Below are 456,109 nucleotides of genomic sequence, written 5' to 3'. Positions count from 1 at the left end.
ATCGAGGCCTTGTCCAGGGACTGAAGCACACCGGCACCGGCCAATTCGCGGGCACGCCCGCTCCCACAGGGCACCTGCTTTATCAAAGCGTGAGGTGTTGTTCCATGAGAGCGGCTTTACCCGTGAAGTGGCGATTTCAGGCGAGCGCCTGTTCAAGCCTCGGCATACATCCAGCGCATCAGCGAATGTCGCCCGCTAATGCCCAGCTTGATCGCCGCCCGGCGCAGGTAGCTCTCCACTGTATTCACCCTCAGCCCCAGCCGCTCGGCTTGTTCCGGTGCCGTATGCCCGGCCAGCAGCCCCAGGCACACCTGGCGCTCGCGCTCCGACAGCTTCAGCCCCGACTGCCCCAGCCGGTCGACAAAGCGCTGCTCTAAGCTTTCCCGCGTTTGCCGCTCCGGGCCGGGCTGCAATGCATCGATATGCTTCTCCAGCATTGGCAGCAGCAACGGTGAAATCGCGTCCAGGCGGCTCCGTTCGAATGTCGAGAAACCGTAGGTAGAGTCTGCGCGCAGCACCTGGATTTCCATGCGTGCATTGCCGTTGCGGCGGATCCGGTGCAGGCGCGACGGGTCGCTGAAGCCACCCTCGGGTTGTTCATCCGAGGAAAATACCGTTTCTTCGATCAGCGTCGAATCGCAGGGCATGAGGGGCAACTGGCGGATATGCGTGGCATCGATGGACAGGTGAGCCTGGATCAGGTCGTGCAGCATGCGCGGAAACTGGCGGCTGCCGGTGCTGGCAATGACTTTGCCGATCTGAGGGTAGAGCAGGTTCGAATTCATCGCGTCGTCCATGAAGGCCAGGTAATGGTTATCCCGTCAGGTTTATATCAGCCCGGATCCTGGGCTTGCGACGGGAAGTGGTTGCTATGCTAGTACAACGAACGGGTGACGGTTAAATGAAGCAGCGGTAATGTCATTATAGTGGCACTTATCTCAGTCAACTGGCGATACGCGGGCTGTGGGGTATGATGCGTGCCCCATCATTGTCACGAGGCCTGTCCCATGTCCCTGAGCGCTGAACAGATCGGCGAATTTCGCGCCTTTGCCGAGCAGCTGGCCGATGCTGCCGCTGTGGCGATCAAGCCATACTTTCGTGCCAGCCTGGATGTCGAGGACAAGGGCGGGCGCCTGTACGACCCGGTGACCGTGGCTGACAAGGCGGCCGAGGACGCCATGCGCGAGCTGATCCAGGCCCGCTACCCAGACCACGGTATTCTGGGTGAAGAGGCGGGTGTGGCCGTCGGCAGCAGCCCGCTGACCTGGGTGCTCGACCCGATCGACGGTACCCGTGCCTTCATCACCGGCCTGCCGTTGTGGGGCACGTTGATTGCCCTGAACGATGGCACACGCCCTGTGGTTGGCGTGATGAACCAGCCATTCACCGGTGAACGCTTTGTCGGTACCCCTGAAGGTGCCTGGCGCAGTGGTGCGCCACTGAAAACCCGTGCCTGCGCCGACCTGGCTTCAGCCACGCTGATGTGCACCACGCCGGACATGTTCGATACCGCCGAGCGCAAGGCCGCGTTCGAGGCCGTTGCCGGCAAGGCGCGCCTGATGCGCTACGGCGGCGACTGCTATGCGTATTGCATGCTGGCTTCGGGGTTTGTCGATGTGATCGTCGAGGCGAGCCTGCAGCCGTATGACGTGCAGGCGCTGATGCCGATCATTGAAGGGGCGGGCGGAGTGATCACTGCCTGGGATGGCAGCAGCGCACAGAATGGCGGGTGCGTAGTGGCCTGTGGTGACCCGGCGCTGCATGCGCAGATGGTGGAGATGTTGCGCCACGCCATGTAATTGATGTATCGCCTGTGCGGGCCTCTTCGCGGGCTTGCCCGCTCCCACAGGGACCGCACAGCGCTCAGCTTCCTTGGTCACTGCACTTTTTACGATTTCCGGGCTCTATGCTTGGCCAGGCTGCACTGACCCCCGGTGCGGCCGCCGAATATCGACCCGGTGCCGATGGTTGCAAGCTATTCGACTTTCCTCCCGCGCCTGCTACTGGCAGGCGCCCTCACATGCCTGTGCGCCTGCACCCAGGAGCAAGGCCGCGATATTGTCAGCCAGTTCGGCAACGGAAAACCCAGTGAGCTGTTCCAGACCAGCGTCGACCGCCTGGCCACGCTGTCGATGCGCGACAACTTGCAAAGCCTGTATCTGCTGATGAACAAGCTGTACCTGCGCAACCCCAACCAGTGGAAGATGTCGGGTTACGTGGATGCCGCCACGGCGGAGCGGCAGATCCGCATGGCCATCGAACAACGCCAGCCACTGCCGCAACTGGGCAACCGCCGCGACCTGGCAGCATTGAGCTACGCGCTGAGCCCTGAGTTTCGCGGTGACCGGGTGGGTGCCTTCATCTATGCCATCGGCAGTATGCTAGTCACCGCGCACGGCGGGCGTACCGAGTTCTACATGACCGATACCATCGACCCGCTGTTCGTCAACAACGCGGCGCGCAACATCGAAAAAGCCACCTGGATGCTCAGCCAGCGGCAGGACGCCAATGGGGTGCTGCTGCTGTTTTCCAACGAGATTTCGGAAGAGGGCAGCAACCTGAGTTTTGCCGTGGAGTTTGGCAAGATCGTTGCGCGGCTGGATCTGTTGGCCGAGTTGCTGGATGAGCGTTATCGGCGCATTGGCTTGAATTACGCCCAGAGTTTGCTGCTGATGAATTTTTTGCCCGTGCAGTAAGTTCACAGCAATGCCTGGATCGCTCGCCGGTAACGCTGCCCGGCCAGGCTCATGCTGTTGTTATGGGTCGCTCCCGGTACCAGCAGCAATGTCTTGGGCTGCTGGGCTGCGTCGTACAATTGCTGGCTGAAACGCGGCGGCACGAAACGGTCGTCCAGGCCATGTACCAGCAGCACGGGTAGGCCAACATCGTTGATCTTGTGCAGCGAGTCGAACTTCTGTGACATCAGCCAGCGGACAGGTAGCGAGGTATTGGCAACCGCCGCAGCGACATCACCCAGGGAGGTGAAGGTCGACTCCAGGATCAGCCCGCGCGCCGGCGCCCCGTTACCGTCTTTTTGCGCCTCACGTGCCAACTCACTGGCCAGTTCCACGGCCACCGCACCGCCCAGCGAGTGACCGAAAATCAGGCGTTTCCCAGCATCCGGCTGCAACTGGGCAAAGCGCTCCCAGGCAATGCGGGCATCTTCGTAGACCGTTGCTTCGGAAGGCAGGTCGCCACGGCTCTTGCCAAAGCCTCGGTAATCCACCGCAAGCACCGAATAGCCCATGGCATGCAGTTGCTCGATTCGGAACAGTTGGCCGGTGAGGTTCCAGCGTACGCCGTGCAGGTAGAGAATGGCCGGCGCATTGGCACGTTTGGCCGGCCACCACCAGGCGTGCAGGTTCTGGTTGCTGGCGAAGCTGCGCGGGCGCAGGTCCAGTTCCTGCACACCGCTGGGCAGGCCACGGAACCAGCTGGCCTCGCCGGGCTCGATGCGAAACACCAGCTCGCGCTCCTTGTGCTGCAAGACAGCACAGCTGGTCGGCAAGCCGATGATCAGTGTGGCGGCGCACAGCCAGGTGAACCAACGGCGGCGCAGGTGGGTGAGGACGAGGGTAGGCATGAACGCGTTTTTAGCAGAAGTGCGGAGTCTTATGTTGGAAAAGTGGCCCAACGGCGGGGTGGCCAGCCTCGACACCCAGGCAGCTGGTCCAACTGACTGTCTCGATTCCAAGGCAAGTACAGGACCTGTAGGAGCAGCCTTGTGCTGCGAAGAGGCCGTTGCAGCCAAAGATGATTTTCAGCCCTACCGGCCTCTTCGCAGCACAAGGCTGCTCCTACCTGGTGCTGCGGTAGCCTGAGTGATGGTGCAACACAGTTGCTCCCACAGGGATATCACAGGGCCTGGGTCAGTGATATCCCCGTGGGAGCGGGTTTACCCGCGAAGAGGCCGGCGCAAGCAACCCAGGGTCAGCGAGTGCGCAGCGTTTCAAGCAACGGCTGAAACTCGTCCAGTAACCAGTCGCGTAACCGCCGGCAACTGCCGTCGTGCTCCTTGTCTTCGTTGAATGCCAGGAAGTGGAAGGTGTCTTTCAATACCAGTTCCTGCTCCACAGGCCGCACCAGCAAGCCTTGCGCCACCAGCGGTGCAATCAAGTGATGCCAGCCCAGCGCCACACCCTGGCTCCCCAATGCCAGCTGCACCAACAGGTTGTAGTCGTTGGCATTGAAAAAGTGCGGGGCGGTATTGGCGCGGCTTTTCAGGTCGACGTCATGAAAGGCCAGCCACACGTTCCAGTCCACATGCTCGGCCACCTGCGAGCGGCCATAGGGGCTGAGGTTCAGCAAGGTGCCATCACGCAGCCCCTGCAGGGTGCGCACTTCAGGGTGATCCAGCAAATACTGCGGCGTGCACACCGGATAGATCACGTCGTGGTTGAGCGGGTGTGAGCTGTAGCCCGCCTGCACTTTTCCCAGCTTGGTGATGTAGATGTCCGGCCGAACGCCAGGCTCCATCGACAAAAAGTTCTGCGTGGTCACCAGGTTGATGTCGATATCCGGGTTTTCGTCGAAGAACTTCGGCATGCGCGGCCCTAGCCACAGCGCGGCAAATGCCGGTGAGCAGCACAGGGTGACCACGTGCTTGGTGTTGGTGTTGCTGCGGATACGCTCGGCCGCCTGGGAGATGTTGACGAACGATAACTGCACAGCATCGAAGAAGATCGAACCGGCCACGGTCAACTCCACCGCACGGCCCACACGGCTGAACAGCTCGGCGCCCAGGTAGGTCTCCAGCTCACGGATCTGCCGGCTGACCGCGGCCTGAGTGACGCACAGCGCCTCGGCGGCGCGGGTGAAGTTCTGGTACTTGGCGGCGGCGACGAAGACTTTGACCGCGCGCAGCGAGGGCATCTTGATCAGGGTCTGATCGGGTTCGGAGTGTCTGACCATGTCGGGTGCAGGTCCTTCGTTATGCCGGGCTAGCCCACGCGGTCTTCTGTAGGAGCAGCCTTGCGCTGCGAAAGGGCCCGTACAGGCGCCGCAATCGCAAGTGTATGAGCCGGCCTCTTCGCAGCACAAGGCTGCTCCTACATTTGAATGCACTCCGGCAGGCTCTGTGTCGGGGCTTGGGTCCGATTGATAACTTCAGGTAATGGTTAGCGCCATGCAAATGTCGTTGGACCCGCTTTGGCACCAGGCCCTACCGTTGAACCACGGCGCGACATTCGAGACATCGATGTCGAAAACTTTTTGAAGCAGGACATTCTGCGTGCCGGTTTTGACTCACGTTCGAACTTGAACGGACTGCCAAGCGTACTCGCACTGATCGCTACCCGCCTTATTGAAAGTGCGATGTTGAAAGATTGGTTAATAAGCATAATAAAGAGGGTCGTATGAGCCATGCCGATGAGATTCTTTCGGTCAAAAACATCTTCAAGGTGTTCGGTCCCAACCCGAACATGGCCATGGAGATGCTCCGCAAGGGCGCCGACAAGAACGAAATCTTCAGCAAGACCGGCCACGTCGTCGGCGTGTTCGATGCAAGCTTTTCCGTCAAGCGTGGCGAGATCTTCGTCATCATGGGCCTGTCGGGCTCGGGCAAATCGACCATGGTGCGGCTGTTCAACCGCCTGATCGAACCTACCTCCGGCAGCATTCACCTCAACGGCAAGGAAATTACCGGGCTCTGCGACAAAGCCCTGCTGGATGTGCGCCGCAAGGAAATGGGCATGGTGTTCCAGTCCTTTGCCCTGATGCCGCACATGAGCGTGCTGGAAAATACCGCGTTTGGCCTGGAAATCGCTGGCGTCCCAGAGGCAGAGCGCCATAGCCGCGCCCGTGAAGCGTTGAGCCAGGTGGGCCTGGCCGGTCACGAACACAGTTACCCGCACCAGCTTTCCGGCGGCATGCAGCAGCGGGTCGGCCTGGCCCGTGCGCTGGCCAACGATCCCGCGATTCTGTTGATGGACGAAGCGTTCTCTGCCCTCGACCCGCTGATCCGCAGCGAAATGCAGGGTGAGCTGATTCGCCTGCAGGCCGAGCAGCAGCGCACCATCATCTTCATCTCCCACGACATCGAGGAAGCCATTCGCATCGGCCACCGCATTGCGATCATGGAAGGTGGCCGCGTGGTGCAGATCGGTACCCCGCAAGAGCTCATCAACCAACCGGCCAACGACTACGTGCGTACCTTCTTCAAGAGCTTCGACAGCTCGCGGGTACTCAAGGCCGGTGATGTGGCCAGGTTCGACCCGGCGGTGGTGTGCAAGGTCAACGGCAAGGCCCCGAGCTTCCAGGCCGGTGTGCCATTCGGCTACCTGGTCGACGAACGCGGGCAGTTGCTGGGTGTGGTCGATACCGACGCCTACGGTGCTACCGCCAGTGACCGCTACAGCCTGCACGAGCAGTGCCCGGTGTACACCGATACGCCGCTGCACGAAGTGCTGGGGATTGCGGCCAACCTGCCGTATCCGGTGCCGGTGCTCGACCGCCAGGGCGCCTTCAAGGGCACGCTGTCGAAGAACGAGCTGCTGCAGACCCTGAGCCGCAACTAACAAAAGAAGCGCCCGTAGCGTTTACTAGAAGAGGTAAGCCCTCATGTCCGAATTCAGCCTGCTTGACCCGTTCCAGGCGGCCACCATCCCTTTGGGTGACTGGGTTACCGCCACCCTGAATTTCCTGGTGCACAACTTCCGCGAGGTGTTTCGCGCCATTCGTTGGCCGATCGACCAGGTACTCAACGGTATCGAGTTCACCCTGCAGAGCATTCCACCCACCATCGGCATCCTCCTGTCGTCGTTGCTGGGCTGGCAGCTGGCGGGCAAGCGCATGGCCTTGCTGTGTTTCATCACCCTGACCCTGCTGGGCCTGATCGGTGTGTGGGCCGAGTCGATGACTACCCTGGCGCTGGTACTGACCTCGGTGTTCTTCTGCGCGCTCATCGGCATCCCGCTGGGCATCCTGTGTGCCCGCAGTGACCGCATGGAGCGCATTATCCGCCCGCTGCTGGATGCCATGCAGACCCTGCCGGCCTTCGTCTACCTGGTACCGGTGGTCATGCTGTTCGGCATCGGCAATGTGCCTGGGGTGCTGGTCACCATCGTGTTCGCGCTGCCGCCGCTGGTGCGCCTGACCAACCTGGGCATTCGCCAGGTGCCGGAAGACAAGATCGAGGCCGCCCGCGCCTTCGGCTGCACCCCACGGCAGATGCTGACCCGCGTGCAGCTGCCGCTGGCCACCTCGACCATCATGGCCGGCCTCAACCAGACCCTGATGCTGTCGCTGTCGATGGTGGTGATTGCCTCGATGATTTCGGTCGGCGGCCTGGGCCAGATGGTGCTGCGCGGCATTGGCCGCCTGGACATGGGCCTGGCCACGGTCGGTGGTGTCGGGCTGGTGCTGCTGGCGATCTTCCTCGACCGCCTGACCCAGGCCATGGGGGCACGCACCAGCGCTGACCCGAGCCTGCGCTGGTACCACACCGGCCCCGTGGGCGTGGTGATGCGCCTGTGTGGTGCCGCACAACCGCAAGGGCGGCGCAAGACCGCCTGAGCACAGCAAGACGTTTGAGACGTTCGATCTGCCGCACTTGAAGATAAAAATCAGAAGAAGGTAAGCGACGATGTACGCATCCAAGTTCTCCCGCAGCATCCTCAAATGCGCCACGGCGTTGACCCTGGTGGCCGCCGCGCTGGGCGCACACGCTTTGGCGGAAAAGCCGGGTGATGGCGTGAAGGTAACGCCGATTTTCCCTTCCATCGCCGAAGAGCGCTTCCGGGGCGAAGTGGCCATGGAGGGCCTGCGCGAGCTGGGCTACAAGGTTCAGGAGCCGAAGGAGACCGAGTACGGCGTGATGATGGTGGCCCTGGCCAACGGCGATGCCGATTTTACCGTGCACCTGTGGGACAAGCTGCACAACCAGTTCTACCAGCAGGCTGGGGGTGACGATGTGATGGTCAAGACCGGCGACATTCTGCCGGGCGTGGCCCAGGGTTACCTGATCGACAAGAAAACCGCCGACCAGTACAACATCAAGTACATCACCGACCTTAAAAAGCCCGAGATCGCCAAGCTGTTCGATACCGACGGTGACGGCAAGGCCGACATGACCGGTTGCAACCCTGGCTGGGGTTGCGAGCTGGTGATTGCCCACCACATGAAGGCCTACGACCTGGACAAGAGCATCACCGTCAACCAGGGCTCGTACTTCGCGCTGATGGCCGACACCATCACCCGTTACAAGGAAGGCAAGCCGATCTTCTACTTCACCTGGGTGCCGCAATGGATCGCCAGCGTGCTGGTCGAAGGCAAGGACGTGGTCTGGCTGGAAGTGCCGAAGACCGACCTGCCGGATGGCAGGAATGACGTCGACACCACGTACCACGGCAAGAACCTGGGCTTTGCCATCGACAAGGTTGTGGCTGTGCTGAACAAGGACTTTGCCGAAAAGAACCCGGCGGCGGTGAAGTTCCTCTCGCAGGTGCAGATCAGCACCGATGACGAGAGCAACCAGAACCTGAAGATGCAGCAGGGCGAGAAAAAGCCTAAAGACATCGAGCGCCATGCCAAGGAGTGGGTTGCCGCCCACCGCCAGCAGTTTGACCAGTGGCTGCAAGCCTCGCGTGACGCGGCGGCCCAGGCCGGCAAGTAACCTGTTCCATCAGTGTTGGCTTCTTCGCGGGCTTGCCCGCTCCCACAGGCATTTCACAGATTCCAGAGCCTGTGGAGGACCTGTGGGAGCGGGCAAGCCCGCGAAGAAGCCACTGCGATTCCTGCAGTTGAGTTAAAGCCATGAGCCACTTCGAAAGCATCCTCAAGAACGCCAACCTGGCGCATCTGGACCCTGCCATCCGCACTTCACTGTCAATGCCGTGCCAGCGCGTGGCGTTCGTCCTGCGTGAACACTTCTCGATGATGGCCTTCACCGCCGCGATGGACAGCCTGGTCACCGCCAACCTGATGAGTGCCACGCCGTTGTTCCAGGTCCAGGTGGTGGGTGAGGGCGCCCAGGTGATGAGCGACCTGGGCATCGCCCTGCCGGTCAACACCCAACTGGCCGAACTGGAGGTGCAAGGCCTGGATTGCCTGCTGGTATGTGGCGGCTTCCGCGTACGCCTGGAAACCGGCCCATTGCTCCGCGCCAAGCTGCGCCAGGCCGACCAGCACGGTAGCCAGCTGGGCGGGCTGTGGAACGGCGCTTACTTCCTGGCAGAGGCCGGCCTGCTCAATGACCACGACTGCGCCTTCCACCCCGATGGCCGGGCGATGATGAGCGAACTGTTCCCCAAGGTGCGTATCAGCCGCCAGGCCCATGTGCTGGACCGCCGCCGCATGAGCTGCGCCGGTGCCAGCAGTGCGCTGGACATGATGCTGGCGTTGCTTGAACACTGCGGCGGAGCGCCACTGCGCCGGGCCGTGGAGCAGATGTTGGCCTGTGACCGTTCGCGGGTAATGAGCGATGCACCGGCCAGCGCACCGGAAATCGACCCCAGCCTGCCCAAAGGCGTGCGCCTGGCCCTGGAGCTGATGCACGCCAACATCGAAGACCCGATCGGCATCGACGAAATCGCCGAGCATGCCGGGTTGTCGCGGCGGCACCTTGAGCGCTTGTTCCGCCGCCATGTGCAGGCCACGCCGCCACGCTACTATCTGGAACTGCGCCTGACCCATGCGCGGCAGTTGTTGCAGCACACCAGCAAGTCATTGACCGAGGTGGCAGTGGCCAGCGGGTTTGTCAGTTTCCCGCATTTTTACCGGCGCTTCCGTGAGTTGTTCGCCATCGCGCCGCGGCAGTACCGGGCGCGGAGCCAGGGGTGGGCAGGGCGGCAGGAAGTGGGGTGTGAATTGAGAGGTTCTGTTCCGCGCCATGGGCCATGACTGCGGCTCGTCACTCGTCTGTCCTGATTTTCATGGTGTTGATGGTCAAGGCTCCGTCGGCATGATGGAGGAGGCCGCGGGTTAGACCTGACATATACTCTGGTAACACTTCAGCTAGCATCTGGTTATGACTTGCGGCAAAAGTTTGAACATGGTTTCTCAATCTCTGATAGTCGGCATAGTGAGGTGATTGAGGATTGCCAAAGCCCTTTCTGTTCGCTTGCAATAGCTTTATTGAGGAAATGACGTAGTTGTCCAGCATATCTCGTGGACTAGGTACGGCAGCCGGGGCTCCACCTACATTGATCGCGTGTTGCGCTGCATTCGCTTGGAGCGCCACTGGAGCCTGTAGAGGCGCAGGATCTTGACCAGCTGACGGCGCGGGAGCGGCGTGCCTCCTGCTGGCCGCTCTGTTTGGGGTGTGACGGGTTCGTTGAATTGCCCGGCGAAGCACGCGTTGTGCAGTTCGAACCAGCGGGTTTGGTCGACCCGCCCGGCCCTCTGGGTCAACCAGGTTGACCGGGTCGCCGTTACAATAGGCATAGCTGTTCAAACCACCCTTCCCGAATGGGCTTACTGTATCGGGAGAAACGAATCTGCCCAAGGTCGGGCTGAACGAGCGGTAGCCATTCCCCAATAAATAAAAGCCTGTCATTGGATCTAGTTGCTCGCCCGTAAATTTAAGCCGCATGGGCATCTGAAAAAGTGCGGAGGCGAATCCATAAGGCAAATAATTTACAAGGCCAGCTTTCCCTTGTGCACGGGCGATGATTATCGAGTGTTGGCTGTTGGTAGCCAACAAGGTGAAACCGGTTGTTGCATTATTCATTAGAATCCCCAGCTACACTGCCGCGCGCAGATAGATAGTTCAGGATTGTCACCTGTTGTAACCGTGCTACCAACTAGCAGAAATACCAGGTCGCTGCATTTTCCTTTACCTGTGCTGGCCTTCGCGGGTAAACCCGCTCCCACAGAGATCACCACAGCCCTCAACACCGGTACAGAACCCTGTGGGAGCGGGTTCACCCGCGAAGAGGCCGGCACAGGAAAATACTGTTCGGTAAACGAACACTCGCTGCACCCGGCATGTCCGCTATCCGCCCATCCAATCCCGCCGCCGCATTGCCCAACCCCCGCCTTTTTGCTGTAGTGTGCCTATTCACCGGTTGTCGCCTGCCCCCGCGACCCGCAACCGGCCCGATAGAATGACCGTGACGACTGCAACCACAGCCCACAAGGCGGTAGGAAGCGGCGACCAAAACAATAACGATACCGAGTGCCTTGCCTATGGAAAGCCGCCTGCTGAGTGAGCGCAGTAGCGTGTTTCACCACGCCGACCCTTATGCTGTGTCCGATTACGTGAACCAGCATGTAGGCCAGCATTGCATCGGTCTGTCCCGTACCACCCATCCCCAGGCTAGCCTCAGCCACCGCAAGTTCGCCGAGCTCGACCTGTGTCGCATCAGCTACGGCGGTAGCGTGCGCGTTACCTCGCCGGCGCTGGAAACCATCTACCACCTGCAAGTGTTGCTCAATGGCAACTGCCTGTGGCGCGGGCACAAACGCGAGCAGCACCTGGTACCGGGCGAACTGCTGTTGATCAACCCGGATGACCCGGTTGACCTGACCTATTCGGAAGACTGCGAGAAGTTCATCCTGAAAGTGCCCACCCGGCTGTTGGACTCGATCTGCGACGAACAGCGCTGGCACCGGCCCGATGGGGGCGTGCGGTTCTTGCGCAATCATTACCGGCTGGATGAACTGGACGGGTTCGTCAACCTGCTGGCCATGGTTTGCCATGAAGCGGAAGTGAGCGACCCGCTGCCCAGGGTGCAGGGCCATTACAGCCAGATTGTCGCCAGCAAGCTGCTGACCCTGATGAGCACCAATATCCGTCGCGAAAGCCTGAGCGCACCGCAGGCCGGCCTTGAGCGTATTCTTGATTACATCGAACGCAACCTGAAGCTGGAGTTGTCCGCAGAAGTGCTGGCAGAGCAGGCCTGCATGAGTTTGCGTTCGCTCTATGCGTTGTTTGAACAGCACCTGAGCACCACGCCCAAGCATTACGTGCGCCAGCGAAAGCTGGAGCAGGTGCATGCCTGCCTGGGCGACGCCAGTTGCGCGGTGCGCAGCGTGACTGAGCTGGCCATGGATTATGGCTTCCTGCACCTTGGGCGGTTTTCCGAGGTGTATCGGCAGCAGTTTGGTGAATTGCCCTCCGAAACCCTCCGCAACCGGCGCTGAAACGCACCGGCCTTTTCGCGGGCTCGCCCGCTCCCACAGGTATTCCACAAGCTTGGGGACAGTGGTAATCCTGTGGGAGCGGGCGAGCCCGCGAAGAGGCCCTCAAACCAGGCACCTCAACCTGCACAAAACGGATATCACTTCGCACAAACCGGATACTCCCGCCCGATACCAGCCCCCAAACTGACCAGGTCTTAACAATAACAATGGAGACCCTGGCCATGTCCCTGGGATTCGACTACCTCAATGCCATGCTCGAGGACGACCGTGAAAAGGGCATCTACCGCTGCAAGCGGGAGATGTTCACCGACCCACGCCTGTTCGACCTGGAGATGAAACACATCTTCGAGGGCAACTGGATCTACCTGGCCCACGAAAGCCAGATCCCCGAAAAAAACGACTTCCTCACCCTGACCATGGGGCGCCAGCCGATTTTCATCGCGCGCAACAAGGACGGTGAGCTCAATGCCTTCCTCAACGCCTGCAGCCACCGCGGCGCCATGCTGTGCCGGCACAAGCGCGGCAACCGCTCCAGCTACACCTGCCCGTTCCACGGCTGGACGTTCAACAACAGCGGCAAACTGCTGAAGGTGAAAGACCCGAGCAACGCCGGCTACCCCGACAGCTTCAACTGCGACGGCTCCCACGACCTGACCAAGGTGGCGCGTTTCGAGTCGTACCGGGGCTTTTTGTTCGGCAGCCTGAATGCCGATGTGAAACCGTTGGTGGAGCACCTGGGCGAATCGGCCAAGATCATCGACATGATCGTCGACCAGTCGCCGGAAGGCCTGGAAGTGCTGCGCGGTGCCAGCTCATACATTTACGAAGGCAACTGGAAGCTGACTGCCGAGAACGGCGCTGACGGCTACCACGTCAGTTCCGTGCACTGGAACTACGCCGCTACCCAGAACCAGCGCAAGCAGCGCGAGGCGGGCGACGAGATCAAGACCATGAGCGCGGGCTCCTGGGCCAAGCAGGGCGGCGGTTTCTACTCCTTCGACCACGGCCACCTGCTGCTGTGGACCCGCTGGGCCAACCCCGAAGACCGCCCGGCCTATGAGCGCCGCGACCAGCTGGCCGCCGACTTCGGCCAGGCACGTGCCGACTGGATGATCGAGAACTCGCGCAACCTGTGCCTGTACCCGAACGTGTACCTGATGGACCAGTTCAGCTCGCAGATTCGCGTTGCCCGGCCGATTTCGGTGAACAAGACCGAAATCACCATCTACTGCATCGCGCCCAAAGGCGAGAGCGCCGATGCCCGTGCAAAACGCATCCGCCAGTACGAAGACTTCTTCAACGTCAGCGGCATGGCCACCCCGGACGACCTGGAAGAGTTCCGCTCGTGCCAGACCGGCTACGGCGGTGGTACCGGCTGGAACGACATGTCCCGGGGCGCGAAGCACTGGGTTGAAGGTGCCGATGAGGCGGCCAGGGAGATTGAGCTCGCACCGCTGCTGTCTGGCGTGCGTACCGAGGACGAAGGCCTGTTCGTGCTGCAGCACAAGTACTGGCAGGACACCATGATCCAGGCCCTGAAGGACGACCAGCAGCTGATTCCCGTGGAGGCCGTGCAATGAGCCTTTATGAGACCGTGCGCGACTTCCTCTACCGCGAAGCGCGGTACCTGGACGACGCCCAGTGGGACCAGTGGCTGGAACTGTACGCCAGCGATGCCAGCTTCTGGATGCCGAGCTGGGACGATGACGACACCCTCACCGAAGACCCACAAAGCGAAATCTCGCTGATCTGGTACGGCAACCGTGGCGGCCTGGAAGACCGGGTGTTCCGCATCAAGACCGAGCGCTCCAGTGCGACCGTGCCCGACACCCGCACCTCGCACAACATCAGCAACATCGAGATCGTCGAACAGGGCGAGGGCAGCTGCCAGGTGCGCTTCAACTGGCACACCCTGAGCTTCCGCTACAAGACCACCGACAGTTACTTCGGCACCAGCTTCTACACCCTCGACCTGCGCGGCGAACAGCCGTTGATCAAGGCCAAGAAGGTGGTGCTGAAGAACGACTACGTGCGCCAGGTCATCGACATCTACCACATCTGATACAGGGTTTTGCGAGCACTGCCCGGTGCGTCTTGCGACGTTCCGTGGGCCGGCTCGCCCGCGAGGTGCAACATGAGCTACCAGATCGCACTGAATTTCGAAGACGGGGTTACCCGCTTCATTGAAGCCGCCGGCCATGAAACCGTGGCTGACGCCGCCTACCGCCAGGGCATCAACATCCCGCTGGACTGCCGAGACGGCGCCTGCGGTACCTGCAAGTGCAAGGCCGAATCCGGCCGCTACGACCTGGGCGACAACTTCATCGAAGATGCCCTGAACGAAGACGAAATCGCCGAAGGCTATGTACTGACCTGCCAGATGCGTGCAGAAAGCGACTGCGTCATCCGCATCCCGGCCTCGTCGCAGCTGTGCAAGACCGAACAGGCCAGCTTCGAAGCCGCCATCAGCGATGTGCGCCAACTGTCGGCCAGCACAATCGCCCTGTCGATCAAGGGTGAAGCGCTAAGCCGCCTGGCCTTCCTGCCAGGGCAGTACGTCAACCTCAAGGTGCCGGGCAGCGAGCAGAGCCGCGCCTATTCGTTCAGTTCGTTGCAGAAGGGCGGCGAAGTCAGCTTCCTGATCCGCAACGTTCCAGGCGGGTTGATGAGCAGCTTCCTGACCAACCTGGCCAAAGCCGGCGACAGCATGAGCCTGGCAGGGCCGCTGGGCAGCTTCTACCTGCGGCCGATCCAGCGCCCGCTGTTGCTGTTGGCCGGTGGCACGGGGCTGGCGCCGTTCACGGCGATGCTAGAGAAGATCGCAGAGCAGGGTAGTGAACACCCGCTGCACCTGATCTATGGCGTGACCAACGACTTCGACCTGGTCGAGCTCGACCGCCTGCAAGCGCTGGCGGCGCGCATTCCCAACTTTACCTACAGCGCTTGTGTGGCCAACCCGGACAGCCAGTACCCGCAAAAGGGCTACGTGACCCAGCACATCGAGCCACGCCACCTCAACGACGGGGATGTGGACCTGTACCTGTGCGGGCCGCCGCCGATGGTCGAGGCGGTCAGCCAGTACGTTCGCGAGCAGGGCATTACCCCGGCCAACTTCTACTACGAGAAGTTTGCGGCAGCGGCCTGATTCCTTTTATCCCGGACATAACACCGCCCCCTGTGGGAGCGGGTTCACCCGCGAAGAGGCCAGCAGGTACAGCAGCTTTGTCTTGCCGGACGCATTCGCGGGTAAACCCGCTCCCACAGGGACCGCGGGAAGGCGGAGATTTGCATATGAACAACAGATTCCAAGGCAAGGTCGCCCTGGTCACCGGTGCCGCCCAAGGCATCGGCCGGGGCGTGTGCTGGCGGCTGAAGGCCGAAGGCGCGCAAGTGGTGGCGGTAGACCGTTCCGATCTGGTCCACGAACTGGCCGGCGAAGGCATGCTCACCCTCACCGCTGACCTGGAGCAACACACCGATTGCGCCCGGGTCATGGCCAGTGCGGTGGAAACCTTCGGCCGCCTCGACATCCTGGTGAACAACGTTGGCGGCACCATCTGGGCCAAGCCTTTCGAGCACTACGAAGTCGAGCAGATCGAAGCCGAACTGCGCCGTTCGCTGTTCCCCACCCTGTGGTGCTGCCATGCCGCGCTGCCGTACATGCTTGAGCGCGGCAGCGGCGCCATCGTCAACGTTTCGTCCATCGCCACCCGTGGCGTCAACCGGGTGCCTTATGGCGCAGCCAAGGGCGGCGTCAACGCGCTTACCGCATGCCTGGCCTTCGAAACCGCCGGGCGGGGCATCCGCGTCAACGCCACTGCGCCCGGCGGCACCGAAGCACCACCCCGGCGCGTGCCACGCAACAGCGCCGCGCAGAGCGAGCAGGAAAAACACTGGTACCAGCAGATCGTCGACCAGACCCTCGACAGCAGCCTGATGCATCGCTACGGCAGCATCGACGAGCAGGTGGGGGCGATTCTCTTCCTCGCTTCCGACGAGGCCTCGTACATCACCGGCGTGACCTTGCCGGTCGGGGGCGGCGACCTCGGCTGAGCAACATCCCAAGGCAACAGCTTTCCATCACAACAAAAACAAGAGCGACAGATGCCATGCGAACCCTGGACGTACACCCGATCATCGATAACGCGCGCTTTACCCCGTTTCACTGGATGGTCATGGCCTGGTGCGGCCTGTTGTTGATCTTCGACGGCTATGACCTGTTCATCTACGGCGTGGTACTGCCGGTCATCATGAAAGAGTGGGGCCTGACCCCTTTGCAGGCAGGTGCGCTGGGCAGTTACGCGCTGTTCGGCATGATGTTCGGCGCCCTGGCATTCGGCAGCCTGGCCGACCGCATCGGGCGCAAGAAGGGCATTGCCATCTGTTTCGCCTTGTTCTCGGGGGCGACCATCCTCAATGGCTTCGCCAGCAGCCCCAGCGAGTTTGGCATCTACCGCTTCATCGCCGGCCTGGGCTGTGGTGGCCTGATGCCCAATGCCGTGGCATTGATGAACGAGTACGCGCCCAAGCGCCTGCGAAGCACGTTGGTGGCGATCATGTTCAGCGGCTATTCGTTGGGCGGCATGCTGTCGGCGGGCGTCGGCATTTTCATGCTGCCGCGTTTCGGCTGGGAGTCGATGTTCTTCGCCGCTGCAGTGCCACTGCTGCTGTTGCCGGTAATCCTGTACTACCTGCCAGAGTCCATCGGTTTTCTGGTGCGCAAGGGGCGTACCGAGGAAGCGCGTGCCTTGCTCAAACGGCTGGACCCGGACTGCAACATACAACCTGATGATGTACTGGTCGCTTCTGTGGGAGCGGGCTTGTCCCGCGAAAGGGCCGGCAAGTTTACCGCTGTACTTGAGCTATTCCGCAACGGCCTGGCCATTCGCACCCTGGCGCTGTGGCTGGCGTTTTTCTGCTGCCTGCTGATGGTTTATGCGCTCAGCTCGTGGCTGCCGAAACTGATGGCCAACGCTGGCTACAGCCTGGGCTCCAGCCTGTCGTTCCTGCTGGCGTTGAACTTTGGCGGCATGGCCGGGGCGATTCTCGGCGGCTGGCTGGGCGACCGCTACAACCTGGTCAAGGTCAAGGTGGCGTTCTTCATTGCCGCCGCGCTGTCGATCAGCTTGCTGGGCGTCAACAGCCCGATGCCGGTGCTGTACCTGCTGATCTTCATTGCCGGCGCCACCACCATTGGTACGCAGATCCTGCTGTATGCCGGTGCTGCGCAGATGTATGGGCTGTCGGTGCGTTCCACGGGGCTTGGCTGGGCCTCGGGTATCGGCCGCAACGGCGCCATCGTTGGCCCCTTGCTGGGCGGCGCACTCATGGGCATCAACCTGCCCCTGCAACTCAACTTCATCGCCTTCGCCATCCCAGGCGCGATTGCCGCCCTGGCCATGGCCGTGCACCTGGCCAGCGGCCGTCGGCAGGCCCAGGCCGTGGCAGCGCAGGCATAACCCGAAAAGAACAAGATGAGGTACCGCACATGACCGTGAAAATTTCCCACACTGCCGAGGTACAGCGGTTTTTCGAGAAGGCCGCAGGCTTTGGCAACGATGATGGCAACCCACGCCTGAAGCGTATCGTGCAACGCGTGCTGCAAGACACCGCGCGGCTGATCGAAGACCTGGACGTCAGCGAGGACGAGTTCTGGCATGCCGTCGACTACCTCAACCGCCTGGGCGGGCGTGGTGAGGCCGGGCTGCTGGTGGCGGGCCTGGGTATCGAGCACTTCCTCGACCTGTTGCAGGACGCCAAGGACCAGCACGCAGGGCTTGCAGGTGGAACGCCACGCACCATCGAAGGCCCGCTGTATGTGGCGGGCGCGCCCATCGCACACGGTGAGGTGCGCATGGACGATGGCAGTGAAGATGGCGTGGCCACGCCGATGTACCTGCAAGGGCAGGTATTCGACCCGCAAGGCCAACCGCTGCCAGGTGCCACAGTTGACCTGTGGCATGCCAATACCCGTGGCACCTATTCATTCTTCGACCAGGGCCAGTCTGACTACAACCTGCGCCGTCGCATCGTCACCGATGCCGAAGGGCGTTACCGCGCGCGCTCCATCGTGCCGTCGGGCTACGGATGCGACCCGCAGGGGCCAACACAGGAGTGCCTGGACCTGTTGGGCCGCCATGGGCAGCGCCCGGCGCACGTGCACTTCTTCATCTCGGCACCGGGGCATCGGCACCTGACCACGCAGATCAACCTGTCGGGGGACAAGTACCTGTGGGATGACTTTGCCTATGCCACGCGAGATGGGCTGGTGGGGGAGGTGGTGTTTGTCGAGGGCGAAGCGGGGCGGCATGCCGAGCTGAAGTTCGACTTCCAGTTGCAACAGGCCCAGGCCAGCGCGGATGAGCAGCGCAGCGGCCGGCCGCGGGCTTTGCAGGAGGCCTGATACACCGAGTTGGCTTCTTCGCGGGCTTGCCCTCCCACAGGTTCAGTGCAGTGCCCCGGGTTCGCGCAATCCCTGTGGGAGCGGGCAAGCCCGCGAAGAAGCCAACACCAGAACAAGAGCCAGCCACCGAGGCCGGCCGATGCCTTGCGAGATGTTCCATGAAAACCCTGATCAAGGACAGTTCGCTGTCCGCCATCGTCGCTGGCTGCATCGCCACGATGATCTCCTACGCCGGCCCGCTGGTGATCATTTTCCACGCCGCCGAAGCGTCCGGGCTGTCTCACCGGCAGTTGTCATCCTGGGTCTGGGCCGTTTCCATGGGCAGTGCCGTGCTCGGTGCGCTGCTCAGTTTGCGCTACCGCGTGCCGGTAGTGATCGCCTGGTCGATCCCCGGCTCGGCGCTGCTGGTCACCGCCTTGCCGCAACTTGGCCTGGAACAGGCCGTGGGTGCCTACCTGGTGGCCAACCTGGTCCTGCTGCTGATCGGCATCAGCGGGGCCTTCGACCGCATCATCGCGCGCTTGCCAGGGTCCATCGCCGCTGGCATGCAGGCCGGCATCCTGTTCAGTTTCGGTATCGAAGTGTTCCGCGCCTTGCCCGTGCAGCCGTTGCTGGTACTGGCGATGTTCGTCACCTACGTGCTGATGCGCCGGGTACAGCCCCGTTATGCGGTGGCTGCGGTGCTGTGCGTGGGCACCTTGGTAACCGTGGCCAGCGGTGCGTTCCGTAGCGAGGCACTGGTGCTGGAGCTGGCTTCGCCGCAGTGGATCACCCCGCAGTTCAGCTTGTCGGCGGTGTTCAGCCTGGCGCTACCGATGGTGCTGGTGGCGCTGACCGGTCAGTTCATGCCGGGCATGGCGGTGCTGCGCAACGCGGGTTACGCCACACCGGCCAGCCCGTTGATCAGTGCCAGTGCCCTGGCCGGTGCGGTACTGGCGCCATTCGGCTGCCATGGGCTGAACCTGGCGGCAGTTACCGCCAGCCTGTGCACGGGCCATGAGGCCCACGAAAACCCACGGCGGCGCTATGTGGCGGCGGTAGCTGGCAGCACGTTGTACCTGCTGCTGGGCATTGCCGGTGCCACGTTGATGTCGCTGTTCGCAGCCTTTCCCGCCGCGCTCATCGCGGCCCTGGCCGGGCTGGCCTTGTATGGCGCCATCAGCGAAGCGCTGGCCCGCAGCCTGGCAGAACCGGCCGAACGTGATGCCGGGCTGTTCACGTTCCTGGTCACTGCTTCGGGGGTGGCCTTCCTTGGCCTGTCGGCGGCGTTCTGGGGGCTGCTGTTCGGCCTGCTGGCCCATGCACTGCTCAGGCTGCGCCAGCCACGTGGCGGGGAGGTGCTGCGCCGCACCCCATGAACTGCCGTGTTCCCAACGCTTTATCCATAAAAACAAGATCAAGAGAGCTTCGGAATGAACAACACCCCTTGCGTTGCCCTGGGCCTGACTTTGCTCAGCCAACCCTTACTGGCCGCCGAAGGCGGTTTCTTCGAGGATTCGAAGGCCACCCTGAGTGCCCGCAACTATTACTTCAGCCGCGATTTCTCCGACATTGTCGGGGCCAACAAGCAGTCCAAGGCCGAGGAGTGGGCCCAGGGCTTCATCCTCGACTTCAAGTCCGGTTACACCCCCGGGACGGTGGGCTTTGGCGTGGACGCCCTCGGCCTGCTGGGCATCAAGCTCGACAGCGGCCCCGACCGCACCAACACCGGCTTGCTGCCGGTGCATGGTGACGGCCGTGCGGCCGACGAGTACAGCCGCCTGGCACCTACCTTCAAGGCCCGCCTGTCGAAGACCGAGCTGCGCGTCGGTGAGCTGCAACCGAACCTGCCGGTGCTGACCTTCAGCGACATCCGGCTGCTGCCGCCGACCTACCAGGGCGCCAGCGTGAGCTCGTCGGAAATTGACGGGCTGACCGTGCAGGCCGGGCATTTGAAAAGCACCCACCTGCGCAACGAAGGCGGCGACGGCAAGATGAACGCCATGCTCGGCCATGTGCCGATGCGCCAAGCCGAGAGCGATGGGTTCAACTACGTGGGCGGGGACTATGCGTTCAATGCCAACCAGAGCAGCGTCAGCCTGTGGTACGGGCAACTGGAGGATATCTACGAACAGGGCTTTGTCGGCCTGAAGCACAGCAAACCCGTGGGGGATTGGGTACTTGCCGCCAACCTGGGCTACTTCACCGCGCGTGAGGACGGCGACGCGTTGCTCGGCCACATCGACAACCAGGCGTTCTTCTCGATGTTCACTGCCCGCCGTGGCGGCCACAGCTTCCACGTGGGCTATCAGGGCATCTATGGCGACAGCCCGTTCCCACGGGTATTCGCCAACATCTCGCCACTGGGTAACGAGGTACCGACCTATGAATTCGCCTACACCGACGAACGCTCGTACCAAGTGCGCTACGACTACAACTTCGCGGCCATGGGGGTACCGGGGCTGACAGCGACCGTGCGCTACATCACCGGTAACAATGTCGATACCGGGCTGGGTTACGAAGGGCGCGACCGCGAGCGTGACCTGGATATCGGTTATGCGGTGCAAAGTGGAGTGCTCAAGGGCCTGGGGATCAGGGTGCGCAATGCCATGGCGCGGTCCAACTACCGCAGCGACATCGACGAAAACCGTTTGACGCTGGTGTACACATGGCAGCTGTTCTGAGCCACCCAGGGGAATTGCACATCAGGGGCGTATGAAGGTAGTTTCCGGGAACGACTCTTTCAGGAATCCCACCCTTGGACTCCATCACCCAAGCTGTACTCGGCGCGGCCCTGCAAGGGACCGTGCTCGGGCGCATCCAGGGCCGCCGCTCGCTGCTGTATGGCGCAGCACTGGGCACGCTGCCGGACCTGGATGTGATCATCCGCTACGCCGACCCGGTGTCGCAGATGACCTACCACCGCGGCTTTTCCCACTCGCTGTTCGTGCTCACCGGGCTGGCGTTGCTGCTGGCCTGGCTGGTAAACAGATGCTGGCCCGGCAAGGGCTATACCTTGCCCAGGCTGTTTGTGGCGTTCTGGCTGGTATTGGTCACCCACCCGCTGCTCGACGCCTTTACGGTCTACGGCACGCAGTTGTTCTGGCCCTTGCAGGTGACCCCACAAAGCTGGGCGGCGGTGTTCATCATCGACCCGGTCTACACCTTGCCGCTGCTGGCTGCGGTGATCTACGCCATCATCAAGGGCGTGACCAGCAGGGCTACCCGCCTGCTGACCATTGCCCTGGTGTTCAGCACCGGCTACCTGGGTTTCGGCCTGGCCGGGCGCATGGCGGCCGAGCAGCGCTTCCAGGCGGCGCTTGACCAGCAAGGCATCGTCGCCAGCGAGGTACGCGCCGTGCCGATCGCGTTCAACAGCTTGGTCTGGCGGGTGCTGGCCAAGACCCCGGACGGCGATTACTACGAGGGCATCAGCAGCGCGTTCGACCGGCAAGCACCAGAAATGCAGCGCCTGCCGCGTAACCTGGAACTGGCCCAAGCGCTGGCAGGTGACCCGTTGCACCAGCGCTTGCGCTGGTTCACCGATGACTGGCTGCGCTATGACCAGGTGGGCGATGCGCTGGTGGTCACCGACCTGCGCATGGGCATCCCCGGCAATTACACGTTCCGCTTCAACATGGCCCACCGCGACAGCCAGGGGCACTGGATTGCCGATGTGCCTTCGCAGTGGCAGGGCAGTGGGCCTGGCGCGATGTTCAATGGTGATGACTTGCTGCTGATCTGGCGGCGCATCATTGAACAGCAACCACCCCTGCCGTTGGCCGCCTGGACCGACCGCTACCTGAGGGCAGACTGAGGGCTGGCATGGGGCGGCGCCTTGTATTCCCTGGATCCGCACCCATCTAAGGCGTCTTGTTACCCCCAGGAAAACACCATGGAACCCAACCGCTTCGGCGATATCGCCGCCTTCGTCAGCGCCGCCAAGGCCGGCAGTTTCACCGCTGCCGCCGCCAGCCTGGGCCTGACGCGCTCGGCGGTGGGCAAGAGTATCGCCCGGCTGGAAGCGCGCATGGCTGTGCGCCTGCTCAACCGCACCACACGCAAACTGAGCCTGACTGATGAGGGCCTGGTGGCCTATGAGCGCTGGCGGCAGATTCTGGATGACCTGGATGAGGTGGAAAGCACCATGGCCCAGCGCCGCGGCAAGCCCACCGGCACCTTGCGCCTGACTGCGCCGCTGTCGCTCGGCCAGCGCCATGTGCTGCCGATCCTGGACCAGTACCTCAAGCAGTGGCCCGAACTGCGCGCAGACATCCGCTTCACCGACCGCTTCGTCGACCTGGTCGAGGAGGGCGTGGACGTTGCGGTGCGTATTGGCGCACCCAAGGAAGACTCGCAGCTGTTGACCCGCACGGTGGCCTGGCAGCAGTTTGTCACCTGCGCTTCACCCGCATACCTCGACATGCGAGGTATTCCCCTGGTGCCCGCCGACCTTTATGGTCACGACAAGATCGCCTTTCTCGCTGGCGAGAAAGCCATGCCCTGGCGCTTCAACACTGAAGCAGGGCTGCACCTGTGCGAAGACCCCGGGCGGTTGAACATCGACAGCTCGGAGGCGATGCTCGACGGCGCCCGCGCCGGTTTCGGCCTGATTCACCTGCCCACCTATATCACCGGTGACGACCTGCGCGCCGGCGCCTTGGTGGAAGTACTGCACGCCTATCGGCCACCGGCGGACCCGATTCGCATCGTGTACCCGAGCAAGCGCCACCTGTCCCCCCGGGTGCGCGGTTTCATCGACTTGTTGGTGGCCAGTTGGGAACCGGGCGTGCCTTGGGAGTACTGACTGGGGAATATCAGGCCCCAATCCCGGGCCTGAACCCGGGTTTATCGCTGGCGGCGCAGCAGGGAAACTGTCAGCCACTGATAATCCCTCTGGAGACCCCATGACTGCACTGTCCGTACTGGATCTGGTCATGATCGGCGACGGCAAGACCTTCGCCGACGCGATCGAAGAATCCCGCCAGCTGGCGCGCCATGTCGAGCAACAACACTACAGTCGCTACTGGATCGCCGAGCACCACGACATGCCGGGTATCGGCTCGGCTGCCACTTCGCTGGTGATCAACGAAGTTGCCAACGCCACCCGGCACATCCGCGTCGGCGCCGGTGGCATCATGCTGCCCAACCATGCACCGCTGGTGATAGCCGAGCAGTTCGGCACCCTCGATACCTTGCACCCGGGCCGTATCGACCTGGGCCTGGGCCGCGCGCCAGGCACGTCCGGGCCGACCGTGCGTGCCTTGCGCGGGGCAGCGCCAGAGCGCGATTTCGGCCAGGACATCGCCGAACTGCGCGATTACCTGGCCGACAACGGCCAACGCCGGGTGCGTGGCGTACCTGGCAGCCACGATGTGCCGGTGTGGATCCTCGGCTCGAGCCTGTTTGGCGCCGACCTGGCAGCCAAGCTGGGCCTGCCCTATGCCTTCGCTTCGCACTTTGCCCCGCGTTACCTGCTGCAGGCAATTGCCCATTACCGCGCCAACTTTCAACCCTCAGCGCAATTGGCCAAGCCTTATGTGATGGTGGGCATGAACCTGTTCGCTGCCGCCAGTGATGCAGAGGCAGACTACCTGGCCAGCTCCCACCGCAAGTGGATGCTGGACCTGCACATGGGCCGCCTGGGGTTGTTGCCCAAGCCGCAGGAGGGCTATGTCGAGCGCCTGCCTGAGCATGAACGGGCGGTGCTTGAACAGGTGATGGCCTGCACCGTGGCGGGTGGACCGCAGCGGGTGCGAGAAGGGCTGCGCTCGCTGATCGAGCAGACTGGGGCAGATGAGCTGATGATCGACTGCCGCATCTATGATCCGCTGGCGCGACAGCGTTCATACGCTTTTGCGGCTCAAGCGCTGGCTGATCTGGTGTAGTGCGCGTGTGTTGCAAGTGACTTTTTTGCGCTTTGACAAAAGTGTCAGTGGCCAGTTGGCTTCATATCGCCCAAGATGCACTGTGAAGATGCCAGTCGATCGACTGGCGGCTTGACTGTTCACGCAAACGCACCAATCAGCATTCGAGGATTTAGAGCATGTCCAACAGACAAAATGGTACGGTCAAATGGTTCAACGATGAGAAGGGGTTCGGTTTCATCACCCCCGAAAACGGTGGCGACGACCTTTTCGTTCACTTCAAAGCCATTGAATCGGACGGTTTCAAGTCGCTGAAAGAAGGCCAGAAAGTGTCTTTCGTCGCTGAGAAAGGCCAGAAAGGCATGCAGGCTGCGCAAGTGCGCGCCGAGTAAGTTGCCTGAGTGACCGGTACGCCCAGGCGTGCCCAGCCACTGGAGAAGGAGCCCCTCGAGGGCTCCTTTTTTTTACCTTCCAGGTGGTGTTGCATTGACCCAGAGGCAGGATGGCTGTCTGTATGCGCTGAACATCATTATCGATGAGCCAAGCCTTCAGTAGCGCCCAGGGCCTGGTGCAGAAACGGATAGTCTGTGTAGCCTTCTGGCCCATTGGCGTAATCAAATTGCGCCCGATGTTCGTTCAGAGGTGCCTGCACCCGCAGCCGCTGTACAAGGTCCGGGTTGGCAATGTAGCTGCGCCCGAACGCCACGGCATCGATCAAACCACGCCCGATCAAGTCTTCGCCTTTCTCGGCGGTGTAGGCACCCGCAGCAATGATCACCCCCGGATAGGCAGCGCGAATCGCCTGGCGGAACGCGTCACGCAGCGGTTTGCCACCGGCCCAGTCCGGCTCGGACAGGTGCAGGTAGGCGAGGTTGCGCTTGGCCAGCTCGCGGATCAGGTAAAGGCCTGCGGCCTCCTGGTCTTCGCCATTGTCCACGCCATTGAACCCACCCAGCGGGAACACGCGGATACCCACGCGCTCGGCACTCCAGTTGGCAATTGCCGCGTCCACCGCTTCAAGCACAATGCGCGCCCTGTTTTCGACGCTGCCGCCGTAACGGTCCTCGCGCTGGTTGGCGCTGGGGGTAAGGAACTGGTGCAGCAAGTAGCCGTGGGCAGCGTGCAGTTCGATGAAGTCGAAGCCGGCTTCGCGGGCGTTCACCGCTGCCTGGCCGAAGTCGGCCACGATGCCTGCAATTTCGTTCTCGCTCAGGGCGCGCGGTGCGGAGGTCTCTACACGTACCAGGTTGCCTTGCTCGTCACGCAGGGTGGTACGGGCGCCGGCCGGCAGCGCCGAGGGTGCCACAGGCGCTTCGCCGCCGGGTTGCAACGAAGTGTGCGACACCCGGCCGGTGTGCCACACCTGCACGGCACTGTGGCCACCTTCGGCGTGAATGCCTTCGTTGATGTGCTTCCAGGCGGCAATCTGCTCGGCGCTATGAATGCCGGGCGAGCCGGAATAGCCCTTGGCCTGGAAGGAGATCTGGGTGGCTTCGGTGATGATCAGCCCGGCGCTGGCACGCTGGCGGTAATACTCGGCCATCAGGGTGGTTGGCACATCGCCCGGCTCGAGGCTGCGCAGGCGGGTGAGGGGGGCCATGAACACACGGTTGGCCAAGGTGAGCGGGCCGACTTGCAGAGGTTGGAAGAGTTTCATTGCAGCTCCAAAGGTGAAAACCAATGGTGCGCACGATACCGAGGTGATTGGGGAATGGGGGGACCGGGAGCCCGGCGCAGGGCTCCCCAATGGCTTGCTCCGCACTGGCCTCTCGCGGGCACTGCATAGCTCAGGCTACCGACTCTCCTTGTAGGAGCAGCCTTGTGCTGCGAAGAGGCCGGTAAGGCAAAAGATTATCTTCAGCTGCAATGGCCTCTTCGCAGCACAAGGCTGCTCCTACACGGATTGTGTTTGCCTTGAAACCATCGCAGATCCTGTGGGAGCGGGTTCACCCGCGAAGAGGCCGGTACAGGAAATAATCAGCTACGGGCCAACCGCCCGCTCACATAGTGGGCCACATCATTGAACCCCGGCGTCGAGGCATGCCCCGGCGTCACCAGCGAGTCGATGAATGCTTCATCCTCCGCCGTGATCTTCACCGCCAATGCACCACCATAGGTATCCCATTGTTCTTCGGTACGCGGCCCGACAATCGCCGAACTGACCCACTGGTTGTTCAACACCCAGGCAATGGCAAACTCGACAATGCCCACCCCTTTGGCCTCTACATAAGCCTGGATCTGCCGGGCGATGGCCAGCGACTCCTGGCGCCACTCCACCTCCATGATGCGCTTGTCCTGGCGCCCGGCGCGGCTGCCGGCATCAGGAACGGCACCCGGTGCATACTTGCCACTGAGTACGCCCCGGGCCAATGGGCTGAACGGCACCACGCCCAGCCCGTGTGCGGCGGCTGCGCTGAGCTGCTCCGGCTCGGCCTGGCGGTTGACGATGTTGTACAGCGGCTGGCTCACCACCGGTTTGGGCACGCCCAGGCGCTCGGCAATGTGGCAGACCTCGGCAATGCGCCAGCCACGGAAGTTGGACACGCCCCAGTAGCGGATCTTGCCTTGGCGCAGCAGGTCGCCGATGGCCTGTACGGTCTCTTCCAGTGGCACCTTGTGGTCTTCGCGGTGCAGGTAGTAGATATCCAGGTAATCCATGCCCATGCGCGTCAGCGTGGCTTCCAGGGCGTTGAAGATGTGCTTGCGCGACAGCCCGCTGCGGTTGGGCAGGCCGTCAGCGGGGCCGAAGCCGACCTTGCTGGCGACGATCCAGTCCTGGCGATGGCGCGCCACTGCTTCACCGACGATTTCTTCCGAGCGCCCGGCGTTGTACACGTCGGCGGTGTCGATGAAGTTGATGCCCTGGTCCCAGGCCTTGTCGATGATGCGCAGGGCGTCCTCGGTGCTGGTCTGCTCGCCGAACAGCATGCTGCCCAGGGTAAGGGCGGAAACCTGCAGGCCACTGTGGCCGAGGGGGCGGTAGATCATGCGCGTGGGTCCTTTTACAGTCGGCTGATCCACCTGTTTTACACATAACCGGGGCGCTTTGAAAGGCGCCCATCAGCCAATCAGTGCCATCGCCTCCTGCAGGGTCAATGGGCGCTTCAGGCGCTGCGACAGTGTTGCCATGGCATCGGAATACCCCTTGGCGATAACGGCCTCGACCCGTTCATCCACGCACTGAAGGGCGATGAAATCGCCTTTTTCCGGCTCGCCGACGAACTCGATCCGGTTCCACTCCCGTGCATGGCCTAGCACTTCATAGGTGCGGCCGTGCTGGTAGGTCCAGAAAAAGGGCACATCGGCGTAGCGGCGTTGCTCGCCGAGCATGTTGGCGGCGGCGATCACCCCGTGTTGCTGGGCCAGGCGCCAGTGCTCGATGCGCACTGGGCGCCCCAAAAGCGGGAAGGTGACGATGTCACCTGCGGCCCACAAACCGTCAGCGGCGCGCATTTCTGCATCGACCCGCAGCGACTTGTCCTCGGTCAGTTGTACGCCCTGAAGGAAGGCGGTGGCCGGTTTCACGCCAATGCCAAGCAGTACCAGTGGCGTCGGCAGGCGTTCACCGTTGGCCAGCAGCACCGCTTCGACTTTTTCCCTGCCTTCGATCCGCTGGACTTCCGTAGGGCCATGGAAGGTGACCCCTTTGCGCTCATGCAGTTCGCGAATGCTGCGCCCGATACGGTCCCCCAGCTGCCTGGCAAGCGGGATTTCATGGCGAGTCACCATGTGCACCTGAACACCGTACTCGCACAGGGCAGAGGCCGCCTCCAGGCCGATGAAACCGTCACCCACGATCACCGCTGGCAGGCCGGGTTCGGCTGCGTCGAGCAACTGCTCGGCGTCCTCCCGCGAGCGCAAGGTGAACACGCCAGGCAAATCGACGCCGGGGATGTCAGGGCGCAGTGCTTTGGCACCCGTAGCTAGCAGACAGGCGTCGTATTCGATCTGCTGGCCATCGACGAGCGTAAGTTGGCGTTTTTGACTGTTCAAGGTGCGCACCTTGCCGTGCTTGCGTTCCAGGTGGCCCTTGCGCAGGGCGTCGGCTTCGAGCAACGCGGGCACCTCATCGGGCGGCATCTGCCCGGCAATCACGAATTTGCTCAGCGCGGTGCGGTCGTAGGCCGGCTGACGTTCCTGGTCGATCCACACCAGCCGCCCAGCGAAGCCATGGGCGAGCAGGGTGGCAACTGCAGCGCTGCCGGCTGCACCGGCGCCGACGACTACGAAACAACGGGCATCGCTGTGCCTGGGTGGGTCGATGACTGGCAGAGGCTGGTCGTCGACCCAGACTTCATCGCCCTTCACCCAGGCTTTGTAACGGCGCAGGTCGGCCAGCGCAGGGGGTTCACAGACCACCCCGTCATCAACGGCGAATGCGGCCTTGTGCCAAGGGCAGACCAGCAGGCCGCCGCAGACCACGCCTTCTTCGAGTGGAGCACCGGCGTGGGGGCAGTTGCCCTGGTAGGCATGTACCTGATCGCCCTGGCGAATGAGGATGAGCTCTTCATTGCCGGCCTGGACGCGCAAGGGGCGGTGTTCGTCGAGTTGGGCCAGGCGGGCCACGGCGTGCTGGGTCATGGGGTTACTCCAAAGGGGCCTTTGGAACCATTTGACGCCTGGGGCGCAGAGGGGATGCGTTGAGCTGACGATCGGTGGAGGAGGGGGATTTTGTGTGGCCTGGGCGGGCCTCTTCGCGGGTGAACCCGCTCCCACAGGGTCACCACAAACGCGAAGGCTGTGGTATCCCTGTGGGAGCGGGTTTACCCGCGAACGGGCTCAATTGGCCCGAGCAGAGCTCAGCGCACCAGCCCGCGTTACGCGCAAGGCCACCAGGCTACCCAGCACGATCAGCGCCGCCAGCGAATACAAGGCGGCGTCGGTAGAACCGGTCTGGTCCTTGATGAACCCCACCAGGTACGGGCTGAGGAACCCGGCCATCTGGCCCACGGAGTTGATGATCGCCAGGCCGGCAACTGCGGTGCCGGCACTGAGCAGCGCGGTTGGCATCGGCCAGAACATCGGCAGCCCGGTCAGTGCACCCATGGTGGCGATCGACAGGCCCAGAATGGCAATGGCCGGGTTGCCGGCGAAGTTCACCGCCATCAGCAGGCCGACGGCGCCCATCAGCATCGGCACCACAAGGTGCCAGCGGCGCTCGTTGCGCAGGTCCGCCGAGCGGCCGCAAAGGATCATGAATACACCGGCCAGCAGGTACGGGATGGCGCTGAGCCAGCCGATCAGCAGCGGGTTGTCGAAGCCCATGCTCTTGATGATCGACGGCAGCCAGAAGTTGATCGCGTACACGCCACTCTGGATGCAGAAGTAGATGAAGCCAAAGGTCCAGATCAGCGGGTTGGTCAACACGGCGAGTACGCCATCGCCCGTGGTTTTCGGCTTACCCGCAGCGTCGGCTTCGAGGTCGTTGGCGATCAGCTGGCGTTCGGCCGGGCTCAACCAGGCGGCTTTCTGGTAGCCGTCGCTGAGCAGGAACACCGCCAGCACACCCAGGGCAACGGTGGGCAGGCCCTGGATCAGGAACATCCATTGCCAACCGGCCAGGCCGTGCTGGCCGGCGGCAAAGTGCTGGAGGATCCAGCCGGAGAACGGCCCGCCGAGCAGGCCCGACACCGGGATCGCCGACATGAACAGGGCCATGATGCGCCCGCGTCGGGCGGCCGGGAACCAGCGCGAAAGGTACAGCACCACGCCCGGGAAGAAGCCGGCTTCGGCCGCGCCGGTGAGCAGGCGCAGGGCGTAGAACTCGGTGGGGGTGGTGACGAACAGCAGGCAAGTGGACAGGCTGCCCCAGGCAATCATCATCAGCGCAATCCAGCGCCGCGGGCCGAAGCGGTTGAGTGCCAGGTTGCTCGGCAGGCCGCAAAGTACGTAACCGATGAAGAAGATGCCGGCACCCAGGCCGTACACCGTTTCGCTGAATTTCAGGGCGTCGAGCATCTGCAGCTTGGCAAAGCCGACGTTGACGCGGTCCAGGTAGTTGAACAGGTAGCAGATGAAAATGAACGGAATCAGCCGCAGGGTGATGCGCCGGTACAGCGCGTTGCGGGTGGTGTCCGAGCCTTGGTCAGGGGCGGGGCTGTGTGCCATGATCGGGTTCTCTGTTGTTATGGTTTTTGCCGCGTCGCCTGTTCCGGCGCTCGCCCTGACGAGTCTCGGGGACTGCGGCTAGCCTGTCTTTGTGCTTTTGCACAGCGCTCGGCCCAGGCTGCTGTGCCCGAGCCCAAAAGCCTAACACCTAAAGGACCACGCAATGTTCGAACTCGACCATGACCTGGCGCAGGATATCGTTGACCGGGCAATGGCCATTCTGCCGTGCAACGTCAATGTCATGGACAGCCAGGGCTTGATCCTGGGCAGCGGCGAGCCGGAACGCATCAACACCCGCCACGAAGGGGCGCAGCTGGTTTTGGCCAACGGCCGCATCGTCGAGCTGGACACTGACGCGGCCAAGTGCCTGAAGGGTGTGCAGCCCGGGGTGAACCTGCCACTGATGCTCGATGGCCGGCTGATGGGGGTACTGGGCCTGACCGGGGACCCGCAGCAGGTGCGCACCTATGGCGAACTGGTACGCATGACCGCCGAGATGCTGTTGGCCCAGCGCCATCTCCAGGCCGACCAGCAATGGCGACGGCAGCGCTGTGATGATTTGCTGGCGCTGTTGCTGGGCGGCAGCGGTGATTCACCCCGGCTCCTCGACGAAGCCCGGCAATTGGGCCTGAAGCCTCAGCTGCCGCGGGTACCTTGCCTGTTCGAACTGGCCTCGGGGCCACCCGCCGAAGCGTTGTCGGCATGGTTGATGAGCCGATACCCGGACAGCTGGTGTGTCAGCCCGGCTCGCCAGTCATTGCTGTGGTGCCGGCCGGCCAGTGTTGCAGTGGATGAGCCGCGCCTGCTGGAGCGCCTGCAACGGCACGGCTGGGACGTGGAGCGGCTGGCCCTGGGGAGTGCCGCGCAGAGCCTGGAGCAGTTGCGCCGGGGTTACCGCCGGGTACGCGATTTACTGGCCTATGGCCGCGAGGTATTGCCTACCGAACGCTTGCTCAGCCTGCAGCGCTACCGGCTTCCGGCGCTGCTGTGGCGTCACCGCAACGATGACGCGCTGGATGAGCTGCTGGAGCCGCTGCAGCGCATTCGCGCCCGGGACAACAGCGGCCAGCTGCTCACCACCCTGCGCGCCTGGTGTGCCCATGACGGCCAGAGCCAGGCCTGTGCCGATGCCCTGGGCATCCACCGCAACAGCCTGCGCTATCGCCTGGAGCGGATTGCCGAACTGGGCGAGGTCGACCCGTTGCGCATGGAAGGGATGCTCAGTTTGTATCTGGGTTTGCAGTTGTTGCCTGCGGCCTGAAGTATTCACCTGCACTGGCCCTATCGCCGGCAAGCCAGCTCCCACAGGATGCATGCTGCCCTCAGGGCTGTATCAAACCTGTGGGAGCTGGCTTGCCGGCGATAGGGCCAGTGCAGGCAAAAGGCATCCGCCCAAACAACCCGCCCGGCGTTTTGTGCATTTGACCGAGGCCCCCTTGGCGAACAGCTGTCAGCATGCCGCTCATCAGGACAGGAGAATCCCCATGAAGATCGTCATTGCCCCCGACTCGTTCAAGGACAGCCTCGACGCTGCCGGTGTCGCTCGCGCTATTGCCTCGGGCCTGGGCGAGGCGTGGCCCGAAGCGGAGCTGATCGAGTGCCCGATGGCCGACGGCGGCGAAGGCACCATGGAGGCGATCCTTGCCGCCAGCCACGGCGAATTGCGCCGCCAGACCGTGCGTGGGCCGCTGGGGCAGAGCGTGGAGGCCGGCTGGGGCTGGTTGCCACAAAGCCGTACGGCAATCATCGAAATGGCCCAGGCCAGCGGCCTGCAACTGGTGCCCACCGGTCAGCGCGACGCCTGCCGCAGCAGCACCTGGGGCACCGGCGAGCTGATTGCAGCCGCCTTGGCCGCCGGGGCGCAGCGGGTAGTGCTGGCCATCGGTGGCAGCGCCACCAACGACGCCGGCAGCGGCATGTTGCGCGCACTTGGCCTGCGCCTGCTGGACGCTGACGGGCAAGCGCTGGAGGAGGGTGGCCTGGCCCTGGCCAAGCTGGCCCGCATCGACGCCAGCGACCTGGACCCACGGCTCGCCGAAGTGCATTTTGAAGTGGCGGCCGATGTCGACAACCCGCTGTGTGGCGCCAATGGTGCTTCGGCGATCTTCGGCCCGCAGAAGGGGGCCAACCCGCAGCAGGTGCAGGCGCTGGACCAGGCGCTAGGGCATTTTGCCGATCGCTGTGCACAGTTGCTGGGTGAGGATGTGCGCGACTATCCAGGTTGCGGCGCTGCCGGTGGCATGGGCTTCGCTGCCCGTGCGTTCATGGGCGCACAGTTCCGCCCTGGGGTGGAGGTAGTGGCCGAGCTGGCCGGCCTCGATGCCCTGGTGCAAGGGGCAGATCTGGTGATAACGGGCGAAGGCCGTTTCGATGCCCAGACACTGCGCGGCAAGACACCGATGGGGGTGGCCCGGGTAGCCAAGCGTCATGGCGTGCCAGTGGTGGTACTGGCCGGGACGTTGGGTGAGGGTTATCAGCAGTTGTATGCCCATGGGGTCGATGCTGCATTTGCGTTGGCCAGCGGACCGATGAGCCTGGAACAGGCCTGTTCCAATGCTGCGCAGCTGCTGCAGGCGCGGGCTTGTGATATTGGTCGGCTGTGGCGCTGTGCCAAGCGGTTTTGAACAAGATCGCTGGACCGTGTGGGAGCGGGTTCACCCGCGAAGAATGCGACGCGGTGTATGGCACCGGCTACGCCGGTGTTCGCGGGTGAACCCGCTCCCACAGGATTATTCGAAGCATTTGATGGACGGTGTTGCTAGTCGCCAGTGATCCCGTGGTTTTCGAACATGGCAATGAAGTTGGCCAGTGCCGGCGAAGCGTTCTGGGCGTTCCATTTCATGTACAGGCCGATACCGGGTGCGGGTTGCTCATCGACAGGGCGGATCGGGCAAAACTGCACGCGTTCGCGCGGGGTTGAGCCAACGAACGAGGCCGGTACAAGGGCCACGCCAAAACCGCAGGCCACCAGGCCCAGCAGGGTATGGATCTGCGCCGCCTCCTGCACCACCTTGGGGTAGAAACCCGCCGCTTCGCACAGCGCCACCAACTGCGCGTGATAGCCGCCGCCCAAGGCTTGGGGAGTGAACACGAAGTCCTCATCGGCAAACTCGCGCAGGTCGACTTCACCTTGCTGCGCCTTCGGGTGGCTGGCGGGCAGGGCCATGACGATCTGCTCGTCCAGCAACAGCCGTGCTTCCAGGGTGCCGACCGGCAGCGGCAGCCTGCGCATGAAGCCGATATCCGCCTCACCGGCCAGCAAAGCCTTGGCCTGCGAGGCGGATGGCATCTCGCGGATTGTCAACTGCACGTTCGGGTAAGTCTCGCGAAAACGGCGCAAGCTGCTGAGCAGTGAGTCGTAATAGGCGATGGAAATGGCCGTGATGGTCAGCTTGCCGCTGACCCCCGCTGACACATTGCGTGCGTACTCGATACCCTGTTCCAGCTCAGCCAGCGTGCGGTAGGCCGTGTCGAGAAACGCCGCACCCGCTGCGGTCAGGCGCACCCCGCGCTTGTTGCGCAGCAGCAGGCTGAAGCCCAGTTTTTCTTCAAGGCGGTTGATCGCCTGGCTCAGCGGCGGCTGCGCCATGTGCAGGCGCTCGGCGGCCTTGTGAAAGTGCAATTCCTCGGCCACAGCGATGAACTGCCTGAGCAAACGTGTTTCGATCATCCACTATTCCTACAACGTGGCTACTTGTCGGTGATATCCGTGAGATATCAAAGGTGCATGCCTTTAATATTAAGTCATGGATTTGTTTGTTGATATCGTAAAAAGGAGAATTGAAGGTAGCCAGAAATGCCCGTTACAGACCCTTTTCACAATAAAGTTGCGGTCATCACCGGTGCCGCACAAGGCCTGGGCCTGGCCTATGCCATGGCGTTGGCAGAGCGTGGCGCGCGGGTAGTCATCAGCGATCTGGGCACCGATCGCTCGGGGCAAGGGCAGGACGCCTCGGCGCTCGAACACGCACTGACGGCCATGCGTGCCAAAGGCTTTGCGGTGGTTGGGCACGCCGGCCAACTGGAGGACGAGGGCGCCTGCAAGCAGCTGGTCGAGCTGGCCATCGAGCATTTCGGTGCGCTGGATATCCTCATCCACAATGCCGGCTGGGTCGATTACCAGCGTATCGAGGAACATGAAGCTGCCTTTCTGCAACGCGCCCTGGGCATCAACGTGCAGGCGCCCGTGTGGCTGGCCAAGCATGCCTGGCCGCACCTCAAGCGCTCCGCAGCGCCACGGGTAGTGCTGACCACCTCGGACCGCGCCATGTACCAGCGCTATGCGCAGCCTGGGCTGGTGGCCTATGCCGCTGGCAAGATGGCCCAGGTCGGCATCATGAATGCCCTGAGCATGGAGGGCCAGGAGCACGGTATCCTGGTCAATGCCATTTCGCCGGTGGCCAAGACCCGCATGTGGGGCATCAGCCAACCACCAGAAGAGCTGAAGCCCGAGTGGGTTACACCCGGCGTGCTGTACCTGGCCAGTGCGCTGTGCCATGACACCGGCTACATCTTGCGCGCCAGTAACGGCCAGTTCACCGCCACACGCTTCAACGAAAACAGCGGCGTCAGCTACCCCCGGGACCTGGGCCGCGTGCAAGCTGTCGACCTGGCGGAAGTGGCCGAGCGCTGGAACCGCATCAAGGAATGCAACTACGTGCCAGTCAAAGTCGCCAACACGCGCGCGGACCTGGGTGAGAGCCTGGTCTGGGATGAGCGCAGTGGCGCGTTGTACTTCGTCGATATTTCTGGCGGGCGCATCAACTGCCTGGCAGCCGATGGCGAAGTTCACAGCCTTTACGAGTCCGCCGCGCGCATTGGCGCCTTGGCGCTGACCGACCAGGGCAACCTGATTTTCACCGAAGATGCCAGCGTGGCCATTTTCGATGTGCCGGCGCGCAAGGTGAGCCAGCATTCGGCATCGGTCCATCCGCGCTCGACCTACCGCTTCAACGATGGCGCCTGCGACCCGCAAGGCCGCTTCGTTACCGGGCTTATGGACGAAGCCTTGAGCGGCAATACCGGGGCGCTGTTCCGCTTCGACGGGCAGTTGAACGACCAGGTGATCCACGACGACATCGCCTTGCCCACCGGCCTTGCCTGGTCGCAGGACGGTCGTACGGTGTACTTCGTCGATTCGGCGGCGCGCGCCATCTACCGTGCCGAGTACCTCGGCGAAGGCCGGCTGGGTGCGGTGACGCTGTTTGCCGAGACCCCCGCCGAACTGGGGCGGCCGGATGGCCTGGCGCTGGACCGCGAAGGCGGGCTGTGGGTGTGCCAGTACCATGGCAGCTGCCTGCTGCGCTACGACCGCCATGGCCACCTGACCGACCAGGTGCTGATGCCGGTACCGTGCCCCACCAGTTGCTGCTTTGGCGGGCCGGGCTTGAACACCTTGTACATCAGCACCGCGCGTTTCGACATGAGCCCTGAAGAGCTGCACCATTATCCCGATGCTGGCGACCTGTATGCCATCCGCCCGGAAACGGGCGGCGTCGCCCGGCACAGCTTCAAGGAATAAGCCGTTGCGGCTGGCTGGCCGGTAGCACGGCCAGTTCGCCAAAGCGCTGCGCCGAGTCGATATAGCGCAAGGCCGACTTGGCGTCTTTCCAGCCCACATAGCTCATCAGCGACTTCAGTTCCCAGCCATTGGCGGTTGCCCAGGTGGCGAAACCACGCCGTAGCGAGTGGCCGGTATACAGCGCCGCCGGCACCCCGGCACGCTCCAGCATGCGCCGCAGCAGGCCGACCAGGCTGTTGCTGTTGAGTGCGCTGTCACCGAGGTTGCCCCAGCGGTCGAGCTTGCGGAACACCGGCCCATGGGCAATGCCGGCGACCTCCAGCCATTGCAGGTAGGCCGTGACTGGGCACAACGCTTTCAGGGCAGGGGTGCGGTGTTGCACGCCCAGGGCTTCGCGGTCGCCCTTGCTGCGCGGCAGGAACAGCGTGATACCAACTCCGGCTTCGGCCTGGATATGTTCGATGCGCAGGCGCGCCAATTCATCACCACGAAAACCACGCCAGAAGCCCAGCAACAGCAGCGCACTGTCGCGGCGGGCCCGGCGCAGGGCGGCCAGGTCGTGATGTTCACGCGCCTGGCGGGCCTCCTCTTCAAAACAGGTCACCGCAGTTTGCAGGTGCTGCAACAACAGCGGGGCTGCCTGCTTGGGCGGCGTCGGGTGCAGGGTGCGGATACCGCGGAGCACCTGGCGCACCAGCGGCGCCTTGGTCGGGTCGGGGAAGCCCTGGGCGACGTGCCACTGGCTGAGCGCAGCCAGGCGTTGGCGCAGGGTGCTGACGGCATGCTGGTCGGCATGGTCGGCCAGGTAGCGGGCAATACTCTCGGCGGTGGCCGGAAGAAAACCGCCCCAGTGGGTTTCAAAGTGCTCGATGGCAGCCTGGTAGCTGCGCCGGGTGTTGTCACGGGTGGCGGCGCGAAGGTAGCGCTCGATATCGGTCATGGTGCGGATGTCGGCGGGTGATGGGGACACGATAAACCGAAATGGTTTGTCTGTCGTGTACCTCACCCACTGTAGGTGATGGTGCACCCACTGGTTTCCCTGTGGGAGCGGGCGTGCCCGCGAAGAATTCAACGCGGTGGATGGCACCGGCTGCGCCGGTGTTCGCGGGCACGCCCGCTCCCACAAAAATCGCGCCAGCCCGGAAGATATCTGCTGCTACTGGAGAGGCAACGCCGCATTCATCATCTGCTGCAGCGGTTCATAGTCGGCCTGGCTGACCGGCACCAGCCCGCTGGCGTCCTGTGAGGCAACGAACGCCGCCAGTGCCTGCGGGTCATCGAGCATGGCTTTGCGTATACGGTTTTTCAGCGCCGGGCACAGGCTGGCACTGAACACATACGGGTCGTAGTAGATCGGTTGCGAGCGCCACTGCGCCTTGAGCCGTGTTGACGCGATGGCATGCTGGGCCACATAGGCGTCGGTGCGCTCGCTGGCGACGAACGCGGCATCGACCCGGCCCTCCAGCAACGCCTCCAGCGCCTTGTCGTGGTTGCCGGCATACACCAGCGCACCAAAGAACTGCGACAGCGGCAGGCCCACTCGGGCGGCAAACTCGACACTGGGCACCAGGCTGCCCGAGGTGCTGGCCGGGTCGGTCAGGGCCACGCGCCTGCCGCGCAGGGCTTCGATATCGTCAGGGCTGTCGCCGCGGGTCAGCAGCAGCGCCTGGTAATGATTGCCTGCCGGGGTGTAGGGGCCGGCACTCAAGGTAAAGGTGGCAAACGGCTCGATACGCGGATCGCGACGATGGGCCAGTACATACGAGGCGGGGCCCAGGCGGGCGATGTCCGCACCACCGGAAACAATCGCGTCCACCACGCTTTCGTAAGAGGTCGCAATCACCAGCTCCACCGGTACTCCGGCCGCCTGGCTCAGGCGTTGCAGCAGCGGTTGATGTTCACGGGCCATGTCGATGGCACTTTTGATCGGGATCACCGCCAGGCGCAAGCTGTGTGGCGTGCAGTCGGCCAGTGCGACGTTGATGGACACGCTGACCGCCATCAACCCTGCCAGCGCTCTCATTACACGCATGCCTTTTCCTCGACACCATTGAACGGCGGGTACTCGCGCAACTGCGCCGGCGACAGTGGCCGACTGAAGTGGTAGCCCTGGGCGATATCACAGCCGGCGAGCTTCAGGCACACCACCTGTTCGCGGGTTTCCACGCCTTCGGCGACCACTTCCAGGCCCAGGCGCTTGGCCAGGATGATGGTGGAGGACACGATCGGGCTGTCATCAGGGCTGTTGGACAGCGGGGCGATCAGCGAGCGGTCGATCTTCAGCTTGCTCAATGGCAGCGAATGCAGGTGGGCGAAGCCGGCATAGCCGCGGCCGAAATCATCCAGGCTGATGCCCAGGCCGGCGCCGCGCAGGGTGTGCAGGTGCTCCACGGCCGTACCTTCGGGGTCGAGGATGGTGGTTTCGGTAATTTCCAGCTCCAGCCGCTGCGGGGCAATGGCATACCGTTGCAGTTCGCTCAGCAGCCGCATGGCGAAGTCGCCCTGGCGCAGTTGCAGCGCGGATACATTGACGGCCAGCCGCGTTCCCCGGCCCTGGGCGTCCCAGTCTGCCAGGGCCTCACAGGCCAGGCGCAACACCTCCCAGCCCAGGTCGACAATAAAGCCGCTGCGCTCTGCCAGGTCGATGAAGCGGTCCGGGTACAGTAGGCCGAATTCGGGGTGGTCCCAGCGCACCAGCGCTTCGTAGCCCAGTACCTGCTGGGTGTCGAGGCGGATCTGCGGCTGGTAGTGCAGCACGAACTGGCGCTCGGCCAAGGCGCTGCCGAACGCCTGTTCAAGGGTAAAGGCCTGGATGTCGGCCAGGTTCAGCGAGGGGTCGAAGAAGCGGTACTGGGCCCGCCCGGCCTGCTTGGCCGAATACATTGCGGCATCGGCACTGCGGATCAGGCTGTCGATGTCCTGGCCGTCGCGTGGGCAGATGCTCACGCCCACACTCGGGCTGGTGTTGACCTCCTTGCCATCGAGGGCATAAGTGGCCGACAAGCGCTGGACCAATTCACGGACCCAGGCGTTGATCTGGTCTTCGCTGCGCTCGCCTGCGAGCAGCACCACGAATTCGTCGCCGCCAAAGCGTGAAGCCTCGTCACCGGGCTCCAGCAAACGCTGGATGCGCCCGGCCACGGCCTGCAGCAGCAAGTCGCCGATCTTGTGCCCGAGCGAATCGTTGATCGACTTGAAACGGTCCATGTCGATGAACAGGATCGCCATCAACCGGCGCTTGCCACGCTGGCGGGTCAGCGCCTGGCCGGCCACCTCGACAAACTGGCGGCGGTTGTGCAGCCCGCTGAGGTGGTCGGTGGCGGCGGCATGGCTGCTGCGCCGGTGTTCGTCCTCAAGGCGGCCGATAAGCTGCTGGTTGACCTGCTGGGCATGTTCCAGTGCGCAGAAGGCCTCTTGCCGCTTGCGCAACAGGCGCAATGTCCACAGCAGGCTGGCAATGATCATCAGCGTCATGCTCAGGTTCAACCAGAATTGTCGGGAATAGGCCAGGGTCGAAGGCGCGAGGATTTCATCCTGGCGCTGGCTGACCACGACACTGAACCCGCGCTCTGGCACATGGCGGTACAGGCTCTGGTACGCGTCGCCGGCCGCGTATTGGGTCAGCATGCCCGCGTCGCTGCCGGTATCCGGCAGTTCGGGCTGCAACCGATCGCCGGCCACCACCACGCCGCTGGTGTCTATGCGCAGCCGCTCCAGGCCGTCATCCTGCAGCAGGCGCACCAGCCCGCTGCTGCCCAGGTCGATATGCTGAAACAGCACCGCCAGGTAGCCGATGTCCAGTTGCACCACCAGGATGTTTTCGATTTCGCGGCCTGGCAGGTCGGTCAACGGCAGCAGAAAGGGCAGGCGCCAGTTGGGCAGGGTGGCCTCCTGGTCAGGCGCCTGCACGCTGGGCAGAAAGGGCTTGAAGCCATAGCGGGCAACGTGCCGTTGCAGCTGGCGTAGCCAGTCCTCGGGCAGTGCGGTGGCCTCGTCGGTATGGCTGGCTGACAACAGCCGGCCTTGCCGGTCGTACAGGCTCATGCGCTTGAACACCGGGTCTTCGGCCAGTATCCGCGCCAGGCTGAAGTTGCCCTGGCGCAGCACCTTCATGTCGTCCTGGGTGACCCGGCCCACAGCCTGGGCGCGGTCGACCAGCTGGCGCAGGCTTTCACCGACGATGCTGGCCAGGTTCAGGTGCTCGGCGGCCTTGGCCGACAGCGCGTCCTGGCGGGCGGCGGCTTTCTGCGTGATGTGCAGCCCCCAGAGAAAGGCCAGGGTGGCTGCGCACAGCATCAGGATCAGCAGCCGCAGGAGGCTGGCGGAGGAAAGCGAACGGCGTATCACTGCTGATAGTTCCCGACCCTGGGTGATGCTCAAAAAATACGACAAGGAGATGACAGGCTGATGACTACTGGCCAATCGCCTTTAAGGGTTTCCCCTATTCGCGACGGGTGTTTGCAAGCGTGCGGTTTCTTCCTCTATGTAGCTCATCAATGCGCTGACTTCGGCATCACCCAGGCGCATGTTGGGCATGGCCAGGCGGTTGTATTGTTCATACAGCAGCATGGCCAGAGGTTCTTTCTCGGCCAGCATCTGGTCGGGCTCCTTCAACCAGCGGGTCAGCCAGTTGGCGTCACGCTGACGGGTTACGCCCAGCAGGTCGGGGCCGATACCTGGCTGGCCTGGCTCGGTGTTGCCCAAGGTGTGGCAGGACGAGCAACGCGTACGGAAAATCTGCTCGCCACTGCTGGGCGAACGTATCTCGGGGGCCTTGGCATAGTCGTTGCTCATGGCGCTGGCCTGCTTCCAGTTGTGCAGGCTGTTGCCCAGCCGGTCCGCGAGGATGTACGGGCTTTCGAAGGGCGAGGCCTTCATCCAGCGGCCGGTGGCCTGGTTGCCGATGATAAGGCTCAGGTTGTGGTCCTTGGAGCGGCCGTTTTCCAGGCCTTCGATCCACAGCCCCAGGCTACGGCGCAATTGCTCGATGTCGTCGGGCTCGCCGGTGAGCAGCGTCCAGCCAGGGCCGATGCCGAATTTTTCGGCATAGCGCTTGAGGGTGGCGGGGGTGTCGTTGTAGGGGTCGATGCTGATGGAATAGAGGAATATGTCCTTGCCGACCCGGTCACCCAGAATCTTCTGCACCTGGCGCAGGCGCGCGGTTTCCACCGGGCAGGAGTCAGTGCAGCCGGTGAAGATGAAGTTGATGGCGACCACCTTGTCCTTGATCAGGTCGTCGAAGAACTGCACCTTCTCCCCATCCTGCGTGAGCAGGGGAATGTTGGGGAAGTAGTTGGCGCCCCAAGGGCTTGCAGCTTCCTCGGCCACCGGTTGCTTCGGCTGCAGTGGCCAGTACGGGATGCTGGCGGCGAATACCGCGAGTACCAGCAGGAGACGCCATGAGCCGGGCATGATGCGATCCTCGTTATTTGGGTAAAAGGGGCCGCACGGCGGCCCCGGTTTCACGCCCGCATTACTTGATGCTGATCGGCACCGTGACGCTCTGCCCCAGCGCTGACTTCACGGTTATGGTCGCCGGCGTTGCCGGGCCAGTACCCGTGGTGGTCACCGACAACTTCCAGCGAGCGCCGGTAGTGGCCGCCGTCAGCGTGGCATTGCCGAGATTCAGCGGGCCGCCGGTGGTGGCTGCGGTCACGGTAATGCTGTTGCCGGTAGCCACCGAAGTGGTGCCCGCTACGTCCCAGGTGTAGCGGTTGCCACTGCGCACCTGCACCGTGGCACTGGTGACCTGGATCTGGTCGACTGCTGCCGCTGGGCTGACCGCGATGCTGACCGTGGCCGGATTCACCGACTCGGCACCCTTGGCATCCCGAGCCGTATAGTTGAAGCTGGCGGTGAACGGCGCAGCGACTGTATCTGGTGGGGTGTAGGTCACCGTGGTGCCGTCGGTGCTGACGGCACCCTGGCCAGAGTCCGGCTGGCTGAGGCCGGTCACGGTCAGCGGTACGTTGCCGTCCGGGTCGCTATCGTTGGCCAGCACGTTCAGGGTGATAGGCTTGCCAGCGGTAGTGGCTGCACTGTCATTGGCCGCGACCGGTGGTTTGTTGGCCGGGTCGTCGTTGTCGTCATGGCCTTTGGTGCGGAAGGTCGGCAGGCCCACCGACGCCATGTATTGCACGCCATCCCATCCTGGCAGCGGGGTCGGCATCACCTGGAACTGCCCTGGGTGCTCAATGTCCCAGCGCAGCAGCATCGACGAGTCCTCATGCTGGGTGTTGTGGCAGTGCTCCATGTAGGTACCGGCGAACTCGCGGAAGCGGATGGCCATTTCCACTTCTTCCGACGAGTCGGCATCCGGCCCGATGCGGTACACGTCTTTACGGGCCCATTTTTCCCATTCTGGCGGGGCCTTGCCGTCGCGGCTAAGAATCACGCCTTCCTCGAAGTGCACGTGCACCGGGTGGCTCCAGCCATTGCCGCCGTTCTTGATCTTCCACACTTCCAGGGTGCCGTCGCCGCTGAAACCGCCGTCGGTGGACTGGTTGGCCAGTTGCGGCGCTGCGCTGATGCGTCGTGGGTCCATGCTGTAGCCAAAGCCGCCATCGGTCTTGATGGTCCAGGGGGTGGTGTCGGTACCGTCGGAGCGGCCAAAGATGAACTCGCGGTGGCGGGCATCCTTGATCTTGGCCAGGTCGGCAGTCGAGTTGCGGTCAACCGTCAGCGGCAGCATTTTCAGCCCAGCGGCCTTGCCTGGCTTGGCGGGCTCATAGGCCACCGGGTCCATGCTCACGTCCTGGCCGGTATAGGGCTGCACCAGCAGTTGCAGGAACTTGCCGACCGCGGGGTCGCCTTTGTCCCATTGCGGGCCTTTGCTGGTCTGCTTGATCACCGCCTTGTATTTTTCCGACAACACGTCGGCCAGCGAAATGGCACCTTCCGGGCCTTTGCCGGTGCGGTGCTCCTCCAGGTTGACGAAGTACAGCTTGTCGCCCGCCTTGATGCCGTTCTTGGCGAAGTTGATGATGATGTCGTAACGCTCGGCAATGCCTTGCAGCGGCAGGATGCCGTTGTTGTCCTGCAGGTTGCCGTCGCCGTTGAGGTCCAGGGTGCCGTCGAATGGCACGGCGTGTTCCATGATGTTGCCGTCGTTGGCGATCATGTGGAACGGCACCCGGGCATACGACAGGTTGGAGCCGGACGGGCCTTTGAACTCGCCGCTGGTGCCGGCAATTTCCCGCACCACGGCAAACTTGAAGTAGCGCGATACCGATCCGTTGAGGATGCGGAAGCGGTAGCTGCGTGCACGCACCTTGAGCCTGGGCTGGTACTGCCAGTTGACCAGGATCTGGTCACCGAGGAAGCCGTCGGTGTTGAACGGGTTGAACCACAGCTGGCCATTGGCATCCCAGGCCTTGTCGGCAACCATCAGGTTGACGTCATAGTCACGGTTACCCCACGGCATGCCCGAACCGCTGGGGAAGCGCAAGTTGACGCCGTCCTGCAGGGCCTCGTTACCGCGGTCCAGGGCGCTGTAGTAGTTCATCATCACGGCGTTGCCCTTGTAGACGTTCTGCGCCGTGAAATCCATCATGTGGTCGTGGAACCAGTGGGTGCTCATGGTTTCACGCCAGTCACCGCGGATCTTGATGCTGCCGTTCTGGCAGGTTTTAAGGCCCGGCGTGCCGTCGTTGACGAACAGGGTTTCACCCGGTGCGCAGGGGAAGGCCGCACGCGGGTCCTGGGCACGGGTGTTGATGGTGTCGTACCCGGCCAGTTGCACCGGCCAACGGTAGTCGTAGTACTGGCCGGGGAAGAAGTAGGCATTGGCAAAGCCATCGCTCTCGGCCGGGGAGTGGCCGTTGTGCTCGTGGGTGGAGATGGTATGCAGGCCAAAGCCGCCGTTGGCCGAGGGGTCGATCGGCAGGGCGTTGTAATGGCGCATCAGGATCGGTTGGCCGTAGCGCACCATCAGCAGCTTGGCCGGGAAGGTGCCGTCGAATGTCCACAGCGACTTGTGGTTCTGCAAGGGCATGTTCGGGTGGAAGCGGGTATCGATGCCTTTAGTGGTGCCCAGCGTGGTCGGGATGTCGGAGGTCTGGTAGTACAGGCCGCCGGGTGCGAACTCGCCGACCGCATAGTTGTGCAGCTGTTTGCGGTCGCGCAGGCCAAGGTTGATGCGCGCACCGGCTTGCGCAGTCTTGAAGGCCGCCTGCGGGTAAAACTCGTTCCAGCGCTGGTGCGACCAGCCTTTTCCTGGTGGCCGGCCTTCGGCAGGCGAACCGACAGGCTGGCGGTTGAGGAACATCTCGATCTGCGCTTTCCAGGGGTTGCGGTCCAGCACGTTGGCGTACTGGGTCGGGAACGGGTACAGGCCCGGTTGCTTGAGGAACGCTTCCAGGGCCGTGCCACTTGGCCCGCTGCGCGCCACCACATTGGGGTCCTGTGCAGGAGCCGCGCCCAAGGTGGGTACGGGAAAGGTCAGTTCTGGCGGCGGGGTGCTCGGGTCAAGCTTTTCTGGCCCGAATTCTTCGAACAGCAGCAGTTGCTGGGTGAAGGGTTGCGCACCGAACAACGGGCTGGGTTTGCCGTTGGTGGGGTACCTGTCCGAGGTTTGCAAGGCGGGCGGCAGCACGTTGTCGGTACGCACCGTATTGCGGTCGCCGTACGCGCCATTGATCAGCTCCAGCGAGCCTTGGTTGGCTTCTGGCAGCGTGTTGAGGTTGAGCAAGTCCGGGGTCGGGTCGGCCGGCTGGTCAGTATAGGCCGAGGGGTCGGTCGGCGACGGCTGGCTGTTGTCGTCCAGGGGGGAGGCCATGGCCGTGATCAGTCCGAGGCTGACCATCAGCGCAGTGACCGAAGTTAGCTGGAATGCGTGCCTGGTAGGGTGGATCACGGCAGGTGTTTTCATTGCCTTGTGCCTCGCTCGCGGCTGTATGGCTTCAAGCCATCAATGGCGTTTTGCCCGGTAAAAGGCCTCGAGCAACGGCTGTGCCAACAATTTTTTCAGTAATGCTTTGTTAAACAAATCCTTGTGGCGCCTGATGTGCGCTAAATAACGGGGCGTCAAGAATGGGTATAAGTCCCCACAAGCGGGTGACCCAATGCCCACCGATTGGGTGGATTGGGGCGTGACAGCCCCGACCCGCTGGGGTATACCTGTTCGCCACCAAGGGGAGCCCGGCAAAGGGCTGAGAAACCGCTGCAAGCAGCAGCGCGGTGACCCTTCGAACCTGATCCGGATCATGCCGGCGAAGGGATGGGGCTTGTAACCTGCCTTTTTGCCGGCCTCACTGCGAGGCCCGTCCATGTCAACTGCCAAGGTCTCGCTGTCACCTTCATCAAGGACAGCAACATGACCGAACGTTTCAGCCAGTCCCTGCGCCGCCAGAGCGAGCCGACCTGGTCGGCGGCCGTTGGCCACCGTTTCGTGACCCAATTGTGCGACGGCAGCCTGCCGGACCCGATCATGGTCGACTACCTGGTGCAGGACCATCGCTTTCTCGACAGTTTCCTGACCTTGCTGGGCGCGGCCATCGCCACTGCCGATACGTTCGAGGCGCGCCTGCGCTTCGGCCGCTTTGCCGGGATGATTTCCAGCGATGAGAACACTTACTTCCTGCGTGCCTTCGAGGCGCTGGATGTGAGCCCCGCACAACGCAGCGCACCCGCCGATACAGTGCCAACCGCAGGGTTCAAGGCGATCATGCGTGAAGCGGCAGCGACCCGCTCCTATGCAGCGGCGCTGGCAGTGCTCAATGTTGCCGAAGGGCTTTACCTCGACTGGGCACTCAAGGCACCCAAGCCGATGCCGGACAACTTCATCCATGCCGAGTGGATCACCCTGCACGACAACCCGGCATTCCAGAGCTTCGTCGCCTTCCTGCAGGCAGAACTGGACCGCGTCGGCCCGCAGGAAGCCTCACTGGCAAATGACTTCTACCAGCGCACCGTTGCGCTGGAGCTGGCCTTCTTCGATGCCGTCTACCCGGAGGGCAAATGAGCATGGATATCTTCGAGCGCCTCAAGGCCGCTGCCACGCAACAGTGGCACAGCTATGTAGACCATGACTTCGTGCGGCAGATGGGCGAGGGCACGCTGAGTGAGGAAGCGTTCCGGACTTACCTGGTACAGGATTACCTGTTCCTCATCCAGTTCGCCCGTGCCTGGGCACTGGCGGCCTACAAGAGCCGTCGACCGGCAGATATCCGCGCGGCGCAGGCCGGGCTGGCAGCGATCCTGGATGAAACCGACCTGCACGTGCGCCTGTGCGCGCGCTGGGGGCTGACCCAGGCGGACATCGAGGCCGCGCCAGAGCACCAGGCCACGGTGGCCTACACCCGCTACGTGCTGGATTGTGGCGCCGCCGGCGACCTGTTGGAGCTGCATGTGGCGCTGGCGCCTTGCGTGATTGGCTATGCCGAGATCGGCCGGACCTTGGCCGAGCGGATTGGCGATTTGAGCAACCACCCGTACCGCGAGTGGATTGGCGAGTATGCCGGTGAAGGCTACCAGGGGGTGGCGGCGGCAGCGCGCAAGCACCTGGATGAACTGGCAGCGCGGAGCATGACCGAGCAGCGGTTTGCCGAGTTGGTGGGGATTTTCGGCCAGGCGTCCAGCCTGGAGGCGGATTTCTGGCAGATGGGCCTGGACGGGGTGTAAGCCGCCCACCTGACCCGCATCTCAAGGAAAACACAGCCCTGTAGGAGCAGCCTTGTGCTGCGAAGAGGCCATTGCAGGCGAAGATCATCTTTAGCCTTAATGGCCTCTTCGCAGCACAAGGCTGCTCCTACAGGGTGAGCGGTAGCCTTGGTAATCGCGCAAGCTTTGCTGGGTGAATCCTACCCAGCCCAAGCCCGCTTTGGTGCATGAATGCCTCAAAATAAGTCGTTCAGCACACCTTCATAACGCTGAAATGCGACTTTAATGTTCACAGTGCACATTCCCTTCTGGGCTGCCTGCCCGATTTGATTCCGGGTTTCGGCCCTCGAAAAAGCGGCCCGCATATTGCTCTTCCAGCTCCCAACTACCACCCGGAGCCCCGTGCAATGAGCTCACCCAGCGAATTTCCCCTCAGCGAAGCCCCGAAGTCTGCCCGCAAGGGCCTGCTGCCGATTGCGATGGTCCTGTTCAGCTTTACCTTTTTCACCGGCACGATGTTCGCCGGCGGCAAGTTGGGCATGGCCTTCAATTTTGTCGACATGTTGTGGGTGGCCACCGTCGGCAACAGCCTGCTGGCGATGTATGCCGCAGCGTTGGCATTCATCGCGTCGCGCAGCGGGCTGAATACCGTGTTGATGGGGCGCTTCTGTTTCGGTGAGGCGGGTAGCCGGCTTTCGGATTTCCTGCTGGGTTTCGCTGAACTGGGCTGGTACGCCTGGGGTACGGCCACGGTGGCCATCGTGCTGGTCAAGCTACTGGGCTTGGCGGAAGGTTTCGGCGTACCGTTGATGGTGTTGTTCGGGCTGGGTTTCAGCATTACTGCCATCATCGGCTTCAAGGGGCTGGACGTGCTGTCGCGCGTGTCCGTGCCATTGATGTTCGTGCTGCTGTTGGTGTCGATGTACATCGCCACCCGCGATGCCGGTGGCTTTGCCGGCCTGGCCGCCGTAGTACCGCACGAAACCATGACCTTTTCGGCAGCGGTGACCATGGTGTTCGGCACCTTCGCCAGTGGAGCCACCCAAGCTACCAACTGGACACGGCTGTCGCGTAGCGGCCGGGTGGCGGTGATCGCCAGCGTGGTGGCATTCCTGCTTGGCAACGGCCTGATGGTGGTGGCCGGTGCCTGGTGTGCGATGGTTTACCAGCAGGCCGATATTGTCGAGGTGATGATGCTGCAGGGCCTGTCGTTCGCGGCGGTGGTGATGCTGTGCCTGAACCTGTGGACCATCCAGGGGCCGACCATCTACAACGTGTCGGCGGCCGCCTGCCATTTGTTGCGCAGTGAGCGCCGGCGCACGGCAACGCTGGTGGCGGCCGGGGTTGGCATTGTGCTGGCGATTGGTGGCATGTACGAAATGCTGATCCCGTTCCTGGTGCTGCTGGGCTCGATCATTCCACCGGTGGGCGGGGTGATCATGGCTGACTTCTGGTATCGCCACCGCGGCCAGTACCCGGCACTGGGCGCTGCAAGCCTGCCACGCTACAACCTCATTGGGCTATTTGCCTATGCGGTGGGCGCGGTACTGGCGTACGCCTCGCCGTGGGTCGCTCCGCTGGTGGGTATCGGCGCCTCGGCCCTGTGCTACATCGTCATGCTCGAACTGGGCGCCCGCCGCCGGGCGCCGGGCCAGGCGGGTGTCGAGCCGTGAGCCTGGCGCTGGACGAGATCCTGCATTTGCCTGGCCTGCACGAGATGCGTGTGCTGGCCGGGGCACGCAACCTTCAGCGGCGGGTGCGCTGGCCATATGTGGCGGAAAACGAAGGCATCGCCGAATGGGTAATGGGCGGTGAGCTGGTGTTTGTCACCGGCATCAACCACCCACGGGGCGAGGCCAACCTGCTGAGCCTGGTGGAAGACGGCGACGCCGTGGGCATCGCCGGCATGGTGATCCTCACCGGCGGCAGCTTTATCCAGAGCGTCCCGGCGCCTGTCATCGCGCGAGCCGAGCAACTTGGCCTGCCGCTGATCGAGCAGCCGTATGCGCTGAAGATGGTGGTGGTCACCCACCTGATTGGCACGGCGTTGGTGCAGATGAGCCAGGTACGCCGCTCGCGCCACGACATCCTTGGCCAGTTGCTCACTGGCGACTACCCGAGCCTGGCGATAGCCCGGCAGCGGGCGACGCACTTGCAACTGGCTCTGGACGCGCCGCGGCGCTTGCTGGCTTTGCGCCTGGCGGGCGTGGATGGCTTGTTCGAGCGCCACGGGCTGGCCCACGGCGAGCGTACCTGGCAAGCTACCCGCCAGGCCCTGGAAGACCAGCTCGAAGCCTGGTGCCGCCAACGACCAGGCAGCGTTACCGCGCAGTTGCCGGGCGATCTGTTCGTGGTATTGCTGGCCGATACCCACGACTTGCCCGAAACATTGGCAGCACTTTACCGGCAGTTGCAGGCCGCGACAGGTGAGCTGAGTTTGCACATGGGCTTGTCGAGCCTCGCCGACGATTGTGCGCACTATCGCCAGGCCCTCACCGAGGCACGTCAGGCCCTGGACGTAGCGCAGCACCTGCGACCGGCCAACGGCTATTGCAACTTCAGCGAACTGGGCGTGCTGCGCCTGCTGCAAGGCATCGTTGATCGCTCGCTGATCGACGATTTTGTCAGCCGTACGCTCGGCCCCTTGATCGCCCCTGGGCGCAAGCAGGCCAATGCCCTGGTGCACACCCTCGATGCCTTGCTGATGGAAAACGGCAACGGGCTCAAGGCTGCGCAGCGCCTGGGGCTGCACCGCAACACCATCAATCAGCGCATCCAGCGCATCGAACAACTGAGCGGGCAGTCCATCGATGACCCGCTTTTTCGCATGAATGCTTCGGTCGCCATGCTGGTATGGCGCATGAGCGAAGCCCACGGCAAGGAGTAACAGCATGAACATCCTCAACGCACGCCTGCGCGGCAAGCCTGGCCTGTTCCGCATCGAACTGAACGGCGAGCGCATTGCTGCCATCGTGCCCCAGGCCGAGGGGGTGGCGCCCGTTGCTGCCCCTGACCTGGACGCAGGGCAAAACCTGGTGGTGGCGCCCTTTGTCGAGCCGCATATTCACCTCGACGCCACACTGACGGCCGGCGAGCCCCGATGGAACATGAGCGGCACCTTGTTCGAAGGCATCGAATGCTGGGCCGAGCGCAAGGAAATCACTACCCACGAGGACATCAAAACCCGCGCGAAAAGGACCATCGGCATGCTGGTGGACCACGGCATCCAGCATGTGCGCACCCACGTCGATGTGACCGACCCGAAACTCACCGCACTCAAGGCCATGGTCGAGGTACGTGATGAAGTACGCGAGCTGGTCGACTTGCAGATTGTCGCCTTCCCGCAGGAGGGCATCGAGTCGTACGCCAACGGCCGGGCGCTGATGACCGAAGCAGTGGCGATTGGCGCCGATGTGGTCGGCGGCATTCCGCATTTCGAGAACACCCGCGACCAGGGCGTATCGTCGGTGAAGTTCCTGATGGACCTGGCCGAACGTACCGGTTGCCTGGTGGACGTGCACTGCGACGAGACCGATGACCCGCAATCACGCTTCCTGGAAGTGCTGGCCGAGGAAGCCCGGGTGCGCGGCATGGGTGCCCGGGTGACGGCCAGCCATACCGTGGCCATGGGCTCGTATGACAATGCCTACTGCTACAAGCTGTTCCGCCTGCTCAAACTGTCGGGCATCAACTTCGTGTCGTGCCCGACCGAGAGCATTCACCTGCAAGGGCGCTTCGACAACTACCCCAAACGCCGTGGCGTGACCCGTGTGGCAGAGATCGACCGTGCGGGGATGAACGTGTGCTTTGGCCAGGACTCCATCGTCGACCCGTGGTACCCGCTGGGCAATGGCAACATCCTGCGCATTCTTGAAGCCGGCCTGCACATCTGCCACATGCTCGGCTACGAAGATCTGCAGCGTTGCCTGGACCTGATCACCGATAACAGCGCCCGCACCCTGAACCTGGGCGAGCGCTATGGCATCGAGGTGGGGCGGCCGGCGAACCTGTTGCTGTTGTCGGCACCTGACGATTACGAAATGGTCCGTACCCAGGGGCATGCACTGGTGTCGGTACGCAATGGCAAGGTGCTGATGCAGCGTACGCCGGCGCAGGTTAAGCGCGCGCTCTGACCCTCACGTCACGCTCCTACTTGAAACGCCCCGTCGGCCTTGGGCCTGGCGGGGCGTTTTGCTTTATGTCGTACAGCTACTCGCCTCTGTCTGGGCAATTTCACCCTATAACATGCGATAAGCCGTGATTATTCCATGTGAGGAAGTGTTTGCAGGCGTGATTGGATATCGCCATAATTAGTACGTAATTACATGTTACATAACACAGTACAAAATCGTAGGAGCAAGCATGGCCCGGGGCGGTATCAACAAGGTGGTAGTGCAGCAGGCGCGTCAGGCGCTGATTGCCCGGGGCGAGAACCCCAGCATCGATGCCATACGTATCGAGCTGGGTAATACCGGCTCCAAGACCACGATTCACCGCTACCTGAAGGAGTTGAACGGCCAGCAGCCGGTGGCTTCCGAAGGCGGCGCCGCGCTGAGCGATGTGCTGAGCCGCCTGGTCGGGCAACTGGCAACCCAATTGCAGGACGAGGCCGACCTGACGATCGAGCAGGCCGAAAGCACCTTCACTCAACAGCGGGAAACGCTTGAAGCGCAGCTGGAGATTGCCCAGCAGGCGCTGGCTGCAGCGCACCAGCAACACAAGATCGATGCAGCGGCATTGGCCGCCGAGACAGAAAAGCTGCTGTCCACACAAAGCACTCTGCAGGCCGAACAGCTGCGCAGTGCCAGCCTCAACCAGTCACTGGGCGAGATGCAGGTGCGCCTGGCTGACAAGGACGAACAGGTCAAGTCGCTGGAAGACAAGCACCGCCATGCCCGCGATGCCCTGGAGCACTACCGCAATGCCAGCCGTGAGCAGCGCGAGCAGGAGCAGCGCCGCCACGAAGCGCAGTTGCAGCAGATGCAGGTGGAAGTGCGCCAGTTGCAGCAGGGCATGATCGTCAAACAGGATGAACTGACCCGCCTGCACCGCGATAACGAGCGTTTGCTGGGTGAACACCGCCAGGCCGCCAGCGAGTGCCGGGCGCAGAACGAGATGCTGGAGCAGCGCGAAGCGCAGATTCAGGGCCTGCGCACGATTCTGGCCCAGGTTCAGGGCGCCAGCGAGGAAATGCGCCGGCAGCTTGATGTGCAGGCGCAGAGTCTGGAGGACAGACGAGACCTGTGCGCCGAACAAGCGCGGCAATTGCAGCGTTTTGAGGAGCAGCTCAAGGAGCGTGATGAGGCCCTGGCGCAGTGTCGGACGCAACTGGCTGTATTTGCAGAAAGTGAACGCGGTTAGTGTAGGAGCGGCCTTGTGTCGCGACCGGGCCGCAAAGCGGCCCCACGGCATCTGCTCTAGCGGCTGAATTGTTGGGGCCGCTTTGCGGCCCGATCGCGACACAAGGCCGCTCCTACAAAGGGCGATTACTCAGGATTCGGCTTGTCGCGCTGCTTCGACACCCGCCGCCGACAGCTTTATCGGGTAGTGCACGCTGATCTGGTGGTCACTTCCCACCACCACGCTGCCGTCGTGAATCAAACCTGCTTCCTGCAGCGTTTTCAGCACGCCGGCCACCGCCTTCTCGCCGCGGTAGTTGTCCAGCACCTCCTTGCCCAGGCCTTCAGGGTGCGAATGCAGCAGGCGGGTAAGAACTTCGGTCTTCAATGCATCGTTGCTCATTTATAACCTCACTTGGCGTGCTTGGCCTGAAGCGCCTTGGCATGCTCCAGGTGCTGCTCGAGTTTGGGCAGGGTTTCGCTGGCGAAGGCTTTCAGCTCGGCCTTGTCAGACGATGCGGCCTCTTTCTTGAACAGTTCCACCGCTTTTTCGTGGGCGTCGACCTGGTTGTTGAGGTACGACCTGTCGAATGATTCATCACGCCATTCCAGGATCATTTTCTTGACCTTGTCGGTCATGGCTGCTTCATCCGGAACGGAAATATCCAGCTTGCGGGCGATGTCGCCGAGTTTCTGGTTGGCCTGGGTGTGATCAGTGACCATTTGCTGGGCGAATGTCTTGATATCAGCATTCTGGCTTTTTTCCTTGGCCAGGTTGCCGGTGACCACTTCGGCAATGCCGGCTTCGGTAGCCGCATCGACGAAATCATCGGAACTCGCCGCCAGTGCATGTACCGACGCAAGGCCCAACACCATGGAGAAACCAACGCGCTTTATGAAGAGATTGCTCATGCTCCACTCCTTAAACCGTGGCGCGACCTCAGTGTCGCGTACGGTTGAGGGTAAGGGTGGGGCAAAGGTTTAATCTTTTTTGCCGCCGTTTTCGACTGTGCGGCACTGATCTATAGTGAAAGCCGGCAAACGCGGTATGGCCAGGGACTTCAATGTGCGCAGCCAGGAAACACGATGACGACGGGCTTATCGCGGTAACGGGCGAGGGCCGCGCCGTCGCGCTTTTCCGCCTGGTACTGGCGTTCATGGTGGTGGTGATGCTGGCGTTTGTCCTGGTGGAAGGCTGGCGCATTTGGCGAGATTACCGAAACGTCTACGCCAATGCCGAGAACATGGTCAGCAACCTGGTGCGGGCCACGGCGGAGCATGCCGAGGATTCGATCCGCCAGGTCGACGCCATTACCGCAACCCTGGCCGAGCGCCTGGAAGGGGACGGTTTTGATCACATCGACCGGCCGCGCCTGCATGCCTTGCTGGCGCAACAGAAAAGCATCATGCCGCAGTTGCACGGGCTGTTCGTCTACGGCCCGGACGGAAGCTGGATTGTCACTGATCAGGCGGCAATCCCGCCCAACGCCAATAACGCCGACCGCGACTACTTTACCTACCATCGCAACCACACCGACCGGGGTGTGCATATCGGTTCGGTGGTACGCAGCCGCTCTACCGGCGACCTGATCATTCCCATATCCAGGCGCCTGGAGTATGCCGATGGCAGCTTCGCCGGCGTACTGCTGGGCACCATCAAAGTGGAGTGGTTCGTGCGTTACTACGGCGACTTCAAGATCGACGAGCGCGGCGCACTGGTGCTGGCCAAGCGTGACGGCACCATCCTGGTACGGCGCCCGTTCGCGGAACAGGTGATTGGCCGCAGCCTGGCCAACAGCGAGGTCTTCCGTAACCAGTTGCCGTATGCCGCAGAAGGTGTAGTCGAGGCGGTCGCCGTGATCGATGGCACACCGCGGCTCTATGGCTACCGCGCGTTGTCCAGCTACCCGCTGGTAGCGGAGGCAGGCCTGTCGCGCGATTCGATTGTCGAGCCCTGGCTGCATGATGCGATCAAATCGATGTCCGTCATGCTGCTGTTGCTGCTGGGGCTGGGGGCGTTTGGCGGCGTGGTGCTGCGCCAGTTGCGCGAGCGTATCGTCATCGAGCGGGCGCTGGTCCAGGCGCACCAGACGCTCAAAGCACTGGCCTTGACCGACAGCCTGACTGGGCTGGGCAACCGTCGGCGGCTGGATGCGGTACTCGAATCAGAGTTGCGTCGGGCACGTCGGCAGGGCTACCCGCTGGCGCTGGTGATGCTCGACCTGGATTACTTCAAAGCCTATAACGACCGCTACGGTCACCCCGCAGGCGACCAGTGCCTGCGGCGCTTTGCCGAGGTGCTGAAACAGGCCTTGAAACGGCCTGCTGACCTGGCTGTGCGCTATGGCGGTGAGGAGTTCACGCTGTTGCTCCCCGATACCGATGGCCGCGGGGCTGAGCGACTGGTACAGGAGCTGCAACTGCTGTTGCGCCGACAGGCAATGGAGCATGCCGGCAGCCCGTTGGGGCGGGTGTCGTTCAGTGCGGGGATCGCGGTGGGCGACCCGGCGCGGGAGGGGGTGGCCACCGAGGCGCTGGTTGCGGCGGCGGACCGTGCGTTGTACCAGGCCAAACAGCAGGGGCGGGATGGGTACTGTGTGGCGGGGAGTGTGGTGCAGGCATAGCCGGTGCCATCCACCGCGCTGGGTTCTTCGCGGGCATGCCCGCTCCCACAGGGACCGCGCAGGCTTCGGGCCTATGCAGTATCTGTGGGAGCGGCCTTGTGTCGCGATGGGCTGCGAAGCAGCCCCAAAGGCTAACGCGTAACGCAGAGGCGCATTGCACAACGCCCTTTCAGGCCGTGAGCGTGCTCGCTGGCAAGAATGCCCTGGAGCCGCTCGCCCAGCAGCCCCTCATTGATCACCTCGAACCCGAACCGTGCATAAAACGGCGCATTCCAGGGCACATCGACAAAGGTGGTCAACGTCAGCTCGCGCACCCCGGCGCAGCGGGCAGCATTTACCACCTGTTGCAGCAATCGGCGCCCGACACCTTGGCCTTGGGCCTCCTGGCACACCGATATCTCATGGAGGTGCAGTGCCTGGCCCACAAGCCGGGCACATGCAAACCCGACAATGCCCCGAGCAGGCTCCTCAGCCACCCAGCTACCACCTGCCTCGACGAAAGCCCTGTGTGCCGCGCAATCCATCACATCACCCTGGGCCAGCCAGGCCAGCGCCGGCCAGCCGACAAAAGCCTGAGCTGCCGAACGCTCGACCTCCGGCAGGGATTGAACATCGCGTTCAAGGGTAGGGCGGATAAGCATGAATCACTCCTGTCGTTCTAGTCCGCCGCCAACACCTGCGGCTGTAATTGCCAGCGCACCGAGCTTACGCCTTTTTCCAGGCTTACCCGGCTGACCAGCCGCTCCAGTTGCGCCGGTGCCTGCGCGGTGCCCAGCAGTTCGGCGCGCACTTCCAGGCGCGCAGGGGTGTCCAGGTCTTCGCTCTGCAGTGACTGCAAGCGCAGCTGCGGATCGCCCAGGCTATGCAGCATCAGGCTGCGCACCTGGATTTCGTCCTCGGCGCGGCAGACGATGCGCACTTCGAAGTGCTGTTCCACCTCGCTGGCCGGCACCACGTCCTGACGGTCCAGGCGCTGGGCGATGTCACGCAGCAGGATATTGGCGCATAGCACCACCAGGCTACCCAGTGCGGCCTCCAGCAACAGCCCCAGGCTGCACAGCACGCCGACCGCAGCCGTGCACCACAGGGTGGCCGCGGTGTTCAGGCCACGCACGTTGAAACCGTCGCGCATGATCACACCGCCACCGAGAAAGCCGATGCCCGATACCACATAGGCGGCTACGCGCGACGCATCGGCAGGCGCCATGCCCGGCACTGCCTGGGTCATCAGCACGAACAGGCAGGCACCGGTACTCACCAGCGCATTGGTGCGCAGCCCGGTCAGGCGTTGACGCAATTGCCGTTCGGCACCGATCAGTGCCCCGAGTAGCAGGGCAATGCTGACGCGCAGCAGAAATACTTTCCAATCCATAGCAAACCTCTTCCGCAGGCACACGCCCGCATGAACGCCATCAGTTGGCGCGGTTGAAAAACCAGAAAAATGCGCAGGACCACGAGGAGGAGAGGAGAAGCGGGGGTTACAGGAAACCACCGTCTTGCCAGGGCGGCCAGACAGTGCAGGACACTGCCGGGCTAGCGCGCCACGTGGGCCTGTCGCAAGCGACTGGGGCTACTGTCCAAGGCAGGTCTCCTGTTGAGGAAGGCAAAATTGCGTCGCGGACCATACGCCGCGTGGCAGAGCAGGTCAAGGGCAAAAACATGACAATGGCTTCATCCGTGGGTGGCCTGCAACCCGTCATGCCCGCATGGAAAAAAACCTGGGCAGCCGGTACCCTTGCGCCTCCCTTTGCCATCCACCGGACCGTTCCATGCTGTTCAATCTCGCCGTATTGTTCGGCACCCTGGTGGCCATGGAGGGCGTTGGCACGCTGGCTCACAAGTACATCATGCATGGCTGGGGCTGGTGGCTGCACCGCTCGCACCATGAGCCACACCTGGGCATGCTCGAAACCAACGACCTGTACCTGGTGGCCCTGGGGCTGATCGCCACAGCGCTGGTCGCCTTGGGCAAGAGTGGTTATGCCCCGTTGCAGTGGATTGGTGGCGGGGTGGCGGGGTACGGCATGTTGTATGTCGTGGCCCACGACGGGTTTTTCCACCGGCATTGGCCGCGCGCGCCACGGCCGGTCAACCGCTACCTCAAGCGCTTGCACCGTGCGCACCAGTTGCACCACGCGGTGAAGGGGCGCACGGGGAGTGTGTCGTTCGGGTTTTTCTATGCGCCGCCGTTGAAGGTGTTGAAGCAACAGCTTCGGCGCGAGCGCGGTCAGCAATAACGACCCAGACGGTTGACTCGGTCCCAGGTAACCTGCGTTGATTTCAAGGCAAACACAAGCCCTGTAGGAGCAGCCTTGCGCTGCGAAGAGGCCGGTAAGGCTTAAGACTATCTGCGGCTGCAATGGCCTCTTCGCAGCACAAGGCTGCTCCTACAGGGTGATGCGGCAGCCTGAGTGATGTGCAAGACAGTTGCCCCCACAAAGGGCAGCGCAGGTCTGACACCATCAATTTGCGGTTTCACCCTCTGGCTGCGCGGCCACATGCCCGCGGCTCACCCACCAGCCAAACCCTGCCGCCGTGAAGAACATGATCAGGCTGTAAAGCGCCGCCGGCACCGCCATGGTCGGGTTGTTCAGCAACGACGGGCTCAGCGCCAGGGCAATCGCCAGCGTGCCGTTGTGAATGCCGATCTCCATGCCGATGGCAATTGCCTGACGTTTGGGGATGTTCAACAGGCGCGGTACCCAGTAGCCCACAGCCAGGCTCAGCAGGTTGAACAACAGCGCAGCCAGGCCCACCACCGGTGCGTACTCGACCACGGTCTGCCAATCCTTGGCCATTGCCAGGACAATGGTAAAGGCCAGGAACAGCGCCGCCATCAGTTTCATTGGCTTTTGCAGGCGTGCGGCGAGCGCAGGGGCGTAGCGGCGAATCAGCATACCCAGTGCGACCGGCAGCAGGACAATGGCGAATACCTGCAAGACCTTGGCAAACTGCAGTGGAATGGCCTGGTCGGAGGCCATGAACCAGTTCAGCGACAAGTTCACCAGCAACGGCATGGTCAGGATCGCGATCACCGAGTTGACGGCTGTCAGGGTGATGTTCAACGCTACATCGCCATGGGCCAGATGGCTGAACAGGTTGGCCGTGGTGCCGCCCGGCGAGGCAGCCAGCAGCATCAGCCCCACCGCCAGGGCCGACTCCAGGCCAAAACCGTTAGCGATCAGGAAGCACACCAGCGGCAACAGCAAGATCTGGCAGGCCAGGCCCACCATCACCGGTTTGGGGTATTTCACCACGCGGGCAAAATCGGCCAGGGTCAGCGACAGCCCAAGGCCGAGCATGATGATGCCCAAGGCGAGCGGCAGGAAGGTGGTTAGCAAGGGAGATGCGGTCATGGGCAGGCTCTCGGGCGAAGGACCTCGAGCAGTGTAGGCGGGCGTTGATTGATAGCTAATCGCAAAGAGCCACCTCTTGGTAACCGATTGTTACCTAGAGCGACCACTGCCAAGGCTGTATGCCGCGTTGCAGTAGGGCTGCAGGCGCAGTAGCATTCGGTTTTTTACCGAGGATTAGCCTGTCATGCCGTTCCAGAAAGGGCTGCTTGCCACTCCGGTGCCGGCCCATGCCCGTCACCTGTTTTTCACCCTGCAATCGCCCGAGGCGCTGCCTGCCGCTCTGGATGCCTTGCTGCCACAGGTCGATGGCGACCAGCTGATCCTGGGCGTCGGTGCCCCGCTGGCCAAGGCCTTGGGCCGTGCAGTGCCTGGCCTGCGAGCTTTCCCGCTGCTGGATGCCGCCGTGGAGAACCCGAGCACCCAGCACGCGCTATGGCTGTGGCTGCGCGGTAACGAGCGTGGCGACCTGTTGCTGCGTGCCCAGGCCCTGGAACAGGCGCTGGCACCAGCCCTGCGTCTGACGGACAGCGTTGACGGCTTCCTGCACCGTGGCGGCCATGACCTGACCGGCTATGAAGACGGCACCGAAAACCCAGTGGACGAAGACGCCGTGCAGGCGGCCATTGCTGCCGATGGTTCCAGCTTTGCGGCGTTCCAGCTGTGGAAGCACGACCTGGAGTACTTCAAGTCGCTGCCCCAGGCTGACCAGGACAACATCATCGGCCGCCGGCTGAGCGACAACGAAGAGCTCGACGATGCGCCCGAGTCGGCACACGTCAAGCGCACCGCCCAGGAAAGCTTTGAGCCGGAGGCGTTCATGGTCCGTCGCTCCGTAGCCTGGGCTGACCAGCGTGGCGCCGGCCTGGCCTTTGTAGCCCTGGGCCGCAGCTTCGATGCGTTCGAAGTACAGCTGCGCCGTATGAGCGGCCTGGAAGACGGCATCATCGATGGCCTGTACCGCTTCAGCCGGCCACTGACCGGCGGCTATTACTGGTGCCCGCCGATGGGCGAGACGGGTGCAGACCTGAGCCTGCTGCTGGCCTGATCACTAAACATCCAGATACAGAAACACCTGCCAGCACGGGGTAGAGCGGCTAGCCTTGAAAGTTTCCGATTCATGACGGGAGCTTTTCCATGTACGCACGTCGTGATGTCCTACGCACAGCTGCCACGCTGGGGTTGCTGGCCGCCGCCTGCCCCTGGCTGCATGCCGCCGCCCCGGCGGGTTTGCTGGCCCGCAAAGTACCGTCCACCGGTGAGGCGTTGCCCGTGATCGGTGCCGGTACTTCCGGCAGCTTTGAAGTAGAAGCCGACTCGGCCCAGTATCAGCAGCTCAAAGCGGTGCTCAAGGCGTTTTTCGAAGGGGGCGGCCGGGTGATCGACACCTCGCCCAACTACGGCGGTGCTGACAGCATTCTTGGCCAGTTGTTGGAAGAGGGCGGTTGGCACCGCCAATGCTTCATTGCCACCAAGATCGCCGCCGATAGCCGGGCCGACGCCGAAGCGCAATGGGCCGGCAGCCTGAAGAGCCTGCGCACCGACAAGGTCGACTTGCTGCAGATCCACAACCTGCGTGACTGGCAGACCCAACTGCCCTATGCCCGCGAGCTTAAACAACAGGGCAAAACACGCTATGTCGGCATCACTCACTACCTGAACAGCGGTCAGGACGAAGTCGCCCGCATCGTGCGCAGCGAGCCGCTGGACTTCATCCAGATCAACTATTCGGTCAATGCCCCCGACGCCGCCCGCGAACTGCTGCCGCTGTGCCAGGACAAGGGCGTTGCGGTGCTGATCAACCGGGCCTTCGACGATGGCCGTCTGTTCGCCAAGGTCAAGGACCTGGCGTTACCCGGCTGGGCAGCAGAGGCAGGCATTGGCAGCTGGGCGCAGCTGTTTCTCAAGTTCGCCATCAGCCACCCGGCAGTGACCACGGTCATCCCCGCCACCGGCCGCCCTGATCGCCAGCTCGACCAGCTCAAGGCCGGGCATGACCCCATGCTCACCCAGGCGCAGCAACAGGCGCTGATCAAGCAGTTTGCCTGACATCATGCAAGGCTGGCGGCGGCGCCTGGACCAAGGGCTGAACATTCAGCCCGGCGAGGGGCCAGCAGTAATCGCCGGCTTGCTGCTGTTCTACCTGCTGTTCACCGGTTACTTCATGCTGCGCCCGGTGCGCGAAACCATGGGCGTCGCCGGTGGCGTGGACAACCTGCAATGGCTGTTCACCGGCACGTTCATCGCCACACTGGCGTGCCTGCCGCTGTTCGGTTGGCTGGCATCCAGGGTGCAACGCAGGCATATCCTGCCTTGGACCTACGGTTTCTTCGCCAGCAACCTGTTGCTGTTCGCGGCGCTGTTTGCCGGCAACCCGGACGATCTCTGGACCGCCAGAGCCTTCTACATCTGGCTATCGGTGTTCAACTTGCTGACGATCTCGCTGGCCTGGAGCGTGCTCGCCGACCTGTTTTCCACCGAGCAAGGCAAGCGCCTGTTCGGCCTGCTGGCCGCCGGGGCCAGCCTGGGTGGGCTCAGTGGCCCGATCCTTGGCACCTTGCTGGTGGCCCCGCTGGGCCATTCCGGGCTGCTGGTGCTGGCGGTGGCGTTTCTGCTGGGCAGTATCGGTGCCGCTCTGTTCCTGCAACGCTGGCGACTGCGCCACCCACTACCAGAACAGGCCGAGCGCGCGGGCTCGCGGCCCTTGGGCGGCAACCCGTTCGCCGGCGCTACCGCCGTAGTGCGTTCCCCGTATCTGTTGGGCATTGCCCTGTTCGTGGTGTTGCTGGCCAGCGTCAGCACCTTCCTGTATTTCGAGCAGGCGCGCATCGTCAGCGAAACCTTCACCGATCGCACCCGGCAAACCCAGGTATTCGGCCTGATCGATACGGTGGTGCAGGCCCTGGCCATCCTCACTCAGGTATTTCTCACCGGGCGTCTGGCCCGGCGGTTGGGCGTGGGGGTGTTGCTGGTGGCGGTGCCGTTGGTAATGGCTGCAGGTTTCCTGTGGCTGGCACTGGCCCCGGTGTTCGCGGTCTTCGTGGTGGTGATGGTGGTGCGCCGGGCCGGCGAGTACGCATTGGTGCGGCCAGGGCGCGAGATGCTGTTCACCGTGCTGCCCGCCGAGGACAAGTACAAGGCCAAGAACTTCATCGACACCGTGGTCTACCGAGGCGGCGATGCCCTGAGCGGCTGGGTCAAGCGTGCGCTGGATGTGATGGGTGAGCACCCGCAACTGGCGATGCTGATCGGTGCGCTGATTGCCCTTGGCTGGGCCGCCACCGGTGGCTGGCTGGGCCGCCGCCAGGCCCAGCTGGATAACCCGCCGCACGACTGACTGGTGCACCAAATATGGCGTTGCTGCTTATTTAATGCCACCGGTCCGAACCCTTCGCAATAAAACGAATCCCGCGATATCGCCGAACTCCCAACCTGTGTACGGCAGCTTGCCGTGCATTCCGAAGTCATACGAGGTTTGAACACCATGGCCACTAAAGACAACAGCCGTACCGGCAACCAACAAGGCAGCCAAGGCGGTAACAAGAACCCAGGCAACTTCGCCAATGATAAAGAAAAGGCTTCCGAAGCCGGACGCAAGGGCGGCCAGTCCTCCGGCAAGGACATGCCGCACGAGTCGGGCCGCAAGGGCGGCCGCTCGTAATTGACCGACGCGCAGTGCCGGGGCGACCTGGCACTGCAATCAGCCAAAAGGGGAGTACCCATGCGACTGACTCCACTGATCATCCTCATGGGCTCGCTGACCTTGGTCGGCGGCTGCTTTGACCGCGACAATGACCACCCGGGCAAGGATGCGGACCCCAGCAAGCCATCGCTGCAGATGCAGCAACCCGATACCAAACCGGCACCGCAGCCTGCGCCCGATCCGGAACCGATGCCGGGGCAGAAACCGAGCCAGTAAGCACACCAGGAGCACGGCATGACGGTGATGAATCGCGACACCGCTGCAACCGCGCCATTGGCGGCCGGGGGTATCAGCCTGCAACAGCGTTATCAGGCAATGCTGGCAGGCCACGATGACGCCAGCGCTGCATGGCTCGACGAGCAGCTTTCACGTGCTGCGAACTTGCCGGATGACCTGCCTGACTCACCGTCGGATTTGCCGGCCTGGAGCACCAGGCACGCCGCCCAGGTGGCGGTTGCCTACGCCGACTATCTGGAACACCGCCGGCGGGGCGCACCACGTCGGTTCTTCACCAACCGGGCCCACGCGCTCTGGTTCCTGCAACAGGTGGCACCGACCAAAGCCGTGGACGGTGCCTGGTTACAAGGCACCCTGGGCCACTGGCTGGACCCACGTTTTCAAGGGCTGATCCGTATCTATCTTGAAGAGCTCGGCAACGGTGACCCGCGTTGCAACCATGTGCTGATCTACCAACGCCTGCTCACCCGCCTGGGCTGCGTAGAGGCCACGCCACTGGACGATACACGTTACCTTCAGGGCAGCCTGCAATTGGCCCTGGGGCAGCATTGCGACACTCACCTGCCGGAGGTCATTGGCTACAACCTGGGCTACGAACAGCCACCGCTGCACCTGCTGATCACCACCTACGAGCTGGCAGAATTGGGCATCGACGGCCACTACTTCCAGCTGCATGTGACCATCGACAACGCTGCCAGCGGCCATGCCCGGCTATCACTCCAGGCGCTGCGTCAGCTCAGCCCTGCGCACGGCAAGCAAGCGTTCTATGAGAGGGTTCGCAACGGCTATCGTTTGAACGACTTGGGTAGTGCTGCGCCCGACCTGATCCGCCAGTTCGACCTGCAGGATGAATTGTTCGCGGCGCTGGAACGCAAGCGGGTTTATGGCCAGTTCATGCATGGCGACCATTGCCGCCTGCAACAGCGCACGATCAATCAATGGCTGGCGGCCCCCGGCGCCATGCCTGCGTTCGTTGCTGCGCTTCAGGCTCAGGGCTGGATTCGCCGAGGGCAGGACCCGGCACAAAGCCGCTGGTGGGCGCTGATCGAAGGGCCCGCCGCGGCCATGTTCGGCGTGTTCAACAGCTATGAGAAACAACTGTGGCATGACTGGATCGCCGACACTTGGCACCCCGCCATCCGCCGCGTACCGCCTGGCAGCTGGGGACTGCCCGATGCCTATGTCGAACCGCATGGCGAGATCTCGGCGCAAGCACCCACAGCGTTGATCGGGCGCATGGTTGGCAACCGGCATGCAACCCCCGAGGGCCTGGCGGCGACCCGCGCATACATTCGCACAACCGGGCTGCTTCAGGAGGAACCCCGCTGATGATGCTTGCTGCCAGAAACCTCGAGGCCGACCAGGCGTTGCTGCAACTGGGCCAGCGCTTGCGCGCCGATGGCTACCGCTTTACCTGCGTGACACCCGCCACCCACACCCGCGCCAATGCCCGTGAAGGCGCCAGGCAGGCCAGTAATTTGCGTGACGTGTTCGGCTGGAACCGACCTTTCGCCCCAGGCCTGCTCTCTGTTGACCAGTTGCAGTTGCTCGAGCACGCGCAAGTGCTGGTGCCCCGGGGCGAACTGCTGGGCAGTGCGGTGCGCTGGTCCAGCCTGGATGACCTGCTGCTGGTGCATTCGGGATTCCCCACCGATACCCGCGATGCGGTGTTCTTCGGCCCGGACAGCTACCGCTTTGCGCAGGTCATCCACGAGCACCTGCAGCATTGCCCCACCCGGGTCGAGCATGCAGTCGATATCGGCTGCGGCACTGGGGTGGGCGCCTTGCTGATCGCTCGCGCCGCCCAGCATGCACAGGTCAGTGCCGTGGACATCAACCCCCTGGCGCTGCGCTATACCACGATCAACGCGGCGCTCGCGGGGGTAAGCAATGTGTCGGCCATGCCCAGCGACCTGCTGGACGGCATCACCGGCACGTTCGACCTGATGGTCGCCAACCCGCCTTATATGCTCGACCGCAACGCCCGCACCTATCGCCATGGCGGCGGCACGCTGGGCGCCGAGCTGTCCCTGCGCATTGTCGAGCAGGCCTGTGAGCGCCTGTGCCGGAACGGTACCTTGCTGTTGTACACCGGCGTGGCCATTGTGGAAGGCCGCGATGCCTTGCTCGAAGCCATCCGCTTGCGCCTGGCCGGGCCACAATGGACGTGGGTGTACCGGGAGATCGACCCTGACGTGTTTGGCGAGCAACTGGCCGAACCGGGCTACGAGCAGGTCGAGCGCATTGCCGCCGTGGCACTTACCGTTACCCGTCATGGCTGAGGCAACATGGCCCGGGCCTGTACGTTCGGTATCGAGGAGGAATACCTGCTGGTGAGGCTGGGCTCAGGGCAGATCCCTGCAACACCGTCGCCCGCGGTAATCGGGCGTTGTCGCGAAGTGCTAGGCCAATACTTTGCCCAGGAAATGTTCCGCAGCCAGATCGAGCTGGCCTCCCCGGTGTTCACCTGCGTTCATGAAGCACGTGAGTTCTTCCGGCACAGGCGGCAGCGGCTGAGCGTGGCGCTGGCCGAGGAGGGGATGGGGCTGTACGGTGCGGGCAGTCACCCGAATGCGGCCTGGCTGCGGCAGAAGGCTGCAGCACCGGCACATTACCAGCAACTGTTCGATGACTACCGGCATGTGGCCCGGCGAAGCCTGCTCAATGGCTTGCATGTGCACGTCGGTGTTCCACCAGATTGTGACCGGATGCAACTGATCAACCGCTTGCTAGGCTGGTTGCCGTTGTTGCTGGTACTGAGTACCTCGTCGCCCTTCTGGGCTGGCCAGCGTACCGGCTACATGAGCTACCGCCGAGTGATTTGCGGGGAGTGGCCGCACATGGGCTTGCCCGAACCGTTGCCGGACTGGACCGCCTATGAACGCTACCGTGCTTTTTTGCAACGAACCGGTGCCTTGGCTGTGGATGGCGACTTCTGGTGGGCCATCCGGCCTTCGCGGCGCTTTCCGACGGTGGAGTTGCGTATCTGCGATGGCTGCCCGCAACTGGAAGATGCGCTGTGCATCGCCACGCTGTTTCGCCACTTGGTGGAGCACAGTGTTACCTATCGCCATGACCCGCTGCCCTGTTGCCGCGAACTTCGCTGGATTGCGCAGGAAAACTACTGGCGTGCCACGCGCTACGGGCGCCATACCCGGTTCATTGGCACGCGCGAGCAACAGCCGGTAACGGCTGAAGCCTGGCTTGGCCAATTGCAAGAGCACGTGCCGGTCGACAGTGAGGATGCCGAGCGGGCCTGCCAGCACGCCCGGCATCTGCTGCGCAACGGCACTCATGCCGACCACCAGTTGCAATGCCTGTCACAGGCCATGGCGAACGGGCTCGGCAAGGCGCAGGCGCTACAGGCTGTGGTAACGGCCGGGGCTTGCAATTAGCCGGAGTTGGCAGACAATGGCCGCGCCCTTTGCAGCCACGCGGAAATACCTGCTCCATGATGCTGATCAAGCAATTCCCCGACATCTCCCTGGATGACACGCTGTTTGTCTTCGCCCTCGAAGCCGAGGCCGGCGATGCATTCACTGAGGTGAACGCGGTGTTCACCGGTATTGGCAAGGTTAATGCCGCGATCGCACTGACCAGGGCGATCGCAACGCGCAGGCCCAGGCTTATCGTCAATCTCGGCTCTGCGGGCAGCCAGCGCCATGGCAAGGGCCAGGTGGTGTGCTGCAACCGCTTCGTACAACGCGACATGGACGTGACACCGCTGGGCTTTGCCCGTTACGAAACACCTTTGTCAGACATTCCGGTCGTACTGGAGCATGGGTCGGCGATCCCCGGCCTGGCACTGGAAGCCTGTGGCAGCGGTGACAGCTTCGAAACCAACCATGGCGACGCGCCTTATGATGTGGTGGACATGGAAGCCTACGTGCTGGCGTTGATCGCGCGGGACGAAGGCATTCCATTTGTGTGCCTGAAGTACATTTCCGATGATGCCGGCAGCGATGCCGCAGGGGATTGGGCCGTGCAGGTGCACCTGGCGGCCGAGGCCTTCAAGCAGGTGCTGTTCAGCCAGGTTTGAGCGCTGATCGAAAACGCGGTGGATTGCACCACCTGTGACGGTGCTGATGGCTCAAGCCGCTTCCACAGGGCCCTCGCTGACTTACCACTGCTGAGCAAGACAGTTGCTCCGACAGCAACAGGCATGAGTTGGTAGATTCAATGGGTCTGCCAGACCCCGTTGTTACGCTCGCAGTCGGTTCGTGCCTGGCCAAGGCTGGGGGTATCGTAGTAATAGGTGATCACTCGGGCATCCTTGGGCAAAGCCGGCTTGTCGCCGCCTACGGCTTTGGGATTGGCCAGTGCTTCCTGAGTCAAGGGCGCGATGCAGCTGCCAACGCTGCCGTCCGCACAGCGTTCCACCTTGCGCTTCTCGCTATTGAGCATGTCCTTGCTCTCATTGCTGCACGACCAGTTGATCGCCTCGGCAGGCAGATTGCTGTAGCTGTAGCAGGTGTGCCGGTCCACCGGCGTTACCGCATCGCTGGAAGAGCGGGTCAGCACATTGCAAGCTTCGGCCAAGGCTTGGCCACTGGCCAGGCTGGCAACCATCACCATCAGGACAGAAAAGCGCATTTCCCACCTCCTGGGCACAGGGGCCCTCGACAGGTCCGGCCGGGGTTGTCGCACTGGCGCATGGCCTGGCATGGCTTTTTCACAAGGCCACCTCCGGCACGACACCTGGTTCGGTCATCAGCTCATGGTCCAGCGACAGCTTCTGCAGCAGGCGCCGGGCGTCGTAAGGGGCGTGGACCTTCTGGTCGTTGTCGAAATAGCAGTAGACATCCCGGGTGGCGCGTCGTGGCGGCGCACCCGGGATAACCAATTGCGCATCCTCGGCCTGGCCACCCTCGCTCCAGCGCTGGATGCGCTGTTTCCAGCGCCTCAATGCCTGCGCGGTATAGCCGCTGCTGTACAACTCGACATCGCCATGCAGGCGCATGTACACAAAGTCGGCGGTGATGTCTTCGACGTAAGGCCATTTGCCGGCGCTGTCGGCAACCACCAAAGCGACCCGATGCTTGCGCAACAGCTTGATGAAGGCCTCGCACAGGAAGCTGTCATTGCGTACTTCCACGGCATGGCGCAAGCGTGCATTGCCCCGAATGTCCAGGCTGGCGTTGCCTTTCAGGCGGGCGGCGCAGTGTTTGGCACATTCCCGGGCCGCCTTGTGGTTACGCGGCAGCAAATCGAGGAACCGGGCGAAGCGCTGTTCATCGAACTTCATGTTCGGCGGAAACTGCCACAAAATCGGCCCGAGCTTCTTGCCGAGCAACAGCGGCCCGGAGGCGAAGAAGTTGGCCACTGGCTCTTCGATATCCTTGAGCCGCCGTACATGGGTGATATAGCGCGGCCCCTTGACTGCGAACACGAAGCCGTCCGGCGTCTCGTCACGCCAGCCCTGATAGCGTTCGGGTGTTTGCAGGCTGTAGAACGAACCGTTGATCTCGATGCTGTTCACTGCCCGCGACGCGAATGCCAGTTCATCGTCCTGTCTCAGGCCCTTGGGGTAGAAATCCTTGCGCCAGGGGCCATAGCGCCACCCGGAGATACCAATGCGGATATCGCTCACGCTGCCGTCCTCATGGGGGTCCTGAAGTGGTCGACTCGTGATGACTGGCCGGGGTTCAGCGCGCTTGACCAACGGAAAGACCGATGCCGGGTTGAACTTTGCGGCGGCTGGCGTTTCCACCGCATATCCGGCTTGTGGAAGGTCCAAAGGTATTCGAGCATGGCCAGACATATCATTCACTTCACCGGGCCGATCAATTCGTCGACCTGTGGCAACCTGATCAACACCTGCTCGCGGGCGTTGCAACAGGGCGCCGAGACCCTGCAACTGAACATCGCCACCATGGGCGGCGAGTGCAGTTATGGCTTTACCCTGTACAACTTCCTGCGATCGTTGCCGGTCGAGGTGCACACCCACAACCTGGGCACCGTGGAGTCCATGGGCAATATCCTGTTCCTGGCAGGGGAGCGACGCACGGCGTGCAGCTTCAGCAAGTTCCTGTTCCACCCGTTTCACTGGACCTTGCATGGTTCGGTAGACCATGCGCGGATGGCCGAGTATGCGATGAGCCTGGATTACGATCTGGAGTTGTACGCGCAGATCGTTGCCGAACGGACCAAGGGGGCAGCGCAGGTGCTGGATGTGCCGCGATACCTGATGGCCCACCCCCGGATTCTGGGCCCACGCGAGGCCCTGGAGAACGGGATGATTCATGCCATCGACGAAATGCCGATCCAAGCAGAGGCGGTTCAGTGGAGCGTGCACGCCTAGGGGTTGTGTGTACCTGCCTCTTCGCGGGTAAACCCGCTCCCACAGGGCCACCGGATCCCATGAGCTGGCCTGCTCTAGCACCCTGCAATGGCCGCTGATGCCAATTGTTCGACAAAATTTTGAATCTTCTGGCCATGGCCTGATCAATCAGGAAGTCATCCATGGAGAAGAGGAGGCCCCCTGCGATGCCTAGCCCACAGCTTTACATCATCGATTATCAACTGCATGGCCAGCCGCGCAGTTTCATCATTCGCCTGGAACGCCTGGACAACGCCGAGGCCTGGCATTGGGCAAGTTGCGATGCGGGTATCGGCATCATTCCCAAGTTCGGGCGTGAAAAGATCAGAAAGATCAGTCGGCCGATGGCCGAACGCTACGGAATTACCGCAGTGAGTTGGCGGATTTCGGGGAGCAAGCCGAACCAGTCGGTGGGAGACCCGGCGGCAATGGTCTAGCAGCCCCGCCCAAGCCTGGCAAAGCCCTGTGGAAGCGGATGTCCCCACTGCCACAGGGTCCGTTGATAGACGCTTTTCAAGCGCCGGACTCGGGGTCACTGGCCGGCACGCCAGGGCGGTTTTCCTCGTCATCCGTCACATTCGGGTCTGCATCGGGGTCGTCTGCCCGGTCGTTGCGGCGGTCCGGCTCAAGCTCCGGCCAGTCATCCTGCACATTGCCGCCACCCATTTGCAGTAAGTAATCCATCGCGCAATCCTCATGTCTGATCCTCATGGGTTAAGAGCGACAGGTATGCCTCATAAGTCCTTTGGGTTTGGGCACCCGCTGACCAATGGTTTAACTACCGGTGTACTTCACCGCAGCCGCCGTACGCGAGCTGACGCCAAGCGCCTTGAGCAGCGATGAAACATGAATGCGCACGGTAAACGGGGAGATATCCAGGGCCTTGGCAATTTCCTTGTTGGTCTTGCCTTGGGCAATCAGCCGCAGCACTTCTTGCTGACGGTGGGTAAGTTGCTCCACTGCACATTCCCCGCCGAGGTTGGGCAACAAGCCTGAGGGCGCATACCTGACCAGCACCTCGCCATTGCGAATGGCGAGGATTGCAGCACCTATCTCGTCCGCGGCGATGCTTTTGCCAATGAACCCATCGACTCCCGTCGCCATCACCTGCTCGACAATGGCGGGGTCGTCGACCATCGACACGATGATCAGCGTGGTACGTCGAAACTGCTGACGCAAACGCGCAAGGCACTGGATGTCCACCAGCCCAGGAAAACGCAGGTCCAGGATCAGGGTATCAGGTACCTCCCCGGCATCAGCCACGGCCATCACTTCATCCAGGTTGCCGGCCTCTTCTATACAGGCACCCGCAACCACGCGCTGTACGGTGCGCGCCAGGGCTTCCCTGAACAGCGGATGGTCATCCGCCACGATGATGCGACACGTCACGCCTGGCAACTCCCTGTAGCCGTGGGTGTAGAAGACCATGCTAATTTAGCAGCCTCGGATAAAGGGTGCTGCCCACGGATGGCAGCAATGCGACCCCGTGCACAGGGAGGCTGGCCATGGACCTGGACAAGAACAACGAACTCGATCAAGCCAACCTGCGCGTGATCGTCGCCTGCTGTGCGCTGGTCTACATGAGCGTGCTGGGCTTTCTGCCGGGCAGCTCGCCTGCGACTTACCTGCCGGTCATCTACTACATCGTCACCTTTGTGCTGGTGTCCATCGGTTTGCGCCAGGCCATTGCCCGTTGGCCCGGGAATTACCCTTGGCGACGGGTGCTGGGCATGGTGCATGACTACACCGGTACCTGCTTCGGCTTGGTGGTCGGTGGCGAGGCGGCGCTGCCGATCTACGCGGTGATGGTATGGGTGAACCTGGGCAACGGCATGCGCTTCGGCTCGCGCTACCTGGCGATTGCCACGGTGCTGGCGCTGGCAGCGTTGCTGGTGGTGTACCAGATCACGCCTTACTGGCAGGCCAACCCGTTCATGGTGTTGATGTTGCTGACCACCAGCACGGTCATTCCAGTGTACGCGCACCTGCTCCTGGAGCGCACGCGCAAGGCCTCTGAACAGGCTGCGGCGGCCAACCGCGAGAAATCCCGCTTTCTGGCCCAGGCCAGCCACGACCTTCGCCAACCGATTCACTCCATCGGCCTGTTCACGGCCTGCCTGCGCGAGGCGCAGCTGGGCGAAGAGGAGCGGCGGCTGGTGGACAGCATCGACCGCTCGCTGCTCAACGTGTCGCAGCTGTTTCGCTCGATACTCGACCTGTACACCCTGGACAACGGGCGCGTGCAACCGCGCAGCGAAACGTTTGCCCTGGCTGGTTTTCTGACTGACTTGGTGCGCCAGAACACCGAGGCGGCCCGCTGGGCCGGGGTGGAGATACGCTTGCGGCCCTGCGCGTACTGGACGTGTGCCGACCGCGGCATGCTGGCCACCATGGTCCAGAACGTACTGTCCAACTGCTTCAAGTATGCGGCGCATCGCCCGTTGCTGCTGGCGGTACGGCGCTGCGGTGAAGGCCTTGCCATCGTCGTTTATGACCAGGGACGGGGCATAGACGAAGCGCACCAGCGGCTGGTGTTCGAAGAGTTCTACCGGGTGCGCCAGGTGCGCGACAACGACGTCGAGGGTGTCGGCCTGGGCTTGTCGATTGTGCGGCGGTTGGGGCATCTGATGGGCCTGAGCGTAAAGCTGCGTTCGCGGCCAGGCCACGGCACGGCGGTCAGCCTGCAAGGTTTGCCGCGCCTCGTCGCTCAGCCAGCCCTGGTTTTGGACGAGCGCTCGCCGGCAGCGGCCGGCCTGCTGGGCGGCTTGCGGGTATGCCTGGTGGAAGACGACCACAATGTGCTGCGGGCGACCTCGGCGCTGCTGCAGCGCTGGGGTTGCGAAGTGGAGGCGCACAGTTCGCCTGCTGGCTTGAGCAGTGATTGTGAGGTGATCGTCGCCGATTATGACTTGGGGCAGGAGGCAACCGGGGTCGACTGCATTGACCGGTTGCGGGCCCAGCGCGGCTGGGACGTACCCGCATTGATCATGACCGGGCATGACCCGGAGAAAATTCAGGCAGTGGTGCATGAGCGCAATATCGCCGTGCTTTCCAAGCCGGTACGCCCAGCCGAACTGCGTGCGGCCCTGCGCGCATTGCGCGAGGAGCCTGCGGCGCCGGCCCTTTAGACCGGCGCAAGGGCGCAGGGGCTGTGCGTGGGTTACTGCAGGATGACTGCCTGGCCTTCCTTCATGCAGGACGGCGTGGGCTCGTACAGGCCCATGCCGGCCACCGCGACGATGCCACCGCTGGGCATCTGGCACTCGTACCGGCCTTTGGCGGTGGTGGCGGTGTAGTAGGTGATGGTGCTGTCACTGCGCACGTCGGCGACGTTCGACACCTTGGTGTTCAGAATGAACTCGGTGCGCTGCTTGAGCGTGTCTTCGGAGGGTTTGATGGTCTGGCAGCCGGCGACGCCGGCCAGGAGGGCGGCACTGAGGACGAGCTTGAGGGCGTGCATGGTGGAGGCTTCCTTGGCGTTGTTATCGCTGGACTATAACGCCGAGGGGCGAGGTGGGCGATTAGGGCAGATGTACGAGGTGGCCCTTGGCCTTTATGTAACCTGTGCGGGCCTCTTCGCGGGTAAACCCGCTCCCACAGCAATCCGTGTAGGAGCGGGTTTACCCGCGAAGAGGCCCGCAAGGTAAACACATTACTCCGGCTGCTTCAGCACCAGGGTCAGAATGTCATAGCTGGCCACCAGCTCACCCAGTTGGTTGGTCACCTCCACATCCCACGCCACCACACCCTGCGGCTGGCCCAGCGGGCTGGTCTTGCCCTGGTCGATCTTGCGCTTGCAGGTCAGGCGCGCCTGAATGGTATCGCCGATGCCCACAGGGTTGATGAAACGCAAGGTGTCCAGGCCGTAGTTGGCCAGTACCGGCCCGGCACCGGGCGAGACGAACAGGCCCGCAGCCGCCGACAGCACGAAATAGCCGTGAGCAATGCGTTTACCGAACTGCGACTCCTTGGCGGCGATTTCGTCAAAGTGCATGTAGAAGTGGTCACCCGACAGGCAGCCGAAGTTGACCAGGTCCGCTTCGGTGACGGTGCGGCGGTGGGTCAGCAGCGACTCACCGATGCGCAGTTGCTCGAAGTAACGGCGGAACGGGTGCACTTCGGTCTCGATTACCTCGCCACCCCGCACATACTCGCCGGTCACCGCCGTAAGCATGCTTGGCGAGCCCTGTACGGCGGCGCGTTGCAGGTAGTGTTTGACCGCGCGCAAGCCTCCCAGCTCTTCACCGCCACCAGCCCGGCCCGGGCCACCATGCTTGAGCTGCGGCAGCGGCGAGCCGTGGCCGGTGGATTCTTTGGCGGCTTCGCTGTCGAGTACCAGCAGGCGGCCATGCCAGGCAGCGGCCACCGGGATGGCCTTGGCGGCGATGCTGCGGTCGGCGGTGACCAGGGTCGCCACCAGGCTGCCTTTGCCTCGGGCGGCCAGCGCCAAAGCTTCGTCGAGATCGTCATAGGCCATCAGCGTGCTGACCGGGCCGAATGCTTCGATATCGTGGGCGCCGCCTTCGGCATGCGGGTCGCGGGCCTGCAACAGGGTTGGGGCAAAGAATGCGCCTTCGGCCACACCCTCGCCACGCGGAGCAAAGCCATCGCTGGCGCCGAACAGCTGGTCACAGCTCTGCAGCAGGCTGCGCACCCGCTCGGCCACGTCGCGTTGCTGGTCGTGAGAGGCCAGGGCGCCCATGCGCACGCCTTCCAGCGACGGGTCACCAACCACCACCTTGCTCAGCCGCTCGCGCAAGCGCGTGGCAACGGCGTCGATGTGCTTGGCCGGCACGATGGCGCGGCGGATGGCGGTGCATTTCTGCCCGGCCTTGGTGGTCATTTCACGCACCACCTCCTTGATGTACAGGTCGAACTCTTCGCTGTCTGGCGTTACGTCCGGGCCGAGGATGGCGCAGTTCAGCGAGTCGGCTTCGGCGGTGAACGGTACCGAATTACGTATCAGGTTGGGCGTGACGCGCAATTTGGCGGCGGTATCGGCGGACCCGGTGAAGGTCACTACATCCTGGCCTTGCAGGCGGTCGAGAAGGTCGCCGGTGCTGCCAATCACCAGTTGCAGGCTGCCCTCTGGCAGCAGGCCGGAGGCGTTCATCAGACGTACAACGGCTTCGGTCAGGTAGCTGGTGGACGTTGCCGGCTTGACGATGCACGGCATGCCCGCCAGGAAGGTTGGGGCGAACTTCTCCAGCATGCCCCAGATGGGGAAGTTGAAGGCGTTGATGTGCACCGCCACCCCTGCGCGCGGCACCAGGATGTGGCTGCCGGCGAAATGACCTTGCTTGCCCAGCGGGATGGCCGGGCCCTCGTGCACCAGGTTGCCCGACGGCAGCTCGCGGCTGCCGATGCCGGCATAGGCGAACAAGGTGGCGTTGCCGCCTTCGATGTCGATCCAGCTGTCGGCGCGGGTGGCGCCGCTATGGTGCGACAGGGCGTACAGCTGTTCCTTGCGCTCGGCCAGGTACAGGGCCAGCGCTTTCAGGCGTGCCGCGCGTTGCTGGAAGTCCATGGCCATCAGGCTGGCCAGGCCGCGAGCACGGGCGAAGTCCACGGCTTCGGCGAAGTCCGGGCGCTCTTCGTGGCTGTAGGCCAATACGTGGCCGTCGAGGGCGCTACGCAGGGCCTGGGCGCCGTGCTGGCCGAGCCAGCGGCCGGCGATGAAGCTTTGCAGGGTAGGGGCGGCAGACATGCTGTTCTCCATGCTGTTCAAATGTAGGGGGCGCTGTTACCACAGCGCCAGGGTGTAGCCGATGATCAGGCGGTTTTCGTCCACGGCGTTGGTCAGGCCATTGCCGGAACGGAAAGTGACGTTGCGCCAGCGCAGGCTGACGTCCTTGAACGGGCCGCTCTGGATGACGTAGGTGAGGTCGGTGTCGCGCTCGCGCTCGCGGCCATTGCTGACGGTGGCGGTTTCGGCGTGGCGGCCGTCGGTGTAACGGGTCATGAAGCTCAGGCCGGGGATGCCCATGGCGACAAAGTCGTAGTCATAGCGCACTTGCCAGGAGTCCAGCCCGGCGCGGGTGAAGGTGTTGTAGGTCACCAGGTTTACGGTGAACGGGTCGCCGCCGTTGACGAACGGGAAGGCACTGTCACCCGACATCTGTTGCCAGGTAGCCGTGAACTTGTGCGCCCGCACGCCGAGGGTGAACATGGCGTTGAAGTTGCGGTTGTCGATGTTGCCGGCACGTTCGGCGCCGTCGTTGCGGCTGTCGAAGTAGCGCAGGTCGCTGCGCAGGCTCACGCCTTCGCTCAAGGGGCGGGTATCGATCAGGCCGACGAACTGCTGGCGGTAGATGTCCTCGAGCTTGGCGTAGTAGTAGCTGACGCTGGTTTGCGGGGTAATGGCGTAGCTGCCACCGCCAAAGTCCAGGTGGTCGCTGGTAGCGGCGCCGTAGCCGATGTCGTCGCGGCCCGAAGAGTCACGCAGGTTGGCCTTGGTCAGGCGGCCGGCGTTGAAGGTAAGGCCATTCACATCCTGGCTGGTCAGCAGGCCACCCTGGAAGGTGGATGCCAGCAGGCGGGTGTCGTTGTAGACCACCACCGGCAAGATTGGCTGCAAGGTGCCCAGGCGCAGAGTGCTCTTGGACACACGTACCTTGCCGGTCAGGCCCAGTTCGCTGTAGTCATCGACCGGTTCGTGGCTGTTTGGGCCAAAGGGCAGCAGCCCGGTATTGCGGCGGTCGCGGCTGGAGTCGAGCTTGATGCCCAACTGGCCCATGGCGTCGACGCCAAAGCCGACCGGGCCCTCGGTGAAGCCCGATTCCAGCTTGGCGGTAAAGCCCTGGCCCCATTCCTCTGCCTTGGCCTGCGGGGCGTTGCTCTGGCGGAAGTCGCGGTTGATGTAGTGGTTGCGCAGCTCCAGGCGTGCGTGGCTGTCGCTGATGAAGTCGGCCATCGCCGGCACTGGCAATGCGAGGGTGGCCAGCCAGGCAGCTGACATGAAGTGTGTGCGGTTCATTGTTGTTGTTTTACCCGACATGGTTGTTCGTCCTTGAGGTCAGTGCTTGCTGGCGCCAGCGGCGCCGATACCGGTCATGGAGCGGATGAACTGGGCCAGGTAGCGGCCTCGCTCTTCACTGGCACGTTCGGAACTGTCGGTAACCGAGAACACCCAGGCACTGAGGAATGCCAGGCTCATGGAGAACAATGCCGGGTTGCTGTACGGGAACAGCGCTTTCTCGTGATGCAGCACGTTGACCCACACTGCCGGGCCCAGTACCACCAGCAGCACCGCCGAGGCCAGGCCGGCCATGCTGCCGCACACCGCGCCGCGAGTGGTCAGGCCCTTCCAGAACATCGAGAGCAGCAACACCGGGAAGTTGACCGAGGCAGCCACCGCCAGCACCAGGCCGGAGAGGAAGGCGATATTCTGCGACTCGAACATCAGGCCGAGCAGCACTGCCAGCAGGCCGATCAGCAGGGTGGCGATACGCGATACGCGCATTTCCTCCTGCTCGGTGGCCTTGCCTTGGCGGATTACGCAGGCATACAGGTCGTGAGAGACCGCCGATGCGCCGGACAGCGCCAGGCCGGCGACCACGGCCAGGATGGTGGCGAAGGCTACGGCAGAGATGAAACCAAGGAACAAGTTGCCGCCGACAGCCTGCGCCAGGTGCACGGCGATCATGTTGCCGCCGCCGATGATTGCACCGGTCGCGTCGCGGTAGGACGGCTCGGTGCCGACCATGACGATGGCGCCGAAGCCGACAATGATCAGCAGCAGGTAGAAGTAACCGATGAAACCGGTGGCATAGAACACGCTCTTGCGTGCTTCCTTGGCGTCACTGACGGTGAAGAAGCGCATCAGGATATGCGGCAGGCCGGCGGTGCCGAACATCATGCCCAGGCCGAGGGAAATCGCGTCTACCGGGTTGGACAGCAAACCACCCGGGGCCATGATCGCCTGGCCCTTGGCATGCACGGCCACGGCGCTGGCGAACATGGCCTCGGTGCTGAAGCCGAAGTGCTTGAGCACCATGAAGGCCATGAAGCTGGTGCCCGACAGCAGCATCACCGCCTTGATGATCTGTACCCAGGTGGTGGCGAGCATGCCGCCAAAGGTGACATAGGCAACCATCAGCACACCGACCAGCATCACCGCGTACAGGTAGCTGATGCCGAACAGCAGCTCGATCAGCTTGCCGGCGCCGACCATTTGCGCCACCAGGTACATCAACGCCACTACCAGCGTGCCGAAGGCCGAGGTCAGGCGCACCGGGGTTTGTGCCAGGCGGTAGCTGACCACGTCGGCAAAGGTGTACTTGCCCAGGTTGCGCAGGCGTTCGGCGATCAGGAACAGAATGATCGGCCAGCCGGCCAGCACGCCCAGGGCATACAGCAGGCCGTCATAGCCGTTCATGAACATCATCGCGGAAATGCCCAGGAAGGAGGCGGCGCTGATCATGTCACCCGCGATCGCCAGGCCGTTCTGCATGCCGGTCAGCCCCCCGCCGGCGGTGTAGAAGTCACTGGCCGAACGGGTGCGCAGGGCAGCCCAGCGGGTGACCAGCAGGGTGAAGCAGACAAACACCATGAACATCGAGATGGCAGTCCAGTTCATTGTGCGCACTCCTGCTTGACCTTCTCATTGAGCGGGTCGAGCACATTGTTGGCGCGGTGCACGTAGATGCCGGTCAGGGCAAAGGACAGCAGCACCATCAGCACGCCCACCAGCATGCCGACGGTGGTCACGCCGCCGCTGAGGGACTGGCCGAGGGTACTGGGGGAGAACGCCACCAGCAGGACGAAGCCGTAGTAGATCACCAGCATGGCCAGGGTCAGGCTGCCGTTGAGGCGGCGTTTACGCCGCACCAGGTGCTGGAAGTCGGGGTGGTTGGCGATGCTTTCTATGCGTTCGGGTGCCATGGCAAGCGATCTCTTGGTTTTGTAATTGTTTTTTGTGAGGTCACGCGGGTATTGCGGTTTTGCTCAGGGCCTCTTCGCGGGTGAACCCGCTCCCACAGGTAGGGTGCTGCCCTCAGGCCTTGTGCAAATCCCTGTGGGAGCGGGTTTACCCGCGAAGCAGGCGCCGCGGTCTTAAAGCTGGTCGAAGTCGAGGACTACCTTGTCGCTCACCGGGTAGGTCTGGCACGACAGCACGTAGCCGGCCGCCACTTCGTAGTCTTCCAGCGCATGGTTGCTGTCCATTTCCACTTCGCCTTCGATCACCCGGCACTTGCAGGTGGAGCACACGCCGGCCTTGCACGAGTAGGGCAGCTCGGCACCGATGGCATTGCCGGCGTCCAGCACGTTCTGGGTGTTGCGTGGCAAATCGAAGGTGAGGGCGCGGCCGTCGCTGATCACGGTGATGTGGCTGAGCGCCGAGTCCACCTGGCGCGCGGCCTCACGGGCTTCGCGGCGGGTTTCGCTACCGGCGGCGGCGAACAGCTCGAAATGAATGCGCTCCTTGCCCAGGCCATTGGCCTGCAGGCTGTCACGCACGGTCTCTGTCATCGCCTGGGGGCCGCAGATGAACGCCGCGTCCAGGCCTGGAACGTCCAGCCAACGGGAGAACAGTTGGCCGCATTTGTCGGCATCAATGCGACCGTTGTACAGGTCGACATCCTGCTGCTCGCGGCTGAACACGAAAATCAGGTTCAGGCGGTCGAGGTAGCGGTTTTTCAGGTCTTCGAGCTTGTCGCGGAACAACGCGCCAGAGCTGGAGCGGTTGCCGTACAGCAGGGTGAAGCGGCTGTGCGGCTCACTGTCCAGGGTGGTGCCAATAATCGACAGGATTGGGGTAATGCCGCTGCCGGCGGCCACGCCCAGGTAATTGCCCTGGCGGGCAGGGTCCAGCGGCACGAAGAAGCTACCCGATGGCGGCATCACGTCCAGTTGCTGGCCGGCTTTGAGCACTTCATTGGCAAACGCCGAGAAACGCCCGCCTGGCACGCGCTTGACGGCCACGCGCAGTTCACCGTCCTGCACGGCACTGCAGATGGAGTAAGAGCGGCGGACCTCTTCGTTGTCCAGCTGGGTACGCATGACCAGGTACTGGCCCTGGGTGAAACGGAACTGCGCCTGAAGGTGCTCGGGCACGTCGAAGGCAATCGAGACCGCATCACGGGTTTCGCTGCGCACTTGCTTGATGGTCAGGCTGTGAAACTGGCTCATGGCGTTCTCCACGGCTCAAATGCATTTGAAATAGTCGAACGGCTCCAGGCACTCGCGGCAGCGGTACAGCGCCTTGCAAGCGGTGGAGCCGAACTGGCTGAGCAATTCGGTATGGGCACTGCCGCACTGCGGGCAGCACACCTGGGGCGTTTCACCCAACAGGCTGCGCTTGCTGGCGCTGCCTTGGGGCGGGGCGATGCCGTAGAGGCGCAGGCGCTCGCGGCCCAGCTCGCTGATCCAGTCGGTGCTCCAGGCCGGGGTCAGCCGGCGTTCAAGATCCGGTGCGGGGAAACCCGCCTGCTCCAGCGCCTGGCGGATATCACCCTCGATCACCTCGGTGGCCGGGCAGCCGGAGTAGGTCGGCGTGACCACCAGGTGCAGGTGGCCGGCGCGCCAGTCGAGGTCGCGGACGATCCCCAGGTCGACCACGCTGACCACAGGCACTTCCGGGTCCATGACCTCGGCCAGCACCTCCCAGGCCCGGGCCAGGTCGTCGCCGCGTGGCGCCCGCGCGCCACGGTCGCCGGCAATCAGCTCACCAGGTTGCATCGGGGTAAGCCCTTGGCAGGAACTGCATCTCGGCCAGCAGCAGGCCCAGGTGCTCGGTATGCAGGCCCTTGCGGCTGTCCAGGTAGAAGTGGCTGGCAGCCTTGGGCAGCGGCAACTCGACCGAAGCGAAAGTCTCGCTCACCTGTTTGAACCAGGCAGCACCCACGCTGGCCGGGTCGACAGCGATACCCGCTTCGGCCAACTGCACCTCGTTGTCGCTGGCGGCCGTCAGCTCGACGGTGAAGCGCCACAGTGCCGGTATGGCGGCGAGCATGCGTTGCCGGCTTTCTTCTGTGCCGCCCCCCAGGCGCTGCACCCACTCGCTGGAGCGGCGCAGGTGATAGGTGACTTCCTTCAGTGCTTTGGCGGCGATACCGGCAATACGCTCGTCGCTGGACCCTGCCAGGCCCTGTAGCACGGCGTAATGCCAGGCGTCGTAGAGAAACTGCTTGGTCATAGTCACGGCGAAATCGCCGTTGGGCTGCTCGACCAGCAGCAGGTTGCGGTAGGCGCGCTCGTCCCGGCGGAAGGCCAGGGCATCGGCGTCGCGGCCGTCGTCAAGCAGTTCGGCTGCGTATTCCAGCCAGTTGCGCGCCTGGCCGACCAGGTCTAGGCCAACGTTCATCAGGGCCAGCTCTTCTTCGATGGCAGGGGCGTGGCCACACCATTCGCAGAGGCGCTGGCCTTGGACCAGGGCACTGTCGCCAAGCAGCAGCAGGTAAGGGATCAGGGCTTCGTTGTGCATGGCCAACCTCACATGTGTCCGACTTCATCGGGCAGCTCGTAGAAGCTGGCATGGCGGTAGACCTTGTCGTCCGATGGGGCGAACAGCGGGTCTTTCTCGTCGGGGGAGGAGGCGGTGATCAGCGCCGAAGGCACCACCCACAGGCTGACGCCTTCGCTGCGGCGGGTGTACAGCTCGCGGGCATTTTCGATGGCCATGGCGGCGTCGGCGGCGTGCACGCTGCCGACATGCTTGTGGTTAAGGCCGTGCTTGCTGCGCACGAACACTTCGTAGAGGGTCCAGACAGACATTTTCGATCTCCGCATCAATCGCCGCTCAGGCGGCGTTCTTGTTCTGTTGCTTGCGCGCGTAAGCCACTGCGGCCTCGCGTACCCAGGCGCCGTCCTCGATAGCCTTGCGGCGGGTGGCGACACGTTCCTGGTTGCACGGGCCGTTGCCTTTGATCACTTCATAGAACTCGTCCCACTGGATTTCGCCGAAGTCGTAGTGACCGCGCTCGGCGTTCCACTTCAGTTCAGGGTCGGGGGCGGTGCAGCCGAGCAGTTCGAGCTGCGGCACGGTCTGGTCGATGAAACGCTGGCGCAGTTCGTCGTTGGTCTGGCGCTTGATCTTCCAGGCCATGGACTGGGCGCTGTTCGGGGAGTGTTCGTCGCTGGGGCCGAACATCATCAGCGATGGCCACCACAGGCGATTGATCGCGTCCTGGACCATGTCGCGCTGGGCCTGGGTGCCGTGACGCATCATGGTCAGGAGGATTTCGTAGCCCTGGCGCTGGTGGAAGCTCTCTTCCTTGCAGATACGGATCATCGCGCGGGAGTAGGGGCCATAGGAGGTGCGCTGCAGCACCACCTGGTTGACGATTGCGGCGCCATCCACCAGCCAGCCCACCGCGCCCATGTCGGCCCAGCTGAGGGTGGGGTAGTTGAAGATGCTCGAATACTTGGCCTTGCCGCTATGCAGCTTGGCGATCTCTTCGTCGCGGTCGGCGCCCAGGGTTTCCATGGCGCTGTACAGGTACAGGCCGTGGCCGGCTTCGTCCTGGATCTTGGCCATCAGCTGCAGCTTGCGCTTGAGGCTGGGGGCGCGGGTGACCCAGTTGCCTTCGGGCAGCATGCCGACGATTTCCGAATGGGCGTGCTGAGAGATCTGCCGGATCAAGGTCTGGCGGTAGGCCTCGGGCATCCAGTTCTTGGCTTCGATCTTGATTTCGGCGTCGATCTTTTCCTGGAAGTTGCGCTCCTCGGGGGACATTTCTTCCAATGATTTGACGCGCTTGACTCCGGTTTCCACTAGCTGTGCGTACATGTGCGGGGACTCCTGCTAAGGCATGAGTCATTTGTAAGCGATACAAAACAGAACGTCAAACAGTTTCATGTGTATCAAATAAGATTTGTGTATCGCTTTTCGGCCTCTTCGCGGGTAAACCCGCTCCCACAGGGGGCACGCACAGCTGTTAGAGCGGGCAGAACAAACGCAAAAAAAAGCCCCGGACAATGCCGGGGCCGAAAAGGCAGCCGAATGAATCAGCTGGCCAACCGTTTGTCGTACACGTGGCACGCCTTGCCCTCTGAGCGCTTGAGCGTCCCGCAGGGCTGCAGGTGCACATGGGTGCTGATGCCGATGTAGGTCTTGATTTGCTTGCTCAGCTCCGCGATAACCAGTTTGCGCTGGCCTTCATCGAGGTGCTGGCACTCCGCACGCAACTCAACATGTACCTCTACGCTGTCCAGGTTGCCATTACGATACAAATGAATCTCATACATCTCGGAAAGCTGTTTTATTTTTAATACCTGTTCCTCGATCTGGGTCGGGAACACGTTGACCCCACGAATGATCAGCATGTCGTCACTGCGCCCGGTGATCTTGCCAATCCGCCGCATCGGCCTGGCGGTGCCGGGCAGCAGGCGGGTGAGGTCGCGGGTGCGGTAGCGCACCATTGGCAGCGCCTCTTTGCTCAGCGAAGTGAACACCAGTTCGCCCAGCTGACCGTCCGGCAATACCTCGCCGGTGACCGGGTCGATGATCTCGGGGTAGAAGTGGTCTTCCCAGATGGTCGGGCCGTCCTTGGTCTCGATGCACTCCATCGCCACCCCGGGGCCCATGATTTCCGAGAGGCCATAGATGTCGAGGGCATTGATACCCAGGCGTTGCTCGATCGAGCGGCGCAATTCATCGGTCCAAGGCTCGGCACCGAAAATGCCCAGACGTAGCTTGAGGTCATGCGGGTCGATGCCCTGGCGCTCGATCTCGTCGGCCAGGTTCAGCATGTACGACGGCGTAACCATGATGATGTCGGGCTGGAAGTCGCGGATCAGCTGCACCTGCTTCTCGGTCTGGCCACCGGACATCGGGATTACCGTGCAGCCGAGGCGTTCGGCACCGTAGTGTGCGCCAAGCCCGCCAGTGAAAAGCCCATAGCCATAGGAAACATGCACCTTGTCGCCCTTGCGCCCGCCGGCCGCACGGATCGAGCGCGCGACGACGTTGGCCCAGGTGTTGATGTCATTCTGGGTGTAACCGACCACCGTCGGCTTGCCGGTGGTGCCGCTGGAAGCGTGCAGGCGCACCACCTCTTCCTGGGGCACGGCAAACATGCCGTAGGGGTAGTTGTCGCGCAGGTCGTTCTTGCCGGTGAAGGGGAACTTCGCCAGGTCTTCGAGGCAGGTGAGGTCGTCGGGGTGGGCGCCGCATTCGGCAAAGCGCTGGCGGTACAGCGGCACATTGTCGTAGGCGTGCTTCAGGCTCCAGCGCAGGCGTTCCAGCTGGTGCTGGCGCAGGGCGTCGACGCTGGCGGTTTCCATCGGGTCCAACAGGGCACGGTCGGCATCATGGTACATGTTCATGGCTTCACTCGAATTGTTCTTGTACGCCGCGCGCCAGCGGTTGCAGGCAACGCGGTGAGTGTCATGAGCGCAGCATATACGGCTGCGTTCGGTTCGGTAACAGGCGGATGGTCTGATCCGCTCAGAGGCGCTCGATGACCATGGCGATGCCCTGGCCAACCCCGATGCACATGGTGCACAGGGCATAGCGCCCGGCGGTTTCTTCCAGCTCGTGCAGGGCAGTTGTGACCAGGCGTGCACCGCTCATGCCCAGCGGATGGCCGAGGGCGATGGCTCCGCCGTTGCGGTTGACCCGGGGGTCGTCGTCGGCCAGGCCCAGCTCGCGCAACACTGCCAGGCCCTGGGCGGCGAAGGCTTCGTTGAGCTCGATGACGTCGAGGTCAGCCAGCGACAAACCCGTGAGCTCAAGTACCTTTCGGGTTGCCGGCACCGGGCCGATGCCCATCAGCCGCGGCTCAACCCCTGCCACAGCCATGCCGACGATACGGCCGCGGGCTTTCAGGCCATGGCGGCGGGCAGCGGCGCTGCTGGCCAGCAGCAGGGCGCAGGCGCCGTCGTTGACGCCGGAGGCATTGCCGGCGGTTACGCTACCGCCCTCACGGAACGGCGTGCCGAGGCGGGCCAATTGCTCCAGCGTAGTGTCGCCGCGCGGATGCTCGTCGTGCTCGACCACTTTGGCCGGGCCTTTGCGCTGCGGGATCTCGACCGGTACGATTTCTTGCGCCAGGCGGCCGCGGGCCTGAGCGGCGGCCGCCTTGTGCTGGCTGCGCAGGGCGAAGGCATCTTGATCGGCGCGGGAAATGCCAAACTGTTCAGCCACGTTCTCGGCAGTTTCCGGCATCGAATCGGTGCCGTAGGCAGCCTTCATCAGCGGGTTGACGAAGCGCCAACCGATCGTGGTATCGAACAGCTCGGCCGCGCGACCAAAGGCCTGCTCCGACTTGCCCATCACGAATGGCGCACGCGACATCGATTCCACGCCGCCGGCCAGCATCAAACCTGCTTCACCGCAGCGCAGGGCGCGAGCCGCGTTACCGATGGCATCCAGGCCGGAACCACACAGTCGGTTGATCGTGGTGCCCGGTACTTCGAGCGGCAGCCCGGCCAGCAGGCTGGCCATGTGTGCCACGTTGCGATTGTCTTCGCCGGCCTGGTTGGCACAGCCGAGGATCACGTCGTCGACCGCTTTCCAGTCAAGCTCGGGGTGGCGCCGGATCAAGGCTTTCAGCGGGATGGCGGCGAGGTCATCGGCACGTACGCCGCTCAAGGCCCCGGCATAGCGGCCGATGGGGGTGCGCACGGCGTCGATGATCAAGGCATCGGCGAGGGTGTGTTCAGTCATCTTGCGTCTCCTGCGCCAGCACGGTGCCGCGCACTTTGTAGGATTTGCCATGGAACATCGCCACCAGCTCACCGCGCTGGTTGTCGATACGCACGTCGTAAAGCCCGGTGCGGCCTTTGCGGCTGACTTCGCTGGCATGGGCGGTGAGCACGTCATCGCGCAACGCCGGGGCCAGGTAGTCAATGCTGCAGCCCAGCGCCACGGTGGCCTGGTCATAGCTGTTACAGGCGAAGGCGAACGCCGAGTCGGCCAGGGCGAACAGGAAGCCGCCATGGCACGTGCCATGGCCCTGGATCATGTCGGCGCGTACCGGCATGCGCAGGCTGGCTCGGCCCGGGCCGGCATCCAGCAGGCTGATGCCCAGGCCCTGGGTGGCCGGGTCGCGGGCATACATGGCGTCGGCACAGGCTTGTGCCAGTTCGAGTTCAGTCATGCAGGGTGCCTCCTTTGGCCTCGCAGCGACGTAACAACAGGGAAGGGCGGTAGCGGCTTTCGCCATAGCTGCGCTGCAGGTTGTCGAGCACGCGCAGGGTGTTGGCAATACCGATGTTCGTCGCCCAGGCCAGCGGGCCGCAGGGGTAATTGACGCCGGCGCGCATGGCCAGGTCGATGTCGGCGGCGCTGCCGACGCCCTGCAACACGGCATCGGCGGCCTCGTTGGCGAGCATTGCCACGGTGCGCAGCACCACCAGGCCGGGCAGGTCGGCGACCGCAGTGACCTTGAGGCCGGCCCGCTGCAGCAGGGCCACCGCCTGGTCGCGGGCGTTTGCGGTGGTATCGGCCGACCAGCTGATGGCAATCCGCGAGGCAGTGCTGTAGTCCAGCGCGAGGTCGAGCAGCACCAGGTTGCGCAGGCCATCTTCACGGGCGCGCTGGCTGGCGAGGCGGCCATCGGACAGTGCCAGGGTGGCATCACCGACCTGGATCACGCCGCTACCGGCACGCTGGGTTACGACGATGCCGTTCTGGCGCAGGCGTTCGACCAGTGGCTGCAACACACCGAGGTGCCCCTCGATAACGCAGGCTTCGGCGCTGCTGGAGCTGTGCATTTCGGCCGGAACAGGGCGCTCGGCGCCTTCGGCGTAGCTATAGAAGCCCTGGCCAGTCTTGCGGCCGAGGCGGCCGGCATCCACCAGCTCTTTTTGTACCAGTGACGGCTGGAAGCGGAAGTCCCCATAGAAAGCATCGAACACCGAGCACGTGACGGCGTAGTTGACGTCGTGGCCGATCAGGTCGGTCAGCTCGAACGCCCCCATGCGGAAACCACCCGCATCGCGGAGCAGCGCATCAAGGCTGGCGCAATCGGCTGCTCCTTCCTGTAGCAGGCGCAGGCTTTCGGCATAGAAAGGCCGTGCCACACGGTTGACGATAAAGCCCGGTGTCGAGCGCGTGTGCACCGGCTGTTTGCCCCAGGCCTGGGCGGTATCGTAGATGCACGCGGCCACGGCCGGTTCGGTTGCCAGGCCTGACACCACCTCGACCAGCGCCATCAGCGGTGCCGGGTTGAAGAAGTGCATGCCAACCACTTGCTGCGGGCGTGTGAGACCGGCAGCCAGGCTGGTGATGGACAGTGACGAGGTGTTGCTGGCAATGATGCAATCAGCTGCGCACAGGGCTTCAAGCTGGCTGAACAGCGCCTGCTTGACCTGCAGGTTCTCGACGATGGCCTCGATCACCAGGCCGGCATCAGCCAATGCTTCGAGCGTGTCGACCGGGGATAGCCGAAGGCTGATCATTTCGCGCTCTACGGCCTGCAGCTTGCCTTTTTCCACGAGCCGGGCGAGTTGCCGCTCAATACCGGCCACTGCCTGGCCGGCAGCCCCCGGGCGGTTGTCGTAAAGCTTCACCGGGTGACCGGCCTGGGCCGCGACCTGGGCGATGCCGGCCCCCATGGCACCGGCACCGATCACCGCTACTTGCACATTGCTTGCGAGGGCGCCCATGTTCAGCGCCCCTTGAATGCGGGTGTGCGCTTGTTCATGAAGGCGCTTACGCCTTCGCGGTAGTCCTCGCTGCGCCCAGCCAGGCGCTGCAGGTCGCGCTCAAGCTCCAGTTGCTCATCGAAGCCGTTGTCGAAACTCGCATTGAGGCTGCGCTTGATCAGCGCCAGGCCGTAGGTGGGCTGGGTGGCGAGTTGGCGGGCGAGGGTGAGGGCTTCGTCACGCAGCGCGGCATCGTCCACCACGCGGTGGATCAGCCCCCATTGCTGGGCCTGTTCGGCACCAAGGCGCTCGCCCAGCATAGCCAGTGCTTTGGCCCGCGCCATGCCTACCAGGCGCGGCAGCAGCCAGGTACCGCCTGAGTCCGGCACCAGGCCGATCTTGCAAAAGGCCTGAATAAAGCTGGCCGAGCGGGCGGCCAGCACCAGGTCGCAGGCCAGCGGGATGTTGGCACCGGCGCCGGCGGCCACACCGTTTACCGCGCAGATCACCGGCAGCGGCAGGTCGCGCAGGGTGCGCACCAGCGGATTGTAGAACTTGTCGATCGATTCACCCAGGTCTGGCACCTCGGCGCCTGGGGCGACGTTGCGGTCGGACAGGTCTTGGCCGGCGCAAAAGCCGCGGCCCTCAGCCGTCAGCAACAGCACCCGAGCATCACTGCTCTGGCGAACTTGCCTGAGTGCTTCGCGCACTTCCAGGTGCATGGCAGTGTTGAAGCTGTTCAGCTGTTCGGGGCGGTTCAAGGAGAGGAGGGCGACGCCGTCCTCGATGGAAAACAGGATGTGCTGGAAAGTCATGACAGACTCGCTCCGTCAGTCGAGGGGTAAATGATCAGCGGCCTTGGAAGCGCGCCGGGCGCTTTTCCTGAAAGGCCCGAATGCCTTCGTCACGGTCGGCGGTGCCGGCCAGCAGGGTGAAGGCATGGCGTTCGAAGCGCAGGCCACTGGCCAGGTCGGTATCACCGGCCTTGAGCAGCGCCTCTTTTGCCAGGCGCACTGCCAGCGGTGCCTTGGCGGCGATGCTGCGGGCAAGCTGCATGGCGCGTTCCACGGTCAGTTCGGGCTGGGTGATTTCGCTGATCAGGCCGGCCCGCTGGGCGTGATGGGCAGTGATGGCTTCGCCCGTCAGCACCATCTGCATGGCCAGCGGCTTGCCGACGGCACGCAACAGGCGCTGGGTGCCGCCAGCACCGGGGATGATGCCGAGGTTGATCTCCGGCTGGCCGAAGCGGGCGTCGGTACCGGCGATGACGATGTCGGCACACATCACCAGTTCGCAACCACCACCCAGGGCGTAGCCGTTGACGGCAGCAATCAGCGGCTTGCCAAAGGCGGCGATGCGTTGCCAGTGGGCTACACGAGGGTCGTTGAGGATGCCGACCAGGTCGCGCTCGGCCATCTCGCGGATGTCAGCGCCTGCGGCGAATGCTTTGCGACTACCGGTGACTACTACAGCGCCGATCTGGTCATTCCGGGCAGCTGCGTCCAGCGCGGCGGCCAGCTCTGCCAGTAACTCGGTGCACAGGGCGTTCAGTGCCTCGGGACGTTGCAGGGTAATGAGCTGAACGCCGTTTTCCGGCGCCTGCACATCAAGATATCGCGGCATGTCGGGTTCCTCTGGCTGCACGCACGGCACATCGTGGGGCCGGCATTTCTTGGAATTGTTTGCAGGGGCGTGACGCTGGATCACGACCAGGTGAGGCCAGTATATGCATTACGTGATACGTGAATGCAACATAGAAAATTGGATTGCGTATCCCTTGATGCGAATAGTCGTGTAGTTTCCGTTTACCTCAAATGATCAATTAGGCGCTTATAATGGCCATATCGCTGATCATTTTGCCGATTTTTAAGAAAAATGCTGATGAGCGGAAAGCGATACACGACCACGCCGATTGACGACAAAATATTTTGTGATACAAGATCAAGTGCCATTTCAAATCATTTCTGGAGCTTCCATGCCTTGCTATCGACTGGACGGCTTGACGCCTGTGGTTCACCCGACAGCCTACGTGCACCCAAGTGCAGTCCTGATCGGCGACGTCATAGTCGGACCTCGTTGCTACATAGGCCCCCTGGCATCGCTCAGGGGCGATTTCGGCCGCATCGTGCTGGAGGAGGGCGCCAACTTGCAGGACACCTGTGTCATGCATGGTTTTCCGGGCGGCGACACGGTGGTCGAACGAAACGGGCATGTCGGCCATGGCGCGGTGTTGCACGGCTGCAAAGTGGGGGAGGACGCCTTGATCGGCATGAATGCAGTGGTGATGGATGGCGCCCATATCGCCCCACGCTGCATCGTCGCGGCGACCGCGTTCGTCAAAGCCGGTTTCGCATGTGAAGCGCAAAGCCTGGTGATGGGCTCGCCCGCCCAGGTGAAACGGCCCTTGAGCGAACAGGAGTTGGCCTGGAAGCAGCGCGGCACTACGGAGTATCAGCACCTGGCGCAGCGCTGCATGAACAGCATGGTCGAATGCCCGCCATTGGCCGAAGCCGAACCAGGGCGCCCGCGCATGGAGGATACTGGTGTGAGGCCCAAAGGCCAGGCGACCGCATGAGCCTGGTAGCGTCACGTAATGGTCAGGCGGCCCGCCGCACAGGTATAGTCGGTGCTTTATCCGCGCACAGTTCGCCCATGAGCAATCTTGCCCCACTGAACAACCTGATCACTCGCTTTCAGGAGCAGACGCCAATCCGCGCCAGCTCACTGATCATCACCTTGTACGGCGATGCCATCGAGCCCCATGGGGGGACCGTCTGGCTGGGTAGCCTGATCAACCTGCTGGAGCCGATCGGCATCAATGAACGACTGATCCGCACGTCGATCTTTCGCCTCACCAAAGAGGGTTGGCTGACCGCTGAAAAGGTTGGCCGGCGGAGTTACTACAGCCTGACGGGCACTGGCCGCCGCCGTTTCGAAAAAGCCTTCAAACGTGTCTACAGCCCGAGCCAACCGGCCTGGGATGGCGCCTGGACGTTGGTGTTGCTGTCGCAACTCGAGGCTGGCAAGCGCAAGGCCTTGCGTGAAGAGCTGGAATGGCAGGGCTTTGGCGTCATGGCGCCGAACCTGCTTGGCTGCCCACGGGCAGACCGCGCTGACTTGGCCGCAACCTTGCGTGACCTGGAAGCCAGCGACGACAGTATCGTCTTCGAAACCCACACCCAGGAAGTGCTCGCGTCCAAGGCCATGCGCTCCCAGGTGCGGGAAAGCTGGCGTATCGATGAGCTGGGGCAGCAGTACAGCGAGTTCATCCAGCTGTTCAGGCCGCTGTGGCAGAGCTTGAAAGAGCAGCATCTGCTGGATGCTCAGGATTGCTTTCTGGCGCGCACGCTGCTGATTCACGAGTACCGCCGGCTGCTGTTGCGCGATCCGCAACTGCCAGACGAGCTGCTGCCAGGCGACTGGGAGGGAAGGGCCGCGCGACAGTTGTGCCGCAACCTGTATCGACTGGTGTTTGCCAAGGCAGAGGAATGGCTAAATGCAGCGCTGGAGACAGCAGACGGGCCATTGCCAGATGTGAATGAGAGTTTCTATAAGCGTTTTGGTGGGCTGGCTTGAGTCCATTAATGCTGACAGCCATAGGCCTTATCCTTGATAAGGCCCACCACTGTAGGCATTAACCTGAATAAACCATGACTTAATATGTGCTATGGTTAACCTTAAGTATATTAATGTTAATGATGGTGGACATTATGTCGGGTTACTTTCCCGTCGCATGTGCCGACACACTCAGCAAAATCGGGCTATTGGTGAAGGCACGCCGACTCGCGCTCGGCCTGCGCCAGGCTGACATCAAGGCAGCCATTGACGTTTCAGCGCACACGCTGCGTAAGATTGAGAGCGGCTCTGAGCTGGTGGATCTGCGTTCATTCATGTTGGTGCTTTGGCGGTTGGGTATCAGCGATACGGTGTTCTCATCGCTGGAGGGCCTGGAAAAAAGCTCACAGGTCACACTGCTTACCCAGAGCGACGATGTGCTTCAAGGCATCGCGGCCAGGCGCGTGCGTTTGGCCAAACCCAAGCCTGAGGAGTTCTGATGTCTCGCGCCTACATCTATATGGAGCATCCGGAAACGGGCGAGGTCATGACCCTGGGCCGGCTCACGCTAAAAGGCAAGGTGGGCGAGTTCCTGTATGCCCCAGATCAGGTGGCACGTGGCGGCTGGGTACCCGACCCGATCAACTACCCCCTGCGGGCCGAAGCCTACACGGGCATTGCCAAAAACCGCGGGGTACCTGGCTTCATCAACGACGCCATGCCCGACGGTTGGGGGGAGAGGCTGCTGCACCGCGCCTACGGCCAAGACTTGGGCACAATCGACTTTTTGCTCAAGTCACCCAACAACGACCGCATCGGCAACCTGATGGCCGGCACTGCCACGACGCCTGCCGAAGGCATCGGCGAGGGTTCCGTACCAAGCCTGAAAGGGCTGGCAAAATTCGTTGCTGCCTGCGAGGCAGTGTATGACGGGCAAATCGACAGCGAATCGACCGTCGCCCTGAATGTACGTCAGCAACGCTCCGCATTGGGTGGAGCACGGCCGAAACGCACCCTTCAAGACAACGGGATGCTTATTCTGGCCAAACCACGTGATCGGTTTGACCACTACGACTTACCGACGATCGAGTATGCCTGCATGACATTTGCGGCAGGGAAGGGCATGAATGTGGCGCGTACCGCACTGCATGCCGAAAACCCTTCCACCTTGCTGATCGAACGCTTTGACCGTACTCCGATTGCCGAGGGGGCCCGGCGCATACCGATGCTCAGCGCGCTGACCTTGCTAGATTCGGAGTGGGACGGCCCGCACCACAGGGATTGGCGCTATGCCGCCGTGGCAGACGAGATGCGCCGGCGCGGCGTGCCACATGGCGACTTGCAGGAGCTGTTCAAACGCATGTGTTACAACGCCTTGGTAGGGAACTCTGATGATCATCCACGCAATCATGCCGTGATATGGGTTGGCGGGGAGTGGCGGCTTTCACCGATGTACGACGTCTTGCCCATGCTTGACGAGGGGCCCGCTAAGGCCTTGGCTATGGCTGTTGGTCGAGAGGGCAGTCAGGTGAGTCGAGGCAATTTGCTCAGCCACCATACACATTTTGCACTGGGACGTGATGAGGCCGAATACCTGCTTGAGCAGGTGGCTAGCTGGGAGCAGGAGTTGAAAGATCATTACGCGAAAGTCCTGTCGGGGGACGACTTGGACATGGCCTGTGATGCGGCCAGTGCTGCGCGTATGCTGAAATAGAGGAGCGCTTATTTGATAACTACGCTAAATGACTATTTAGTGTAGTTATCAGCAATAGGCATCCAAAAAGCGAACAATTAATAGATAAAATCACACTTCGTGCGCGTAGGCAAGCAATCTCAAGCTGCCGCCGTCTGCTTGAATGGAGCAGGCGGCGGGCTTTGGATACCCTGCAACCAGTCGCAGTAGCGGGCCACGCCTTGCTGGACTGTCAATGTAGGTGCCTGGTAACCGGCAGCGCGCAAGCGCTCCAGGTCGGCACAGGTGTAGCACTGGTATTTGCCACGCAAATGATCAGGAAATTCGCTGTACTCAAGCACACCCTCAAGCAACGCCGTCTCGAGGGACAAAGGCGGTTGGTCTTGTTGCTCACGCAGCCTATTGATCACAGCCAAGGCAACGTCATTGAACGGCTGGGCGCGACCACTGCCGACATTGAAAATGCCGCTCAATTGTGGGCGGTCAAGGAAGAACATATTGACCTTGACCACGTCATCCACAGAGACGAAATCACGCAGATGTCCACCGCTGGGATAGTCCCTATAGCTGCCGAACAGGCTGACTTTTCCATGGGCCTGGTACTGGTTGAAGCAGTGCAGGGCCACTGACGCCATCGTACCTTTGTGCTGCTCATGGGGCCCGTAGACGTTGAAATAACGCAACCCGACGACCTGGCTGCTTGCTGTCGTCAGTTGCCGGCGCACCTGTTGATCGAACAGGAACTTGGAATAGCCATAGACGTTTAGCGGGCGCTCACATTCACGTAGTTCGCGAAAATCCTGACCGGCGCCATACACGGCTGCCGATGACGCATATAACAGCGGAACCCGTTGGCGCTGAGCAGACGCCAGCAATTCACGGCTGAACCGGTAGTTGTTATCCATCATGAAACGACCATCAGCTTCGACGGTGCTTGAACATGCACCTTGGTGCAGCACGGCACGCACCTTGCCGAACTCACCACGAGCAAAGCGATCGAGAAAATCGTCCTTGTCCAGGTAGTCGGCAATTTCACTGTCGGCCAGGTTGCGGAATTTGTCGCCATCGGTCAGATCGTCGACGGCAATGATCTCGGTTTCGTTGCGCTGGTTGAGCGCCTGAACGAGATTGCTACCGATAAATCCTGCAGCGCCGGTTACGATGATGGTCATGCCAGATTCCCCGTGAGGGTGCGGAGTCAAAATTTTAATGAAGGTAATCCGAGCCAACCTTAATCTGGATCAACCAATGGACCGGTTTCGACGAATGAGAGCCTTGAGCAGGCTCACCACGGCGCAGTGATAAAATACGAATGTTCGGATAATGCATATTATGTTAAATGATGTATCTTGTCATGGATGTTCATGAACTGCATCCAGGCTTTCTACACCTAACTTGGTCGCCCGAATCGGCTCAGCTAAAACGACATCTTTTCCGCAGATTGATCCGCGCACCCGTGACCAGTACCTGCGTCCTTCGCCCGGGCGCTGCGGAGAATCCGTTCCCGGAACGATCGCGTTCACAGCTGCTCGGAAATCTCGATCAGGTTTAGATCTGGGTCACGGACGTAGACCGAACGGATAGGACCTGTGGCACCAGTGCGCTGAATAGGCCCCTCAACGATCGGCCACTCCTGGGCTTGCAGGTTTGCAATCACCTGTTCAAGACCGACGCTGGCGATGAAGCACAAGTCCAGTGCGCCAGGAACGGGCAGATGGGCCTTCGGCTCGAACTCTTGGCCGCGGACGTGGACATTGATCTTCTGATTGCCAAAACAGAAAGCCATGCGCCCTGCCCCGAAAGTCTCGAGGCGCATGCCCATGACGCGGATGTAGAAGTCTTTGCATGCTTCGACATCAATGGTGGTAAGCACCAGATGATCCAGGTGGCCTATCATTTTCGTTACCTCCGGTATCGCCGAGACGGCTTGCTTGGTCATGTTGCGAACGTGATCAAAGCATGTGACCAGCCCAGATCCCCTGCTCCACCAATTCTGACGCCAACGCTACGAACGTCTCGCCAACATAGCGGGTGGCTGGGCTTACTCGCCTGTCGGCAGGTGACACCATGACCAGTTTGCGCATAGGCGTCGGCTCTACCAGTGGCGCTGCGCAAAGCGTGCCGTTTTGCAAGTGGCCGTAGATAGACGCCAATGGCAAGGCGGTCAGGCCGAAATCATTGCGGACCAGATCGATCATTGCCCCAAACGAATCTGCCTCGACGCTGGCTACAATCTTGAAACCGAGATCTGCAGCGCAACGGTCCATGATCTTGCGCAAGCCATGTCGCGGGCTGGGCAGGACCAACTGCTGGTGAGCCAGGCTTGCGAAGTTGACGGCCTGGTCCATCGTCAGACCGGCACTGGGTGGCCCTACCAGGACCAGGTTCTCCATCATCACCGGCACGATGCGCAGCGTGTGCAAAGGCTCAAGATCATAGGAGATCGCCAGCTCCAGTTCGCCGCGCTGGATCCAGTCCAGCAAGTAGCCGCTGAAGGCAGAGGAGAAACGGATAGACAAATCCGGATTTTCCTCGCGAATGCGTTTCACCAGCCGCACCGTCATGATCTCGGCAATGGTCGGTGTGGTGCCGATCGCGACGGCGCCACGGAAGGCTCCCTGACCACCCACCACCGAACTGCGAATTGCCTCCAGTTCATCCATGATGCGCGTGGCATGCTGCAGCACTTCACTACCGGCCTCGGTGATGATCATGCCGCGACCGTGGCGCTCAAACAGGTAGACCCCCAGCTCTTTTTCCAGCTGACGTATCTGGCGACTCAGCGCCGGTTGAGCGATATGCAGTCGATCAGAGGCCTTGCTGAGACTGCCGAGCTCGGCGACATGAATAAGTGTTTTGAGCTGTACGACGTCCATAGGCTGACCAACGTGGGGAAATGGGGTGGCATCGCAGTCTAAACAGCCCACCTGCTACCAGCTATAGAATTTCAGCATATCAGATAGTCACCTGGTCCCCTTATTCAGGCGTGCTTCGTGGAGTAGCTTGCAGGCAAGTCGCGCCTCGATGCGCGATGCCTCACAAGAATAAGACTAGAGGACTTGATCATGCTATCCATCACCCCCCCTCCTCTGGCAGGACCGGTTGCACTCCAGCCGTTCTGTTTGCGAATACAGCCCCCTCACTGACGCGCAGAAATGCCCCCAAGCCATGCACGGAGCGCTTGTTGTCGCTTCGTGATGTCTCGTGCTTTGCCAGAGGTTAACTACCATGTCCACCCCCCTGCCGATCAATACCGATCTCGATGATGCACCCGCCCGCCAACCCAATCGTGTCCGCGCGATCATGGGTGCCTGCTCGGGGAATCTGGTCGAGTGGTACGATTTTTTCATCTACGCCTACACCGCGATCTACTTCGCGGCATCGTTCTTCCCAAAAGGCGATACCACCACTCAACTGCTGGCCACTGCTGGCGTATTTGCCGTCGGTTTCTTCATGCGTCCATTGGGCGGGTGGATCTTCGGCTGGCTCGCTGATACGCGAGGCCGGAAGGTCTCGATGATCATCTCGGTATTCATGATGTGTGGCGGCTCATTAATGATCGCGGTCATGCCGACCTATGAAACGGTGGGTATCGCGGCACCGATCATGCTGGTGGTCGCACGGCTGATTCAGGGGCTCTCGGTAGGCGCCGAATACGGTACAGGCGCCACCTACATCAGTGAAATCGCCACACCGGGGCGTCGCTGCTTCTACGGTTCGTTCCAGTACTTCACGATCATAGCCGGGCAACTGCTGGCGCTGTTCACCGTGGTGATCCTGCAGCAGACCCTGACAGACGAACAGCTGCGCGAGTGGGGCTGGCGGATCCCGTTCTTCATCGGCGCAGTCAGCGCCGTCGTGGTGGTCTACCTGCGTCGTTCGATGCACGAGACCGCGTCGAAAAAAGACATGAAGCGTGAGGGTGCTGGCTCGTTGCGCGGCATGTTCAAACACAAACGCGCGGTCGCCCTGGTCATTGCCTTTACCATTGGCGGCTCGCTGTACTTCTATACATTCACCACCTACATGCAGAAGTTTCTGGTGATTTCAGCCGGCTTCGACGCAGAGACGGTGAGTTTCATCATGACCTCTGCGCTGATCGGCTTCATGCTGTGCCAGCCGCTGTTCGGGCTCATGGCTGACCGGCTGGGGATCAAGATCCACATGCTGATGTTCTCGGGGCTGGGAGTTCTACTGGTGATCCCGCTGCTGTTCACGATCAAGGGTACGCAAAGCCCTTTCGTGGCGTTTGCGCTGGTGTTCGGCGGGTTGGTGATCGCCTCGCTGTACACCCCCATCGCAGGCATCGTCAAAGCCGAGCTGTTCCCACCGGCGGTGAGGGCCTTGGGTGTAGGCTTCCCGTACGCCATCGGCAATGCGGCGTTTGGCGGTACCGCCGAGTATGTGGCGCTGTCGTTCCGGGCAGAAGGCACCGAGGACTACTTCTTCTTCTACGTCGCGGCAGTGCTCTGCGTGACCTTCATTGCCTCGATGCTGATGCCTAACCTGACCCGCCATGGCTACATCAGCGGGGATGGCAAGGTGGAAGAGAATACCGGCATGCCGGTGAGCAGTATGCAGGCGACACAGCCGTGAGGTAAGCGCTGCTTTTCCCGCACTCTCCTGGCGACTTTCCTGACGCCAGCCATCCTGGGGCCGCTATGCGGCCCCTTTGTATTGCCTCTGCGACGCGACATCAAGCTATGCCAGGCCGGCATATCTCAAAGAGAAAAATGGTAATCGTCGGTGCCGTGCTTTCACTTCATGATGAGGCAAAACAAGAGCAGCACTGGAGACAACCATGTCATCGCAAGAAGCTGAACAAAGCTGGCAAGAAGACGTTTTCCGCGTCCTCAAGGCTCACGACGTCAAGCATGTCGTATTCGTCCCGGACGCCGGCCACTCGGCCGCCATCCGCATGTCCTACCAGGACCCTGGTATCAAGGCCGTCGTCCTCACCACCGAAGAAGAAGGCATCGGCTACCTGGCCGGCGCCTGGCTCGGCGGCGAGCGCGGTGCGCTGTTGATGCAGTCCAGTGGTGTCGGTAACTGCATCAACACCCTTGCCCTGCAGAACTGCGCCGGCTTCCCTCTGTTGATGGTGGTCACCATGCGTGGCGACTGGGCCGAGTTCAACGCCTGGCAGAACCCGATGGGGCAAGCCACCGAGGCCTCCCTGCAACTGATGAAGGTGATGACCTGGCGCGCAGATGTTCCCGAGGACGTCGCGCCGCTACTGCATGGCGCCGCCACCATGGCCTTCAACGGTGATTCTGCCACTGCCCTGCTGCTCGGTCAGCGCCTGATCGGAGAAAAGAAATGGGTCAAGTAAGCGCTAACCACACCCTGTGCCGCCGTGAAGTGGTCCGCACCCTGCTCGCCGATCGCAAGGACGTGCTGGTGGTGACCGGCCTGGGCTCCGCGTCCTACGACGTGATGGCCGCCGGTGACCACGACGGCAACTACTACCTGTGGGCCGCAATGGGCAGCGCCATCACCGTGGGCCTTGGCCTGGCCAATGCCCAGCCGGAAAAATCGGTCGTGGTGATTACGGGTGACGGCGAGCTGCTGATGGGCTTTGGGGCACTGGCCACCGTGTCGCTGCAAAAACCGGCCAACCTGACCATCGTGGTGCTGGACAACGGCCACTTCGGTGAAACGGGCATGCAGGTCAGCCATGCCGGCTTTGGTATCAAGCTCGACCAGGTCGCACAGACCTGCGGCTTCAGCTGGAACAGTGAAATTCGCGAGATGGAGGGCGTGCATGACCTGCGCGAACGCTTCGCCAGCCGTGAAGGGGTGAAACTGGCCACCGTCAAGATCAAGGCGGAGAACCCGCCGCGGGTGCTTCCGCCGCGCGACGGCCACTACGTCAAGAACCGCTTCCGCGCTGCCCTCGGCTTCCAGCCTCTCTGACCGCGTTAGGGGCAGGTTTGCAGCCGAACCACGACGACGCTGCAAGCCTGCCTCGCCTGGAGAACAATAATGAGCGACTACGATAACGAAGAACTCAATGCCATCCGTGAAGGCGTGCGCGCCTTGTGTGGTGACTTCCCCGCCGAGTACTGGCGCAGGATCGATGAGGAAAAAGGCTTTCCGGAAGCCTTCGTCAAAGCAATGACCGACGCTGGTTGGCTCTCGGCGATGATCCCTGAGGAATATGGCGGATCGGGCCTTGGCCTGGCCGAGGCCTCGGTAATCCTCGAGGAAGTGAACCGCTGCGGGGGCAACTCCGGCACCATCCACGGTCAGATGTACAACATGTTCACGCTGCTGCGTAACGGTAGCGAAGAACAGAAACGCTATTACCTGCCCAAGCTGGCCAGCGGCGAACTGCGCCTGCAGTCGATGGGCGTCACAGAGCCCACCACCGGCACCGATACCACCAAGATCAAGACCACTGCCGTGCGCAAGGGCGACAAGTACGTGATCAACGGTCAGAAAGTATGGATCTCGCGGGTTCAGCACTCCGACCTGATGATCCTCCTGGCCCGCACCACGCCGCTCGCCGAGGTGAAGAAGAAATCCGAAGGCATGTCGATCTTCCTCGTCGACCTGCGCGAGGCCATCGGCAACGGCCTGACCGTGCAGCCGATCGCCAACATGGTCAACCACGAGACCAATGAGCTGTTCTTCGACAACCTGGAGATCCCTGCCAGTAGCTTGATCGGCGAAGAAGGCAAAGGCTTCCGTTACATCCTTGACGGCCTCAATGCCGAGCGCACCCTGATCGCCGCAGAATGCATCGGTGATGGTCGCTGGTTCGTCGAGAAGTCCAGCCAGTATGCCCGCGACCGCGTGGTGTTTGGCCGCCCGATCGGACAGAACCAGGGTGTACAGTTCCCGATCGCCGAGGCACATATCGAGATCGAAGCCGCCGACCTGATGCGCTGGCGTGCCTGTGAAGAATACGACAGCGGCAAGAACGCCGGTGCTGCCGCCAACATGGCCAAGTACCTGGCCGCCAAGGCCAGCTGGGAAGCCGCCAACGCCTGCCTGCAAACCCACGGTGGCTTCGGCTTTGCCAATGAATACGACGTTGAACGCAAGTTCCGCGAGACCCGCCTGTACCAGGTTGCGCCGATCTCGACCAACCTGATCCTGTCGTATGTCGCCGAGCACCTGCTGGAGTTGCCACGCTCGTTCTGACCGAAGTCGCCCCTTGTCGCCCAGGCGGCAGGGGCCTGCCATGACAAGAGAGATAAAAACCATGAGCCAGCCGACGGGCATCCGCCCTCTCGACGGTATCACCGTCATCAGCCTCGAACATGCCATCGCCGCGCCCTTCTGCACCCGTCAACTGGCCGACCTCGGCGCCCGGGTGATCAAGGTTGAACGGCCGGGTGTCGGCGACTTTGCGCGGGGTTACGACCAGCGAGTCAATGGCCTGGCTTCACACTTCGTCTGGACCAACCGCTCCAAGGAAAGTCTTTCGCTTGACCTCAAGCAGAAGCTCGCCGGCGATATTCTCGACCAACTCCTGGAACAGGCTGATGTACTGGTGCAAAACCTGGCACCGGGCGCCGCTGCGCGGTTGGGCCTGTCGTTCGATGCACTGCACGCGCGCTTCCCGAAATTGATCGTCTGCGACATTTCAGGTTATGGCGCCGGTGGCCCCTACGAGCAGAAGAAAGCCTACGACCTGCTGATCCAGAGCGAAGGCGGGTTTCTTTCGGTAACCGGCGGCCCGGGCGACGATCAGATGGCCAAGGCGGGCAACTCGATTGCCGATATCGCCGCCGGCATGTACGCCTATACCGGCGTGCTCTCGGCCCTGCTGCTGCGTGGCAAGACAGGTGAAGGTAGCCATATCGACGTGTCGATGCTGGAAAGCCTGGTGGAGTGGATGAACTATCCGCTGTACTACGCCTATGAAGGTGCAACTCCGCCGCCACGTGCGGGCGCGGCACACGCCACCATCTACCCCTACGGCCCCTTCCCTACTGGCGATGGCAACACCATCATGCTCGGGCTGCAGAACGAGCGTGAATGGCGGCTGTTCTGCGAGCAGGTCCTGCTCCAGCCGGAGCTTGCCGACGATGAGCGCTTTTCGGCCAACTTCAAGCGCGTGGAAAACCGCGACGCCTTGCGCGCACTGATCATCGAAGCGTTCGCCGCACTCGACTTCAACACCGTGATCGCCCGCCTCGACACAGCCAGCATCGCCAACGCCCGCGTCAACGACATGCAGGGCGTCTGGCAGCACCCACAACTTCAGGCCCGCGAGCGCTGGCGGCACGTGGCGACGCCCAACGGCAGCATCCCCAGCCTGCTCCCCCCCGGCAGCAGCAACGCGTTCAGCCCGCGCATGGATGCGGTGCCAGGCCTGGGTGAGCACAGCGCGAGCATACTCGCGCAACTCGGCCTGTCTGCCGAACGTATAGAGGAACTGCGCGCTTGTGGGGTCATCTGACCCCTCTTTTTTGCAGTCTTGGAACCATAATCGAGAGTCAAACTGCCCATGAAAGTGATGGTCGCAATCAAGCGTGTGGTCGACTACAACGTCAAGGTTCGCGTCAAAGCGGACAACTCCGGCGTCGACCTTACCAACGTCAAGATGTCCATGAACCCCTTCTGCGAAATCGCCGTCGAAGAAGCGGTCCGGCTCAAAGAACAGCGTATCGCCAGTGAGATCATCGCGGTGTCGGTCGGCCCGCCCACCGCCCAGGAGCAATTGCGCACCGCGCTGGCCCTCGGCGCCGACCGCGCGATCCTGGTCGAAAGCAGCGACGAGCTGGGCTCGCTTGGGGTGGCCAAGGCGTTGAAAACCGTTGTCGACAAAGAGCAGCCTCAGCTGGTCATCCTTGGCAAGCAGGCCATCGACAGCGACAACAACCAGACCGGCCAGATGCTGGCCGCGCTGACCGGCTACGCCCAGGGCACCTTCGCCTCCAAGGTCATCGTTGCTGGCGACAAGCTGAACGTCACCCGTGAAATCGATGGCGGCCTGCAGACCGTATCGCTGAACCTGCCAGCCATCCTCACCACCGACCTGCGCCTGAACGAGCCGCGCTATGCGTCGTTGCCGAACATCATGAAGGCCAAGAAGAAGCCGCTGGAGACCGTTACTCCAGACGCGCTGGGCGTATCGCTCGCCTCCACCAACAAAACCCTGAAAGTTGAAGCGCCGGCTGCCCGTAGCGCTGGCATCAAGGTCAAGTCGGTGGCCGAACTGGTCGAGAAGCTGAAGAACGAAGCGAAGGTAATCTGAACATGACTATCCTGATTGTCGCTGACCTTCTACAAGGTCCTGAAGCCGGCGCCGTAGCCCTGGCCACCCTGAACACTGTCGCTGCAGCCGCCAAGATCGGTGGTGATGTGCACGTGCTGGTCGCTGGCCAGAACGTCGGCGGCGTTGCCGAGGCTGCTGCCAAGATCGCCGGTGTGGCCAAGGTGCTGGTGGCCGATAACGCCGCCTACGCCCACATGCTCCCGGAAAACATCGCACCGCTGATCGTTGCGCTTGTTGAACAAAGCGGGGCCAACGGTTACAGCCACGTACTGGCCCCGGCCACAAGCAACGGCAAGAACATCCTGCCGCGCGTTGCCGCGCTGCTGGACGTGGACCAGATCTCCGAGATCATCTCGGTCGAGTCCGCCGACACCTTCAAGCGCCCGATCTACGCCGGTAACGCCATTGCCACTGTGCAATCGAGCGCTTCGGTCAAGGTCCTCACCGTGCGTACCACCGGCTTCGACCCAGTCGCCGCCGAAGGTGGCTCGGCTGCCCTTGAAGCGGTGAGTGCCGCGCACAACGCCGGTATCTCGGCCTTTGTTGACGAAGAGCTGGCCAAGTCCGACCGCCCAGAGCTGACCGCTGCCAAGATCGTCGTTTCCGGCGGCCGCGGCATGGGCAACGGTGACAACTTCAAGCACCTGTACAGCCTGGCCGACAAGCTCGGCGCTGCCGTCGGTGCCTCGCGCGCTGCGGTCGACGCAGGCTTCGTGCCGAACGACATGCAGGTCGGCCAGACCGGCAAGATCGTCGCCCCGCAGCTGTACATCGGCGTCGGTATCTCCGGCGCGATCCAGCACCTGGCCGGCATGAAAGACGCCAAGGTGATCGTTGCGATCAACAAGGACGAAGAGGCACCGATCTTCCAGGTGGCCGATTACGGCTTGGTAGCGGATCTGTTCGACGCCGTTCCGGAACTTGCCAGCCACCTTTGAACAGACGAGGAAAAACACAATGACAACACAAGACCTCAGCGCCTGGATTGGACGCACCGAAACCAACCACGACCGCATCAGCCACAACCTGGTCAAGCGCATCGCCGCGACCCTGAGCGAGCCGGCACCTGGCCCAGGCGACGCCCTGCCCTTGCTCTGGCACTGGGCGTTCTTCCAGGATACGGTCGATGCGGTGGGCCTGGGCAGTGATGGCCACCCTGCCCGCGGCGGCTTCCTGCCGCCCGCGGACAACCGCAACCGTATGTGGGCCGGGAGCCGCCTGGAGTTCATTTTGCCATTGCGCGTGGACGCCGAAGTATCACGTCGCTCGACCATCCTCAACGTACAAGAAAAACACGGCCGAACCGGCTCGTTATTGTTCGTCACGGTCAAGCACGAATTTGTTCAGGAAGGCCGTACCATGTTGGTGGAGGAGCAGGATATCGTCTACCGCGAGCCCTCCCCACCCAAACTCGGCGGCACAGAAGCAGCCCCGGAAGCCGTCTGGAAGCAGATCGTCGAGCCCAGCGCGACGCTGCTGTTCCGCTATTCGGCGGTTACCTTCAATGGCCACCGCATTCACTACGACTGGCCTTATGTCACCGAAACCGAAGGCTATCCGGGGTTGGTGGTACACGGCCCGCTCATCGCTACCTTCAGCCTGCGGGCGTTCCAGCAGGCGAACCCGGCTGCCCGCGTACGCCGCTTCCACTTCCGCGGCTTGCGCCCGCTGATTTCACCCGACGCATTCGAGGTCGGTGGCCGGCTGCTGGAGTCCGGCAAGGCGCAGGTCTGGGCGACCGCCGCTGCCGGTATGGCGCAATCCGGTGAAGTGGAGTTCACCACAGGAGCCGCACAATGAGCCAGGCCGTCGTACGCAGTGCCCTGTTCGTCCCGGCCAGCCGGCCGGAGCGCATTCCCAAAGCGTTGGCCAGTGGTGCCGATCGGGTGATCGTCGACCTCGAGGACGCCGTCGAAGAGGCCGCCAAGGAGCAGGCCCGAGACAACCTTGAGGCGTTTCTGTTGACACATCCAGAGGCCCAGGTGCTGGTCCGGGTCAACGCCCCGGATCACTGGTCACATGAAGCCGACCTGGAGCTGTGCCAACGTCATGAGGGCGTGCGAGGCATTCTGTTGCCCAAGGCCGAGACCGCCGAGCAGGTCCGCTTGGCGCATGCGACGGGCAAGCCGGTCTGGCCGATTATCGAAAGCGCACGTGGGTTGGTGGCATTGCCGCAACTGGCAGCGAGCGTCGGCGTCGAGCGGCTGTCCTTTGGCAGCCTTGACCTGGGGCTGGACCTGAACCTGCGCACCGGCAGCGAGGCCGCCGAGCAGGTTCTGGCGCACGCCCGCTACGCCGTCCTGCTGCACACCCGAGTGGCGAAGCTTGCCGCACCGTTGGACGGCGTGTACCCGTCTATTCAGGACACCGATGGCCTGCGCCGGCACACCGCCTTCGTGCGTGACATGGGCTTTGGCGGCGCGTTGTGTATCCATCCCAGCCAGGTCAAAGTCATTCACCAGGCATTGCAACCTTCGGCCGCCGAGGTGGACTGGGCGCGGCGAGTGGTGGCGGGCGCCGAAAGCGGCGCCGGCGTGTTCACCCTCGACGGACAGATGGTCGATGCGCCAGTGATACTGCGTGCTCGTGCCACGCTCGAGCGCATCACGCAAGACGACTGAGCAAAACGGTTTCCCCAGGCAGGCTGCCTCCGCGGTTCTGACGGACTCTTGGCAGCCTGCCTGGTTTTTTGCCTGGAGGTAGAATAATGAACAAGCGCCCTTCACGTAACCGCTGCCGCCGCGCTGTCTGTCGGCTATTGCGTGCCCTTTCCAGAATGCCAGCCTATGCCTGAAGCTCCGCACATGCACGATTGCCCGGATGCCCTGCTGGATGCGGCCCGTGAACTGATGGCCGAGCACGGCTACGGCGCCATGAGCATGCGCCAGCTGGCCGCCCGTGTTGGCCTGCAACCCGGTAGCCTCTATCACCATATCGCGAGTAAACAGGACTTGCTCCTCGATGTCCTGCTGAGCATCCTCGCGCAGCGGCTGGAGGCTTGGCAGCGTGGCCCGTATACCCGTGACTTGCAGGGCTACCTGGGCTTTCTATTGGCCCGTCAGCGCTCGCATCCCTGCGAAGAGCTGCTGCTGCGTCACGAATCGCGACATGTGAAAGCGAGCCAGCGCGTGTGGCTAGCGCAAGCGCTCGACAAACTGCAGGCGCCGCTGCGTCAGACGATAGAAAAGGGGCAGCGCTGCGGACAGTTCATCGTTCAGGACATTCCCAGCGCAATCGCGGCAATCTTTGCATTGATTGAAACTGCCGATGGCATGCGCAATCGGCCGAACCCAGTTGATGAAACCAGAATAGAAGCCTGGATTGCACGGATGAGCATCGCGCTGTTGTCGTGCCCCGCATCTATTGACAGGCATGTGCTGTAAAAAGGCCTCGATGATCTGCTGTGCAATCCACTGGTACTGGACGCAAAAAACGGCGAGTGCCGCGCTCAACACGATGAACGCCTCACTTGCCGCCTTCGCCTATTGCGGGTCAGCAGACCAACCCTTACGGCTTGCGTTGCAAGGTGTGGTAGCCCAGCTCTTCGCGCGCTTGCTTGAGGGTGCGGCCTTGGCTGATCAATGATCGGATATCCGCTTCGATCGCTTCGATCTGACGGGCCACCTGAGCAACCTCCTGCGCCCGGGCACGTGGCACCACGACGACGCCATTGGCATCGGCGACGATGATGTCACGAGGGCAAACACGAGCCTGACCGATGGAAACTGGCTGGTTGACTGATTCGACCTGGACGCGGTCCTTGCCGGTGCGCATGAACCGCCCTTGAGTGAACAGTGGATATGCATCACCCAAGGCCTTGTTGACATCGCGGCAGACACCATCGATTACCGTGCCGGCGATGTTCCGAGTGCCCGCATACTGGGTCATGATGTCGCCCCACACGGTGCAATCGGTACGGCCATCGTTATCGATGACGACGATATCGCCTTCAGCGACATCCTCGATGAAGTCACCAACAGTGCCTGGCGGCACGCTTGCCGACACGTACTTCACCGTGAAAGCAGGCCCCACGACTACCTGCTTGTAATTGTCCAACGGCATTACACCAAAGCAATGGCCAGGCAGGCCGAGCTTGTCCAGGGCGTCCGAAACGCCGGGGGTATCGAGCCCATCGAACAGCGCGACCAAGGCTTTATCTTCTGCGTGCATCATTAACTCCTTTCAAACAGACTGATTATTCACAACGGGTGACGCCATACCCCGTGAGGTCACGCCTTCTTGGCCTTCGGCACCGGCTCCAGAATCGTCAGCAACAGCACGAAGCTGGCAAACGAACCAATAGCAAGGTAGGTGAACACGTAGTTCCAGCCGTAGCTGTCAAGCAAGAGTCCGGTCAGGAAAGGCGTCGCTGCCGCGCCTAGCTGCCCGATCATGTTGACGATCGCGTTGGCGACGGGGAAGGTTTGCTTGGTCGCCAATGCCATGGGATAGACCATGTACGACGAGAACCCAAAGCTCAGCACGACGCCGGTCGCCATCAGCAAAAGGCCGTACGACAGGGGGTCGGCAGGCGAATGGATCAACAGGTACATCATCACCGACGTACCCAGCGCCGACAGGAGCATCCCCGGCTTGCGCCGGCCACCCAGCCAACGGTCTGAGCAGTACCCGCCCAACAGGTTGCCCAGCACCGCACCAACCCAAGGCGCTGCCGAGACCAGTCCCATGTTCATCAGCGAGAAGCCTTTGACGGTAATCAGGTAGGTCGGGATCCAGGACAACAAAACGCTGGAGACGCCCAACTGGAAGCAATACGCCAGCGCGCTTCCCCAGATCAGCCAGGAGCCAAACACCTGGCGTTTGGTCTCCAACGCTGACACTTCGCGGCGCCGGATGAAGAAGTCCAGACGTTTGAAGCCCAGCCTTGGAGCCTTGTGCGCGGCGGGTTTATGGCTGGCGACGATGTCGGGCAATGTTTCGTCAGTGATGTAGTCAAGCTCCGCCTGATTGACGAAGCGGCTTTTCGACGGGTGATCCGCAATCATGAAATACCAGGCGATCGACAACAGGATGCCGGGTATTGCAAAGAAGTAGAACACCTCACGCCAGCCCCAGACCGCGATTATCACGGCGCACATCGGCGGCACGATTACAGGGCCGAACTTGACCGCAGACAGGAATATGCCTGAAGCAATGCCCTTTTCCCTCGGTGGGAACCAGTTATTGATGGTGGTAGTCATGCTGATCGGCAGCGGCCCTTCGGCCAGGCCCAAGCCAAACCGATAGATTTTCAATGCGAGCAGTGAGCCAGCAGTACCCACCAAGCCTGTCAGTAACGATGTCATGACCATGGCGGTCGGCAGGATCCGGCTCACGCCCAGGCGGCTGAACGCCAGGCCTGCCGGAATTTGCGCCAACGCATAGGCGAGCAGGAACAGGCTCATCAGCCCACCCGCTTCGGCGTTGCTCATCTCGAACTCTTTGCGAATGAACGGCAGTGCAACGCCGAGATTGGCCCGGTCGGCAGCAGCGATGGTGTAGATCGAAAAGATCATGCCCGCCACTATCCACCGGTAACTGCTGCGCCCTTTGGCTTGGGCAAGTTCAGCGGTCGACATACTTTCATACCCTTTGTTTTTGTAATTCGGCGGTAATCTAGGCGCGGCAATGCTAGAAAAAAAGCGACAAATACTCACCACTTATCATCGCTTTTAGTGGACAATCATCCGTCAACTAGTGCCTATTACAACCGGCCGAGCCGCTCTATTGCAGGCTTTACAACCTGGGAAAACGCGATGATCACGTTGAAGCAGATCGAGGCTATTTACTGGATTGTCGAACTGGGCAGCTTTGAAGCGGCCGCAGCCAAACTCAACATGTCTCAGTCGGCAATTTCCAAGCGTGTGCAGGAGCTTGAGGATGCCTTTGGTGTGTCGATTTTCGATCGCTCCAAGCGCAGCGCCCGGCTAACCCAGAAAGGTCTGGAACTGCATGGCTGCGCCGTCGAGATGTTGCGTCAGCGGGATAACCTGCTGGAGCGCGTCAGCTCCAAGGAGACCCTGGTCCGACGCTTCAGGCTCGGCGTAACGGAACTCACGGCGCTCACCTGGCTGCCGGGCCTGGTCGATCAGATTCACCAGACCTATCCCAAGGTGGACCTGGAACCCTCGATCGAGTTGAGTACCGACCTGTTGCGACGGCTGGAGGCAGATGAACTCGACCTGATCATCGTCCCGGACATTTTCCGTAACCCCGGGTTCATCAGCACCCCGCTCGCGTCCGTGGAAAACGCGTGGATGTGCTCACCCTCGCTGTACCCAGGCGATGCTCCGATGGATCTGCAGTCGCTCTCATCATTTACCGTGCTCACCCAGGGTGGCAGTTCAGGTACCGGGCAAACCTACGAGCGTTGGTTGGCGGAGCATGATGTGCGGCTGACCAAGACCCTTACCAGCAACTACCTGGTCGCCCAGGTCGGGCTGGCAATTTCCGGCGTAGGGCTCAGCTACCTGCCCAGGCAGTGCATGAGTACGTTGATCGAGCAGGGCCGGTTGAAGGTAATACAAACCGATTTTCCACTGCCGCCAATCAGCTACGTCTGCGTGCACCGGGCTGACCGCTACCAGGGACTCAGCAGCGAAGTCGCCCGACTCGCGCAACACACCTGCGACTTTACCAAGCTAATCATCACCTGAAGAGATGATTTACAATCAATAAATATCGCTAAAAGTAACCGCAGTTCTCTCCTACCATCGGCGACTACATCGCTGGTAAAAGTCATTCAGGAGATTGTCATGCAGTTACCCGGATCTCGTATCCTGCCGTCGCCTACCCTCGCCCCTACGCACGTGATCGAATCGTTCCAGTTCGTCGTCACGCCGCACATCAGCGACAACCTCGGTCGACACATCGGCGCGCGTGGGCTTACCCGTTACAACACCTCGGGCAAAATTGTAGGTACCGCACTGACCGTTAAGACCCGCCCCGGTGACAACCTGTTCATCTACAAGGCGCTCACCCTGATCGAGCCGGGTCATGTGCTGGTCATCGATGCCCAAGGCGACACCAATAATGCGGTTATCGGCGAATTGATCAAGCTTTACGCAGAGCAGCGGGGCTGCGTAGGCTTTATCGTCGACGGGGCAATCCGCGATGTTGAAAGCTTCAAGTCAACCCCTTGCTATGCCCGGGCAGTGGTTCACTGCGGGCCTTACAAAAGTGGTCCAGGCGAAATCAACGTACCGGTTTCGGTTGGCGGCATGATCGTCTCGCCAGGTGACATCATCGTGGCGGACGAAGACGGCATCGTTGCCTTCCCTCAGGAACTCGCCGAGCAGGTGCTGGGCAAGGCACGCGAGCACGAGGCTCACGAAGAGGCGGTCAAGGCCGAGATTGCAACCGGTGCACTGGACCAATCGTGGCTCGACAAGGTCCTGGAAAAAGCAGGCATGGCGAACTGAAGTGAGCACATCAGGTCCTCTGCAATCATCCTGATCAGACGTTGATGAATAAGGGCAGATTTCTCTGCCCTCGCGTTCTATCAAGCACTGCCGCCCACTCTCGGTTGGTCCGACTACCGTGTCCCCTCGCAGAAGCGGTGAATGGCCTGGCAAGCGGCACGCAGCGACTCGTCATCCAGGGCATACGCAATACGCAGGTAGCCCGGAAGGCCAAAGGCACTCCCTTGCACGACGGCCACGTTGGCCTCTTCAAGCAATGCCAACGCGACCGCCTCGTCGTCAATGAGATCACTGCCGCCTGGCGAGCGCTTGCCAAGCAAACCAGAACAGTCAGCAAACGCGTAGAAGGCCCCACCTGGAACTTCGCAACTGATACCCGGCGCCTGGTTCAGCAGTTCGACCATAAAGTTTCGACGCCGCTGGAACACTTCGCGGCTGTGCGCGATGAAATCTTTAGGGCCGTCCAGGGCAGCAACTGCGGCGTGCTGCGAGATGGTACAGGCACCCGAAGTCTGCTGGCCTTGCAGCTTTTCCATCGCTTCGAGCAGCCAACGAGGCCCCGTGGCGAATCCGATTCGCCAGCCAGTCATGGCGTAGGCCTTCGACACGCCGTTCATGGTCAGCGTCCGTGCGGCCAGTCGTGGCTCAACCTGGGCCAGCGTGAGGAAATCTCGACCGTCGAAGATCAGGTGCTCATAGATGTCGTCCGCCAGAATCAGCACCTGAGGATGGGCCAGCAATACCTCAGCCAGCGCTTGCAGCTCCTCGCGATCGTACACGGCACCCGTGGGATTGGACGGCGAGTTCAGGATCAACCAACGGGTTTTGGGCCCGATGGCTTCAGCCAGCGCTTGAGGGGTGAGCTTGAAGCTCGACTCGGCGCCGCAGGCAACAATCCGCGACTCGCCCCCACACAGCTCAACCATTTCTGGGTAGCTGACCCAATACGGCGCGGGGACCACAACTTCATCACCCTCGTTGAGGGTCGCGGCCAAGGCATTGAAAATGACCTGCTTGCCGCCGCTGCATACCAGCGTGTCCTGCCAACTGACGTCCAGACCATTCTCGCGTTGGTACTTGCGCGCTATGGCTTCACGCAGCGGGCGAAGGCCGGCCACCTGGGTGTAGCGGGTGTGGCCATTGTTGATTGCACTGATGGCCGCTGTACGGATGTGTTCTGGCGTGTCGAAATCAGGCTCACCGGCACAGAGCGAGATGACCCTCGCCCCTTGCGCACGGCGCGCAGCAACGCGGTCGATGATCTTGTAGGTCGCCGAAGGCTTGGCAGCCTCCAGGCGACGGTTCAGTGCTTCCAGGCTCACGCGTGTTCCTCCGGCTGGGAAAGGCCCATCAGGTCCATGGTGGTTTTGCCTTCGCGCAGCTTGCCCATGAACACGGCCTCTTTGTCTGCGCGCTTCTGTCCCTCACGCAGGGTGTGTTCAACGGCATTGGCCGGAATGATGATCACACCGTCCTCGTCCGCGACGACCAGGTCGCCGACGCTGACCTGCGCACCACTGAAATCGAACGGCTTGCCTACCGAAGGCGTGGTTGCCTTGACGGTACCTTTGACCGAGATGCCCCGCGCAAAGACAGGGAAACCATGTGCTTCGAGCGCGGCGATGTCGCGTACGCCACCGTTGATCACCAGGCCAACGATGCCTGCAGCTTCAGCCGCCACAGTGAGCACCTCACCCCAGTAGCCGGCGACGAAGTCGGCGGTATCACAGACCAGCACGCTACCCCGCGGCGCTTTGGCCACAGCAAGGTGCAGGCCCAGGTTGTCGCCCGGCGAACACTGCAGCGGGTATGCCGGCGCGGCAATGAACGCGCCTTTCCAGACGGCGCGAATCTCGCGGTCTACCGCGCACGGGAGCCCGGAGGCCTCGTAAAGCGTGGAACTGCCGAGGACCTTTGCAATGTTCCGATAATCGTGTGGAAGGCTCATGGATGTTTGCTCTGCAGGGAGTGGTAACCGAGGGCGGCACGAGACGCTTTGAGGCTCTTGCCAGTGGCGATCTGCTCGCGGATCTGCGCTTCAACGTGTTCGATGCGACGTGCCGTTTCAGCCACTTCCAGGGCACGATCGCGCGGGACAATGACGACGCCATTGGCGTCAGCGACGACGATGTCGCGGGCACAAACCCGGGCCTGGCCAACCGACACCGGCTGGTTGACGGCCACGACTTCCACACGGTCTTTGCCGGTACGCATGAAGCGGCCTTTGCTGAACAGCGGGTAGCCTTCGCCCAGCGCCTTGTTCACATCGCGGCAAACACCGTCAATGACAGTTCCGGCGATACCGCGGGCCAAAGCGTACTGGGTCATGATGTCTCCCCACACCGTACAATCGGTACGGCCTTCGTTGGCGATAACCACAACGTCGCCTGGGGCAACATCATCAATAAAGTCACCGACAGTGCCGGGCGGTGTGCTCGCACTGACGTACTGAACGGTGAAGGCTGGGCCGACCACGACCTGGCTGTAGTTGGCCAGTGGCGCGATACCGAAGGCCTGGCCTGGAAGCCCCAGCTTATCCATCGCGTCAGACACACCCGGGGTATCCAGCCCTTCGAACAGGGCGACGAGGTCTTTATCGGAAAGGCTCATATCAGTGCTCCACCTTGATGGCTTCGAATTGGGTGTCGTGCATCACTTCCTCTACCGAACGGCCTGAGCGGACAGCGTCAACCATGCCGGCTTGGCGGCGCTCGATACGCTCGGCCAGGTCAAGCACCTGCTCGATAGCCTTGGCCGGGACGAACACCGTGCCGCATTCGTCGGCGATCACGTAGTCGCCCTCCTCGACCTCAGCGCCAGCCATGCTGACTTTGACGGCCGCATCCACCTGGATGAGTCGGTTGCGCGCACTGATCATGGTGACCCCGCGACCGAAGACCGGGTAGCCGATATCGGCACTGCCGCGAATGTCACGGCTAAAACCATCGATGATCGAGCCCCGGATGCCTTTGCGCTGGGCGGCGTTGGCCAGGATGTCGCCCCAGCTGGAGATACCGTCGACGCCACCCGCAATCACCAGCACGCGGTCATCGGTGGTGACCTGCTCCACTACCGGGGTAATCAGGTGAACAGTAGGCGCCACGTCCTGCTTTGGCCCCAACAGCACAGTGCTGGCTCGGCCAACAATCTTCGGGCAGCTCCAGAGCGGCATAAGGCCGTTGGTGGCGCCAGGAAGCTCGAGGAAATCCAGCGCGTCCGACACCGTGTTGGTGTCGAGCGCGGCCAGGCGCTCAAGCGGGGCTTTCAAGCTCATCGGTTGCAGACCTCTTGTTAGGTGAGGCTTGAGTATCTGCGCCGAGATTTGATACGTATATTACGAAGAAGCTAAGCTTGTTATATCCCAAACCTATGGAATAGCACCGTGATCAACTTTCGCTTGATACGCCACCTCTGGCTGTTCCTCGCTGTTGCTGAGGACAAGAATTTCAGCCGCGCGGCCAAGCGGCTGGGTATGTCGCAACCACCGTTGACCGAGCAAATACAGGCGTTGGAACAGTCCCTACGCGTTCAACTGTTCACCCGATCACGCCGCGGCGCACAGCTGACCGCCGCGGGGGCCGCAATCCTCCCCGCAGTCCGAAAGTTTGCTGATCAGCTGGAACGACTTGAATTGGCGGTCCATGAGGCAGTGGCCGGCCACGCTGGCGTGGTGACGATCGGGGCGATCACATCGGCCATGATCGACGTGCTCCCCCCGCTGATCGAGCGGTTCAAGCAGGACCATCCATTGATCACGGTTTCGGTTAGAGAGATTGATAGCGCGGAGGCCATTCCCGCGCTTGAATCCGGCGACATCGACATCGCCTTCGCGCGCCTGGAAGGCAATCTGGGCCGGCATTTGCAATCCCTGCCATTGTCCGAGGATCGATTGGCAGTCGCGCTACCCAACGATCACCCCCTTGCCGCGAGTGAATCGATCTCGCTCAAAGCCCTCGCGGACGAAACCCTGGTCATGGCCTCGCGGGATGTAAGCCCAGTGTATTTCGACTATCTGGTCGGGCAGTGCAAAGCCAGCGGCTTCGCCCCGCGCATCGTGCACCAGGTCCGCTCGGTCTCTTCACAAGTCGCCTTCGTCAGTTGCGGCCAGGGTATTGCACTGGTCCCTACGTCGATGGAAAAACTCGCCCCCGAGAACGTCGTCATTCGCCCTCTCCAACCCGAGGTGAAGGTGGTGACAACGGCCATGGCCTGGCATGGGGAGCATAAGAATCCGCTGGTCGAGGCGATGATCGATCAAGCCAGGCAAAACTTGCTGTCATAGGCCGGGCATATGACAGGCTTCGTGGCTTCGTATTTTACAAATTATCTGGCGAGCTCAAGATGGGGGTATCTGCAATAGGAGCTTCATCAGTGCCCCACCCAGCTCGCTTCACCCACGAGAAAATTCCGCTGAACATCGACGGTGTGCAGCTCGACCTGGCGGTGATACACCGTCCCGGAGCACAAGCGCCGATCCTGTTCCTCCACGGTTTCGGCTCCACCAAAGAGGACTACGCCGATATCACGCTGCAGCCCTCTTTTGATGGGCACCCCTTCATTGCCTATGATGCGCCAGGCTGCGGTGAGAGCGCGTGCAGCGACCTTTCGCGCATCAACATCCCATTCCTGGTGAAAACCGCGCAAGCCATACTCAAGCATTTCGGGATCGACACCTTCCACCTTGTAGGTCATTCCATGGGTGGATTGACCGGCCTGATGCTGGCTCACGGGCAGCCTGAGCGAGTACTGAGCTTTGTCGATATCGAGGGCAACATCGCCCCTGAAGACTGCTTCCTCAGTCGTCAGATCCATGATCACCGCCGTGATGATGATGCACGCTTCTTCCGCGAATTTATCGAGCGTACCCGTCAGGCTTCGGACCCTGCGAGCGCCCTCTATGCCGCCAGCCTCTCGCACAAAGTGTGTACCGGCGCAGTACGAGGCATTTTCGAATCGATGGTGGATCTGTCCGACAACGGTCAGCTGATGGACAAGTTCCTGGCGCTGCCATTTCCACGCCAATACATGTATGGGGTGACCAACTCACACCTTTCCTACCTGTACGACATCGCCGCACAGGGCGTGCACCTGGCATGCATCCCTGACTGCGGTCATTTCCCGATGTACTCGAACCCCATGCTGATGTGGCAACACATCAAAGCGCTGCAAGACCGCGTTTAAGCGGATCGAACCCTTCTGCGCGGCCGTGCCGGCCGCGTGAAGCTCGCACTACCCCAGTAAAAATAATAATGAGGTTGCGCCATGCTCGAAGCCATCAACGGTTTTCTCTCGGGAAAACTGCTCATCGTCCTGGTCGTCGGACTGGGCGCCTATTTCACAATCAAGACTCGTTTTGTGCAGCTTCGCTACTTCCTGCACATGTTCAAGGTATTCAAGGACAGCCTCACCAGTAACTCGACGCAGATCAGTTCGTTTCAGGCCCTCATGCTCAGCCTTGCAGGGCGAGTCGGTGCGGGCAACATTGCCGGCGTCGGTGTAGCCGTCACGCTGGGCGGCCCAGGCGCCGTCTTCTGGATGTGGGTCACGGCCCTGGTAGGCATGGCGACTACGCTGATGGAGTGTAGCCTGGCCCAGTTATACAAGCGCAAGGATGCCAGCGGCCAGTTCTATGGCGGACCTTCTTTCTACATGGAGTACGGCCTGAAAATGCGTTGGCTCGGCGTGCTGATGGCCATTCTGCTCATCGTCACTTTCGGTTTTTCCTTCAACGGCCTGCAATCGCATGCAGTGACACACTCCCTGCAGAACGCCTTCGGCATCAATCCGGCCTACTCAGGCATCGCTCTTGCCATCGTGCTGGGGCTGGTGTTCGTCGGAGGCATCAAGCGGATCGCCAAGGTGGCCGATTTGCTGGTGCCGGTAAAAACCCTGGCCTATATCGCGGTAACGCTGTACGTCATTGTCTTGCAGTTCGATCATGTGCCGATGATGCTTTTGACCATCTTCAAAAGTGCGTTCGGACTGGACCAGGCCTTTGGTGGCCTCATTGGCAGCGCCATCGTGATGGGGGTCAAACGGGGCGTATTCGCCAACGAAGCCGGCCTGGGTAGTGCACCGAACGTGGCGGCAGTGGCCGAGGTCAAGCACCCGATCTCTCAGGGTGTGGTGCAGGCGTTCAGTGTGTTCTTCGATACGTTCGTCATCTGTACTTGCACTGCACTGCTGATCTTGCTGTCGGGCTTCTACACCGCTGGATTTGCAGGTGACGGCCTGGTTTTGACGCAGAATTCGCTGGCTGCGGTGGTAGGCGAGTGGGGGCGCGTTTTCATCAGCGTCGCGCTTGCATTGTTCGTGTTCACCTCGATCCTCTACAACTACTACCTCGGCGAGAACAACCTCAAGTTCATCCTCGGTGAAAGCCGCAAGGTGCTGTTGGGATACCGCGCGATCGTGCTGGGGTTGATTCTCTGGGGCTCCGTACAGGACCTTTCAACGGTATTTGCCTTCGCCGACGTCACCATGACGCTTTCTGCCCTGGTGAACCTGATCGCCCTGACATTGCTGTGCAACGTCGGCCTTCGGTTGCTCGCAGACTACGACAATCAACGCAAGGCAGGCATTACCGAGCCCGTACTGACTGCCAGCGCTTTCCTGGACGTGAACATGGACAAGGCCATCTGGGCCGCCCAGGCCCCAGAACCCGCAGAAAATCTAGCGATAGTGCCTAGCCATCGCTGAAGCGAGTTGGACTGACGGGGCCGGCTGATGGCCCCGGTCAGTTGAATGGACCTGCAGGTCCTGACCTGGGCGATCAAGGCGTCTGCATCGAATAGCCTTCCCTCATTCATCAAACCTGGAATTTCTAGTGAGGATACGACTCACGATCGCACGCCCTTTGGATTGCTGTTCACCACGACCTGGTCACCCTCAATGACGTTGTAGAAACAACTGCGGCGCCCGGTATGACAGGCACCCCCCACCTGATCGACTAAAACGAGCAGCGCATCTCCATCACAGTCCAACCGGACCTCTTTAACATGTTGAACATTCCCTGACGTTTCACCTTTGCGCCAGAGCCCTCCTCTGGAGCGCGACCAGTAACAGGCCTGCCGGGTCTGCAAGGTCTCGACGAGCGCCGCCTGGTTCATCCACGCCAGCATCAACACTTCGCCACTGTCGTGCTGCACGGCAACGGCGGCCACCAGCCCTTGGGGACTCCAGGGAATCTGTGCCAGCACGTCATCCAGAGGGAAACGCGATCCCGCCTCAGCCTGCTCGAGCTTGAGAAACATGATTTACGACCTTACAAATGTAGTTACTATATAACGTATCATGTAATCAACGACGCCTGCCTCTACAATCGGGAGCCCCATGAACCCATTTACAAGCCAAGGTAGCTACCCATCAGTTCGTCTGCGCCGTAATCGCGCCGACGACTGGACGCGCCGCCTTGTCGCCGAAAACACCTTGTCCGCTGATGACTTCATTTGGCCGATTTTTCTTAAGGAAGGCTCGGGAGGTAGCGAGCTGATCAGCGCCATTCCAGGCCAGGCACGGGTCAGTCTGAATGAGCTGATCGACCATGCAGGGCGTGCCGTAGAGCTTGGCATACCCGCAATTGCACTCTTCCCTGCCACTGCGCCCGATCGAAAGGACAGCCAAGGGAGTGAAGCGATCAATGCGGACAATCTGGTATGCAGGGCCGCCAGGTTATTGAAATCGACATACCCCGCCCTAGGGCTCATAGGCGATGTCGCGCTCGACCCCTACACAGACCATGGGCACGATGGGCTGCTGCGTAACGGCCGAATCGTAAATGACGAAAGCCTCGAAATGCTGGCTAAGCAGGCAATTGTCCAGGCGCAGGCCGGCATCGATACCCTTGCCCCTTCAGACATGATGGATGGGCGAATCGGTGCGCTCAGGAAAGCCCTCGATTCGGCAGGCCTGACCGATATTCGGCTCATGTCATACGCGGCCAAATACGCTTCGGGCTTCTATGGCCCCTTCCGCGATGCGCTAGGGTCTTCAAGCGCACTTAAAGGTGACAAGCGAACCTATCAGATGGATCCAGCCAACAGCGATGAGGCCCTGCGGGAGGTCGCACTGGACCTTCAGGAAGGCGCTGACATGATCATGGTCAAGCCAGGCATGCCATACCTCGACATCATCCAGCGTGTGAAGTCGACGTTTGCAGTGCCCACATTTGCCTACCAGGTCAGCGGTGAATACTCGATGATCAAGGGCGCGATCAATAACGGCTGGCTTGATCCACACAAGGTCATCCTCGAGTCGCTGATGGCATTCAAGCGCGCGGGCTGCTGTGGCATTCTGACCTACTTCGCGCTTGAGGCCGCAGAGCAATTGAAGCGGGGCTGAGATTTCCCTGCTGCGATGAACGAGCCCTTGTGTGACACCCCCAGCCTGGCAATGCGTTACAAGGGCTGTCACCAGGGCTTCATGCTCAAGCCGATTCAGGCCTCGCCATGGCTGCAATCAGGCTGCCCGCAGGTGGCTGCTGACGGAAGTAACGCTCTACCCCCGTGAAGATCGCAGCAGCGATTTTGCGCTGATGGCGTACATCATGAAGCCGCCGGCAATCATTTATATTAGAGATGAAGCCCGTCTCCACCAAAATTGAAGGCACTGCCGCGGACTTCAGTACCGCAAAACCTGCCTGCTCCACTTTGGATTGATGCAATCTCGACACCCCTCCAAGTTGCGCGAGCACCTGGTGTCCCAAGTCCAGGCTGGTGGAAATGGTGGCATTCATTGACATGTCCAGCAGAACCCCGGCCACCATGGGGTCATGCTTGCGCAGCTTGACGTCCAGGCCGCCGCCGACCGAATCGGCACCATTTTCCCTGGCAGCCATCCAGCGGGCCATCGACGAGCTTGCCCCTCCTTGGGAGAGGGCAAAAACCGACGCGCCGGAAGCAGTCAGCCTGGGCGCAGCGTCTGCGTGCACGGAGATGAACAGGTCGGCATTCAACCGCTGAGCCACTTCTGCACGCTTGCGCAATGGAATGAACACATCACCGGTACGCACCAGGCGAGCCTTATACCCCTTCTGGGCATCTATGCGCCTAGCCAGTAGCAACGCAATCTGCAGGGCAACAATTTTCTCTCGCTCCCCTTTGGCCCCCACGGCTCCGGGGTCTTTTCCTCCATGGCCCGCATCGATCACTACCAACAGATCCCGGTTGGACTTCCCCGCTGGCCGCTCCCTGACAGCCCCGGCCGCTCCAGCCGACGCGGCAGCCTGGTTAGCCAGGCCCGTGAGTAGCAGCTCGAGCTTGTGATTACCCTGCAACACAGCCAGCTCACCCCGTACACCCGACCGCGTCAAATCCAGGACGATACGCAAATCACCTGTTGGTGTTTTTCCACTGCGAATCGCGTGAACGGGCGTACCGGCCAACGCCAGGCCATCCAGTGATGCATCAAGTTCAGCCTGGTGCAGATCAAGCACCACCCGCGGTGGCGACTCCAAGGCAAAGCTATTGGCGACCACCGGGCCACTCAGATCGAACAACAACTTCGTAGACCCCGCCGCACGAACAACGCTCACTCGCCGCACAACAGCACTCGATGCGCGCGCAGCAAATGATGCCGGCAACGCTAGACCGGCTAGCAAAATTTCAACAAGCTCCGTCTATCCATACACCTTTACACCTTGAGTTGTATCAGCTCACCGGGCAGTTGATCAGTTGCCGCCTACCCTCTGCGCTCCGCACGCTTGCGCCCCATGAAGAGGGTTTCGTGGTGCTCACCATTATGCTACGTTATAACATTGTTACTCGAAAGCCAAGACACTCGTCTCAAGCAATAAAGGGGCCTGCAGGGTGTTCATCCATATCTTCCATCCATCAGCTCAACTGCCTGACGTGACGCGTGAAACGATCAAAATGACCTTCAGGGCATTCAAGGACAAGGCAGGACACATCGAAGGCATCAGCGTATGACGTCGACAATTCACCTCCACAACACCCTCACCCGCCAGAAAGAACCGCTGCGCACTGAGCAGGCTGATCGGGTGACCCTGTACGTCTGTGGCCCGACTGTCTACAACTATGCCCATATAGGAAACGCCAGGCCTGCGGTCGTGTTCGATATCTTGGCGAGGGTGCTGCGCCACGAATACAACGAAGTGGTGTATGCGCGAAATTTCACAGACGTGGATGACAAGATCAATGCAGCAGCGATCGCGTCAGGGTCTCCCATAGCCGATATCACCAATCGCTTTATTGATGCCTACCATGAGGACATGACCGCACTGGGTGTTGCGTCACCCGATCTGGAGCCGCGCGTGACAGATCATATTCCAGACATAATCGACCTCACCAAGAGGCTGATCGATCGCGGCCATGCGTATGTCGAGCAAGGGCATGTGCTTTTTCACGTTCCCTCGTACCCAGCCTACGGCCAGCTGTCGGGGCGGCTACCTGAAGACATGATGGCCGGCGCTCGTGTCGAGGTCGCGCCTTATAAACGCAGTCCACTGGACTTCGTGCTCTGGAAACCATCGACTCCTGAACTGCCTGGGTGGGATAGCCCTTGGGGACGAGGTCGGCCAGGCTGGCATGTTGAGTGCTCTGCCATGATTGGTCGCCACCTCGGTCATACTATCGACATCCATGGCGGAGGCCAGGATCTCATTTTCCCCCACCACGAAAACGAGATCGCTCAAGGTGCCTGCGCCAATGGCACGCTTTACTGCCGCACATGGGTACATAACAGCTTCGTCACAGTAGACGGGCAGAAAATGTCCAAATCACTGGGCAATGTATTGCTGGTTCGAGATCTTTTGGCTCAGGCCCCCGGTGAAGCCATCCGGTTTGCGCTGCTCTCCACGCACTACCGGCGCCCCATGGATTGGAATGCTCAGCGTCTACAGACTGCCGTGCAAACCTTGACCCGGTTCTATACCTCACTCTCAAAGGTGAGCTCACTGGCTTCTGCTGCCGATGTAGCACCGGACAACCAGGTTGTTGAATCTTTGAAGAATGATCTGGCCGTGACGGAGGCGCTAGCTCGGCTTCATGTGCTCCGGTCTGATCTCGACCACTCAGCAACAGATGAAATGCGCGCGCTCAACAAAGCAAAATTGATCAGCTCCGCTGGCTTGCTTGGGCTGTTGCAACAGGAGCCTGATGCGGCACTCGCTGCATTGGCAGCGCCTTCAGCGTCAGCGCAATACCCTTTGCGTCATCGCCAGTATCTCGAGTCGTTACTACTCGCAAGGGACACTGCACGCAGTACTCGCGATTTTGCCAAAGCAGACGCCTTGCGTGATGAGTTACTGGCTGCAGGCTTCAGCATCGAAGACACCCCGGAAGGTTCCAGGTTGCGACCGTCGGCGAGGAGCGTGATATGAGGCAGTGGCCGAATTTGATTCTGATTGCGTTGGTGCGCGGCTATCAGCTGTTCATCAGCCCGGTGATCGGCAGTCGCTGCCGATTTCACCCCTCTTGCTCCCAATACTCCATCGAAGCACTGCGCACTCATGGCGCATTGCTGGGCAGCTGGTTAACGCTGCGACGGCTATTGCGTTGCCACCCGTTACATCCCGGCGGATTTGACCCGGTACCGCAGAAAGGCAACAAAAAAGAAGGTGGTTCATGCTGATCCGTAAGCTTTTCAAATTCGAAAATGCACACATCGTACGCGGTTGCAGCACCCGTCGATGCTCTCACTCAATCCACGGGCACTCGTATAAAGTCGAGCTGCTTTTGCACGCAGACGCCCTGGATCACGGGCAAATGGTGTACGACTTCGGGTTGCTGAAAGGGGATGTTCGCGAGCTGATCGACGCCTTTGACCACTCCGTCGCAATCTGGTCAGGCGATAATCCCGAATACATTGCTTCTATTCGCAAGCACTCCGAACGGTGGGTGTTGATTCCCGTCTCCCCGAGCGCGGAGCAATTCTCCAGATTGATCTTCCGCTTGGTGGATGCCGCGCTGCAAAACGCAGAGATGAGCAATGGCGAGTTCGGGGTTCAACTGCACTCTGTCATCGTCCACGAAACCGAAACGGGCTATGCACAGTGCTTTCGCGAAGACGTCGTGAATCCACGCATGGGCTTGATCGACCTTGATCTCGTCGAGTTCTCTTCTGCCATTAGCACTCAGTGGTCAGACCCCGATCTGTTTGAACGCCTCAAGCCAAGGCACACCCTGAATCAGACCGGTCCAGACAGCCGGCTGTGAGCCGTGCAAAGACGTTTTCATGGTGGTCACGCTGCCCAGGTTTCGTGCAAATGACGCCACAAGATCCGCCCGCCCTGAACACTGAACAGTGCAGTCGAGATTCGTGTCTTGGCGTTCTGCCCGGGTAGCCGATGTGTTTCTTGATAGCGGATCAACGCCCCCTCCGGCCACTGCGCCAATGATTCCATCCCGATGAGCTCAATGGCCAGCCCTGGCTGGCTACCTGCACGTTGTGCGAACAGGGTGGCTACGTCCTTCAGGCTTACCTGAAGACCATTAGGCGTGACCATTGAGAACTCCGGATGAAAGCGCTCGATCATCGCCTCAACCTTGCCCTCCCCCCTGGCGAATAGCGCCTCTATCAATACGTGCAGGTCAACGACCTCTTGCAAGTACGGATTCATAACGTCCAATTCCTTTGAAGTGTGCGCCTACCCTTGGGATACGGTGCTTGCGCGGCTTATGCTCTTTTCTGGAGTAAAGCTTTAACGTTCAACGTAAAGGCTTCGAGTGTGAAGGGTTTCGTCAGCACAGCCGTGCTGGGCTCTAGCTGGGCGTTTTCCAGTATATGGGGTTGCGCATACCCGGTCATGAACAAGACCGGAAGACCAGGCCTGGAGCTGCGGCCAGTATCGGCCATCTGCCTGCCGTCGATCCCCCCTGGCAGACCAATGTCTGTGACCAGCAGATCGATGCGGGTATCCGAGCGGAGTAGCTGAAGGCCGGCAAGGCTATCGGTCGCCTCAATGACAGTGTATCCGCAGCTACCCAGCGACTCACTCACAAACATGCGCACGGAGGGTTCATCATCGACGACCAGCACCGTTTCGCCTGAGGCGGTATGTTCTGATACAGGCAATGGCTGGGTACGTACTGCAGTGTCGATCTCAACCTTATGGCTGGGAAGCTGCAGATATACCCGGGCACCGCGGCCCTCTTCTGACTCGATCCGGACTTGCCCACCTGACTGTTTGGCGAAACCATAAATCATGGACAGGCCAAGCCCGGTACCCGCGCCCACAGGTTTGGTCGTGAAGAAGGGCTCGAATGCACGCGTTAGCGTGTCGGTGCTCATGCCCACACCGTCATCGGCGACACAGATCGTGAAGTACGTTCCGGGTGCCAGTTCAGGATCGAGACCTGCCCCTTGTTCCAGCACCTCGTTGTACGTCTTGATGGAGATCGATCCTCCACCTTCCAGTGCGTCGCGAGCATTGATACACAGGTTTAGCAGCGAGTTCTCTACTTGAGCCGGATCGACGAGGCAGGTACTGGATGCAGCCTGGAGCTCAACCTTGAGCTGGATTGCCGGCCCTACCGTCCGGCTTATCAGCTCCTCCATATCACTGATCAGGGTGTTCACATCGGTATGAACAGGCATCAGCGTCTGGCGGCGAGAAAAAGCCAACAGTCGGTGGGTCAGGGATGCCGCCCTTTGTGCCGCACCCTGTGCCACCGTCAGGTAACGTTCTACGTCAGCGGTGCGCCCCTGCTTCATGCGGAGCTTGATCAACTCAAGGCTTCCCGTGATGCCCGCGAGCAGATTGTTGAAGTCGTGTGCGATGCCTCCGGTCAGCTGACCGACCGCCTCCATTTTCTGCGATTGACGCAGCGCTGCTTGCGCCGCTTCTCGCTCGGCCACGGCTTCTTCGATCTTCGCTTCCAGGGTGCGGTTAAGCTCCAGCAATTCCGACTCGGCTTTCCTTCGCGCGGTTACATCGATGGACGAGCCGATCAGCCCCATGACCTCGCCTGCTTCGTCACACAGCGGCGCTTTGACAGATAGCCAGTAGGTGGCCGTGCCATCCGGCATGTCGACACGCTCTTCGATCTGAACGGCCTTGCCGCCATGCATGATGTGCTGATCGGTTGCCATTATCTGGCGTGCTTGCGCTTTGTCTTCCAGAAACTCCAGGTCGGTCTTGCCCAGGTAGAATTCTGGTGGCTTGCCAACCAGTTGGGTGACGCCGTCATTGGCAACAATCAGTCGCCCCTGCCGGTCCTTTGCGTAGACCACACCCGGAACGGCAGCCGTGAAGGTTCGAAGCAAAGCTGACATCCTGTCGCGCTCAGCCTCTGCTGAGCGGCGTGACTCAATGTCCATGAGAATGCCAGGGAACCGAACAGCCTGACCTTTTTCGTCAAGCTCGGCTCTGCCATTCGCCTCAATCCAGCGGTAACTGCCATCATGCTGTCTGACACGGTATTCACAGCGGTAGGCGCCACCGCGGCTCATTGCCTCCTGGATATCGGCTGAGACACGATCACGATCGTCAGGGTGAATGGAGGCAAAAGCCTCCTCAATCGGAATTCCAGCCATGCATTTGTCTGCAGAAAGCCCGAAAGACCGCGAGAAACGCTCATCCGCGGTAACCTGGTTTTCCTGAATATCCCACACCCACGTGCCAATGATCGCGCCAGCATCGAGCGCCAACTGTAGACGCTCCAAAGCGGTCGTCGGAAACGCGGACTCCTGATGGGTTGATGCGGGAGCATCCAGGCCTCCTGAAGAGCTGGCGCCTTCGCGATCCATATACTGCCTCTTTATCCACGGACATGAGCGACTGGTTTATGGATGCGATTCTAAAGCGTGATGTCGTTTCAGCACAGCCCAAAGCCCATCCGACTCAATTCCCCTCGCCGCAGAAAATGGCACACCGCCCGCTAACGGTCATGCAAATGCTTCTTCAAAAAGGCCCGGGTACGGTCCTGCACCGGGTGCCTCAGGATTTCCCCCGGCGCCCCTTGTTCCACAACGACCCCGCCATCCATGAACACGATCTGATCGGCTACTTCGCCGGCAAAGCGCATTTCATGGGTGACGATCAACATGGTCATGTGCTCGGCCGCCAGTTGCTTCATTACCAGGTTCACTTCTTCCACAAGCTCCGGGTCAAGCGCTGAGGTTGCCTCATCGAACAACATGACCTTGGGTTGCATGGCCAACGCCCGGGCAATGGCAACGCGCTGCTTCTGCCCGCCAGACAAGCGCGACGGATATTCGTCGACCTTGTTCTCCAGCCCCACCTTCTGCAGGTACTCCAGGGCCAGCTCCCTGGCCGCACTCTTTGAATAGCCCTTGAGCTTCACAGGCCCTATCGCAATGTTTTCACAGACGGTGAGGTGCGGGAACAGATTGAAGTGTTGAAACACCATGCCCATTTGCTGGCGCACCCGATTGATGTGCTGCTCGAAGGCACGGCCTTTCAAGGGCCGGTTGACCTGATCGCCGTCCAGCCAGATTTCACCGCCATTGAGCACTTCGAGATGGTTGATCGACCGCAGCAGGGTACTTTTGCCAGAGCCACTCGGGCCGATGATGGCGAAGATCTGCCCACGCGAGACCGACAGGTCGATGCCCTTGAGCACCTCAAGTGTGCCGTAGGCTTTGCGAGCGCCCTTCACTTCTACCATAGCGTTGTTGTTCATCGTGACATCTCGACCTTTGCTTCAATAAGATGCAACCCAGCCTCGAGTATCAGGTTGGCCACGTAGTAGATCACTGCGACGGCAATATAGAACTCGAAGGGGCTATACGTTTCGCTGACAGCCAATTGGGCGCTGTAGACGAGTTCGGCAATACCGATGATCGACACCAGTGAAGTGTCCTTCAGTAACACAATGAGGTTGTTCCCCAGCGGCGCAATGGTTTTTCTAAGGGCCTGCGGAACAATGATGTAGCGCTGCGTCATGGCCCTGCTCAGGCCGATCGAGCGCGCGCCCTCTATCTGGCCTGGGTCAACCGCTTCGATACCGGACTTGATAACCTCGGCGTTGTACACCGCAAAATGCAGGCTTAGCCCGATAATCCCCGCAGCCAGCGCCGGGATATCGATACCCACCTGAACCAGCCCGTAATAGATCAGATACAGCTGCAGCAACAATGGCGTGCCCATCAACAGCCAGGTCACGAAACGCACAGGCAATGCCATGGCTTTCGGCGCATACAGGTCGATCAGGGCAAACAGCACACCCACTGCCAGGCTGATGACACTGGAGCAGAGAAACATGACAACCGTCCACCACAGGCCGGTTGCCAGCATTTCATAGTAAGGCATGATGACACTCAGGTTGAATCCTTCCACTGGCACTCCTCACTTGGTTGCGTATCGCCGGTCCAGCACTTCCACCAGGTACTTGACCGCGTAGACCATGACGATATAAAGCAGCGCCGACACCATGAATATCTCGAACGGTTTGTAGGTTGAACTGATGAAGCGCTGCGCGGTGTAAGTCAGTTCAACCACGGAAATGGCCGAGACCAGGGCAGACCCCTTGATCAGGCCGATGGCATTGACCCCAAGCGGTCTGATCATCAACTTCATTGCCTGGGGAATGATGATGAATAACAGCGTCTGCCTGCGGCTGAAGCCAATCGACCGTGCGCCCTCCGCCTGGCCAGGGTCGACGTTATCGATAGCACCCCGAATGGACTCCGACATATACGCCGCGATATTCATGCCTAAACCGATCACTGCAGCAGAAAACGGCTCCAGTTCAATGCCTATTTGTGGCCCACCAAAGTAGATGATGAACAACTGCACCAGGCAGGGTGTGCCGCGAAATACGCTGACGTAGATCTTGGCTGCCCATCGCAAGATTATGAATGGCGATAATCTGAACGCCACCAGCGCGATGGCCAGGCATAAGCCCAATAGCAGTGCAAGCAACGAGATCTGCACAGTTACCCAAGCGGCTTCCATGAAAAACGGGTAGGTGCGTTGGATCAATGACAGGTCCATAAAAACCACTCCAAGTGTGCATCAACGAATGTCGCTACCCACCCATTTCATGGAGATGTCTTTATAGGTGCCATCGGCCAGGATCTCGTCCAGGGCCTTTTGCAACTGGGCCTTGAGTTCCGGGTTGTTTCTGCGAATGGCAATGCCCAGGCCTTCACGGCCACCCTGCTCGTCCGGCAGGCTGATGATCCGCACTTTCTGCCCGGTCTCTTTTACCGCAACCATGACCGGAATACTGTCCATCACTACCGCGTCGATACGCCCGGCTTCCAGATCAACCAGCATTTCTGGCAAGCCTTTATAAGTGCGCACTTTAAGATTACCGCGATTACGCGCCCATTTATCATGCGAGTCGCCCAGGGTCACGCCAACGGTGACATCCTTGAGATCATCAAGCCCCTTGATCGGGGAGTCTTCCTTGACGCCGATGGTACGGCCTGCGTGGTAATAAGGGCCTACGAAGTCAACGGCTTTCAACCGCTCGGGCGTAATGGTCATCGAGGCGATGACCGCGTCATATTTCTTGGCCAACAGCCCGGCGATAATGCCGTCGAACGGCGCGGTAATAATTTTTATGTTCACACCCAGGCGCTGGGCGAGTGCTTCACCAATGGAGGCGTCGAAACCGACAATTTCATTCTTTTCATTGGCAAAACTGAAGGGAGAATATTGGCCGCTCATGGCCACGCGCAGCACTTTTGAGTTTTGAACGGCCTGTAAATCATCGGCGTGTGCCATGCCGTGAGAAAACAATGCAGCCGCCGTAACAGCGGTGGAAGCCAGTAGCATCCTGGTTTTTCTTGCCAGCATCGGGGCACTCCTTGGAAGTTTCTATTTCTTATTGTCCTGGGCTCGAAGTCCCAACCTTCACTGAGAGCTTTGCACACTGAAACCCTGAAATCACCCTGCAATGTGCGTGTTCGGCTGGCACATTGCCGGAATCGACCGACATAGTGTCGGCGCTATTTCGGGCTTTGAATTAACTGGAGTAGTGTCTGGCCATGCACTAAAAATAAGCAAGTATTCGGCTGGTTTGCCTCCCTGCACTTTACCGGGGCAGCCGGTCATTTACCGGTGATCAGGCGGGAGTGTCAGCATTGCGCGAGTTAGACGTCAAAGATCGGGAAATCCTCGAAATACTGTCCAAGGAAGCACGTGTGGCACTCAAGGCGCTGGCGGCAAGAGTTGGCCTGTCGAGAAGTGCCACCAGCGAACGGGTTTTGCAACTGGAGCGTAGCGGGGTCATTCGCGGATATCGTGCCGACATTGGTGAAATCGATGCCAATGTCATACGGGCAATCATCCTGGTGGCGCTTAAACGTACGCCGGCACTTGGGCTTTTGGACCTTCTGGCACAGAACGCCCAGGTTAAACGGGTTTCATCGGTCAGCGGGCAGCTGGACCTGATAGTGGAGGTCGAAGCACGGACGATTGATGATTTGAACCGTGTACGGGACGCCGTGGCGTGCCATGACTCGGTAGACGACATTACTACGGCAGTAGTGCTGCGGCGTGACATAGACCGGCAGAAGGCCTGAACCTTGCGGGATCAGGGGCCGCGTTGCGCTCCATCGCAGGCAAGCCAGCTCCCACAGGAATTGCGCAATCTTCGATATTTGCGCTGTACCTGTGGGAGCTGGCTTGCCTGCGATGGGCTGCGCAGCAGCCCCGCTCGCTCTGCTGTACTACTTCAATGCTGCGGTAAAGCTGTCTTTCAGCACCTCGAGGAGGAAGTCGGCGTTAGCCCGGCTGAAAATCATCGATGGGCGCATTTTCAGCACGTTGTCATGGGGGCCTTCGGTGCCGATCAACACGCCGCGCTCCCTGGCGCCATCAGCCACCTTTCTGGCCAGGGCCGTGGCCGGCGCCTTCGACTTGCGGTCTGTGACCAGCACGATGCCGAGGAAGAGCCCAAGCCCGCGCACATCACCAATCACGTCAAATTGCTGCTGAAGCTTGCGGAAACCCTCTAGCAGGTAACTGCCGACGTTCAAGGCGTTTTCTTTCAACTGGTCGCGCTCGATTGCATTGAGCACTGCCAAGCCTACCGCGCACGACACGGGGTTGCCGGCGAAGGTATTGAAATACTCCATGCCGTTGTTGAAGGCATCGGCAACCTCGCGCGTGGTCACAACCGCCGACATCGGGTGGCCGTTGCCAATCGGCTTGCCCATGGTGACGGCGTCCGGCACCACCCCCTGGGTCTCGAATGCCCACCAGTGGCTACCGACCCGTCCAAACCCGACTTGCACCTCATCGGCCAGGCACAGCCCACCCTCGGCGCGAACCATGGCGTAGACCTCCTTGAGGTAGTTATCAGGCAGGAACACCTGCCCCGCTACACTCGGGATGGATTCGGCGAGGAAGAACCCGGGGCCCTTGCCGGCCTTGCGCATGGCATCCAGTTGCTCTGCTACCGATTCGGCAAAGCGCTTGCCATGCTCCTCCACTGGCCAGTGCTCGGGCGCGTAGTAGCTATCCGGGACCACCGCTTCATAAACATGCGCCGCCCTGCCCTTGCCGGCCTTGCGCTTGTATTTGTACGGGCTCAGGTCGATGAGTTCTTGCGTGGTGCCGTGGTAGGCCCAGTCCAACACGATTGCCTGATCACTGCCTGTGTAGTTGCGCGCCATGCGCAGCATCAGGCTGTTGGCTTCACTGCCCGAACAACCAAAGGAAGCTACGCAAAGGCCCTCTGGCAGCGTACCGGTCAGGCGTTCGGCGTATTCCACGATGTTGTCGTGCAGGTAGCGGGTATTGGTGTTGAGTAGCGCAGCCTGGCGCGTCAAGGCCTCGACCACGTCCGGGTGGCTATGGCCCAGGTGGCACACGTTGTTGAAGCAGTCCAGGTAGGCGCGCCCGAAGTTGTCGATCAGCCATACGCCATCACCGCGCACGAATTTGATCGGGTCGCTGTACGAAATCGACAGGTTCGGTAGCAGCAGTTCCTTGCGCTTGGCAATGATCTGGGCCTTGGTCATGCCCTGCTGGCTGTAGGTCTCTGGCGGGATACCGGCCAGGGTCGAGGCATCAGGGAACAGGTCAGCCCACACCTCGCGGTACTCTGGCTCACCCACGCCAATGACCTCGCTCGCGCTCAGCTGGGTATCGGTGGTCATCTGCAGATGCAGGTGGGGAATCCAGCCGCCGTTTTCATGATCGGCGCCCATGTAACCGACCAAGTCGCCCGCTTCAAGCTTGTCACCGGTTTTCAAGCGGCTGAGCGCCTCATGGGCCATGTGGCCCCACAGGGTCAGGAATGGCGGGCAACCGGGTGGCGTGTGCTCGATCATTACGAGGCCACCATAGCCTAGCGGGTCTGGTTCTACCTCGACGCTTCTGACGGTGCCGGCGACCGGTGCGTACAAAGGCGTACCGGCTGGCATCACCAGGTCGACACCGACATGCAGTGTGCGGCGTTGCCCCTTGATGAAGCGGGACTCGAACGCGGTGTCGGTGTAGATGGTGCGCAACTCGCCCCAAGGCCCGATGGCCAGCGGCACCTGGTGAGCGGCAGAGAACTCATCCCACCAACGGGTTGCATCTGCAGGGCGCTGCTCTGCCGAGGCGATGGTCATCTCGTGGGTGGCGTCGCCAAACGGGGCAATCACCTTGTTAAGGATGGCGGCAGACGGGCGCACCAGGTCGGCGAAGGACTTTTGATTACCCGCTATCCAGCGGCGGACTTCGCCTGCACCGTCGATGGCATCAAACCCACAGGCCTTGCGCAGGATGCCGGTGGCCAGCCGTGGGTTCATCGAATCAAGCTGTTCCAGCAGGCGCCAGGCAGGCGCTTCACTGATCGCCAGGTAGGGGTTGTCCTCTGTCTGGTCCTGCCGGGAAGCGGAGAACGTGACGCTGATGACCAGGCGCATGGCGATCAGGTTGAACAACACATCAAGCTCTTGCGCTTGCAGCGGATACTTCTCATGGAAGCCGGCCACCAGCGCAGCAGCGGCGCCGATCGGGTCGTCCATGTCGAGAATGGCGTAAGCGCTGGCAATCGCGACTTCGGCAATCAGCACCGTATGCACGGCATCGCCAAAGTCGATGAAACCGGTCACCTTGCTGGTGGTTTCGGCGTCGACCAGGATATTCCAGTCGTTGGCGTCGTTGTGGATCACCTGCGCCCGCAGTGAAGCCAGCTTGGGCTGTACAATCTGTTCAAACCGGGCAATGAAACGCTCGACAATCGCCCGGCGCTCGGGGCTCTTGATGTAATGCAGGCGCGAACGGGAACGCGCCGCATGGCGCAGATCCCAGTCCAGGTCCCGCACGGCACCTGGGTGCATGAAGCCCTGCAGGGCGCGGTCAAGCTCACCCAGTGCCTGGCCAAAGTGCCTCATCAGCTCGAATGAACGCTTGGCCTCGGCCAGCGGCGTGCCAGACAACCAACTGACCAGGCGCACCGCATGCTGTTCACCTGTGGCACTGGCCACACACGGCAAAAAGTCACCCGCCACACTGGCGCGCAGGTGAGGCACGCCCAGGTGCGCGCCATGAACGGCCAGGTGCCCGAGCAGCGCGGTTTGAAACTCGCTCTCTACCCTGGGCTCGCTGGCGTTGACGATTTTCAGTATCCAGCCTGCATCAACGCCGGTGTTCAACCGGTAGTTGCGATCACGCTCCCCGTCCAGGGGCGATGCGGTGCCGGTGACATTGAAGAATTCTTTTGCGAGGCCTTCGGCATCGCTTGCCGAAAACCAAGGTGCCGGGTGGGAAAGGTCTGTCATATCATCACGTTCCGAGCGAGCAAATAGTTTTTTCAATAGCTTGTCATGCACCGTCGAAACGGACACCCTGCATACGGTCGGGATCGACAAGCATAATGCCGGTTCCTACCGGCATAAAGACGGCGGGTTAGACAGGTGGTGCAATGCGTGAGCTGGACGCAAAAGATCGTGAGATTCTTGAAGTACTTTCGAAGGACGCGCGTATTGCCCTGAAAGCATTGGCAGCCCGGATAGGCCTTTCCAGAAGTGCCACGACCGAGCGCGTAGCCAACCTTGAGCGCAGCGGGATCATTCGTGGTTATCGGGCTGATATCGGCGAAATAGACGCCAATGTCATACGTGCGATCCTGCTGGTGACGCTACAGCGCACACCCGCCATGGGGCTGCTCGACCAACTGGCAACAGACGCACGCGTGCGCCGCGTTTCTTCAGTAAGTGGGCAGCTCGACCTGGTGGTTGAAGTGGAAACCAGAACAATCGACGACCTGAACCAGGTGCGAGACAACGTGGCACGTCACGAATCAGTGGATGACATTACCACGTCGGTAGTCCTGCGCCGCGATATCGACCGCCAGGGCGCCTGACAACCCGCTTCCGGGCTTTGGAAACAACTGTCTAGCTCAAAATCTGAAAGCCCCCGAGATCACTGTGGGAGCGGGCATGCCCGCGAACACCGGCGAAGCCGGTGCCATCCACCGCGCAGGATTCTTCGCGGGCATGCCCGCTCCCACAGAGTACGCGCAGCACCCACGAGCTCAGCTTTCGCCATGCCATGCGAATCAGCTTTCGCGTATGTGCCGTTCCTTGCGTTCCTGCCGCTCCTTGGCCTCGATGCTCAGCGTCGTCGTTGGCCGTAGCAGCAGGCGCTTGAGGCCGATGGGTTCGCCGGTGTCCTTGCACCACCCGTACTCACCCCGGGCAATGCGCTCCAGGGCTTCGTCGATCTTGTCCAGCAGCTTCTTTTCCCGCTCGAGCAGGCGCAGCTGCCAGTGGCGTTGCTCCTCCACAGAGCCCAGGTCAGAAGGGTCGCTGCTTGGCTCGAATTCACGCATGAGTTCGAACTCGCCGGATATTCGCGCTTGTAGCTCGGTGCGCTGCGCCAGCAGCAGATCGCGGAAGAATGCCTGCTGTACGGCATCCATATAGGCCTTTGCGGGCATGCAAAGCAGTTCCTGTTCGGTCATTGCAATCACTCTTGCTCAGTATTCGAAGGGTTAGCGCCGCTGTGCATTGAACGCCAGCGGTAATCCCTGGCAGTGCGTGTTCAGCTTTTGGTCATGCCAGGCCAGTTGGCCGGAGACGATCGTGGTGGTCACACGATGACGCAGCCGATGGTGCTGGAATGGCGTCCACTGGCAGTGGGCAAGTACCGGGTCCAGGCTGACCGGCCGTGGCTCGGCGAGGCGCTCGATGAGTGTCAGGTCCGCCCAGTAGCCCTCACGCAGGTAGCCACGCTCGCGGATCGCGAACAGGTCGGCGACCGCATGGCTGGTTTTACGGACCAGCTGAGTGATGGGCAGCACACCCTCCTCGACCAGCTCGAACAACGCCGGCAGTGCATGCTGCACCAGAGGCAAACCTGAAGGTGCCGACGCGTAGGGCCTGTTTTTTTCGGCGAGGGTATGCGGCGCATGGTCTGTACCGATCACATCGATGCGGTCGCACAGCAGCGCCTGGCGCAAAGCGTCGCGGTCTGTGCGGGTCTTGATGGCCGGGTTGCATTTGATGAGGTTGCCAAGGCGCGCATAGTCGCTGTCATCAAACAGCAGGTGGTGGGCACAGACCTCGGCCGTGATCAGCTTGCTGGCCAACGGCCCAGGTTGGAACAGTTCCAGCTCCTTGGCCGTGGTCAGGTGCAACACATGCAGGCGCGTGCCAAACCTGTTCGCCAGCGCCACGGCCAGGCTGGACGAGCGCCAGCAGGCTTGCGCATCACGTATGAGCGGGTGCATCGCCGACGGGATGAAATCACCGAACTGCTCACGGTAACGCGCTTCGTTGTCGAGGATGGATGGCGTGTGCTCGCAATGCGCCAGCAAAACCGTCGGCACACAAGCGAAAAGGCGCTCGAGCACGACGGGGTCGTCCACCAGCATATCGCCGGTAGAGGCCCCCATGAACACCTTTACCCCGGCAACCTGCTGCGGGTCGAGCCTGGCAACGGTCTCAAGGTTGTCCTTGCTCACACCAAAGTGAAAGCCATAGTTGGCGGCAGAAGACGCGGCTGCGCGGGCCTTCTTGTCGTCCAGGGCGGCCAGGGTCAAGGTCGCCGGGTTGGTATTGGGCATGTCCATGAAACTGGTAATGCCACCGGCGACAGCGGCCCGCGACTCGCTGGCCATGCTGCCCTTGTGTGCGGCACCGGGTTCGCGGAAATGCACCTGGTCGTCGATCATGCCGGGCACCAGCCAGCGCCCTTGCGCATCGATTTCGACGGGGGTATTCAGGCCATCGATGCTGCCGGCGATTTTCTCGATTCGCCCGTAGGCAACAAGGACGTCCGCATCGAACACCTGACCTTCATTCACCAGGCGGGCATTTCTGACAAGGATACGGCTCATGCATGAGTCTCCTTGTGTTTACTGCTCGCCACGACCTGTTCGCGCTTGAGAAACATGATCTGAAACCTGCCTCGATAATGTTATGTTATAACACATTATCGCACGACAGCATGGTCGTGCCACTCATCCCTCGTGAATCTCAGGTAAGCATCCATGAGCGCATCCCCCGGCTCCCCCGTGAACACTGAACCCTATGCCGATACCGAAATGGCCTGCCTGGCAGGCGCCAAGGCCGCGCTCTATCGGTGGGCAGCAACGGTGGCCACCCGTGACGTTGACAAGGTGCTGGCACTGTATGCGCCGGACGCCATTCTGGTGCCGACCTTGTCCAACCAGGTGCGCGACTGCGACGACAGCCGCCGCAACTATTTCGAGAACTTTCTGGCCAACGACGGGCTGGTGTGTGACATCCAGGTGTTCAAGAAGCGCGTCAGCCGCAAGCTCGGCACCGTGGTTGTGGGCGGGCTCTACACCTTTGTCTATCGCCAAAGCGGTAAGCAGCGCGTGGTACCGGCGAGGTTTCTGTTCACCTTTGAACATATCGATGAGCAGTGGTTGATCACGGGGCATCACTCATCGATCGAGGCATGAGGTGATCGATGTTGCAAATCAATCTCAACTATAGCTAGTATATTGTTACCGTATAACATTCTCTTAGGAGCGCTACATGAAACCAGGCATTCACCCCGACTACCGCCCCGTTCTATTTCACGATGTGGCTGCCAACGCCTTTTGGCTGATCAGGTCGACCATTGATACCGACAGGACCCACGTGCATACCGATGGTGTCAGCTACCCGTACGTCACGCTGGACGTTTCCAGCGCCTCGCACCCGATCTACACCGGGCAGGAACGCAAAGCCAAAGCCGAGGGCCGGGTGGCTGGCTTCAACAAGCGGTTTGCGGGTTTTACTGCGAGGTGAGCAGGTACTTGCTTGCGTAAGCATGGGCGCAGTTCCTGTAGGAGCAGCCTTGTGCTGCGAAGAGGCCCGTAAGGCTAAAGACTATCTGCGGCTGCAATGGCCTCTTCGCAGCGCAAGGCTGCTCCTACAAGGGCTTGTGTTTGCCTTGGGTGCAAGTGTGGGGCGCGCGCGCCGCGCACTCACTGCGTTCGAAGCACTCGATCAATCTCGCCAACCAGCTGCCGCACGGCCGCCTCGACAGTGCCCTCATTACGGCACAGCACCCAGCCGTGCTCCGCAACCGCGCGCTCGAACGCCTCGGTACAGGCCACCTGCTCATCCAGGTTGTGGATCACCGTACTGCCCAGCCCACGCGTGCGTGCCGCCGCCCTCGCCCATGAGGTTTCAGGGGCTGTGACTACGCCGACATGCAAATCGGGCACCTGCACATTGCGCTCGAGGTTAAGGCGCAAGATCTGGTCAAAGGGTACCGTGCGGCGGAACGCGGCATCAGAGGGATACCAACGATCAATCAGGATGATGCTGTCTGCTGGCTGCCTGGGCAGTACATGTCGGGAAATCCAGGCGCGGCTTTCAGCGAAGCGCTCGCATACCCTGAGCTCCAGATCCTGGCACGGGCTTCTGGCCAGCTGGTTGACCAGGACCATGGTTTCGCCCCGGTAAGGGTCGTTCTTTTTTTCGCAAAGGCGGATCACCTTTTTCCCTTCTTGCCTCAAGGCCTGGGTAACGGCCTCCAACAGCGTGGTCTTGCCGGTGCCCTTGGGCCCATCGAGGGAAACAAACAGCGGGCGGTTCATCGTTCAATACCAGTTGGCTCAGGCGCGGGATAAGACCATTGATCGCAGTTTGCCTTCAAGCATTTCCCGACAGGAGTACATCTGTACTCCACAGGTGAAAGGCGGCAGTTGCCGCCTTCGCCCCCGCTCCAGATGCCAATCAGACCTGCGCTTGCCCACCATCGACGAACAGTTCGGCGCCGTTGACGAAACTGGCATCGTCACTGGCCAGGAACACCGCGGCATTGGCAATTTCAACCGGCTCCCCTACCCGGCCCAGTGGCACTTGCGCCGCCAGGTAGTCCAGCAGGCCTTGCTGCTGCTGTGCATCCGGCCCCGCCAGGTCGACAAGACCGGGGGTGCGCGTTGCGCCGGGGCTGAGGGTGTTGACCCTTACCCCGCGGTCCTTGAGGTCGAGGATCCAGCTGCGGGCAAAGGCGCGTACGGCGGCCTTGGAGGCCGAATAGACGCTGAAGGCTGCAGTGCCGGAGCTGCCTGCCGTAGAGCCGGTAAGAATGATCGAGGCATTGCGCGCCAGCAGCGGCAGCGCCTTTTGCACGGTGAACAGCACACCTTTCACGTTGCGATCGAAGGTATCGTGATAGTGCGCCTCGGTGATGTCCCCCAGTGGCAGCATGGCGCCACCGCCAGCGTTGGCAAAAAGCACATCCAGTTGCCCATGTTGCTTGCTGATACGGGCATACAGTTCATCGAGTTGATCGCGCCGGGTGGAGTCGACCGCAATGCCGGTGGCGTTACCGACCAGTGCGACCGCCTTGTCCAGCTCAGCCTGGCGGCGACCGGTGATATAGACGTACGCACCTTCTTCGGCAAAACGTTTTGCAGTGGCAAGGCCGATACCGGTAGTGCCGCCAGTGACCAATGCGATTTTGCCTTCCAGTTTTTTGCTCATGGTGTTTCTCCCGTCGGTTAGGTGAGTTGCTGTTGGGAGAAGCGTATCGACCTGCGCATATTTTCAAAATAGAATCATTTGAAACCCATCATTGCAGATATGAAATGGCAAGAATCCCCGATTTCGAAGGGCTGGCGATGTTTGCCAAGGTCGCCGAAGAAGGCTCCTACGCTGCGGCATCACGTGCCATGGGCGTGTCGGTGCCGACTGTTTCACGCGCGGTAACCCGCCTGGAGGAGCGTTTGGGCGGACGCTTGTTCAACCGCACTTCGCGCCGGCTGTCGCTGACGGAATTTGGCAAGCGCATGGTCGAACAGGCCAGTGCGCTTTACCGCCAGGCCGAGGAAATGGAAAGTGAAGCCCTCGAACTGTCGGTGCAGCCTCGGGGGCTGGTGCGCCTGGCGGTGCCCATGTCATTCGGCCTGCGCTGGGTCACGCCGTTGTTGCCCGAGTTGCTGGCACGTTACCCGGGGCTGGAGCTAGACCTGCATCTGTCAGACTCCACCGTCGACCTTGTAGCCGACGGTTTCGACGCCGCACTGCGTATTGCTGCACTGCCTGATTCATCGTTGGTGGCACGGCGTATCTGTTCGGTCACCCAGTACCTGCTGGCGGCGCCCGGGTATCTGGCCGAACGCGGCCGACCTGCGCATCCGCGCGAACTGGCCGAGCATGCCTGCATGAGCTATGCCTATCGCGCCCGCAGCCAGGTGTGGCGCTTCACCCATGCCGACGGCACGGAACAGGATGTAACGCCGCGTGGGCCACTGCGGGTTACCAACGCCGATGCGTTGATTGCCCCGTTGCTGGCGGGCCTGGCAATCGCCGAGCTCCCGGAGTTCATTGCGGCTGAATACCTGGCGGATGGCCGCCTGGAAAAGGTGCTGCCCGAATGGAGCATGACCCAGGGTGGGCTGTATTTCGTTACACCCTCGGCGCGGAGCCGGCCACGCAAGGTACAGGCATTGGCTGACTTCTTTGTCGAGCGGTTGTCCGAGCCCGCCTGGGAGCAACTGTCTTGGTAAAAATCCAAGAGTTTGCCCGCTCCCACAGGGACCGCGCAGGCGTCAGGCTGATGCAGTCCCTGTAGGAGCGGCTATAGCCGCGAACACCGGCGAAGCCGGTGCCATACACCGCGCAGGATTTTTCGCGGGCATGCCCGCTCCCACAGGGGCCGCACAGGCTTCAGGCTGCCTCGAAATAATCAAAACTCTGCCTTCCAGCCCATCTGCTTGAGCGCTGCGAGCAAGCGCTGCCCTTCCAGGCCTGCCACCTCTCGTCCGTCCGCTGCCTGCATGGGCCTGCCTGCCAGGATCGCGTTGACAATGGCTTCCTCTACCGCCTCGGCCGCCGCTGCGAACAGCGGCGAGATATGGTCGTTGTTGACCATCGCCACGTGCGCGGTCATCGGCAGGTCGCGGCGGTTGTAATCGGCAGGTGCCAGCCCGGTATTGCCTGTCGAGAACGCCAGGAAGATGTCGCCGCTGGAATCGTCGGTACCGCCCCCCGTGCGGGCAATACCCAGCGCCGCACGTTGTGCCAGCCGTTGGCACTGATGCGGCAGCAACGGTGCGTCGGTGGCCAATACCACCACAATCGAGCCCATGCCAGGGGTGTCCTGCTGGTCAAATGGCGAGGGCAAATCGAGCAACATCCGGCCTACGGGATAACCATCCACCCGCAGCTCGCGACGCTGGCCATGGTTGGCCTGGACAAAGGCACCCACCGTCCAGCTACCCTGCTCTGCCGGCAATACCCGCGACGCAGTACCAATCCCGCCTTTGAATTCATGGCAGATCATGCCGGTACCACCGCCTACCGCACCCTCGGTTACCGGCCCGCCACGGGCGGCGCCTAGCGCTTGTTGTACCAGGTCCGCATTCACATGCTGGCCCCAGATGTCGTTCAGCACGCCGTCATAGGTCTCCATCACCACCGGCATGCACCAGTAGGTCGATGCGTCCGCCAAGGTCGCATGCTCATGGGCAATCAGTGCGTCGCGCACCACACCAACGCTGTGCGTATTGGTCGTGGCAATGGCTGTAGTCAACAGGCCCGCTTCACGAATCCACTCAAGGCCCGTGGCGTCGCCATTGCCGTTCAGTACATGGCAACCGGCAAAGCACGGTTGATAACGCGCTGGGCCGTCGCGGGGCTCGATGACGCTGACACCGGTGCGCACAGGCTTGCCGTTGTGGGTCTTGTTCAGGGTGGCGTGGCCAACCCGTACGCCCGGTACATCGGTAATGGCGTTGTGAGGGCCAGGCCGGCCAAGGCCCAGCGTGATACCGAAGTCGCGTGCTCGCATCATGTCTCTCGCTCAAAGTTTCTGGAAGGCCGGGCTCAACTTGCCATACGTGCCGTACAACAACACGGAGGTCAGCAGAATGCCAAGAATGATGAAAATGTCCCGGGCTGAAGCCTCGCTCAACAGGGTCGTCAACAGGTACCCGGCACCTGTCACCGCAGCCAATGCTGGCAGTGGCCACAGTGGCATCCGGTAAGGGTGCTCTCGATCGCGGCGCAGTACCCGGCTGAACAGCGCGCACAAGCCGACCACCAGGTACACGCACAGGATCAGCAGTACAGTGAAGGACGTGAGCTCCGACAGGTTGGAACTGAACGTCAAGGCTGCGGAAGGTACGGCGAGGAACAGCGTGGCCAGCCAGGGCGATTCCCACTTGGGGTGAATGCGGATGAAGGCGCGGTTCAGGGTCGGCATCCACAACGCATCCCGCCCGCTGCTGTAGATCACCCGCCCACTCTGGATCACCAGCGCAATGATGGCGTTGAACACCGAAAGGAAAATCCCGGCGCTAACCAGCCGCGACAGCGTTTCGTTGCCATGGGCCGTCAGCAGGTAGCCGATGGGGTCAGGGCTGGCCAGCATCGCCTCAAGCGAGGGTGCCCCCACCAGCAGCGCAACCAGCGGGATCACTTCGATGGCCACCACCAGCACCAGTGACCACAGCACTGCCTTGGGGATGCCACGCCCGCCACATTTCATGTCCTCGGCCAGCAACACTGCGCCGCCATAACCGTTGAAAGAGAACAGCGCAGTGCCCACCGCACCAATCACCAGCGCCCAGGGTGCCGCGTGCAGTATGCCGTTATCGAGTACCAGCGGGCTGATGAGGCTGCTGACCGGCTGCTGGGCATGGCCAAAGCCCAGCACCACGATCACCATCAGCGCCGCTACCTCAAGGAACAGGCAGGTGCCGGTTACCCACGCATTGAGCTTGATGTTGAGGATGCCAAGCAGATAACCCAGGGCCACAATCACCAAGGCCACCGTCTGCCCGTCAAGCTGGGTGCCTAGCGCTGCATTCAGGTAAGTGGCAGCCCCTGTGGCCAAAACCGGTGGAATGAATACCAGCATCGCCAGTACGGTCAGAAAGGTGGCGTAACCGGCCATGCCGCCAAATACCCGCTTGGCGAACACGTACTCACCGCCCGCTGCACTGTGCGCGCGGCCCAACTCGGCATAGCAAAGCGCAAACATCAGCGCCAGCACACCCCCCAGCATGAAGGCCCAGATCACACCGGTACCGGCCTGGGCGATAGCAAAGGGCGCAATGACGAAGACGGAGCTTGCGGGTGTGACCGAAGACACGGTGATTGCGACTACATCAGCGACGCTCAGCGTCGGTTTGAGTTCTGGGGCGGGTGCACTACAGGACGTCATTTGTTCATCCTCACGTTGTTGTTAGTGTCAGAGGCAGAACCAGGAAGCGAAACGTGGCGAGCTCGACGGCCCGCTTGATGGTTATGGAATCTATGCGGCGGCATTCGGCAGGACAATTCCCACTAAGGGGTACCCCCGGTTGACAGCTGAAGCAAAGCGGGCGCCAATGCCCTACTGCTCTCAAGGATGCTGCCGTGGACGTTCTCTTTCATGAAGTTGCCGGTCACACCGCCCTGGCCAGGGCGATAGAGCACATCGGCACCCCGCGCTTCTGGCGTCAGCTGATCCTGGTACTGAGGCATTGGGTGCCGTTCGACAACGCACTGGCGATGCACTTCCCTCCCCAGGGCGCCCCACAGGTGCTGGAGGAATACGATGCAGCACCAGCGCCTGCAGCGGGTGAGTTGTACCTGGACGGGTTGTATCTGCTCGACCCCTTCTACCAGGCGGCACGCGAAGGCTTGGCCAGTGGTTGCTACCACCTCGAAGAAGTAGCCCCGGACCATTTCTGGCAAACGGACTACTACCAGAACTACTTCCAGGACCATGTGCTGGTGGACGAAGTCCAGTTTCTGTTGCAGTTGCCGAACGGGGTGTTGTCACTGTCGCTGGGCATGCGGCGCGCGTTCGATGCAACAGAGCTGGGCAAGCTCAACCTGGTCAGTGCCTGGGTGCTGGCGCTGTTGCAACAGCACTGGGCACGTAGCGGTGTGTCGGTGCCCGTGCAGGCACCGGTTGGCGATGCCCTGGCCAGGTTTGCCCAAGGTGTGCTGTCCGAGCGGGAGCTGGAAATTGCCCGCCTGATCCTGCGCGGTTACTCGTCAAAGGCGATGGCACAACGGCTGGGCATTTCACCAGAGACCATCAAGGTGCACCGGCGCCACCTTTACGCCAAGCTGAACATCTCGTCTCATCCTGAACTGTTTTCGATGTTCATCCGTGAGCTGGGGTTCGCAGACGAACGACCAGAGCCCCCATCAGCCTGAAAAGCCAGCGGGCAGAAATGCCCAACGCGGGCAATGCCTGCTAGGCTGACGATGGCGGCCCTCCTGGCAGCCTACTTTTTACCCATAGGCACGGGCCAATGACCTCCGACACCCAAGTAAACCTGACCAATTGCGACCGCGAACCCATCCAGATCCCTGGCAGCATCCAGCCCCACGGCTGCCTGCTGGCCTGTGATGCATCGGCAACCGTGGTCCTGCGCCATTCGGTCAACGCCTCGCAATTGCTGGGTATCACAGGCGAAATCAACGGCCAGAAGCTGCATGCGGTGCTGGGTGATGAGGTGGCCCATACCCTGCGCAATGCGTTGGCCCGTACGCGCGAAGCCTCGCGGCCTACGCTCAGCTTCGGCATGGTGCTGCCCAATGGCCAGGCCTTCGATGTGGCTACTCACCTGTTCAAAGGTACGGCAATTCTGGAATTCGAGCCCGCCGGCACCAGCATCGCCGAGCCCATCGAGCTGGCGCGTACGCTGATTGCCCAGCTGCGCGAAATCGACCAGACCACCAAGCTGTTCCGCGACGCCGCCCGGTTTGTCCGGGCCGTGCTCGGTTACCACCGGGTGATGATCTACCAGCTGGGTGCCGATGGCGCCGGCAAGGTGGTTGCCGAGGCCAAGCGTAGCGACCTCGAAAGCTTCATGGGCCAGTACTTCCCCGCCTCGGACATCCCCCAGCAGGCCCGCGCGCTTTACCTGCGCAACCCGATCAGGGTCATTGCCGATGCCCAGTATGAGACGGTGCCCATCGAGCCTGTCCTTGATCCATCTGGCGAGCCGCTTGACCTGTCCTACGCGCACCTGCGCAGTGTATCGCCAGTTCATTGCGAGTACCTGAGCAACATGGGTGTGGGCGCCTCGATGTCGATCTCGGTCATTGTCAACGGCGAGCTGTGGGGGCTGATCGCCTGCCACCACTACGCACCGCAAACGCTGGCCATGGGGCAACGGGTAGCCGCCGAGATGTTCGGCGAGTTTTTCTCGTTGCATATCGAGACCCTGCGCAGCCGGCAAAAGCTCGAAGCCGCCGTGCACGTTCACAAAGCACTGGACAGCATGCTGCGCGATGCCAACCAGGCAGCCGACCTGGATGCATTCTTCCACTCACGCCTGCCGCTATTCATGTCGCTGATCCCGAGCGATGGCATCGGTATGTCGCTGCAAGGCCGCTGGTCATCAGCCGGCCTGGCCCCACCCAAAGCGGCCGTGCCCGACCTGCTGCGCCTGGCCGATATGGTCTCCGATGGCCGTACATGGGCGTCCAACCGCCTGTCGATGGTGCATCCATCTGCCAAGGCGTACTTCACCGATGTGTCTGGCGTGCTGATCATCCCGATGTCGCAGCAGCCAAGGGATTACCTGATCTTCTTCCGCAAGGAGGTCATCGAGACGCTCGACTGGGCCGGGGACCCGAACAAGACCTATGACAGCGGCGCACTGGGCGATCGCCTGACCCCACGCAAAAGCTTCTGCATCTGGAAAGAAACCGTTCACCAGCAGTCCCTGCCCTGGACCGAACAGGATCGCCAGTTTGGCGATGCCATCCGTACCGCCATTGTCGAAGTGGTGCTGCACAACAGCGAGCTGCTGGCCAGCGAGCGCTCGAAGGCCGAGGTACGTCAGCGCATCCTCAACGAAGAGCTCAACCACAGGGTCAAGAACATCCTGTCGCTGATTGGTGCGCTGGTTGCCCACCCGACCTCGGAGAGCCAGACACTGCAAGACTATGTGGCAACGCTCAAAGGGCGTATCCAGGCATTGTCCCTGGCCCACGACCAGGTCGTGCGCGGTGATGGTGGCGGGCGCCTGGCGATGTTGCTGGAGGCCGAGCTTTCGCCCTATCGCACGGCTGCCGGCGTGATCGAGCTACAGGGCCCCAACGTGATCCTCGATGCGCGCGCCTACTCGGTCATGGCCTTGGTGCTGCACGAACTGGCCACCAACGCAGCCAAGTATGGTGCGCTGTCGCGGGCTAGCGGCAAGCTTTCGGTGAGTTGGGAAATCGATGCCGCGAACGCGTGCACAATCAGCTGGCGTGAACGTGGCGGGCCAACGGTACGCCCGCCGAGCCGTAGAGGCTTCGGTTCGGTACTGATAGACCGCAGCATCCCCTTTGACCTGGGCGGCAACAGCACGGTGGAATACTACCCCGACGGCCTGCAAGGCTTTTTCAGGATTCCTGCCAGGCACCTTACCGTCGCGGAAACGTTCGAGCCCGCTGTCCCGGCCGCGGTCATGGCCCGGGCAGACAATACGTTTGCCACACGGGCAGGCTTATGCGTGCTGATCCTCGAGGATCAACTGGTCATTGCAGTAGGGTTGGAGCAGATACTCAACGATGCGCAGATCAAGGACGTGATCACCGCAAGTTCCGAGGGTGAGGCAATGCAACTGCTTGCCAGCCGCACACCGGATGCTGCGATATTGGATGTCAACCTGGGCACCGGCACATCCATCTCCGTGGCCGATGAACTGGTACGCCGTCAGGTTCCATTCCTGTTTGCCACCGGCTATGGCGACGGCATCAGCATTCCCGAGCACTTGAAAGGGGTCCCCGTAACACGCAAGCCTTACGACGCCAACAGCATCCTGGCCAGCCTGCAGGGCCTGCTGGATCACTGAAAGGCGATACCAGGCCGCTAAACAGGAAAAGGCGCCAGCCTTGCGCTGGCGCCGTACCTTAAGGCTTATACCGCCAGCGCGCGCTCACGCAGCTCGCTGTTGAGGATGCGGTCGTTCTCGCTGTAATCGACCGGGCAGTCGATCACGTGCACGCCTGGGGTCTTGATGCAGTGCTCCAGCAGTGGCAGCAGGCCCTCGGCGCTTTCCACGCGGTGGCCGTTGGCACCGTAGGCTTCGGCGTATTTGACGAAGTCCGGGTTGCCGTAGTCCAGGCCGAAATCGGTGAAGCCCATGTTGGCCTGCTTCCAGCGGATCATGCCGTAGCCGTCGTCACGCAGGATCACCACGGTGATGTGCATGCCCAGGCGCACTGCGGTTTCCAGCTCCTGGCTGTTCATCATGAAGCCGCCATCACCACACACGGAGATCACCGGGCGGTCCGGGTGCACCAGGTGCGCCGCCATGGCCGATGGCAGGCCGGCGCCCATGGTCGCCAAGGCGTTGTCCAGCAACACGGTGTTCGGCTTGTGCGCCTTGTAGTTACGGGCGAACCAGATCTTGTAGATGCCGTTGTCCAGGGCAACGATGCCTTCGGACGGCAGTACGCGACGGATGTCGGCAACCAGGCGCTGCGGGTAGACCGGGAAGCGGTTGTCATCACCCCCTTCGGCGATCTGCGCTTCGTTGGCTTCACGGATGGCCATCAGGCGGGTGAAGTCCCAGTGCGACGTGTCGTTCAGCGCTTCGCTGATCTGCCATACGGCGTTGGCGATGTCGCCGATCACTTCCACCTGCGGGAAGTACACGGCATCGACTTCGGCAGAGCGGAAGTTGATGTGGATGACTTCGGTGCCGCCACGGACCATGAAGAACGGCGGCTTCTCGATCACGTCGTGGCCGATGTTGATGATCAGGTCGGCAGCTTCAACCGCGCGGTGCACGAAGTCACCCGACGACAATGCAGCGTTACCCAGGAAGCGCGGGTGACGCTCGTCGACCACACCTTTACCCATCTGGGTGGTGATGAACGGGATGCCGGTCTTGTCGATCAGCTGCTTGAGGACCTTGGCGGTCATCTTGCGGTTGGCGCCAGCGCCGATTACCAGGATCGGGTTACGGGCGTTCTTCAGCTTCTCGACGGCAGCTTCGATGGCCACGTGTTCGGCCAGCGGGCGGCGGTGCAGGCTGCGCGGGATCGGCAGTGCATCGGTCTGCTCGGCAGCGATGTCTTCTGGCAGCTCCAGGTGTACCGCACCCGGCTTTTCTTCTTCGGCCAGGCGGAAGGCTTCGCGCATGCGCGACGGGATGTTGTCGGCCGAGGCGAACTGGTGGGTGTACTTGGTGATGGGGTCCATCATGCCGCACACGTCAATGATCTGGAAGCGGCCCTGCTTGGACTTCTTGATCGGCTTCTGCCCGGTGATCATCATCATCGGCATGCCGCCCAGGTAGGCGTAGGCGCTGGCGGTGACCAGGTTGGTGGCGCCAGGGCCGAGGGTCGACAGGCTGACGCCGGTCTTGCCGGTCAGGCGGCCGTAGGTGGCAGCCATGAAGCCTGCAGACTGCTCGTGACGGGTCAGTACCAGCTTGATCTTCGACTTGCGCAGGGATTCGAGCAGGTCGAGGTTTTCCTCACCAGGAATGCCGAACACATACTCGACACCTTCGTTTTCCAGGCATTGCACAACGACATCGGCGGCCTTGGCCATTTGGGGTACTACCTCAAAATCTTTGTGGGATTGCAGCTTTATTTCGCTGCGTGACTGAGATGTTGCAGGATGTCTCAGTGGCGCGCATCGTAGGCCCTCTGGTTAATAATAATAAATATATTGTTATGATGCTTAGCATCACAGTTCGTTATGAATGGTAGAACGCCTCAATGAACCTCAAGGCATTGCGCTGCTGCGTCGAGATTGTCCGCCAAGGCAGCTTCACCAAGGCAGCGCAGCATTTGCACATTGCCCAGCCAGCGCTGAGCATGGCCGTAACCCGGCTGGAAGAAGAACTGGGCGTGACCCTGTTCAACCGCACCACGCGCAAAGTCATCCTTACCGCCGAGGGCGAACAGTTCCTGCCACGCATTGCGTCAGCGCTGCGCGAGATGGATGTTGCCCGGCAAGAGCTGCGTGACATGGCCGACCTGAAACGCGGCGAAGTGCGCCTGGGCATCCCGCCCATGTTCGGCCTGCACTATGTACCCGGTTTGATGAACGCCTTCCGCCGGCTGTTTCCCGGCATTGCCATGACCGTGTTCGAAGGCAGTGCCGAGGACATTGGCCATCGCCTGGAACAACGTGAAATCGACCTGGCACTGCTGGAGTCCAGGCGCGTGCCCCCCGACAAGGAATCGATCCTGCTGGGCAGTGACGAGATGCTGGCGTGCATGCACCCCGACCACCCCTATGCCGGCAAGGCTTTCCTCACGGCGGAAGACCTGCGCAATACCGACATGGTCGTGTTCGACCGCACGTTCGTTCAACGTCACCTGCTGGACGCGTTCTTCGCCGAACATGGCATTACCTACCAGGTAGCATTGCAGAGCAACTTCGTCTCGCTGGTGGTGCAGGCCGCGCTGGACAACATGGGCGTGGCGACCCTGCTGCGCTCGGTGCAACAGCGCACGCCGGGCATCGTCGGTGTGCCGTTCCGGCCTGCGCAGCTGATGAGTTTCCGCTTGTGCTGGCGTTCGGGGGAGTATCTTTCGCTGGCCAGCAAGCGGTTCATCGACTTTGCTGCGCAGACGCATTACCTGGAGCGTTGAGGCTGGCCTGTTCCGGCCCTTTCGCGGCTGAAGCCCCGACTTCAAGGCAAACACAAACCCTGTAGGAGCAGCCTTGTGCTGCGAAGAGTCCATTAAGGCCGAAGAAAGTCTTTAGCATCACCGGCCTCTTCGCAGCACAAGGCTGCTCCTACAGGGTGATGCGCCAAGCTGAGGAGGGCGCATCACCCCGCGGTTTTCAACGCCAGGTGAGCGATCACCTGCTCAGCCGCCCGCCCCAGGCAGCCCTTGAAAAAGTGGTTGGCACCTGCATACACCGACACCGCCCGTTGCTCCGGGCCAGCCCATTGCAACAGGTTGGCCAGCGGCGCCATTTCATCCTGTTCGCCATGCAGCAGCAGGCAATCCGCAGGCACTGGCAATGGCTCGTAATATCGCCCGCCTGGTACATCACCCACCGGCAGCCCCAGCAACGCCACTGCCTGCAACTGCCCTTCCAGCGCACAGGCCACACGGGCGAACACATAGGCCCCAAAAGAAAACCCTACCAAGGCTATCGGTAGCTCAGGCAACTCCCGGCTGAAGTGACGGATGACTGCAATGCAGTCTTGCGCTTCGCCGATGCCCTCGTCGTGCTCACCTTGCGTCTGCCCTACCCCACGAAAACTCGGCCGCACCACCTGCCAACCGGCTGCGCACAGCTGCCGCGCCAGGGTCAGCGGCACGATATGGCGCGGGCTACCGCCCAGCAGCGGTTGTGGGTGGCTGACCAGCACCACGCCCTTGGGCGGCCCGGTCGGGTGGTCGATCAGCAACTCGATCTGGCCGGCCGGCCCATCGATAAGCAACGGGTTACGTGGTGCATCCGCCATCGTTTTCATCCTTGCTAGCCAAATGTGTGGCGCCTGATCACGCCGTTTCCTGCGGGAGGCTGCGCATCACCAGCAACACCAGCACGACACTGGTCAATGCAAGTGCCGACAGCGTTGCCAGCACCCCCATCGCGCCGAAGTGCTGGAACAGGTAGCCACCCACCAAGGGCGTCAGTGCCTGGCCAACCAACGATGGGCGCGACATCTTGCCCATCAGCGCAACATACTGGGCTGGCGGCATCAGGGCCAGCGGCAACAGCCCCCTGACAATGGCGCGCAGGCCATTGCCGGAGCCATACAGCAGCAAGCCCAGCGCGGTCACCCCCGGCGCCACGGCCACCAGCGTCAGGCCGACGGCAACCAGCACCGATGACACCAGTGCAGTCCAGATCGGGTGGCGCTTGCCGGCGATGATCTGCAGTACCCGCGACGCCACCTGGCTTGGCCCGAGCAAGGCACTCAGGCCAATGGCAGCCGCCAGCGAATGGCCCTGGCCCTGCAGTACCGACACCAGTTGCACCGAAACGGCAGTCATGATGATCGCGCCAATGGCGAAGATTGCCGTCAGCAGCCAGTACAGACGACGGTCGACAGGCAGATCGCTCGTCGCTGTCACGCCCTGGGCCTTGCGCTGCGGCTGGCCTGCCGGCAACACCCAGAGGTACAGCGGCGCCACCGCAACGATCAGCACCAGCGCATAGGCCGTACAGGCCGCGCGCCAGCCCAGATGTTCGATGGCCAGGGCCACGATCGGCCAGGTCACAGTGGTGGCGAACCCGGAAATCAGGGTAATGCCGGTAATCGCCCGGCCCGCCCGTTCCGCATACAAGGCGCCGAGGGTGGCAAACAGCGCCTCATACAGCCCCATTGCCATTCCCACGCCGATGATCACCCAGGCCAGCAGGAACACTTGCAGGCTGTGGCAGCTGGCAACCACCAGCAGGCCCAACCCCACCACCACACCGCTGGCGGCCAGTTGAGGGCGCCCGCCATAGCGCGCCACCAGGCGGCTGGACAGCGGCGCCAGCAACGCCGAAACCATCAGGCCCAGCGACAGCGCTCCATACACCCAGCCGCTGTCCCAGCCGGTCTCGCGCAGGATCGGTTTGCCCATCACCGCCAGCAGGAAGAACGAACCACCCCACACCAGGATTTGCAGCAGGCCCAGCCAGAAAATGCCCAAGGGGCCAGGAAAACGTACGCCAGCATTCACGCAAACAACCTTATCGACCAAGCGGGCCGGATGTCGGCACACGCAGGCGGCAGTCTAAAAGAGCAGGCATACAGGCTGCCATAGAATCCCGGCATATCAGCTATGCGCCGGGTAGGCCGCGCTGAACCTGTCAGGAGTACATTTGTACTCATGCCGATGGGACGGTAACTATCTCGCAGGCATTCAGCTGCAAATGTCAGGGTCTAGCCTAGGTAATTACCAAAAAAAACTGCGTACTTGTTGCGATTCGACAGGTTCTTGCCTGCGCTTCGCCTCCCTACAATGACCCCACAACAACAAACGAGCCCAGCTCCGTGAGGCACGACCCCCATGTACAGAGACCACATCGTCAAACCCCGTGCGACCGACAACCCGGCATTCATGGGCATGGTCGCCGCCGTGATATTCGCCCTCGCCCTGCTCTACGGCGTGGGTGACGGTAGCCTGGCCCGGCTGATGGGCCCGATCGTGCTCGACCTGCAGGCACCGCTGCTACGCAACGCCGCCGTGGCCGGCACCTTGGCCGTGACGCTGGCACTGAACCTGTTCATCCTGGGTCGCTTTCCGCTACGGGCCCAGGTGATCACGGTCTGGTGCGAACTGTTGCTGCTGTTCCTGCTGTTCTTCGACACCTTCGACCTGTCGTACAGTTTCATCGCTACCAAGGTCGGCTTCATGATCACCCAAGGGGTGTTCACCACCGTCTACGTGTCTACCCTCTCGATCGCCATCGCCTTCGTCCTGGCGCTGCTGGGGGCTACTGCACGGCTATCGTCCAACGGTTTCGCCATCGCCATTGCCAGCTTCTACACCTCATTCTTCCGCGGTGTGCCGCTGCTCATCCAGATCTACCTGATCTACCTCGGCATTCCCCAGCTCGGCTATGTGGTCGGTGCCGTGCCGGCGGGCATCCTGGCGTTGTCGCTGTGCTACGGCGCTTACATGACGGAAATCTTCCGCGCCGGCATCAGCAGCATCCCGCGCGGGCAGTGGGAAGCCTCGCGGGCGATCGGCCTGACGCCCTTCCAGGCCATGACCCGGGTGATCCTGCCGCAGTCGATGCGGCTGATCATTCCGCCCACCGGCAACCAGTTCATCTCCATGCTCAAGGACAGCTCGCTGGTGTCGGTGATCGGTGTGTGGGAACTGATGTTCCTCGCCCGCACCCAGGGCCGCGCGGAGTTTCGCCACCTGGAAATGCTGATCACCGCCGCCGTCCTGTACTGGGTACTGTCGATCCTGCTCGAAACCGTGCAGGCGCGCCTGGAAAAGCGTTTCGACCGCGCCCACCGTTGATCGAGGAGCCCCATGATGAACCAGCCTTTCACCCCCGCTGCCGCCCAGGCCGCCGTGTCGATTCGCAGCTTGCAGAAATGGTACGGCGAGTTTCATGTGCTCAAGGGCATCGACCTGGAGATCGCCAGCGGCGAGATCGTGGTGGTGTGCGGGCCTTCCGGCTCGGGCAAATCCACGTTGATCCGCTGCCTGAACCTGCTGGAAGACTTCCAGAAAGGTCAGGTGCTGATCGCCGGCAACCCGCTGAACCGCGATGCGGCTAGCGTCGCAGCCATCCGCCGTCAGGTGGGCATGGTGTTCCAGCAGTTCAACCTGTTCCCGCACCTGACCGTGCTGGAAAACCTGATGCTCGGCCCGCGCCTGGTCAGCAAGCTCAGCGAACCCGAGGCCCGCACTCTGGCGCTGGAGTACCTGGACCGGGTGCGTATCGCCAGCCAGGCCAACAAGTTCCCCGGGCAGCTTTCCGGTGGCCAGCAACAGCGTGTGGCCATTGCCCGTGCGCTGTGCATGAAGCCGCGCATCATGCTGTTCGACGAACCCACCTCGGCGCTGGACCCGGAAATGGTCAAGGAGGTGCTCGACGTTATGGGTGAGCTGGCCCAGGACGGCATCACCATGCTGTGCGTTACCCACGAAATGGGCTTTGCCCGCCGGGTGGCCGACCGCATCATCTTCATGGACCAGGGCCAGGTGATCGAACAAGGCCGGCCCAACGAGTTCTTCGACAACCCTCGCCATGCGCGCGCCAGGGAGTTCCTCTCGCAGATCCTCAGCCACTGAGCCTGTGTCTACCGCTGTGCCAACACCACAACAACAATTGCATGCCCGGAGACTTACCGAATGAACCCAGTCGCTCGCTTGTTCGCCCTGACCGCCGTTGCCGGCAGCCTGACCTTGATGGCAGGCGCCGCATGGGCCGGTGCCACACTTGATCGCATCCACCAGAGCAAGGTCATGAAAGTGGCCACTGCCGCCAACTGGCCACCGCAGTCGTTCCTTGGTGAAGACAACACCCTCAAGGGCTTCGACATTGATGTGGCCAACGAGATTGGCAAACGCCTGGGCACCAAGGTGGCGTTCGTCACCCCTGAATACGGCATCATCACCGCCGGGCGCTGGGCCAGCCGCTGGGACCTGTCGGTTGGCTCGATGACCCCCACCACCGAGCGTGGCCGGGTGCTCGACTTCCCGGCCATCTACTACTACACCCCGTACGTGTTCGCCGTGCACAAGGACGCCGCCGGCGCCAGCGCTGCCGACCTCAATGGCAAGACCATCGGCGTCGAGGCTGGGACCACCTCAGAGGACTACATCAACCGCCGGCTGAAGATCGATGCAGCGGACGTGCCCGCCTTCAGCTACAGCGTGGAGCCGGGTGATGTGCAAACCTACGGCGACAGCATGGGCCCGCTGGACGACCTGCGCATAGGCAACGGCACCCGCCTGGATGCCACCCTGTCGGCGCTGCCAACCATCATGGGCGCGATCAAGGCCGGTTACCCGATTGCCCCGGTGCAGGGCAAGCCCGCTTATTACGAGCCACTGGCCATTGCCACCGACAAGGGCGACGACGCATTCAACGCTGAACTGGCCAAGGCCGTCGACGATATGAAGGCCGACGGCACGCTGAAGCAGCTGTCCGAGAAATGGTACGGCGCCGACCTCACACAAGTGCAGTAATTCCGTTACCCGCAAGCCGGCGCCCTTTCCCTGAAGGGCGTGCGGCCCCCTCATGCCCGCAAAACTGCAGCGCCCAGTAAAAGGATGACCCAGCCGATGCCCAGCTACAGCAACAACTACTACACCGGGACCATGCGCCCTGCCCCGCAGCGTGCCGCGTTGGCCGGTGAAACCCGGGCCGATGCATGCGTGATTGGTGGCGGCCTGGCAGGCCTTAGCGTGGCCCGCGAGCTGCTGGCGCGTGGGCGCTCGGTGGTGGTGTTGGAGGCGGCGCGGGTGGCCTGGGGCGCCTCCGGGCGCAATGGCGGCTTTGTGCTGCAGGGTTGGTCCGAAGGGCTGTCGGCGATCGAGCGGCGTTGCGGCAGGCAGACCGCCGCTGCCTTGTTCCGGTTATCGCTGGAGGGCGTCGATATCGTCCGCGACACCATCGCGCAGCACCAGCTGCCAGGCTGCGCCGCAACCACCGGCAAGCTCAGCGTGGTGCGCTACAACGACGCCGACAACCTCCAGCGCACCCGCGACCGCATGGCCCGCGACTTCGATTTCAACCTGGAATACCTGGATACCCAGGCACTGCGCAGCCGCCTGAACACCGACCGCTACTTTCAGGGCTTGCGCGACAGCCATGGCTTTCACTTCCACCCACTGAACTACTGCCTTGGCCTGGCTGAGCTGGTCGAGATTGCCGGTGGCCGCATCCACGAACAGTCGCCGATGCTGCAGGTAGAACGCAGAGCCGGCCGTCACCGCGTGAGCACCGCCCAAGGTGCGGTGACCTGCACCGATGTGGTGTACTGCTGCGGTGGCTACGGTGGCCCCGAGTTCGGCCAACTGCGCCGGGCGTTCCTGCCTATTGCCACTTATGTAGTGCTGACCGAGCACCTGGGTGCGCGCCTGCGTGATGTAATACGTACCACGGACGCGGTCGGCGACAACCGTCGCGCCTCGGACTACTACCGCATCGTCGAGGGTGACCGCCTGCTGTGGGGCGGCCATATCACCACGCGCAACCTGCAGGACGAACAGCGCCTGGGCCAGTTGCTGAGCCGAGACATCCTCAGCGTGTACCCACAGTTGCAGGGTTTGAAAATCGCCAAGGCCTGGTCCGGGCTGATGGGTTACGCCCGCCACAAGATGCCCCACATCGGCCCCCTGGGGCCGGGGCTGTGGGCCTGTACTTCATTTGGGGGCCATGGTATGAACACCGCACCTGTGGGCGCGCGGGTGGTCGCCGAGGCGATCTGTGGCGAAAGCGACCGCTACCGCCTGTTCGACGCCTATGGCCTGCAATGGAACGGCGGGCCGTTCGGACCCGCTGCGGCGCAAACGGTGTATGCCGGGTTGAAGCTGATGGACAGGTTCCAGGAAGCCCGCGCGCAGTACGACAACTAGAACAATCACCAGGAATCACCATGGACGCCCTTCCGCCCGGCGCACTGTTCAAACTGACCGAAAAAGACCGGCAACTGCTGGGGCTGCTGCAGGCCAACGCCCGCGAGCCTACCGCTTCGCTCGCGCGCAAGCTGGGCGTGTCGCGTTCGGCGGTACAGGAGCGCATCAACCGCCTGGAAAACGCCGGGGTGATTACCGGCTACAGCGTGCGCATCGACCAGGACAAGCTGCAACAGGTGATCAACTGCTTCACCATGACCTCGTGCAGCAACAAGAGCTACACCGATGTCATGACCACCTTGCGCAAGATGGACTCGGTGCAGGCCGTGTATGCAGTGTCGGGCGAAATGGACTTCATCATCCACCTGACCACCCATACCCTGGGCGAGCTCAATGCCGAGCTGACCCGCATCAACATGATCAAGGGCGTCACGCATACGGCCTCGCACATTGTCATGGAAACCAAGTTCAGCAAGAAGCTGACCTTGTAATCCCTCCGCTGCCTTGGGCAGATCTGAAAAAGGCTGTAAGCAGCTTGCTAGAGCGGTTATTTCATTTTCATTAGGCAGCTAATCAAGCTATTCTCGCCCGCGCCAGAACAACATCAAGGAGCCGGCATGAAGATTGAAATCGTACGCAACGAGCAGGACGCAGGCTGCAAAGTGATCATCGACGGGCACCCCGTGTCGTTTGCTGACATCCATCATGCCCAAGCCTACGTTGACCAGTTGCAGGCCCGTCTTCAAGCCGCTCCCGAGGCCTTTGCCAGCCCGGTGGCAGAACCCGCCTGACCCCGGCAGTCGTGCGAGGAAGCCGTTCAGCTTCCTCGACGTTGCCGTCAAAGATTGACTATGATCCCGCCTTGAACGTTTCAGCATGTTTCAATAGGGATACAGATGTCAGTCCAGGAACTACCCCCTCTCCCCAGTAAAAGCACCGTCGCGAAGATGGAAGCCGCCATGGCGCTGGGCAGCTTTGCCATCGGCACCGGCGAATTCGCCATCATGGGCCTGATGCCCGACATTGCCAGCAACCTGCAATTGAGTGAGCCCCAAGTGGGCCATGCCATCAGCGCATACGCACTGGGGGTAATGGTCGGCGCCCCGACACTGGCGATTCTCGGTGCCCGGCTGCTGCGCAAGCACATGCTGTTGCTGCTGATGGCACTGTATGCCCTGGGCAACCTGGCGACCGCTTTCGCCCCCTCGTTCGGTGGCCTGGTTGCCTTCCGCTTCATCAGCGGCCTGCCCCACGGCGCCTACTTCGGCATCGCCGCCGTGGTCGCATCGAGCATGGTGGCCAAAGACCAGCGCGCGGGTGCCGTTGCCCGGGTGATGATGGGCCTGACCTTGGCTATGTTGCTCGGCAACCCGGTGGCGACCTACCTGGGCCAGTTCTTCGGCTGGCGCTCGGCGTTCGTGCTGGTTGGCGCGATCGCGCTGTGCACCATCGTCCTGGTGTGGCGCTTTGTGCCCCAGCGCCACGACGAAGTGCGCAGCGACCCACGCAAGGAACTGCAAGCCTTCACCCTCCCGCAGGTGTGGATGGCGCTGGCCATCGCCTCGATCGGCTTTGCCGGCATGTTCACGGTATTCAGCTACCTGGCGCCGACCATGCTGCAGGTGACCCAGGTGTCGCCCCAGTGGATTCCGTTCGGCCTGGCGGCCTTCGGGGTGGGCGGCATCGTCGGCAACATCGCCGGCGGTAAACTGTTCGACCGCCTGCAGTTCCGCGCCGTGGGGCTGGTGCTGGTATGGTCGATCGCCGTGCTGCTGTTCTTCACCTTCGCCGCCCAGGCGCTGTGGAGCCTGTTGTTGGGCATCGGCCTGGTGGGGACAATGATTGCCCTGGCAGCGCCGCTGCAGATCCGCCTGATGGACATTGCCCATGAAGCGCCAAGCCTGGCGGCGGCGTCGAACCATGCCGCGTTCAACCTGGCGAATGCGCTGGGGCCATGGTTGGGCGGCATGGCGATTACTGCGGGCATGGGTTGGACCAGCACCGGGTATATCGGCGCGGCGACTGCGCTGGTCGGCCTGGGCATCTATCTGGTGGCGCGACGGATGAAAGGCGGCCACTGAGGCCAGCCATGCGGGGCCGCTTTGCGGCCCCTGAACCAACCATCAACGCGGCAGGCTGAGCCTTGCCACCTCGGCAAAATAGCGGGCCCCGGTCGCCAGAATTGCATCGTTGAAATCATACGACGCGTTGTGCAACGGTGTAGCCCCCGCCTCACCCTCCGCCCCATTGCCGATGAACACGAAATTCCCGGGTACCTGTTGCAGGAAAGCGCCAAAGTCTTCGGAAATCATCATCGGCATCACTTCTGCATTCACCGCCTGCTCTCCCACCACATTGCGCGCCGCCGCCACCGCGATTTCAGTGTTCGCCACCCAGTTCACCGTCGGTGCAAACTCGTGGCTGTACTCGAACCGGCAACTTGCACCGTGCATGTGGCATATACCCTCGCAGATCTCGCGCATGCGCCGCTCAAGCAACTCTTGCACCTCGCGGCTGTAACTGCGGGTGTCACCCTTGATAGTGACATGGGTGGGTATCGCATTGCGGATGCCGTCGGTAATGAACTCGGTGCAAGACACCACCGCCGACAGGCTCGGGTCGACATTGCGCGCGACGATGGTCTGCAAGGCCAGCACGATCTGGGCCCCGATCACCAGCGGGTCGATGCCCATGTGTGGCCGCGCAGCATGGGTACCCTTCCCCTGTATGTGAATGACAAAGTTGTCCTCGCTGGCCATGATCCCGCCGGCCCGGGTGGCGATATGACCGGCCGGCATACCCGGCATGTTGTGCGCGCCATACAGGGCATCGACCGGAAAGCGCTCGAACAGCCCGTCGGCCATCATCGCCTTGGCTCCGCGCCCATGCTCCTCGGCCGGCTGGAACACGAAACGGACGGTACCGTTGAAGTTGCGCTCGCGGCAAAGCAGGTCCGCAGCCCCCAGCACCATCGCCATATGCCCATCATGGCCACAGGCGTGCATCTTGCCGTGGTTGCACGAAGCATGTGGCCGTCCATGCGCCTGTTCGGTGATGTTCAGGGCGTCCATGTCCGCACGCAGGCCGATCACGCCAGGGCCGTCACCAACACTAAGGCTGGCTACCAGGCCAGTGCCACCGATGCCGCGATGCACCTGCAGGCCAAAGCTGGCCAGGATAATGGCGAGCTGCTCGGCAGTGTCGAACTCTTCAAATCCGGTTTCGGGGTGGCGGTGAAAGCCGTGCCGCCATTGCTTGAGGCGCTGCTCGAAGGTGTTGTCGTTGCTCATGCTTGTAGTTCCTGTGACGGGCGTTGATCAGTAAGTTGCGCCTCATCTGCTGCCACTTGGCCTTGCCAGATGACGCTTTCGCTCAGGTATGGGGTGCAGTAGCCGCTGCGCACGCCCATGCGGTAGAACGCAAAAGCCACCGCGGCTACCACGGCCATGTCCAGGCCCTCAGGCAACAAGCCAATGCCACCGAACGCCTCGCTGCCCAGCCACGACACCAAGGCCATCGCCGGCAGGTAGCCAATCAGCCAGCCAGCGGCACGCAGTTCACGGGCGAAGCCTGCCCAGCCGGTTTTGGCCTGGTAGTAGACGTAGATTGGCAAAGCTCCGATCACCAGGACGATCACTTGGCCGGTCAGCGGCCAACGCGCCCAGTACAGCACCAGCGAGGCACAGATGAAGGCAAACGGCGCGATGATGCTCATGCCCTTAAGGCGCAGCGGACGGTGGATTTCCGGCGCGGTGACGCGCAGCGACATCAGGCTGATCGGCCCGGTCAGGAACGAGATCACCACAGCCACAGAGATCACCGCCGCCAGCACGCCCCAGCCGCGGAAGAAGAACAGGAAGATGAAACTCACCGCCAGGTTCAGCCACATCGCCTGGCGCGGCACGTTATACAGCGGGTGCAGGTTGCCGAACATTTTCGGCAGCGTGTTGTTCTTCTCCATCGCATAGATCATGCGCGCAGTAGTGGCGGTGTAGATCGAGCCAGTGCCGGAGGGGCTGACGAAGGCATCCAGATACAGCAGCATCGCCAGCCAGTTCAGGTTCAGCGCCAGCGCCAGTTGCGCCAGCGGCGAATCGAAGTTCAGCTTGTGCCAGCCCTCAGCGATGCTCGCCGGGCTCAGCGCACCGATGAAGGCCACCTGCAGCAATGCGTAGACCACCAGCGCAATCAGTACCGAGCCGACCAGCGCAAACGGAATGCTGCGCCCTGGGTTACGCGCCTCACCGGCCAGACTGACCGGGCTCTGGAAACCGTTGTAACTGAACACGATGCCACTGGCGGCTACTGCAGTGAACACCGCCGACCAGCCGTAGGGAGCGAAGCTGGCAAGGGTACCGTCGCCAAAGTTCTGCGTGTTGAACTGGGTCGAGATCAGCGCGACGGCCGTCAGCGCGGGGACCACTAGTTTAAAAACAGTGATCGCAGTGTTGGTCTTGACGAACAGCTTCACGCCCCAGTAGTTCAGGCCGAAGTACACCAACACCAGGCCCGCACTGGCCACCAGCCCACTGGGGGTCAATTCACCTTGGTGCACCAGCGCCTGGGCCCAGGGGAATGGCCAGGAGGCCATGTACTGAATCGAGGCAATCGCTTCGATGGGGATCACTGAAACGATAGAGATCCAGTTGGCCCAGGCTGCCAGAAATCCCACCAGCGAGCCATGGGAGTAACGTGCATAGCGCACCATGCCACCGGACTCAGGGAACATCGCGCCCATTTCCGCATAGGTCAGGGCAATCGCCAGTACCACCACCGCACCGATGACCCACGCCAGGATCGCGGCCGGCCCGGCGATAGCCGAAGCATGCCAGGCACCGAACAGCCAGCCTGAGCCGATGATGGAGCCAAGGCCGGTCAGCATCAGCGACCAGGGGCTGATGTCACGCTTGAGTTTGTTCATGCAATCTCCGCTTGTTTTTCTTGTTTGGAGCTGACGAAGGGCCGGGCTTTCCCGGCCCTCAGGGGGTGATCAGGGGCGTACCCAGGCGTGCTGGCGGGCCAGCACCGAACCGGCCGTTTCGCCCGACAGCTCGGCGTAAACGCCTGGCGCGGTGGCACCTTCGGTGCTGATGAGGAGAATGCGCGCATCGCCGTTCAAGCCCAGTTCGGTGGCAGTACTGGCGCGTTTGATCAGTTGGACCAACCCGGCCAGGCCGGCGACGCCGGATTCCCCCGCCACCAGCGGAATATCGCGGGCGCTGCCGGCCGCCAGGCGGCGCATGGCGGCGACGGCCTGCTCGTCGCTGATGGTCATGAAATAATCCACGCTCTGTTCAAGGAAGCGCCAGGCCAGTGGTGATGTTTCGCCACAGGCAAGGCCCGCCATTACCGAATCCACCGCGCCCGTCGCCTTGGCCGGTTTGCCCAGCAAGGCACTCTGGTACAGGCAGTCCGCCTGTTCGGGCTCGACCATGACGAACAGTGGGCGTTGCTCGGCAAAGTGCTCCCACAAGTAGCTGACGATACCAGCGGCCAGGCCACCTACCCCGCCTTGCAGGAACACATGGGTGAACGGCGGCTGCCCGGCGGTGGCTTCGATGATCTCTGCCGCGATGGTGCCGTAGCCCTGCATCACATCACGCGGGATCTCCTCATAGCCTTCATAGGAAGTGTCGGAAACCACCGTCCAGCCATTACTGGCCGCCAGCTCGGCGGCGTGCTGAACCGACTCGTCGTAGTTGCCGGCAATGCGCACGATCTTTGCGCCATAGGCGGCGATGGCCTGCTCCCGCTCGGTGCTGACATTGGCATGCAGCACGATCACGCAGCGACAGCCGATACTTTGCGCGGCCGCCGCCAGGCCCTTGCCGTGGTTGCCGTCGGTGGCGCTGACAACGGTAAAGTGGGCCAACAGGTGGGCATGGCGGCCCTCCAGCAAGCCACGCGGGTCGAATGGCTGTGCCGGAAAGGTGCGCAGAATCAGGCGAACCAGGGCAATCGGCGCACCGAGGGCCTTGAAACTGCCCAGCTCAGAGCGTACCGATTCGTCCTTGACCGACACCTGGGCCACGCCCAATTCATCAGCCAGGTCAGGGAAGGCATACAGCGGTGTGGCACCGGCATTCAGGCGGCGCCATCCGGCCAGCCACTGGCGGCTTTCCTCGGCCTTGGCGATGCTCATCACTGCGTGCAGCGCTTGCGGGTACGGCTGGCGGCCAGCCTTGGGGTTGGAAACAAACATGCAGTACTCCTTTCTACAGGCAACAGGAAACCCACCCGCTGCAGCCAGGCTTTAGCGGGCGGGAAACTTCATTGGAAATCAGGCGTGGGACAAGCGACGGTTCACCACATCCAGCAGCACCTGCGCGCCCTGGATCAGTTGCTCATCATCGGTATGCTCGCGCGGGTTGTGGCTGATACCGCCCTGGCTGGGCACAAAGATCATCGCGGCCGGGGCGATGCGCGCAATCATTTGCGCATCGTGGCCGGCGCCAGAGGTCATGCGCCGGTGGCTGAAGCCAAAACGCTGCGCCGAGGCTTCGATCGCATCGGCCAGGCCAGCATCGAAGCTGACCGGCTCGAAGCGCACCAGCCGCTCGGTGCTGATGCTGACCCCTTCACGCTCGGCAAGCGCTTGCAGATACTGGCTCAGGCGGTTCTCTGCATGTGCCAGGCAAGTTTCGTCCGGGTCGCGCAGGTCGACGGTGAACGTGGCCTTGCGTGGAATGACGTTGATGACATTCGGCTCGAACTGCATACAGCCAACCGTAGCCAACGTGGTACCTGAATCCACCGCCATGGCGCGCAGTTCGGTGACGATGGCACTGGCCACGAAGCCTGCGTCATGGCGCAGGTGGGTCGGTGTGGTGCCGGCATGGTTGGCATGCCCCTTCACCTCCACCTGCTGCCAGGAAATGCCCTGCAGGTTTTCGACCACACCAATCAGGGCGTTCTCGGCTTCGAGGATCGGCCCCTGCTCGATGTGCAGCTCGAGGTATTCGTGCGGAACGATGGCCCCAGGCTCCAGTGCGCCGGCATAGCCGATGCGCGCCAGTTCGTCACCAAGCCGCGTACCGTCGGTGCCCAAGGTATCCAGCGCCTGCTGCAGCGGCAGGCCGCCGGCGTACACCAACGAGCCCATCATGTCGGGCTGGTAGCGCACGCCCTCCTCGTTGGTAAAGGCGCCGACTGTGATTGAACGCTCGGGCAGGCGCCCGGCATCGCGGTAGGCGCGGATCACCGCCAGCCCGGCCAGCACGCCGTAGCAGCCATCCAAGGCACCGGCGTTGGTAACGGTGTCGATGTGCGACCCCATCATCAGTGGGCGCTGCTCACCGTGGTCATCGGCTGCGCGCAAGGTGCCGAAGATATTGCCGATACGGTCGACCTGCACATCCAGGTCAAGCTCGCGCATCCAGCCGACCAGCAGGTCGCGGCCGGCCTTTTCGGCATCAGTCAGCGCGATACGGGTGCGCCCGCCGTGGGTGGCGTCGGCGCCTACCTGCCCGAGTAAACGGATCTGCTGCAGCAGCAACGGGCCGTTCAGTTGCAGTGAGGGGCTTGCATTCATCAACCGTTTCTCCCTGGGTGCAGTGCCATGCGAAGCACCACTGCTTTGTTCGTGGGAGAATTTTATTTGCTTTTAACGTACGGAAAACTTGATTTTCGACCTTTTCATGCAATTACATTACGATTTTTCGGCATTCAGCAGTGTTTATCAAAGGAGTTGCGTTCATGCCCCTCGATCACTTCGACCTGGCCCTGCTCGATGCGGTGCAGCGCGACGCCGGTACTTCCCAGCTCGACCTGGGTGCGCAGGTCAATCTGTCCTCGGCGGCGGTCAACCGGCGGTTGAAGAAGATGGCGGCCGACGGCGTGATTCGTGGCACGGTGGCGCAGGTGAACGCCGAGCAGCTGGGTTACACCCTCACCGTGATCACCGAGGTTGAAGTGGAGAACGAGCGGCTGGACCTGCTGGACGAGATGAAGCGCACCTTCCTCGCCTGCCCGCAGGTGCAACAGTGCTACTACGTGGCCGGCGGGTGCGATTTCGTGCTGATCATGCTGGTGCGGCACATGGAGCAGTACACCCAGCTGACCCGCGAGCTGTTCTTCGAAAGCAACAACGTCAAACGCTTCAAGACGCTGGTGTCGATGAGCAATGTGAAGACCGGTATGTTCGTGCCCACCCTCATGGACTGAAAGCCTTCAGGGCGTAATATTAATTGTCATAGTTGTAATATCGCGCCCATCGCCCTGTGTGCATCATGAAATAACTTTCCAAGTTCCGTACTGGTTGCGCCTCGGACAATAACAAAACTTCGGCAGGTCGAATCTCCTCTTCCTGCCCCACCACCGTGTCTGGAATAAAATGACAACTCAAACAGGCGCCTTCCAGCAAAAAGGTTATCGAAGAATCATCCCTTCAATGACCGCCCTGCTGCAATTCGAGGCCGTGGCCCGGCTTAACAGTTTTACCCAGGCAGCCATTGAACTGGGGGTGACCCAGGCGGCCGTCAGCAAGCAGATCAAGGCCCTTGAAGAAAACCTCGGGGCGCTACTGTTCCATCGCTCGCACCGCAGCATCCGCCTGACCGAGGGGGGCGAAATCCTCTTCGCATGCATCTCCGAATCCCTGCAACGCGTGGCCAGTGCGTTCGACCAGATCACCCACATCAGTCACCACCAGGAGATCGTGCTGGGCTCCACGGCCCCCTTCTCACAGCTGCGCATCATGCCGCGCCTGAACGCCCTGGCCGACGCCCTGCCGCAGGTGCAGCTACGCCTGGCCACGCAGATGTTCACCGGCGATCTGCGCAAGCGCGATTACGACCTGGACGTGCGCTACGGCAACGGTCAGTGGGAGGATGGCGAAGCTATCTTGTTGTTTGAAGAAGAAATTTACCCGGTCTGTGCACCTACCTGGCTGGCCCGCCACACCCTGCCCGTCACCCTGGAGGCGCTTGCCGACGCCGGCCTGCTGGATGCCGATTCCACCTCCGAAGGCTGGGTCGACTGGCCAGGCTGGTTTCGCGAGCTGGGCCTGGCCCGCGCCGCCCCACGCTACAACCTGCGCTGCAGCCTGTACACCGATGCCATCAATGCAGCCCTGGCCGGGTACGGCATTGCCCTGGGCTGGGGGCGGCTGGTGGAGCACCTGGTGAGCAGCGGGGCGCTTGTGCGGCTGGAACCGTTCACGGTACGCACACGCGAGGCCTATTACATCGTGGTGCCGCACGGACGACCGGCACTGGCACATACCCGGGCAGTTGCGCAGTGGCTGCAAAGCCCGGCACCTTCGCCCGATAACCCGCTGCTGCATAACCACAGGTAATGGGAACTGGAAAATTAAGCGCATTGACGCTGTTCGGGGGCACTTTAATAATTCGCCGCACATGGCTTGGTTAATTAAAAATAAAAGTGCCTGAGGACAACAATGAGCAGCCCCATCAATAAGACCCATCGCGAACTTGTTGACGCACGCCAACCGGGCTTCGGCATGCCTGGCGAGTTGTACAGCCGCCCGGACATCTTCGATACCGATATGGATGTGTTCTTCAACAAACACTGGATTCAAGTGGCTGTAACGGCCGATGTCGACGAACCCGGTGATGTGTTTACCGTGGATATCGGCAAGGCTTCGGTGCTGATCCTGCGCGACGATGACGAACAGGTCCGCGCCTACCGCAATGTCTGCCGCCACCGCGGCGCCCGCCTGAAAGCCCCCGGCAAATCTACCGTCGGCATGCTGGTGTGCCCCTACCACCAGTGGACCTACGACCTCGACGGCAGCCTCAAGCACGCCAGCCACATGGGCCAGGGCTTCGACCCCAAGTGCCGCAGCCTGATCCCGGTGCACTGCAAGGTCATCGGCAGCCACGTGCTGGTGTGCCTCAGCGACAACCCGCCAGAAGACATCAACGACCTCGAAGAGGTCATGGGGCCGCGCTTCGCGCCGTTCGACCTGGCCAATACCCGCATCGCCCATGAGCTGGACTACATCGAGAACGGCAACTGGAAGCTGGTGATGGAAAACAACCGCGAGTGCTACCACTGCGCGGGCACACACCCAGAACTGATCGTCTCGTACCAGTCCGAAGACCTCGGCGTCAGCCTGGAAGAAATGAGCGACGAAGCCCGTGCCTCCTATGACGCCTACCAGGTGCGCAAGGCCGGCATCGAAACCGACTGGGCCAACGCCGGCCTGCTGTACGAAACCGTCGAGCACCTGCAGGACAGCTCACCCACCCAGTTTCGCACCCAGCGCATGATCATCGCTGGCAGCGGCGAGTCGCAAACCCTGGACACCAAGGTGGCCTGCAGCAAGCTGCTGGGCAACCTGACCCGCCGCGACCTCGGCGACACCCACCTGTGGGGCAACAACGCCTGGGCCCACGTGATGAGCGACCACGCCATGATCAGCTGGATCATCCCGCTGTCGCCGGAGCGCACCCTGGTGCGCACCAAATGGCTGGTGCACCGCGACGCCGTGGAAGGCGTGGACTACGACCTGCAGCGCCTGACCGAAGTGTGGGTGGCCACCACCCAGCAGGATGCCGCGCTGGTCGCCATCACCCACAGCGGCACCCAAGACCCCGCTTTCGTGCCGGGCCCCTACTCCACCTTCACCGAGCCGTACGTGGACCAGTTCGCTCGCTGGTACACCGCGCGCCTCGCCGCACACGGGGTTTGAAGGCCATGACCGCATTGCACAATATTGCCGGCCTGCGCGCCGACCAGCGCTTCACCCACAGCGACCACTGGGCAAGCCACGGTGCACAGTGGGCCAGCGGCGAAAGCCGACACATCGAATGCCTGAGCGTGGTGGACGAAACCCACGACGTGAAGACGTTCACCTTCCACAGCCCGGCCTACCACGCCCTTGCCTACGAGCCCGGGCAATTCCTGACCGTGTCACCGGTGATCGACGGGGCCAGCGTGTCGCGCTGCTACACCCTCTCCTCCACACCCACCCGGCCGTTTACCTTTTCGATCACGGTCAAGCGGGTGCCGGGCGGCACGGTGTCCAACTGGCTGCACGACAACCTGCGGCCGGGCCATGCCCTGGCCGCCTCCGGGCCCGCCGGCGTATTTACCCCGGTGGCCGGCCCGGCGCGCAAGCTGCTGTACCTGTCCGCAGGTTCGGGCGTCACCCCGCTGATGGCCATGACCCGTGCCGCCGCGGACCTGCACGCCGAGCTGGACATCGTCTTCGTGCACAGTGCCCGCACGCCAAAGGACATCATCTTCCGTGATGAACTGGCGCGCCTGGAACGTGGCATGCCGCAGATGCGCACCCTGTTCTTCTGCGAAAGCCTGGGTGACGAACCCGATTGGAAGGGCCCGCTCGGGCGCCTGTCGCTGGAAACGCTGCAACGCGAAATCCCCGACTTCAAGGACCGCGCAGTGTTCACCTGCGGCCCCAAGGGCTACATGGATGCCACCAAGGCGTTGCTGGCAGGTGCGGGTTTCGACCTGGCCCGGTATCACCAGGAGAGCTTCGACATCGCTGCCGAGGCCGAGCCTGAACCCGCCCCGCTTACTCCGGGCCAGGCCCAGGACACCTTCACGGTGCGCCTGGCCCGCTCGGGCAAGACCTTCACCATGCGCGCCGAACAGACCGTCCTGGCCGCCGCCAAGCAGGCCGGGGCCGTGGTCCCTTCGTCGTGCAGCCAAGGCGTTTGCGGTACCTGCAAGACCGCGCTGCTGGAGGGTAGCGTGGAGATGAAGCACAACGGCGGCATCCGCCAACGTGAAATCGACAAGGGCCTGCGGCTGCTGTGCTGCAGCCGCCCAACCTCTGACCTGGTGGTCGACCTCTGACAGACGACAAGGGCGCTTGAAGTTCAGGCGCCCTTTTTTCATCTGTATTCCCTTCAACCTGCAACGCCGCCAGGCGCGTGCGCGTGCACCCGCCTGCCAGAATAAAAAGGATATAGCCGATGCGTGCAAAAGAAGGCCTGTTCAAGGGCCTGAACCCTATCGTGACCGTTGGGTCGCTTTCCATCGTCGTGGCCTTCGTGGTGCTGTGCGCATCGTACGGCGACCAGGCCGCCGGTGTGTTCAAAGGCGCTTCCGACGCCATCCTCGACCACCTCAAGTGGTTCTACCTGGCGCTGGTCAGCGGCATCCTCGGGGTGCTGGTGTACATCGCCTTCAGCCGCTTCGGCACCTTGAAGCTCGGGCGTGCGGACGAAAAGCCGGAATTCAGCTTCGCCGCCTGGATCGCCATGCTGTTCAGCGCCGGCATGGGCGTGGGGCTGATCTTCTGGTCGGTGGCGGAGCCTGTGCTGCACTACGCCAGCAACCCGTTCACCCCCGGCCTCACCGACCAGGCCGCGTCCATGGCCATGCGTATCACCCTGCTGCACTGGGGCCTGCACCCCTGGGCGATCTTTACCGTGATCGGCCTGGGCCTGGCCTACTTCGCCTATCGTGAAGGGCTGCCCCTGGCGCTGCGCTCGATCCTTTACCCATTGATCGGCAACCGCATCTACGGGCCGATCGGGCATACCGTGGACATCATCGGTGGCGCGGTTACCGCCTTTGGCGTTTCCCAGTCGCTGGGTCTGGGCGTGGAGCAGATCAACATGGGCATGCACCAGGTGTTCGGCACCCCGGTCACCTTGTCGTTCAAGCTCAGCATCATCGCCGTGGTCACCGTGATCGCCTCGGTGTCACTGGTGGCCGGCGTGTCGCGCGGCATGAAGCGCCTGTCGACGTTGAACATGTGGATTTCCCTGGGGCTGATGCTGGTGGTGCTGGGGCTGGGCCCGACCAACTACATCATGAACCTGCTGTTCGAGTCGGCGGGTGACTACGCGCAGAACATCATCGGCATGAGCTTCTGGACCGACGCCCAGGCCGACAGCGCCTGGCAGAAGAGCTGGACCGCCTTCTACTGGCCATGGTGGATGACCTGGGGCCCGTTCGTGGGGTTGTTCATTGCGCGTATTTCCCGTGGCCGTACCATCCGCGAACTGGTGTTCGGTGCGCTGCTGGTACCCACGCTGGTGACGATCTTGTGGATGGCGGTGTTCGGCGGCACTGCGCTGAAGGATGAGCAGCAGGCGCGCCAGGCCTACCAGCAGTTGCCGGTTGCCGAACAGACCGCTGTCGGGCCGTTCCAGGGCGGGCCAGTGCTGGAGGCCACCCGCAAGGAAACCACCACGGCGATGTTCACCCTGCTCGACCGCCTGGACGGGCCAACCTTGGGTGCGGTGCTGAGCGTGATCATCTGTCTGTTGCTGGCCGTGCATTTCGTCACCGCTGCCGATGCGGGGACGCAGGTGTTGTGCATGCTCAACTCGCTGGGCAGCATCAACCCGCCGAACTGGATACGGGTGCTGTGGTGTGTGCTGGAAGGGGCAATTGCCGCCAGCCTGGTGATTGCCGGCGGGCTGCTGGCGATTCAGATGGCCAGCATCGTGGTCGGGTTGCCGATTGCGTTCTATATGCTGCTGACCGGGTATAGCCTGATGCGCAGCTTGTTTGCCAGTGAGGTCGTGATTTCCCAGGAGGTTCCGGTGAGCATGGCTGTCGAGCAAGCTCGCGCGAGTGGCGAAATGGCATAAATAGCCGGGGCCGCTACGCGGCCCTTTCGCGACACAAGGCCGCTCCTACAGGTTACGTACAATGCCCGAGCCCGCGCTGTACCTGTGTAGGAGCGGCCTTGCGTCGCGATGGGCTGCAAAGCAGCCCCAAAATCTCAAACCCACCCCTAATCCCCCAGTGAAACGGCAGAAAGCGCTACCCTAACCCTTTCTGCACAAGCCACTGCCGAGCCCTTCATGTTCGATTGGGAAGACCTCCGTCATTTCTCTGCCTTCACCTCGGCCGGTTCGCTGTCCGCCGCCGCCAAGGCCCTGGGCGTCGACCACGCCACCGTGGCCCGGCGCATCGCTTCGCTCGAAGCCTCGCTCAAGCTCAAGCTGGTCGACCGGCGCCCCCGCGCCTACGTGCTTACCGACGAAGGCCGACGCGTTGCCGAACTCGCCGAGCAGATGACCCTGTCCTCCTTCGCCCTGGAGCATTTCGCCAGCGCCGGCCAGCAGGCAGTAGAAGGCGAAGTGGTGCTGTCGGCACCACCGGCACTGCTCGGCAGCATCGTCGCCCGGCGCCTGGGCGAGCTGTACCAGCGCTACCCGCAGTTGCGCCTGAAGCTGGTGGGCAGCAAATCAAAGACATCCCTGGCCCGCCGCGAAGCCGACATCAGCATCGCCCTGGCCAGGCCCACAGAGCCGACCTTGGTGGTCAGCCTGCTGGGGCACCTGGACTACCGGCTGTACGCCTCGGCCAGCTACCTGGCCAGCGCGGCGGCCTGGCGCTACATCGGCTACGACGAGTCCCAGGCCAGCTCCCCGCAGCAGCAATGGCTGAACCGCCAGGCCGGCCAGCAACCCTTTGCGCTACACAGCAATGACCTGCGCATCCAGGCCCAGGCCTGTGCCGGCGGCATCGGAATCGCCTGCCTGCCCGCGTTCATGGCACACGAGCACGGCCTTGAAGAAGCCGGCAGCGCCGGGCAGACCATGAGCATCGAAATCTGGCTGGCAGTGCATGAGGACGTGCGCGCCACCCCACGGATCAAGGCGGTTACCGACTTCCTCCAGCAACAGGTGCGGCCACTGCTGCGCTTGTGAATTTTTGCGGATTAGACCTGCATCAATACGGAATTTTCGCGCAAGCCAGCCAGCGTTAGGCTAACGCCAACACTCACGCCCTTGAAGGAGACGACGATGCAATACGTAAAGCTGGGTAACACCGGGCTGGACATCTCCAGGCTGTGCCTGGGCTGCATGACCTTCGGCGAACCCGACGCCGGCACTCATCCCTGGACCTTGGGCGAAGACGCCAGCCGCCCCATCATTCGCCATGCCGTCGAGCAAGGCATCAACTTCTTCGACACCGCGAACAGCTATTCCGCCGGCACTTCGGAAATCATCCTCGGCAAACTGCTGAAGGAATTCACCCGCCGCGAAGAAACCGTGATCGCCACCAAGGTGTTTTTCCCGGCCAACATGTGGGAAGGTGCCAGCCGGCCCAATGAGCAAGGGTTGTCGCGCAAGGCGATCATGGCCAACATCGACGCCAGCCTCACCCGCCTGGGCACCGACTACGTCGACCTTTACCAGATCCACCGCTGGGACTACCACACCCCCATCGAGGAGACCATGGAAGCCCTGCACGACGTGGTCAAGGCCGGCAAGGCGCGTTACATCGGTGCATCGTCGATGTATGCCTGGCAGTTCGCCAAGGCGCAGCAGGTGGCGGCCAGCAACGGTTGGAGCCGTTTCGTGTCGATGCAGAACTACCTCAACCTGATCTACCGCGAGGAAGAACGCGAGATGATCCCGCTGTGCCTGGACCAGGGCGTCGGCCTGATGCCCTGGAGCCCGATGGCCCGCGGTCGCCTGACCCGCCCGCACGGCCAGCAGACCGCTCGCACCCGCAGCGATGTATCCGGCCAGTCGTTCTATGAAAAGACCGAGGTGGAAGACGGTCGGGTGATCGACGTGGTCGAGCAGATCGCCGGCGAACGGGGCGTGCCGATGGCCCAGGTGGCGTTGGCTTGGGTAGTGGGCAAAACCGGCGTTAGCGCCCCTATCGTCGGCGCCTCGAAGCCCGCGCATCTGGACGATGCACTGGGCGCGTTGTCACTGCAACTGAGCGAGGACGAGGTGGCACGCTTGCAGGCCCCTTACGTCCCCCACGCGGTGACCGGTTTCAAGTAACGCTGGCTTGCGGCAGCTCGATGCGCACCCGCAGCCCACCGCTGGCTGCGGCCTGCGCGGTGATGCTGCCGCCATGCAGGGTAATGGCGCGCTGGGCAATCGCCAGGCCCAGGCCAAAACCATCGTCGCTGCTGTCGGTACCCCGGTCGAACGGTTCGAAGATGCGCTTCAGCCGCGCCGGGTCTACGCCCGGGCCGTGGTCGCTGACACAGACCTGAAACCATTGCCCGCCCGGCGCCAGCGCGGCCTCCACCAACACCTCCGTGCCGGCTGCGGTGTAGCGCACGGCGTTGCGGATGATGTTCTCGAACGCCCGGTACAGCAGCTCTTCATGGCCATGGATGAGAAACGCGCCCTGGGCTTGCAAGGACACCTGGCACTGCTTCATGCCCGCCTCGAAACGGGCGTCTTCGACGATCTGTGCCAGCAGCTCTACTACATCGACACTGGCAAAGTCGCTGTCACCCTGTCGAGCCTGGGCGCGGGCCAGGGTCAGTAGCTGCTCGATCAGGTCGTCCATGCGCCGTGACTCGCGCTCTACCCGCTCCAGCATGTCGTGCCGGTCGGGCTGTTGACGCATCAGGCCGATGGCGGCATGCATGCGGGTCAGCGGTGAGCGCAGTTCGTGGGAAATATCGTGCAGCAGGTTCTGCTGCGCCTGCACCAGGGCCTTGAGCTGGCCGGCCATGCGGTCGCAGTCCTCGGCCAGCTCGACGATCTCGTCGCGGCGCTTGCCCAACCTGGGTTTCACGCGCACATCGAACCGGCCCTGGGCCACCTGGCCCATGGCTTCGCGCAGCCAGGCCAACGGGCGGGTCAGGTACAGGCTGCACAGGAAGGCAAACAGCGCACTCATCAGCGTGCCGGTAAACAGCGGGCCCATGCCGCGTGGGCGCGGCGGTTCGCCAAGCACCGTGGCCACCGAAGCACGCAGCACCAGCGGGCGGCCTTCGCTGTCGTTCAACGCCTGCTCGAAGCGCGCGACCGGCACCGCTTTACCTGCCAGCAATTGGCCTTGGCTGTCGTACAGGCCCACTTGCACGTCCGGCGGTTGCGGCGACACTTCAAGCAACTGCCGGCCCGCCTGCTCGCCGTAACGCTGCAGTACCTGCAATTCGGTGGCCAGCAGCGACCGCAGCGCCGGGGTATCGCCGCGCCAGTCATTGAGCATGAAGGCGCCCGCCCCCACCAGGAAGGTCAGGCAGTTGGCCAGCCAGAACGCCAGGAACAGCTTCCAGAACAGGCGCCGGCGCATCATTCGACAATCAGCATGTAGCCCATGCCACGCACGCTCTGGATCCAGCTGCTGCCGTCGGCACGCGGGCCGAGTTTTTGCCGGATGCTGCTGACGTGCACGTCGATGCGCCGGTCATAACGGGTCAGCGGCCGGCCCAAGGCATTGAGTGACAAGTCCTGCTTGCTGACCAGCTGGCCAGCCTGGCGGGCCAACGCTTCGAGCAGGCTGAACTCCGAGCCGGTCAGCTCCAGCGTGGCTTCGCCCCAGTGCGCCTCACGACGGCCCGGCCACATTTTCAATGCACCCGTGCGCACGTGTTCGGGCGCACTGGCCTCGCCCGTCGGTTGCGGCTGCACCCGGCGCAGTATCGCCCGCAGGCGTGCTACCAGTTCACCCGGGGAGCTGGGCTTGGGTACGTAGTCATCGGCCCCCAGCTCAAGGCCGGCAATACGGTCGATATTGTCGCCACGGGCGGTCAGCAGCAGCACCGGTACCTGGCTGCGCGCACGCACCCGCCGCAACACCTCGATGCCAGAAATACCCGGCAGCATCACGTCCAGCACCACCACGTGGTAGTTGCCGGACAACGCCTGGGTCTCGCCCTCTTCACCGGTATCCACCGCCGTGGCCTGGAAGCCTTCACGCGCCAGGTACAAAGAGAGCATTTCAGTCAGTTCGCGGTCGTCGTCGACCAGCAGCACAGGGATCATCGGGGCCAGACACCGCAATTGCAGGGGCTGTAATGATCGCCCCGCAGGCCGGCACTGTCACCGCCGGCCGGTCGGACTTTACACATCTTTACCCTCGGCTAACCGCGCCGTACACAGCCCGCCCGTATCCTCATCGCCCGCTGCTTGCGGGTTGCCCGCGCTTGCTCCCCTCCGAATCCGCTTGTCTGGAACCGCCGATGAACTACCCGCGCCTGTTGCTCTCCATCCTGTTGCTGAAAGCCTCGCTGGTTCAGGCCTCCCCCTTCAGGATCGCCGACATCCGCGTCAACGGCCTGCAGCGGGTTTCCGCCGGCAGTGTCTTCGGTGCCTTGCCGCTGAACGTCGGCGATCAGGCCGATGACCGCCGCCTGGTGGACTCGACCCGTTCGCTGTTCAAGACCGGGTTCTTCCAGGACATCCAGCTGAACCGCGATGGCAATGTGCTGATCATCAACGTGGTCGAGCGCCCGTCGGTGTCGAGCATCGAGATCGAAGGCAACAAGGCGATCAGCACCGAAGACCTGATGAAGGGCCTGAAACAATCGGGCCTGGCCGAAGGCGAGATCTTCCAGCGTGCCACCCTTGAAGGTGTGCGTAACGAGCTGCAGCGCCAGTACGTGGCCCAGGGCCGCTATTCGGCCGAGGTCGACGCCGAAGTGGTGCCGCAGCCGCGCAACCGTGTGGCCTTGAAGATCAAGATCAACGAAGGCACCGTCGCTGCCATCCAGCACATCAACATCGTTGGCAACAACGTGTTCGATGATGACACCCTGGGCCAGCTGTTCGAGCTGAAGACCACCAACTGGCTGTCGTTCTTCAAGAACGACGACAAGTATGCCCGCGAAAAACTGTCCGGTGACCTGGAGCGCCTGCGTTCCTACTACCTGGACCGCGGCTACATCAACATGGACATCGCCTCCACCCAGGTGTCCATCACGCCGGACAAGAAACACGTCTACATCACCGTCAACATCAACGAAGGCGAAAAGTACACCGTTCGCGACGTGAAGCTGTCCGGTGACCTGAAAGTGCCGGAAGACCAGGTCAAGTCGCTGCTGCTGGTGCAGCCGGGCCAGGTGTTCTCGCGCAAGGTGATGACCACCACCTCCGAGCTGATCACCCGTCGTCTGGGCAACGAAGGCTATACCTTCGCCAACGTCAACGGCGTGCCACAGCCAAACGACCAGGACCACACGGTCGACATCATGTTTGTGGTCGACCCGGGCAAGCGTGCCTACGTCAACCGCATCAACTACCGCGGTAACACCAAGACCGAAGACGAAGTGCTGCGTCGCGAAATGCGCCAGATGGAAGGCGGCTGGGCTTCGACCTACCTGATCGACCAGTCCAAGACCCGTCTGGAGCGCCTGGGCTTCTTCAAGGAAGTCAACGTCGAGACCCCGCAGGTAGCCGGCACTGACGACCAGGTCGACGTCAACTACAGCGTCGAAGAGCAAGCCTCCGGCTCGATCACCGCCAGCGTCGGTTTCGCCCAGAGCGCCGGCCTGATCCTCGGTGGTTCGATCAGCCAGAGCAACTTCCTCGGTACCGGTAACAAGGTGTCCGTCGGTCTGACCCGTTCGGAATACCAGACCAAGTACAACTTCGGTTTCGTAGACCCCTACTTCACTGCCCATGGCGTCAGCCTGGGCTACAACCTGTTCTACAACACCACCGACTACAGCGACTACTACGACGATGGCGTTTCGTACTATGCGATCAACAGCTACGGCGCCGGGGTCAGCTTTGGCTACCCGATCAACGAAACCTCGCGCCTGACCTACGGCCTGACCCTGCAGCACGACGACATTTCGCCGGGCACCTACAGTGCTGACGAGATCTACGATTTCATCTCCCGTGAGGGCAAGAGTTTCAACAACCTCAAGGCCTCGATCGGCTGGTCGGAATCCACTCTCAACAAGGGCGTGCTGGCCACACGAGGCCACTCCCAAAGCCTGACACTGATGGCCACCACCCCTGGCAGCGACCTGTCGTTCTACAAACTGGACTACAACGGCCAGGCCTTCCTGCCGGTGACCAACAACACCTCGCTGCGCCTGCACACCAGCCTGGGCTATGGCAACGGCTACGGGTCCACCGACGGCTTGCCATTCTATGAGAGCTACACGGCAGGGGGCCAGGGCTCGGTGCGCGGGTTCAAGGACGGCACCCTCGGCCCGCGCAATACCCCGGCCACCGGTACCTACGCCAGCGCGGGTCAGGCTTACTATTCCGACCGCGACACCGATGTGTTGGGGGGCAACATTCTGGTGACCGGCGGTGCCGAATACCTCTTCCCGTTGCCATTCGTGAAGGACCAGAGCCAGCTGCGCAGCTCGTTGTTCGTGGACGCCGGCAACGTGTATGCCGACACCTGCTACCTCTCGACCACCCAGGGCTGCGGCAGCGTCGACCTGGCCCAGATGGCCGTGTCGCTGGGGGTTGGCGTGACCTGGTACAGCCCGATGGGGCCACTGAGCTTCAGCCTGGCGGCGCCGTTGAAAAAGCCGGACAACGCTGAGACCCAGATCTTCCAGTTCTCGCTGGGGCAAACGTTCTGATTGTGAAGTTTCGCTCAGGTTGAAGCGATTCCCTGTAGGAGCAGCCTTGTGCTGCGAAGAGGCCAGAAATGCAGATGCTTTTCTATTGTCCTTACTGGCCTCTTCGCAGCACAAGGCTGCTCCTACAGGGACCGCACTTGCCTGCTTTGGGTATTACCCGCTTTTACCCCCGCTTAACCCAAGTTGACAGTCACCTTGCCTAAGCTGGCCAACACTCGAACCCGCCCAGCAGGACACACCCATGCCTCCCTTCACCCCTTGTTTCCCCACTACATTGCGGCACGATGAAGTACCGGTCGCACTGCTCGACCTGGTCCAGCAACGCCTGGCCAACCTGCTCGGTCCACGCTTCACCGTGGTACTGGGCGGCAGTGGCAATGGCGCCGGGGTCAGTCACTACCACCTGGCGATCCAGCACAACCAGAGTGGCGTTTCGCTTGAGGACTACGGCGATGTCGGCGACGGTTTCATCGAGCGCCTCCTGCGCATGGGCGCCCAGGTCAGGGACATGCTCGACTCAGCCACGTTCAAACGTATGGCCGGCGACGCCCCGGGCCGACCACTGGTATGGCTCAGCGAGCTGGCCAGCCCCGGGGAAAGCATTACAATGCGCGCCCCAATCTGAAATATGTTTTTCCCATGAAATCACTGCTTTACGCCATAACCTTAGTGTTTTCCTTCACCCTCCCTGCCTTGGCCAACCCGCCGGCGACGTTCACCGAAGCCAAGGTGGTGGCCAAGCAGAAGGTGTACCTGGACCAGGCCAACAGTGCCGTGGGCGACCTGTACTGCGGCTGCAAGTGGACCTGGGTGGGCAAGTCCGGCGGGCGCATCGATGCGGCTTCGTGCGGCTATCAGACGCGCAAGCAACAGAACCGCGCCGAGCGCACCGAGTGGGAACACATCGTGCCCGCCTACACCTTCGGCAACCAGCGCCAATGCTGGAAGAACGGCGGCCGCGAGCACTGCGTGGACAACGACCCGGTGTTCCGCGCCATGGAGGCCGACCTGTTCAACCTCTACCCGGCCGTGGGCGAGGTCAACGGCGACCGCAGCAACTTCAACTACGGCATGGTCGCTGGCAATGCCGGCGAGTATGGCCAGTGCACCACCAAGGTCGATTTCGTCCAGCGCGCCGCCGAACCGCGTGACGAAGTCAAAGGCCTGGTGGCCCGCACCACGTTCTACATGTTCGACCGTTACCAGCTGAGCATGTCGCGCCAGCAGCAACAGCTGCTGATGGCCTGGGACAAACAACACCCGGTGTCGGCCTGGGAGAAAGAGCGCGACCGGCGCATTGCCGCGATCATGGGGCATGCCAACCCGTTTGTAAGCGGGGAACGCAAGTGGACGGCCGACTACAAGCCGGTTGGCAGTGGCGTTGTGCAGGCAGTGCCCGCGAAAGCCACCAAGGCAGAGGCCAAGCCGACCCTGGCCGGTACCGCGTCAGTCGGGGCCGTGCTTGGCAACCGCAACAGCCACGTCTATCACCTGTCTGTTGGCTGCCCGGGCTACAACCAGGTTGCAGCAAAGAACCAGGTGAGCTTTGCAACCGAAGGTGAAGCGCAGGCAGCGGGCTATCGCAAGGCAGGTAACTGCCGTTAACCTTTTTCAAAGGCTGTACCGCCCCTGTGGGAGCGGGTTCACCCGCGAACACCGGCACAGCCGGTGCCATCCACCGTGTCGCCTGTTTCGCGGGTGAACCCGCTCCCACACTTTGGACGGGAGTCAGCCGTTGACCAGGTTCACCGGCCGCTCACCGGCCAGCGCGCTGAGCAGGTTGTCTACTGCGCAACGCGCCATGGCCTGGCGGGTTTCCTCGGTCGCCGAGCCGATATGCGGGGTTGCTACCACGTTATCGAGCTGCAACAGCGGCGAGTCTACTGATAGCGGCTCCTGCACAAACACATCCAGCCCCGCGCCACGTATGCGCCTGGCCCGCAACGCTTCGACCAGCGCCTGCTCATCCACCACGCGCCCGCGTGAGATGTTCACCAGGATCGCCTCAGGCTTCATCAACGCCAGTTCCCGTGCACCGATCAGGCCCTCGGTGCTGGCGCTCAGCGGCACGGTCAGGCAAACGAAATCCGCCTGTTGCAACAACTCATCCAGGCTGCACTGGCGTGCTGCATGGCGCGCCTCCACCTCGGGCTTGGCGCGCTGGCTGTGGTACAGCACACGCATGCCGAAGCCGGCTGCCGCGCGCCGGGCCAAGGCTTCGCCGATACGGCCCATGCCAACGATGCCCAAGGTCTTGCCATGCACATCACAGCCGAAATGCGCCGGCCCCAGGTTGGCCTGCCAATGGCCGTCACGCATCCAGTTCGCCAGCTCAACCACCCGCCTGGCGGTCGCCAGAATCAAGGCAAAGCCGGTGTCTGCCGTGGTTTCGGTGAGCACGTCCGGCGTGTTGGTCAGCATCACGCCACGCCGGCTGAGTTCGGCAATATCGTAGTTGTCCACGCCCACCGAAACGCTGGACACCACTTCCAGTTGCGGCGCCAGGTCGAGCAGGCTGGCATCCAGGCGCAGGCTGGCCCCCAGCAACCCATGCGCCCCCGGCAACGCATCGCGCAGGCGGGCCAGGCCGTCGGGCTGGGTGGTGTCCACCCAAGTCACCTCGACGCGCGCTTGCAGGCGTGCCATCAAGTCGTCGGACAGGCGTTTGTACAGGACGATTCGCTTTTTCATTTCAGGTTTCCTGAGGGTTCATGGCCAGCCGCGAGCTACGGTGCTTGGCCCGGCCTGACGTCTGGGATGTATTGAGTGCGGCGGTAAGTGCCACTGCGGTCAGCAGCGCGCCGCACATGAACAGGTAAGAGGCCCCTGGCCCGCCCGTAGCGCCATTCAGGTAGCCCACCAGCCACGAGCCGCCGAACGAGCCCAGCGCGCCCATGCTGTTGATCAGCGCCATGGCCCCGCCTGCGACGTTGGCCGGCAGGATCTCGGGCACGATCGCGAAGAACGGGCCATAGGGTGCGTACATGCAGGCGCCGGCAACCACCAGCAACGCGTACGACAGCCAGAAGTGCTCGGTGCCCAGGGCGTACGAGCCGTAGAACGCCACGGCGGCAATCAGCAGTGGCGGCCAGACGAAGCGCTTGCGCTTTTGCAGGCGGTCGGACGCCCAGGACACACCCACCATCGCCAGCACCGCCGCCAGGTAAGGCACCGAGGCCAGCCAGCCGGCCTGCACGATATCGACGTTCGCGGCCTGCTTGAGAATCGACGGCAGCCACAGCACGAAGCCATACACGCCAATGCTCCAGCAGAAGTACTGCAGCGCCAGGATGATCACCTGCGGCGAGCGGAACGCCTCGCGGTAATTCTTCATGGGCTTGATGCCCTGTTGCTCGGCGGCCAGTGCCTGCGCCAGGGCGGCCTTTTCCTGATCGCTCAGCCACTTCACCTGAGCCGGGCGATCATCGACCAGGCGCCACCAGAAGAACGCCCAGATCACGGCAGGCAGGCCTTCGATGATAAACATCCAGCGCCAGTCGTAATGCTTGATCAGGTACCCCGACACCACCGACATCCACAGGATGGTCACCGGGTTGCCGAGCATCAGGAAGGTATTGGCGCGCGAGCGCTCGGCACGGGTGAACCAATGGCACAGGTACACCAGCATGGCCGGCATCACTGCTGCCTCCACCACCCCGAGCAGGAAGCGGATACCGATCAGCATATAGACATTGCTGACCATGCCGGTGAGCGTGGCAAGGCCGCCCCAGAGGATCAGGCAGACGAAAATCAGCTTCTTAACGCTGCGCTTTTCGGCGTAGATGGCGCCGGGCACCTGAAAGAAGAAGTAACCGAGAAAGAACAGCGCACCCAACAGCGAAGACAGCGCGGGGGTGATGTGCAGGTCTTCGGCCATGCCGGAGGCGGCGGCGAAGCCGTAGTTGGCGCGGTCAAGGTACGCCAGGCTGTAGGTGACGAACACAATCGGGATGATGTACCACCAGCGGCGAGGTGCCAGGCTTTGGCTTTGCATGGTTTGGTTCTCCTGAGCTTGTTGTTTTTGTTGCAACAGGTGATTCGGGGTTGGCAGGCTCACGCGCTTCTGCGCAGGTCGTAGGCTTCCAGTTCGTGGCGCAACGGCAGCCCTTCCATGTCGCCGCGCGACTGCACGGCACGGCTGCCGCACCAGTTGCCACGCGCCACTGCCGCGGGCACGGCGCGGCCCTCCAGCAACGCGCTGAGCACGCCGACGGCAAAGGCATCACCCGCACCGACGGTGTCCACCACTCGGCTGACCGGCACGGGGGCTACCTGCCCTTCGCCCTTGGCGCTGCGGAAGTAGGCGCCGGCATCGCCCAGCTTGATCACCACCAACTCCACCCCTTGGTCGAGGTAGAACGCAGCGATGTCCGCCGGAGTATGCTGGCCGGTCAGCAACCGCCCCTCTTCCAGGCCCGGTAAAACCCAGTCGGCCTTGGCCGCCAGGGCATTGATTTCGCGCACCATGCTGTTTTGATCCGGCCACAGCGAGGGGCGCAGGTTGGGGTCGAACGATATGCTGCGCCCGGCTGCGCGCATGGCGTCTACCAACGCGTGGGACAGCGCACGGCAGCTGTCGGACAGCGCCAGCGGGATGCCGGTGGCGTGCAGGTGGCGAGCCTGCAGGCAGGCAGGGTTCAGCAGTGCGGGCGACAGCCTGCTGGCTGCCGAACCGCGGCGAAAGTATTCCACTGCCGGGTCGCTGCCATCATCGCAACGCGCCTTGAGCTGAAAACCCGTCGGGTAACTGGTATCCACCTCGACACCGGAACAGTCCAGGCCTTCGCGGCGCAAGCTGTCGAGCACGAAACGGCCCAGCGAATCGTCGCCTACCCGGCTCAGCCAACGTACCTTGAAGCCCAGGCGTGCCAAGCCGATGGCCACGTTGCTGTCGGCGCCAGCGATGCGTTTGCCGAACTGGCCGACACTGGCCAGGTCGCCTGTTTGCTCGGCGACGAACATGGCCATGGTCTCGCCGAAGCACAGCACGTCATGCTCATGCATGGGCCACCTCCTCCCCCGCGCCCAATGCAGACAGGCCACGCACCTGGGCACGGGTCAGCGCCAGCAAGTCCTCGCCAACCAAGGGGTATTCGACGGCGCGCACCACACCGGGGGCGAACTCGGCCATCAGCGCTGACCACGCCTGCAGGTCCGCCGCTTGGGGCGGTATGGCAACCAGACGACCATCGGCCCGGCGCTGCACAGCCTTGCAATGCACATAGCGCACCCAACGGCCCAGTTGCCGTGCGGCTTGCCGCGCCGGTTCGCCCTGCCACTGCCAGTTGCCGATGTCGAAGGTCATGCCCAGGCGCAGCCCAAGCGTGTCGGCACGCTGGAAGAACTGCAGCAGCGGTTCGATCCTGCCACCTTGTGCGGTCTGATCGTTTTCCACCAGCAGCAGCGGCCCATGCGCAGGCAGCAGCGCTGCCAAGGCCGTTACATCGCAGTGCGCATCGAAGTGCCCCAGGGAAACCTTCAGCGCCACCGCGCCAAGCGCCCGGGCGGTTTCCAGCTTCTGGACCAGTTGTGGGTCGGGCACGCCTTGCGCGGTCCACAGTTCAAGCGGTGTCGAGTACAGGCATTCCAGGCGCAGTGCGGCAATGACCGCACCAAGTGCAGCGGCGTCCGGTGCACTGGCGAACAACTCTTCGCGCAATTCCACTCGGCTGACGCCAGCGGCTGCCAGCATGTCCAGGAACTGCTCCTGGCCACGTTGCCGCACAAAGTCGGCGCCGTAGCTTGAGAGGCTGATGGAAACGGGGTTCGGGTGCATTGTTTTTATCCTTATGAAACCGGTTTCATTTTTAATCGGCAGCAGCAGGCGCAGGCCTGCCGTTGCTTACTGGGGTTGGGTTGAACCGCGGATGATCAGGTTGGCCTTGAAGTCGATGCGCCGGGCGGCCCCGCTGTCGCCGCGCAGGCGACCGAGCAGGCTTTCGAATGCCGCTACACCGATACGCTCGGTGGGTTGGGCCAGTGCAGTGATGCCTTTGCCGACCAGGGGGTACCAGTCGAGGTCGTCGAGAGCGATCAGCCCGACGTCGGCGAACAGGTTGAACCCGGCCTCGTGCAGGGCCCGGGTCACCGCCAGGGTGGCAACGCCGTTGAAGGTGAAGATGGCTTGCGGGCCGTGGCCACTGCGGGCAAGAAACGTAGCCAGCTGGCCCTGCAGCCCTGCGCTGATTTCCAGCACCTGCTGACGCATGCCGGGCCGACGGCTGACCGACGCGCCGAATGCCTGCACCCGCTCCAGGCGTGAGCTGGTGCCATCGAGGGGTTCGCTGACCGCCAGGATGTCGCGGTAGCCCTGGGCCTGTAGATGGTCGAGGGCCTGCTCGACCGCATCGGCATTGTCCAAGCCCACCAGGTCGACATTCAGCTCGGGCAATTGGCGGTCGACCAGCACCATGGGGATGTCACGCTGCAGGTTCAGCAGTTCGCCAGGGTGATGGCCAAGCGTGTTCACGATCAACCCTTCAACGTTATAGCTCTGCAGGGCCACCAGGTGGTGACGCTCCTGCTCGTCGTCGCGGTTGGTGTTGCACACCACCAGGCTGTAACCGTGCTGACGGCAGGCGGTTTCCACGCCATGCATCACGGCCACTGAATAGGGGTTGAGAATATCGGCCACCAGCATGCCGATCAGTCGCGTCTGGCCGCGCTTGAGGCCGCGGGCCATCTGGTTGGGGCGGTAGCCGAGGCGTTCGATGACCTCTGCCAGGCGCTTGGCCGTGGCTTCGGCCAGCAATTGGCGATCACCACCGATGTAACGGGAGACGGTGGCTTTGGAAACGCCAGCGACACGCGCTACTTCGCTGATGGTGACCCGTTCGCGGGCATGGGCAGGCGCGTCGGTCATGGGCTGTCCTTATGATTATTGTGATAGCGATGAAACCGGTTTCAATACAGCAAAACTACGGCAGTTCGTCAACCTGCCGTTGGTCAGGACCAGCTTAATAACACTGAGTAACCACTTGAACAACATCCAATAGGTTACTGATTCGAATGAATTAATAGCTGAACCTGTGGGAGCGGGCATGCCCGCGAAAAAGCCACTGAAGTGGATGGCACCGGCTACGCCGGTGTTCGCGGGCTAGCCCGCTCCCACAGAGTCCCTGCTAGAGCAATGAGCTTTTTACAGATCCAGGAAGCTGCAGTCAGCGCAGCGACTTCACATCACTGGCAGAAACCTCACTGCCCTGGTTGCCCCAGCTGCTCCTGATGAAGTTCACCACCTCGGCCACCTCCTGGTCTCTCAGGCGCCAGCCGAATGCCGGCATGGTGAAGTTCGACGGCGCGGTGTGTGTCGCTGGCACCGTGCCCCCTACCAGCACCACGTGGATCAGCGACGTGGCATCTGCGGTCTGTACCACCGGGTTGCCAGCCAACGCCGGGAACACACGGGTGTAGCCTTGGCCATCGGTACGGTGGCAGGCCGCGCAATTGTCGATGTACAGCGCCGCCCCGGGCTTGCTGTCATCACCCTTCCACAGCGCATCCGCCACCTGCTTGTCGTAGACGTGCGGCTGATCATTCGGGTTGCTCGGCGGCAGGGTCTTCAGGTAACGGGCGATAGCGGTCAGGTCGCCATCGCTCATGTGCTGCATGCTGTGCTCCACCACATCGCTCATGCCACCGAACACGGCGCTGCGATCGCTACGCCCGGTCTTCAGGAACTGCACCAACTGCGCTTCGCTCCAGCTGCCCAGGCCGTCCTTGTGGTCGCCACGCAGGTTTTTCGCAATCCAGCCTTCCAGCGGTGCGCTGCCGGCCAGGAACTGCTCGCCCTCTGCAGGGCTCAGCGCCTTTTCCTGCATGGTCAGCGCCCGCGGCGTATGGCAGGCGCCACAATGCCCAAGGCCCTCGACCAGGTACGCGCCACGGTTCACCACCGGGTCGGCTGCCGCCGATGCCTGCCAAGGCTTGGCCTCTGGCGCAAACAGACCACGCCAGATTGCCAGCGGCCAACGCATGCTCAGCGGCCAGGGAATGTCAGTGGCCTTGTTCGCCTGCTCGACCGGCTCCACGCCTTTCATGAAATAGGCGTACAGGGCCTGCATGTCCTGCTCGCTGACCCGCGCATACGACGGGTAGGGCATGGCCGGGTACAAGGTGCTGCCATCCTTGCCAATGCCCCTGCGTACCGCCTGGTCGAAGTCTTCGAAGCTGTAATTGCCGATGCCGGTGGCCGCCGGGGTGATGTTGGTGGAGTACACCGTGCCGATTGGCGTTTCCATCGGCAGGCCCCCGGCAAAGGGCTTACCACCCTTGGCGGTATGACAGGCCACACAGTCACCGGCGCGGGCCAGGTACTCGCCCTGGCGCACCTGCGCATCGTCATTTGCTACGGCCTGTACGGCCGCCGTGGCACCCAGCAGCAGGGTTGCGATCAACATTGTCTTCATGCTCATCGCTCCTCAGGCCTGGACCAGCGGGCCGGGGTTTTTCAGGTACTGCTCGCGGATGGCGCGTGCCGACCAATAGGTCAGCGCCGCCAGCAGCCCGGTCGGGTTGTAACCCAGCCCCTGCGGGAACGCCGAAGCCCCCGGCACGAACACGTTATGGACGTCCCAGCTTTGCAGGTAGCGATTCAGTGCACTGGTCTTGGGGTCGGTGCCCATGATCGCACCGCCGTTCAGGTGGGTGGTCTGGTAGCTGGCGGTGTTGAAATGATCCTTGACCTGCTTGCCCAGCACGGCAATGGCCTTGGGGTTCATCGCCTGAGCGATCTTGCTCAGCTTGTCGACCATGAACTGGTTCATCTTGATGTCGTTTTCCTGCCAGTCGAAGGTCATGCGCAACAGCGGCTGGCCGTAGGCGTCACGGTAGGTGGGGTCCAGGTCCAGGTAATTGGTACGGTAGGACTGGTGGGCGCCGTGGGCGTCCATCGACACCTGGTGGGTGTAGTAGTCGGCCGTGGCTTTCTTCCAGGCACTGCCCCAGGCCGGCGTGCCCGGCGGGTTGGAGGTGCCGGCAATCGGCCGGCTGCCAGCCTGGTTCACCCACATCGGCGAGCCGCCGACAAAGCCGTGGGGGCCATGGTCGAAGTTGTCGGCATTGAAATCGTCGATGGCAATGCCGTTGCCACCCGCGCCGATGAAGTTGTTGGTGTAGGTGTTCTTGTCGAAGAACGCCTTGACCGTGCCCATGTTCTGGTAGGCGAAGTTACGCCCGACCACACCTTCGTTCCTTACTGGGTCGTAAGGCGTACCGATGCCAGAAAGCAGCATCAGGCGCACGTTGTTGAACTGGAACGCCGCCAGGATCACCAAATCCGCCGGTTGCTCCACCTCGCGCCCCTGGGCATCGATGTAGGTCACGCCGGTGGCCTTGCGCTTGCTGTCGTCCAGGTTCACCCGCAGCACGTGGGCATTGGGCCGCAACTCGAAGTTGGGTACCTGGCGCAGCGCCGGCAGAATGTTCACGTTGGGCGAAGCCTTGGAGTACATGTAGCACACGTAGCCACTGCAGAAACCACAGAAGTTGCACGGCCCCATCTGCGCCCCGTACGGGTTGGTGTAAGGCCCGGAGGTGTTTGCCGAGGGCAGGTTGTAGGGCTTGTAGCCTAGGTTGGTGGCGGCTTTTTCGAACAGCCTGGCCGACACCACGTTCTTCTGCGCGGGCAGCGGGAACGGGTTGGAACGGTCCGGCGCGTAGGGGTTGCCGCCCTTCCCTTCACCCACCACCTGGCCATTGACGGTCCAGGCCTGGCCTGAGGTGCCAAAGACCTTTTCGGCAAAGTCGAAATACGGTTCCAGCTCTTCGTAACTGACGCCGAAGTCCTGGATGGTCATGCCTTCAGGGATGAACTTGCGCCCGTAGCGCTCTTCGTAGTGGCTGCGCAGGCGCAACTCGACCGGGTCGACCCGAAAGTGCACGCCCGACCAGTGCAGGCCCGCGCCGCCCACACCCTTGCCCGGCAGGAAGGCACCGAGCTGGCGATTGGGCAATGCCACATCGTTCGCGCTGTGGCGTACAGTGACGGTCTCTTTCGACACATCGACGAACAGCTTCTTGCGCACGCTGTAGGTCAGCTCATCGATCACTTGCGGGTAGCTGCCTTCCGGGTAGGTATCCTGCATCGGCCCCCGCTCCAGGGCCAACACGTGCAGCCCGGCCTCGGTCAGCTCCTTGGCCATGATCGCGCCGGCCCAGCCGAAGCCGACGATAACCGCATCCACTTTGTTCAATACAGTCGCCATGCCTCAGGCCCTCTCGCCGCGGATCGATACAGCCGGGAACGGGTAAGGCTCGTTGCGCTCGACCCAGTCCATGAAGTCGGCGCGGGCGCCGGGGAAGCCGATCTGGGTCCAGCCGACCATGCCTTTGTTGCCGCCATGAATCGGGTCGCAGAAGAACCCTTCACGGGTGTTCTGCACCAGCAGGCTGAAGAACACCTTCGCCGGAACGGTGTCGAACACCAGCTCGCCTGCCTCGACCTTGCTGAGAATACGGTCCCGGGTAGCGCTATCCTGCGCAGCAAAAACCTGCCCGCCGTTGGCTTTGCACCAGCCGTCCACGGCAGCGATGCCCAGGCGATAGATTTGTTGCGGGCTGAGCTGCAACTGGTAACCCAGCTCGGGCGCGGCGTCGGCGTTGAACGGGCCTTGCATGTACCACTGCGCGCCCGTCGCGTAGGGGGTGTTCATCTGACGGTCGATGAATTCGGCGGCGCCGGCTTCGAGTGCGCCGGGGCCAAGTTCATCGGCCGGGATGATGCGCGACACCGCAGCTTGTACAAACGCCCACTCTTCGGCGCTGAAGAACGTCGGTTGATAGTCGCCCGCAGGTGGTGTGGCTGGCACTTTCGGTGGGTGTTGCGGTTGCGGGGCCGCAAGCAGTTGGCTGGCGCCCACGCCAAGCCCTGTGCTGGCCACGGTAACGACAGGGATAAGGGTCAAGGTCTTGCGCAGAAAATCCCTGCGCGGGTTGTCTGGGGCATGCTCAGGCATTGCGAATCCTCATCGGCTGTGCGGCGGCCTTGATAAGCGCCATCTGATTTTCTGTGGGAGGTGATCTTGATAGGCCATCAAGAAGACAGCCGAATAATCTAGCGCGTTCAGAAATGTTTTGAAACCGGTTTCATACTTGACTTCTCACTGGCTGACAGCTGTCGGGCAAAGGCTTTTTTCACATCTGCCTCACTCTCCAACGACATCCCGCTGCCTACAGTGCCGACGCTCTTGTGTGGAGCGAGCTGACTGGAGTGGCAAACATGCTGCAAGGCGTAATCGACAAATCCCCCGCCTCACGGCTTGCCCAGGTATCCCGATTGCCTTGGGGCACGGCACTGTTCGCAGTCTTGTGCCTGCTGTTGATTCTGGGCGTAGCGGCAGCCTGGGCACATGCCCGCACGGCAATCCCCAACCTGGGCAACCCCCATCACCTGCAACACAGCGGGCTCGAGGCCGCCTGGGCGAAAGGCTCGGTGATTGTGGTGCTGCGCCATGCCGAACGTTGCGACCGCTCCAGCGGTGCCTGCCTGGGTGACCCCAGCGGAATCACGGTTGCGGGCAGCCATGTGGCCGCCGATGTCGGCAACGGCTTGCAGCACCTTGGCCTGGGCTCAGCCGATGTGTGGGCCAGCCCGGAAGTGCGGACCCGGCAGACCGCCCACGCCATGTTTGGTAAGAGCATTGCCACGCAAGGCTGGCTTAATCAGTGTGACGGCCACTTCGCCGAAAACGCCCTGGCCCTCAAGCGAAATGGCCACAACCTCGTGCTGGTCAGCCACAGCGGCTGCATGGAACAGCTGGAGCAGGCGCTCGAAGTGCCTGCCAGCGCGACGTCGAACAGCTATGCCAGCGCCCTGTTCATCACCCAGGGCAGCGATGGCAAGGCGAAACTGCTGGGCCAGATAGCGGCCAGTGAATGGCGCAAACTCATTGATGCCAAGGAACTCTGAACATGCCCTCTCGCACCACCTTCTACCGCAATAACCTGCTGCTGCCGCTGTTGCTGGCTGCCATCGTGTTTATTTCATTCGACCTCACCGAGCTCGATCGCTGGATCAGCAACCTGCTGCTCGACCCGGCCACCGGCCAGTTCCCGTTGCTGCACAACCAGTGGTTCGAGAAGGTCACCCACAAATGGCCTCGCATCCTGCCGGACTGGACCGGTGAACTGGCAGTCATCGGCAGCCTGCTGTCGTTCATCTGGCCGCGCCTGGCCAACCGCCCTCAACTGGGCCTGACCCGGATGCTGGAAAAGGCCCGTATCGCACCGGTGCTGCGCTTTACCACCCAACACCGCCGCGACCTGCTGTTCGTGGTGGTGGCGTTCGCACTGAGCACGACCGTGATTCATTACCTGAAAAGCCACACCAGTGTGTATTGCCCTGTGGAAACCACGCTGTATGGCGGCCCCCAGGCCCGGGTCGAATGGTTCGAAAACTTCTCCTTGTGGAACAAGGCCGGCGATGGCCGCTGCTGGCCGGGTGGCCACGCCTCCAGCGGGTTTACCTTGTTGGCACTGTATTTCGTGGCCCTGCGCCACCGCTGGGCACATGCGCGCAAGTTGCTGGTGGCCATTCTGCTGATCGGGTTCGTGTACGGTACTACCCGGGTACTGCAGGGCTGGCACTATATGTCCCATACGTTCTGGGCCGGGATATTTGTCTGGTTTACAACCTGGGCAACTGCATTGTTCTTCTATGGGCGCATCGCGTTGCAGGCGCCGGAAAACTGCTCTGCCATACGTAACTCTGCCGTACCGCAGCCCTCGTAATAGAGCCACCGGCAGTCACAAAAGCAACAGCAATTCAGACAAATTTATCGAGCCCCTGCTCGTTAGTAATAATTTAAAAATAACTTGAAGCGAAACTTCCTACAGATCCTTGGGAAGTTTCAATCTCCCATAGACATTGATTCCTCGTTAGTCTTCAGGCTTTCGCAAAATGCTTGCGCCCGATCGTATGGGAAGTCCGCAGCCATTGTGTGAGTTGACCTTCTAACTAGACGAGGATTAAGGATGTCCAAAGGGTCCGATGGCACTGAAACACCGGTGCCGGCCAAGAAAAAGCCAATACTGCTTGAGGATATCGACGGTACCCAACAGCCTCTTACTGGTACCGGTCCTCAACTCGCAACGGATTCATCCGGCTACCCCGCCGACCCGGAGTTCCAGCTGCGCGGCGGCTTCGAAAACCTGATGCTCGACGCGGCAAGCCCGCTGTTCGGCCTGGTCATTCGCCTGCGTACCCTGGATGACCTGCCCAACATCGCCTACGTGCACAAGACCGTGCAAAACCAGGTCAGCAACATTCGCGAAGAAATCCAGCAGCACGGCTACCCCATCGCGCAGCAGGAAGTCTATTCCTACGCCTTGTGCCTGTACCTGGACGAGGCCGTGATGAGCCGCCCGTGGGGCAACAATTCGTGCTGGAGCCACGCGCCGCTGCTCAGCATCTTCCACGACGAAACCCAGGGCGGCGAAAAGATCTTCGTGCTGCTCGAACGGGTCATGCAGGCACCCAGGGAATTCCAGGATGTGCTGGAGTTCCTCTACTACTGCTTTTGCCTGGGCCTCAGGGGCAAGCACGCCCTGGACCCCAAGTGCGAAGACATCATCAACGCCCTGATCTCGCGCATGCACACGGTCATCCGCGAACTGCGTGGCCCCACCCCGCAAGAGCTGTGCGACCCCTACACCAATGTCGTTCATTGCCCCCACCGCCCGCGACGCTGGGAGTGGCCCTGGTGGAGCCCGCTGGTGATCTCCGCCGTGGCCATGGTCTGCGCCTACAGCTACTACAGCTACCGCCTCGACCTGATCACCGCCGAAGTCGTGGAGTCGCTCAACGCGATTCTGCAGCAGTAGCGGAGGACGCCACATGCCTAGCCAATCCGATTTGCGCTTTACCTTCCAGCCGCTGGCGTGCCGGAGTGAGTTCGAAGTGGTGTCGTTCGAACTGGACGAAGCCATCAGCTCACTGTTCCAGCTGAAACTGGAGCTGATCAGTTTCGAAGACGATGTCGACTTCGGCCAGCTACTCGACAAGCCGGTGCTGTTCACGATCTGGCGCGGCGAGCGGCCGCTGCGCTACGTCCACGGCCTGGTCAGCACCTTCAGTCAGGGTGAAACAGGCTTCCATCGCACCCGTTACCGTGCCTTGGTAGAACCCGTGCTGGCCCGCGCCGGGCTGCGCTCGAACTGGCGCATCTTCCAGCAGAAAACCGTGCCGCAGATTCTTGAAATCATGCTCAAGCGCCAAGGCATTACCGGCTACGAGCTGAGAAGCATCGACAAGCATGAGGTGCGTGAATTCTGCGTGCAGGCCGGTGAAACCGACCTCGACTTCATCGCCCGCCTGGCCGCCGAAGAGGGTTTCGTCTACCGCTTCGAGCACACGCCGAAACTGCACAGGCTGCTCATTACCGACCGGCTGCTGGGGCTGGGGCAGATCAGCCAGGGTGCCATCAAGGTCGACGACGAGCATGAAGGCTTCTTCGAACAGGACGACATCGACCCTAATCAGGTGCTGTACCACGCCAACAGCGGCGGCGATCAGGCCAGGCCGTGCCTGCGCCGCCTGCGTTACAGCGAGCAGGTACGTACCGCGCGCCAGGTGCAGCGCGACTACACCTTCACCCACCCGGCCTACCGCCAGGAGCAACGTGCCGACGGCAGCGACCTCACGCACCAGTCCACCACCTACGAGCGCTTCGACTACCCCGGCCGCTACAAGCGCGGGGCGGTTGGCGCCCCCTTCACCGCCACCCGCATCACAGCCTTGCGCCATGATGCCCGCATGGCCGAGGTGGAAGGCGACGATGTGCGCCTGCAGCCGGGGCTGAGCTTCACCCTGATCGAGCACCCGCGCGAAGACCTGAACATCCACTGGCGGGTAACCCGCGTGCACCATGAAGGCACCCAGTTCACCAGCCTGCAGGAAGAGGCCGCCGGGGCGCAGCTAGGCACCCGCTACAAGCAGGACGCCGTGCTGGTGCCCGGCAGAACCGAATGGCGCCCGGCGCCGCTACCCAAGCCGCGCATCGACGGCCCGCAGATGGCGACGGTGGTGGGGCCCAAGGGCGAGGAAATCTACTGCGACCAATGGGGCCGGGTGAAGGTCAGCTTCCCCTGGGACCGGGAAAGCCAGGACAACGAGTTCAGCTCCTGCTGGGTACGCGTGTCGCAGGGCTGGGCCGGCGGCAGCTGGGGCTCGATGGCCATTCCGCGCATCGGCCAGGACGTGATCATCCAGTACGTCGACGCCGACCCGGACCAACCGATGATCACCGGGCGCACCTACTGTGGCAATCAGCTGCCGCCGTATGACCTGCCCAAGCACAAGACGCGGATGACCATCAAGAGCCAGACCCACAAGGGCAAAGGCTTCAACGAGCTGCGTTTCGAGGATGAACTGGGCCAACAAGAGGTCTTCATTCACGCAGAAAAAGACCAGAACAACGTTGTAAAGCACAACGAAACCACGCAAATCGGTAACGACCGCACTGAACGTGTCGAAAGGGACGAAATCCTTTCGATCGGTCAGGACCGCCGAGAAGATGTTGCCCGGGACGAGGCCTTCACCTTAGGCCAGAACCGAGTTCACGAAATCGGCAACGACGACAGCCTCAGCATTGGTCGCACCCACACCATCACGACGGGCAAGGACCGAATCGAACAAGTAGGAAACCACCGTCAGGACACCACCAAGGCCAACCACACGGTAGAAATCGGCGGCCACCTCGAACAGGTCGTGGGCGGTCACAACACCTTGCAAACCGGCGAAGCCATCCGGCACACCACCAAGGTCTATGACATCCAGGTAAGCGAAAGCCTGACCATCAAGAGCCCTGCGGGTCTACTGCGAATCGATGGCGCCGGTATCACGCTGGACGGTCTTGCACTGGCCTTCAAAGGGCCGGTGAACCAGCAGGCTACGGGTAGCAATCGCGTCACTTCAACTTCTGGCGTGCCTGAACCCGGCGAACCCATTTGCCTCAGTTGCCTGCTGAAAGCGATCGCCGACGGCCACAACATGATTCGCATGGAAGGAGCAAGCTGATGCCCAGCCCATTTGTCAGAGCAATGGTCGAGGTGCTGCGGGCTTCCGACCGTTATCGCCTGAGCGCCATCGTGGAAATGGCCAACCTGGCCACCGAGGTGCAGGAACAGCTGACCGGGTACTACGCGGACCGCTGCTGGCCGCTGCTGCAGCAAGCCCAGTTCAGCAACCTGCGAACAGCAGGCCCCTGGTTGTTTGGTTCGCGCCCCGGCTCGGATGTCTCGGCCCAGTATGATTTTCAATGGCAACTTGAACAAGGTGCAGCGGGCGCAGTATGCGGCTGGATAGTCAGCGCCCTCCCTCCTGCCCGGCTGGCCCGGCATTTGAGCCACGCCAACATCGTCGCAGGTGCCGATGGCCATTCGTACCTCCTGCGCTTTCACACCGCTGCAGCGTTGCAAGTGCTTGATACGCATCGTGAACTGCCCGGGGTAAGCGAATGGCTAGCGCCCATCCACCACTGGTGGTCGCCCGTGGCGCATCCGAACAAGCGGTTGTGGCTGCAGATATCCGGCGGTGATCAGCCTCAATCCTCGCACCTCCCGCCAATCACATTAAACGACGCGTGCTGGGCCGAACTGGCCGGTGACCCACTGAGCTATCAGCTTGCCGAGTTGCTCAAGGACCAGCCGTCCTGCCCGGCCTTGCCTGCTGCTTGCCACGGTACCCGGGTTGGCTTGATCCAGCACTATCTGGATCAGGCGCGCGAGCAAGGCCTGGACCGTGAGGACGACCTGATCAGCTATGTGCTCATCCTGGCCCGCAGTGGCGAACAACTCAGCAACTCACCGGCCTGGCAAGAGGCGATTGCCGCCACCCGCGAGCAGCAGTCATCCCTGATGGACAACGTGCAGCGATGCCTGCGTACCAAGGACTGAGGCAAACAACCATGGACTCACTGAGCGAAACCCTCGAGCTGTGCAGGCGCATCACCACCGGCTATCGCCCCGCCCTGCGCAACAGCCCCGTCGCCAACTGCACCCGCCGCTTCGAACTGCTGCCCCTGCGCTACGCCGCCATCGGCGGCAACCCGGCACAACGCGCCCGTCTGCCCAAACTGCCAAGCTATCTCAGCCCGTTCCAGGACGTCGGCGAGATGACGCATTCCAGCTACGCCATCCGCCCCCTGCGCGAAGGCTTTCTTTATCTGCTGATCAAGCGCCACAGCGCACCAGCCCACGAATGGCACAGCCAGTACCGCGTCGCCCCCAACGGCTCACTGCTGTATATCAGCGCCGATGCCCCCTGGGAGCCCGCCCCCCTCGCTGGCAACCTGGACGAGATCATCCGCAGCTTCGGCTGGACCATCACCCTCTACGACCTCGACGATATCCAGGAGCTGCGCCCGCTGTTCAGTCCATCCCCACTGACCCCGCGCATGCTCGACAACTACCGCCTGCTCGACGACGAATACCGCAGCAGCCTGCCCGCCATTGATATCGCCCGTTTCATCCAGCCTTCCGACGCTCCGCCACAGCCCCACGTGCTCAAGCACGATCAACTGGGCTGGGTCGCCGACTTCAAGGCCCAGAACGATGCAGACCTGCAGGCGCTGCTGGACCTGCAGCCGTTCAACAATGACCAGATCGTCTCGCCGCACGCCTCCCGGCAAGCGCTGGCGCCGCTGGTGAACCAGAGCAAACCCCGAGGCGCGGCCATCGTCATCGAAGACGCCATCGGTATCACCCAGGAGCTCAACGCCTGGCGCAACGCCGCTGTCGATGATGTGAAGACCAAGTGGCTGGAACGCACCGTGGAACCCGGCGTGGACAACGAGCGCAAGCTGCTGGTCGCGCAGTCGTTCCTGGAGATCGAAAAGCTCTACCCGCAGATGATGGCCGAGCAGATCGTCAAGCGCGAAGTCATGGCTGAAAACATACGCAACCAACCCTACGTGCATGCGGAAATCTATGCGTTTTCCGAACGGGCCAGGCAGCAGGCCGATGCACATGACGAGCGCATGAAACCTCACCTGGCGCAGTTCGAGCGCGACGTCCGGGCCAAGGTCCAGGCCCGTCAGGAGGCCGGCGAGTTCAGCAAGAAGTTCGACCAGAAATACGGCCACCTGGTCGACCGCCCGGCCATGCACGATCAGCTCGACGGTTTCGAGCAAGCCATGCAACAAGCCCAGCAAGCCGCAGAAGACCGCGCCAAGGACCATGCCCGCTGGGTGATCAGCGAACGTTTGCTGCAAGCGCTGGACCGTTACGACAACGCCGACCTCATCAACGGCCTGGCCTTTGCCGAGCAGACCGGCCAGTGCGTGATCGGCATGGAGTTGAGCGAATGGGGGACTAAGGTGCTGGACCACTGGTGGCGCAGTGACGTGGCCGACCGGGCAAACCTGGCAATACGCGGCATCAGCTACAACCAGGACGACATCCGGGAGGAGCTTGCGGCGCTGCTGAAAGCGGCCAAGGCCGAACCACTGACCGAGTCGTCGTTCGTACTGCGCGAATCGCTCGCCCGGCAGGCGCATATCGCCGCGAATGCTTTCGGTCGTATCAACTCGCTATACGAGGAATTACAGAAGAGCAACAGCACCGCCAGCATCGGCCTGCATGCCTGGTATGTGGCACTTGGGCGACAGGTACTGCGTACCGGCGCGCCCAACAGTGCAGACCGAGCGTTGCACCACGGACTACGCCTGGCGTTGTTTGCTTCGGTACATGAAACGGCGGTCGAGATACGCCTGAGCGAAGCGGCGCGTAGCGGGCAGCCCATCAACTCACAACGCAGCGGCGGCCAGATTGCACGTTATCTGGATCAAGCTTGGTCTGAAAATCTGATGCAGGCCAACAACAGCGACTTCTACAAGGTGCGCGTCTCCGCGCTGGTGTGTTTACTGGAAGGCATGCTGATGGCGTTTAAGGCTCGCGAATTGCCCGACAGTGATGCGCGAGTGAAAACTGAACTCTTGGCGGCCGCGATGACCACGGCCGCGGCGGGCTTCGAAGTTGGAGCCAGCTATGTGGACCAGGTGGTAACCCGATACGGCGCAAGAAGTGTGACTGGCAGAGGTGCAGCGGCCACCTTGGGGAGGTTGAAGCTTTGGGGGGCTGGATTGGCCGGTACTGGCGGGTTGGTGTTGGCGTGGTGGGATTTCTCGGACGCCGATAAACATATCCGTGAAGCCCAAAACCAAGAATCAAGCGCCCGAAGCATAAGGCTGGCTTCAGCGTACAGGGCTCGAGGCGCCGCGACGATAGCTCTTGCTCTGGCTGAGGGCGGAACAGCAATTGCTATCGCAAAGCCTTTTTTTGATTACCTATCCCATAGCGCCAAGACTAAATTTGCAAGGATGTTGGCATCCTCTATAGGTGCGCTTGCAAAAAAACTGGGAACCCAAGCTGCGCGCCTTCTGCTTGCACGCTTGGTGGTCGGAGCTTTTTGGCTAGGCCTCGTCCTGACGATCGTAATTTACCTCCTTGAAGATGACTCATTGGAGAAGTGGTGTAGGCGATGCTGTTTCCGAATCGGAAAAACGGCTAAGCCTTATGAAGAACACGAAGAATTGAAGGAGCTTCATTCGGCTTTCAGCGAGGTCTTATAGTGTATCTGGTCGAATGGGGTTTCTGGCAGATGGCAATCGAGTCTGAAGCTGCGCGCAAGGCGTACGTAGCGGAAATGACGCCAGCAGAACAACGCGCAATGCGGGACTTTTATGAAGGTGACTTGGAAGAGGAAGTCCATTTTCGGAAGGTTAGCGAAAACCCTCGCGCACACAGTCCTGTTTACTCCTTCAATGAGAATTTCCTGGAGATGCGCTGCGGCGGCTCAGAGGAAAAACGCGGATTGATTACAATCTTGACGTTGGGAGGATTAGGACCAATCCTATATAGCGGCGTCACAATAACTCTGGGATCAATCTATCTTTACCTTTTCACCGGTAGAGATCCTGCTGTTATCGACGTCATCACAATGATGCTGATTTCTGTCATGGACGGCGCTATCGTTTATTTTTATCTCAAATACGGTCTTCGGTTCACGCGTTTGGAAATGCTTACTAGCCGTCACCTTCTCATCCGCTTCAATCGAGTAACTCAACAAGTCCACCTACATCGACCGAAATACTGCGGCGGCATCGTCACTTTCCCATGGAAAACAACCGGAAGCACAGCCATCGACCCAGTAGATGACCCACTCAGCGTGGGCATGCGACTAGGACTGGTCTGGCACCCCAGCCGCACCGGCCTCCCCCATATGGAAATGGCCCTCCTCGGCAAACAAGGCCAAGGCGGCAGCGAACTGCGTGACGAGTGGGAGCTCATTCGCCGCTACATGGAAGAAGGCCCACACGCCGTCCCCCGCCCCCGCCTGAGCACACAGTTGCCCTCACCCATCCAGGCCTTCAGCGCCCAGTTCGAAGGCCTTGGTCTTTTCTTCCGCAAAAGCAGCTGGCTGTTCAAAGTCATCTTGCTGATGGTCTGGCCCGCCTTCGTCATCATCGGCACCGGGCACTGGCTCAGCCTGCTGCTGTGCTGGCGACCGCGTTGGCCGAAAGTAATCCGCGAGGCCGGTATGCCGGGCAAACCCGTGCCGCCCGTAACCACCCTGAGCGACTACCCACCCGCAATCCAGGAGCGCCTGCTCGCCAACGCTGATCGCTGGCAGCTCAAACCCGGCAAACGGCCGGAGAAAAAACCACGCAAACCGCGTACGCCCAGAAGGCCTAAGGAGATCGATTGATGCATTACATCATCCTTGTAAGTGGAGCGTACCCATGGACTCTCTGAGCGAAACCCTCGACCTTTGCCGGCGCATCACCACCGGCTACCGCCCCGCCCTGCGCAACAGCCCCGTCGCCAACTGCACCCGCCGCTTTGAACTGCTGCCCCTGCGCTACGCCGCCATCGGCGGCAACCCGGCACAACGCGCCCGTCTGCCAAAACTGCCAGTCTATCTCAGCCCGTTCCAGGACGTGGGCGAGATGACGCATTCCAGCTACGCCATCCGCCCCCTGCGCGAAGGTTTTCTCTACCTGCTGATCAAGCGCCGCAGCGCACCAGCCCACGAATGGCACAGCCAGTACCGCGTCGCCCCTAACGGCTCACTGCTGTACATCAGCGCCGATGCCCCCTGGGAGCCCGCCCCGCTCGCTGGCAACCTGGACGAGATCATCCGCAGCTTCGGCTGGACTATCACCCTCTACAACCTGGATGACATCCAGGAGCTACGCCCCTTGTTCAGCCCTTCCCCACTGACCCCGCGCATGCTCGACAACTACCGCCTGCTCGACGACGAATACCGCAGCAGCCTGCCCGCGATCGATATCGCCCGCTTCATCCAGCCCTCAGACGCTCCACCACAGCCCCACGTGCTCAAGCACGATCAACTGGGCTGGGTCGCCGACTTCAAGGCCCAGAACGATGCAGACCTGCAGGCGCTGCTGGACCTGCAGCCGTTCAACAACGACCAGATCGTTTCGCCGCACGCCTCCCGGCAAGCGCTGACGCCGCTGATGAACCAGAGCAAACCCCGAGGCGCGGCCATCGTTATCGAAGACGCCATCGGCATCACCCAGGAGCTCAACGCCTGGCGCAATGCCGCTGTCGATGATGTGAAGACCAAGTGGCTGGAACGCACCGTGGAGCCCGGCGTGGACAACGAGCGCAAGCTGCTGGTCGCGCAGTCGTTTCTGGAGATCGAAAAGCTCTACCCGCAGATGATGGCCGAGCAGATCGTCAAGCGTGAAGTCATGGCTGAAAACATACGCAACCAACCCTACGTGCATGCGGAAATCTACGCGTTTTCCGAACGGGCCAGGCAGCAGGCCGATGCACATGACGAGCGCATGAAACCTCACCTGGCGCAGTTCGAGCGCGACGTCCGGGCCAAGGTCCAGGCCCGTCAGGAGGCCGGCGAATTCAGCAAGAAGTTCGACCAGAAATACGGCCACCTGGTCGACCGCCCGGCCATGCACGATCAGCTCGACGGTTTCGAGCAAGCCATGCAACAAGCCCAGCAAGCCGCAGAAGACCGCGCCAAGGACCATGCCCGCTGGGTGATCAGCGAACGTTTGCTGCAAGCGCTGGACCGCTACGACAACGCCGACCTCATCAACGGCCTGGCCTTTGCCGAGCAGACCGGCCAGTGCGTGATCGGCATGGAGTTGAGTGAATGGGGCACGAAGGTGCTGGACCACTGGTGGCGCAGCGACGTGGCCGACCGGGGCAACCTGGCAGTACGCGGCATCAGCTACAACCAGGACGACATCCGGGAGGAACTTGCGGCGCTGCTGACAGCGGCCAAGGCCGAACCACCGGCAGAGTCGTCGTTCGTACTGCGCGAATCGCTCGCCCGGCAGGCGCATATCGCCGCGAATGCTTTCGGGCGTATCAACTCGCTGTACGAGGAATTGCAGAAGAGCAACAACACCGCCAGCATCGGCCTGCATGCGTGGTATGTAGCGCTTGGGCGACAGGTACTGCGTACCGGCGCGCCCAACAGTGCAGACCGGGCGCTGCACCATGGTCTGCGCCTGACATTGTTTGCGTCGGTGCACAAGACCGCGGTCGACATTCGTCTGAGCGATGCTGCGCGCAACGGGCACCCTATTGACCCACAACGTAGCGGTGGCCAGATTGCACGTTACCTGGATCAGGCGTGGGCCGAAGGGCTAATGCAGGCTGATAACAATAAAAGCGACTTCTATAAAGTTCGTGCTGCCGGCGTGATATGCCTCATCGAAGGCATGCTGATGGCCTTCAAGGCTCGGGAACTGCCCGACAGTGATGCGCGGGTAAAAACTGAACTCTTGGCCGCCGCGATGACCACGGCTGCGGCAGGCTTCGAAATTGGGGCCAGTTATGTGGACCAAGTGCTGACACGATACGGCGCTAATAGCGTGACCGGGAGAGGTGCTGCGGCCACTTTGGGGAGGTTGAGGCTGTGGGGCGCTGGTCTGGCGGGCATCGGTGGTGGAATGCTGGCTTGGTGGGACTTTACAGACTGGCTTACACATCTCGAAAGCGATTCAACTACGGAGCAGGGCAAGAAGAAATCCAGAATTTTGGCTACTGCTTACGCGTTCCGAGGTGCGGCCACCATAGCACTATCACTAGGAGAGCTTGGAACTGCCATCGCCATTGCCAAACCTTTGTTCGATCGCCTTGCAAATTCAAGCGCTAATAAAGTAGTAAGACTTCTTAGCCAATCAATGTCAAGACTCGCCAAAAACCTGGGCACGCAGGCTGCGAGGCTACTGCTTGCCCGTTTAGTACTCGGGGCCTTCTGGATAGGCCTTGCGCTGACGCTGATAATCTTCATTTTTGAAGATGATGCTTTGGAAAAGTGGTGCAAACGCAGCAGCTTCCGCGTTATTAAAAGCGCCAAGCCTTACGAAGAGGAAGAAGAATTGATGGCGCTACATGCAGCATTCAGCGAGGTTTTGTAATGTATCTTATTGAATGGGGATTCTGGCGAATGGCAACTGAGTCGGAGGCTGCCCGAAAAGCGTACGAAACAGAGTTAACAGCTGCTGAAAAACGCGCTAAGCAGAACTTCTACGAAGGCGATTTGGAAGAGGATATACATTTCCAGACTGTCAGCGAAAAACCTAATGCACGCGGACCTGTTTTCGCCTTCAACGACACATTTATTGAAATGCGATGTGGTGGCTCAGAGGAAAAGCGTGGCCTCATAACAATTGCAACGCTAGGCGGCATCGTGCCCGTCATCGGAGCTACGACAATTTCCACGTTGTGCTTTCTTTGGGATGACATAACAGACAGTGAGGCCCGTTCTTTTTTGATGATGACACTCACATTCATCATGGCGCTGGCATCAACTGCCACTCTATATCTTTACTCAAAATATGGAGTGAACCTGACTCGACTGGAAATGCTGACAAGTCGTCATCTCCTTATTCGCTTCAATCGCGTAACTCAACAAGTCCACCTACATCGGCCGAAATACTGCGGGGGCATCGTCACTTTCCCATGGAAAACAACCGGAAGCACAGCCATCGCCCCAGAAGATGACTCGCTCAGCGTGGGCATGCGACTAGGACTGGTCTGGCACCCCAGCCGCACCGGCCTCCCCCATATGGAAATGGCCCTCCTCGGCAAACAAGGCCAAGGCGGCAGCGAACTCCGTGACGAGTGGGAATTCATCCGCCGCTACATGGAAGAAGGCCCCCACGCCGTCCCCCGCCCCCGCCTCAGCACACAGCTACCCTCACCCATCCAGGCCTTCAGCGCCCAGTTCGAAGGCCTTGGTCGTTTCTTCCGCAACAGCAGCTGGCTGTTCAAAGTCATCCTGCTGATGGTCTGGCCCGCCTTCGTCATCATCGGCACCGGGCACTGGCTCAGCCTGTTGCTGTGCTGGCGACCGCGCTGGCCGAAAGTAATCCGCGAGGCCGGTATGCCGGGCAAACCCGTGCCACCCGTAACCACCCTGAGCGACTACCCACCTGCAATCCAGGAGCGCCTGCTCGCCAACGCCGATCGCTGGCAGCTCAAACCCGGCAAGCGGCCTGAGAAAAAATCACGCAAACCGCGCAGATCCAAGTCCAAAGAGGAACCGGCTGCCCCCACAGAATGATTGTGTCTGCGATCAGAATTCGACCGTATACCCCACAATCACCCGGTTCTCATCCGCTGCATCAGCAAAATTCGAGCGCATGCTCGCATTGCGCCAACGCAGCGACACATTCCTGAGCGCCCCCGACTGCACCACGTAGGTGATATCCGTGGTCCGTTCCCATTCCCGCCCTTCTCCGTCCCCAGCCGCCAACGCCCTGCCCTTGGCGCTGGCGATGCGCTGTGGGTCCACCTGGTCGCCCTTCACATAGCGCACATTGAACGTGAGCCCCGGGATACCCAGCGCAGCAAAGTTGTAGTCGTAACGCAGCATCCACGCCCGTTCGTTGGCCAGGGCAAATGTGCTGACCTGCTGTTCGCTGAACAGGTAGGTATCGGTGCCACCCACGTAGGCATATGCCGTATCGCCACGCACTTTCTGATAGCCACCACTGAACGTGTGGCCCTGAACGCCATACCCGAAGTTGGTACTGAGGGTCTGGTTGTCGACTTCGCCCAGCAATGCTCGGCCCTGCTCGCGTGCGTTGAACCAGCGCCACTCGGTAAACACATCCCCGGGCCCGAGACGGGCCTTGAACTTGAACCCGGCAAAATCACGCCGGAACAGGTCTTCGAGCGTGCTGGTGTGAAGGCTGAGGGTCAGGTTGTTCAGCGGCTGGTAATCGACACCGCCGTAGTACAGCCGGTCGCTGGTTACCGTCGCCGAATAGGCCCCTTGCTGCGTCATGGCGGTCAGGTCCTCATAGTCGGTGGAGTCGCGCAACTTGGTGGCATCCACCTGCAGCAGGGTGAACGTGAACCGGTCCAGGTCCTTGCTCACCAGTTGCGCACCGTTGAACCACTGGGGGAACAAGCGGCTGTAGTTGGACGCCAGCAAGGGCAGTTGCGGGCTCAGCCCGCCGACTTTCAATTCGCTCTGCGCCAGCCTGGCCTTTAAGGTGGCCACGGCCTTGGCATAGTCATCCGCCGCGCGTTTGTCGCTGCCACGTGGCAGCAGGCCGGTGCCGCTGCGGTCGGGTGAGGAATCCAGCTTGAGCCCCAGCATGCCGGCTGAGTCCAGGCCAACGCCGACCACGCCGTCGGTGTAGCCAGACTGCAGGCGCAACATGAAGCCCTGGGCCCATTCACCGCGCCGCGATTGCGTGGCGCTGTCACCGTGGAAGTCGCGGTCGAAATAGAAATTGCGCAGTTCCAGGCTGCCGCTGGCGTCATCGATGAAGCCGGCCTGCGCGTTGTGACAGGCGCAGCAAAGCGCCCCGAGCATCAGCGATGCTCGCCGGGAAATAATGATCATGGGTGTGCCTTGTTCTTGTTGTTGTTTGAAGACTCAGCGCCAATCAGCTTCGCGGGTTGCGCACGTAGCGCATCACCACCAGGCAGGCGATCAGGATTAGCGGGGCGATGGACAGCATGCCCATGGAGTTGCTGCCGGTGAGGTCATTGATCTTGCCCACCATCACCGGTGCGACGATGCCGCTTAGCTGCCCGACCGAGTTGATCGCTGCAGTGCCGGTGGCAATGGCCAGGCCCGAGAAGGTCGACTGTGGAATGGTCCAGAAGATCGGGATGGCAATGAAGGTACCTGCGGTGGCCAGCACCAGCGCGGCCATCATCGCCAGCGACGAGTCGGAATACAGGCACGCCAGCAGGTAACCGACAGCCGCCGCAAGCAGGCAGTACACCAGGTAGCGCTTGCGCTCGCCGGTACGGTCGGAGCGACGGGTCAACAGCACCATGCCGATGCAGGCTACCGCATACGGCAATGCCGACAGCACACCAACCCAGAGCATGTCCTGCACGCCCGATGACTTGATCAGGTGCGGCATCCAGAAGTTAAGGCCATAGGACGCGGTCTTGATCACGTAGTAGATGAACGCCATGATCGCCACTTCACGGGTCAGCAACACCCGCCAGAGCGAGCCGAGGATCGGTTTTGCGGTGCGTTTGTCCTGGGCCAGGTTTTCCGCCAGCAGGTCCTTCTCCTCACGGCTCAGCCATTTCGCCGCTTCGATGTCGCGGTCCAGCTTCCACAGCACCAGCAGGCCCAGCACCACGCAAGGCAGGCCGGACATCAGGAACAACCAGTGCCAACCGGCAAGGCCCAGCACGCCATCCATGGTCCCCAGCAAGACGCCTGCTGCCGGGCCACCCACCGCACCGGCCAGCGGTACGGCCAGAAACCACAGGCCATTCATCTTCGCCAGGTGTTTGCGCGGGAACCAGCATGCCAGGTAGAACAGGATCGCCGGGCCGAAACCGGCCTCCATCACCCCGATCAGAAAGCGCAGGAAATACAGGGTGTACTGGGTATAGGCAAACACCAGCGCCGCCGTCGCCAGGCCCCACGACACCATGATCCGGCAGATCCAGGCCGGCGCCCCATAGCGCTTCAGGCCCAGGCTGCTGGGCACCTCGAACAGCACATACCCCACGAAGAACATGCTCGCGGCCAGGCCGTAGGCGGCGTCGCTGAGGCCCAGTTCCTGCTGCATCTGCGCCTTGGCGAAACTGATGTTGATGCGGTCGAAGTACGAGAACAGGAAGCAGATGATGGCCAGCGGCATGATGCGCCAGGCCACGCGACGGTACAGCAGCAGTTCATTGATGTGGCTGTCGTTGCGCTCACGCGCCAGTTCGCCGGTCATGGCAACCATGGTGGATCTCCATTCTTGTAATTATTGGAGAGCAGCGACGCCTTCGTGGGCGTCGCCAGCAGGTATTTCAGCGGATACGGATCAGTTTTTCCTTGAAGCTCTGGCCCTTTGCGACGTACTCGACGGCGTTGCGCTGCATGCTGGCGATGGCTTCGGCCGTCAGTTCGCGCACCACCTTGGCAGGCGCACCGAGGATCAATGAGTTATCGGGGAACACCTTGCCTTCGGTGACGATGGCACCAGCCCCGACCAGGCAGTTGTTGCCGATGACCGCGCCGTTGAGCACTACCGCCTGGATGCCGATCAGTGCGCCATCACCGATGGTGCAGCCATGCAGCATGGCCTGGTGGCCAATGGTGACGCCCTGCCCCACGGTCAACGCAAAGCCGGGGTCGGCATGCAGCACTGCGCCTTCCTGCACGTTGCTGTGCTGGCCGATACGGATAGGTTCGTTGTCGCCCCGTAGCACGGCCTGCGGCCATACGCTGACGCCTTGCTCCAGGGTTACGTCGCCGATCACGGTGGCATCCTCTGCCACGTACGTTTCCGGGTGCAGGTTGGGCGCAAGGGTGTCGTATTGGTAGATCGCCATTTCAAACCCTCCTCAAGCTGCGTCGTCGGTTTTCAGCACGCCGGCCGCGCACAGCTGGGCAATGTGCGCATCGCTGTAACCCAGTTCACGCATCACCTGGCGGGTGTGCTCGCCAATCCGCGCTATCGCCCGGCGTGGCTGAAGGCGCTGGCCGTCCAGCGACAGCGGCAGCAACGGCATGGGTGTGTGGCTGCCGTCTTCCAGTTGCAGGTCGGCCATACCGCCGCTCTGCTGCAGGTGGGGGTCGTCGAACAATTCTTCCGGGCGGCGGATAGGCGCAAACGGAATGCCGTTGGCCTCCAGTTGCAGCGCCAGTTGCCCGGCATCCAGTGGCGCAAACACCTCGGCCAGGTGCGCCAGCAGCCGTGGCCGTTGCAACACACGGTCGTTGTTGCTGGCCAGTGTCGGGTCATCGAGCAAGGTAGTCTGCCCCAGTACCTGGCACAGCGCATGCCACTGCCCTTCACCGGTGGCGGCGACGAACATCTGCTCGCCACCGGCAAAGGTGAACACATCATAGATGGCCCAGGCACTGATGCGGTTTGGCATCGGCGCTGCAGCCTCGCCGGTGACCACGTACTGCTGCATGTGCTGGGCGGCCAGCAACACGCAGTTCTCGTACAGGGCACTTTGCACCTCGCGGCCGCTGCCGGTGGTGTGGCGGTCGTTGAGCGCCGCCAGTACGCCAATGGCGCCGAACATGCCGCCCATGATGTCGTTCACCGAGCTGCCCGCACGCAACGGGCGGCCCACCGGCCCGGTCATGTAGGCCAGGCCGGCCATCATCTGCACCACCTCGTCCAGCGCCAGGCGGTTGTCATAGGGCCCGCTGAGAAAGCCCTTGTGCGAGGCATAGATCAGCCGTGGGTTGCGCTCGCGCAGCGCGGCGTAGCCCAGGCCCAGCTTGTGCATGCGCCCGGGTTTGAAGTTTTCGATAAACACGTCGGCCGTGTCGATCAGTTGCAGCACGGCCTCGCGGCCCTCGGGCGTTTCGACATCCACGGCGATGCATTGCTTGTTGCGGTTGAAGGTGCGGAAGAAGCCCGCCCCCGCGCCCAGCAGCCGGCGCGTGCCGTCGCCGCGCACGGGTTCGATCTTGATCACCTCGGCGCCAAGGTCACCGAGGATCATGCCGCAGGTCGGGCCCATGACCATGTGCGAAATTTCGACGACACGGATGCCGTCCAAGGGAAGTCTGGACATCGTGGTATTCCTCGTTCAGGCGGGTCAGGCGTGGCCGGCAGTGTCAGCGAAGTTCAGCGGTAGCCCGGCGCGGGCGATGCAGCCGTAAAGGGGCTCGCCCGGCAGCGCTTCGCTCAGCACCTGGCGCGACGCGATCAGTGCAGGCAGGTTGATGCCGGTGTCGTAGCCCATGCTCTGCAGCATGAACACCAGGTCTTCGGTGACGGTATTGCCAGAGGCGCCAGGGGCGAAGGGGCAGCCCCCCAGGCCAGCCAGGGAAGCGTCAAGCTCGCGAATACCCTGCTGTACCGCGACCAGGCTGTTGGCCAGGGCCAGGCCACGGGTGTCATGGAAGTGCGCGGCCTTTAGGCGGTCGCCGGCAATCGCCCGCACGGCCTGAAGCACCGTCGCCACCTGGCCCGGGTTGGCATAGCCGGTGGTGTCACCCAGCGAGACAAGGTCGCAACCGGCTTCGATCACCTGGCGGGTCAGTGCGCAAAGGTCGGCCAACGGCACCTCGCCCTGGCGCGTGCAGCCAAAGGCCACCGACATGCCAGCAATGACCTGCACCTCATGCAGGGCCATTTCGGTACGCACTTGGCACATGCGCCCCAGTTCCTCGACCATTTCCATGGGCGTGCGGCGCACGTTGGCCAGGCTGTGCGCCATGCTGACCGATACCGGGGCGACGATGCGATGGGCGCCAGACTCAAGTGCGTCCCTGGCGCCGCGCAGGTTCGGTGCCAACACGGTTACCTGCAGGCCCGGGTATGTGAGGGCGTGGGCCACCACTTCGCGGGCATCGGCCATTTGCGGCAGCAAGCGTGCCGGTACGAACGAAGCGACCTCCATGTGGCGCACGCCAGCGGCATACGCGGCGTCGATCCAGCGGCGTTTGGCGGCGGTTGGCATGGTCGTTTGCAGGCTCTGCAGGCCATCGCGCATGCCGACTTCGTTGATTGTTATTGTTGTCATCACGGGCTCTCTGTCTGAAGCGTTGCGCCAGACTAAAAGCTGGATGACGGGCAGAAAAGACGTGTTTCACGGGCTGATCCATCGTCAGCCACGATGGATCAGCCCGCCACCTGCCAGGCCGGTGCACGCAGCAGCAGGTGGTCAAGCAGGCGCCGTGCCGACAGCGACAGCGTGTGCCGGTCGCGCATGCAGATGACAAATTCGCCAAGCGCCCAGTCGTCCGTCAGCGGGATGACCTGCAGGTCGAACAATGCCGCATAGCGGGCCACGGCCTCTTGCGGGAACACCGCCAGACCAAGGCCGAATTGCACCAGGCGGTATGCCGCGTCGAACGACGACACGTACGAACGAAAACGCAGTTCCTTGCCTGCCTGTTCGGCGCTTTTACGCATGAAGGCGTTCAGCGTGGCAAAGGCCGAGAGGCCCAGGTGGTCGTAGCCCAGGGTTTCCTCGAACGCAATCTGGCTGCGGCCGGCCAACGGGTGATCAGCCGCAACGACCACGGCCAGGTGGTCCTGTCGGTACGCTACGAACTCCAGGTCACCCACCGCTATGGATTTGCGGCAGATGCCGAGGTCTGCATTGCCCTCGGCCACACCACGAACGACATCGGTGCTGAAGCGCTCTTCGATATCAGCCTGGATCAGTGGGTTTTCAAGCATGAACGCCGACAGCTCCTCGGGCAGGAACTCCATGATCGATGACACATTGGCCAGCACCCGCACATGGCCGCGCGCGCCTTCGGCGTATTCGCTCAGCTCGCTGTCCAGGCGCTCCATGGCGCGGGTCATTTCCCGGGCATGGCGCAGCAGTGCCAGCCCCGCCGGGGTGGGCTCCACACCGCGCTTGCTGCGTTTGAGCAAGGCGGTGCCAAAGCGCGCCTCGATGTCCGAAATACGTTTGCTGACGGCGGACGGTGCCATGAACGCGCGCTCGCCAGCGCGGGCGATGGTGCCTTCTTCGCAGACGACGATGAACAGGTTCAGGGAAAGGTGGTCGAGGGGTTGCATCGCTTGGCTCGGCTGGGAAGTGGGACCGCCGGTGCAATGTAGCAAAAACCGCATTTGCTTCGAAAACTGGGTTTGAATTCCCGGCCCCCAATCCCCAACCTTGGGGGAACGCAGCCCACCTCCCACGGCTCGCAACATACGCCGCTGAGAAGCTAGACCCCTTGCCCCGCAAGGCCTGCAATACAATTCTCAAGTTTTGGCACAGCTCTTGCCGATCTCCTCCCAGACGCCCCAAGTCCATGGGCCCGTTTGCAGGAGGAATTGACTCATGCACCGACCGATACCCCACCCGCTGGCAGTGGCGATTTTCGCCGGCATGCTCCAGATCCCGGCGCAGGCTGCCCTGAATGCTGTCGATCCAGGCGCCTACGTCCCCGCCAACGGCGGCTTCCCTGCCTGGTACCAGGACAGTCACGGTCGTACCCTCGACCTGTGCCTGACCAAGGCGGTCAGCTCCAGGGTTGCCGGCACGCCCGGCGCACCGTCGTACATGTGCACGCTGCTGCCCACCCCCGGTGTGTTCGACGATACCCAACCCATCGTCTTCCCCACCAACTTCCCTGACGAAGCGTTCTGGTTCACTGCCGATGCGGCCATCGCCGACGCCGCCCGTGGCATCAACCTAAGCTATGGCACGGCGATCGAGGCAGCGTTCGCCGCTGAAGAACCGGTCGAGGGTGACCAGGTCAGCTTCGCCCGGGTGCGGATCCGGGTCGATGTCCCCACCGCCGGCACCTACGTGGTCACCCACCCCTATGGTGTCGAAGTATTCGATGTTCCGGCCGCAGGGCGCAGGGCGATCAACATGACCCGTGACATCGGCATCGCCGGTGCGGGCGACTTCACTGGCGCGCTCAAGGGCGATGTCGGGCCGTTCCTGCGCAGTGTCAACGGCCCCTACACCGAAGGCAACGAACGCTTCATCGGCGACCCGAACCTGGAAGAACAGGTAACGGGCAGCCCGTTCAACACCAACTTCGTACGCATCGAGGGGCCAGGTGGCATCGACCTACGCACCGAGTTGTTCGCCATTTCCGGCAAACTCTCGACCGTCGCCCTCCCCACCCCGTTGATGCCACAGCGCAGCACCTACTCACGGCATACCGAGAACGGCGACCTGCGTGCCCAACAAGACATCTTCGTGATGGCCCCGCCGCCACCGGCCAGCGTCACGCTGACCAGCCAGACCCCCAGCCTGAACCTGACCGAGGCGAACGGCACGGGTGCGTGGTACGCCCAGTCGGCCCTCAACCCGGCGGCCGGTACCCTCGTGACACTGACCGCCGACAACAGCGTGGCGATCCCGACCAGCAGCCTGACCACCCGCAACGTGCCACTGACTGACCTGGTCACCATCACCCAGGCGCAGTACCGCCTGTCCACCGGCGAGCTGACCCTGGTGGCCAGCACCAGCGACGAAACCACCCCGCCCGTGCTCACCGCACATACCGGCAACGGCACGTTGATCGGCAACCTGGGCGGCACCGGCGCAGTGAAGACGTTGAGCATGACCCTGTCGCCCATTCCGCCGGCCAAGGTGCAGGTCACCAGCGCCAATGGCGGCAGCGACACCGAAGACGTGGTGCTGGTGCCATGAACAGACAAAGGCTCAGCCTTCAAGGAGGCCGCATGAACACTTGGTCGCGCCGTGCGCTGTTCGCCGCCGGTTTTTCCCTCACCGTTACCAGCGCCGCCTTTGCCGCGCTGTCTGATGTCGACCCGGGGCCCTATACCTTCGCCACTGGCGGCTACCCGATGTGGTACAAGGACAGCCTCAACCAGTCCCTGGAACTTTGCCAGTCACGAGCCACCAGTACCCGGGTGCCCGGCACGCCGGCCGCGCCGTCCTACATGTGCACCCTGCTGCCGGAGCCCGGCATCTACGACGACGCCTTGCCGCTGGTGTTCCCTGACAACTGGCCGCCAGAAATGTTCTGGTTCCTGGCCGAAGCCACCATCCCTGCGGTCGGTAACAGCGGCTATGAACTGGATGCCTACGTTGCTGGGCTGGAAGCGGCCTTCGCCGCCGAAAACCCGGTGGATGGCGACCAGCAGAGCTTCGCCCGCATCCGCATCCGCGTCTCGGTGCCACGTGCCGGTACCTACACCATCACCCACCCCTACGGCGTCGAAACGGTCAACGTCACTACGCCAGGCCGGCGGGCGATCAATATCACCCGCGACATCGGCATCGGCGCACCGGGCAACTTCACGGGGGCGCTCAACGGCGCACTCGGGCCATGGCTGCGCGGGGTTGGCGGGCCTTACACCGAGGTCAACCCGGACACCGGCGCCACCGAAACCTTCATCGGTGACCCAAACCGCACGGAAGCCGTGGTCGGCAGCCCGTTCAACACCAACTTCATCCGCATCGACGGCCCGCCCGGGCGCATCGAGACCGCGCTGTTCACGGTTTCGGGCAAGGTGCTCGACCAGCGCGCACAAACCCCGGTCACCCTGGAGCGCGCCACCTACTCGCGCAACGGCAGCGGTACCCGCGTGGAAGTGTTTGCCAAGGCGCCGAAAGAAGCCAGTCTGTGCATGCGCAACGGCCTGGCACTGATCGGCACGCCCCCTTCGCCTTGCCAGTTCAACCTGACGGCAGACAACAATGGCCTGTTCTTCCACCAACAGGTTGGCCAGACAGCACCACCTGCGGTGGTGGTGGTCACGGCCAGCAACAGTGTCGGCGGCACCCAGCCGACCGCGCTGTCGAGCAAGCTGACCGATGTGGTCAAGGTCAGCACCGCGCGTTATGACTGGGCCAACAAGCGCCTGCTGATCGAGGCCAGGTCCAGTGACGAGGTCGCTATCCCGGACATGCTCGCCCAGGGCTACGGCCGCATGTCGAAGTCGGGCACGCTGCAAAGCATCACCGTCAACGACGTAACGCAACCACCCGCCACCGTCACGGTCAAGTCTGCCCATGGGGGCAGCGACGTAGAGCCAGTGATCGTGGTTGGCAACGCCCCCGTCGAGGCGGCCAACCAACCACCGCTGGCCCAGGCCGATGTCGGCAGCACCAGTGTTGGTGTGCCGATCACCCTCAACCTGCTGCAAAACGACAGTGACCCGGACGGCAATGTGCCGCTGACCATCAGTGACCTCACGCAACCGGGTACCGGCCTGGGCGGTGTGGTGCTCAACGGTACTACCTCGGTCACCTACACCCCGCCGGCCGGGGCCACGCAACCGCTGGTAGCCACCTTCAGCTACCGGGCGGTGGATTCCAAAGGCCTGAAGTCGGAACCAGCCACGGTGACCATCAACGTGGCGCCTAACCGGCCACCGGTCGCCAACCCGGAAACCGTCGCCACCCTGGGCGTGCCATTGACCATCAACGTGCTGGCCAACGACACCGATCCGGAAGGCAACGTGCCGCTGGCCGTTGCTGCCGTCAGCCAACCGGCTGCTGGCCGCGGCACGGTCAGCACCGACGGCACCACCGTGACCTATACCCCACCGGCCACGGTAACGGCGGCCTTCACCACCACCTTCACCTACCAGGCACGTGACTCGCTGGGGGCGCTATCTACCCCGGGTACGGTCACTGTGAACGTGTCGCCACGGCCTGCCGCCGAAACCTTCGCGGTCACGGCAGCCACCGTCACGGCGCGCTCCAACAACCGGTACAACTGGGACATCAGCGGTACCTCGTCGGTAACCACGGGCAACGTTGTCACCGTCCGGGTCACCACCACCACCGGGGTGCAGACACTCGGCACCGCCACCGTACCGGTTAACGGCCGCTGGCGCCTGGCAGTCAGCAACAGCACCACGGTGATCCCGACCGCCGCGCCGACGGCAACCATCACCACCAGCCCGGGTACCACCCGCACCGTCAACGTGGTTGTGCAGTAAAGGCGGGGGGAACGCCATGAAGCGCTTGTATCCACTGCTGCTCAGCCTGGCCCTGGCGGGCCAGGCCAGCTGGGCCGACGACCTGATGGACAATGCCGACCTCGCGCCCGGCAACGACCTCGGTGAGCCGGTGATCATCCGCCTGCTGCCGGTCGGTGCCGGCCAGGCTGCGGTGATCGAGCAACAGGGGTCGGGCAACCGCGCCGCCCTCGACCAGAACGGTCAGGCCCTGCTGGGCCGTATCGTCCAGTCTGGCGGTGCGCAGGAAGCGTACATCTTGCAGGAAGGCAGTGACCTGATGGCCAGCATCAGCCAGCAGGGAAATGGCAACAGCGCGTCGATTCACCAGAACGGCAGCAGCAACAGCGCAGCCATCGAGCAGATCGGCAACGACAACAGCGCCAGCATCGTGCAGTCCGGCTCGGGCCTCAACAGCTCCGTGACCCAGGCCGGCAATGGCCAACATGTGCAGATCACCCAATACCGATAGACCTGGAGGCACCACCATGTACAAGCTCGCTCCCTTAAGTGCCGCTATCGTCCTGGCCCTCGCAGGTCAGGCCATGGCTGCTGACAGCACCTCGTCCCAGACCCAGGACGGTAAGGAAAACATCGCCGAAGTCAGCCAGACCCAAGCATCTTTCGCCTCGGCCACCCAGAATCAGACGGGCAAGGGGCACAACCATATGGCGGTGCAGACCGAAAGCACCAGCGATATCCAGCAGAGCGCCACCGGCCAGTACAACGCCGGCTACGCCGAGCAACTGTTCGAGAATGGCAGCAAGATCACCCAGCAGGCAGGTGGCAGCTACAACGACGCCTTCGCCAGCCAGTCGACGGGCCTCGGCAACGAGGCACTGCAAACCCAACAGGGCACCGAGAACGCCTCGACCGTGTGGCAAGACAGCCAGGAAGGCAGCAAAGCCACCACCTGGCAATCCGGCCAGCGCAACAAGGCCTTCATCGAGCAGACCTTCGGCGGTACCAACAACCGCAGTGCCGTCACCCAGACCGGCCAGGACAACTACGCCGCCGCCGAACACCTGAACCACATTGATGGCGATATCCAGGTTTACCAGGATGGCAGGGAAAACTGGGCCTACGGCGATCAGCGCGAGGGCACTGGTGGCACCATCGGCATCGGCCAGTACGGCACTGGCAACTCGGCAGAAGTGTGGCAAGACACTCAGATAGGCAGCCAGGCGTCCGTGACCCAGACCGGCCAGCTCAACGAGGCTTACATCGACCAGAGTTTCGGTGCCGACAACAAGGTCAGCCTGTCGCAGCAAGGCCGGGCCAACGCCAGCTGGTCCGATCAGTTCGAGACTAACAACACGACCGCCACCATCACTCAGAACGGCAACAACAACCTGCATTTCACCTACCAGAACGGTGAAAACCTCAACCTCACCATCAACACCAAGGGCAATGGCAACACCATCACTGCCAGCAACTGGAAAGGCGCCAAGATGGGTGGCCAGTTCGGTACCAACCAGAACGCCAACATCAACCAGAACGGTAACGGTAACGGCGTCAACCTGACCCAGAATGGTGACAACCACCTGGCCACGCTGAACCAGAAAGGTACCGGCAACCAGATGCAGACCAAGCAGGCCGACAGCAACAACGAGCTGTACTTCGAGCAGAACGGCACTGACAACATCCTGATCGCCGACCAGCGCGGTACCGACAACTATGCCTACGGCAACAGCCAGGGCACCGGTAACTCCATCACCCTGGACCAGTCCGGCTACAGCAACCAGAGCTACACCAACCAGCTGTACGGTAGCGGCAACGAAGCCACCATCAAACAGACTGACAGCATCAACGTCGCCTACGTGACCCAGGGGGGCCAGGGCAACAAGGCGTTCGTCGACCAGAGCGGTATCGCCCAAACCGCCACCATCACCCAGCTGGGCAGCACGAACCTGGCCACTGTGACCCAGAAGTAAACCGTTCCCCCTTGAACCGCGGTGCTCCTCTCCCTGGTGCCGCGGTTCCTTTTTCGCTCACACCCTATGCAATTTCTCATTCTGCCCGGGATATGCAATCCCTGTAGGAGCAGCCTTGTGCTGCGAAAGGGCCTTGCAGGACCGGCACATCATTGTGAGGCATACCGGCCTCTTCGCAGCACAAGGCTGCTCCTACAGGGATACACTATGTAATCCCTCGAACATGTGCAGTGCCATGATCCAGTCCGACCTCGACCTGTTCGGCCCTCAGCCGCAACGCCTGGCCAGCCACACCGTGCTGCTGCCCGGCTTCGCCCTGGCCGAAACCGAGGCGCTGCTCGATGCCCTGCGCCCGGTGCTGCGCGCAGCGCCTTTTCGGCACATGCACACGCCGGGTGGCCTGCGTATGGCAGTAGGCCTGACCAACTGCGGCACGTTGGGTTGGGTGAGTGACGAACACGGTTACCGCTACAGCTCCAGCGACCCGCTCAGCGGCAAGCCCTGGCCCGCCCTGCCCCCGGTTTTGCTCGCCCTCGCCGCCCGCGCCGCGGCCCTGGCAGGTTTCGAGGGTTTCGTACCGGATGCCTGCCTGGTCAACCACTATTTGCCAGGCACTCGCCTGAGCCTGCACCAGGACCGTGACGAGCAGGACTTCGGCCAGCCGATCGTGTCGGTGTCATTGGGTTTGCCGGCGGTGTTCCTGTTCGGCGGCCTGCAGCGCGCCGACAAAACCCGGCGTATCCCGTTGGGCCACGGTGATGTACTGGTCTGGGGCGGTGAGGACCGCTTGCGCTTTCATGGCGTGCTGCCTATAAAACCTGGCGTGCATCCGCGCATGGGCGAGCGGCGGATCAACCTGACGTTGCGCAAGGCGGGTGGCTGAACTGGGCCAGTGGTCTGCCACCCGGCGCTAACAAGATGAATGCACATGAAACACGTTGAACATCTTGGCCAGGCAAGCTTCAAATATTAAGCCGCCTTCTTTTGCCTGGAGCCTGCCATGCCGAAACCGCCCTGCCCTTCAAGCCGTTGCGATGGAGCCACGTACCGATGAAGATGCCTGGCCGCGCACCCAATGCCTCGCTGCAGCTCGATTACGTACGCGACACCCTGTTCGGCCCGGTGGCGCAGAGCGTGGAATGCCAATGCCAGCTCGCCGCACTCACCCTGCAAGGCCGCGCGGGGCTGCGCCTGCACATTTGCCCGCCACTGCCTGACAAGGTCGACCGTGCGCACAGCGTGGCCTTCGTCTGGGATGGGCGTAGCTACCATGGTGTGGTTCGCGACAAGGGCAAGTGCGGTGATGGCGGCCTGAACCTGCTGCTGGAGCTGCAATAAGCCGATCAACGGCGGCCAAACCGGCTGAACCGGCCCGGCGCGGCGTATCTCCATAGCAAAAGGGCCCGTGCCTGCCGGAGAACGCCATGAACAGTCCATTGCTCAAGCTCTTCACCCACCCCGCCGACGCCTGGCTGGATATCCGCCGGGCCGAAGAAGACCACCCACAGCAATACCTGCCGCGCCTGCTGGCCCTGGCATTGATACCCGCCGTGTGTCTGTTCGTCGGTACTACCACCTTCGGCTGGAGCCTGGCAGCCGAGGAGCGGGTACGCCTGAGCATGGGCAGCGCCGCGCAACTGGCAGGGCTGTTGTATGCCACTACAGTCGTGGGCGTGATGCTGATGGGGGTGATGATCCGCTGGATGTCGCGAGGGTTCGACGCGCAGCCCAGCCTAAACCAATGCATTGGTTTTGCCGCCTACTGCGCCACGCCGTGGTTCTTTGCCGGAGTGGTCGGGCTGGTGCCGATCCGCTGGGTGGCCTTCGCCGCCCTGCTCGCTGCCTCGGCTTATGCCAGCGTATTGCTGTATGGCGGGTTGCAGACCTTCCTGCGGCTGAAAAAGGAACAGGCGATGCTGTTCGCGACATGCGTCTGGGGGGTGGGGCTTCTACTGTTGGTGACCATGCTGGTGGCAATGATTCTGTTCTGGTTCAACGGCCTGATGCCGGAATACGTACGCCCGGCCAGCCTGGGCTGACCGGGGCACGACGGGCGCCCTCAGGCAATCGACCTGAATCGCGCCGGGCGGCTGTCACGCAGCGCGTGCAGCTGCCCCACCAGGTGGACCAGATCACGGCAGCTGTTAAGGCTTTGCAGCGGAACCCCGTTCAGGGTCACGCCCTCGTCCAGACTCTGACCCTGACCCAGGCGGATGGTCAGGTTGGCGCCATCCAGGCAGCTGACTTCACAGCGATCAGGCAAGCAGGCCTGCTCGATCATCTGCCGCATTTCCAGCATCGAAACTCCTATCAACGACATGGTACGACCCTCTCTGTGCGATGGCCTGTTGTGAGTGAGTACGCCTTTATCGGGCGGGGCGCCAATTGATATTGCGCATGCCCGGGCAGGCGTCCATGCGCCGGGGCAATGATCATGCGGGGAATCCTCTAGCACCTTAGTGGAAGATTGCAGGCATGGGCCGAGTGTTCGAATGCAATGGCCGACTTAACGACGAGCGGTGCCTGCCGGCCCCAGCGAAGCCCACAGGTGCTGCGCCGCATAGGCCCGCCACGGTCGCCAGGCCAGCGCCCGTTCGGCCAGTTTCGCGTCATCGCCCTCAAGCAGGCGCAGTGCCTTGATCAAGGCCACATCGCCCAACGGCAAGGCATCCGCAGCCCCAGCCTGGCGCAGCGCCAGGTAATGCGCGCTCCACGGCCCGATGCCTTTTAGACGGCACAGGTTGCGCAGTAGATCATCCAGCGCTTGGCCGCGACGCAGCAACCCGGGGTCGGCCAGCAAGGCGCTGGCCAGGGTGCCTAGGGTGGTGGCGCGCGCTCGCGGCATGCCCATGTTTTCGAACTGCGCATTCGCCAATACCGGCAAAGCCGGGAACACGTGGCTCAAGCCTGGTGCCGACAGTCGCAGCGGCGCGCCGTGACGTTGCACCAGCCGGCCCGCCAGGGTCATGGCGCCGGCCACACTTATTTGCTGGCCCAGCACGGTACGCATGGCCTGTTCGCAAGCGTCCCAGCCTTGGGGCACACGCAGGCCTGGGCGCTCGCGGGCCAAACGGGCCATCAAAGGGTCGCAGGATAATTCGGCCGCGATGCCCGCAGGGTCGGCGTCGAGGTCGAAGAAGCGCCTTAGCCTGGCGATCAGGCCGGGCAATGCAGTTGCGGGAACGCCTTCGAGGCGCACCCGTAACTGGTTGCGCAAGGGGGTGGCGCGCAGGACAGCGTGGAGGCCGCCAACGACCAGGGTGCGGCGATAGGTGCCGTCGAGGCAGGTTTCAATACCGGGGATGCAGCGGGCGGCGAGGAAGCTTAGGGTTGAGGGCCAGTGATAAGGGGCACGGTAGCGCAGCCACAGGGTGTGTTGGCCGGGGGTAGGCAATGATCGGCGCACGGCGTGCTGAAGTGTGGGCTTGGGCATAGGATGATCATGCCAGAAAACCCTGGGGGCCAATCCATGTTCAAGAATGCCGGGGGTGCTTCGCACCCCCGGCATTACCAGCAAAGGCTCAGTGTGCGGCCCCTTCCCGCTCATCCTGCATCTGCCCAAACCGCCCGGCATGGAAATCGTCGAACGACTCGGCAATCTCCGCCTGGCTGTTCATCACGAACGGGCCATAGCCAACAATCGGCTCATCGATGGGTTCACCACTCAGCAGCAGCACACTGGCACCTTCCAGCGCCTCGACGGTGACATCCTCACCCTTCGGGTCGAGCAGGACCAGACTGGACGGGCCCGCATCGCGCTCACCGTTGATTTGCACGTTACCGCGCAACACCACCAGCGCGGCGTTTCGACCGGCAGCAACTGGCAGCTGCAAGGACGCGCCGGCATTCAGCCGCAGGTCCCACACGTCCATGGCGGTAAAGGTACGGGCAGGCCCCTGGTGTCCACGGTAGTCACCGGCAATCACCCGCAAGCTACCGGCGTCTGCGTCCAGCGCCACCACTGGGATGTCGCCGCCCAGCAACGTCTGATAACCGGCGGCTGCACGCTTGTCACGCGCTGGCAGGTTGACCCACAGCTGGACCATTTCCAGCGTACCGCCACTGCGGGCAAAGCCCGGGGAATGGAACTCTTCATGGATGATGCCGTTGGCGGCGGTCATCCACTGCACATCACCTGGCCCGATCAGGCCGCCAGCGCCCGTGGAGTCACGGTGCTCCAGCTCGCCCTGGTAGACGATGGTCACGGTCTCGAAACCGCGGTGCGGGTGCTGGCCAACGCCGCGCCGCGCAGTGGTCGGGGTGAAGTCATGGGGGCCGGCGTAGTCCAGCAGCAGGAACGGGCTGATCCGGCTGGCCAGGTTGTCGTAAGTGAACAGGCTGCGCACGGGAAAGCCATCACCTACCCAATGGGCGTGTGGGCTGCGGTGGATACCCAGAATGTTTTTCATGAGAAGGCTCCTCTCTTGGCTGGGATAACCTTATCAATGATACCAATCAGGCGATAGACGGCTGATATGGCATACATCGTTCCACCTGTGGAACAGTCACCCCTGCAAGAAAGCGAGCACCTGCTCGGCCGCCATGGCCGGGTCTTCCTGCATGAAGCAGTGCCCTCCAGCCACTTGCTGTGCGGTCACACTGCGGTTGATCGACGCCAGCCGGTTCGCCGAATGTGACACGAACGAATACGTCTGCTCACCATGAAAAACGCGTGTCGGTGTGCTGATAGCCGCCAAGCTCGCCCACATGCGTTCTGGCACTGAGCTGAAGATTTCCACTTCGCGGCTTGGCCGGCATTTAAGCACCACTGTTTCGCCACTCTCACCGATCGCATGCTCGACATAGGCCTGTAGCGCCGCATCGGCCCACCCTTTGAAGATGCCCCGTCCTTGCAGCGAAGCCAAGGCAGCCCCGCGATCGGGCCAGTGGCTGCGGCGCCTGGTAGTCTTGCGGGCCAGAGCACTGTGCTGATGCAGGCCGACAAGGGATGCCGCTCTCATCAAGCCGATCGTGCTCCGACTGAACAGTACCGGGTCGAGCAGCACGGCACGCGCAAACAGCTGCGGCTCACTGGCCAGGATCAAGCCGGTGAGCACGCCACCAAAACTGTGCCCTACAGCAAACAGCGGTACGCCGCCGTATTCGTCACGCCCGGCCTGAAAGGCTTCCAATGCCAACGCGGCGGTACGATTCCAGCCGCGAAACACCCCGCCATGATCACTGTCACCATGCCCTTGAACGTCACACAGCCACAGGTCGAAATGCTCGCCCAAGCGCATCAGCAAAGGCTGGTAGGCCAGGCAGCAGAAGCCGTTGCCGTGCAAAAAATGCAGCAACGGCTTGCCACTGGCCGGGGTTCGCCAACCCCGCAGGGTGAAGCCTTCGGCGCATTCATGGGACCAGGGGATCAACTGCATCGGTTGCCATACTCGTGGAGGGTAGGAAAACGCTGATTCTACAAACAGCAGCGGGTACAGTGAATCACCAGTAACAAGGCCATCAGCTCATTGAACAGCACCAGCCAGCGCGGGTTCTGCAGCAGGTTGACCAAAGCGAGCCATGTGGCGATCACAATTACATTTGTGACATAGCCTCGGGCCGACGTGGAGGTGGTAATCGCTCCCACCGCCGTCACCCAGGGCTTGGTGGATTGAGCGACCGATGCAGTTATCTTAAATTATGCAGATACCCAGTATCTGTACCGCTAACCCTGATCAAGGAAGCCGTCACCATGAGCCTCACCATTCGCCCAGCCGTTCGCACCGATGCCGAGCAGATCCTGGCCTTTATCACCGAGCTGGCCGAGTACGAACGAGCTCGCCACGAGGTGGTCGCCACCCTGGCCGACATCGAACACAGCCTGTTCGACGAGGGCAGCACCGTGCGTAGCCTGATGTGCGAACGCGATGGCCGGGCAGTCGGTTTTGCCGTGTACTTCTACAGCTACTCGACCTGGCTCGGGCGCAACGGTATTTACCTGGAAGACCTGTACGTCACGCCTGAACAACGTGGCGACGGCGCTGGCCGGCAATTGCTGCGGCACATTGCCCGCGAGGCGGTGGCGAACAATTGCGGGCGCCTGGAGTGGAGCGTGCTGGACTGGAACGAGCCGGCGATCGGCTTCTATCAGAAGCTGGGGGCCGAGCCGCAGGATGAGTGGGTGCGCTACCGGCTGGATGGCGAGAAGCTGGCGGCATTCGCCCGCGGTTGACAGGCTTGCTGTTCCGGCCCTATCGCCGGCAAGCCAGCTCCCACAGGTACTGCACAGCCCTTAAGGTCAGCGATGATTCTGTGGGAGCTGGCTTGCCGGCGATGGGGCCCTGACAGGTCAGGTTACTCCCGCCGCCACACTGCCCCGGCAATGTCGACCTGCTTGGGCAGTACCTTGTTGTCGAAGAACAGCTGCGCCGTACGCTGCTGCGCCGCCACGATCTCGTCACTCACCGGCAGCACCGGTGATGCCGGGCGGTGGCTGAAACTGCGCTGTACCACCGCTTCTGGCAAACCCATGAACTGCGCCAGCAAGCGGATGCTGCTGGCCTCGTCGCTGCGGGTAAGCGCTTCGGCGCGGCTGATTTCGTCCAGCAATTGCCCGACAAATGCCCCATTGGCCTCGACATACGCACGTGCGCCCAGCATGAACGGCCCGATCAGCCCCAACCCTTGGCCGTCGGCCAGCAGCCGCGCCTTGCCCTCCAGGTCGATGGCCGAGTAGAACGGGTCCCAGATTGCCCAGGCATCCACACTGCCCCGCTCGAACGCCGCCCTGGCATCGGCAGGTGCCAGGTACACCGGCTGTACATCGCGCATGCTCAGCCCGGCCTTGGCCAGGGCACGCAACAGCAGGTTGTGCGCGCTGGAACCCTTCTGCAGGGCAATGCGCTTGCCCTTGAGTTCACCCACTGCGCTGATCGGGCTGTCTTTCGGCACCAAAATCACTTCGGCCTGGGGCTTGGGCGGCTCGGCACCGATGTACAGCAGGTCGGCGCCGGCGGCCTGGGCGAAGATTGGCGGAATATCACCGGTCGAGCCGATATCGAGGCTGCCGATGTTCAACGCTTCAAGCATCTGCGGGCCAGCGGGGAACTCGATCCATTGCACGCGGGTGTTCGCAAAGCGTTGCTCCAGCAGTTGATGCTGCTTGGCCAGCACCAGGCTGATCGAGCCCTTCTGGTAGCCGATACGCAAAGTAGCCGGGTCTGCGGCCTGGGCCGCTCCGGCGAAGGCCAGCAACAGCAGCATGGCAAGGCGTAGCAAGCGCATGGGTCACTCCTTCCAGTCAGTCGAGGGTTTTTCCCACAGGTTGATCCCGCCTTCCACGGCGTACTGGTCGATGGCGGCCAGCTCTTCGGCGGTAAAAGCCAGGTTGTCGAGCGCAGCCACGTTCTCGGTAATCTGCTCGGGCCGGCTGGCACCGATCAGCGCAGAGCTCACCCGTGAGTCGCGCAGGGTCCAGGCCAGGGCCAGTTGGGCCAAGCTCTGGCCTCGCTCACGGGCAATCTCATTCAGGGCGCGTGCGCGGGCAATGTTGGCTTCCGACAAATGCTGGGGCAGCAGCGAGCCGCCCCCCGCGCGGTTCACACGGGCATCGGCCGGGATGCCATTCAGGTACTTGTCACTGAGCAGGCCCTGGGCCAACGCGGTGAACACGATCACCCCTGCGCCCAATGCATCGGTGGTGTCGAGCAGGTCCCGTTCGATCCAGCGGTTGAACAGGTTGTAGGACGGCTGGTGGATCAACAGTGGTACCTTCAGCTCTTCGAGCAAGGCCGCTATCTCTGCGGTTTTACCGGCCGAATAGGACGAGATGCCGATGTACAGCGCCTTGCCCTGGCGCACAATGTCGGCCAGTGCGATGGCCGTTTCTTCCAGCGGGGTATCGGCATCGAAGCGGTGCGAATAGAAGATGTCGACGTAATCCAGGCCCAGGCGCGCCAGGCTCTGGTCCAGGCTGGCTATCAGGTACTTGCGCGAGCTACCGCCCTGCCCGTATGGGCCCGGCCACATGTCCCAGCCGGCCTTGCTGGAAATGATCAGCTCGTCGCGGTAACTGCGCAGGTCTTCGCGCAGCAGCCGGCCAAAGTTGGTTTCGGCACTGCCATAGGGCGGGCCGTAGTTGTTGGCCAGGTCGAAATGGTTGATACCGGCATCGAACGCCGTGTGCAGCAAGGCGCGCTGGGTGCTGATAGGCGTGGCATCGCCAAAGTTGTGCCACAGGCCCAGGGACAGGGCCGGCAGCACCAGGCCGCTGCGACCGACGCGGCGGTAAGGCATGCGCGCATAGCGCTCGGGGTTGGCGGTGTAGCTCATGGTTGGCCTCGTTCGGCAAAGTAAGGGTTGGCCGGGCGCTGCAAGCCCAGGTGTTCGCGCAGGGTGTGGCCCTGGTACTGACGGCGGAACAGGCCGCGGCGCTGCAACTCGGGCACCACCTGCAGCGCGAAATCCTCCAGGCCCAATGGCAGGTGCGGCACCAGCACGTTGAAGCCGTCGGCGGCACCGCCTTCGAACCAGGCCTGCAGCTCATCGGCGATCTGCGTCGGGGTGCCGACCAGGCTGTAGTGCCCTCGCCCACCGGCGATGCGCCGGCCCAGCTGGGCCAGGGTCAGCTGTTCGTTGCCGGCCAGTTCGGTCAGCAGTTGCTGGCGGCTGCGCTGGCCATCCTCGGTGGGCGGCAACTCGGGCAGCGGGCCGTCCAGCGGGTAGCCGGAAAGGTCGAAGTTGCCGAGCATGCGCCCGAGCAGGCCAACGCCGACACGCGGGTCGACCAGCGCCTGGAACTGTTCGTACTTGTCCTCAGCCTGCGCCTGGCTTTGGCCCACCACCACAAACACGCCGGGCATGATCTTCAGCGAATGTTCATCTCGCCCATGGCGGGCCAGGCGACCCTTGAGGTCGGCGTAGAAAGCCTGTGCGCGGGCCAGGCTCGGCTGGGCGGTGAACACCACCTCGGCGCTTTGTGCGGCCAGCTCGCGGCCGGTCTCGGACGACCCGGCCTGCACCAGCACCGGTCGCCCCTGTGGCGAGCGGGCCACGTTGAGCGGGCCCTTGACGCGAAAGTGCTCGCCCACATGGTCAAGAGCACGCACGGCCTGCGGGTGGTGGAACAGGCCACTGGCCTTGTCGCGCACGAATGCGTCATCGGCCCAGCTGTCCCATAGCCCCTGCACCACCTGCTGGAATTCGCGGGCGCGGGCATAGCGCTCGGCATGCGGGATGTGTGCCTGGCGGCCAAAATTGCCGGCCTCGGCGGCAGCGTCGGAGGTGACCAGGTTCCAGCCGGCACGCCCTGCGGACAGGTGATCCAGCGAGGCGAACTTGCGGGCCACATGGTACGGTTCGTTGTAACTGGTGGTGGCCGTGGCGATCAGGCCGATGCGGTCGGTGACCGCACTCAGCGCCGATAATAGCGTCAGCGGCTCGAAGTACACCGAGCGGGCGCTGTGGCTAGCCAGCGGGTCGCTGGGCGCGGCGACGCTGTCGGCGACGAACAAGGCATCGAAGCACGCGGCTTCGGCGATTTGTGCGGTGCGCTTGTAGGTGGCGAAATCCAGCGGGTCGGCCGGCACGTCCGGGTGGCGCCAGGCGGCCACGTGGTGACCGGTGGCCATGAGGAAGGCGCCCAGATTCATTTGGCGGGGCATGTGGTTCTCCTTGTCCGAAAAGACCGCGATCCCTGTGGGAGCGGCGGCGCGTCAGAAGTCTTTGCGCAGCTGCACGCCGAAGTAGCGCCCGTCATCCCGCGGTACCGAGCGGTAGATGTAGTCGCCGCCACTGGCCAGCATCTGTGCATACGATTTGTCGCCCAGGTTCTTGCCCAGCAGGGCCACGCGCCAGCCGTCGTTGTAGTCGGCCAGGGCAATGCTGGCATTCCAGATGCCATAGGCGCCCTGCACAGTGTCCGGGTTCTGGTCGAGGCTGAACTGCACCGCGTCCTGCCAGCTGTAATCGCTGCTCAGCTCCACATCCAGGCCGTTGTCCAGCGGGATCACGTAATCGGCGCGCAGGTAGGTCTTCCAGTCCGGCGTAAACGGCAGCCGGCCGCCGTCGATGTTGCAGTTGGCCGCCGCGCCCGCCGGGCAGTTGAAGTGGTCGACGCGGGCCTTGGTGTAGGCCACGGCTGTCGACAGCTTCAGGCGCGAGGTGGCCTGGAAGCTGGCATCCAGCTCCACACCCTGGGTCTTGACCTTGCCGGCGTTGACCAGGCGGGTCACCACCTGGTTGGCCACGGTGTCGAAGAAGTTGGCCTGGTAGTTGTCGTAGTCGGTGTGGAATACGGCCAGGTTGGCGGTCAGGCGATTGTCCAGCGCCGTGCTTTTCAAGCCGATCTCGTAGGCATCCGAGGTTTCGGGCTTGAGCGCCCCGGTGTCGCGCGGCTGCATGTTGAAGAACACGTTGTAGGCCGGCCCTTTATAGCCGCGCGAGTAGGTGACGTAGCCGGTCAGGCTGTCGTTGAAGTCGTATTGCAGGCCGGTGCGCCCGCTCCAGCCGTCCTCGTCCACCGAGCCGGAACTTGCGGTCGAGGGCTGGATACCGGTCACTGCTGTGGCCGAGCTGGAGACGCGGCGATGGTCGTACTCAAGGTCATCGTGGGTCCAGCGCAGGCCGAAAATGGCACGGAAGTCGTCGGTGAAGTTGAAGGTGTTTTCACCGAACAGCGCGACACTGTCGTTGGTGGTGGAATAGTCGGCGCGGCCAGTGTTGGCCACGCCGCCATTGACCGAGAGGCGCTGGTAGGTCTCGTTGGACGTGCCATGCATGTAGAAGGCGCCCAGCACGTATTCGTTGAACTGCCCTTTGGGCGACGTCAGGCGAAACTCCTGGCTGTACTGGTCATAGTCCACCGTGCCCTTGTCATGGGACGCCGTCACCGGCAGCAAGGCGCGGCGGTCGCCATCCTGGTACTGGGTGTTGTCCCAGCCCCGCCAGGCGCTGATCGACGTCAGGGTGTAGTCGCCCAGTTGCCAGTCCAGCTGCGCCGAAAGCCCCTGGTTCTCGTCCTCGACGTGGGTCTTGAAGTCGCTGTTGATATCGCGGTTATGGGCGCTTGGCGTCACCGGGCGCAACTGGCTGGCGAATGCGGCGCTGGCGCTGGTGATCACGCCGCTGGGCAAGGTGTCCTCGCCCTTCATGTAGTCGGCGATCAGGGTCAGGCGCAGGGCTTCGTTGGGTTCAAACTCCAGCTTGCCGCGGGCGCCTTTGCGTTCGTAACCATTGACGTCGTGGCCATTGGCAACGTTCTCGACATTGCCATCGTAGTCGCCCCACAAGGTGCTCAACGAACCCTTGAACTGCTCGCTCAGGCGCCCGCCAATACCAAAGCGCAGGCGGTTCTCGTCGCCACCACCAAAGTGCGAATAGTCCACATAGCCCTGGGTCTGCTCGGGGATGGCCTTGCTGACCACGTTGAGTACGCCAGCCGAGGCGTTCTTGCCAAACAGCGTGCCCTGCGGCCCGCGCAGTACCTCGATGCGTTCAAGGTCGAGCAGGTCGAGGGTCGACTGGCCCGGGCGGCCGAACACCACGCCATCCACTACTGTCGCGACGGTTGGCTCCACCCCGGGCGAGGTAGAAATGGTGCCCACACCACGGATGAACAGCGAGGTGTCCTTGTTCGAGGCGCCAGCACGGTAATTGAGGGTGGGCACCTGCTGGACGATACTGGCAACGTTGTTGCGGTTGTCTCGCTCCAGTTGTTCGCCATCGATCACCGACACGGCCACCGGCACTTCCTGCAGCGTGGCTTCGCGGCGTGTGGCGGTCACGGTCACAGCGCCCAATGCAGTGGCCTGCGGGGCCGCTGCTTCGGCCGGCTCGGCTGCCTGGGCACCTTGGCCAAAAACGGCCAGCAGGATGGCTGCGGCCAGCGGCCGACGTTGCGTAGCGGGGAATGGTGTACGGCTTTTCTGCATGGTACTCACTGCCTCGGGAAACCAGACCAGGCCCCTTCTGGCGGGGCCAACACGGAGTTGCTGTGGTTGTCTGGTCTCGCTCGTGCGAGTGGCAGGCGCTTGCCAACAGCTGCGCTTGTTAGCGCTAACATGAGCAAGTATCAGAGGGCGCTGCTTAGCACGTCAAATAATTAAAATTCATCTTGATATGCGATTAAGCTATTTGCCAAGTACCTTTCCGTTAGCGCTAACATCGCGCCTTTTCCCCAGGAGGCAGTCCGGTGAGCCAGGCCAAGGATCCCCCCCGCAAGCGCCGCGGCGCAGGCCGTGTCACCCTCGCCGAGGTGGCAAGGGCCGCTGAGGTTTCGGCCATCAGCGTGTCGCGCTACTTCAACCAGCCAGACCAGGTTTCGCCGCCTTTGCGCGAGCGTATCGAAGCTGCCGTGCAGGCGCTGGGCTATGTGCCCAACCTGGTGGCCGGGGGGCTGGCCTCGGCCCGCGGGCGCATTGTCGGCATGGTGATACCGAACATCTCCGGGCCGATCTTCGCCCAGACTATCCAGGCGTTCAGCGATACCCTCAGCCGCCATGGCTACCAGTTGTTGCTGGCTTCCAGTTATTTCAGCGAAGCCCAGGAAGAAAGCGCTGTGCGGGCCTTTCTCGGCTGGTCGCCGGCAGCATTGGTCGTAACCAGCCACTTTCACAGCCCGGCCACGGAAAAAATGCTGGCCGACGCAGACGTGCCCGTGGTTGAAATCTGGGACTACCGCCCTGAGCGATCGCCCTTGCAAGTGGGTTTCCTTCATCACCAGGTGGGCGTGCAGGCCTGCCGCTATCTGCTGGACAAGGGCCACCGGCGCATCGCTTTCGTGCAGAACAGCGCGGCCGGCGACCTGAGTGCGCTGGAGCGCCGCGATGGCTATATCGACGCATTGCGGGAAGCCGGGCTGGAGCCTTGGGTGTTCGTGCCCTCGGCCGACTGCGCGCCGTTCGAGGCGGGCAAGCAGGCCATGGAAGCGTTGATCCGCCGTACCCCACGGCCCGAGGCGATCATCTTCGCCAACGACAACCTGGCGGCCGGTGCTTTGCTGGCCGGGCAACGCGCCGGTTTGCGCCTACCCGACGACATGGCCATCGTCGGCTTTGGCGACTACCCCTTTGCCGACATGCTGCTGCCCAGCCTCACCACCCTGCGCCCGCCCTCGCGGGAAATAGGCGAAGTGGCGGCGTTGCGGGTGTTGCAGCACCTGGGCGTGGTGGTGTGTGAGGGTGAAGTGCAGCGGCTGAACCTGTTGGCGTGCGAGTTGATTGCCCGCGAAAGCGCGTGAGGTGCACAGGTGCTGTGACAATCCCGCCATTGAGGATTATTCTCCTCTGGTATGTCCCACCGCCCCAATATGTGAGCGCCGAATATGAAAATCGATGACATGGACGCCTTTGTGGCGGTCATCCGTTGCCAGTCGACCAACCTCGCCGCCGAGGCCCTGCAACTGACCCAGCCGGCCATCACCCGCCGGGTGCAGAACTTCGAGGAAGACCTGGGCGCCACCCTGCTCGACCGCAACACCAAGCCGCTGAAGCCGACCCCCATGGGCCTGCGGGTATACGAGCAGTGCAAGGCCATCTTGCGTGAGATCGACTCGCTGCGCGAGCTGGTGGCCAACGACGGGGCCCCGTCCGGTACCCTGCGCCTGGGCGTGCCGCAAACCCTTGGCGATGTGGTGCTGCTGGATGCCTTGGCACAAATTCGTGAAACCTACCCCGACCTGCGCACCCAGGTCACCAGTGGCTGGGGCAGCAGCCTGATCGCGCGCATGGAAAACGGCGAACTGGATGCCGCCGCGGCGCTGTTCCCGCCCGGCAAGATCTTCCCCGAGGGCATCGCCAGCCAGTCGATCGCCCGCATGCCGCTGCGGGTGGTAGCGGCCAAGGGCAGTACCGGCAAGCGCAGCCTCAAGCTCAAGGACTGCTACACCCGTGGCTGGGTGCTCAACCCCGATGGTTGCGGCTTTCGCGCCGGGCTGCAGCGCGCCCTGAGCGAACAGGGGCTGAGGCTGTCGATCAACCTGGAGACCTTTGGCACCGAGCTGCAACTGGGGCTGGTGGCCAATGGACAGGGGCTTGGCCTGGTGCCCGAACCCTTGTTGCAGAACAGCCGCCACCGGGATGCGCTGGACGTGGTCAATGTGACGGACTTCAAGCCGCAGGTGGATTTGTGGCTGTTCCACCCACGCTACCTGGGCAACCTGCAGGAGCCGGTCGAGCTGTTTGGCCGGGTGGCCGGGCAGCAGCTCTGTGGTTGAGCTGAACATGCCGGGGGGCTGCGGGTACCTGACTTGAGAGTTGTAGTTAGGCGTACATCGAGCGCCGCCCGCGCGGCGCATCGCGAGCTGCGCTCGCTCCTACGTTTGTTTTTGGCCAGTAACGCCTGTGACAGGCGCGCGCGACCGCTTTGTTGGTCCGACACGATATCGCGTCATGCGCCAAAGCATCCGCGCGTGTACCTCGCAGGAATAATTGGCCCGCAACAAACGTAGGAGCGAGCGCAGCTCGCGATGCGCCGCGCGGGCGGCGCTCGATCTCACAGGCACTGAAAATCCACAGCATCAAAATAACCAATACACATATCAATCAACCAATGTAATTCTCACAATTAATAATTACCATAGAACCAAAAAGACTTTTACAGCGGTCATCCATACGAATACGGTCTTACAAACCCACCGTGTTCCAGGGATGAATACCCATGAGTCACCCCCCTTCTGCCAGCGCGCTTGCCGAACTCACCCAGGCCCTGGCCGCCAACGCCGAACGCTACGACCGCAGCGGCCAGTTCCCCGCCGACAACTTCGACCTGCTACACCGCCACGGCCTGCTGGGTTTCACCGTGCCCCGCGCCTTGGGCGGCGGTGGCGCCGACCTGGCCAGTGCGCGTCAGGTAATCGCTGCGGTCGGCAAAGGTTGCCCGTCCACCGCACTGATCCTGGTAATGCAGTACCTGCAGCACTTCCGCCTGCAGGACGAAGACCGCTGGCCCGAGCACCTGCGCCTGCAAGTGGCCCGCGACGCGGTGGCCGACGGCGCGCTGATCAATGCGTTCCGCGTTGAACCAGAACTGGGTACACCCGCCCGCGGCGGCCTGCCGGCCACCGTCGCCCGGCGCACCGCCGAAGGCTGGCGGTTGTCCGGGCGCAAGATCTACTCCACTGGCAGCCATGGCCTGGCCTGGTACCTGGTCTGGGCCCGCAGCGACGACCAGGACCCACTGGTGGGCGGCTTCCTGGTGCACAAGGACACCCCGGGCATCCGTATCGTCGAAGACTGGGACCACCTGGGCATGCGCGCCACCTGCAGCCATGAAGTGCAGTTCGACGAGGTGCTGATCCCGCTCGATCATGCCGTCAGCGTCAGCCCGGCCAGCGCACCGCGCGCCGAACTCGACAGCACAGCCCTGTTGTGGATGGCGGTGTTGCTGCCTGCGCTTTACGACGGTGTGGCCCAGGCCGCACGCGACTGGCTGGTGCAGTTCCTGAACCAGCGCGCGCCGTCCAACCTGGGTGCACCGCTGGCCAGCCTGCCACGTTTCCAGGACGTGGTCGGGCGTATCGATACGCTGCTGTTCGCCAACCAGAGCCTGTTGAATGCGGCCGTGACCGGGCAGGTCGATTCGCGCCACGCCGGGCAGCTCAAGCACCTGGTCAGCCGCAACGCCATCCAGGCCGTGGAACTGGCCATCGAGGCTGCCGGCAACCCAGGCCTGTCGCGGCGCAACCCGCTGGAGCGGCACTACCGTGATGTGCTGTGCAGCCGCATCCACACGCCGCAGGACGACGTAGTGCTCGGCCATGTCGGCCGTGCCGCCCTGGCGGAGGTGGCGGCATGAGCCACTCGATCATCGCCAGCCAGCTGGACGCACCGGCCAACCAATACCTGCGCGATCGCTTGCCCGACCATGAAGTGATCGATATCGGCCCGGGCCAGTTACAGCTGGACGTCCCCGCCGATGTGTTCATCGTGCGCCCGATCAATGTACGCGGTAACCGCGTGGACAACCCGCCAGCCGGCTGGCCGTGGTCGTTGCGCTGGGTGCAGGTGGTGTCCTCGGGCATCGACTTCTACCCCGACTGGGTGTTTCAGGGCCCGCCGGTCACCAGTGGCCGCGGCGCCAATGCCGAACAGGTAGCCGAATTCGCCTTGGCCCTGGTGTTTGCCGCGGCCAAACAACTGCCGGGCCTGTGGGTCAAGGACGCCGACTGGCGCCTGACCCCGCTGGCCCCGGTGCGTGGCCGCACCTTGGGCATCTTCGGTTTCGGCAGCATCGGCCAAAGCCTGGCACGCAAGGCAAACGCCCTGGGCATGCCGGTACTGGCGCTGAACCGCCCAGGCCAGCCCATTGCCGAGGTGCCGGGCGTGCAGCGCGTCGACAACCTGCAGCAGCTGTTTGCCGGCAGCGATCACCTGGTCATCGCCGCCCCGCTCACCCCCGCCACCCGTGGCCTGATCGACCGCCAGGTGCTGGCCCAGGCCAAACCCGGACTGCACCTGATCAACATCGCCCGTGGCGGGCTGCTGGACCAGGAGGCCTTGCTCGAAGCCCTGGACAACGGGCTGATCGGCCGCGCCAGCCTCGATGTCACCGAACCCGAACCGTTGCCGGCAGGCCACCCGCTGTACCACCACCCGCGGGTATTCCTGTCGCCGCACACCTCGGCGATTTCCGAGGACGGCTACCCCGCGCTGCTCGAGGCATTTCTCGACAACTTTGCCCGTTACCGCGAACAGGCGCCGCTGCTCAACCTTGTCGACACCCGGCGCGGCTACTGAACCCACACCTATTGGAGAACACCATGACTGCACTGTCTGTCGTCACCGCCCAGGAAAACACCGTACGCCAACGGGTCAGCGCCGAAGAATGGGAGGTGCGGGTCAAGCTGGCGGCGGCCTACCGCCTGGCCGCGCTGTTCCGCTGGACCGACCACATCTACACGCACTTCTCGGCACGTGTGCCGGGGCCTGACGAACATTTCCTGATCAATGCCTTCGGCCTGCTGTTCGACGAAATCACCGCGTCCAACCTGGTGAAGGTGGACGTGGACGGCACCATCATCGACGACCCGCTGGGCCTGGGCATCAACCAGGCAGGCTATGTGATTCACAGCGCCATCCACCGCGCCCGGCATGACCTCAAGGCCGTGCTGCACACCCACACCCGCGATGGCGCGGCGGTGTCGGCCCAGCGCGACGGCCTGCTGCCGATCTCGCAGCACGCCCTGGCGTACTACAACCGCGTGGCCTACCACGACTACGAAGGCGTCGCCCTGGACCTGGACGAGCAGCAGCGGCTGGTAGGCAACCTGGGCGACAGCAACATCCTCATCCTGCGCAACCATGGCCTGCTTACCGGGGGTATCAGCGTGGAGCATGCCTTCCGTGAACTGCACGGGCTGGAACGTGCCTGCAACATCCAGGTAGCGGCGCAAGCCGGGGGCAACGACCAGTTGCTGCATGCTGCGCCGGCGGCGATTGCCAGGGTGCATGAGCAGTCCAAGCGGTTTTCCGATGGGCTGGGTGAAGGGATACGGCGGCATTGGGATGCCTTGATCCGGCAGCTGGATCGGGAGGGGCTGGATTACCAGGACTGACAGATTGTCTGTGGCCTGTACCGGCCCTATCGCCGGCAAGCCAGCTCCCACAGGACCACCACAGGCCTGGATCCAGTGGCGTTCCTGTGGGAGCTGGCTTGCCGGCGATAGGGCCCGAACAAACACCTCATACCCCATTGAAGGAACGCCCAATGCCTCCACTTCACCTGGCCAGAAGCCTGCTGGCCTGCGCCACCCTGGCCTTCACGCTCGCCGCCTGCTCCCCCTCCAGCGAAGATGCCACCAGCAAAACCCTGAACATCGCCTTCTGGGGCGACAACACCACGCTGGTCAGCGTCGACCCGTTCCAGGTCTACTGGCTGGAGCACCGCGTACTGCTGCGCAACGTCGCCGAATCGCTTACCGACCAAGACCCGGCCACAGGCCGCATCATCCCGTGGCTGGCCAGCAGTTGGGAGGTCAGTGACGACGCCCTGCAGTACACCTTCCACCTGCGCCAGGACGTCTCCTTCAGCAACGGCGAGCGCTTCGACGCCCAAGCCGTGAAAACCGCCTTCGACAGCAACAAGGCGTTCGCGGCACAACTGCCTGCCACGTTCGGCGCCACCTACCTGGCCGGTTTCGACCATGCCGAAGTGGTCGATCCGTTCACCGTGCGCCTGGTGCTGTCGCGGCCCAACGCCGGCTTCCTGCAGGCCACGTCCACCACCAACCTGGCCATCCTCGCCCCGGCCTCCTACGCGCTCACTGCCCAGGAGCGTTCGCTGGGCAAGATCATCGGCACCGGCCCGTTCATCCTCGAACATTACACCCCGGAAGTCGGCGCACGCCTGGTCAAGCGAGCGGACTATGCCTGGGCCTCGGCCAACGTCAAGAACCCCGGCGCCGCCCACCTGGACCGCGTGGAGATCAGCTACATCCCCGAAGAAAGCGTGCGCAACGGCCTGTTCCTGCAAGGCAAGGCCGACATCCTCTGGCCACGCAACCCGTTTTCCGAAGTTGACCTGAAGCTGTTCCAGGCAAAGGGCGCGACCATCCAGAGCCGCTCGTTGCCAGGCCCGGCACTCAACCTCTACCCCAACACCCGCAACGACCGCCTGCTGGGCGACCGCCAGGTGCGCCTGGCCCTGCAGAAGGCCATTGATCGCACCAGCTATGCCCACACCGTATACAACGCCGAGTTCCCGGTGGTGACCGGGGTGTATGACGTGACCACGCCGTACTTCAAGCCCCAGGCCGACAAGCTGGCCTACGACCCGCAGGGCGCCGAGCGCCTGCTGGATGCCGCAGGCTGGAGCAAGGGTGACGACGGCTACCGGCACAAGGACGGCAAACGCCTGACCCTGCGCTACAACCTCACCCCCGCCGAGAGTGCCGGCGATGTGCTGGTGCAGGACCAACTGCGCAAGGTCGGCATCGACCTCAAGCTGAACGTGCTGACCCGTGCCGAATGGGTGGCCGGCAACGCCTCCGGCAACTACGACCTCACCTCCACCTACATGACCCGCGCCGACCCGATCATCCTGCAGACTATCCTCGACCCGCGCGCCGCCAGCAGTGCCACCCTGGCCACAAACACTTACGAGCCACACACCCTGGCCCAGGCGCAAACCTTGTTCGACAACGGCATTACCGCCACCCGCGACGAGCAACGCGCCCAGGCCTATGGCCAGTTGCAAGACCTGCTGGTTGACGAAGCCTCGGCGTTCCCGCTGTACGAGCGCGTGTGGCAAGCCGCCACCGCACCACGGGTCAAGGACTTCCGCTGGACGGCCGAAGGCTTTGCCTTCCTCAGTGACATCCAGGTCGCGCAGCCATGAACCGCTACCTGATCGGCCGCATCGGCCAAGCGCTGCTGGTGTTGTGGGGCGCCTACACCATCACCTACTTCATCCTCTATCTGCTGCCCGGTGACACCCTGGCGATCATGCTCAGTGCATCGGGCATGGAAGCCGATGGCCTGTCGCCCGAGGATCTGGCCAAGGCCCGTGCCTACTACGGGCTGGACAAAGGCATTTTCGAGCAGTACTTCGACCTGCTGTGGCGGGCCCTGCACGGCGACCTGGGCCAGTCGTTGTCACTGAACCGGCCAGTGACCGCGCTGCTGGCCGAGCGCCTGCCGCAAACCCTGGCCCTGGCCGGCTTTGCCATCGTGCTGTCGTTGCTTGGCGGCGTCGGCCTGGCCTACCTCACCGCCTACCTGCAATGGCAACCGCTGAAAGTGGCGCTGTCACGCTTGCCGTCACTGGGTTTTTCGGTACCGGTGTTCTGGATGGGGCTGCTGCTGATCCAGGTGTTCGCCTTTGGCCTGGGCTGGTTCCCGGCCACCGGCAGCCAGGGCTTTGCCAGCCTGGTGCTGCCGGCCGTGACCCTGGCCATTCCCAGTGCTGCGGTGTACGCCCAGGTACTGCAGCGCGGCTTCCAGAGCGTATGGCAGGAGCCGTATATCGCCACCGCCTTCGCCAAGGGCCTGAGCCGCGCGCAGGTTCAGGCGCGGCACGGCCTGCGCAATGCGGCCCTGCCAATCCTTACCCTGGTCGGCTTGCAGGTGGGCAACACGGTGTCCGGAGCAGTGCTGGTCGAGACCATTTTCTCGCGCAATGGCGTCGGCCGCCTGGCCCAGGAAGCCGTGCTGCGCCAAGACATCCCGGTGGTGCTGGCGATTGTCGCAGTGTCGGCGGCAGCCTTTGTGCTGGTGAACCTGATCGTCGACCTGCTGTACCCGTACCTTGACCCCCGCATCGCCCACGCCACGAAGGTGACCTGACCATGACCGCCGATACTCACCCCCTGCGTGCCGCCGCCCCGCCAGCCAGCTGGAAGCGCCGCACCCGCCTGCAGCGCCTGGGCCAGGCACTCGCCCCTTTGCTGGCGCGCCCGGGCTTCAGCCTGGCGCTGCTGGTGGTGCTGTTCGCCCTGCTGGCGGCGCTGGCGCCGCATTGGCTGACCAGCTTCGACCCTTACGCCACGTCCCCCGCCGACAAACTGCGGGCACCTGGCACCGTGCATTGGTTCGGCACCGACGAGCTGGGCCGCGACCTGTACACCCGCGTGGTGTATGGCGCCAGCCTGTCGGTGCAGGCCGCATTGCTGGCGGTTGGTATTGCCCTGGCAGGCGGGTTGAGCCTGGGCGTACTCGCCGGGTTTGCCGGCGGGCGCCTGGATGCCGCCCTCATGCGCCTGGTCGATGTGCTGCTGGCCCTGCCCGGCCTGCTGCTGGCCCTGGCCATTGTCACCGCCATCGGTTTTGGCACGGTGCCGGTGGCAATCGCCGTCGGCGTCGGCATCATCCCTGGCTTTGCCCGCACCACCCGCGGCGAAGTGCTGCGGGTCAAGACCCTGCCCTATGTCGAAGCCGCACGCCTGGGTGGCGCCAGCTGGCGTCGCACCTTGCTGCGCCACGTGCTGCCCAATGCCTGGGGGCCGGTGGCCGTGCTGGCCACGCTGGACTTCGGCGCCGCCATCCTGGCCACTGCCGGCCTGAGTTTCCTCGGTTTTGGCGCAGCACCGCCAGCGGCCGAATGGGGCACCTTGATTGCCAACGGCCGGCACTTCCTGATCACCGCCCCCTGGGTGTCGCTGCTGCCCGGCCTGTTCGTGGTCGCCGTGGTGTTCAGCCTCAACCACCTTGCCCGTACCTTCGAGGAGCACCCACGATGAACGACCAGCCATTGCTTGTGGTACGCGACCTCAGCATCAGCTATCACGCCTCCGGCCAGGCCACGCAAGCCGTCAGGCACCTTACCTTCAGCCTGGCCCAGGGCGAGACCGTGGCCATTGTCGGCGAGTCAGGCTCGGGCAAGTCGACCTTGGCCAACGCCCTGCTCGGCCTGCTACCGGGCACGGCGCGCATCGACAGTGGCCAGCTGTGGGTCGACGGGCTGGATGTAGTGCGCGCCAGCGAACGGCAGAAGCGCCAGCTGCGTGGGCGTACCGTCGGCCTGGTGCCGCAAGACCCGATGGTCAGCCTTAACCCCACCCTGCGCATTGGCCAGCAGATCGGCGAGGCGCTGGTGCTGGCCCAAGGCGGCCGCTCGCGCAGCGTCGATGCCGATGTGCTGGAATTGCTTGCCCAGGTTGGCCTGGACAACCCGGCCATGCGCGCCCGCCAGTACCCGCACGAGCTGTCTGGCGGCATGCGCCAGCGGGTGCTGATCGCCATCGCCCTGGCCGGCAACCCGCGCCTGATCATCGCCGACGAACCCACCAGCGCACTGGACGTCACCGTACAACGCAAGATCCTCGATCACTTGCAGCGGCTGGTGGCCGAGCGTGGCATCTCGTTGCTGATCATCACCCACGACTTGGGTATGGCCACCGACCGCGCCGACCGCCTGCTGGTGATGAAGCAGGGCGAACTGGTGGAGCAAGGCCCACCTGCGCAGATCGTGCAGGCACCACAGCACCCGTACACCCGCGCCCTGCTCAATGCCGCACCGGCCTTCAGCGCTCGTCGCCAGCCCCGGCAACTGGCGCCAGGCACAAAGCCGATCCTCAGCCTGCAGGGTGTTGGCAAAACGTTCGAGTTGCCCAGGGTCAAAGGCCAGGACAACCGCTTTGTCGCGTTGCAGGGCCTGGACTTGCAGGTTCACCCGGGGCAAACATTGGCCATCGTCGGTGAATCCGGTTCGGGCAAGAGCACCGCCCTGCGCATTGCCTTGGGCCTGGAAGCGCCCAGCCAAGGCCGCGTGCTGTTCGACCAGCAGGATGTCACCGGCCACGGCTGGCGCCAGTTCCGCCCCTTGCGCAGACGCATGCAACTGGTACAGCAAAACCCCTTCGCCGCCCTCGACCCGCGTTTCACGGTGTTTGACAGCATCGTCGAGCCGCTGGTGTCGTTTGGCCTGCTCAAAGGTGCGGCATTGGAACAACGCGCCCGCGAACTGATCGAACGCGTGCACCTGCCTCTTCATTACCTTGACCGCCTGCCCCGCGAACTGTCCGGCGGCCAGCGCCAGCGCGTGGCGATTGCCCGGGCGCTGGCGCTGCAGCCAGAACTGTTGCTACTCGATGAGCCGGTCAGCGCGCTGGACGTGTCGGTGCAGGCGCAGATTCTGGCACTGCTGGATGAACTGCAACGGGAGCTGGGCATGGCTTATGTGCTGGTGTCGCATGACCTGGCGGTGGTGGCGAGCATGGCCGACCAGGTGCTGGTGCTGCGCCAAGGGCAGGTGGTGGAGCGAGGGACGGTGCCGCAGGTGTTCGACAGGCCGACGAGTGAGTACACGCGAGAGCTGATTGCCGCCGTGCCCGGGCAGTTGGTCACTGTTGCGGCTTGAGCTTGAGGGCCTCGGGGCTGCTTTGCAGCCCATCGCGACACAAGGCCGCTCCTACAGGGGACCGCGTTTTTTCAAGGCAACGCGGTCCCCTGTAGGAGCGGCCTTGTGTCGCGAAAGGGGCGCAAAGCGCCCCCAGAAATCTCAGATCAGCCCCAGACTCAAAATGCACATAAAGCATCATTAAGCATCGATATTATTTTTAGATTTCATAATTAGCATAGAACCACAAAGCCTTTCACAACCCCACCCCACAGCGGCTAAGGTCACTCCAGACCGACCCCATTCCTGGCGGAGGCCGTCCACTTCGACCACGCCAGGAGCCTTGCGCGCATGCACCTCTCTCTCCCACAACCCAGTTTCATCTTCGCCTACGGGCCAGGTGACGCACGGCTGTCCCCATTCCATTTGCAACACAACCCACAGGTATTCCGATGAGCAAACGACAGATCCGCCTGGGCGCCATGATCCATGGCGTCGGCCACGGCTGGGGCGAATGGCGCCACCCGCAAGCGCTGGCCGATGCCAGTGTCAATTTCGGCTTCTACAAACAGCAGGCCAAGCTGGCCGAGGCGGCAAAGTTCGACTTCGCCTTCATCGCCGACAGCCTGCACATCCACGCCCGCTCCAGTCCGCACTACCTCAACCGTTTCGAGCCGTTGACCATCCTTTCGGCGCTGGCGGCGGTCACCGAACACATCGGCCTGGTGGCCACGGTCACGGTCAGCTACACCGAACCGTTCCAGGTAGCACGCCAATTCGCCTCGCTGGACCTGATCAGCGGCGGGCGCGCAGGCTGGAACGTGGTGACCTCCTGGCTTTCCGGCACCGCTGACAACTTCGGCAAGGCTGAACACCCGCCGCATGCCGTGCGTTACCGCATTGCCCGTGAGCACGTGGATGTGGTCAAAGGGCTTTGGGATTCGTGGGAAGACGACGCCTTTACCCGCAACAAGCAAAGCGGGCAGTTCTTCGACCCGGCCAAACTGCACACCCTCGGCCACCAGGGTGAGTACTTCAAGGTAAAGGGCCCCCTTAACATCCAGCGTTCGCCGCAGGGTCAGCCGCTGATCTTCCAGGCAGGCGTGTCCGAGGACGGCCGCAACTTTGCTGCGCAGAACGCCGACGCCATCTTTGTCAGCCCGGAATCGTTCGACGACGCCCACGCCTATTACCAGGACCTCAAGCAGCGTGCCGCGCGCCATGGCCGCGACCCCGACGCACTGTTCATCCTGCCCGGCATCCGCCCCATCGTCGGCCGCAACGCCGAGGAGGTCGAGCAGCGCTACCAGCAGGCCGTCGACCTGGTGAGCATCGAGGATGCCCTGGTAGCCCTGGGTCGCCCCTTCAACGACTACGACTTCAGCCAGCATGACCTGGATGCGCCCTTCCCCGATCTCGGTACCCTGGGCAACGACAGCCACAAGGGCACCTCGGACCAGCTCAAGCAACTGGCCCGTGAAGAGGGCCTGAGCCTGCGTGAACTGGCACTGCGCTTCTCGCGCCCACGCAGGGACTTCGTCGGCACCCCGGAGCAGGTTGCCGATGCCTTGCAACACTGGTTCGAAAACGGTGCTGCCGACGGTTTCATCATCAACTCATTGCTACCGGACGGCCTGCAGTACTTCACCGAGCACGTGGTGCCGCTGCTGCAAGCCCGTGGCCTGGTGCGCAGTGAGTACACCGGTAAAACCCTGCGCGACAATTTCGGCCTCAGCGTGCCAGAAAACCGCAACACCCTGCGCCGCAACCAGGCAGCGGTTGCCTGAGCCCACCCAGACAAGGAGTTTGTTTCATGAGCCTCGAATTCATCGGCCTCATCGGCCCGCAGGAAAGCAGCGAATCCCAGGCGCCTCGTGGCCCGCTGGTTGATCTGGAGTTCATCAAGGCCTTCTCTCAGGCCCAGGAATATGGCGGCTTCGACAAGGCATTGCTGGCAGTCAACACCAGTGCGCCAGACTCGATGATCCTGGCCAGCTACGTGGCAGCGCTTACCCAGCGGATCGGCCTGCTGGTCGCCCACCGCCCGGGCTTCCAGGCGCCAACGTTCGCTGCCCGCCAGTTCGCCACCCTTGACCAACTGAGCCGGGGCCGGGCCTCGATCAACGTCATCACCGGCGGCGACAGCGGCGACCTGCAGCGCGATGGCGACTTCCTCGACAAGGATGCCCGCTATGCCCGCACCGATGAATACCTGCAGGTGCTGCGCAACACCTGGACCCGCCAGGAGCCTTTCGATCACCAGGGCACTCACTACCGGGTAGAAGACAACCTGACCTTGGTCAAACCGGTGCAGCATTTGCCCATCTACTTCTCCGGTGCGTCAGACGCCGCAGTCGAAGTGGCCGCCAAGCACGCCGACGTCTACATGATGTGGGGCGAGCCGCTGGAGCAGGTACGCGAGCGCATCGCCAAGGTGCGCAAGGCTGCCGCCCGCTACGGGCGCGAGAAGCACATCCGCTTCAGCCTGTCGTTGCGGCCGATCCTGGGCGGCACCGAGGCCGAAGCCTGGGCCCGCGCCGAGCGTATTCTGGCCGATGCCCAGGAACGTATCGGCATCCGCCAGGGCAACCGCCGCGAGAAAAACTTCGGCAAGAGCAACGCCGGCTCCGAACGCCTGGTGCAGCTGGCCAGCCAGCGCAAGGTGCATGACACCCGGCTGTGGACCGAGATTGCGGCGCTGGGTGGCGGTGCAGGTAACTCCACCTCGTTGGTGGGGACTGCGGACCAAGTCGCCGAGGCGGCGCTGGCGTACTACGAACTGGGGGTTACTACCTTCCTGTTCCGTGGGTTCGACCAGTTGCGTGATGCGGTGGAGTATGGGCAGGACCTGATACCTCGCATTCGAGCGCTGGTTGAACAGCATGAGGCTGGACGCAGCACCCGCACAGCCTAGATCTCTGCTCGCTGCGCCGGCCTCTTCGCGGGTAAACCCGCTCCCACAGGTTCTCGCCAGACCTGAAGGCAGTGATATCCCTGTGGGAGCGGGTTTACCCGCGAAGAGGCCGGCACAGGCAAAACACTTTCCCACACCCCTCACGCCAGCCTTATCAGGGCCTGGCGCCTATTCGCCTGCGTGCTCCACCGTATTCCGAGGACATGATGTCTAGAACACCGCTTTTCGCCCTGCCCCTTGCCTGCCTGCTCACCCCGCTGGCCGACGCCGCGCCAACCACCGAAGAACAACGCCTGGACACCGTCACGGTGATCTCCACCGGCCTGCGAGGCAACCAGCGCACCGTCGCCGACAGCCCGGCGCCAATCGACGTGATCAGCAGCGAGCAGCTATTGCGTAGCGGCCGCGCCGAGCTGTCCGAGGCCATTTCCAAACTGCTGCCCTCGTTCAACTTCGGCACCAACATCGCCGGCTTCCAGTCCGGCGTGCGGCCGCTGAGCAACCGCAGCCTGGGCCCGGCCTACACCCTGGTGCTGGTCAATGGCAAACGCCGCCACAACAGCGCTGTGCCGGCCAGCGGCTCGACCGACAACAGCGGTGCCAACGCCGTGGATATCGACATGATCCCGGTCAGTGCGGTGTCGCACATCGAAGTCCTGAAAGACAGCGCCGCCGCCCAGTACGGCTCGGATGCAGTGGCCGGGGTGATCAACATCATCCTCAAGAGCACCAGCAGTGGTGGCCATTACGAAAGCAGCTACGGCCAGCTGTACAGCGGCCAGGGCGAAACCATCAAGCTGGCCGGCGACCAGGGCTTCAGCCTGGGTGACGGCGGTTTCCTGCACCTGTCTGGGGAGGCACGCAAGCGCGGCACCGCCAACTGGATCGACAAGGCTGCCCCCGGTTACCGCGCCTACTTCGAAGACGACCGCCAGGCCGCCTGGGACCACCGGGCGGTGAAAAACGGCGACCCCGATCTGCGTGCCTTCAACCTCGGTTACAACGCCGAACTGCCCATCAGCGACGACCTGAAACTGTACTCGTTCGCCACCTATGCCGAGCGCAAGCTCGAGGCCTTCAACAACTACCGCCTGCCCAACAGCAACGCCTCGATCCCCGAGTTGTTCCCAGACGGCTACTTCCCGCTCAACAACATCAAGGACACCGACTACCAATGGCTGCTCGGCGCCCGAGGCGCCGCCGGTGCCTGGGACTGGGACCTGTCCACCACCTGCGGGCGCAACAAGAACCAGCAGTCCAGCGACCTGACCATCAACCCCACCTACGGCCCGGCCTCGCCAACCTCGTTCGATGACCTGGCAACCTTGCAGTTCGACCAGTGGGTAAACAACCTGGACATCACCCGCGCCTTCGACGGCCTGTTCGGCCTGGCGGTACCCACCCGCGTTTCGGCGGGCCTGGAGCACCGCTGGGAGCGCTTCCAGACCTTCGCCGGCGACCCCATCGCCTACAGCGTCGGGCCCTACACCTACCCGGCCACCTTGGCCGACGGGCGCCCCAACCCGCTGTACGCGCTGGCCAACGGTCAGACCGCCGTGGGCGCCCAGGCTGCGCTGACCATCCGCCCGGAAGACGAGGCCGATGTGAAGCGCAACAACTATGCCGCCTACCTCGACCTCGGCCTGGACCTGACCCCGCGCTGGTACCTGGGCGCCGCCGCGCGGGTCGAGCACTACGACGACGACTCGGGCAATACCGCCAGCTTCAAGCTCAATTCACGCTACGAATTGAGCGAAACCGTGGCGGTACGCGGCACCCTGGGCAGCGGTTTCCGCGCACCGTCGCTGACCCAGAGCGGCTACACGGTCAGCGACAACCGCACCGCGCTGGACGCCGACGGCAATGTGGTGCCGGCCTTGCGCCGCACTGTCGCGCCCGGCAGTGCCGCCGCGCTGGCATTCGGCGGCGACAAGCTCGACCCGGAGAAATCGCGCAACGCCGGCCTTGGCCTGACCTGGCAACCGGCGCGCCGCACCAGCGTTACCCTGGACACCTACCTGATCGACATCGACGACCGCATCCTGCTGACCGAAAACCTCTACGACCGGCAGAACGGAGCCGGTGCCATTGGCGACATCCTCGAATCGCTGGGCCTGGCGCGCACCACCTGGATCAACTATTACACCAACGCCTTCGATACCCGCACCCGCGGCCTCGACCTGGTGGGTGACCACACCAGCGAGTTCGGTGCCTGGGGCGATGTGCGCTGGACCTTGGGCTTCAACTGGAACAAGACCACCGTGCGCGGCACCCGGGGTACGCCCGCAGCGCTGGCCGCTGCCGGTATCGACGTGGTCGGCCATGGCCGCGAAGGCGACCTGGTGGCAGCCTCACCGAAAACCAAATGGGTGCTGGGCAGCCAGTGGTTGCTGGGCAACTTCACCGGTACCTTGCAGACCACCCGCTACGGCAAAGTCGAGACCTGGCAGCAGAACCAGGCCCAGGACCGCACCTTCGGCGCCAAGTGGATCACCGACCTGGACCTGTCCTACCTGCTGTTCGACAGCCTGACCGTCAGTGTGGGCGGCACCAACATCTTCAATGTGCGGCCCGACAAGAACGGCGTGTACAACGCCAACGGCAACCAGGCGGCGTACGGCAACCCGCCGTTCCACCCGGGTGGCGGCTATTGGTACACCAAGCTTGCCTATGACTTCTGAAGCAGCTGCACGCCTGTCCCTGGCTTGGCGCACACCTCTGTGGGAGCGGGTTCACCCGCGAAGAATCCAACCCGGTGCATGGCACCGGCAAAGCCGGTGTTCGCGGGTAAACCCGCTCCCACAGGTGTGCGTTGCGCCCTCGGTACTTGGCAATTGACGCAAAGCCCGCCCCATGGTCTCCTTATGCCTCACGTTCAGGTGCCCCCACAGGGGGTGAAACGGGAAACCGGTGCGTCCCAGGCCCTCCAGCAGGGCCGGACAAGACCGGTGCTGCCCCCGCAACGGTAAGCGAGTGAAGTGTCTGTACCACTGTGCCTTGTAGTCCGGCATGGGAAGGTGACGCTTTGCAGGAGCCCTGCTCCTCCTCGCAAGCCCGGAGACCGGCCTGGCGTTCATGAACACCCCGCGGTGGGCGGGCGCTGTTGCATTCCCCTGGGCGGTCACGCATCAGGGATGCCGCGCTTGCCCGTTGCCCACAAAAAGCAGAGGAACGCGTCATGCCCGTCACCAGCACCAAGCAACACAGCCTTGCCACACCCGTCACCCTCAGCCAGCGCGTCGTCGTCGCCGTCGGCGCCAGCCTGCTGGGCCTGTGCCTGGTGTACTTCGCCGGTTTCTCGCACATCGAGGCCGTGCACAACGCCGCCCACGACACCCGCCACAGCGCCGCCTTCCCCTGCCACTGAGTACGCCTGATGATCACGCGCATTGCCCGTACCGCGGGCTTCAGCGGGCTGCTTGCGGCCCTGCTGCTGACCCTGCTGCAAAGCTTCTGGGTCGCCCCGCTGATTCTTGAGGCGGAAACCTACGAATCCTCGGCCCCGGCCGCACAGCACGAACATGGTGGAGAAGTGGCCGCCCATGAGCACAGCGCCGAAGCCTGGTCGCCGGAAGACGGCTGGCAGCGGGTGCTGTCCACCACCGGGGGCAACCTGGTGGTCGCAGTCGGCTTCGCCCTGATTCTCGCCGCCCTGTACAGCCTGCGCGAACCGCAGCGTGCCGGCACCGGTGCGCTGTGGGGCCTGGCCGGGTTCGCTGTGTTCTGCCTGGCCCCGACGTTGGGGCTGCCACCGGAGCTGCCCGGCACTGCTGCTGCCGACCTGGGGCAACGCCAGGCTTGGTGGATTGGCACGGCCAGCGCCACCGCTCTTGGCCTGGCCTTGCTGGTGTTCGCCCGCCACTGGCTGCTGAAGGCGCTGGGCGCCGTGTTGCTGGTAATCCCCCATGTGATCGGCGCTCCACAGCCCGAAGTACATGAAAGCCTGGCCCCCGAAGCACTGGAGACCCAGTTCAAGATGGCCTCCTGGCTGACCAACGCTGCTTTCTGGGTGGCCTTGGGCCTGCTCAGTGCGTGGCTGTTCCGCCGCTCCAGCAAGGCCTGATGCCAGCGTTCTACGCCGGCATCGGCTGCCGCCGGGGTTGCCCGGCGGATACCCTGCATACCCTGCTGCTCCAAGCCCTGGCTAGCCAGGGCCTGGCGCTTGCCGACCTGCGCGGCATTGCCAGTATCAGCCTCAAGGCCGACGAAGCCGGCTTGCAGCAACTGGCCGAACGCCTTGGCTTGCCCTTGGTGCTGTACCATGGCGCACAACTGCAAGCCTTTGAGCCGCTGCTAAGCCACCGCTCTGCCACAGCCCATGCCCACAGTGGCTGCTGGGGTGTGGCCGAAAGCACGGCGCTGGCCCTGGCCAGCCAGCGGCCCGGCAGCACAGCCCGGTTGCTGCTGACCCGCCAAGTACTGGGCCCGGCGACCCTCGCCCTGGCCTGCTGAACAATTCGCTCCTCTTTCCCGCAAGGACTTTCCATGACGGTGTACTTCATCGGGGCCGGCCCCGGCGACCCGGAACTGATCACGGTCAAGGGCCAACGGCTGATCCGCCAGTGCCCGGTGATCATCTATGCCGGCTCACTGGTGCCTGCTGCCGTGCTCGAAGGCCACCAGGCCGAGACCGTGATCAACAGTGCCGAACTGCACCTGGAACAGATCATCGCCGCCATGCGCAGTGCGCACGAACAAGGCCAGGACGTGGCCCGGGTACATAGCGGCGACCCCAGCCTGTACGGCGCCATCGGTGAGCAGATCCGCCATCTGCAGGCGCTGGGCATCGATTACCAGATCATCCCCGGGGTCACCGCCACGGCGGCCAGCGCTGCCCTGCTCGGCTGCGAGCTGACCCTGCCACAGGTGGCGCAGACGGTGATCCTCACCCGCTATGGCGACAGTTCGCCAATGCCGCCCGGCGAGCAGCTGGGCGACCTGGCGCGCCATGGCAGCACCTTGGCGATTCACCTGGGGGTCAAGCACCTGTCGCGGATCGTCGAAGAACTGCTGCCGCACTACGGTGCGCACTGCCCGGTGGCGGTGGTACATCGTGCCACCTGGCCAGACCAGGACTGGGTGCGCGGCACCCTTGGCGATATCGTCGAAAGGGTTGCCGCCAAGGATTTTCGCCGCACGGCGCTGATCCTGGTGGGCCACGTGCTCGGGGATACGCCATTCGCCGAGTCGGCCTTGTACCGTGCCGGGCACGCCCATCTGTATCGCCCTGGCGACTGAGCATTGCCAGCATTGCCACGGGCGTAGCAGACTCCGGGTTCCCGCCTGCGAACAGGAGTCACACCCATGCTGGAATTACGCCCCAACTGCGAGTGCTGCGATACCGACCTGCCGGGCGACAGCCCCGATGCGCTGATCTGCTCCTTCGAATGTACCTTCTGCCGCGCCTGCGCCGACACCCGCTTCCAGGGCCGCTGCCCGAACTGTAGCGGCCAGCTGGTGGCCCGCCCGACGCGGGTGGGCCAGGCGCTGATGAATAACCCCGCGGCCACCCAGCGCGTGAACAAAGCACACGTTGCTTGCGCCTGACGCCACACCTCAAACCAGGCATTGCCGCTTAGATAGGGTGATGTCTTTCCCATTGCTTGTAGGAATTTTCAACAACAAGCGCGCGGACTATCAACACTTCTATACTCGGCATTACCAAACCTCGGGATTGGTCGTATCTTGCAGCGCTTCCGATTAACCCACTTGCAGACGTATTCCTGAGTGTTCCAGGAAGCGGACCACATCTCGACAGGAGTTTTCCACATGACAACCGTGCTGATCGTCGACGACCACCCCATTGTTCGGCTGTCCTTGCGCCTACTACTGGAGCGTGAACGTTTTCATGTCGTGGGTGAGGTGGGTAATGGCAGCGAAGTGGCGCAGGTAGCCCGCGACCTGCGCCCGGACGTGGTCGTGCTCGACATCGGCCTACCCGGCCTGGACGGCATGGAAGTGATCAAGCGCCTGCAGTGCCTGGAACCTGTGCCCAAGATCATGGTGCTGACCGGCCAGGCCACCGACCTGTACGTGCGGCGCTGCCTGGATGCCGGCATCGGCGCTTTCGTCACCAAGGAAGAGGACCACGAAGCACTGCTGTTTGCCCTCAAGGCCCTGGTCAAGGGCTATTCGACCTTCCCGCAAATGTCGGTCAACAGCAACTCGCTGGAGAGCGAACCGGTGCGCCTGGCCAGCCTGTCGAACCGTGAAATGGAAGTGCTGCGGCGCCTGGCGCGCGGCGAAAACAACAAGAATATCGGTACCTGCATGAACCTGAGTGCCAAGACCATCAGCACCTACCGGGGCCGTATCATGGAAAAGCTCAAGACCGAATCGCTGGTTGAAATGGTCGACCTGGCCAAACGCAATAGCGTCTACTGAGCGTCCGCCCGCCATGAAGCGCCTGCTGGCGTGCATGCTCCTGGCCATCGGCCTGACCAGCCCCACCGTGCTGCTGGCCAGTAGCGAACCTCGCCAGCTGCTGGCGCGCTCGGTCAGCGCCGCAGCCCCGTTGCAACTGTCCAGCGAAGATCGGGATTGGCTGCGGCAACGCCAATACCTGGTGCTGGGCAGCTCGCGACCCGACTATCCGCCGTTCGAAATCAACGCCAGCCAGCAGGACTATGAGGGGATTAGCGCAGACTATGCCGGCATCATCGCCGAGCAGCTGGGCGTAAACGTCGAAGTGCGGCGCTTCGATAATCGCCACGAGGCCATCGCTGCTTTGCGTGAGGGCAGTATCGACCTGCTGGGCAGCTCCAATGCCTTCGAGGCGGCAGACGCCCAGCTTGACCTGAGCACCCCGTATGCCGACGACATGCCGGTCATCGTCACCCGCGAGGGAAGCAGTCTGAAGAATATACTCGACCCCACCGGCTTGCGCCTGGCCATGGTCGATCACTACCTGCCGGCCAGCACCGTACGCAACCTGTACCCCAAAGCGCAGCTAAGCCTGTACCGCTCGACCCTGGCCGGGCTGGCCGCTGTCGATCTGGGCGAGGCCGATGCGTACCTGGGCGATGCCATCAGTACCGACTTCACGATTGGCAAGAGTTACCAGGGCACGCTGAGAATCGACCACTTCTGCCAGGTCCCTGCTGGCGCATTTGCCTTTGCCCTGGCGCGCGACAACCCTCGCTTGCATCGGTTGGTCGACATGGCGCTGGCCCGCATCAACGACAGCGAACGCCTGAACATCCTGCGCCGCTGGAGCAGTGGTAACACCAGCCTGCTGCTACAGCGCCACCCAACCGCCTTGACCAAGGAAGAAGAAGCCTGGATCGCTGCCCACCCCAACATCGATGTGTTGGTCAACACCTCGTTGGCGCCACTGACGTTCAACGACGCCGAACACCGCCCAACCGGCATCACCCTTGACCTGCTGAAACAGATTTCGCTGCGCACAGGACTGCACTTCAACGCGGTCGAAAGCGATTCGGCGCAGGCGATGGTCGAGCGCCTGGCACGTGGCGATGCACAAATGATTGGCGCTCTGGGCTATGGCACGGATCGCGCGAAACAAATGCGCTATACCCGCCCCTACCTGGTCAGCCCACGCGTACTGGTGACCCGTAGCGACAGTACGTACCCAGCACAAGACAAGGCGCTGGATGGCCAGCGCATCGCCCTGATACGCGGCTCGCCGCAGCGGGCGCTGCTGCAACAACGCTATCCGCAGGCCCGGCTGGTGGAAGTGGACAACCCGCTCGGTCTCATGGAGGCCGTGGCCGGTGGGGCTGCCGACGTTGCCCTTAGCAGCCAGATCAATGCCGCCTACTACATCAGCCACGTCTTCAAGGGCCGCCTGCGCATCGCCAGCGTGCTGGACGACGACCCGGCCATTGCCGCCTTCGCCGTGGCCGCAGACCAGCCGCAGCTACAGGCCATCCTCGACAAGGTGCTACTGAGCATTCCACCCGAAGAGCTGGACCAGCTGGTCAACCGCTGGCGCACCAGCACCTTGGTCAGCGACAGCCCCTGGCGCGACTACCGCACGCTGGTCTTGCAGGTACTGGTTTTGTCGGCCCTGCTGCTGGCGGGCGTGGTGTTCTGGAACAGCTACCTGCGCAAGCTGATCAACCAGCGCACCGAGGCCCAGCACGCGCTGCAGGCGCAGCTGGCCTTGAGCCGGGGCCTGCTCGAACAGCTGCGCCAGACCAAGGACGACGCCGAACAGGCCAGCCAGACCAAAAGCACCTTCCTGGCCACCATGAGCCATGAAATCCGCACCCCGATGAATGCCGTGATCGGCCTGCTGGAGCTGGCCCTGGAAGACAGCCGCGAGGGGCGTTGCGACGCCCAGACGCTGCAGACTGCCCATGACTCGGCCATCGGCCTGCTTGAACTGATCGGCGATATTCTCGACATTTCCCGCATCGAATCCGGGCACATTAGCCTGCAACCGGTACCCACAGACCTGGTCGAGCTGGTACGCGCTACGGTGCGGGTGTTTGAAGGCAACGCCCGGGCCAAAGGCTTGTATCTGCACGCAGCACTGCCTGCCGAGCCGGTCTGGGTGCTGGCAGACCCGCTGCGGCTCAAGCAGATCCTGTCCAACCTGATCAGCAACGCCATCAAGTTCACCGACCGCGGCGAGGTACAGGCCAGTTTGCTGATACCTCCCGCTGATGGGGACCGTAGCCAGTCAATCGACCTGTCTGTGCGTGACACCGGCATCGGCATCAGCCCCGTTGATCAAGCCCGGCTGTTCAACGCCTTTGTGCAGGCTGACGGACCGCGGGCACGCCAAGGGGCAGGCTTGGGGCTGGTGATCAGCCGCACCTTTGCCGAACTGATGGGCGGAAACTTGAGCCTGCAAAGCGTCGAAGGTGTCGGCACCAAGGTGCATGTCAGCCTGCAATTGCCAGCCTGCCCGGCACCGCAACCTGTTCAGCAGCACACCCCGGCAGCCGAAAGCAGCAGTGGCCCGCTGAATATACTGGTGGTCGACGACTACCCGGCCAACCTGCTGTTGCTGGAGCGGCAACTGCACACCCTGGGCCATCACGTCACCCTGGCTGAAAACGGCCAGATCGCGCTGGAGCGCTGGCAGGCAGCGCGCTTCGACCTGGTGATCACCGACTGCAGCATGCCGGTGATGGACGGCCACGAACTCACCCGCCGCATTCGCAGCCTTGAAGCCGGACGCGGCCTGCCGCCGTGCCAGATCCTCGGCGTGACCGCCAATGCCCAGGCTGAAGAGCGAGAGCGATGCCTGGCCAGCGGCATGAACGAATGCCTGTTCAAGCCGATCGGCCTGCGCACCCTCAAGGCTCACCTGCCCCAAGCCCGCAGCCCACAAGAGCCGCCACCGCGCAGTAGCGGCTTCAACCTGGCTGAGCTGCGCCACCTGACCCAGGACGACAGGCAACTGACGCGGCATCTGCTGGAGCAGCTTTCAATAAGCGTCGGCGAAGATCTCGCCACTTTGCGCGCGTTGGCACCCGAGGCCTCCGATGAGGCCGTCCGCACCCTGGCTCACCGCATCAAGGGCGGCGCGAAGATGATCAGGGTGCGCGGCGTGGTCAAGGACTGCGAAGCCATCGAGAACGCTCAGGCGAGAGGCCTGCCAACGGTTGATCAACGTGAACAACTGCAAATCAGCCTGCAAGCCCTGCTGAACGAACTGAGCGATGCACTCAATGCAGTTGAAGCGTCGAGCTGATCTGGCTGATGGCATCCACGACATGCCGTGACCCCTGCTGGATTTCCATGATCACCGTACCGGCCTCATTGGCCAGCGCAACCCCATGACCGGTGCGGGTCAAACTCGACTGCATGCTGGCCACGGCCAGCAGTGACAGGTCGTGGTTCTGCCGCACGACATCGACAATTTCGAGGGTGGCCTTGCTGGTCCGCGCCGCCAGGTTGCGCACCTCATCGGCCACCACGGCAAAACCGCGCCCGTGATCACCGGCGCGGGCCGCCTCAATGGCCGCGTTCAGGGCCAGCAGGTTGGTCTGGTCGGCAATGCCACGTATGGTCAGCACAATTTGCCCGATCACATCCGACTGCTTGCTCACAGCGTCGATACTGCGTGCCGCGTCGTTCAGCTCCTGGGAAATCTGCTCGATCACCTGCACCGTCTGCTGCACCACCTCGGTGCCCTTGCGCGCGCAGGCATCAGTCTGCATGGAACTGGCATGGGCGGCGTCCGCGGCGGTTTGCTGGGTGCTGACCTGACGTGTGATGTCACTGGCGAACTTCACCACTTTGCACAGGCGGCCCTTGCTGTCGAATATCGGGTTGTAGGAGGCCTCCAGATACACCATCTGGCCCTGCTTGTTGATGCGCTCGAAGCGGTGCGAATGGTACTCGCCGCGGTTCAGCGATGCCCAGAACTCACGGTATTCGGCCGATTCGCGCTCTTGCGGCAGGCAAAACAAGCCATGATGGCGGCCGACCACTTCGTCGAGGCGATAGCCCATGGTGTCGAGGAAGTTCTGGTTGGCCTTGATCACCCGGCCTTGCGGGGTGAACTCGATCACCGCCATCGAGCGGCCGATGGCCTTGAGCAGGCTCTCGCTCTCGTGCTCCAGCACCACCCGCTGGCTGATGTCGGATGCCACCTTGATCACGCTGACAACCTGACGCTGCTCGTCCAGTACCGGCATGTAGCTGGCCTCCAGCCAAACCTCGCGGCCGGCCTTGTCGAGGCGCTCGAACGTACCGCTGATAGCCTTGCCCTGGCCCAGTTCGCGCCACAGTTGCTGATACTCGGCACTTTTCGCGTAGCCCGGCTCGCAGAACAGGCGGTGGTGCTTGCCACGCAACTCGTCGGCGCTATAGCCCATGGCCTGGCAGAACCGCTCATTGGCATCAAGGATGGTGCCATCAGGGGCGAACTCGATCATCGCCATCGAACGGCTGATCGCCGCCAATTTGGCTTGTGTGCTGCTCAAGGCCTGGTGACTGCGCTGTATTTCAACCAAATCGGATTTGCGATGGAAGTCGAACATGACGCCGGGCTCCTTTATGCGCGGTGTCCTGAGCATAGATCGCCGTTGGCGCCGTGCAAGCACAGTGCTATCACTTTAGGATTACTACATTGATATGACAGAACGCTTCTGCACAGCTACGAGCTCTCGCGCACCATCAGCTCAAAGCCCAGATCCTGCTGCGTATCCGCCACCCGCTTGCCATCGAGCAACGCCAGCAGCGCCTGCGCAGCGCCACGCCCAACGGCGGCCCGGGGCGTGCGAATCGAGGTCAGGCGCGGCACCATGTGCGCCGAAGCCGGCAGGTCATTGAACCCCACCATGGCCACCTGCCGTGGCACTTGCACCCCTTGGCGCAATGCCTGCAGCACCGCCCCTTGGGCCAGGTCGTCGTTGCAGAAGAAGATACCGTCGACGTCCGGCGACTGTTGCAGCAACTGGCTGAACAGCACACTGCCCAAGGCAATCGACGAAGGCTCCGGCGCCAGCACTTCCAGCTCGGCCGCCTGCAAACCGGCCTCGGCCAACGCCTGGCGGAAGCCTTCGGCCCGTTGCATCACCCGTGGGTCGAGCTGCGCAGCGATGAACGCCAGGCGTTTGCGCCCGCGTTCGATCAAGTGCCTGGCCGCAGCGCGCCCAGCCTGCTGCTGCGAAAAACCGACCGACAACGCCCCTGGCTCGCCGTTGAGCTCCATCATGTGCACACACGGCACACCGCTGGCGGCCAGCATCTGCCGCGCTGCGTCGCTGCGCTCAAAACCGGTCAACAGCATGCCGCAGGGCTGGTAGGCCAGGTAATTGCGGATCAGGTTCTCTTCTTCGGCAAGGTCGTAGTGATAGTTGCCGATCAGCACCTCAAGCCCACGCGGGCGCATCACCTCGTGAATGGCTTCCAATGTGTCGATGAACAACTGGTTGGACAACGACGGGATCAACACCACCACCGACTGGCTGCGGGCCGAGGCCAGGGCACGCGCCGCCGGGTTGGCCACATAGCCCAGGCTCGCCGCGGCAGCGACGACCTTTTCGACCAGTTCAGGCGCAACCGTGCTGACCCCGCGCAGGGCGCGCGAGGCGGTAATCGGGGAAACCCCGGAAAGCCTGGCAACTTCGGCCAGGGTGGGACGACCTGTAGTACGGGAGCCGGTGCGGGACATGGATGTTGTAATTTTACTACTTGCAAGGATAGGGAACGGCCACTAAGGTAGCGCTGTCTCAGGACGCAGGCAATGTAATCTTTGGCAGCAGCCAGCACGCGCTCGCTACCAAGCGTCCATACTGCGTAAGGACAAGACCAATAACACCGGGGAGGTGGCTGTTCGTCAGCGACGAGACAGCGCTATCTCACCCCGCAGGAGGTACTGATGAATTATCCCCTGTCCGCCATCGTGGTGATGGGCGTGGCCGGTTGCGGCAAAAGCTGCATCGGCGCTGCCATCGCTGCCAGAAGCGGCGGCCGCCTGATCGAAGGCGACGCATTTCACCCTGCCGAAAACATCCGCAAGATGAGCGATGGCATCCCGCTGGACGACAGCGACCGGGCCGGCTGGCTGGTGCGCCTTGGCCAGGAGTTGCAGGCCACCACCCAGGCTGGGGAGCGCCCGATCCTGACCTGCTCGGCACTCAAGCGCCGCTACCGCGACACCCTGCGCGAGGCCATGCCGGGCCTGATGTTCGTGTTCCTCGAACTGACGCCCGCCGAGGCGGAAAAACGCGTGCTGGCCCGCCCCGGGCACTTCATGCCGGCCAGCCTCATCGACAGCCAGTTTGCTGCCCTGGAATCGCCCCGCGGCGAGCCACTGACGTTGGCGCTGGACGCCACTCAGCCCATCGAAGCGCTCGCCGAAGCGGTAGACCGCTGGCTAAAGCGCTGCGGTGAGCAGGGGATGGCGCAAACCGCCTGACCCCGGCGGCTTTCCCGGCTCACCAAAGACAGCGCTACCTCGACCCGTAAACGCGGGTAAAGTTCCAAAACGCTACGCCAAAAACAACGATAAGATCGAGGCCTTCAAACCATGTTCGGACTGGCTACTGACACCTTCCTGCTGCTCGACGCGCTGGTTACCATCGTCGGGCTGATCCTGCTGATCACCCACTTCAAAGTGCACCCCTTCGTCGCCCTCACCCTCGCGGCCGGTTTCCTTGGCCTTACCTCCGGCATGCCGGTGGCCAAGGTAATGAAGTCGTTCCAGGATGGTTTCGGCGGGGTACTCGGCTTCGTCGGCATCGTGCTCGCCTTGGGCACCATGCTAGGCAAGCTGATGGCCGACTCTGGGGGTGCCGACCAGATCGCGCAAACCCTCATCCGCGCCTTCGGCAAGAAGAACGTGCATTGGGCCATGATGTTCGCCGCTTTCCTGGTGGGCATTCCGCTGTTCTTCGAAATCGGCTTCGTGCTGCTGATTCCGCTGGTGTTCATCGTGGCGCGGCGCTCCGGCGTATCGCTGGTCAAGATCGGCATCCCGCTGCTGGCCGGCCTGTCGGTGGTGCACGGCCTGGTGCCTCCACACCCGGGCCCATTGCTGGCGATCGGTATTTTCCACGCCGATATCGGCAAGACCATTTTCTACGGCCTGATCGTCGCACTGCCCACCGCGATCATCGCCGGGCCGCTGTTTGGTAACTTCATTTCCCGCTACATCCCGGGCAACCCGTCCCAGGAACTGATGGACCAGATCGCCAAGGAGTCCGACCAGGGCAACCTGCCAAGCTTCAGCGTTACCTTGATTACCGTGCTGCTACCCGTAGCGTTGATGTTGCTGAAAACCTTCGCCGATGTGGTACTGCCGGCCGAGCACATCGTGCGCCAGTGGATGGACCTGATCGGCCACCCCATCACCGCCCTGCTCGCGGCCCTGCTGCTGGCCTTCTACACCTTTGGTTCCGCTCGCGGCTTCAACCGCCAGCAGATCATGAAGATGCTGGACCAGAGCCTGGCCCCCACGGCCGCCATCGTGCTGATCGTGGGTGCCGGCGGCGGCTTCAAGCAGATGCTGGTGGACACCGGCGTGGGCAATGTGATCGGGCAGATGGCCGTGCAGGCAGAGATTTCGCCCATCATGCTGGCCTGGCTGGTGGCAGCGGTGATTCGCATCGCGACCGGCTCTGCCACGGTCGCCACCATTACCGGTGCAGGTATTGTCGCACCGGTAATCGAACTGGTACCGGGTGTGAACCGTGAGTTGCTGGTGCTGGCCACCGGTGCCGGCTCCTTGATCCTGTCGCACGTGAACGACGCAGGATTCTGGCTGGTGAAGCAGTATTTCAACATGACCGTAGCGGAAACCTTCAAGACCTGGAGCATGATGGAAACCATTCTCTCGGTGGTTGGCATCATCTTCATCATGTTGTTGGCGCAGGTGGTGTAACCGTTTATCGGGGTAATGGCACCTTGATGCTTTGGGTAGGGCCGAAGGAAAGTATCAGACCTACCCGAAGCAAAGGAGCCTGCCATGCCCCGCTCAAGCATTCTGCTGATTGCCCTGCTCGCCTCGCCACTGGCCATGGCGGTCGGCACCGGCCCCACCTACCCTGACGACCCACACAACCCGGCACCACGGCCGGGCGTGGACAGCACCCTGAACCCTATCGAAAAGCCCATGCCGCGGGATACTGACGCGCGCATTCAGGGCAATGACCCAGAAAGCCCCCCGGCGAAGCAGAATGACAACCGCGATTTGCCGGGGATGGGTGGGAGCGGCCAAGAGGGTGCAAGCCCTCAGCGCAATAACGGCACAAGCACAGGTAACCCCTGAGTACGCCCCTCAATGGGCCACCGCTCAAAATACAGGGTTCTGTATTCCCTGTGGGAGCGGGTTCACCCGCGAATACGTCGGTGAGACCAACATCGCATTCGCGGGTAAACCCGCTCCCACAGGTTACCCGCCCGGTTTGATAGGGTTGACTGATAGTTACCACTGGCGCTTGTCAGGTCGGGTCAGGCCCAGTTTCTCGATGCGGTAACGCAACATGTCCCGCGACAACCCGAGCATCCGCGCCGACTTGGTCACGTTCCAGTCTGTGCGGTCCAGGGTCTTGCACACCAGGTCGCGTTCCATGTCCGGCAGGCTGGTGCCTGGCTCCGGCTCGTGCCGTGGCATTTCGAACATCGCTGGCGTCGGCTGCTGCACCAATGGCTCGTCAATCAAGGTCATGCACAGGTTCAACTGGTGCGCCTGCACCACCTCGTTCGGCGCCAGCAGCACGGTCTGCTCCAGCATGTTGCGCAGTTCGCGCACGTTACCTGGCCAGCTGTAACCCAGCATCAGGCTCTCGGCCTCGGCGGAAAACCGCAGGTTCGGCTTGCCATAACGCCGACCATGGTGGGCCAGGAAATGCCTGGCCAGTAACAGGATGTCCTGGCCACGGGCATACAGGCGCGGCACCTTTATGGCGATTATGCGCAGGCGGAAGAACAGGTCACGGCGGAACTTGCCCTGCTGCACCATCTGCTCCAGGTTGCAGTTGGTGGCACTGATCACCCGCAGGTCGACCTTGCGTTCCTTCACCGCACCAATCCGGCGGATGCTGCGATCCTCAAGCAACTTGAGCAGTTTGGCCTGCAGCACCAGGTCCATCTCGCCGATCTCGTCGAGGAACAAGGTGCCGCCATCGGCGGCCTCCACCAGGCCAACCCGTCGCTCCTTGGCATCGGTGAATGCGCCCTTCTCGTGGCCGAACAGTTCGGCCTCCAGCAGGTTGGCAGGGATCGAGGCGCAGTTGAACTCGATAAACGGGCCTTTGGCGCGGGAGCCGTCAAAATGCAGGGCGCGCGCCACCAGCTCCTTGCCGGTGCCGGTCTCACCTTCGACCAACACCGGTGGCAGGTCGTCGCTGGCCATGCGCCGCTCGGCATCGAGCACCTGGCGCAGGGTGTGCTTGAGGGTGAGCATCACCGGCGACTCGCCAATCAATGCCTGCAACCCGGACTTCTGCGCCTCGCGCTCCTGGTAGAACGACAGCGTGCGCTCCATGCGCTCGGCAGCCAGTGCCTTGTCCAGGGTCAATTTGAGCTCGGCGAGCACCACCGGCTTGGTCAGGTAATGGAAGGCGCCCTCCTTCATCGCCTGCACGGCATCTTCGACATTGCCGTAGCCGGTCATCATGATCACTTTCAGGCCCGGCACCTGCACCACCAGGCTGCGCAGCAGGTCGTGCCCGCTCATGCCGGGCAACGAGTTGTCGGTCAGCACCGCGTCGGGCTGAGCCCGCTTGACCTGCTCCAGCGCAAGCTCGGCGCTGTGGCACACGGTGACCTCGAAACCCTTGAGGCTGAGGTAGGTGCGAATGTTATCAGCGAGGATTTCATCATCCTCGACTACCAGGATGCTGTGCTCCATGGTCCCCTCCCGCTGCGATATTGAATGTAAGGCTGACGCGGGTTCCTTCCTCTTCGCGGCTGCTCAGGCTGACCGAGCCGCCAAAACGTTCCATGATGCGCTTGACCAGGGCCAGGCCTACACCGAGGCCGCCCTGCTTGGTGGTGAAGAACGGCTTGAACACCATCCGCTCCTGCTGTTGACTCATGCCTTTGCCAGTGTCGGTGAGCACAAACTCGGCACGCTGGCCGTCCTGTATATTGACCTGGGCGGTCAGCATGCCGCCTGCCGGCATGGCCTCCAGGGCATTGGAGAACAGGCTGTTGAGAATCTGCGTGAGCTGCAACGGCTGACTGGCCACCCACTGCTCGTCAGGCCCTTCGAAATGAAAGCGCACACCGTTGCGCTCGATCTGCTGGACGAACGCCAGGTGGGTGTCCTCGATGGCCGCCACCAGGTCCACGGCCTCGGCCTCGTCACTGAGCGGGCGCAACGACACCAGCAGGTCGCGCACCCAGCGCGACATGCGGTCCACCTGGCTGATGATGTCGGTGATGTTCTTCTGCGCTGCGGGGTTGGCGATGTCCTGGGCCAGTTCGGCGCTGGAACGGATATTGGCCAGCGGGTTGCGCAGGCTGTGCGCCACTGCAGACGACATCTCGCCCAGCGCCACGTAGGTTTCACTGGCCACCAGCCGGTCCTGTTGCAGGTTCAGCATCTGCGCCGCCCGGCGCACGATCCAGAACAGCCCGAAGTAGATCAACGCCCCGCCTACCAGGGTCGACGCCCAGATCAGCACGTAGCCGCGCTGGATGCGCCGTATCAGGTCTTGCGGCTCCTTGTAGATCTCCACCATGGCCATTACCTGTTCGCCCTGGCTGTCGAACAGCGGGATGTAGTTCTCGATGAACAGGTAGCGCGGTTCACGCAGAAACTTCTGCTCTTCGCGGTCATCCTCGGCCTTGTGGTAGCTGGCCGACACCGCCTTGCGCGAGCGGAAGGCGCGATCCAGGTCGCCATCGGCTTCTATCCGCTTGCCGATCAGCTCGACGTTGGTGGACCAGACGATGGTGCGGTCGCGGGCGTAGACATTGGCCAGCAAGGTATCAGGCAGGTGTTCGACATGGTCGAGAAATTCGACCCGGGTCGATTCGGCCAGCGCCGGGGTGAACTGCAGGTGCTGCTGGTCCAGGCGCGGGTCGAGCAGTTCGCCCATGGTGGTGCCCGGTGGCAACTGCGAATGGCGCACCTCGGCCTGGGCCATGGCTTGAATGAACTGCGCGGTGAGCATCGCATCACGCTGCACGCTATCGCGGACCACAAAGCGTGTGGACACATAACCCAGCCCGCCCGCCACCGCCGTGATGATCAACAGGCTGATGACCGAAAACCAGCGCAACAGGTTGAACTCACGCAATGGCACGGCCAGACCGCTGGCAGTCGCACTGGCCTTGTCGCGAACTTCGTTTTCCAGCATCTGCATCGCGTGGTTCCCGCACAAGGCGTCCGTTCAGAAATGCATCAAGGCCAACCAACAGCAGCCCGTTGATAGCACCCCGCCTGGGCAGCCATAAGCTGCCATGTGTCGCGTGTTGCGCTCTGCCAATCACGCTGCAAGAACTCGGCCACCCAACAGTACAAAATTTAAACTCATGATTTTCAATAGCTTGGGCAGCCTTTTTACAAAACACCGAAAGAACAGGCCCCACATTTGGGTACTAATGCCCCAAAAAAATTTATTCATTTATATCAATAGGTTGTATTAGGTTCTTAAAGCCAGTAATCAGGTCTTTGCCAAGCGGAAATTCAGCGACACTCGCGTGCCATGGCCCTCACTGCTGCTGAGCCTTACCGTGCCGCCGAAGCGTTCCATGATGCGTTTCACCAGCACCAGCCCCACCCCCAACCCACCCTGCTTGGTGGTAAAGAACGGCCGGAAGGCCATGCGCTGCTGCTCCTCGTTCATGCCCTTGCCATTGTCGGACAGCCGAAGGATCAAGCTGCGCCGGTCATGGCGCACCACCTCGACACGCAACCGTCCGCCCTGCTCCATCGATTCCAGCGCATTGGCGATCAGGCTGCTGAAAATCTGCCGCAGTAACGCCGGGTGCCCCAATACCTGTACCGCCGGTAACGGTTGCAGGTCCAGGCTCACCCCGCCACGTGCCAGCTGCACGGCGTAGCTCTGCAGGCTTTCCTGCAAGGCCAGCGGCAAGTCCACCGCCGCCGCCTCATCGTTCAGCGGGCGCAGCGACTGGAGCATTTGACGGATCCACTGCGACATCCGGTCAACCTGGCTGATGATGTCGTTGATATTGCGCTGCGCCGCCCCTTCGTCGAACGCCTGGGCCAACTCGGCACTGGAGCGGATACTGGCCAGCGGGTTGCGCAGGCTGTGGGCCACCGCCGAGGACACCTCGCCCAGTGCCACATAGGTTTCACTGTTGATCAGCCGCTTCTGCTGCACCGCCAGCAACCGCGCAGCGCGGTGCATGATGCCGTACAGGCCGACGTAGACCAGTGCGGCGCCGACGGTGATCGCCAGCCAGATCAGTATCAGGCCATGCTCGATGCGCACGATCAGGTCATGGGGCTCTTTATAGATCTCGACCATCGCCGTGACATGCTCGCCATCGGCATCGAACAGCGGAATATAGTTTTCGATGAATAGCTGCTCGGGCGGGGTGACAAACTTCTGCTCGGCGCGGGCCTGTTCAAAGTTGTGGTAGCTGGCCGAGACGCGCATCTTGTACTCGAAAGCCCGTTCCAGGTCGTCGTCGGTATCAATCAGCTTGCCGATCAGCGCCGGGTTGGTGGACCAGATCACCGTACGGTCCGGGGCGTAAATATTGGCCAGCAGCATGTCTGGCAGGTGGGCGATATGATCGAGGAACTCGCCGCGGGCCTTGCGCCGGGCATCCGGGTCGACATCCGGCAGGTTGCTGCGGTCAGTGCGCGGGTCAAGCAGCTCACCCATGGTACGCACGTTGGGGATCGACACATGGCGCACTTCGGCGTCGGCGATGGAGGTGATGAACTGGGCGGTGAGCAAGGCATCGCGCTCAACGCTTTCATCGATGATGAAACGGCTGGAAATCAGCCCCAGGCCGGCAGCCACCGAAAGGATGATGGCCAGGCTGACCCAGGCGTACCAGCGCAGCAGGTTGAACGGCTTGCGTGGGGCCGCCAACTCGTTACCGGCAGGCACTTCGATGGCGTCGGAACGAGGGGCGATGTCCATGGCGGGCTCCACAGCTGGGCACCTTCAGAAGGTTATAGCCCAGACTTGGGGAAACCGTAGTGCTAAATTGATGGCCGCCGCCGAAGGGTAACGTTTTTTTCACTTTGTTCACGCTGTCTGTAGACGCGCGTAACCTCTGACAGGCAATTACAGTGGCGAATCAATCGCCAACCCCTGCAACTTGCGATATTCGCGCAGCACCGTGGGCACATAGCGCCGGGTTTCGGCAAACGGCGGCACAGCGCCGCGCCGCATCACGGCATCCGGCCCGGCGTTGTAGGCCGCCACGGCCAGGGTGATGTCGTTGTCGAACAGCGTGAGCATCTGCTTGAGGTAGCGTGCCCCGCCCTGCACGTTGTCTTCAGGGTCAAGGCGGTCTTCCACCCCCATCTCACGTGCAGTATCCGGCATCAATTGCATCAGCCCTACCGCGCCCGCGGACGACCGGGCCTTGGGGTTGTAGCCGGATTCGGCCTTGATCAGCGCATGCAGCAGCGCCGGCGGCACGTTGTGGATGCGCGCTGCCGTGGCGACCACCTCGGCGTAAGGGCGGCCAGTGATCATCTGAGCGTTGGCCGGGCCAGCCTGGGCCAACTGTTCGCTGATCACCTTTTCATAGTGGCGCCCGGGTCGATGGACGTTGGTCAGTACGTAGCCGCCCTTGGCATCGATGGAGATGTACACATCGGCCTGGGCAGCACCTGCCGCCAGCCAGATCAAACCGAGGATGAGTCCACGCATGACGGTCGCCTCTTCGTCGTGGCCCCCGAAGTGGGGGAAATGCCCCGGAAAGCCCGAGGTCGATGACCACGACGCAAGCACTGTGCCGCTTCCTGTACCGCATGGCGCAAGGCCTCGACGCAGACGTGCACGGCTGTTGCATGGTGCCTGTCAACCCGTGTCCCCATGCAGTGGAGGGCTTCACCATGCAGCGCAGAATCAAACCGCAACGTGGCTTCACCCTGCTCGAACTCCTGGTGGTGCTGGTGGTGCTCGGCCTGTTGGCCGGCATCGTCGCGCCCAAGTACTTCAGCCAGCTCGGCCGCTCCGAAGCCAAGGTGGCGCGGGCGCAGATAGAAGGGCTGAGCAAGGCGCTGGATTTATACCGCCTGGAAGTCGGCCACTACCCCAACAGCGAGCAAGGCCTGCAGGCCCTGGTAATCGCTCCAAATGGCGAAGCGCGCTGGACCGGCCCGTACCTGCAGAAGGCCGTGCCGCAGGACCCGTGGGGCCGCCCTTACATCTACCGACAACCTGGCGAAAACGGGGGTGAATACGACCTGCTGTCCATGGGCAAGGACGGCCAGCCCGGCGGTGACGGGGAAAACGCCGAAATTACCAGCTGGCAGTAAGGAGAGTGGCCATGCGCTACAGCCTCAAGGCCCTGGGCAGACAGGGCGTGGTGCAGTTGCAGATCGACGCCGAGGACGCCGACCAGGCTCGCCGCCAGGCCGAGGACCAAGGCCTGCGCGTGCTCAGCCTGCGCAGCAACGGCGGCGCTTTGCGCGGCATGGCCTGGCGACGTGAAGCGGCATTCGACCTGGTGCTGTTCAGCCAGGAACTGTCGACCCTGCTCAATGCCGGCCTGCCGCTGATCGACGCACTGGAAAGCCTGGCAGAAAAGGCCCCGGCATCTGCCACACGCAAGGTGCTGGCCGAGCTGGTCCGCCAGCTGTACGAAGGCCGTTCGCTGTCCCAGGCCCTGGGCCAGCAACCGCGGATATTTCCGCCGCTGTATGTGGCGCTGGTGCAGTCCAGCGAACGCACCGGTGCGCTGGGCGACGCCCTTACGCGCTACATCAGCTACCGCCAGCGCCTGGACCTGGTACGGCAGAAGCTGGTGGGGGCCTCGGTCTACCCGTTGCTGCTGTTGCTGGTGGGTGGCGGCGTGGTGCTGTTCCTGCTCGGCTACGTGGTGCCGCGTTTTAGCCAGGTGTTCGAGGGCATGGGCACCGAATTGCCCTGGCTGTCACGGATGTTGATGCAGATCGGGCTGTTTTTGCATGCCCAGCAGCTGCCGCTGGCGCTGGGCACGGTCGGTGGGGTCACGGCGTTGTGGCTGCTACGCCGCCACCCACGGGTACGACGCTGGGCATCCTGCCAGTTGCGGCGCCTGCCGGCGCTGCATCAACGCTTGATGATGTACGAACTGGCGCGCTTCTATCGCTCGTTGGGCATCCTGCTGCAAGGCGGCATTCCCATCCTCACCGCCATGGGCATGGCCCGTGGCCTGCTCGGCAGTGCAGCAGCCCAGGGCCTGGGCCAGGCCAGCCAACGGGTGGGCGAAGGGCTGCCATTGTCCGACGCGCTGGAAGCCGGGCACCTGGTCACGCCGGTGTCGCTGCGCCTGCTGCGGGCCGGCGAGCAGTCCGGCAACCTGGGCGAGATGCTGGAGCGCTGCGCCGACTTCCATGACCAGGAAATCGGCCGCTGGGTGGAATGGTTCGTGAAACTGTTCGAACCGCTGCTGATGACGTTCATCGGCCTGCTGATCGGCCTGATCGTGATCCTGATGTACATGCCGATCTTCGAACTGGCCTCAAGCATTCACTGAATGGCCAGGCCCAGGCTCTCGCGCAGTGTGCTGCCCTCGTAGGCGGTGCGGTACACCCCGCGCGCCTGCAGCAGCGGCACCACCTCCTGGGTAAACCGGCGGAACTGCCCGGGGTGGCCGATATAGATGTTGAAACCATCCAGCGCCCGCGCCTCGAACCACTCGGTCATTTTTGCCGCTACTGTCTCGGCCGAGCCAACGAAGGCGCCTGGGCGCAGCTTACGGCCGAACTCCACCGCCTGGCGCAGGCTGAAGCCTTGCTCCCGGGCCTGGTCGGCAATGCGCTTGGCGTTGGTGAAGAAGCTGCTGCGTGCGTGCTCCAGGCTTTCTTGCGGGAACGGTGCATCAAGCTCGTACTGGCTGAAGTCGTGCCAGCCGAAGTTGCGCCCGAACTCCTTGAGGGCCAGCTCGAAGCTGTGGTCCTGCTGGTGGTAGTGGCGTTCGATCTCGCGGGCGTGTTCGTCGGTGTCGCCCACGTAGATCTCGGCACCGGGCAATACCAGCAGTTGCTCCGGGTCGCGCCCCAGCCGCGCAGCGCGGTCTTTCACATCGCGGTAGAACGCCTGGCCCTGCTCGATGCTGGCGGCATGGGTGAAGATGACATCTGCCGTGGCTGCCCCAAGCTCGCGCCCTTGCTGTGAGTCGCCGGCCTGGAAGATCACTGGCTGCCCCTGGGGGGAGCGCTGGATATTCAACGGCCCGACGACCGAGAAGTGCTCGCCCTTGTGGTTGAGGGCATGCATCCGCCCCGGATCGAGGAATTGCCCGGTTTCGCGGTTGCGCGGGAACGCACCGTCTTCATAGGAGTGCCACAGGCCCTGCACCACCGCCACATGTTCCTGGGCACGGGCATACCGGGTGTCGTAGTCGTAATGCTCGTCACGGCCATAGTTGCCGGCGGTACCGGCGTCACCGCTGGTGACCACGTTCCAGCCGGCGCGGCCCTTGCTGATCAGGTCCAGCGAGGCCAGGCGGCGGGCGACGTTGAAGGGCTCGTTGTAGGACGTGGTCAAGGTGCCGACAAGGCCGATGTTGCGGGTGGTGACGGCCAGTGCCGAGAGCAGGGTCAGCGGCTCCAGGCGGTTGAGGTAGTGAGACGGCGAGCCGGGGGTGATGTACTGGCTGTCGACAATGAACATCAGGTCGAACAACGCCGCTTCGGCCTGACGGGCGATGTCGATGTACCAGTCGATATTGACGCTGGCGTCGGCGGGCAGCTCCGGGTCCAGCCACAGGTTGTGCCGGCCAGGGCCGCCGCAGCCCATGGTCAGGGCGCCAAGCTTGATTTGGCGGGTGGTCATGTACAGCTCCTCATAACAGTTGTCGCCTGTACCGGCCCAATCGCCGGCAAGCCAGCTCCCACAGGTTTCCCACTAAACCCAGGCCTGTGGTGATCCTGTGGGAGCTGGCTTGCCGGCGATTGGGCCAGTGCAGGAGAAATCAGTGGTCGAACGCTGCCGCGAACGAGGTATCGAACAGGCTCGACGCCGGGTAGTTCTTGATCAACCCCAGCCCGGCAAAGAAGTCCACGGTCTTCTGCGCATCCACGACCACCTGCGGGTTCAGCGGCGCGACATCGGTACGTGCGCGGGCAAACCAGATACGAGCAATGTCGCGGTCGGCACGGGTGCGTTTGGCCCAGGCATCGGCATAGGCCTCGGTATGGGCCGGGTCGCTGAGGGTCCAGTCACGGGCCTTTTTCAGGCGCTGCAGAAAATCACTGATCTGCGCCCGCTTGGCCTCCACTGCCTTGGCATTGGCCACCACGAAGCTCTGCGCCGGGATCAGCCCTTCAGCCGTGGCCAGCACCCGTGCCCCTTGGCGTTCCTGCTGGGTGACATAGGGCTCCCAGGTCGCGATCACGTCCACCGCACCGCCATCCAGGGCATGCGAGGCGTCCAGGGCGCTGAGGTAGCGCAGCTCCAGGGCATCACGCGGCACGGCGGCCTTGTCCAGCGCGCTGAACAACAACTGCTGGCTCCAGGAGCCCTTCCAGATCGCCGCACGTTTGCCGCGCAGGTCTTCGAGGCTGTGAATGTTCGAGTCCTTGCGCGCCAGGATCGCCACGCCATCCAGGTTCTGCCGGCTGACCGCAATCACCTTGATCGGCGCGCCCAGGGCGCCAAGGAACAACGGCGGCGCATCGCCCAGCAGGCCGATGTCCAGGCTGCCCACGTTCAGCGCCTCGGCTACCGGCGAGCCGGCCGTAAACTGCTTCCACTCCAATGTGTACGGCAGGTCGTCGAGCACGCCGGCTGCTTCCATCACCGCTCGGGCATTGAAGCTCTGGTCACCGACCACCAGGGTTTGCGCGGCAGCGGCCAGGCTGAGGGAGCTGGCCAGCACACCGGCGGCCAATTGCTTGAGGTATCGCACGTTCGTCTCCAGGTACCGAAGGGGGTACATCAGGCCGATCCGCGCGTGCGGTCTCGTGGGGTCATGGGGCTGGCATATTCACTTTGAATATAACCAGCACAATGCTTATAAGTTATAGATTAAGCGCAGCGCCGTGAAATTCGTTTTGGGCATAACCTAATGCTTTGCCCATGCGCCCATTTCAAAACAGATTCACCCCATCTGTAAATGCGTTTTTTGCATATTAGCTTATTCGTATTTTTACTTTTGAGAATATTCAGTGCGTTTGCTAGGGTTAACCCAAACCGTCAGCCGAGCCTGAGCCATGAGCCAACCCCTGCGCCTTGAGCGCCTGCGCCACTTCATCGACGCGCTTGCGCAACTGGTGGACCAAGAAACCGACGAAGCCACCCTCCTCGACCACGGCCAGGGCCTGCTGCGCAGCCTGGTCGCCCATGACGACTGGTTGCCCGAAGCACTGGCGCAGCCAGACCCGGCCCGTTACCAGCAATTTTTGCTGCATTGCGATTCGCGCCAGCGCTTTTCCATCGTCAGCTTCGTCTGGGGGCCAGGCCAGCAGACACCGATCCACGACCACCGGGTCTGGGGCCTGATCGGCATGCTGCGCGGCGCGGAATATTCGCAAGGCTTCGCCCGTAGCGAACACGGCGCATTATTGCCAGCGGGTGAGCCCGTACGCCTTGATCCCGGCCATGTAGAGGCCGTTTCGCCGCGTATCGGCGATGTTCATCAGGTCAGCAACGCGTTCGACGACCGGGTGTCGATCAGCATCCACGTGTATGGCGCCAACATCGGCGCCGTCAGCCGCGCGGTGTACCTGCCCGACGGCAGTGAAAAACCGTTCATTTCCGGCTATTCCAACAGCCTTCTGCCCAACATCTGGGACCTGTCCAAAGAGAACCCTGCCCCATGAGTACCGTTGCCACCCGCTCCTACCAAGACATTCGCCAGGCCTTGCTGGCCCATGAAGAACTGGCGCTGATCGATGTGCGCGAAGAAGACCCGTTCGCCCAGGAACACCCCCTGTTCACTGCCAACATCCCCTTGTCCAAGCTGGAACTGGAGATCTACGCCCGCGTGCCCCGGCGCGACACCGCCATTACGGTGTATGACGACGGTGAGGGCCTGGCACACCAGGCCGCCGAACGCCTGCTGGCGTTGGGGTACAGCGATGTCGCATTGCTCGAAGGCGGGCTGGCCGGCTGGCGCGCCGCCGGTGGCGAGCTGTTCCGCGACGTAAACGTGCCGAGCAAGGCCTTTGGCGAGCTGGTTGAAAGCGTGCGCCATACGCCGTCGCTGGCGGCCGAACAGGTGCAGGCGCTGCTGGACGCCAAGGCCGATGTGGTGGTGCTCGACGCCCGCCGCTTCGACGAATACCAGACCATGAGCATCCCGGGGGGCATCAGTGTGCCGGGCGCCGAGCTGGTGTTGCGGGTTGCCGAACTGGCGCCCAGCCCCGCCACCCAGGTCATCGTCAACTGCGCCGGGCGCACCCGGAGCATCATCGGCACCCAGTCGCTGGTCAACGCCGGCATCCCCAACCCCGTCGCTGCCCTGCGCAACGGGACCATCGGCTGGACCCTGGCCGGGCAGACGCTGGCCCACGGCCAGGAACGTCGCTTCGCCGAGGTGAGCGACAACACCCGCGCCAACGCCGCCCAACGCGCGCGCAATGTGGCCGACCGTGCCGGTGTGCTACGCCTGGAGCGCGAAGCCCTGGCCGCCTGGCAGGCCGATACCCAGCGCACCACCTACCTATTCGACGTGCGCACCCCCGAGGAATATGCCCACGGCCACCTGCCGGCCAGCCGCAGTGTACCGGGCGGGCAACTGGTGCAGGAAACCGACCACGTCGCCAGCGTGCGCGGGGCGCGAATCGTGCTGGTGGATGATGACGGCGTGCGGGCCAACATGAGCGCTTCATGGCTGGCGCAAATGGGCTGGCAGGTAGCCGTGCTCGATGGCCTGTCGCTGCAAGACTTCAGCGAGACCGGCGAATGGCAGGCCCCCCAGCCTGCACTGCCCGCAGTCACCGAAATCGGCGTCGAGCAGCTGGACGACTGGTTGCAAACGCCAGGCACCGTGCTGCTGGACTTCACCAGCAGTGCCAACTACGTGAAACGCCATATTCCAGGTGCCCACTGGGCAATTCGCGCGCAGTTGCCGCAGGTGCTGGAACAGCTGCCAGTAGCCGAGCGCTATGTACTGACCTGCGGCAGCAGCCTGTTGGCGCGCTTTGCGGCGGTAGACTTGCAGGCGCTGACGCAAACCCCGGTGTACGTACTGGACGGCGGCACGACGCGGTGGATTGCGGCGGGCAAGCCGCTGGAAAGTGGCGAAACGCACCTGGCGGTGGCGCGCACCGACCGTTATCGCCGGCCTTATGAAGGCACTGACAACCCACGCGAGGCCATGCAGGGGTATCTGGACTGGGAGTTCGGGCTGATTGCCCAACTGGAGCGGGATGGCACCCATGGGTTCAAGGTATTGAGTTGAGTTTGCCGGGGCGCGTTGCGCCCCTTTTCGCAACACATCACCGCGCCCTGCTTGTTCCGGGCAGCTTCCCTTCCCCTTCCCCTTTGTAGCTGGGCCATTGCTGAATGTGCGCAATTGACATAAATTGCGACTAATTCTCATTAGCGCGCAACAGCACCATGCCTGACTCCCTCCCCTCGACCGGACACAGCCTGGCCGGCCTGTACGCCAACCACCACGGCTGGCTGGTGAACTGGCTGCGCGGCCGCCTGCAGTGTTCGCAGCAGGCCGCCGACCTGGCCCAGGACACGTTCGTGCGTGTGCTGCTGGCCGACCGTAGCCAGCCGTTGCTCGGTGAACTGCGCGAGCCACGCCACTTTCTGGTGACCATGGCCAGGCGCGTGATGATCGACAGCTTCCGCCGCAGGGCACTGGAGCAGGCCTACCTGCAACTGTTGGCCGAACAACCCGAGCAGTATGCGATTTCCCCCGAAGAACGCTGGGTGCTGGTGGAAACCCTGCAAGCGCTCGATGCCATGCTTGAGGGCCTGGGCAAGAAGGTGAAGCAGGCGTTTCTGCTATCGCAGTTGCGTGGCCTGGGCTACAAGGACATCGCCGCCCAGATGGACGTATCGGTCAGTTCGGTCACCAAGTACATTGCCCGCGCCACCGAGCACTGCTTGCTGTTTGCCCTGGAACACGGCCAGTGAGCCCCCTGCCCCAACGCCAGGCACTGAGTGCCGCTGCGCAGTGGTTCGCCCGGCTGGGCGAGGCCCCTGCAGACCCGGACCTGCAGCAACGCTGGCAGGCCTGGCATGCGGCCGACCCCCAGCACCAGTGGGCCTGGCAGCGGGTGGCCATGTTGCAGGCACAACTGAACCAGGCACAAGGCGCACTGGGCCATGACGTGCTTGAGCGTGCCGGCCAGCAGGGCCCGGCGCTGCAGCGGCGCATGCTGCTCAAGGGGCTGCTGCTGGGCGCGGGGCTTGGCGCCCTGGGCTGGCGCGGTTATCGCGATGCGCCGGTGTGGCTGGCCGACGTGCGCACTGCCATCGGCGAACAGCGCAGGTTGACGCTGAGTGACGGCAGCCGCCTGATCGTCAACACCGGCAGTGCGGTGGACATTGCCTTCAGCAACGACACCCGCCAGCTACGGCTGCGCGCCGGGGAGATCTTTGTCGAGACCGCCCCCGATCACCGCCCGTTCATGGTCAGCACTGGCGAAGGGCACATCAGGGCGCTGGGCACCCGGTTCAGCGTCAGGCAACACGACCACCAGACCCGCGTATGCGTTTACCAGCATGCCGTCGTCGTGAACCCTATCAACGCGGGTGGCGAGCAAACCCGTCTGGACAGTGGCAACGGCCTGCTGTTCGACAGCAAAGGCATCCTGCAACGCATGCCACTGGCCAGTACCGACGCGGCCTGGACCGAAGGCCAGCTGGTGGTGGACGATTGGCGCCTGGATCACCTGCTCGAAGAGTTACAGCGGTACCGCAGCGGCTACCTGGGCTGTGCCACGGCGGTCGGCCACTTGCGGGTTTCCGGCGCCTATTCGCTCACCGATCTTGACCTGACCCTGTCCACCCTTACCCGCTCGCTGCCGGTAAAACTGGTGCGTCATACCCGCTTCTGGACACGCATAGAACCCTTGAGCCGCAATGCCTGAAAAAAAATGCACAGGGCATTGTCGATTTGCCGTCGCCCATTCGCCTCCCTGGCAATAACACCGAAAACACTACGCCCAGGAAGCTCGCATGCGCCGCCTTATCTCACCACCCCGCCAAGCACTCACGTTTGCCTTGCTCGGCGCCTCGCTCGCCCTGCTCCCGCCGCTGCTGCCCGGTGCCGCCATGGCCCAGGCAGCCAGCGCGCAGAAGACCTACGCCATCAGCGGTGGCCCGCTGAGTACGGTGCTCGGCCGCTTCGCCAACACAGCCGGGGTGGTGCTGTCGTTCGACAGCCAGCTCACTGCCGGCAAGCAAAGTGCCGGCCTGCAAGGCACCTACAGTGTCGAACAGGGCTTCGCCGCACTCCTGGCTGGCACCGGCCTGGGCGTTGCGCCTGCCGAGCAAGGCGCCTATGTGCTGTACCCGACCGAGTCCGGCAATGCCTTGCAGCTGGGCGCCACCAGCGTGGTGGGCAATGGCCTGGGCGAAACCACCGAGAACACGGGCGCCTACACCACCGGGCAAACCCGTACGGCAACCAAGCTGGGCCTGTCACTGCGCGAAACGCCGCAATCGGTCAGCGTGGTCACGCGCCAGGTGATGAACGATCACCGCCTGGCCTCGATCGATGACGTGGTCAAGTTCACACCGGGGCTGTCCAGCAACCATCGCGACAGCGAACGCTATACCTTCTACGCCCGCGGCTTCCAGATCCAGAACTTCCAGTACGACGGCATCCCTGCGCAAATCGCCAACGAATCGCAGCAATTCACCAGTACCTTGGCCGATATGGCGATCTATGACCGGGTCGAAGTGGTGCGTGGCGCCACCGGCCTGCTCAGTGGCGCCGGCACGCCGTCGGCCACGCTCAACCTGGTGCGCAAGCGGCCTACGGAGGATGCGCAGGCGACGGTTGCCGGCGAGGTCGGTTCCTGGGACCGATACCGTACCGAGGCCGATGTCTCCGGGCCGCTCACCGAAGCCGGCAACATCCGAGGCCGCCTGGTCGGGGTGTACGAAACCGCCAACTCGTTCGTTGACTGGTACAAGACCGACAAGCGCGTGATGTACGGCGCCCTGGACATCGACCTGAGTGAAGACACCCTGCTGCGCCTGAGCCTCGACTACCAGAACAACAACGCCGATGGCGTCAGCTTCGGGCACATCCCTTTGTTCAACAGCGATGGCAGCGCGACAAACTTCTCGCGGTCGTTCAACCCCGCCGCGCGCTGGAGCTACCTGAACAATACCCAGTACAACCTCACCGGCCTGCTGGAACACAAGCTGGCCAACGACTGGGTTGCCAAGGCCGCGTACAGCCACCAGTACGCATACCGCCATGGCGTCACCGGCTCCGCCAGTGGCGGCACACCCGACCCGCTCACCGGCAGCGGCGTATCGATGTACATCAACCGCCTGGACAGCTACCAGACCCAGGACAATTTCGATCTGTACGCCACCGGCCCGTTCCAGCTGGGCGGTCGCGAGCATGAGCTGGTGCTGGGCAGCAACCTGGCCTACACCCACCTCAACTACCCGACCTACGAGCGCGGCTTCCCTGCTGTCGACAACATCTATGAGTGGGATGGCGACCCCCATGGCAAGCCGCACCTGGCCAAGACCGAAGAGAGCCTGTCACGCCTGAGCCAGTCCGGTGTCTACGCCGCCGTGCGCCTCAAGCCGTACGATCCGCTGTCGATCATCCTCGGCAGCCGGGTGAGCTGGTGGAACCAGAAGGACGACAGCAGCGACGATTTGACCGGCGAAGTCACTGGCCGCGACCGTACGAAGAAGTCCGGCGTGGTCACGCCCTACGCCGGTGTGGTGCTGGACCTGAACGACACGTACTCGGTGTACGCCAGCTGGACGCAGATTTTCCTGCCGCAGACCTATTACAAGACCGCCAGCAATACCTCGCTGGACCCGCTCGAAGGCGACAACTACGAGCTCGGCATCAAGGGTGAATTCTACGACGGCGCGCTGAACGCCAGCGCCGCGCTGTTCGAAGTCAAACAGAAGAACACGCCGCAATTGGTCGATGACAGTGGCCCGCAGGAAATCTACCGTGCCATTGCCGGCACCACCACGCGTGGCATCGAAACGGAAATCTCCGGCGAGGTACTGCCGGGCTGGAATGTATTTGGCGGCTATACCTACCGCGAGTCCCACGACAAGGAGGGCAACCGCGTCGAGACCAACCAGCCCATGAACCTGTTCAAGCTGGCCACCACCTATCGCCTGCCCGGTGACTGGAACAAGCTGACAGTGGGCGGCAACATGACTTGGCAAAGCGACATCTACGCGGTCAATTCAGACCTGGGCACCAAGGCGCACCAGCGTGACTTTGGCGTGGTCGGGCTGCTGGCCAACTATGCCTTCGATGAACACCTGAGCGTAGGGCTGAACCTGAACAACTTGTTCGACAAGAAGTACTACGATGGCCTGGGCACGTTCAGCTCTGGCTCTTATGGTGAGCCACGCAACCTGATGGCCAATGCCCGCTGGCGGTTCTGAAACCGTGTTCGCAGGGGCTGCCAAGCAGCCCCATCATGCCAGCCATCGATGTTTGAGGACTGGCTCGGGACCTGCGTATGGGCTTGCAGGTGCACGCCGATAGAGGTTGGGCGCCTGTGAGATCGAGCGCCGCCCGCGCGGCGCTTCGCAGCACAAGGCTGCTCCTACATTTGTTTCGGGCCAGTAACGCATGCGCCAATGCGCGCGACCGCCTTGTTTGTACGATGCGATGTCGAGCCAAGCGCCAAGGTGCACGCGCGCAAATACCCCAGGAATAATTGGCCCGAAAAAGATGTAGGAGCAGCCTTGTGCTGCGAAGCGCCGCGCGGGCGGCGCTCGATCTCACAGGCGCTGAAAGTTGCTTGACGAGCACCTGCTGGCTTCACCACATCTCTCGCCAACCACACCCAACCATGCCCGGCATCGATGATTGATCCACACATATCATTCAGCGTGATATTAACCTTCGTCCCGTTCGATTCGTGCCTCACGCGCAACACACTCACACTCCGCCCACTACTAATACATTGGCGGAGTTCTCCATGGAACAATCTCTCAAACCCTTGCGCTTTCCCCTCGCTGCCCTGGCAGTGGTGGTGATCAGCGCTTGCGGTCGAACCCCCGACGCCGTGCAAGCTCCCGCCGCGCCAAAGGTCACTGTGGCCAAGGTGATCGAGCAACCGATCAACGAATGGGACGAGTTCACCGGGCGCCTCGAAGCCCCGGAAACTGTCGAAGTTCGCCCGCGGGTCTCGGGCCAGATCGATCTCGTGGGTTTCACCGAAGGCGCCCAGGTCAAGAAAGGCGACTTGCTGTTCCAGATCGACCCACGCCCGTTCCAGGCTGAAGTCCGCCGCCTCGAAGCCCAACTGCAACAGGCCAAGGCCACCGCCATTCGCAGCGCCAACGAAGCCCGCCGTGGCGAGCGCCTGCGCGACAGCAACGCCATTTCCGCCGAACTTGCAGAGTCGCGCAGCAGCGCTGCCGCCGAAGCCCGCGCCGGTGTCGACGCAATCCAGGCTCAACTCGACCTGGCGCGCCTGAACCTCAGCTTCACCCGCGTCACCGCGCCCATCAGTGGCCGCGTCAGCCGCGCCCAGTACACTGCCGGCAACATCGTCACGGCCGACGTCACCCCGCTGACCAGCGTGGTGTCCACCGACAAGGTCTACGCCTACTTCGACGCCGACGAGCGCGTGTACCTCAAGTACACCCAGCTGGCGCGCGAAGGCCAACGTGGCCAGAGCACCCCGGTGTACCTGGGCCTGACCAACGAAACCGGCAACCCGCACCAGGGCCAGATGAACTTCGTCGACAACCAGGTCAACCCGCGCACCGGCACCATCCGTGGCCGCGCCGTGTTCGACAACCGCGACGGCCAGTTCACCCCCGGCCTGTATGCACGCCTGAAGCTGGTGGGCAGCGCCCAGTACGACGCCATGCTGATCAACGACGAAGCCGTGGGCACCGACCTTGGCAAGAAGTTCGTGCTGGTCATGGACAAGGACAACAAGGCCACCTACCGCGCCGTGGAACTGGGGCCGAAGCTGGAAGGCCTGCGTATCGTGCGCAGCGGCCTGGCCAAGGATGACCGCATCGTGGTCAAGGGCCTGCAGCGCGTGCGCCCAGGCTCGCCGGTCACCCCGGAAGAAACCCCAATGGCCAGTGAGCAGACCCTCGCCGCCCTCGCCCAGCAGCGCCAGGCACTGGAGGCCAGCAACCCGGCGCCGAAAGTGGCGGGCAACAACGTGAAAGTCGCCAGCGCCCAGGCGCCACGCGGTTAAGGGACCACACCGATGAACTTCTCGAAATTCTTCATTACCCGGCCGATCTTCGCCGCAGTGCTGTCGTTGATTCTGCTGATTGCAGGCTCGATCTCGCTGTTCCAGCTGCCGATCAGCGAATACCCCGAAGTGGTGCCTCCCACCGTGGTGGTGCGGGCCAACTTCCCCGGCGCCAACCCCAAGGTGATCGGCGAAACCGTCGCCGCGCCATTGGAACAGGCCATCACGGGCGTTGAGAACATGCTGTACATGTCCTCCCAGTCCACCGCTGACGGCAAGCTGACGCTGACCATCACCTTCGCCCTGGGCACTGACCTGGACAACGCCCAGGTGCAGGTGCAGAACCGCGTCACCCGGACCCAGCCCAAGCTGCCCGAGGAGGTGACGCGTATCGGTATCACCGTCGACAAGGCCTCGCCCGACCTGACCATGGTCGTGCACCTGACGTCGCCGGACAACCGCTACGACATGCTCTACCTGTCCAACTACGCCATCCTCAACATCAAGGACGAGCTCGCGCGTCTGGGCGGCGTAGGCGACGTGCAGCTGTTCGGCATGGGCGACTACTCGCTGCGCGTGTGGCTCGACCCGAACAAGACCGCTTCGCGCAACCTCACCGCCAGTGATGTGGTAGCGGCAATCCGCGAGCAGAACCGCCAGGTGGCCGCCGGCCAGCTGGGCGCCCCGCCCGCCCCCGGTTCCACCAGCTTCCAGCTGTCGATCAACACCCAGGGCCGTCTGGTCAACGAGGAAGAGTTCGAGAACATCATCATCCGTGCCGGTGCCGATGGCGAGATCACCCGCCTGAAGGACATCGCCCGGGTCGAGCTCGGCTCCAGCCAGTACGCCTTGCGCTCGCTGCTGAACAACCAGCCGGCGGTGGCCATCCCGATCTTCCAGCGCCCAGGCTCCAACGCCATCGAGATCTCCGACGAAGTGCGGGCGAAAATGGCCGAGCTGAAGAAGGACTTCCCTGAAGGGATGGACTACAGCATCGTCTATGACCCAACCATCTTCGTGCGCGGTTCCATCGAAGCCGTGGTGCACACCCTGTTCGAAGCCCTGGTGCTGGTCGTGCTGGTGGTCATCCTGTTCCTGCAGACCTGGCGTGCCTCGATCATCCCGCTGCTGGCCGTGCCGGTATCGTTGATCGGTACCTTTGCGGTGATGCACCTGTTCGGCTTCTCGCTTAACGCCTTGTCGCTATTCGGGTTGGTGCTGGCCATCGGCATCGTGGTGGACGACGCCATCGTCGTGGTGGAGAACGTCGAACGTAACATCGGGCTGGGCCTGAAACCGCTGGAAGCCACTCAAAAGGCGATGAGCGAAGTGACCGGGCCGATCATCGCCACGGCCCTGGTGCTGTGCGCCGTGTTTGTGCCGGCTGCGTTCATCTCCGGCCTCACCGGGCAGTTCTACAAGCAGTTCGCGCTGACCATCGCCATTTCCACCGTGATTTCGGCGTTCAACTCGCTGACCCTGTCGCCGGCCCTGGCTGCCGTGCTGCTGAAGGACCACCATGCGCCCAAGGACCGTTTCTCGCGGTTCCTCGACAAGCTGCTGGGCAGCTGGCTGTTCTCCCCGTTCAACCGTTTCTTCGACCGCGCCAGCCACAGCTACGTCGGTGGCGTGCGCCGGGTCATCCGCTCCAGTGGCATCGCCCTGTTCGTCTATGCCGGCCTGATGGGCCTGACCTACCTCGGCTTCTCGTCCACCCCGACCGGTTTCGTGCCGGCCCAGGACAAGCAGTACCTGGTGGCCTTCGCCCAGTTGCCCGACGCCGCCAGCCTCGACCGCACCGAGGCGGTGATCAAGCGCATGAGCGAAATCGCCCTGAAGCAGCCTGGTGTGGCCGACTCGGTGGCCTTCCCTGGCCTGTCGATCAATGGTTTCACCAACAGCCCGAACAGCGGCATCGTGTTCACCCCGCTCAAGCCGTTCGATGAGCGCAAGGACCCAAGCCAGTCGGCGGCGGCCATCGCAGCTGCACTGAATGCCCAGTTCGCCGATATCCAGGACGCCTACATCGCCATCTTCCCGCCACCGCCGGTACAGGGTCTTGGCACGATTGGCGGCTTCCGCCTGCAAATCGAAGACCGTGGCAACCTGGGTTACGAAGCGCTGTACAAAGAAACCCAGAACATCATCACCAAGAGCCACAACGTGCCGGAGCTGGCAGGCCTGTTCACCAGCTACCAGGTCAACGTGCCGCAGGTCGATGCCGCCATCGACCGGGAAAAGGCCAAGACCCACGGCGTGGCAATCACCGACATCTTCGACACCCTGCAGGTTTACCTGGGCTCGCTGTACACCAACGACTTCAACCGCTTTGGCCGCACCTACCAGGTCAACGTCCAGGCTGAGCAGCAGTTCCGCCTCGATGCCGAGCAGATCGGCCAGTTGAAGGTACGCAACAACCTCGGCGAGATGATCCCGCTGGCGACCTTCCTCAAGGTCAGCGACACCTCCGGGCCGGACCGCGTCATGCACTACAACGGCTTCATCACCGCAGAAATCAACGGTGCCGCAGCCCCGGGCTACAGCTCTGGCCAGGCCGAAGCTGCCATCGAGAAGCTGCTGAAAGAGGAACTGCCCAACGGCATGACCTTCGAGTGGACCGACCTGACCTACCAGCAGATCCTCTCGGGCAACACCGCACTGCTGGTCTTCCCGCTGTGCGTACTGCTGGCGTTCCTGGTACTGGCCGCCCAGTACGAAAGCTGGAGCCTGCCGCTGGCGGTGATCCTGATCGTGCCGATGACCCTGCTGTCGGCCATCACCGGTGTGATCGTGTCGGGTGGCGACAACAACATCTTCACCCAGATCGGCCTGATCGTACTGGTAGGCCTGGCGTGCAAGAACGCGATCCTGATCGTCGAGTTCGCCAAGGATGAGCAGGCCAAAGGCCTGGATCCGCTGGCTGCGGTACTGGAAGCCTGCCGCCTGCGCCTGCGGCCGATCCTGATGACTTCGATTGCCTTCATCATGGGCGTGGTTCCGCTGGTATTCAGCTCGGGTGCCGGTTCGGAAATGCGCCATGCCATGGGTGTGGCGGTGTTCTCGGGAATGATCGGCGTGACCGTGTTCGGCCTGTTCCTGACCCCGGTGTTCTTCTTCCTGATTCGCCGTTTCGTCGAGCGTCGCCAGGCCCGCAAGGCCGAACGCGTTCAAGTGCTGGAGAACCATGCATGAACCTGCTCAAACCCCTGACCCCAAGCCTGCTGGCACTGGCCCTGGCAGCCTGTGCGGTAGGCCCGGACTACCAGGCCCCGGCCACCGAACCTGCACAACTGAGCAGTGATGTGCAGGCCAAGGCCTACGACCGTAGCCGCTTCGAAAGCCTGTGGTGGAAGCAGTTCGACGACCCGGTGCTGAACCAGCTGGTACAAGCGTCGCTGGACGGCAACCGTGACTTGCGTGTGGCCTTCGCCCGCCTGAAATCCGCCCGGTCGATCCGCGAAGACGCCGAAAACGACCAGTTCCCGGTGGTCACCAGCCGCGCCAGCAGCGACATCGGCAAGGGGCAGATTCCCGGCCAGACCACGCAGCGGGTGAACAGCGAGCGCTATGACCTGGGCCTGGACATGGCCTGGGAGCTTGACCTGTTTGGCCGCATCCAGCGTCAGATCGAGGCCAGCGAAGCCCAGGAAGCGGTCGCCGCCGCCGACCTGCAGCAGTTGCAGGTCAGCCTGATCGCCGAACTAGTCGATGCCTACGGGCAACTGCGCGGTGCGCAATTGCGCGAGAAGATCGCCTTGGCCAACCTCAAGACCCAGCAGGAATCGCGGACCATTACCGAAACCTTACGTGATGCCGGCGTGGGCAACGACCTCGACGTGGTGCGTGCCGATGCGCGCCTGGCCGGGGTCGAAGCCACCGTGCCGCAGCTGCAGGCCGAACAGGCACGGGCGCGGCACCGCATCGCCACCCTGCTTGGCCAGCGCCCGGACGCGCTCAGCGTAGACCTGTCACCCAAGGACCTGCCGGCCATCGCCAAGGCGTTGCCGGTGGGTGACCCGGGTGAACTGCTGCGCCGTCGCCCGGACATCCGCAGTGCCGAGCGCCAGCTGGCGGCCGCCACCGCCAACGTCGGCGTGGCCACGGCAGACCTGTTCCCCCGCGTCAGCCTCAGCGGCTTCCTTGGCTTTACCGCCGCACGCGGCTCGCAGCTCGGCTCCTCGGCAGCCAATGCCTGGGCGTTGGGCCCGAGCATTACCTGGGCGGCCTTCGACCTGGGCAGCGTACGGGCCCGCCTGCGCGGCGCCAAGGCCGATGCCGAAGGGGCACTGGCCAACTACGAGCAACAGGTACTGCTGGCCCTGGAAGAATCGGCCAACGCCTTCAGCGATTACGACAAGACCCAGCAGCGGCTGCTGTCGCTGATGCGCCAGAGCGACGCCAGCCGCAAGGCAGCGGAGCTGGCCTCGATTCGTTATCGCGAAGGTACGGTGGACTACCTGGTACTGCTCGACGCCGAGCGCGAGCGGCTGAGCGCTGAGGATGCGCAGGCCCAGGGTGAGGTCGATCTGTACCGCGGCATCGTCTCCATCTACAAGGCCCTGGGCGGCGGCTGGCAACCGGAGACCGTGGCCAGCGCACGCTGATACACCCGTTTCAACGACTCCTTTGGTTGGCTCCTCCCCCAACCGTTTGCCCCGCAGGCCCTGGTCCGCGGGGCTTTTTTATGGCTTTGCATCTTCAGCGCCTGCGAGATCGAGCGCCGCCCGCGCGGCGCATCGCGAGCTGCGCTCGCTCCTACGTTTGTTTCAGGCCAATTATTCCTATGGGATTTGTGCGCGAACGCCTGGGAGCACGGCTCGATATCGCGTCGTACAAACAAGGCGGTCGCGCGCGCCTTCCACAGGCGTTACTGGCCCGACACAAACGTAGGAGCGAGCGCAGCTCGCGATGCGCCGCGCGGGCGGCGCTCGGTTTACGCGCCAGCGCAACACCTGGGACAGACACCCAGCAGCCTTCACTCGGTTGCATTTACCCCCCGGCTGGCCCAAGCTCTGCCCTTCCCGCCACCACGGATCGTCCGATGCACAGACGCAACCGCTACCTGATCGCCCTGCTGCTGTTGATCCTGGTATCGGCCCTGTTCGGTTACCTGTGGCGCGATGAGCAGCCAGCCGCGCCGACCTTGCCTGCACACAGCTATGCCAAGGCCCTGCGCCAGGCCCATGACGGCCAACCCGGCGCTGCGCGCGTGCTGTACCAGCAATTGCAACGCGACGACCTGCCCCCTATCCGCCGCGTAGCACTCTATGCCGAGTTACCCAACTACCCCTCCCCCCAGGCATTGAAACTCGCTCGCCAGGACCTGGAGCATGCCGACCCGCTGGTGCGCCGTGCGGCCATTGCCGGTATCCGCCGCCTGCTGCCGGCGGCCCAGCGCAGCCTGGTGCTCGGCCCATTGCTGGACGACGACGATCAGAGCGTGCGCTTTGCTGCCGTGGATGCCCTGCTGGGCCTCGACCCCGATGCCATCGGCCTGTATTTCGGCCCATTGCAGGCAGCCCTGGAACACTACCAACAGGCGCTCGAGCAACAACCCGAGGATGCCGACGCCCAGGTACACCTGGCACGCCTGTACCTGCACGAAAACGACTACACCCAGGCGGCCACGGCCCTACAGCGGGCACTGGCGGTCGCACCCGGCAACCTCGACGCCTTGGCCACCCAGGTGCGCCTACTGGAGCGTCAGGGCCACCACGATGCCTCGCGGCAGGTGTTGGGCAAAGCCTTGGCGCTAAGCCCCGACTCAGCCTTCCTGCAGTACGAGCTGGGGCTCTGGCTGAACCGCCACGAGCAGCGCGAATACGCCTTGCTGGCCTTGTCCCGCGCCGTCGAGCTGGACCCGGACAACGCCGACTATCGCTATACGCTGGCAGTCACGCTGCACGAGCTGGAACAACTCGACGCCGCGCAAAAACAGCTGGAAACCGTGCTCAACCGGCAACCGGCCAACCGCCGGGCGCGGGTGCTGCTGATCCAGTATTCGAAAGAGACCGGGCAATTGCAGAACGTACAGGTGCTGCTGGCCGAACTGGAGCGGCAGAACCCGGACGACCCCGTATTGCAGCAGGGCCTGTAGGTATCACCTGAATATTGTTGAACCCTGAGCGTGTGCCCAAGGTCCAGTGGGTATCAGGCCACCCTACAGGAGAGTCGTTTTGGCCCATTCACTGGCGCTGGATGAACGTGCCTTGATCCTGGCACCTCCGCCATTAGCGGCGGATACCTCGCGCCTGCTCGCTTCAGCCGGCATCAATAGCCTGTGCGCCGTCGACCTGGCCAACCTGCAAAGCTGCCTGACTGAAGGCGCAGGCCTGGCAATCATTGCCGAGCAAGTGTTCAGCCAGGGCCCAAGCGCGTTGCTGCAGGCATTCATCGACCAGCAACAAAGCTGGTCGGACCTGCCCATCGTGCTGCTGATTCAGGGTGCCTGGTCGGCCACTGGCGCGAGTAACCACCCGGTGGGCAATCTTCTACTGATGGTCGCCCCGTTCGACAATGACCAACTGCTGCACATGACCCAATCGGCCCTGCGCAACCGGCGCCGGCAATACCTGACACGCGACCAGTTGCAGGACCTTCAGCAGCGCCTGAACACCCCGGCCGCATTGTCGGACGAGGAGCAGGAACGCAACGAGTTCACCCACTACCAGGCACGCAAGATGGACGCAATTGGCCAGCTGGCCGGGGGGGTTGCTCATGACTTCAACAACCTGCTGACGAGCATTGGTGGCAGCTTCGAGCTGATAGAACGGCGCCTGCATCAAGGCCGCAGCGATGGCCTGGACAGCGTGCTGCACATGGGCCGTGAGGCAGTTGCACGCGCAGCCCGCCTGACCCACCGCTTGCTGGCCTTCTCCTCCCGCCAATCGCTGAACAGCCAGCGTGTCGACCTGCACAGCCTGCTTGAGGTAAAACGCCTGAAGGCCTGCCTGAACCCTTCCGTAACCTTGCACGTGCACATCGCCAAAGACCTGTGGCCCGTAGAAGCTGATGACAAGCAGCTCCAGGAAGCCCTCGACAACCTGCTGCTCAATGCCTGCGAAGCCATGCCCAGTGGCGGCCAGCTACGAATCGAGGCGAGCAACCAGCACATCGAGAGCAAGCAATTCACCAGCGGAACGCTGTGCGCCGGTGACTATCTGCGCCTGAGCATCATCGATGACGGCCAAGGCATGGCGCAAAGCACACTGGAGCGTGCGTTCGAACCCTTTTTCAGTACCAAGGCGATCGGCCAAGGCATCGGCCTGGGCCTCTCGATGGTGTACGGCTTCAGCAAACAGTCTCGCGGGCATGTGGCCCTGCACAGCCAGATCGGCCAGGGCACACGGGTAGACCTGTACTTGCCGCGCCATATCGGTCAAGTCCAGGCACCGAGCAAACCGGTACCTGTGCAAGAGCGCCAAGGCCGACACGTGCTGGTCGTCGAGGACGACCCCCATGTCCGTCAATTGCTGTGCCAGGCCCTGCGCGAGAGCGGCTTCCCCTGCCGTAGCGCGGCCAACGCCACCCAAGGGCTCAAAGTGCTTCGCTCGGCACAACCCGTGGATCTACTGGTCAGCGATGTCGGCTTGCCCGGCATGAATGGCCGCCAACTGGCCGAGATCGCACGCAGCCTGCGCCCACGCTTGCCGGTGCTGTTCATTACCGGCTACGCGGAAACGGCCATGGCCCGCGAGGGGTTCCTCGGCACGGGCATGCACCTTATTTGCAAACCATTCGAACTGAAAACGCTACAGGCTCAAGTCGCACAGATTCTTGGCCAACCCTGAAGCACGTCATTGTTCGAGCATGCGTATTGCCTGGTCGGCAAGGTCCGCCATCGAAAACGGCTTGTTCATCAACGCCGTACCCGGCTGTTCGAGCAGTTGCGCTTCAATCGGATGGTCAGCATAGCCGGTGATGAACAGGATCTTCTGAGAAGGTAGCTGCATGCGCATGGCCTTGGCCACTTGCCGACCGCTGAACCCGCCCGGTAAACCAATGTCGGTGATCACCAGGTCAAAAGGGTCGTCCAGCCGAAAGCGCTCCAGCGCAGTATTCGCGTCGCTTGCTTCAGTGACCACAAAGCCGCGCTCAGTCAGGTACTCACGCATCACCGCGCGCAAGTTGAATTCGTCATCGACCAGCAACAGACGCTCGCCTTGGGCCATGCACCGGGTGCGTTGTTCGGGTTTGAGCGTTTCGGGTACCGGGTCATTGCACCTTGGGAAAAGCATGGAAACCCTGGTGCCCTGTTGCGGGGTCGACTCAATCCAGGCGTACCCCCCCGATTGACCGACAAAGCCGTACACCAGCGATAGCCCGAGCCCGAAACCGCGCCCGATGGGCTTGGTCGTAAAGAACGGCTCAAAGGCCCTGGCGATGTCCTCCGCCGCCATTCCATGGCCATCATCCTCGACATGCAAGGCGACATAGTCGCCAGGCGGCAGGCCTTTCTCATCAGGAAAACTGGCCATCAACCGCTCGTTGACACTACGAATAGTAACGTTACCACGCGCCAGGCAAGCCTCTCGGGCATTGGAGCAGAGGTTGACCAGGGCATTTTCAAACTGGGGGACGTCAAGGCATACAGACCAAGGCACCACATCCAGCTGCCACTGCAGACGCATCTCTGCGCCAAGTGCCTTCAGTAGCAACGGTTCGCTTTGCCGTAATTGCCGATTGAAGTCGAGCGGCTTCGGCGCCAGCGGCTGATGGCGAGAGAACGCCAACAGGCGATGAGTCAGTTCCATGGCGCGCAGCACCGAGTCGCGAGCGACCTCCACATAGGTTTCAACCCGCTCCATGCGCCCCTCCTGAAGGCGCCGCTGCAACAGCTCGAGACTGCCACCGATACCCGACAGCAGGTTGTTCATCTCATGGCCCATGCCCCCTGCCAACTGGCCTACCACTTCCATGCGTTCGCTGTTGCGCATCAGCGCCTCAGACTGACGCGCGGCTTCTTCGCGCTCACCGGTGATATCCCGGCCCACTGCAGTCAGCAATCTGCCATCATATCGGGCACTCCAGCGAAACCAGTGATAATGGCCATCACAATGGCGCAATCGAGTCTCCAGGTGCTCTGCATCCTGGTATTGCAGGAGCCCGGTGACGGCCACCTCTACCTCGGCGCGGTCCGCTGGATGAACCAGTTCCAGTATCTGCAGATTGCGAACCTGCTCCTCGGGCCAACCCAGAATGCGGTACCAGGCAGGGTTGGCCGAGTACAGCTTGAGATCTGGGGTAACCATCATCATTGCATCACGCGACAACTGCCAGATCTGCTCGCGCTCGGCCACATGTCGCGCTATCTGCCGCTCAAAGCCCTGCGCCTGCTCACGCCAGCGACTGTGCGCCTCTACGCTGGCCGTGGTCTCGATCACCGTATGCAGAAACCCCGCCACGTTGCCAAGTTCATCGTGCAGGGGTGCATAACCGAACGCGCACCACAGCGCTTCGCCGTCTTCTGCGCAGACGATACGCAAGGGCGGATCCTCGACAAAGTTCGAGCAACCTTCAAGCGCCTTGAATACCCACGGCCCCATTGCAGGCCAGAGATCACTCCAGAGCACATCGAACGCGTTGCCCAACGCATCCGGAAACACTGCCCTTAGCGCCCGATAGCCTTTGTTGTGAACCACGCACAGGTCGGCGCCCCAGACCACCGCACACGGGAATGGCGACAAGTGCATCATGTCGACGGCAGTGCGCAACGACGCCGGCCAACACGGCAAATGCCCGAGTGAGGTACGCCCCCAATCGAACCGGGCGATCCGTTCGCCCATCAGGTCGAGGGGTGCCAGGACCGACGGGTGCAGGGTGACCGTCTGCGCAGCCTTGCGCGGCGTACCAGGTGCGACCAATTTCGTGACTCCGCAGTGCTCAGGGTTGAAAAGGTGCTGTCCCAATCGGGCTTCCCCCTTGGGTGTTCGTTCACGTTAGCACAGCGCGCATCGCACATTATGGCGGACTTGCAGGTGACAGCTATGCTGATTAGGTTTTCCCACGGGCCAGGGAGCAACGGCCCATTCAGGTTGCCGACAGGAGCGTGGTCATGAGCAAGAAAATGCTGGTAGTGCTGACCAATACAGCCAAGTATCCGACCTTGAAACGGGCGACCGGGCTGTGGCTGGGTGAAGCGGTGCACTTTGTCGAGAAAGTCGAAAAGGCCGGCTACACGGTCGATTATGTCAGCCCAGAGGGTGGTTACGTCCCTGTCGACCCACACAGCCTGCAGATGGCCCCTGACCTGGACTGGCAATGGTATGACGACAAACGCTTCATGACCCGCCTGGGCACCAGCTTGAGCCCTGGCCAGGTAAAGGCCGACGAATACAGCGTCATCTACTACACCGGTGGGCACGGGGTGATGTACGACTTTGCCGAAAACAAGCCGCTGCAGGAGCTGGCACGCAAGGTCTATGAAAAGGGTGGCATTGTTGCAGCGGTCTGCCATGGCGTGGCCGGCCTGCTCAACATCAAGCTCAGCGACAACAGCCTGCTGCTGAAGGGTCGCAAAGTGACCGGCTTTTCCGATGTCGAGGAACAACTGGTCGAGCTGGACAAGGTGGTGCCTTTCTCGACGGAAAAAGAGCTAGGTGGCCGGGGCGGCGAGTACAGTAAACATGATGACCCGTGGAAACCCTACGTGGTCGAGGATGGTCGGCTGATCACCGGGCAGAACCCTGACTCCACTGCACTGCTCGCAGAGAAAGTACTGGAGAACCTCAACGGCAGGTAAAGCCTTACATCAGCCTTCTGGTTTTCCTCTCGCGCAGACTGCGCGCGGACTACAGCCGGCCAGTCATTGAATGCATAGGCTCTGGGCTCAGCTGTACACCACGAACAGCTTCTGCCCGGAGAACTGATGCACCATGCTGAAAATCATGCACGCCGGGCGCCGCCTGCGGGAGCTCCTGCTGCTCACCACTGTAGGCCTGGTGCCTGTGATATCCGGTTTGTTGGTGATGATTGTTCAACTGGAAATGAAGCTTGCGGAAAACGCGGCCATTTCTGTTCAGGAAGCGGTTTTCAGCGTTGACCAGGCACTGAATCGACTGCATGAGGCTGGCCAGCGTGCCTTGCCACTGGCAGGCACACCCTGCGAAAGCGCCAGAAGCGTTTTACAGGAGCAGGTCGTGAGCCGCTCCATGCTCAGGTCGTTGACCCTGGTAATGGGCAATGAAGCCTACTGCAGCAGTACTTCAGACTCGCTGGACTACTTATCTGCCTTTAGTTTATCGGGCAAACAGGTCGATTTGTCTTATGGGCAACCTGACAAACGTCGCAAACTGCTGGTGAATTTCTACCTGCAAGGCAGCGGCGGCGGCGTGATCGTCACCGCATATGCCTCACAGCTGCGCAACGAACTGGATGGTTTTCAGGATGGTTTGACACTGCTACTGGAGTTCGGCGAACGCTACATCTGGAGCAAAGGCGATAGCCGTGACGCACAGCGTCCGTCGCAGTCGGAGTTCCTGGCAAGCGCATTCTCGACCAAGTATGGGTACAAGGTAAAAGGCGGCTACGCGCAAGGCTACACCGCCCAGGAAATCCGCCAGTCCATGCTGCAGATCCTGCCCTCGTTGATGCTGGTGGGGATCGTGACCGGCTCGATCGTCTATCTGGGCCTGTTCAGGGCACGCTCCAGCAGCCGTGATAGAGCCGCCAACGCTACATGAAGGCGGCGCTACCCAGACGGCATCAGTCGGTGCTCAGCACACCGCGGCGTACCTGGTCACGTTCGATGGATTCGAACAACGCCTTGAAGTTGCCTTCACCAAAGCCATCGTCACCTTTGCGCTGGATGAACTCGAAGAACACCGGGCCGAGCAGGGTTTCCGAGAAAATCTGCAACAGCAGGCGTTTGTCTTCGGGCTGTGAGGCACCATCGAGGAGGATGCCGCGTGCTTGCAACTGGTCGACCGGCTCGCCGTGACCAGGCAGCCGCTCTTCAAGCATTTCGTAGTAGGTTTGCGGCGGCGCAGTCATGAAGCGCATGCCAAAGCCCTTCAGGGCATCCCAGGTCTTGAGCAGGTCGTCGGTCAGGAAGGCCACGTGCTGGATACCTTCGCCGTTGAACTGCATCAGGAACTCTTCGATCTGCCCGGCACCCTTGGACGACTCTTCGTTGAGCGGAATGCGGATCATGCCATCGGGAGCGGTCATGGCCTTGGACGTCAGGCCGGTGTACTCACCCTTGATATCGAAGTAGCGGATTTCGCGGAAGTTGAACAGCTTCTCGTAGAAGCCAGCCCAGTAGGCCATGCGCCCGCGATAAACGTTGTGGGTGAGGTGGTCGATGATTTTCAGGCCGGCACCCACCGGGTTGCGGTCCACACCCTCGATGAAGTTGAAGTCGATGTCGTAGATCGAGCTGCCTTCTTCGAAGCGGTCGATCAGGTACAGCGGCGCACCACCGATGCCTTTGATTGCCGGCAGGCGCAGTTCCATCGGCCCGGTTTCGATTTCCACGGGCTGGGCGCCCAGCTCCAGGGCTCGGGCATAGGCCTCATGGGCATTGCGCACGCGAAACGCCATGCCACATACAGACGGGCCGTGTTCGGCCGCGAAATACGAGGCGATGCTCTTAGGTTCGTTGTTCAGGATCAGGTTGATGCCACCTTGGCGGTACAGGTGCACATCCTTGGAGCGGTGGCTCGCCACCTTGGTGAAACCCAGAATCTGGAAGACCGGCTCAAGTACGCCCGGGGTAGGCGAAGCCAGTTCGATGAATTCGAAGCCCATCAGGCCCATTGGGTTATCGAAGATATCAGCCATGTTCGTGTCCTCATCTGCAGCGAAAAATTATTGATTGCGTGGGATGTGGAACAGAAACGGGGGGGAGCACGGGATTCCCCGCACGCTGCGGGCGAGGAAGTCACCTATGATCAGCTTGAACCCATGGTATGTCATATGGACCCATTCTCGGCGGGCTTGATCCTTCGGAATTGAAGGACCTTATTGTTGTATTCGTAAATGGATTCTACATGGCGTAAAAAAGTTTGTCGCGTTTTAGTTGGCCGTACGTTCCGACAAGCGGCTATCCTCTCGTTACCCCTCCTACAGATCACTTCAGCATGCCCCTTACTGCTAAACGCCGCGCCAGCCTGGGATGGCGCAACCTGCTGCCCTGGGTCGTCGGCGTGCTGCCGGTATTGTGCGGCCTTGCCGTGATGAACTGGCAGGTCGAGCGCGAGATGCAGGCCAGCAGCGAGGCCACCACCCGCCAGGCGGTAGAGCACGTCGAACGCATCCTCGACAACCTGTCCGGCGCTGCCAATGCGCTACTGCCACTGGTTGCCAGCCCTTGTGACCAGGTCCAGCTTGCGCTGCGTGCCCAGGTGACCCGCAATGCCTTCGTGCGCTCCACCAACCTGTTCAGGCACAACAACCTTTATTGCACGTCGCTGTTTGGCGAATTCGATGAACCAGTGAACGCCAGCGACTACACCGACGGCAAACTGTGGCTGATGGACGGCAACTCGGTCACCCCGGGCCATCCACTGTTGGTGTACCGCGCCAGCGACGGCGACAACGGTGCAATCACCACCGTGGATGGCGACCATCTGCTGACCGCGTTGCGCCTGATCGGCCCCGACGAAGACCTGCAAATACGCGTGGGCAACGCCTGGATGGGCAAGGACGGCGTTGTGCAAAAGGGCGTACCGCCTGCCGCAGCCAGCGCAAACGTGTTGCTCGGCTCCACGCGCTACCCGTTCAGCGTGCAGGGTGGCTACAGTGCCGACAAGCAGGGCCAGTTGCTGCGCAGCCACTACCCTGCCCTGCTCAGCCTGCTGCTGGTGCTGGGTACCGTGGCCGCGCTGGTTTGCCGCTGGCAGATTCGCCGCGCCACCTCGCCCCGCGCCGAGCTGGATCGGGCCCTGCAAGCCGACGAATTCCTGCCGTACTTCCAGCCGGTGGTGCGCAAGGGCGATTACCGCTGGGCCGGTGTTGAAGTGCTGATGCGCTGGAACCACCCGCGAGAAGGCCTGGTTCGCCCTGACCTGTTCATCCCCTATGCCGAGCACAGCGGCCAGATCGTCGCCATGACCCGCTCATTGATGATGCACACTGCCCAGAGCCTGGCGCCCTATGCCGGGCTGCTGGAGGATGGCTTCCACATCGGGGTCAACATCACCGCCGACCACTGCCGCGACCTGCGCCTGCTGGACGACTGCCGCACCTTCCTGCAGCACTTCCCGCCCGGCCGGGTGGTACTGACCCTGGAGCTGACCGAGCGCAAGCTGATCGAGCCCACCCCCGTGACCCTGGAACTGTTCGAGAAACTGCATGCCATGGGGGTGATGATTGCACTCGACGACTTCGGCACCGGGCAGTCCAGCCTCAATTACCTGCGCCAGTTCAAGGTCGACTACCTGAAAATCGACCAGAGCTTCGTCGCCATGATCGGCGGCGATGCGCTGTCGCTGCACATCCTCGAAACCATCATCGAGCTGTCTGCCAAACTTGGCCTTGGCATCGTTGCCGAGGGCGTCGAAACCGACATCCAGCGCGACTACCTGGCCCGCCATGGCGTGGACTTCCAGCAAGGCTACCTGTTCGCCAGGCCCATGCCGGCGGCGCAGTTCCTTGAGGCACTGGCCGCACATCCGGGCGCGTCACGGTTGCCGCAAGGCGCGCCCCCTGAGATCATGCGCGGCTGATCCAACCGCTCAACTCCCCCATTCGAGGCACTTGTGTCAAAAGGCATTGTTTCATCGGTCATGGCGTCCTGTCTGTTCGCTGTGATGTACTTCTATACCTCGCTGCTCGCGCCACTCGATGGCGAAGAGATTTTTGGCTGGCGCACCCTGCTGACGCTGCCCTGCCTCACCTTGTTCATGCTTGTCTCGAAGGACTGGAAACGGGTAGGCGACCTGCTGGGCCGGGTAAAACGCACGCCCGTGCTGTTGCTGGGCATGGTCGGTACGTCGTGGTTGATGGGCGTGCAGTTGTGGCTGTTCCTGTGGGCGCCCCTGCACGGGCGCAGCCTGGAAGTGTCGATGGGCTACTTTCTGTTGCCGCTGGCCATGGTCCTGACCGGGCGGCTGGTGTATGGCGAGCGCCTGTCGCGCCTGCAGAAGGTAGCCGTGGCCTGCGCCGCGCTGGGCGTAGGCCACGAGCTGTACCAAAATGGCAGTTTTGCCTGGGAAACCCTGCTGGTGACGATCGGCTACCCGATCTACTTCGTACTGCGCCGGCGTTGCCGCACCGACCACCTGGGTGGCCTGTGGTGCGACATGTGCCTGTTGCTGCCGTGGGCGCTGTACTTCGTGATCCAGGGCCCGCTTTCGTCTGGCGACCTGCAGGCTCACCCGGGCCTATATGCCCTGATCCCGGTCCTTGGGGCCATCAGTGCCTCGGCCCTGATCGCCTACGTACTGGCCAGTCGCATGCTACCGTTCAGCCTGTTCGGCCTGCTCAGCTACGTCGAGCCCGTGCTGCTGGTGGGGGTGGCGCTGCTGCTGGGCGAAACCATCGGCCCGGATCAGTGGCTGACGTACCTGCCGATCTGGGCCGCGGTGCTGGTACTGGTGCTCGAAGGTTTCAAGCACCTGCTGCGTCAGCGTCGCCGTTCGGTATAAGCCGAACCTGGCGCACGCGGCGCTCTTCCACCGCCTCCACGGTGAGCGTCCAGCCATTCCAGGCCAGGCGATCCCCCACCATCGGCAGGCGGTCGAGCAAGCTCATCACCAGGCCTGCCAGGGTCTGGTAATCGTCTGTGGCACGGGCACTGAAGCCGGTACGTGCCTGCACCTGGCTCAGGTTCAGTGCACCGCTCACCACAAAGCCTTCGCCCTCCTGGACGATACCGGGGCCTTCAACCTCGCTCGCGTCCGGCAGTTCACCGGCAATCGACTCGAGGATGTCGGTCATGGTCAACAGGCCGGTGAAGTCACCGAACTCGTTGATCACGAAGGCGATGTGGGTCGACTGCGCACGCATCTGCTCCAGGGCGTTGAGAATGCTGAAACTCTCCAGCAGGTTCAACGGCGCCCGTACCATGCCTTCCAGATCCGGCTGGTTGCCCGACAACAACTCCTTCAGCAGCTCCTTCTTGTGCACGAAGCCCAGTGGCTCGTCGACACGGCCATTACGTATCAACGGCAGGCGCGAGTACGGCGAGTTGGCCAGGGTCTGGGTAATAACCTCGGCCGGTTGCGCAAGGTCGATCACATCGACCTCGGTACGGGCGGTCATCACCGTACGGATCGGCCGCTCGGCCAGGTTCAGTACGCCACTGATCATCACCCGTTCACGGCGGTCGAACAGCACCTGTTCCTCGCCACCATCGACCAGGTCGGCGATTTCCTCGCCCACCTCGTCAGCCTCGACCCGGCGGCCGCCCAGCAGGCGCAGCACGGCATGTGCGGTGCGCTCACGCAGCGGCCGGTGCTGCTGCAGGCTGCGCTTGCGGCGGGCACGGGCCAGCTGGTTGAACAGCTCGATCAGGATCGAGAAGCCAATCGCCGCGTACAGGTAGCCTTTCGGGATATGGAAGCCCAGGCCCTCGGCGGTGAGGCTGAAACCGATCATCATCAGGAAGCCCAGGCACAGCATGATCACCGTGGGGTGGGCGTTGACGAAGCGGGTCAGCGGCTTGCTGGCAACGATCATGATACCGATCGAGAAGATCACCGCGATCATCATCACCGACAGCTCTTCAACCATGCCCACTGCCGTGATCACCGCATCCAGCGAGAACACCGCGTCCAGCACCACGATCTGGGCGACGATAGGCCAGAATGCGGCATGGCGCAGCGTGCCACTGGCCTGGGTCACATGGCCTTCCAGGCGTTCGTGCAACTCCATGGTGGCCTTGAACAGCAGGAACACACCACCGAACAGCATGATCAGGTCACGGCCAGAGAAGCTCTTGCCGAACACATCGATCAAAGGTGCGGTGAGGGTAACCATCCACGAAATACTGGCCAACAGGCCCAGGCGCATGATCAACGCCAGGCTCAGGCCAATCACCCGCGCGCGGTCGCGCTGATGCGGCGGCAGCTTGTCTGCCAGGATGGCGATGAACACCAGGTTGTCGATACCCAGCACCAGCTCGAGGACAATAAGCGTCAACAGGCCTAGCCAGGCCGTGGGATCGGCTAGCCATTCCATTAGTGGGTACTCACGAGGGAAGCGTCACAAGGACAGAGGAGGGACGGCCTGAAAGGCCAGAGACTGGGGGGCTCCGCGAAGGTGCTCATATATACCTTGATTGAAAATTGGGAAAATAATCCTACAAGCACAGCAGGTTTCTCTGATAGCGCAAAACTATTACAAAACCTGTAACGCATGGGGGTCAGCCTTGGTTGGGGACTTTTATTCAATACTCTAGACAACCAACGGCTGAAAATCATGGTTCCTTGCAACTACCCGGATCCCTCTCATGAGCCTGTCCCTGTCCATGGCCGCCTTCGCACTGGCGGCGTCAATCTCCCCCGGCCCGGTCAACATCGTTGCCCTGAGCAGCGGCGCCAGCCATGGCTTACGCGCCAGCCTGGCCCATGTAGCCGGCGCCACGGTGGGCTTCTGTCTGTTGCTGGTGCTGGTCGGGCTGGGCCTGCACCAGCTGCTGCTGCGCTGGCCTGTGCTGGGCTTGCTGCTGCACTGGGGTGGGGTGATGTTTCTGCTGTACATGGCGTGGAAACTGGCCCGCGACGATGGCCAGCTGACTGGCGCGCACTCAACAACCGCCCCCTCGGCCTGGCACGGCGCGGCCATGCAATGGCTGAACCCCAAGGCCTGGCTGGCGGCAGTGGCCGGGGTCGGCGCCTACACCGGCGGTGAGCAGCACTTGCTGTGGTTGTTCACCTGGATCTACGGGCCGATCTGTTTCATTTCGGTGGCCAGTTGGGCATGGGCCGGCAGCGTGATTCGCCAGTACCTGAGCAACCCACGGCACATGCGCCTGCTCAATCGAGGGTTGGCGGTTTTGCTGGCAGGCAGTGCTGTTTACCTGGTTATCTGACCCCGGTGGCATTGCGGTAGTGACCCGGCGTCGCAGCCAGATGCTTTTTGAACGCCCGCTGCAAATGCGCCTGGTCGGCAAACCCGGCCTCCTGCGCAACCTCGGCAATCGCCCGTCCCTGACGCAACTGCGCCCTGGCCAGCTGAACGCGCTGGTCGAGCAGGTAGCCATGCGGTGTCAGCCCGTAATGTTGGCGAAAGGCACGAATCAGGTAGGCGCGCGACAGGCCGCACGCTGTGCAGATATCTTCCAGGCTCAGCGGGTCGCTGCGATGAGCGCGTATGAACGCTGCTGCCGCGTCCAGCCGTGGGTAGCCTTCGTCACTCACACGGGCATTGGCGCCGAGAAAGCCCGGCAATGAGCCGAACAGCGCGGCCAGGCGGCCTTCCCGGTCAGGCACGCCCGCATCGAACAGGTCTGCGAACGCCTGCAACAACCGTTGGTACAACGCAGGCGAGTCGCTCCAGGCCTGCGTCGGCAACTCAAAGCCTTGTGCCTGCAACCAGGGCAAGTCGACAAAGAGCATCAGGTAAGACCAAGGCTCGCCGTCGATGGGGTTGCAGGTATGCACCACGCCCGGGTTCATCAACACCGTGGTACCGGCCACGACCTCGATGCGCAGGTCACCGCTCAGGTAGGTGCTTCGCCCACCGGTGATCACACCGATTGAAAAGCTCTCATGGGAGTGCGCGGCGTAGCACACCTGCCGCCCGTCCCCTACCCGTCGCGCTTCGACAAAGGGCAATGCAGGGTCACGCCAGAACCGCGAAACCTCGATCATCCCCTTACTCACTCGCTAATGACATGCACCGATACTACACGTTTACCTGTGGAAACAGGTCAAGCGTGCGCTCCACCTCACCGATATCTATGCGAAAGCCATCGCCCTCCGGTATGCCGACCACAAAGCCAAAATGCTGGTGGTCACGGTCCGTCAGGTACTTGTAGTAGCTGACAAAGCGGTTCGGCGGCTGCAAGGTGAGCAGGCAACCGCCTGCCTGAAGCACATTCACCCCGTGCACCAACTGGCTGCCCTCCACGCCGATGACCACCCTGGCCCCGGCACAGGCCGCGACAATACTCGGTAGGTCGGACTTCAGCGGATTGACGACGCGAAAACCACGGGTAACACGCAGGTGCTCGGCAAGCTCCAGTTCGTTGCGCAACAAGCGCAGGTCGCCGTCACCGCCACGCAGCAGGAACACCCCGGGGTGCGGCGCATGCGGCACATGGGATAGCAGCTTGTCACCCATGGCCTGGTAGCGGGCATGCCGGCTGCGGTTGTTGCTTTGGTCGTCGAACAGCACCAGCTCACGGAAAAATGCACTGCGCAGGCGCAGCGGCTTCATGCCCAGCCAGTCTTCATAGGCCGGCGCCTGGGTAAACAGCGGGTACCTGGCCGATGGCGCGGTGGTCACCGGTATGCCTTCGTTACAGGCCAGCGCATAGGTCGGGCAATCTTCCATCAGCCAGGTGCCGAACCACGAGTTGCCGTTCTGCGTGCAATAAATAGCTCCGCGGTCTATTTCGTTGTCCACGATGATGGTCGGGAAAGTGGTCGGCTTCAGCGACAGCCAGTGGCTGGCCTTGCCCTTGTACAACGCGCCGTCGACCAGCCACACATTCTTGATCAGGTAGCCGCGGGTTGGCCCTTGTAGCGTGCTGATGCCGCCCTCCATGGTGCGAGCGGGGTGCACGTAGGGGTAAAAACGCTTGCCCTCCCAGCCCGTGACCCGCTCCAACTGGCCAGGCAGGAAAACGGCCGGCGGCGACACCGTGGTTTCGCCCGGGGCAATGTCCCAACTCTTGGTGGCGATGCTCTTGAGGTCGAGGGCCGTGTTTTTGCCCAGCCGCTTGCGCGCCATGTAGCGGTAGGCGGCCAACGTCCAGGTGTGCTGCCTGGCTGCGGGCGATGCACTGAACTGCGAGATGTCGCTTCCCATGAAGCGTCCTCCCCTGATGACGAAGTCTAAACCCTGGCGTAAAACGCCAGATCAATGCATCCCTGGCAACCACTCAGTTGCACGTGACTCTTTCCATCGTGGGCGGTGACTGCAAGCTTGCGTAACGGCTGCGCAGGGTTTCCACGAACGGTTCACCCGCCTCGTTGCCGCCATAGAGATAAATCTTGTGCAGGCCGCCAAACACCATTTCGTGGTATCGGCTGGCAACCTCTTCATCGCTCGGGCCGTCCGGCAACCCCAGGTGCAGCGTGAGTTTGTCGCCCTCCACTGCAAACATCGGCGTATCCCACAAGAACTTCGCCGTACCGGTCTTGGGTAAGCGAACGAACAGGTAGGCATGGTTACCCAAAGAGTCGATGTCCCCCCCGCGACGGCGCTTCCATTTCAGCAGGCCATCGTCCGGGCGCGCCAGGCAAAGGCCGATGTCGTAATAATCGAAGCCCTGCTCCAAAGCCCACTCAAGCGCCATGAAGGTGGTAATCGAATTGACCTCGCGCAACCGCTTGGCATCACTGAACACCGCCTCGCAATAGCCGAAACGCAACGTGCTCCAGTAACGCTTGCCACCACGTACCACTTCGCAACCCAGATGGCAGCCGATCACGTCGTCACCCAGCATGATCAAGTCGAGCCGGCCGACGCTTTTGGCAATGCGGAACACTTCGTCCGTGGGGAACTGCGCAGCATGGATACCCTGCCTGGCGGTGGCATAGGGGCGCAGCAGCTCACGGTCTGCCATGGCGATCTCGTCGTCCGAGAGTGCCTGGCGCATCTGGTACAGCGGGCGGTTCTTGCGGATGCTGCGCCGCAGCTCGCTGTCATAGCGCGCCGTGATGTCCTCCAGCGAGCGGCCCAGCGGCACTACGGCGCTCAGGTAATGCGGCACTGACAGCGCCCCCGACGAGGGCATTTCGCTGATGACCACGACATGGTTGGCAGCCGCCGTGGCACTTGCACTGTCCACGATCGAAGCGCTGCCCTGGCCCTTGCCACCGATCAGCAGCTTGGCCATTTCCCGCTGTTGCTTGCGGCCGATGTAGAGAATTTCGTACGGGCTCTCCTGCTGTAGCCGAAACCTGGCTACTTCCCAACGCCAGAAACAGGCACGCGCCGCCACTTCCCGAACTTTGCTGGCCAGCAGCCTCATTTCGTAGCGCATGGAGGGTGACAGGTGCTTTCGCGCCACAGCCGTCAAGGTCTCTTTCATTTCTTCTTCGACGTCCTTTGAAGTGCTCTATGGTCTATCTGAAAAAGAGAAAAAATCAGCAAAAACACTTAACGCCTTGATTTTTATAATATGCCCTGCAACTTCGCTATCACATCCAGTAACAATTTAAGATGCCTGCAAACGCTTTGGCAAGCGGCTCCTGGCAGACTTTAGATCAAAGTTCATGGCGTCAAATTTCCTGCGTGATAATCCGCTCCAAGGAGAAGTTTGCTATAAGCGTGCCACTCACACGGTATTTCATTACCACTTGGCTATTGATAATTAGCGTTTGATGCCTTCTTTGCATAAAAGGAGCATCAACATGCCTGAGAACAATCCTCATCAAGCCCTGCTTGAGGCCCAGCTGCCACATTGGGCCCGCCAGGCAAGGCCCAATCAGTGGGCTGCGTTACAACAAAGCCAGGCCAGCCCCTGGCATCAGCAGGACGGGTTCGCCAACGCCGCCCCTGACCTGCGCCAGGCAGTACGCGCCAGCCACGCACGCCTGGTACGTTCACAAGCAGCCTTGGCCCGCTCACTCAAAGGCCTCGAACAGATCAATGGGTTCGCCGAGCCTTTGCTGCAAAGTTTTCTTGCCGAACAAGGCTTTCACGCACCCGTACACAACTCACGGCTGTTGCGTGTTGAGCGCACCTGGCACTGGAACGTCCTGCGCTATCTCTACAGCCATCGTATCGACAACCTGTTACAGGCTGCGCTGCAAAACTTTGCCGATGACGAGGCGTTTACGCCTCAGAGTGCCATTGCCCTGAGCGGCAACATCCAAGTCACCCGCATTCAAGTTCAAGGCTCCGCAGTCATCGGCATGCAGGCGCCTGTGGCGTACTTTCCACTCACCTCGGAGCGCTACAAGGTTGAGCCGCTCCCCCTCTCGCCCGTTACGTTCGCAAAATGTTGCCGTGAGCTGGACCTGGGTGGCGCCTACCAAATCCATCTGGAGCAGCAGTTCGCCCAGCCAAACGTCCGCGAGCAAGCCATCAGGGTGCAAAAAGCCCGTCTGCGCCTGGCGGCCGACCTCGCCTACCTGCGCCACCACATCAACGGCAACACACACGATCAGGTGCAACGATTGCTGCAAGGCAGCACCGTGAATTGCTGGCAGCTTGCGCTGTTCGGCATCAACCTGCAGGAAGCCATGCTGATCGACGCAGGACCCGCAGGATTGGCCCTTTACTTGCCAGGGCATGATCCAGCCCTGCGTCAATGCAAAGACCTTGATGCAGTGCACGATGCACTGGCAACCCTGCTGCTGGAACCGGATGCACGGCAGGCATTCGCGGCGTACGTCGTGCGGGACGAGCGCGCGCGCTTTCTCGATCTGTTGCAACAGAACCTCGATGCCTCAGGCAACACTGCCAATGACCGCCCATGGCAGCGCGCGGCACAGGCGGACTTGCGCCCGACGCGCCACGCCATCACGGCAGAACCTTTCGGCTACTTTCAGGACCTGCACCTGACCCGCCTCAAGCATGAGGCCAGCCTGGTGGCGGTACCGACAGCCCAGGCAGATGCGAATGCACGGGCCAGGCGCCTGGCTGAATGGGAAAGCCTCGGCTGGGATGTGCTCAACCTCGCCGGGTTCTTCATACCGGGTGTAGGCCCCTTGATGCTGGGCGTCACGGCCTGCCAACTGCTGGGTGAGGTATTCGAGGGCTACGAAGCCTGGGAGGAAGGCGACCGCCGCCTGGCCTTGCGTCATCTGGAGGCTGTCGGCCTGAACCTGGCCCTGATGGGCGGTTTTATCGCGGCAGGTCACTTGGTACCCAGGCTGTTCAGTAGCCCGTTGATGGAAAACCTGCAGGAAGTGCCCGTCAGCAACGGAGGCTACCGGCTGTGGAACCAGGACCTGGCCCCTTATCGCAGTAGCATCGAGCTGCCAGAGCACCTGCAGCCCAATGCGCAAGGCCAATACCTGCACGAGGGGCAGCAGTTCATACGCATGGACGGCCATCTGTACCAACAACACTTTGACAACACGCTGCAGCAATGGCGCATCATCCACCCGGACGCGCAGGATGCCTGGCAACCACCGCTGGAACACAACGGGCAAGGCGCCTGGCGCGGCCAGCATGAGCAGCCCTCCCAGTGGCCTTTCGCAACACTCGCGCGCAGGCTGGGTGAGCCGTTCGCAGCGTTCGCCCCCCAGCAGCTGGAGCAGGCCGGGCGCATCTGCGGCATCGACGCCGAACACCTGCGCCAGGTGCACCTGCACGATCAGCCAGCCCCGCCGCTGTTGCTCGACACCCTGGAGCGCATGACAGCACAGGCCGAAGTACGCGCCATTGGGCCAGACGCAACGCCGCAATTGTTCGACCAGCTGTACAACGGCAGCACACCCATCGCCCCTGCAACGCAGCAGCTGCTTACAGCGTACCCGCGCCTTTCTCCGGCCCTCGCCAGGCGTTTTCTGGCAACAATGGACAATGCCGAAGCACTCGCCTGGCAAGAGCACGGTCAGTTGCCCGCAGCGCTTGGGCAGCAGATCGAACACGTTCACAGTGAGCTGCCGCTGGTACGTGCCTTGGAGGACGTGTTGCAACCTGCGTGGTGTAACGCCGACAGTGAGCGCCTGGTGTTCAGTGCGCTCGATGCGATGCCCGAATGGCCTGCGGACCTTCGCCTGGAGTTGCGTGCCGGTAGCCCGCAAGGCCCAGTGTTGGAGCATGTCGGCGGTGAACAGGCCACCACCGTGTGCCGGGTAATCAAAGCTGCCGGTGGCTATGAAGCCGATTTGGGAGAGCGCCCGGCGCCTGCGCAGCGGGATTCGGACCTGTGCCGTGCCTTGAAGCAGGCGCTGCCAACTTTGCAGCGCGAAGCGTTGGGCATTCGTGATGACAACGTGCTGCGCCTGCGGGTACTGGCATGGGCCGACGAGCAACGGCCGGTGCTGGCACAACGGCTCTGGGGAGTACGCCCCCGGCAGCGCAAACCCCAAGGCTGGCTGCGCGGCGGCCGTCCCTTGGCGCCTCTGCACGCTCCAGCGGGTCAGACCGGCTCGTTGGCGGCGGCGTACCGCCGGATCTTCCCAGAGGCTACCGATGCAGAGTTCGCCGACTGGCTGGGCGACGAACAGGAAGAGCACAACCCTTATGACATGCGTTCTGCCACCGAGCGCCTGCGGGACCTGCAACAGCGTCTGGACACCCTGCGGCGAAACCTGCGGCAATGGGCAACGCCTGACCCATCAAGCCCACACCAGAGGCATCGGGCCATCCGTCCGATCATCAACGCCTGGCGCCGCCTTTCCTCGCTGCAATACGGACGCGATGGGCGCATTTTCAGCCTCGACCTTTCCAGCCTCGACCTGTGCAACGACGACCTGGCCAGCCTGACCCTACCCGACGATTTCACCCACATCGAGCACCTTTCCCTCAGCAACAACCGGTCGCTCAGCCACCTCCCGGCTGAATTCTGCGAGCGATTCCCCAAGCTCAAGCGCCTGTTGCTGACCAACTGCCGATTCCAGCGCCTGCCCCTCGTAGCCAACCCAGAGCAGTTGCTCTGGCTGGACCTGGACAGCAATCGCATCACCTGGGATGGCCAGGCCCAGCTTGCGCTCAACCAGTTCACCCAGCTTGGCGCGCTTGATCTGACTGACAACCCGCTGCTTCAGGCACCAGACCTGCACGGGCTTACCGAGCTCAGGACCCTGTTTCTGTCCGGTTGTTCGCTCACCGAGTTACCTCAGGGCCTGGAACGGGTGAGTGAGCCTCTGGTGCTGGATCTTTCGTCCAACCAGTTCCAGCAACTGCCTGCTGCGTTCACCGTTCCGGGCCCGGTAGCTGAAACCCTGAGCCTTGAAAGCGAGTGGCTGGGGCAGGCAGCGCTGGTTGAAATCGAGGCTTACCACGCCGCCCACGGCGTGGATCTGATGGTATGCGACAGTGACTATCTGGAGTTCTTCTACAATACAGGCCCGGCACAAGCAGCATTGTGGCAACGCTTGCCACTGCAGTTTCGCCGTGACCTTCGGCCTTTGCTCGATCGCGAACCTTTCCTGTCACAACCGAATCAAGCCCGCCGGGAATTCTGGCGAAGACTGGCAGTGATAGACACGGACCCTGTACTGCGCCAGGAGTGGCTCACTCACCCGCCATACAACCTCTTCAATCTGCCGCTTTGATCCTGGATGCGGTGCCTGCCGAGTCATTAGCAGGCACCAGCGGCCAGGTTGAGCCAGACTGGTGTTTTTCCAGCAGCCGGTGCATGCTCGAAGCTGAAGCGATTCACCCGGCTTGATACCCGCCCAGCTATGTGAGGTGCAGTACCCATGGACCGTCTGCTCGATTCACTCTTCCCCAGCGCCGAGAACATCCCGGAAACCTGGCGCCTGGAAGCCCCTCTGGAACAACGCGACTATCTGGTCAACGGCGAGCTCAGGCGCTGGGACGGCCCCCTTGCCACGGTGCGCAGCCCTGTCTGGCTCAAGGAGGGCTCCGAAGAGCGCCAGGTTGTGCTCGGCAGCGCCCCGCTGCTCGATGCCGACACCGCCCTTACCGCACTCGACGCCGCCGTGCAGGCCTATGACAAGGGCCGTGGGGCCTGGCCGAACATGCGTGTGGCCGAACGTATCCAGCATGTCGAAACCTTCCTGGCACGCATGCGCGAGCAGCGCCAGGCGGTGGTCAAGCTGCTGATGTGGGAGATCGGCAAGAACCTCAAGGATTCGGAAAAGGAATTCGACCGCACCTGCGATTACATCGTCGACACCATCAACGCTCTCAAGGACCTCGACCGCCGCTCCAGCCGTTTCGAGCTCGAACAAGGCACACTGGGCCAGATCCGCCGTGCACCGCTGGGCGTTGCGCTGTGCATGGGGCCATATAACTACCCGCTGAACGAAACCTTCACGACGCTGATCCCGGCGCTGATCATGGGTAACACCGTGGTGTTCAAACCGGCCAAGTTCGGCGTATTGCTGATTCGTCCGTTGCTCGAAGCTTTCCGCGACAGCTTCCCGCCGGGGGTGATCAACGTGATCTATGGTCGCGGCCGGGAAACGGTCAGCGCACTGATGGCCAGCGGCAACGTCGATGTGTTCGCCTTCATCGGCACGCACAAGGCCGCCAGCGACCTTAAAAAGCTGCACCCACGCCCCCACCGCCTGCGTGCGGCGCTGGGCCTGGATGCCAAGAACCCGGGCATCGTGCTGCCACAGGTCGACCTCGACAATGCCGTCGAAGAAGCGGTTACTGGCGCGCTGTCGTTCAACGGCCAGCGCTGCACGGCGCTGAAGATCCTGTTCGTGCACGAGGACGTGGTCGACGCCTTCCTCGACAAGTTCCAGCGCAAACTGGCCGCGCTCAAGCCCGGCATGCCCTGGGAACCGGGTGTCGCGCTGACGCCACTGCCGGAGCCCGGCAAGGTCGACTACCTCGACGGCCTGGTCGCCGATGCCACAGCCAAGGGCGCGCGCGTGCTGAACGAAGGTGGCGGGCAAAGCCGCGGGTCGTTCTTCTACCCGGCCTTGCTATACCCGGTGAACCACGACATGCGCGTGTACCACGAGGAGCAGTTCGGCCCCCTGGTACCCGTAGTGCCCTACCGCGACCTGCAAACCGTGATCGACTACGTGCTGGACTCCGATTACGGCCAGCAGCTGAGCCTGTTCGGCAACGACCCGGCGACTATCGGCAGCCTGGTCGACATCTTCGCCAACCAGGTGGGGCGCATCAACATCAACGCGCAATGCCAGCGCGGCCCCGACACTTACCCGTTCAACGGCCGCAAGAACAGCGCCGAAGGCACCCTGTCGGTGCATGACGCCCTTCGCGTGTTCTCGATCCGCACCTTGGTCGCCACGCGCTTCCAGGAAGCCAACAAGGAACTGATCAGCGAAATCATACGTAACCGCCAGTCGAGCTTCCTGACCACCGACTACATCTTCTGACAGAAGCACTTATAGAAAATCGATCTAGCGCCATTGTCGATTTTCCATCGGCGCAAACGACTCTAAGCAACAGGGCGCCCTCCGGCGCCCACTGCAAAGGAGAGTCGAACATGGCAGTCAAACCCATCCCCGAAGGCCAGCACAGCATCACCCCCTACCTGGCCATCAACGACGCCGCCAAAGCCATCGAGTTCTACAAGCAGGCCTTTGGTGCGGTCGAGATGTTCCGCCTCGATGCCCCTGGTGGGCGCGTGGGCCATGCCGAACTGCGGATCGGTGATTCGTCGCTGATGCTGGGCGACCCCTGTGACATGGAAGGCGGCCTTACCGCCAGCCAGAAGCTCAGTGGCGCAGGCGTTGGCCTGCACCTCTATGTCGAGGACTGCGACAAGGTCTACGCCCAGGCCCTGGCGGCTGGTGGCACGCAGTTGCACCCTTTGACCGACCAGTTCTACGGCGACCGCAGCGGTACCCTGAAAGACCCGTTCGGTAATATCTGGTTCGTCTCTACCCACAAGGAGGACCTGAGCCCCGACGAAATTCGTGCCCGCGCCGCGAAGATGTTCGGTGGTAACCCAGCGGCAAGTTGAAAGCGGCGCGACTTTGCTTGAAGCTTGAGGCTCGTAGCCTGGAGCTGCTTCATGCGAATCATCGACAAAACCGCTGCGCAGGTGCGCAGCCTGACCCCCGCCGAAGAGGACCTGCTGGTCGGCTTTGCCACCGGCAGCCTCGTCGGCCCCCGCCTGCTGCAGGCCAACCAACTACTGATGAAGGTACGCAACGCCAACCAGTGGCTGGCCTGCGACTGTCGCAACGATGCCTTGCCGGTGCTCAATGTCACCCTTAACGGCAGCACCGGCACCTTGTTTCTCAAGAACAACCCGGGCACCGCCGAGCACGCGCCTGGCTGCCCGTTCACCAAAGACGAGCGGGAGGCCGCCGAGCGCGAAGACGACCCCGCGCCACCCGCCGCCTGGCTACCGCCCGACACGCCATTACGCCTGATCGGTGACTTTCGCGCCGGTACCGACAGTGCCACCAGTGAGGGTAACGACCGGCGCGAACAGCAGCGCCTGCTGTCGCTGTTGCTGACCTGGATCGAAACCAGTGGCCTCAACCTCTACGCGACTCACCTGAAAAAAGACCTGACCACGCAGTTTGCCGAATTGCGCAGCGTGGCCAGCCGCTACCCGCTGCTGGAACGGGTACCTGCCAGCAACTACCTGGAAACCCGGCTGGACATGAAGCACATGATGATGCTCAAGTCCCGCCTGCGCGAAGCCACCGTGTTCGGCAACCATCGCCGCCATGGGCTGATGCTGGACTGCGTCGACCAGATCAAAGGGCGCAAGCTGTTCAACAACCGCAGTGAAGACGGCTTCGACTTCCAGGGGCACCACCTGTACTGGGGCGGTAGCCGCACCACCGGGCCGTTGCTGGCGCTGGTGATCTACTCGCCAACCAGCGCCGGTAGCCACTTCTACGAGCTGATCCATGTGGCCAGCGTGCCGGTGCTGTCCCGCGCGCATCTGTTCCCGGTGTATCGCGATGAAGAGCGCGAACCGCTCAAGGCCCTGGTGTCGCTGATCGACTGGATGGCCAGCAAAGGCGTCAAGGTGCAGATGCGCCGGCCGGTGATCGGCGGCCAGGTGATGGATGAACTGGTGCTGACCTCGGACCAGGACAGGGTGTTGTCCGTGTCGCTACTGGAACAGCCCATCGGGCCAGAGCCAGACACCGAAAACTTCAAGCGCTACGCCGACTTCAAGAGCCTGGAAACCTTCCGCAAGTTCGTTGCCGGTTTCTTCATGCGCGAACGCTGAACGCCGGACAGCACAAACCCCGCTGCAAGCCCGCCAACTCTGTAAAAGCGGATGCGCGAGACGTACAGGCGTATGATGAAAAACCGGGCGGATTGATGCTGTGGCGTACCACAATCCATCTGTAGGAGCGGCCCCAGCCACCTGCCTTCATCGGCGTCCTCTACTGGAGCACTGCCATGAACACTTCCCTTCACGCGCTGCTTTTCGCCGTGGCTACGCTTGCTGCCTGCTCATCCAGCTCTGCGCAGTACCACGACCAGCCACTGGTGGCCAAGGTCGATACCGGCATGAGCAAAGACCAGGTGATGCAAATAGGCGGCAAACCCGAGGCCGAGTCCGACCGCACCGTGGTGCCTGGTACCTGCTTCGACTACACGCTGACCAAGGCCGGTAAACGGCAACCCTACAGCGTCAGCTTCGACGGCAACGACAAGGTGGACAAGACCGCCTTCATGACCTGCGCCGAATGGAGCAATGCCCAGCATAAAGCCCGCTTGCCCAGCATGGGCGGCTCGAGCGGTTCGGGCTACTGACTCAGTCCAGGCATTCCTTGGCAGCCTGGCGCAATTTGTCGCCAGACAAAAAGCTGCCCTTGTAGAAGGTCGCGCGGCTGCCCTCGCGAGAGTCGACCACGTCCAGCACATCATCACTGGCCACCGCACTGGATGCCGTCAGCCGGTAACCGTGGGCTATCGACTTCTGTGTGGCCTGGGGTGCCAAGACTTGCCACTTGGGCAGGACACAGGCGGCGTACTGCTGCGGTGTTTTTTTGGTCAGCTTGCTGGCAGTGGGTTTGCCGGGCGTCGCGCAGCCGACAAGAGTGGCAACTAACGCAGAAGCGATGAAAATACGAAAAGTAGGCATTTGCAATTGGCCGTCAGGGATACGCTGCATTCTAGCGAGGGTTGCGCCGAGTTTCTAATCAACCAAGGTCTGGCGGCTGAATTTCGCGTAATTGACACAGCAACAACGCGCCAGCAACAAAAAAAACACATAGCAGGTTGTTTATTAGAGCCCGGGAGCAGCAATTAATTGTTGGGCCCCAAGGAACGAATTCATCCTGCCCTGCTTCTGATTAACATCAGGCCACGGCATCACCGGCCGGCTTTGCTCAGGAGAACCCCATGCTCTGGTGGCTGGAACTACTCGCCCAATATGCAACCTCCACCGGCCTCGCCGTACTCTGTATTTTCGTGTTCTGGGCTTATGGCCTGGCATTCGGCAGGGCCTACTTGAAGCTCCTTTCTGGCCTGCTGGCCGCCATGCTGCTCATGATCGCCGCATGCCCGCATGGTGTGGACTTTGCGCTTGGCAAACACCTGGCGCAGGGTCATACCAGTGCTTTGCTGCTGTTTCTTGCAGATGCAACAGGCGTGATCACGGCGGTGGTAGTGGCCTCGTTTTTCTTCAACCCAGGGCGTTTGCCGGACGAAGCCTGAGCGGGAGCAATAGAAAGCACCTGGTATTTCTGCCAGTAGCATGGGCGGCTGAACGTTGAGAAAGTGAAACAGCCAATGGGGCATCACACCGCGACTCGGCCAGGAACTACACACCATGCAAAAGAACGCCAACAACACTCAATTCTTCTATCAGAATGGCAAGCTGGTCACGCTTAAAACCGGTGAGCAGGGCCGTAGCATCTTCCGCTCCTCGGATGTGCCACTTGCCGAGCAACAATCAGACGGCACCCACACCAGCGGATTGCTGGTCACCGACGACAAGGGTTCTGTGCTGCAGGTGCAGGAAAAAAGCTGAAACCTCTGACGCCACTGCATGGATCGCACACGCTTTTCAGCGTTCGGGCAAGGATAGGCCTTCCACAAATCTGTTGCGTTTCACCCTGCCCTGAGGCGATGCTCACAGGACCGTTGAAGCAATAGACAAGGAAGGCCTTTAGCACCATGGAGACGCTTCACAGCATCAAGTCGGATCTGGTCCGAACAGCCGACCATCTGGAAAAACTCAGTCAGGCCATGAGTGGCCACGCCCGGTTCATGGAGGCGCGAGGTAGCTCGCAGAGCGAGATCGATGTCACGGCGCACATCAGGTCCATCGATGTGGTTGCGGACGAGCTGCGCTCTGTCGCAGCAAAAATCGACGACATTGAAGGCGCTTGAGGATGAGCGAACCTGGTGACTGCGCTCATCAGGTGCCCGGGCAGCTAGTCAGCTGAACTTGAGCTTCGCCACTTTGCTCAGCGCCCAACCACTGAAGACGTAAAACGCATCGAGGTAGAAGCGCCCCGCATAGTTGGGCAATGGCGCGTTGTTCAACAGCACATCCGGGTCGGGCGCCGGTGGGAACAGGGCATAAACGCCGTTGGGTAGTACCGCCAGGGCCAGCAACAACAGGTAAGTCGAGGCTTGCAGCAGGGTGCGACGGCTGCTGAATCTGGCGGACCATTTCAGGCCGAAGTATGCAACCAGGCCGGCAACGGGCAACACCCAGAAATGCGTCGGGATCCCAATGAACATTTCGGCGACAACGCTTCTAGCTTCCACCTACTGTTCTCCATCCAAATGCGTGAATTATCGCGGGCATCTCAGGCAAATGCAAAACAGGCAATGCTCAAGTCGCTACTGGTTCTACCAGCCACTTCTTGAACTTGGCCGGTGAACCTGCATAAAGCGCGTTGGGTGGAACATCCTGGGTTACCACGCTGTTCGCCGCGACCACACTGTTGTGCCCGATACTGATACCGGGCAAGACCACCGCACCCGCACCAATCCAGGCATTGTCACCCACGGTGATTGGGGCAATGTAGTCATTGTCCTTGCGCCGCTCCGGATTCAGATCGTGGCTGGTCGTGCACAAACGTACTTGTGGGCCGAGCATGGCCATACGGCCGATGCGGATAGTCGCTTCGTCGAGAAACACACATCCGCTGTTGATGAAAGCGCCCTGCCCCAGTTCAAGATTGCCGCGTTCGAAGTAGAACGGCGGCCGAATGACCACATGGCTTTCAGTGCTGGCACCTGTTTTGGCAAGGAGGCGATTAACCTGCTTCTTGCCCAGGTCATGCGTGTCCAGCAAGCGCATGAACTGACGCGGAGATAAGGTTCTTTTGAGTTTTGCGACGAATAGGAGCAAGCGAGAAACCCGACGGTGGTGATGGCTTGGTTTGCGTCATCATGACACTACGGAGCGGATTATCGGCAATTTCTGCTGTTTCTTGAACCGGCAAGCGTATCCCCGGCCGACACTCCCAAAACACAAAAAGCCCGCTCTCGACGGCGGGCTTTTTGTGTTCGAAGGTCAGTTGATCATGCTTTTGAACACATCAACGCGGCATCCAGCAACCGGCCATGGTCGTACCAGGCATCACGTTGATAGGCCGTGAACTGGTGCTGGCCTCCCGTACTGCGCAGCTCCACAAGTCCCTCTGCCTTGCTGGGGTCGGTGCTTTCGATGAACAGCCTGACAGAATTATCGCCGTCGACCTCGTAGGTTTTCACACTCCCTGGAAGTTCGCCCTTCACGCACCCCAGATACGCGGGTGGGCTTTTCGCGGTGGTGCCAGAGGTATAATCATGCCCGTCACGCACGTCAGGGTTTTGTGCGCAACCTGCCATGAACACTGTGGCGAAGGTAGACACAAGCAATGCGCCTGCTACCGATCTTGAACGCTTCACGCGACACACTCCTGCTCCCCCACCGAGAACCTGGGAAAGTGTTACCAAGTAGCACGCCCATTTTTTAGTTTTCGTGAGCCCATGTTACTGCTCAATGACAACCGTGCCATAGGGTTGTTTGCTATATGGGTCCAGGATGCATTTGAGGTGCGGGCAGGCTTTTCTTCAGCGGGTTTTCTGGCAAGCATCAGACAGGCCAGCCTGGCCGCTGGCCTTCCTGCTCGCAAGGGTTCGGGCGAGGCTCGGGCATGTCAGAGTCGGATGGGTATAAGCGACTGCAATTGGCCCCAACTCCGAGTATTACCGAGCCCACTTTCGGGGTCAGGCAATGGCCTTCAGAAACACTAAGGTTGCCACCAGGTCCAGGACCAGCACAGCAGCCACAACGAAAACCATGTAATAGCGGTCATCCTGAGTCATTTCGGCGCTCTCCGCGAGATCAATGTCTCAGGGTCACAGCAATTACCGTTCCAGCACCGAAACCCATCCCGTTGCTACCACTGCGCTCATGCGTGGTGGCCTTTTACGACGCCTTGACCTGGCATACCCCGTTGGCTTTGTTCTTGCCGGTATACGAGACATCGGGCGAACCGTCGGGGTTGATCGACAGTGAAACCGTCACCCCGCTGCCCTTGGCTTCGAAGTAGTTATCGCTGAACTTCTTCAGCTTGCCTTCCTTGCCATTGATATAGATCGGCCCGCCTTTGTCGGCATGGACCTCGATGTCGCCGGGGCACGTTGCGTTCAACAGCGGAATCCCGGCCTGGGCAGCGCCCGACGCTACCAGAAAAGCACCCAGCAATAACCGTTTCATCTCACGCACCTCCAGTGCATTGACCGAGATCGAAGCAATAGCGCAGATCGGCACTGGCCGCCAGCGCCTTATCGCTTAGCGCTCGATGCAGGCATAAGACTACCCAGGAAGAAAATGACCGCGGGCCCCACAAGCCAACTGACGCTCGTCCCTGGGCTAACAGCCGGTACGACAAGAGTGAGTGCGTACAGGCCTATTCCTGTCCAGAAGCGCTTACGTGGCGTGAACCACGCTCGAAACTTTTCCAATCTTTTCCCCATGATCACTTATCGCCCCGAACCATAATAGAAACCCTCTGCAGTAAGCGCTACAGGTGCCTGGTAGATCACCTCTTTGCTTTTTCTCGTTGCATAGAGATTGCACAGAAGCCGCCCGGGGCCTTCAGGAGGAATGGCGGAGATGGAATTTTTGTTGCCATGATCCAAATTCAAGGGGGCGCGACTAACGGCTGCAATGGGTAGAAAGCTGCCATTCGCGACCGACCGCTATCGTCCCATGGCGGCCATTACGAAAATGCTGCTATTGCTCATTTTCCGAGGCCGGCGTGATCCCTTTGGAAGCAACTGTCCTGTTCAAACTCTGAAAGTTTGCGCGATCACTGTGGGAGCGGGCTTGCCCGCGAACACGGGCGAAGCCCGTGCCATCCACCGCGTCGCCTGCTTCGCGGGCAAGCCCGCTCCCACAAAGATCACCTGTGCAGCCGCTGGCCAGCAGCATCGGCACCAGTAGCGCCTAGCAGTGATGAGCCCCAGAAAAAGCATATGTTTCATTGTGGCCTTTGCCCCTTGGGAATTTGCGGGGCGTAATGTAGCAATATGCCATTATCCAGGGAAGCCTAGCGCGATGAGTATGAACATCAGGCGATTGGGTTATCGGGTTCCTGCGCTGGGCGCTGGCGTCAGCCTCCTCCTGGGTGGCGTAGCGGATACGAAAGCCAGCGAGAAATTCGCCTACTTGATCTGCAGGGATGGTCGGAGCCGACGAATATCTAAGCCGATAGCGCCGGAAGCTCTTTCGACAGCAATGCAACGGCGGCAGCATTGAGCAATGCGCGGCTTAGGTCGCAACGTGATACCCATTTGCAGGCGGCAATTTCATTGCGCGGGGAAGCCCGATCAAAATCACCTATACATGCCGTGAAGACATGATGGAGCGTGTTGCCGGCTTCCAGGCTGCAGAGTTCAAGCAAATTGCTGGAACGCAATCCTGTCTCCTCCGCAAGTTCCCGAGCAGCGGCTTGTTGCGGGGTTTCACCTGACTCGATTACGCCGCCTGGAAAGTTCCACTTGCCGCCCTTCCTGCGCACCAGCAATACCTTGCCACTGCGTGAGCAGATGATTGTGGCCCTTACCTTGGTTGCCTTGCGTTGTCTTCGGGGCATCTATGGGTTCGTCACGGTTTGTAAGCGTTGAGAAAAGGCCAATGCATTTCAAATGCTGGCTCACCTTTTCGATGACAAGCAAATGCGACACCAAGTTCAGCTGCGCAGACCCAATCCCTACAATCCGACCTAACCCCTCCTCGGAGGGCGCCGCGATCGAGCGTAAGCACCACAAGGACATTGCCGAACTGGTAGCCGTGGTGAAGCGCCGCCTGGTGATCGGCGGACACGATGTGCCGGCAGCCAGCCTGCCCTACACGCTCACGATCGATGCAGGTCATCTCATGGCACAAGGAACCCGCCCCCGCAATTCAGTCGGCCGGCAAACGCTCGCAGGCATGGACAGCTGACGGGCTGCCCGGCGACATCCAGAAAAGACATGGCTACCACCGACAGGGCCTGCATCTGGGCATTTTTCGAAAGCGCTTTCGGGCTGCGGCTGGCAGATTTTTAGTTTTCTGCTAGATATTTTCATTCTTGATTTTTTCAAGAGCTCTCCCTAGGGATAACGTAAGCAAGGAGCTAACAATGGGAATTGTTCAAAACGCTATTCGGGCTTTAGAGAATCACGCTGACGAAAAAGCTAAAGAAGTGAAAGCTTCTTTGCAGATGTTAGATGTACTCGCTCAAACAAAACTTTCAGAAATAAAACGACTCGTTGAAGACGACATTGCCAAATCCAAGTCTGACGCTAAGTCTGGATCGCCCACCCAGATCCCTCCAGGCCTCTACATGATGCAGGACGAGGGGACTCATGTAATGTCATCTTCTGGACCGTCGGCAGGCATCAAGAATGCTGTCGACAGTCTATTACATAGCCCGGAAGCTAAATGGCGCGATGCCTTAACCGGCTTGATAGGTACTGCGCTAGACACATTAATTGGTAACTCATCCGGCGCATCAAGCAACAAAAAGCTTTATTTAATCGCACTCGATGGACATGCAGCAGATCGAGATAAAGGCATCGAAGAAACATACGTTCCCGTACGCATTGATTATTGCCTGTGGACCTACAATTTCGAAAGCTCAGGCATCTCAGACGTAGCAACACATGCTATTGCTTATTACGCACAGACCTCCCTGCTTGACTACAGCAACATCCCAAGCAACCTTCAAATCGATCAATCTCTTAAGTTGATCGGAATTCCACAAGAATATCGCAACGCCATTATTGAACAGGTTGAGAAGGAACGCGGAGCAAAACGACCTCTGAATTTGGAGAAATATCTTAAATCCGCCTCACCAGAACTGCGCGCCTCAGCTGAAAAGCTTTATTTATCGTAAAGGTATAGCCCCACCCCTCCGTAGGGTGGGGTCTTTACAGCCATGATCTCCAACAGCATGGTCGACATCGGCTCGTACTTTTCCCCGATCTTGCTCGAGCGTGGCTAACCTGACTACATCGAAAACACCTGCCGAACGAATAACTCTGAACTTTGGACGAGGGGCTATCCGATGTGTTCGAGTGGTATCGGTTGGGCTCAGTCGTGAGGCATGTACGCAAACAGGGTACTGAGTTGATAAAGCCAGCTCAGTGGAGCGGCGGCAGAACCTTGCCCTGGGCCTTGGCCACGACACCAATGCTGAAGCCCCCATTCAAGCGTAAACCTACAGAGATAGGGTTAGGCTGCTTCCAAGAAAAAACCAACAAGCAGCCCAATGACGTCATCACTCTAGCGCTGCACCTCAATAGCTGGGCCGGCGTTGAGGGAAGAGCGCGAGATCATTTTAGCCAGCTTCAGCAGATATTTCTCTACAAGAAGGTAGCATACAATTCCGCCCAGCAGCCCCGCAGTTACGGCGCCTGCCGCGTACCAGGCTGCCATCGCAAGGCTGGTTATCTGCCCAAAGGTCGTTACGGATAGTACATACCAGATTCGTTGAGAAATTGGATGCGACAAATACAATGAATAAGATGCCTCCCCAAACAACAGTGCGACCCTATTAATATTTGACCGAACGTACTTCTCAATCGAAATAAATCCTGCTACCAAGAAAAATGCTGGGACGCCATATACTAAAGCCCGAGTGAATATAGTGAAATCAGCCAATACCAGCGCCACGCCACTAGCGCCAATCAATAGACTTGCCGGCAACAGCCCGATACCTACCCAGCGCTGCCTGGTAACCCCTAGCAAGACGCCAAGCAGAAATTCAATGATGATCAGGCTTGTATAGGTTTTCCCCAGTGGACCTTCTGGAGCCAGAGCAGACCCAAGGACAGGAAGCGTAACTATAACTGCAGCTATGAATAAAATCCTGTTTCTCAGGTTTTGCAATGCCAAGGAGAGACCGAATATCGCGTAGAAGAACATCTCATAGGTGAGGGTCCATCCAATGGTGTATACAGGCGTGACATCACCAACATCCGGGTTTTGGGCGGGAATGAAAAACAGCGACTTAAGCAGGAATACTGGATCGACGCCGCGCGAGTTGAAAAACAGACTTGGCATTAGTAGCGCAGCGGCGACAAGCACAAAGGTGAACAGCCAGTATAAAGGCGCCACTCTCAATATCCGAGAAACCCAGAACTCTCTTATGCTTTTATTCTGACCCTCTGTGGTTACCCACATTACGAAACCGGATATGACAAAGAATATATCTACTCCAAAATCACCCAGCGGATTATCGAAGTATGGTGCTACAGCAACCATCACCATGGAATGGTAGATGATAACTAGCCCAGCTGCGACGCCTCTCAAATATTGTATTCCGTAAAATTTTTCCACGCTGACAGTCCATTGCAAGCTTCTGAGATCAATGTGCCATTATCGCCAGGTACGTGGGATTTCTCAATATCTTGAGGCTGAAGTCTGAGATGGCTATTTTCGCCCGAGTGCATCATAGAACGCTTCGCACTGATGACCGGTTATTCGTGCCCGGTCATAAACCTGCGCCAACTCTCGATTCGGAGCGACGGACAGGTCGAGCAGGTCGGAGAGCACCATGGCGGCGCGGGTGACGATGATGCCGGCCACGGCTTCGCGCAGCACCCGCAGCTTGGAGATGTCGATGGAGTCGCGGACGCCCATGCCGAGGCGCTTGTAATAGGTTTTCCCCAAGTGAAAAAAGCCCGCGCGAGGCGGGCGCGATGTGTCTTTTATGGTGCTCAGTCGTCCAATTTGCACGGACAACTGCACGAGACTGGATATGAGAAATGGATTTTTGGCTGTTGGGATAGCGGCCTGGTTACTTACCGGATGCTCCCATTTCTCCAATAGCACTTATGAGAGCCCTACTAGCCCGCACAAAATAGCGTGCGATGACACACCGCCGAATCAACCTGGCTGTTACAACAGGCAGCACCAAGAAGGCCTTATCAACAAGCTGGTTGATTCCATTCGTGAAAGGAATTAATGGCTGCTGTAGCCAGCGCAATGGTGACTTTCAAGGCCAGGAGGGTGATATGAGGTTATGGACGGGATGTGTGCTCGCGTTAGCGCTGAGCGGCTGCGGGACAATAGCGACGGTATCCGACGAGTCGAAAGCGGTTGATAACCTCGCCCGCTGGGGGTCGGAATGCCAATCGATTCCCCGCGCATACAGCGGCTTCTCCTATCAGTTTTGCAATCTAAACGGGCCTGCTCGATCGGGTAACCACTGGTCTGCAGATACGATTTTCGTAGACATGGGGCTCTCGGCCATTGCCGATACGCTCCTCCTTCCGTACACCGGCTACCTACAGCTCCGATGGGGAAGTGTTCCAATTCGAAGACTGGAATATTGAAAAGCCGATCAGTCGAAGAAGCCTGACAACGGTTGCGCTCGGGCACGTGCTTCGGTGAGTCTGGCCATCGCTCTGCAGGCGAAAAAAGCCCGCGCTCGGCGGGCAACCGAGTTCACCGGCGGCTACCCACGCTGCCGCGACAGTGCGAGATTCACCTTCCCCGGCGCCCAGTACGGCGGCTCAGTCAGCGAGGGGGAGGATGGGCAGGGCCTGAAGTGGTACGTGGCCCAGGGCGATAAAGCTGCCTGGGACTACTTCATCGCCGAAAAGCCTGCCGCCTGACCCTCCCGCGCTGCCCGCCAGTGCCTTAACACTTTCCGCCGAGGACGGGTGGCAAGGCTGTGAAGAACCAGTAGATCCCAGTTCCTAACACCAAGGTCCACCGGCTTTCAGGGTTCAGAAACATCCCGACCACGCCAAGCGCGATCATCGCAACGCCAGCCCACCGTCTGCGCTTCGGGTTAAACCACAGCTGGAACGCTCGAAGCCTTTCGCGCAACCTCATTACCACTCTCCTTGGCTGGTAAGCGGCGAAGCATATCACTCGGCGCTGCCCGCCAGCGCCCTCCCCTATTCAACGATAAAAAGAAGACCGTCGCCCTGGGCGAGGTTGAGGAAAGGATAAAAACCGGCCGGGACCTTTTCGTTCTGCTGAACGATCGGGCCTTGCGGGCGATCCAGTTCGCCAGGCAGTACGCGGATCGTCGTAGGGATGGCAAGAGAGCAGTGACCGAAACGCCGTTCCTGTTCCCGCCGTCGAAGAACGCCGAGTACGTGAAACAGACCTCCGATCTGCACAAACAGCGGGTGCTGGTGCTGAATGATTTGGGGATCAGGCGTCGCCCCCCATACAACTGCCGTCACACCTATGCGACAATGTGCTTAATGTCCGGCCTCAACCCCGCATTTATCGCCCAACAGCTGGGTCACAGCGTGCAGATGCTGCTGTCGACGTATGCCCGTTGGCTTAACTCAAGCTCCGATTGGAGCGAGCTGGAAAAACTCAAGATTGGTATCAAATCGGTATCAGCTGAAAGCCCAGCGTCGTAAGTTACTGATAGGTAAGCCCTTTGATCTCCACCGCTAACATCACCATGCGATTATTTTCGCGGTTTTGAGCGGTGTAGAGTGCAATGTTTTCGGGGGTTTCAGCCTCCCAACAACGCACCAAAACGCATGCATTGGCCCAAGAATTGGCCCAAGATTTCAGATGGAAATCCAGGCGTGCACCAGGTGCGGCTCAACGGATTTCAAGACCGTACCATAAACGCCCATTCCATGCGGCATCAAGTGGCAAATCGATTCCAAAACAAAGACGAAACGGCATGGCTACAGGCCGTGCACCGCAAGGCTCGCTGCTTAAGTTTTGGAATCGATTTTCGCCTTAATTGAACCTCATCGCTTAGCCTATCGAATGCCGGCAAGCGGATTTACACTCGACAATTACTTTTGAGGTCCTGCAGTTCTTTCCTCTCTAATGAGTGATCACCAGGCGTAGCAATTTTCTTCTCAAGCAGATACATACTTACAGCAGCATCGATCAACCCATCGACAACAGTAGAGTTTTTGATTAATATTATATTTCTCATCACTCAAATACAGGGCATGATACTTAAACTGATCCCTGATTGTTTCGCACCATCCACGCTCACTCTTAAGCTCATCATTTTCCAAAATCTCCTCCGCCGCAAAGATTAAAAACCCGACATAGTTTTCATATCTTTCAAGATCTTCGCCAGACTTAAACGTTTTATATACAGGCTGCTCAAGCGGATAAGATGCCGCAGAGAGCTTAGGATTAGCGAACGCCATATCCAAATAGCTCTTATACAAACCCTTAACAGAAGAAACCTTTGACTCCTCTAATTGATTATTCGCAACAATTGCCGCACCCACCGCAACAATCATTGTTGCAAAACTAGATACTGCGGATGCTCGTGAATATCGCCCATTACAAAAATTGAACACCGCTAAAGAAGCAAAAGTTACAGCAAAAATACAAATTACGACCAACATCCAGTCACCTTCAGCTCCATTAAATCAAAACAAAAAAAACTGGCGCTTCGATTAGCAGCCTTAAAAATCCAGCATGCATCCCCACACCAAATAACAATACCTGATTACACAAGCCACTTGCTAGTAGCTTGACCTCCCAATATTTCCGAAAGCACCATGGGGCGCACGCGGCAGCCTTCTCCCTGGTGACGGTGGCGGATTATGCCGCGCGGAAAATGGCTGAGTTCAGCCATACTCCAGAGATGTTTTTGCGTTTTGAACAGCTTTCGAAAGTGAGGAAAGCCCATGTTTACGGGCCTTCCAGCCTTCCTCGCCACACTGCATCCCTCTCAAAAACACATCTATTGGTACAAAAATTGGTACCAGCCAGCTGTACGCCCATACAGCATTCTTTCGAAGCCCCTCTTGATCCCTTACGCCAACATCACCATGCGGATTTTTAGTGGTGATTGGCGGTGGTGAAGGGTTGATTTTACTGGGCTGAGCCCCCTCCACCCCCCTCAAAACCCCATCGGTGGTATCAGAATTGGTATCGCACGCCGTATCCCACAACACACAGTACGAACCGCTCAGCGCTTCAGTAGACGGATTTGCATTCCGATAAGAGGAATCCCGTCTCAGCTGATTTCTGGCCACCACCTCAGATATCAATGTAGGGCAGGTATCATTTGGTGTGGCAGGGTTAGCGACCATCCCTTAACTAGAGAAGAACAAAGCCAATCCATAGCCCAAGCCTGTTGCACCCGTACCGCAATACGAATAATGTCATTTTAGTGGCGTTATTTTGAGCATTGCGCTACGCTCAGCCTCTTTTAGGCCCAATATAAGATATTCACTAGATTCTAGGAGAGCAAATGAAAGGACTCTTTCCACAGTATGACTACTCAGGCAGTATAGACCATGCCGAAACTTGGAAGACGGCGATGTTCGTCTTTGATACAAATGCATTGCTAAACCTCTACAGGTATCGAGAACGAACTCGTGAGGAATTACTTGAAGCCCTGGAAAAATTGAGCGACCGTATTTGGATACCGCATCACGTCGCGCTGGAGTTTCAACGCAACCGATTGACCGTAATTGCAGCTCAAGGCCGCCGCTTTTCGGAGATACGAAAGGTTATCGACAAAGCAAAATCGGACCTGACCAATAGCATCAACAATCTACAACTAAAAAAAAGACATACTTTAATCGACCCAGAACCTTTGATTATTGGATTCGAGACTCTCACAGCGGACTTTCTACAGGAGCTTGACACATTACAGCAAAACCAACAAACCCTAAATACTCCCGACCCAATCAAAAACAGAGTCGAAGAAATATTTGATGGCAGAGTTGGGCCAGCCTTCTCCTCTCAAGATGAGTTAGAGAGGCACAACAAAGCGGCAGACTTAAGATACAAATCCAAGATTCCGCCTGGCTACATGGACAAGGAAAAGGATAGAAATGAACCAGACGACTTCTTCCACAACGGCCTGATCTACAAGAAAAAATATGGCGACTACATTCTTTGGAGTCAAATACTAGCCTATTCAGCAGAGAGGAAGCCGCAGAAGCTAATATTCATCACTGATGATGCTAAAGAAGACTGGTGGAATCTGGTGGAACTCGACGGCCCAAAAACCATAGGCCCACGCGCAGAGCTTATTGAAGAGGCTTTGAGAGTAGGAAATCTTGATACTTTCCTCATGTATAGGCCGGAAGGATTTCTTAAGTTCGCAAAAGAATTTCTCGCTGCGGAAGTTTCAGATGACACGCTGCGCGAAGTTCGAGATGTCTCCTTGGAAAACAAAAAAAACAAAAGCATTATGTATGATTCCAGCGATCCAAAATCCTCTATTTACCTAGCCGTAGCCAGCTGGATTCTAGACACATATAACATGCTCGAAGATCGCTCTGGAGAATGCCCAGACTTTATCGCCAACGACGGCGACAAGAATCACGGATTCATTGTGCAGATAATTCGCAGGACATCAAGCAATGAAATTACGCGAGCGATTGAAAAAGCCATACATGCAAGCAGTATAAGCACCCTTGACACCATTACAGTTGTTTTTATTGTAGAAACTGCGATGGAAGCCCAACAGATTCAAGAATTTATAGTAAGTAAAAAAATTATAACCTCACAAAATAACTTACTCATAAACATCAGCCAGGTCACAAGCAAGCGAGGCTCCCCATTCTTAGCACCCTACCTATATTGCAATTACAACGACATACCTCTGTTTTAAGGCCTCACCGTGCGCTTAATGCCTCCATTATTATAAATTGCTACGAGCCACTGTTCGCCCACCCCATCCAATACTGCAGCAGTAGCGTTAGAGTCGAACACAGGCCGCGCCACAAGCGGCCTGTGCTTCGGACCTGTCTAATATGGTTCGGCCAGTTTGAGCGATTTTTGCCCAGTAAAGCCGAGAAGCATTCGAGCAGTTTTAGACAGCCTCAACACCCCCACCCAGGCGCTCTGCCCACGATGATCCGTCCTGGTTCGTCCCCATCCCAGCTATTCGAAATCTCGTAACTGAACAGACCGATGTGGTACGCCTCATCAACCTCTACCAACCCCCACGCCTTGCCAGCCTCAGACAGCTCCAGCATGTCCACCAGGTTCTCGTCGCTGACCTCTCGCCGACGATGGGCGGCATAGGCCATCTCACTGAGCACGGCAGCTCGCCCTTCAGGATCGGTGACCAAGGCGAATCGGTCGTTAAGTTCATCTATCCATGCCTGCGGTATCCCGGCCATCATTCTGCCCTGCACCACCAAGACTGCGCGTACAGCACGCCGTCGACCTCTTCAATTCCGTTGATGTTGATGCCGAGCTGGGCCATGCCGTTGACCTTTGCGTCATGCAGCCGGGGGATGATGTCGGGCCCAGGCGTAGGGTTAAACACCCAGGCCTGAGTCGACACACGCCCCAGAGGCTCGCTGTGGTGATCACCGATGTGGACGTCCGCGCGGAGTGGCTGGACTTTCCGTAGACGGTCGGAGGGTAAGGCCACGCCATGCTCGCGGCGTCGAACGAGGAGGAAATACATGTGGCACCGATACTGTATAAATAGACAGTATCGTATCGCCCTTCAGCAGTACGGGCAATGACCGACCGGCGGCCTAATGCAGCGGTGGCAGCTCCTTGCCTCGGGCCTTGGCCACCACACGCAGCTGGTAGTCGGACACGACCTCGAACAGCGACTCAGCGAGTAAGCGCAACCGCTCGATCTCTTCCGTCGACGCGCCACGATCCTGGGCTTGGTGATACTCGCGCATGGCATCGATAGCCTGCTGAATCAGCGGCTCACCGGCCTCGACCATGCCAATGAAGGTGCGCTTGTCCACTGCCCTACTCCTGCCACTTGATCAAGGTCTTATAGCACGCTTCGCAGGCGAGTCCCGCCGTTCGGAGACGGTAGTAACCGGAAAAGGCGCCCAAGCCCCATAAGATCGGGCCTTGGGCGCCTTTTCCATTGTCGCGTCCGGTGCGATGGGTGTTTATGGTCATCGAATGGCGCATGGCCTGACCCATTTAGCCCAGATGGTAGACATGAGTTAGCTTCTGCATCTGAACCAGGCACTCATCAGCGATCCTCTGGAGGTGCTCATGGCATGGATGCTACATTCAAAGCAGATCCAGAAACTACAGATCTACGGACTCCATCCCAGCACTTACGAAGGGAATACGTATGTCGCGCGCAGTCACCACCGATCACATCTTTTTCAACGAGTCTATCGAAGCCTTCCGACCTAACTACATCGTAGAAGAGGCCGAGCTCGCTCACACGTACTCCTACGTCCTCACTCCATTTGAAATAAAGAGAACGTGGGGTTTACCAAACTGCTCAATTGGCCCAACGCAAAAGGTACAGAACGGACTATACGACGCTTACATTAGCCAGATTGATAACCCCGCACACCGCAACACTCATCATGCCCACCTTTTCGGAGTCGCGATCTCCTCGATACTTACCTTTATTGCCGGATGCCCATGCAAATCTACTCGGAACAACCATATAGCCAGAGAGGGAAACCCCACACAACAAGATCTTAAAATTCTTTCAGCCCTTCACCCGATCACGCATTCCGGCCCCGGGAGAAATGCACGTGAATTCTCGGATAAGACTCTTGCAATCTACGAAAGCGAACTACAAGAGCTTATCACGCTATTGCACCATGTATCTTACAAAAACTATATAACTGCCATCCAAGCAATTAGACTGGTTCACTTATCACACATCAACCTTCAAGAAGATTTCGGACTAGCTTACTTGCTAGTAGTCTCAGCAATTGAAGCAATATCTCAAAAGGCCATAGACCGCAAGGCGGTCATCGAAGAAACCGAGCAAGAAAGTATCTGGCGAGAAAAAGCCGGATCAGACCCCGAGTTTGCCGCACTTTTCAAAACCTACAGCAACGGTAGAAAATTTCTCAAACAACGATATGTAAAGTTCATCCTCACCTACGCCCCAGTTAACACCTGGGAGGAAATTGTCCTCAACAAAAACATTGAGCGAGATCATTACTACGCAGACAGAGACGGACCATCCTCACCCTTCACATCCAATTCTCCACACAACTATAAACACCCTAACGAAACATACCCCTCTACCTTAACTGAGGAGGGCGCCATTAAGCTACTTGGCGAATCATACAATCACAGATCTTCATTCGTTCACGAGGGCGAGCAGCCGCCGCACTACGCCCCGGAATCTGGCAACCTATACTTTCAATCAATGGTATTAGAAAAAGGTCAAGACCGCAGACCCACGCAAATACTTCTTCCAAATTATCAACTTTTAGCGAGTATTGCCAAGCACTCAATCCTTAATTGGCTAAGACCACTCGCCAGCGGAAAGTAGAAGTAATCTTTGCCACAAAATCGCGGATTTTCCTGCCCTCCTTGCCCTCAGGCGCGGGGGGCCGCATCCCTGAGTTGGAACGCGTCATATTCACGCTCGCACTGCTGACCGGATATCAGTGCTCGATCATAAGCCTTCGCCAGCTCTCCCGCTCGCTGGTCAGCCCGTGCGAGCAAGTCGGAGAGCACCATGGCGGCGCGGGTGGCTGCCTCGCTTCGGGCGACAGCGGTGGTATCCGAGCCGGGACAACTGACGGCGGCAGCGATCTTGATGGCTTCGCCGCGCAACCGCTGGCCAGCAGCATCGGCGTCAGCAGCACCAGCATCAGCAATCGTTCTTTCTTCATGTCCTTTAACCCTCGCCTCTTCCTGAGCGTCTGCGATCCGGTGCTCATCCTGGCGCGCCGATCTTTCGCCGATCACCTCAGCTAGGCGGTCGCCACTGTCTCTCTGTGCTGATACCTGGCCCGCCTGGGAAAGCTCCACTGACCGCCCATGCTCGTAGGCTGCCCAGTGAGAACCCAGCAACATCGCCAGGACAGCGGCCCACAGCCAGCCGTTCATGCGGACTCCAGAAACAAGGCCCGCTCAGCGGAACGTCGGCTCGTCAGTCCGGCCAGGACTTTCCCGCCTGCCTTGTTCCAGCGCCGGAACTGCTCGGCAGCTGCTGCATGGTTCCCAGCATTGAGCAGTCGGCGAAGCGTCGACGATTCGAGATTAGCCGCACCCAAGTTGTAGGTGAAGCTCATCAGTGCATCCCACTGATTCTGGTTCAGTGGCACTTTGATTAGCCGTTCAACTTCTGGCTCAAAGCGCTGAATGTCGTTCAGAAGCATGCGGTCAGCCTGCTCTTTGCTGACCTTCATGCCGGACTGCACTCCTCGGGTGGCCCCGTAGCCGATGGTCCAGACCCCTACTGAATCTTGATAGGCCTGCAAGCGCAGACCCTCGAAAGACTTGATTAGACTCAGACCGCGTTGCGATGTACGCATTTGGTTTTCTCCACGCACAAAAAAGCCCGCACTTGGCGGACTTAAGATGATCAGAAGTTGTAAGTGATGCTAAAGCGCAGAACGTCCCCTGCCGCCCACACCATAGGGGCGTTGTTCTGTACCGCATTCGGCGAGCCCCCTCCTGGATAGAAAGTAAGCTTGTCAGATCCGGTCACAAGCTCGCACGCCCCAACATACGATCCCACACCGTTATCGAAGATGCGGCAGATGCCCATAGCACGCTCCGCATCTGCAGCACGCTCGGCAATAGGTACGGTGATCTGTATGACGCCGGCCGGAAGAACAGTTGACGATCCAATTGTCAGAACACCAACGACCGTGGCGGATCGGCCAGCGAATGTGATGGCCCCCGTCAAGGTTCCATTGCCTACGCTCGTCGACACTCCTCCGATGTACAGCTCAGGGGTGTAGATATCTTGGTGGCTGACGGTGCACAGGCTAGTGGGAAGGCCTTCACCAAAGTTGCGGAACCCGGTTGATGCTACTTGGCGCGCCGGAGGATCCATCATGCGAATGGTCAAAGTGCTTGGTGAGTCTGACACGATGTATCTGAGGTCGTTGTATTCCTCCCCAGCGTTTAGTGCGATGGTCCCGCCACTAGATGAAAGTGTGCACGATCCAGATTTGTGATGGATGAATCCTTTCTTCCCGGTTGGATTACTAGCGCGAAGGCCTCCCCATGTGTTGGCCCCGGTAAACGATACCCCCACAGAGTTACCGTTGATACAAATCGGGGGGGAAAAGGTCTCCCAGTAACCGTTATGAAAGTTCACGGACATGGTTCGAATTAACTCGATACCGCCACCGCTTCCATAAACCTCGGAATTTAGGAAGTTAATTGCGACTGCGCCAAAACCTGAGCTAGTACCAATTCGACCAACAAATACTCCCGTGCTGTGGAAAGTACAGGTATCGAACATGTCCGCATTGGCAAAATCCGTTCCCTGGATGTCGAGGGCCAGACCGCCATTCGCATAAACATGCACGTTGGTGAATTTGCACCATAGCGGACCAAGAACACCAGCTTGGCCAACCTCAAGACCCTTGGTGCAGTTCACAATCCATACGTTATCCACGCGGCCGTGAACCGCATAGGCGAAGGACATGCCGAGCGCAGCATCTGCAATCTGCAGGTTTTCAATGCTAAAGGTGACGAAATCAAGGCCAGTGAGCGCTTGCCTGATTACCTTATTCGCTCCGCTCCCTTTGAGGATGGTGCCCTTTCGACCCTGGTAGCCGGTGCCCGCACCCTTCAGCTGCAAGCCAGCGGGATCAAGATCGCCAGTGGTGTAATAAGTCTTTGACTCGAACTCGCAGGCGACCCGGTTGTTCCGGCAGAATGCGGCCATAGCTGACAAGGCAGGAAAGTCGTCGGTCACACCGTCACCGACGGCACCAAACCACTCAGCCCTTACCCTGTTTTCGAAAAGCCGGAAGTATCGAACGCCCGCACCGTCCTGAAGCACCATTCCCGGGACTAGATCGGATACCGTGTCCCCGATGCGGCGCTTGAAGATTCCGTACTGCTCATCGTCGGTGATCATCACCAACGCCGACTGGTGAGTGAAGGTGTTCAGGTCGTCATAGTTTGCGAGAGGCTTTACCTGATCGGCTTTGATCTGCTCAGTTTCAACGCGGAGCTCCTCAAAGGCGACCAAGCTGTCATTTAGAGCCCATCCGCCCTGCTTGTAGATGTACTCCGCCTGCTCAACAGTATTGGTGTAGCGATCACCTATTTGCAGGGGTAAGCCGTCGTCGCGCAGGACAGGAGGCTCAGGGGACGGCTGCAGAAAGCTCTGAGTTCGGGCCGCTGCCTCGGAGGCAATATCGACCGCTGAGCTCGCGGCCTCAGCCACCACTTCTACAGTTGCCGATCGAGCGATTTCATCAGGTAGCCAGTCCTGATCAATCTTCCCTCGATAATCGGCGAGCGGAATTTTCCCGGGTTCAGGGTTGACGGTGGCTGTTCCACCGGTAACCACTGCCTGAGCATTCTCCGCGCTGATCCTGGCGCTTTCTGCGCTGACTTGAGCGAGCACTCGCTCGGCCGATGACTGTTCAGCCGCAGTGACTGCGATATCCGCACTCTCCGCCGACACCTGCTCAGATACACCGGCCGCAAGCTGGCTTTGTCCGGCGGCGTGCTCGCTGGCACTTGCCGCCTCTTGGCTCTGCTGAGCAGAAGACGCCGATAGGGCAGCGGCGTCTTTGGAGGCTTCAGCGGCCAGCGTTGCAGCTTCGACCTCAACTCTCGCCTGCTCCACCGCGTCTGCAATCGAGACGACCTGAGCGGCTTTCTCTTCAACGATGGCGGTATTCGCGGCCACCTGCCGGGCATTGAGGCGAACTTCGCCAGCGAGGATCTTCACCTCAGCCAGGTCTTGTTTTGTCGAGTCACGTGCGTGCTGGACCTGACTGAGCATCTCGACAGCAGCGTCGATCTCCGGCCCTGAATGGGCGCTGTTGTAGGCCATGGGTTTTCTCCGGGCACAAAAAAACCGCCGATTGGCGGTTTGGAAGAAGTTCGTGTGTCAGGACACGGTTAGGATCAGGTTTCGCTCGGCACCTGACAGCGCGTCTACGGAGATCCCTGTTACCTTCCTTGGAAAATCGACGTTGGCGGAGTAGACCTGCATGGCCGGTGCGAGAACGCGCTCAACTCTCGCGGTTGGATCTGCCCCTACCATGTTCCCAGCCCAGCCGCGGGTGGTTTTCGGCGTTACGCCCACACAGAGCAGAAGCTCGTTCTGCAATTTCGTCGTCACCTCAATGGCTGCAGCCGGTGAGTTATGCGCTTCGAGCTTCACACTCGTCCAGCCAGGCGCACGGAACACCAAGACAGCAACGAAGATTGAGTTCGATGAGGCTCGGGTATACCGAGGCAACGCTAGGCCCGGCACGTACCGCGCAGTGCATACATAATCCTGGTTGCCGCCGGCCCAGTGGCTCCACCCTTCCGCTCTCATCGAGGTTGCGACGGTCTCGTTGAGCGGCGACATGATAGCGACAACCAGGTCATCCTCCTGGATCCCGGCGGGAAACTTGGCCTCGACCGCTCCCAGTCCGCTGGAAAGAAGGCCAGTAGAGCCAATGAAACGCCATACCGACCAAGGGCCGGGAAGAGCCCCTCCCATCAATGCTGCCTCGATCATGAGCGAGCCCCCACCGAGCCGACCCACCCCTCGCCTACCCAAATGAGGATCACCGTTGTCCAGGCATTACCCAGTACTGGCACCTGGCTGTTGTTCCACTGAATGCCGGCTGGCCAGGTGATGTTGGACTTCCCGGTGATGTGCAGCACGACGGTCATGGCCCTGTTTGCAGCGGGTACGCCAGAGAAGGTCAGAGCTCGTGGCTGGCTGGCATTGATCCGGAACACTTGCCCGGAATTTACATCAAGGACGGCAGTGGCCGCGGCAAGATCCAAGTCATATCGCTTCAGGCTTCCTGAGTACTCGACGCCACTTCCATCTGGCTTGGCAACCAGCGGAAGTCCGCCCTTTCCAGAAACGGCTGGCAGCCCGGCTGAAGCTTGCGCTGCGGCGGCAGCGGCCTGAGCAGTGTCGCGATAACCCTTGGCGCTATCAGCTTGAGACTTTGAATTGGCCGCCTGCTGACTGGCTGTCTGAGCACTCGAAGCTGCTGCAGAAGCCCGCTGCGCCGCAAGGTCAACCTGAACAGCGCCGTTGGCGGAGGCTGCCTGGGCGCTATCTTCCGCAGCCTCGGCCTGCTCAGTCACATAATCAACGACCTGGTTCATCTGGTCGCCGAAAACCGGGAGAGCAGCCATGAAGTTATCCGCAAGGGTGGCGAATGTGCCGGCAGAATTCTGCCGGCTGGGCGCCTCCGGTAGCGGGGTAATGGTTGGTGTAGCCATCAGATGAGTCCTTCGACAGAAATGGAGCAGTCCGACGCCGTCGGGCCGCTGATGACCAAGTTGAATTCCTTGTAGTAGCCGTAGAGGATGGTGGACTGGTAGCTGGCCTCCCCGATCCACACCAGCGGCTTTGCCCGGTATTTGCTGAGCAAGCGCTGAACCTGGGAAACCTGACTGGTTTGAACGATCACATCGAACTCGGCGCGCTTTGAGTAGCCGCGCTCCACAATGACCACGTTTCCGAAATCGTCCCGATCTTTGCGGCTGTAGTCGGTGATCCCCACCGAGGTCCCGTATAACGCTTCACCCAATACAGCAGCCTTGCCGAGTATCAGCGCCCCCACCCTGGCCGTCCCCCCAGGCTTGGCAATGTTGATCTCGATAGAGCCGTAACTACCCGCCGGCACCCCCAGCAGTACAAAGTCCTCGTTCACCTCGACAGGCGTGAAGAAGTAGTCGTACCAGTCATTGATACCGTCGGTAGAAACCGGCGACACGCTCGACTCGTAGACGATGCCTTGATAGGGGTCGACTACCCTGACGTAGATGGACGCTGCATCCAGGCCAAAGAATGCCAGCGAATCAACCGCGCGCCCCGGGGCAATGGTCAGCTCGATGCTCTCGGGGTTGGTGGTCTGGGTACCGATCTTGTCGTCAAACATGCGCCATCGGTTGGTAGGGCCGAGGTCCAGCCAGTTGGGCGGGTCTGCTCCAACACCGGCCGGGTTCTTGTTGGTGTTTGCAACGAGCGCCTCATAATTGCGGTGCTCAAGCATGACGACATCGCCGACCGCATACGACTTGGTCGATAGCCACACCGGATGATCCGCCTCAGGCACATTGGTCAGAAGCGATGCCACCTGAAAAGCCTGCCCAACCTGAACCACCAAGGGTTCAGCGCTGGGCTGCACCAAAAACGCCTCCATCACCGCCAGCGCAGGGGTGATTTCGACGGGCTCAATGATCCTCACGGATACAGCTCCTGTTCCAGTTTCTGCGGTAGAAGATCAGTGTTCTTGGCGGCTTTCTGGGTGTACTTGGCAATCGCGAACAGCGCAGACTTAAGCTCGGCGCGGAGCTCGCGCACCTCGGCAGCGGTCACATCCCCCTGCCCGCCGTTGAGCATCGCAGCGGTTTGGTTGGCGTTGTAGATCCGACTTGGACCCGTGACCTCCAGCTCCGGACCGCGCTCGCCAACCAGGCGCAAACCGCCGCCGAAGCTACCGCCACTAGCAAAACCAGGGATCTTGATGTTTTCGCCATTGGCCCGGCCGGAGGTGGCAATTGCCTGGACAAGCTCGTCGTAGGTCAACGAGCCACCAGCCAGGAGCCTGGTCCAGTTTTCTAATCCTCCGGCCTCTGCTTCTCGGCCAAGCACCGACCGGTAAACTGCGCGCACGATTTCGGCGTTGTTGTCATAGGTGTTCTGCTGGGCAGCTGCGTCATCCTTGACCGACAAGGCCGCTATAACAGCCTGGCTAAGGCCGTTGACCGCGGCCGCCACCGAAACGACCGAATTGTCCACGCCGTTGAGCGCGTCGATTTGAGCCTGAGCCAAGGTGAGCTGTGCGTCATACTGCGCAATCTGCAGGTCATAGGATTTCTTGGCCTGCTCGATACGGGTCTGCAAGCTCTGCACAGACTTCTCGGCAGCGGTAAGCTGTTTGCCGTTGGCGGCTTCCAGCTGGCTGACGACATTGGCTGTGCGCCCTTGGTCCCGGTTGTAGGCCTCCAGCGAGGCGTAGGCTTCGGTGGTGTTCTGGCTGACAACGGCCAGCGCATCGTCCAGGCCTGTGATGCCGGCCAACGACTTACCTGCCCGCTCCGTCGCCAGCGCGCTATTCAGCGTTGCCAGAGCCTGGGCTCGGAGCATTTTCACAGCATCGTCGCTATCGCCGCGCAGGGACTTCAGGGCATTGCTGAGGCTGGAACCAACGGAGGTCAGATCACTGACGGCCTGCTGGGCCGTCTGCGACATGTCGTTCAACGATGCGACCTGAGCATTGTATGCCTCGGTGACCGCCGCTTTCTGCGCGTTGACGGCCCGCTGGACCGAGCTCAAGGCGGCGTTTACTGCTGCCGTCACCTTTTCCTGCGTCGCCTGGGCCGCGGCTGCCGACCTGGCCTCCAGAATATCGTAGGCCTGAGCGGCGGAGCCGGCCGCCCCGATTAGGGTCAGGTACATCTGGTGACCGGTTTCGGTGGTGAGGTCCAACGCTTCCACAATTTTACGGTAGCCCTCCCGGGTTTCCGGCAGCGTGACGTTCATGTCCTTGAACTGCTGCTGCACCAGTGCGAGCGCGGTATCGGCCTTCTCCGCTTCGCTAAAGAACGAGCTGAGGTAGTCGCCCAGGCTATCAGTGAACGCCTGAGCCGCTGCGTTGGCCCTCGCCTCAAGGATGTTATACGCCTCTGCCGCAGCGCCGGCCGCGCCGATCAGGGTCAGGTACATCTGCTGACCAGTCTCGGTGGTGAGGTCGAGCGCTTCGATGACCTTGCGGTAACCCTCCCGGGTTTCCGGCAGGGCCACATTCATATCCTTGAACTGCTGCCGTACCGCCTCAAGCGTCTTGTCCGCCCTTTCCGACTCACTGAAGAACGCGCCAAAGTAGGTGTTCAGGTTCTGGGTGTAGGTTTCCAAGCCGCCGGCCGCCGCGACCATCGCGTTGGCCAACTCCATAGACTGCGCGGACAGGCCCATCATCGTTACGTCGATCAGGCCGAGCGACTTGTTGAAGCTCTCGAAAACGGCGATACGCTCACCCAGTTCGGCAAAGCTGTAGCCGAACCCACCCACTCCTTGGTCGATGAAGGTGATCATCTGATCAGCGAAACCGCTGAACAGCTTGGCGATCTCCTCCTGGATCTCTGTCTCGGACTTGCCTTTGGTCGAAATCTGCTGCTTGGCGATGTTGAGCCCTGCGAACGCGCCATCTCCAACCGAGACGCCGATGCGCCCAAGCAGATCGACCACAGATTCCTCGGTGGCGTCATAGGTGGCCTGGAGGGCTGACGCGACCTCTGGATCGAGACCCGAATAACGCGTGCGCTTTTTGTTCTTCCCGAACAGGCCGCCCTTCTTTTTTTGGTACTCGTACTGCTGCCCCGTGAACTCGCCGCCGGTAACGCCCAGTGCCAGTCCGGTGTCCTTGGTTTGCCAGCTCCCACCGAAGAGCGAGCCGCCCACAAAACTCCCAAGGGCCGAACCGATGACGCCACCAATAACGGTGCCAAGCGGCCCAACGAGAGAACCAATCGCGGCGCCCGCATAGTAACCACCGACGCCACCTGCTGCGCCCGTGGCGGCACCCTTCAGGCCCGACTGGCCATAGCCATACAGTGCGCCGCCGATGCCTGCCAGTGCGCCACCAAGGGCAGTCGCGCCACCGGCACCGGTGGCATAGCTCGCACCCGACCCCGCTGCCGCACCGCTAGACCCGACCCCGCCGGAAACCAAGGATTGCCCCAGGCCAAACCCGACGTTACCAGCGCCTGCAGCCGTACCAGCACCACTGAAGAGGCCGCCGATACTATTACTGAGGTAGCCGTAGCCACCACTGATAGCCCCCTGCAACCCGCCAAGGAAGCCTTCACCAGCGGTCCAGCCGGCGGAGACCGCAGCGCCAAAGCCCGAAGTGACCGCACTGTAAGCGCTGTTTCCCATCGACCACAGGCTGGAAAGGCTCAATCCTCCCCCTGCGGCCGAGCCGCCAAACAGCCCGCTTGTTTGAGCTGACAGCCCCCCAACGCCCAGCGCGGCCCCAATTTGCATCACGATAGGCCGGGTAATCGCCATGTGCGCCAGTTCGGCCAGCAACTGCTTGAAGCCTTCCTTCAGGTTCGTCGCGAAACCGTCAAAGCCATTTCCGATGTTTTTCCAGGCATTTGCAAACGCGTCATCCACCCGGTCGACTGCGGCCTCCGTGAATTTGCCCCAGGCAGTGGCGGCACTCTTATTTTGCTCGAACTCAAGCCCAAGAAGACGTAAGGCTGCCTGATACTCGGAAGTTCTCTCTGGGGCCAACTCCATGGCCTTGTTCAAGGCCTCCTGCCCCTCTGTGTATTCGCGCAGCAGCTTTTGCTCGGGATACAGTCGATCCATAATACTGCCGGCGTCGGCCGCTTTTTTCGCCACCTTCACCGCGGCTTGCTGGGCCTTGGTTGCAGCCAGCAACTGTTCATACTCTTTGCTGCCGACCGCAATGTTCTTGCCTGCCAGAGCAACCTGCATCGCCTTCTGGACGTTGTAGGCTTCGAGCGCGTCGGCACCCTGAAGCGTGGCTTTGGCCAGCGCTACCTGGTCAGCGGATTCTTTCTCTAGATCGAAAGCCTGCTTGCTGATGGCCAGGCTGTCCTCGGCGTCCATCTGCTTCTGGATCGCGGCGGTAACGGCGTCACGAACGCTGGCACCCGTTCTGAGGATCGCTTCCTCCACTTTCTGTTGAAGCGCAAACTCGCGAGTACGATCAGTCCCAGACTGATAGGCGGCCGCAAGCCCCTCGGCCGACTTGATTGCGATATCTGCTTGCGTCTTGAGATCCGTTAAAGCTTTGGCTTGGTTCTTCGCTTGAGTGGCAGCCTCTTTGGCAGCACTAGCGCCATCTTGGTTCGCCTTGGTTGCCGCAGCGTCGGCAGCTTTTTGGGCATCTTTTGCCGCGGCCGCCGAACGAATTGCTACCACCATTTCGTCAGTGAGCAGCGTGTTCTCAGCGATAAACCGGTTCGCCGCCTGGAGAGCCGTCTTGTCCTGCGAGGTGGCGACCTGCTTTTGCAGCTGCTCCAGGTACTTCTGCCCCTCCCCGGCTGCCGTTGCCTTGGCAGCAGCATTTTCACGCTCTGCACGGGTGTTATCGTCCGTCGCACCAGTTAGCTCGGCGAATGCCTGCTTCTGATTCTGAAGCAGCGAAGAAAGCTCGGTGACCGGTTGCTGGCTGGACTCAAGAGCCCGCGCCATCTCCTCTGTCACCCCGGGCATCACCCGCAATTGGTCGGCGACCGCCTTCCAATCTACAGCGATACCGGCGGCCTGGTTTTGGGAGGCCTTCCGTACCAGGTCCAGCGCAGATTGCGCTTCGGCCGGCAGCGGGATTAGCCCGGCCATCAAGCCGTCAGCGCCGGCGGCGCCCATGTTTCGAAGATCGGACTCGAACTTATCCGCCATCGCCCCAGACATCTGGGACAGCTTGTCCTGCGTTTCTTCAATGCTCGCCTGGAGCTCGCGCAGTGTGACGGACTGAGTCGCCTTGTTGAGCTTGTTGAAGCGCTCGGCGAGCTTGTCCACTGGGTCGGCCAGATCCCCGAGCTTTTTTTCCAGGGAGCCAGTGTTGTCTCGCAGCGTCAGAAATGCTGTGGCGGCACCCACAGCCAGCATCGCAATACCTGCAGGGCCACCTAGCAGCCCGAGCAAGGTACGGCCAGTACCGACGATAGCACCCTGGGCAACACCGACGGCAGCAGTAGCCCGCGTCTCGGCCATCCGCGCTTCTGCAAGCTGAAGTGCAAGCTGTTTTTCAACTGCCATGCCGCTGATGCGCGTCTTCGACGCGGCCAGTTCTTTCTCGGCCAAGAAGACTGCGGTCTGCGCTTTCCTCTGATCCGCCTGGGCGGCAAGCAGAACGCTTGCAGCTTGAGCGCGACGGGCCATGGCATCTTCAATGGCTGCCTTGGTAGCCAGCACAGAGCCTGCTGCGGACGTAGCCAACGATCGCGCATAAACGGCCAATGCACCTGCTGCAGCAACTCCTGCTACTTCGGCAATAGTGCCGAAGTTCTCCGCCAGCGCCGAGATGCCAGACGCAAGCACCCCAGTGAGGTCCGTTGACTCATTCAGCTGGCCCACGTACACGGTGAAAGCGTTGTTGAGGGCGGTCAGGGCATCGCGGACCGCGACCCCCATGCTGTCAGCCAGAAGCCCATTGGCCACTGCGCTCTTCTGTAGGCCTTCGGTGAGGGTGTCGAGACTCAGCTTGCCCTGAGCACCAAGGCTACGGATTTCCTCTGCGCTTTTCCCTGTAGCCTCTGCAATGGTGTCCACTACGGTAGGCATCGCCCCGAGGATGGACTGCCAGCCGTCGGCGTCGATCTTCCCGGTCTGAAGCGCCTTGGAGTATGCGTCAATGGCCGAACTGGCCTTATCTACGGAAGCAGAGTTGGTCACCAGCAGATAGCTGAAGCTATCCATGACATCCATTGACTCATCGGCGCTGAGCCCCATCGAGCGCAGGCTGTCAGCCGTACGGATGTAAAGCTCTTGAGCCTCCTCCAGCGGGCGATAGGTCCGGTTCGCCGTGGCCAGAAGCCTGTCCTGAACGGCGCTGTACTCGCCGAAGCTCTTTGTTGCCAGGCCGATACGATCCGACATCTGGGAGTAGGAGTCAGCAGCCTTGAGAATCGAACTGACGGATACAGCACCTACAGCTGCCGCCAGCGCACTTTTCAGCAGGCCGCCAGCGCTTTCCGCGCTCTCGCCCACCCGGTCAAACGCGTCATCGACCCGGGAAAGGCTCGCGTCCATTTTCTTCGAGGTCGACGCCACCGCTGATTCGCCGCGCGCAATCTCTTGCCGAAGCTGGGCCGTGGTAGCCTCGATGCGGACCAGCATGCCCTGAACGTCAGTATCTGCCATGTTTCCCCCAGGCGATAAAAAACCCGCCTGGGCGGGTCAATGGTTAGCCGCCGGACGAGACGCGGCAGCCCCCCGCAAGCCACGCCGAAGGTCTTTGGCAACCGCCGCCTTGGAGGGCTGTGTCTCCGGCCGGCCGAACGGATTGGTTTTTTTTAGGAAGTCAGCTTTCGCTTCCCAGGCCAGGATGATCTCGACCACCGGGGTATCCCAGGCATCACGAGGCGACCATCCCAACCAGCCGGTGGCTATTCCGTAGAGTTCGTCGACGTAGCTGCCGTTGCCGGATCGCTCGGTTCGTTTCCCTGCGATTCTTCGAGTTCTTCGTCAGTCTTGCCGCCGGGGTTAAGCAGTGCCCGTACAAACGGCAGCACCTGGCTGCCAACCTTGTTCACGCCGCCTTCGAACACGGCCTCTTCCACCGCTTCGAGCTCTTTGCGCTTGTTGGTGTCGATGCCAGCACCGGCAGCGATGATGAAGGCAGTGGCAGTGACGTTGCCGGCGCCCAGCTGCTGCATGGCTGGGAGAATACCGCCGAAGCGGTTCTCCAGCGCTCGAACAGCGCGCAGGGTGGACTTCAGGGTGAAGCTGTCGCTGCCGGCCTCGACGGTGACGGTGCCGTGATTGGTCTTGGACATTGCGGTTTCCTTGGTATTGGCTACTGAGCAAAAAAGGCGCGACCAGCCGGAGGCGCCTCAGGCTGAGGTCACGGAGTCGGTTCGACTTCGATGATCTCGGAGTTGATGCCGATGGTGACAGCGCGCTTGAGCACGTCTTCGGCGCCACCAACCTGCTTGCGAGACGACATCACCTTGGCGGCGAAGTAGTCCACGTAGCCGCTTTCGTACTCGACCTTGATCGGGTAATCGAAGCGGCTTCGATCCTTCTGGGCAGCCTGCAGCGCAATCTGACCGGCGTCGTCGTCCAGCAAACCGATGGAGAGATCGACTGAGCCGGCATCGGCTAGGCCTTTCAAGTGACGGGTTCTCGAGTCGGCAAGGGCGGCAAAGGTAACGTCGCCCACTTCGTCGCCGTAGTCGCCGATATTCTCGACTTCGCCGATTTGGGTGTAGGTAATGCCTACCAGCAGGGTCTTGGCGGCAGCCAGGTCCTTGGGCAGGTCGGCGGTAAGGCGCGGCCCGATGTAGATTCGAGTGCCGGCTGCGGTAGTAACAGGCATGGGTAGTCCTCCTGGGACAGGTGAATGCCGCAACGCGGCGGGTTCAGTGATAAATCAGTGCTGGGTGATGACGCGGAGGGTCACGGCACCTTGGTAGGTGACCCCGTCAGGCTCACGGCTTGTCTGTTTGCGCTTCACCTGCATGGAAACAACGTGCCCGGTGCTCAGCGGTACTGGCTGGTTGTGCAACAAGGCATCGATAGCTGACATGATCTCGTGCACTTCCTTCTGGCCCCGGTATTGACTCCAGACAGAGAGGTACAGGAAGCGCTGATCTTTGCGACTAGCCAGGAAGTCGGCCTCATCAGCGATAGCGCTGTCGATGGTGACGTACGGGAATGGCGAATTTTCCGGCACGCCGTCGTGCACCGGGCATGGCAGCCCGGAAGACAACCTGCTGTGCAGAGCGACCTGCAGGGCAAACGATGGATCGGCCACTTCAACCTCCCTTCGATGCCTTCTGTAGCGTTCGTCCAACAGCAGCATGGATATCCGCGAGGACAACTTCTCGGTTCACGTCCATAGCTGGCCTGAGCCAGGGGTGCGCAGGCATGGCCGGGATATCAGGGTGCTTCCCGTACCAATGGTCCCCATTGGTCTTGTTGGCTGTTCGCTGAGTTCGATTCCCGGCGCGCTTGCCACCTGAGTAGCCCTTCGTGCCGTATTCGAGGAAACGTAGATAGAAATACCTGCGGTTAGCCTTTTTGCCACGCAATCCGATTTGCGCATCCAGACCGCTCTTGGCCACGTAAGCGGTCAATGCACTGGCTCCTGCGCCGGTGTCCTTGGGGATGAATTCCCTCATGCTGCCCAAGATCTTTTCAGCGCCATTTTGCATTGCCGCCCGCACTTCGTTGTCGACAGTCTGGTGAATAGTGCGCAATAACTTGCGCAGCTTGAAATCGCCGGACATCCGAGAGCGGCGCGCCATGTCAGGCCTCCTGGTCGGAGCCTGCGCGCTTCGGCGCGGAAGAAGTTTTGTCAGGCGACGATACCTCCTCGGCCTGCCGGTTCTCGATCAGTACGCGGCCTTCCTCTGCCTTGACATCGAAGGTATCGCCAATAGTCTTGCGACCCATCGGGCCAGAAATGTTGGCCAGGGCTCTTACTTTCATGGGGTTCTCCTCATGGGTTGATGACGTTGGAACACAGCAGCCGGAGCATGTCGCGCTGATTGCCCGGGAGCGCCGCTTCAATTAGGTAGGTATCACCAGTGGACTTGTGCACTAGGCGCATTCCTGCAGCAAACTTGCGCGAGTAGCGGACTTTGATTTCGGCGGTGACTACGGCCTGCACCTGGTCGGCAACCGGCTGGAGCCGCCCAGTGGGTAGGCCGATCTCGGCCCATAGGGATTCAATGAGAACCGTCCACACCTCATCACTGCCGCCTCCAGGTTCAGGCACCAAAGTGCAATGCTGAAGACTACATTTGTGGCGCAGCGGGCCGGCCCTCATACGCCCCACCCAACCCGGTGTGGCGTCAGGAGAGCCCCAGAGCCTCTTGGCAGCTCGGTGGCAATGGTCCCGATCACAACGTCCTCACGGTTCGCGTAAAGGTGGCCGAGGATCAGCAAACAGGCAGCCTTGATCTGCTTGTTGCAGACCATGGGAGACTCGCCAGCATCCCCGGCGGCGACAGCCTCATCCAGCGCCTGCTGGTCGGCGTAAAAACGACGGTTCAGATAGTCCATCGCCTGCCCTTCGGCCGCCTCGATCAGCAGCTCCAGGTAATCGTCATCGTCGTCGGGGTCCCGCAGGTGATGCCGGGCGATAGTCATGCTGATGACCGGCATAACGTCACTCCTTCAGCGGCTCGAACGATGCCAGCTTCCGCTGTACCAACTCTTGAGCATGCCGGCGAGGCACCGAGTAAACCGGACCGCCACGACGGCGGAGCTCACCGTCGTCCATGTAGGAGCGCATCGGATAAACCAGAACAGCGACAGGGTTGGGGTTGGTTGCAGGATCAACTTCGCCCACGGCTTGATCGACATCACTACCGCCATCGCTTGCCGCTGGGGCAGCCTGATCGGTAGCTTCGGAGTTGCCGTTACCTGGAACTGGCGTGGTTGGGTCGAACAACTGGATGCTAGCCGCGCCGGCATCAGCGTTAGAGCCCTCCTGCTCCGTCGTCAGCTCTTGGCCATGTTCCTTGACCGAACCTGAATCAGTTGCAGGAGCAGCGCCGTCGCCAGTGGCCGGCAGAGGGGGAGCGCCAGACGAACTGGACAAAATGCCGACTTCCGGCTGAAGAGCATTACCGTCAAGGGACGAAGCAGGGGCTTTCACCTCTGCCGCAGCTGCCGGTGTTTCCTGTTTACGTGCCATAGGGGTACTCCAGTCGAGCCCCATTACCGGGGCCCTATTGCGAAAGGGTTACGGCGTGCCAGTGAGAGGACCGGTGACAAAGGCTTCGCCGCGATAGATGGCGAGAGCCAAGCGCTGCTCGGCGCGAACGGTGACCATGTTGTTTTCGAAGTCCTTGTCGTTCTCGGTGGAGATCAGAATTTCAACGTCCATGCGATCAAAGATCTGCGCACCCAGGCCAAACGCGCCAACCAGGAAGTCATCGAGCGGCATGGCCTGGGTGGAAACGACTGGACGGCGCCACAGGGTCGGCTGTGTGTCGCCTTGGGGCTGGCCTATCAGGTAGCGGCCTTGAGCATCCTTCAGCAGCTCGATCATCGCCCAGTCGATCGGGTTGAGCACGATGCCATCGGAAGGAAACTCGGCGAGCTCTGCCTGCAGCAGGGCCAGGCGGAGCCGGTCAATGCGCTGCTCGCCGGCGACCACTACGCCGCCAGGTGGGGCATAAATTTGAGCGGCGGGGACAATCCCGCTGATGTTCGCGCCAGTGCCGTTACCGAAGAGCAGTTGCGATTCCTCGGCCAGCTTCAGGCCGTAGTGACCACGGGCGTCGATGAAGCTCTTGAGCGCTGGGGCATCGTCGAGAATCTGGCGACTGGCCTTGAACAGGTGTGCCAGGGTACGCACCGGCGCGTTCTCCAGCTTGAACTTGATGTCGGAATAAGGCTTAGCACCGCCCTCCGCTACTGGTGCGGCATTGTTGGTGAAGCCCTCTTCCTGCACGTACTCGACGGAGTTGCTGCCCGTCTGCCCTGGTGCAATCAGATCGCGAATGGTCAAGCGACGCTCCGGAATCGCCTGGATGCCATAACGGCGGTCGGGCCCGACCAAGTCGCCAGCAGAACCGGGAACGGAAGTAATTGCCGCGCGAGTCACAGAAATGCGGCGGGAGCCGCGGAAAGAAGAATCGACGCCTTCCATTTCTTTGGAGGCGGCGACGATTTCACCGGCCGACTGCTGACGCTCAGGCTGGCCACGGTCGCGGTTGGCATTCACAAGCTTCTGCTCAGCCTCTTGCAGGCGCGCCGAAATCTCGCCCTGCTTAGTCAGCAGCTCATCAACCTTACCGCGAGTTTCAGCATTCATCTCGCCAGAAGCTTTGATTTGCTTCTCGACAGATTCAGCCTGCGCTTTGATTTGATCGCCGATACCCTTGAGGCTGGCATTCAGTTCGCTGTACTGCTTTTCGTAGTCGCTCATCGCGAAATTCCTTTGAAGAGATTGGAGATTGCTGCGACCTGCGCCAGGGAGGCTGATAGGTCGGGAGCGACAGCGCTGGGCTTATCGGTCAGGGCAGCGTTATGCGTACCCCCGCCGGCAGCGCGACGCATGCCGGACTTGAAACTGGCGAACAGTTCTCGGCGCTCGGAGCGAGGCATGCCGCCCCTGGCCAAGGCAACATCCATGGCCTTGAGCGCGTTCGCCTGCGCGGCGTCTTCGGTTTCGCGCTCGGTGACCTCGGTGGACGACAACAGCCCAGTGGCTAGGCCAAGCTCCACGGCACGCTTGCCACGGATGTAGGTTTCGTCATCCATCAGCTCGGCCATGTCCTCTGCCGGCTGCCCGCTGGTCTCGGCATAGAGGTCGGCCATCGCGGCGTCGAACTCCTCCATGTCGGCGGCGATATCGCGCAGGTAGTTGCGATTTCCGGCGAGCCAGGTCCAGCAGTTGTGGATCATGAGAAAGGCGCTACTGGCCACCTCTCGCTTCTTGCCAGCCAAGAAGACGATCGATGCAGCGCTGGCAGCCATGCCGAGCACTTTGGTAGTGACCTCATGGCTGTGCTCCTGCAGGCGGTTGTAGATGGCAATGCCTTCGAACATGTCGCCGCCGGGCGAATTGATGTAAACGGTGACGTCGCGCTCGCCGATAGCACGCAGCGCGGCATCGATTCGTTTCAGCGTGACGCCCTCGCCGTACCAGTCTTCACCGATCACGCCGTACACCGTGATGGTGTCCGAGGTGTTTTCAACGGCCGCCTGGATCGCGGGATTCCATTTATCGAGCGCGCGCGGGCTCATCTCGCTGCGCAGGCCGCGAGACTGGATCTTGTGTTTCATGGATTACTCCCGTGATTTACTTTTCCGGCTGTTGGAGCCAGTTCATCAGAGCGGCCCTTGCGGCCTGGCTATCGTTTTGCTTACCCAACTGGTCAAGTGGCACCAGGTTCGATTGCACGGTCAGTACATCGCCACCCGGCATGCTCGGAAGGTTTTCTTTACGCCGCCCCTCGTTTCGGGTCATGTAGCCGTTCTGCCCCATCGTGCTGAGATAGGCTGCACGGCCGGCGCTGTCCGCACGCAGGAACGCTTCAAGTGAGTACTCGGCGTAGAACTTGATCCGGTCAACCGCCGTCATGCACCACTTGTTCACGCACTGCTCGATCGGCGCCGTGAAGGACATGATGCAGTACGTGAGAAACGCGATCTGCTGTTGCTCGAGGCCGGTCCCCCAGTTACTGCCCTTGTCGGTCTTCATCACCATCCAGGGGGGAACGCCAAACCATCGGCAAATTTCCTCGACGCTGTGCCCTCTCGACTCCAGCAGTTGGGCGTCGGCAGGGTTGATACCGATCATTTCCGGCTTCACGCCCTGCTCAAGCACTGGGCTCTTGCCGGCATTCAATGCCCCGGAGATTGTCTTAACGTACTCACGGAACTCGACGCGCTGAGCCGGGTTAAGCGTCTTGTCCACCGAGAACGCGACTGTGGGCATCATGCCGTTGCGGAAGGTGCTGTTGGCGGCATCGTCCGCAGACATCGCAGAACCGAACACATCCGCGCCGTACCGGATAGCTGAAAGCCCGACTCGGCCATCCAGGGTGAAGGCAGGGATGTGCAGCATGTCCTGCCGCTGGATCTCTCGGCGGGCTCCCTTTCGGGGCCTGAAGAAATACCTGAGTCGTCCATCGTCGTCGAATTCAAGGTCGACTCTGGACGGCATCAGGAAGTCCAGGGCGATGACGCGCCCAGCAGAGCGATGGATCTCGCAGTAAGCGTTGCCCCACAGCAGCATCGAGGCGACGACTGCCTGCCAGAAATGGAAGGCAGCCATGTCTTCGTTGGGGCTGTTGTGCACAACGTCGTACAGCGGGAAATCGCGGGCACTCTCTCGGCTTCCATCGGGCATCCGCCGGTAGATGCTCAAGGGCAAGCCGGCTACCGAGGTCGAGATGATACGGACGCATGCCCACACCGTGGACAGGCGCATGGCCTTGTCAACGCTGACTGACTTACCACTACTGGACTGGGCACCGTTAAAAGCACTCCAGAAACCTCCATCCGACAGCTTGATATTCTTGCCCAGCCATTCACTCATACTGGCTGAAGGCTTGGCGGCAGCAGCGCCCAGTGCCTGGGATAAAGTTTTAATCACTGACAAGCCCTCTGCGGATGAAGCCAGCGATGCAGAAGAAGCTCAGCGATCCGGCCAGCAGAGCCCAGCCGGTGCCAGCCAGCATCCAGACCCCGGCAGATGCCAGTACGAAGGCCACCAACGCGCAAGCGATGAAAATGTGAAATGCGTTCATGCGATGAGTGGATCCCGAATACCAGCCATGAAGTTGTCCATCCCTCCGCGGCCTTCAGGATTGAGGCTGATCAGAGAAACGGCGTTGAAAGTAGCCATAAGCGGGTCGATCTTGGCTGTACCCGAGGCCTGCTTGGTGATCAAGAAGGCGTTGGCCGACGGCACGCCTTTGGCGTTACCGCATGACCAGGCCATGAGGGGCTGCCCACAGTGAAGCAACGTGCCTTCGGCAAGCTTCCGCTCTGTTGTCTTGATTGCGCCGGTGAGCTTCCAGCCCTGAGAGATGCCGACGATCTTGTCTTCTTCGACCCCGGCATCAGCTAGGGCGTCGAGAACAGAGCCGATTCCCGCTGGATCGAGACCGACCTTGTCCAGCAGACCTGTCTCGTTGATGCGTTTGACGATGGCAGCGAATTCCTCAACGTCGTCGCCGATACGCTTGACGAGGGTCAGGTCACCAATCGCCTCAAGGTCCTTGAGACGTGGGGCTTCGGACTTGCGCCGCTCAAGCACTGAAGGGTGTGCCCAGGCATGGGCCCAGTGTAACCAGCGACGAGTCCCCGCTTCACGGCCAACAACAGCAAGACCAAGCAAGTCGTCCAGCCCGCCACCATCGCCACCGACATCAATGACTTCACATCGCTCAAGAATTTCATCCAGGCTCAACCAGGTTGCTGCCTGGGGTTCCCAGAACTCAGCACCGACCCAGGCGTCAGACATGAGCGCCAAGCCGATTTCAATGTTGAGGTGTTTGGCCAGGAAGCCGCGCAGCTCCGCTTCACCATCGATCTCAGCCTGCATGAACAGGCGCTCAAGCGTTGGGCGGTCGACCGAGAACCCCATATTGGGGTTCACCAGGTGGAAGTTCTCCGGCTTGCGAGCATCGCCGCTATCGATCATCTCCTTGGAGAATTCGTAGATGACCGGCAAGAAGCGGTTGTCGTCGATGCGGCCATCGCGCACGCCGCGGGCATAGCTCAGTTTCGACCGAAACACACCAGCGGGCGGTTCGTTCGATTGAGTGGTCAGCCAGATAACGAAGCCTTCCGGTCGGGACAGCAGGCCGCCGGTGGCTTCCCGAATCATGTCGGCGGCTTTCGGGTTTTTGCCAAACAGCCAGGCCTCGTCGATCAACACGCCAACGGCCTTCTTGCCGCCCACCACGTCGCTGTCAGCGGCGACGACCTTGAGCGTGGCGCCTGTCTCCCGGTGAGTAATCAACCGAAGGTGAGGCTGCACGTGCAGCAGATCCTTCAGCTCCTCGTCGTTGTTGACCATGTCCTTGGCCGGGACGAAGGCGTTGTCGGCAATCTCTTTAGTCGGAGCGAGGATGATGAACTCCGCCGACATCCGCCAGTTTCGGACCAGGGCCGTCAGCATGATTGCAGCGGCGATGGTCGACTTGCTGTTCTTCTTCGGGATGCACAGCATGAACTCCCGAATCAAGCGCTCGCCTGTTTCGCTGTTGTAGCTGCCGAAAACAGCCCCTGCGAAAGCCAGTACCCATGGGGCACATGCACTTTCAATGGTTGGGCTACCTGGGGCATCGACAATCCGAAGCCCCTTAAAAACCTCAAGACTCTCCTCTGCTTCCTGGGGGAACAGCGGCTCGGGGATGATCGATTCGCTGGCAGCCAGACGCCGCCACCAGTCAGGGCAGGCCGTGGTCCAAAGCATGCGTCACCCCTTGACGACAGTAAGGGGCGGCTTGCTTTGGGAATACTTGCCCTTGCCGGCCTCTTTCGCGGCTTCCGCCTTCTGCTCTTTTTTGCCCGCCTCGGCCTTTTTCCCGTGGACATATGGCACGGCGGTCTGCGCAGCGTTGCGCCGGTCGAACACTTTCGCCCGGGGTTCGTTCATCAGCGCGAGCAGCCAGACCAATGGATCATCAGTGGAAGGCAGGCAACTGAGGAACTCGCCATCGGCTTCATTGATCTCGACTGGCTCCGTGCTGGCTTCATCGGCTTTCGCTTTGCCGCGCCGCTTTTTCGGCTGAGGGTTAACACTTAGCTCTGCTCTGCGAGCCAAAATAGCGGATGCGATCTTGGGATCATTGGCCCAGCGCGAACCAGCGGCAGCAGCCGTCGAGGGCTTGCTACCCGCGGCTTCCGCCGCTTCTTTGTTGGACGCACCCCGGGCCTTAGCGTCAACAAACTGTCGCTGTTTGTCTGTTAACACCATTAACAAAAACCTTTAGGGGGGAGAAAAATGTCTACGTGGGGTCGGAGGCGGTCTAGCTAGATGAGAATCCTTAGCTTTTGACCCCCCTACCCCTTTCGCGGCACGTCATTGGCGTGCTTCTGCCTCACCGCGTTGGGTTTCGGCGATCCGCTGACGTGTTAGCCACCCAGCCCCGCCGCCTCCTCAGCCTGCTTCACGGAGTCGTGGCAAGGCTTGCAGAGACTCTGCCAGTTGGTCTGATCCCAGAAGAGAACCATGTCTCCACGGTGAGCAACGATGTGGTCGACAATCCTGGCGGCAGTTGTGCGTCCGTTCCGCTCGCAGTAGACGCAAAGCGGGTTGTCGTGCAGGTACCGCTCTCGGGCTTGCTGCCACTTGTAACCATAGCCGCGCTGGGAGCTGGTCATGCCGCTTCGCCAACCGCCAGGGCTCACCACCTTGACCCGAGAGCCTGCGCTCTCCTTGATGCGGGAGCCGAGCGTCTTAAGCCTGGCCATCAGCCTTTCGACTCGGTGATCAGACGCACGATGTCATCAGCCCGCTGCTTAACCTCCAGCACCTGACCGTCGAACATGCGAACGATGGCGCAGATGCCATGCCACTGACTGCTGATGCAGGCTTCGTCCACACGAGCGATGGCGGCGGTAGCAAGGTATCGCTTGAGGCCGTTGCTGTCGGTCAATGTGATCATCTACTTACCCCTGAGCCTTGCGAGATAGGAACAGGTCGGAGTAGCCGCGAAGCTTCTCCACACCCATGAAACCGACCATGCCGCCAGCGAAGGTGGCCATGCCTTGTGGCAGGCCCATCCATTCGAGCAGTGGCACCAAGGCCAGGGTGATGAGGCCGCACAAGGCACCCTCCAAAAACATCTGTCGGCGGGTGCCTCCGCCGTACACCACCCGAAGGACGGCGATCGCGACAGACAAGCCAGCTGCATACAGTTGGGGCTGATGGGCGAGCACCCAGGCAATTAGGGCGGCCCACAGGCCGGGATCTTTCTCTGGCATATGGGCCATCTCGATTCCTCCCTTTTGGGGAGCGGAGTAGGTTCGGCCCCATCAGCACTCCTAGCTCGGGGCGATGGGTGTGGTGGAGCCGAAAACGAAAAAGCCCCGGCAAGTGCCGAGGCTTCGTGAAAGCTGATAGTTAACAGCAGGGTGAATTACGCCCTCTGGATTCGGATTAAGTAGCCAGTTTCGACGACCTCAACACTGACCCGCTCGGGACTGAAATGATCATGAAGACCAAGCTGTACGCCCTTACCAATCAGCTTGGCGTGCTCAGGGTTGTCATCACCGCTGCTGACGCGAGTCTCGAAAGGCTCGCTCGATTTGACATCAGCGAATTCCTTTGTCGCCATATTCTGAAGGGCATCAACCATACGATTAATTTCCTGCTCAGCTGTTAAACCCATCACTCATTCCCTTTTCGGATAAAGGACGGATGATTTCACATCTGGCAGATAGCAAAAAGCCCAGCACAATGGCCGGGCTTTTGTGCCACTCCTCAGCAACGCGCAGGAATGACAGGATGGGTATAATTTCGCTCAGTCGCTCACTGATGTCAACAGGCAATCACGCGGCCTCTTTCATCAGCAACCCTTCAGCATCCAGAATCACCTTCACGTCAGCCAACGCATCATCCACCAGGCCGTCGAGCTTTTCGTTGATTTCAGCCCTCCAGCGGCGGCGTGTCGACTCCGGCGTGGCGTCGAGGTCCCATGTGTTCATGTCGTAGAAGCTGTCCGGCAGGATAATCACACCCTCCTGCAGTGCCTCGATGCGTTTCTTTTCAGCCTGGCCGGCTGCCACGGCAGCATTCACGGTGGCGTCACGCCTCCAGGCCGAGGCATCCAGCGGGATCTCAACCGACACGGAACGCGGCGGCTTGCGTCGAGCCCCTTTGAGCTTCGGGATGGCCCAGGCCGTGACCGCCTTGTAGATGAACAGCTGCGAGGCCGGGCTGGCAATGCGCGGCCGCACCAACGTGATGGCCTGGACCTTCTTCGCCTTGTCCGTACTGTACTTCGCCACCAATGCATCCCAGTGCTGCGGCTTGAGCATGTGATGCAGTCGCGCAGACACCCAGAAGTCGATCTGGGCCTGGTCCACGCCTCCCGACTCCCTGGCCAGCGACGCCAAGCATCCACCTTCTTCCTCCGCCGCGTTGTACAGCTTCTGCCAGGCCTGGGCCTTCGCTGATCCCTTCTCGCCCGCCGCCAGAGCGGCAACCACTGCACCTGATGCGCTGCTGTAGATCATGTCCTTCCCCCTCAATCCCCGGTGTAGTTGGTGCCACCGGCGCCGCGCCGGTTGCTTCCCTGATATGTAGCCTCAGGCCCGGATGCCTGAGGTTTCTTCAACTGCTCGATCTGCCGCGTCGCTGCCCGAAGCCTCATGCTGAGCTGGGTCACCAGTTCATCCAGGGCCAGGGCCTCGCCAGTTGCAGCCACTACCCAGCCCGAGGCGTTGCAGTGGTCGCATGGCAGTTCATGAAACAGGCCCTGAGTGACCGCTCTCCCACGGCACAAAGGGCACTGAGCCAACTCGATCACGGCCCTCTTGAAGGCTGGGCCGTGGTTCCTCATCAACCAACCACCTTCAGTCCTTGGGACTGCAAGGACTTCTCGGCAACCTCCCGGGCCCATGCTGCGTCCGGATCACCCATCTGGACAGGAAAAGGATTGGTAATGCGTAGCGCCTTGGTGCACGCCAGCCAGGTCTCCCAACGGGCGCTGTAGATCGTCATGAACACATCCGTACAGCAAGCAGCGCACTCCAGGACGTAATAGCCGGAGACACCCACACCTGCGTCCCACCGGAGCCCGCTCGGTACCGGATAACGCTGCTCAAATTCGGTGCGAATCTGGTCGATGTTCTTCATTTCAAATCCTCGCTAATCACTAATTCGCTAAGGTCGCCCGAGGCCTCGCCTCCATTGGCTTGTGGCGATTTCTGCGGGATTTCAAATAAGGTCTCTTTAAGGCCGTGGATGGCGGTGAAACCGATCCGGTCAAGCCACGCATGCCACTTCTCCAGAGCCAACTTGCGCTGCTCCATGGCCTGCGTGTGGATGTAGGTGCTGGCGATCTTGCCCAGCGTGTGGTTCAGCAGCATCTCGCCGATGTGACCGTCGATGCCGAGGTCGGTCCAGGTGGTGCGCGACACCTTGCGCAGATCGTGGCTGGTCCACTCGCCCTGCCCCAGGCGGGTGAACACCATGCTGGCCTGGGTCTCGCTCAGGTAGTGACCACGGCGATTCGGGAACAGGTAGACACCTTGATACCCTCGGGCCTGTTGAATAGCCCGGTACCGAATCAGCAGCGCCTTGACCTGAACGGTCAGTGGCAGGCGGTGCTCGGTACGGGTCTTGGTGTGAGCAGCAGGAATGAACCACTCGGCAGCAGTCAGGGTTACATCGCTCCAGCGGGCCATGCGGGTTTCGCCGATTCGGGTACCGTGGGACAGCATCATCAGGGCCAGCATGGCGTCGTGCGGGGTCGCCGCGAATGCCTGGGTCAGTTGCTGCATCAGCTCGGGCAGGTGTACACCGCGCAGGCGGGAAGCCTTTGGGGCTATTCGTGCCTTGGTGAAGTCACTGAAGCGCACTCCGGCCAGAGGATTGCTGTCGATCATCTCCAGCTTCAGGGCTTGGCGGAAGGCGGTCAGTAGCATGCCGAACATCTGCCGCAGATAGGACAGCGATAGCTTGGCCTGGGCCGGCCAGATCAGGTGCTTGTCGATCAGCTCGGCGGTGACGTACTTGACTGGCAGATCGCCCAAGCATGGGCGCAGGTGCTGCCCGATGGCGGAGCGAGCGGCGGCCTTGCGCTTTGCAGACAGCGAGCGATCACGCCCCATCCGGTCGACGTACCAGTCGAGCAGCTGACCCACGGTAGCCATGCCCGAAACCACAAGCGCGGTAGCAGGGTCACGCAGCAGGCGCTGACGCAGAGCGGGCAGTTCGGCAATCACTGCTGCCACGGTCAGGTCTGGCCAGCGGGCGACCCGCACCCACTGCTTGCCGCGCACCAGGTGCCAGGTGCCGCGCTCCCGGTTGCTCCAGAATCGCAGGTACAGGCCGGGATGACGCGGATCGCGCAGGTCACGCACCGACTTGTCGGCGGCCTGCCGGCGTACCTCGGCCTCGCTCAACTTAACTTCCCGAGTCGCGCTCATGCGACCACCACCGCCTCAGCCAGCAGAATCGCCTGGGTGCGCATCACCCCTTCAGCGTGGTAGTGGCGCGCCGTCTCTCGGTCTACCGCTTTGCTACGCCCGTCACAGACATCGTGGCAAGCGCTGCAGGCCCAGGCGCCCTGCAGGTCATGCGGCTTGCTGCCGATGCCACAGGTGCCAGCCATGCGGTAATGCGCCAGGACGGTGGTTTCCGGGTTGCCGTTGCAGACGCCCGGGATGCGCACCTGGCATTCCCGACCGCGAGCGGCCTTGGTCAGTTTTGATTGGCGCACAGAAACGCCTCCTTGCAGATTGATTAATCAGCGCCCCGCCAAGCGCGCACGCATGGCTGCCAAGGCAAAGTTCCCGACTTGCGGGGTACGTGGTGCGGTAGCCTCTGCGGGGAGAGCCAGTGGCATCTTTTGCAACGGCTCACCAGCCATAAGCCGCCGAACCGCGATGGTGTAGTTGCGCTCGAACAGATTCGCGCTGGCATCGGATGGCAGTTTGTTGAGGTTCTCGAATCCGCACTCCTTGGCCGCGTGCCACACCGCGTCGTGACTCCACTTGCTCCGGCCAGCCATCGCAGGATGGGCATTGCGCGTTGCTTCGCGAAAAGCGGCCTCCACGGCTGGAAGGCCGAGCATTTCTGGCGACGGCTGGCACCACTGGATGAACTCGCCGGGCGGCGGGATGAACGCTGCTCCCGATTGGCGGCAGCGCATCAGCCCAAACTGCAACTGCTCTGGATTGCAGATGCCAGCCTCAAGGAACGCGGTCAGCCATTGCTGCTTTGAGGCGTCGTAGGTGACTTGGTCAGGCCACGCCTGCTTCCAAGCGGTGCAGATCGAGCGCAGATCGCGGAACAGATCGTTGATTACCTTCGCTGTCTTCCGGTTTAGCTCGGCCTTCACTTCATCGGGAAGCTCATAACCAGTAGGGATGTGCTGGCCGGACTGAACCTTGGCCCACAGGCCGTGCGTGAGAACTGCGACTGGGTTCATTGGGCACTTCCTTGCTCGATCCATGACGTATCACTGTCATCGAGCTGCTGGCCACCAGGCCCTGCCCTCAGAGGAATGACCTTCGCTGCATTCGCAAGGTCGCGCTTTCTCCAGCCGACCAGATCGGCGATCCACTGGCTCTCGGTTTTGGCCAGCCCCTTCGCGTCGTGATGGACGACAAAACCCGAAATGGCCTTTTCCGAGAACTCCTCGATAGCTACCCCGGAACGCTTGGCGTAAGCCTCAAGCTGAACCTGGTCGGGAATCCAATCGAGGAACATCGCGAACGGCTCACGCGGAGAGTGTGTTTTACTTCCCTTCCATTCCCTTCCGGGGGTGAGGCCTCGATCACCGCTAGACGAGCCTTCGCGGACTTCTCGGAGAGCACTCGGCGAAGGCTCAACGAATTCAGGGTGCTTTACAGTAGGTCGATCGATCTTCTGGTGGTGCCATCCGTTGACGTGCAGGTACTGCTTCGATGCCGCCTCGTAGATGGTGATCAGTCGGTTCGATACCAGCTCAGCGAGCAGCCCTTCAACCGTTAACGCAGTGATGTCGTCTCCAGGGAAAACGAGGGCCTTGATGGTCTTCGGGGACATCGGGTGGTTGCCTGCATCGTCGCAGAAGTTCCAGATCCCGATGAACAGGAGCCGAGCCATCGCCGAGCACTCCATGACCTGTTCACTGGTCCAGAACTCAGGCTTGATGGTGCGGATACGTGCCATTACGAACGCCCTCCATGACTGACAGCCTGACGCGTCAGACTTGGCGGAATGCCAAAACCTGACGTGGAATGCGTGGTATTGCCTGCATCGGCCATGCGGTGCATAATCGACCTCGATGTTTGTTGTAGAGAAGCCGCCCCGCCAGGCGGTTTTTTTTCGTCTGCAATTCCTGTACTGGATGGATTCGCAGGTGTTTTGGCCATCTACTGGCGCAAGGCCAGGCAGATCAAAATGTGCTCACGGTCACGCCGCTGCGTCTGCCTTCCCGGCCTTTAGCGCACCCTTCGTGATCCGCTCGATCTGGTACTGGCGCAGCTCAGGCACATCTGCCCACTGACGGACTGCCTCGTAGGTCACGCCGAGCGCCTTTGCGAGCGCCGTTATTGACCCGAAATGTTTGATTGCCTGGCTTTTGGTCATGGCGACCTCCTTTGCTCGTCTTAATATTCAAGCATGCTTGCATTCTCAAAACAAGCATGCTTGACAAGCAACCTTGTAGATTGCGCACATGAAGACCACAGACCGAATCACTAAGCTCGTGCTGGCTCGGCGCCCTGAATTGGGCGTGCGCAACGTCAAGCGAGATATCGCCAACACCTGCGGCATCAGCTACGAGGCTGTACGCCAATGGTTTGCTGGTGACACTGAAAACATCAAAAACGAGAACCTTGTGGCTCTCGCCGAGGGCTACGACACGTCTGTCGACTGGCTTCTGTCAGGAAAAGGCGAACCTCCCCGTAAAAGCGAAGCCAAGGCAGTGGCGGCGAAGGATTCCGGAAGCAGCAGCTCAGCAGCAGATGCCGTTAGAAAGATGCTTGAGAAGCACGGCAAGGGGCTGAGCTCTGAGGCACGGCAAAGCATCGTTCGCGCGGTCGAAGAAGACCCGGCTGGAGACAAAGGCAGTGGTTTCATCATTGCTACAGCCCTGCCGGCCGATGGCGACATATCAATCCCCCAGTACGACATCCGGGCAGCCATGGGCCACGGCCAGGTGCCAGCCGAGTACAGCGAAGTCATCCGAAATGTGGTCATCCGAGAAGAGGTGCTGCGCGAGAAAGGCGTGACGTACACTTCAGCCCAGGCTCTGTCGATGATCACAGGTTGGGGGCAGAGCATGGAGGGGACGATCAACGATAAAGATCCAGTGATCGTTGACCGGGGTGTGAATGAGTATCAAGGCGAGGGGGTGTATGTTCTCACTTGGCATGGCGATCTGTTAATTAAGCGATTACAGCGCCAAGACGAAGATTACGTATGGTTGATTTCAGATAATAAGAACTACGACAAGCAGTCCGCTAGATTTGATGACGTAGCTATACATGCCAAAGTATTGCTGGTCTGGAACGCAAAAAAAGTATAAAAATATGAAACTCTGCCAATATAGGGATCATTCATGGCATTCACGCTTATCCACGCTGTTATTCATTCCTTTGACAAAGAAAAAGGAACACTAACCGTAGACAACAGCAAAACAGTTAGAAAGCAACTCTTCGACCCAGAAAAGCCAACAGTTATATCCCTTGCAGAAGGAATCAATAGTCTGCTGGGAAAAAAAGGAAACAATGTTGTCTGGGGGCAATTTGAAAACAACAATCGGCAAGGGCGATTCCCTGCGACAGCAGAGCAGTTTCTCGGTAGCTTGTCTGCTCAAGATTTTGAATCCCTCACTCACATTGCCCTAGAGGAACTTATCGAGCAAGCAAAGACCGAAACATTCGCTACAGGCGGCCATACATTATTTGCACACTACACTAGCGAAGCAATCCCCTTCGTCCTGATTGCCAATATTAAACAAAGGAACGGCCTTCGCCTCGGTCCAGACTACATACCTGAAGAAAGCGTAGATATCGACATGTCTGCAGTTCATCAGGCATGCCGAATCAATCTAGCTAGACTGTCAGAAATGATCTCACAGCCGCAAGATGAGGATGAGGCAGATGACGACGGCGAAGAATCTTCGCCAGATAAAACCTACCTGTGCTTCATCAGCAAAGGGCGGGATAGTGAGGCCTCAGCATACTTCATCAAAGGACTCGGCTGCGCTCCTGGTATCGCTTCCACCAGAGCCACCTCAAACTCTATCGATGTGATTGAAGACTTTTTCCGAGGAAAAAGCGAGCTAGCTCAATACAGCTCTCAAGCCAAAGAGAACGTTATTGTTTACTTAGCGCAGAAACAGAAAGACCAACAAAAAGCCACTCTCCAAGGATTACACGCGGCTGCCTCTTCAGCCATTCCCCCGGAGCAGGCAGATCTCGTAGCGACCCTTGAAGACTTGACGGAAACATTAAACTCTGAAGAAAGCAAAATTCCCGCTGAATTCACTGTTAATAAATCAGTATTGGACCGAAAAACCAAAATCAAAGGCAAGTCCAATCGATGGTCGATGCAATTTGACAGAAGCGCACTTGGCGCTAGCCCTGACAACGTTGTATGCTATAATTCTTCCGAAGGCACTTTGACTTTTTCAGACGTTCCTGAGTCGATGAAACGGATTATTCAAGGCGAGTTAGACAAGCGCACCGGAAGCAATTAGACATGTTAAAGACGGTCATAGACCTTTATAGAAAAATTGGAAAGCCTCCTCTTACTGAGAATGGCTCTTTTTGCTACGAAGGGATGGTGGACGACCAACTGCTCAGGCTATTCAGCGAAGTCAAAAACCTGCCAAGCAATTTTGGTGAAATGAGTTATGACCGTCTGAAAGACTCGAAATTAACATTTGAATTCTCCATTGTTTCAGCAGGAGAGAACAGCTTCTTTCAAAGCTTTTCAGACTTAGTTCAGAAAACACCATCACTCGGAAGCGGGAATCATCTAAAAAGCTTTTATATAATCGATGAAGACTGGGCCCCTTCCGACAACATCGTTAACGATTCTAATATCCGAATTATAAAGGTGTGCGATCTGATAAAGAACCTTTCAAAGGTTGCAGCATCCGAGCATCCACAAGCCAGCTTCTACAACCTGGTTTTTTCAATTCCTGCCGCACCTAACAAGCCCCCAAAAACAATCGTTGTACAGACAAAGATCAGCGAAGACATTTTATCTATAGACCTTAATAAAACTTCTCTGATAAGAGGCCTCGCAAACGAAGAGCATCAAGGCAGGCTTCACCTCGAAGAGCGAAGGGCGATTCTTAACGGCGCAATATGCGAATGCCTAGATAATCTTTCCGAAGATCGGAATGGCAAATTCATGCACATTCTGAAATCGTGGGATTTGATAATAGAGAATTACTGGAAAAACTTCCAAATATATATCCACTCTTTTTCCTTCGAGAAAACGAGAAAAGAATTCGCTCAAGCTGAGCTCGACTATGGAGCCAAGCTCAGCGCCGCCTTCAGTGATCTCGCGGGAAAAATTCTCGCGCTCCCCGTTTCTCTTGTTGCACTCCTTGCGCTAGACAAAGCCACTAGCACATTAGAAGTTTCCGTAGCAGTAAGTGGACTATTTATAACATCTTTGATTTTAGTTGGGATTCTTGCCAATCAAATTCTCAACGTAGAAAGATTCAATAACAGCCTTGAAGCATCTTTTGACAATCTCACGAAAACACTACCCACATACCCTAAGAACTTACAAAAACTAATCCTGAAATCAAAAGAAAATATACACAAACAAAAAAAGGTCGTCAAAACGACCTTGTATATATTCTGTGCTTTATCGCTCGCCCCGGCAATAGGTGCAACATTGATTGTTTATTACAAAAATCAGACACTAATCCACACGTGGATAGAGCAGCATATCCACCGCTGCTAACATCAGAAAGGCGCACCCTCCTCTCCATGGTGCACCAGATCAAGCTCCACCTCCCTCTCTATCACCCGATCATCATCTGTCGGCGTATCCCATTGCAGGATCACTGATCCGTCGTCACAGAACGTCATCTCCAGGTGGTCGGTCTCTGACAGCAGCTCCATGATCGCATCCCAAGCCTGATCGCTGTCCGTATCCAGTTGATGGATCAGAACCTTCCTGCCGAACTGCGCCAGCGGTGAGTTGATCATCGCTGAAACCCTCAGCCCCAAGCGCTCTAGTCCGGTGAGCTCGTCCCTGCGGGCGAATTTTTCCTGAGCTGACATCAGAAGCCTCCTACTAACTGTATGCATATACAGTATTCTAAAATTACACAAGCGTGCTTGCATTCAAAGTGCAAGCATGCTTTCATTAATGCAAGTTCGCTTGCATTTGCATCGGGCCAGGCAGCTCCGGCAGCCACCGCTCTTTACACAACCAGACGTGACCACCTCGACGCACCTAGGCCATTACCTGGGTCGGAACAAGCTAAGTCGTCGACCACGCAGCCTCTGGATAGCTGCCGGACTCCCCCATGGGAGGACGCCAAACCATGCGAGCCACCTGATGCGTAGCCAGTAGCTGCAGCAGGCAGAGGTGGGGAAACCCGGCGACGAGCATGGAGCGGATCAAAAACCATAGGAGGAACCTGCCAATGAAGCATTAAGCCCAGCCGATGAACCGGGTCGGCAATCCGCGCATACGTGCCCTACTCAGCCGGCCAAAGGGCTGCACTCAAGCGCGGAGCAACATGATCCCCAATGACCACCGCCGTATTCAGATAGAAGGCGATGCGAGGGAAGCCCACGGCCAACGCAATGAGCGCAGAGCTGCCATCTGAGGCGGTGACGCCAGACGATTCCCCGGTGCGCCTCAAGTGGGGCGCATCAGGGGGAATCCACTGGAGCAATTAGCGATGACCACGATTATCCAAGACCGCTTCGATAGCGGCGCCCAAGTGAGCCTGGAGATGGACAAGAGCGAAAGCGAGCTGTTCGTCTTCCACTGCCCGGCGGGCCAAGGCTGCAAGGTCAGTAAATGGCCGCTGGATAGCTCTCACATGCCGATCGCGATGGCCCATTACGAGCAATGCATGGAGCTGGAGCGAGCGGCCTTTGAAGCCAGTTCCACCTGCCCCCCATCACCAAGCTGCATCGGGGCGTGATCTGGCTCTCGCTGCCGCGGTAAGACGCGAAGCGGGCCACCCAGTGACGGAAGTAAGGGCGCAACCCTGAAATGGCACGCGCTGAAAAATCTAGGGCCTTGAGCAAGCCCGCAGATCACGCCCCGATGCAGCTTCACCCTCTTAAAGCGCACAGCCGTGGACATTACGGCGCGTAGTGCTCACCACTATGCATATTAAGTCGGCTGAATTGCTCGTGACGTTCTCCCTCCCCTGGTCCGGGAGGTACACGGCAGCGAGCGTCACGACCAATGCAGCCCAACGGAAGTGAACTCAAATGGCGAAGTCGTTCAAGCAAATGATCAAGGATGGCGAGGTGCGGCGCGCCGATGCCATGAAGGTTCAACTGGAGGATCTGCACGAGGAGCCAGGTTTCAACCTCCGCACCGAAGGCGATGCACTCGAAGCGAGCATCAATGCTCTCGCAGAGTTCATCGCAGCAGGCGGTCAAATCCCTCCGCTGGAAGTTCGCCCACGGGCCGAAGGTGGTGTTTGGCTGGTTGATGGCCACCGCAGGCGCCGGGCGCTGTTGAAGCTTGATGCCGAGGGCCGTCTGCCACGGACGCCCAACAAAGATAGGCCACAGGTACTGGAAGCCTGGGTGCCCGTGATCGCGTTCGAAGGCAGCGATGCCGATCGAGTGGCACGAATCATCACCAGCCAGGAAAACGAAAAGCTCTCCCCCTTGGAGCTGGCTCAAGGCTACAAGCGCCTCCGGGCTTTCGGCTGGTCGGTGGAGCAGATAGCCACCAAAGTCGGCAAGACACGGCAGCACGTCGAGCAGGTGCTCACTGTCGGCAACGCAAACACTGATGTGCAGAACCTGGTAGCTGCCGGCCACGTTTCAGCTACAACAGCTGCACAAGTCGTCCGGGAACACGGAGACAGTGCTGGCAAGGTGCTGGGAGCCGAACTAGAGAAAGCTCAGGCAAGTGGCAAGAAGCGAGTTACTGCTGGCTCGATGAAAGGGCCTTCGATACCCAAGCCCAGGCTTGAAGCAGTGCACACCGCGTCACGCAATTTAATTGCATCGCTGGACTCGATCGATGAGGACAGCCGGTCCCTTACCATTCCCACTGCGCTTGTCCTGCAACTGCGCGAAGCCCTGGACGGCGCCAAACCGAGATAACAGCTCATGGACACGATCACTTGCGGCTCATGGATTGGCCAGCTCGGCAAGGCGCTGGCTCCGCGTGAGCTCGAAGCATTGCTGTGGGTGGCCCAAGGGCTCACCACCAAAGAAATCGCCCGCGAAATGGCAGTCAGCCCCGGCACCGTGGCCAACCGCATCGAGGCCGCGCTGTTCAAGCTGGAGGCGGGGCGCCGTATCGAAGCGGTCACCAAGGCCATGCGTCAGCAGATCATCAGCCCGCTCTGTATCGCCCTCGCCGGCCTCATCGCCATGCATGCGGTGATCGACGACAGCGACCCAATGCGCCGCGACCGCCGTGCGCCGGAGCGCCGCACCGCCCAAGTTCGTATCGTTCGCAAGGCCGAGGCCTTCGAGCTCCACGCCTGACCCACTGAGGACCAACTCATGCAAACAGCCGTGCATAAAGCTTTCGAGGACAAGCGGATGGTGCTCGCTGCCTTGCTTGAACGAAGCCAGGAAGCGCGCAACGAAGCTTTCGCTCGAATAGCCCAGGGAACACCGCGCTACCAAGCCTCCGGCAAAGGCGGCACTTGGGATGTGGTGGAGATTTCCACTGGCACTGTCCAGGGATTCGCCTTCAGCTATCGAGCCGCGCTGCGATTCGTGGATGCAATGGAAGCCGGGGCGGCAAGCAAGACAGGCACGCGGCAATGAGCAAGCGCAAGCCGCACAACATGCGCTCCCGACTCGAACGGACGTCCCGGGCGCTGGTCTCGGCCAACCACGCGGCCGTCGTGAACATCGACCCCAGCGGCCAGCAGGTGCTGGTCAACTGTAAGAACCTCAAGCAGATCTGCGTGCGCCAGGTGGTTGATGCCGTGTGCGACATCCCGCACCGCTGGACCATCTACTTGAGCGTGCTGTGCCGAACGGAGTTTGGCGAGCGGTACCACAAGTCAATCGAGGTCGCGCCGCAGGGCAACTACCGGGCCGAGCACCTGACCGACGTGATCGAGGCCACCTACACCGACCTGCGGGCCACAGCCAACCCGAAGCACCTGGTCGCGGCCGGCTGGATCGCCATTCCCACCGACACAACGCTCGACGAAGCAGAGGCCGCAAGGATCTTTGCCGCTGTCGGGGCCTGGAATCAGCAGAAAGCAGCATGAACCGAACCACCGCACGTGCCCGGCACGGCCGGCGCCAGCAACACATCAATCTGCCGCCCAGCGGCTTGGGAGATATCGGCCATGGCGAAGACGCCAGCCCAACGAAAGAAGGAACAGCGCGAGCGCGACAAGCTGTCTGCCGAGGAGCGGGAGGCACTGCTTCTGTCACGCCGCATTGTCACGGACCTCTATCACAACACTGACAACGCGCTTAAGCGCTCGATGATTCGCGCCGAAATAGAGGAAGAGCAGGACCTGATAACACGCCTGATCCACGGTGCCGACCGTCTCACGGACAAACAATTCGAAAAGCTGATTCGCATAGCGTGACATCCCGCCGTGACAGGCGGAACACAAACACCTGACCCATCGCCACCATGCCGCCAGCCGGCCACGGAGGAACACCCATGCCCATTCTCCACGCAGTGATGCACTTCATCGACAAGAAGCCGGACGGCAGCCCAGCGGCCCTGCACATGGCCAGCGCCAGCCTGCCGGAGAGCGGCGCCATCGAGAACCTGGTGCACGATGTAAACGACGGCTACAACGCCAAGACCGGCAAGGCCTGGGGCTTCTTCCATGGCGAATCCGGTGCCTACCCCCTCAGCGGCTGGCTTGCCAAGGTCGTCAGCGGCGACATGCAGTTCCTCGACTTCACGCACACCGCGGTTGAGCACCTGACGCGCCTCATGGAGGAATCCAACCTGGCTGTTGGTGGGCACGTGCTCTTCGCCATGTACCAACAGGGCCTGACCGACTACCTGACCATCGCCATCTTGCGTGAGGCCGAGACGATCTCGGTTGCCGACGACCTCACCGTTTCGGTTTCACGCAACCTCGATACCAGCGCCCTGCACTTCGCCGCCCGGATCAACCTGAGCGAGTGGAAGAACAACCCGGCGTCGCGACAGTACATCTCGTTCATCAAGAGCAAGAAGGGGCGAAAGACCTCGGACTACTTCCGAGACTTCATCGGCTGCCAAGAGGGTATCGACAGCCCGGGCGAGACCCGCACTCTGCTCAAGGCTTTCAAAGATTTCGTAGAGGCCGAAGAACTGCCGACCGAAACCGCCAGCGAGAAGAGTCAGCACCTGGTGGCCTATGCACAAGCGCAGGACAAGATCGGCGAGCCGGTCAGCCTGGCCGAGCTGTCCGAAGCGCTGGACGAAGATAGGCCCAAGACCTTCGCCGACTTCATCCGGGCCGGCGACTACGGGATGTCCGAGAGCTTTGCCGCAGACAAGCGCACCCTGAATCAGTACCGCCGCTACACCGGCCGCGCCGAAGGCATGTCGATCAGCTTCGAAGCGCACCTTCTGGGCGAGCGCGTCGAGTTCGACCAGGCCAGCGCCAGCCTGACCATCAAGAACCTCCCGACGCAGCTCATGAATCAGCTCAAGCGCGCTGCTGAAGCCTGATCAAGGAGCGCGCAATGAGCCAGTTCTACCTTCAGGACAGCCGCAGCAACACGGGTGACGGCCTCATGTTCTGGGCCCTTGGTGGCGGCTATACCACCAACCTCGACAAGGCCGAACTGTTCACCCAGGAGCAGGCCTGCGGCCACCGGGAAACAGACATTCCATGGCCGAAGGACTACGTCGATGCCCGCGCACATCTCGGCGTCGACCACCAATACATCAGCCTGGAGGAAGCCTGCGACCAGCTGACCCAAGGGTGCAGTGTTGTCCTGCAGATCCCTGGGCACTGGAACGGGAACGACATTGCCGTGGCCAGGTGGCCAATAGGCCACACCTTCCGATTCGAGAAGGCACACCACCTCACCCTTGAGGCTGCCGAAGCGATCGGCAACACCTCAGAGGAAGCGGTGATCTGGCCTCTGGCTTACCTCGAGGCAAAGGCCCGGCGCCTGGTGCACAAGCGTGACGTGAATATCAAAGAGGCTCTGCAAGGGACCGGAATTGTGCTGGCCAAGCCAGGGCGACGGCGGGTGCCGGCCAGCATCCAGAACTGCGGAGGCTGTGGCCGGTTCGTGCCTTCGCCCAGTTACGAAGACTGCCGCCACTGCGATCACGACAATCGCCCGTAACGCCAAGCGCTGCCCGCCAGCGCCTTCCCCTATTCAACGATAACGCCTCCCCGGCGAGGGTGGCACAAACAATGGAGATTACCCCTTTACCTCTAGCCGGGGCGACACAGATGGGGGAAAACACGGTATACCTAGCTAGGTCACTTGCCTTTAATCTTCCCTATCACTGAGCTTATATGCTCAATACCTTCAAAAGCAGATGGAAGGCTAGAGTCACCAAATGAAACCTCGCTGAATATAATTTCCTCAAACTTAGAAAGGACCTCCTTGTCATTCTTACGAGCTTCCAGGGCAAAATCAGAATAAGATTCAATGAAACTGCACAACGTCATACGAAGATCAATCTGCAGAATTTGCTGACTGATCGCCCGAAAATTAGCCAAGAAGATACGAAAAAAATAAATCATCAAAAACTCAACACCAAAAACAACCACTAAAGCGATTAGCTTATCGAATTGATCTTCGACGGCGGGAAAGACCCCCGAAATTTTTAGCACCGGAATTATTAGCAACACCACCCCCATCACAACTAGACCTGAAAAAGATAATATTTTTTCTTTAATCTTTGCCGCCCTGAGCTTCGCGAATCCGTCATTGAGGTTCGCAAAATTATATTCTTGTTCACTTTTAATCAGCTGATCTTCCAGCTCCCCAATTCGCTTAATTTTTTTGGCATACTCAACTTCAAAGTTATTAAATTTTTCACAGGCATTGGAAACAAACCCCTCAAACTTTGTGAAATTTCTGACATCCGGATGAGCCAGAATTCTTTTTAGCACGAGAGCAGACATTTGAGTATTGGCAAACTGAAATTGCAGAGACGCCTCCACGTAATCCCCAAAATCAATCCCTATCAAATTAACCTTTTCGTTCGATAAGGTACTACCAAGCCCCGACTCGCTCACGAAATCAAATTCGCATACAAAACGATAGCAACACCCAAACAAGGAGGCCAAATCGTTCGACTCCCCCAAATACCTTTCTAACAACTCGTCAAATCTATCGTTGTAAATTTTTATATTATACCCACAAACCTCTTCAAAACTATCGCATCGCACTTGAAACTCGTGCAGAGCGCTAAGAGTGAACCGTAAAAGGTAAGAAACCGTTGTCCCTCTAGCCCCTTCGCGAAGTTGTTCTTCCAACTTGCTTCGCGCACTCTCCATAAGCTTAGTAGTGCGAACATTGTTAAAGAATTTCTTTTTTCCTTCATTTATATCAACTGACACAAGTTTTTCTCCATAAAAAAGCAATATAGCGGCATTAGGCCATTATGGCTATCACTCCCGCAATTTTGAATCTGCACTTCGGTACAGCTGGCACCTCGCACATACGAGTGCCAATCACATCCCCGCTTCTGTTCACACTCAATCACGATTAATCACGCCAACTAGGCGAGGGCCGCCCATGTCTGCATTTCAGAAAAAGAATCCGCTCGACTTCAAAACCCAGTACGGCCTTGGCTTCGATCCTCAAGACGATGAGATCGTGGTCGACTTCTTCTGTGGTGGCGGCGGCGCCGGTACCGGCTTGGAGATGGGCCTGGGCCGGCCAGTGACAGTGGCCAAGAACCACAGCCCCGCGGCCATCAGCATGCACACCGCCAATCACCCAGCGGCGCGCCACTTCACTACCGACGTGTTCGAGGGTGACCCGGACGAAGAATGCCAAGGTCGCGCCGTGGGCTGGTTCCACATGAGCCCCGACTGCACGCACCATAGTCAGGCCGCCGGCGGCCAGCCGCGCAAACGGGAGATCCGCAACCTGTCGTGGATCGGCTTGAAGTGGGCGGGCAAGAAAAAGCCTCGGGTCATTAGCCTCGAGAACGTGAAGCAGATTCTGCAGTGGGGACCACTGATCGCTAAGCGCGACAAGGCCACCGGCCGGGTGATGAAGCTGGACGGCACGGTGGCCACTGTCGGTGAGCGCGTACCAGTGCAAGAGCAGTTCCTGGTGCCCGACCCGAAGCGACGCGGCATCACCTGGCGGCGCTTCGTGCAACTGCTTGAGGGCATGGGCTACCAGGTGGAATGGCGGATCATCAAGGCCTGCGACTTCGGCGCACCGACCAGCCGGGAACGCCTGTTCATGATCGCCCGCTGCGATGGCCAGCCCATAGTGTGGCCAGAACCGACCCACGCCAAGAACCCAGCAAAGGGCCAGCAGAAGTGGCGCACGGCCGCCGACTGCATCGACTGGAGCGTGCCGAGCAAGAGCATTTTCGGCCGCAAGAAAGAGCTGGCAGCCGCCACGCTGCGCCGGGTGGCCAAGGGCATGAAGAAGTTTGTGCTGGACAACCCGCAGCCTTTCATCGTGCCAATCGCGAACTGGTCGGGGGAGCTGGCCCAGTCAGCTGACGAGCCGCTGCGCACCGTCACGTCTTGGCCGCGCGGCGGCTCATTCGCCATGGCCAGCCCTACCCTGGTGCAGACCGGATACGGAGAACGTACCGGCCAGCAGCCCCGCGTGCCTGGTCTGGACCAGCCACTTGGCACCGTCGTAGCCGGCGGCGTCAAACACGCGCTGTCGAGCGCAGTGATTCTGCCAGCAACCCATCAGGGCACCGTGCGAGTGAACGACCCGGGTGAACCGTTGCCCACGGTAACCGCTGCCAATCGCGGGGAGCTGATGATGGCCAGCCCTGTGATGATCGGGACAGGTGGACCGGTGTACGCAGGAAAGCCCTCGCCAGCTGATCAGCCCAAGGGAACGTTGATGACGCAGAACCACCGAGCCCTGGTCACCGCCTTCATTGAGCAGGCCAATGGCGGATTCAACGCCACGCCAGCCCGAAGCATGGATGACCCCATGAGCACAGTCACCAACGCCGGCAGCCAGCAGCGTCTGGCCACCGCTTCGCTGATACACTTGCGCGGCAACTGCGATGCGCGGGATGTCGCCGAGCCGCTGCATACAGTTAGCGCAGGAGGTAAGCACCACGGCCTGGTCGAGTTCAAACTGTCACCAGAGCACGAGGAAGGCGCCCTGCGCGTCGCCGCGTTCATGATCAGCTACTACGGCACTGAGAACACCAGCGCAGCAGACGCGCCGGCGCCGACAGTGACTACCAAGGACCGGCTGGGCCTGGTCACCGTGTTCGTGAAGGGCACGCCCTATGTGATCGTCGATATTTGCCTGCGCATGCTGCAGCCGCACGAGCTCTACCGAGCTCAGGGCTTCCCTTGCAGCTACATCATCGACAAGGGCGCCGACGGCAAGCCGTTTACCAAGACTGAGCAGGTGCACATGTGCGGCAATAGCGTAAGCCCGCCGCCGATGGCGGCCTTGGCCCGCGCAAACGACCCGTGGCGCATCGCGCGCCAGCAGGCCCATGCAGCCTAAACCTCGATCAACTGCGATGCCTGTTGCCAATCAATCACCGGGATCGCACCAGATCCCTGTTGGGATGAAAGCCAGTCACGCACCCGGCCAACATCGAATCGGAACGCATTGGACTCCATCGATGCGATTGCGCTACGAGTGATTTTGTAGTGCCCGCATTCGGGGCAGGCGCATTCCTGATAGTCCCCATGCGGAGGGGCGCGGTGCGCTGGCATGCGGCAAATCAGGCATTCCATGTTCCAAGACATATCAACCTCCTCACCAAATCACTCAACTGTAGTTGAACGATTGGAGATCCCCATGCCCACAGAAAACCGATCCAGCACCATCGAACAGCATGACCATATCGAGGGAGTCATCGATATGGTCAGCGCGCCTTTCCAGCGCGAAGACAGGTACATCGTCGTCAAGCGCAGCGACCTGGCTTTGCTTTCACCTGTTGACTCCGACCTCGTGCACTCCTACTTGGAAGGGGTGCTGTCGCTCATGGCTGAGTGGAACTGCCCCGAGCGGGAATACTTAGTACTCGAAAGCGACTGGCCCGAATTCGCGCCAGCTTGGGCCGCTATCGAGCGGCGCGTTACCGGATCGCCAGCCCCGCAGCCCCACCCCGAGCCTATAGCCTGGATGGTTGGTACTGCCATCTGGTGGACAAACAAAGAGGCAGAGAGGGATGCGGTGGCGACTGGGCTGCCGATTGTTGGTGTGGGGCCAATGACCAGCATCGCGCCAGCCGATCATCACCAGGGCGAGCCGGTGGCCATAGTGACCATGGGCGCAAACGACAAGACCGTGATTGAGTTCCTGTCCCATGACCTGAAGGTCGGTACCGAGCTCTACACCCACGCCGATCCTGGCGAGGCTGAGCGGCTGCGCTTGGAGGTCGACCGCCTCAGCTTCAGCCGGGATATGGAATCTGATCGCTCTGAAATGCTTAATGTGGCGCTTGCTGAGAACGAGACCTTACGCACCCAGCAGGCCGAAACCATCAAGCTCATCACTTGGCTCTGCAACGACATCGACAGCGGCATCACCAGCACCTGGCACGCCAAGTTGAAGAGCCATCTCGATGGTTTGCGCACCTCCTCCAAGTAACTCAGGCTCTGCTGGCCTGATTCTGGACGTACTGCTCGGCCATTACCTTCCCTTCAAGAATGGCTTCTGTCGAAGAAGAAAATTGCCGACTCGCCCGTAGAGTTCTCGGGGTAGCGCCTGGTTTCCCCACCTCAACCAACATGCCGGTGGGAGACTCATCGCTCGCCCCCCAGAGCACGTAGATTGATGCCTGGTATCCAAGGTAGGTATGCACGTAAAGGTCATGGCTGGTGGACTGAAGGCTCATTGCTCTCTCCAACTGGGCGCCTCGATTGCGCCGCTGATGGAGATACGACTAATAACTTCTGACGAGCGTTCCGTCTGCAAGACATCGTTACTTGCGAAGGCGTGAGCCTTTGCGTGGAAGCGATTCTGGTCCCGGGGCGATTGGGGCAGGAAACTTCACGGCGACCCAATCGATTGCACGCTCGAGCGCCCAAGCCATGGCCACAGACAATTTCTGCCCTCGGCAATCTGGATGATGCTCTTCAAGCAACGACACGCCCTTATCCCCATAGATGCCTAGGAAAAGTTGAGTGACGTTCTCTTGGGAAAGACGCGCTTGGATGTTGATCAAGGTGCCGCAGGGCAAGCGCTCATCGTAGTTGCGAAAATGCAACTCCGGGTTGGCCCACTCCCAATAAACAGTGCCGCGATTACGCATGGAACGAACCCTTCACTTTCAAATCTTGACCAGAGAGGCAGCATACACAGCTGCCCCGCTGAATCTACTGCAGAAAGTGAGCGTTACATTTTTTTACATCTACAGGATCACTTCGCAACTGCGCTCGTGCCATGAGCAGCAATCCCCTCTACTGCGATTCGCCGTGCGCGTCCCACACCCCAAGCCAGAGCCCTGGTCATCGACTCTCCGGGCCGCGAATCGAAAGCCTCTTCGTGAAGCGCCATGCCGGACGACGCATACACCCCGATGAACATCTGAGTAGTGCCTGTTCGCGACAGTCGCACCTGGACATCGATGTACGTTCCATCGCTCAGTGTCTCGTCATGAGTGCGGTGGTGAAGCGTCGGGTCAGCCCAGGCCCAGAAAACATCACCGCGTATTCTCATGAAGCTCTCCTACGACTTTAGTTGTAGTTAGGTGGTTAATTGCCACCATAGCGAACACCCGATTTTCCGCAAATCCGCCGAGCCGATCTGTGAGCTGAATCGGACAATCGGCAATCCCCCCCTCTATTCACTGCCGCGATATGGCGGCCAAGGAATTCCCGTGCGTGAAGAAAAAGTCGTGATGTACGAATCCCCCGAAGCCGCCAGCCTTCAGACCGTGACCGGCTGGGTCGACCCTTCCGGCCGGTTCTGGGGCAAGGATGAGCACATGGCCCGCTACTGCGGGTCGACCCACCGCCACTGCGCGAAGAATCCAGAGCACCCCATTCATGCCACAAACGGGTGGTGCGAGGCCTGTCACGCAGAGGGCCGGGCCGCCAAGTTCGCAGCCCTGCCGAAGCGCGTGTGGGCCGGCGAAGCAATCACTGAATACGACGGCGACCAGTACTTCTTCGACGAGGAAGACCTGCGGGACTACCTCATCGAACACGAGGTGGACCTGGCCGACCTGCGGCTGGTGTTCTGCACCCCAAACTACCCCAGGCAGATCGACCCGAACGACCACTTCTGTGACGACCGGCCAGAAGACGGCGAGGTGAACGACGACCAGTTGCTCGCGGCATTCGAATTGCTCAACGAGATGATCAGCAAGTGCCCGCCATTGTCCTGGTCGCCGGGTCATGAGGCGGTCGAGCTGCCACAGGCCTTCATCGACATGGTTGCCCCTGAACGCTTGGAGGCTGAGGAATGACCCGCCTCGCCCTCTGCCTCCTGTTGCTGGCCACCGGCGCCAGCGCAACCGAGAACGTCATCGACGTGCAGCACGACAGCCAGCGCGGCGTCACCTGCTACCTGCTGAATGGGGTCGGCATCAGCTGCATCCCCGACAGCCAGCTCCAGGCCGGCAACCAGCGCCAGCTCTCCCCGCACGAAACCCAACCCGAACCTACACCCGCTCTGGCGCCTGGGCGCTGGATTGATGAGAGGTATCAGCTGTGAAGGAAGACGACATCATCAAGCTGTCGGCCAAGGCCATGGGTTTTGAGCTGGAGTACCGGCGCGGTAGTGACTCCTTCTACTACGACGACCCCGAGACAGGACGGGAGGTTTGGCTGCCGATGCAGGATGACCGGCAGACGATGCTCATCATCTCGAAGTTGAAGGTGGACATCTGCTCGCTTCACAGCCTCGCTCGCGCAACTGCCTTCGTGCCATACACCGGGTACAAGACGTGCGAGATACCACATGCAGATGAGCCAGTTGCCCGCCGCGACGCGCTTCGCCTGGCTATCGCCACAGTGGCAGCCCAGTACTCGAAAAAAATGATCGATGGTGGGCCTGATGAGCGTGTCTTAGTGCACCTGCTTGGCATCGAGGGATCGACGGCACACGCCATGTGTGGGGCCATTCGGGAATCTCGCGAGGTGATCAGTAAGGCATGTCAGCGCCTGAAGCGAAAGGGCTTGGTGACCAACAAGGGGCCATTCTGGCAGGCGGTGAAGCCATGACCGACCTTATCGAAGTGGGGGTATCCAGCCTTTCCGGTGAGGCGCTGGGCTGGGCAGTCGGCAAGGCCGAAGAGCTGGCTGTGTACTTGGAGCCGCCCGGCTACAACGGAGTGCCCTGGCGGGTGTTCGCCCGGTACCGGGGCCAGGCCATCGAGCACGCCAAGCGCTTCAACCCCTGGGAAGACTGGGCAGTCGGCGGGCCGCTGATCGATAAGCACAATGGCAGCGCACAGCACATCCCCGCCCTTCCTCAGGATATTCGCTGCGCTGGGGGCCCAGCCGACGCTGGATGGTGTTACGGCCCAACAGCTCTTGTCGCATTTTGCCGGGGCTATGTCCGGTACAAGCTCGGCGATGCCGTTCAGGTGCCGAAGGAGCTGATGCCATGATCGCCCTCGCCTACATGGCCTACCTGATCTACAGGGGGCCGCGATGACAGCAGAAGTCTTTCAGTTCCCGGCTAAGCGCCGGGTGCACAACAACCAGGTGGTGGCCAATCAAGCCGAGCGCAAGAAGCTGGCCGACTGGTTTCGGGAAGTTGCGCAGCACATCGAGGGCAACGAGGTGGAACGTGCGCCGATGGCAGCCATGATCGTGCTTAGCAGCGCAGCCGGTGACGAGGTTCTGCATGCCGGCTACTCAACTGACGCCACCTCACTCGTCCAGGCCGGGAACGCTGCCCGCCAATGGGCCCACCTGACTTTCCAGCGCCGGGCAGGCAACTTCTTCGACCGCCAGCGTTAACCCACCTCCCCCAACCTTTCAAGCCCGCCGACATGCGCGGGCGAGGACTCCCTATGTCCGCAACTGAGCGATTCCACCAAACCGCAAACGACTGCCTGGAGCGCCTGGCCGCTGCACTCTGGCCCGAGGCCAAGCTGGCACTTGTCATCTATACCCCGGGCAAGCCCGAACTCGATATCGTCCTCAAGGACAGCGGCCTGAACATCGACGAGGTCGTGAGCACATTACGGCGCCGCGGCGGGCTGAGCCTGGACGGCGAGAACATCTACAAACGACTCATCTGCGATGCACTCGTTGGGGCCATGGCATGCGGTAAGCAGAACAGCAACCCTGCCCCGGAAGGCCACTGGGGGCAGGAATTCTGGGACATCGGCCGGGCCGAAGGCGCCCTGCAGGAGGAACTGGCAGGTGCGCTGCGCCTGGCTCGCCAAGAACTGGACGCCTGCCAGCGCGTTATCCATTACGCCGGTGGCTTCGACCCTGCCTACGTCAACGACGCCCAAGCCGCTATCAAGGCGGCTGACGTGGTGCTCGAAAAGATTCCGGCCTGACCACCAACCTGCCGCCACCGGCGGCGTGGAGCCTCTATGCAATCAAAAAGGAAAAGGCCGGGCGATGAACTCGCCAAGCAAGAACAAGCCGTTGCCCAGGAAATGGACAAGGTGACGGAAGAGAAGATGGCTGACCTGCTGGGTATTACGCTGCGCGCCCTCCAAACCAGGCGCCAGCGCGGAAAAATCCCCGAGGGCGTCTGGAACAAACAAGGTCGCAACATCATGTACAGCAGATGGAGATATGAGGAATGGCTCGAAAGCCTGTGGGTCTGCCCCCTGGAATTGAAATCCGAGGAGACTCGCTCCGAATCCGTTTCACTTGGAACGGTGAGCGTCGCGGGGAAACCGTCGCACATCCCCCGACAGCGCAGGGGATCAAAGCTGCCAGCCGTCTACGTGATCAAGTAGTCAATCTGATCCGCCACGATTTGCTTGATGACGAAAAGTACGGCGAGCTCTTCCCGGGCTCGGAGGCAGCGCGGCAAGCAGCAGACGCCATGCCCAGCCTGGGCGCCTACACCCAGATGTGGCTGGACAGCCGAGACATCGTTCAGGGCACCCGAGACAACTACAAGAGCGTCTTCAACATCTATTGGATGCCTTACCTCGGCTTACGCCGGATCGACATGATCACGCCTACCATGCTTCGTGGTGTTATATCGCAGATCCAATGGACGTCGGTCGGGGTCAAGCGCAATGCAATCATCAAGCTGGCGAGCGTGTTCAAAACAGCGGTTTTCGACGGATTGATCACCAAGAACCCCACCGCCTCGCTCGACAAGCCGAGGGTTGTAAAAAAAGTTGTGGACCCGTACACCAGGTCGGAGGCAGAGACGATTATCGCGCACCTCTACACGACCCTTCAGAAATACTGCCAGATCTACGCTGCGTTCTTCGAGTTCTGCTTCTTCACCGGGGTTCGGCCTGGCGAAGCCATGGGCCTGAAGTGGGAGGATGTCGACTTGGATCAGCGATCAGCAACGATCCGCCGGATAATCGTCAATCGGGCGCCTGAGGAACGCACCAAGACCAAGCACCACCGGGTGGTGTTGCTCAACGAGCGCGCGCTGAACGCCATCAATCAGGCCCAGCGCATGGCGACACTCCGACGCATGGCATCCAAATCTATCCACCCAGTAAGCCCTTTTGTGTTCCAACCAAGCAAAGGTGGGCTGTGGATCAACGAGCCAAGTGTTACAATCCGCCACTTCAAATCAGCGCTCAAGGCGCTGAATATCCGTGAACGCCGTCAGTATGACACCCGCCACACCTACGCAACCATGTGCCTAATGTCTGGGATGAACCCTGCGTTCATAGCGAACCAGCTTGGCCACAGCGTTGAGATGTTGCTTTCTACCTACGCGAAATGGATCAGCTCCTCCTCGGACTGGAGGGAGCTGGAGAAGCTGCCGCCCCGCGTCGAATTGGCCCAAAATTGGCCCAAAACTGACACGAAGGCCTAAATACACCTCTGGAACCCCCGCAGGACAAGCACTTGATCTCCACAGCAAACATCACCATGCAGTTCGGCGCCAAGCCGCTGTTCGAAAACGTTTCCGTAAAATTCAACAACGGCAACCGCTACGGCCTGATCGGCGCCAACGGTTGCGGCAAGTCGACCTTCATGAAGATCCTCGGCGGTGACCTGGACCCGTCTGGTGGCCAGGTCATGCTCGAGCCGAACACCCGCCTGGGCAAGCTGCGCCAGGACCAGTTCGCCTATGAAGAATTCACCGTGATCGACACCGTGATCATGGGCCACGGCCAGCTGTGGAAGGTCAAGGCCGAGCGCGACCGTATCTACTCGCTGCCGGAAATGACCGAGGAAGACGGCATGGCCGTCGCCGAGCTGGAAACCGAATTCGCCGAAATGGACGGCTACACCGCCGAATCCCGCGCCGGTGAACTGCTGCTGGGCCTGGGTATCCCCCTGGAGCAGCACTTTGGCCCGATGAGCGAAGTGGCGCCAGGCTGGAAGCTGCGTGTGCTGCTGGCCCAGGCATTGTTCTCGGACCCGGACGTGCTGCTGCTCGACGAACCGACCAACCACCTGGATATCAACACCATCCGCTGGCTGGAAACGATCCTCACGGCGCGTAACAGCACCATGATCATCATTTCCCACGACCGCCACTTCCTCAACAGCGTCTGCACCCACATGGCCGACCTGGACTACGGCGAGCTGCGCCTGTTCCCGGGCAACTATGACGAGTACATGACTGCGGCTACCCAGTCGCGCGAGCAGTTGCTGTCGGACAACGCCAAGAAAAAGGCCCAGATCGCCGAGCTGCAGACCTTCGTCAGCCGCTTCTCGGCCAACGCCTCCAAGGCCAAGCAGGCGACTTCGCGCGCCAAGCAGATCGACAAGATCCAGCTGGCCGAGGTCAAGCCTTCCAGCCGTGTCAGCCCGTTCATTCGCTTTGAACAGACCAAAAAACTGCACCGCCAGGCGGTAGTGGTCGAGAAGATGGCGAAAGCCTTCGACGACAAGGTGCTGTTCAAGAACTTCGACATTACCGTCGAAGCGGGCGAGCGCGTTGCGATCATCGGCCCCAACGGTATTGGCAAGACTACCCTGCTGCGTACCCTGGTCGGCGAAATGACCCCGGATGCAGGTTCGGTGAAATGGACCGACAGCGCCGAAGTGGGCTACTACGCCCAGGACCACGCTCACGACTTTGAAGACGACTTGAGCCTGTTCGACTGGATGGGCCAGTGGACCTCCGGCGAGCAGGTAATCCGCGGCACCCTGGGGCGCATGCTGTTCTCCAACGACGAGATCCTCAAGTCGGTGAAGGTGATTTCCGGTGGTGAGCAAGGCCGTATGCTGTTCGGCAAGCTGATCCTGCAAAAGCCGAACGTGCTGGTGATGGACGAACCTACCAACCACCTGGACATGGAATCGATCGAGGCGCTGAACCTGGCGCTGGAAAACTACCCGGGCACCCTGCTGTTCGTCAGCCACGACCGCGAGTTCGTGTCGTCGTTGGCCACCCGTATCATCGAGCTGTCGCCCGACGGCGTGGTCGACTTCAGCGGCACCTACGACGATTACCTGCGCAGCCAAGGCGTACTGGTCTGATTGATCGGTAAGGCCCGGCCATTGTGTATGGCTGGGCCGGCCTCTTCGCGGGCTTGCCCGCTCCCACCGGACCTGCACAGGCTCAATCGCTGTGGAGTACCTGTGGGAGCGGGCAAGCCCGCGAAGATCCCAGCGCCAATCCAACAGGATGAAACAACCCGACGAATAATTCGTTAGCCTGCTTTCATTTCCTTCATGCAACAGCCATCATGGAACCACGCCCAACCGCCCGCCCGCGAAAGAGCCCATGACCGCGCAACAACCTGCCCCCGCCAGCAACACCCTGCACATCACCCAGCAGATCCTGTCGATCGTTTTCTACACCTTCATTGCCTTCCTCTGCATCGGCCTGCCGATTGCGGTGTTACCCAGCTACGTGCACGACCAGTTGGGCTTTGGTGCGGTGATCGCCGGGGTAACCATTGGCCTGCAATACCTGGCCACCCTGCTCAGCCGCCCGTTTGCCGGGCGCGTTGCAGATACCCTCGGGGGCAAGCAAGCCATCCGCTTCGGCCTGTTTGGAATTGCCGGCTGCGGGGTATTGACCCTGTTATCGGCCTGGACCCTGACGCTGCCGCTGCTGAGCCTGGCGCTGTTGCTTGGGGGCCGTTTGCTGCTTGGCCTCGCCCAGGGGCTGATCGGTGTGGCCACCTTGAGCTGGGGCATCAGCCAGGTCGGCCCCGAACACACCGCCCGGGTGATCTCATGGAACGGTATCGCCTCCTACGGCGCCATTGCCATTGGCGCGCCACTGGGTGTGTTGGCCGTGGACGGGCTGGATTTCAGCGTGCTGGGGCCTGCTTTGCTGGTGCTGGCAACCCTTGCCCTGCTGGTGTTGCGCAAGCGTCCCGACGTGGTGGTGGTACGCGGCGAACGTCTGCCGTTCTGGTCGGCATTTGCCCGGGTCGCACCGTGCGGTCTTGGCCTGACCCTGGCCTCGATCGGCTATGGCACCCTGACCACCTTCGTCACCTTGTACTACCTGGAGCGCGGCTGGGTGGGCGCAGCCTGGTGTTTGAGTGCGTTTGGTGTGTGCTTCATCATTTCGCGACTGCTGTTCGTCAACGCAGTCAACCGCTTTGGTGGTTACAACGTGGCGGTCGCCTGCATGGCCACTGAGGTGCTCGGCCTGAGCCTGCTATGGCTGGCGCCTTCGCCGGCCTGGGCACTGGTTGGTGCAGGGCTTACCGGTTTCGGGCTGTCGCTGGTGTACCCGGCGCTGGGCGTCGAGGCAATCAGGCAGGTCCCCAGCAGCAGCCGCGGCGCGGGGCTTGGGGCCTATGCGGTGTTCTTCGACATGGCCCTGGCCATCGCCGGACCGCTGATGGGCGCTGTAGCCGTGCACCTGGGCTATGCCTCGATCTTCTGCGTGGCGGCCCTACTCGCCCTGGCCGGGGTGGGCCTAACGCTGTTGCTGTCGCGGCGCGCTCCCGGCGGCTGACCGCTCGGCCAGTTGCGGCGCGCCCAGCGCCTGGCTGAAGAACGCCGCCGTTTCACGTTCCAGCGAATGATGGATATGCCGACGGTCCACGCCCTCGGCATCTTTGCACAGCGCCGGCATCCGCGCGTACTGCTCGGCGTCGCAGTGGGCCATGAACACGAAATGCCCGGCGCCGGCCAGCAGGCGGTAATCGGGTGTGACCGGCAGCTTTCGGGCCAGAGCCTCGGCGTTGCGGTCCACCGCCACCAGTTGGTCGCTATCACCGCTGTAGATCAGGGCTGGCACCTGAACCCCGGCCAAGGCATGGCGCCCGAACAGCAGGCTCAGCGGCGCCATCAGCATCACCGCCCCTACCCGCGGGTCGGCCTGCGGCGCCAGTTCGCTGCGGTCGGCAATCAATATACCGTGGGTCTTGCAGGCGTCGGCGTCGTTCGGGCGCTCGAGGCAGTACTGGCGCAGGCGGTCCAGGTCCGGGCGCGCGCCGGAGAGAATCAACGCGGTTTCGCCACCGGCCGAATAACCGATCACGCCCACCTTGCCTTCGTCCAGGTAAGGCCCGACCAATGCATCATCGCGGGCTGCGGTGATGGCGGCGCTGACTTGCAGCGGCCGACCATAAAGATTGCTCAAGGTGCCCAGACGACTGTGGTCGCGGGCGTTGTCCCCCGGGTGCACTACCGCCACTACCACGAAGCCTCGCCGCGCCAACGCGGTTGCCAGGTAATGCAGCGCCAATGGGCTGCCAGTGTTGCCGTGGGACAGGACCAATAAGGGAAATTGTCCCATGGCGACGGGCGCCTCTTCAGCCACGTCGATGGGGTAGCCGTCTATGCGGCTGCTACGGGTTTTACCTGTAGCCGGGTAGAACGCCAATGCTTGCATCGGCCGGCTATCGACCGGGTCGGCCAGGGTCATGTGGTGCAGGCCGACAACCCGCGGCGCAGCTTCGGCATGGGCCAGCAGGCCGCCGAGCAGGACCAGCGCCAACAGGCAGCGGGGAATTGTCATCGGCCGGCAGTTCCTTGCAGGGCGAAGCGATAGCCCAGCATAGGGCCGGCCTGGCTTGCGCCGGATGAAAACTGGATGAAACCGTCGTTATGCAAGTGCCGCGTGCACCCTATGCATTTGCGCATGGCGTCGAACCCGTGGCATAGATACAGGTCAACGTCTTTACGTGACCGATTCGCGCCAATGAAGGAGAGTCATGCATGAGCAAACCCGCCTATGTGCCACCCAAGGTCTGGCGCAACGAAGCAGCGTCCGGCGGCCAGTTCGCCAGCATCAACCGCCCGGTTGCCGGCCCGACGCACGACAAGGACCTGCCGCTGGGCAAGCACTCGCTGCAGCTGTATTCCCTGGCCACACCCAATGGCGTCAAGGTCACCATTGCCCTTGAAGAGCTGCTTGCCTTGGGCCATACCGCAGCCGAGTACGATGCCTGGTTGATCCGCATTGGTGAGGGCGACCAGTTTTCCAGCGGCTTCGTGCAGGTCAACCCCAATTCGAAGATCCCTGCCCTGCTCGACCGCAGCGTCGAACCGCCTGTGCGGGTATTCGAATCGGGTTCGATCCTGCTGTACCTGGCAGACAAATTCGGCGCATTGCTGCCAAAATCGCCAGCTGCACGAACCGAAAGCCTGAACTGGTTGTTCTGGCAGATGGGCGCGGCGCCTTACCTGGGCGGTGGCTTTGGCCACTTCTACGTGTACGCCCCGGAAAAATTCGAATACGCGATCAACCGCTTCACCATGGAAGCCAAGCGTCAACTGGACGTGCTCGACCGCCGCCTGGCCGAGAGCCGCTACCTGGGCGGTGATGAGTACAGTATTGCCGATATTGCCGTGTGGCCTTGGTATGGCGAGTTGGTGCGCGGCAACCTGTATAGCGCGGCAGAGTTCCTGGCGGTTGACGAGTATCCCAACGTGCAGCGTTGGGCCGAGGAAATTGCCCTGCGCCCGGCGGTGCAACGCGGAACCCGCGTAAACCGTACGTGGGGGGACGAGGCCAGCCAAGTGCCCGAGCGCCATTCAGCCTCAGATCTGGCAGGTTAGCGCGACCCGTGTAGGAGCAGCCTTGTGCTGCGAAGAGGCCATTACAGCCGGAGATATTCTTTAGCCTTACCGGCCTCTTCGCAGCACAAGGCTGCTCCTACAAAGAGATGCGGAAGGCTGAGTGATGGTGCAACCACAAACGGCTGCACAGCCTCTGGGAATACCCCCGACAATGCCCGCCTGCATAAAACCATTTGCCCCCGCGCAAACCTGCGTCCGCCAAGCCCTTCTTGTACACTCCTCGCACTAGCCCCCACCTGCATAATTTTTTTGGTGAACGCATGATCGAGGTAACCGAGGTTTCCATTGCCGAGCTGCGCGACGCGCTCGAGTCGGGCCGCACGACGGCGGTCGAGCTGGTCAAGGCTTACCTGGCGCGTATCGACGCCTATGATGGCGCAGACACCGCCACCGCCCTGAACGCTGTCGTGGTACGCAACCCCGAGGCGCTGAAAGAAGCCGAGGCCTCCGACGCCCGCCGCGCCCAAGGCCAGGTTCTGAGCCCGCTGGATGGCATCCCCTACACCGCCAAGGACAGCTACCTGGTCAAAGGCCTGACCGCCGCTTCCGGCAGCCCGGCCTTCAAGGACCTTGTAGCCCAGCGCGACGCCTTTACCATCGAGCGCCTGCGCGCCGCGGGTGCTGTGTGCCTGGGCAAGACCAACATGCCGCCCATGGCCAACGGCGGCATGCAGCGCGGCGTGTATGGCCGCGCCGAAAGCCCGTACAACGCCAACTTCCTGACTGCGCCCTTCGCCTCGGGCTCGTCCAACGGTGCCGGCACCGCCACCGCCGCCAGCTTCAGTGCTTTCGGCCTGGCGGAGGAAACCTGGTCCAGCGGCCGTGGTCCAGCGTCCAACAATGGCCTGTGCGCCTACACCCCATCCCGCGGCGTGATCTCGGTGCGCGGCAACTGGCCGCTGACCCCGACCATGGACGTGGTGGTGCCTTACGCCCGCACCATGGCCGACCTGCTGGAAATCCTTGACGTGGTGGTTGCCGATGACGCTGACAAGCGCGGCGACCTGTGGCGCCTGCAGCCTTGGGTGCCGATCCCTGCGGCCTCGACTGTGCGCCCTGCTTCTTACCTTGACCTGGCAGTGGATGCCAGTGCACTCAAGGGCAAGCGCTTTGGCGTGCCGCGCATGTACATCAATGCCGATGCCGAAGCGGGCACCTCGGAAAAACCAGGCATCGGTGGCCCGACTGGCCAACGCATCAACACCCGCGCCACTGTGATCGACTTGTGGCAACAAGCACGCCAGGCCCTGGAAGCGGCCGGCGCCGAAGTGCTGGAAGTGGACTTCCCGCTGGTGTCCAACTGCGAGGGCGACCGCCCGGGCGCGCCGACCGTTTACAACCGCGGCATCGTCAGCAAGGAGTTCCTGCATGACGAACTGTGGGAGCTGTCGGGCTGGGCCTTTGACGACTTCCTGCAAGCCAACGGCGACCCCAAGCTCAACCGCCTGGCCGATGTCGATGGCCCGCAGATCTTCCCCCACGACCCGGGCACCCTGCCCAACCGTGAGGACGACCTGGCGGCTGGCATGGACGAGTATGTCAACATGGCCAAGCGCGGGCTGAAAACCTGGGACCAGATCGAGACCGTGCCTGATGGCCTGCGCGGCCTGGAGCACACCCGCAAACTGGACCTGGAAGACTGGATGGACAACCTGGGCCTGGACGCGGTGCTGTTCCCGACCGTGGCCGATGTGGGCCCGGCGGATGCCGACGTCAACCCGGCATCGGCAGACATCGCCTGGAGCAACGGTATCTGGGTGGCCAACGGCAACCTGGCGATCCGTCACCTGGGTGTGCCGACCGTCACCGTGCCAATGGGCGTGATGACCGACATCGGCATGCCGGTGGGGCTGACCTTTGCTGGGCGTGCCTATAGCGACAATGCGTTGTTGAGCTTTGGTGCGGCCTTCGAGGCAACCGGCTCGCGCCGCATGATCCCGCCGCGTACTCCAGCTTTGGACTGATTACCGGGGCTGCTTCGCAGCCCATCGCCGGCAAGCCAGCTCCCACAGGAAACCCACAATACTTAGCGCCTGTGCAGTACCTGTGGGAGCTGGCTTGCCGGCGATGGGGCCAGTAGAACCACCGCAGATCGCAAAATTCAACTTTATGTGTAAAAATACACAAAATGTTGATTTTGCGATTTGCCATGCCTATCACCCCCCGCGAAGAACGCCACCTCACCCTTACGGTGCTCAAGGCCGCCATCCAGGCCTTGGGCAGCGTTGCCGCACGCAACATGGAAATCCTCCTGCACGACCTGGACCACCCCGAGCATTCCGTGGTGGCGATCGTCAACGGCCACCTCTCCGGCCGCAGCGTCGGCAGCCCGATCCTTGCCGCCCCTGAGCAGGACCAAGGCTTCAAGGCGCTGATGCAGGCCTCAGCCGACCAGCGCGGCAGCGAGCCGGTGGTACTGCCCGACTACCCCACCACGCTCAAGGGCCGCACCCTGCGCAGCGCCACCGCCATCTTTCGCGACAGCACCGGCCACCCCTTCGCCAGCCTCTGCGTCAACACCGACGTCACCGGCCTGGACGCCGCCATGAGCTTTCTCCAACAGTTCCAACCGCTGGGCGCCACGCCTGCCGTCAGCGAACCCGCCGACATGGAGCTGCTGATGAGCGAGATCATCCAGGCTTCCCTGCAACGCAGCGGCCAAGGCCGGATGAACAAACAGGCCAAGGTCGAAGCCGTGCGGGTCATGCAGGAGCGCGGCCTGTTCATCGTCAAAGGCGGCGTGGAAAAGGCCGCCACTGCCCTCGGCGTAACCCGCTACACCATTTACAACTACCTTGAACAATTGCGCGGAACCAGCCAATGACCTTGCATATCCACACTCCCCTGATCGAATCCCGTTCCATGTCGTTGGCCGCAGGCCGAAACATCTGGCTCAAGTTCGATGCCCTGCAACCTTGCGGCTCGTTCAAGCTGCGCGGGGTGGGCCACGCCTGCGAAGTGCATCAGGCCCGTGGCGCCCGGCAGTTCATCTCTTCGTCGGGCGGCAACGCCGGCCTGGCGGTGGCCTATGCGGGGCGCAAGCTGGGTGTGCCGGTGACCGTGGTAGTCCCCGAGACCACCACCGAGCGTGCCAAGGAGTTGCTGCGCCAGGAAGACGCCAACGTGGTGGTGCATGGCAGCTCATGGCAAGAGGCAAACGCCTTGGCGCAGACCTTGGTGGGGCCGGATGATGCGTTCATTCACCCGTTTGACGACCCGCTGCTGTGGGCCGGGCATGCCAGCCTTATCGATGAAGTTGCACAAGCAGGCGTAAAACCGGACGCCGTCGTGCTGTCGGTAGGCGGTGGCGGGTTGCTCAGCGGTGTGGTCGAGGGGCTGCAGCGCAATGGCTGGGGTGATGTACCAGTGCTGGCAGTGGAAACCCACGGCGCCGCATCGCTGCATGCGGCCATGCAGGCGGGGCATTCGGTCGAGCTGGAGCGCATCGCTTCGGTGGCAACCTCGCTGGGGGCAAAGCGGGTCGCCGATCAGGCGCTGGCCTGCACACAGCAACACCCGGTGCACAGCCACCTGGTCAGCGATCGTGCGGCGCTGGAAGCCTGTGAGCGGTTCCTGTTGGACCACCGCCTGCTGGTCGAGCCGGCGTGCGGGGCGGCGTTGGCATTGGCGTATGCGCCTGGCGCATTGGCGCAATACCAGAATGTGCTGGTGGTGGTTTGTGGTGGCGCTACGGCAACGCTGGAGCAAATTAAGGCGTGGTTGCAGCAAGCCGATTGAGGCTGCCACCTGTCGGTGGTGATTACGATAGTCACATGCGCCTGTTCTACTAAGCCCGCCGCAACCGGAAAAATGCCCTCGCAACGGCGTCAACCCTGACGAAATGCGTATCGCACCCTTTCGGTCTGCGGCAAGTGAAGGCACAATGCGTGTCCTTTTTTTGGCCGGCCTGGCCGGGGGCCTTTAAATGATCAAGACGCCGTATTACCTCATCGATAAAACCAAGCTGCTCAGCAACATGGAGAAGATCGCCTACGTGCGTGAACACTCCGGTGCCAAGGCGCTGCTTGCCCTCAAGTGCTTCGCCACCTGGTCGGTCTTCGACCTGATGCAGCAGTACATGGACGGCACCACCTCGTCCTCCCTCTTCGAGCTCAAGCTCGGCCGCCAGAAGTTCGCCGGCGAAACCCACGCCTACAGCGTGGCGTGGGCCGACGACGAGGTCGAGGAAATGCTCGAGAACTGCGACAAGATCATCTTCAACTCGATCGGCCAGCTGCAGCGCTTTGCCGAACAGTCCGAAGGTAAAGTGCGCGGCCTGCGCGTCAACCCGCAGGTCAGCAGCTCCGACTACCTGCTGGCCGACCCGGCTCGTCCGTTCAGCCGCCTGGGCGAATGGGACCCTGCCAAGATCGAGCAGGTGATCGAACAGATCTCCGGTTTCATGTTCCACAACAACTGCGAGAACGGCGATTTCGGCCTGTTCGACAAGATGCTCACGCACATCGAAGAGCGCTTCGGCCACCTGCTGCACAAGGTCGAGTGGGTCAGCCTCGGTGGCGGCATCCACTTCACCGGTGAAGACTACGCGGTAGACGCCTTCTGCGCGCGCCTCAAAGCCTTCTCGGAAAAATACGGCGTGCAGGTGTACCTGGAGCCGGGCGAAGCGGCCATCACCAACAGCGCCTCGCTGGAAGTGACCGTGCTCGACACCCTGTACAACGGCAAGCACCTGGCCGTCGTCGACAGCTCGATCGAAGCGCACCTGCTCGACCTGCTGATCTACCGCCTCAACGCCAAAATGGCCCCCAACGACGGCGAGCACACCTACATGGTCTGCGGCAAGTCGTGCCTGGCCGGTGACATCTTCGGCGAGTACCAATTCGATCGCCCGTTGGCCATTGGCGATCGCCTGTCGTTCATCGACACGGCGGGTTACACCATGGTCAAGAAAAACTGGTTCAACGGTCTGAAGATGCCATCCATCGTGGTGAAGCAACTCGACGGCAGCGTCGAGGTGGTCCGCGAGTTCGGTTTCGAAGACTACGTTTCCAGCCTGTCGTAAGGCCGGCTTTCCAAGTAAGGAGCAAAAGGTAAATTGAAGAAGAACGTTCTTATCATTGGTGCAGGAGGTGTCGCCAAGGTGGTGGCCCACAAGTGCGCACAGCATAACGACGAACTGGGTCGTATCGCTATCGCGTCACGGAACATCTCCAAATGCCAGGCCATCATCGACAGCGTCAAGGCCAAGGGTAGCCTCAAGGTACCCGCCGACATCCAGGCCTTCTCGCTCAACGCCCTCGATGTCGAGGCAACCAAGGCGCTGATCCGCGAGACCGAATCGCAGATCGTGATCAACGTAGGTTCCGCTTTCCTCAACATGTCGGTGCTGCGTGCCTGCATCGATACCGGTGTCGCCTATCTGGACACCGCCATCCACGAAGAGCCGGGCAAGATTTGCGAGACCCCGCCGTGGTACGGCAACTACGAGTGGAAACACCTCGAAGAGTGCCAGGCAAAGAACATTACAGCCATTCTCGGCGTCGGTTTCGACCCGGGTGTGGTGAACAGCTACGCCAAACTGGCGCAGCAGCAATATTTCGACAGCATTGATTCGATCGACATTCTCGACGTCAATGCCGGTTCGCATGGCAAGTACTTCGCCACCAACTTCGACCCGGAAATCAACTTCCGCGAGTTCACCGGGCAAGTATGGAGCTGGCAGAACAGCCAGTGGACCAGCAACACCATGTTCGAGGTCAAGCGTACCGACGACCTGCCTGTGGTAGGTTCGCAAAACCTGTACCTGACCGGCCACGACGAAGTTCACTCGATTTCGAAGAACCTCAACGTGCCGAACGTGCGTTTCTGGATGAGCTTCGGCGAGCACTACATCAATGTGTTCACCGTGCTGAAAAACCTGGGCCTGCTCAGCGAGCAACCGGTGAAAACCGCCGAAGGCCTGGAAGTGGTACCGCTGAAAGTGGTCAAGGCCGTACTGCCAGACCCGGCCTCGCTGGCCCCTGGCTACACCGGCAAGACCTGCATCGGTGACCTGGTCAAGGGCACCAAGGATGGCCAGCCGCGCGAAGTCTTCATCTACAACGTGGCTGACCACGAAGAAGCCTACGCCGAGACCGACAGCCAGGGCATTTCCTACACCGCCGGTGTACCGCCAGTGGCTGCCGCCCTGCTGGTTGCCCGTGGCGAATGGGATGCCAAGCGCATGGTCAACGTCGAGGAGCTGCCAGCCGAGCCGTTCCTCAAGGCGCTGGACGTGATGGGCCTGCCGACCCGCGTCAAAGATGAAAAAGGCGATCGTCCTTGGGACGCTGAAGCCTAAGCAACAAACAGAAGGGGCGCCACATGGCGCCCCTTCTGCGTTTCCAGGCCTGGCCTCTTCGCGGGCTCGCCCGCTCCCACAGGTAATGTGCTTCTTTCATGCCTGTGGTGATCCTGTGGGAGCGGGCAAGCCCGCGAAGAGGCCAGTGCAGGACTACACCCTACTTGCGCGCCTCAAGAATCAGGTTGAACGGCGTCTGCGTCGCCCGCCGGAACCGGCTGAACCCCGCCTCCTCGAACACCGCCCGCAACCGCGCCTCCCCGGCTTGCGCGCCCAGCCCCAGGCCCACCTCCTGCGACAGCGAATTCGGCGTGCAGATGAAGGTAGACGCTGCGTAGAACAAGCGCCCGACCGGCGTCAGGTTGGCGTCCAGCGAATCCTCGGCATACGGCTCTACCAGCATTACCGTGCCGTCAGCTTTCAACGCACGATAGGCATGCCTGGCTGCCCCCACCGGGTCGCCCATGTCGTGCAGGCAATCGAAAAAGCACACCAGGTCATGGTCATGCCCCGGGTAATCCTTCGCGCTGGCCTGCTGAAAGCTCACCCGCTCCGCCAGCCCCGCCTCACGCGCACGATCGTTGGCGGTGGTGATGGAAGGCCCGTGGTAGTCGTAGCCGACGAAGGTAGACGCCCCAAACGCCTGGGCCATGACCAGCGTCGAGGCGCCATGCCCGCAGCCTACATCCGCGACCTTGGCGCCCGCCTGTAGCTTCGCCACCACGCCCTCGAGCGCTGGCAACCACTCAGCGACCAGAAACGTACGGTAGCCCGGCCGGAAAAACCGCTCGGTACCGCTGAACATGCACGGGTGGTGGTCCCCCCAGGCCAGCCCGCCATCGCCGCGCATGGCCGCGACCAGCTTGTCCTTGTCATGGAACAGCGCAGCGATCACGGCGGCCCCACCGGCCATGTAAACCGGGGAGTCCTCCAGCGCCAGGGCCATGGCCTGCTCTTCGGGCAGCACAAAAAAGCCCTTGTCGTGTGCCATGTAACCCGAAGCGGCCTGGGCGTTCAGCCATTCGCGCACCAGCCGTGGATGGCAGCCGGTTTTTTCCGCCAGCGCTTCGGGGGTAGTCGGCTGGCTGTCGGCCATCGCCCGGTACAGCCCCAGCTCGTCGCCAAGGATGACATTGGCCAGGGTCGCCGCTGCGCCCATGTCGCCCACCAGCTTGCCCATGAAATCGTGAAGCCTTGCCTCGTCCATGACCTGCCCTCCTCTGCAAGAAGGCCATCGCCAGCGAGGGAACTCCGCTCCGGGGAGGCGGTGGTCGGTTCAAGGGTTTGGGCTCGCCCTACAACGCGTTGTCGCGAGCACTCGGTAAGTCTAGATCCTTTGCCCGTACGCACCGGGAAACCGACCACATAGCGGCTGAATTCATCCTTCAGGTAACAAATCCTAAACAACAATGTGACATTTTTTTTCAGCTTTCCTATCAAGGAGCTGAACGATGAAAGTCACGGTTTTCGGTACCGGCTATGTCGGCCTCACCCAGGCAGTGTGCCTGGCCCAGGTGGGGCACTCGGTGTTGTGCATGGATGTCGACGCCGAGCGGGTTGCCACCCTCAATGAAGGCCATTGCCCGATCTTCGAGCCTGGCCTTGCGCCGATGCTGGAGAAAAACCTGGCCTGCGGGCGCCTGCGCTTCACCACCGACGCCAGGGCAGCAGCCAACTTTGCCAGGTTGCAGTTCATTGCAGTCGGCACACCGCCGCAAGCCGATGGCAGCGCCGACCTGAAGCAGGTTTTTGCCGTGGTCGACAGCATTCTTGAACATGCTGACGGCGCCAGGGTGATCGTCAACAAGTCCACCGCGCCGGTCGGCACGGTGCACCGCATCAAGTCGCGGATAGCCCAGGCCGGCGCCGAAACCGGTCGCTTCCAGGTAATCAGCAACCCGGAGTTTCTCAAGGAAGGCTCGGCCGTGGACGACTGCATGCGGCCGGACCGCATCATCATCGGCGGCGCGGAACCGGCCGAAGTGGAGCTGCTGCGCGAGCTGTACCTGCCGTTCAGCCGCAACCGCGAAAAACTCATGGTGATGGATGCACGCAGCGCCGAGCTGACCAAATACGCGGCCAACTGCATGCTGGCGACCAAGATCTCCTTCATCAACGAAATCGCCAACCTGGCCGAGCACCTGGGGGCCGATATCGAAATGGTGCGCCGTGGCATCGGCTCCGACCCGCGCATCGGCTACGACTTCATCTACGCCGGTTGTGGCTTTGGCGGCTCGTGCTTCCCCAAGGACCTGCAAGCCCTGCGCCGCAGCGCCGAGGCTGAAGGCTTCGAGCCGCAGTTGCTGCGTGCAGTGGAGTCGGTCAACGAACATCAGAAGGGTCGGCTGTTCAGCAAGATCCAGCGGCACTATCCCGATGGCCTGCGAGGCAAGGTATTTGCCCTGTGGGGACTGTCGTTCAAGCCCAACACCAATGACATCCGCGAAGCCTCCAGCCGAATCCTGCTGGAAGCGCTGTGGGCGGCTGGCGCGCGGGTACAGGCCCACGACCCGCAGGCGATGGACGAAATCCTGCGACACTACGGCCCGCGCGCCGATCTGCAGCTGGTGCCCTGCAAGGACGATGCGCTGGAGGGCGCCGATGCGCTGGTCATCGTCACCGAATGGCAGGACTACCGAGTGCTGAACCTGGACAAGGTGCCGGATTTGTTGGCCGATCGGGTGGTGTTCGACGGCCGCAACCTGTTCGAGCCTGAGCACATGGCCGCTGCCGGCCTGACCTACTACGGTATCGGCCGCGGCCAGGTGCAGCCAGCATGCCCGTACTGATTACCGGTGCGGCCGGCTTTATCGGCTTCCACGTGGCGCGCCGCCTGTGCGAGGCTGGCATCGAGGTGGTCGGCATCGACAACCTCAATGCCTACTACAGCGTCGAGCTGAAACGGGCGCGCCTGCAACAGCTGTCCGGCTTCGCCCATTTCCGCTTCCAGACCCTCGACATCGCCAACAGCGCCGACCTGCAACAGCTGTTCACCGGGCAGGCATTCAGTGAAGTGATCCACTTGGCGGCCCAGGCCGGGGTGCGCTATTCGCTGGACAACCCCGGCGCCTATGGCCAGGCCAACCTGGTCGGCTTCCTCAACATACTCGAAGCCTGCCGCCAGCAGCCGCCGCGCCACTTGATCTACGCCTCCAGTAGCTCAGTGTACGGCGCCAACGCCAAGTTGCCGTTCAGCGTCGACGACCCGGTCGAACAGCCAGTGTCGCTCTATGCCGCCAGCAAGCGCGCCAATGAACTGATGGCGCACAGCTATGCGCACCTGTATCGCCTACCGGCCACCGGTTTGCGCTTTTTCACCGTCTACGGTCCTTGGGGCCGCCCCGACATGGCGCTGTTCAAGTTCACCCGCGCCATGCTCGAAGGCCGCCCGATCGAGATTTACAACAACGGCCTGATGGGGCGCGACTTCACCTACATCGACGACATCGTCGAAAGCATCCTGCGCCTGCGCCTCAAGCCACCACAGCCTGCCCAGGGGCAACCGCCCTGCCAGCTGTTCAACATCGGCCGCGGCCAGCCGGTTCGCCTGCTGCACTTCGTCGAGTGCCTGGAGGACGCCCTGGGCATCAAGGCCCAGCGCGACTACCTGCCACTGCAAGCGGGAGACGTGCTGGAGACCTGGGCCGATGTGGGCTCGCTGGCGCGCTGGATCGACTTCACCCCGGGCACATCGCTGGAACACGGCGTTAACGCTTTCGTTGGCTGGTACCGGGATTTTTACCGGGTTTGAGCCGCGCACTCACAACAAGACCACAGGTAGCCTCATGACAGATCCACTTGACCTCTCGGTACTGATCCCCGCCAAGAACGAGGTCGACAACCTGCCATCACTGTTGATGGAAATCCGCGCCGCACTGGCGGCCGAGCACTATGAAGTACTGGTGGTCGATGACGGCAGCAGCGATCGTACCCTCAGCGTACTGCAGCAACTGAAAAGCCAGGGTTACACCCAGCTGCGCATACTGCGTCATGAGCGCTCGCTGGGCCAGAGCACCTCACTGTGGCATGCCGCGCAGGCGGCTCGCGGCCAGTGGCTGGCCACCCTCGACGGCGACGGCCAGAACGACCCGGCAGACATCCCGGGCATGCTGGCCCTGGTGCGCGCCAACCAGGCCCTGGCCGGCGGCGTGAAACTGGTCGCCGGGCACCGCGTCAACCGCCGTGACAGCGCCAGCAAGCGCTGGGCGTCACGTTTTGCCAACAACCTGCGCAGCCGCCTGCTCAAGGACGCCACGCCAGACACCGGCTGCGGCCTGAAGCTGATAGAACGCGCAGCCTTCCTGCGCCTGCCCTACTTCGACCACATGCACCGCTTTATCCCGGCGCTGATCCTGCGCCACAACGGCCGCATGCTGGTGCACCCGGTCAACCACCGGCCACGCCATGCGGGAGTGTCCAAGTACGGCAACCTGGACCGCGCCCTGGTCGGCATTCTCGACTTGTTCGGGGTGTGGTGGCTGATTCGCCGCACTCGCCTGGACAGCCGCCCGCAGGAGCTTGAAGGATGACCCGCGAAACCCTGTGGCTGATCATCGGCTTCGCCGGCCAGGCAGTGTTTACCGGGCGCTTCGCGCTGCAGTGGCTGTACAGCGAGTTCAAGCGGCGCAGCGTGATCCCGGTAGGTTTCTGGTACCTGAGCATGCTCGGCAGCGCGCTGCTGCTGACCTACGCCATCTACCGCCAGGACCCGGTGTTCATCATCGGCCAGAGCTTCGGCTTCCTGGTCTACCTGCGCAACCTGCAACTGATCGCCCGCAACCAGGAACAGAAGGAATAACCCTTGCCCAGGTTCAAGACGCTTGGGGCCGAACGCCTGGCCCTGATTGCCCTCGCCGTAGTGTTGGTGGGCGCGGGTATCGGCTGGCGACAGCCGATGAATGTGGATGAAGAGCGCTTTCTGGGCGTGGCCCTGGAAATGCTGCAAAACGGCAACTGGTTCATCCCCCATCGGGCAGCGGAAATCTACGGCGACAAACCGCCGCTGTTCATGTGGACCGTGGCCCTGTTCAGCCAGCTGACCGGCTCGCCCAAGGTCGCCCTCTACCTGCCCGGGCTGATGTCGGCGGCAACCATCACCTGGGTGCTGCATGACCTTGGGCGGCGCCTGTGGAACCGGCGCATCGGCGTGATCGCCGCCTTGCTGTTCCTGGCCACCTACCAGAGCTACAGCATCCTGCGCACCGGGCAGATCGACAGCTTCCTGTGCCTGTGGGTGGCGCTGGGTTTCTACGGCATGGTGCGCCACCTGCTACTGGGCCCAGCCTGGGGCTGGTTCTACCTGGCCTGTGCGGCCATGGGGCTGGGCATCATCAGCAAGGGCGTGGGCTTTGTCCCGGCGCTGATGCTGCTGCCCTATGCCTGGGCGGTACGCCAGCGCTGGCACGGCGTTGTGGCCATGCCTGGCCAAGGTTGGCGCTGGACACTTGGCCTGCTTTGCCTGCTGGCCGGTTGCGCGGTGTGGCTGCTGCCCCTGCTGGTGTCGATCGCCCAGGGCGGTGGCGCAGCGGAGCTGGCCTACCTCAAGGAAATCCTGCTGCGCCAGACCGCCAGCCGCTATACCAATGCCTGGGACCATCGCGAGCCATTCTGGTACTTCTTCGTCAAGGTCATTCCCAAGTACTGGCTACCACTGGTGCTGGCCCTGCCCTGGCTGGTACCGGCCTGGCGACGCCAGCTGCAAAAGCGCGACGGGCGCTTCTTGCTGCTGCTCGGCTGGGTGGCCTTGGTGCTGCTGTTTTTCAGCCTCAGCAGTGGTAAGCGCAAGCTGTACATCTTCCCAGCGCTGCCGGGCCTGGTGCTGGCCATCGCCCCGCTGATACCGTGGCTGCTCAAACGCTGGCTGCTGGGCCGGCCGGCCTGGCGCAAAGCCTTTGTGGCCGTGGCCCTGATATGGTTCGCACTGTGGTTCACCCGCGGCTTCGTCGAGCCGCTGAAGGAGGGCCGCAATCCGCATGAGACGTTGATGAGCGAAGCGGCACGCGCCACCGGCGGTGCCGAGCTGGTGCTGGTCAACTGGCGCGAAGGGCATTGGCTGTTTGCCCGGCAGCCCATCGTGCATTTCGGCTTTACCGGCCAATCCAAGGCGGACGCGGCGGCCTATTGGCTACGCCACAACCCCACCGCCTTCGCCCTGATCCCGGCCTCCGAACTGGGCCGCTGCTTCAGTACCGACAAGGCGCGCAAGCTGGGCGCGACGTCGCGGGCCGAGTGGTATGTGGTGGGCGCCGATGCCGAGAACGGCCAGTGCCAGGCCGCTGCCCCCAGCCAGGTCTACCACTTCGCCTGGGCCGGTACGCCGGCCAACCAGCAAGCTGTTGCGGAGCACGCCCGGGAATGACCAGCCAGACCTTGCAAGCCCAACACCGGCGTTGGTGGAAGCGCGCCAACCGCTGGAGCCAGATGGCTGCCGTGACAGTGCTACTGGCCATGTGCGTGGTCGGCATCGAGGCCGCCCGCTCGTTCTGGCCGCAGCAGCTTTACGCCCACCTGAGCAACCGCTGGACCGGCGACACCGCCCCCGGGCAGAACATCTGGCTGCCGGCCTTCCAGGTAGCCATCGACGCCAAAGTGGTGGAGCAAGGCCTCGGCAATTTGTCCGGGATCACCTACGACTACGACCGCGACCGCTTGCTGGCGGTCACCAATGGCTACCCTATGGAACTGCTGGAACTGAGCAAGGACGGCGATATTCAGGCGCGCTATCCCTTGGTGGGCTTTGAGGATGCCGAGGGCCTTGCCTACCTGGCAACGCTCGTCTGGCCATCAGCGATGAACAGTTGCAACGCCTTAGCGTGGTTTCGCTGCCCGACCACCCACAGCCCATCGATGCCAGCAAGGCCCAGTGGATCACCCTCGGCATCAACCCGACGGCCAACAACAAGGGTTTCGAAGGCGTGGCCTACGACCCCCAGCATGATCGCCTGTATGCCATCAAGGAGCGCGGCCCACGCCAGCTGTTCGAAGTCAGTGGGCTGATCAAAGCACTGAATGGCGGAGCCTTGCACCTTACGATCAATGACCGGCGCGACTGGGTGAAGCGCAGTGTCTTCGCCACCGACCTGTCAGACGGCTACTACGACCCACGCACCGGCCACCTGTTGGTGCTCAGCGACCAGTCGAAGAACATCACCGAACTGGACAGCAACGGCCGCTTCGTCAGCATTCGCTCGCTGCGTGCCGGCATCGGCGGGCTGGGCCGCGATGCACCGCAGCCCGAGGGCATGACTCTGGACAGTGCCGGCAACCTGTACATCGTCAGCGAGCCGAACCTGTTCTACCGGTTCAGCAAGCCCTGAGCTCGCCTACCGTCACGCTAAGGCGCAGGAGGATCAAGCTGCAGCACCTCGTTGGTATACGCCCACTCCTTCAATACCTGGTCGGGGTGGTCGTTCAGGCGCATGCCGTAAGACGGGATGATTTGCTTGATCTTGCCCTGCCATTCCGGCGTTGCTACCTTGTCCTTGAACACCTTGTTCAGCACATCGAGCATGATCGGTGGCGCGGTCGAGGCACCCGGCGAAGCCCCCAGCAACCCGGCGATGCTACCGTCCTTGGACATCACCACCTCAGTACCGAGCTTGAGCACGCCACCGAGTGCTTCGTCCTTCTTGATGATCTGTACCCGCTGACCCGCCTGCCACAGCCGCCAGTCTTCCTTCTTCGCTTCGGGGAAGTAGGTGCGCAGCGCTTCGAAGCGGTCATTGTCGGATTGCAGCACCTGGCCGATCAGGTACTGCACCAGGTCAAACTCGCGTACCCCGACCCGCACCATCGGCCAGGCGTTGTGCACGCTGGTACTGGCAAGCAGGTCGAGCAGCGAGCCTTGCTTGAGGAACTTGGTCGAGAAGGTGGCGAACGGCCCGAACAGGATCATGCGCTTGCCATCGAGTACCCGGGTGTCCAGGTGCGGCACCGACATCGGCGGCGCACCGGTGGCGGCAATGCCATAGGCCTTGGCCATGTGACGCTGCGCGATAGCAGGGTTGTCGGTGACCAGGAACGAACCGCCGACCGGGAAACCGGCATAGTCCTTGGCCTCGTCAATCCCCGACTTCTGAAGCAAAGGTAGCGCAGCACCACCAGCACCAATGAACAGGAACTTGGCGTCGGTGGCCGCCTTGCTGCCATCTTTGAGGTTCTTGTACTCGACATGCCACGAGCCGTCGTCGTTACGGGTGATGTCCTGTACCTCGGTGGACAGCTTGAGGTCGAAGTTCGGCCGGGTCTGCAGGTAGCCCACGTACTGCCGGGTAATCTCGCCAAAGTTGACGTCGGTACCAATCGGCGTCCAGGTTACCGCCAGTTTCTGGTTGGGGTCGCGCCCTTCCATCATCAACGGTACCCACTTGCGGATCTGCTCATGGTCCTCGGAGTACTGCATGGGCTTGAACAGCGGGCTGGCCTGCAGCGCCTCGTAGCGCTTTTTCAGGAAGCGGATGTTGTCGTCACCCCAGACGAAGCTCATGTGAGGGGTGGTGTTGATAAACGAATGCGGGTTCTTCAACACCCCCTGCTTCACCTGCCAGGCCAGGAACTGACGGGTGACCTGGAACGACTCATTGATCTCCACCGCCTTGCTGATGTCGATCTTGCCGTCTTTTTCCGGGGTGTAGTTGAGTTCGGCCAGTGCCGAGTGGCCGGTGCCGGCGTTGTTCCAGCCGTTGGAGCTTTCTTCTGCGACCTTGTCCAGGCGCTCGACCATTTCCATCGACCAGCCCGGCTCCAGCTCGTTGAGCCAGACCGCCAACGTGGAACTCATGATGCCACCGCCCACCAGCATCACATCGACCTTCCTGGCTTCTGCGGCCTGAGCATTGAACATGCCAAGGGCCAAGGCCAGCCCGGCCAGCGCCAGCTCCGGCTTCAGGGTGATTTTCATAACCTTTTCCGCGCCTCGTTGCTATCCGTAAGTCCAGCCACAAGCTTAGCTGACGGATTTAGTCGGGCATGGCTGGCGCACAACCACTTGCAATCCGTCACATCTCAAAATACTGTATGAATATTCAGTACAGCGAGACAGCCCCATGCAACTCATCGCCAAACTCGGCATCCTTGCCGACGCCGCCAAGTACGACGCATCGTGCGCCAGCAGCGGTGCACCCAAGCGCAATTCGCGTGGCGGCGACGGCCTGGGCGCCACCAACGGCATGGGCATCTGTCACAGCTACACCCCCGACGGCCGTTGCGTGTCGCTGCTCAAGGTACTGTTGACCAACTTCTGCCTGTACGACTGCCAGTACTGCGTGAATCGCCGTTCCAGCAACGTCCCCCGCGCGCGCTTCAGCCCTGAAGAAGTGGTGCGCCTGACCCTGGATTTCTACCGACGCAATTGCATCAGCGGCCTGTTCCTCAGCTCCGGCATCATCCGTTCGGCGGACTACACCATGGAGCAACTGATCCGCGTAGCCCGGCTGCTGCGCGAAGAGCACAACTTCCGCGGCTACATACACCTCAAGACCATCCCCGATGCCGACCCGCTGCTGATCGAAGAGGCCGGCCGCCTGGCCGACCGTCTCAGCGTCAACATCGAGCTGCCCACCGACGCCAGCCTCAAGCGCCTGGCGCCGGAAAAACACGCGCACACCATCCGCCAGGCCATGGGGGTCATTTACCAGGGCCAGCAAGCCGTGGCCAACGAGCCCAAGGCCCCGCGCTTCACCCCTGCCGGGCAAAGCACCCAGGTCATCGTCGGCGCCGACAGCACCGACGACAGCACCCTGCTGCGCAATGCCGAGTCGCTGTACCAGGGTTACGGCCTCAAGCGCGTGTACTACTCCGCCTTCAGCCCGATCCCCGACAGCCCGGGCAGCGTGCCCCTGGCTGCACCGCCGCTACTGCGCGAGCACCGCTTGTACCAGGCCGACTTCCTGCTGCGCGGGTACGGCTACAAGGCGGGTGAATTGCTGCGCCAGAGCGGCAACCTGGCGCTGGACATCGACCCCAAGCTGGCCTGGGCGCTGGCCAACCGTGATATTTTTCCGCTGGATGTAAACCGCGCCGAGCCTGCGCTGCTCGCGCGCATTCCCGGTATCGGCCTGCGCAGCGTGCAGCGCCTGGTCGCGCTGCGCCGGGAACGGCGAATCCGCTATGACGACCTGATCCAGTTGCGCTGCGTGCTGGACAAGGCGCGGCCGTTCATCGTCACCAGCGATTACCGCCCAGCCCAGGCCGAGCTGCGCAGCGGCTTGCTGCGCGCGCGTTTGCGTGAGCCGCAAGCGCCGGTGCAGATGGGGTTGTGGGGATGATTGCACTCGACTGCGATGACCGCTTCGCCACCTGGCGGGATCAGGCCCGTGTGTTGCTGGGGCATGGCATCGACCCGTCGCAAGTCACCTGGGCACAGGGCCCGATGGCAGACCTGCTGGCGGTGCCTGCATCGCCCCCTGAAGGCCCTGGCCCCTTTCGCGCCAAGGTGCCTGCCGCGCTGCTGAGCCAGCTGGAACAGGCTGCCCGTTACCGCGGCGAGCAACGCTGGAACCTGTTGTACGAAGTGCTCTGGCGGGTGGCCCATGGTGACCGCACGGCCATGCTGGCGGGTGACCGGTTGGGCAGCGAACTGCAACGACGCATCAAGCAAGTCAGCCGAGAGGCGCATCACCTGCATGCGTTTGTGCGCTTCGTGCCGCTGCCAGAAGCGTTGGCAGAGCGCCTGCAACTTGATCTGGTGGCCTACCACGAACCGGCGCATGACATTCTGGAGAGTGCCAGCCCACATTTTGCCGACCGCCTGGGGCGTTTGCGCTGGTTGATCGCCACACCACAGGATGGCATCCACTTCGACGGCCAGGTGTTCGATTATCGACGCCAGTGCCCCGAGCCCTGGCAGCAATGGGCGCGCAACGCCGATGACCCAGGCGCCGAGCTATGGCGCACCTATTACCGCCACACCTTCAACCCCGCCCGCCTCAACCCCGATGCCTTGCGCTTGCATATGCCCGGGCGGTTCTGGCGCCATCTGCCAGAAGGCATGCTGATACCGCAGCTCGAAGGCCTGGCCCGCCAAGGCAAACAGCGGGACGGTCAAGCGCTCGAAGTCGCCGCTCAACCCGGCAAACAGATCAACACTCCAGCAGGCAGCTGAAAAAACGACTGACTCACGCTGTCTTACTATGGCGTCTTCAAGCTTGCACGATCACTGTGGGAGCGGGCGCGCCCGCGAACACGGGCGTAGCCCGTGCCATCCACCGCGTTGCCTGCTTCGCGGGCATGCCCGCTCCCACAGGTGCAGCGCAAGCCCTGGCCACACTCGGTTCCTGTGGCAGCGGCTTTAGCCGCGAACACCGGCGTAGCCGGTGCCATCCACTTCAATGCCTGCTCTACAAGCCCGTGTTACAGCAACCACCCAGCATCCCCCTCCTCCAGCACACCGCCATGATCAGTCCGGTCGCCTTTACGCGCCACCGCCGCACCTTCGATCAGGAAGTGCTCGGCCCCACTCTCGATCACTGCACCACAGGTGGTCCGGTCACCTACCCTGGCTACCGGTTTGCCATTGAATGTGTAAGCAGCACTGCCGCTCTCTACCTGGTTAACCCCATGCAGCGGGCAGTTGTGTTGGTGGCCTACAAGTACAACGGGGTTCATTGGAGTTCTCCCTCGGAGGGTGCAGTACGGGATTCGCGATCTATGGCCTCCGGCCAATGAACCTTCGGCGCCAGGCAATGCATGTGGCTCAAGCCATCGTCATCGTTCCAGTCGCGGGGTGGGTGCACGAACTTAGGCAAAGCTTCGGGGCCTTGCTGCATGAACAGCCGGGCGATGGCCCAGTAGGCCTCGCCGTGGTAAAGATCGTGGGTGAAGAAGACGCGGTCGATGACTTCGTTGGTTTCAGGGTTGCGGACCGACAGCATGACGTTTTCTATCAGGCCGCCGTGGCCTGGGGCATAGACGCGGTAGACTTCGGCGGTTACGTCGTCCCAGTTGTAGGCGACAGGTTTGACGCCCCAGTGTTTGCGGCTGAAAAGATAGATGTAGTGGAACCTGAATTGGTAGAGATAGATTTTCCGACGCAGGCGGTTGAAACGGATGGGTTCGTCCCTTGGTAGAACTAAGTCCATTTTCACATGAGATGCAATCCCCCACATGGCGACTGGGATAAAATTCAACACAACAATCAATACAAACCAATCACGCGACCAATCAATCCCTAGCATGAGCCAATATAGATATATAACACCCACAAAAGACATAACTAAAACCGGACCCCCAATCAGTGCAGCAATACCACGCAAACCGAATGTAGACCGAGGAAGCTCTAGATAGGTCTCATCAAAATAATTGGGTGCCGGCTTTACATCTCTCACAGCAAAACGGGGAGGCTCTTGCGAATTCGTGTCAGGCAGATCGTGGCTCCAGCAAAGGGCCCTTCTCCAAAAAACTCTTGTTTTACCTTTCATTCGTTTTGTTCCTTAACGCAAACCTCAACATAGGCATCCGATAGCGCTTTATCTGGCCAATACATGACTAGCAGTGTCGTAGCACGAACGGAATGTGATCCAATAGTCGGCATCAGCTCTACAGCCCCAGTAACTTCCAGCCAGGACGTTGCCAGTCCCTCCTTACCTGAAGACTGCTGCTTTCTATTCACACAAAAACCACTTCTGTAATCGGGAAATTTTGGATGAGAATAATCAGAAAACTTTGCCGACTCACTCAAAGCGTCAACTGGCAGGGCTTGATATGTGTCGTCATAGAGAGTCTCTCCACCCGTGAAGTCGGGGAAGTTCCCGTCGCCATGACGGTGAACTAATAGGATCCAGCGAAAGGCCGAATTCTCTTTACTATACCCAGGCAGGACAATCTGGAACTTAAGCTTATGTTCAAGCTCTAGGCCGACTAACCCCCCAATTTTGGAAGCTGCTGGATCACTCGAACGGCTGGACTCAAAGTTAACTGCAGCACCAACACCTAACACTGCGGCATTAAGCTCTGCAAACGCAATATCTGCATATTCAGGAGCATTCCAATGCACGATCGGACTTTCATCAGCCCTCCCAAAGTAACAACGTCGCGCCCAGCGCTCCAAGGCTTTAGATTCGTTCCCCTCTGCCCACTTCATAAGTGTGTAAGCAGTGACCGCCAGCACTACGGCCATACCTAAAGGCCCGAACACAAGAGACTTGAGTGCTGCGTACGCAAAAACACCTACTGAAGCGCCATAAAAAACCCCTGCAACTGAATACATGGTCACCGCATTATGGTCCCCTGCTGCTGATGCGCGCTTAGCAGCGGAGAACGCTTGCACTGTGTCATAAGTCCCAGCGATTGCACTTATAAGAGCACCGAGCTTTATTAAAGTCACTCCAGTTCCCGCTATGTTTTTACCCATGTGGCCAGCACTTGACCTCAGCACGAGCCCAATCAGCTCAATTTGCCCCCCCAGCAACCCCAATTGCGAACCCTGCAACGCCAACTTGGCCTCATGAGCCTTTGGCCCTATCCCCGCTTCCGCTTTTTCCTGATTCCTGGCCAGGCTGTCGTATTGCAAGTACAACCCCCCAATCGCCAGCAGTACTTCCCAACTTCCCGCCACACCCCGCAACCCGCGGAAGCCAGTCCGCACCAACTCCGCCGCCTGCTGCGAAGTGATCCTCATCCTCTGGAACACCTTTCGCGCATCCGCCTCCAGCGTTCCCGCCGCCACTGAGATATCCACTAACGCCCGCTGCGCCAAGCTGCTTGCCTGAGTCACCTTCATGTTGGCTTCCTCAAGCAACCGGCCATGCACCTCCGCCGCCGTGCCTTCGACCCACACTGAGACGCTGATCATGTTGTTGGTGAACCTTGGATCCAGAACGGCCAGGCTCATCATCCCGTGCTGGATGATCGGCCGCACCTTGTTCCAGGCCTTGGTCGAATGAATGTCGATGTCATCAATGTTGCGATGCATCCGGTCCCTGGCCTCGGCAATCGAGGCATTGGCCTTGTGCTGCAACTCGCGCAGGTGGGCACTCTGCAAGGCGTAGTACTCGCCCAGCTTCATCTTCACTTCCAGCTCGATCAGGTGCACGCCGTTGTAGAGGAACTGGGTGGCGCTGTTCAGGTGCCGCACGGCGGTCTGAATGCCGGGTGGCAAATTGGGCGATAACCGTTGGCTGGCGGCGTTGAGCGCGCCCTGGGTTTCGGCAATGGCTTGCTTGAGGGTGTTGCGCATGCGCAAGCCGGCATCGTCGCTGGCGATGATCTTGCTCAGCATCGAGTACAGCTTGTCGCTGTCATTCCAGTTGATGGTTTCGGCAACAGAAAAGCTGGGAAGCAGGCCAGCCAACAACGTACGGTCGCGCATTAGCAATGCGCGGTACGGTGGGCTGTCTGGATCCTGTAGCCATTTCAGCCAGAGGGTTTCGCTGGTGCCGGCCGCAGGAGCCGCGCCAGGCACAATCGCCTCGGTAATCCCGCCACCCAGGCACAGCGCCATGGTCTTGGCATACGCCACGCCAGACTCACGGTGATCACCGTCGTAGTCGTACACCTCGGCAACCTTGAACATGGGCGTGTCGAACAACGCGGCGTAAGCACGGGCGTCCTTGTCGATGTAGCGCTGAAACTCGGTTTCCTGCTGGTCGTACTCGGCCTGGAAGGCTGCCCGTTGCGGTTCGTGGTAGCGCTGTTCGAGTTTATCGTCGCTGTCCTTCATCGCTTGCTCGACCATGCGTGGCCGCTCTATCGTCGAATCAATCGGTACAAACGGCCCTCTACCCGCCATCGGCTCCAGCGAAGGCACCTTCTGCGCTGCCCACTCCCGCTGCGTGGCGCGAATGGTCTGCAGGATCTGCGAAGTCTGCAATTGGTAGGCGCGCATGGGGTCTTCACGCCAGACCTGGCGCTTCACCACCCAGTTCAAGCGCTGGTGATTGAACTCCTGAATCAAACCAACGGTATCGTCGAGCACCACCGCCAGCACGCCGTTCTCCAGCTTGTGCCGGTTCATCGCGTTGACCAGATAGCCGCGCATGGCAAACCTACGCAGCCAGCGGCTGTGAAAACCATGCGCGCTGTCAAAGGGTGAGCAGCCGCGTTGGGCATACTCGAACACCTCCTTGTCGACCTGCAGATTGTCGGGCGTCATGGCGATGCCCAACAATTCGGGATGGTTGCGTGCCTGGGTCAGGTCCAGCCCTTCAAAGCGGTGCGCAGGCGCCTGGCCTTTCTTGTAGGCATTCAGCACGCTGACCGGCCAGGCATCACTGGAGAAGGCCAGCCAGGCGCTGCCATACCGGTCGGTATCAATGTTCAGGAAGGCCGAGGGAATATCGTGGTTTTCATTCACGCATTTTTCGGGCAGTGATGCGGGTAGGCCGTCTGACGGTTCGTAGGGATTGAAACGGCGCAGGTGGCCCTGTTCGCTGACTTCGTAGGCATGCCAGACCTGCTGGTCCAGCAGCACATACAGGTAACCCATGCGCAAAGTGCGCAGGCCCATCTTGGCTTTAACGTGCAGGCTATCGGCTACGGTGGTGACGCAACCTGGGCGCGCATCCGGCACCAGCGCGCGGCGCAGCGGCAGTATCGGCAAGCCTTGCCGTTCGCAGGCCATGCACTGGTCAGAAGGAAGCCCGGCCTCGGCTGTCGCAATGGCGATACGTTGACTGAGGGTCATAAGCGCCTCTCGTTTGCTGGAAGGGGATCGATCAGGCGACACCATTGCGCCTCGGAATAACGAGCGAGCATCGGGGCGAGAGGACGGCGATCGTTGACGGCTGCGTCAACCATGCTGCGCACTGCAGCAACGGTATTCAGCTTGGGATGGATGCACAGGTGATGAAGAGCGAAAACCGTGATGTCCTCTTCTGCGCTCAGGCCCAACGCTCGTGCGTCGTCGATATGGTTGGATACACGCACGGCGGCTAATGGCGGCACCTGGCACTGGCTCGCGTCCTCCGAGCCCGCACGCAGCACTCTCCAGACAGCCAGCACGCGCTCGACCAACGCCACATCCTCCTGAATCCGCTGGGCAGGCTCCGGCAAAGAGTGCCGCGGTCCGCTCTGCCCTTTCAGGTGGGCCAACCTTCCACCGCTACTCAGGAACAACCAGTTGTTGATCGGCCACCACGGGCCATGCTCAACCTGCTTGAACGTCGCCGCGAGCAGCTCCAGGCGCACGGGTTCGTAAATCGGGTAAAAGCTGAACGCCCGCTCGGCATTGGGTAATCGGCACATGGCCGTGAGATGGGCGGCTACCGTGGCCGGTGTTGCCTCGCTGAACAGCCAGCCACTCAGGTAGCGTCGATGCTGGTGCAACCCTCTGTACGCTGCACGAGCCGTCAGTTCCAGCAAGTCACTGCTGGGAAAAGACCCGGGCGAGGCCAGGCAGACCAGTACCGGGTGCAGGTGGGGCGCATGGGCCAGGTCGCCCCTGTGCACACACGTCAACGCAGCTTCGCCCAACGTGTCGCGCAGTCGAGCAAGCAAGTCATGGTCGCTTCCAGCCGTGACCGCTAATGGGTCTATCAGTACATGGCAATGCAAATGCGCCGCATGGTGCCCTTCAATGCTGCGGGCCAGGTCCTGGATCTTCATGCCTTGACCTCGCACTTGTCACTGCCATCAGCCGTAAGCTCAAGTGACTGGCTATTTCCATCCCCTTCCGCTACCGCCTTGGTCTGCCCCTGCAGGTCGAGTGTCAAGCCGTTGATGGTAATGCCCTGGGCATCCAGCACGATGCTGCCGCCAGGGCTTCTGAACTCGATGCGTTCACTGGCCAGCAACTGGTAGACCGTCGTGCGTTGTTGCACCCCCTGCCCGACGCTGATCGATTGAGCCCCTTTGATCACAATCTCGCTGTTGTTACCCACGACGACACGCTGGTTGGCACCCGTTGTCTCGCTGCGGTTGTTGCCCACTTGTTCAGTCAGATCTTGCTTGATGTCCACACGGCTGTTTTGCCCGATGAACTGTGTATGGTCACGCGCCGTTTCCTGGCGGAAGTTGTTGCCAACGCTCAGTTGCTCATCCTGGCCGACTTGCTCGACACGGTTGCGCCCGATACGTGTGGTCTCATCATTGCCGACGGTGTTGTTCTGGTCCCGCTGGGCATGGATGAATACCTCCTCTTTGCCCAGTTCATCCTCGAAACGCAGCTCGTTGAAGCCTTTGCCCTTGTGGGTCTGGCTCTTGATGGTCATGCGCGTCTTGTGCTTGGGCAGGTCATACGGCGGCAGCTGATTGCCACAGTAGGTGCGCCCGGTGATCATCGGCTGGTCCGGGTCGGCGTCGACGTACTGGATGATCACGTCCTGGCCGATGCGCGGAATGGCCATCGAGCCCCAGCTGCCGCCGGCCCAGCCCTGCGACACGCGTACCCAGCAGGAGCTGAACTCGTTGTCCTGGCTTTCCCGGTCCCAGGGGAAGCTGACCTTCACCCGGCCCCATTGGTCGCAGTAGATTTCCTCGCCCTTGGGCCCCACCACCGTCGCCATCTGCGGGCCGTCGATGCGCGGCTTGGGTAGCGGCGCCGGGCGCCATTCGGTTCTGCCGGGCACCAGCACGGCGTCCTGCTTGTAGCGGGTGCCTAGCTGCGCCCCGGCGGCCTCTTCCTGCAGGCTGGTGAACTGGCTGCCTTCGTGGTGCACGCGGGCTACCCGCCAGTGGATGTTCAGGTCTTCGCGCGGGTGCTCGATCAGGGTGAAGCTCAGCCCCGGTTGCAGGCGTACATCGTCGCCCTCCACCTCGGCCATGCGGGCGTCATGGCGCCAGGCGGTGATGCGGGTGGCGGTGAAGGGGGCGCCGACCGCCCCGCGCTTGTAGCGGCCGGGGTAGTCGAAGCGCTCGTAGGTGGTGGACTGGTGCGTGAGGTCGCTGCCGTCGGCACGTTGCTCCTGGCGGTAGGCCGGGTGGGTGAAGGTGTAGTCGCGCTGCACCTGGCGCGCGGTACGTACCTGCTCGCTGTAACGCAGGCGGCGCAGGCACGGCCTGGCCTGATCGCCGCCGCTGTTGGCGTGGTAGAGCACCTGGTTGGGGTCGATGTCGTCCTGTTCGAAGAAGCCTTCATCCTCGTCTTCGACCTTGATGGCGCCCTGCCTGATCTGCCCCAGCCCCAGCACGCGGTCGGTGATGAGCAGCTTGTGCAGTTTCGGCGTGTGCGCGAAGCGGTAGACGAAGCCCTCTTCGGCGGCCAGGCGGGCGATGAAGTCGAGGTCGGTTTCACCGGCCTGCACGCAGAATTCGCGCACCTCATGTTTGTCGATGCTCTTCAGCTCATAGCCGGTGATGCCCTGGCGCTTGAGCATGATCTCGAGAATCTGCGGCACGGTTTTCTGCTGAAAGATGCGCCAGTTCGAGCGCAGCCCGGCGCGGGCCAGCACGGGTTCGACCACGGCGCGGTAACGGGTGCGGTGGAAGCCCGTTTCACCCTGGCTGAAGGTGCTGACCAGGCCGTGCACGTAGCGCAGCGGGCGCTCGCCGCGCCAGATCGTGAACAGCACCGGCTTGTCGAGCAACTGGCCGAACTCGACATCGTCTTCGAAACTGATCAGTTCCAGTTTCAGCTGGAAAGGCGTGCTGATGGCTTCGTCCAGTTCGAACGACACCACTTCGAACTCACTCCGGCACGCCAGCGGCTGGAAGGTAAAGCGCAAATCGGATTGGCTAGGCATGTGGCGTCCTCCGCTACTGCTGCAGAATCGCGTTGAGCGACTCCACGACTTCGGCGGTGATCAGGTCGAGGCGGTAGCTGTAGTAGCTGTAGGCGCAGACCATGGCCACGGCGGAGATCACCAGCGGGCTCCACCAGGGCCACTCCCAGCGTCGCGGGCGGTGGGGGCAATGAACGACATTGGTGTAGGGGTCGCACAGCTCTTGCGGGGTGGGGCCACGCAGTTCGCGGATGACCGTGTGCATGCGCGAGATCAGGGCGTTGATGATGTCTTCGCACTTGGGGTCCAGGGCGTGCTTGCCCCTGAGGCCCAGGCAAAAGCAGTAGTAGAGGAACTCCAGCACATCCTGGAATTCCCTGGGTGCCTGCATGACCCGTTCGAGCAGCACGAAGATCTTTTCGCCGCCCTGGGTTTCGTCGTGGAAGATGCTGAGCAGCGGCGCGTGGCTCCAGCACGAATTGTTGCCCCACGGGCGGCTCATCACGGCCTCGTCCAGGTACAGGCACAAGGCGTAGGAATAGACTTCCTGCTGCGCGATGGGGTAGCCGTGCTGCTGGATTTCTTCGCGAATGTTGCTGACCTGGTTTTGCACGGTCTTGTGCACGTAGGCGATGTTGGGCAGGTCATCCAGGGTACGCAGGCGAATGACCAGGCCGAACAGCGGGCTTGCCGCGTCGAGCATCAGGTTTTCGAAGCCGCCGCGCAGCTGGAACTCCGGGTCGGCGGGGTAGCCTTCGAAATCCGGGTCACCTCCTCGCTGCCCCCGGTCAGCCGGATAGGGTGAATCGGTGCCCTCCGGCACTTCGAGCATCGCGTAGACGCTGCGTTCTGAAACGTCATGGGCATCGACAGCGCCGTCGGGTTTTACCGGAGGCAGATCGGATGGGCCGGGCATGAAGTGGTCCTTGTCTTCGAGCAAACTGAAGACATGAACACTATCGGGGAATCAATTCTCCAAGGAGTCTGGGGCTTCCCAAATGCTTGTAGGATCCTTCGCTACATCAAGTTTCCAAACGTTTCCCTGGCAACATCTTGCTAAAGAATAGCGCCCTGAAGGAGCGGGTTTTCCGCTCCTGCAGGAATCGCACAACCCTTCCACAAGCGCGTCGCGCTCAGCCAAAGAGCCTGGCCAGGCAGGCCAGTTTCTTCTTGTACGACCGCCGCGCCTCCAGCGCCTGCTCCAGGCTCACCGCCAGGAACCTCGCCTGCTGGTTGGGCTGCATCTGGCCGATCAGGTCGAGGTCGGCGCTGATCACCGTGCCGATCATGGCGTAGCCGCCACCCGACACTGCATCACGGTGCAGGATGATCGGTTCCAGCCCCGCCGGCACCTGGATCGAACCGATCGGGTAGCAGCTGTCGACGATGTTCGACGGGTCCGAGCCGGCACCGAACGGTTGCTCTCGCGGCTGGAAGCTCAAGGCGCTGCCGCCTTTGTAGCGGTAACCAATACGGTCCGCTTCGGAGCCGACGGTCCAGGCCTGGGTGAAGAAGCTTTGCGCTGCGGCTTCGGTCAAGCGATGGAAGTACAGCCCCGGCACCACCCGCACCACCACCTCGCCGCCCAAAGCCTGGCGCAAGGCCATGGGCAGGCTTGCGCCGGCGCGGGTCTTGCCGCTGGGCACACCGACCGGCAGCACGTCGCCTGCCATCAGCTTGCGCCCCTGGAACCCGCCCAATGCCCCCAGCGCGTAAGTGGAACGGCTGCCGAGCACCTCAGGTACATCAATGCCACCGGCCACGGCCAGGTAGGCACGGGCGCCCGCCGTGGGGAAGCCGAAGCGCAACACCTGCCCGGCGCGCACGGCAAATGCCGTGTCGGGGCGCTGCTCGCGGCCATCCAGCAAAGCGGGCATCTGTGCACCGCAGACCGCCACCAGCGCATCCTGCTGGAACTCCAGCTCCGGCCCCACCAGCGCACACTCAAGGGCTGCTGCGCCGGCCGGGTTGCCCACCAGGTGGTTGGCCGCGCGCAAGGCGTACTGGTCGAGTGCACCGGACGGCGGAATGCCCAGGTGGTAGTAGCCTTCACGGCCCAGGTCCTGCACCGAGGTGGCCAGGCCGGGTTTGAGTACCTTGATCATGCCAGCACCTCCTGCAACGACTTGGGGTAACCGACCGGGTCGGCAAGGAAGGCATCCAGGGAGAACTCGACCGGGCGAATACGCAGGTCGAAACGGCCCTCCTCCACATCTGTCACCGCCTGGTCGTAAGCCCTGCGATCAATGGGCTTGAACTGCACGATGTCACCCGGGCGGAAAAACACCATGTGCGCCTTCAGGTAGTTCAGCGTTTGCTGAGGGTCGTAGATCGGTGCCGGGGTGACGCCGAACATCTGGTAGCCCCCTGCACCGCGCACCGAGTAGATGCAACCGAAGCAACCACCATGGCCCAGGGTGAGTTTGGGCGTGTCGGTACGCGGGCGCAGGTATTTAGGCACCTGCAACTGGCGCTGGCGCTCGACCATCTGGAACATGAACGGCAGGCCGGCCACGAAACCGACCATCGACACGAACCAGGGCGCACCACTGTGGGCGGCGATGAACGCGTCGACGTCGGCCAGCCCGTTGATGCGCGCTGCGTATTCCAGGTCGGTGCTGGCCGGGTCCTGGTGGCGGTCACGGAAGCGCATCAGGGTTTCATGGGTCCAGGGGTCGTTGTACAGCACCGGGATCTCGATGATCCGCGTCTGCAACGAGCGCTCGGCCACCGCCTCGGCCTCGGCACCTTGCACCGCTTCAAGTAGCGCCTGCGGCGCGATACGGTCGGGGTCGAAGCGGATCTGGAACGAGGCATTGGCCAGGCACACGTCCAGCACGCCATCCAGCGCCAGCCGCTCAACGGCACGGGTGACGGCCATGCCCTTGAAAAAGGCTTCCAGCGACATGCTGTCGCTGACTTCGGCAAACAGGTGCTCGTCTGCGCCGAAGCTGTAGCGGATCGGGGTTGTAGCAAGCGGTTCGGCCATGACTGTTCCTTTTCTTGGAATCTTTATAGAAAGGCAGGCGAAAACAAAATACACGGGCTCCGGCTTGTGCCAGCCGGATGCCTCACCGGCTCAGCGGGGCGCGCGCACCACAATACCGGCCGCGTCCAGCGCCCTGCGCGTGGCCTCGACCAGGTCGAGCGCGCCGGGGGTGTCACTGTGCAGGCAGATGGAGTCGAATTCGATGGCCAGGTCCTGCCCCTCGACCGTGCGCACCAGGCCCTGCTGGCACGCCCGCAACACGCGCTCGGCGACCGCGTTGGGCTCATGGCCGCGCACATTGCGGGTGAACACGATCGAGCCGCTCAGGTCGTACTCACGGTCGGCGTAAAACTCACGAACCACCGGCTGGCCAAGCGCCTGGGCAATGCGGCAGATCACCGAGCCCGGCATGCAGTACAGCAGCAACTCCGGCTCGATTACCCGCAGGTTTTCCACCAACAGGCGGGCAGCTTCTTCGTCACGCGCCAGGTGCATGTACAGCGCACCGTGCGGCTTGATGTGCTGCAAGCGTACCCCTTGGGCACGGGCAATTTCACGCAGTGCACCCAGCTGGTAGAGCATGTCGTCGACCAGTTCCTGGGCTGGCGCGTTGATGTGCCGGCGACCGAAACCGACAAGGTCACGAAACCCCGGGTGCGCACCCACCGCCACGCCCAGTGCCTTGGCCCGCTCGACGGTGCGGCGCATGGTGCCAGGGTCGCCGGCATGAAAACCCGTGGCGATGTTGGCCGTGCTTATGTAGCCCATCAGCTCGTTGTCGACGCCGTCGCCAATGGTCCACGGACCAAAGCCCTCACCCATGTCCGAATTGAAATCCACCACCTGCATGACTGTCTCTCCTGGTGCTTGTGACCGCATGCAAGCCACGTTAGATTCTCCCCACCCCCTTGGGAAGATCTATAAACAGATAGGGTGTCTTCGGAAAATCAGATACCCCCAGGAGCCAACCGTGTCACTGACCCTGCGCCAGGTCCGCTACTTCGTTGCCACCGCCGAGATCGGCCAGATTTCGCAGGCAGCCATCCACCTGAACATCTCCCAGTCGGCGGTGACCACGGCAATCAAGGAACTGGAAGCCATGCTTGGCGTGCTGCTGTTCCAGCGCTCGGCCCAGGGCATGAGCCTGACCGAGGCCGGCCGGCACTTCCTGAACCGCGCCTACGTGATTCTGCGCAGTGTCGACGATGCGCTGAACAGCCCGCTGCCGAACGTGCGCGCCAGCGGCCTGCTGCGCCTGGCGGCAAGCTATACGGTGATCGGTTACTTCCTGCCACACCACCTGCAGCGCCTGGAACACTGGCACCCGGATGTGACCCTGGAGCTGTACGAGCAGGAGCGCAGCGCCATCGAGCAAGGCTTGCTGGAGGGGCGCTTCGACATGGCGGTTGTGCTTACGGCCAACCTCACCCACCCCGACATCGTCTCGGAGACACTGTTCAACTCCGAGCGCCGGCTGTGGCTGCCCGGCCACCATCCGCTGTGCGAGCGCTCAGCGGTAAGCCTGGCCGACGTGGCCCGCGAACCGTTCATCCTGCTGACCGTTGACGAGGCAGAACAAAGCGCCATGCGCTATTGGGAGCAGGCCGGGCAACGCCCGAGCGTGCGGGTGCGGACCAGCTCGGTGGAAGCCGTGCGCAGCATGGTTGCCAATGGCAGTGGCGTGGCGATCCTGTCGGACCTGGTTCATCGGCCTTGGTCGCTGGAAGGCAAGCGCATCGAGACAGTGACCATCAGCGACCCGGTGACACCCATGAGTGTGGGGCTGGCCTGGCACCGTGAGCGGGCGTTCAGCCCGGCGATGCAGGCGGTGCGTAATTACTTCCATGATGCGTTTCTGGCGCCGCAGCAGCTGTCTGCCCGACGTTAAGTGGGTCTTGGCAGGCCCGGCCTCTTCGCGGGTGAACCCGCTCCTACAGGGACCGCGCTGCACCATGGGCCAGTGCAAGTACCTGTGGGAGCGGGTTTACCCGCGAAGAGGCCATCACAGGCCCCAGCCGAACGATCAGGCTGCAATGCCGTCATAACCTGAGCCGGTGCCGACACGCAAAGAGGACGCGAAATGACCCAGCCCGACCCGTCATACGTCAAATGGCTCGAAGACCGCGCCATGCTCAAGGCTTCCCAGGAGCGCGCCAGCCTGTATTCAGGCCAGTCGCGCCTGTGGCAGCAGCCCTACGCCGAGGCCCAGCCCCGCCGCGCCACCGAAATCGCCTCGGTCTGGCTGACCGTCTACCCCGATGCCATCATCGCCCCGCAAGACAGCTCGGTGCTTGGCGCGCTAGCCCACGAAGCGCTGTGGAAGCGCCTGTCGGAGATCGGCATCCAGGGCCTGCACACTGGCCCGATCAAGTTGTCCGGCGGCATCCGTGGCCGCGAGCTCACCCCCAGCGTGGACGGTAACTTCGACCGCATCAGCTTCGATATCGACCCGCTGTACGGCAGCGAACAGGAACTGGTCCAGATGAGCCGCATGGCCGCCGCACACAATGCCGTGACCATCGACGACCTGATCCCCTCGCACACCGGCAAAGGCGCCGACTTCCGCTTGGCCGAGATGGCCCACGGGCCTTACCCGGGGCTGTACCACATGGTCGAAATCCGCGAAGAAGACTGGCCGATACTGCCTGAGGTGCCCAACGGCCGCGATTCGGTCAACCTGCTGCCGGCCCAGTGCGACGAGCTCAAAGCGCGCCATTACATCGTCGGCCAGTTGCAACGGGTGATCTTCTTCGAGCCCGGTGTGAAGGAAACCGACTGGAGCGTTACGCCGCCCATCACCGGTGTCGATGGCAAAACCCGTCGCTGGGTGTATCTGCACTACTTCAAGGACGGCCAGCCCTCGCTGAACTGGCTGGACCCGACCTTCGCCGCCCAGCAAATGATCATTGGCGATGCCCTGCACGCCCTGGACTGCCTGGGCGCACGCGGCCTGCGCCTGGACGCCAACGGTTTTCTGGGCGTGGAAACGCGGGCCAGCGGCACCGCCTGGTCGGAAAGCCACCCCCTGTCGATTGTCGGCAACCAGTTGATCGGCGGCATGATCCGCAAGGCGGGCGGCTTCAGCTTCCAGGAACTGAACCTGACCCTGGACGACATCGCGCAGATGTCCAAGGGCGGGGCCGACCTGTCCTATGACTTCATCACCCGGCCAGCCTATCAGCATGCGCTGCTGACCGGTGACACCGAGTTCCTGCGCCTGATGCTCAAGGAAATGCACGCCTTCGGCATCGACCCGGCCTCGCTGATCCATGCCCTTCAGAACCACGACGAGCTGACCGTGGAGCTGGTGCACTTCTGGACCCTGCACGCCCACGACATGTACCTGTACAAGGGCCAGACCTTGCCCGGCAGCATCCTGCGTGAGCATGTCCGTGAAGAGATCTACGAACGGCTCTCGGGCGAACACGCCCCCTACAACCTGCGCTTCGTGACCAACGGCATCGCCTGTACCACGGCCAGCCTGATCACCGCAGCGCTGGGCATCCGCGACCTTGAGCAAATCGGTGCGGCAGATATCGAGCTGATACAGAAAGTGCACCTGCTGCTGGTCATGTACAACGCCATGCAGCCAGGGGTGGTTGCGTTGTCGGGCTGGGACCTGGTCGGTGCCCTGCCCTTGCCCGCCGAAGCAGTCGCGCAGCGGATGCTGGATGGCGATACCCGCTGGATTCACCGGGGCGGTTATGACCTGGCCGGGCTCGACCCGCAGGCCGAGGTATCGGTGCGTGGCATGCCCCGGGCCCGGGCACTGTATGGCAGCCTCGACAGCCAGCTGGAAAACGCTGATTCATTTGCCTGCAAGGTGAAGAAGCTGCTGGCTGTGCGGCAAGCCTACGGCATTGCTACCAGCCGCCAGGTGCTGGTGCCCGAGGTCAGCAGCCCAGGGTTGCTGGTGATGGTGCATGAACTGCCAGCCGGGCGCGGTATCCAGATCAGCGCACTGAATTTTGGCCAGGCAGCGATTGCCGAGGAGTTGCAGTTGACCGGGTTCACGCCCGGGACGGTGGTGGACATGATCAATGAAACGGTCGAAGGCGATCTGACCGAGGATGGTCGATTGCTGGTGAACCTGGACCCTTACGAGGCGCTGTGCTTGCGTATCGTCAACAGCAGCGCACATGTGTGATTGGCGATGAAAACACCTGCACGATCAATCAAATCGTAATATCGAATGGCCATGTTGGGCGCCCCTGAATAATAACCCGTGGTCGCCCAATGCCATTCACGCCCAACCGCCTGGCCCTGTGCATCGCCCTCAAGGGTGATTACGATGCAGACAGCCAGCAGGCCTTCGTCGAACTGGGTTACGCCATGGGCAGCGGCCGCCTGAGCGCCGAACCGTTCGCCAACCTCGGCTACCAGCGCTATCACCGCGACAGCTACCGCGAACAAGGTGGCGACGCGGCGCTGGCGGTGGATGCCGATACCCAGGACAACGCCAGCAGCACCTTCGGCGTGCGCCTGGCGCACCTGGGGCAACTGGACAACGGTATGAGCCTGACGCCCCGGGCAACACTGGGCTGGCGGCACACCTACGGCAGCATCGATACCCGTACGCGGCAGGCGTTTATCGCGGGCGGTGATGCGTTCAGTGTCGAGGGCAGCGCGATTGATCGGAACAGCTTGCTGGTCGAAGCCGGGCTGGACCTGGGGCTGAGTGCGCGGCAGAGCATTGGCCTGGGGTATAGCGGGGAACTGGGTAGCAACAGCCGTAACCATGCGGTGGTTGGGCAGTGGCAGCTGAAGTTCTAGATCCTGGCTGCCTGTACCGGCCTCTTCGCGGCTAAAGCCGCTCCCACAGATACTGCATAACCCCGAATCCTGCGCGGTCCCTGTGGGAGCGGGCATGCCCGCGAAGAATCCAGCGCGGTGGATGGCACCGGCTTCGCCGGTGTTCGCGGCTGCACAGGTTTCAAATACTGTGCGTTACCTGTGGGAGCGGCTTTAGCCGCGAAGAGGCCGGCACTGCCACCTTGCTTTTGAGGCTTCAGAAGCATAGCGTTCGGGTGTTTTCTTTTCCGTGCCCAGGAGCAACTCCATGTACACCGGCATCGTCCAGGCCGTTCGCCCTCTACTTGATGTGACCACCTACCCGGGCCACAAACAATTCACCATCGACCTCACCCCGGAACTGCTCGACGAACTGAAGATCGGTGCCAGCGTCAGTGTCGAAGGCACCTGCCTGTCGGTCACCGAAATCGCCGGCACCCAGGTCAAGTTCGACGCCATGACCGCCACCCTCGAACGCACCAACCTGTGCGCCTTCAAGGCGGGCCAGGGGGTCAACATCGAGCGTTCGGCGAAAATGAACGCCGAAGTCGGTGGCCACCTGATGGCGGGCCACATCGCCACCACCGCCGAAATCGTCGAACTGTCGATCAAGGAAACTGGCGCCTTTATCAAGTTCCGCATGCCGCCGGAATGGGGCAAGTACGTGTTCCCACGCGGCTTTATCGGGGTCAATGGCTGCAGCCTGACCGTCGCCGATGTCGACGACAATGTCATCACCATCAACCTGATCCCGGAAACCCTGCGCCAGACCACGTTTGCCAGCTACAAAGCCGGCGAACGGCTCAACATCGAAGTCGATCACCAGACCATGGTGCTGGTCGATGTGGTGGAGCGCACCATCAAAGGCACCCTGGCCCGCGAAAAACTGCTGCCCTGAGGCCTGCCCATGCTGCCCAACGCTCTTCCCGCGCGCACGGCCAGGCGGTTACGCCTGCAAGTGTTGCGTGGCCGTGTCGGCCTTGGCCTGGTCGCCGGTTTGTCGGTACTGGCCGGCATGACCGATGCCATCGGCCTGCTGGCGCTGGGGGATTTCGTGTCGTTCATGAGTGGCAATACCACACGCCTGGCCGTGGCCATCAGTGAAGCAGACCTGGCCCTGGTGCTGCGCCTGAGTGGCGCGATACTGGGCTTCGTCGTTGGCAACACGCTGGGCGTACTGCTGGCGCGTGGCTTGCGCCGCCGGGCCTGGCCCGTGTTGCTGATGGTTGCCGTACTGTTGGCGTTCGCAGCGGCGTGGCCGTTGGCGGCCACCTTCCCGGCATTGTTGGCCGCCACGCTGGCCATGGGCATGATCAATGCCGTGGTTGAACAAGTGAACGGCCTGCCCATCGGCCTGACCTACGTCACGGGCGCCCTGTCCCGCTTCGGCCGTGGCCTGGGGCGTTGGCTGATGGGCGAGCGGCGCGACGGCTGGCGGGTGCAACTGGTGCCTTGGGCCGGCATGCTGCTGGGCGCCGCGTTGGGCGCCTGGCTGCAACAGCGCCTGGGCCTGCAGGCACTGGCTGGCAGCTGCGCGCTGGCCTGTGTGCTGGCCCTGGTGTCGCGGTTCATCCCGCGCGCCTGGCAGCGTGGCTACATGCCGCGCTGATCAATCGATGCGCGGGTGCTGCTGTGCCAGGGTCTCGCGCTTGGCTTCCAGCTCGGCGATCTGCGCATCGATGTCCTCGATCTTCTGCTCGATGTTGTCGTGGTGCTCCTGCAACAGCTCACGCGCTTCCTCGATGTCGGATGCCGCCGGTGCGGCACCGCGCAGCGGTTTGTTGGCGGTTTCCTTCATGGTCAACCCGGTCAGCAGGCCAATAGCGGCGATCACCATCAGGTAGTAGGCCGGCATGTACAGGTCGCCCGTGCTCTCCACCAGCCAGGCAGTGAGGGTCGGGGTAAGCCCGGCGATCAGCACCGAAATGTTGAAAGCAGCTGCCAAGGCGCTGTAGCGGATGTGCGTAGGGAACATCGCCGGCAGCGTCGAGGCCATCACACCGATGAAGAAGTTCAGCAGCACGGCGATGATCAGCAGCCCGGCAAAAATCACCCCCAGCACGCCGCTGTTGATCAGCATGAACGCCGGAATTGCCAGGGCGAACAGGCCGACACTGCCGACGATGATGAACGGCCGGCGGCCGAACTTGTCGCTGAGCAAACCGATCACCGGCTGCACGAACAGCATGCCGACCATGATCGCAATGATGATCAGCACGCCATGGTCTTCGCTGTAATGCAGGTTATGCGACAGGTAGCTGGGCATGTAGGTGAGCAGCATGTAGTAGGTGACGTTGGTGGCAATCACCACGCCGATGCAGGTCACCAGGCTGCGCCAGTGCTGGGTGGCCACTTCCTTGAACGACACCTTGGGCCCGGAGGCCAAGCCTTCGCGGTCGCCCTGCTCCAGCTTGTCGACATGCTGCTGGAACGCAGGTGTTTCTTCCAGCGCATGGCGCAGGTACAGGCCGATGATGCCCAACGGCAGGGCCAGGAAGAACGGCAGGCGCCAGCCCCATTCAAGGAACTTTTCTTCACCCAGAATGGTGGAAATCAGCACCACCACGCCCGCGCCAAGCACAAAGCCGGCAATCGAGCCGAAGTCCAGCCAGCTACCGAGAAAACCGCGTTTGCGGTCGGGGGCGTATTCGGCAACGAAGATCGAGGCACCGGTGTACTCCCCGCCCACCGAAAAACCCTGGGCCATCTTGGCCAGCAACAACAGGATCGGGGCCCAGATGCCGATGCTGGCATAGGACGGTATCAGGCCGATGGCGAAGGTGCTGAGCGACATGATGACGATGGTTGCGGCGAGGATTTTCTGCCGCCCGAACTTGTCGCCCAAGGCGCCAAAAAACAGACCACCCAGTGGGCGAATCAGGAATGGCACCGAGAACGTGGCCAGCGCCGCGATCATCTGCACGCTGGGGTCGGCGTTGGGGAAAAACACTTTGCCCAGGGCGTAAGCCACGAAGCCGTATACGCCAAAGTCGAACCACTCCATCGCATTGCCCAGCGCGGCGGCGGTGATCGCCTTTTTCATCTTGGCGTCGTCGACGATGGTGATGTCCTTCAGGCCGATTGGCTGGACGCGTTTCTTGCGAGGTTTCATGCCGTTGTCCCTGTCGATGAATGCTCTAAGGGTTCAGATACAACGGGACACTAAATAATTCAGCGCTTAATGATTTTTTGTGCACGGGCAAGACCGCTAAGGTTTGGCGAGCCGAAATCCGTGCGCTCCCGGTGGCCAAAAAAAAACCGCTGCAGTGGCAGCGGCTTTCTTGTACCCGATGGCTTTGGCTCAGATACCTTCGCGGGCCAGGTCCATGGCGAAGTAGGTCAGGATCAGGTCGGCACCGGCACGCTTGATCGCGCCGATGCTTTCACGCACCACCCGGCCTTCATCGATGGCGCCGGCCAGGCCGCCGAACTTGATCATCGCGTACTCGCCACTCACCTGGTACGCCGCCAGCGGCAGGCGCGAGGCGGCGCGGATGTCGGCAATCACGTCAAGGTAGGCACCGGCCGGCTTGACCATCAGCACATCCGCGCCCTCCTGCTCGTCCAGCAGCGACTCGCGCACGGCTTCGCGGCGGTTCATCGGGTTCATCTGGTAGCTCTTGCGGTCGCCCTTCAGCGTGGTACCGCCGGCTTCACGGAACGGGCCATACAGCGACGAGGCAAACTTGGTGGAGTAGGCCATGATCGCGGTGTCGTGGAAACCGGCACCATCCAGCGCGCTACGGATCGCCTGTACCTGGCCGTCCATTGCCGCCGACGGGGCAATGAAGTCGGCACCGGCAGCGGCGGCAATCACCGCCTGCCTGCCCAGGTTGGCCAGGGTGGCGTCATTGTCTACGCCATGGTCATGCAGCACGCCGCAGTGGCCGTGGCTGGTGTATTCGCAGAAGCAGGTGTCGGACATCACCACCATTTCCGGCACGGTGTCCTTGCAGATGCGCGACATGCGCGCAACCAGGCCGTTTTCGTTCCAGGTGTCGCTGCCGGTGGCGTCCAGGTTGTGCGACACGCCAAAGGTCATCACCGACTTGATACCGGCACGGGCATAACGCTCGATTTCCTGGGCCAGCAGCTTCTCGGGGATGCGGTTGACCCCAGGCATGCTGGAGATCGGCACGAAGTCATCAATGCCCTCTTCGACGAAGATCGGCAGGATCAGGTCTTCCAGGCGGAATTCGGTTTCCTGGAAGATCGTGCGCAGGGACTCGTTCTGGCGCAGGCGGCGTGGACGAACGGACGGGAATTGGTTGGACATGACAGCTCCAGGGCATTTTTGAACGGCGTATACCTTATGCCTGTCGCGCGCCAGTGAAAAGGCTAAATGACGAGATTGTGTCTTGCGTCAATGGCAATGGCCAGGTTTTGCCTGTGCCGGCCCCTTCGCGGGTAAACCCGCTCCCACTGGTGCGGCGCAAGCTACAAGGCCTGTGCAATCCCTGTGGGAGCGGGTTTACCCGCTCCCACTGGTGCGGCGCAAGCTACAAGGCCTGTGCAATCCCTGTGGGAGCGGGTTTACCCGCGAAAGGGCCGCTACAGCAGAAACTCAATCCACCAACCGCGGCGCCCCCACTTCGGCCGCCTGCCGATCCAGCCCATGGGCCTCGAGAATCCGCGCGATCTCGCCACTTTCATGCAACGCCTGGATATTGCCATCCAGCGCCTTGCCCAGATCGGCATTGCTCAGCATGTAAGGAATCGCCGTCTGCCCTGGCTGCTCGGTAGCCTTCACCCGCGCATCGGGTGCCGACACCTTGATGCTCGCCCCTTGGTAGGCCCCCTTCTGCTGCGACACCACGGCTACCGCATGGCTGTCGATGCCGGCCTCGATGCGCCCGGACGCCAGGTCCTGGGCCATGGCCACCGGGTTGGGGTACAGCACCAGGTTGTCGCCCAGCACCTTCTTCAGGTCGTTGACCCACAGGTAACCTTGCACGGTACCCACCCGTTTGCCCTCCAGTTCACCGACCGTGGCATAACCCGGCTTGGAGATGATGCCCATCACATCCAGGTAAAGCGGCGCCGACAGGCCCAGCACCTTGCCGCGCTCCACCGTGCGGTACCAGTCGCCGATGACCACGTCGGCGCGGCGGGTGACCACCGACTGGATCGCCGCTGCCGGTCGAGCACGCTGGCCTTGATGGTCAGGCATTCACGGGCAGCAATCTGCTTGATGATCTCGCCGTCCACCCCGCCCAGTTCCTGGTTGGGGCCAGGCACCGAGTAAGGCGGGAACACCCAGGCAGCCACGGTCAGCACACCGGGCGTCAGGGTTTCGAAACTGTGGCTTGGCTTGCACTCGGCCACGGCCTGGGCACTGCCGGCAACTGCAGCGCAGAGGGCCAGCCAACGGGTGACACGCTTGTATGGTTTCATCACGGATACCTATGCAATTGAAAGGGGCAGGCAGGGTTCAAGGGCTTGCGTGCTGGCCGGGCGCCAGTCTTCTTTCCAGGGCGGCCACCCCCAGGCTTGCCGGTGCACAGACAGCCGCATACATCAGCCCCGCCAGCACCAGTACCGGCATGTACTGGAAGGTCGAGGAGCCGATGGCCGATGCGCGGCTGACAATTTCGGGCAAGGCGATGGTGAAACACAGTGAAGAGGCCTGGAACATCATGATCGAAAAGCCCAGCAGCGACGGCAGCGCCACCCGCAGGGCCTGGGGCAAAATCACGAAGCGCAGTGCATCTATACGGTCCAGGCCAATCACCTCGGCGGCTTCGTGCTGGCCACGGGCAACCGCCTCCAGGCCGCCACGAATGATCTCGCTGGTGTAAGCCGCGGTGCAGTAGGCCAACGCCAATGCCGCGGCCCAGAACGCGCTCAGGGTCAGGTTTGCCGAGGGCAAGCCGAAGTAAAAGTACTGCAGCAGGATCAACGCCGGTGCGCCACGCCCCAGTTCGACGATCACCAGCGCGGGGTAGCGCACTGCCCTGCCTTTGGCGCTGACGCCCAGGGCCAGCAGCAAGCCGAGCCCTACACCGAGTACCAGGCTGATGCCGGTCACCTGCAACGACAGCACAAAGCCCTTCCACAACTCCGGAAACCATTCGCCCCACAGGCTCAATAATTCGCTCACAGGCTGATCCTCCGTTGCAGGGTGCCGGACAACCAGCGCGAGGCAATTGCCACCGGCACGCTCAGCACCAGGTACACCAGCGCTGCGGCGCTGTATACAGCCAGCCCCTGGAAGGTCTGCTGCGACACCTGGTAGGCCTGGAAGCTGATGTCCGCCACGCCCAGTGTCGATGCCACCGCCGAGTCCTTGAGCAGGCCGATGGCATAGGTGGCTGCCGTGGGGATGGAGATACGCGTGAGCTGCGGCAGCACCACATCGAAAAAGCGCTGTGCGGGTGACAGGTTCAGCACATGCGCTGCCTCGTACTGGCCATCAGGGATCGCCGCGAATGCGCCGCGGTACACTTCGGCCATTTGTGCAGCCGTGATCAAGCCCAGGCCCACCGTGGCCGCCACGAATGGCGACAGGTTGATGTAGCCGCCACCAATGCCGAAGAAGATGAAGAACAACCAGACAATCGGCGGGATCGAGCGCAAGGTCATCACGATGGCCGCGCCCAGCGCCGCCAGCCCGCGCGCCTTCGCCATGCGCAGTGCACACAGTGGAAAGCCCAGCACCACACCGGTCGCGAAAGCACACAAGGTCACCCCCAGCGTCCACGGCACACCGGCAAGCAACATCAGCAGTATGTCGATCATCAGCGGTCCCTCACGGCCTGGAGAAACTTCACCACCCGCTCGTGGCGCGGCTGGCGCATCACCTGGGCGCTTGGCCCCTGCTCAAGGATGCGCCCATCGGCCATTACCACCACGCGGTCAGACACCGTTTCGGCAAAGTGCATCTCATGGGTGACAACGATCATCGACATGCCTTCGGCGGCCAGTTCCTTCATGACTGCCAGCACTTCCAGGCCCAGCTCCGGGTCCAGTGCCGACGTGGGTTCGTCGAACAGCATCAGCTCGGGCTCCAGCGCCAGCGCGCGGGCAATGGCAATACGCTGCTGCTGGCCACCCGAACAACGCGCCGGGTAATGCGCTGCCTTGTCGGCCAGGCCCACCCGCTCCAGCAACTGCATGGAGCGCGCATCCGCCTCACGCTGGCTGCGCCCGAGCGTGCGGACCTGCGCCAGGCTGACATTGCGCAGCACCGTCATGTGCGGGAACAGGTTGAACGACTGGAACACCATGCCAATGCGCCGGCGCAGCTTCAGCAGGTCGGCGCGCAGCAACGGTGTAGCGGCGTCGATGTCGAGTTCGTCGAGGCGGATACGGCCTCGCGTCGGTGGCTCCAGCTGGTTGATGCAGCGCAACAAGGTGCTCTTGCCCGAGCCACTGGGGCCGATGATGGCCACCACCTCCCCCTTGCTCATTTCGAAGTTGACGTCGTGCAACACCTCGTACGGGCCGAACTGCTTGTGGATCGACTCCAGCCGCAGGAATGCGGGTTCAGGTGCAAGCAGGGGCGGCACCTGGCGCAGGGGAACACTCATCGGTTTCATGTGCAGGCCCTCCCCTCAAGACCGCTGGTCATCGACCAAGGGTGTGCTCGACAGCTTGACCGCGCCCTGGGCGGTGATCAGCACCTGTTCTTCCAGCTTCACCCCTTCGCGCTCACCGCGCTCGCCGATGTAGCTTTCGACCGAGACCACCATGTTTTCCTGGAACAGGCCGTCATAGCCCCACTCGGCAAAGTCCACGGCATAGGCCACGCTGGGGTATTCATCGACCAGGCCGACCCCGTGCAGCATCATCATGTAGCGGTTGTGCTCGTACTTTTGCGGCACCGGCCAGCAACGCTCGGCAAACTCGCGGAACGACAGCCCCGGGCGTAACAGCTCGACGTTGTGGCTGATTTGCCGGGTGGCGATGTCGAGCAGCTCGCGCTGGGCCGCCGTCACCGGCTTGCCGGGGCAGACGAAACTGCGCGAGATGTCCGACAGGTAACCCCCGGGGCCTACCATGTCGGTGTCAAAGCACACCATCTCACCGGCTTCGATGACCTTGTCGGTCGCATCCTGGAACCACGGGTTGGTGCGCTGGCCAGAGCTCAGCAGCCGGCTCTCGGCCCACTCACCGCCCTGGGCCACGTTGGTGCCGTGCAGGATGCTCCACAGCTGGTTCTCGGTGATGCCGGGCTGCAGGCTGGCACGCATGCGGGCGATGGCCAGGTCACAGACAGCCATCGACACCCGGTGGCTGGCGATTTCCTCGGCCGACTTGATCAGCCGGGCCTGTTCCATCAACGGTTGCGCGTCGAACAGTTCGATGCCTCTGGCCTTGAGCTTCTCCGCGCCCCAAGGGTCGCAACGGTCTACGGCCAGGCGGCGGTTGCCACCGCTGTGGCGGACCATCAACTCGGCCACTTCGGCCGCCCACAACGCGGCCTTTTCATCCACCCGAGGGCCCGCAAGAAAGTACAGCCAGGGCAACGCCGGGCGGATCTCGTCAATGGTTTCGACATGCTCGCTGTTGTGACGGCTGCTGGTGAACTCGAACAGCACCACCGGGCCCTCGGTAGGCACGAACACATAACGGCTGGGTGAATGCATGACCCACAGGCCGAGATTGTTGGTGTCGGTGGCGTAGCGGATGTTGATCGGGTCGGCAAGCAAAACGCCGCCATAGTCATGGGCACGCAGTTGCTGGCGAATGCGGTCCAGGCGGTAACGGCGCAGGGTTTTGCGGTCGATCGCTGCCTGGGCGGCAAGCAACTCGCTGTCCACCGGGGCCAGGGCATGGCCGGTTACGCTGGGATCATCACGAAACTGCAGGGACGGCGCAGGGCTCGGTCGGGTACCGATGTGCATGGTTACACTCTCCACTGGATATCGTTGTCGTTGTTGGGGCCAGGGCAGTAACAAGAAAGCGAAAATCAGGCGTTGCTGTTTTTTATTGTTTTACGGCGCGTGAGTCAGAGGTCCTTGACCAGGCGCAGGGCGTCATAAATGGCCGCGTGGGTGTTGCGTGAAGCCACCGCATCACCGATGCGGAACAGCTGGAAGCGGCCATCGTCGCGGCGTACCACGGCCTGCGGGCGGCCTGCGATCAAGTCCAGGTACTGCACCGCACCTTCGTTGCTCGACAGCGGGCACAGCTGGAAATACAGCTCGTCCAGGGGCCGGGTACCGTGGTTGACCACCACCTGGTCGACCAGGCGGGTCTGGCGCAGCTCGCTATAGTCGGTGCCGATGGTCGCCAGCAGGCCCTCTTCGGTCCTGCTCACCGCTTTCAGCCGCCAGGTCACGGTGAAGGTGGTATCGAGCTGCTGCAGGGCGCGCATGTAGGGCACCAGGTTCATGCCCATGACTTCGGGCGAGAAGGTGCGGTCGGGGGTCATGATCTCGGTGCGTGCACCGCTCTGCGCAATGAACTCCGCGGCTTGCAGTGCGGCATGGTCGCCGGCATCGTCGTACACCAGCACGTTGCGCCCGGGCTTGACGTCGCCGGAGATGATGTCCCAGCTCGACACCACCAGTTCGTTGCCCTGCTCCAGCACCTCGGTGTGCGGCAGGCCGCCGGTGGCAACGATGACCACATCGGGGGCTTCGTCGAGGATGATCTGGCTGTCGGCCCAGACGTTGTAGTGGATCGTCACACCCAGGCGCTCACACTGGGCCAGGCGCCAGTCGATGATGCTGATCATCTCCTTGCGCCGCTCCGATTGCGCGGTCAGGCGAATCTGCCCACCGGCCTTGTCGGCCACCTCGTACACCACCACGTCGTGGCCGCGCTCGCCCGCCACCCGCGCCGCCTCCAGGCCCGCCGGGCCGGCGCCGACGATAACCACCTTGCGCCGCTGCGCCGCCTTGGGGATCTCGTGCGGCATGCTGGTTTCGCGGCCGGTGGCGGCGTTGTGGATGCAATAGGCAGCGCCGCCATGGTAGATGCGGTCCAGGCAGTAGTTGGCGCCGACACAGGGGCGGATATCATCCTCGCGGCCTTCGATGATCTTGCGCACGATGTGCGGGTCGGTCATGTGCGCACGGGTCATGCCGACCATGTCCACCTTGCCTGCGGCAATGGCATGCCGGGCGGTGGCCACATCCGGGATCTTTGCCGCATGGAACGTGGGGAAGCCGGTCAACGAGCGGATTTCGCCGGCAAAGTCCAGGTGCGGCGCGTTGCGCATGCCCTGGATCGGGATGATGTCGGTCAGGCCGGCATCCGTGGCGATGTTGCCGCGGATCACGTTGAGGAAGTCGATCATGCCGCTGTTCTTCAACAGCTGCGAAACCTGCAGCCCTTCGTCCTTGGTCAGCCCACCCGCCAGCACTTCATCGCCGGTGTAGCGGATGCCGACGATGAACGTGTTGCCCACCCGCTGGCGAATGGCCGTGAGCACTTCAAAGGTAAAACGCAGGCGGTTTTCCAGCGAGCCACCATAAACGTTCTGCAACTCGTTGGTCAGCGGCGACCAGAACTGGTCCATCAGGTGGCCGTATGCCTGCAGCTCGATGCCATCCAGCCCGGCGGCTTGCATGCGCTCGGCGGCATCGGCGTAGTCCTTGACGATGCGCTCGATGTCCCAGATCTCCAGGCGCTTGGGGAAGGCCCGGTGCGCCGGTTCCTGGTTGTGCGACGGCGACACCACCGGCAGCCAGTCCCCCTTGTCCCAGCGGGTGCGGCGGCCCAGGTGGGTGAGCTGAATCATCACTGCCGCGCCATGCTCGTGGCATTCGTCGGTCAGGTCCTTCATCCAGCCGACCACTTCGTCCTTGTAGGCCAGCACGTTGTTGAACACGGGTGGGCTGTCGCGCGAGATAGCGGCGGAACCCGCCGTCATGGTCATGGCCACGCCGGCCTTGGCCCGTTCCACATGGTAGGCACGGTACAGCTGCTTAGGCATGCCCTCTTCCGGGTAGGCCGGTTCGTGGGAGGTGGTGATGATGCGGTTACGCAGGGTGAGGTGCTTGAGTTGGTACGGCTGAAGCAACGGATCATTGGACATGGTCGTTCTCGCATTCAGGTCATCAGGCAAAATCGACATTAGCCATCATGTACACAGGTGTCAATAAATTAGACAGTGGTGTACATTGAGCTTGTCAGGCCCCCATGGATACGGAACAATGCGCCTATGAACATGACCACGAACCCACCAGAAAGCAGCGCCCGCGGCTCGATCGAAAGCTGGCTGAACGCGGCCTTCGAAGCCCTCAAGGAATCGGGGGTGGATGCGGTGCGCGTGTTACCGCTGGCAAAAAAGCTCAACCTTGCCCGCACCAGTTTCTACTGGTACTTCGAAGACCGCGAAGCATTGCTGGCGGCGCTGATCGAGCAGTGGAAGCACAAGAACACCCACAACCTGGTGAACCAGACGCAGGCCTATGCCGCCTCGATCACCGAGGCAATCCTGAATGTCTTCGATTGCTGGCTGAACAGTGCGCTGTTCGACTCGCAGTGCGAATTTGCCATGCGCAGTTGGGCCCTGCAGTCAGAGCAGGTGGCCGAAGAGATCCAGCAGGCTGACAGCGTGCGCATGAACGCCCTGAAGCAGATGTTCGACCGCTTCGGCTTCAGCGAAGATGCTGCCGCCACACGTGCCCGCTCGATCTACCTGGCGCAGATCGGCTACATCAGCATGAAAACCGTGGAGCCGCTGGAATACCGCATGCGCTTTATCCCCGAGTACCTGCGCATCTTCACCGGGGAAGAGCCGGCAGCGCATGAACTTGAACGGTTCTACCAGCGTAACGGCTATGTGCCCCCGGCGGGCTGATCGGCCCTCAGCCCCTAATGCCAGTTTAGGGCTGCTTTGCAGCCCATCGCAGGCAAGCCAGCTCCCACAGGGATCGCGCAATGCTGAAGAACTGCGCAGTACCTGTGGGAGCTGGCTTGCCTGCGATGGGCCGCGAAGCGGCCCCAATTGCTGACCTGACTGGAACCGTCCCCCTCACTGCAACCAGGGCGGCGTGGGCTCTTCTGCCTTGGCTGGCCCATGCTCGGCCTCGTCACGCGCTGCACGGCGGCGTGCATCATCCAGCCGGGCTGCGTCGATTTCGCGCATCACCCCGGACACGTCCGCTTCATGTTCGTCATCCGCGAACACCCCGGTCAACGGGCTGTCGGGCAGCAAATCACCGGCCTCGAACAGCGCCCACATCTCCTGCGCATACCGGGTGCTTTTCAGCTCCGGGGCAAAGCGCCCGAAATAATGGGCCATGTTGTCCACATCGCGCTGCAGCATGCTGAAGGCGTGGTTGTTGGCGGCTGCATCCACGGCCTGCGGCAAGTCGATGATCACCGGCCCGTCCGGGCCGAGCAGCACGTTGAACTCGGACAAGTCGCCATGCACCAGCCCCGCACAAAGCATCAGCACGATCTGGCGAATGACAAAGGCATGGAACGTGCGGGCATCCTCGGCTTCCAGGTGCACGTCGTTCAGGCGTGGGGCAGCGTCGCCATCGGCATCGGTGACCAACTCCATCAACAGCACGCCGTCCTGGAAGTCGTAGGGCTTGGGTACCCTAACGCCCGCACTGGCCAGGCGGAACAACGCCGCAACTTCGGCGTTCTGCCAGGCATCTTCGGCTTCTTTACGGCCGAACTTGCTGCCCTTGGCCATGGCCCGGGCCTGGCGGCTGTTGCGCACCTTGCGGCCTTCCTGATATTCAGCGGCCTGGCGGAAACTGCGCTTGTTGGCTTCTTTATAGACCTTGGCGCAGCGCACCTGGTTGCCGCAGCGCACAACATACACGGCGGCCTCCTTGCCACTCATCAGCGGCCGCAGTACTTCGTCGACCAGGCCGTCTTCGATCAGGGGTTCGATTCTTTTGGGTGTCTTCATCAGGCTGTGTTCGGGGTCCTGGCTGTGATGGTCGACATCCTCTCACAGCCGGGGACGACTTGCTCGTCTGTCTTCAGCCCAGGCTGATCAGGCGCCCTGCCCTACGCTGTTGATCGGCAGCCTCGCCTTGGGGGCACTGCCACCTGCGAGGGTGACCTGCTCACACACCTTCTCGACGATGTAGGCGCCGATCGGAATGGCCGAGGTGGCGGCCGGCGACGGTGCGTTGCACACGTTGACGCTGCGCGCGGTGTTGACGAACAGGAAGTCGTCGATCAACTTGCCGTCGCGCGACACCGCCTGGGCGCGCACACCGGCCGGGTAAGGCGTGAGGTCGGCCTTGGTGATGCTCGGGCAGTATTTCTGCACCTGCTTGAGATAGCCGCCCTTGAACAGCGAGTTTTTCATTTCGATCAGGCCCGGACGGAAGTTCTTCGCCAGCACCTTGAGAATGCCGGGGGTGGTCAGGGTCTGGAACAGGTCGCTGGGGCTGACGTCGGTCTTGCGGTAGCCCTCGCGCTTCATCGCCAGTACTGCGTTGGGGCCAACCGTGACGGTGCCGTCGATCATGCGGGTCAGGTGCACGCCCAAAAACGGCATCGACGGGTCGGGGATCGGGTAGATCAGGTGGTTGACGATCTGGTTGTGCTGCTTGGGCAGCAAGTAGTACTCGCCCCGGAACGGGCAGATGACAAACTCGGTGCGCAGGCCCAGCATGCTGACCACGCGGTCGGCCATCAGGCCCGAGCAAGTCACCAGGAAACGGCTACGGAACTCGTCGCGCTGAGTGCGCACGATCACTTCGCTGGCTTGCTCCTGCAGGCCGACCACCTCTGCGCCATAGCGGATTTCGCCGCCGGCACGCTGGAATTCAGCGCCCATCGCCGCAGTCACCTGGGCGTAATTGACGATGCCGCTGGACGGCACGAAGATGCCCCCCATCCCCACGATATTGGGCTCGCGCTCGCGCAGTTCGTCGGCCGACAGCCAGTGGCGCTCCAGGCCGTTGGCCGCGGTACGCTCCCACAGTGCCTTCATGCGCTGCATTTCCAGCTCGTTGGTGGCCACCAGCAGCTTGCCGCACTCATCGAAGGGGATGCCGTGCTGGGTGCAGAAGGCCTTGGTAGCCTTGTTGCCTTCCAGGCAGAAGCGCGCCTTCAGGCTGCCGGGGGTGTAGTACACGCCAGCGTGGATCACACCGCTGTTGTGACCGGTCTGGTGGCGGGCCGGGCCGGATTCCTTCTCCAGCAGGAGAATCTTCGCGTCCGGGTAGACCTTGATCAGGTGCATGGCCGTGGACATGCCCACAATGCCACCGCCAATAATGATGAAATCGTACACAGCCTTACCTCACACGCAGGCATTGCCTGGCTCGCTCACCAAGGCCCGCTCGGGCCCTGATGGCATCATGTTGTGCAACGACGCATGGGCAGGCGCCCGCCCTGCGCCCTGTCATTATTGCCCGCGCTGGTACAGCGGCTTGGGGAAGGCGACGTAACCACGCTGGCGCATCAGTTCACGGCGCAGGCCCTCGTGCGGGGTGAAGCGGTCGCGACCGTGCAGCCAGAACAGGTTGTTGATCAGCAGGAAGCTGCCCACACCTACCGGTACCGACACCTTCTTCGCGCTGCCTTCCAGCGAGTCGGACAAGGCGTTCAGCCAGATGCCTTCCTCGTAGTTTTCCGGCTGCACGAACTGGTCAATGTAGCGCATGGTCGGGCGGCCTTCGCCATCGGTGTCGAAAACGGAGTGGAACACATCTTCGGCGACCTTCTTGCTCGGCGGTGCGGTCCAGCGCATTTCACGGCGGGCCATCGGGTGGCGGAAAAACGCCTCGCACTGCTCCCAGTCGTCCAGGTGCAGCAGCAGCGAGTTGCCGCCTTCCATGTTCTTTTCGTCGATCTTCAGCATCAGCACGTAATCAGTGATCTGGTTCACGAAAGTGCCGTCGTTGTGCAACTCCATCACCCGATGCGGCTGGCGCAGGTAGCTGTCGGAGTTGTCGGAGTTGACCACCACGAAGCGCGCATAAAACTGGCCGCTCATGGCGTCGTAGTTGGAGCGGCCGATCAGGTGTGCACAGGCAGTAGTAAACTTGACCATGTCTTCGGCCTGGCTCACGTCATCCAGGCCCAGCGGGGTAATCAGCATGCCGCCGGTGGCGCGATCGAGGATGGTGTTGAGCAGCACCGGGCGCAGGGTACCCTGGCACAGCTCGTCAAGGATTTCACCTAGCCGGAAGCGCAGGAACGACTTGTACTCCAGCGCCTGCACCGGCCACTCGGCAACAGCCTGGACGAACGCTTCAACGGTTTCACGGGCGAAGGTCAGTTCAAGCAGGCGCGGCGACTGTTTCGAAGGGGCGATGGTGTAACCACGCGGCTCCAGCGGCAGTGGCATCACAAGTTCGTCGATCTGCGTAAAAGCGTTCATGGCAGTGTCCTGGCAGAAAAAGTGGAGAGCGCCGTCCGGTGGTGACCTGGATCAGTGCGGGCGAGGTAAAAATATCGCCACTAACTCAAAATGTCTACATTTTTATATTTAGGCGATAATAGTGTTGTTTATCCATTGTTTTTCGTCAGCAGGCGGTTTCGGTATGATCGGCAAAACGTTTTGAGGAACAGGATCTTGGACGCGCTCGCCCCCCGACAAAACTCAGCATTCAGCGGGTATGAGAGGCTCAAGAAGGACATCATCCGCGGCGTGTTCAAGCCCGGTGAAAAACTGTTGATGAGTGCCCTGAAGGAGCGCTACGACCTGGGTGTGGGCCCGCTGCGTGAAGCCCTGTCGCAACTGGTGGCCGAGCACCTGGTCAACGCGATCAGCCAGAAAGGCTACCGCGTAGCGCCCATGTCACTGGCCGAGATGAACGATATCTACGATGCCCGCGCCAACCTGGAAGCGATGATCATCGCCCTGGCCATCGAGCGCGGCGACGACACCTGGGAGGCGTCAGTGCTGGCCCACTCGCATACCCTGGCCAAGGTGGTGGAAGTGAAAACCCGCGAGCAGCGCCTGGATGTGTGGGACGAGCGGCACAAGGCGTTTCATACCGCCATTGCCTCGGGCTGCGGCTCCAAGCACCTGCTTCAGGCGCGCACCTACCTGTTCGACCAGGCCGAGCGCTACCGCCACCTGTGGCTGACGCAGACGGTGTTCTCCGAACAGGCCCTGGAGCTCAAGCGCCAGGAGCATGCGGCGCTGGTCGAGGTGATCCTCGCCCGTGACGCCAAGCGCGCCAGCGCCATGATGCGCTCGCACCTGATGACCCCGGTGCCAATCATTGCGCAGATCATGCATGGCGAGGGTATCAGCGCACGCTGAACCGTTTGTTCATACCTTCACCGGCCCTATCGCCGGCAAGCCAGCTCCCACAGGTAATGTGCTGCCCTCACGGCCTCAGAGCACCCTGTGGGAGCTGGCTTGCCGGCGATAGGGCCGGTGGAGCAAATACGCTAGATGAATTTTTCTTAAATCGCCGGTTGTCTATTCTTTGGCACAATCAAATCTCTATTAGATGCCCAGGAACCAGCATGCCTCGCGTACTGACCATCGAAGACGACGCCGTCACCGGCCAGGAAATCGTCGCCGAACTTACCAGCCACGGCCTGGAGGTGGATTGGGCCGATAATGGCCGTGAAGGCCTGGCCAAGGCCATTGCCGGTGGCTACGACCTGATCACCCTGGACCGCATGCTGCCCGAGGTCGATGGCCTCACCATCGTCACCACCCTGCGCAGCCTCAAGATCGCTACGCCGATCCTGATGATCAGCGCCCTCTCCGACGTCGATGAACGGGTACGTGGCCTGCGTGCCGGCGGTGACGACTACCTGACCAAGCCGTTTGCCTCCGACGAAATGGCCGCACGGGTCGAAGTATTGCTGCGCCGCAACAGCGTGCCCATGACCCAGACACGCCTGCAGGTCGCCGACCTACAGTTGGACCTGATCAGCCACGAGGCGCGCCGCGGTGACAATACCCTCAACCTGCTGCCCACCGAATACAAACTGCTGGAGTACCTGATGCGCCACAGCGGCCAGGTGATCACACGGATGATGATTTTCGAAGAAGTCTGGGGCTATCACTTCGACCCGGGCACCAACCTGATCGATGTGCACATCGGCCGCCTGCGCAAGAAAATCGACTCCCCCGGCCAGTCGCCGCTGATCCGTACGGTACGGGGCTCCGGCTATGCCATTGCTGAACCCGTCTAAAGGCTGGAGCTCGTCCACCAGCCGCCTGCTGGCGCTGTACAGTTTTCTGTTCGTGGCCTGGAGCAGCATTCTCATGGGCGTGCTGTACTTCGAGGTGTCCAGCTACCTGAACAAGCTCACCCGCCATTCGATGCTGCAGCGCCAGCACCTGTTCGCGCACATGAGCGGCAAGCAGCTGGACGACGCCCTGATCGCCAGCCAGGCCTTCGAAGAGCGCAGCTTCGACGCCTATGGCCTGTTCGACACCCAGCTCAACCCGATTGGCGGCAGTGTGCGCACCCTGCCCCCGGAGCTCAGGCTGGACGGCAAGATCCATGAGTTGAAACGCTGCCTGGATGCCGACGACCCCCACCTGCCCCGCGACAGCTGCGATGCGGTGGCGATCAAAGTGCAAGATGGCCGCTGGCTGGTACTGTTCCGCGATAACGGCTCACTGTTCGTGGTTACCCGGATCATTCTCGATGCCCTGCTCTGGGGTATCTCCTTGACGCTGATCCCAGGCTTTGCCGGCTGGTATTTGTTGCGCCGCCGGCCGCTCAAGCGTATCCGCGCGATCCAGGCCCAGGCCGAGCTGATCGTCGCCGGCGACCTGACCCACCGCCTGCCCCTGTCGGCCCGGCGCGATGAGCTGGACATGCTGGCCGCCATCGTCAACGCCATGCTCGACCGCATCGAGCGGCTGATGCATGAGGTCAAGGGCGTGTGCGACAACATTGCCCATGACCTGCGTACCCCGCTTACACGCCTGCGCGCCCAGCTGTACCGCATTCGCCAGCAGAGCGACGTCGACTCCGCACAAGCCGAGGCGCTGGACCAGGCCATTGGCGAAACCGATACCCTGATGGCGCGTTTTCGCGGCTTGCTACGCATCAGCGAACTGGAAGATCGCCAGCGCCGGGCCGGCTTCGTTCAGCTTGACCCGCATGAACTGCTGGTCGAACTGCACGACTTCTACCTGCCTCTGGCCGAGGATGGCGGTATCCATCTCGAACTGCACCAGCCCGCGCAGCTGCCGGCCCTGCACGGTGACCGCGAACTGCTGTTCGAGGCACTGGCCAATTTGGTGGGCAACGCCATCAAGTTCACGCCCGAGGGTGGGCAAGTGCGGATTTGTGCGACACAGGACGAGACCGGCGTGCACCTGGCCATTGAGGACAGCGGGCCGGGCATTCCCGAAGAAGAGCGGACTGCGGTGCTGAAGCGGTTCTATCGCAGTGATGAAGGGCATCGCCATGCCGGGTTCGGGCTGGGGTTGTCGATCGTTGCCGCGATCGTCGACCTGCATGGGTTCGGGCTGGAGATTGGAGAGAGCGAGCTGGGTGGGGCGAGATTAGTGTTGCACTGCCCGCTTGCGGGGCTGCCCAAGTAAAGGCTGGGGGCCGCCAGGCGGCCCATTCGCAGCACAAGGCTGCTCCTACAGGGGATCGCATTATCCTGTAGGAGCAGCCTTGTGCTGCGAACGGGCTGCGAAGCAGCCCCTATACGCCGATCAGTCAGCCAGACGCCAGGTAGTCGCGCCCTTGCTGTCTTCCAGCACCACACCCATCGCGGTGAGTTGGTCGCGAATGCGGTCCGATTCGGCCCAGTTCTTGTCGGTACGTGCCTGCAGGCGCGCCTGAATCAGGCCTTCCACCTCAGCCGCATCGACCTTGCCTTCGGCACCCGCACGCAGGAAGTCATCGGCTTCCAGCTGCAGCACACCCAGCACCTCACCCAACTCGCGCAGGCGGCCAGCCAGGCCAGCAGCAGCCTCCGGCTCGCTGTCGCGCAGGCGATTGATCTCGCGCACCAGGTCGAACAGTACGGCGCAGGCTTCGGGGGTGCCGAAGTCGTCGTTCATCGCCACGCTGAAACGCTCGACAAACGCTTCGCCGCCCTTGGCTGCCACCCGTGGCAAGCCGCGCAGGGCATGGTAGAAACGCTCCAGCGCGCCCTTGGCATCACGCAAGCTGTCTTCGGAGTAATTGATCGCGCTGCGGTAGTGGCTGGCCACCAGCAGGTAACGCACCACCTCCGGGTGGTACTTCTCGAGCACGTCGCGGATGGTGAAGAAGTTGTTCAACGACTTCGACATCTTCTCGCCGTTGATGCGGATCATGCCGCAGTGCATCCAGGCGTTGGCGTACTGCTTGCCAGTGGCCGCTTCGCTCTGGGCAATCTCGTTCTCGTGGTGCGGGAACTCCAGGTCGCTGCCGCCGCCGTGAATGTCGAAGCTCTCACCCAGGCAGCAGGTGGACATCACCGAGCACTCGATGTGCCAGCCCGGACGGCCCGGGCCCCATGGCGATTCCCAGCTCGGCTCGCCCGGCTTGACGCCCTTCCACAGCACGAAGTCCAGCGGGTCCTGCTTGGCTTCGTCGACCTCGATGCGTGCACCGATGCGCAGGTCTTCGATCTTCTTGCGCGACAGCTTGCCGTAGCCGACGAACTTGCCGACGCGGTAGTACACGTCGCCGTTGCCCGGGGCGTAGGCATAACCCTTGTCGATCAGGGTCTGGATCATCGCGTGCATGCCGGCAATATGGTCGGTGGCACGCGGCTCCTGGTCTGGCGGCAGGATGTTCAGCCGGCGCTCGTCTTCGTGCATCGCGTCGATCATGCGGGCGGTCAACGCTTCGAAGCTTTCGCCGTTCTCGTTGGCCCGGTTGATGATCTTGTCATCGATGTCGGTGATGTTGCGCACATAGGTCAGCTCGTAGCCGCTCTTGCGCAGCCAGCGGGTGACCAGGTCGAAGGCCACCATGCTGCGGCCATGGCCCAGGTGGCAGTAGTCGTACACGGTCATGCCGCACACATACATGCGCACCTTGTTGCCATCCAGCGGCTTGAAGGTTTCCTTCGCTTTGCTCAGGGTGTTGTAGATGGTAAGCACGGCGTTTCCTCAGCTGCCCCAGGAGTCACGCAGGGTGACAGTGCGGTTGAACACCGGGCGGCCCGGCTGGCTGTCTTTCAGGTCGGCGCAGAAGTAGCCTTCGCGCTCGAACTGGAAGCGGTCCTCGGGTTGCGCCTGGGCCAGCGACGGCTCGGCACGGCAACCGCTCAGCACTTGCAGCGAGTCCGGGTTGATGTTGTCCAGGAAGCTGCCGCCATCCTCGGTCTTTTCCGGGTTCGGCGAACGGAACAGGCGGTCGTACAGGCGCACTTCGCACTCGACGCTGCCCTCGGCCGGCACCCAGTGGATCACGCCTTTGACCTTACGGCCTTCAGGGTTCTTGCCCAGGGTGTCCGGGTCGTACGAGCAACGCAGCTCGACGATAGTGCCGTCGGCGTCCTTGATGGCTTCGTCGGCGCGAATCACGTAGCTGCCGCGCAGGCGCACTTCACCGGCCGGTTCCAGGCGCTTGTAGCCCTTCGGCGGCTCTTCCATGAAGTCTTCGCGGTCGATGTACAGCTCGCGCGCGAACGGCAGTACACGCACGCCCATGTCTTCTTTCGGGTGGCGCGGCAGCTCAAGCTGCTCGACCTGGCCTTCCGGATAGTTGGTGATGACCACTTTCAGCGGGCGCAGCACGCACATGGCGCGCGGTGCGGTGCGGTCCAGGTCGTCACGGATGCTGAACTCGAGCATCGACATGTCGACCACGCCGTCGGAGCGGTTGGTGCCGATCATTTCGCAGAAGTTGCGAATCGAAGCCGGGGTGTAGCCGCGGCGACGGAAGCCGGACAGGGTCGACATGCGCGGGTCGTCCCAGGCGTCGACGTGCTTTTCGTCAACCAGTTGCTTGAGCTTGCGCTTGGACGTAATGGTGTAGTTCAGGTTCAGGCGGCTGAACTCGTACTGGCGCGGGTGCGCCGGCACCGGCAGGTTGTCGAGGAACCATTCGTACAGCGGACGATGCCCTTCGAACTCCAGGGTGCAGATCGAGTGGGTGATGCCCTCGATAGCGTCCGACTGGCCGTGGGTAAAGTCGTAGTTGGGGTAGATGCACCATTTGTCACCGGTCTGGTGATGGTGGGCATGGCGGATGCGGTACAGGATCGGGTCGCGCAGGTTCATGTTCGGCGAGGCCATGTCGATCTTGGCCCGCAGCACGCACTCACCGTCCTTGAACTCGCCAGCCTTCATGCGGGCGAACAGCTCGAGGTTTTCTTCCACGCTACGCTCGCGGAACGGGCTGTTCTTGCCCGGCTCCTTGAGGTTGCCGCGGTATTCTTTCGCTTGATCAGGGGTCAGGTCGCAGACATAGGCCTTGCCACGCTTGATCAGTTCCACCGCCCAGTCGTGCAACTGGTCGAAGTAGCTGGAGGCATAACGCACGTCGCCGGCCCAGTCGAAGCCCAGCCATTTGACGTCGCTTTGAATGGCGTCGATGTATTCCTGGTCTTCCTTGGCCGGGTTGGTGTCATCGAAACGCAGGTGGCAGACGCCCCCGAATTCCTTGGCCAGGCCGAAGTTGACGCAGATCGACTTGGCGTGGCCGATGTGCAGGTAGCCGTTAGGCTCCGGCGGGAAGCGGGTGACGATGCTGCTGTGCTTGCCCGAGTCCAGGTCGGCCTGGATGATCGGCCGCAGGAAGTTCGCAGGGACAGCGGGGGCGCCTTTGGCAGCGGCGTTGGGCGCGTTGTCGGCAGTGGGCTTGCTCATAGGATCCTTGAATGCACGTGTCCGGCCTGGGTAGGCCGATTGAATCAAAGGGCCTATCATAGCCGAAGCAGTCAAGCTGCTGACAGTCGGGCCCGGACAAACTGGCGTGATTTATCACGGCTTTTTGCCCAAGCCTGGCAAAATGGCCGCCGCGCATGTGTGTCGCGGCCGCCCGATCCAGCGTCAGGTGACAATACGCGCATCTGCGCACCCGATTCCAAAATGCCTTGAAAGAGCGAATTTCAGCATGTCCAAAGTCAAACTGAGCACCAACCACGGCGACATCGTTCTGCAACTGAACGCCGAAAAAGCCCCGCTGACCGTTGCCAACTTCCTGGCCTACGTTGAAGCCGGCCACTACTCGAACACCGTGTTCCACCGTGTGATCAAGGGCTTCATGATTCAGGGCGGCGGTTTCGAGCCAGGCATGAACGAAAAGCGTGACAAGCGTGCCAGCATCCAGAACGAAGCTGACAACGGCCTGAAAAACGCCAAGTACAGCATCGCCATGGCCCGCACCATGGAGCCGCACTCTGCTTCGGCGCAGTTCTTCATCAACGCCTCGGACAACGACTTCCTCAACCACAGCGGCAAGAACGTACAGGGTTGGGGCTATGCGGTATTCGGCGAAGTGATCGAAGGCCGTGAAGTGGTTGATGCCATCGAGAAAGTCGCCACTGGTTCCAAGTCCGGCCACCAGGACGTGCCAAAAGAAGACGTGATCATCGAGAAAGCCGAGATCATTGGGTGATACTGCTGATCTCCGATCTGCATTTGCAAGAAGAGCGCCCGGACATTTCCCGGGCGTTTCTTGATCTGCTGGACGGCCGTGCCCGCCACGCCAAAGCGTTGTACATTCTGGGCGACTTTTTCGAAGCCTGGATCGGCGACGATGCCATGACCCCCTTCCAGCAGTCGATCTGCCAGGCCATGCGCCGGCTGAGCGACAGCGGCACGGCCATCTTCCTCATGCATGGCAACCGCGACTTCCTGATTGGCCAAGCCTTTTGCGAAGCCGCAGGTTGCACGCTGTTGAACGACCCCAGCGTCATCGAGCTGGGCGGTGAGCAGGTGCTGCTGATGCATGGCGACACTTTGTGCACCCGCGACCTGGGTTACATGAAGATGCGCCGTTTGCTGCGCAACCCGCTGAGTTTGTGGATCTTGCGGCACCTGCCGCTGTCAGCCCGCTACAAGCTGGCGCGCAAGCTGCGCAGCGAGAGCCGCACGCAAACCCGGATGAAGTCCACCGAGATTGTCGACGTCACGCCTGAGGAAGTACCCAAGGTGATGGCGGCGCATGGCGTGCGCACGCTGGTGCATGGCCATACCCACCGGCCGGCGATTCACAAGCTGGTGGTTGATGGGGAGCCGGCACGGCGCATCGTGCTGGGGGACTGGGACCGCCGGGGCTGGGCCTTGCAGGTAGATGAGCAAGGGTTTCAGCTGGCGCCGTTCGAGTTTTCCTGACATTACAGGGTTGCCAGGACCGGCCCTTTCGCGGGTAAACCCGCTCCTACAATGGTACGCAAGTCGTGTAGGAGCGGGTTTACCCGCGAAGAGGCCGCAATGCCTTACTGCTGTGCCACTGCCCCCTTGTCCCCTTCACTGATCACCACTTCCCGATACGCCGGGTCTGCCTTGATCTGTGCCTCGGTAAACGGCATCACCGCCAGCTGCTTGGCCGCAAAGGCCTTGGTCTGGTCACTGGCATGCGCCGATGCCGCTTCGCTCGACTGGGAGAACGCCAACAACCCCCGAGCTTCTGGCCCCTTGTCGGTGAAGCTGACCAGTTGCAGGTAGCTGGTACCACTGACCACCAACCGCTTGCCCTGCCCGTGCGGCACACTGTACATCGCGTTGTACACGCCCAGCGCCTGCGGGCCACCCGGTACCGGCGTGCCGTCAAGCGCCTGCTGCACCTGCCCCCAACGCGCCTCCCCCGCTACACCGCTGTCGCTCACCTGCTTGAGCGACGCCAGTGCCGCCTCGTGTACCAGCTTGCGCACGGCCGCCTGCTCCACCGCCAAACCGCGCGGCGTGTGCTGCGGGTCGGCCGGGTTGAAGGCCACGCGCCAGCTTTCCGGGTGCGCGGCCAGGGCATTGAACAGGTTCTGGAAATGCACCAGGCCAATGCCACTGTCGAGGTCGGCCTTGCCATTCCAGGCCGCCAGGCTGCTGCACACGGCCTGTACATCCGCCCCTGCGCCCTTGCACCATTGCAGCAGGTCTGGCAGCACCAGGCTGGCCAGGTAGACCTCGTCGTCGGTCACCATGCGCTGCAGGTCATCAATGCCCAGCCTTGCCGTGCCCTGCAGGCGCTGCAGGGCAAAGCGGCTACGCATGCCCAGCGGCTGGTCACTGCGGCTGACCAAAGGTGAATAGCCTGTCAGCGGCTGTGCCGGGTTGGCCATCCAGGCCGGGTCGTTGGAGTTCTGCACGAAATCCTGGCGTTCAAGGCTCGGCAGCATTCGCGCCGGGAAGATACCCGGTTGTGCGGCCTGCGCATCGACCTTCCACTGACACGCACTACGCGAGCCATCCAGCACCACCATGCGCCCTTGCGCTTGCGGGTTGCTGCAGGTGCCCAGCAGTTGCTGGTCGACATACGGCACCACCGACTGGTTCAGGTACAACGCCCCACCGCCCTGGTCCACGGCCAAGGTGTTGACCCACGGAATACCCTGCAGCTGCTCGACCGAGCCTTTCAGCGCTGCCAGGCTGTCGGCACGGTTGATCTGGTACCACTGCTGCAGCACCCGGGTGTTGTCCAGGTTGGCGTCACGCAAGCTGTACGCCGCGTGCGCGTCCCAGTCCAGCCGCCCGGGCCATTGCACCACCGGGCCGAATTGCGAACTGTAGATCTGCCGCTCTACCTGGCTCAGGCTGCCATCTTCGGCCTTGACCGCAACGCTGATGGTTTGCCGGGCCATTGGCAGCGACTTGCCATCAAGCAGGTAACGGGTCGGGTCCTTGGGATCGAGTTGCAGACGGTACAGGGTGAAGTGGTTGGAGGTGTCGACGGTGTGCGTCCAGGCCAGGTGCCTGTTGAAACCGATATTGACCACTGGCAGGCCCGGCAATGCCGCGCCCATCACATCGAGCTGGCCAGGGATGGTCAGTTGCATCTGATAAAAGCGCATGCCGCCCATCCACGGGAAGTGCGGGTTGGCCAGTAACAGGCCGCGGCCATTGGCCGAACGCTGCGCCCCTACGGCCACCGCATTGCTGCCGCGCTCCGTGGCGAAGCGTTCCTGCCGCGCCAGTGCGCTGGCGAAGCCCGCCGACGCCTGCTGGTTGGTCTGTGTAGGTGGTTGCGCCCCCGCCAGTGCTTCGACGAACTGCCCGACACCGCCTTCGGCCAATAGCCTGCGAGTCAGCTTGACCAGGTCCTGACTGGTGATCGGCCGCAGCCATTCACCGTTGCCACATTCGGCGGGCAAGCCACCGCGGCGGCGCTCGGCCAACGCCCGGTTGTAGCCGCTGGCATAACCCGCCAGCAGTGCCTGCACCTGCACCGGTTGCGCCTGGAGGAACGCATCGACTGCCGTCGGGCTGTTGAGCCAGGTGAAGAACAGGTCGCTGGCCAGGTTGTCACGCTGCTCCAGGGTCTTGCCCTTGGCACCGAAATGGCGTGAGCGCTCACCGCTCACGGTCAGCACCTCGTTGGCCAGCAGGCACAGGTTGTCCTGGGCGTAGGCATAGCCGACACCATAGCCCAGGCCGCGCTCATCCTTGGCCACGATATGCGGCACCCCGAAACTGGTTCGACGAATCTGCGCACTGGCATCAAGGGCGGGCTGCGCCTGCACGGCAACGCTGAAGGCCACCAGTGCAGCGGCCAGGCCTGCGCAAGTCATGGGACGGGAAAGTGGAAACACGGGCACTCCTCGGGTTCGGGGCTTATCCCGATCAGACGAACGGCCAGGTGAAAATTTTACGTATTACAAGGCGATGGAACGTCTTGAAGAGGAACAGGCATTTTTTTTACGAGTGGGTTGCAGTTTTTGCGTTCTCATTCGTCCTAGTAAGTGAGGCAACCACATTTCGGGTTCGTCCACGAAAAGGAGCATTCACATGTACAACCCGCAACCCTCGACTCACGCCGGGCGCGTCCCAGGCAAAGCGCCCAACGGACAGGACGTTTTTTCTGAAGAACGCATCGGCAACGAACAGATCCGCGAGCTGCTGCGCACCTTCGGCCTGCGCACCAGCCTGATCCGGCTCAAGGTGATCGATGCCTTGCACGCCGCCGACCGCAATGGCCGCAGCATTGGCGTACGCGGCGTGCACGCACAACTGGAACAGCTGGATATTCCGCTGTCGTTCCTCAGCGTGCGTGAAGTGCTCAAGCGGCTGTGCACCGAAGGTGTTATCGAACTGGGCAGCGACAAGTGCTACAGCCTCAACCCCCAGGCGCGCGCCGTGCTGGAGCAGGCACACACGCGCTGAGCGCATGGCCGGCCACGCATGGCCGGCCCGCACGGGTCAGGGCTTTACCTTACGCCGCAGAATGCCGTTGATCACCACGACCACCACGGCGATGGCGATGGCCAGCATCTGGAAGGTCTGCTCACTGATCGTGCCCTGCTTCTGCAGGTGGGACAGGCCCAGCATCAGGCCCAGTACCACCAGGATGATCAGAAGGGAATATTTGAGGCGCTGCACGTGTGTCATCGAAAGTTCCTTGCAACATCAGGGGCAAATGGCTCGCAACGAGCCGCGGCAATGATACAACGCCCACAGGGCCCGGCGCTGCATTTCCTGCTGGGTAGGCTGGCGACTGCCTGAAAGCATGGGGCTCCAAGCACCCATGCCGGAGGCATCATGTACAAACCCCTGCTGTTCGCATCCCTGATCCTGACCCCGCTTACCCTTCACGCGCTGGACACCCGCGACGTAACGGCAGCGCAACTGCTTGAGCTTGGCCGCGACCTGGAGCGCCATGCCGGCGCCAGCCAGTGGCAACAACTGTGGCAGCGCGTACGTCAGGCCGGCTACCTGCAGGCACACGGAACCCCGGTGCATTTCAGTGCTCCCATGGCCCAGTTGCCAGAACTGGCCCGGCAGACCTTGGCCGAAGCCGATCATGTACAGGCGCTGTACCAGACCCAGGCGCTGTACCGTCGCAGCTTTTCCGACACGGTCATCGGCCACCGCGACGGGCAGCCACTGCATGCCCTGTGCCTGGTGGTCGACTGGCGGGCGCTGCCACAAGGCATGCTCGATGCACCTCAGGCCTACCTGCGCAGCGCCAGCCTGCTAAGCAGCTACCCCTGCAACTGAGGGTGCCGGGCCCCATCATTCGACCTGCGAAGCGCCCTGATGGGGAATCAACCGCCACAGCCACACCTTGAAGACATCTCCTACACCGCAGGATATCGCTGCCTGCAATCTCTGTTCACCGAGGCTACAAACCGCAACCCATATGTCGCCTATCGACGGGCCGTGACTGTCACACAGAATTTGCTCACACCGTCGACATCACGCCGCTGGTGATCGGGTCGCACATTCCCCCATCCCGAAGGAGCGCCATATGGAATTACCAGACTTGAGCCTCATCGATATCAGCCAACTGCCCCACTCGTTGCAGGCACTGATCGACTGTATCGGCATCGACAATACCTACCAGCTGACCTGCGCCTACGGCGGCAGACCCAAATACATCCCCAAGTACCGCGAGCGCACCAAGCTCGCCGACGTGTTGCCGGCCGAAGCGCTCGACGCACTGATCAAGCGCTACGCCGGAGTGGCCCTGGAAATCCCCAAGGCTGACCACTTCCTGCGCCAACTACGCAACCAGCAGATCCAGAAAGAAAGCGCCAATGGCCTTTCCCGCAGCCTGCTGGCCGACAAGTACGGCCTGAGCCTGCGCCAGATCGGCAACATCCGTCGCCAGGAGCCTTGCGCTCGCTGACGACCAGCACCCGGGCCGCCAGGGGTGGCCACCTTTTCTCTCAATAAAAAGGGCAACAAAACATGTCGATTGATAACAGCCTCATCGGATCCGTGATCAACGCCTTGCCCATGGACCGCATGATCGCAGGCCCCCTGCAGGCCATGGTCCAGGCACAGGTTACCGCCAGCAAGTCGTATGCCGACTTCCTGATGCAAGTGTGCGTGCAGGACGGCAAGGCCGTGGCTATCCAGTTCGACTACGACGAGACCATCGTCGACGAACAGGGTGAATACAAGGGTGTGGTCAGCAAGACCATGAAGGTGCCACTGCTGGCGGCCATCACACACCCGAACATCTCCATCGATGAAGGCAATGTCGAATTCGAGCTGATCATCAATCAGATGTCGGAAGATACCTCTAGCACGGAAATGGGTGCAGAGGTGACCGGCTCACTGGGCTGGGGTCCATTCAAACTGAACGTAAAGGGCAGCGTCAGCCACAAGTCGGCCCAGACACGCAAGACCGACACCCGCGCCCGCTACGCATTCAATACGACGATGAAGCGCCAGGAACCACCTGAAGCGATGATGAGGGTGATCGAGTTCCTGACCGACGCGGCGACCAAGCCAACCGTGATCAGAACCGCCGAACTGCAAAGCCCGGACGAAATCTCCCAAGCCGACACCTTGAAAGACCCTGCAGCCGAAGCAGGCAGCAACAACCCTTGAGACGACCCGTACGCCGCAAAACAGCCCCCTGGCCAGCACCGGGGGGCAACATTTGCCCTGAGGAGTCGAGCCCATGAACAAGCCCCCTGCCCCCATGACCTCCATCGACCTGCGTGAGATCACCCGTGGCCTGCAAGAAGCCGCCAGCGCCACCAACAGCCTGATTGCACAGCAGTACATCAACCTGTTCGACCAGTTCTTCGAGTGCGACAGCGACGCCTTGGGCGCCCCCATGAAAGCCAAGATGGTCGAAGTGGCCCTGGATGGGCAGCACATCATGCGCGTCCCGCTGTTTGCACTGGTGTCCCCCAAGGGCCTGGCCCTGGAGCGCATGCAGGTCGACCTGTCGGTACGGGTCAAAGGGACCGAAGCACAACAGGCACTGCTGACCGCGAGCGAGAACAAGGCTGCCAGCTTCAAGGTCACCATCGGTGGCCAAGGCCGTCAGGGTGAAAGCCGTGACCCTGACGAAGTGCAGATCCGCATGCAGTTCCAGGCCAGCGAGCCGCCGGAAGCCCTGAACCGGCTGATCGAGGAATACACCAGCCTGATCACCCCGGTGCGCGCCCCCAGCCCACTGCCCTCGCCCGACACCAATGAATTCATCGAGGCGGCCACCGTCCGTTGACGGCCGCCTCGGCGCCGCTTCAGAAATCGCGCTTGTAGAAGATGTCCAGTGAGCTGGCCAGCCCACTGGCGGCTTCCAGGTACACCTTCTTGCTCAGTTTGTAACGCAACGCGATGGTGTTGGCAGGCTCGAACACACCCACGCCGTACCGCAGGCTCAGCTTCTCGGTGATGTTGCCGCTGGCGACCACGCTGGTGCTGTTGCCCGAGCCTTCGGTGTCCAACTGGAAGTCGTCGATCCCCAGGCTCGATGCCAGGCTGCCGGTGATGCCGGCGCTGCCTGCCAGCCCCAGGCCCAACGCTGCCTCGGCAAGCATGTTGTTGTCCTCGCCAGAGTTGCCCAGAGGCCGCCCCAGTACGAGGTACGACAGCGCCTGCTCCTGGCTCATGGCCGGTTCCGAAAACACCTTGGTTGTGGGTTGCTCGGCACTGCCGCTCAGGCGGATACCGGCAATCACGTCATCGACCGTGCGGATGGCTTCGATGTCCAGGTAGGGCTGGTCGATCGGGCCGGCGAACAGCAAGCGCGCACGGCGGATGGTCAGGCGCTGGCCGTAGGCACGGTAGCGCCCGTCGGCCAGGCTCAATTCGCCACGGGTGTCGAGGTTGTCGCCGATATGCACATGGCCGAGCAGGTTGGCAGTCAGGCCAAAGCCACTGAACGACAGCTTGTCGCGGCCCACCTCGACATCAATGTCCATGGCCATCGCCATGGGCGGTTTACCCTCTTCGGTCTGGTGACCGACGATGACCGTGTCATCCGATACCTTCACCGTCGACGGCGGCAGTTCACGCACGGTGATCTTGCCTTTGGGTACTTGCACCTTGCCGGTAATCGCCAGCTTGTCGTCGATCAGGCGCAAGGTCAGGTCCGGGGCAACCTCCAGCGTTGCATAGGGCTCGACGGTGACCGGCAGTTGCTGGCCTTGCAGGCGCAGGTCCATGCCCAGCGCCTGCCCCCACGTGAGGTTGCCACTCAACTGGCCGCGCCCGGCATCACCACTGCGCCAGTTGCCGTTGAGCTGCACCTGCTCGCCGGCGATCAACGCCTGCAACGACAGGTCCTCAAGGCTGGCCGGCAACTCGGCGCCACTGACTTCACCACCGCTGAGCATCAGGTTGCCGTTGACCTGCGGTGCCAGCAAGGTGCCTGAAAGCCGGCCACTGCCGTTGAGCTGCCCGGCCAGGCGCTCGACCATCGGCAAGAACGGACGGGCCACCGACAGGTCCAGCCCGGCCAGGCGGAAATCACCTGACAACGGCTTGTTCTTGCCCAGCGGGTCGAGGCGTGTGTTGACGTTCAGCTCGCCCAGGCGCTCGCCGCGGAAGGCCAGGCGGGTATCGATACGCCGTGGCGCCAACGTGCTGTCGACACGCAGGGCCTGATAAGGGAAATCGACCCAACGGCCTTTGTCGCGCACACGCAGCGTACCGCCACTGGCATCAATGACAACGTTGCCTTTGGGGCCGCTGGCCGGGATGTCCAGATTGATATCCGCATTGAGCAGGCCCTGCCAGGCGAAGTCCTTAGGCAGCCACTGGGCAAGGCTGTCGAGCGGGAATTGCTTGAGGTGGTAGCGCAAGCGCGGCTCGGGCGCCAGGCGCTGGTCGTCACCACACAGGCTGGCCTGGCCGGAGCGCCAGCAATGGGCACCGAAGTCCAGCTGGCCGCTGGCCAGACGCTGCAGGCGTGCCGGCGATTGCAACTGCCAGTCCTGGCCACCGGCCTGGATACGCCCACTCGCCAGGCGCCCACGCCAGTCACCCTTGCTCAACTGGCCATCCAGGCCGAGGTCAAGCTTGAGTTGCGGGCCATCCAGCGCCAGGGTCAAGGCTTGCTGGCGAATGTCGCCTTTACCGTTGGCCTGCAGCGTGCCCAATGCCGTGTCCCCCAGGTGGATGCCAGTGGCCTTCAGCTCGATTACGCCGCGCTGGGCGTTATCCAGGCGGGCATCCAGGTCCAGCTGTTGCAGCCGGTTTTCGGCCTGGGCCAAGCGCTGGCCCTGCAAGGTCAGCGTGCCTTGCGGAGCCTGCAAGGTGCCAGCGACATCCAGCCGGCCCTTGACCTGGCCCTGCAGCCTTGGCCACAGCTGGCCCAGGCGCGGCAGGTCAAGGTCGATTCGCCCGGCCAGGCGCTGCTGCAAGCTGCCACTGCCGTTGATACGGTTGTCACCCAGCTGGATCGCCAGGGCGCCGAGTGTCCAGTTCTGCCCCGCTCCCTGTGCCTCTGCCTTGAACACTGCCGGCTGGCCGCGCAGGCGGCCTTTGAGATCAAGCTGGGCATCAAGGGTGAGCACCTCGCCCTTCATCTCGCCTTTGCTGCGCAACGGCCCGGCCAAGGTGCCCGGCAGCTCCGCCAGCCAATAGGCCGGGTCGAGCGCTGAAAGCTGCAAGTCGACATCCCAGGCCAAGGTGTCGGCAAAGCGCACGGCAACACTGCCGGCGGCTTTGCCTTGCCCGGCGGTCAGCGCCAGTTGCGGCAGTTTCACCTGGGTCAGGTCACCTTCGAACGGGCTGGCCAGGCTGAACGCCCCCGCCGGGCCGTCGAGGTCGCCTTTGAAGGTGCCCTGGTAATTGCCTTCGCGATAATGCACCTGGGTGTTGAAACGCTTGAGGGTGACCTCGGGCGGCGTCTCCAGCGGGTATAGACGCAACCACGGGAAGTCCTGCCAGTCCAGCTGCGCATCGGCGGTCAGGCCTTCCTGCCAGTCGGCAGTGGCTTGCAGTTTGACGCGCTGGGTGTCGCTGGCGGTCAGGTCGAGGGCATCGAGCCTGGCCCCTTTGCTGTCGACCAGCCCGGACAACGCCAACGCGATTGGCGACTGTTCAGCCGGCAGGCTTGCCGTTCCCGACAGTTGATAACCCTTGAGCAGGTCGCCCTTGGCATCCAGCTTGAGCTGATTCAACTGCAAGGTATCGGGCAGCGAGCCCACTGGTTTGAACGCCTCTGAACGAATCTGCAGGGTCGCCGGCAGGTGCTCGGCCAACGCCTGCAACTGCCCGCTCAGGGTGGCGTCGAGGTAACCGCTGCTGGTGCCGGCAAGCTTCAAGGTCTTTTGCAATTCGCCGGTGGCGGTCAGTGCCAGCGGCCAGGGTTTGCCGTCTACGGCTGGCAGTTGCAGCTGCGCCTGGAGTTGTACTGGCCAGTCACCTTCGGGCTGCACGTCACCCTGCAGGTTCAGTTGCAGGTCATCGCGCTGCAGGTGCAGGCTGTCGATGCGCATCCCCGTGCCGGTCCAGTGCGCGGCCAGTTGCAAGTCACCCAGCAGGTCGCTGCCATCCAGCCGCAGCTGGCCGACCTTGACCTCACCCAGCTCGATGGCCAGCGGCAAGCGCAGCGCTGGCAACTGCAGCGGGCCACTGTCTGCCGGCTCGGCACTTGGCGCAAAGCCCATGTCGATGCGTTGTGCCTGCAACTTGTCGATGCACAGGGTGGCGCGCAGCAGGCAGGCAGGCGACCAGGCCAATAGCGGTGCCTGCACCTCTACCGTGCTGCCACCGTCGGCCCAGCGCAGCATGCTGGCCTGCCAGCTGCCGGCCAGGCGGCCCTGGAAATCGGCCACCTCAAGCCCGGGCACCTTGCCCAGCGCCCAGCGGCTGCCAGCCTCGGTCCCCAGCAGCAGGCCCAGTACCAGGCCCAGGCTCGCGACTACCCCGAGCAGGCCCAGCAAAATGTACTTGATCACGCGTTTCACAGCTCGGGCCCCATGGAAAAGTGCAGGCGAATGCCCCCTTCGTCATCCAGCGCCTTGGCCAGGTCCAGGCGCAACGGCCCGACCGGCGATACCCAGCGCACACCAAAACCGACACCGGTCTTGAGGCTGGGCAGCTCAAGGTTGTTGAACGAGTTACCTTGGTCGACAAACGTCGCGATCCGCCACTTTTCGGTCAGCGAATACTGGTACTCGACACTGCCGGCCACCATGTAGCGCCCGCCGATGCGGTCGCCATCGCTGTTTTTCGGCGACAGGGTCTGGTAGTCGTAGCCACGCACGCTCTGGTCGCCACCGGCGAAGAAGCGCAGCGACGGCGGAATGTTGTTCTTGAAGCCATTGGTCGCGCTGCCACCAAACTGTACGCGGCCGAGCAAGCGGTGGTTGTGGCCAAGCGTGGTCAGGCCCTTGAGCAGTACATTGCCGTGCAACAGGTTGGTGTCGGAAACCAGCCCTTCCTTGGCCCCCTGTACATCGAACTGCAAGCGGTAGCCGTTGTGCGGGTCGATACGGTTGTCACTGCGCAGGAAGGAATAGCTCACGCCAGGCATCAGCAGGTTGCTCAGCCCGGAATCGTCACCCAGGCGATACTCCTCGCGCTGGTACTTGAGCGAAATGACCCGCTGCCAGCCGCTGGGCAGCTTGCTGTGCCACTCGGGGCCGACTGTGAGCAGTTTGCTGAGGGTATCGGTACCGGCAAGCTCCTCGTTCTGGTAGCCGCCGGCGAAGCGCAGCTTGTCGGTCAGTGGCGGGTCGAGTGGGATGTCGTACCACAGGCCAACGTTCTGCCGGGGTGCCGACAGCTCGGTTTCCCACCCATAACTGTGACCCTGCGGGTTGACCCAATGGCGGGTCCAGTTGGCCTTGCCACGCGGACCGACGTCGGTCGAGAAGCCCAGGCCCAGGCCCATGGTGCGTGGCTTGCGGGTTTCCAGGCGAACATCCACCGGGATTTCTTCACCCACGGCGGCGGTGGGCGCAGCATCCACCCGCACGCCTTCGAAATACCCGCTCGATTGCAGGTCATTGTTCAGTTCGGCGATCAGTTCCGAGTCGTAGGGGGTGCCCGGCTTGAACGACACCATGCGCTGCAACAGGTCGTCGTCCAGCGGCGTGTCGCCGCCGAAGGTGACAGCGCCCAGGTGATAGCGCGGGCCACTCTGGTAGACCAGTTCGATATCGGCCACACCGGCCTGCGGGTCGACCGCCAGGCGCTGGCTGCTGAAGCGGCCACTGAAAAAACCGTAGCGCGACGCCTGGTTCTGGATCAGCCGCTTGGCGTCTTCGTAATGGCCGTGGTTGAGTTGTTCACCTGCCCGCAGTGCCTTGCTGTCAGGCACGCGGAAGGCCTTCATTTCGCTGGCCGGGCCTTCGATGCGCACGGTCACGTTGCGCAGGCGGATCGGCTCGCCCGGGTTGATGCTGAGGATCAGTTGCGGGGAATGGTCTGCATCTTTGGGGGGCTTTACCTCGGTATCGATCTGCGCCTGGTAGTAGCCAAGTGCCTGCGCGGCTTTGCGCGCCTGCTCCTCTGCCCCGCGACTGAAGCGTAACAATGCTTCTTCATCGCGGTCACCCAGGGTGCCGATATAGCCTTCGACATTGGCCTTGAGCGCTTTGTTGGCTGGTTTTACCTTCACCAGCAACTCGCTCTGGCCCCATGCTGCGAAACTGGCGGCCCAGATAACCAGGCCCCAGGTCAATCTTCCTGAATACGTCATGCGGCGAATGCTACCAGAGCCAGGCGCTCAAGGGAGCCGCCTGGCGGGATGTTCAGGCAAAAGTGGAGGTTGAAGCGACGGGATTTGGATGGAAGAACACCCGCTCCCGGATCGGCCCTACAGCGACCTCGCCAATTTCTTCGTAGCCTTGGCGCTGGTAGAAGGCCAGGTAGTGCTCGTTGCCGGTGTCCAGCACCACGCCCTGGGTGCCGGGGTCGTCCGCGCACCAGTCGTGCACGGCCTGTAACAATTGCTCACCGTAGTGCTTGCCCTGAAATTGCGGGTGTACCCCCAGCAATGGCAACACATGCACCTGATCGGTTGGCAGGCAGGTGGCCAGTGCAGCCTGGTAATCCATGTAGCGCCGCGTGCAGGCCAGGCCGGTCCCCAGGATCATGCGCAGGCGCCAGGCCCAGCTGTCGGCCACGCCCAGCCGGCGCAGCGGCGGCACGATCAGGGCCAGGGCAATCAGGCGATCGTCGACCAGCAAGCCGATGGCAGGTAATTGCAGGTAGAAGTGCTGGCGCACCCATTCGCGCACCATTACCCGCAAGCGGCGCTCATAACCTGGGCGCTGGGCTTCGAAAATATAGGCAAAGGTGGGTTCGTGGCGGTAGGCGTTGTACAGCAGCGAACGCGCCTCACGGCTGTAGCCATCATCGAGCAGGCAGACATGGGCCGGAGCGGCAGTGGTTTCGGGCATTGCGGGCAGACCTCCTGGAATGGGCGTACATTGCCTTGGAGGCGCGCCACCGCGCTTCGTTCACCCCCTACAGCACGTTAGCAGCAGGCTCCAGAAGCCGCCACGCTGGTGATGTGGGGCGATGTCGGCTAGCATCCCGGCTTTTACCGGGATTGTCTTTCCATGAAGATCGTCTGTTTCAACATCAACGGCCTGCGAGCCCGCCCGCACCAGCTGGCAGCGCTGATCGAAAAGCACCAGCCGGACGTGATCGGCCTGCAGGAAACCAAGGTCAGCGACGATCAGTTCCCGCTGGCCGACGTACAGGCGCTGGGTTACCACGTGCACTACCACGGCCAGAAAGGCCACTACGGCGTGGCCCTGCTGTCACGCCAGGCGCCGCTGAGCCTGCACAAAGGCTTTGCCACCGATGACGAAGACGCCCAGCGCCGCTTCATCTGGGGTACCTTCGCCGATGCCGATGGCAACCCGATCACCATCATGAACGGCTATTTCCCCCAGGGCGAAAGCCGCGACCACCCCACCAAGTTCCCGGCCAAGCAGCGTTTCTACAGCGATTTGCAGGCGCTGCTGGAAGGCCAGTTCCGCAACGACCAGCCACTGCTGGTAATGGGCGACATGAACATCTCGCCGCAAGACTGCGATATCGGCATCGGCGCGGACAACGCCAAGCGCTGGCTGAAGACCGGCAAGTGCAGCTTCCTGCCGGAAGAGCGCGAGTGGATGGAGCGTTTGAAAGGCTGGGGCCTGGTTGACAGCTTCCGCCACCTGTACCCGGACGTGAACGACCGTTTCAGCTGGTTCGACTACCGCAGCCGTGGTTTCGAGGACGACCCCAAGCGTGGCCTGCGCATCGACCTGATCATGGCCTCGCAGCACCTGGTGCCGCGGATCAAGGCAGCCGGCGTGGACTATGAACTGCGCGGGATGGAAAAACCGTCGGACCATGCGCCGATCTGGCTCGAACTGGGCTGATTGCCGTGGCCATTGTGCTCATGCCTTGGGGTTTGCGTTGCCGGTGAGATCGCGCGCCGCCCGCGCGGCGCATCGCGAGCTGGCGCTCGCTCCTACGTTTGTTTCGGGCCAATTAATCCTGTGAGATATGCGCGCGAACGCTTTGGTGCATGGTTCAATATCGCGCCGTACAAACAAGGCGGTCGCGCGCGTCTGTCACTGGCGTTATTGGCCTGAAACAAACGTAGGAGCGAGCGCCAGCTCGCGATGCGCCGCGCGGGCGGCGCTCGATTTCCCACACGACACAATACTCAAGGCAATACACCAGCGCCCCATTCACAACCCCAACCGCAACGCCTCCCCCACCCCTGCCCCACGCACATCATCCGCCGCGCTGACCAAGGCAAAGTTGTAAGCCCCATGCGACCAATACCGCGCCTCCAGCTGGCCATCCACCCGCTGCCCGTCCGGCATTCGACGATAAAGTTCGCCCGGTGAGCGCAGGAACAGGCTGATGCGCTGGCCCTTGCCATCTTCAAACACCAGCAGCGCCGCCGGCCCCTGCTCGTTGCTGAGCAAGCGCGCGCCCACCGGCTTGAAGCCATAGCCCGCCAGGTCTGGCAATTGACCCACACGGCTGAAATGTCGCCCCAGCCAGTCGCGCAACTGCCCTGGATCATTGGCCTGGATATCCAGCGCCTCGCTGCCGGCAAACAATCGGTGCGCCTGGACGGCATCGGCCATGGGCAGGTCGGCGCGTGCAAGGGACGCATCGCGCACCTGCCAGCCACCCAGCCCTCCCACGCCCAATGCCAACACCACCACCGCCGCCGCGGCCCAACGCCGCTGCCGACGCTGGCGCAATTGCCGACGCAACTGGCCAAGGTCCAGCTGCGCCGCCCCGGGCAATTCGCCTAACCCGGCCAGCGCCGTACGCAACCGGCGGGCATCGGCGCGCCAGCCCTCTACACGTGCCGCCGCCTGCGGGTTGGCCGCCAGCCAGGCCTGCACCTCGGCCCGGCGCACAGGCTCCAGGCGCTCATCGACGTAAGCGTGCAATTCGTCTTCGCTGGGGATCAGACGCGTCATTTCAGTCTCCGCAAGGCCGGGGGCTGGGGGTTGCCCTCGGTCAGTTCGCGCAAGGCACTGCGGGCGCGCGACAGGCGCGACATCACGGTGCCGATGGGGATGCCCAAGGCTTGGGCAGCTTCCTTGTAACTCAAGCCTTCGACGCTGATTAACAGCAACAAGGCGCGCTGTTCGGCCGTCAGCCGGGCAAATGCCTTCAAGTCAACCTGGGCCTGCACAATGGCCTCAAGGTTGCCACCGACCGGCTCCTCCTCGCGCTCGGCACGGCCGAACCACGACAGCCAGCGCGCATGCAGGCGGTCGCGGCGCTTACCGTCAAGGAACAGCCGATAGAGGATGGTAAACAGCCAGGCCCGCAGCGCCTCGGCATCGCGTTGCTGGTCGCGTCGGCTCAGGGCTCGCTCGACCGTGGCCTGCACCAGGTCATCGGCGCTGCCCGGCTCGCGGGTCAGCCACACGGCAAAGCGGCGCAGGCGGGCCAGCAACTCGCGCCACTGGTGGTCGTCCAGATCGTGCATGGAAAAGTCCCGGCCTTTGAAGTTGTCATTGTAAAGGCAGACGCCTGCCAGGAAATTCTATTCCCGCCGATGGAATAAGTTTTTCCCTGCGCCGTCGTACTGGCACACTCACAAAACCGGACGATGACCATGAACTCACCTTTGCACGGCCCGGCCAAAGCCCTGCGCCTGGCCGCCATCGGCGCCGTGATGCTGGCCGCAGGCGCCGGCTTTGCCTATGCCGCCGGCTGGCTCGGCGAAACCCGTCTGACGCCACAGCGCATCATCGACACCTTCGAGGCCCAGGCCGGGCATTACCCGGGCTACCGGAAGAACCATGCCAAGGGCCTGTGCGTCAGCGGCTACTTCCAGGCCAGCGGGCAGGCCGCCAACCTGTCCACGGCGCGCGTCTTCAGCCAGGCGCGGGTGCCGGTGATCGGCCGTTTCGCCATCGGCGGCGCCAACCCGTTCGCCCCGGACACCGGCATACCCGTGCGCAGCCTGGCCATTCAGCTGAGCACCGACGACGGGCAGGTCTGGCGCACCGGCATGAACAACCCGCCGGTGCTGGCAATCAGCACACCGCAAGGGTTCTACGAGCAAGTACTGGCGAACACGCCAGACCCGGCCACCGGCAAACCGAACCCTGCCAGCATGCAGGCGTTCTTCGCAGCCCACCCGGAAAGCGCGGCGTTTCGCCAATGGGCGGCGGGCTACAAGCCCAGCAACAGCTTCGCCAGCACCCAATACCACAGCATCAACGCCTTTCACCTGATCGACGCAGGCGGCGCGCGCCACCCGGTGCGCTGGCAGCTTGAGCCGCAAACTGCGTTTGCCGCGCTGCCCACCCAGATCGATGACAAACAGTTCCTGCAGCACGACCTGCAGCAACGCCTGGCCCAGGGGCCGTTGCGCTGGACGCTTCGCCTGGTGCTGGCCGAACCCGGCGATGCGGTGGACGACCCTGCCCGGCCCTGGCCTGCCGAGCGGCGCAGCGTGGACGCCGGCACCCTGGTGCTGGAACAGGTCGACGCCCCCGAGCAGGGCGCATGCCGCGACCTCAACTTCGACCCGTTGATCCTGCCCCGAGGCATAGAGGCATCTGCCGACCCAATCCTGGCCGCCCGTTCGGCTGCCTACTCGGAATCGTTCAACCGCCGCAGCCGTGAATCGCTCAGCACCGGAGCCCGCCCATGAAACCCGAAGCCTTCCATCCTTTCGCCCGTTTGCTGCACTGGCTGATGGCCGTGCTGATCCTGGCCATGCTGTTCATTGGTGTGACCATGGTTACTGACCTGTCGCTACGCCACCCGGTGCTGATCGGGCTGCACAAGGCCACCGGCCTGGCACTGCTGGTGCTGGTAGTACTACGCATCGGCGTGCGCCTGGCCGTACCTCACCCACCCTTGCCGCAAGACCTGCCACCCCTGCAGCGCTGGGCCGCCGGGGCCTCGCACTTGCTGCTCTACGGCCTGATGCTGGCCATGCCGCTACTGGGCTGGGGCATGCTGTCGGCCGGCGACTACCCTCGCCCGCTGGGCTTGCCCGCCATCGCCCCGCACAACCTGCAACTGTATGCCGTGTTGCGCCTGGCCCACGGCTGGGCCGGTTACCTGCTGTTCGCCACAGTGCTGGTGCATGTGGGTGCTGCCTTGATGCACGCGTGGGTGCGCCGCGACGGCGTGTTGCGTAGCATGTGGCCTGGCCCCCTGCGCCGCAGCGAATGACCTGCAGCAGCCCGGGGCATTCGACAATCAATAATCGTTCTTAATAAGATCGGCTTTCTTTTTGCCTTATTGCCCTGGACTGCCCTATGAACGTCGCAAAGGATCCTGCAACCCTCAAACCTGCCAGCACCCTGGATTTGCGTCCGCTGCTGCTGGCCAACATGGCCTGTACCATGTCGATGATGGCCTTCGTCGCCCTGATCGGCCCGATTGCCCGCCAACTCGGCATGGCCACCTGGCAGGCTGGCGCCGCCGTGACGGTGGCCGGCGTGGTCTGGGTGCTGCTGGCCCGGCCCTGGGGTCGTGCGGCAGATCGCCTGGGCCGGCGACGTATCCTGTTGCTGGGGACCGCCGGCTTCACCCTGGCTTACTGGCTGCTATGCCTGTTTGTCGAAGGCGCGCTGCGCTGGTTGCCGGGCGCGACCGCTGCGTTCATTGGCCTGATGGTCGCACGCGGCTGCATCGGCGCCTTCTATGCTGCCATCCCGGTAGGCTGCAACGCGCTGATCGCCGACCATGTCGAGCCGCAGCGGCGGGCCCGGGCCATGGCTTCGCTGGGGGCGGCCAACGCCGTCGGCCTGGTGGTGGGGCCGGCGCTGGCGGCGCTGCTGGCGCGGCACAGCCTGAGCCTGCCATTCCATATCATGTCGCTGCTGCCGGCCAGTGCCTTTCTGGTGCTGCTGTTCACCCTCAAGCCGCAGGCGCTGCCCCACAACTATGCCCCGAGCCCGGTGCGTTTGAACGACCCACGCCTGCGCCGGCCCTTGCTGGTAGCGTTCAGCGCCATGCTCAGTGTGACCGTATCGCAGATCATTGTCGGTTTCTTTGCCCTGGACCGCCTGCACCTGGGCCCGGCAGAAGCGGCCCAGGCGGCCGGCATCGCGTTGACCACGGTGGGCGTCGCACTGATGCTGTCACAGGTACTGCTGCGCAAACTGGAATGGCCGCCACTGAAAATGATCCGGGTAGGCGCCACGGTTTCGGCCCTGGGCTTTGCCTGCGGCTCGCTCGCGACCACCGCACCCTGGCTGTGGGGCTGCTACTTCGTCGCGGCCGCGGGCATGGGCTTTGTCTTTCCGTCGTTTTCAGCCCTGGCGGCCAACGCCATGCACGCTTCCGAGCAAGGTGCCACTGCCGGGTCCATTGGTGCCGCGCAGGGCATGGGCGCGGTGATCGGGCCGCTGGCCGGCACCCTGGTGTATGCCCTCGATCCGCGCCTGCCGTTCCTGGCCGTGGCCGCCCTGTTGCTGCTGGTCGGGCTATGGCCGATGCCGCGCGACCAGCGTGCCTGAGAAGCACAGCGCGCAAGCGTGCAGAGTGTGTTTTAATGCGCGTCGCTCATTATTTTTTACACCTCTGATTACAAGGCGGCTATGGACACGGGGACGCGACTCAAACTGGTGCGTGAACGCAACAACCTCTCCCAACGGGAACTGGCCCGCCGCAGCGGGCTGACCAATTCGACGATCTCGCAGATCGAGCAGAATCGCGTCAGCCCTTCGGTCAGCTCCCTTAAAAAGCTGCTCGAAGGCATTCCCATGAGCCTGGCGGAGTTCTTCAGCTTCGACGAGCCGGTGCGAGAAGAGCGCTTTGTGTTCCGCGGCGGCGAGCAGCCCGATCTGGGCCGTAACGGCCTGCGCATGCTGCTGGTCGGCGCCAGTGTCGAGGGCCGGCAGATGCGCATGCTGCGCGAGCTGTATGCACCGGGTGCGGACTCCGGCGAGCCGATCGTGCATGCCGAAGGCGAAGAATGTGGCCTGGTCACCCGCGGTACCGTGGAGCTGTGGGTCGATGGCCAAGTCAGCGTGCTCAGCTCGGGCGACGGCTACTACATCCCCACTACCCTGCCGCACAGCTTCAAGAACATCGGCCCGGACGAGGCCGAGATCATCAGCGCCAACACCCCGGCGAATTTCTGATCTTGACGCACGACGGTTCGCTGAACACCCGGGCCATCTACCAGAGCCTGCGTAATGCAGCCCTTGGCGTGCATCACCTTGAGGTGAGTGCACGCCGCGATGGCGGTTTGGTCGATGTCGACATCCAGGGCTGGCAATTGACGCTGGCCCTTGATACCGAAGGCCTGGCGCAGTGCATCAGTTGCCAGTCCCCTGACGGCCAGCAGGCCGGGATCGAGGACTGGCAGCGCTACGGCACCAACCCCGTCGACCTGCTCAGCCTGTGGGAACGCACTCAGCTCGAGAAGCTGCTGGCCCCCTGACTTAACGCTTCCTCGACAAAGTCCAAGCGGTCCTGCCCAAAGAACATGGCCTCACCGACAAAGCAGGTCGGCGCGCCAAACACACCGCGTTCGACTGCCGCCTCGGTCGCCTGCTTGAGCGCTGCTTTCACTTCAGGGTCAGCCGCCAGCGCGTGAAACGCCTGCGGGTCGAACCCTGCCTGGCTCAGTGTGTCGTCCAGAACGGCGCTATCGCCAAGGTTGCGGCGCTGCACCCACAGCCCATTGAACAGCGCCGACAGCAACGCCTCCAACCGTTCTGGCGAGCGCAACTGGGTGCCCATCACCCCACGCATCAAGGCCAAGGTGTTGACCGGGAACCCCGGCGGCAGCCCGAACGGTACCCCATAGCGCGCGGCAAAGCGTGCCAGGTCGGTGAACATGTAGCGCCCTTTGGCCGGGACCATGGCTGGCGAAGCGTTGCCGGTCGCCTGGAAAACCCCGCCCAGCAGCATTGGCCGGTAATGCAGTGTGGCACCCTGGCGGGCACACAGGCCTGGCAGTTGGGTCCAGGCCAGGTAGCTGGCCGGGCTGCCCAGGTCAAAAAAGAAATCGACAGTCTTGTGCATGGTTACGATCCTTGCGTGGTGAGAGGGGCTTACCAGCGTTCCATCCAGGGGCGCAGGTCCAGTTCGAACGTCCAGGCGTCTCTAGGCTGGGCGTGCAGAAACCAGTAGCTGTCGGCAATGTGCGCCGGGGCCAGAATGCCGTCCTGGTCCTTGAGGGCATAGCGCTCGGGGAAGCTGTCGCGGATGAAGGCAGTGTCGATGGCCCCGTCCACCACCACATGCGCGACATGGATATTCCGCGGCCCCAGTTCGCGCGCCATGCTCTGGGCCAGGGCGCGCAAGCCGTGCTTGGCCCCGGCGAACGCCGCGAAACCTGCCGCACCCCGGGTGCCAGCGGTGGCGCCGGTGAACAGGATCGTGCCGCGCTCGCGCTGGACCATGCGCCGGGCAACCGCCTGAGCGGTGAGAAAGCCGGCAAAGCAGGCCATTTCCCAGATCTTGAAGTACTTGCGTGGGGTTTCCTCAAGGATGCTGCAGGGCACATTGGCGCCGATATTGAAAACAAACGCCTCGATGGGGCCGATATCGCGCTCGATCGTCTCGATCAGCACTGCCACCTCTTCCTCCTTGCGCGCATCGGAGCCGAAACCATGGGCCTGGCCGCCAGCAGCACGTATTTCCTCAAGCAGTGGTTGCAGCTTTTCAGCCTGCCGCCGGGTGACGCAGGCAATGTAGCCCTCCCGGGCAAAGCGTTTGGCAATCTCGCCACCGGTGGCGTCGCCCGCACCGATCACCAGCACTACTTTTTGTTGTTCTGACATGCCTGCCTCCATTGATGAATGATCGTTTAGTAAACGAACGCTATGTTATGATCACCGTCATCGTCAAGCCCGCCTGCAGAGGCAAGTGAATGCGTTATTCAAACGAACACAAGCAGCAAACCCGCGAACGGTTGCTGACCAGCAGTGGCGCACTGGCCAAGCGTGGGGGCTTTGCCAGCACTGGCGTGGCCGGGCTGATGAAGGCAATCGGCCTGACCGGCGGCGCCTTTTACAACCACTTCCCGTCCAAGGACGACTTGTTTACCGAGGTGGTACGCCAAGAGCTGCACAACAGCCCGCTGGCCCGCCTGGCTAACAAGGGCGCGAGCCGCGAGCGCCTGGGCCGCTGCCTGCAGCAATACCTGAGCCTGGCCCACCTGCACAATGCCGAAAGCGGCTGCCCGCTGCCGCCGCTGGGTGTGGAAATCGCCCGGGCCGCAGCGCCGGTACGCGAAGAGGCCGAGCACTGGCTGGTCGAACTGCACAAGGCCTGGGGCGCAACACTGGAGGATGATCAATTGGCCTGGGTACTGATCAGCCAGTGCGTAGGTGCATTGATGGTCGGGCGCATGCTGGCCACTGAACAAGTGCAATCGCAAGTGCTGGACGCAAGCCGCCAGTTTGTCGAAAAGGCCCTGCATGAAGCGGATTAGCCTGCTGCTGGGCCTGACGCTGGCGCTGCCCGCACTTGCCGAACAAGCCTGCCCACCCGGGCAATACCAAGTCTGCCTGATGGGCTGTTTTTGTGCGCCGATCGACCCTGGGCAGGCCGGCCAGATTCTGAAGGACGTGGAGGTCATGGCCTCGTCCAGCCTGACGTTCGCCTTGCGCCAGGCCCGGGATGAGGCCACCGCCAGCGGGGTCGAACCGATCCCGTTGCATATCCGTGCGCAGCTCGAACCCTGGTATGACTTTGCCGTGCTCGATGCGGCGCGCTTCCGGGTGGGTGACGAACAGCAGATGAGCGCAGCCAACGCGTTGCTGCAGAACCCCGACGTAAACGCCGTGACGCTGATCGACACGATCATCTTCCGCCGGGCCGGCGATGCCGAGGACAACGTGGCCCTGTGGGCGCACGAACTCAAGCATGTGCAGCAGTATCAGGAACTGGGCGTGGAGGAGTTCGCCCGGCGCTATACCCGCAACTATGACGACCTGGAGGGGCCGGCCTACAAGATCGAGGCCGAGGTGGGCAAGGCATTGCGCGAACGCGCTTCGGGGCAGGCCAGGTAGCGGAGGCGAAGCGCTTCCACCTGACCTGCGTCGATTTCAAGGCCAACACAAGCCCTGTAGGAGCAGCCTTGCGCTGCGAAGAGGCCATTGCAGCCAAAGATTACCCTTAGCCTTACTGGCCTCTTCGCAGCACAAGGCTGCTCCTACAGGATGATGCGGCGGCCTGACCGCCGCGACAAAATTGTCAGGACGCCGCCGAGGCCTCTTCAGCCGCCTGCTCACGGCTGGCATACCGCTGCGCCAGCACCGCGCAGACCATCAGCTGGATCTGGTGGAACAGCATCAGCGGCAGGATCATCGCACCAATACCACTGCCCACGAACAGCACCTGCGCCATCGGCACGCCGGTAGCCAGGCTTTTCTTGGAGCCGGCAAACAGGATGGTGATGCGGTCCTCCAGGTCGAAGCCCAAGGCCTTGCCAAGCACGCGGGTGCCAAACAGCACCACCGCCAGCAGAATCCCGCACACGGCGAACAACCCGGCCAGGTGCTGCGGCGATACCGTGTGCCACAACCCCGTGACCACGGCTTCGCTGAACGCGGTATACACCACCAGCAGGATCGAACCCTGGTCCACTACCTTGAGCCAGCGCGCATTGCGCTTGACCCAGGCGCCGATCCAGCGCCGCGCAATCTGCCCGGCAACGAACGGCACCAGCAGTTGCAGGGTGATCTTCAGCACGGCATCCAGGCCAGAGCCTGTGTCACCACTGGCGCCCAGCAACATCATCACCAGCAAGGGGGTCAGGAAGATACCCAGCAGGCTTGACGCCGCCGCGCTGCAAATGGCTGCCGGCACGTTACCGCGGGCCAGCGAGGTGAAGGCGATGGCGGACTGCACCGTGGCCGGCAAGGCACACAGGTAAAGCACGCCCAGGTACAACTCGTTGCCCACCAGCGGCAGGAACAACGGCTTGAACGCCAGGCCAAGCAGCGGGAACATCACGAACGTGCAAGAGAACACCAGCAGGTGCAGGCGCCAGTGCCCGGCACCGGCAATGATCGCCTCGCGCGACAGCTTAGCGCCATGCAGGAAGAACAGCAGGGCGATGGCCAAGTTGGTCAGCCAGCCGAAATACACCGCACCATCGCCGGAGCAAGGCAGCACGGTGGCGATCAGCACCACCCCGAGCAACGCCAGGGTGAAATTGTCGAATAACATGCGCAAATACTTCATCACAGTGTCCGTCTTGTCATTGTGCAAGGGCAAACGATAAGGTCTGCGGCTTTTCGCCGCTAACGCCGGAACCCCCACCGGTATCGCTCAACGGACACGTTCTACAAAAGGACCCTTTCATGCCCCTCTCCCGCCTGGCCGCACTTGCGGCCGCCATTACCCTCACGTTGGGCCATGCCAACGCCCAGGCCGACGACCAGCTGCAAGCCAAGGTAGACCGTATCGTTCGCCCCCTGATGCAGGAAGAGGGCATCAGCGGTATGGCGGTGGCGATCTATGCCCGCGACCACGCGCATTACTTCAGCTACGGCGTGGCCAGCAAGGCCGACAATGTGCCGGTCAGCCGAGACACGCTGTTCGAGATCGGGTCGCTGAGCAAGACATACACCGCCACCCTGGCCGCGCTGGCCAGTGCCGAAGGCAAGCTGGACCTTGAAGCCCCAGCCAAGCGCTATCATCCGGCACTGGCCGGGGCGCCCATCGGCGACGCCAGTGTGCTGGAACTGGGCGCCTACAGTGCCGACTGCCTGCCGCTGCAATTCCCGGATGCAGTGCAAACACCGCAGCAGGTCGTCGACTTTTTCCGCCACTGGCAACCCCGCGCCAAACCCGGCACCCAGCGCTGCTATTCAAACCCCAGCCTTGGTTTGTTCGGCGACCTGGCCGCCCGCGCGCAGCACCAACCGTTTGCCACACTGATGACGGATGGCCTGCTGGCCAAAATGGGCCTCAAAAACACTTACCTGCAGGTTCCGGCCAGCGCCGAAGGGCTTTATGCCCAAGGTTACGACGCCGCCGACAAACCGGTGCGCGTTGGCCCTGGCCCTTACGCCGACGAGGCCTATGGCATCAAGACCAGCGCCAGCGACCTGCTGCGCTACGTGCGCCTGCACATGCAGCCTGAGGGCCTGCCACCGGCACTGGTGAAAGCCACGGCCATAACCCAGCAGGGCTACTTCCAGGTGGGTGACATGACTCAGGGCCTGGGTTGGGAGCGCTACCCCTACCCGGTCACGCTGGCGACCCTGGTCGATGGCAACAGCCCACGGCTGATCCGGGAACCACAGGCAACCACACGCTTGCAACCGCCCCTGCCCGCGCAGCCGGCAGCCTGGTACAACAAGACCGGTTCAACCAACGGCTTCGGTGCCTACGCCGCGTTCGTGCCCTCCGAACAGCTGGTTATCGTGTTGCTGGCGAATCGAAATTACCCGAACGAAGCACGGGTTCGTGCAGCCTTCGAGATCCTGTCCGGGCTGTAGTGAGAGCAGCGATTGTCGAACAAAACGACAGAAATGTAGTGCTTAAAAATATTCACTACAAAATCATTGACGCCGCTCATCGCCCTTGTGCATGATGAAGCCGTCTCCCTGATCGGGAGCGGTGGCAAGGGTGTTCCAGACGGCTTGCGCGGTAACGCAGGCCGTCCGTGGAGAGGGAACTGTCCAAAAGGCAGCGTGAGAAAGCCCCTGTTGCGATGCTGCTGTAGCAGCGTTGGTAGTGCGCTACACCGTGTTAGCGCCAACTGTGAAAATCACCTACGAATGGGTAATGGGGGCTTTATGATGAACTTGAACAACAATCCGACCATCGATCAACTGGCGCAGCTGTTCGCCGTACGCAAGGACAGCCTTGACGACCACTTGCTGTGGGTCAGCCAAACCGGTGAGGTGCGGCTCGACCGCCTGCCACCGAACACGATCGAAGATGAATTTGAAGAGCACCTGCCCAGCATGCGTGCCCGCTTCAAGGTCTACCGCCGTGGCCAGGGCTACGTCGGCAAGAAGGCCGCCGCCGACACCGAGTTCGTTGGCCGCGTCCTGCAGACCCTGCAACAAGAATGGCCCGCCGCCCGTGAGCGGCAGGCAGTCAAGGTGATCGAACCGCTCAACTGAGGGTTCTCACCCTTAACCAGGCCCGGCCCGCATAGGCCGGGCTTTTTCATGCCTGGCGCCGCTGGCGGCGGGTTTGCGGCAATGGCAAGGCCCCGGTGGCCATCGCACGGGCACGGTCGACACCCCACACCAGTGCGCGGGTCATGGTCTCCCCTGGCCGCGCAGGGTAGTACTCCTCCAGCAATGCCCGCCCATCGCCGGCATACAACCCCAAAAACAGCTGTGTCGCCCCCAAACGTGACAAGCGCACCTGCACATCCAGCGTGGTGCCGTCGCTGAGGGCTTCGTCGTGGCTGCGGCTGTGCAACTGGGCGTCGGCCCATTGCCAATAAGTCTCTTCCCTGACTCGCATGAGCATTCAATCCTCCGTTGCTGGAATGCCATGACAGAAAACCACAACCTCAGCCAGCCGGCGAGCGCAACCCGGCAATGCCATGAGGCGGATCAACAAAGCGCAATAAAAACCCCGCCATTGGGCGGGGTTATGTACTGGGGCGGGATCACTTCTTCAGCGGAACCCGCGGCATGAAGCGGCCTTTTTTGCTGCGCTGCAGGTGTGCAGGCTGGAGCTGTTCGGAATCATCCAGCGTCATGTGGGCGAACCCCAGGCGGAAGGCCGCCTGGCCGCAACGCACTTGGCTGTTGATCGGGAACGCATCGTTCAGGTCTTCGAAAAAGGATTCGCTCATGCCCTGTCTCCCTCCAGTGGCAGTCGCGCCGGCAACCAGAAGAGTCGCCCAGAAAACGCGGCCTGTGAAAAAGAGACTAGCTGGTCATTTGCGGACCGCCCGGACAAGAGCCCTGCAGCCGACCAGTGGCAAACCGCTCTACTTCAGGCGCACCGCCGTGCCGGTGGCAAATACCACCACCATGCCGCCCTGCACCGACGGCATGCTGATCTCGAAATCCACCCCCACTACCGCGTCGGCGCGCATCTGCAGTGCCCGTGCCTTGAGTTCTTCGGTGGCCTGCTCGCGCGCTTCACGCAGGGCGCTTTCCAGGGTTTGCGAGCGGCCGCCGAAAAAGTCGCGAAAGCGCGCGAAGAAATCGCGTACGAAGTTGATGCCCTGCACCGATTCGGAGCTGACCACGCCCAGGTATTCGGCAATCGGGCGACCTTCGAGCTGGCTGGTGGTGGAAATGATCATGAAAGCGCTCCGTTGGCCTGGATAAAGAGGCCGATTCTAACAGAGCGCCGAGCAGCCTATTGGCGCGGCTTACGCGCTGGCCGCCCGCAACCTTTGCCCGATCCGCGCGCCAAACACGTTCACCAGCAACCCTGCCATCACCAGCAAGGCGCCCCAGCCCTGGATGGCGGTCAGGCGTTCGCCCAGCAACAGCGCCGACGAACTCAGACCAATCACGGGTACCAGCAGCGAGAACGGTGCCACCTTGCCGGCCGGGTGGCGCGACAGCAGCTTGCTCCACAGGCTGTAGCCGAGCATGGTGGCGACAAAGGCCAGGTACACCAGGGCCAGCACCGAGCTCCAGCTGATGTTGGCCAGTGCATGGCCAATGCGCTCAGGCCCTTCCAGCCACCAGGACAACGCCAGGAACGGCAGTGGCGGTATCAGCCCGCCCCAGATCACCAACGCCACCAGGTCGACCGAGCCAAAACGCCGGGTGATGATGTTGCCCATGCCCCACATGGCACCACCGCACAAGGTCAGCACCAGCGCCAGCAAGGGTACATGGCCGCCATCTTCGCTACCGATCAATGCCAGGCCGCTGGCCGCTACCAGCAGGCCCAGCACACTGGCCAGGCGCAGCCTTTCACCAAGGAACAGCGCAGCGAAACCCAGGGTAAAGAACGCCTGCGACTGCAAGATCAACGAGGCCAGCCCGGGCGGCATGCCGCTGTACATGGCCTGGAACAGGAAGGCGAACTGGCCCAGCGAAATCGTCGCGCCATAGGCGATCAACCAGCGCCAGGGCAGTTTCGGCCGCTTGACCAGCAAGATTGCCGGAAATGCCACCAACAAGAAGCGCAGCGCCCCCAGCAACATCGGCGGCAAGCCATCGAGGCCCACCTTGATGACCACGAAGTTGACTCCCCAGGCGACGATCACCACCAGGGCGATGAGCAGGTCCTTGAGCGGCATTGCGACTTCCTTCTACAGGCTTTGCTGACATATTTCGTTACAGCATAAGGCTATTCCTCAAAAGCGAACCAGCACAGTTATGGCCAAGGGTTGCGCAACAGTGACTGTCCTGTGCCCTTGAGGCGACTCAATCACTAAGCAGGGGTTCCATTCCTGTGGGAGCGGGCGTGCCCGCGAAGCAGACGACGCGGAGAATGGCACCGGCTGCGCCGGTGTTCGCGGGCACGCCCGCTCCCACAATGACCGTGCAGGTTTCAACGCGTTGGGGCGCCGTTGGTTCCACAGGCAGGCACCAACCCATCCAAGTCAGCAAGTCACAGGCTCAATCCTGATAACCTGGTGCCACCTTTTCCAACATCCGCAACAACGCCGCCCACGCAAGCTGCAGCGCATCCGGGTCGGTCAGCTCACCCTGCTTCAACCCCCGCCCCGGCGCGTTGAACTGCCGCTCCGTATGCGCGCACACGTCAGCCGGCGGCAGTATCAGTTGCCCGGCACTCTGCGCTGCCAACTGGATCTCGCAAGCCTTCTCCAGGTAGTACATGCGCAGGAATGCTTCGGCCACGCTGCGCCCGGTGGCCAGCAGGCCGTGGTTACGCAGGATCATCACCGGCTTGTCGCCCAGGTCGGCCACCAACCGCTGCTGCTCGTCCATATCCAGCGCGATACCTTCGTAGGCGTGGTAAGCCACTTGGCCGTAAAACTCCATGGACATCTGGTTCACCGGCAGCAACCCGCACTCCAGCGCAGCCACCGCGCAACCTGCACGGGTGTGGGTGTGCAGCACGCAGTGGGCGTCTTCGCGGGCGGCATGAATGGCGCTGTGAATGACGAAACCGGCCGGGTTGACCGGGTGCGGCGAAGGTTCGACCGGCCTCCCCTGCAGGTCGATCTTCACCAGGCTGGAGGCAGTGATTTCATCGAATAACAGACCATACGGGTTGATGAGGAAGTGATGCTCTGGCCCTGGCAAGCGCAGGGATATATGGGTGAAGATCAAGTCGCTCATGCGAAAGTGCGCGATCAACCGATAACAGGCTGCCAGCTCCTGGCGCAAACGCTGTTCCATCGCGGTCATGGATGTTCCCCTGTAAATGAAGTGGCGCGAAACTACTTGGTCGCCCAGGCATTAAAGCGTTGCTCCAGCTCTTCGCCATGATCGACCCAGAATTCCACATTCATTGCCAACGCCCCCTGCAGGTTCTGCGGCGAAGTGGGCACCCAATCGGCCAAAGCAGGGTCGAGCCTGGCAGCGGCTTGGGTATTGGTGGGTCCATACGGGATCTGCCGCACATAACGCACCTGGGTATCGGCCTGGTTGGCGTAGGCGATCAACCGGTTGGCCTGATCGACATGCTGCGAGCCTTTGATGATCGCCCAGTAATCCATGCCATACAGGCTGCCAGGCCAGACCACTGCCAGCGGGCTGCCCTGCTGCGCCGCCACAGCGATACGCCCACTGTAGGTTGAGGTCATCACCACATCACCAGCGGTCAGCCATTGCGCAGGTTGCGCGCCCGCGTCCCACCACTGGATGTAGGGCTTGAGCTCACTCAATTTGGCGAAGGCACGTTCGACACCGGCCGGCGTCGAGAGTACCTGGTAGACATCCTCGACCTTGACCCCATCGGCCAGCAGGGCGAACTCCAGGTTGTACACCGCACGCTTGCGCAGGCCGCGTTTGCCCGGGTACTTGCTCACGTCCCAGAAGTCGGCCCACGAGGTCGGTGCCTGGGCCAGCTTGTTGCGGTCATAAGCGATGGCCACGCTCCACACCAATGCGGCAGAACCGCAGTCTTGCGCCGCATCAGGGATCAGCTCGGCGGCATGACCCAGGCGCTGCCAGTCCAGATGCTCGTACACGCCCTCTTCACACCCGCGCATCAAGTCCGGCCCCTCGATCTGCACCACGTCCCAGTCGACGTTGCCGGTGTCGGCCATCACCTGGATGCGCGCCATCTCGCCGTTGTATTCGCTCTGGATCAACTTGCTGCCGTCCTGCGCGCTGAACGGCTTGAAGATCGCCTCGTCCTGGGCCTTCTGGCCAGCACCGCCGTAGGCGACCACAACCATTTCTGGTGCGGCCTGCGCGCTGCCCAGGCCAACGGCCAGCAACGCTGCGCAAAGGCCAGGAACACGGGGTAATACCTGCATCGTAGCTTCCTCCTGCCGGTGCCCTGAGGGCCCGATTTCTTGTTGTTGTGAGGTCACACCCTCGCGGTGAGGGTGATCAAAACCTAGTCGCGCACCAGTAAAAAAACAAGTTGATTTTTTACTGGCGCTACACTTTCATAAACAAAACAAGAACAACACCGCACCGGAGCCGCCTGTATGCAGACCGCCTTCCCTCACCTGTTCGAAGCCTTGCAGATCCGCGGCAAACGCTTGAAGAACCGCATCATGTCCACCGGACACGACACCTGCCTGCCCACCGACAACCTGGTCAACGACAAGCTGATCGCCTATCAGCGCGACCGCGCAGCCGGTGGCGTCGGCCTGATCGTGCTGCAGGTTGCCGGGGTACACGACAGCGCCCGCTATACCTCGCATGTGCTGATGGCCACCGACGATGCCTGTATCGACGGCTACCGGCAGCTTGCCGAGGCCTGCCATGCGCATGGCACCGTGGTGCTGTCGCAACTGTTTCACCCCGGGCGGGAGATCATGGAGTCGGCGGACGGCCTGCTGGCGGTTGCCTACTCCGCGTCCTCGGTGCCCAACGAACGCTTCCGGGTGATGCCCCGCGCACTGGACCAGCCGATGATCGACGAAATTGTCCAGGGCTACGCCAGTGCGGCACGGCGCCTGCACCAGGCCGGGCTGGACGGCGTCGAGGTGGTGGCCAGCCATGGCTACCTGCCTGCACAGTTCCTCAACCCGCGGGTGAACCTGCGCAGCGACGGCTACAACGGCGATCTGGAACAGCGCCTGAGGTTCCTGCGTGAAGTGCTGGCCGCCGTGCGCGCTGCCACCGACGAGCAGTTCATCATTGGCCTGCGCATCAGCGCCGACGAGCGCGACAGCCAAGGGCTGAGCGAGGATGAGTCGCTGGCCGCAGCGGTTGCCCTGCAGGGCCAGCTCGACTACCTGCACATCGTCGCTGGCACCTCGGCGTCCCTGGGCGGCGCCGTGCACATTGTCCCGCCCATGGCCATCGAGGCGGCTTACCTGGCCCGAGAAGCGGGAACCTTCAAGCAGCAACTGGACATTCCGTTGTTCGTCACCGGGCGCATCAACCAGCCCCAGGAAGCCGAACTGATCCTGGCCCGCGGCCAGGCCGATGTCTGCGGCATGACCCGTGCACTGATCTGCGACCCGCTGATGCCGAACAAGACCGAACGCGGCCAGGTCGAAGACGTGCGCGCCTGCATTGCCTGCAACCAGGCCTGCATCGGCCACTTCCATCGTGGCTTGGCCATTTCCTGCATCCAGCGGCCAGAAACCGGCCGCGAATTGCAGTACGGGCAGCTGACGCCCACCACCACGCCCAGGCGCATCCTCGTCGCCGGTGGCGGGCCCGCCGGCATGAAGGCCGCCGCCGTGGCCGCCGCCCGTGGGCACCAGGTAACGCTGTACGAGGCCGGCCCGCAACTGGGTGGCCAGGTGCTGCTGGCCCAATTGCTGCCGCGGCGCAGCGAGTTCGGCGGCGCCAGTACCAACCTGCAGCGGGAAATGGCCCTGGCCGGCGTGGAAGTCGTCCGCAACACCCGGGTCGACCGCGCCCTGGTCGAGCGCGAGAGCCCCGACCTGGTCATTGCCGCCACCGGCGCTACCCCCTACTGGCCGGCGTTCGAGCGCACCGGTGAACTGCAGGTGGTGGACGCCTGGCAGGTACTGCGCAATGAAGTGAAGCTGGGGCGTTCGGTGCTGGTGATCGACTGGCGCTGCGACTGGGTCGGCCCTGGTATCGCCGAGCGCCTGGTGCGCGAGGGGCATCAGGTGCAGTTGGCAGTCAATGGCACCCATTGCGGCGAGAACCTGCCGCTGTATGTGCGCGACCAACTGGCCGGCGAGCTGCATCGCCTGGGGATCCCCATCACCCCCTATGCGCGCTTGTATGGCAGCGACGACAACACCGTGTACCTGCAGCACACCGCCAGCGGCGAACCGATGATCTTCGAAGGCGTCGACACCCTGGTGCTGTGCATGGGCCATCAGCCGGAAGACAGCCTGGCCAGCGACCTGGCCGGCCTGGTGGAAGTGCGGCGGGTTGGCGACTGCCTGGCACCCCGTACCGCCGAAGAAGCGATTCACGACGGCCTGACGGTTGCCTGGTCGCTCTGAGGCTGTACATACTGCGGCTTTTGCGATGGACCGACGTGCATGAGCCAACTCCCCCAGCCCCCCGCCAGCGAAGCCGGGGGCGCCGCGCCGCAGTTCCTGGGCACCCGCATCCGCGGCCTGCGCAAGCGCCGCGGCATGACCCTGGCGGAGCTGGCCGCACACAGTGAACTGACCGCCGGCTACATCAGCCAACTGGAGCGCAACCTTTCCTACCCGTCGATCCCGGCGCTGTTCAACATCGCCCGCAGCCTGGGCGTGACCATCCAGTGGTTCTTCGCCAGCGAAGCCACCACTGCGCCAGAGGACCAGGGCTATGTGGTGCGGCGGGGCAGCCGCCTGAGCGTGCACTATGAAGATGGCATCGTCGATCAGCTGCTCACCCCCCAGCCCAACCGCCAGCTGGAGATCCTGCACTCGCGCTTCCCCCCCGGCACCTACAGCCAGCAAAGCTACAGCCATGAAGGCGAAGAAGCCGGCTACCTCCTTAGCGGCAGCTTCGAGCTTTGGGTGGGCGAACGGTATTTCCAGCTGGGTGAAGGCGACAGTTTCAGCTTCTCCAGCCAGGAGCCCCACCGCTACGGCAACCCCGGCGAGGTGGATGCCGTGGTGATCTGGGTGATCACGCCGCCAACATTCTGAAGCACTCCTGCAGGCGCTCGTAACACCGTTGACCCGCAATACGGTCTACCTTGTCCACCGAACTTGAAAAGGAGCACAACCATGAAGCAGATCCTGATCATTGGCGCGGGCTTTGCCGGCCTGTGGAGCGCACTCAGCGCCATCCGCCAGCTTGACCTCAACGGTAGCAAGGACGTCGAGGTCACCTTGCTCGCGCCCCAGGCCGAACTGCATGTGCGCCCGCGCTTCTATGAGCCCGACGTACACACCATGGCTGCGCCGCTGCAGGACCTGCTCGATGCCGTCAACGTTCGCTTCGTGCAAGGCACGGCATTCCACATTGATGAAGCGGCCCGCCGGGTCAGCTACCGCACCCGCAGCGGCACCCAGTGCGCCCTGCCCTACGACCGCCTGATCATGGCCTGCGGCAGTGTGCTCAACCGGCCCGACATGGCCGGTATCGAGCAGGTGTTCGACGTCGACAAGATCGACAGCGCGGCGCGCCTGGAAAGCCATCTCAAGTCGCTGGCCAGCCTGCCTGACACGCCGGCGCGCAATACCGTGGTGGTGGCCGGTGGCGGCTTTACCGGCATCGAGACGGCCACCGAGCTGCCGGCACGGCTACGGGAAATCCTCGGTGAAGACGCAGCGTTGCGTGTGGTCGTCATCGACCGAGGCGTCAAGATCGGTGCAGCGCTCGGGGACGGCATCCGCCCAGCCGTCGAGCAGGCTTGCGAGGCGCTGGGTGTGGAGTGGGTGTGCGGTGCCACAGTAGCTTCGGTTGACCCTGCCGGCGTGTTGCTGGACAACGGCCAGCGCATCGACGCCAGTACGGTGGTGTGGACGGTGGGCTTCAAGGCCAACCCGCTCACCGAACAGATCAGCGGCGAGCGCGACCGCCAGGGGCGTCTGCACGTGGATGGCAACCTGAAGGTCAAGGGCAACGATGCAGTCTACGCGGCGGGTGATGTGGCCTATGCCGCCTGTGACGACCTAGGCAATTATGCCGTGATGTCCTGCCAGCATGCGATTCCGCTGGGGCGCCATGCAGGCAACAATGCCGCTGCCGAGCTGATTGGCGTGCCCCCCATGACCTACAGCCAGCCCAAGTACGTGACGTGCCTGGACCTGGGCGCCTGGGGCGCGGTGTATACCGAAGGGTGGGAGCGTGCGGTGTCGCCACCGGAGGACAAGGCCGAGGCCAAGGTGCTGAAGGCGCAGATCAATACACAGTGGATCTACCCGCCAGCGGCTGATCGGGCAGTGGCGTTGGCGGCGGCTGATCCAGCTATCCCGGTCGCCTGAAACGGCCTCATCGCCGGCAAGCCAGCTCCCACATGGTTCGCATCGACTTCGAGTCGTACGCAGTACCTGTGGGAGCTGGCTTGCCGGCGATTAGGCCATGACAGGCCGGCTACCGAGGATCAGGCAGCAGCAAACAGCTCGTTGGCAATCTGCGCCTGTGCAGCATCAATGGCCTGGCTACGCTGCTCCGGGCCATAGGCCAGGCCATGGGCGCGGACGATTTCCAGGTCGGTGACACCGATAAAGCCCAGGAACACTTTCAGGAAGTCTTCATGCCCGGCGCCAGTCGGTTGGCCAGCGTGCAAACCACCGGCGGTGGACACCAGCACCACTTTCTTGTTGCCGCACAGGCCTTCCGGGCCCGCTTCGGTGTAGCGGAAGGTCTTGCCGGCAACAGCAACGCGGTCGATCCAGGCCTTGAGCTGGGTCGGCACGGTGAAGTTGTACATCGGCGCACCAATCACCACAGCATCAGCGGCCAGGAACTCTTCCAGGGTTTCGGCGCTCAGCTTGGCTTCGAAGGCCTGGGCTGCATCGCGCACGTCTTCAGGGGTACCTGCGGCTACCAGGGTGGCGGCAGAGAAGTGGGCGATGGCGTCGGCGGCCAGGTCGCGGTAAACCACTTCCACGCTCGGGTCAGCGGCTTTCCAGGCTTCGACCACTTCGCGGCTCAGCTGGCGGGAGGCGGAATTGTCGCCCAGGATGCTCGAATCGATATGCAACAGTTTCATGGGACTCTCCAGTGATGGAAGACCGCAGCGTCGGGCGATCACGATGGAGAGAATCCTACAGGGGTGAGTAATGGCTGAAAAGATGGCAAAAATGCGCTAGTTTGTCCCACAGATGGAACAGTGAGACATTCCCATGCAAGATCTCAACGACCTTTTCTACTTTGCCCGCGTGGTCGAAGCCGGCGGTTTCGCTGCCGCCGGGCGTCAGTTGGGTATCCCCAAGTCGCGCCTGTCGCGGCGTATTGCCGAACTGGAAGAGCGCCTGGGTACCCGCCTGCTGCAACGCACCACACGGCAGCTGAAACTCACGGCGGTGGGCGAGCGCTACCTGCACCACTGCCAGGCCATGCTGCTGGAAGCCGAAGCCGCCGATGAAGCCGTGGCCAGCATGAGCAGCGAGCCGCGGGGGCGCTTGCGGGTATCTTGCCCGGTGGCGCTGGCGCATGCCTTCCTGCCGGATGTGATCAGCCGCTTTCTTGCCCAGTACCCGCTGGTGCAGCTGGACATGGTGCTGCTCAACCGCCGGGTCGACCTGATTTCCGAAGGCATCGACGTCGCGCTGCGCGTGCGCGACCTGGGCGATGAAGACCCGGCCCTGGTTACCCGCCGCCTGCGCCAGGCGCAGATGCAACTGGTGGCAGCGCCCGGCTTCGCCGACCATATCCGCGAACCGGCTGAGCTGGCGTCATTGCCGGTGCTCGGCGCCGCCGAAGCAGACCGGCTGGTGCACTTCCGCCTGTTCGGCCCCCAGGGCAAACAGCAGGAAATTGCCCTGGAACCGCGCTTGGCCATCGATGATTTCGTGGTACGTAACGCTGCTGTACGGGCGGGACTGGGGTTCACCGCGCTGCCGAGCATGTTCTGCGAAGAGGAACTGGAACGCGGCGAACTGGTGCGCCTGCTGCCAGACTGGTCACTGCCAGGCGGCTATCTGCAGGCGGTGTACCCGCATCGGCGCGGTGTACTGCCTGCGGTGCGGGTGTGGATCGATCACCTGGCGGCATCCTTCGAGGCCTGTGGAGAGCGGTATGTCTGATAGGAAGATGAGCGAAGCCCAGGTGGCGGCGTTTTGCCTGAGCCTTCCGGGTGCACGGGAAGACTACAAATGGGGCGGCATCCGGGTGTTTTCGGTGGCGGGCAACAAGATGTTCGCGGTGCTCGACCTGGCGGGTGCGGGGCTGTCGTTCAAAGTGGCCGATGAGCTGTTTCTCGGCTACTGCGACCGCCCAGGGGTGCGTCCTGCGCCGTACCTGGCGCGGGCGCGGTGGATCAGCATGGCGCTGCCCTACCCCATGGGGCGTGATGAGTTGTGTGATTTGTTGCAGCGTTCGCACCAACTGGTGGTGCGGCGATTGCCCAAGCGGTTGCAGGTGGGGTTGTTGATCTAGTCAGCCTGTACCGGCCTCTTCGCGGGCTTGCCCGCTCCCACAGGACTACCACACCCTTGAAGACTTAGGGTTTACCTGTGGGAGCGGGCAAGCCCGCGAAGAGGCCGGTACAGGTCACAATCAATTGAAGGGCAGATAACGCCCCTCAAAGAACAACCAGTCCGCCCAGAACACCTGATGCACCAGCACAATCCCCCAGAACACCAACTGGTACGAAACCTTGCGGGTCTTGTGCCGGAACAGCTGCTGCGCCAATAACGCACCCGGCCAGCCCCCCAGCATTTCACTGGCGTGCAGCACTTTCTCTGGCGTGCGCCAAGCCTGCGTACGCGCCTGCTGTTTATCCTGCCAATACAACATCAGGCTGATCAGGCTCATTGCCGGGTACAGCGCCAATGGCCACCAGGTCTGGTCGCTCCAGGCCATGCGCGCCGCACCCAGCCCGGGCAACAGGCAAAGCAGGCCCAACAGCAGCAGCTTCAGGCGCACATTGCGTACGCCTTCAGCCCGTTGCCCGCGCAACGCCTCAGCCATGGGCGGTGGACCAGTCAACCCAGCCGAACTGCCAAGTCGCCAGAATCAGCAGGCCGAAGACGATGCGATACCAGGCAAATGCCGCGTAGCTGTGGTTGGCAATGAACTTGAGCAGCGCTCGCACAGCGATCATTGCGAAAATGAACGAAGTCACGAAGCCAATGGCAAACACCGGCAAGTCACTTGGCTGGAACAGGTCGCGGTACTTGTAGCCCGAGTACACCGCCGCACCGACCATGGTCGGCATCGCCAGGAAGAACGAGAACTCGGTCGCCGCCTTGCGCGACAGCCCGAACAGCAAGCCACCGATAATGGTCGAGCCGGAGCGCGAAGTACCCGGGATCATCGCCAGGCACTGGACGAAACCGATCTTCAGCGCGTGGCTCCAGCGCATGTCGTCCACATGGTCCACCTGCACGATGTGCTCGCGACGCTCGGCCCAGAGCATGATGACGCCACCGATAACCAGCGCGGTCGCGACGGTGATCGGGTTGAACAGGTATTCGTGAATCAGGTCGGCGAACAGCACGCCCAGTACCACTGCCGGCATGAACGCCAACAGCAGGTTGCCGGTGAAACGCCGCGCCTTGGGCTGGCTGGTCAGGCCGAATGTCACTTCGAGAATCTTGCCGCGAAACTCCCATACCACTGCCAGGATCGCCGCCAGCTGGATGATGATGTTGAAAGCCATGGCCCGTTCGCCACCAAACCCTATCAGGTCGGCGACGATAATCTGGTGCCCGGTACTGGAGATCGGCAGAAACTCCGTCAGCCCTTCGACCACGCCTAAGATGATTGCCTGGAAGGCAGTCCAAAAATCCATCATTCCCCCGGATGGAGCGCTGCTTGCTGCAGGCCCCTTGTTCTTGATTTGCTTGAAATTGCCGCACGCGGCCCGGCTGTTTTACAGCGACTGTTGGGCGCAACGCCAGTAGAAAAGTTCACGGCTGCTAAAGGTTTCATCTTGCGCAGCCGAAATGCTGACAGAGCGCCTTTGCATTTGCTTTACCTGACCTGTTGCAGACTAATACAAAGATAGCACTTAGCCATTAGTCGGGTGGGGGCCTGCCGCAAAGCATGCTTGGATGCACCTTAATAAAAAGAACAATGCGGGAGCTCGTGGATGAAGACTCTGAGATCGATGTCGATCAGCCGTCGCCTGTGGTTGATCCTTGTGGTGGCAGTGGCCATGCTGGTGGTGCTGGGCTTGCTGATGCTGCGCCAGATCCACGGTGACCTGTACCAGGCCAAGGCGGAAAAGACCCGCCACGTGGTGCAGACCGCAGCCGGGGTACTGGCCTACTACCAAGGGCTCGAAGCGGCCGGCACACTCAGCCGCGAAGCTGCCCAGCAGCAGGCGCTGCAAGTGGTGCGGGCGCTGCGCTACGACCACGACGACTACTTCTGGATAAATGACCTTGGGCCGAAGATGATCATGCATCCGGCCAACCCCAAGCTCGACGGCCAGGACCTCTCGGCCATTCGCGACCCCGACGGCTTCGCCGTGTTCAACGAGATGGTCGCACTGGCCCGCCACCAGGACGCCGGGCCGGTCAACTACCGCTGGCCCAAGCCCGGTGCCAGCGAGCCGGTGGCCAAGACTTCCTATATACAGTTGTTCAAGCCCTGGGGCTGGATCATCGGGTCTGGCGTGTACGTCGATGACGTGCAGGCCGAATTCGCCCGCCAGCTGCGCGACGCCTCGCTGGTGGGTGTGGGCATCGCCCTGCTGATGGCGCTGGTGGTCATGCTGATTGCCCGCAGCATCGCCCGCCCCTTGCAGGAGGCCGTGCAGGCCATGGGCAATATCGCCAGCGGCGAGAGCGACCTGACCCGGCGCCTGGACACCCATGGCCGTGACGAAATCACCCACCTGGGCGAGCACTTCAACCGCTTCAACGGCAAGCTGCAAGGGGTGGTCGGCCAGTTGCAGGGCGCGGCCCACGCACTGGCCCGCTCCGCCGGGCACGTCGGTGACAATGCCGGGGCCGCACAGCAGCACAGTGCCCAGCAATCGCTACAGATGGACCAAGTGGCCACTGCCGTGAACGAGGTGACGTACGCCGTGCAGGACGTGGCCAAGACCGCCGAACAGGCCGCCGGGGAAATGCGCACCGCGCAGCAGCAGGTAGCGCATGGCCAGCAAGCCATTCATGGCAGCCTGGCGCAGATTGATCGGCTATCGCTGACCATCGACCAGGCCGTGCAGGTGATCCGCGACCTGGCCGGGCACAGCACGCGCATCGGTGGCGTGCTGGACGTAATCCGCTCCATCGCCGAACAGACCAACCTGCTGGCGCTGAACGCAGCCATCGAGGCGGCACGGGCCGGCGAGCAGGGCCGCGGCTTTGCCGTAGTCGCCGACGAGGTGCGCCTGCTGGCCCAGCGCACAGCGCAGTCAACGGCCGAGATCCATACCATGGTCGCGCACCTGCAAAGCCAGTCGGACGCGGCGGTCAAGGCCATCGACACCAGCAGCGAAGCCTCGCGCCAGACCGTCGAGCAAGCCCGCGAAGCCGGCGCCAGCCTGGATGCCATCAACCAGGTGCTGAACAACCTCACTGCCTTGAATGCATCCATCGCCAGTGCCACCTTGCAGCAAGCGCATGTGGTCGAAGAGATCAACCGTAACGTGCTGGATACCGCCGGGCTGTCCCAGCAGACCGCCGATGCAGCGCGCCAATCCAGTGATGCCGGGATGGCCCTGGGGCAGTTGAGCGAGGAGCTGGAACAGTTGATGCGGCAGTTCCGGGTCTAACCCTTGTAGGAGCAGCCTTGTGCTGCGAAGAGGCC

General features: G+C 61.9%; 425 protein-coding genes, 11 pseudogenes and 2 riboswitches (1 of these 438 cut by a window edge). Of the genes and pseudogenes, 233 read left to right on the top strand and 203 right to left on the bottom strand.

What is annotated here, in order from left to right; genetic code table 11:
- A protein-coding gene (locus ABOC32_RS18260; RefSeq protein WP_426808272.1) for a MacB family efflux pump subunit crosses the window boundary here: on the top strand, positions 1-24 show its final stretch. The gene continues 1,980 nt to the left of window position 1, outside the view; the window shows 24 of its 2,004 coding nt (coding positions 1,981-2,004); the start codon falls outside the window, past its left edge; its stop codon occupies positions 22-24.
- Positions 25-152: 128 nt separating this feature from the next.
- Here the strand turns inward: ABOC32_RS18260 and ABOC32_RS18255 are convergent, their stop codons facing one another.
- A complete protein-coding gene (locus tag ABOC32_RS18255) occupies positions 153-785 on the bottom strand; it encodes a helix-turn-helix transcriptional regulator (protein WP_426808271.1) in 633 nt (210 codons plus the stop codon).
- Between the two features lie 222 nt (positions 786-1,007).
- Here ABOC32_RS18255 and hisN point away from each other — a divergent pair, with 222 nt between their 5' ends.
- Complete coding sequence (gene hisN / locus ABOC32_RS18250) at positions 1,008-1,799, top strand: histidinol-phosphatase (RefSeq protein ID WP_426808270.1); 792 nt, start codon at positions 1,008-1,010, stop codon at positions 1,797-1,799.
- Between the two features lie 165 nt (positions 1,800-1,964).
- On the top strand, positions 1,965-2,696 hold the full coding sequence (locus ABOC32_RS18245; protein WP_426808269.1) for a hypothetical protein: 732 nt from the start codon (positions 1,965-1,967) through the stop codon (positions 2,694-2,696).
- Positions 2,697-2,698: 2 nt separating this feature from the next.
- Here ABOC32_RS18245 and ABOC32_RS18240 read toward each other — a convergent pair whose 3' ends face one another.
- Entirely contained in the window at positions 2,699-3,583 is an 885-nt protein-coding gene (locus ABOC32_RS18240; protein ID WP_426808268.1) for an alpha/beta hydrolase, read from the bottom strand.
- A gap of 347 nt (positions 3,584-3,930) precedes the next feature.
- The gene (locus ABOC32_RS18235) at positions 3,931-4,911 is read right to left on the bottom strand and encodes a LysR family transcriptional regulator (protein ID WP_426808267.1); all 981 of its coding nucleotides are present in this window, start codon (positions 4,909-4,911) and stop codon (positions 3,931-3,933) included.
- Between the two features lie 443 nt (positions 4,912-5,354).
- Here ABOC32_RS18235 and ABOC32_RS18230 point away from each other — a divergent pair, with 443 nt between their 5' ends.
- The 4 genes from ABOC32_RS18230 to ABOC32_RS18215 all read left to right on the top strand — a co-directional run bounded on the left by ABOC32_RS18230 (position 5,355) and on the right by ABOC32_RS18215 (position 9,837).
- The gene (locus ABOC32_RS18230; RefSeq protein ID WP_426808266.1) at positions 5,355-6,515 is read left to right on the top strand and encodes a quaternary amine ABC transporter ATP-binding protein; all 1,161 of its coding nucleotides are present in this window, start codon (positions 5,355-5,357) and stop codon (positions 6,513-6,515) included.
- Between the two features lie 43 nt (positions 6,516-6,558).
- Complete coding sequence (proW, locus tag ABOC32_RS18225) at positions 6,559-7,512, top strand: glycine betaine/L-proline ABC transporter permease ProW (protein WP_426808265.1); 954 nt, start codon at positions 6,559-6,561, stop codon at positions 7,510-7,512.
- A gap of 70 nt (positions 7,513-7,582) precedes the next feature.
- The gene (proX, locus tag ABOC32_RS18220) at positions 7,583-8,611 is read left to right on the top strand and encodes a glycine betaine/L-proline ABC transporter substrate-binding protein ProX (RefSeq protein ID WP_426808264.1); all 1,029 of its coding nucleotides are present in this window, start codon (positions 7,583-7,585) and stop codon (positions 8,609-8,611) included.
- A gap of 140 nt (positions 8,612-8,751) precedes the next feature.
- Complete coding sequence (locus tag ABOC32_RS18215; protein ID WP_426808263.1) at positions 8,752-9,837, top strand: GlxA family transcriptional regulator; 1,086 nt, start codon at positions 8,752-8,754, stop codon at positions 9,835-9,837.
- 10 nt (positions 9,838-9,847) lie between these two features.
- Here the strand turns inward: ABOC32_RS18215 and ABOC32_RS18210 are convergent, their stop codons facing one another.
- The gene (locus ABOC32_RS18210) at positions 9,848-10,666 is read right to left on the bottom strand and encodes an RHS repeat-associated core domain-containing protein (protein ID WP_426808262.1); all 819 of its coding nucleotides are present in this window, start codon (positions 10,664-10,666) and stop codon (positions 9,848-9,850) included.
- Positions 10,667-11,124: 458 nt separating this feature from the next.
- On the opposite strand from ABOC32_RS18210, the gene benR reads away from it, so the two are divergent.
- From benR to ABOC32_RS18145, 13 genes are all read left to right on the top strand, one after another.
- Entirely contained in the window at positions 11,125-12,081 is a 957-nt protein-coding gene (benR, locus tag ABOC32_RS18205; protein WP_426808261.1) for a benABC operon transcriptional activator BenR, read from the top strand.
- A gap of 221 nt (positions 12,082-12,302) precedes the next feature.
- Positions 12,303-13,661, top strand: coding sequence for a benzoate 1,2-dioxygenase large subunit (gene benA, locus ABOC32_RS18200; protein WP_043201301.1), 1,359 nt, complete (start codon positions 12,303-12,305; stop codon positions 13,659-13,661).
- Positions 13,658-14,143 carry a benzoate 1,2-dioxygenase small subunit gene (benB, locus tag ABOC32_RS18195; protein WP_004374327.1) on the top strand — a complete coding sequence of 162 codons (486 nt, stop codon included), beginning with the start codon at positions 13,658-13,660 and terminating at the stop codon, positions 14,141-14,143. Before benA ends, benB begins: the two co-directional genes overlap by 4 nt.
- Positions 14,144-14,215: 72 nt before the next feature.
- Complete coding sequence (benC, locus tag ABOC32_RS18190; protein WP_059394918.1) at positions 14,216-15,226, top strand: benzoate 1,2-dioxygenase electron transfer component BenC; 1,011 nt, start codon at positions 14,216-14,218, stop codon at positions 15,224-15,226.
- A 146-nt stretch (positions 15,227-15,372) separates the two neighbouring features.
- Entirely contained in the window at positions 15,373-16,134 is a 762-nt protein-coding gene (locus ABOC32_RS18185) for a 1,6-dihydroxycyclohexa-2,4-diene-1-carboxylate dehydrogenase (RefSeq protein WP_426808260.1), read from the top strand.
- A gap of 56 nt (positions 16,135-16,190) precedes the next feature.
- On the top strand, positions 16,191-17,540 hold the full coding sequence (locus ABOC32_RS18180; protein WP_426808259.1) for an MFS transporter: 1,350 nt from the start codon (positions 16,191-16,193) through the stop codon (positions 17,538-17,540).
- A 29-nt stretch (positions 17,541-17,569) separates the two neighbouring features.
- Positions 17,570-18,484: a catechol 1,2-dioxygenase gene (catA, locus tag ABOC32_RS18175; RefSeq protein ID WP_426808258.1), complete on the top strand. Its 915-nt coding sequence runs from the start codon at positions 17,570-17,572 to the stop codon at positions 18,482-18,484.
- Positions 18,485-18,642: 158 nt separating this feature from the next.
- Entirely contained in the window at positions 18,643-19,842 is a 1,200-nt protein-coding gene (locus tag ABOC32_RS18170; protein WP_426808257.1) for a benzoate/H(+) symporter BenE family transporter, read from the top strand.
- 54 nt (positions 19,843-19,896) lie between these two features.
- Positions 19,897-21,147 carry an OprD family porin gene (locus ABOC32_RS18165; RefSeq protein WP_426808256.1) on the top strand — a complete coding sequence of 417 codons (1,251 nt, stop codon included), beginning with the start codon at positions 19,897-19,899 and terminating at the stop codon, positions 21,145-21,147.
- A gap of 74 nt (positions 21,148-21,221) precedes the next feature.
- Complete coding sequence (locus ABOC32_RS18160) at positions 21,222-22,280, top strand: metal-dependent hydrolase (protein WP_426808255.1); 1,059 nt, start codon at positions 21,222-21,224, stop codon at positions 22,278-22,280.
- A 78-nt stretch (positions 22,281-22,358) separates the two neighbouring features.
- Positions 22,359-23,270, top strand: coding sequence for a LysR substrate-binding domain-containing protein (locus ABOC32_RS18155; protein ID WP_426808254.1), 912 nt, complete (start codon positions 22,359-22,361; stop codon positions 23,268-23,270).
- A 100-nt stretch (positions 23,271-23,370) separates the two neighbouring features.
- The gene (locus ABOC32_RS18150; RefSeq protein WP_426808253.1) at positions 23,371-24,351 is read left to right on the top strand and encodes an LLM class flavin-dependent oxidoreductase; all 981 of its coding nucleotides are present in this window, start codon (positions 23,371-23,373) and stop codon (positions 24,349-24,351) included.
- Positions 24,352-24,509: 158 nt separating this feature from the next.
- A complete protein-coding gene (locus ABOC32_RS18145) occupies positions 24,510-24,722 on the top strand; it encodes a cold-shock protein (RefSeq protein WP_234228435.1) in 213 nt (70 codons plus the stop codon).
- 137 nt (positions 24,723-24,859) lie between these two features.
- Here the strand turns inward: ABOC32_RS18145 and ABOC32_RS18140 are convergent, their stop codons facing one another.
- The 4 genes from ABOC32_RS18140 to ABOC32_RS18125 all read right to left on the bottom strand — a co-directional run bounded on the left by ABOC32_RS18140 (position 24,860) and on the right by ABOC32_RS18125 (position 30,438).
- Positions 24,860-25,987 (bottom strand): alkene reductase, encoded by a 1,128-nt coding sequence (locus ABOC32_RS18140; RefSeq protein ID WP_426808252.1) that lies wholly within the window; start codon positions 25,985-25,987, stop codon positions 24,860-24,862.
- A 320-nt stretch (positions 25,988-26,307) separates the two neighbouring features.
- The gene (locus ABOC32_RS18135) at positions 26,308-27,318 is read right to left on the bottom strand and encodes an aldo/keto reductase (protein WP_426808251.1); all 1,011 of its coding nucleotides are present in this window, start codon (positions 27,316-27,318) and stop codon (positions 26,308-26,310) included.
- Positions 27,319-27,390: 72 nt separating this feature from the next.
- Positions 27,391-28,911 (bottom strand): FAD-dependent oxidoreductase, encoded by a 1,521-nt coding sequence (locus tag ABOC32_RS18130; protein ID WP_426808250.1) that lies wholly within the window; start codon positions 28,909-28,911, stop codon positions 27,391-27,393.
- Positions 28,912-29,109: 198 nt separating this feature from the next.
- Positions 29,110-30,438 (bottom strand): MFS transporter, encoded by a 1,329-nt coding sequence (locus ABOC32_RS18125; RefSeq protein ID WP_426808249.1) that lies wholly within the window; start codon positions 30,436-30,438, stop codon positions 29,110-29,112.
- Between the two features lie 163 nt (positions 30,439-30,601).
- On the opposite strand from ABOC32_RS18125, the gene ABOC32_RS18120 reads away from it, so the two are divergent.
- Together ABOC32_RS18120 and ABOC32_RS18115 are read left to right on the top strand one after the other, a co-directional pair.
- Positions 30,602-31,699, top strand: coding sequence for a sugar diacid recognition domain-containing protein (locus tag ABOC32_RS18120; RefSeq protein ID WP_426808248.1), 1,098 nt, complete (start codon positions 30,602-30,604; stop codon positions 31,697-31,699).
- Positions 31,700-31,922: 223 nt separating this feature from the next.
- A complete protein-coding gene (locus ABOC32_RS18115) occupies positions 31,923-33,062 on the top strand; it encodes a glycerate kinase (RefSeq protein ID WP_426808247.1) in 1,140 nt (379 codons plus the stop codon).
- Positions 33,063-33,196: 134 nt separating this feature from the next.
- Here the strand turns inward: ABOC32_RS18115 and ABOC32_RS18110 are convergent, their stop codons facing one another.
- On the bottom strand, positions 33,197-34,108 hold the full coding sequence (locus ABOC32_RS18110) for a LysR family transcriptional regulator (protein WP_426808246.1): 912 nt from the start codon (positions 34,106-34,108) through the stop codon (positions 33,197-33,199).
- 126 nt (positions 34,109-34,234) lie between these two features.
- Between ABOC32_RS18110 and ABOC32_RS18105 the strand changes: the two are divergent.
- Both ABOC32_RS18105 and ABOC32_RS18100 read left to right on the top strand, forming a co-directional pair.
- Positions 34,235-34,804, top strand: a pseudogene (locus ABOC32_RS18105) (SDR family NAD(P)-dependent oxidoreductase); the annotation flags it as partial.
- A gap of 45 nt (positions 34,805-34,849) precedes the next feature.
- Positions 34,850-35,959, top strand: a complete 1,110-nt coding sequence (locus tag ABOC32_RS18100) for an SMP-30/gluconolactonase/LRE family protein (RefSeq protein WP_426811627.1) — start codon at positions 34,850-34,852, stop codon at positions 35,957-35,959.
- Here ABOC32_RS18100 and ABOC32_RS18095 read toward each other — a convergent pair.
- The 5 genes from ABOC32_RS18095 to ABOC32_RS18075 all read right to left on the bottom strand — a co-directional run bounded on the left by ABOC32_RS18095 (position 35,949) and on the right by ABOC32_RS18075 (position 44,828).
- On the bottom strand, positions 35,949-36,929 hold the full coding sequence (locus tag ABOC32_RS18095; RefSeq protein ID WP_426808245.1) for a site-specific integrase: 981 nt from the start codon (positions 36,927-36,929) through the stop codon (positions 35,949-35,951). The genes ABOC32_RS18100 and ABOC32_RS18095 overlap by 11 nt on opposite strands.
- A 186-nt stretch (positions 36,930-37,115) precedes the next feature.
- A complete protein-coding gene (locus tag ABOC32_RS18090; protein WP_426808244.1) occupies positions 37,116-37,991 on the bottom strand; it encodes a phosphate/phosphite/phosphonate ABC transporter substrate-binding protein in 876 nt (291 codons plus the stop codon).
- Positions 37,982-40,306, bottom strand: coding sequence for a putative bifunctional diguanylate cyclase/phosphodiesterase (locus tag ABOC32_RS18085; protein WP_426808243.1), 2,325 nt, complete (start codon positions 40,304-40,306; stop codon positions 37,982-37,984). The genes ABOC32_RS18090 and ABOC32_RS18085 overlap by 10 nt, the downstream gene beginning before the upstream one ends.
- A gap of 81 nt (positions 40,307-40,387) precedes the next feature.
- Positions 40,388-41,371: an SCO family protein gene (locus tag ABOC32_RS18080; RefSeq protein WP_426808242.1), complete on the bottom strand. Its 984-nt coding sequence runs from the start codon at positions 41,369-41,371 to the stop codon at positions 40,388-40,390.
- 61 nt (positions 41,372-41,432) lie between these two features.
- The gene (locus ABOC32_RS18075; RefSeq protein ID WP_426808241.1) at positions 41,433-44,828 is read right to left on the bottom strand and encodes an Ig-like domain-containing protein; all 3,396 of its coding nucleotides are present in this window, start codon (positions 44,826-44,828) and stop codon (positions 41,433-41,435) included.
- 251 nt (positions 44,829-45,079) lie between these two features.
- Positions 45,080-45,194: riboswitch (TPP riboswitch) on the top strand.
- A gap of 78 nt (positions 45,195-45,272) precedes the next feature.
- Here ABOC32_RS18075 and ABOC32_RS18070 point away from each other — a divergent pair.
- From ABOC32_RS18070 to ABOC32_RS18045, 6 genes are all read left to right on the top strand, one after another.
- Positions 45,273-45,920, top strand: coding sequence for a TenA family protein (locus ABOC32_RS18070; RefSeq protein ID WP_426808240.1), 648 nt, complete (start codon positions 45,273-45,275; stop codon positions 45,918-45,920).
- Positions 45,917-46,579, top strand: coding sequence for a thiaminase II (tenA, locus tag ABOC32_RS18065; RefSeq protein WP_426808239.1), 663 nt, complete (start codon positions 45,917-45,919; stop codon positions 46,577-46,579). The genes ABOC32_RS18070 and tenA overlap by 4 nt, the downstream gene beginning before the upstream one ends.
- Positions 46,580-46,965: 386 nt before the next feature.
- Positions 46,966-48,231, top strand: a complete 1,266-nt coding sequence (codB, locus tag ABOC32_RS18060) for a cytosine permease (protein ID WP_426808238.1) — start codon at positions 46,966-46,968, stop codon at positions 48,229-48,231.
- Positions 48,228-49,445, top strand: coding sequence for a PucR family transcriptional regulator (locus ABOC32_RS18055; protein WP_426808237.1), 1,218 nt, complete (start codon positions 48,228-48,230; stop codon positions 49,443-49,445). Before codB ends, ABOC32_RS18055 begins: the two co-directional genes overlap by 4 nt.
- A gap of 4 nt (positions 49,446-49,449) precedes the next feature.
- Complete coding sequence (gene codA, locus ABOC32_RS18050; RefSeq protein WP_426808236.1) at positions 49,450-50,691, top strand: cytosine deaminase; 1,242 nt, start codon at positions 49,450-49,452, stop codon at positions 50,689-50,691.
- Between the two features lie 229 nt (positions 50,692-50,920).
- Positions 50,921-51,919: a DNA-binding protein gene (locus ABOC32_RS18045; protein WP_426808235.1), complete on the top strand. Its 999-nt coding sequence runs from the start codon at positions 50,921-50,923 to the stop codon at positions 51,917-51,919.
- A gap of 129 nt (positions 51,920-52,048) precedes the next feature.
- Here the strand turns inward: ABOC32_RS18045 and ABOC32_RS18040 are convergent, their stop codons facing one another.
- Both ABOC32_RS18040 and ABOC32_RS18035 read right to left on the bottom strand, forming a co-directional pair.
- Positions 52,049-52,300: a hypothetical protein gene (locus tag ABOC32_RS18040; protein WP_043201225.1), complete on the bottom strand. Its 252-nt coding sequence runs from the start codon at positions 52,298-52,300 to the stop codon at positions 52,049-52,051.
- An 8-nt stretch (positions 52,301-52,308) separates the two neighbouring features.
- Positions 52,309-52,809: a DUF4142 domain-containing protein gene (locus ABOC32_RS18035; RefSeq protein ID WP_426808234.1), complete on the bottom strand. Its 501-nt coding sequence runs from the start codon at positions 52,807-52,809 to the stop codon at positions 52,309-52,311.
- Positions 52,810-52,961: 152 nt separating this feature from the next.
- Here ABOC32_RS18035 and ABOC32_RS18030 point away from each other — a divergent pair, with 152 nt between their 5' ends.
- A complete protein-coding gene (locus ABOC32_RS18030) occupies positions 52,962-54,521 on the top strand; it encodes a sensor domain-containing diguanylate cyclase (RefSeq protein WP_426808233.1) in 1,560 nt (519 codons plus the stop codon).
- A 131-nt stretch (positions 54,522-54,652) separates the two neighbouring features.
- Here ABOC32_RS18030 and ABOC32_RS18025 read toward each other — a convergent pair whose 3' ends face one another.
- A complete protein-coding gene (locus ABOC32_RS18025) occupies positions 54,653-55,162 on the bottom strand; it encodes a GNAT family N-acetyltransferase (RefSeq protein ID WP_426808232.1) in 510 nt (169 codons plus the stop codon).
- A gap of 17 nt (positions 55,163-55,179) precedes the next feature.
- On the bottom strand, positions 55,180-55,893 hold the full coding sequence (locus ABOC32_RS18020; RefSeq protein ID WP_016499648.1) for an MgtC/SapB family protein: 714 nt from the start codon (positions 55,891-55,893) through the stop codon (positions 55,180-55,182).
- A gap of 397 nt (positions 55,894-56,290) precedes the next feature.
- On the opposite strand from ABOC32_RS18020, the gene ABOC32_RS18015 reads away from it, so the two are divergent.
- Complete coding sequence (locus ABOC32_RS18015; protein ID WP_258911904.1) at positions 56,291-56,758, top strand: beta-carotene hydroxylase; 468 nt, start codon at positions 56,291-56,293, stop codon at positions 56,756-56,758.
- A gap of 225 nt (positions 56,759-56,983) precedes the next feature.
- On the opposite strand, the gene ABOC32_RS18010 is transcribed toward ABOC32_RS18015, so the two are convergent.
- A complete protein-coding gene (locus ABOC32_RS18010) occupies positions 56,984-57,877 on the bottom strand; it encodes a bile acid:sodium symporter family protein (protein ID WP_426808231.1) in 894 nt (297 codons plus the stop codon).
- Between the two features lie 184 nt (positions 57,878-58,061).
- On the opposite strand from ABOC32_RS18010, the gene ABOC32_RS18005 reads away from it, so the two are divergent.
- The 9 genes from ABOC32_RS18005 (at position 58,062) to ABOC32_RS17965 (ending at position 65,853) form a co-directional block, all read left to right on the top strand.
- A complete protein-coding gene (locus ABOC32_RS18005; RefSeq protein ID WP_426808230.1) occupies positions 58,062-58,922 on the top strand; it encodes a Dyp-type peroxidase in 861 nt (286 codons plus the stop codon).
- Positions 58,923-59,011: 89 nt separating this feature from the next.
- Positions 59,012-59,923, top strand: a complete 912-nt coding sequence (locus ABOC32_RS18000) for an aldo/keto reductase (protein WP_426808229.1) — start codon at positions 59,012-59,014, stop codon at positions 59,921-59,923.
- A 4-nt stretch (positions 59,924-59,927) separates the two neighbouring features.
- A complete protein-coding gene (locus tag ABOC32_RS17995; RefSeq protein ID WP_426808228.1) occupies positions 59,928-61,211 on the top strand; it encodes an NTP/NDP exchange transporter in 1,284 nt (427 codons plus the stop codon).
- A 147-nt stretch (positions 61,212-61,358) separates the two neighbouring features.
- A complete protein-coding gene (locus ABOC32_RS17990) occupies positions 61,359-61,535 on the top strand; it encodes a general stress protein (RefSeq protein ID WP_258651335.1) in 177 nt (58 codons plus the stop codon).
- Positions 61,536-61,595: 60 nt separating this feature from the next.
- Positions 61,596-61,793 carry a hypothetical protein gene (locus ABOC32_RS17985; RefSeq protein ID WP_016499655.1) on the top strand — a complete coding sequence of 66 codons (198 nt, stop codon included), beginning with the start codon at positions 61,596-61,598 and terminating at the stop codon, positions 61,791-61,793.
- 18 nt (positions 61,794-61,811) lie between these two features.
- Positions 61,812-63,143, top strand: a complete 1,332-nt coding sequence (locus tag ABOC32_RS17980) for an iron-containing redox enzyme family protein (protein ID WP_426808227.1) — start codon at positions 61,812-61,814, stop codon at positions 63,141-63,143.
- On the top strand, positions 63,143-64,096 hold the full coding sequence (locus ABOC32_RS17975; protein ID WP_426808226.1) for a methyltransferase: 954 nt from the start codon (positions 63,143-63,145) through the stop codon (positions 64,094-64,096). The genes ABOC32_RS17980 and ABOC32_RS17975 overlap by 1 nt, the downstream gene beginning before the upstream one ends.
- A gap of 6 nt (positions 64,097-64,102) precedes the next feature.
- Positions 64,103-65,209, top strand: a complete 1,107-nt coding sequence (locus ABOC32_RS17970; RefSeq protein ID WP_426808225.1) for a carboxylate-amine ligase — start codon at positions 64,103-64,105, stop codon at positions 65,207-65,209.
- A gap of 56 nt (positions 65,210-65,265) precedes the next feature.
- The gene (locus tag ABOC32_RS17965; protein WP_426808224.1) at positions 65,266-65,853 is read left to right on the top strand and encodes a nucleosidase; all 588 of its coding nucleotides are present in this window, start codon (positions 65,266-65,268) and stop codon (positions 65,851-65,853) included.
- A gap of 137 nt (positions 65,854-65,990) precedes the next feature.
- Here ABOC32_RS17965 and ABOC32_RS17960 read toward each other — a convergent pair whose 3' ends face one another.
- The gene (locus ABOC32_RS17960; protein WP_341795550.1) at positions 65,991-66,407 is read right to left on the bottom strand and encodes a hypothetical protein; all 417 of its coding nucleotides are present in this window, start codon (positions 66,405-66,407) and stop codon (positions 65,991-65,993) included.
- A gap of 79 nt (positions 66,408-66,486) precedes the next feature.
- The gene (locus ABOC32_RS17955; RefSeq protein ID WP_426808223.1) at positions 66,487-67,524 is read right to left on the bottom strand and encodes a DUF72 domain-containing protein; all 1,038 of its coding nucleotides are present in this window, start codon (positions 67,522-67,524) and stop codon (positions 66,487-66,489) included.
- Between the two features lie 39 nt (positions 67,525-67,563).
- Here ABOC32_RS17955 and ABOC32_RS17950 point away from each other — a divergent pair, with 39 nt between their 5' ends.
- The gene (locus tag ABOC32_RS17950) at positions 67,564-68,115 is read left to right on the top strand and encodes an ATP-dependent Clp protease proteolytic subunit (protein ID WP_426808222.1); all 552 of its coding nucleotides are present in this window, start codon (positions 67,564-67,566) and stop codon (positions 68,113-68,115) included.
- A gap of 185 nt (positions 68,116-68,300) precedes the next feature.
- Positions 68,301-68,570: a DUF6555 family protein gene (locus ABOC32_RS17945; protein WP_043201297.1), complete on the top strand. Its 270-nt coding sequence runs from the start codon at positions 68,301-68,303 to the stop codon at positions 68,568-68,570.
- A 76-nt stretch (positions 68,571-68,646) separates the two neighbouring features.
- Here ABOC32_RS17945 and ABOC32_RS17940 read toward each other — a convergent pair whose 3' ends face one another.
- On the bottom strand, positions 68,647-68,817 hold the full coding sequence (locus ABOC32_RS17940; protein WP_426808221.1) for a hypothetical protein: 171 nt from the start codon (positions 68,815-68,817) through the stop codon (positions 68,647-68,649).
- A 90-nt stretch (positions 68,818-68,907) separates the two neighbouring features.
- Positions 68,908-69,522 carry a LuxR C-terminal-related transcriptional regulator gene (locus tag ABOC32_RS17935; RefSeq protein WP_426811626.1) on the bottom strand — a complete coding sequence of 205 codons (615 nt, stop codon included), beginning with the start codon at positions 69,520-69,522 and terminating at the stop codon, positions 68,908-68,910.
- Positions 69,523-69,638: 116 nt separating this feature from the next.
- Here ABOC32_RS17935 and ABOC32_RS17930 point away from each other — a divergent pair, with 116 nt between their 5' ends.
- Positions 69,639-71,261, top strand: coding sequence for an ATP-binding response regulator (locus ABOC32_RS17930; protein WP_426808220.1), 1,623 nt, complete (start codon positions 69,639-69,641; stop codon positions 71,259-71,261).
- A 32-nt stretch (positions 71,262-71,293) separates the two neighbouring features.
- On the opposite strand, the gene ABOC32_RS17925 is transcribed toward ABOC32_RS17930, so the two are convergent.
- The 16 genes and pseudogenes from ABOC32_RS17925 to paaF all read right to left on the bottom strand — a co-directional run bounded on the left by ABOC32_RS17925 (position 71,294) and on the right by paaF (position 87,288).
- Positions 71,294-71,593, bottom strand: coding sequence for a hypothetical protein (locus ABOC32_RS17925; RefSeq protein WP_043201192.1), 300 nt, complete (start codon positions 71,591-71,593; stop codon positions 71,294-71,296).
- Positions 71,594-71,785: 192 nt separating this feature from the next.
- On the bottom strand, positions 71,786-73,840 hold the full coding sequence (paaZ, locus tag ABOC32_RS17920; protein ID WP_426808219.1) for a phenylacetic acid degradation bifunctional protein PaaZ: 2,055 nt from the start codon (positions 73,838-73,840) through the stop codon (positions 71,786-71,788).
- A gap of 36 nt (positions 73,841-73,876) precedes the next feature.
- On the bottom strand, positions 73,877-75,109 hold the full coding sequence (locus ABOC32_RS17915; RefSeq protein ID WP_426808218.1) for an OprD family porin: 1,233 nt from the start codon (positions 75,107-75,109) through the stop codon (positions 73,877-73,879).
- Between the two features lie 39 nt (positions 75,110-75,148).
- A pseudogene (locus ABOC32_RS17910) lies at positions 75,149-76,717 on the bottom strand (cation acetate symporter); the annotation flags it as partial.
- Positions 76,708-77,016 (bottom strand): DUF485 domain-containing protein, encoded by a 309-nt coding sequence (locus tag ABOC32_RS17905; RefSeq protein ID WP_426808217.1) that lies wholly within the window; start codon positions 77,014-77,016, stop codon positions 76,708-76,710. The gene ABOC32_RS17905 and the pseudogene ABOC32_RS17910, both read right to left, overlap by 10 nt.
- 171 nt (positions 77,017-77,187) lie before the next feature.
- Positions 77,188-78,264: a 1,2-phenylacetyl-CoA epoxidase subunit PaaE gene (paaE, locus tag ABOC32_RS17900; protein WP_426808216.1), complete on the bottom strand. Its 1,077-nt coding sequence runs from the start codon at positions 78,262-78,264 to the stop codon at positions 77,188-77,190.
- Positions 78,265-78,279: 15 nt separating this feature from the next.
- The gene (gene paaD / locus ABOC32_RS17895) at positions 78,280-78,813 is read right to left on the bottom strand and encodes a 1,2-phenylacetyl-CoA epoxidase subunit PaaD (RefSeq protein ID WP_426808215.1); all 534 of its coding nucleotides are present in this window, start codon (positions 78,811-78,813) and stop codon (positions 78,280-78,282) included.
- Positions 78,800-79,558: a 1,2-phenylacetyl-CoA epoxidase subunit PaaC gene (gene paaC / locus ABOC32_RS17890; RefSeq protein ID WP_426808214.1), complete on the bottom strand. Its 759-nt coding sequence runs from the start codon at positions 79,556-79,558 to the stop codon at positions 78,800-78,802. The genes paaD and paaC overlap by 14 nt, the downstream gene beginning before the upstream one ends.
- Before the next feature lie 8 nt (positions 79,559-79,566).
- Complete coding sequence (gene paaB, locus ABOC32_RS17885) at positions 79,567-79,848, bottom strand: 1,2-phenylacetyl-CoA epoxidase subunit PaaB (protein WP_004374528.1); 282 nt, start codon at positions 79,846-79,848, stop codon at positions 79,567-79,569.
- A gap of 25 nt (positions 79,849-79,873) precedes the next feature.
- Positions 79,874-80,863, bottom strand: coding sequence for a 1,2-phenylacetyl-CoA epoxidase subunit PaaA (gene paaA, locus ABOC32_RS17880; protein WP_025754119.1), 990 nt, complete (start codon positions 80,861-80,863; stop codon positions 79,874-79,876).
- A 218-nt stretch (positions 80,864-81,081) separates the two neighbouring features.
- Complete coding sequence (paaK, locus tag ABOC32_RS17875; RefSeq protein WP_426808213.1) at positions 81,082-82,401, bottom strand: phenylacetate--CoA ligase PaaK; 1,320 nt, start codon at positions 82,399-82,401, stop codon at positions 81,082-81,084.
- A 121-nt stretch (positions 82,402-82,522) separates the two neighbouring features.
- The gene (pcaF, locus tag ABOC32_RS17870) at positions 82,523-83,743 is read right to left on the bottom strand and encodes a 3-oxoadipyl-CoA thiolase (RefSeq protein ID WP_426808212.1); all 1,221 of its coding nucleotides are present in this window, start codon (positions 83,741-83,743) and stop codon (positions 82,523-82,525) included.
- Complete coding sequence (paaI, locus tag ABOC32_RS17865) at positions 83,736-84,176, bottom strand: hydroxyphenylacetyl-CoA thioesterase PaaI (protein ID WP_300021329.1); 441 nt, start codon at positions 84,174-84,176, stop codon at positions 83,736-83,738. Before paaI ends, pcaF begins: the two co-directional genes overlap by 8 nt.
- Positions 84,169-85,686, bottom strand: a complete 1,518-nt coding sequence (gene paaH, locus ABOC32_RS17860; protein WP_426808211.1) for a 3-hydroxyacyl-CoA dehydrogenase PaaH — start codon at positions 85,684-85,686, stop codon at positions 84,169-84,171. Before paaH ends, paaI begins: the two co-directional genes overlap by 8 nt.
- Positions 85,687-85,688: 2 nt before the next feature.
- A complete protein-coding gene (gene paaG / locus ABOC32_RS17855; RefSeq protein WP_426808210.1) occupies positions 85,689-86,480 on the bottom strand; it encodes a 2-(1,2-epoxy-1,2-dihydrophenyl)acetyl-CoA isomerase PaaG in 792 nt (263 codons plus the stop codon).
- 34 nt (positions 86,481-86,514) lie between these two features.
- On the bottom strand, positions 86,515-87,288 hold the full coding sequence (paaF, locus tag ABOC32_RS17850; protein ID WP_426808209.1) for a 2,3-dehydroadipyl-CoA hydratase PaaF: 774 nt from the start codon (positions 87,286-87,288) through the stop codon (positions 86,515-86,517).
- 352 nt (positions 87,289-87,640) lie between these two features.
- Between paaF and paaY the strand changes: the two genes are divergently transcribed.
- The 4 genes from paaY (at position 87,641) to ABOC32_RS17830 (ending at position 90,934) form a co-directional block, all read left to right on the top strand.
- A complete protein-coding gene (paaY, locus tag ABOC32_RS17845; protein WP_426808208.1) occupies positions 87,641-88,240 on the top strand; it encodes a phenylacetic acid degradation protein PaaY in 600 nt (199 codons plus the stop codon).
- A 77-nt stretch (positions 88,241-88,317) separates the two neighbouring features.
- Positions 88,318-89,241, top strand: a complete 924-nt coding sequence (gene paaX / locus ABOC32_RS17840) for a phenylacetic acid degradation operon negative regulatory protein PaaX (RefSeq protein ID WP_426808207.1) — start codon at positions 88,318-88,320, stop codon at positions 89,239-89,241.
- Between the two features lie 134 nt (positions 89,242-89,375).
- Positions 89,376-89,720, top strand: coding sequence for a helix-turn-helix domain-containing protein (locus ABOC32_RS17835; protein ID WP_426808206.1), 345 nt, complete (start codon positions 89,376-89,378; stop codon positions 89,718-89,720).
- Positions 89,720-90,934: a type II toxin-antitoxin system HipA family toxin gene (locus tag ABOC32_RS17830; RefSeq protein ID WP_426808205.1), complete on the top strand. Its 1,215-nt coding sequence runs from the start codon at positions 89,720-89,722 to the stop codon at positions 90,932-90,934. The genes ABOC32_RS17835 and ABOC32_RS17830 overlap by 1 nt, the downstream gene beginning before the upstream one ends.
- Before the next feature lie 119 nt (positions 90,935-91,053).
- On the opposite strand, the gene rfaD is transcribed toward ABOC32_RS17830, so the two are convergent.
- From rfaD to ABOC32_RS17815, 3 genes are all read right to left on the bottom strand, one after another.
- Complete coding sequence (gene rfaD, locus ABOC32_RS17825) at positions 91,054-92,085, bottom strand: ADP-glyceromanno-heptose 6-epimerase (protein ID WP_426808204.1); 1,032 nt, start codon at positions 92,083-92,085, stop codon at positions 91,054-91,056.
- A gap of 347 nt (positions 92,086-92,432) precedes the next feature.
- On the bottom strand, positions 92,433-92,810 hold the full coding sequence (locus ABOC32_RS17820; RefSeq protein ID WP_426811625.1) for a VOC family protein: 378 nt from the start codon (positions 92,808-92,810) through the stop codon (positions 92,433-92,435).
- A gap of 55 nt (positions 92,811-92,865) precedes the next feature.
- Complete coding sequence (locus ABOC32_RS17815; protein WP_426808203.1) at positions 92,866-93,789, bottom strand: LysR family transcriptional regulator; 924 nt, start codon at positions 93,787-93,789, stop codon at positions 92,866-92,868.
- A 352-nt stretch (positions 93,790-94,141) separates the two neighbouring features.
- Here ABOC32_RS17815 and ABOC32_RS17810 point away from each other — a divergent pair, with 352 nt between their 5' ends.
- The 10 genes from ABOC32_RS17810 (at position 94,142) to ABOC32_RS17765 (ending at position 103,528) form a co-directional block, all read left to right on the top strand.
- Positions 94,142-95,509 carry an MFS family transporter gene (locus ABOC32_RS17810; protein WP_426808202.1) on the top strand — a complete coding sequence of 456 codons (1,368 nt, stop codon included), beginning with the start codon at positions 94,142-94,144 and terminating at the stop codon, positions 95,507-95,509.
- Positions 95,510-95,714: 205 nt separating this feature from the next.
- Complete coding sequence (locus ABOC32_RS17805; RefSeq protein WP_426808201.1) at positions 95,715-96,245, top strand: thiamine pyrophosphate-binding protein; 531 nt, start codon at positions 95,715-95,717, stop codon at positions 96,243-96,245.
- On the top strand, positions 96,233-96,829 hold the full coding sequence (locus ABOC32_RS17800) for a thiamine pyrophosphate-dependent enzyme (RefSeq protein WP_426808200.1): 597 nt from the start codon (positions 96,233-96,235) through the stop codon (positions 96,827-96,829). The genes ABOC32_RS17805 and ABOC32_RS17800 overlap by 13 nt, the downstream gene beginning before the upstream one ends.
- Positions 96,830-96,898: 69 nt before the next feature.
- Positions 96,899-98,062 (top strand): acyl-CoA dehydrogenase family protein, encoded by a 1,164-nt coding sequence (locus ABOC32_RS17795; protein WP_426808199.1) that lies wholly within the window; start codon positions 96,899-96,901, stop codon positions 98,060-98,062.
- Positions 98,063-98,123: 61 nt separating this feature from the next.
- Positions 98,124-99,326: a CaiB/BaiF CoA transferase family protein gene (locus tag ABOC32_RS17790; protein ID WP_426808198.1), complete on the top strand. Its 1,203-nt coding sequence runs from the start codon at positions 98,124-98,126 to the stop codon at positions 99,324-99,326.
- A 48-nt stretch (positions 99,327-99,374) separates the two neighbouring features.
- On the top strand, positions 99,375-100,124 hold the full coding sequence (locus ABOC32_RS17785) for an electron transfer flavoprotein subunit beta/FixA family protein (protein WP_426808197.1): 750 nt from the start codon (positions 99,375-99,377) through the stop codon (positions 100,122-100,124).
- 2 nt (positions 100,125-100,126) lie between these two features.
- Complete coding sequence (locus tag ABOC32_RS17780) at positions 100,127-101,083, top strand: electron transfer flavoprotein subunit alpha/FixB family protein (RefSeq protein ID WP_426808196.1); 957 nt, start codon at positions 100,127-100,129, stop codon at positions 101,081-101,083.
- Positions 101,084-101,102: 19 nt separating this feature from the next.
- Complete coding sequence (locus tag ABOC32_RS17775) at positions 101,103-101,945, top strand: FAS1-like dehydratase domain-containing protein (protein ID WP_426808195.1); 843 nt, start codon at positions 101,103-101,105, stop codon at positions 101,943-101,945.
- A complete protein-coding gene (locus tag ABOC32_RS17770; protein WP_426808194.1) occupies positions 101,942-102,766 on the top strand; it encodes an HpcH/HpaI aldolase/citrate lyase family protein in 825 nt (274 codons plus the stop codon). Before ABOC32_RS17775 ends, ABOC32_RS17770 begins: the two co-directional genes overlap by 4 nt.
- Before the next feature lie 183 nt (positions 102,767-102,949).
- Positions 102,950-103,528: a TetR/AcrR family transcriptional regulator gene (locus tag ABOC32_RS17765; RefSeq protein WP_426808193.1), complete on the top strand. Its 579-nt coding sequence runs from the start codon at positions 102,950-102,952 to the stop codon at positions 103,526-103,528.
- Between the two features lie 124 nt (positions 103,529-103,652).
- On the opposite strand, the gene ABOC32_RS17760 is transcribed toward ABOC32_RS17765, so the two are convergent.
- Together ABOC32_RS17760 and ABOC32_RS17755 are read right to left on the bottom strand one after the other, a co-directional pair.
- A complete protein-coding gene (locus tag ABOC32_RS17760) occupies positions 103,653-104,315 on the bottom strand; it encodes an RraA family protein (RefSeq protein WP_426808192.1) in 663 nt (220 codons plus the stop codon).
- A 59-nt stretch (positions 104,316-104,374) separates the two neighbouring features.
- A complete protein-coding gene (locus tag ABOC32_RS17755) occupies positions 104,375-105,724 on the bottom strand; it encodes an MFS transporter (protein WP_426808191.1) in 1,350 nt (449 codons plus the stop codon).
- A 177-nt stretch (positions 105,725-105,901) separates the two neighbouring features.
- On the opposite strand from ABOC32_RS17755, the gene ABOC32_RS17750 reads away from it, so the two are divergent.
- Both ABOC32_RS17750 and ABOC32_RS17745 read left to right on the top strand, forming a co-directional pair.
- Positions 105,902-106,801 carry a LysR family transcriptional regulator gene (locus tag ABOC32_RS17750; protein ID WP_426808190.1) on the top strand — a complete coding sequence of 300 codons (900 nt, stop codon included), beginning with the start codon at positions 105,902-105,904 and terminating at the stop codon, positions 106,799-106,801.
- A gap of 99 nt (positions 106,802-106,900) precedes the next feature.
- Positions 106,901-107,566: an RraA family protein gene (locus tag ABOC32_RS17745; protein WP_426808189.1), complete on the top strand. Its 666-nt coding sequence runs from the start codon at positions 106,901-106,903 to the stop codon at positions 107,564-107,566.
- Positions 107,567-107,679: 113 nt separating this feature from the next.
- Here ABOC32_RS17745 and ABOC32_RS17740 read toward each other — a convergent pair whose 3' ends face one another.
- From ABOC32_RS17740 to ABOC32_RS17725, 4 genes are read right to left on the bottom strand one after another with little or no spacing between them, the layout of a single operon-like run.
- Positions 107,680-108,888: a pyridoxal phosphate-dependent aminotransferase gene (locus ABOC32_RS17740; RefSeq protein ID WP_426808188.1), complete on the bottom strand. Its 1,209-nt coding sequence runs from the start codon at positions 108,886-108,888 to the stop codon at positions 107,680-107,682.
- Positions 108,885-109,514, bottom strand: a complete 630-nt coding sequence (locus ABOC32_RS17735) for an RraA family protein (RefSeq protein ID WP_426808187.1) — start codon at positions 109,512-109,514, stop codon at positions 108,885-108,887. Before ABOC32_RS17735 ends, ABOC32_RS17740 begins: the two co-directional genes overlap by 4 nt.
- The gene (locus ABOC32_RS17730) at positions 109,511-110,176 is read right to left on the bottom strand and encodes an RraA family protein (protein ID WP_426808186.1); all 666 of its coding nucleotides are present in this window, start codon (positions 110,174-110,176) and stop codon (positions 109,511-109,513) included. Before ABOC32_RS17730 ends, ABOC32_RS17735 begins: the two co-directional genes overlap by 4 nt.
- A gap of 1 nt (position 110,177) precedes the next feature.
- Positions 110,178-110,840: an RraA family protein gene (locus tag ABOC32_RS17725; RefSeq protein WP_426808185.1), complete on the bottom strand. Its 663-nt coding sequence runs from the start codon at positions 110,838-110,840 to the stop codon at positions 110,178-110,180.
- 108 nt (positions 110,841-110,948) lie between these two features.
- On the opposite strand from ABOC32_RS17725, the gene ABOC32_RS17720 reads away from it, so the two are divergent.
- From ABOC32_RS17720 to ABOC32_RS17710, 3 genes are all read left to right on the top strand, one after another.
- A complete protein-coding gene (locus ABOC32_RS17720) occupies positions 110,949-111,848 on the top strand; it encodes a LysR family transcriptional regulator (protein WP_426808184.1) in 900 nt (299 codons plus the stop codon).
- Between the two features lie 89 nt (positions 111,849-111,937).
- A complete protein-coding gene (locus ABOC32_RS17715; RefSeq protein WP_426808183.1) occupies positions 111,938-112,747 on the top strand; it encodes an alpha/beta fold hydrolase in 810 nt (269 codons plus the stop codon).
- 81 nt (positions 112,748-112,828) lie between these two features.
- On the top strand, positions 112,829-114,265 hold the full coding sequence (locus tag ABOC32_RS17710) for an alanine/glycine:cation symporter family protein (protein WP_426808182.1): 1,437 nt from the start codon (positions 112,829-112,831) through the stop codon (positions 114,263-114,265).
- Between the two features lie 140 nt (positions 114,266-114,405).
- Here ABOC32_RS17710 and hisI read toward each other — a convergent pair whose 3' ends face one another.
- Positions 114,406-114,819, bottom strand: coding sequence for a phosphoribosyl-AMP cyclohydrolase (gene hisI / locus ABOC32_RS17705; protein WP_426808181.1), 414 nt, complete (start codon positions 114,817-114,819; stop codon positions 114,406-114,408).
- A gap of 79 nt (positions 114,820-114,898) precedes the next feature.
- On the opposite strand from hisI, the gene hemB (ABOC32_RS17700) reads away from it, so the two are divergent.
- Positions 114,899-115,906, top strand: coding sequence for a porphobilinogen synthase (gene hemB / locus ABOC32_RS17700; protein ID WP_426808180.1), 1,008 nt, complete (start codon positions 114,899-114,901; stop codon positions 115,904-115,906).
- Between the two features lie 85 nt (positions 115,907-115,991).
- Here hemB (ABOC32_RS17700) and ABOC32_RS17695 read toward each other — a convergent pair whose 3' ends face one another.
- Complete coding sequence (locus ABOC32_RS17695; protein ID WP_426811624.1) at positions 115,992-117,167, bottom strand: N-acetylmuramoyl-L-alanine amidase; 1,176 nt, start codon at positions 117,165-117,167, stop codon at positions 115,992-115,994.
- Between the two features lie 321 nt (positions 117,168-117,488).
- Here ABOC32_RS17695 and cysS (ABOC32_RS17690) point away from each other — a divergent pair, with 321 nt between their 5' ends.
- The 3 genes from cysS (ABOC32_RS17690) to ABOC32_RS17680 are packed head-to-tail and all read left to right on the top strand — an operon-like array spanning position 117,489 to position 119,739.
- A complete protein-coding gene (gene cysS, locus ABOC32_RS17690; RefSeq protein WP_426808179.1) occupies positions 117,489-118,904 on the top strand; it encodes a cysteine--tRNA ligase in 1,416 nt (471 codons plus the stop codon).
- Complete coding sequence (gene yidD, locus ABOC32_RS17685) at positions 118,901-119,155, top strand: membrane protein insertion efficiency factor YidD (protein WP_426808178.1); 255 nt, start codon at positions 118,901-118,903, stop codon at positions 119,153-119,155. Before cysS (ABOC32_RS17690) ends, yidD begins: the two co-directional genes overlap by 4 nt.
- The gene (locus ABOC32_RS17680) at positions 119,149-119,739 is read left to right on the top strand and encodes a 6-pyruvoyl trahydropterin synthase family protein (RefSeq protein ID WP_426808177.1); all 591 of its coding nucleotides are present in this window, start codon (positions 119,149-119,151) and stop codon (positions 119,737-119,739) included. Before yidD ends, ABOC32_RS17680 begins: the two co-directional genes overlap by 7 nt.
- A 26-nt stretch (positions 119,740-119,765) precedes the next feature.
- Here the strand turns inward: ABOC32_RS17680 and ABOC32_RS17675 are convergent, their stop codons facing one another.
- The 6 genes from ABOC32_RS17675 to ABOC32_RS17650 all read right to left on the bottom strand — a co-directional run bounded on the left by ABOC32_RS17675 (position 119,766) and on the right by ABOC32_RS17650 (position 125,291).
- Entirely contained in the window at positions 119,766-120,143 is a 378-nt protein-coding gene (locus tag ABOC32_RS17675; RefSeq protein WP_426808176.1) for a DUF4440 domain-containing protein, read from the bottom strand.
- Between the two features lie 56 nt (positions 120,144-120,199).
- A complete protein-coding gene (locus ABOC32_RS17670) occupies positions 120,200-122,272 on the bottom strand; it encodes a PAS domain-containing protein (protein WP_426808175.1) in 2,073 nt (690 codons plus the stop codon).
- Positions 122,273-122,403: 131 nt separating this feature from the next.
- Positions 122,404-123,153, bottom strand: a complete 750-nt coding sequence (locus ABOC32_RS17665) for an amino acid ABC transporter ATP-binding protein (protein ID WP_426811623.1) — start codon at positions 123,151-123,153, stop codon at positions 122,404-122,406.
- An 11-nt stretch (positions 123,154-123,164) separates the two neighbouring features.
- A complete protein-coding gene (locus ABOC32_RS17660) occupies positions 123,165-123,824 on the bottom strand; it encodes an amino acid ABC transporter permease (protein WP_426808174.1) in 660 nt (219 codons plus the stop codon).
- 9 nt (positions 123,825-123,833) lie between these two features.
- On the bottom strand, positions 123,834-124,481 hold the full coding sequence (locus tag ABOC32_RS17655; protein WP_426808173.1) for an amino acid ABC transporter permease: 648 nt from the start codon (positions 124,479-124,481) through the stop codon (positions 123,834-123,836).
- A 21-nt stretch (positions 124,482-124,502) separates the two neighbouring features.
- The gene (locus tag ABOC32_RS17650) at positions 124,503-125,291 is read right to left on the bottom strand and encodes an ABC transporter substrate-binding protein (RefSeq protein ID WP_426808172.1); all 789 of its coding nucleotides are present in this window, start codon (positions 125,289-125,291) and stop codon (positions 124,503-124,505) included.
- A gap of 287 nt (positions 125,292-125,578) precedes the next feature.
- Between ABOC32_RS17650 and ABOC32_RS17645 the strand changes: the two genes are divergently transcribed.
- The gene (locus tag ABOC32_RS17645; protein WP_024717903.1) at positions 125,579-126,019 is read left to right on the top strand and encodes an Lrp/AsnC family transcriptional regulator; all 441 of its coding nucleotides are present in this window, start codon (positions 125,579-125,581) and stop codon (positions 126,017-126,019) included.
- Positions 126,020-126,166: 147 nt separating this feature from the next.
- Here the strand turns inward: ABOC32_RS17645 and ABOC32_RS17640 are convergent, their stop codons facing one another.
- A complete protein-coding gene (locus ABOC32_RS17640) occupies positions 126,167-129,214 on the bottom strand; it encodes an aminotransferase class III-fold pyridoxal phosphate-dependent enzyme (RefSeq protein ID WP_426808171.1) in 3,048 nt (1,015 codons plus the stop codon).
- Between the two features lie 143 nt (positions 129,215-129,357).
- On the opposite strand from ABOC32_RS17640, the gene ABOC32_RS17635 reads away from it, so the two are divergent.
- On the top strand, positions 129,358-129,798 hold the full coding sequence (locus ABOC32_RS17635; RefSeq protein WP_043196280.1) for an Lrp/AsnC family transcriptional regulator: 441 nt from the start codon (positions 129,358-129,360) through the stop codon (positions 129,796-129,798).
- A 195-nt stretch (positions 129,799-129,993) separates the two neighbouring features.
- On the opposite strand, the gene dksA is transcribed toward ABOC32_RS17635, so the two are convergent.
- Together dksA and ABOC32_RS17625 are read right to left on the bottom strand one after the other, a co-directional pair.
- Positions 129,994-130,398, bottom strand: coding sequence for an RNA polymerase-binding protein DksA (dksA, locus tag ABOC32_RS17630; protein WP_426808170.1), 405 nt, complete (start codon positions 130,396-130,398; stop codon positions 129,994-129,996).
- Positions 130,399-130,428: 30 nt separating this feature from the next.
- Entirely contained in the window at positions 130,429-131,775 is a 1,347-nt protein-coding gene (locus ABOC32_RS17625) for a dihydroorotase (RefSeq protein WP_426808169.1), read from the bottom strand.
- A gap of 153 nt (positions 131,776-131,928) precedes the next feature.
- Here ABOC32_RS17625 and ABOC32_RS17620 point away from each other — a divergent pair, with 153 nt between their 5' ends.
- The gene (locus tag ABOC32_RS17620; protein WP_426808168.1) at positions 131,929-132,366 is read left to right on the top strand and encodes a DUF4440 domain-containing protein; all 438 of its coding nucleotides are present in this window, start codon (positions 131,929-131,931) and stop codon (positions 132,364-132,366) included.
- 76 nt (positions 132,367-132,442) lie between these two features.
- Positions 132,443-132,697: a type B 50S ribosomal protein L31 gene (locus tag ABOC32_RS17615; protein ID WP_086979211.1), complete on the top strand. Its 255-nt coding sequence runs from the start codon at positions 132,443-132,445 to the stop codon at positions 132,695-132,697.
- A gap of 179 nt (positions 132,698-132,876) precedes the next feature.
- Here ABOC32_RS17615 and ABOC32_RS17610 read toward each other — a convergent pair whose 3' ends face one another.
- Together ABOC32_RS17610 and ABOC32_RS17605 are read right to left on the bottom strand one after the other, a co-directional pair.
- Positions 132,877-133,494 carry a dTMP kinase gene (locus ABOC32_RS17610; RefSeq protein ID WP_426808167.1) on the bottom strand — a complete coding sequence of 206 codons (618 nt, stop codon included), beginning with the start codon at positions 133,492-133,494 and terminating at the stop codon, positions 132,877-132,879.
- Positions 133,495-133,633: 139 nt separating this feature from the next.
- Positions 133,634-134,386 (bottom strand): SDR family NAD(P)-dependent oxidoreductase, encoded by a 753-nt coding sequence (locus ABOC32_RS17605; protein WP_426808166.1) that lies wholly within the window; start codon positions 134,384-134,386, stop codon positions 133,634-133,636.
- Between the two features lie 104 nt (positions 134,387-134,490).
- Here ABOC32_RS17605 and ABOC32_RS17600 point away from each other — a divergent pair, with 104 nt between their 5' ends.
- A complete protein-coding gene (locus ABOC32_RS17600; RefSeq protein WP_426808165.1) occupies positions 134,491-135,411 on the top strand; it encodes a LysR family transcriptional regulator in 921 nt (306 codons plus the stop codon).
- 179 nt (positions 135,412-135,590) lie between these two features.
- Here the strand turns inward: ABOC32_RS17600 and ABOC32_RS17595 are convergent, their stop codons facing one another.
- A complete protein-coding gene (locus tag ABOC32_RS17595) occupies positions 135,591-136,694 on the bottom strand; it encodes a P1 family peptidase (protein ID WP_426811622.1) in 1,104 nt (367 codons plus the stop codon).
- Positions 136,695-136,706: 12 nt separating this feature from the next.
- Entirely contained in the window at positions 136,707-138,071 is a 1,365-nt protein-coding gene (locus ABOC32_RS17590) for an APC family permease (RefSeq protein ID WP_426808164.1), read from the bottom strand.
- 194 nt (positions 138,072-138,265) lie between these two features.
- Here ABOC32_RS17590 and ABOC32_RS17585 point away from each other — a divergent pair, with 194 nt between their 5' ends.
- Both ABOC32_RS17585 and ABOC32_RS17580 read left to right on the top strand, forming a co-directional pair.
- A complete protein-coding gene (locus tag ABOC32_RS17585; protein WP_426808163.1) occupies positions 138,266-139,057 on the top strand; it encodes a response regulator transcription factor in 792 nt (263 codons plus the stop codon).
- Between the two features lie 98 nt (positions 139,058-139,155).
- Complete coding sequence (locus ABOC32_RS17580) at positions 139,156-141,696, top strand: HWE histidine kinase domain-containing protein (RefSeq protein WP_426808162.1); 2,541 nt, start codon at positions 139,156-139,158, stop codon at positions 141,694-141,696.
- 65 nt (positions 141,697-141,761) lie between these two features.
- Here the strand turns inward: ABOC32_RS17580 and ABOC32_RS17575 are convergent, their stop codons facing one another.
- Complete coding sequence (locus tag ABOC32_RS17575; RefSeq protein WP_426808161.1) at positions 141,762-143,405, bottom strand: acetolactate synthase large subunit; 1,644 nt, start codon at positions 143,403-143,405, stop codon at positions 141,762-141,764.
- A 170-nt stretch (positions 143,406-143,575) separates the two neighbouring features.
- On the opposite strand from ABOC32_RS17575, the gene ABOC32_RS17570 reads away from it, so the two are divergent.
- Positions 143,576-144,457 (top strand): LysR family transcriptional regulator, encoded by an 882-nt coding sequence (locus ABOC32_RS17570; protein WP_234228644.1) that lies wholly within the window; start codon positions 143,576-143,578, stop codon positions 144,455-144,457.
- Positions 144,458-144,639: 182 nt separating this feature from the next.
- Here ABOC32_RS17570 and ABOC32_RS17565 read toward each other — a convergent pair whose 3' ends face one another.
- Together ABOC32_RS17565 and ABOC32_RS17560 are read right to left on the bottom strand one after the other, a co-directional pair.
- Positions 144,640-145,287, bottom strand: a complete 648-nt coding sequence (locus ABOC32_RS17565; protein WP_426808160.1) for an alpha/beta hydrolase — start codon at positions 145,285-145,287, stop codon at positions 144,640-144,642.
- Between the two features lie 37 nt (positions 145,288-145,324).
- Complete coding sequence (locus tag ABOC32_RS17560; RefSeq protein WP_426811621.1) at positions 145,325-146,449, bottom strand: MFS transporter; 1,125 nt, start codon at positions 146,447-146,449, stop codon at positions 145,325-145,327.
- Between the two features lie 381 nt (positions 146,450-146,830).
- Here ABOC32_RS17560 and ABOC32_RS17555 point away from each other — a divergent pair, with 381 nt between their 5' ends.
- From ABOC32_RS17555 to ABOC32_RS17525, 7 genes are all read left to right on the top strand, one after another.
- Positions 146,831-147,796, top strand: a complete 966-nt coding sequence (locus ABOC32_RS17555; protein WP_426808159.1) for an amino acid ABC transporter permease — start codon at positions 146,831-146,833, stop codon at positions 147,794-147,796.
- Between the two features lie 15 nt (positions 147,797-147,811).
- Positions 147,812-148,576, top strand: a complete 765-nt coding sequence (locus ABOC32_RS17550) for an amino acid ABC transporter ATP-binding protein (protein ID WP_426811620.1) — start codon at positions 147,812-147,814, stop codon at positions 148,574-148,576.
- Between the two features lie 60 nt (positions 148,577-148,636).
- A complete protein-coding gene (locus ABOC32_RS17545) occupies positions 148,637-149,476 on the top strand; it encodes an ABC transporter substrate-binding protein (protein WP_426808158.1) in 840 nt (279 codons plus the stop codon).
- Between the two features lie 96 nt (positions 149,477-149,572).
- Positions 149,573-150,868, top strand: coding sequence for an NAD(P)/FAD-dependent oxidoreductase (locus tag ABOC32_RS17540; RefSeq protein WP_426808157.1), 1,296 nt, complete (start codon positions 149,573-149,575; stop codon positions 150,866-150,868).
- Between the two features lie 20 nt (positions 150,869-150,888).
- A complete protein-coding gene (locus tag ABOC32_RS17535; protein ID WP_198753502.1) occupies positions 150,889-151,359 on the top strand; it encodes an Lrp/AsnC family transcriptional regulator in 471 nt (156 codons plus the stop codon).
- 126 nt (positions 151,360-151,485) lie between these two features.
- On the top strand, positions 151,486-151,659 hold the full coding sequence (locus ABOC32_RS17530) for a hypothetical protein (RefSeq protein ID WP_176393928.1): 174 nt from the start codon (positions 151,486-151,488) through the stop codon (positions 151,657-151,659).
- A gap of 105 nt (positions 151,660-151,764) precedes the next feature.
- Positions 151,765-152,949 (top strand): MFS transporter, encoded by a 1,185-nt coding sequence (locus ABOC32_RS17525; protein ID WP_086979195.1) that lies wholly within the window; start codon positions 151,765-151,767, stop codon positions 152,947-152,949.
- A gap of 42 nt (positions 152,950-152,991) precedes the next feature.
- Here ABOC32_RS17525 and ABOC32_RS17520 read toward each other — a convergent pair whose 3' ends face one another.
- The 4 genes from ABOC32_RS17520 to ABOC32_RS17505 form a co-directional block, all read right to left on the bottom strand.
- On the bottom strand, positions 152,992-154,158 hold the full coding sequence (locus ABOC32_RS17520) for a M20 aminoacylase family protein (RefSeq protein ID WP_426808156.1): 1,167 nt from the start codon (positions 154,156-154,158) through the stop codon (positions 152,992-152,994).
- Entirely contained in the window at positions 154,155-155,789 is a 1,635-nt protein-coding gene (locus tag ABOC32_RS17515) for an APC family permease (protein ID WP_426808155.1), read from the bottom strand. The genes ABOC32_RS17520 and ABOC32_RS17515 overlap by 4 nt, the downstream gene beginning before the upstream one ends.
- A gap of 69 nt (positions 155,790-155,858) precedes the next feature.
- On the bottom strand, positions 155,859-157,070 hold the full coding sequence (locus tag ABOC32_RS17510) for a diaminopropionate ammonia-lyase (protein ID WP_426808154.1): 1,212 nt from the start codon (positions 157,068-157,070) through the stop codon (positions 155,859-155,861).
- 78 nt (positions 157,071-157,148) lie between these two features.
- On the bottom strand, positions 157,149-158,399 hold the full coding sequence (locus ABOC32_RS17505) for a Zn-dependent hydrolase (RefSeq protein WP_426808153.1): 1,251 nt from the start codon (positions 158,397-158,399) through the stop codon (positions 157,149-157,151).
- 164 nt (positions 158,400-158,563) lie between these two features.
- On the opposite strand from ABOC32_RS17505, the gene ABOC32_RS17500 reads away from it, so the two are divergent.
- From ABOC32_RS17500 to ABOC32_RS17470, 7 genes are all read left to right on the top strand, one after another.
- Entirely contained in the window at positions 158,564-159,031 is a 468-nt protein-coding gene (locus tag ABOC32_RS17500; RefSeq protein WP_426808152.1) for an Lrp/AsnC family transcriptional regulator, read from the top strand.
- A 226-nt stretch (positions 159,032-159,257) separates the two neighbouring features.
- Positions 159,258-160,163, top strand: a complete 906-nt coding sequence (locus tag ABOC32_RS17495; RefSeq protein ID WP_426808151.1) for a LysR substrate-binding domain-containing protein — start codon at positions 159,258-159,260, stop codon at positions 160,161-160,163.
- Between the two features lie 102 nt (positions 160,164-160,265).
- The gene (locus ABOC32_RS17490; RefSeq protein WP_426808150.1) at positions 160,266-161,522 is read left to right on the top strand and encodes an aromatic ring-hydroxylating oxygenase subunit alpha; all 1,257 of its coding nucleotides are present in this window, start codon (positions 160,266-160,268) and stop codon (positions 161,520-161,522) included.
- A 5-nt stretch (positions 161,523-161,527) separates the two neighbouring features.
- Positions 161,528-162,652 (top strand): FAD-binding oxidoreductase, encoded by a 1,125-nt coding sequence (locus ABOC32_RS17485; RefSeq protein ID WP_426808149.1) that lies wholly within the window; start codon positions 161,528-161,530, stop codon positions 162,650-162,652.
- A gap of 119 nt (positions 162,653-162,771) precedes the next feature.
- Entirely contained in the window at positions 162,772-164,403 is a 1,632-nt protein-coding gene (locus ABOC32_RS17480; RefSeq protein WP_426808148.1) for a BCCT family transporter, read from the top strand.
- 216 nt (positions 164,404-164,619) lie between these two features.
- The gene (locus tag ABOC32_RS17475; protein WP_426808147.1) at positions 164,620-165,471 is read left to right on the top strand and encodes a LysR family transcriptional regulator; all 852 of its coding nucleotides are present in this window, start codon (positions 164,620-164,622) and stop codon (positions 165,469-165,471) included.
- Positions 165,472-165,567: 96 nt separating this feature from the next.
- Positions 165,568-166,563: an aldo/keto reductase gene (locus ABOC32_RS17470; protein WP_426808146.1), complete on the top strand. Its 996-nt coding sequence runs from the start codon at positions 165,568-165,570 to the stop codon at positions 166,561-166,563.
- Here the strand turns inward: ABOC32_RS17470 and ABOC32_RS17465 are convergent.
- Positions 166,556-167,821, bottom strand: coding sequence for a HAMP domain-containing sensor histidine kinase (locus tag ABOC32_RS17465; protein ID WP_426808145.1), 1,266 nt, complete (start codon positions 167,819-167,821; stop codon positions 166,556-166,558). The two genes, ABOC32_RS17470 and ABOC32_RS17465, sit on opposite strands and share 8 nt — an antisense overlap.
- A complete protein-coding gene (locus tag ABOC32_RS17460) occupies positions 167,818-168,510 on the bottom strand; it encodes a response regulator (protein ID WP_426808144.1) in 693 nt (230 codons plus the stop codon). The genes ABOC32_RS17465 and ABOC32_RS17460 overlap by 4 nt, the downstream gene beginning before the upstream one ends.
- A 197-nt stretch (positions 168,511-168,707) precedes the next feature.
- Between ABOC32_RS17460 and bamA the strand changes: the two genes are divergently transcribed.
- The 3 genes from bamA (at position 168,708) to ABOC32_RS17445 (ending at position 172,676) form a co-directional block, all read left to right on the top strand.
- Entirely contained in the window at positions 168,708-171,071 is a 2,364-nt protein-coding gene (bamA, locus tag ABOC32_RS17455; RefSeq protein WP_426808143.1) for an outer membrane protein assembly factor BamA, read from the top strand.
- 241 nt (positions 171,072-171,312) lie between these two features.
- Positions 171,313-171,696, top strand: coding sequence for a hypothetical protein (locus ABOC32_RS17450; protein ID WP_426808142.1), 384 nt, complete (start codon positions 171,313-171,315; stop codon positions 171,694-171,696).
- Between the two features lie 14 nt (positions 171,697-171,710).
- Positions 171,711-172,676 carry an endonuclease gene (locus tag ABOC32_RS17445; RefSeq protein WP_426808141.1) on the top strand — a complete coding sequence of 322 codons (966 nt, stop codon included), beginning with the start codon at positions 171,711-171,713 and terminating at the stop codon, positions 172,674-172,676.
- A 123-nt stretch (positions 172,677-172,799) separates the two neighbouring features.
- Here the strand turns inward: ABOC32_RS17445 and ABOC32_RS17440 are convergent, their stop codons facing one another.
- From ABOC32_RS17440 to ABOC32_RS17405, 8 genes are all read right to left on the bottom strand, one after another.
- Positions 172,800-173,762 carry a 2-hydroxyacid dehydrogenase gene (locus ABOC32_RS17440; protein ID WP_426808140.1) on the bottom strand — a complete coding sequence of 321 codons (963 nt, stop codon included), beginning with the start codon at positions 173,760-173,762 and terminating at the stop codon, positions 172,800-172,802.
- Position 173,763: 1 nt separating this feature from the next.
- Positions 173,764-175,065 carry an MFS transporter gene (locus ABOC32_RS17435; RefSeq protein WP_426808139.1) on the bottom strand — a complete coding sequence of 434 codons (1,302 nt, stop codon included), beginning with the start codon at positions 175,063-175,065 and terminating at the stop codon, positions 173,764-173,766.
- Between the two features lie 59 nt (positions 175,066-175,124).
- On the bottom strand, positions 175,125-176,075 hold the full coding sequence (locus tag ABOC32_RS17430; protein ID WP_426808138.1) for a sugar kinase: 951 nt from the start codon (positions 176,073-176,075) through the stop codon (positions 175,125-175,127).
- Positions 176,068-176,847, bottom strand: coding sequence for a sugar phosphate isomerase/epimerase family protein (locus tag ABOC32_RS17425; protein WP_426808137.1), 780 nt, complete (start codon positions 176,845-176,847; stop codon positions 176,068-176,070). The genes ABOC32_RS17430 and ABOC32_RS17425 overlap by 8 nt, the downstream gene beginning before the upstream one ends.
- A gap of 66 nt (positions 176,848-176,913) precedes the next feature.
- The gene (ptxS, locus tag ABOC32_RS17420) at positions 176,914-177,933 is read right to left on the bottom strand and encodes a transcriptional regulator PtxS (protein ID WP_426808136.1); all 1,020 of its coding nucleotides are present in this window, start codon (positions 177,931-177,933) and stop codon (positions 176,914-176,916) included.
- A 298-nt stretch (positions 177,934-178,231) separates the two neighbouring features.
- Positions 178,232-179,479, bottom strand: coding sequence for a c-type cytochrome (locus ABOC32_RS17415; RefSeq protein ID WP_426808135.1), 1,248 nt, complete (start codon positions 179,477-179,479; stop codon positions 178,232-178,234).
- Between the two features lie 12 nt (positions 179,480-179,491).
- On the bottom strand, positions 179,492-181,276 hold the full coding sequence (locus ABOC32_RS17410) for a GMC family oxidoreductase (protein WP_426808134.1): 1,785 nt from the start codon (positions 181,274-181,276) through the stop codon (positions 179,492-179,494).
- A gap of 3 nt (positions 181,277-181,279) precedes the next feature.
- Entirely contained in the window at positions 181,280-182,026 is a 747-nt protein-coding gene (locus ABOC32_RS17405; RefSeq protein ID WP_426808133.1) for a gluconate 2-dehydrogenase subunit 3 family protein, read from the bottom strand.
- A 263-nt stretch (positions 182,027-182,289) separates the two neighbouring features.
- On the opposite strand from ABOC32_RS17405, the gene ABOC32_RS17400 reads away from it, so the two are divergent.
- The 9 genes from ABOC32_RS17400 to ABOC32_RS17360 all read left to right on the top strand — a co-directional run bounded on the left by ABOC32_RS17400 (position 182,290) and on the right by ABOC32_RS17360 (position 195,630).
- On the top strand, positions 182,290-182,979 hold the full coding sequence (locus tag ABOC32_RS17400) for a histidine phosphatase family protein (RefSeq protein WP_426808132.1): 690 nt from the start codon (positions 182,290-182,292) through the stop codon (positions 182,977-182,979).
- Between the two features lie 2 nt (positions 182,980-182,981).
- On the top strand, positions 182,982-183,800 hold the full coding sequence (locus ABOC32_RS17395) for a phosphatase PAP2 family protein (RefSeq protein ID WP_426808131.1): 819 nt from the start codon (positions 182,982-182,984) through the stop codon (positions 183,798-183,800).
- A gap of 243 nt (positions 183,801-184,043) precedes the next feature.
- Positions 184,044-184,892, top strand: a complete 849-nt coding sequence (gene icmH / locus ABOC32_RS17390; protein WP_426808130.1) for a type IVB secretion system protein IcmH/DotU — start codon at positions 184,044-184,046, stop codon at positions 184,890-184,892.
- A gap of 13 nt (positions 184,893-184,905) precedes the next feature.
- Positions 184,906-187,086 carry a type VI secretion system Vgr family protein gene (locus ABOC32_RS17385; protein ID WP_426808129.1) on the top strand — a complete coding sequence of 727 codons (2,181 nt, stop codon included), beginning with the start codon at positions 184,906-184,908 and terminating at the stop codon, positions 187,084-187,086.
- A complete protein-coding gene (locus ABOC32_RS17380) occupies positions 187,086-187,964 on the top strand; it encodes a DUF4123 domain-containing protein (protein ID WP_426808128.1) in 879 nt (292 codons plus the stop codon). Before ABOC32_RS17385 ends, ABOC32_RS17380 begins: the two co-directional genes overlap by 1 nt.
- A gap of 11 nt (positions 187,965-187,975) precedes the next feature.
- Positions 187,976-190,639: a T6SS effector BTH_I2691 family protein gene (locus tag ABOC32_RS17375; RefSeq protein WP_426808127.1), complete on the top strand. Its 2,664-nt coding sequence runs from the start codon at positions 187,976-187,978 to the stop codon at positions 190,637-190,639.
- Positions 190,639-191,775, top strand: coding sequence for a DUF6708 domain-containing protein (locus ABOC32_RS17370; protein ID WP_426808126.1), 1,137 nt, complete (start codon positions 190,639-190,641; stop codon positions 191,773-191,775). The genes ABOC32_RS17375 and ABOC32_RS17370 overlap by 1 nt, the downstream gene beginning before the upstream one ends.
- A gap of 34 nt (positions 191,776-191,809) precedes the next feature.
- Positions 191,810-194,482, top strand: coding sequence for a T6SS effector BTH_I2691 family protein (locus ABOC32_RS17365; protein ID WP_426808125.1), 2,673 nt, complete (start codon positions 191,810-191,812; stop codon positions 194,480-194,482).
- Complete coding sequence (locus ABOC32_RS17360) at positions 194,482-195,630, top strand: DUF6708 domain-containing protein (RefSeq protein ID WP_426808124.1); 1,149 nt, start codon at positions 194,482-194,484, stop codon at positions 195,628-195,630. Before ABOC32_RS17365 ends, ABOC32_RS17360 begins: the two co-directional genes overlap by 1 nt.
- A gap of 12 nt (positions 195,631-195,642) precedes the next feature.
- Here ABOC32_RS17360 and ABOC32_RS17355 read toward each other — a convergent pair whose 3' ends face one another.
- The 6 genes from ABOC32_RS17355 to ABOC32_RS17330 form a co-directional block, all read right to left on the bottom strand.
- A complete protein-coding gene (locus ABOC32_RS17355; protein ID WP_426808123.1) occupies positions 195,643-196,923 on the bottom strand; it encodes an OprD family porin in 1,281 nt (426 codons plus the stop codon).
- Between the two features lie 43 nt (positions 196,924-196,966).
- Positions 196,967-198,283, bottom strand: coding sequence for an MFS transporter (locus ABOC32_RS17350; protein ID WP_426808122.1), 1,317 nt, complete (start codon positions 198,281-198,283; stop codon positions 196,967-196,969).
- Between the two features lie 67 nt (positions 198,284-198,350).
- Positions 198,351-198,875, bottom strand: coding sequence for a gamma carbonic anhydrase family protein (locus tag ABOC32_RS17345; protein ID WP_426808121.1), 525 nt, complete (start codon positions 198,873-198,875; stop codon positions 198,351-198,353).
- A 12-nt stretch (positions 198,876-198,887) separates the two neighbouring features.
- Complete coding sequence (locus tag ABOC32_RS17340) at positions 198,888-200,078, bottom strand: CaiB/BaiF CoA transferase family protein (RefSeq protein ID WP_426808120.1); 1,191 nt, start codon at positions 200,076-200,078, stop codon at positions 198,888-198,890.
- 24 nt (positions 200,079-200,102) lie between these two features.
- Entirely contained in the window at positions 200,103-201,032 is a 930-nt protein-coding gene (locus tag ABOC32_RS17335) for a hydroxymethylglutaryl-CoA lyase (RefSeq protein WP_426808119.1), read from the bottom strand.
- 98 nt (positions 201,033-201,130) lie between these two features.
- The gene (locus ABOC32_RS17330) at positions 201,131-202,042 is read right to left on the bottom strand and encodes a LysR family transcriptional regulator (protein ID WP_426808118.1); all 912 of its coding nucleotides are present in this window, start codon (positions 202,040-202,042) and stop codon (positions 201,131-201,133) included.
- Positions 202,043-202,310: 268 nt separating this feature from the next.
- Between ABOC32_RS17330 and ABOC32_RS17325 the strand changes: the two genes are divergently transcribed.
- The 7 genes from ABOC32_RS17325 to ABOC32_RS17295 all read left to right on the top strand — a co-directional run bounded on the left by ABOC32_RS17325 (position 202,311) and on the right by ABOC32_RS17295 (position 209,894).
- Entirely contained in the window at positions 202,311-203,639 is a 1,329-nt protein-coding gene (locus ABOC32_RS17325; RefSeq protein ID WP_426808117.1) for a hypothetical protein, read from the top strand.
- 32 nt (positions 203,640-203,671) lie between these two features.
- Positions 203,672-205,903, top strand: coding sequence for an Ig-like domain-containing protein (locus ABOC32_RS17320; RefSeq protein WP_426808116.1), 2,232 nt, complete (start codon positions 203,672-203,674; stop codon positions 205,901-205,903).
- A 16-nt stretch (positions 205,904-205,919) separates the two neighbouring features.
- Complete coding sequence (locus tag ABOC32_RS17315) at positions 205,920-206,393, top strand: curlin (RefSeq protein ID WP_426808115.1); 474 nt, start codon at positions 205,920-205,922, stop codon at positions 206,391-206,393.
- 16 nt (positions 206,394-206,409) lie between these two features.
- A complete protein-coding gene (locus tag ABOC32_RS17310) occupies positions 206,410-207,855 on the top strand; it encodes a curlin (protein WP_426808114.1) in 1,446 nt (481 codons plus the stop codon).
- Positions 207,856-208,090: 235 nt separating this feature from the next.
- Positions 208,091-208,738, top strand: a complete 648-nt coding sequence (gene alkB, locus ABOC32_RS17305; RefSeq protein ID WP_426808113.1) for a DNA oxidative demethylase AlkB — start codon at positions 208,091-208,093, stop codon at positions 208,736-208,738.
- Between the two features lie 167 nt (positions 208,739-208,905).
- Positions 208,906-209,193, top strand: coding sequence for a hypothetical protein (locus ABOC32_RS17300; RefSeq protein ID WP_234224438.1), 288 nt, complete (start codon positions 208,906-208,908; stop codon positions 209,191-209,193).
- A gap of 86 nt (positions 209,194-209,279) precedes the next feature.
- Positions 209,280-209,894, top strand: coding sequence for a Yip1 family protein (locus ABOC32_RS17295; RefSeq protein WP_426808112.1), 615 nt, complete (start codon positions 209,280-209,282; stop codon positions 209,892-209,894).
- A 20-nt stretch (positions 209,895-209,914) separates the two neighbouring features.
- Here the strand turns inward: ABOC32_RS17295 and ABOC32_RS17290 are convergent, their stop codons facing one another.
- The 5 genes and pseudogenes from ABOC32_RS17290 to ABOC32_RS17270 form a co-directional block, all read right to left on the bottom strand.
- Positions 209,915-210,175 carry a DUF1652 domain-containing protein gene (locus ABOC32_RS17290; RefSeq protein WP_258657277.1) on the bottom strand — a complete coding sequence of 87 codons (261 nt, stop codon included), beginning with the start codon at positions 210,173-210,175 and terminating at the stop codon, positions 209,915-209,917.
- A 186-nt stretch (positions 210,176-210,361) separates the two neighbouring features.
- Positions 210,362-211,288 carry a DNA-3-methyladenine glycosylase family protein gene (locus tag ABOC32_RS17285; protein WP_426808111.1) on the bottom strand — a complete coding sequence of 309 codons (927 nt, stop codon included), beginning with the start codon at positions 211,286-211,288 and terminating at the stop codon, positions 210,362-210,364.
- Positions 211,289-211,376: 88 nt separating this feature from the next.
- Complete coding sequence (locus ABOC32_RS17280) at positions 211,377-212,264, bottom strand: pirin family protein (RefSeq protein WP_086975662.1); 888 nt, start codon at positions 212,262-212,264, stop codon at positions 211,377-211,379.
- 96 nt (positions 212,265-212,360) lie between these two features.
- Positions 212,361-213,233 (bottom strand): alpha/beta fold hydrolase, encoded by an 873-nt coding sequence (locus ABOC32_RS17275; protein WP_426811619.1) that lies wholly within the window; start codon positions 213,231-213,233, stop codon positions 212,361-212,363.
- Positions 213,234-213,257: 24 nt separating this feature from the next.
- Positions 213,258-213,460, bottom strand: a pseudogene (locus tag ABOC32_RS17270) (LysE family translocator); the annotation flags it as partial.
- Positions 213,461-213,547: 87 nt separating this feature from the next.
- Between ABOC32_RS17270 and ABOC32_RS17265 the strand changes: the two are divergent.
- Entirely contained in the window at positions 213,548-214,027 is a 480-nt protein-coding gene (locus ABOC32_RS17265; RefSeq protein ID WP_043200199.1) for a GNAT family N-acetyltransferase, read from the top strand.
- A gap of 122 nt (positions 214,028-214,149) precedes the next feature.
- Here the strand turns inward: ABOC32_RS17265 and ABOC32_RS17260 are convergent, their stop codons facing one another.
- Genes ABOC32_RS17260 through ABOC32_RS17245 form a run of 4 tightly spaced genes read right to left on the bottom strand, consistent with a single transcriptional unit; the run spans position 214,150 to position 219,725 of the window.
- Positions 214,150-215,079: an aliphatic sulfonate ABC transporter substrate-binding protein gene (locus ABOC32_RS17260; protein ID WP_426808110.1), complete on the bottom strand. Its 930-nt coding sequence runs from the start codon at positions 215,077-215,079 to the stop codon at positions 214,150-214,152.
- A gap of 3 nt (positions 215,080-215,082) precedes the next feature.
- Positions 215,083-216,126 (bottom strand): L-glyceraldehyde 3-phosphate reductase, encoded by a 1,044-nt coding sequence (mgrA, locus tag ABOC32_RS17255; protein ID WP_426808109.1) that lies wholly within the window; start codon positions 216,124-216,126, stop codon positions 215,083-215,085.
- On the bottom strand, positions 216,123-217,457 hold the full coding sequence (locus ABOC32_RS17250; protein ID WP_426808108.1) for an LLM class flavin-dependent oxidoreductase: 1,335 nt from the start codon (positions 217,455-217,457) through the stop codon (positions 216,123-216,125). The genes mgrA and ABOC32_RS17250 overlap by 4 nt, the downstream gene beginning before the upstream one ends.
- Positions 217,458-217,508: 51 nt before the next feature.
- On the bottom strand, positions 217,509-219,725 hold the full coding sequence (locus ABOC32_RS17245; RefSeq protein ID WP_426808107.1) for a TonB-dependent receptor: 2,217 nt from the start codon (positions 219,723-219,725) through the stop codon (positions 217,509-217,511).
- 260 nt (positions 219,726-219,985) lie between these two features.
- On the opposite strand from ABOC32_RS17245, the gene ABOC32_RS17240 reads away from it, so the two are divergent.
- From ABOC32_RS17240 to ABOC32_RS17150, 19 genes are all read left to right on the top strand, one after another.
- The gene (locus ABOC32_RS17240) at positions 219,986-221,032 is read left to right on the top strand and encodes a LacI family DNA-binding transcriptional regulator (RefSeq protein WP_426808106.1); all 1,047 of its coding nucleotides are present in this window, start codon (positions 219,986-219,988) and stop codon (positions 221,030-221,032) included.
- A gap of 84 nt (positions 221,033-221,116) precedes the next feature.
- On the top strand, positions 221,117-222,007 hold the full coding sequence (locus tag ABOC32_RS17235) for a LysR family transcriptional regulator (RefSeq protein ID WP_043200191.1): 891 nt from the start codon (positions 221,117-221,119) through the stop codon (positions 222,005-222,007).
- 443 nt (positions 222,008-222,450) lie between these two features.
- Entirely contained in the window at positions 222,451-223,587 is a 1,137-nt protein-coding gene (locus ABOC32_RS17230) for an acyl-CoA dehydrogenase family protein (protein ID WP_426808105.1), read from the top strand.
- Positions 223,584-224,528 (top strand): D-isomer specific 2-hydroxyacid dehydrogenase family protein, encoded by a 945-nt coding sequence (locus ABOC32_RS17225; protein WP_426808104.1) that lies wholly within the window; start codon positions 223,584-223,586, stop codon positions 224,526-224,528. The genes ABOC32_RS17230 and ABOC32_RS17225 overlap by 4 nt, the downstream gene beginning before the upstream one ends.
- Positions 224,529-224,551: 23 nt before the next feature.
- Positions 224,552-225,346, top strand: a complete 795-nt coding sequence (locus ABOC32_RS17220; protein WP_426808103.1) for a class II aldolase/adducin family protein — start codon at positions 224,552-224,554, stop codon at positions 225,344-225,346.
- A gap of 152 nt (positions 225,347-225,498) precedes the next feature.
- Positions 225,499-227,127 carry an ABC transporter substrate-binding protein gene (locus tag ABOC32_RS17215; protein ID WP_426808102.1) on the top strand — a complete coding sequence of 543 codons (1,629 nt, stop codon included), beginning with the start codon at positions 225,499-225,501 and terminating at the stop codon, positions 227,125-227,127.
- Positions 227,124-228,074 carry an ABC transporter permease gene (locus ABOC32_RS17210; RefSeq protein WP_426808101.1) on the top strand — a complete coding sequence of 317 codons (951 nt, stop codon included), beginning with the start codon at positions 227,124-227,126 and terminating at the stop codon, positions 228,072-228,074. The genes ABOC32_RS17215 and ABOC32_RS17210 overlap by 4 nt, the downstream gene beginning before the upstream one ends.
- 2 nt (positions 228,075-228,076) lie before the next feature.
- The gene (locus ABOC32_RS17205) at positions 228,077-228,967 is read left to right on the top strand and encodes an ABC transporter permease (protein ID WP_426808100.1); all 891 of its coding nucleotides are present in this window, start codon (positions 228,077-228,079) and stop codon (positions 228,965-228,967) included.
- Positions 228,964-230,586: a dipeptide ABC transporter ATP-binding protein gene (locus ABOC32_RS17200; RefSeq protein WP_426808099.1), complete on the top strand. Its 1,623-nt coding sequence runs from the start codon at positions 228,964-228,966 to the stop codon at positions 230,584-230,586. The genes ABOC32_RS17205 and ABOC32_RS17200 overlap by 4 nt, the downstream gene beginning before the upstream one ends.
- A 431-nt stretch (positions 230,587-231,017) precedes the next feature.
- A complete protein-coding gene (locus ABOC32_RS17195; protein WP_426808098.1) occupies positions 231,018-232,352 on the top strand; it encodes an LLM class flavin-dependent oxidoreductase in 1,335 nt (444 codons plus the stop codon).
- A 26-nt stretch (positions 232,353-232,378) separates the two neighbouring features.
- A complete protein-coding gene (locus tag ABOC32_RS17190) occupies positions 232,379-233,479 on the top strand; it encodes an LLM class flavin-dependent oxidoreductase (protein WP_426808097.1) in 1,101 nt (366 codons plus the stop codon).
- A gap of 206 nt (positions 233,480-233,685) precedes the next feature.
- The gene (locus ABOC32_RS17185; RefSeq protein WP_426808096.1) at positions 233,686-236,160 is read left to right on the top strand and encodes a TonB-dependent receptor plug domain-containing protein; all 2,475 of its coding nucleotides are present in this window, start codon (positions 233,686-233,688) and stop codon (positions 236,158-236,160) included.
- Positions 236,161-236,339: 179 nt separating this feature from the next.
- A riboswitch (cobalamin riboswitch) is annotated at positions 236,340-236,563 on the top strand.
- A 94-nt stretch (positions 236,564-236,657) separates the two neighbouring features.
- Complete coding sequence (locus ABOC32_RS17180) at positions 236,658-236,846, top strand: CbtB domain-containing protein (protein WP_426808095.1); 189 nt, start codon at positions 236,658-236,660, stop codon at positions 236,844-236,846.
- A gap of 9 nt (positions 236,847-236,855) precedes the next feature.
- The gene (locus ABOC32_RS17175) at positions 236,856-237,542 is read left to right on the top strand and encodes a CbtA family protein (RefSeq protein ID WP_086975681.1); all 687 of its coding nucleotides are present in this window, start codon (positions 236,856-236,858) and stop codon (positions 237,540-237,542) included.
- Complete coding sequence (locus tag ABOC32_RS17170) at positions 237,542-237,931, top strand: cobalamin biosynthesis protein (RefSeq protein WP_426808094.1); 390 nt, start codon at positions 237,542-237,544, stop codon at positions 237,929-237,931. The genes ABOC32_RS17175 and ABOC32_RS17170 overlap by 1 nt, the downstream gene beginning before the upstream one ends.
- 33 nt (positions 237,932-237,964) lie before the next feature.
- Positions 237,965-238,717: a precorrin-4 C(11)-methyltransferase gene (cobM, locus tag ABOC32_RS17165; protein ID WP_043200168.1), complete on the top strand. Its 753-nt coding sequence runs from the start codon at positions 237,965-237,967 to the stop codon at positions 238,715-238,717.
- 66 nt (positions 238,718-238,783) lie between these two features.
- A complete protein-coding gene (locus tag ABOC32_RS17160; RefSeq protein WP_426808093.1) occupies positions 238,784-239,026 on the top strand; it encodes a DUF1272 domain-containing protein in 243 nt (80 codons plus the stop codon).
- A 222-nt stretch (positions 239,027-239,248) separates the two neighbouring features.
- On the top strand, positions 239,249-239,863 hold the full coding sequence (locus ABOC32_RS17155) for a response regulator transcription factor (protein ID WP_016499887.1): 615 nt from the start codon (positions 239,249-239,251) through the stop codon (positions 239,861-239,863).
- A 13-nt stretch (positions 239,864-239,876) separates the two neighbouring features.
- The gene (locus ABOC32_RS17150; protein WP_426808092.1) at positions 239,877-243,146 is read left to right on the top strand and encodes a transporter substrate-binding domain-containing protein; all 3,270 of its coding nucleotides are present in this window, start codon (positions 239,877-239,879) and stop codon (positions 243,144-243,146) included.
- On the opposite strand, the pseudogene ABOC32_RS17145 reads toward ABOC32_RS17150, so the two are convergent.
- The 3 genes and pseudogenes from ABOC32_RS17145 to ABOC32_RS17135 all read right to left on the bottom strand — a co-directional run.
- Positions 243,121-243,552: pseudogene (locus tag ABOC32_RS17145) on the bottom strand (methyl-accepting chemotaxis protein); the annotation flags it as partial. The gene ABOC32_RS17150 and the pseudogene ABOC32_RS17145 overlap by 26 nt on opposite strands.
- A gap of 105 nt (positions 243,553-243,657) precedes the next feature.
- A pseudogene (locus ABOC32_RS17140) lies at positions 243,658-244,440 on the bottom strand (PAS domain-containing protein); the annotation flags it as partial.
- 116 nt (positions 244,441-244,556) lie between these two features.
- Positions 244,557-245,576 carry a LacI family DNA-binding transcriptional regulator gene (locus ABOC32_RS17135; RefSeq protein WP_426808091.1) on the bottom strand — a complete coding sequence of 340 codons (1,020 nt, stop codon included), beginning with the start codon at positions 245,574-245,576 and terminating at the stop codon, positions 244,557-244,559.
- Between the two features lie 207 nt (positions 245,577-245,783).
- Here ABOC32_RS17135 and ABOC32_RS17130 point away from each other — a divergent pair, with 207 nt between their 5' ends.
- The 3 genes from ABOC32_RS17130 to ABOC32_RS17120 all read left to right on the top strand — a co-directional run bounded on the left by ABOC32_RS17130 (position 245,784) and on the right by ABOC32_RS17120 (position 248,174).
- Complete coding sequence (locus tag ABOC32_RS17130) at positions 245,784-246,323, top strand: gluconokinase (protein WP_426808090.1); 540 nt, start codon at positions 245,784-245,786, stop codon at positions 246,321-246,323.
- A gap of 111 nt (positions 246,324-246,434) precedes the next feature.
- Positions 246,435-247,787, top strand: coding sequence for a GntP family permease (locus ABOC32_RS17125; protein WP_426808089.1), 1,353 nt, complete (start codon positions 246,435-246,437; stop codon positions 247,785-247,787).
- 84 nt (positions 247,788-247,871) lie between these two features.
- Entirely contained in the window at positions 247,872-248,174 is a 303-nt protein-coding gene (locus ABOC32_RS17120; protein WP_426808088.1) for a hypothetical protein, read from the top strand.
- Positions 248,175-248,330: 156 nt separating this feature from the next.
- Here ABOC32_RS17120 and ABOC32_RS17115 read toward each other — a convergent pair whose 3' ends face one another.
- The 4 genes from ABOC32_RS17115 to ABOC32_RS17100 form a co-directional block, all read right to left on the bottom strand.
- Positions 248,331-249,758, bottom strand: coding sequence for a sigma-54-dependent transcriptional regulator (locus ABOC32_RS17115; RefSeq protein ID WP_426808087.1), 1,428 nt, complete (start codon positions 249,756-249,758; stop codon positions 248,331-248,333).
- Positions 249,727-251,220 carry a sensor histidine kinase gene (locus tag ABOC32_RS17110; protein ID WP_426808086.1) on the bottom strand — a complete coding sequence of 498 codons (1,494 nt, stop codon included), beginning with the start codon at positions 251,218-251,220 and terminating at the stop codon, positions 249,727-249,729. Before ABOC32_RS17110 ends, ABOC32_RS17115 begins: the two co-directional genes overlap by 32 nt.
- A 300-nt stretch (positions 251,221-251,520) precedes the next feature.
- On the bottom strand, positions 251,521-252,978 hold the full coding sequence (locus tag ABOC32_RS17105) for a sensor histidine kinase (protein WP_426808085.1): 1,458 nt from the start codon (positions 252,976-252,978) through the stop codon (positions 251,521-251,523).
- Between the two features lie 147 nt (positions 252,979-253,125).
- Positions 253,126-253,719, bottom strand: coding sequence for a lytic transglycosylase domain-containing protein (locus tag ABOC32_RS17100; protein WP_426808084.1), 594 nt, complete (start codon positions 253,717-253,719; stop codon positions 253,126-253,128).
- Positions 253,720-253,904: 185 nt separating this feature from the next.
- On the opposite strand from ABOC32_RS17100, the gene gspG reads away from it, so the two are divergent.
- Positions 253,905-254,330 (top strand): type II secretion system major pseudopilin GspG, encoded by a 426-nt coding sequence (gene gspG / locus ABOC32_RS17095; protein ID WP_426808083.1) that lies wholly within the window; start codon positions 253,905-253,907, stop codon positions 254,328-254,330.
- 11 nt (positions 254,331-254,341) lie between these two features.
- On the top strand, positions 254,342-255,532 hold the full coding sequence (locus ABOC32_RS17090) for a type II secretion system F family protein (RefSeq protein ID WP_426808082.1): 1,191 nt from the start codon (positions 254,342-254,344) through the stop codon (positions 255,530-255,532).
- On the opposite strand, the gene ABOC32_RS17085 is transcribed toward ABOC32_RS17090, so the two are convergent.
- Together ABOC32_RS17085 and ABOC32_RS17080 are read right to left on the bottom strand one after the other, a co-directional pair.
- Entirely contained in the window at positions 255,526-256,833 is a 1,308-nt protein-coding gene (locus tag ABOC32_RS17085) for an LLM class flavin-dependent oxidoreductase (RefSeq protein ID WP_426808081.1), read from the bottom strand. The genes ABOC32_RS17090 and ABOC32_RS17085 overlap by 7 nt on opposite strands.
- Before the next feature lie 139 nt (positions 256,834-256,972).
- Positions 256,973-257,908: an ABC transporter substrate-binding protein gene (locus tag ABOC32_RS17080; protein WP_426808080.1), complete on the bottom strand. Its 936-nt coding sequence runs from the start codon at positions 257,906-257,908 to the stop codon at positions 256,973-256,975.
- 304 nt (positions 257,909-258,212) lie between these two features.
- On the opposite strand from ABOC32_RS17080, the gene ABOC32_RS17075 reads away from it, so the two are divergent.
- The 10 genes from ABOC32_RS17075 to ABOC32_RS17030 all read left to right on the top strand — a co-directional run bounded on the left by ABOC32_RS17075 (position 258,213) and on the right by ABOC32_RS17030 (position 274,141).
- Entirely contained in the window at positions 258,213-258,821 is a 609-nt protein-coding gene (locus tag ABOC32_RS17075) for a cysteine dioxygenase (RefSeq protein WP_426808079.1), read from the top strand.
- On the top strand, positions 258,818-260,404 hold the full coding sequence (locus ABOC32_RS17070) for a rhodanese-related sulfurtransferase (RefSeq protein WP_426808078.1): 1,587 nt from the start codon (positions 258,818-258,820) through the stop codon (positions 260,402-260,404). The genes ABOC32_RS17075 and ABOC32_RS17070 overlap by 4 nt, the downstream gene beginning before the upstream one ends.
- Before the next feature lie 158 nt (positions 260,405-260,562).
- A complete protein-coding gene (locus ABOC32_RS17065) occupies positions 260,563-261,093 on the top strand; it encodes a sigma-70 family RNA polymerase sigma factor (protein ID WP_426808077.1) in 531 nt (176 codons plus the stop codon).
- Positions 261,090-262,052, top strand: coding sequence for a FecR domain-containing protein (locus ABOC32_RS17060; RefSeq protein WP_426808076.1), 963 nt, complete (start codon positions 261,090-261,092; stop codon positions 262,050-262,052). The genes ABOC32_RS17065 and ABOC32_RS17060 overlap by 4 nt, the downstream gene beginning before the upstream one ends.
- A gap of 88 nt (positions 262,053-262,140) precedes the next feature.
- Complete coding sequence (locus ABOC32_RS17055) at positions 262,141-264,567, top strand: TonB-dependent siderophore receptor (protein ID WP_426808075.1); 2,427 nt, start codon at positions 262,141-262,143, stop codon at positions 264,565-264,567.
- A 542-nt stretch (positions 264,568-265,109) separates the two neighbouring features.
- Positions 265,110-266,351, top strand: a complete 1,242-nt coding sequence (mexE, locus tag ABOC32_RS17050) for a multidrug efflux RND transporter periplasmic adaptor subunit MexE (protein WP_426808074.1) — start codon at positions 265,110-265,112, stop codon at positions 266,349-266,351.
- Positions 266,352-266,363: 12 nt separating this feature from the next.
- Positions 266,364-269,543 carry an efflux RND transporter permease subunit gene (locus ABOC32_RS17045; protein WP_043200137.1) on the top strand — a complete coding sequence of 1,060 codons (3,180 nt, stop codon included), beginning with the start codon at positions 266,364-266,366 and terminating at the stop codon, positions 269,541-269,543.
- The gene (locus ABOC32_RS17040) at positions 269,540-270,955 is read left to right on the top strand and encodes an efflux transporter outer membrane subunit (RefSeq protein ID WP_426808073.1); all 1,416 of its coding nucleotides are present in this window, start codon (positions 269,540-269,542) and stop codon (positions 270,953-270,955) included. Before ABOC32_RS17045 ends, ABOC32_RS17040 begins: the two co-directional genes overlap by 4 nt.
- A gap of 437 nt (positions 270,956-271,392) precedes the next feature.
- Positions 271,393-272,448, top strand: a complete 1,056-nt coding sequence (locus ABOC32_RS17035; protein WP_426808072.1) for a tetratricopeptide repeat protein — start codon at positions 271,393-271,395, stop codon at positions 272,446-272,448.
- Between the two features lie 79 nt (positions 272,449-272,527).
- Positions 272,528-274,141, top strand: coding sequence for a response regulator (locus ABOC32_RS17030; protein WP_426808071.1), 1,614 nt, complete (start codon positions 272,528-272,530; stop codon positions 274,139-274,141).
- Between the two features lie 6 nt (positions 274,142-274,147).
- On the opposite strand, the gene ABOC32_RS17025 is transcribed toward ABOC32_RS17030, so the two are convergent.
- Positions 274,148-276,214 carry an ATP-binding protein gene (locus tag ABOC32_RS17025; protein ID WP_426808070.1) on the bottom strand — a complete coding sequence of 689 codons (2,067 nt, stop codon included), beginning with the start codon at positions 276,212-276,214 and terminating at the stop codon, positions 274,148-274,150.
- A 191-nt stretch (positions 276,215-276,405) separates the two neighbouring features.
- Here ABOC32_RS17025 and ABOC32_RS17020 point away from each other — a divergent pair, with 191 nt between their 5' ends.
- Positions 276,406-277,092, top strand: coding sequence for a type 1 glutamine amidotransferase domain-containing protein (locus ABOC32_RS17020; RefSeq protein ID WP_426808069.1), 687 nt, complete (start codon positions 276,406-276,408; stop codon positions 277,090-277,092).
- Between the two features lie 133 nt (positions 277,093-277,225).
- Positions 277,226-278,032 (top strand): CSS-motif domain-containing protein, encoded by an 807-nt coding sequence (locus ABOC32_RS17015; RefSeq protein ID WP_426808068.1) that lies wholly within the window; start codon positions 277,226-277,228, stop codon positions 278,030-278,032.
- 22 nt (positions 278,033-278,054) lie between these two features.
- Here ABOC32_RS17015 and hppD read toward each other — a convergent pair whose 3' ends face one another.
- Positions 278,055-279,131: a 4-hydroxyphenylpyruvate dioxygenase gene (gene hppD / locus ABOC32_RS17010; protein ID WP_028613015.1), complete on the bottom strand. Its 1,077-nt coding sequence runs from the start codon at positions 279,129-279,131 to the stop codon at positions 278,055-278,057.
- 299 nt (positions 279,132-279,430) lie between these two features.
- Between hppD and ABOC32_RS17005 the strand changes: the two genes are divergently transcribed.
- Together ABOC32_RS17005 and rarD are read left to right on the top strand one after the other, a co-directional pair.
- The gene (locus ABOC32_RS17005) at positions 279,431-281,017 is read left to right on the top strand and encodes an EAL domain-containing protein (protein WP_426808067.1); all 1,587 of its coding nucleotides are present in this window, start codon (positions 279,431-279,433) and stop codon (positions 281,015-281,017) included.
- A 33-nt stretch (positions 281,018-281,050) separates the two neighbouring features.
- Positions 281,051-281,938 carry an EamA family transporter RarD gene (rarD, locus tag ABOC32_RS17000; RefSeq protein ID WP_234224959.1) on the top strand — a complete coding sequence of 296 codons (888 nt, stop codon included), beginning with the start codon at positions 281,051-281,053 and terminating at the stop codon, positions 281,936-281,938.
- Here the strand turns inward: rarD and ABOC32_RS16995 are convergent.
- A complete protein-coding gene (locus ABOC32_RS16995; RefSeq protein WP_426808066.1) occupies positions 281,901-283,472 on the bottom strand; it encodes a TerC family protein in 1,572 nt (523 codons plus the stop codon). The two genes, rarD and ABOC32_RS16995, sit on opposite strands and share 38 nt — an antisense overlap.
- A 271-nt stretch (positions 283,473-283,743) precedes the next feature.
- Here ABOC32_RS16995 and ABOC32_RS16990 point away from each other — a divergent pair, with 271 nt between their 5' ends.
- Positions 283,744-284,325 (top strand): LysE family translocator, encoded by a 582-nt coding sequence (locus ABOC32_RS16990; protein WP_426808065.1) that lies wholly within the window; start codon positions 283,744-283,746, stop codon positions 284,323-284,325.
- Here the strand turns inward: ABOC32_RS16990 and ABOC32_RS16985 are convergent.
- From ABOC32_RS16985 to ABOC32_RS16975, 3 genes are all read right to left on the bottom strand, one after another.
- Positions 284,318-285,106: an AraC family transcriptional regulator gene (locus tag ABOC32_RS16985; RefSeq protein ID WP_426808064.1), complete on the bottom strand. Its 789-nt coding sequence runs from the start codon at positions 285,104-285,106 to the stop codon at positions 284,318-284,320. The genes ABOC32_RS16990 and ABOC32_RS16985 overlap by 8 nt on opposite strands.
- Positions 285,107-285,140: 34 nt before the next feature.
- A complete protein-coding gene (locus tag ABOC32_RS16980) occupies positions 285,141-286,268 on the bottom strand; it encodes a glycosyltransferase 61 family protein (RefSeq protein ID WP_426808063.1) in 1,128 nt (375 codons plus the stop codon).
- Positions 286,269-286,341: 73 nt separating this feature from the next.
- Positions 286,342-287,496, bottom strand: a complete 1,155-nt coding sequence (locus tag ABOC32_RS16975; RefSeq protein ID WP_426808062.1) for a hypothetical protein — start codon at positions 287,494-287,496, stop codon at positions 286,342-286,344.
- Positions 287,497-287,818: 322 nt separating this feature from the next.
- Here ABOC32_RS16975 and ABOC32_RS16970 point away from each other — a divergent pair, with 322 nt between their 5' ends.
- From ABOC32_RS16970 to osmE, 5 genes are all read left to right on the top strand, one after another.
- A complete protein-coding gene (locus ABOC32_RS16970) occupies positions 287,819-291,640 on the top strand; it encodes a dermonecrotic toxin domain-containing protein (RefSeq protein ID WP_426808061.1) in 3,822 nt (1,273 codons plus the stop codon).
- A gap of 147 nt (positions 291,641-291,787) precedes the next feature.
- Entirely contained in the window at positions 291,788-293,407 is a 1,620-nt protein-coding gene (locus ABOC32_RS16965; protein ID WP_426808060.1) for an NADP-dependent glyceraldehyde-3-phosphate dehydrogenase, read from the top strand.
- 110 nt (positions 293,408-293,517) lie between these two features.
- Positions 293,518-293,997: a VOC family protein gene (locus ABOC32_RS16960; RefSeq protein WP_426808059.1), complete on the top strand. Its 480-nt coding sequence runs from the start codon at positions 293,518-293,520 to the stop codon at positions 293,995-293,997.
- Positions 293,998-294,048: 51 nt separating this feature from the next.
- Positions 294,049-295,230 carry a hypothetical protein gene (locus ABOC32_RS16955; protein WP_426808058.1) on the top strand — a complete coding sequence of 394 codons (1,182 nt, stop codon included), beginning with the start codon at positions 294,049-294,051 and terminating at the stop codon, positions 295,228-295,230.
- 176 nt (positions 295,231-295,406) lie between these two features.
- On the top strand, positions 295,407-295,763 hold the full coding sequence (gene osmE, locus ABOC32_RS16950) for an osmotically-inducible lipoprotein OsmE (protein ID WP_426808057.1): 357 nt from the start codon (positions 295,407-295,409) through the stop codon (positions 295,761-295,763).
- Position 295,764: 1 nt separating this feature from the next.
- Here osmE and ABOC32_RS16945 read toward each other — a convergent pair whose 3' ends face one another.
- Complete coding sequence (locus ABOC32_RS16945) at positions 295,765-296,124, bottom strand: hypothetical protein (protein ID WP_426808056.1); 360 nt, start codon at positions 296,122-296,124, stop codon at positions 295,765-295,767.
- A gap of 230 nt (positions 296,125-296,354) precedes the next feature.
- Here ABOC32_RS16945 and ABOC32_RS16940 point away from each other — a divergent pair, with 230 nt between their 5' ends.
- From ABOC32_RS16940 to ABOC32_RS16930, 3 genes are all read left to right on the top strand, one after another.
- Entirely contained in the window at positions 296,355-296,669 is a 315-nt protein-coding gene (locus tag ABOC32_RS16940) for a hypothetical protein (protein ID WP_426808055.1), read from the top strand.
- 115 nt (positions 296,670-296,784) lie between these two features.
- A complete protein-coding gene (locus ABOC32_RS16935) occupies positions 296,785-296,985 on the top strand; it encodes a hypothetical protein (RefSeq protein WP_234224984.1) in 201 nt (66 codons plus the stop codon).
- A 146-nt stretch (positions 296,986-297,131) separates the two neighbouring features.
- A complete protein-coding gene (locus ABOC32_RS16930) occupies positions 297,132-297,347 on the top strand; it encodes a hypothetical protein (RefSeq protein ID WP_426808054.1) in 216 nt (71 codons plus the stop codon).
- A 48-nt stretch (positions 297,348-297,395) separates the two neighbouring features.
- Here the strand turns inward: ABOC32_RS16930 and ABOC32_RS16925 are convergent, their stop codons facing one another.
- The 5 genes from ABOC32_RS16925 to ABOC32_RS16905 form a co-directional block, all read right to left on the bottom strand.
- Complete coding sequence (locus ABOC32_RS16925) at positions 297,396-297,704, bottom strand: hypothetical protein (protein WP_426811618.1); 309 nt, start codon at positions 297,702-297,704, stop codon at positions 297,396-297,398.
- A 94-nt stretch (positions 297,705-297,798) separates the two neighbouring features.
- Positions 297,799-298,269, bottom strand: a complete 471-nt coding sequence (locus ABOC32_RS16920) for a DapH/DapD/GlmU-related protein (RefSeq protein ID WP_426808053.1) — start codon at positions 298,267-298,269, stop codon at positions 297,799-297,801.
- Positions 298,270-298,493: 224 nt separating this feature from the next.
- Complete coding sequence (locus ABOC32_RS16915; RefSeq protein ID WP_426808052.1) at positions 298,494-298,862, bottom strand: hypothetical protein; 369 nt, start codon at positions 298,860-298,862, stop codon at positions 298,494-298,496.
- A 523-nt stretch (positions 298,863-299,385) separates the two neighbouring features.
- Positions 299,386-299,676 carry a hypothetical protein gene (locus ABOC32_RS16910; protein WP_426808051.1) on the bottom strand — a complete coding sequence of 97 codons (291 nt, stop codon included), beginning with the start codon at positions 299,674-299,676 and terminating at the stop codon, positions 299,386-299,388.
- A gap of 988 nt (positions 299,677-300,664) precedes the next feature.
- The gene (locus ABOC32_RS16905) at positions 300,665-301,057 is read right to left on the bottom strand and encodes an NUDIX domain-containing protein (RefSeq protein WP_426808050.1); all 393 of its coding nucleotides are present in this window, start codon (positions 301,055-301,057) and stop codon (positions 300,665-300,667) included.
- A 41-nt stretch (positions 301,058-301,098) separates the two neighbouring features.
- On the opposite strand from ABOC32_RS16905, the gene ABOC32_RS16900 reads away from it, so the two are divergent.
- Together ABOC32_RS16900 and ABOC32_RS16895 are read left to right on the top strand one after the other, a co-directional pair.
- A complete protein-coding gene (locus tag ABOC32_RS16900) occupies positions 301,099-301,407 on the top strand; it encodes a hypothetical protein (protein WP_426808049.1) in 309 nt (102 codons plus the stop codon).
- A gap of 178 nt (positions 301,408-301,585) precedes the next feature.
- Positions 301,586-302,341, top strand: coding sequence for a hypothetical protein (locus ABOC32_RS16895; RefSeq protein ID WP_426808048.1), 756 nt, complete (start codon positions 301,586-301,588; stop codon positions 302,339-302,341).
- A 389-nt stretch (positions 302,342-302,730) separates the two neighbouring features.
- On the opposite strand, the gene ABOC32_RS16890 is transcribed toward ABOC32_RS16895, so the two are convergent.
- Positions 302,731-303,786 (bottom strand): acyltransferase family protein, encoded by a 1,056-nt coding sequence (locus ABOC32_RS16890; protein ID WP_426808047.1) that lies wholly within the window; start codon positions 303,784-303,786, stop codon positions 302,731-302,733.
- 93 nt (positions 303,787-303,879) lie between these two features.
- Positions 303,880-304,101 (bottom strand): annotated as a pseudogene (locus ABOC32_RS16885) (DUF2514 family protein); the annotation flags it as partial.
- A 218-nt stretch (positions 304,102-304,319) separates the two neighbouring features.
- Here ABOC32_RS16885 and ABOC32_RS16880 point away from each other — a divergent pair.
- The 3 genes and pseudogenes from ABOC32_RS16880 to ABOC32_RS16870 form a co-directional block, all read left to right on the top strand.
- Positions 304,320-304,784 carry a YceK/YidQ family lipoprotein gene (locus ABOC32_RS16880; RefSeq protein ID WP_426808046.1) on the top strand — a complete coding sequence of 155 codons (465 nt, stop codon included), beginning with the start codon at positions 304,320-304,322 and terminating at the stop codon, positions 304,782-304,784.
- 54 nt (positions 304,785-304,838) lie between these two features.
- The gene (locus tag ABOC32_RS16875; RefSeq protein WP_426808045.1) at positions 304,839-305,066 is read left to right on the top strand and encodes a hypothetical protein; all 228 of its coding nucleotides are present in this window, start codon (positions 304,839-304,841) and stop codon (positions 305,064-305,066) included.
- Between the two features lie 303 nt (positions 305,067-305,369).
- Positions 305,370-305,834, top strand: a pseudogene (locus ABOC32_RS16870) (tyrosine-type recombinase/integrase); the annotation flags it as partial.
- A gap of 459 nt (positions 305,835-306,293) precedes the next feature.
- Here the strand turns inward: ABOC32_RS16870 and ABOC32_RS16865 are convergent.
- A complete protein-coding gene (locus tag ABOC32_RS16865; protein ID WP_426808044.1) occupies positions 306,294-306,800 on the bottom strand; it encodes a hypothetical protein in 507 nt (168 codons plus the stop codon).
- A gap of 854 nt (positions 306,801-307,654) precedes the next feature.
- On the opposite strand from ABOC32_RS16865, the gene ABOC32_RS16860 reads away from it, so the two are divergent.
- Entirely contained in the window at positions 307,655-309,028 is a 1,374-nt protein-coding gene (locus ABOC32_RS16860) for a PIN domain-containing protein (protein WP_426808043.1), read from the top strand.
- Between the two features lie 211 nt (positions 309,029-309,239).
- On the opposite strand, the gene ABOC32_RS16855 is transcribed toward ABOC32_RS16860, so the two are convergent.
- The 3 genes from ABOC32_RS16855 to ABOC32_RS16845 all read right to left on the bottom strand — a co-directional run bounded on the left by ABOC32_RS16855 (position 309,240) and on the right by ABOC32_RS16845 (position 310,133).
- Positions 309,240-309,545 (bottom strand): hypothetical protein, encoded by a 306-nt coding sequence (locus ABOC32_RS16855; protein ID WP_426808042.1) that lies wholly within the window; start codon positions 309,543-309,545, stop codon positions 309,240-309,242.
- A complete protein-coding gene (locus ABOC32_RS16850; RefSeq protein WP_038409014.1) occupies positions 309,542-309,835 on the bottom strand; it encodes a hypothetical protein in 294 nt (97 codons plus the stop codon). Before ABOC32_RS16850 ends, ABOC32_RS16855 begins: the two co-directional genes overlap by 4 nt.
- A 73-nt stretch (positions 309,836-309,908) precedes the next feature.
- Positions 309,909-310,133 (bottom strand): hypothetical protein, encoded by a 225-nt coding sequence (locus ABOC32_RS16845; RefSeq protein WP_426808041.1) that lies wholly within the window; start codon positions 310,131-310,133, stop codon positions 309,909-309,911.
- Positions 310,134-310,477: 344 nt separating this feature from the next.
- Between ABOC32_RS16845 and ABOC32_RS16840 the strand changes: the two genes are divergently transcribed.
- Positions 310,478-311,650: a hypothetical protein gene (locus ABOC32_RS16840; RefSeq protein ID WP_426808040.1), complete on the top strand. Its 1,173-nt coding sequence runs from the start codon at positions 310,478-310,480 to the stop codon at positions 311,648-311,650.
- 47 nt (positions 311,651-311,697) lie between these two features.
- On the opposite strand, the gene ABOC32_RS16835 is transcribed toward ABOC32_RS16840, so the two are convergent.
- From ABOC32_RS16835 to ABOC32_RS16675, 33 genes are all read right to left on the bottom strand, one after another.
- Positions 311,698-312,213, bottom strand: coding sequence for a DUF2514 domain-containing protein (locus tag ABOC32_RS16835; RefSeq protein WP_426808039.1), 516 nt, complete (start codon positions 312,211-312,213; stop codon positions 311,698-311,700).
- Positions 312,210-312,641 (bottom strand): lysozyme, encoded by a 432-nt coding sequence (locus ABOC32_RS16830; protein WP_426808038.1) that lies wholly within the window; start codon positions 312,639-312,641, stop codon positions 312,210-312,212. The genes ABOC32_RS16835 and ABOC32_RS16830 overlap by 4 nt, the downstream gene beginning before the upstream one ends.
- Before the next feature lie 50 nt (positions 312,642-312,691).
- Positions 312,692-315,136, bottom strand: coding sequence for a hypothetical protein (locus ABOC32_RS16825; RefSeq protein WP_426808037.1), 2,445 nt, complete (start codon positions 315,134-315,136; stop codon positions 312,692-312,694).
- Positions 315,137-315,193: 57 nt separating this feature from the next.
- Positions 315,194-315,814 carry a hypothetical protein gene (locus ABOC32_RS16820; RefSeq protein ID WP_426808036.1) on the bottom strand — a complete coding sequence of 207 codons (621 nt, stop codon included), beginning with the start codon at positions 315,812-315,814 and terminating at the stop codon, positions 315,194-315,196.
- Positions 315,811-316,539, bottom strand: coding sequence for a hypothetical protein (locus tag ABOC32_RS16815; protein WP_426808035.1), 729 nt, complete (start codon positions 316,537-316,539; stop codon positions 315,811-315,813). Before ABOC32_RS16815 ends, ABOC32_RS16820 begins: the two co-directional genes overlap by 4 nt.
- Positions 316,539-317,510 (bottom strand): hypothetical protein, encoded by a 972-nt coding sequence (locus ABOC32_RS16810; RefSeq protein ID WP_426808034.1) that lies wholly within the window; start codon positions 317,508-317,510, stop codon positions 316,539-316,541. The genes ABOC32_RS16815 and ABOC32_RS16810 overlap by 1 nt, the downstream gene beginning before the upstream one ends.
- Positions 317,507-323,164: a tape measure protein gene (locus ABOC32_RS16805; protein ID WP_426808033.1), complete on the bottom strand. Its 5,658-nt coding sequence runs from the start codon at positions 323,162-323,164 to the stop codon at positions 317,507-317,509. Before ABOC32_RS16805 ends, ABOC32_RS16810 begins: the two co-directional genes overlap by 4 nt.
- A 245-nt stretch (positions 323,165-323,409) precedes the next feature.
- Positions 323,410-323,799, bottom strand: a complete 390-nt coding sequence (locus tag ABOC32_RS16800; protein ID WP_084966357.1) for a hypothetical protein — start codon at positions 323,797-323,799, stop codon at positions 323,410-323,412.
- Between the two features lie 68 nt (positions 323,800-323,867).
- Positions 323,868-324,341 carry a phage tail tube protein gene (locus ABOC32_RS16795; RefSeq protein ID WP_084966358.1) on the bottom strand — a complete coding sequence of 158 codons (474 nt, stop codon included), beginning with the start codon at positions 324,339-324,341 and terminating at the stop codon, positions 323,868-323,870.
- Positions 324,342-324,395: 54 nt separating this feature from the next.
- Entirely contained in the window at positions 324,396-324,779 is a 384-nt protein-coding gene (locus ABOC32_RS16790; protein WP_426808032.1) for a DUF3168 domain-containing protein, read from the bottom strand.
- A gap of 1 nt (position 324,780) precedes the next feature.
- Entirely contained in the window at positions 324,781-325,272 is a 492-nt protein-coding gene (locus tag ABOC32_RS16785) for an HK97-gp10 family putative phage morphogenesis protein (protein ID WP_426808031.1), read from the bottom strand.
- Between the two features lies 1 nt (position 325,273).
- Positions 325,274-325,456, bottom strand: a complete 183-nt coding sequence (locus ABOC32_RS16780; protein ID WP_426808030.1) for a hypothetical protein — start codon at positions 325,454-325,456, stop codon at positions 325,274-325,276.
- A 10-nt stretch (positions 325,457-325,466) separates the two neighbouring features.
- Entirely contained in the window at positions 325,467-325,796 is a 330-nt protein-coding gene (locus tag ABOC32_RS16775; protein WP_426808029.1) for a phage head closure protein, read from the bottom strand.
- Positions 325,793-326,134, bottom strand: coding sequence for a head-tail connector protein (locus tag ABOC32_RS16770; protein WP_426808028.1), 342 nt, complete (start codon positions 326,132-326,134; stop codon positions 325,793-325,795). The genes ABOC32_RS16775 and ABOC32_RS16770 overlap by 4 nt, the downstream gene beginning before the upstream one ends.
- Positions 326,135-326,138: 4 nt before the next feature.
- The gene (locus tag ABOC32_RS16765; RefSeq protein WP_426808027.1) at positions 326,139-326,669 is read right to left on the bottom strand and encodes a hypothetical protein; all 531 of its coding nucleotides are present in this window, start codon (positions 326,667-326,669) and stop codon (positions 326,139-326,141) included.
- Positions 326,670-326,717: 48 nt separating this feature from the next.
- Positions 326,718-327,908 carry a phage major capsid protein gene (locus ABOC32_RS16760; RefSeq protein ID WP_426808026.1) on the bottom strand — a complete coding sequence of 397 codons (1,191 nt, stop codon included), beginning with the start codon at positions 327,906-327,908 and terminating at the stop codon, positions 326,718-326,720.
- Complete coding sequence (locus tag ABOC32_RS16755; protein ID WP_426808025.1) at positions 327,905-328,768, bottom strand: head maturation protease, ClpP-related; 864 nt, start codon at positions 328,766-328,768, stop codon at positions 327,905-327,907. The genes ABOC32_RS16760 and ABOC32_RS16755 overlap by 4 nt, the downstream gene beginning before the upstream one ends.
- A gap of 16 nt (positions 328,769-328,784) precedes the next feature.
- Positions 328,785-330,083, bottom strand: a complete 1,299-nt coding sequence (locus ABOC32_RS16750) for a phage portal protein (RefSeq protein WP_426808024.1) — start codon at positions 330,081-330,083, stop codon at positions 328,785-328,787.
- Positions 330,076-330,237 (bottom strand): hypothetical protein, encoded by a 162-nt coding sequence (locus tag ABOC32_RS16745; protein WP_426808023.1) that lies wholly within the window; start codon positions 330,235-330,237, stop codon positions 330,076-330,078. The genes ABOC32_RS16750 and ABOC32_RS16745 overlap by 8 nt, the downstream gene beginning before the upstream one ends.
- A complete protein-coding gene (locus ABOC32_RS16740) occupies positions 330,234-331,913 on the bottom strand; it encodes a terminase large subunit (RefSeq protein WP_426808022.1) in 1,680 nt (559 codons plus the stop codon). Before ABOC32_RS16740 ends, ABOC32_RS16745 begins: the two co-directional genes overlap by 4 nt.
- A 3-nt stretch (positions 331,914-331,916) precedes the next feature.
- Entirely contained in the window at positions 331,917-332,417 is a 501-nt protein-coding gene (locus ABOC32_RS16735; RefSeq protein ID WP_426808021.1) for a terminase small subunit, read from the bottom strand.
- A gap of 158 nt (positions 332,418-332,575) precedes the next feature.
- A complete protein-coding gene (locus ABOC32_RS16730) occupies positions 332,576-332,914 on the bottom strand; it encodes an HNH endonuclease (protein WP_426808020.1) in 339 nt (112 codons plus the stop codon).
- Positions 332,914-333,108, bottom strand: a complete 195-nt coding sequence (locus tag ABOC32_RS16725) for a hypothetical protein (protein WP_426808019.1) — start codon at positions 333,106-333,108, stop codon at positions 332,914-332,916. The genes ABOC32_RS16730 and ABOC32_RS16725 overlap by 1 nt, the downstream gene beginning before the upstream one ends.
- Before the next feature lie 4 nt (positions 333,109-333,112).
- Positions 333,113-333,436 (bottom strand): phage holin, lambda family, encoded by a 324-nt coding sequence (locus ABOC32_RS16720; RefSeq protein ID WP_085600379.1) that lies wholly within the window; start codon positions 333,434-333,436, stop codon positions 333,113-333,115.
- Between the two features lie 146 nt (positions 333,437-333,582).
- On the bottom strand, positions 333,583-333,801 hold the full coding sequence (locus ABOC32_RS16715; RefSeq protein ID WP_426808018.1) for a hypothetical protein: 219 nt from the start codon (positions 333,799-333,801) through the stop codon (positions 333,583-333,585).
- A gap of 193 nt (positions 333,802-333,994) precedes the next feature.
- On the bottom strand, positions 333,995-334,681 hold the full coding sequence (locus tag ABOC32_RS16710) for a hypothetical protein (RefSeq protein WP_426808017.1): 687 nt from the start codon (positions 334,679-334,681) through the stop codon (positions 333,995-333,997).
- An 11-nt stretch (positions 334,682-334,692) separates the two neighbouring features.
- Positions 334,693-335,010 (bottom strand): hypothetical protein, encoded by a 318-nt coding sequence (locus ABOC32_RS16705; RefSeq protein WP_426808016.1) that lies wholly within the window; start codon positions 335,008-335,010, stop codon positions 334,693-334,695.
- On the bottom strand, positions 335,007-335,303 hold the full coding sequence (locus ABOC32_RS16700; RefSeq protein ID WP_426808015.1) for a hypothetical protein: 297 nt from the start codon (positions 335,301-335,303) through the stop codon (positions 335,007-335,009). The genes ABOC32_RS16705 and ABOC32_RS16700 overlap by 4 nt, the downstream gene beginning before the upstream one ends.
- Complete coding sequence (locus ABOC32_RS16695; RefSeq protein WP_426808014.1) at positions 335,300-336,598, bottom strand: tyrosine-type recombinase/integrase; 1,299 nt, start codon at positions 336,596-336,598, stop codon at positions 335,300-335,302. The genes ABOC32_RS16700 and ABOC32_RS16695 overlap by 4 nt, the downstream gene beginning before the upstream one ends.
- On the bottom strand, positions 336,595-336,891 hold the full coding sequence (locus tag ABOC32_RS16690) for a DUF1364 domain-containing protein (RefSeq protein ID WP_426808013.1): 297 nt from the start codon (positions 336,889-336,891) through the stop codon (positions 336,595-336,597). Before ABOC32_RS16690 ends, ABOC32_RS16695 begins: the two co-directional genes overlap by 4 nt.
- A 27-nt stretch (positions 336,892-336,918) precedes the next feature.
- Positions 336,919-337,602 (bottom strand): replication protein P, encoded by a 684-nt coding sequence (locus tag ABOC32_RS16685; RefSeq protein ID WP_426808012.1) that lies wholly within the window; start codon positions 337,600-337,602, stop codon positions 336,919-336,921.
- Positions 337,599-338,327, bottom strand: a complete 729-nt coding sequence (locus ABOC32_RS16680) for a DnaT-like ssDNA-binding domain-containing protein (protein ID WP_426808011.1) — start codon at positions 338,325-338,327, stop codon at positions 337,599-337,601. The genes ABOC32_RS16685 and ABOC32_RS16680 overlap by 4 nt, the downstream gene beginning before the upstream one ends.
- A 243-nt stretch (positions 338,328-338,570) precedes the next feature.
- The gene (locus tag ABOC32_RS16675; protein WP_125464606.1) at positions 338,571-338,747 is read right to left on the bottom strand and encodes a Cro/CI family transcriptional regulator; all 177 of its coding nucleotides are present in this window, start codon (positions 338,745-338,747) and stop codon (positions 338,571-338,573) included.
- An 88-nt stretch (positions 338,748-338,835) separates the two neighbouring features.
- Here ABOC32_RS16675 and ABOC32_RS16670 point away from each other — a divergent pair, with 88 nt between their 5' ends.
- Genes ABOC32_RS16670 through ABOC32_RS16660 form a run of 3 tightly spaced genes read left to right on the top strand, consistent with a single transcriptional unit; the run spans position 338,836 to position 342,089 of the window.
- On the top strand, positions 338,836-339,687 hold the full coding sequence (locus tag ABOC32_RS16670; protein WP_426808010.1) for an XRE family transcriptional regulator: 852 nt from the start codon (positions 338,836-338,838) through the stop codon (positions 339,685-339,687).
- A gap of 33 nt (positions 339,688-339,720) precedes the next feature.
- The gene (locus ABOC32_RS16665; RefSeq protein ID WP_426808009.1) at positions 339,721-340,863 is read left to right on the top strand and encodes a nucleoid-associated protein; all 1,143 of its coding nucleotides are present in this window, start codon (positions 339,721-339,723) and stop codon (positions 340,861-340,863) included.
- Between the two features lie 2 nt (positions 340,864-340,865).
- The gene (locus ABOC32_RS16660; RefSeq protein ID WP_426808008.1) at positions 340,866-342,089 is read left to right on the top strand and encodes a hypothetical protein; all 1,224 of its coding nucleotides are present in this window, start codon (positions 340,866-340,868) and stop codon (positions 342,087-342,089) included.
- 2 nt (positions 342,090-342,091) lie between these two features.
- Here the strand turns inward: ABOC32_RS16660 and ABOC32_RS16655 are convergent, their stop codons facing one another.
- Entirely contained in the window at positions 342,092-342,412 is a 321-nt protein-coding gene (locus tag ABOC32_RS16655) for a DUF1654 domain-containing protein (protein ID WP_426808007.1), read from the bottom strand.
- 629 nt (positions 342,413-343,041) lie between these two features.
- Here ABOC32_RS16655 and ABOC32_RS16650 point away from each other — a divergent pair.
- From ABOC32_RS16650 to ABOC32_RS16615, 8 genes are all read left to right on the top strand, one after another.
- Positions 343,042-343,290 (top strand): hypothetical protein, encoded by a 249-nt coding sequence (locus tag ABOC32_RS16650; RefSeq protein WP_426808006.1) that lies wholly within the window; start codon positions 343,042-343,044, stop codon positions 343,288-343,290.
- A gap of 295 nt (positions 343,291-343,585) precedes the next feature.
- Positions 343,586-344,437: a ParB/RepB/Spo0J family partition protein gene (locus tag ABOC32_RS16645; protein ID WP_426808005.1), complete on the top strand. Its 852-nt coding sequence runs from the start codon at positions 343,586-343,588 to the stop codon at positions 344,435-344,437.
- A gap of 6 nt (positions 344,438-344,443) precedes the next feature.
- Entirely contained in the window at positions 344,444-344,827 is a 384-nt protein-coding gene (locus ABOC32_RS16640; protein ID WP_084296774.1) for a response regulator transcription factor, read from the top strand.
- An 18-nt stretch (positions 344,828-344,845) separates the two neighbouring features.
- On the top strand, positions 344,846-345,115 hold the full coding sequence (locus ABOC32_RS16635) for a hypothetical protein (RefSeq protein WP_426808004.1): 270 nt from the start codon (positions 344,846-344,848) through the stop codon (positions 345,113-345,115).
- Positions 345,112-345,570 (top strand): hypothetical protein, encoded by a 459-nt coding sequence (locus ABOC32_RS16630; RefSeq protein ID WP_426808003.1) that lies wholly within the window; start codon positions 345,112-345,114, stop codon positions 345,568-345,570. Before ABOC32_RS16635 ends, ABOC32_RS16630 begins: the two co-directional genes overlap by 4 nt.
- Positions 345,571-345,651: 81 nt before the next feature.
- The gene (locus tag ABOC32_RS16625) at positions 345,652-345,900 is read left to right on the top strand and encodes a hypothetical protein (RefSeq protein ID WP_426808002.1); all 249 of its coding nucleotides are present in this window, start codon (positions 345,652-345,654) and stop codon (positions 345,898-345,900) included.
- Positions 345,901-345,977: 77 nt separating this feature from the next.
- Positions 345,978-346,988, top strand: coding sequence for a nucleoid-associated protein YejK (gene yejK, locus ABOC32_RS16620; protein ID WP_426808001.1), 1,011 nt, complete (start codon positions 345,978-345,980; stop codon positions 346,986-346,988).
- A 14-nt stretch (positions 346,989-347,002) separates the two neighbouring features.
- Positions 347,003-347,617 (top strand): hypothetical protein, encoded by a 615-nt coding sequence (locus tag ABOC32_RS16615; protein ID WP_426808000.1) that lies wholly within the window; start codon positions 347,003-347,005, stop codon positions 347,615-347,617.
- Between the two features lie 140 nt (positions 347,618-347,757).
- Here the strand turns inward: ABOC32_RS16615 and ABOC32_RS16610 are convergent, their stop codons facing one another.
- Complete coding sequence (locus tag ABOC32_RS16610; protein WP_426807999.1) at positions 347,758-348,846, bottom strand: hypothetical protein; 1,089 nt, start codon at positions 348,844-348,846, stop codon at positions 347,758-347,760.
- Between the two features lie 178 nt (positions 348,847-349,024).
- Here ABOC32_RS16610 and ABOC32_RS16605 point away from each other — a divergent pair, with 178 nt between their 5' ends.
- Together ABOC32_RS16605 and ABOC32_RS16600 are read left to right on the top strand one after the other, a co-directional pair.
- On the top strand, positions 349,025-350,959 hold the full coding sequence (locus ABOC32_RS16605; RefSeq protein ID WP_426807998.1) for a DNA cytosine methyltransferase: 1,935 nt from the start codon (positions 349,025-349,027) through the stop codon (positions 350,957-350,959).
- Between the two features lie 300 nt (positions 350,960-351,259).
- The gene (locus ABOC32_RS16600; RefSeq protein WP_426807997.1) at positions 351,260-352,054 is read left to right on the top strand and encodes a hypothetical protein; all 795 of its coding nucleotides are present in this window, start codon (positions 351,260-351,262) and stop codon (positions 352,052-352,054) included.
- Positions 352,055-352,388: 334 nt separating this feature from the next.
- Here ABOC32_RS16600 and ABOC32_RS16595 read toward each other — a convergent pair whose 3' ends face one another.
- Both ABOC32_RS16595 and ABOC32_RS16590 read right to left on the bottom strand, forming a co-directional pair.
- Positions 352,389-352,718: a hypothetical protein gene (locus ABOC32_RS16595; protein WP_426807996.1), complete on the bottom strand. Its 330-nt coding sequence runs from the start codon at positions 352,716-352,718 to the stop codon at positions 352,389-352,391.
- Between the two features lie 107 nt (positions 352,719-352,825).
- The gene (locus ABOC32_RS16590; RefSeq protein ID WP_426807995.1) at positions 352,826-353,125 is read right to left on the bottom strand and encodes a hypothetical protein; all 300 of its coding nucleotides are present in this window, start codon (positions 353,123-353,125) and stop codon (positions 352,826-352,828) included.
- A 160-nt stretch (positions 353,126-353,285) separates the two neighbouring features.
- On the opposite strand from ABOC32_RS16590, the gene ABOC32_RS16585 reads away from it, so the two are divergent.
- From ABOC32_RS16585 to ABOC32_RS16540, 10 genes are all read left to right on the top strand, one after another.
- Positions 353,286-353,876 (top strand): hypothetical protein, encoded by a 591-nt coding sequence (locus ABOC32_RS16585; RefSeq protein WP_426807994.1) that lies wholly within the window; start codon positions 353,286-353,288, stop codon positions 353,874-353,876.
- On the top strand, positions 353,873-354,124 hold the full coding sequence (locus tag ABOC32_RS16580; RefSeq protein ID WP_014591205.1) for a hypothetical protein: 252 nt from the start codon (positions 353,873-353,875) through the stop codon (positions 354,122-354,124). Before ABOC32_RS16585 ends, ABOC32_RS16580 begins: the two co-directional genes overlap by 4 nt.
- Positions 354,121-354,633: a hypothetical protein gene (locus ABOC32_RS16575; protein WP_426807993.1), complete on the top strand. Its 513-nt coding sequence runs from the start codon at positions 354,121-354,123 to the stop codon at positions 354,631-354,633. The genes ABOC32_RS16580 and ABOC32_RS16575 overlap by 4 nt, the downstream gene beginning before the upstream one ends.
- Positions 354,630-355,022 (top strand): phage protein NinX family protein, encoded by a 393-nt coding sequence (locus ABOC32_RS16570; RefSeq protein ID WP_426807992.1) that lies wholly within the window; start codon positions 354,630-354,632, stop codon positions 355,020-355,022. The genes ABOC32_RS16575 and ABOC32_RS16570 overlap by 4 nt, the downstream gene beginning before the upstream one ends.
- 43 nt (positions 355,023-355,065) lie before the next feature.
- Entirely contained in the window at positions 355,066-355,377 is a 312-nt protein-coding gene (locus ABOC32_RS16565) for a hypothetical protein (protein ID WP_426807991.1), read from the top strand.
- Positions 355,378-355,430: 53 nt separating this feature from the next.
- Positions 355,431-355,928 carry a hypothetical protein gene (locus tag ABOC32_RS16560; RefSeq protein WP_426807990.1) on the top strand — a complete coding sequence of 166 codons (498 nt, stop codon included), beginning with the start codon at positions 355,431-355,433 and terminating at the stop codon, positions 355,926-355,928.
- Between the two features lie 36 nt (positions 355,929-355,964).
- Positions 355,965-356,339, top strand: coding sequence for a hypothetical protein (locus tag ABOC32_RS16555; protein WP_426811673.1), 375 nt, complete (start codon positions 355,965-355,967; stop codon positions 356,337-356,339).
- A complete protein-coding gene (locus ABOC32_RS16550) occupies positions 356,240-357,394 on the top strand; it encodes a tyrosine-type recombinase/integrase (protein WP_426811617.1) in 1,155 nt (384 codons plus the stop codon). Before ABOC32_RS16555 ends, ABOC32_RS16550 begins: the two co-directional genes overlap by 100 nt.
- Before the next feature lie 32 nt (positions 357,395-357,426).
- Positions 357,427-359,013, top strand: a complete 1,587-nt coding sequence (locus tag ABOC32_RS16545) for an ABC-F family ATPase (protein WP_426807989.1) — start codon at positions 357,427-357,429, stop codon at positions 359,011-359,013.
- Between the two features lie 247 nt (positions 359,014-359,260).
- A complete protein-coding gene (locus ABOC32_RS16540; RefSeq protein ID WP_426807988.1) occupies positions 359,261-360,454 on the top strand; it encodes an MFS transporter in 1,194 nt (397 codons plus the stop codon).
- Here the strand turns inward: ABOC32_RS16540 and ABOC32_RS16535 are convergent.
- Positions 360,416-361,462: an alpha/beta hydrolase family protein gene (locus ABOC32_RS16535; protein WP_426807987.1), complete on the bottom strand. Its 1,047-nt coding sequence runs from the start codon at positions 361,460-361,462 to the stop codon at positions 360,416-360,418. The genes ABOC32_RS16540 and ABOC32_RS16535 overlap by 39 nt on opposite strands.
- Before the next feature lie 200 nt (positions 361,463-361,662).
- Here ABOC32_RS16535 and yghU point away from each other — a divergent pair, with 200 nt between their 5' ends.
- From yghU to ABOC32_RS16505, 6 genes are all read left to right on the top strand, one after another.
- The gene (yghU, locus tag ABOC32_RS16530) at positions 361,663-362,505 is read left to right on the top strand and encodes a glutathione-dependent disulfide-bond oxidoreductase (protein ID WP_426807986.1); all 843 of its coding nucleotides are present in this window, start codon (positions 361,663-361,665) and stop codon (positions 362,503-362,505) included.
- Between the two features lie 281 nt (positions 362,506-362,786).
- Positions 362,787-364,490: an amidase gene (locus tag ABOC32_RS16525; protein ID WP_426807985.1), complete on the top strand. Its 1,704-nt coding sequence runs from the start codon at positions 362,787-362,789 to the stop codon at positions 364,488-364,490.
- A 185-nt stretch (positions 364,491-364,675) separates the two neighbouring features.
- A complete protein-coding gene (locus ABOC32_RS16520) occupies positions 364,676-365,350 on the top strand; it encodes a helix-turn-helix transcriptional regulator (RefSeq protein ID WP_426807984.1) in 675 nt (224 codons plus the stop codon).
- Positions 365,347-366,264 (top strand): pyridoxal-phosphate dependent enzyme, encoded by a 918-nt coding sequence (locus tag ABOC32_RS16515; protein ID WP_426807983.1) that lies wholly within the window; start codon positions 365,347-365,349, stop codon positions 366,262-366,264. Before ABOC32_RS16520 ends, ABOC32_RS16515 begins: the two co-directional genes overlap by 4 nt.
- Before the next feature lie 187 nt (positions 366,265-366,451).
- A complete protein-coding gene (gene nspC / locus ABOC32_RS16510; RefSeq protein WP_003248125.1) occupies positions 366,452-367,549 on the top strand; it encodes a carboxynorspermidine decarboxylase in 1,098 nt (365 codons plus the stop codon).
- A 33-nt stretch (positions 367,550-367,582) separates the two neighbouring features.
- Positions 367,583-368,827: a saccharopine dehydrogenase family protein gene (locus ABOC32_RS16505; RefSeq protein WP_003248123.1), complete on the top strand. Its 1,245-nt coding sequence runs from the start codon at positions 367,583-367,585 to the stop codon at positions 368,825-368,827.
- A 160-nt stretch (positions 368,828-368,987) separates the two neighbouring features.
- Here ABOC32_RS16505 and ABOC32_RS16500 read toward each other — a convergent pair whose 3' ends face one another.
- On the bottom strand, positions 368,988-370,034 hold the full coding sequence (locus ABOC32_RS16500) for a class I SAM-dependent methyltransferase (RefSeq protein WP_426807982.1): 1,047 nt from the start codon (positions 370,032-370,034) through the stop codon (positions 368,988-368,990).
- A 244-nt stretch (positions 370,035-370,278) separates the two neighbouring features.
- Here ABOC32_RS16500 and ABOC32_RS16495 point away from each other — a divergent pair, with 244 nt between their 5' ends.
- From ABOC32_RS16495 to ABOC32_RS16470, 6 genes and pseudogenes are all read left to right on the top strand, one after another.
- Positions 370,279-371,616, top strand: a complete 1,338-nt coding sequence (locus ABOC32_RS16495) for a UDP-glucose dehydrogenase family protein (RefSeq protein WP_426807981.1) — start codon at positions 370,279-370,281, stop codon at positions 371,614-371,616.
- Positions 371,604-372,578, top strand: a complete 975-nt coding sequence (locus ABOC32_RS16490; protein ID WP_426807980.1) for an NAD-dependent epimerase/dehydratase family protein — start codon at positions 371,604-371,606, stop codon at positions 372,576-372,578. The genes ABOC32_RS16495 and ABOC32_RS16490 overlap by 13 nt, the downstream gene beginning before the upstream one ends.
- Positions 372,579-372,612: 34 nt before the next feature.
- Positions 372,613-373,356: a glycosyltransferase family 2 protein gene (locus ABOC32_RS16485; RefSeq protein WP_426807979.1), complete on the top strand. Its 744-nt coding sequence runs from the start codon at positions 372,613-372,615 to the stop codon at positions 373,354-373,356.
- Complete coding sequence (locus tag ABOC32_RS16480) at positions 373,353-373,625, top strand: lipid-A-disaccharide synthase N-terminal domain-containing protein (RefSeq protein WP_426807978.1); 273 nt, start codon at positions 373,353-373,355, stop codon at positions 373,623-373,625. The genes ABOC32_RS16485 and ABOC32_RS16480 overlap by 4 nt, the downstream gene beginning before the upstream one ends.
- Before the next feature lie 3 nt (positions 373,626-373,628).
- A complete protein-coding gene (locus tag ABOC32_RS16475) occupies positions 373,629-375,185 on the top strand; it encodes an ArnT family glycosyltransferase (RefSeq protein WP_426807977.1) in 1,557 nt (518 codons plus the stop codon).
- Positions 375,182-376,143: pseudogene (locus ABOC32_RS16470) on the top strand (SdiA-regulated domain-containing protein). The gene ABOC32_RS16475 and the pseudogene ABOC32_RS16470 overlap by 4 nt, the downstream one beginning before the upstream one ends.
- A 17-nt stretch (positions 376,144-376,160) precedes the next feature.
- Here ABOC32_RS16470 and mqo read toward each other — a convergent pair.
- Entirely contained in the window at positions 376,161-377,726 is a 1,566-nt protein-coding gene (gene mqo / locus ABOC32_RS16465) for a malate dehydrogenase (quinone) (protein WP_426807976.1), read from the bottom strand.
- A gap of 145 nt (positions 377,727-377,871) precedes the next feature.
- On the opposite strand from mqo, the gene ABOC32_RS16460 reads away from it, so the two are divergent.
- A complete protein-coding gene (locus ABOC32_RS16460; RefSeq protein WP_426807975.1) occupies positions 377,872-379,092 on the top strand; it encodes a putative DNA modification/repair radical SAM protein in 1,221 nt (406 codons plus the stop codon).
- The gene (locus ABOC32_RS16455) at positions 379,083-379,928 is read left to right on the top strand and encodes a TIGR03915 family putative DNA repair protein (protein ID WP_426807974.1); all 846 of its coding nucleotides are present in this window, start codon (positions 379,083-379,085) and stop codon (positions 379,926-379,928) included. Before ABOC32_RS16460 ends, ABOC32_RS16455 begins: the two co-directional genes overlap by 10 nt.
- Before the next feature lie 248 nt (positions 379,929-380,176).
- Here the strand turns inward: ABOC32_RS16455 and ABOC32_RS16450 are convergent, their stop codons facing one another.
- The 9 genes from ABOC32_RS16450 to ABOC32_RS16410 all read right to left on the bottom strand — a co-directional run bounded on the left by ABOC32_RS16450 (position 380,177) and on the right by ABOC32_RS16410 (position 391,258).
- Complete coding sequence (locus ABOC32_RS16450) at positions 380,177-380,431, bottom strand: PAAR domain-containing protein (RefSeq protein ID WP_426807973.1); 255 nt, start codon at positions 380,429-380,431, stop codon at positions 380,177-380,179.
- Positions 380,428-381,243: a DUF6708 domain-containing protein gene (locus ABOC32_RS16445; protein ID WP_426807972.1), complete on the bottom strand. Its 816-nt coding sequence runs from the start codon at positions 381,241-381,243 to the stop codon at positions 380,428-380,430. Before ABOC32_RS16445 ends, ABOC32_RS16450 begins: the two co-directional genes overlap by 4 nt.
- Entirely contained in the window at positions 381,240-384,446 is a 3,207-nt protein-coding gene (locus ABOC32_RS16440; protein WP_426807971.1) for a T6SS effector BTH_I2691 family protein, read from the bottom strand. Before ABOC32_RS16440 ends, ABOC32_RS16445 begins: the two co-directional genes overlap by 4 nt.
- Positions 384,443-385,366, bottom strand: coding sequence for a hypothetical protein (locus tag ABOC32_RS16435; RefSeq protein WP_426807970.1), 924 nt, complete (start codon positions 385,364-385,366; stop codon positions 384,443-384,445). The genes ABOC32_RS16440 and ABOC32_RS16435 overlap by 4 nt, the downstream gene beginning before the upstream one ends.
- A complete protein-coding gene (locus ABOC32_RS16430) occupies positions 385,363-387,441 on the bottom strand; it encodes a type VI secretion system Vgr family protein (protein WP_426807969.1) in 2,079 nt (692 codons plus the stop codon). The genes ABOC32_RS16435 and ABOC32_RS16430 overlap by 4 nt, the downstream gene beginning before the upstream one ends.
- Before the next feature lie 13 nt (positions 387,442-387,454).
- Positions 387,455-388,336 (bottom strand): type IVB secretion system protein IcmH/DotU, encoded by an 882-nt coding sequence (gene icmH, locus ABOC32_RS16425; protein ID WP_426807968.1) that lies wholly within the window; start codon positions 388,334-388,336, stop codon positions 387,455-387,457.
- Between the two features lie 217 nt (positions 388,337-388,553).
- Positions 388,554-389,525: a biotin-dependent carboxyltransferase family protein gene (locus ABOC32_RS16420; RefSeq protein ID WP_426807967.1), complete on the bottom strand. Its 972-nt coding sequence runs from the start codon at positions 389,523-389,525 to the stop codon at positions 388,554-388,556.
- Entirely contained in the window at positions 389,522-390,409 is an 888-nt protein-coding gene (locus ABOC32_RS16415; protein ID WP_426807966.1) for a 5-oxoprolinase subunit B family protein, read from the bottom strand. The genes ABOC32_RS16420 and ABOC32_RS16415 overlap by 4 nt, the downstream gene beginning before the upstream one ends.
- A 90-nt stretch (positions 390,410-390,499) precedes the next feature.
- Positions 390,500-391,258, bottom strand: a complete 759-nt coding sequence (locus ABOC32_RS16410; protein WP_086979726.1) for a 5-oxoprolinase subunit PxpA — start codon at positions 391,256-391,258, stop codon at positions 390,500-390,502.
- A gap of 121 nt (positions 391,259-391,379) precedes the next feature.
- Between ABOC32_RS16410 and ABOC32_RS16405 the strand changes: the two genes are divergently transcribed.
- The 5 genes and pseudogenes from ABOC32_RS16405 (at position 391,380) to ABOC32_RS16385 (ending at position 396,809) form a co-directional block, all read left to right on the top strand.
- Positions 391,380-392,297: a LysR family transcriptional regulator gene (locus ABOC32_RS16405; protein WP_426807965.1), complete on the top strand. Its 918-nt coding sequence runs from the start codon at positions 391,380-391,382 to the stop codon at positions 392,295-392,297.
- A 192-nt stretch (positions 392,298-392,489) separates the two neighbouring features.
- A complete protein-coding gene (treS, locus tag ABOC32_RS16400) occupies positions 392,490-394,556 on the top strand; it encodes a maltose alpha-D-glucosyltransferase (protein WP_426807964.1) in 2,067 nt (688 codons plus the stop codon).
- A gap of 131 nt (positions 394,557-394,687) precedes the next feature.
- A pseudogene (locus ABOC32_RS16395) lies at positions 394,688-395,182 on the top strand (autotransporter outer membrane beta-barrel domain-containing protein); the annotation flags it as partial.
- A 286-nt stretch (positions 395,183-395,468) separates the two neighbouring features.
- Positions 395,469-396,098: a riboflavin synthase subunit alpha gene (locus ABOC32_RS16390; RefSeq protein WP_426807963.1), complete on the top strand. Its 630-nt coding sequence runs from the start codon at positions 395,469-395,471 to the stop codon at positions 396,096-396,098.
- A gap of 9 nt (positions 396,099-396,107) precedes the next feature.
- Positions 396,108-396,809, top strand: coding sequence for a YoaK family protein (locus ABOC32_RS16385; RefSeq protein WP_426807962.1), 702 nt, complete (start codon positions 396,108-396,110; stop codon positions 396,807-396,809).
- Here ABOC32_RS16385 and proP read toward each other — a convergent pair whose 3' ends face one another.
- The 8 genes and pseudogenes from proP to ABOC32_RS16345 form a co-directional block, all read right to left on the bottom strand.
- Positions 396,810-398,312 (bottom strand): glycine betaine/L-proline transporter ProP, encoded by a 1,503-nt coding sequence (gene proP, locus ABOC32_RS16380; RefSeq protein ID WP_264363168.1) that lies wholly within the window; start codon positions 398,310-398,312, stop codon positions 396,810-396,812.
- A gap of 189 nt (positions 398,313-398,501) precedes the next feature.
- On the bottom strand, positions 398,502-399,476 hold the full coding sequence (gene hemB, locus ABOC32_RS16375) for a porphobilinogen synthase (RefSeq protein ID WP_016499972.1): 975 nt from the start codon (positions 399,474-399,476) through the stop codon (positions 398,502-398,504).
- Between the two features lie 288 nt (positions 399,477-399,764).
- Positions 399,765-400,597 (bottom strand): annotated as a pseudogene (locus ABOC32_RS16370) (substrate-binding periplasmic protein).
- Between the two features lie 34 nt (positions 400,598-400,631).
- Entirely contained in the window at positions 400,632-401,300 is a 669-nt protein-coding gene (locus ABOC32_RS16365) for an amino acid ABC transporter permease (RefSeq protein ID WP_426807961.1), read from the bottom strand.
- Positions 401,297-401,938: an amino acid ABC transporter permease gene (locus ABOC32_RS16360; RefSeq protein WP_426807960.1), complete on the bottom strand. Its 642-nt coding sequence runs from the start codon at positions 401,936-401,938 to the stop codon at positions 401,297-401,299. Before ABOC32_RS16360 ends, ABOC32_RS16365 begins: the two co-directional genes overlap by 4 nt.
- Entirely contained in the window at positions 401,938-402,729 is a 792-nt protein-coding gene (locus tag ABOC32_RS16355; protein WP_426811616.1) for an amino acid ABC transporter ATP-binding protein, read from the bottom strand. Before ABOC32_RS16355 ends, ABOC32_RS16360 begins: the two co-directional genes overlap by 1 nt.
- A 24-nt stretch (positions 402,730-402,753) precedes the next feature.
- On the bottom strand, positions 402,754-404,046 hold the full coding sequence (locus tag ABOC32_RS16350) for a M24 family metallopeptidase (RefSeq protein WP_426807959.1): 1,293 nt from the start codon (positions 404,044-404,046) through the stop codon (positions 402,754-402,756).
- A 104-nt stretch (positions 404,047-404,150) separates the two neighbouring features.
- A complete protein-coding gene (locus tag ABOC32_RS16345; protein ID WP_426807958.1) occupies positions 404,151-406,187 on the bottom strand; it encodes an FAD-dependent oxidoreductase in 2,037 nt (678 codons plus the stop codon).
- Between the two features lie 126 nt (positions 406,188-406,313).
- On the opposite strand from ABOC32_RS16345, the gene ABOC32_RS16340 reads away from it, so the two are divergent.
- Entirely contained in the window at positions 406,314-406,955 is a 642-nt protein-coding gene (locus ABOC32_RS16340) for a TetR/AcrR family transcriptional regulator (RefSeq protein WP_426807957.1), read from the top strand.
- 174 nt (positions 406,956-407,129) lie between these two features.
- Here the strand turns inward: ABOC32_RS16340 and ABOC32_RS16335 are convergent, their stop codons facing one another.
- The 3 genes from ABOC32_RS16335 to glaH form a co-directional block, all read right to left on the bottom strand.
- The gene (locus ABOC32_RS16335; protein ID WP_061202654.1) at positions 407,130-408,023 is read right to left on the bottom strand and encodes a PA4780 family RIO1-like protein kinase; all 894 of its coding nucleotides are present in this window, start codon (positions 408,021-408,023) and stop codon (positions 407,130-407,132) included.
- Positions 408,024-408,110: 87 nt separating this feature from the next.
- A complete protein-coding gene (gene lhgO, locus ABOC32_RS16330) occupies positions 408,111-409,364 on the bottom strand; it encodes an L-2-hydroxyglutarate oxidase (protein ID WP_234225069.1) in 1,254 nt (417 codons plus the stop codon).
- 114 nt (positions 409,365-409,478) lie between these two features.
- On the bottom strand, positions 409,479-410,456 hold the full coding sequence (glaH, locus tag ABOC32_RS16325) for a glutarate dioxygenase GlaH (protein WP_426807956.1): 978 nt from the start codon (positions 410,454-410,456) through the stop codon (positions 409,479-409,481).
- 195 nt (positions 410,457-410,651) lie between these two features.
- On the opposite strand from glaH, the gene csiR reads away from it, so the two are divergent.
- The 3 genes from csiR to ABOC32_RS16310 all read left to right on the top strand — a co-directional run bounded on the left by csiR (position 410,652) and on the right by ABOC32_RS16310 (position 413,606).
- Positions 410,652-411,347 (top strand): DNA-binding transcriptional regulator CsiR, encoded by a 696-nt coding sequence (gene csiR / locus ABOC32_RS16320; protein WP_426807955.1) that lies wholly within the window; start codon positions 410,652-410,654, stop codon positions 411,345-411,347.
- Between the two features lie 209 nt (positions 411,348-411,556).
- Positions 411,557-412,237 carry a response regulator transcription factor gene (locus ABOC32_RS16315; protein ID WP_012272507.1) on the top strand — a complete coding sequence of 227 codons (681 nt, stop codon included), beginning with the start codon at positions 411,557-411,559 and terminating at the stop codon, positions 412,235-412,237.
- Positions 412,215-413,606 carry a sensor histidine kinase gene (locus ABOC32_RS16310; RefSeq protein WP_426807954.1) on the top strand — a complete coding sequence of 464 codons (1,392 nt, stop codon included), beginning with the start codon at positions 412,215-412,217 and terminating at the stop codon, positions 413,604-413,606. Before ABOC32_RS16315 ends, ABOC32_RS16310 begins: the two co-directional genes overlap by 23 nt.
- Positions 413,607-413,726: 120 nt before the next feature.
- On the opposite strand, the gene cysS (ABOC32_RS16305) is transcribed toward ABOC32_RS16310, so the two are convergent.
- Together cysS (ABOC32_RS16305) and ABOC32_RS16300 are read right to left on the bottom strand one after the other, a co-directional pair.
- Entirely contained in the window at positions 413,727-415,109 is a 1,383-nt protein-coding gene (cysS, locus tag ABOC32_RS16305) for a cysteine--tRNA ligase (RefSeq protein WP_426807953.1), read from the bottom strand.
- Positions 415,110-415,118: 9 nt separating this feature from the next.
- Entirely contained in the window at positions 415,119-416,822 is a 1,704-nt protein-coding gene (locus ABOC32_RS16300) for a glutamine--tRNA ligase/YqeY domain fusion protein (protein ID WP_426807952.1), read from the bottom strand.
- Positions 416,823-417,069: 247 nt separating this feature from the next.
- Here ABOC32_RS16300 and ABOC32_RS16295 point away from each other — a divergent pair, with 247 nt between their 5' ends.
- On the top strand, positions 417,070-417,573 hold the full coding sequence (locus ABOC32_RS16295; RefSeq protein ID WP_234225084.1) for a peptidylprolyl isomerase: 504 nt from the start codon (positions 417,070-417,072) through the stop codon (positions 417,571-417,573).
- Positions 417,570-418,292, top strand: a complete 723-nt coding sequence (locus ABOC32_RS16290; protein WP_426807951.1) for a UDP-2,3-diacylglucosamine diphosphatase — start codon at positions 417,570-417,572, stop codon at positions 418,290-418,292. The genes ABOC32_RS16295 and ABOC32_RS16290 overlap by 4 nt, the downstream gene beginning before the upstream one ends.
- Before the next feature lie 104 nt (positions 418,293-418,396).
- Here ABOC32_RS16290 and ABOC32_RS16285 read toward each other — a convergent pair whose 3' ends face one another.
- Complete coding sequence (locus ABOC32_RS16285; protein ID WP_426807950.1) at positions 418,397-420,703, bottom strand: acylase; 2,307 nt, start codon at positions 420,701-420,703, stop codon at positions 418,397-418,399.
- Between the two features lie 196 nt (positions 420,704-420,899).
- Between ABOC32_RS16285 and ABOC32_RS16280 the strand changes: the two genes are divergently transcribed.
- Entirely contained in the window at positions 420,900-421,274 is a 375-nt protein-coding gene (locus ABOC32_RS16280; protein WP_426807949.1) for a fe2+ zn2+ uptake regulation protein, read from the top strand.
- Between the two features lie 36 nt (positions 421,275-421,310).
- Here ABOC32_RS16280 and ABOC32_RS16275 read toward each other — a convergent pair whose 3' ends face one another.
- The gene (locus tag ABOC32_RS16275) at positions 421,311-421,499 is read right to left on the bottom strand and encodes a hypothetical protein (RefSeq protein ID WP_003248064.1); all 189 of its coding nucleotides are present in this window, start codon (positions 421,497-421,499) and stop codon (positions 421,311-421,313) included.
- 150 nt (positions 421,500-421,649) lie between these two features.
- Between ABOC32_RS16275 and ABOC32_RS16270 the strand changes: the two genes are divergently transcribed.
- The 4 genes from ABOC32_RS16270 to ABOC32_RS16255 all read left to right on the top strand — a co-directional run bounded on the left by ABOC32_RS16270 (position 421,650) and on the right by ABOC32_RS16255 (position 424,077).
- Positions 421,650-422,108: a hypothetical protein gene (locus ABOC32_RS16270; protein ID WP_426807948.1), complete on the top strand. Its 459-nt coding sequence runs from the start codon at positions 421,650-421,652 to the stop codon at positions 422,106-422,108.
- Positions 422,109-422,358: 250 nt separating this feature from the next.
- A complete protein-coding gene (locus tag ABOC32_RS16265; RefSeq protein ID WP_426807947.1) occupies positions 422,359-422,739 on the top strand; it encodes a Mor transcription activator family protein in 381 nt (126 codons plus the stop codon).
- A gap of 62 nt (positions 422,740-422,801) precedes the next feature.
- Entirely contained in the window at positions 422,802-423,449 is a 648-nt protein-coding gene (locus ABOC32_RS16260) for a DUF2589 domain-containing protein (protein WP_426807946.1), read from the top strand.
- A gap of 73 nt (positions 423,450-423,522) precedes the next feature.
- Positions 423,523-424,077, top strand: a complete 555-nt coding sequence (locus ABOC32_RS16255; RefSeq protein ID WP_426807945.1) for a DUF2589 domain-containing protein — start codon at positions 423,523-423,525, stop codon at positions 424,075-424,077.
- A gap of 19 nt (positions 424,078-424,096) precedes the next feature.
- Here the strand turns inward: ABOC32_RS16255 and ABOC32_RS16250 are convergent, their stop codons facing one another.
- The 3 genes from ABOC32_RS16250 to ABOC32_RS16240 are packed head-to-tail and all read right to left on the bottom strand — an operon-like array spanning position 424,097 to position 430,213.
- Positions 424,097-427,771: a translocation/assembly module TamB domain-containing protein gene (locus tag ABOC32_RS16250; protein ID WP_426807944.1), complete on the bottom strand. Its 3,675-nt coding sequence runs from the start codon at positions 427,769-427,771 to the stop codon at positions 424,097-424,099.
- Positions 427,768-429,510 (bottom strand): autotransporter assembly complex protein TamA, encoded by a 1,743-nt coding sequence (locus tag ABOC32_RS16245; RefSeq protein WP_426807943.1) that lies wholly within the window; start codon positions 429,508-429,510, stop codon positions 427,768-427,770. Before ABOC32_RS16245 ends, ABOC32_RS16250 begins: the two co-directional genes overlap by 4 nt.
- Positions 429,511-429,562: 52 nt before the next feature.
- Positions 429,563-430,213: a GNAT family N-acetyltransferase gene (locus tag ABOC32_RS16240; protein ID WP_086979772.1), complete on the bottom strand. Its 651-nt coding sequence runs from the start codon at positions 430,211-430,213 to the stop codon at positions 429,563-429,565.
- Between the two features lie 162 nt (positions 430,214-430,375).
- Between ABOC32_RS16240 and xthA the strand changes: the two genes are divergently transcribed.
- Entirely contained in the window at positions 430,376-431,188 is an 813-nt protein-coding gene (gene xthA / locus ABOC32_RS16235; protein ID WP_426807942.1) for an exodeoxyribonuclease III, read from the top strand.
- Positions 431,189-431,503: 315 nt separating this feature from the next.
- On the opposite strand, the gene ABOC32_RS16230 is transcribed toward xthA, so the two are convergent.
- Positions 431,504-432,256: an anti-sigma factor family protein gene (locus tag ABOC32_RS16230; RefSeq protein ID WP_426807941.1), complete on the bottom strand. Its 753-nt coding sequence runs from the start codon at positions 432,254-432,256 to the stop codon at positions 431,504-431,506.
- Complete coding sequence (locus ABOC32_RS16225) at positions 432,253-432,774, bottom strand: sigma-70 family RNA polymerase sigma factor (protein WP_426807940.1); 522 nt, start codon at positions 432,772-432,774, stop codon at positions 432,253-432,255. The genes ABOC32_RS16230 and ABOC32_RS16225 overlap by 4 nt, the downstream gene beginning before the upstream one ends.
- A 123-nt stretch (positions 432,775-432,897) precedes the next feature.
- On the opposite strand from ABOC32_RS16225, the gene ABOC32_RS16220 reads away from it, so the two are divergent.
- The 5 genes from ABOC32_RS16220 to ABOC32_RS16200 all read left to right on the top strand — a co-directional run bounded on the left by ABOC32_RS16220 (position 432,898) and on the right by ABOC32_RS16200 (position 436,701).
- On the top strand, positions 432,898-433,950 hold the full coding sequence (locus ABOC32_RS16220) for a catalase family peroxidase (protein ID WP_426807939.1): 1,053 nt from the start codon (positions 432,898-432,900) through the stop codon (positions 433,948-433,950).
- On the top strand, positions 433,947-434,480 hold the full coding sequence (locus ABOC32_RS16215) for a cytochrome b (protein WP_426807938.1): 534 nt from the start codon (positions 433,947-433,949) through the stop codon (positions 434,478-434,480). The genes ABOC32_RS16220 and ABOC32_RS16215 overlap by 4 nt, the downstream gene beginning before the upstream one ends.
- 86 nt (positions 434,481-434,566) lie before the next feature.
- Positions 434,567-435,772, top strand: a complete 1,206-nt coding sequence (locus tag ABOC32_RS16210; protein WP_063423589.1) for an MFS transporter — start codon at positions 434,567-434,569, stop codon at positions 435,770-435,772.
- 81 nt (positions 435,773-435,853) lie between these two features.
- Positions 435,854-436,399: a cupin domain-containing protein gene (locus ABOC32_RS16205; RefSeq protein ID WP_016500000.1), complete on the top strand. Its 546-nt coding sequence runs from the start codon at positions 435,854-435,856 to the stop codon at positions 436,397-436,399.
- Positions 436,400-436,401: 2 nt separating this feature from the next.
- Positions 436,402-436,701, top strand: a complete 300-nt coding sequence (locus ABOC32_RS16200) for a DUF7693 family protein (RefSeq protein ID WP_426807937.1) — start codon at positions 436,402-436,404, stop codon at positions 436,699-436,701.
- Here the strand turns inward: ABOC32_RS16200 and ABOC32_RS16195 are convergent.
- Together ABOC32_RS16195 and ABOC32_RS16190 are read right to left on the bottom strand one after the other, a co-directional pair.
- Entirely contained in the window at positions 436,674-437,288 is a 615-nt protein-coding gene (locus ABOC32_RS16195; RefSeq protein ID WP_426807936.1) for a 2-hydroxychromene-2-carboxylate isomerase, read from the bottom strand. The genes ABOC32_RS16200 and ABOC32_RS16195 overlap by 28 nt on opposite strands.
- Positions 437,289-437,317: 29 nt before the next feature.
- The gene (locus ABOC32_RS16190) at positions 437,318-438,049 is read right to left on the bottom strand and encodes an SDR family oxidoreductase (RefSeq protein ID WP_426807935.1); all 732 of its coding nucleotides are present in this window, start codon (positions 438,047-438,049) and stop codon (positions 437,318-437,320) included.
- An 89-nt stretch (positions 438,050-438,138) separates the two neighbouring features.
- Between ABOC32_RS16190 and ABOC32_RS16185 the strand changes: the two genes are divergently transcribed.
- Both ABOC32_RS16185 and ABOC32_RS16180 read left to right on the top strand, forming a co-directional pair.
- A complete protein-coding gene (locus tag ABOC32_RS16185; RefSeq protein WP_426807934.1) occupies positions 438,139-438,702 on the top strand; it encodes a TetR/AcrR family transcriptional regulator in 564 nt (187 codons plus the stop codon).
- Entirely contained in the window at positions 438,689-439,282 is a 594-nt protein-coding gene (locus tag ABOC32_RS16180; protein ID WP_086979790.1) for a DUF4157 domain-containing protein, read from the top strand. The genes ABOC32_RS16185 and ABOC32_RS16180 overlap by 14 nt, the downstream gene beginning before the upstream one ends.
- 184 nt (positions 439,283-439,466) lie before the next feature.
- On the opposite strand, the gene ABOC32_RS16175 is transcribed toward ABOC32_RS16180, so the two are convergent.
- On the bottom strand, positions 439,467-440,459 hold the full coding sequence (locus ABOC32_RS16175; protein WP_426807933.1) for a bile acid:sodium symporter family protein: 993 nt from the start codon (positions 440,457-440,459) through the stop codon (positions 439,467-439,469).
- 119 nt (positions 440,460-440,578) lie between these two features.
- On the opposite strand from ABOC32_RS16175, the gene ampC reads away from it, so the two are divergent.
- The gene (gene ampC, locus ABOC32_RS16170; protein ID WP_426807932.1) at positions 440,579-441,721 is read left to right on the top strand and encodes a class C beta-lactamase; all 1,143 of its coding nucleotides are present in this window, start codon (positions 440,579-440,581) and stop codon (positions 441,719-441,721) included.
- A 300-nt stretch (positions 441,722-442,021) separates the two neighbouring features.
- Positions 442,022-442,354: a hypothetical protein gene (locus tag ABOC32_RS16165; RefSeq protein ID WP_016486521.1), complete on the top strand. Its 333-nt coding sequence runs from the start codon at positions 442,022-442,024 to the stop codon at positions 442,352-442,354.
- 46 nt (positions 442,355-442,400) lie between these two features.
- On the opposite strand, the gene ABOC32_RS16160 is transcribed toward ABOC32_RS16165, so the two are convergent.
- The 6 genes from ABOC32_RS16160 to ABOC32_RS16135 form a co-directional block, all read right to left on the bottom strand.
- Positions 442,401-442,712, bottom strand: coding sequence for a hypothetical protein (locus ABOC32_RS16160; protein ID WP_426807931.1), 312 nt, complete (start codon positions 442,710-442,712; stop codon positions 442,401-442,403).
- Between the two features lie 142 nt (positions 442,713-442,854).
- Entirely contained in the window at positions 442,855-443,043 is a 189-nt protein-coding gene (locus ABOC32_RS16155) for a hypothetical protein (RefSeq protein WP_003253897.1), read from the bottom strand.
- Between the two features lie 138 nt (positions 443,044-443,181).
- Positions 443,182-443,502, bottom strand: a complete 321-nt coding sequence (locus tag ABOC32_RS16150) for a YbjQ family protein (RefSeq protein ID WP_234225128.1) — start codon at positions 443,500-443,502, stop codon at positions 443,182-443,184.
- Positions 443,503-443,571: 69 nt separating this feature from the next.
- Positions 443,572-444,456, bottom strand: coding sequence for an EamA family transporter (locus tag ABOC32_RS16145; RefSeq protein WP_234225129.1), 885 nt, complete (start codon positions 444,454-444,456; stop codon positions 443,572-443,574).
- 322 nt (positions 444,457-444,778) lie between these two features.
- The gene (locus ABOC32_RS16140) at positions 444,779-445,534 is read right to left on the bottom strand and encodes a class II aldolase/adducin family protein (RefSeq protein ID WP_426807930.1); all 756 of its coding nucleotides are present in this window, start codon (positions 445,532-445,534) and stop codon (positions 444,779-444,781) included.
- Positions 445,535-445,566: 32 nt separating this feature from the next.
- Positions 445,567-446,610 carry an ABC transporter substrate-binding protein gene (locus ABOC32_RS16135; RefSeq protein WP_426807929.1) on the bottom strand — a complete coding sequence of 348 codons (1,044 nt, stop codon included), beginning with the start codon at positions 446,608-446,610 and terminating at the stop codon, positions 445,567-445,569.
- 177 nt (positions 446,611-446,787) lie between these two features.
- Between ABOC32_RS16135 and ABOC32_RS16130 the strand changes: the two genes are divergently transcribed.
- From ABOC32_RS16130 to ABOC32_RS16120, 3 genes are all read left to right on the top strand, one after another.
- Positions 446,788-448,740 (top strand): FAD-dependent oxidoreductase, encoded by a 1,953-nt coding sequence (locus tag ABOC32_RS16130; protein ID WP_426807928.1) that lies wholly within the window; start codon positions 446,788-446,790, stop codon positions 448,738-448,740.
- 39 nt (positions 448,741-448,779) lie between these two features.
- Positions 448,780-449,379, top strand: coding sequence for a helix-turn-helix domain-containing protein (locus ABOC32_RS16125; RefSeq protein ID WP_426807927.1), 600 nt, complete (start codon positions 448,780-448,782; stop codon positions 449,377-449,379).
- Positions 449,380-449,460: 81 nt separating this feature from the next.
- Complete coding sequence (locus ABOC32_RS16120; RefSeq protein ID WP_426807926.1) at positions 449,461-450,663, top strand: NAD(P)/FAD-dependent oxidoreductase; 1,203 nt, start codon at positions 449,461-449,463, stop codon at positions 450,661-450,663.
- A gap of 119 nt (positions 450,664-450,782) precedes the next feature.
- Here ABOC32_RS16120 and ABOC32_RS16115 read toward each other — a convergent pair whose 3' ends face one another.
- Positions 450,783-451,394: an FMN-dependent NADH-azoreductase gene (locus ABOC32_RS16115; RefSeq protein ID WP_043196405.1), complete on the bottom strand. Its 612-nt coding sequence runs from the start codon at positions 451,392-451,394 to the stop codon at positions 450,783-450,785.
- 133 nt (positions 451,395-451,527) lie between these two features.
- On the opposite strand from ABOC32_RS16115, the gene ABOC32_RS16110 reads away from it, so the two are divergent.
- Positions 451,528-452,430, top strand: coding sequence for a LysR substrate-binding domain-containing protein (locus ABOC32_RS16110; protein WP_043196408.1), 903 nt, complete (start codon positions 451,528-451,530; stop codon positions 452,428-452,430).
- Positions 452,423-452,782 (top strand): MmcQ/YjbR family DNA-binding protein, encoded by a 360-nt coding sequence (locus ABOC32_RS16105; RefSeq protein ID WP_016500020.1) that lies wholly within the window; start codon positions 452,423-452,425, stop codon positions 452,780-452,782. The genes ABOC32_RS16110 and ABOC32_RS16105 overlap by 8 nt, the downstream gene beginning before the upstream one ends.
- A 120-nt stretch (positions 452,783-452,902) precedes the next feature.
- Here the strand turns inward: ABOC32_RS16105 and ABOC32_RS16100 are convergent, their stop codons facing one another.
- On the bottom strand, positions 452,903-453,316 hold the full coding sequence (locus ABOC32_RS16100; protein WP_426807925.1) for a DUF1294 domain-containing protein: 414 nt from the start codon (positions 453,314-453,316) through the stop codon (positions 452,903-452,905).
- Entirely contained in the window at positions 453,309-454,139 is an 831-nt protein-coding gene (locus tag ABOC32_RS16095; RefSeq protein WP_426807924.1) for an undecaprenyl-diphosphate phosphatase, read from the bottom strand. The genes ABOC32_RS16100 and ABOC32_RS16095 overlap by 8 nt, the downstream gene beginning before the upstream one ends.
- Positions 454,140-454,439: 300 nt before the next feature.
- Between ABOC32_RS16095 and mcpP the strand changes: the two are divergent.
- Both mcpP and ABOC32_RS16085 read left to right on the top strand, forming a co-directional pair.
- Positions 454,440-455,201: pseudogene (mcpP, locus tag ABOC32_RS16090) on the top strand (methyl-accepting chemotaxis protein McpP); the annotation flags it as partial.
- 138 nt (positions 455,202-455,339) lie between these two features.
- On the top strand, positions 455,340-456,074 hold the full coding sequence (locus ABOC32_RS16085) for a methyl-accepting chemotaxis protein (RefSeq protein WP_426811615.1): 735 nt from the start codon (positions 455,340-455,342) through the stop codon (positions 456,072-456,074).
- Positions 456,075-456,109 lie beyond the last annotated feature (35 nt).

Origin of the sequence: Pseudomonas sp. WOUb67 (assembly GCF_050058005.1) — a bacterium.
Lineage (GTDB): Bacteria > Pseudomonadota > Gammaproteobacteria > Pseudomonadales > Pseudomonadaceae > Aquipseudomonas > Aquipseudomonas putida_R.
Note: the sequence above shows the minus strand (reverse complement) of the source record. Positions and strands in the feature narration are given on the sequence as shown.

Excerpts from the sequence above, each read along its gene's own strand:
- ABOC32_RS18255 (WP_426808271.1), bottom strand. The coding sequence starts at position 785 with ATGAATTCGAACCTGCTCTACCCTCAGATCGGCAAAGTCATTGCCAGC.
- hisN (WP_426808270.1), top strand. The coding sequence starts at position 1,008 with ATGTCCCTGAGCGCTGAACAGATCGGCGAATTTCGCGCCTTTGCCGAG.
- ABOC32_RS18245 (WP_426808269.1), top strand. The coding sequence starts at position 1,965 with ATGGTTGCAAGCTATTCGACTTTCCTCCCGCGCCTGCTACTGGCAGGC.
- ABOC32_RS18240 (WP_426808268.1), bottom strand. The coding sequence starts at position 3,583 with ATGCCTACCCTCGTCCTCACCCACCTGCGCCGCCGTTGGTTCACCTGG.
- ABOC32_RS18235 (WP_426808267.1), bottom strand. The coding sequence starts at position 4,911 with ATGGTCAGACACTCCGAACCCGATCAGACCCTGATCAAGATGCCCTCG.
- ABOC32_RS18230 (WP_426808266.1), top strand. The coding sequence starts at position 5,355 with ATGAGCCATGCCGATGAGATTCTTTCGGTCAAAAACATCTTCAAGGTG.
- proW (WP_426808265.1), top strand. The coding sequence starts at position 6,559 with ATGTCCGAATTCAGCCTGCTTGACCCGTTCCAGGCGGCCACCATCCCT.
- proX (WP_426808264.1), top strand. The coding sequence starts at position 7,583 with ATGTACGCATCCAAGTTCTCCCGCAGCATCCTCAAATGCGCCACGGCG.
- ABOC32_RS18215 (WP_426808263.1), top strand. The coding sequence starts at position 8,752 with ATGAGCCACTTCGAAAGCATCCTCAAGAACGCCAACCTGGCGCATCTG.
- ABOC32_RS18210 (WP_426808262.1), bottom strand. The coding sequence starts at position 10,666 with ATGAATAATGCAACAACCGGTTTCACCTTGTTGGCTACCAACAGCCAA.
- benR (WP_426808261.1), top strand. The coding sequence starts at position 11,125 with ATGGAAAGCCGCCTGCTGAGTGAGCGCAGTAGCGTGTTTCACCACGCC.
- benA (WP_043201301.1), top strand. The coding sequence starts at position 12,303 with ATGTCCCTGGGATTCGACTACCTCAATGCCATGCTCGAGGACGACCGT.
- benB (WP_004374327.1), top strand. The coding sequence starts at position 13,658 with ATGAGCCTTTATGAGACCGTGCGCGACTTCCTCTACCGCGAAGCGCGG.
- benC (WP_059394918.1), top strand. The coding sequence starts at position 14,216 with ATGAGCTACCAGATCGCACTGAATTTCGAAGACGGGGTTACCCGCTTC.
- ABOC32_RS18185 (WP_426808260.1), top strand. The coding sequence starts at position 15,373 with ATGAACAACAGATTCCAAGGCAAGGTCGCCCTGGTCACCGGTGCCGCC.
- ABOC32_RS18180 (WP_426808259.1), top strand. The coding sequence starts at position 16,191 with ATGCGAACCCTGGACGTACACCCGATCATCGATAACGCGCGCTTTACC.
- catA (WP_426808258.1), top strand. The coding sequence starts at position 17,570 with ATGACCGTGAAAATTTCCCACACTGCCGAGGTACAGCGGTTTTTCGAG.
- ABOC32_RS18170 (WP_426808257.1), top strand. The coding sequence starts at position 18,643 with ATGAAAACCCTGATCAAGGACAGTTCGCTGTCCGCCATCGTCGCTGGC.
- ABOC32_RS18165 (WP_426808256.1), top strand. The coding sequence starts at position 19,897 with ATGAACAACACCCCTTGCGTTGCCCTGGGCCTGACTTTGCTCAGCCAA.
- ABOC32_RS18155 (WP_426808254.1), top strand. The coding sequence starts at position 22,359 with ATGGAACCCAACCGCTTCGGCGATATCGCCGCCTTCGTCAGCGCCGCC.
- ABOC32_RS18150 (WP_426808253.1), top strand. The coding sequence starts at position 23,371 with ATGACTGCACTGTCCGTACTGGATCTGGTCATGATCGGCGACGGCAAG.
- ABOC32_RS18145 (WP_234228435.1), top strand. The coding sequence starts at position 24,510 with ATGTCCAACAGACAAAATGGTACGGTCAAATGGTTCAACGATGAGAAG.
- ABOC32_RS18140 (WP_426808252.1), bottom strand. The coding sequence starts at position 25,987 with ATGAAACTCTTCCAACCTCTGCAAGTCGGCCCGCTCACCTTGGCCAAC.
- ABOC32_RS18135 (WP_426808251.1), bottom strand. The coding sequence starts at position 27,318 with ATGATCTACCGCCCCCTCGGCCACAGTGGCCTGCAGGTTTCCGCCCTT.
- ABOC32_RS18130 (WP_426808250.1), bottom strand. The coding sequence starts at position 28,911 with ATGACCCAGCACGCCGTGGCCCGCCTGGCCCAACTCGACGAACACCGC.
- ABOC32_RS18125 (WP_426808249.1), bottom strand. The coding sequence starts at position 30,438 with ATGGCACACAGCCCCGCCCCTGACCAAGGCTCGGACACCACCCGCAAC.
- ABOC32_RS18120 (WP_426808248.1), top strand. The coding sequence starts at position 30,602 with ATGTTCGAACTCGACCATGACCTGGCGCAGGATATCGTTGACCGGGCA.
- ABOC32_RS18115 (WP_426808247.1), top strand. The coding sequence starts at position 31,923 with ATGAAGATCGTCATTGCCCCCGACTCGTTCAAGGACAGCCTCGACGCT.
- ABOC32_RS18110 (WP_426808246.1), bottom strand. The coding sequence starts at position 34,108 with ATGATCGAAACACGTTTGCTCAGGCAGTTCATCGCTGTGGCCGAGGAA.
- ABOC32_RS18100 (WP_426811627.1), top strand. The coding sequence starts at position 34,850 with ATGTGGGGCATCAGCCAACCACCAGAAGAGCTGAAGCCCGAGTGGGTT.
- ABOC32_RS18090 (WP_426808244.1), bottom strand. The coding sequence starts at position 37,991 with ATGCGTGTAATGAGAGCGCTGGCAGGGTTGATGGCGGTCAGCGTGTCC.
- ABOC32_RS18080 (WP_426808242.1), bottom strand. The coding sequence starts at position 41,371 with ATGCCCGGCTCATGGCGTCTCCTGCTGGTACTCGCGGTATTCGCCGCC.
- ABOC32_RS18075 (WP_426808241.1), bottom strand. The coding sequence starts at position 44,828 with ATGAAAACACCTGCCGTGATCCACCCTACCAGGCACGCATTCCAGCTA.
- ABOC32_RS18070 (WP_426808240.1), top strand. The coding sequence starts at position 45,273 with ATGACCGAACGTTTCAGCCAGTCCCTGCGCCGCCAGAGCGAGCCGACC.
- tenA (WP_426808239.1), top strand. The coding sequence starts at position 45,917 with ATGAGCATGGATATCTTCGAGCGCCTCAAGGCCGCTGCCACGCAACAG.
- codB (WP_426808238.1), top strand. The coding sequence starts at position 46,966 with ATGAGCTCACCCAGCGAATTTCCCCTCAGCGAAGCCCCGAAGTCTGCC.
- codA (WP_426808236.1), top strand. The coding sequence starts at position 49,450 with ATGAACATCCTCAACGCACGCCTGCGCGGCAAGCCTGGCCTGTTCCGC.
- ABOC32_RS18045 (WP_426808235.1), top strand. The coding sequence starts at position 50,921 with ATGGCCCGGGGCGGTATCAACAAGGTGGTAGTGCAGCAGGCGCGTCAG.
- ABOC32_RS18040 (WP_043201225.1), bottom strand. The coding sequence starts at position 52,300 with ATGAGCAACGATGCATTGAAGACCGAAGTTCTTACCCGCCTGCTGCAT.
- ABOC32_RS18035 (WP_426808234.1), bottom strand. The coding sequence starts at position 52,809 with ATGAGCAATCTCTTCATAAAGCGCGTTGGTTTCTCCATGGTGTTGGGC.
- ABOC32_RS18030 (WP_426808233.1), top strand. The coding sequence starts at position 52,962 with ATGTGCGCAGCCAGGAAACACGATGACGACGGGCTTATCGCGGTAACG.
- ABOC32_RS18025 (WP_426808232.1), bottom strand. The coding sequence starts at position 55,162 with ATGCTTATCCGCCCTACCCTTGAACGCGATGTTCAATCCCTGCCGGAG.
- ABOC32_RS18020 (WP_016499648.1), bottom strand. The coding sequence starts at position 55,893 with ATGGATTGGAAAGTATTTCTGCTGCGCGTCAGCATTGCCCTGCTACTC.
- ABOC32_RS18015 (WP_258911904.1), top strand. The coding sequence starts at position 56,291 with ATGCTGTTCAATCTCGCCGTATTGTTCGGCACCCTGGTGGCCATGGAG.
- ABOC32_RS18010 (WP_426808231.1), bottom strand. The coding sequence starts at position 57,877 with ATGACCGCATCTCCCTTGCTAACCACCTTCCTGCCGCTCGCCTTGGGC.
- ABOC32_RS18005 (WP_426808230.1), top strand. The coding sequence starts at position 58,062 with ATGCCGTTCCAGAAAGGGCTGCTTGCCACTCCGGTGCCGGCCCATGCC.
- ABOC32_RS18000 (WP_426808229.1), top strand. The coding sequence starts at position 59,012 with ATGTACGCACGTCGTGATGTCCTACGCACAGCTGCCACGCTGGGGTTG.
- ABOC32_RS17995 (WP_426808228.1), top strand. The coding sequence starts at position 59,928 with ATGCAAGGCTGGCGGCGGCGCCTGGACCAAGGGCTGAACATTCAGCCC.
- ABOC32_RS17990 (WP_258651335.1), top strand. The coding sequence starts at position 61,359 with ATGGCCACTAAAGACAACAGCCGTACCGGCAACCAACAAGGCAGCCAA.
- ABOC32_RS17985 (WP_016499655.1), top strand. The coding sequence starts at position 61,596 with ATGCGACTGACTCCACTGATCATCCTCATGGGCTCGCTGACCTTGGTC.
- ABOC32_RS17980 (WP_426808227.1), top strand. The coding sequence starts at position 61,812 with ATGACGGTGATGAATCGCGACACCGCTGCAACCGCGCCATTGGCGGCC.
- ABOC32_RS17975 (WP_426808226.1), top strand. The coding sequence starts at position 63,143 with ATGATGCTTGCTGCCAGAAACCTCGAGGCCGACCAGGCGTTGCTGCAA.
- ABOC32_RS17970 (WP_426808225.1), top strand. The coding sequence starts at position 64,103 with ATGGCCCGGGCCTGTACGTTCGGTATCGAGGAGGAATACCTGCTGGTG.
- ABOC32_RS17965 (WP_426808224.1), top strand. The coding sequence starts at position 65,266 with ATGATGCTGATCAAGCAATTCCCCGACATCTCCCTGGATGACACGCTG.
- ABOC32_RS17960 (WP_341795550.1), bottom strand. The coding sequence starts at position 66,407 with ATGCGCTTTTCTGTCCTGATGGTGATGGTTGCCAGCCTGGCCAGTGGC.
- ABOC32_RS17950 (WP_426808222.1), top strand. The coding sequence starts at position 67,564 with ATGGCCAGACATATCATTCACTTCACCGGGCCGATCAATTCGTCGACC.
- ABOC32_RS17945 (WP_043201297.1), top strand. The coding sequence starts at position 68,301 with ATGCCTAGCCCACAGCTTTACATCATCGATTATCAACTGCATGGCCAG.
- ABOC32_RS17940 (WP_426808221.1), bottom strand. The coding sequence starts at position 68,817 with ATGGATTACTTACTGCAAATGGGTGGCGGCAATGTGCAGGATGACTGG.
- ABOC32_RS17930 (WP_426808220.1), top strand. The coding sequence starts at position 69,639 with ATGGACCTGGACAAGAACAACGAACTCGATCAAGCCAACCTGCGCGTG.
- ABOC32_RS17925 (WP_043201192.1), bottom strand. The coding sequence starts at position 71,593 with ATGCACGCCCTCAAGCTCGTCCTCAGTGCCGCCCTCCTGGCCGGCGTC.
- paaZ (WP_426808219.1), bottom strand. The coding sequence starts at position 73,840 with ATGTCTGCCGCCCCTACCCTGCAAAGCTTCATCGCCGGCCGCTGGCTC.
- ABOC32_RS17915 (WP_426808218.1), bottom strand. The coding sequence starts at position 75,109 with ATGAACCGCACACACTTCATGTCAGCTGCCTGGCTGGCCACCCTCGCA.
- ABOC32_RS17905 (WP_426808217.1), bottom strand. The coding sequence starts at position 77,016 with ATGGCACCCGAACGCATAGAAAGCATCGCCAACCACCCCGACTTCCAG.
- paaE (WP_426808216.1), bottom strand. The coding sequence starts at position 78,264 with ATGAGCCAGTTTCACAGCCTGACCATCAAGCAAGTGCGCAGCGAAACC.
- paaD (WP_426808215.1), bottom strand. The coding sequence starts at position 78,813 with ATGCAACCTGGTGAGCTGATTGCCGGCGACCGTGGCGCGCGGGCGCCA.
- paaC (WP_426808214.1), bottom strand. The coding sequence starts at position 79,558 with ATGCACAACGAAGCCCTGATCCCTTACCTGCTGCTGCTTGGCGACAGT.
- paaB (WP_004374528.1), bottom strand. The coding sequence starts at position 79,848 with ATGTCTGTCTGGACCCTCTACGAAGTGTTCGTGCGCAGCAAGCACGGC.
- paaA (WP_025754119.1), bottom strand. The coding sequence starts at position 80,863 with ATGTACGCACAGCTAGTGGAAACCGGAGTCAAGCGCGTCAAATCATTG.
- paaK (WP_426808213.1), bottom strand. The coding sequence starts at position 82,401 with ATGAACATGTACCATGATGCCGACCGTGCCCTGTTGGACCCGATGGAA.
- pcaF (WP_426808212.1), bottom strand. The coding sequence starts at position 83,743 with ATGACTGAACACACCCTCGCCGATGCCTTGATCATCGACGCCGTGCGC.
- paaI (WP_300021329.1), bottom strand. The coding sequence starts at position 84,176 with ATGACTGAACTCGAACTGGCACAAGCCTGTGCCGACGCCATGTATGCC.
- paaH (WP_426808211.1), bottom strand. The coding sequence starts at position 85,686 with ATGGGCGCCCTCGCAAGCAATGTGCAAGTAGCGGTGATCGGTGCCGGT.
- paaG (WP_426808210.1), bottom strand. The coding sequence starts at position 86,480 with ATGACTTTCCAGCACATCCTGTTTTCCATCGAGGACGGCGTCGCCCTC.
- paaF (WP_426808209.1), bottom strand. The coding sequence starts at position 87,288 with ATGCCGCGATATCTTGATGTGCAGGCGCCGGAAAACGGCGTTCAGCTC.
- paaY (WP_426808208.1), top strand. The coding sequence starts at position 87,641 with ATGCCTTGCTATCGACTGGACGGCTTGACGCCTGTGGTTCACCCGACA.
- paaX (WP_426808207.1), top strand. The coding sequence starts at position 88,318 with ATGAGCAATCTTGCCCCACTGAACAACCTGATCACTCGCTTTCAGGAG.
- ABOC32_RS17835 (WP_426808206.1), top strand. The coding sequence starts at position 89,376 with ATGTCGGGTTACTTTCCCGTCGCATGTGCCGACACACTCAGCAAAATC.
- ABOC32_RS17830 (WP_426808205.1), top strand. The coding sequence starts at position 89,720 with ATGTCTCGCGCCTACATCTATATGGAGCATCCGGAAACGGGCGAGGTC.
- rfaD (WP_426808204.1), bottom strand. The coding sequence starts at position 92,085 with ATGACCATCATCGTAACCGGCGCTGCAGGATTTATCGGTAGCAATCTC.
- ABOC32_RS17820 (WP_426811625.1), bottom strand. The coding sequence starts at position 92,810 with ATGATAGGCCACCTGGATCATCTGGTGCTTACCACCATTGATGTCGAA.
- ABOC32_RS17815 (WP_426808203.1), bottom strand. The coding sequence starts at position 93,789 with ATGGACGTCGTACAGCTCAAAACACTTATTCATGTCGCCGAGCTCGGC.
- ABOC32_RS17810 (WP_426808202.1), top strand. The coding sequence starts at position 94,142 with ATGTCCACCCCCCTGCCGATCAATACCGATCTCGATGATGCACCCGCC.
- ABOC32_RS17805 (WP_426808201.1), top strand. The coding sequence starts at position 95,715 with ATGTCATCGCAAGAAGCTGAACAAAGCTGGCAAGAAGACGTTTTCCGC.
- ABOC32_RS17800 (WP_426808200.1), top strand. The coding sequence starts at position 96,233 with ATGGGTCAAGTAAGCGCTAACCACACCCTGTGCCGCCGTGAAGTGGTC.
- ABOC32_RS17795 (WP_426808199.1), top strand. The coding sequence starts at position 96,899 with ATGAGCGACTACGATAACGAAGAACTCAATGCCATCCGTGAAGGCGTG.
- ABOC32_RS17790 (WP_426808198.1), top strand. The coding sequence starts at position 98,124 with ATGAGCCAGCCGACGGGCATCCGCCCTCTCGACGGTATCACCGTCATC.
- ABOC32_RS17785 (WP_426808197.1), top strand. The coding sequence starts at position 99,375 with ATGAAAGTGATGGTCGCAATCAAGCGTGTGGTCGACTACAACGTCAAG.
- ABOC32_RS17780 (WP_426808196.1), top strand. The coding sequence starts at position 100,127 with ATGACTATCCTGATTGTCGCTGACCTTCTACAAGGTCCTGAAGCCGGC.
- ABOC32_RS17775 (WP_426808195.1), top strand. The coding sequence starts at position 101,103 with ATGACAACACAAGACCTCAGCGCCTGGATTGGACGCACCGAAACCAAC.
- ABOC32_RS17770 (WP_426808194.1), top strand. The coding sequence starts at position 101,942 with ATGAGCCAGGCCGTCGTACGCAGTGCCCTGTTCGTCCCGGCCAGCCGG.
- ABOC32_RS17765 (WP_426808193.1), top strand. The coding sequence starts at position 102,950 with ATGCACGATTGCCCGGATGCCCTGCTGGATGCGGCCCGTGAACTGATG.
- ABOC32_RS17760 (WP_426808192.1), bottom strand. The coding sequence starts at position 104,315 with ATGCACGCAGAAGATAAAGCCTTGGTCGCGCTGTTCGATGGGCTCGAT.
- ABOC32_RS17755 (WP_426808191.1), bottom strand. The coding sequence starts at position 105,724 with ATGTCGACCGCTGAACTTGCCCAAGCCAAAGGGCGCAGCAGTTACCGG.
- ABOC32_RS17750 (WP_426808190.1), top strand. The coding sequence starts at position 105,902 with ATGATCACGTTGAAGCAGATCGAGGCTATTTACTGGATTGTCGAACTG.
- ABOC32_RS17745 (WP_426808189.1), top strand. The coding sequence starts at position 106,901 with ATGCAGTTACCCGGATCTCGTATCCTGCCGTCGCCTACCCTCGCCCCT.
- ABOC32_RS17735 (WP_426808187.1), bottom strand. The coding sequence starts at position 109,514 with ATGAGCCTTCCACACGATTATCGGAACATTGCAAAGGTCCTCGGCAGT.
- ABOC32_RS17730 (WP_426808186.1), bottom strand. The coding sequence starts at position 110,176 with ATGAGCCTTTCCGATAAAGACCTCGTCGCCCTGTTCGAAGGGCTGGAT.
- ABOC32_RS17725 (WP_426808185.1), bottom strand. The coding sequence starts at position 110,840 with ATGAGCTTGAAAGCCCCGCTTGAGCGCCTGGCCGCGCTCGACACCAAC.
- ABOC32_RS17710 (WP_426808182.1), top strand. The coding sequence starts at position 112,829 with ATGCTCGAAGCCATCAACGGTTTTCTCTCGGGAAAACTGCTCATCGTC.
- hisI (WP_426808181.1), bottom strand. The coding sequence starts at position 114,819 with ATGTTTCTCAAGCTCGAGCAGGCTGAGGCGGGATCGCGTTTCCCTCTG.
- hemB (WP_426808180.1), top strand. The coding sequence starts at position 114,899 with ATGAACCCATTTACAAGCCAAGGTAGCTACCCATCAGTTCGTCTGCGC.
- cysS (WP_426808179.1), top strand. The coding sequence starts at position 117,489 with ATGACGTCGACAATTCACCTCCACAACACCCTCACCCGCCAGAAAGAA.
- yidD (WP_426808178.1), top strand. The coding sequence starts at position 118,901 with ATGAGGCAGTGGCCGAATTTGATTCTGATTGCGTTGGTGCGCGGCTAT.
- ABOC32_RS17680 (WP_426808177.1), top strand. The coding sequence starts at position 119,149 with ATGCTGATCCGTAAGCTTTTCAAATTCGAAAATGCACACATCGTACGC.
- ABOC32_RS17675 (WP_426808176.1), bottom strand. The coding sequence starts at position 120,143 with ATGAATCCGTACTTGCAAGAGGTCGTTGACCTGCACGTATTGATAGAG.
- ABOC32_RS17670 (WP_426808175.1), bottom strand. The coding sequence starts at position 122,272 with ATGGATCGCGAAGGCGCCAGCTCTTCAGGAGGCCTGGATGCTCCCGCA.
- ABOC32_RS17665 (WP_426811623.1), bottom strand. The coding sequence starts at position 123,153 with ATGGTAGAAGTGAAGGGCGCTCGCAAAGCCTACGGCACACTTGAGGTG.
- ABOC32_RS17655 (WP_426808173.1), bottom strand. The coding sequence starts at position 124,481 with ATGGACCTGTCATTGATCCAACGCACCTACCCGTTTTTCATGGAAGCC.
- ABOC32_RS17650 (WP_426808172.1), bottom strand. The coding sequence starts at position 125,291 with ATGCTGGCAAGAAAAACCAGGATGCTACTGGCTTCCACCGCTGTTACG.
- ABOC32_RS17640 (WP_426808171.1), bottom strand. The coding sequence starts at position 129,214 with ATGACAGACCTTTCCCACCCGGCACCTTGGTTTTCGGCAAGCGATGCC.
- ABOC32_RS17635 (WP_043196280.1), top strand. The coding sequence starts at position 129,358 with ATGCGTGAGCTGGACGCAAAAGATCGTGAGATTCTTGAAGTACTTTCG.
- dksA (WP_426808170.1), bottom strand. The coding sequence starts at position 130,398 with ATGACCGAACAGGAACTGCTTTGCATGCCCGCAAAGGCCTATATGGAT.
- ABOC32_RS17625 (WP_426808169.1), bottom strand. The coding sequence starts at position 131,775 with ATGAGCCGTATCCTTGTCAGAAATGCCCGCCTGGTGAATGAAGGTCAG.
- ABOC32_RS17620 (WP_426808168.1), top strand. The coding sequence starts at position 131,929 with ATGAGCGCATCCCCCGGCTCCCCCGTGAACACTGAACCCTATGCCGAT.
- ABOC32_RS17615 (WP_086979211.1), top strand. The coding sequence starts at position 132,443 with ATGAAACCAGGCATTCACCCCGACTACCGCCCCGTTCTATTTCACGAT.
- ABOC32_RS17610 (WP_426808167.1), bottom strand. The coding sequence starts at position 133,494 with ATGAACCGCCCGCTGTTTGTTTCCCTCGATGGGCCCAAGGGCACCGGC.
- ABOC32_RS17605 (WP_426808166.1), bottom strand. The coding sequence starts at position 134,386 with ATGAGCAAAAAACTGGAAGGCAAAATCGCATTGGTCACTGGCGGCACT.
- ABOC32_RS17600 (WP_426808165.1), top strand. The coding sequence starts at position 134,491 with ATGGCAAGAATCCCCGATTTCGAAGGGCTGGCGATGTTTGCCAAGGTC.
- ABOC32_RS17595 (WP_426811622.1), bottom strand. The coding sequence starts at position 136,694 with ATGCGAGCACGCGACTTCGGTATCACGCTGGGCCTTGGCCGGCCTGGC.
- ABOC32_RS17590 (WP_426808164.1), bottom strand. The coding sequence starts at position 138,071 with ATGACGTCCTGTAGTGCACCCGCCCCAGAACTCAAACCGACGCTGAGC.
- ABOC32_RS17580 (WP_426808162.1), top strand. The coding sequence starts at position 139,156 with ATGACCTCCGACACCCAAGTAAACCTGACCAATTGCGACCGCGAACCC.
- ABOC32_RS17575 (WP_426808161.1), bottom strand. The coding sequence starts at position 143,405 with ATGGCCAAGGCCGCCGATGTCGTTGTGCAATGCCTGGAAAACGAAGGT.
- ABOC32_RS17570 (WP_234228644.1), top strand. The coding sequence starts at position 143,576 with ATGAACCTCAAGGCATTGCGCTGCTGCGTCGAGATTGTCCGCCAAGGC.
- ABOC32_RS17565 (WP_426808160.1), bottom strand. The coding sequence starts at position 145,287 with ATGGCGGATGCACCACGTAACCCGTTGCTTATCGATGGGCCGGCCGGC.
- ABOC32_RS17555 (WP_426808159.1), top strand. The coding sequence starts at position 146,831 with ATGTACAGAGACCACATCGTCAAACCCCGTGCGACCGACAACCCGGCA.
- ABOC32_RS17550 (WP_426811620.1), top strand. The coding sequence starts at position 147,812 with ATGAACCAGCCTTTCACCCCCGCTGCCGCCCAGGCCGCCGTGTCGATT.
- ABOC32_RS17545 (WP_426808158.1), top strand. The coding sequence starts at position 148,637 with ATGAACCCAGTCGCTCGCTTGTTCGCCCTGACCGCCGTTGCCGGCAGC.
- ABOC32_RS17540 (WP_426808157.1), top strand. The coding sequence starts at position 149,573 with ATGCCCAGCTACAGCAACAACTACTACACCGGGACCATGCGCCCTGCC.
- ABOC32_RS17535 (WP_198753502.1), top strand. The coding sequence starts at position 150,889 with ATGGACGCCCTTCCGCCCGGCGCACTGTTCAAACTGACCGAAAAAGAC.
- ABOC32_RS17530 (WP_176393928.1), top strand. The coding sequence starts at position 151,486 with ATGAAGATTGAAATCGTACGCAACGAGCAGGACGCAGGCTGCAAAGTG.
- ABOC32_RS17525 (WP_086979195.1), top strand. The coding sequence starts at position 151,765 with ATGTCAGTCCAGGAACTACCCCCTCTCCCCAGTAAAAGCACCGTCGCG.
- ABOC32_RS17520 (WP_426808156.1), bottom strand. The coding sequence starts at position 154,158 with ATGAGCAACGACAACACCTTCGAGCAGCGCCTCAAGCAATGGCGGCAC.
- ABOC32_RS17515 (WP_426808155.1), bottom strand. The coding sequence starts at position 155,789 with ATGAACAAACTCAAGCGTGACATCAGCCCCTGGTCGCTGATGCTGACC.
- ABOC32_RS17510 (WP_426808154.1), bottom strand. The coding sequence starts at position 157,070 with ATGTTTGTTTCCAACCCCAAGGCTGGCCGCCAGCCGTACCCGCAAGCG.
- ABOC32_RS17505 (WP_426808153.1), bottom strand. The coding sequence starts at position 158,399 with ATGAATGCAAGCCCCTCACTGCAACTGAACGGCCCGTTGCTGCTGCAG.
- ABOC32_RS17500 (WP_426808152.1), top strand. The coding sequence starts at position 158,564 with ATGCCCCTCGATCACTTCGACCTGGCCCTGCTCGATGCGGTGCAGCGC.
- ABOC32_RS17495 (WP_426808151.1), top strand. The coding sequence starts at position 159,258 with ATGACCGCCCTGCTGCAATTCGAGGCCGTGGCCCGGCTTAACAGTTTT.
- ABOC32_RS17490 (WP_426808150.1), top strand. The coding sequence starts at position 160,266 with ATGAGCAGCCCCATCAATAAGACCCATCGCGAACTTGTTGACGCACGC.
- ABOC32_RS17485 (WP_426808149.1), top strand. The coding sequence starts at position 161,528 with ATGACCGCATTGCACAATATTGCCGGCCTGCGCGCCGACCAGCGCTTC.
- ABOC32_RS17480 (WP_426808148.1), top strand. The coding sequence starts at position 162,772 with ATGCGTGCAAAAGAAGGCCTGTTCAAGGGCCTGAACCCTATCGTGACC.
- ABOC32_RS17475 (WP_426808147.1), top strand. The coding sequence starts at position 164,620 with ATGTTCGATTGGGAAGACCTCCGTCATTTCTCTGCCTTCACCTCGGCC.
- ABOC32_RS17470 (WP_426808146.1), top strand. The coding sequence starts at position 165,568 with ATGCAATACGTAAAGCTGGGTAACACCGGGCTGGACATCTCCAGGCTG.
- ABOC32_RS17465 (WP_426808145.1), bottom strand. The coding sequence starts at position 167,821 with ATGATGCGCCGGCGCCTGTTCTGGAAGCTGTTCCTGGCGTTCTGGCTG.
- ABOC32_RS17460 (WP_426808144.1), bottom strand. The coding sequence starts at position 168,510 with ATGATCCCTGTGCTGCTGGTCGACGACGACCGCGAACTGACTGAAATG.
- bamA (WP_426808143.1), top strand. The coding sequence starts at position 168,708 with ATGAACTACCCGCGCCTGTTGCTCTCCATCCTGTTGCTGAAAGCCTCG.
- ABOC32_RS17450 (WP_426808142.1), top strand. The coding sequence starts at position 171,313 with ATGCCTCCCTTCACCCCTTGTTTCCCCACTACATTGCGGCACGATGAA.
- ABOC32_RS17445 (WP_426808141.1), top strand. The coding sequence starts at position 171,711 with ATGAAATCACTGCTTTACGCCATAACCTTAGTGTTTTCCTTCACCCTC.
- ABOC32_RS17440 (WP_426808140.1), bottom strand. The coding sequence starts at position 173,762 with ATGAAAAAGCGAATCGTCCTGTACAAACGCCTGTCCGACGACTTGATG.
- ABOC32_RS17435 (WP_426808139.1), bottom strand. The coding sequence starts at position 175,065 with ATGCAAAGCCAAAGCCTGGCACCTCGCCGCTGGTGGTACATCATCCCG.
- ABOC32_RS17430 (WP_426808138.1), bottom strand. The coding sequence starts at position 176,075 with ATGCATGAGCATGACGTGCTGTGCTTCGGCGAGACCATGGCCATGTTC.
- ABOC32_RS17425 (WP_426808137.1), bottom strand. The coding sequence starts at position 176,847 with ATGCACCCGAACCCCGTTTCCATCAGCCTCTCAAGCTACGGCGCCGAC.
- ptxS (WP_426808136.1), bottom strand. The coding sequence starts at position 177,933 with ATGACCGACGCGCCTGCCCATGCCCGCGAACGGGTCACCATCAGCGAA.
- ABOC32_RS17415 (WP_426808135.1), bottom strand. The coding sequence starts at position 179,479 with ATGAAGACAATGTTGATCGCAACCCTGCTGCTGGGTGCCACGGCGGCC.
- ABOC32_RS17410 (WP_426808134.1), bottom strand. The coding sequence starts at position 181,276 with ATGGCGACTGTATTGAACAAAGTGGATGCGGTTATCGTCGGCTTCGGC.
- ABOC32_RS17405 (WP_426808133.1), bottom strand. The coding sequence starts at position 182,026 with ATGCCTGAGCATGCCCCAGACAACCCGCGCAGGGATTTTCTGCGCAAG.
- ABOC32_RS17400 (WP_426808132.1), top strand. The coding sequence starts at position 182,290 with ATGCTGCAAGGCGTAATCGACAAATCCCCCGCCTCACGGCTTGCCCAG.
- ABOC32_RS17395 (WP_426808131.1), top strand. The coding sequence starts at position 182,982 with ATGCCCTCTCGCACCACCTTCTACCGCAATAACCTGCTGCTGCCGCTG.
- icmH (WP_426808130.1), top strand. The coding sequence starts at position 184,044 with ATGTCCAAAGGGTCCGATGGCACTGAAACACCGGTGCCGGCCAAGAAA.
- ABOC32_RS17385 (WP_426808129.1), top strand. The coding sequence starts at position 184,906 with ATGCCTAGCCAATCCGATTTGCGCTTTACCTTCCAGCCGCTGGCGTGC.
- ABOC32_RS17380 (WP_426808128.1), top strand. The coding sequence starts at position 187,086 with ATGCCCAGCCCATTTGTCAGAGCAATGGTCGAGGTGCTGCGGGCTTCC.
- ABOC32_RS17375 (WP_426808127.1), top strand. The coding sequence starts at position 187,976 with ATGGACTCACTGAGCGAAACCCTCGAGCTGTGCAGGCGCATCACCACC.
- ABOC32_RS17365 (WP_426808125.1), top strand. The coding sequence starts at position 191,810 with ATGGACTCTCTGAGCGAAACCCTCGACCTTTGCCGGCGCATCACCACC.
- ABOC32_RS17360 (WP_426808124.1), top strand. The coding sequence starts at position 194,482 with ATGTATCTTATTGAATGGGGATTCTGGCGAATGGCAACTGAGTCGGAG.
- ABOC32_RS17355 (WP_426808123.1), bottom strand. The coding sequence starts at position 196,923 with ATGATCATTATTTCCCGGCGAGCATCGCTGATGCTCGGGGCGCTTTGC.
- ABOC32_RS17350 (WP_426808122.1), bottom strand. The coding sequence starts at position 198,283 with ATGGTTGCCATGACCGGCGAACTGGCGCGTGAGCGCAACGACAGCCAC.
- ABOC32_RS17345 (WP_426808121.1), bottom strand. The coding sequence starts at position 198,875 with ATGGCGATCTACCAATACGACACCCTTGCGCCCAACCTGCACCCGGAA.
- ABOC32_RS17340 (WP_426808120.1), bottom strand. The coding sequence starts at position 200,078 with ATGTCCAGACTTCCCTTGGACGGCATCCGTGTCGTCGAAATTTCGCAC.
- ABOC32_RS17335 (WP_426808119.1), bottom strand. The coding sequence starts at position 201,032 with ATGACAACAATAACAATCAACGAAGTCGGCATGCGCGATGGCCTGCAG.
- ABOC32_RS17330 (WP_426808118.1), bottom strand. The coding sequence starts at position 202,042 with ATGCAACCCCTCGACCACCTTTCCCTGAACCTGTTCATCGTCGTCTGC.
- ABOC32_RS17325 (WP_426808117.1), top strand. The coding sequence starts at position 202,311 with ATGCACCGACCGATACCCCACCCGCTGGCAGTGGCGATTTTCGCCGGC.
- ABOC32_RS17320 (WP_426808116.1), top strand. The coding sequence starts at position 203,672 with ATGAACACTTGGTCGCGCCGTGCGCTGTTCGCCGCCGGTTTTTCCCTC.
- ABOC32_RS17315 (WP_426808115.1), top strand. The coding sequence starts at position 205,920 with ATGAAGCGCTTGTATCCACTGCTGCTCAGCCTGGCCCTGGCGGGCCAG.
- ABOC32_RS17310 (WP_426808114.1), top strand. The coding sequence starts at position 206,410 with ATGTACAAGCTCGCTCCCTTAAGTGCCGCTATCGTCCTGGCCCTCGCA.
- alkB (WP_426808113.1), top strand. The coding sequence starts at position 208,091 with ATGATCCAGTCCGACCTCGACCTGTTCGGCCCTCAGCCGCAACGCCTG.
- ABOC32_RS17300 (WP_234224438.1), top strand. The coding sequence starts at position 208,906 with ATGAAGATGCCTGGCCGCGCACCCAATGCCTCGCTGCAGCTCGATTAC.
- ABOC32_RS17295 (WP_426808112.1), top strand. The coding sequence starts at position 209,280 with ATGAACAGTCCATTGCTCAAGCTCTTCACCCACCCCGCCGACGCCTGG.
- ABOC32_RS17290 (WP_258657277.1), bottom strand. The coding sequence starts at position 210,175 with ATGTCGTTGATAGGAGTTTCGATGCTGGAAATGCGGCAGATGATCGAG.
- ABOC32_RS17285 (WP_426808111.1), bottom strand. The coding sequence starts at position 211,288 with ATGCCCAAGCCCACACTTCAGCACGCCGTGCGCCGATCATTGCCTACC.
- ABOC32_RS17280 (WP_086975662.1), bottom strand. The coding sequence starts at position 212,264 with ATGAAAAACATTCTGGGTATCCACCGCAGCCCACACGCCCATTGGGTA.
- ABOC32_RS17275 (WP_426811619.1), bottom strand. The coding sequence starts at position 213,233 with ATGCAGTTGATCCCCTGGTCCCATGAATGCGCCGAAGGCTTCACCCTG.
- ABOC32_RS17265 (WP_043200199.1), top strand. The coding sequence starts at position 213,548 with ATGAGCCTCACCATTCGCCCAGCCGTTCGCACCGATGCCGAGCAGATC.
- ABOC32_RS17260 (WP_426808110.1), bottom strand. The coding sequence starts at position 215,079 with ATGCGCTTGCTACGCCTTGCCATGCTGCTGTTGCTGGCCTTCGCCGGA.
- mgrA (WP_426808109.1), bottom strand. The coding sequence starts at position 216,126 with ATGAGCTACACCGCCAACCCCGAGCGCTATGCGCGCATGCCTTACCGC.
- ABOC32_RS17250 (WP_426808108.1), bottom strand. The coding sequence starts at position 217,457 with ATGCCCCGCCAAATGAATCTGGGCGCCTTCCTCATGGCCACCGGTCAC.
- ABOC32_RS17245 (WP_426808107.1), bottom strand. The coding sequence starts at position 219,725 with ATGCAGAAAAGCCGTACACCATTCCCCGCTACGCAACGTCGGCCGCTG.
- ABOC32_RS17235 (WP_043200191.1), top strand. The coding sequence starts at position 221,117 with ATGAAAATCGATGACATGGACGCCTTTGTGGCGGTCATCCGTTGCCAG.
- ABOC32_RS17230 (WP_426808105.1), top strand. The coding sequence starts at position 222,451 with ATGAGTCACCCCCCTTCTGCCAGCGCGCTTGCCGAACTCACCCAGGCC.
- ABOC32_RS17225 (WP_426808104.1), top strand. The coding sequence starts at position 223,584 with ATGAGCCACTCGATCATCGCCAGCCAGCTGGACGCACCGGCCAACCAA.
- ABOC32_RS17220 (WP_426808103.1), top strand. The coding sequence starts at position 224,552 with ATGACTGCACTGTCTGTCGTCACCGCCCAGGAAAACACCGTACGCCAA.
- ABOC32_RS17215 (WP_426808102.1), top strand. The coding sequence starts at position 225,499 with ATGCCTCCACTTCACCTGGCCAGAAGCCTGCTGGCCTGCGCCACCCTG.
- ABOC32_RS17210 (WP_426808101.1), top strand. The coding sequence starts at position 227,124 with ATGAACCGCTACCTGATCGGCCGCATCGGCCAAGCGCTGCTGGTGTTG.
- ABOC32_RS17205 (WP_426808100.1), top strand. The coding sequence starts at position 228,077 with ATGACCGCCGATACTCACCCCCTGCGTGCCGCCGCCCCGCCAGCCAGC.
- ABOC32_RS17200 (WP_426808099.1), top strand. The coding sequence starts at position 228,964 with ATGAACGACCAGCCATTGCTTGTGGTACGCGACCTCAGCATCAGCTAT.
- ABOC32_RS17195 (WP_426808098.1), top strand. The coding sequence starts at position 231,018 with ATGAGCAAACGACAGATCCGCCTGGGCGCCATGATCCATGGCGTCGGC.
- ABOC32_RS17190 (WP_426808097.1), top strand. The coding sequence starts at position 232,379 with ATGAGCCTCGAATTCATCGGCCTCATCGGCCCGCAGGAAAGCAGCGAA.
- ABOC32_RS17185 (WP_426808096.1), top strand. The coding sequence starts at position 233,686 with ATGTCTAGAACACCGCTTTTCGCCCTGCCCCTTGCCTGCCTGCTCACC.
- ABOC32_RS17180 (WP_426808095.1), top strand. The coding sequence starts at position 236,658 with ATGCCCGTCACCAGCACCAAGCAACACAGCCTTGCCACACCCGTCACC.
- ABOC32_RS17175 (WP_086975681.1), top strand. The coding sequence starts at position 236,856 with ATGATCACGCGCATTGCCCGTACCGCGGGCTTCAGCGGGCTGCTTGCG.
- ABOC32_RS17170 (WP_426808094.1), top strand. The coding sequence starts at position 237,542 with ATGCCAGCGTTCTACGCCGGCATCGGCTGCCGCCGGGGTTGCCCGGCG.
- cobM (WP_043200168.1), top strand. The coding sequence starts at position 237,965 with ATGACGGTGTACTTCATCGGGGCCGGCCCCGGCGACCCGGAACTGATC.
- ABOC32_RS17160 (WP_426808093.1), top strand. The coding sequence starts at position 238,784 with ATGCTGGAATTACGCCCCAACTGCGAGTGCTGCGATACCGACCTGCCG.
- ABOC32_RS17155 (WP_016499887.1), top strand. The coding sequence starts at position 239,249 with ATGACAACCGTGCTGATCGTCGACGACCACCCCATTGTTCGGCTGTCC.
- ABOC32_RS17150 (WP_426808092.1), top strand. The coding sequence starts at position 239,877 with ATGAAGCGCCTGCTGGCGTGCATGCTCCTGGCCATCGGCCTGACCAGC.
- ABOC32_RS17135 (WP_426808091.1), bottom strand. The coding sequence starts at position 245,576 with ATGTCCCGCACCGGCTCCCGTACTACAGGTCGTCCCACCCTGGCCGAA.
- ABOC32_RS17130 (WP_426808090.1), top strand. The coding sequence starts at position 245,784 with ATGAATTATCCCCTGTCCGCCATCGTGGTGATGGGCGTGGCCGGTTGC.
- ABOC32_RS17125 (WP_426808089.1), top strand. The coding sequence starts at position 246,435 with ATGTTCGGACTGGCTACTGACACCTTCCTGCTGCTCGACGCGCTGGTT.
- ABOC32_RS17120 (WP_426808088.1), top strand. The coding sequence starts at position 247,872 with ATGCCCCGCTCAAGCATTCTGCTGATTGCCCTGCTCGCCTCGCCACTG.
- ABOC32_RS17115 (WP_426808087.1), bottom strand. The coding sequence starts at position 249,758 with ATGGAGCACAGCATCCTGGTAGTCGAGGATGATGAAATCCTCGCTGAT.
- ABOC32_RS17110 (WP_426808086.1), bottom strand. The coding sequence starts at position 251,220 with ATGCAGATGCTGGAAAACGAAGTTCGCGACAAGGCCAGTGCGACTGCC.
- ABOC32_RS17105 (WP_426808085.1), bottom strand. The coding sequence starts at position 252,978 with ATGGACATCGCCCCTCGTTCCGACGCCATCGAAGTGCCTGCCGGTAAC.
- ABOC32_RS17100 (WP_426808084.1), bottom strand. The coding sequence starts at position 253,719 with ATGCGTGGACTCATCCTCGGTTTGATCTGGCTGGCGGCAGGTGCTGCC.
- gspG (WP_426808083.1), top strand. The coding sequence starts at position 253,905 with ATGCAGCGCAGAATCAAACCGCAACGTGGCTTCACCCTGCTCGAACTC.
- ABOC32_RS17090 (WP_426808082.1), top strand. The coding sequence starts at position 254,342 with ATGCGCTACAGCCTCAAGGCCCTGGGCAGACAGGGCGTGGTGCAGTTG.
- ABOC32_RS17085 (WP_426808081.1), bottom strand. The coding sequence starts at position 256,833 with ATGACCACCCGCCAAATCAAGCTTGGCGCCCTGACCATGGGCTGCGGC.
- ABOC32_RS17075 (WP_426808079.1), top strand. The coding sequence starts at position 258,213 with ATGAGCCAACCCCTGCGCCTTGAGCGCCTGCGCCACTTCATCGACGCG.
- ABOC32_RS17070 (WP_426808078.1), top strand. The coding sequence starts at position 258,818 with ATGAGTACCGTTGCCACCCGCTCCTACCAAGACATTCGCCAGGCCTTG.
- ABOC32_RS17065 (WP_426808077.1), top strand. The coding sequence starts at position 260,563 with ATGCCTGACTCCCTCCCCTCGACCGGACACAGCCTGGCCGGCCTGTAC.
- ABOC32_RS17055 (WP_426808075.1), top strand. The coding sequence starts at position 262,141 with ATGCGCCGCCTTATCTCACCACCCCGCCAAGCACTCACGTTTGCCTTG.
- mexE (WP_426808074.1), top strand. The coding sequence starts at position 265,110 with ATGGAACAATCTCTCAAACCCTTGCGCTTTCCCCTCGCTGCCCTGGCA.
- ABOC32_RS17045 (WP_043200137.1), top strand. The coding sequence starts at position 266,364 with ATGAACTTCTCGAAATTCTTCATTACCCGGCCGATCTTCGCCGCAGTG.
- ABOC32_RS17040 (WP_426808073.1), top strand. The coding sequence starts at position 269,540 with ATGAACCTGCTCAAACCCCTGACCCCAAGCCTGCTGGCACTGGCCCTG.
- ABOC32_RS17035 (WP_426808072.1), top strand. The coding sequence starts at position 271,393 with ATGCACAGACGCAACCGCTACCTGATCGCCCTGCTGCTGTTGATCCTG.
- ABOC32_RS17020 (WP_426808069.1), top strand. The coding sequence starts at position 276,406 with ATGAGCAAGAAAATGCTGGTAGTGCTGACCAATACAGCCAAGTATCCG.
- ABOC32_RS17015 (WP_426808068.1), top strand. The coding sequence starts at position 277,226 with ATGCTGAAAATCATGCACGCCGGGCGCCGCCTGCGGGAGCTCCTGCTG.
- hppD (WP_028613015.1), bottom strand. The coding sequence starts at position 279,131 with ATGGCTGATATCTTCGATAACCCAATGGGCCTGATGGGCTTCGAATTC.
- ABOC32_RS17005 (WP_426808067.1), top strand. The coding sequence starts at position 279,431 with ATGCCCCTTACTGCTAAACGCCGCGCCAGCCTGGGATGGCGCAACCTG.
- ABOC32_RS16995 (WP_426808066.1), bottom strand. The coding sequence starts at position 283,472 with ATGGAATGGCTAGCCGATCCCACGGCCTGGCTAGGCCTGTTGACGCTT.
- ABOC32_RS16990 (WP_426808065.1), top strand. The coding sequence starts at position 283,744 with ATGAGCCTGTCCCTGTCCATGGCCGCCTTCGCACTGGCGGCGTCAATC.
- ABOC32_RS16985 (WP_426808064.1), bottom strand. The coding sequence starts at position 285,106 with ATGATCGAGGTTTCGCGGTTCTGGCGTGACCCTGCATTGCCCTTTGTC.
- ABOC32_RS16980 (WP_426808063.1), bottom strand. The coding sequence starts at position 286,268 with ATGGGAAGCGACATCTCGCAGTTCAGTGCATCGCCCGCAGCCAGGCAG.
- ABOC32_RS16975 (WP_426808062.1), bottom strand. The coding sequence starts at position 287,496 with ATGAAAGAGACCTTGACGGCTGTGGCGCGAAAGCACCTGTCACCCTCC.
- ABOC32_RS16970 (WP_426808061.1), top strand. The coding sequence starts at position 287,819 with ATGCCTGAGAACAATCCTCATCAAGCCCTGCTTGAGGCCCAGCTGCCA.
- ABOC32_RS16965 (WP_426808060.1), top strand. The coding sequence starts at position 291,788 with ATGGACCGTCTGCTCGATTCACTCTTCCCCAGCGCCGAGAACATCCCG.
- ABOC32_RS16960 (WP_426808059.1), top strand. The coding sequence starts at position 293,518 with ATGGCAGTCAAACCCATCCCCGAAGGCCAGCACAGCATCACCCCCTAC.
- ABOC32_RS16955 (WP_426808058.1), top strand. The coding sequence starts at position 294,049 with ATGCGAATCATCGACAAAACCGCTGCGCAGGTGCGCAGCCTGACCCCC.
- osmE (WP_426808057.1), top strand. The coding sequence starts at position 295,407 with ATGAACACTTCCCTTCACGCGCTGCTTTTCGCCGTGGCTACGCTTGCT.
- ABOC32_RS16945 (WP_426808056.1), bottom strand. The coding sequence starts at position 296,124 with ATGCAGCGTATCCCTGACGGCCAATTGCAAATGCCTACTTTTCGTATT.
- ABOC32_RS16940 (WP_426808055.1), top strand. The coding sequence starts at position 296,355 with ATGCTCTGGTGGCTGGAACTACTCGCCCAATATGCAACCTCCACCGGC.
- ABOC32_RS16935 (WP_234224984.1), top strand. The coding sequence starts at position 296,785 with ATGCAAAAGAACGCCAACAACACTCAATTCTTCTATCAGAATGGCAAG.
- ABOC32_RS16930 (WP_426808054.1), top strand. The coding sequence starts at position 297,132 with ATGGAGACGCTTCACAGCATCAAGTCGGATCTGGTCCGAACAGCCGAC.
- ABOC32_RS16925 (WP_426811618.1), bottom strand. The coding sequence starts at position 297,704 with ATGTTCATTGGGATCCCGACGCATTTCTGGGTGTTGCCCGTTGCCGGC.
- ABOC32_RS16920 (WP_426808053.1), bottom strand. The coding sequence starts at position 298,269 with ATGCGCTTGCTGGACACGCATGACCTGGGCAAGAAGCAGGTTAATCGC.
- ABOC32_RS16910 (WP_426808051.1), bottom strand. The coding sequence starts at position 299,676 with ATGAAACGGTTATTGCTGGGTGCTTTTCTGGTAGCGTCGGGCGCTGCC.
- ABOC32_RS16905 (WP_426808050.1), bottom strand. The coding sequence starts at position 301,057 with ATGCCCCGAAGACAACGCAAGGCAACCAAGGTAAGGGCCACAATCATC.
- ABOC32_RS16900 (WP_426808049.1), top strand. The coding sequence starts at position 301,099 with ATGCATTTCAAATGCTGGCTCACCTTTTCGATGACAAGCAAATGCGAC.
- ABOC32_RS16895 (WP_426808048.1), top strand. The coding sequence starts at position 301,586 with ATGGGAATTGTTCAAAACGCTATTCGGGCTTTAGAGAATCACGCTGAC.
- ABOC32_RS16880 (WP_426808046.1), top strand. The coding sequence starts at position 304,320 with ATGACACACCGCCGAATCAACCTGGCTGTTACAACAGGCAGCACCAAG.
- ABOC32_RS16865 (WP_426808044.1), bottom strand. The coding sequence starts at position 306,800 with ATGTTGGTCGTAATTTGTATTTTTGCTGTAACTTTTGCTTCTTTAGCG.
- ABOC32_RS16860 (WP_426808043.1), top strand. The coding sequence starts at position 307,655 with ATGAAAGGACTCTTTCCACAGTATGACTACTCAGGCAGTATAGACCAT.
- ABOC32_RS16855 (WP_426808042.1), bottom strand. The coding sequence starts at position 309,545 with ATGATGGCCGGGATACCGCAGGCATGGATAGATGAACTTAACGACCGA.
- ABOC32_RS16850 (WP_038409014.1), bottom strand. The coding sequence starts at position 309,835 with ATGTATTTCCTCCTCGTTCGACGCCGCGAGCATGGCGTGGCCTTACCC.
- ABOC32_RS16840 (WP_426808040.1), top strand. The coding sequence starts at position 310,478 with ATGTCGCGCGCAGTCACCACCGATCACATCTTTTTCAACGAGTCTATC.
- ABOC32_RS16835 (WP_426808039.1), bottom strand. The coding sequence starts at position 312,213 with ATGAACGGCTGGCTGTGGGCCGCTGTCCTGGCGATGTTGCTGGGTTCT.
- ABOC32_RS16830 (WP_426808038.1), bottom strand. The coding sequence starts at position 312,641 with ATGCGTACATCGCAACGCGGTCTGAGTCTAATCAAGTCTTTCGAGGGT.
- ABOC32_RS16825 (WP_426808037.1), bottom strand. The coding sequence starts at position 315,136 with ATGGCCTACAACAGCGCCCATTCAGGGCCGGAGATCGACGCTGCTGTC.
- ABOC32_RS16820 (WP_426808036.1), bottom strand. The coding sequence starts at position 315,814 with ATGATCGAGGCAGCATTGATGGGAGGGGCTCTTCCCGGCCCTTGGTCG.
- ABOC32_RS16815 (WP_426808035.1), bottom strand. The coding sequence starts at position 316,539 with ATGGCTACACCAACCATTACCCCGCTACCGGAGGCGCCCAGCCGGCAG.
- ABOC32_RS16805 (WP_426808033.1), bottom strand. The coding sequence starts at position 323,164 with ATGGCAGATACTGACGTTCAGGGCATGCTGGTCCGCATCGAGGCTACC.
- ABOC32_RS16800 (WP_084966357.1), bottom strand. The coding sequence starts at position 323,799 with ATGTCCAAGACCAATCACGGCACCGTCACCGTCGAGGCCGGCAGCGAC.
- ABOC32_RS16795 (WP_084966358.1), bottom strand. The coding sequence starts at position 324,341 with ATGCCTGTTACTACCGCAGCCGGCACTCGAATCTACATCGGGCCGCGC.
- ABOC32_RS16785 (WP_426808031.1), bottom strand. The coding sequence starts at position 325,272 with ATGGCGCGCCGCTCTCGGATGTCCGGCGATTTCAAGCTGCGCAAGTTA.
- ABOC32_RS16780 (WP_426808030.1), bottom strand. The coding sequence starts at position 325,456 with ATGAAAGTAAGAGCCCTGGCCAACATTTCTGGCCCGATGGGTCGCAAG.
- ABOC32_RS16775 (WP_426808029.1), bottom strand. The coding sequence starts at position 325,796 with ATGAGGGCCGGCCCGCTGCGCCACAAATGTAGTCTTCAGCATTGCACT.
- ABOC32_RS16770 (WP_426808028.1), bottom strand. The coding sequence starts at position 326,134 with ATGCCGGTCATCAGCATGACTATCGCCCGGCATCACCTGCGGGACCCC.
- ABOC32_RS16765 (WP_426808027.1), bottom strand. The coding sequence starts at position 326,669 with ATGGCACGTAAACAGGAAACACCGGCAGCTGCGGCAGAGGTGAAAGCC.
- ABOC32_RS16760 (WP_426808026.1), bottom strand. The coding sequence starts at position 327,908 with ATGAGCGACTACGAAAAGCAGTACAGCGAACTGAATGCCAGCCTCAAG.
- ABOC32_RS16755 (WP_426808025.1), bottom strand. The coding sequence starts at position 328,768 with ATGAAACACAAGATCCAGTCTCGCGGCCTGCGCAGCGAGATGAGCCCG.
- ABOC32_RS16745 (WP_426808023.1), bottom strand. The coding sequence starts at position 330,237 with ATGAACGCATTTCACATTTTCATCGCTTGCGCGTTGGTGGCCTTCGTA.
- ABOC32_RS16740 (WP_426808022.1), bottom strand. The coding sequence starts at position 331,913 with ATGCTTTGGACCACGGCCTGCCCTGACTGGTGGCGGCGTCTGGCTGCC.
- ABOC32_RS16735 (WP_426808021.1), bottom strand. The coding sequence starts at position 332,417 with ATGGTGTTAACAGACAAACAGCGACAGTTTGTTGACGCTAAGGCCCGG.
- ABOC32_RS16730 (WP_426808020.1), bottom strand. The coding sequence starts at position 332,914 with ATGGCCAGGCTTAAGACGCTCGGCTCCCGCATCAAGGAGAGCGCAGGC.
- ABOC32_RS16725 (WP_426808019.1), bottom strand. The coding sequence starts at position 333,108 with ATGATCACATTGACCGACAGCAACGGCCTCAAGCGATACCTTGCTACC.
- ABOC32_RS16720 (WP_085600379.1), bottom strand. The coding sequence starts at position 333,436 with ATGGCCCATATGCCAGAGAAAGATCCCGGCCTGTGGGCCGCCCTAATT.
- ABOC32_RS16715 (WP_426808018.1), bottom strand. The coding sequence starts at position 333,801 with ATGGTTGATGCCCTTCAGAATATGGCGACAAAGGAATTCGCTGATGTC.
- ABOC32_RS16710 (WP_426808017.1), bottom strand. The coding sequence starts at position 334,681 with ATGATCTACAGCAGCGCATCAGGTGCAGTGGTTGCCGCTCTGGCGGCG.
- ABOC32_RS16700 (WP_426808015.1), bottom strand. The coding sequence starts at position 335,303 with ATGAAGAACATCGACCAGATTCGCACCGAATTTGAGCAGCGTTATCCG.
- ABOC32_RS16695 (WP_426808014.1), bottom strand. The coding sequence starts at position 336,598 with ATGAGCGCGACTCGGGAAGTTAAGTTGAGCGAGGCCGAGGTACGCCGG.
- ABOC32_RS16685 (WP_426808012.1), bottom strand. The coding sequence starts at position 337,602 with ATGAACCCAGTCGCAGTTCTCACGCACGGCCTGTGGGCCAAGGTTCAG.
- ABOC32_RS16680 (WP_426808011.1), bottom strand. The coding sequence starts at position 338,327 with ATGGCACGTATCCGCACCATCAAGCCTGAGTTCTGGACCAGTGAACAG.
- ABOC32_RS16675 (WP_125464606.1), bottom strand. The coding sequence starts at position 338,747 with ATGACCAAAAGCCAGGCAATCAAACATTTCGGGTCAATAACGGCGCTC.
- ABOC32_RS16670 (WP_426808010.1), top strand. The coding sequence starts at position 338,836 with ATGAAGACCACAGACCGAATCACTAAGCTCGTGCTGGCTCGGCGCCCT.
- ABOC32_RS16665 (WP_426808009.1), top strand. The coding sequence starts at position 339,721 with ATGGCATTCACGCTTATCCACGCTGTTATTCATTCCTTTGACAAAGAA.
- ABOC32_RS16660 (WP_426808008.1), top strand. The coding sequence starts at position 340,866 with ATGTTAAAGACGGTCATAGACCTTTATAGAAAAATTGGAAAGCCTCCT.
- ABOC32_RS16655 (WP_426808007.1), bottom strand. The coding sequence starts at position 342,412 with ATGTCAGCTCAGGAAAAATTCGCCCGCAGGGACGAGCTCACCGGACTA.
- ABOC32_RS16650 (WP_426808006.1), top strand. The coding sequence starts at position 343,042 with ATGACCACGATTATCCAAGACCGCTTCGATAGCGGCGCCCAAGTGAGC.
- ABOC32_RS16645 (WP_426808005.1), top strand. The coding sequence starts at position 343,586 with ATGGCGAAGTCGTTCAAGCAAATGATCAAGGATGGCGAGGTGCGGCGC.
- ABOC32_RS16640 (WP_084296774.1), top strand. The coding sequence starts at position 344,444 with ATGGACACGATCACTTGCGGCTCATGGATTGGCCAGCTCGGCAAGGCG.
- ABOC32_RS16635 (WP_426808004.1), top strand. The coding sequence starts at position 344,846 with ATGCAAACAGCCGTGCATAAAGCTTTCGAGGACAAGCGGATGGTGCTC.
- ABOC32_RS16630 (WP_426808003.1), top strand. The coding sequence starts at position 345,112 with ATGAGCAAGCGCAAGCCGCACAACATGCGCTCCCGACTCGAACGGACG.
- ABOC32_RS16625 (WP_426808002.1), top strand. The coding sequence starts at position 345,652 with ATGGCGAAGACGCCAGCCCAACGAAAGAAGGAACAGCGCGAGCGCGAC.
- yejK (WP_426808001.1), top strand. The coding sequence starts at position 345,978 with ATGCCCATTCTCCACGCAGTGATGCACTTCATCGACAAGAAGCCGGAC.
- ABOC32_RS16615 (WP_426808000.1), top strand. The coding sequence starts at position 347,003 with ATGAGCCAGTTCTACCTTCAGGACAGCCGCAGCAACACGGGTGACGGC.
- ABOC32_RS16605 (WP_426807998.1), top strand. The coding sequence starts at position 349,025 with ATGTCTGCATTTCAGAAAAAGAATCCGCTCGACTTCAAAACCCAGTAC.
- ABOC32_RS16600 (WP_426807997.1), top strand. The coding sequence starts at position 351,260 with ATGCCCACAGAAAACCGATCCAGCACCATCGAACAGCATGACCATATC.
- ABOC32_RS16595 (WP_426807996.1), bottom strand. The coding sequence starts at position 352,718 with ATGCGTAATCGCGGCACTGTTTATTGGGAGTGGGCCAACCCGGAGTTG.
- ABOC32_RS16590 (WP_426807995.1), bottom strand. The coding sequence starts at position 353,125 with ATGAGAATACGCGGTGATGTTTTCTGGGCCTGGGCTGACCCGACGCTT.
- ABOC32_RS16580 (WP_014591205.1), top strand. The coding sequence starts at position 353,873 with ATGACCCGCCTCGCCCTCTGCCTCCTGTTGCTGGCCACCGGCGCCAGC.
- ABOC32_RS16570 (WP_426807992.1), top strand. The coding sequence starts at position 354,630 with ATGACCGACCTTATCGAAGTGGGGGTATCCAGCCTTTCCGGTGAGGCG.
- ABOC32_RS16565 (WP_426807991.1), top strand. The coding sequence starts at position 355,066 with ATGACAGCAGAAGTCTTTCAGTTCCCGGCTAAGCGCCGGGTGCACAAC.
- ABOC32_RS16560 (WP_426807990.1), top strand. The coding sequence starts at position 355,431 with ATGTCCGCAACTGAGCGATTCCACCAAACCGCAAACGACTGCCTGGAG.
- ABOC32_RS16555 (WP_426811673.1), top strand. The coding sequence starts at position 355,965 with ATGCAATCAAAAAGGAAAAGGCCGGGCGATGAACTCGCCAAGCAAGAA.
- ABOC32_RS16540 (WP_426807988.1), top strand. The coding sequence starts at position 359,261 with ATGACCGCGCAACAACCTGCCCCCGCCAGCAACACCCTGCACATCACC.
- ABOC32_RS16535 (WP_426807987.1), bottom strand. The coding sequence starts at position 361,462 with ATGACAATTCCCCGCTGCCTGTTGGCGCTGGTCCTGCTCGGCGGCCTG.
- yghU (WP_426807986.1), top strand. The coding sequence starts at position 361,663 with ATGAGCAAACCCGCCTATGTGCCACCCAAGGTCTGGCGCAACGAAGCA.
- ABOC32_RS16525 (WP_426807985.1), top strand. The coding sequence starts at position 362,787 with ATGATCGAGGTAACCGAGGTTTCCATTGCCGAGCTGCGCGACGCGCTC.
- ABOC32_RS16520 (WP_426807984.1), top strand. The coding sequence starts at position 364,676 with ATGCCTATCACCCCCCGCGAAGAACGCCACCTCACCCTTACGGTGCTC.
- ABOC32_RS16515 (WP_426807983.1), top strand. The coding sequence starts at position 365,347 with ATGACCTTGCATATCCACACTCCCCTGATCGAATCCCGTTCCATGTCG.
- nspC (WP_003248125.1), top strand. The coding sequence starts at position 366,452 with ATGATCAAGACGCCGTATTACCTCATCGATAAAACCAAGCTGCTCAGC.
- ABOC32_RS16500 (WP_426807982.1), bottom strand. The coding sequence starts at position 370,034 with ATGGACGAGGCAAGGCTTCACGATTTCATGGGCAAGCTGGTGGGCGAC.
- ABOC32_RS16495 (WP_426807981.1), top strand. The coding sequence starts at position 370,279 with ATGAAAGTCACGGTTTTCGGTACCGGCTATGTCGGCCTCACCCAGGCA.
- ABOC32_RS16490 (WP_426807980.1), top strand. The coding sequence starts at position 371,604 with ATGCCCGTACTGATTACCGGTGCGGCCGGCTTTATCGGCTTCCACGTG.
- ABOC32_RS16485 (WP_426807979.1), top strand. The coding sequence starts at position 372,613 with ATGACAGATCCACTTGACCTCTCGGTACTGATCCCCGCCAAGAACGAG.
- ABOC32_RS16480 (WP_426807978.1), top strand. The coding sequence starts at position 373,353 with ATGACCCGCGAAACCCTGTGGCTGATCATCGGCTTCGCCGGCCAGGCA.
- mqo (WP_426807976.1), bottom strand. The coding sequence starts at position 377,726 with ATGAAAATCACCCTGAAGCCGGAGCTGGCGCTGGCCGGGCTGGCCTTG.
- ABOC32_RS16460 (WP_426807975.1), top strand. The coding sequence starts at position 377,872 with ATGCAACTCATCGCCAAACTCGGCATCCTTGCCGACGCCGCCAAGTAC.
- ABOC32_RS16450 (WP_426807973.1), bottom strand. The coding sequence starts at position 380,431 with ATGAACCCCGTTGTACTTGTAGGCCACCAACACAACTGCCCGCTGCAT.
- ABOC32_RS16445 (WP_426807972.1), bottom strand. The coding sequence starts at position 381,243 with ATGAAAGGTAAAACAAGAGTTTTTTGGAGAAGGGCCCTTTGCTGGAGC.
- ABOC32_RS16440 (WP_426807971.1), bottom strand. The coding sequence starts at position 384,446 with ATGACCCTCAGTCAACGTATCGCCATTGCGACAGCCGAGGCCGGGCTT.
- ABOC32_RS16435 (WP_426807970.1), bottom strand. The coding sequence starts at position 385,366 with ATGAAGATCCAGGACCTGGCCCGCAGCATTGAAGGGCACCATGCGGCG.
- ABOC32_RS16430 (WP_426807969.1), bottom strand. The coding sequence starts at position 387,441 with ATGCCTAGCCAATCCGATTTGCGCTTTACCTTCCAGCCGCTGGCGTGC.
- icmH (WP_426807968.1), bottom strand. The coding sequence starts at position 388,336 with ATGCCCGGCCCATCCGATCTGCCTCCGGTAAAACCCGACGGCGCTGTC.
- ABOC32_RS16420 (WP_426807967.1), bottom strand. The coding sequence starts at position 389,525 with ATGATCAAGGTACTCAAACCCGGCCTGGCCACCTCGGTGCAGGACCTG.
- ABOC32_RS16415 (WP_426807966.1), bottom strand. The coding sequence starts at position 390,409 with ATGGCCGAACCGCTTGCTACAACCCCGATCCGCTACAGCTTCGGCGCA.
- ABOC32_RS16410 (WP_086979726.1), bottom strand. The coding sequence starts at position 391,258 with ATGCAGGTGGTGGATTTCAATTCGGACATGGGTGAGGGCTTTGGTCCG.
- treS (WP_426807964.1), top strand. The coding sequence starts at position 392,490 with ATGACCCAGCCCGACCCGTCATACGTCAAATGGCTCGAAGACCGCGCC.
- ABOC32_RS16390 (WP_426807963.1), top strand. The coding sequence starts at position 395,469 with ATGTACACCGGCATCGTCCAGGCCGTTCGCCCTCTACTTGATGTGACC.
- ABOC32_RS16385 (WP_426807962.1), top strand. The coding sequence starts at position 396,108 with ATGCTGCCCAACGCTCTTCCCGCGCGCACGGCCAGGCGGTTACGCCTG.
- proP (WP_264363168.1), bottom strand. The coding sequence starts at position 398,312 with ATGAAACCTCGCAAGAAACGCGTCCAGCCAATCGGCCTGAAGGACATC.
- hemB (WP_016499972.1), bottom strand. The coding sequence starts at position 399,476 with ATGTCCAACCAATTCCCGTCCGTTCGTCCACGCCGCCTGCGCCAGAAC.
- ABOC32_RS16360 (WP_426807960.1), bottom strand. The coding sequence starts at position 401,938 with ATGATCGACATACTGCTGATGTTGCTTGCCGGTGTGCCGTGGACGCTG.
- ABOC32_RS16355 (WP_426811616.1), bottom strand. The coding sequence starts at position 402,729 with ATGAGTGTTCCCCTGCGCCAGGTGCCGCCCCTGCTTGCACCTGAACCC.
- ABOC32_RS16350 (WP_426807959.1), bottom strand. The coding sequence starts at position 404,046 with ATGCACATCGGTACCCGACCGAGCCCTGCGCCGTCCCTGCAGTTTCGT.
- ABOC32_RS16345 (WP_426807958.1), bottom strand. The coding sequence starts at position 406,187 with ATGTCCAATGATCCGTTGCTTCAGCCGTACCAACTCAAGCACCTCACC.
- ABOC32_RS16340 (WP_426807957.1), top strand. The coding sequence starts at position 406,314 with ATGAACATGACCACGAACCCACCAGAAAGCAGCGCCCGCGGCTCGATC.
- ABOC32_RS16335 (WP_061202654.1), bottom strand. The coding sequence starts at position 408,023 with ATGAAGACACCCAAAAGAATCGAACCCCTGATCGAAGACGGCCTGGTC.
- glaH (WP_426807956.1), bottom strand. The coding sequence starts at position 410,456 with ATGAACGCTTTTACGCAGATCGACGAACTTGTGATGCCACTGCCGCTG.
- ABOC32_RS16315 (WP_012272507.1), top strand. The coding sequence starts at position 411,557 with ATGCCTCGCGTACTGACCATCGAAGACGACGCCGTCACCGGCCAGGAA.
- ABOC32_RS16310 (WP_426807954.1), top strand. The coding sequence starts at position 412,215 with ATGCCATTGCTGAACCCGTCTAAAGGCTGGAGCTCGTCCACCAGCCGC.
- ABOC32_RS16300 (WP_426807952.1), bottom strand. The coding sequence starts at position 416,822 with ATGAGCAAGCCCACTGCCGACAACGCGCCCAACGCCGCTGCCAAAGGC.
- ABOC32_RS16295 (WP_234225084.1), top strand. The coding sequence starts at position 417,070 with ATGTCCAAAGTCAAACTGAGCACCAACCACGGCGACATCGTTCTGCAA.
- ABOC32_RS16280 (WP_426807949.1), top strand. The coding sequence starts at position 420,900 with ATGTACAACCCGCAACCCTCGACTCACGCCGGGCGCGTCCCAGGCAAA.
- ABOC32_RS16275 (WP_003248064.1), bottom strand. The coding sequence starts at position 421,499 with ATGACACACGTGCAGCGCCTCAAATATTCCCTTCTGATCATCCTGGTG.
- ABOC32_RS16270 (WP_426807948.1), top strand. The coding sequence starts at position 421,650 with ATGTACAAACCCCTGCTGTTCGCATCCCTGATCCTGACCCCGCTTACC.
- ABOC32_RS16265 (WP_426807947.1), top strand. The coding sequence starts at position 422,359 with ATGGAATTACCAGACTTGAGCCTCATCGATATCAGCCAACTGCCCCAC.
- ABOC32_RS16260 (WP_426807946.1), top strand. The coding sequence starts at position 422,802 with ATGTCGATTGATAACAGCCTCATCGGATCCGTGATCAACGCCTTGCCC.
- ABOC32_RS16255 (WP_426807945.1), top strand. The coding sequence starts at position 423,523 with ATGAACAAGCCCCCTGCCCCCATGACCTCCATCGACCTGCGTGAGATC.
- ABOC32_RS16245 (WP_426807943.1), bottom strand. The coding sequence starts at position 429,510 with ATGACGTATTCAGGAAGATTGACCTGGGGCCTGGTTATCTGGGCCGCC.
- ABOC32_RS16240 (WP_086979772.1), bottom strand. The coding sequence starts at position 430,213 with ATGCCCGAAACCACTGCCGCTCCGGCCCATGTCTGCCTGCTCGATGAT.
- xthA (WP_426807942.1), top strand. The coding sequence starts at position 430,376 with ATGAAGATCGTCTGTTTCAACATCAACGGCCTGCGAGCCCGCCCGCAC.
- ABOC32_RS16230 (WP_426807941.1), bottom strand. The coding sequence starts at position 432,256 with ATGACGCGTCTGATCCCCAGCGAAGACGAATTGCACGCTTACGTCGAT.
- ABOC32_RS16225 (WP_426807940.1), bottom strand. The coding sequence starts at position 432,774 with ATGCACGATCTGGACGACCACCAGTGGCGCGAGTTGCTGGCCCGCCTG.
- ABOC32_RS16220 (WP_426807939.1), top strand. The coding sequence starts at position 432,898 with ATGACCATGAACTCACCTTTGCACGGCCCGGCCAAAGCCCTGCGCCTG.
- ABOC32_RS16215 (WP_426807938.1), top strand. The coding sequence starts at position 433,947 with ATGAAACCCGAAGCCTTCCATCCTTTCGCCCGTTTGCTGCACTGGCTG.
- ABOC32_RS16210 (WP_063423589.1), top strand. The coding sequence starts at position 434,567 with ATGAACGTCGCAAAGGATCCTGCAACCCTCAAACCTGCCAGCACCCTG.
- ABOC32_RS16205 (WP_016500000.1), top strand. The coding sequence starts at position 435,854 with ATGGACACGGGGACGCGACTCAAACTGGTGCGTGAACGCAACAACCTC.
- ABOC32_RS16195 (WP_426807936.1), bottom strand. The coding sequence starts at position 437,288 with ATGCACAAGACTGTCGATTTCTTTTTTGACCTGGGCAGCCCGGCCAGC.
- ABOC32_RS16190 (WP_426807935.1), bottom strand. The coding sequence starts at position 438,049 with ATGTCAGAACAACAAAAAGTAGTGCTGGTGATCGGTGCGGGCGACGCC.
- ABOC32_RS16185 (WP_426807934.1), top strand. The coding sequence starts at position 438,139 with ATGCGTTATTCAAACGAACACAAGCAGCAAACCCGCGAACGGTTGCTG.
- ABOC32_RS16180 (WP_086979790.1), top strand. The coding sequence starts at position 438,689 with ATGAAGCGGATTAGCCTGCTGCTGGGCCTGACGCTGGCGCTGCCCGCA.
- ABOC32_RS16175 (WP_426807933.1), bottom strand. The coding sequence starts at position 440,459 with ATGAAGTATTTGCGCATGTTATTCGACAATTTCACCCTGGCGTTGCTC.
- ampC (WP_426807932.1), top strand. The coding sequence starts at position 440,579 with ATGCCCCTCTCCCGCCTGGCCGCACTTGCGGCCGCCATTACCCTCACG.
- ABOC32_RS16165 (WP_016486521.1), top strand. The coding sequence starts at position 442,022 with ATGATGAACTTGAACAACAATCCGACCATCGATCAACTGGCGCAGCTG.
- ABOC32_RS16160 (WP_426807931.1), bottom strand. The coding sequence starts at position 442,712 with ATGCTCATGCGAGTCAGGGAAGAGACTTATTGGCAATGGGCCGACGCC.
- ABOC32_RS16155 (WP_003253897.1), bottom strand. The coding sequence starts at position 443,043 with ATGAGCGAATCCTTTTTCGAAGACCTGAACGATGCGTTCCCGATCAAC.
- ABOC32_RS16150 (WP_234225128.1), bottom strand. The coding sequence starts at position 443,502 with ATGATCATTTCCACCACCAGCCAGCTCGAAGGTCGCCCGATTGCCGAA.
- ABOC32_RS16145 (WP_234225129.1), bottom strand. The coding sequence starts at position 444,456 with ATGCCGCTCAAGGACCTGCTCATCGCCCTGGTGGTGATCGTCGCCTGG.
- ABOC32_RS16140 (WP_426807930.1), bottom strand. The coding sequence starts at position 445,534 with ATGACCGCGATGGAACAGCGTTTGCGCCAGGAGCTGGCAGCCTGTTAT.
- ABOC32_RS16135 (WP_426807929.1), bottom strand. The coding sequence starts at position 446,610 with ATGCAGGTATTACCCCGTGTTCCTGGCCTTTGCGCAGCGTTGCTGGCC.
- ABOC32_RS16130 (WP_426807928.1), top strand. The coding sequence starts at position 446,788 with ATGCAGACCGCCTTCCCTCACCTGTTCGAAGCCTTGCAGATCCGCGGC.
- ABOC32_RS16125 (WP_426807927.1), top strand. The coding sequence starts at position 448,780 with ATGAGCCAACTCCCCCAGCCCCCCGCCAGCGAAGCCGGGGGCGCCGCG.
- ABOC32_RS16120 (WP_426807926.1), top strand. The coding sequence starts at position 449,461 with ATGAAGCAGATCCTGATCATTGGCGCGGGCTTTGCCGGCCTGTGGAGC.
- ABOC32_RS16115 (WP_043196405.1), bottom strand. The coding sequence starts at position 451,394 with ATGAAACTGTTGCATATCGATTCGAGCATCCTGGGCGACAATTCCGCC.
- ABOC32_RS16110 (WP_043196408.1), top strand. The coding sequence starts at position 451,528 with ATGCAAGATCTCAACGACCTTTTCTACTTTGCCCGCGTGGTCGAAGCC.
- ABOC32_RS16105 (WP_016500020.1), top strand. The coding sequence starts at position 452,423 with ATGTCTGATAGGAAGATGAGCGAAGCCCAGGTGGCGGCGTTTTGCCTG.
- ABOC32_RS16100 (WP_426807925.1), bottom strand. The coding sequence starts at position 453,316 with ATGGCTGAGGCGTTGCGCGGGCAACGGGCTGAAGGCGTACGCAATGTG.
- ABOC32_RS16095 (WP_426807924.1), bottom strand. The coding sequence starts at position 454,139 with ATGGATTTTTGGACTGCCTTCCAGGCAATCATCTTAGGCGTGGTCGAA.
- ABOC32_RS16085 (WP_426811615.1), top strand. The coding sequence starts at position 455,340 with ATGGACCAAGTGGCCACTGCCGTGAACGAGGTGACGTACGCCGTGCAG.